At 37.5% G+C, this 461,373-nt stretch carries 397 protein-coding genes, 10 tRNA genes, 6 rRNA genes, 1 other RNA gene and 1 pseudogene (2 of these 415 cut by a window edge); 281 read left to right on the top strand and 134 right to left on the bottom strand.

Annotated features, from left to right (window positions below):
• Together BUA97_RS05920 and BUA97_RS05915 are read right to left on the bottom strand one after the other, a co-directional pair.
• Positions 1 to 1,370, bottom strand: partial view of a hypothetical protein gene (locus BUA97_RS05920; RefSeq protein ID WP_072996883.1) — the 5' portion only. Its footprint begins 22 nt before the window's first position; 1,370 of the gene's 1,392 nt are visible here — the first part of the coding sequence; the start codon lies at positions 1,368 to 1,370; its stop codon lies off the left edge, out of view.
• 124 nt (positions 1,371 to 1,494) lie between these two features.
• Positions 1,495 to 2,481 (bottom strand): T9SS type A sorting domain-containing protein, encoded by a 987-nt coding sequence (locus tag BUA97_RS05915; protein WP_072996882.1) that lies wholly within the window; start codon positions 2,479 to 2,481, stop codon positions 1,495 to 1,497.
• A 153-nt stretch (positions 2,482 to 2,634) separates the two neighbouring features.
• Between BUA97_RS05915 and BUA97_RS05910 the strand changes: the two genes are divergently transcribed.
• From BUA97_RS05910 to BUA97_RS05860, 11 genes are all read left to right on the top strand, one after another.
• Positions 2,635 to 4,716: an alpha-ketoacid dehydrogenase subunit alpha/beta gene (locus BUA97_RS05910; protein WP_072996881.1), complete on the top strand. Its 2,082-nt coding sequence runs from the start codon at positions 2,635 to 2,637 to the stop codon at positions 4,714 to 4,716.
• A 69-nt stretch (positions 4,717 to 4,785) separates the two neighbouring features.
• Positions 4,786 to 5,388 (top strand): TetR/AcrR family transcriptional regulator, encoded by a 603-nt coding sequence (locus BUA97_RS05905; RefSeq protein ID WP_072996880.1) that lies wholly within the window; start codon positions 4,786 to 4,788, stop codon positions 5,386 to 5,388.
• A gap of 179 nt (positions 5,389 to 5,567) precedes the next feature.
• On the top strand, positions 5,568 to 6,650 hold the full coding sequence (gene paaE / locus BUA97_RS05900; RefSeq protein ID WP_072996879.1) for a 1,2-phenylacetyl-CoA epoxidase subunit PaaE: 1,083 nt from the start codon (positions 5,568 to 5,570) through the stop codon (positions 6,648 to 6,650).
• A gap of 427 nt (positions 6,651 to 7,077) precedes the next feature.
• Entirely contained in the window at positions 7,078 to 8,037 is a 960-nt protein-coding gene (gene paaA / locus BUA97_RS05895; protein ID WP_072996878.1) for a 1,2-phenylacetyl-CoA epoxidase subunit PaaA, read from the top strand.
• Positions 8,038 to 8,240: 203 nt separating this feature from the next.
• Complete coding sequence (gene paaB, locus BUA97_RS05890; protein WP_063970555.1) at positions 8,241 to 8,528, top strand: 1,2-phenylacetyl-CoA epoxidase subunit PaaB; 288 nt, start codon at positions 8,241 to 8,243, stop codon at positions 8,526 to 8,528.
• A gap of 83 nt (positions 8,529 to 8,611) precedes the next feature.
• Complete coding sequence (gene paaC, locus BUA97_RS05885; protein ID WP_072996877.1) at positions 8,612 to 9,367, top strand: 1,2-phenylacetyl-CoA epoxidase subunit PaaC; 756 nt, start codon at positions 8,612 to 8,614, stop codon at positions 9,365 to 9,367.
• Positions 9,368 to 9,437: 70 nt separating this feature from the next.
• Entirely contained in the window at positions 9,438 to 9,923 is a 486-nt protein-coding gene (gene paaD, locus BUA97_RS05880; RefSeq protein ID WP_072996876.1) for a 1,2-phenylacetyl-CoA epoxidase subunit PaaD, read from the top strand.
• Positions 9,924 to 10,106: 183 nt separating this feature from the next.
• Positions 10,107 to 11,264 carry a 3-hydroxyacyl-CoA dehydrogenase NAD-binding domain-containing protein gene (locus tag BUA97_RS05875; protein ID WP_072996875.1) on the top strand — a complete coding sequence of 386 codons (1,158 nt, stop codon included), beginning with the start codon at positions 10,107 to 10,109 and terminating at the stop codon, positions 11,262 to 11,264.
• A gap of 91 nt (positions 11,265 to 11,355) precedes the next feature.
• On the top strand, positions 11,356 to 12,561 hold the full coding sequence (gene pcaF / locus BUA97_RS05870) for a 3-oxoadipyl-CoA thiolase (RefSeq protein ID WP_072996874.1): 1,206 nt from the start codon (positions 11,356 to 11,358) through the stop codon (positions 12,559 to 12,561).
• Positions 12,562 to 12,656: 95 nt separating this feature from the next.
• Positions 12,657 to 14,705, top strand: coding sequence for a phenylacetic acid degradation bifunctional protein PaaZ (gene paaZ / locus BUA97_RS05865; protein ID WP_072996873.1), 2,049 nt, complete (start codon positions 12,657 to 12,659; stop codon positions 14,703 to 14,705).
• A 160-nt stretch (positions 14,706 to 14,865) separates the two neighbouring features.
• Positions 14,866 to 15,621, top strand: a complete 756-nt coding sequence (locus BUA97_RS05860) for an enoyl-CoA hydratase/isomerase family protein (protein WP_072996872.1) — start codon at positions 14,866 to 14,868, stop codon at positions 15,619 to 15,621.
• Positions 15,622 to 15,835: 214 nt separating this feature from the next.
• Here the strand turns inward: BUA97_RS05860 and BUA97_RS05855 are convergent, their stop codons facing one another.
• From BUA97_RS05855 to BUA97_RS05835, 5 genes are all read right to left on the bottom strand, one after another.
• Positions 15,836 to 16,168 carry a hypothetical protein gene (locus tag BUA97_RS05855; RefSeq protein ID WP_072996871.1) on the bottom strand — a complete coding sequence of 111 codons (333 nt, stop codon included), beginning with the start codon at positions 16,166 to 16,168 and terminating at the stop codon, positions 15,836 to 15,838.
• Between the two features lie 18 nt (positions 16,169 to 16,186).
• On the bottom strand, positions 16,187 to 16,867 hold the full coding sequence (locus BUA97_RS05850; RefSeq protein WP_072996870.1) for a response regulator transcription factor: 681 nt from the start codon (positions 16,865 to 16,867) through the stop codon (positions 16,187 to 16,189).
• A gap of 7 nt (positions 16,868 to 16,874) precedes the next feature.
• On the bottom strand, positions 16,875 to 17,504 hold the full coding sequence (locus BUA97_RS05845; RefSeq protein ID WP_245795807.1) for a sensor histidine kinase: 630 nt from the start codon (positions 17,502 to 17,504) through the stop codon (positions 16,875 to 16,877).
• A gap of 116 nt (positions 17,505 to 17,620) precedes the next feature.
• Complete coding sequence (locus BUA97_RS05840) at positions 17,621 to 18,247, bottom strand: hypothetical protein (protein ID WP_072996868.1); 627 nt, start codon at positions 18,245 to 18,247, stop codon at positions 17,621 to 17,623.
• A gap of 3 nt (positions 18,248 to 18,250) precedes the next feature.
• Positions 18,251 to 18,994 (bottom strand): hypothetical protein, encoded by a 744-nt coding sequence (locus BUA97_RS05835; RefSeq protein ID WP_072996867.1) that lies wholly within the window; start codon positions 18,992 to 18,994, stop codon positions 18,251 to 18,253.
• Between the two features lie 231 nt (positions 18,995 to 19,225).
• On the opposite strand from BUA97_RS05835, the gene BUA97_RS05830 reads away from it, so the two are divergent.
• The 10 genes from BUA97_RS05830 to rrf (BUA97_RS05785) all read left to right on the top strand — a co-directional run bounded on the left by BUA97_RS05830 (position 19,226) and on the right by rrf (BUA97_RS05785) (position 29,739).
• On the top strand, positions 19,226 to 19,477 hold the full coding sequence (locus BUA97_RS05830) for a type B 50S ribosomal protein L31 (protein ID WP_072996866.1): 252 nt from the start codon (positions 19,226 to 19,228) through the stop codon (positions 19,475 to 19,477).
• Positions 19,478 to 19,574: 97 nt separating this feature from the next.
• On the top strand, positions 19,575 to 20,735 hold the full coding sequence (locus BUA97_RS05825; RefSeq protein ID WP_072996865.1) for a GlmU family protein: 1,161 nt from the start codon (positions 19,575 to 19,577) through the stop codon (positions 20,733 to 20,735).
• 218 nt (positions 20,736 to 20,953) lie between these two features.
• Positions 20,954 to 22,606: an Ig-like domain-containing domain gene (locus BUA97_RS05820; protein ID WP_072996864.1), complete on the top strand. Its 1,653-nt coding sequence runs from the start codon at positions 20,954 to 20,956 to the stop codon at positions 22,604 to 22,606.
• Positions 22,603 to 23,052 carry a heme-binding domain-containing protein gene (locus BUA97_RS05815; protein ID WP_139258245.1) on the top strand — a complete coding sequence of 150 codons (450 nt, stop codon included), beginning with the start codon at positions 22,603 to 22,605 and terminating at the stop codon, positions 23,050 to 23,052. Before BUA97_RS05820 ends, BUA97_RS05815 begins: the two co-directional genes overlap by 4 nt.
• 47 nt (positions 23,053 to 23,099) lie before the next feature.
• Positions 23,100 to 23,843: a hypothetical protein gene (locus BUA97_RS05810; RefSeq protein WP_072996862.1), complete on the top strand. Its 744-nt coding sequence runs from the start codon at positions 23,100 to 23,102 to the stop codon at positions 23,841 to 23,843.
• Positions 23,844 to 24,661: 818 nt separating this feature from the next.
• A 16S ribosomal RNA gene (locus BUA97_RS05805) occupies positions 24,662 to 26,178 on the top strand.
• A 153-nt stretch (positions 26,179 to 26,331) separates the two neighbouring features.
• A tRNA-Ile gene (locus BUA97_RS05800) sits at positions 26,332 to 26,405 on the top strand.
• Positions 26,406 to 26,484: 79 nt separating this feature from the next.
• A tRNA-Ala gene (locus BUA97_RS05795) sits at positions 26,485 to 26,558 on the top strand.
• Between the two features lie 158 nt (positions 26,559 to 26,716).
• Positions 26,717 to 29,473 (top strand): 23S ribosomal RNA (locus BUA97_RS05790).
• 158 nt (positions 29,474 to 29,631) lie between these two features.
• A 5S ribosomal RNA gene (gene rrf / locus BUA97_RS05785) occupies positions 29,632 to 29,739 on the top strand.
• Together the 16S, 23S and 5S rRNA genes with 2 tRNA genes alongside form the textbook arrangement of a ribosomal RNA operon.
• A 240-nt stretch (positions 29,740 to 29,979) precedes the next feature.
• Here rrf (BUA97_RS05785) and rnpB read toward each other — a convergent pair.
• From rnpB to BUA97_RS05770, 3 genes are all read right to left on the bottom strand, one after another.
• An RNA gene (gene rnpB, locus BUA97_RS05780) (RNase P RNA component class A) lies at positions 29,980 to 30,276 on the bottom strand.
• Between the two features lie 24 nt (positions 30,277 to 30,300).
• Complete coding sequence (locus tag BUA97_RS05775; RefSeq protein ID WP_072996861.1) at positions 30,301 to 31,662, bottom strand: M64 family metallopeptidase; 1,362 nt, start codon at positions 31,660 to 31,662, stop codon at positions 30,301 to 30,303.
• Between the two features lie 2 nt (positions 31,663 to 31,664).
• Positions 31,665 to 32,162, bottom strand: coding sequence for a hypothetical protein (locus BUA97_RS05770; protein WP_072996860.1), 498 nt, complete (start codon positions 32,160 to 32,162; stop codon positions 31,665 to 31,667).
• A 110-nt stretch (positions 32,163 to 32,272) separates the two neighbouring features.
• Here BUA97_RS05770 and BUA97_RS05765 point away from each other — a divergent pair, with 110 nt between their 5' ends.
• The 5 genes from BUA97_RS05765 to yajC all read left to right on the top strand — a co-directional run bounded on the left by BUA97_RS05765 (position 32,273) and on the right by yajC (position 35,322).
• Positions 32,273 to 32,767, top strand: coding sequence for an RNA polymerase sigma factor (locus tag BUA97_RS05765; protein ID WP_072996859.1), 495 nt, complete (start codon positions 32,273 to 32,275; stop codon positions 32,765 to 32,767).
• Entirely contained in the window at positions 32,760 to 33,446 is a 687-nt protein-coding gene (locus tag BUA97_RS05760; protein ID WP_072996858.1) for a hypothetical protein, read from the top strand. Before BUA97_RS05765 ends, BUA97_RS05760 begins: the two co-directional genes overlap by 8 nt.
• Before the next feature lie 118 nt (positions 33,447 to 33,564).
• Entirely contained in the window at positions 33,565 to 34,470 is a 906-nt protein-coding gene (gene nusB / locus BUA97_RS05755; RefSeq protein WP_072996857.1) for a transcription antitermination factor NusB, read from the top strand.
• Between the two features lie 19 nt (positions 34,471 to 34,489).
• Positions 34,490 to 34,987 carry a DUF1573 domain-containing protein gene (locus BUA97_RS05750; RefSeq protein WP_072996856.1) on the top strand — a complete coding sequence of 166 codons (498 nt, stop codon included), beginning with the start codon at positions 34,490 to 34,492 and terminating at the stop codon, positions 34,985 to 34,987.
• A gap of 5 nt (positions 34,988 to 34,992) precedes the next feature.
• Positions 34,993 to 35,322, top strand: coding sequence for a preprotein translocase subunit YajC (gene yajC / locus BUA97_RS05745; protein WP_072996855.1), 330 nt, complete (start codon positions 34,993 to 34,995; stop codon positions 35,320 to 35,322).
• Positions 35,323 to 35,401: 79 nt separating this feature from the next.
• Here the strand turns inward: yajC and BUA97_RS05740 are convergent, their stop codons facing one another.
• From BUA97_RS05740 to aroC, 4 genes are read right to left on the bottom strand one after another with little or no spacing between them, the layout of a single operon-like run.
• The gene (locus tag BUA97_RS05740) at positions 35,402 to 35,959 is read right to left on the bottom strand and encodes a TlpA family protein disulfide reductase (protein WP_072996854.1); all 558 of its coding nucleotides are present in this window, start codon (positions 35,957 to 35,959) and stop codon (positions 35,402 to 35,404) included.
• An 18-nt stretch (positions 35,960 to 35,977) separates the two neighbouring features.
• The gene (locus BUA97_RS05735; RefSeq protein WP_139258243.1) at positions 35,978 to 36,715 is read right to left on the bottom strand and encodes a hypothetical protein; all 738 of its coding nucleotides are present in this window, start codon (positions 36,713 to 36,715) and stop codon (positions 35,978 to 35,980) included.
• 25 nt (positions 36,716 to 36,740) lie between these two features.
• Positions 36,741 to 37,307 (bottom strand): thioredoxin family protein, encoded by a 567-nt coding sequence (locus BUA97_RS05730; protein ID WP_072996852.1) that lies wholly within the window; start codon positions 37,305 to 37,307, stop codon positions 36,741 to 36,743.
• Positions 37,307 to 38,368: a chorismate synthase gene (gene aroC, locus BUA97_RS05725; protein WP_072996851.1), complete on the bottom strand. Its 1,062-nt coding sequence runs from the start codon at positions 38,366 to 38,368 to the stop codon at positions 37,307 to 37,309. Before aroC ends, BUA97_RS05730 begins: the two co-directional genes overlap by 1 nt.
• Before the next feature lie 146 nt (positions 38,369 to 38,514).
• Here aroC and BUA97_RS05720 point away from each other — a divergent pair, with 146 nt between their 5' ends.
• The 3 genes from BUA97_RS05720 to BUA97_RS05710 all read left to right on the top strand — a co-directional run bounded on the left by BUA97_RS05720 (position 38,515) and on the right by BUA97_RS05710 (position 40,672).
• A complete protein-coding gene (locus BUA97_RS05720) occupies positions 38,515 to 39,243 on the top strand; it encodes an SDR family NAD(P)-dependent oxidoreductase (RefSeq protein ID WP_072996850.1) in 729 nt (242 codons plus the stop codon).
• Between the two features lie 108 nt (positions 39,244 to 39,351).
• The gene (locus BUA97_RS05715; RefSeq protein ID WP_072996849.1) at positions 39,352 to 40,128 is read left to right on the top strand and encodes a threonine/serine exporter family protein; all 777 of its coding nucleotides are present in this window, start codon (positions 39,352 to 39,354) and stop codon (positions 40,126 to 40,128) included.
• Positions 40,112 to 40,672, top strand: a complete 561-nt coding sequence (locus tag BUA97_RS05710; RefSeq protein ID WP_072996848.1) for a threonine/serine exporter family protein — start codon at positions 40,112 to 40,114, stop codon at positions 40,670 to 40,672. Before BUA97_RS05715 ends, BUA97_RS05710 begins: the two co-directional genes overlap by 17 nt.
• Before the next feature lie 157 nt (positions 40,673 to 40,829).
• Here BUA97_RS05710 and BUA97_RS05705 read toward each other — a convergent pair whose 3' ends face one another.
• Both BUA97_RS05705 and aspS read right to left on the bottom strand, forming a co-directional pair.
• Positions 40,830 to 42,518 carry a putative transporter gene (locus BUA97_RS05705; protein ID WP_072996847.1) on the bottom strand — a complete coding sequence of 563 codons (1,689 nt, stop codon included), beginning with the start codon at positions 42,516 to 42,518 and terminating at the stop codon, positions 40,830 to 40,832.
• 238 nt (positions 42,519 to 42,756) lie between these two features.
• Entirely contained in the window at positions 42,757 to 44,511 is a 1,755-nt protein-coding gene (gene aspS, locus BUA97_RS05700) for an aspartate--tRNA ligase (RefSeq protein ID WP_072996846.1), read from the bottom strand.
• 308 nt (positions 44,512 to 44,819) lie between these two features.
• Here aspS and BUA97_RS17435 point away from each other — a divergent pair, with 308 nt between their 5' ends.
• Positions 44,820 to 45,038: a 30S ribosomal protein THX gene (locus tag BUA97_RS17435; protein WP_072996845.1), complete on the top strand. Its 219-nt coding sequence runs from the start codon at positions 44,820 to 44,822 to the stop codon at positions 45,036 to 45,038.
• Positions 45,039 to 45,066: 28 nt separating this feature from the next.
• Here the strand turns inward: BUA97_RS17435 and BUA97_RS05690 are convergent, their stop codons facing one another.
• Positions 45,067 to 45,720, bottom strand: coding sequence for a DUF937 domain-containing protein (locus BUA97_RS05690; RefSeq protein WP_072996844.1), 654 nt, complete (start codon positions 45,718 to 45,720; stop codon positions 45,067 to 45,069).
• Positions 45,721 to 45,782: 62 nt separating this feature from the next.
• Positions 45,783 to 46,283 carry a DUF2480 family protein gene (locus BUA97_RS05685; protein ID WP_072997220.1) on the bottom strand — a complete coding sequence of 167 codons (501 nt, stop codon included), beginning with the start codon at positions 46,281 to 46,283 and terminating at the stop codon, positions 45,783 to 45,785.
• Positions 46,284 to 46,561: 278 nt separating this feature from the next.
• On the opposite strand from BUA97_RS05685, the gene lpxB reads away from it, so the two are divergent.
• The 5 genes from lpxB to BUA97_RS16980 all read left to right on the top strand — a co-directional run bounded on the left by lpxB (position 46,562) and on the right by BUA97_RS16980 (position 50,808).
• Positions 46,562 to 47,665: a lipid-A-disaccharide synthase gene (gene lpxB / locus BUA97_RS05680; RefSeq protein WP_072996843.1), complete on the top strand. Its 1,104-nt coding sequence runs from the start codon at positions 46,562 to 46,564 to the stop codon at positions 47,663 to 47,665.
• Between the two features lie 2 nt (positions 47,666 to 47,667).
• Positions 47,668 to 48,126 (top strand): DUF1569 domain-containing protein, encoded by a 459-nt coding sequence (locus BUA97_RS05675; RefSeq protein ID WP_072996842.1) that lies wholly within the window; start codon positions 47,668 to 47,670, stop codon positions 48,124 to 48,126.
• 130 nt (positions 48,127 to 48,256) lie between these two features.
• On the top strand, positions 48,257 to 48,529 hold the full coding sequence (locus BUA97_RS05670) for a GxxExxY protein (RefSeq protein WP_317041417.1): 273 nt from the start codon (positions 48,257 to 48,259) through the stop codon (positions 48,527 to 48,529).
• A gap of 196 nt (positions 48,530 to 48,725) precedes the next feature.
• The gene (locus BUA97_RS05665; protein ID WP_072996841.1) at positions 48,726 to 50,522 is read left to right on the top strand and encodes a ComEC/Rec2 family competence protein; all 1,797 of its coding nucleotides are present in this window, start codon (positions 48,726 to 48,728) and stop codon (positions 50,520 to 50,522) included.
• A 37-nt stretch (positions 50,523 to 50,559) separates the two neighbouring features.
• Positions 50,560 to 50,808: a hypothetical protein gene (locus BUA97_RS16980; protein ID WP_139258241.1), complete on the top strand. Its 249-nt coding sequence runs from the start codon at positions 50,560 to 50,562 to the stop codon at positions 50,806 to 50,808.
• A gap of 214 nt (positions 50,809 to 51,022) precedes the next feature.
• On the opposite strand, the gene BUA97_RS05655 is transcribed toward BUA97_RS16980, so the two are convergent.
• The 3 genes from BUA97_RS05655 to ppk1 form a co-directional block, all read right to left on the bottom strand.
• Positions 51,023 to 52,042 (bottom strand): LLM class flavin-dependent oxidoreductase, encoded by a 1,020-nt coding sequence (locus tag BUA97_RS05655; RefSeq protein ID WP_072996839.1) that lies wholly within the window; start codon positions 52,040 to 52,042, stop codon positions 51,023 to 51,025.
• A 122-nt stretch (positions 52,043 to 52,164) separates the two neighbouring features.
• Positions 52,165 to 53,073 (bottom strand): Ppx/GppA phosphatase family protein, encoded by a 909-nt coding sequence (locus BUA97_RS05650; RefSeq protein ID WP_072996838.1) that lies wholly within the window; start codon positions 53,071 to 53,073, stop codon positions 52,165 to 52,167.
• A gap of 41 nt (positions 53,074 to 53,114) precedes the next feature.
• Positions 53,115 to 55,184 (bottom strand): polyphosphate kinase 1, encoded by a 2,070-nt coding sequence (gene ppk1 / locus BUA97_RS05645; RefSeq protein WP_072997219.1) that lies wholly within the window; start codon positions 55,182 to 55,184, stop codon positions 53,115 to 53,117.
• A gap of 225 nt (positions 55,185 to 55,409) precedes the next feature.
• On the opposite strand from ppk1, the gene BUA97_RS05640 reads away from it, so the two are divergent.
• The 3 genes from BUA97_RS05640 (at position 55,410) to BUA97_RS05630 (ending at position 59,028) form a co-directional block, all read left to right on the top strand.
• A complete protein-coding gene (locus BUA97_RS05640) occupies positions 55,410 to 56,636 on the top strand; it encodes a zinc-dependent metalloprotease (protein WP_072996837.1) in 1,227 nt (408 codons plus the stop codon).
• A 123-nt stretch (positions 56,637 to 56,759) separates the two neighbouring features.
• Positions 56,760 to 58,664, top strand: a complete 1,905-nt coding sequence (gene dnaK / locus BUA97_RS05635; protein WP_262494345.1) for a molecular chaperone DnaK — start codon at positions 56,760 to 56,762, stop codon at positions 58,662 to 58,664.
• Between the two features lie 166 nt (positions 58,665 to 58,830).
• Positions 58,831 to 59,028 carry a hypothetical protein gene (locus BUA97_RS05630; RefSeq protein WP_072996835.1) on the top strand — a complete coding sequence of 66 codons (198 nt, stop codon included), beginning with the start codon at positions 58,831 to 58,833 and terminating at the stop codon, positions 59,026 to 59,028.
• 225 nt (positions 59,029 to 59,253) lie between these two features.
• Here BUA97_RS05630 and BUA97_RS05625 read toward each other — a convergent pair whose 3' ends face one another.
• Entirely contained in the window at positions 59,254 to 59,862 is a 609-nt protein-coding gene (locus tag BUA97_RS05625; protein WP_072996834.1) for a response regulator transcription factor, read from the bottom strand.
• Positions 59,859 to 62,819 (bottom strand): sensor histidine kinase, encoded by a 2,961-nt coding sequence (locus tag BUA97_RS05620; protein WP_072996833.1) that lies wholly within the window; start codon positions 62,817 to 62,819, stop codon positions 59,859 to 59,861. The genes BUA97_RS05625 and BUA97_RS05620 overlap by 4 nt, the downstream gene beginning before the upstream one ends.
• A gap of 321 nt (positions 62,820 to 63,140) precedes the next feature.
• Between BUA97_RS05620 and BUA97_RS05615 the strand changes: the two genes are divergently transcribed.
• From BUA97_RS05615 to BUA97_RS05585, 7 genes are all read left to right on the top strand, one after another.
• Positions 63,141 to 64,520, top strand: a complete 1,380-nt coding sequence (locus BUA97_RS05615; protein WP_084081279.1) for a glycoside hydrolase family 1 protein — start codon at positions 63,141 to 63,143, stop codon at positions 64,518 to 64,520.
• A gap of 60 nt (positions 64,521 to 64,580) precedes the next feature.
• On the top strand, positions 64,581 to 65,243 hold the full coding sequence (locus BUA97_RS05610; protein ID WP_139258239.1) for a hypothetical protein: 663 nt from the start codon (positions 64,581 to 64,583) through the stop codon (positions 65,241 to 65,243).
• A gap of 199 nt (positions 65,244 to 65,442) precedes the next feature.
• Positions 65,443 to 65,955, top strand: a complete 513-nt coding sequence (locus BUA97_RS05605; protein WP_072996831.1) for a DUF4136 domain-containing protein — start codon at positions 65,443 to 65,445, stop codon at positions 65,953 to 65,955.
• Positions 65,956 to 66,042: 87 nt separating this feature from the next.
• Positions 66,043 to 66,249, top strand: a complete 207-nt coding sequence (locus BUA97_RS05600; RefSeq protein ID WP_072996830.1) for a hypothetical protein — start codon at positions 66,043 to 66,045, stop codon at positions 66,247 to 66,249.
• Between the two features lie 18 nt (positions 66,250 to 66,267).
• Entirely contained in the window at positions 66,268 to 66,672 is a 405-nt protein-coding gene (locus BUA97_RS05595; protein WP_072996829.1) for a lipocalin family protein, read from the top strand.
• 5 nt (positions 66,673 to 66,677) lie between these two features.
• Positions 66,678 to 68,063 carry a phosphatase PAP2 family protein gene (locus BUA97_RS05590; RefSeq protein ID WP_072996828.1) on the top strand — a complete coding sequence of 462 codons (1,386 nt, stop codon included), beginning with the start codon at positions 66,678 to 66,680 and terminating at the stop codon, positions 68,061 to 68,063.
• 179 nt (positions 68,064 to 68,242) lie between these two features.
• Complete coding sequence (locus BUA97_RS05585) at positions 68,243 to 68,758, top strand: thioredoxin family protein (protein WP_072996827.1); 516 nt, start codon at positions 68,243 to 68,245, stop codon at positions 68,756 to 68,758.
• A 33-nt stretch (positions 68,759 to 68,791) separates the two neighbouring features.
• On the opposite strand, the gene BUA97_RS05580 is transcribed toward BUA97_RS05585, so the two are convergent.
• A complete protein-coding gene (locus tag BUA97_RS05580; protein WP_139258237.1) occupies positions 68,792 to 69,106 on the bottom strand; it encodes a hypothetical protein in 315 nt (104 codons plus the stop codon).
• Positions 69,107 to 69,698: 592 nt separating this feature from the next.
• Between BUA97_RS05580 and BUA97_RS05575 the strand changes: the two genes are divergently transcribed.
• Complete coding sequence (locus BUA97_RS05575) at positions 69,699 to 70,376, top strand: hypothetical protein (RefSeq protein WP_072996825.1); 678 nt, start codon at positions 69,699 to 69,701, stop codon at positions 70,374 to 70,376.
• Between the two features lie 57 nt (positions 70,377 to 70,433).
• Here BUA97_RS05575 and BUA97_RS05570 read toward each other — a convergent pair whose 3' ends face one another.
• A complete protein-coding gene (locus BUA97_RS05570) occupies positions 70,434 to 72,137 on the bottom strand; it encodes a hypothetical protein (RefSeq protein ID WP_072996824.1) in 1,704 nt (567 codons plus the stop codon).
• 134 nt (positions 72,138 to 72,271) lie between these two features.
• On the opposite strand from BUA97_RS05570, the gene BUA97_RS05565 reads away from it, so the two are divergent.
• The 5 genes from BUA97_RS05565 to BUA97_RS05545 all read left to right on the top strand — a co-directional run bounded on the left by BUA97_RS05565 (position 72,272) and on the right by BUA97_RS05545 (position 78,549).
• Positions 72,272 to 73,300 carry a nucleoid-associated protein gene (locus BUA97_RS05565; RefSeq protein WP_072996823.1) on the top strand — a complete coding sequence of 343 codons (1,029 nt, stop codon included), beginning with the start codon at positions 72,272 to 72,274 and terminating at the stop codon, positions 73,298 to 73,300.
• Positions 73,301 to 73,445: 145 nt separating this feature from the next.
• On the top strand, positions 73,446 to 73,805 hold the full coding sequence (locus tag BUA97_RS05560; protein WP_072996822.1) for a hypothetical protein: 360 nt from the start codon (positions 73,446 to 73,448) through the stop codon (positions 73,803 to 73,805).
• Positions 73,806 to 74,076: 271 nt separating this feature from the next.
• Positions 74,077 to 76,467 (top strand): TonB-dependent receptor, encoded by a 2,391-nt coding sequence (locus BUA97_RS05555; protein ID WP_245795805.1) that lies wholly within the window; start codon positions 74,077 to 74,079, stop codon positions 76,465 to 76,467.
• A gap of 28 nt (positions 76,468 to 76,495) precedes the next feature.
• A complete protein-coding gene (locus tag BUA97_RS05550) occupies positions 76,496 to 77,056 on the top strand; it encodes a hypothetical protein (protein ID WP_072996821.1) in 561 nt (186 codons plus the stop codon).
• A gap of 158 nt (positions 77,057 to 77,214) precedes the next feature.
• Positions 77,215 to 78,549 (top strand): trigger factor, encoded by a 1,335-nt coding sequence (locus BUA97_RS05545; RefSeq protein WP_072996820.1) that lies wholly within the window; start codon positions 77,215 to 77,217, stop codon positions 78,547 to 78,549.
• A gap of 80 nt (positions 78,550 to 78,629) precedes the next feature.
• Here BUA97_RS05545 and BUA97_RS05540 read toward each other — a convergent pair whose 3' ends face one another.
• Entirely contained in the window at positions 78,630 to 79,511 is an 882-nt protein-coding gene (locus BUA97_RS05540; RefSeq protein WP_084081261.1) for a M23 family metallopeptidase, read from the bottom strand.
• A gap of 186 nt (positions 79,512 to 79,697) precedes the next feature.
• Here BUA97_RS05540 and BUA97_RS05535 point away from each other — a divergent pair, with 186 nt between their 5' ends.
• Positions 79,698 to 80,714 carry an NAD(P)H-dependent glycerol-3-phosphate dehydrogenase gene (locus tag BUA97_RS05535; protein ID WP_072996819.1) on the top strand — a complete coding sequence of 339 codons (1,017 nt, stop codon included), beginning with the start codon at positions 79,698 to 79,700 and terminating at the stop codon, positions 80,712 to 80,714.
• 101 nt (positions 80,715 to 80,815) lie between these two features.
• Positions 80,816 to 81,154, top strand: coding sequence for a YkvA family protein (locus BUA97_RS05530; RefSeq protein ID WP_072996818.1), 339 nt, complete (start codon positions 80,816 to 80,818; stop codon positions 81,152 to 81,154).
• 58 nt (positions 81,155 to 81,212) lie between these two features.
• Here BUA97_RS05530 and BUA97_RS05525 read toward each other — a convergent pair whose 3' ends face one another.
• Together BUA97_RS05525 and BUA97_RS05520 are read right to left on the bottom strand one after the other, a co-directional pair.
• Complete coding sequence (locus BUA97_RS05525; protein WP_072996817.1) at positions 81,213 to 81,461, bottom strand: NifU family protein; 249 nt, start codon at positions 81,459 to 81,461, stop codon at positions 81,213 to 81,215.
• A gap of 4 nt (positions 81,462 to 81,465) precedes the next feature.
• Positions 81,466 to 82,572 (bottom strand): Mrp/NBP35 family ATP-binding protein, encoded by a 1,107-nt coding sequence (locus BUA97_RS05520; protein ID WP_072996816.1) that lies wholly within the window; start codon positions 82,570 to 82,572, stop codon positions 81,466 to 81,468.
• 198 nt (positions 82,573 to 82,770) lie between these two features.
• On the opposite strand from BUA97_RS05520, the gene BUA97_RS05515 reads away from it, so the two are divergent.
• Both BUA97_RS05515 and BUA97_RS05510 read left to right on the top strand, forming a co-directional pair.
• Positions 82,771 to 84,147, top strand: coding sequence for a DUF4403 family protein (locus BUA97_RS05515; protein ID WP_072996815.1), 1,377 nt, complete (start codon positions 82,771 to 82,773; stop codon positions 84,145 to 84,147).
• Positions 84,148 to 84,227: 80 nt separating this feature from the next.
• Complete coding sequence (locus BUA97_RS05510; RefSeq protein WP_072996814.1) at positions 84,228 to 86,774, top strand: M4 family metallopeptidase; 2,547 nt, start codon at positions 84,228 to 84,230, stop codon at positions 86,772 to 86,774.
• 68 nt (positions 86,775 to 86,842) lie between these two features.
• On the opposite strand, the gene deoD is transcribed toward BUA97_RS05510, so the two are convergent.
• The 3 genes from deoD to gltX form a co-directional block, all read right to left on the bottom strand.
• Positions 86,843 to 87,550 (bottom strand): purine-nucleoside phosphorylase, encoded by a 708-nt coding sequence (deoD, locus tag BUA97_RS05505; RefSeq protein WP_072996813.1) that lies wholly within the window; start codon positions 87,548 to 87,550, stop codon positions 86,843 to 86,845.
• 173 nt (positions 87,551 to 87,723) lie between these two features.
• Positions 87,724 to 88,680, bottom strand: coding sequence for an acetyl-CoA carboxylase carboxyltransferase subunit alpha (locus BUA97_RS05500; protein ID WP_072996812.1), 957 nt, complete (start codon positions 88,678 to 88,680; stop codon positions 87,724 to 87,726).
• A gap of 65 nt (positions 88,681 to 88,745) precedes the next feature.
• Complete coding sequence (gltX, locus tag BUA97_RS05495; protein ID WP_072996811.1) at positions 88,746 to 90,254, bottom strand: glutamate--tRNA ligase; 1,509 nt, start codon at positions 90,252 to 90,254, stop codon at positions 88,746 to 88,748.
• Positions 90,255 to 90,606: 352 nt separating this feature from the next.
• Between gltX and BUA97_RS05490 the strand changes: the two genes are divergently transcribed.
• The 3 genes from BUA97_RS05490 to BUA97_RS05480 are packed head-to-tail and all read left to right on the top strand — an operon-like array spanning position 90,607 to position 93,453.
• Positions 90,607 to 91,494 (top strand): FkbM family methyltransferase, encoded by an 888-nt coding sequence (locus tag BUA97_RS05490; protein WP_175546175.1) that lies wholly within the window; start codon positions 90,607 to 90,609, stop codon positions 91,492 to 91,494.
• The gene (locus BUA97_RS05485) at positions 91,494 to 92,654 is read left to right on the top strand and encodes a glycosyltransferase family 4 protein (RefSeq protein ID WP_072996809.1); all 1,161 of its coding nucleotides are present in this window, start codon (positions 91,494 to 91,496) and stop codon (positions 92,652 to 92,654) included. Before BUA97_RS05490 ends, BUA97_RS05485 begins: the two co-directional genes overlap by 1 nt.
• Positions 92,623 to 93,453, top strand: a complete 831-nt coding sequence (locus tag BUA97_RS05480; protein WP_072996808.1) for a glycosyltransferase family 2 protein — start codon at positions 92,623 to 92,625, stop codon at positions 93,451 to 93,453. The genes BUA97_RS05485 and BUA97_RS05480 overlap by 32 nt, the downstream gene beginning before the upstream one ends.
• Before the next feature lie 62 nt (positions 93,454 to 93,515).
• Here the strand turns inward: BUA97_RS05480 and BUA97_RS05475 are convergent, their stop codons facing one another.
• The gene (locus BUA97_RS05475) at positions 93,516 to 94,481 is read right to left on the bottom strand and encodes a glycosyltransferase family 2 protein (RefSeq protein WP_072996807.1); all 966 of its coding nucleotides are present in this window, start codon (positions 94,479 to 94,481) and stop codon (positions 93,516 to 93,518) included.
• Positions 94,482 to 94,690: 209 nt separating this feature from the next.
• Between BUA97_RS05475 and BUA97_RS05470 the strand changes: the two genes are divergently transcribed.
• Positions 94,691 to 95,560: a calponin homology domain-containing protein gene (locus BUA97_RS05470; protein ID WP_072996806.1), complete on the top strand. Its 870-nt coding sequence runs from the start codon at positions 94,691 to 94,693 to the stop codon at positions 95,558 to 95,560.
• Between the two features lie 21 nt (positions 95,561 to 95,581).
• On the opposite strand, the gene BUA97_RS05465 is transcribed toward BUA97_RS05470, so the two are convergent.
• From BUA97_RS05465 to pdxA, 7 genes are all read right to left on the bottom strand, one after another.
• Entirely contained in the window at positions 95,582 to 96,334 is a 753-nt protein-coding gene (locus tag BUA97_RS05465) for a glycosyltransferase family 2 protein (RefSeq protein ID WP_072996805.1), read from the bottom strand.
• A 1-nt stretch (position 96,335) separates the two neighbouring features.
• Positions 96,336 to 97,586: an ornithine--oxo-acid transaminase gene (gene rocD / locus BUA97_RS05460; protein ID WP_072996804.1), complete on the bottom strand. Its 1,251-nt coding sequence runs from the start codon at positions 97,584 to 97,586 to the stop codon at positions 96,336 to 96,338.
• A 102-nt stretch (positions 97,587 to 97,688) separates the two neighbouring features.
• Positions 97,689 to 99,047, bottom strand: a complete 1,359-nt coding sequence (accC, locus tag BUA97_RS05455; protein WP_072996803.1) for an acetyl-CoA carboxylase biotin carboxylase subunit — start codon at positions 99,045 to 99,047, stop codon at positions 97,689 to 97,691.
• A gap of 93 nt (positions 99,048 to 99,140) precedes the next feature.
• Positions 99,141 to 99,617: an acetyl-CoA carboxylase biotin carboxyl carrier protein gene (gene accB, locus BUA97_RS05450; protein ID WP_072996802.1), complete on the bottom strand. Its 477-nt coding sequence runs from the start codon at positions 99,615 to 99,617 to the stop codon at positions 99,141 to 99,143.
• Between the two features lie 105 nt (positions 99,618 to 99,722).
• Positions 99,723 to 99,926: a 50S ribosomal protein L32 gene (gene rpmF, locus BUA97_RS05445; RefSeq protein WP_072996801.1), complete on the bottom strand. Its 204-nt coding sequence runs from the start codon at positions 99,924 to 99,926 to the stop codon at positions 99,723 to 99,725.
• A 43-nt stretch (positions 99,927 to 99,969) separates the two neighbouring features.
• On the bottom strand, positions 99,970 to 100,500 hold the full coding sequence (locus BUA97_RS05440) for a YceD family protein (protein WP_072996800.1): 531 nt from the start codon (positions 100,498 to 100,500) through the stop codon (positions 99,970 to 99,972).
• A 95-nt stretch (positions 100,501 to 100,595) separates the two neighbouring features.
• Positions 100,596 to 101,684 carry a 4-hydroxythreonine-4-phosphate dehydrogenase PdxA gene (gene pdxA, locus BUA97_RS05435; protein ID WP_072996799.1) on the bottom strand — a complete coding sequence of 363 codons (1,089 nt, stop codon included), beginning with the start codon at positions 101,682 to 101,684 and terminating at the stop codon, positions 100,596 to 100,598.
• Between the two features lie 236 nt (positions 101,685 to 101,920).
• Between pdxA and BUA97_RS05430 the strand changes: the two genes are divergently transcribed.
• From BUA97_RS05430 to BUA97_RS17115, 3 genes are read left to right on the top strand one after another with little or no spacing between them, the layout of a single operon-like run.
• Positions 101,921 to 102,517, top strand: a complete 597-nt coding sequence (locus BUA97_RS05430) for a riboflavin synthase (protein WP_072996798.1) — start codon at positions 101,921 to 101,923, stop codon at positions 102,515 to 102,517.
• On the top strand, positions 102,507 to 103,961 hold the full coding sequence (locus BUA97_RS05425; RefSeq protein WP_072996797.1) for a sensor histidine kinase: 1,455 nt from the start codon (positions 102,507 to 102,509) through the stop codon (positions 103,959 to 103,961). Before BUA97_RS05430 ends, BUA97_RS05425 begins: the two co-directional genes overlap by 11 nt.
• Entirely contained in the window at positions 103,962 to 104,666 is a 705-nt protein-coding gene (locus tag BUA97_RS17115; RefSeq protein ID WP_072996796.1) for a tRNA1(Val) (adenine(37)-N6)-methyltransferase, read from the top strand.
• 50 nt (positions 104,667 to 104,716) lie between these two features.
• On the opposite strand, the gene BUA97_RS05415 is transcribed toward BUA97_RS17115, so the two are convergent.
• Both BUA97_RS05415 and rpmH read right to left on the bottom strand, forming a co-directional pair.
• On the bottom strand, positions 104,717 to 105,427 hold the full coding sequence (locus BUA97_RS05415) for a cell division ATP-binding protein FtsE (RefSeq protein WP_072996795.1): 711 nt from the start codon (positions 105,425 to 105,427) through the stop codon (positions 104,717 to 104,719).
• A 135-nt stretch (positions 105,428 to 105,562) separates the two neighbouring features.
• Positions 105,563 to 105,721, bottom strand: coding sequence for a 50S ribosomal protein L34 (rpmH, locus tag BUA97_RS05410; RefSeq protein WP_039365072.1), 159 nt, complete (start codon positions 105,719 to 105,721; stop codon positions 105,563 to 105,565).
• 371 nt (positions 105,722 to 106,092) lie between these two features.
• On the opposite strand from rpmH, the gene BUA97_RS05405 reads away from it, so the two are divergent.
• From BUA97_RS05405 to BUA97_RS05395, 3 genes are read left to right on the top strand one after another with little or no spacing between them, the layout of a single operon-like run.
• The gene (locus tag BUA97_RS05405) at positions 106,093 to 106,437 is read left to right on the top strand and encodes a cupin domain-containing protein (RefSeq protein ID WP_072996794.1); all 345 of its coding nucleotides are present in this window, start codon (positions 106,093 to 106,095) and stop codon (positions 106,435 to 106,437) included.
• Positions 106,438 to 106,439: 2 nt separating this feature from the next.
• The gene (locus BUA97_RS05400) at positions 106,440 to 106,961 is read left to right on the top strand and encodes a hypothetical protein (protein ID WP_072996793.1); all 522 of its coding nucleotides are present in this window, start codon (positions 106,440 to 106,442) and stop codon (positions 106,959 to 106,961) included.
• Positions 106,962 to 106,965: 4 nt separating this feature from the next.
• Positions 106,966 to 108,222, top strand: a complete 1,257-nt coding sequence (locus BUA97_RS05395) for a 3-deoxy-D-manno-octulosonic acid transferase (protein WP_072996792.1) — start codon at positions 106,966 to 106,968, stop codon at positions 108,220 to 108,222.
• 102 nt (positions 108,223 to 108,324) lie between these two features.
• Here BUA97_RS05395 and BUA97_RS05390 read toward each other — a convergent pair whose 3' ends face one another.
• Together BUA97_RS05390 and BUA97_RS05385 are read right to left on the bottom strand one after the other, a co-directional pair.
• A complete protein-coding gene (locus BUA97_RS05390; protein ID WP_072996791.1) occupies positions 108,325 to 108,951 on the bottom strand; it encodes a deoxyuridine 5'-triphosphate nucleotidohydrolase in 627 nt (208 codons plus the stop codon).
• Entirely contained in the window at positions 108,951 to 109,706 is a 756-nt protein-coding gene (locus BUA97_RS05385; RefSeq protein ID WP_072996790.1) for a glycosyltransferase family 2 protein, read from the bottom strand. The genes BUA97_RS05390 and BUA97_RS05385 overlap by 1 nt, the downstream gene beginning before the upstream one ends.
• Positions 109,707 to 110,156: 450 nt before the next feature.
• On the opposite strand from BUA97_RS05385, the gene BUA97_RS05380 reads away from it, so the two are divergent.
• The 11 genes from BUA97_RS05380 to BUA97_RS05330 all read left to right on the top strand — a co-directional run bounded on the left by BUA97_RS05380 (position 110,157) and on the right by BUA97_RS05330 (position 121,368).
• The gene (locus tag BUA97_RS05380; RefSeq protein WP_072996789.1) at positions 110,157 to 113,264 is read left to right on the top strand and encodes a leucine--tRNA ligase; all 3,108 of its coding nucleotides are present in this window, start codon (positions 110,157 to 110,159) and stop codon (positions 113,262 to 113,264) included.
• A 285-nt stretch (positions 113,265 to 113,549) separates the two neighbouring features.
• The gene (locus BUA97_RS05375) at positions 113,550 to 114,413 is read left to right on the top strand and encodes a MotA/TolQ/ExbB proton channel family protein (RefSeq protein ID WP_072996788.1); all 864 of its coding nucleotides are present in this window, start codon (positions 113,550 to 113,552) and stop codon (positions 114,411 to 114,413) included.
• Between the two features lie 81 nt (positions 114,414 to 114,494).
• On the top strand, positions 114,495 to 115,097 hold the full coding sequence (locus BUA97_RS05370; RefSeq protein WP_072996787.1) for an ExbD/TolR family protein: 603 nt from the start codon (positions 114,495 to 114,497) through the stop codon (positions 115,095 to 115,097).
• 9 nt (positions 115,098 to 115,106) lie between these two features.
• Positions 115,107 to 115,646 carry an ExbD/TolR family protein gene (locus BUA97_RS05365; protein WP_072996786.1) on the top strand — a complete coding sequence of 180 codons (540 nt, stop codon included), beginning with the start codon at positions 115,107 to 115,109 and terminating at the stop codon, positions 115,644 to 115,646.
• Between the two features lie 32 nt (positions 115,647 to 115,678).
• Positions 115,679 to 116,503: an energy transducer TonB gene (locus tag BUA97_RS05360; protein WP_072996785.1), complete on the top strand. Its 825-nt coding sequence runs from the start codon at positions 115,679 to 115,681 to the stop codon at positions 116,501 to 116,503.
• Positions 116,504 to 116,572: 69 nt separating this feature from the next.
• Positions 116,573 to 116,758, top strand: a complete 186-nt coding sequence (locus tag BUA97_RS05355; RefSeq protein ID WP_072996784.1) for a C4-dicarboxylate ABC transporter — start codon at positions 116,573 to 116,575, stop codon at positions 116,756 to 116,758.
• Complete coding sequence (locus tag BUA97_RS05350; RefSeq protein ID WP_072996783.1) at positions 116,759 to 117,628, top strand: PstS family phosphate ABC transporter substrate-binding protein; 870 nt, start codon at positions 116,759 to 116,761, stop codon at positions 117,626 to 117,628.
• A 117-nt stretch (positions 117,629 to 117,745) separates the two neighbouring features.
• The gene (locus BUA97_RS05345; RefSeq protein ID WP_245795802.1) at positions 117,746 to 119,380 is read left to right on the top strand and encodes a tetratricopeptide repeat protein; all 1,635 of its coding nucleotides are present in this window, start codon (positions 117,746 to 117,748) and stop codon (positions 119,378 to 119,380) included.
• 79 nt (positions 119,381 to 119,459) lie between these two features.
• Positions 119,460 to 120,182, top strand: coding sequence for a bacillithiol biosynthesis deacetylase BshB1 (bshB1, locus tag BUA97_RS05340; protein WP_072996781.1), 723 nt, complete (start codon positions 119,460 to 119,462; stop codon positions 120,180 to 120,182).
• 34 nt (positions 120,183 to 120,216) lie between these two features.
• Positions 120,217 to 120,292 (top strand) — tRNA-His (locus tag BUA97_RS05335).
• A 77-nt stretch (positions 120,293 to 120,369) separates the two neighbouring features.
• Positions 120,370 to 121,368 (top strand): acyltransferase family protein, encoded by a 999-nt coding sequence (locus tag BUA97_RS05330; RefSeq protein WP_072996780.1) that lies wholly within the window; start codon positions 120,370 to 120,372, stop codon positions 121,366 to 121,368.
• A 53-nt stretch (positions 121,369 to 121,421) separates the two neighbouring features.
• On the opposite strand, the gene BUA97_RS05325 is transcribed toward BUA97_RS05330, so the two are convergent.
• Together BUA97_RS05325 and BUA97_RS05320 are read right to left on the bottom strand one after the other, a co-directional pair.
• The gene (locus tag BUA97_RS05325) at positions 121,422 to 121,757 is read right to left on the bottom strand and encodes a DUF3276 family protein (protein WP_027383662.1); all 336 of its coding nucleotides are present in this window, start codon (positions 121,755 to 121,757) and stop codon (positions 121,422 to 121,424) included.
• Positions 121,758 to 121,893: 136 nt separating this feature from the next.
• Positions 121,894 to 123,582, bottom strand: coding sequence for an ABC transporter ATP-binding protein (locus tag BUA97_RS05320; protein WP_072996779.1), 1,689 nt, complete (start codon positions 123,580 to 123,582; stop codon positions 121,894 to 121,896).
• Positions 123,583 to 123,748: 166 nt separating this feature from the next.
• Between BUA97_RS05320 and mqo the strand changes: the two genes are divergently transcribed.
• Complete coding sequence (gene mqo, locus BUA97_RS05315; RefSeq protein ID WP_072996778.1) at positions 123,749 to 125,230, top strand: malate dehydrogenase (quinone); 1,482 nt, start codon at positions 123,749 to 123,751, stop codon at positions 125,228 to 125,230.
• Positions 125,231 to 125,245: 15 nt separating this feature from the next.
• A complete protein-coding gene (locus BUA97_RS05310) occupies positions 125,246 to 125,641 on the top strand; it encodes a hypothetical protein (RefSeq protein ID WP_072996777.1) in 396 nt (131 codons plus the stop codon).
• Between the two features lie 35 nt (positions 125,642 to 125,676).
• Here BUA97_RS05310 and dapA read toward each other — a convergent pair whose 3' ends face one another.
• Positions 125,677 to 126,552 (bottom strand): 4-hydroxy-tetrahydrodipicolinate synthase, encoded by an 876-nt coding sequence (dapA, locus tag BUA97_RS05305; RefSeq protein ID WP_072996776.1) that lies wholly within the window; start codon positions 126,550 to 126,552, stop codon positions 125,677 to 125,679.
• A gap of 213 nt (positions 126,553 to 126,765) precedes the next feature.
• On the opposite strand from dapA, the gene BUA97_RS05300 reads away from it, so the two are divergent.
• From BUA97_RS05300 to BUA97_RS05280, 5 genes are read left to right on the top strand one after another with little or no spacing between them, the layout of a single operon-like run.
• The gene (locus BUA97_RS05300) at positions 126,766 to 127,527 is read left to right on the top strand and encodes a 5'-nucleotidase C-terminal domain-containing protein (RefSeq protein WP_072996775.1); all 762 of its coding nucleotides are present in this window, start codon (positions 126,766 to 126,768) and stop codon (positions 127,525 to 127,527) included.
• Complete coding sequence (locus BUA97_RS05295) at positions 127,527 to 128,477, top strand: bifunctional metallophosphatase/5'-nucleotidase (RefSeq protein ID WP_072996774.1); 951 nt, start codon at positions 127,527 to 127,529, stop codon at positions 128,475 to 128,477. The genes BUA97_RS05300 and BUA97_RS05295 overlap by 1 nt, the downstream gene beginning before the upstream one ends.
• A gap of 1 nt (position 128,478) precedes the next feature.
• Positions 128,479 to 130,701, top strand: a complete 2,223-nt coding sequence (porZ, locus tag BUA97_RS05290) for a type IX secretion system anionic LPS delivery protein PorZ (protein ID WP_072996773.1) — start codon at positions 128,479 to 128,481, stop codon at positions 130,699 to 130,701.
• Between the two features lie 3 nt (positions 130,702 to 130,704).
• Positions 130,705 to 131,382 (top strand): DNA repair protein RecO, encoded by a 678-nt coding sequence (gene recO / locus BUA97_RS05285; RefSeq protein WP_072996772.1) that lies wholly within the window; start codon positions 130,705 to 130,707, stop codon positions 131,380 to 131,382.
• 3 nt (positions 131,383 to 131,385) lie between these two features.
• Complete coding sequence (locus BUA97_RS05280) at positions 131,386 to 131,880, top strand: GNAT family N-acetyltransferase (RefSeq protein ID WP_175546174.1); 495 nt, start codon at positions 131,386 to 131,388, stop codon at positions 131,878 to 131,880.
• 111 nt (positions 131,881 to 131,991) lie between these two features.
• Here the strand turns inward: BUA97_RS05280 and recG are convergent, their stop codons facing one another.
• The gene (gene recG / locus BUA97_RS05275; protein ID WP_072996771.1) at positions 131,992 to 134,079 is read right to left on the bottom strand and encodes an ATP-dependent DNA helicase RecG; all 2,088 of its coding nucleotides are present in this window, start codon (positions 134,077 to 134,079) and stop codon (positions 131,992 to 131,994) included.
• A 126-nt stretch (positions 134,080 to 134,205) separates the two neighbouring features.
• Here recG and BUA97_RS05270 point away from each other — a divergent pair, with 126 nt between their 5' ends.
• Entirely contained in the window at positions 134,206 to 134,385 is a 180-nt protein-coding gene (locus BUA97_RS05270; RefSeq protein WP_139258235.1) for a hypothetical protein, read from the top strand.
• 22 nt (positions 134,386 to 134,407) lie between these two features.
• Here the strand turns inward: BUA97_RS05270 and BUA97_RS05265 are convergent, their stop codons facing one another.
• The 3 genes from BUA97_RS05265 to BUA97_RS05255 form a co-directional block, all read right to left on the bottom strand.
• Positions 134,408 to 134,944: a thioredoxin family protein gene (locus BUA97_RS05265; RefSeq protein ID WP_072996769.1), complete on the bottom strand. Its 537-nt coding sequence runs from the start codon at positions 134,942 to 134,944 to the stop codon at positions 134,408 to 134,410.
• A gap of 63 nt (positions 134,945 to 135,007) precedes the next feature.
• Positions 135,008 to 136,483 carry a peptide MFS transporter gene (locus BUA97_RS05260; RefSeq protein WP_072996768.1) on the bottom strand — a complete coding sequence of 492 codons (1,476 nt, stop codon included), beginning with the start codon at positions 136,481 to 136,483 and terminating at the stop codon, positions 135,008 to 135,010.
• 132 nt (positions 136,484 to 136,615) lie between these two features.
• Complete coding sequence (locus tag BUA97_RS05255) at positions 136,616 to 138,331, bottom strand: peptide MFS transporter (RefSeq protein WP_072996767.1); 1,716 nt, start codon at positions 138,329 to 138,331, stop codon at positions 136,616 to 136,618.
• Positions 138,332 to 138,463: 132 nt separating this feature from the next.
• Between BUA97_RS05255 and BUA97_RS05250 the strand changes: the two genes are divergently transcribed.
• Positions 138,464 to 138,955 (top strand): GNAT family N-acetyltransferase, encoded by a 492-nt coding sequence (locus BUA97_RS05250; protein ID WP_072996766.1) that lies wholly within the window; start codon positions 138,464 to 138,466, stop codon positions 138,953 to 138,955.
• A gap of 54 nt (positions 138,956 to 139,009) precedes the next feature.
• Here the strand turns inward: BUA97_RS05250 and BUA97_RS05245 are convergent, their stop codons facing one another.
• Positions 139,010 to 140,680, bottom strand: a complete 1,671-nt coding sequence (locus tag BUA97_RS05245; RefSeq protein ID WP_072996765.1) for a peptide MFS transporter — start codon at positions 140,678 to 140,680, stop codon at positions 139,010 to 139,012.
• Between the two features lie 285 nt (positions 140,681 to 140,965).
• Here BUA97_RS05245 and BUA97_RS05240 point away from each other — a divergent pair, with 285 nt between their 5' ends.
• Positions 140,966 to 143,392, top strand: coding sequence for an outer membrane beta-barrel family protein (locus tag BUA97_RS05240; protein WP_084081258.1), 2,427 nt, complete (start codon positions 140,966 to 140,968; stop codon positions 143,390 to 143,392).
• A 138-nt stretch (positions 143,393 to 143,530) separates the two neighbouring features.
• A complete protein-coding gene (locus BUA97_RS05235) occupies positions 143,531 to 144,418 on the top strand; it encodes a helix-turn-helix transcriptional regulator (RefSeq protein WP_072996763.1) in 888 nt (295 codons plus the stop codon).
• A gap of 47 nt (positions 144,419 to 144,465) precedes the next feature.
• On the opposite strand, the gene BUA97_RS05230 is transcribed toward BUA97_RS05235, so the two are convergent.
• A complete protein-coding gene (locus BUA97_RS05230) occupies positions 144,466 to 146,601 on the bottom strand; it encodes a S9 family peptidase (RefSeq protein WP_072996762.1) in 2,136 nt (711 codons plus the stop codon).
• Positions 146,602 to 146,988: 387 nt separating this feature from the next.
• Here BUA97_RS05230 and trhO point away from each other — a divergent pair, with 387 nt between their 5' ends.
• From trhO to BUA97_RS05205, 5 genes are all read left to right on the top strand, one after another.
• Positions 146,989 to 148,347 carry an oxygen-dependent tRNA uridine(34) hydroxylase TrhO gene (gene trhO, locus BUA97_RS05225; protein WP_072996761.1) on the top strand — a complete coding sequence of 453 codons (1,359 nt, stop codon included), beginning with the start codon at positions 146,989 to 146,991 and terminating at the stop codon, positions 148,345 to 148,347.
• 1 nt (position 148,348) lies between these two features.
• Entirely contained in the window at positions 148,349 to 149,593 is a 1,245-nt protein-coding gene (locus BUA97_RS05220; protein WP_072996760.1) for a peptidase U32 family protein, read from the top strand.
• A 25-nt stretch (positions 149,594 to 149,618) separates the two neighbouring features.
• Positions 149,619 to 149,849 carry a ferredoxin gene (locus tag BUA97_RS05215; protein WP_072996759.1) on the top strand — a complete coding sequence of 77 codons (231 nt, stop codon included), beginning with the start codon at positions 149,619 to 149,621 and terminating at the stop codon, positions 149,847 to 149,849.
• A gap of 1 nt (position 149,850) precedes the next feature.
• Positions 149,851 to 150,429 (top strand): 5-formyltetrahydrofolate cyclo-ligase, encoded by a 579-nt coding sequence (locus BUA97_RS05210; RefSeq protein ID WP_072996758.1) that lies wholly within the window; start codon positions 149,851 to 149,853, stop codon positions 150,427 to 150,429.
• 158 nt (positions 150,430 to 150,587) lie between these two features.
• A complete protein-coding gene (locus BUA97_RS05205) occupies positions 150,588 to 150,824 on the top strand; it encodes a hypothetical protein (RefSeq protein ID WP_072996757.1) in 237 nt (78 codons plus the stop codon).
• A gap of 32 nt (positions 150,825 to 150,856) precedes the next feature.
• Here BUA97_RS05205 and BUA97_RS05200 read toward each other — a convergent pair whose 3' ends face one another.
• Entirely contained in the window at positions 150,857 to 151,453 is a 597-nt protein-coding gene (locus BUA97_RS05200) for a hypothetical protein (RefSeq protein ID WP_072997214.1), read from the bottom strand.
• Positions 151,437 to 152,528 carry a hypothetical protein gene (locus BUA97_RS05195; RefSeq protein ID WP_072996756.1) on the bottom strand — a complete coding sequence of 364 codons (1,092 nt, stop codon included), beginning with the start codon at positions 152,526 to 152,528 and terminating at the stop codon, positions 151,437 to 151,439. The genes BUA97_RS05200 and BUA97_RS05195 overlap by 17 nt, the downstream gene beginning before the upstream one ends.
• 164 nt (positions 152,529 to 152,692) lie before the next feature.
• Here BUA97_RS05195 and BUA97_RS05190 point away from each other — a divergent pair, with 164 nt between their 5' ends.
• Positions 152,693 to 152,929: a hypothetical protein gene (locus BUA97_RS05190; RefSeq protein ID WP_072996755.1), complete on the top strand. Its 237-nt coding sequence runs from the start codon at positions 152,693 to 152,695 to the stop codon at positions 152,927 to 152,929.
• A 50-nt stretch (positions 152,930 to 152,979) separates the two neighbouring features.
• Here the strand turns inward: BUA97_RS05190 and BUA97_RS05185 are convergent, their stop codons facing one another.
• Positions 152,980 to 153,750 (bottom strand): TrmH family RNA methyltransferase, encoded by a 771-nt coding sequence (locus BUA97_RS05185; protein ID WP_072996754.1) that lies wholly within the window; start codon positions 153,748 to 153,750, stop codon positions 152,980 to 152,982.
• A gap of 92 nt (positions 153,751 to 153,842) precedes the next feature.
• Here BUA97_RS05185 and lptB point away from each other — a divergent pair, with 92 nt between their 5' ends.
• From lptB to BUA97_RS05170, 3 genes are all read left to right on the top strand, one after another.
• The gene (lptB, locus tag BUA97_RS05180; RefSeq protein WP_072996753.1) at positions 153,843 to 154,571 is read left to right on the top strand and encodes an LPS export ABC transporter ATP-binding protein; all 729 of its coding nucleotides are present in this window, start codon (positions 153,843 to 153,845) and stop codon (positions 154,569 to 154,571) included.
• Positions 154,572 to 154,837: 266 nt separating this feature from the next.
• On the top strand, positions 154,838 to 155,935 hold the full coding sequence (locus tag BUA97_RS05175; RefSeq protein ID WP_072996752.1) for a hypothetical protein: 1,098 nt from the start codon (positions 154,838 to 154,840) through the stop codon (positions 155,933 to 155,935).
• Between the two features lie 130 nt (positions 155,936 to 156,065).
• Positions 156,066 to 156,545, top strand: a complete 480-nt coding sequence (locus tag BUA97_RS05170) for a DinB family protein (RefSeq protein WP_072996751.1) — start codon at positions 156,066 to 156,068, stop codon at positions 156,543 to 156,545.
• Between the two features lie 105 nt (positions 156,546 to 156,650).
• Here the strand turns inward: BUA97_RS05170 and BUA97_RS05165 are convergent, their stop codons facing one another.
• Both BUA97_RS05165 and BUA97_RS05160 read right to left on the bottom strand, forming a co-directional pair.
• Positions 156,651 to 157,607, bottom strand: coding sequence for a helix-turn-helix transcriptional regulator (locus BUA97_RS05165; protein WP_072996750.1), 957 nt, complete (start codon positions 157,605 to 157,607; stop codon positions 156,651 to 156,653).
• Between the two features lie 170 nt (positions 157,608 to 157,777).
• Positions 157,778 to 159,508 (bottom strand): ABC transporter ATP-binding protein, encoded by a 1,731-nt coding sequence (locus tag BUA97_RS05160; RefSeq protein WP_072997213.1) that lies wholly within the window; start codon positions 159,506 to 159,508, stop codon positions 157,778 to 157,780.
• 484 nt (positions 159,509 to 159,992) lie between these two features.
• Between BUA97_RS05160 and BUA97_RS05155 the strand changes: the two genes are divergently transcribed.
• The 5 genes from BUA97_RS05155 (at position 159,993) to BUA97_RS05135 (ending at position 163,633) form a co-directional block, all read left to right on the top strand.
• Positions 159,993 to 160,565 carry a cob(I)yrinic acid a,c-diamide adenosyltransferase gene (locus BUA97_RS05155; RefSeq protein WP_072996749.1) on the top strand — a complete coding sequence of 191 codons (573 nt, stop codon included), beginning with the start codon at positions 159,993 to 159,995 and terminating at the stop codon, positions 160,563 to 160,565.
• A 4-nt stretch (positions 160,566 to 160,569) separates the two neighbouring features.
• Positions 160,570 to 160,764 (top strand): hypothetical protein, encoded by a 195-nt coding sequence (locus BUA97_RS05150; RefSeq protein WP_139258233.1) that lies wholly within the window; start codon positions 160,570 to 160,572, stop codon positions 160,762 to 160,764.
• Position 160,765: 1 nt separating this feature from the next.
• On the top strand, positions 160,766 to 161,398 hold the full coding sequence (locus BUA97_RS05145) for a thiamine diphosphokinase (RefSeq protein ID WP_084081278.1): 633 nt from the start codon (positions 160,766 to 160,768) through the stop codon (positions 161,396 to 161,398).
• 91 nt (positions 161,399 to 161,489) lie between these two features.
• On the top strand, positions 161,490 to 162,881 hold the full coding sequence (locus BUA97_RS05140; RefSeq protein ID WP_072996746.1) for a type III PLP-dependent enzyme domain-containing protein: 1,392 nt from the start codon (positions 161,490 to 161,492) through the stop codon (positions 162,879 to 162,881).
• Between the two features lie 116 nt (positions 162,882 to 162,997).
• Positions 162,998 to 163,633 (top strand): peroxiredoxin, encoded by a 636-nt coding sequence (locus BUA97_RS05135; protein WP_072996745.1) that lies wholly within the window; start codon positions 162,998 to 163,000, stop codon positions 163,631 to 163,633.
• Between the two features lie 83 nt (positions 163,634 to 163,716).
• On the opposite strand, the gene sucC is transcribed toward BUA97_RS05135, so the two are convergent.
• The 4 genes from sucC to BUA97_RS05115 form a co-directional block, all read right to left on the bottom strand.
• On the bottom strand, positions 163,717 to 164,907 hold the full coding sequence (sucC, locus tag BUA97_RS05130; RefSeq protein ID WP_072996744.1) for an ADP-forming succinate--CoA ligase subunit beta: 1,191 nt from the start codon (positions 164,905 to 164,907) through the stop codon (positions 163,717 to 163,719).
• Between the two features lie 112 nt (positions 164,908 to 165,019).
• A complete protein-coding gene (locus tag BUA97_RS05125) occupies positions 165,020 to 165,280 on the bottom strand; it encodes a zinc ribbon domain-containing protein (RefSeq protein ID WP_072996743.1) in 261 nt (86 codons plus the stop codon).
• Between the two features lie 9 nt (positions 165,281 to 165,289).
• Complete coding sequence (locus BUA97_RS05120; RefSeq protein WP_072996742.1) at positions 165,290 to 165,676, bottom strand: DUF423 domain-containing protein; 387 nt, start codon at positions 165,674 to 165,676, stop codon at positions 165,290 to 165,292.
• A 178-nt stretch (positions 165,677 to 165,854) separates the two neighbouring features.
• A complete protein-coding gene (locus BUA97_RS05115) occupies positions 165,855 to 167,183 on the bottom strand; it encodes a hydroxymethylglutaryl-CoA reductase, degradative (protein WP_072996741.1) in 1,329 nt (442 codons plus the stop codon).
• 167 nt (positions 167,184 to 167,350) lie between these two features.
• On the opposite strand from BUA97_RS05115, the gene BUA97_RS05110 reads away from it, so the two are divergent.
• From BUA97_RS05110 to BUA97_RS05090, 5 genes are all read left to right on the top strand, one after another.
• Positions 167,351 to 168,607 carry a putative DNA modification/repair radical SAM protein gene (locus BUA97_RS05110; RefSeq protein WP_072996740.1) on the top strand — a complete coding sequence of 419 codons (1,257 nt, stop codon included), beginning with the start codon at positions 167,351 to 167,353 and terminating at the stop codon, positions 168,605 to 168,607.
• 82 nt (positions 168,608 to 168,689) lie between these two features.
• Positions 168,690 to 169,448, top strand: a complete 759-nt coding sequence (locus tag BUA97_RS05105; RefSeq protein ID WP_072996739.1) for a TIGR03915 family putative DNA repair protein — start codon at positions 168,690 to 168,692, stop codon at positions 169,446 to 169,448.
• Positions 169,449 to 169,716: 268 nt separating this feature from the next.
• Positions 169,717 to 170,226, top strand: coding sequence for a YceI family protein (locus tag BUA97_RS05100; protein WP_072996738.1), 510 nt, complete (start codon positions 169,717 to 169,719; stop codon positions 170,224 to 170,226).
• A gap of 324 nt (positions 170,227 to 170,550) precedes the next feature.
• A complete protein-coding gene (ygiD, locus tag BUA97_RS05095; protein ID WP_072996737.1) occupies positions 170,551 to 171,378 on the top strand; it encodes a 4,5-DOPA-extradiol-dioxygenase in 828 nt (275 codons plus the stop codon).
• A gap of 442 nt (positions 171,379 to 171,820) precedes the next feature.
• On the top strand, positions 171,821 to 172,993 hold the full coding sequence (locus BUA97_RS05090) for a peptidase associated/transthyretin-like domain-containing protein (protein ID WP_072996736.1): 1,173 nt from the start codon (positions 171,821 to 171,823) through the stop codon (positions 172,991 to 172,993).
• A 96-nt stretch (positions 172,994 to 173,089) separates the two neighbouring features.
• On the opposite strand, the gene BUA97_RS05085 is transcribed toward BUA97_RS05090, so the two are convergent.
• The 5 genes from BUA97_RS05085 to BUA97_RS05065 all read right to left on the bottom strand — a co-directional run bounded on the left by BUA97_RS05085 (position 173,090) and on the right by BUA97_RS05065 (position 177,087).
• Entirely contained in the window at positions 173,090 to 173,539 is a 450-nt protein-coding gene (locus BUA97_RS05085; protein ID WP_072996735.1) for a GNAT family N-acetyltransferase, read from the bottom strand.
• Positions 173,540 to 173,638: 99 nt separating this feature from the next.
• Entirely contained in the window at positions 173,639 to 175,126 is a 1,488-nt protein-coding gene (gene hutH, locus BUA97_RS05080) for a histidine ammonia-lyase (protein ID WP_072996734.1), read from the bottom strand.
• Positions 175,127 to 175,489: 363 nt separating this feature from the next.
• Positions 175,490 to 175,891, bottom strand: a complete 402-nt coding sequence (locus BUA97_RS05075; protein ID WP_072996733.1) for a lysozyme inhibitor LprI family protein — start codon at positions 175,889 to 175,891, stop codon at positions 175,490 to 175,492.
• A 15-nt stretch (positions 175,892 to 175,906) separates the two neighbouring features.
• A complete protein-coding gene (locus BUA97_RS05070) occupies positions 175,907 to 176,434 on the bottom strand; it encodes a YfiT family bacillithiol transferase (protein ID WP_072996732.1) in 528 nt (175 codons plus the stop codon).
• The gene (locus BUA97_RS05065; protein WP_139258231.1) at positions 176,434 to 177,087 is read right to left on the bottom strand and encodes an SGNH/GDSL hydrolase family protein; all 654 of its coding nucleotides are present in this window, start codon (positions 177,085 to 177,087) and stop codon (positions 176,434 to 176,436) included. The genes BUA97_RS05070 and BUA97_RS05065 overlap by 1 nt, the downstream gene beginning before the upstream one ends.
• A gap of 131 nt (positions 177,088 to 177,218) precedes the next feature.
• Between BUA97_RS05065 and BUA97_RS05060 the strand changes: the two genes are divergently transcribed.
• Positions 177,219 to 177,464, top strand: a complete 246-nt coding sequence (locus BUA97_RS05060; RefSeq protein WP_072996731.1) for a VF530 family protein — start codon at positions 177,219 to 177,221, stop codon at positions 177,462 to 177,464.
• Positions 177,465 to 177,531: 67 nt separating this feature from the next.
• Here BUA97_RS05060 and BUA97_RS05055 read toward each other — a convergent pair whose 3' ends face one another.
• The 3 genes from BUA97_RS05055 to BUA97_RS05045 form a co-directional block, all read right to left on the bottom strand.
• On the bottom strand, positions 177,532 to 177,909 hold the full coding sequence (locus BUA97_RS05055) for a YchJ family protein (RefSeq protein ID WP_072996730.1): 378 nt from the start codon (positions 177,907 to 177,909) through the stop codon (positions 177,532 to 177,534).
• Positions 177,910 to 177,977: 68 nt separating this feature from the next.
• Positions 177,978 to 179,996 (bottom strand): M3 family metallopeptidase, encoded by a 2,019-nt coding sequence (locus BUA97_RS05050; protein ID WP_072996729.1) that lies wholly within the window; start codon positions 179,994 to 179,996, stop codon positions 177,978 to 177,980.
• A 107-nt stretch (positions 179,997 to 180,103) separates the two neighbouring features.
• Positions 180,104 to 180,709 (bottom strand): hypothetical protein, encoded by a 606-nt coding sequence (locus BUA97_RS05045; protein ID WP_072996728.1) that lies wholly within the window; start codon positions 180,707 to 180,709, stop codon positions 180,104 to 180,106.
• A gap of 139 nt (positions 180,710 to 180,848) precedes the next feature.
• On the opposite strand from BUA97_RS05045, the gene BUA97_RS05040 reads away from it, so the two are divergent.
• On the top strand, positions 180,849 to 181,379 hold the full coding sequence (locus tag BUA97_RS05040) for an SRPBCC family protein (protein WP_072996727.1): 531 nt from the start codon (positions 180,849 to 180,851) through the stop codon (positions 181,377 to 181,379).
• A gap of 62 nt (positions 181,380 to 181,441) precedes the next feature.
• On the opposite strand, the gene BUA97_RS05035 is transcribed toward BUA97_RS05040, so the two are convergent.
• The gene (locus tag BUA97_RS05035; RefSeq protein ID WP_072996726.1) at positions 181,442 to 184,273 is read right to left on the bottom strand and encodes an alpha-amylase family glycosyl hydrolase; all 2,832 of its coding nucleotides are present in this window, start codon (positions 184,271 to 184,273) and stop codon (positions 181,442 to 181,444) included.
• A gap of 417 nt (positions 184,274 to 184,690) precedes the next feature.
• Here BUA97_RS05035 and BUA97_RS05030 point away from each other — a divergent pair, with 417 nt between their 5' ends.
• The 3 genes from BUA97_RS05030 (at position 184,691) to BUA97_RS05020 (ending at position 188,795) form a co-directional block, all read left to right on the top strand.
• Entirely contained in the window at positions 184,691 to 185,161 is a 471-nt protein-coding gene (locus BUA97_RS05030; protein ID WP_072996725.1) for an Lrp/AsnC ligand binding domain-containing protein, read from the top strand.
• Between the two features lie 162 nt (positions 185,162 to 185,323).
• On the top strand, positions 185,324 to 186,322 hold the full coding sequence (gene deoC, locus BUA97_RS05025; RefSeq protein WP_072997211.1) for a deoxyribose-phosphate aldolase: 999 nt from the start codon (positions 185,324 to 185,326) through the stop codon (positions 186,320 to 186,322).
• Between the two features lie 79 nt (positions 186,323 to 186,401).
• Positions 186,402 to 188,795, top strand: a complete 2,394-nt coding sequence (locus BUA97_RS05020) for an aldehyde dehydrogenase family protein (protein WP_072996724.1) — start codon at positions 186,402 to 186,404, stop codon at positions 188,793 to 188,795.
• Positions 188,796 to 188,847: 52 nt separating this feature from the next.
• On the opposite strand, the gene BUA97_RS05015 is transcribed toward BUA97_RS05020, so the two are convergent.
• The 5 genes from BUA97_RS05015 to BUA97_RS04995 form a co-directional block, all read right to left on the bottom strand.
• Positions 188,848 to 189,432, bottom strand: coding sequence for an AbiV family abortive infection protein (locus tag BUA97_RS05015; protein WP_175546172.1), 585 nt, complete (start codon positions 189,430 to 189,432; stop codon positions 188,848 to 188,850).
• A gap of 44 nt (positions 189,433 to 189,476) precedes the next feature.
• Positions 189,477 to 190,946 (bottom strand): alpha-amylase, encoded by a 1,470-nt coding sequence (locus BUA97_RS05010; protein ID WP_072996722.1) that lies wholly within the window; start codon positions 190,944 to 190,946, stop codon positions 189,477 to 189,479.
• Between the two features lie 107 nt (positions 190,947 to 191,053).
• Positions 191,054 to 192,142, bottom strand: a complete 1,089-nt coding sequence (gene dinB, locus BUA97_RS05005; RefSeq protein ID WP_072996721.1) for a DNA polymerase IV — start codon at positions 192,140 to 192,142, stop codon at positions 191,054 to 191,056.
• Positions 192,143 to 192,598: a hypothetical protein gene (locus BUA97_RS05000; RefSeq protein WP_072996720.1), complete on the bottom strand. Its 456-nt coding sequence runs from the start codon at positions 192,596 to 192,598 to the stop codon at positions 192,143 to 192,145. It lies immediately after the preceding gene.
• A 70-nt stretch (positions 192,599 to 192,668) separates the two neighbouring features.
• Positions 192,669 to 193,184 (bottom strand): TlpA family protein disulfide reductase, encoded by a 516-nt coding sequence (locus BUA97_RS04995; RefSeq protein ID WP_072996719.1) that lies wholly within the window; start codon positions 193,182 to 193,184, stop codon positions 192,669 to 192,671.
• A 240-nt stretch (positions 193,185 to 193,424) separates the two neighbouring features.
• Between BUA97_RS04995 and BUA97_RS04990 the strand changes: the two genes are divergently transcribed.
• Genes BUA97_RS04990 through BUA97_RS04965 form a run of 6 tightly spaced genes read left to right on the top strand, consistent with a single transcriptional unit; the run spans position 193,425 to position 197,151 of the window.
• A complete protein-coding gene (locus tag BUA97_RS04990) occupies positions 193,425 to 194,060 on the top strand; it encodes a Crp/Fnr family transcriptional regulator (RefSeq protein ID WP_072996718.1) in 636 nt (211 codons plus the stop codon).
• A 55-nt stretch (positions 194,061 to 194,115) separates the two neighbouring features.
• Entirely contained in the window at positions 194,116 to 194,955 is an 840-nt protein-coding gene (locus BUA97_RS04985) for a DUF5777 family beta-barrel protein (protein ID WP_072996717.1), read from the top strand.
• A gap of 10 nt (positions 194,956 to 194,965) precedes the next feature.
• A complete protein-coding gene (locus BUA97_RS04980; protein WP_072996716.1) occupies positions 194,966 to 195,325 on the top strand; it encodes a c-type cytochrome in 360 nt (119 codons plus the stop codon).
• A 12-nt stretch (positions 195,326 to 195,337) separates the two neighbouring features.
• Positions 195,338 to 195,880: a YceI family protein gene (locus tag BUA97_RS04975; protein WP_072996715.1), complete on the top strand. Its 543-nt coding sequence runs from the start codon at positions 195,338 to 195,340 to the stop codon at positions 195,878 to 195,880.
• Positions 195,880 to 196,398 carry an ankyrin repeat domain-containing protein gene (locus tag BUA97_RS04970; protein WP_072996714.1) on the top strand — a complete coding sequence of 173 codons (519 nt, stop codon included), beginning with the start codon at positions 195,880 to 195,882 and terminating at the stop codon, positions 196,396 to 196,398. The genes BUA97_RS04975 and BUA97_RS04970 overlap by 1 nt, the downstream gene beginning before the upstream one ends.
• A gap of 3 nt (positions 196,399 to 196,401) precedes the next feature.
• On the top strand, positions 196,402 to 197,151 hold the full coding sequence (locus BUA97_RS04965) for a T9SS type A sorting domain-containing protein (RefSeq protein ID WP_072996713.1): 750 nt from the start codon (positions 196,402 to 196,404) through the stop codon (positions 197,149 to 197,151).
• Between the two features lie 31 nt (positions 197,152 to 197,182).
• Here the strand turns inward: BUA97_RS04965 and BUA97_RS04960 are convergent, their stop codons facing one another.
• Together BUA97_RS04960 and lpxK are read right to left on the bottom strand one after the other, a co-directional pair.
• Entirely contained in the window at positions 197,183 to 197,998 is an 816-nt protein-coding gene (locus tag BUA97_RS04960) for a purine-nucleoside phosphorylase (protein ID WP_072996712.1), read from the bottom strand.
• Positions 197,982 to 199,007, bottom strand: a complete 1,026-nt coding sequence (gene lpxK / locus BUA97_RS04955) for a tetraacyldisaccharide 4'-kinase (RefSeq protein ID WP_072996711.1) — start codon at positions 199,005 to 199,007, stop codon at positions 197,982 to 197,984. Before lpxK ends, BUA97_RS04960 begins: the two co-directional genes overlap by 17 nt.
• Positions 199,008 to 199,119: 112 nt before the next feature.
• On the opposite strand from lpxK, the gene BUA97_RS04950 reads away from it, so the two are divergent.
• From BUA97_RS04950 to BUA97_RS04925, 6 genes are all read left to right on the top strand, one after another.
• A complete protein-coding gene (locus BUA97_RS04950) occupies positions 199,120 to 199,977 on the top strand; it encodes a YicC/YloC family endoribonuclease (protein WP_072996710.1) in 858 nt (285 codons plus the stop codon).
• The gene (gmk, locus tag BUA97_RS04945; protein ID WP_072996709.1) at positions 199,977 to 200,543 is read left to right on the top strand and encodes a guanylate kinase; all 567 of its coding nucleotides are present in this window, start codon (positions 199,977 to 199,979) and stop codon (positions 200,541 to 200,543) included. The genes BUA97_RS04950 and gmk overlap by 1 nt, the downstream gene beginning before the upstream one ends.
• Before the next feature lie 17 nt (positions 200,544 to 200,560).
• A complete protein-coding gene (nadA, locus tag BUA97_RS04940) occupies positions 200,561 to 201,577 on the top strand; it encodes a quinolinate synthase NadA (RefSeq protein WP_072996708.1) in 1,017 nt (338 codons plus the stop codon).
• A 402-nt stretch (positions 201,578 to 201,979) separates the two neighbouring features.
• Entirely contained in the window at positions 201,980 to 202,342 is a 363-nt protein-coding gene (gene folB, locus BUA97_RS04935) for a dihydroneopterin aldolase (RefSeq protein WP_072996707.1), read from the top strand.
• Positions 202,343 to 202,366: 24 nt separating this feature from the next.
• On the top strand, positions 202,367 to 202,873 hold the full coding sequence (locus BUA97_RS04930; protein WP_072996706.1) for an RDD family protein: 507 nt from the start codon (positions 202,367 to 202,369) through the stop codon (positions 202,871 to 202,873).
• A 64-nt stretch (positions 202,874 to 202,937) separates the two neighbouring features.
• On the top strand, positions 202,938 to 203,669 hold the full coding sequence (locus BUA97_RS04925; RefSeq protein WP_072996705.1) for an SIMPL domain-containing protein: 732 nt from the start codon (positions 202,938 to 202,940) through the stop codon (positions 203,667 to 203,669).
• Between the two features lie 27 nt (positions 203,670 to 203,696).
• Here the strand turns inward: BUA97_RS04925 and dtd are convergent, their stop codons facing one another.
• Complete coding sequence (gene dtd / locus BUA97_RS04920; protein WP_072996704.1) at positions 203,697 to 204,146, bottom strand: D-aminoacyl-tRNA deacylase; 450 nt, start codon at positions 204,144 to 204,146, stop codon at positions 203,697 to 203,699.
• Positions 204,147 to 204,152: 6 nt separating this feature from the next.
• Positions 204,153 to 204,629: a hypothetical protein gene (locus BUA97_RS04915; protein WP_072996703.1), complete on the bottom strand. Its 477-nt coding sequence runs from the start codon at positions 204,627 to 204,629 to the stop codon at positions 204,153 to 204,155.
• A gap of 99 nt (positions 204,630 to 204,728) precedes the next feature.
• Between BUA97_RS04915 and greA the strand changes: the two genes are divergently transcribed.
• The 7 genes from greA to BUA97_RS04880 all read left to right on the top strand — a co-directional run bounded on the left by greA (position 204,729) and on the right by BUA97_RS04880 (position 210,587).
• On the top strand, positions 204,729 to 205,196 hold the full coding sequence (greA, locus tag BUA97_RS04910; RefSeq protein WP_072996702.1) for a transcription elongation factor GreA: 468 nt from the start codon (positions 204,729 to 204,731) through the stop codon (positions 205,194 to 205,196).
• Positions 205,197 to 205,243: 47 nt separating this feature from the next.
• Positions 205,244 to 205,633, top strand: coding sequence for an HIT family protein (locus tag BUA97_RS04905; protein ID WP_072996701.1), 390 nt, complete (start codon positions 205,244 to 205,246; stop codon positions 205,631 to 205,633).
• Positions 205,634 to 205,678: 45 nt separating this feature from the next.
• The gene (gene clpX / locus BUA97_RS04900) at positions 205,679 to 206,854 is read left to right on the top strand and encodes an ATP-dependent Clp protease ATP-binding subunit ClpX (RefSeq protein WP_072996700.1); all 1,176 of its coding nucleotides are present in this window, start codon (positions 205,679 to 205,681) and stop codon (positions 206,852 to 206,854) included.
• 116 nt (positions 206,855 to 206,970) lie between these two features.
• Positions 206,971 to 208,884, top strand: coding sequence for a hypothetical protein (locus BUA97_RS04895; RefSeq protein WP_139258229.1), 1,914 nt, complete (start codon positions 206,971 to 206,973; stop codon positions 208,882 to 208,884).
• A gap of 20 nt (positions 208,885 to 208,904) precedes the next feature.
• Positions 208,905 to 209,129, top strand: a complete 225-nt coding sequence (locus BUA97_RS04890) for a hypothetical protein (protein ID WP_139258227.1) — start codon at positions 208,905 to 208,907, stop codon at positions 209,127 to 209,129.
• 57 nt (positions 209,130 to 209,186) lie between these two features.
• The gene (locus tag BUA97_RS04885; RefSeq protein ID WP_072996697.1) at positions 209,187 to 210,467 is read left to right on the top strand and encodes a peroxiredoxin family protein; all 1,281 of its coding nucleotides are present in this window, start codon (positions 209,187 to 209,189) and stop codon (positions 210,465 to 210,467) included.
• A gap of 46 nt (positions 210,468 to 210,513) precedes the next feature.
• A tRNA-Met gene (locus tag BUA97_RS04880) sits at positions 210,514 to 210,587 on the top strand.
• Positions 210,588 to 210,883: 296 nt separating this feature from the next.
• Here the strand turns inward: BUA97_RS04880 and BUA97_RS04875 are convergent.
• Genes BUA97_RS04875 through BUA97_RS04855 form a run of 4 tightly spaced genes read right to left on the bottom strand, consistent with a single transcriptional unit; the run spans position 210,884 to position 215,043 of the window.
• The gene (locus tag BUA97_RS04875) at positions 210,884 to 211,963 is read right to left on the bottom strand and encodes a DUF3810 domain-containing protein (protein WP_245795839.1); all 1,080 of its coding nucleotides are present in this window, start codon (positions 211,961 to 211,963) and stop codon (positions 210,884 to 210,886) included.
• A 31-nt stretch (positions 211,964 to 211,994) separates the two neighbouring features.
• On the bottom strand, positions 211,995 to 213,758 hold the full coding sequence (locus tag BUA97_RS17290) for an MFS transporter (protein ID WP_245795800.1): 1,764 nt from the start codon (positions 213,756 to 213,758) through the stop codon (positions 211,995 to 211,997).
• Between the two features lie 58 nt (positions 213,759 to 213,816).
• Positions 213,817 to 214,545, bottom strand: a complete 729-nt coding sequence (locus BUA97_RS04860; protein WP_084081255.1) for a lysophospholipid acyltransferase family protein — start codon at positions 214,543 to 214,545, stop codon at positions 213,817 to 213,819.
• A 39-nt stretch (positions 214,546 to 214,584) separates the two neighbouring features.
• Positions 214,585 to 215,043, bottom strand: a complete 459-nt coding sequence (locus BUA97_RS04855) for a GtrA family protein (protein WP_072996695.1) — start codon at positions 215,041 to 215,043, stop codon at positions 214,585 to 214,587.
• Between the two features lie 260 nt (positions 215,044 to 215,303).
• Here BUA97_RS04855 and BUA97_RS04850 point away from each other — a divergent pair, with 260 nt between their 5' ends.
• The 17 genes from BUA97_RS04850 (at position 215,304) to BUA97_RS04770 (ending at position 238,625) form a co-directional block, all read left to right on the top strand.
• The gene (locus BUA97_RS04850) at positions 215,304 to 215,552 is read left to right on the top strand and encodes a hypothetical protein (RefSeq protein WP_072996694.1); all 249 of its coding nucleotides are present in this window, start codon (positions 215,304 to 215,306) and stop codon (positions 215,550 to 215,552) included.
• A gap of 59 nt (positions 215,553 to 215,611) precedes the next feature.
• The gene (locus BUA97_RS04845) at positions 215,612 to 216,472 is read left to right on the top strand and encodes an ATPase (protein ID WP_072996693.1); all 861 of its coding nucleotides are present in this window, start codon (positions 215,612 to 215,614) and stop codon (positions 216,470 to 216,472) included.
• Between the two features lie 207 nt (positions 216,473 to 216,679).
• The gene (locus BUA97_RS04840) at positions 216,680 to 218,962 is read left to right on the top strand and encodes an NADP-dependent malic enzyme (protein ID WP_072996692.1); all 2,283 of its coding nucleotides are present in this window, start codon (positions 216,680 to 216,682) and stop codon (positions 218,960 to 218,962) included.
• 201 nt (positions 218,963 to 219,163) lie between these two features.
• Positions 219,164 to 219,487, top strand: coding sequence for a hypothetical protein (locus BUA97_RS04835; RefSeq protein WP_072996691.1), 324 nt, complete (start codon positions 219,164 to 219,166; stop codon positions 219,485 to 219,487).
• Between the two features lie 162 nt (positions 219,488 to 219,649).
• The gene (ruvA, locus tag BUA97_RS04830) at positions 219,650 to 220,234 is read left to right on the top strand and encodes a Holliday junction branch migration protein RuvA (protein ID WP_072996690.1); all 585 of its coding nucleotides are present in this window, start codon (positions 219,650 to 219,652) and stop codon (positions 220,232 to 220,234) included.
• A 43-nt stretch (positions 220,235 to 220,277) separates the two neighbouring features.
• A complete protein-coding gene (gene sov, locus BUA97_RS04825) occupies positions 220,278 to 227,366 on the top strand; it encodes a T9SS outer membrane translocon Sov/SprA (RefSeq protein ID WP_072996689.1) in 7,089 nt (2,362 codons plus the stop codon).
• A 112-nt stretch (positions 227,367 to 227,478) separates the two neighbouring features.
• Positions 227,479 to 227,856, top strand: a complete 378-nt coding sequence (gcvH, locus tag BUA97_RS04820) for a glycine cleavage system protein GcvH (RefSeq protein WP_072996688.1) — start codon at positions 227,479 to 227,481, stop codon at positions 227,854 to 227,856.
• A 58-nt stretch (positions 227,857 to 227,914) separates the two neighbouring features.
• The gene (locus BUA97_RS04815; protein WP_317041420.1) at positions 227,915 to 228,205 is read left to right on the top strand and encodes a VanZ family protein; all 291 of its coding nucleotides are present in this window, start codon (positions 227,915 to 227,917) and stop codon (positions 228,203 to 228,205) included.
• A gap of 964 nt (positions 228,206 to 229,169) precedes the next feature.
• Positions 229,170 to 230,686, top strand: a 16S ribosomal RNA gene (locus tag BUA97_RS04810).
• A 153-nt stretch (positions 230,687 to 230,839) separates the two neighbouring features.
• Positions 230,840 to 230,913 (top strand) — tRNA-Ile (locus BUA97_RS04805).
• 79 nt (positions 230,914 to 230,992) lie between these two features.
• Positions 230,993 to 231,066, top strand: a tRNA-Ala gene (locus tag BUA97_RS04800).
• A 158-nt stretch (positions 231,067 to 231,224) separates the two neighbouring features.
• A 23S ribosomal RNA gene (locus tag BUA97_RS04795) occupies positions 231,225 to 233,981 on the top strand.
• 158 nt (positions 233,982 to 234,139) lie between these two features.
• A 5S ribosomal RNA gene (gene rrf / locus BUA97_RS04790) occupies positions 234,140 to 234,247 on the top strand.
• 339 nt (positions 234,248 to 234,586) lie between these two features.
• On the top strand, positions 234,587 to 236,083 hold the full coding sequence (locus BUA97_RS04785) for a TlpA family protein disulfide reductase (protein WP_072996687.1): 1,497 nt from the start codon (positions 234,587 to 234,589) through the stop codon (positions 236,081 to 236,083).
• Positions 236,084 to 236,086: 3 nt separating this feature from the next.
• On the top strand, positions 236,087 to 237,496 hold the full coding sequence (rlmD, locus tag BUA97_RS04780) for a 23S rRNA (uracil(1939)-C(5))-methyltransferase RlmD (protein ID WP_072996686.1): 1,410 nt from the start codon (positions 236,087 to 236,089) through the stop codon (positions 237,494 to 237,496).
• 24 nt (positions 237,497 to 237,520) lie between these two features.
• Complete coding sequence (locus BUA97_RS04775; RefSeq protein ID WP_072996685.1) at positions 237,521 to 237,991, top strand: DUF6452 family protein; 471 nt, start codon at positions 237,521 to 237,523, stop codon at positions 237,989 to 237,991.
• On the top strand, positions 237,957 to 238,625 hold the full coding sequence (locus BUA97_RS04770; RefSeq protein WP_072996684.1) for a DUF6048 family protein: 669 nt from the start codon (positions 237,957 to 237,959) through the stop codon (positions 238,623 to 238,625). The genes BUA97_RS04775 and BUA97_RS04770 overlap by 35 nt, the downstream gene beginning before the upstream one ends.
• 136 nt (positions 238,626 to 238,761) lie before the next feature.
• On the opposite strand, the gene sppA is transcribed toward BUA97_RS04770, so the two are convergent.
• On the bottom strand, positions 238,762 to 240,510 hold the full coding sequence (gene sppA, locus BUA97_RS04765; protein WP_072996683.1) for a signal peptide peptidase SppA: 1,749 nt from the start codon (positions 240,508 to 240,510) through the stop codon (positions 238,762 to 238,764).
• A 19-nt stretch (positions 240,511 to 240,529) separates the two neighbouring features.
• Between sppA and folK the strand changes: the two genes are divergently transcribed.
• The 7 genes from folK to BUA97_RS04730 all read left to right on the top strand — a co-directional run bounded on the left by folK (position 240,530) and on the right by BUA97_RS04730 (position 248,441).
• Positions 240,530 to 240,946: a 2-amino-4-hydroxy-6-hydroxymethyldihydropteridine diphosphokinase gene (gene folK, locus BUA97_RS04760; RefSeq protein ID WP_072996682.1), complete on the top strand. Its 417-nt coding sequence runs from the start codon at positions 240,530 to 240,532 to the stop codon at positions 240,944 to 240,946.
• Positions 240,947 to 240,962: 16 nt separating this feature from the next.
• Positions 240,963 to 242,381 carry an OmpA family protein gene (locus tag BUA97_RS04755; protein WP_072996681.1) on the top strand — a complete coding sequence of 473 codons (1,419 nt, stop codon included), beginning with the start codon at positions 240,963 to 240,965 and terminating at the stop codon, positions 242,379 to 242,381.
• Between the two features lie 21 nt (positions 242,382 to 242,402).
• Entirely contained in the window at positions 242,403 to 243,839 is a 1,437-nt protein-coding gene (locus BUA97_RS04750) for an OmpA family protein (protein WP_072996680.1), read from the top strand.
• Between the two features lie 79 nt (positions 243,840 to 243,918).
• Positions 243,919 to 245,820, top strand: a complete 1,902-nt coding sequence (locus tag BUA97_RS04745) for a RecQ family ATP-dependent DNA helicase (protein WP_072996679.1) — start codon at positions 243,919 to 243,921, stop codon at positions 245,818 to 245,820.
• A gap of 189 nt (positions 245,821 to 246,009) precedes the next feature.
• Positions 246,010 to 246,960 (top strand): methionyl-tRNA formyltransferase, encoded by a 951-nt coding sequence (fmt, locus tag BUA97_RS04740; RefSeq protein WP_072996678.1) that lies wholly within the window; start codon positions 246,010 to 246,012, stop codon positions 246,958 to 246,960.
• A 39-nt stretch (positions 246,961 to 246,999) separates the two neighbouring features.
• A complete protein-coding gene (gene nudK, locus BUA97_RS04735) occupies positions 247,000 to 247,581 on the top strand; it encodes a GDP-mannose pyrophosphatase NudK (RefSeq protein WP_072996677.1) in 582 nt (193 codons plus the stop codon).
• Between the two features lie 29 nt (positions 247,582 to 247,610).
• Positions 247,611 to 248,441, top strand: a complete 831-nt coding sequence (locus BUA97_RS04730) for an endonuclease/exonuclease/phosphatase family protein (protein WP_072996676.1) — start codon at positions 247,611 to 247,613, stop codon at positions 248,439 to 248,441.
• A gap of 142 nt (positions 248,442 to 248,583) precedes the next feature.
• On the opposite strand, the gene bglX is transcribed toward BUA97_RS04730, so the two are convergent.
• A complete protein-coding gene (gene bglX, locus BUA97_RS04725; protein ID WP_084081254.1) occupies positions 248,584 to 250,806 on the bottom strand; it encodes a beta-glucosidase BglX in 2,223 nt (740 codons plus the stop codon).
• A 465-nt stretch (positions 250,807 to 251,271) separates the two neighbouring features.
• Here bglX and BUA97_RS04720 point away from each other — a divergent pair, with 465 nt between their 5' ends.
• Positions 251,272 to 253,131 (top strand): M1 family metallopeptidase, encoded by a 1,860-nt coding sequence (locus BUA97_RS04720; protein WP_072996675.1) that lies wholly within the window; start codon positions 251,272 to 251,274, stop codon positions 253,129 to 253,131.
• Between the two features lie 18 nt (positions 253,132 to 253,149).
• Positions 253,150 to 254,103: a hypothetical protein gene (locus BUA97_RS04715; RefSeq protein ID WP_221405648.1), complete on the top strand. Its 954-nt coding sequence runs from the start codon at positions 253,150 to 253,152 to the stop codon at positions 254,101 to 254,103.
• Between the two features lie 110 nt (positions 254,104 to 254,213).
• Here BUA97_RS04715 and BUA97_RS04710 read toward each other — a convergent pair whose 3' ends face one another.
• Together BUA97_RS04710 and clpB are read right to left on the bottom strand one after the other, a co-directional pair.
• Positions 254,214 to 255,098 (bottom strand): porin family protein, encoded by an 885-nt coding sequence (locus BUA97_RS04710; protein ID WP_072996674.1) that lies wholly within the window; start codon positions 255,096 to 255,098, stop codon positions 254,214 to 254,216.
• A 436-nt stretch (positions 255,099 to 255,534) separates the two neighbouring features.
• Entirely contained in the window at positions 255,535 to 258,126 is a 2,592-nt protein-coding gene (gene clpB / locus BUA97_RS04705; RefSeq protein ID WP_072996673.1) for an ATP-dependent chaperone ClpB, read from the bottom strand.
• A 396-nt stretch (positions 258,127 to 258,522) separates the two neighbouring features.
• On the opposite strand from clpB, the gene BUA97_RS04700 reads away from it, so the two are divergent.
• The 9 genes from BUA97_RS04700 to BUA97_RS04650 all read left to right on the top strand — a co-directional run bounded on the left by BUA97_RS04700 (position 258,523) and on the right by BUA97_RS04650 (position 267,784).
• Entirely contained in the window at positions 258,523 to 260,094 is a 1,572-nt protein-coding gene (locus BUA97_RS04700) for a helix-turn-helix domain-containing protein (RefSeq protein ID WP_072996672.1), read from the top strand.
• Between the two features lie 179 nt (positions 260,095 to 260,273).
• Positions 260,274 to 261,221, top strand: a complete 948-nt coding sequence (locus BUA97_RS04695; protein WP_072996671.1) for a T9SS type A sorting domain-containing protein — start codon at positions 260,274 to 260,276, stop codon at positions 261,219 to 261,221.
• Positions 261,222 to 261,407: 186 nt separating this feature from the next.
• Positions 261,408 to 264,083 carry a reprolysin-like metallopeptidase gene (locus BUA97_RS04690; RefSeq protein ID WP_084081252.1) on the top strand — a complete coding sequence of 892 codons (2,676 nt, stop codon included), beginning with the start codon at positions 261,408 to 261,410 and terminating at the stop codon, positions 264,081 to 264,083.
• 123 nt (positions 264,084 to 264,206) lie between these two features.
• The gene (locus BUA97_RS04685) at positions 264,207 to 264,998 is read left to right on the top strand and encodes an enoyl-CoA hydratase/isomerase family protein (RefSeq protein ID WP_072996669.1); all 792 of its coding nucleotides are present in this window, start codon (positions 264,207 to 264,209) and stop codon (positions 264,996 to 264,998) included.
• A complete protein-coding gene (locus tag BUA97_RS04680) occupies positions 264,999 to 265,421 on the top strand; it encodes a PaaI family thioesterase (RefSeq protein ID WP_072996668.1) in 423 nt (140 codons plus the stop codon).
• 77 nt (positions 265,422 to 265,498) lie between these two features.
• Positions 265,499 to 266,116, top strand: coding sequence for a hypothetical protein (locus tag BUA97_RS04675; protein WP_072996667.1), 618 nt, complete (start codon positions 265,499 to 265,501; stop codon positions 266,114 to 266,116).
• Between the two features lie 236 nt (positions 266,117 to 266,352).
• Positions 266,353 to 266,649: a hypothetical protein gene (locus BUA97_RS04665; protein ID WP_072996665.1), complete on the top strand. Its 297-nt coding sequence runs from the start codon at positions 266,353 to 266,355 to the stop codon at positions 266,647 to 266,649.
• Between the two features lie 5 nt (positions 266,650 to 266,654).
• Positions 266,655 to 266,945, top strand: coding sequence for a winged helix-turn-helix domain-containing protein (locus tag BUA97_RS04660; RefSeq protein ID WP_072996664.1), 291 nt, complete (start codon positions 266,655 to 266,657; stop codon positions 266,943 to 266,945).
• 341 nt (positions 266,946 to 267,286) lie between these two features.
• A complete protein-coding gene (locus tag BUA97_RS04650) occupies positions 267,287 to 267,784 on the top strand; it encodes a hypothetical protein (protein ID WP_139258226.1) in 498 nt (165 codons plus the stop codon).
• Between the two features lie 30 nt (positions 267,785 to 267,814).
• Here BUA97_RS04650 and aroQ read toward each other — a convergent pair whose 3' ends face one another.
• From aroQ to BUA97_RS04625, 5 genes are all read right to left on the bottom strand, one after another.
• Positions 267,815 to 268,222: a type II 3-dehydroquinate dehydratase gene (gene aroQ, locus BUA97_RS04645; protein ID WP_072996661.1), complete on the bottom strand. Its 408-nt coding sequence runs from the start codon at positions 268,220 to 268,222 to the stop codon at positions 267,815 to 267,817.
• 68 nt (positions 268,223 to 268,290) lie between these two features.
• A tRNA-Glu gene (locus BUA97_RS04640) sits at positions 268,291 to 268,362 on the bottom strand.
• A 10-nt stretch (positions 268,363 to 268,372) separates the two neighbouring features.
• Positions 268,373 to 268,627 carry a 30S ribosomal protein S20 gene (rpsT, locus tag BUA97_RS04635; RefSeq protein ID WP_072996660.1) on the bottom strand — a complete coding sequence of 85 codons (255 nt, stop codon included), beginning with the start codon at positions 268,625 to 268,627 and terminating at the stop codon, positions 268,373 to 268,375.
• Positions 268,628 to 268,709: 82 nt separating this feature from the next.
• Positions 268,710 to 268,781, bottom strand: a tRNA-Glu gene (locus tag BUA97_RS04630).
• A gap of 61 nt (positions 268,782 to 268,842) precedes the next feature.
• A complete protein-coding gene (locus tag BUA97_RS04625) occupies positions 268,843 to 270,075 on the bottom strand; it encodes an N-acetylmuramoyl-L-alanine amidase family protein (protein ID WP_072996659.1) in 1,233 nt (410 codons plus the stop codon).
• A gap of 93 nt (positions 270,076 to 270,168) precedes the next feature.
• Here BUA97_RS04625 and BUA97_RS04620 point away from each other — a divergent pair, with 93 nt between their 5' ends.
• The 3 genes from BUA97_RS04620 to BUA97_RS04610 are packed head-to-tail and all read left to right on the top strand — an operon-like array spanning position 270,169 to position 273,685.
• The gene (locus BUA97_RS04620; protein WP_072996658.1) at positions 270,169 to 272,793 is read left to right on the top strand and encodes a putative LPS assembly protein LptD; all 2,625 of its coding nucleotides are present in this window, start codon (positions 270,169 to 270,171) and stop codon (positions 272,791 to 272,793) included.
• Between the two features lie 45 nt (positions 272,794 to 272,838).
• Positions 272,839 to 273,219, top strand: coding sequence for a RidA family protein (locus tag BUA97_RS04615; protein WP_072996657.1), 381 nt, complete (start codon positions 272,839 to 272,841; stop codon positions 273,217 to 273,219).
• 1 nt (position 273,220) lies between these two features.
• Positions 273,221 to 273,685, top strand: a complete 465-nt coding sequence (locus BUA97_RS04610; RefSeq protein ID WP_072996656.1) for a hypothetical protein — start codon at positions 273,221 to 273,223, stop codon at positions 273,683 to 273,685.
• A 358-nt stretch (positions 273,686 to 274,043) separates the two neighbouring features.
• Here the strand turns inward: BUA97_RS04610 and BUA97_RS04605 are convergent, their stop codons facing one another.
• On the bottom strand, positions 274,044 to 274,385 hold the full coding sequence (locus BUA97_RS04605) for a hypothetical protein (protein ID WP_139258224.1): 342 nt from the start codon (positions 274,383 to 274,385) through the stop codon (positions 274,044 to 274,046).
• Between the two features lie 333 nt (positions 274,386 to 274,718).
• Here BUA97_RS04605 and BUA97_RS17430 point away from each other — a divergent pair, with 333 nt between their 5' ends.
• Positions 274,719 to 275,576: a M23 family metallopeptidase gene (locus BUA97_RS17430; protein WP_072996654.1), complete on the top strand. Its 858-nt coding sequence runs from the start codon at positions 274,719 to 274,721 to the stop codon at positions 275,574 to 275,576.
• 72 nt (positions 275,577 to 275,648) lie between these two features.
• Here the strand turns inward: BUA97_RS17430 and asnB are convergent, their stop codons facing one another.
• Positions 275,649 to 277,310, bottom strand: coding sequence for an asparagine synthase B (asnB, locus tag BUA97_RS04595; protein ID WP_072996653.1), 1,662 nt, complete (start codon positions 277,308 to 277,310; stop codon positions 275,649 to 275,651).
• 485 nt (positions 277,311 to 277,795) lie between these two features.
• On the opposite strand from asnB, the gene BUA97_RS04585 reads away from it, so the two are divergent.
• The 7 genes from BUA97_RS04585 (at position 277,796) to coaE (ending at position 284,389) form a co-directional block, all read left to right on the top strand.
• Positions 277,796 to 279,082, top strand: coding sequence for an adenylosuccinate synthase (locus tag BUA97_RS04585; RefSeq protein ID WP_072996651.1), 1,287 nt, complete (start codon positions 277,796 to 277,798; stop codon positions 279,080 to 279,082).
• A gap of 144 nt (positions 279,083 to 279,226) precedes the next feature.
• Positions 279,227 to 279,775 carry a YMGG-like glycine zipper-containing protein gene (locus BUA97_RS04580; RefSeq protein WP_072996650.1) on the top strand — a complete coding sequence of 183 codons (549 nt, stop codon included), beginning with the start codon at positions 279,227 to 279,229 and terminating at the stop codon, positions 279,773 to 279,775.
• A 61-nt stretch (positions 279,776 to 279,836) separates the two neighbouring features.
• Entirely contained in the window at positions 279,837 to 281,447 is a 1,611-nt protein-coding gene (locus tag BUA97_RS04575) for an LIC_10190 family membrane protein (RefSeq protein ID WP_072996649.1), read from the top strand.
• 71 nt (positions 281,448 to 281,518) lie between these two features.
• Positions 281,519 to 282,541: a Holliday junction branch migration DNA helicase RuvB gene (ruvB, locus tag BUA97_RS04570; RefSeq protein ID WP_072996648.1), complete on the top strand. Its 1,023-nt coding sequence runs from the start codon at positions 281,519 to 281,521 to the stop codon at positions 282,539 to 282,541.
• Positions 282,542 to 282,668: 127 nt separating this feature from the next.
• Positions 282,669 to 282,809, top strand: a complete 141-nt coding sequence (locus tag BUA97_RS17110; RefSeq protein WP_175546171.1) for a hypothetical protein — start codon at positions 282,669 to 282,671, stop codon at positions 282,807 to 282,809.
• Between the two features lie 81 nt (positions 282,810 to 282,890).
• The gene (locus BUA97_RS04565; protein ID WP_072996647.1) at positions 282,891 to 283,757 is read left to right on the top strand and encodes an MBL fold metallo-hydrolase; all 867 of its coding nucleotides are present in this window, start codon (positions 282,891 to 282,893) and stop codon (positions 283,755 to 283,757) included.
• Positions 283,758 to 283,807: 50 nt separating this feature from the next.
• Complete coding sequence (coaE, locus tag BUA97_RS04560; protein WP_072997206.1) at positions 283,808 to 284,389, top strand: dephospho-CoA kinase; 582 nt, start codon at positions 283,808 to 283,810, stop codon at positions 284,387 to 284,389.
• Positions 284,390 to 284,454: 65 nt separating this feature from the next.
• Here the strand turns inward: coaE and BUA97_RS04555 are convergent, their stop codons facing one another.
• The 10 genes from BUA97_RS04555 to BUA97_RS04510 form a co-directional block, all read right to left on the bottom strand.
• On the bottom strand, positions 284,455 to 287,385 hold the full coding sequence (locus BUA97_RS04555) for a reprolysin-like metallopeptidase (RefSeq protein ID WP_072996646.1): 2,931 nt from the start codon (positions 287,383 to 287,385) through the stop codon (positions 284,455 to 284,457).
• A gap of 118 nt (positions 287,386 to 287,503) precedes the next feature.
• A complete protein-coding gene (locus BUA97_RS04550) occupies positions 287,504 to 287,761 on the bottom strand; it encodes a GlsB/YeaQ/YmgE family stress response membrane protein (protein ID WP_072996645.1) in 258 nt (85 codons plus the stop codon).
• Between the two features lie 37 nt (positions 287,762 to 287,798).
• Positions 287,799 to 288,752, bottom strand: a complete 954-nt coding sequence (gene ftsY / locus BUA97_RS04545; protein ID WP_072996644.1) for a signal recognition particle-docking protein FtsY — start codon at positions 288,750 to 288,752, stop codon at positions 287,799 to 287,801.
• A gap of 103 nt (positions 288,753 to 288,855) precedes the next feature.
• A complete protein-coding gene (locus BUA97_RS04540) occupies positions 288,856 to 289,011 on the bottom strand; it encodes a DUF4295 family protein (protein ID WP_072996643.1) in 156 nt (51 codons plus the stop codon).
• A gap of 19 nt (positions 289,012 to 289,030) precedes the next feature.
• Positions 289,031 to 289,213 carry a 50S ribosomal protein L33 gene (gene rpmG / locus BUA97_RS04535; protein ID WP_027384735.1) on the bottom strand — a complete coding sequence of 61 codons (183 nt, stop codon included), beginning with the start codon at positions 289,211 to 289,213 and terminating at the stop codon, positions 289,031 to 289,033.
• A complete protein-coding gene (gene rpmB, locus BUA97_RS04530; protein ID WP_072996642.1) occupies positions 289,213 to 289,461 on the bottom strand; it encodes a 50S ribosomal protein L28 in 249 nt (82 codons plus the stop codon). Before rpmB ends, rpmG begins: the two co-directional genes overlap by 1 nt.
• Before the next feature lie 155 nt (positions 289,462 to 289,616).
• A complete protein-coding gene (locus BUA97_RS04525; protein ID WP_084081250.1) occupies positions 289,617 to 289,967 on the bottom strand; it encodes an arsenate reductase family protein in 351 nt (116 codons plus the stop codon).
• Between the two features lie 72 nt (positions 289,968 to 290,039).
• The gene (locus BUA97_RS04520) at positions 290,040 to 290,654 is read right to left on the bottom strand and encodes a deoxynucleoside kinase (protein ID WP_072996640.1); all 615 of its coding nucleotides are present in this window, start codon (positions 290,652 to 290,654) and stop codon (positions 290,040 to 290,042) included.
• Positions 290,655 to 290,723: 69 nt separating this feature from the next.
• On the bottom strand, positions 290,724 to 291,494 hold the full coding sequence (locus BUA97_RS04515) for a hypothetical protein (protein WP_139258223.1): 771 nt from the start codon (positions 291,492 to 291,494) through the stop codon (positions 290,724 to 290,726).
• A gap of 9 nt (positions 291,495 to 291,503) precedes the next feature.
• The gene (locus BUA97_RS04510; RefSeq protein ID WP_072996639.1) at positions 291,504 to 292,067 is read right to left on the bottom strand and encodes a DUF6759 domain-containing protein; all 564 of its coding nucleotides are present in this window, start codon (positions 292,065 to 292,067) and stop codon (positions 291,504 to 291,506) included.
• Positions 292,068 to 292,305: 238 nt separating this feature from the next.
• On the opposite strand from BUA97_RS04510, the gene tsf reads away from it, so the two are divergent.
• The 7 genes from tsf to BUA97_RS04475 all read left to right on the top strand — a co-directional run bounded on the left by tsf (position 292,306) and on the right by BUA97_RS04475 (position 305,344).
• Complete coding sequence (gene tsf / locus BUA97_RS04505) at positions 292,306 to 293,133, top strand: translation elongation factor Ts (protein ID WP_072996638.1); 828 nt, start codon at positions 292,306 to 292,308, stop codon at positions 293,131 to 293,133.
• 97 nt (positions 293,134 to 293,230) lie between these two features.
• A complete protein-coding gene (locus BUA97_RS04500; RefSeq protein WP_072996637.1) occupies positions 293,231 to 295,573 on the top strand; it encodes a choice-of-anchor L domain-containing protein in 2,343 nt (780 codons plus the stop codon).
• A 44-nt stretch (positions 295,574 to 295,617) separates the two neighbouring features.
• Entirely contained in the window at positions 295,618 to 299,922 is a 4,305-nt protein-coding gene (locus tag BUA97_RS04495) for a T9SS type B sorting domain-containing protein (protein WP_072996636.1), read from the top strand.
• Between the two features lie 58 nt (positions 299,923 to 299,980).
• Entirely contained in the window at positions 299,981 to 303,166 is a 3,186-nt protein-coding gene (locus tag BUA97_RS04490) for a T9SS type B sorting domain-containing protein (protein ID WP_072996635.1), read from the top strand.
• Positions 303,167 to 303,314: 148 nt separating this feature from the next.
• Positions 303,315 to 304,109: a hypothetical protein gene (locus BUA97_RS04485; protein ID WP_084081248.1), complete on the top strand. Its 795-nt coding sequence runs from the start codon at positions 303,315 to 303,317 to the stop codon at positions 304,107 to 304,109.
• 100 nt (positions 304,110 to 304,209) lie between these two features.
• Positions 304,210 to 304,890 (top strand): tRNA (guanosine(46)-N7)-methyltransferase TrmB, encoded by a 681-nt coding sequence (gene trmB / locus BUA97_RS04480; RefSeq protein ID WP_072996633.1) that lies wholly within the window; start codon positions 304,210 to 304,212, stop codon positions 304,888 to 304,890.
• Positions 304,891 to 304,981: 91 nt separating this feature from the next.
• A complete protein-coding gene (locus BUA97_RS04475) occupies positions 304,982 to 305,344 on the top strand; it encodes a DUF6759 domain-containing protein (RefSeq protein ID WP_139258221.1) in 363 nt (120 codons plus the stop codon).
• A 44-nt stretch (positions 305,345 to 305,388) separates the two neighbouring features.
• Here the strand turns inward: BUA97_RS04475 and BUA97_RS04470 are convergent, their stop codons facing one another.
• Positions 305,389 to 306,408, bottom strand: coding sequence for a glutaminyl-peptide cyclotransferase (locus BUA97_RS04470; protein ID WP_072996631.1), 1,020 nt, complete (start codon positions 306,406 to 306,408; stop codon positions 305,389 to 305,391).
• Positions 306,409 to 306,543: 135 nt separating this feature from the next.
• Here BUA97_RS04470 and BUA97_RS04465 point away from each other — a divergent pair, with 135 nt between their 5' ends.
• Genes BUA97_RS04465 through BUA97_RS04455 form a run of 3 tightly spaced genes read left to right on the top strand, consistent with a single transcriptional unit; the run spans position 306,544 to position 308,509 of the window.
• Positions 306,544 to 307,035, top strand: a complete 492-nt coding sequence (locus BUA97_RS04465; protein WP_072996630.1) for a dihydrofolate reductase — start codon at positions 306,544 to 306,546, stop codon at positions 307,033 to 307,035.
• Between the two features lie 32 nt (positions 307,036 to 307,067).
• Positions 307,068 to 307,679, top strand: a complete 612-nt coding sequence (recR, locus tag BUA97_RS04460; RefSeq protein ID WP_072996629.1) for a recombination mediator RecR — start codon at positions 307,068 to 307,070, stop codon at positions 307,677 to 307,679.
• Positions 307,679 to 308,509 carry a glycosyltransferase family 2 protein gene (locus BUA97_RS04455; protein ID WP_072996628.1) on the top strand — a complete coding sequence of 277 codons (831 nt, stop codon included), beginning with the start codon at positions 307,679 to 307,681 and terminating at the stop codon, positions 308,507 to 308,509. The genes recR and BUA97_RS04455 overlap by 1 nt, the downstream gene beginning before the upstream one ends.
• Here the strand turns inward: BUA97_RS04455 and BUA97_RS04450 are convergent.
• Both BUA97_RS04450 and BUA97_RS04445 read right to left on the bottom strand, forming a co-directional pair.
• Complete coding sequence (locus BUA97_RS04450; RefSeq protein ID WP_072996627.1) at positions 308,506 to 309,018, bottom strand: hypothetical protein; 513 nt, start codon at positions 309,016 to 309,018, stop codon at positions 308,506 to 308,508. The two genes, BUA97_RS04455 and BUA97_RS04450, sit on opposite strands and share 4 nt — an antisense overlap.
• Before the next feature lie 61 nt (positions 309,019 to 309,079).
• Positions 309,080 to 310,411: an aspartyl protease family protein gene (locus tag BUA97_RS04445; protein WP_072996626.1), complete on the bottom strand. Its 1,332-nt coding sequence runs from the start codon at positions 310,409 to 310,411 to the stop codon at positions 309,080 to 309,082.
• A 176-nt stretch (positions 310,412 to 310,587) separates the two neighbouring features.
• Between BUA97_RS04445 and BUA97_RS04440 the strand changes: the two genes are divergently transcribed.
• The 43 genes and pseudogenes from BUA97_RS04440 (at position 310,588) to BUA97_RS04230 (ending at position 356,845) form a co-directional block, all read left to right on the top strand.
• Positions 310,588 to 311,412: an energy transducer TonB gene (locus BUA97_RS04440; protein ID WP_072996625.1), complete on the top strand. Its 825-nt coding sequence runs from the start codon at positions 310,588 to 310,590 to the stop codon at positions 311,410 to 311,412.
• 188 nt (positions 311,413 to 311,600) lie between these two features.
• A complete protein-coding gene (locus tag BUA97_RS04435) occupies positions 311,601 to 312,374 on the top strand; it encodes a ParA family protein (RefSeq protein ID WP_072997204.1) in 774 nt (257 codons plus the stop codon).
• Positions 312,375 to 312,454: 80 nt separating this feature from the next.
• Positions 312,455 to 313,345 (top strand): ParB/RepB/Spo0J family partition protein, encoded by an 891-nt coding sequence (locus BUA97_RS04430; RefSeq protein WP_072997203.1) that lies wholly within the window; start codon positions 312,455 to 312,457, stop codon positions 313,343 to 313,345.
• Positions 313,346 to 313,975 carry a DUF5683 domain-containing protein gene (locus BUA97_RS04425; protein WP_072996624.1) on the top strand — a complete coding sequence of 210 codons (630 nt, stop codon included), beginning with the start codon at positions 313,346 to 313,348 and terminating at the stop codon, positions 313,973 to 313,975.
• Positions 313,976 to 313,992: 17 nt separating this feature from the next.
• Positions 313,993 to 314,691 carry a 4-hydroxy-tetrahydrodipicolinate reductase gene (dapB, locus tag BUA97_RS04420; RefSeq protein ID WP_072996623.1) on the top strand — a complete coding sequence of 233 codons (699 nt, stop codon included), beginning with the start codon at positions 313,993 to 313,995 and terminating at the stop codon, positions 314,689 to 314,691.
• 81 nt (positions 314,692 to 314,772) lie between these two features.
• Positions 314,773 to 316,452, top strand: a complete 1,680-nt coding sequence (gene lepB, locus BUA97_RS04415; protein WP_072996622.1) for a signal peptidase I — start codon at positions 314,773 to 314,775, stop codon at positions 316,450 to 316,452.
• A gap of 165 nt (positions 316,453 to 316,617) precedes the next feature.
• Positions 316,618 to 317,235: a WbqC family protein gene (locus BUA97_RS04410; RefSeq protein ID WP_072996621.1), complete on the top strand. Its 618-nt coding sequence runs from the start codon at positions 316,618 to 316,620 to the stop codon at positions 317,233 to 317,235.
• Positions 317,236 to 317,291: 56 nt separating this feature from the next.
• Positions 317,292 to 318,980: a S8 family serine peptidase gene (locus BUA97_RS04405; protein ID WP_072996620.1), complete on the top strand. Its 1,689-nt coding sequence runs from the start codon at positions 317,292 to 317,294 to the stop codon at positions 318,978 to 318,980.
• A 104-nt stretch (positions 318,981 to 319,084) separates the two neighbouring features.
• Entirely contained in the window at positions 319,085 to 319,582 is a 498-nt protein-coding gene (locus BUA97_RS04400) for a lipocalin family protein (RefSeq protein WP_072996619.1), read from the top strand.
• A 14-nt stretch (positions 319,583 to 319,596) separates the two neighbouring features.
• The gene (locus BUA97_RS04395; protein ID WP_072996618.1) at positions 319,597 to 320,286 is read left to right on the top strand and encodes an OmpA family protein; all 690 of its coding nucleotides are present in this window, start codon (positions 319,597 to 319,599) and stop codon (positions 320,284 to 320,286) included.
• A gap of 91 nt (positions 320,287 to 320,377) precedes the next feature.
• Positions 320,378 to 321,265: a decaprenyl-phosphate phosphoribosyltransferase gene (locus BUA97_RS04390; protein ID WP_072996617.1), complete on the top strand. Its 888-nt coding sequence runs from the start codon at positions 320,378 to 320,380 to the stop codon at positions 321,263 to 321,265.
• A 68-nt stretch (positions 321,266 to 321,333) separates the two neighbouring features.
• The gene (locus tag BUA97_RS04385; RefSeq protein ID WP_072996616.1) at positions 321,334 to 322,650 is read left to right on the top strand and encodes an FAD-binding oxidoreductase; all 1,317 of its coding nucleotides are present in this window, start codon (positions 321,334 to 321,336) and stop codon (positions 322,648 to 322,650) included.
• A 74-nt stretch (positions 322,651 to 322,724) separates the two neighbouring features.
• The gene (locus BUA97_RS04380; protein WP_072996615.1) at positions 322,725 to 323,450 is read left to right on the top strand and encodes an SDR family NAD(P)-dependent oxidoreductase; all 726 of its coding nucleotides are present in this window, start codon (positions 322,725 to 322,727) and stop codon (positions 323,448 to 323,450) included.
• 73 nt (positions 323,451 to 323,523) lie between these two features.
• Positions 323,524 to 324,111, top strand: a complete 588-nt coding sequence (locus BUA97_RS04375; protein WP_072996614.1) for an HAD-IB family hydrolase — start codon at positions 323,524 to 323,526, stop codon at positions 324,109 to 324,111.
• 50 nt (positions 324,112 to 324,161) lie between these two features.
• Complete coding sequence (locus BUA97_RS04370; protein WP_072996613.1) at positions 324,162 to 325,334, top strand: cysteine desulfurase family protein; 1,173 nt, start codon at positions 324,162 to 324,164, stop codon at positions 325,332 to 325,334.
• 65 nt (positions 325,335 to 325,399) lie between these two features.
• Positions 325,400 to 325,717: a thioredoxin gene (trxA, locus tag BUA97_RS04365; RefSeq protein WP_072996612.1), complete on the top strand. Its 318-nt coding sequence runs from the start codon at positions 325,400 to 325,402 to the stop codon at positions 325,715 to 325,717.
• A gap of 125 nt (positions 325,718 to 325,842) precedes the next feature.
• Positions 325,843 to 325,916 (top strand) — tRNA-Asp (locus BUA97_RS04360).
• 32 nt (positions 325,917 to 325,948) lie between these two features.
• Positions 325,949 to 326,022: transfer RNA gene (locus BUA97_RS04355), tRNA-Asp, on the top strand.
• A 247-nt stretch (positions 326,023 to 326,269) separates the two neighbouring features.
• On the top strand, positions 326,270 to 327,493 hold the full coding sequence (locus BUA97_RS04350) for a site-specific integrase (protein ID WP_072996611.1): 1,224 nt from the start codon (positions 326,270 to 326,272) through the stop codon (positions 327,491 to 327,493).
• A 715-nt stretch (positions 327,494 to 328,208) separates the two neighbouring features.
• Complete coding sequence (locus tag BUA97_RS04345; RefSeq protein WP_002981234.1) at positions 328,209 to 328,538, top strand: ArsR/SmtB family transcription factor; 330 nt, start codon at positions 328,209 to 328,211, stop codon at positions 328,536 to 328,538.
• Between the two features lie 118 nt (positions 328,539 to 328,656).
• Positions 328,657 to 329,130 (top strand): DUF6428 family protein, encoded by a 474-nt coding sequence (locus BUA97_RS04340; RefSeq protein WP_002981233.1) that lies wholly within the window; start codon positions 328,657 to 328,659, stop codon positions 329,128 to 329,130.
• A gap of 46 nt (positions 329,131 to 329,176) precedes the next feature.
• Positions 329,177 to 329,950, top strand: a complete 774-nt coding sequence (locus tag BUA97_RS04335) for a metallophosphoesterase family protein (protein WP_072996610.1) — start codon at positions 329,177 to 329,179, stop codon at positions 329,948 to 329,950.
• Positions 329,951 to 329,967: 17 nt separating this feature from the next.
• Positions 329,968 to 330,345, top strand: a complete 378-nt coding sequence (gene gcvH, locus BUA97_RS04330; protein ID WP_002981112.1) for a glycine cleavage system protein GcvH — start codon at positions 329,968 to 329,970, stop codon at positions 330,343 to 330,345.
• A 7-nt stretch (positions 330,346 to 330,352) separates the two neighbouring features.
• Positions 330,353 to 331,396: an ACR3 family arsenite efflux transporter gene (gene arsB, locus BUA97_RS04325; protein ID WP_072996609.1), complete on the top strand. Its 1,044-nt coding sequence runs from the start codon at positions 330,353 to 330,355 to the stop codon at positions 331,394 to 331,396.
• Between the two features lie 84 nt (positions 331,397 to 331,480).
• Positions 331,481 to 332,050: a class I SAM-dependent methyltransferase gene (locus BUA97_RS04320; RefSeq protein WP_425551480.1), complete on the top strand. Its 570-nt coding sequence runs from the start codon at positions 331,481 to 331,483 to the stop codon at positions 332,048 to 332,050.
• A gap of 273 nt (positions 332,051 to 332,323) precedes the next feature.
• A complete protein-coding gene (locus tag BUA97_RS04315) occupies positions 332,324 to 332,656 on the top strand; it encodes a DUF6660 family protein (RefSeq protein ID WP_228409064.1) in 333 nt (110 codons plus the stop codon).
• A 155-nt stretch (positions 332,657 to 332,811) separates the two neighbouring features.
• The gene (locus tag BUA97_RS04310) at positions 332,812 to 337,176 is read left to right on the top strand and encodes a CusA/CzcA family heavy metal efflux RND transporter (protein ID WP_072996607.1); all 4,365 of its coding nucleotides are present in this window, start codon (positions 332,812 to 332,814) and stop codon (positions 337,174 to 337,176) included.
• 71 nt (positions 337,177 to 337,247) lie between these two features.
• Positions 337,248 to 338,567 (top strand): efflux RND transporter periplasmic adaptor subunit, encoded by a 1,320-nt coding sequence (locus BUA97_RS04305; protein ID WP_072996606.1) that lies wholly within the window; start codon positions 337,248 to 337,250, stop codon positions 338,565 to 338,567.
• Positions 338,568 to 338,627: 60 nt separating this feature from the next.
• Complete coding sequence (locus BUA97_RS04300; RefSeq protein ID WP_072996605.1) at positions 338,628 to 339,368, top strand: methyltransferase family protein; 741 nt, start codon at positions 338,628 to 338,630, stop codon at positions 339,366 to 339,368.
• A 31-nt stretch (positions 339,369 to 339,399) separates the two neighbouring features.
• The gene (locus tag BUA97_RS04295) at positions 339,400 to 340,278 is read left to right on the top strand and encodes a bestrophin family protein (protein WP_072996604.1); all 879 of its coding nucleotides are present in this window, start codon (positions 339,400 to 339,402) and stop codon (positions 340,276 to 340,278) included.
• Between the two features lie 28 nt (positions 340,279 to 340,306).
• The gene (locus BUA97_RS04290) at positions 340,307 to 341,200 is read left to right on the top strand and encodes a cation diffusion facilitator family transporter (protein WP_072996603.1); all 894 of its coding nucleotides are present in this window, start codon (positions 340,307 to 340,309) and stop codon (positions 341,198 to 341,200) included.
• 232 nt (positions 341,201 to 341,432) lie between these two features.
• Positions 341,433 to 343,337 (top strand): LTA synthase family protein, encoded by a 1,905-nt coding sequence (locus BUA97_RS04285; RefSeq protein ID WP_228459744.1) that lies wholly within the window; start codon positions 341,433 to 341,435, stop codon positions 343,335 to 343,337.
• Between the two features lie 5 nt (positions 343,338 to 343,342).
• On the top strand, positions 343,343 to 343,819 hold the full coding sequence (locus tag BUA97_RS04280) for an MgtC/SapB family protein (protein WP_084081246.1): 477 nt from the start codon (positions 343,343 to 343,345) through the stop codon (positions 343,817 to 343,819).
• A gap of 43 nt (positions 343,820 to 343,862) precedes the next feature.
• On the top strand, positions 343,863 to 345,902 hold the full coding sequence (locus BUA97_RS04275; RefSeq protein WP_072996601.1) for a heavy metal translocating P-type ATPase: 2,040 nt from the start codon (positions 343,863 to 343,865) through the stop codon (positions 345,900 to 345,902).
• A gap of 184 nt (positions 345,903 to 346,086) precedes the next feature.
• Complete coding sequence (locus tag BUA97_RS04270) at positions 346,087 to 346,884, top strand: phosphatase PAP2 family protein (RefSeq protein ID WP_245795797.1); 798 nt, start codon at positions 346,087 to 346,089, stop codon at positions 346,882 to 346,884.
• A gap of 333 nt (positions 346,885 to 347,217) precedes the next feature.
• Positions 347,218 to 348,294: an endonuclease gene (locus BUA97_RS04265; protein WP_072996599.1), complete on the top strand. Its 1,077-nt coding sequence runs from the start codon at positions 347,218 to 347,220 to the stop codon at positions 348,292 to 348,294.
• Between the two features lie 397 nt (positions 348,295 to 348,691).
• Positions 348,692 to 349,894, top strand: a complete 1,203-nt coding sequence (locus tag BUA97_RS04260; RefSeq protein ID WP_072996598.1) for a di-heme oxidoredictase family protein — start codon at positions 348,692 to 348,694, stop codon at positions 349,892 to 349,894.
• Positions 349,895 to 349,896: 2 nt separating this feature from the next.
• Entirely contained in the window at positions 349,897 to 350,343 is a 447-nt protein-coding gene (locus tag BUA97_RS04255) for a QcrA and Rieske domain-containing protein (RefSeq protein ID WP_072996597.1), read from the top strand.
• Complete coding sequence (locus tag BUA97_RS04250) at positions 350,340 to 351,560, top strand: hypothetical protein (RefSeq protein WP_072996596.1); 1,221 nt, start codon at positions 350,340 to 350,342, stop codon at positions 351,558 to 351,560. The genes BUA97_RS04255 and BUA97_RS04250 overlap by 4 nt, the downstream gene beginning before the upstream one ends.
• Before the next feature lie 147 nt (positions 351,561 to 351,707).
• Positions 351,708 to 351,899 carry a hypothetical protein gene (locus BUA97_RS04245; RefSeq protein ID WP_072996595.1) on the top strand — a complete coding sequence of 64 codons (192 nt, stop codon included), beginning with the start codon at positions 351,708 to 351,710 and terminating at the stop codon, positions 351,897 to 351,899.
• A 217-nt stretch (positions 351,900 to 352,116) separates the two neighbouring features.
• Positions 352,117 to 352,989 carry a DUF3347 domain-containing protein gene (locus BUA97_RS04240; RefSeq protein WP_072996594.1) on the top strand — a complete coding sequence of 291 codons (873 nt, stop codon included), beginning with the start codon at positions 352,117 to 352,119 and terminating at the stop codon, positions 352,987 to 352,989.
• 115 nt (positions 352,990 to 353,104) lie between these two features.
• Positions 353,105 to 354,424, top strand: a pseudogene (locus tag BUA97_RS04235) (IS1182 family transposase); the annotation flags it as partial.
• 150 nt (positions 354,425 to 354,574) lie between these two features.
• Positions 354,575 to 356,845 (top strand): multicopper oxidase family protein, encoded by a 2,271-nt coding sequence (locus tag BUA97_RS04230; RefSeq protein ID WP_072996592.1) that lies wholly within the window; start codon positions 354,575 to 354,577, stop codon positions 356,843 to 356,845.
• A 302-nt stretch (positions 356,846 to 357,147) separates the two neighbouring features.
• Here the strand turns inward: BUA97_RS04230 and BUA97_RS04225 are convergent, their stop codons facing one another.
• The 4 genes from BUA97_RS04225 to BUA97_RS04210 all read right to left on the bottom strand — a co-directional run bounded on the left by BUA97_RS04225 (position 357,148) and on the right by BUA97_RS04210 (position 359,543).
• On the bottom strand, positions 357,148 to 357,360 hold the full coding sequence (locus tag BUA97_RS04225) for a hypothetical protein (RefSeq protein ID WP_034722870.1): 213 nt from the start codon (positions 357,358 to 357,360) through the stop codon (positions 357,148 to 357,150).
• A 363-nt stretch (positions 357,361 to 357,723) separates the two neighbouring features.
• Entirely contained in the window at positions 357,724 to 358,524 is an 801-nt protein-coding gene (locus tag BUA97_RS04220) for an ImmA/IrrE family metallo-endopeptidase (protein WP_002981083.1), read from the bottom strand.
• The gene (locus tag BUA97_RS04215; protein WP_002981082.1) at positions 358,517 to 358,861 is read right to left on the bottom strand and encodes a hypothetical protein; all 345 of its coding nucleotides are present in this window, start codon (positions 358,859 to 358,861) and stop codon (positions 358,517 to 358,519) included. Before BUA97_RS04215 ends, BUA97_RS04220 begins: the two co-directional genes overlap by 8 nt.
• On the bottom strand, positions 358,848 to 359,543 hold the full coding sequence (locus tag BUA97_RS04210) for a hypothetical protein (RefSeq protein ID WP_002981081.1): 696 nt from the start codon (positions 359,541 to 359,543) through the stop codon (positions 358,848 to 358,850). The genes BUA97_RS04215 and BUA97_RS04210 overlap by 14 nt, the downstream gene beginning before the upstream one ends.
• A 166-nt stretch (positions 359,544 to 359,709) precedes the next feature.
• Here BUA97_RS04210 and BUA97_RS17105 point away from each other — a divergent pair, with 166 nt between their 5' ends.
• The 5 genes from BUA97_RS17105 to BUA97_RS04190 all read left to right on the top strand — a co-directional run bounded on the left by BUA97_RS17105 (position 359,710) and on the right by BUA97_RS04190 (position 363,357).
• Complete coding sequence (locus BUA97_RS17105; protein WP_002981080.1) at positions 359,710 to 359,886, top strand: hypothetical protein; 177 nt, start codon at positions 359,710 to 359,712, stop codon at positions 359,884 to 359,886.
• Between the two features lie 261 nt (positions 359,887 to 360,147).
• Complete coding sequence (locus tag BUA97_RS04205; RefSeq protein WP_002981079.1) at positions 360,148 to 361,134, top strand: CBASS oligonucleotide cyclase; 987 nt, start codon at positions 360,148 to 360,150, stop codon at positions 361,132 to 361,134.
• Between the two features lie 8 nt (positions 361,135 to 361,142).
• Positions 361,143 to 361,652: an HORMA-1 domain-containing protein gene (locus BUA97_RS04200; protein WP_002981078.1), complete on the top strand. Its 510-nt coding sequence runs from the start codon at positions 361,143 to 361,145 to the stop codon at positions 361,650 to 361,652.
• 2 nt (positions 361,653 to 361,654) lie between these two features.
• Positions 361,655 to 362,539 (top strand): AAA family ATPase, encoded by an 885-nt coding sequence (locus tag BUA97_RS04195; protein ID WP_002981077.1) that lies wholly within the window; start codon positions 361,655 to 361,657, stop codon positions 362,537 to 362,539.
• Positions 362,536 to 363,357, top strand: coding sequence for an SMODS-associated NUDIX domain-containing protein (locus BUA97_RS04190; RefSeq protein WP_002981076.1), 822 nt, complete (start codon positions 362,536 to 362,538; stop codon positions 363,355 to 363,357). Before BUA97_RS04195 ends, BUA97_RS04190 begins: the two co-directional genes overlap by 4 nt.
• A gap of 589 nt (positions 363,358 to 363,946) precedes the next feature.
• On the opposite strand, the gene BUA97_RS04185 is transcribed toward BUA97_RS04190, so the two are convergent.
• A complete protein-coding gene (locus tag BUA97_RS04185) occupies positions 363,947 to 365,554 on the bottom strand; it encodes a Na+/H+ antiporter (protein WP_072996591.1) in 1,608 nt (535 codons plus the stop codon).
• Between the two features lie 216 nt (positions 365,555 to 365,770).
• Between BUA97_RS04185 and BUA97_RS04180 the strand changes: the two genes are divergently transcribed.
• Positions 365,771 to 367,795, top strand: a complete 2,025-nt coding sequence (locus tag BUA97_RS04180) for a M13 family metallopeptidase (RefSeq protein ID WP_072996590.1) — start codon at positions 365,771 to 365,773, stop codon at positions 367,793 to 367,795.
• 203 nt (positions 367,796 to 367,998) lie between these two features.
• On the opposite strand, the gene BUA97_RS04175 is transcribed toward BUA97_RS04180, so the two are convergent.
• From BUA97_RS04175 to dnaE, 6 genes are all read right to left on the bottom strand, one after another.
• Positions 367,999 to 368,388, bottom strand: coding sequence for an HU family DNA-binding protein (locus tag BUA97_RS04175; protein WP_072996589.1), 390 nt, complete (start codon positions 368,386 to 368,388; stop codon positions 367,999 to 368,001).
• Positions 368,389 to 368,572: 184 nt separating this feature from the next.
• On the bottom strand, positions 368,573 to 370,174 hold the full coding sequence (locus tag BUA97_RS04170; protein ID WP_072996588.1) for a GEVED domain-containing protein: 1,602 nt from the start codon (positions 370,172 to 370,174) through the stop codon (positions 368,573 to 368,575).
• A 145-nt stretch (positions 370,175 to 370,319) separates the two neighbouring features.
• Complete coding sequence (locus BUA97_RS04165) at positions 370,320 to 372,575, bottom strand: GEVED domain-containing protein (protein WP_072996587.1); 2,256 nt, start codon at positions 372,573 to 372,575, stop codon at positions 370,320 to 370,322.
• 163 nt (positions 372,576 to 372,738) lie between these two features.
• Entirely contained in the window at positions 372,739 to 374,751 is a 2,013-nt protein-coding gene (locus BUA97_RS04160; RefSeq protein WP_072996586.1) for a T9SS-dependent choice-of-anchor J family protein, read from the bottom strand.
• 176 nt (positions 374,752 to 374,927) lie between these two features.
• Positions 374,928 to 376,547 carry a T9SS-dependent choice-of-anchor J family protein gene (locus BUA97_RS04155; RefSeq protein WP_072996585.1) on the bottom strand — a complete coding sequence of 540 codons (1,620 nt, stop codon included), beginning with the start codon at positions 376,545 to 376,547 and terminating at the stop codon, positions 374,928 to 374,930.
• Between the two features lie 196 nt (positions 376,548 to 376,743).
• Positions 376,744 to 381,390 carry a DNA polymerase III subunit alpha gene (gene dnaE, locus BUA97_RS04150; protein WP_072996584.1) on the bottom strand — a complete coding sequence of 1,549 codons (4,647 nt, stop codon included), beginning with the start codon at positions 381,388 to 381,390 and terminating at the stop codon, positions 376,744 to 376,746.
• Positions 381,391 to 381,523: 133 nt separating this feature from the next.
• Here dnaE and BUA97_RS04145 point away from each other — a divergent pair, with 133 nt between their 5' ends.
• Entirely contained in the window at positions 381,524 to 383,608 is a 2,085-nt protein-coding gene (locus BUA97_RS04145; protein WP_072996583.1) for a S8 family peptidase, read from the top strand.
• A gap of 63 nt (positions 383,609 to 383,671) precedes the next feature.
• Here the strand turns inward: BUA97_RS04145 and argS are convergent, their stop codons facing one another.
• From argS to BUA97_RS04120, 5 genes are all read right to left on the bottom strand, one after another.
• Positions 383,672 to 385,435, bottom strand: a complete 1,764-nt coding sequence (gene argS, locus BUA97_RS04140) for an arginine--tRNA ligase (protein WP_072996582.1) — start codon at positions 385,433 to 385,435, stop codon at positions 383,672 to 383,674.
• Between the two features lie 173 nt (positions 385,436 to 385,608).
• Positions 385,609 to 386,973, bottom strand: coding sequence for an MATE family efflux transporter (locus tag BUA97_RS04135; RefSeq protein ID WP_072996581.1), 1,365 nt, complete (start codon positions 386,971 to 386,973; stop codon positions 385,609 to 385,611).
• Positions 386,974 to 387,090: 117 nt separating this feature from the next.
• Positions 387,091 to 388,275, bottom strand: a complete 1,185-nt coding sequence (locus tag BUA97_RS04130; RefSeq protein ID WP_072996580.1) for a sigma-54-dependent transcriptional regulator — start codon at positions 388,273 to 388,275, stop codon at positions 387,091 to 387,093.
• Positions 388,276 to 388,535: 260 nt separating this feature from the next.
• On the bottom strand, positions 388,536 to 389,699 hold the full coding sequence (locus BUA97_RS04125; protein WP_072996579.1) for a M28 family peptidase: 1,164 nt from the start codon (positions 389,697 to 389,699) through the stop codon (positions 388,536 to 388,538).
• A gap of 82 nt (positions 389,700 to 389,781) precedes the next feature.
• Positions 389,782 to 390,120: a hypothetical protein gene (locus BUA97_RS04120; protein ID WP_175546170.1), complete on the bottom strand. Its 339-nt coding sequence runs from the start codon at positions 390,118 to 390,120 to the stop codon at positions 389,782 to 389,784.
• A gap of 141 nt (positions 390,121 to 390,261) precedes the next feature.
• On the opposite strand from BUA97_RS04120, the gene BUA97_RS04115 reads away from it, so the two are divergent.
• Complete coding sequence (locus BUA97_RS04115; protein WP_072996578.1) at positions 390,262 to 390,825, top strand: DNA-3-methyladenine glycosylase I; 564 nt, start codon at positions 390,262 to 390,264, stop codon at positions 390,823 to 390,825.
• 59 nt (positions 390,826 to 390,884) lie between these two features.
• Here the strand turns inward: BUA97_RS04115 and BUA97_RS04110 are convergent, their stop codons facing one another.
• Both BUA97_RS04110 and BUA97_RS04105 read right to left on the bottom strand, forming a co-directional pair.
• Positions 390,885 to 391,739, bottom strand: a complete 855-nt coding sequence (locus tag BUA97_RS04110) for a nucleoside phosphorylase (protein ID WP_072996577.1) — start codon at positions 391,737 to 391,739, stop codon at positions 390,885 to 390,887.
• A 102-nt stretch (positions 391,740 to 391,841) separates the two neighbouring features.
• Entirely contained in the window at positions 391,842 to 392,165 is a 324-nt protein-coding gene (locus BUA97_RS04105; RefSeq protein ID WP_072996576.1) for a translation initiation factor, read from the bottom strand.
• A gap of 590 nt (positions 392,166 to 392,755) precedes the next feature.
• Between BUA97_RS04105 and gpmI the strand changes: the two genes are divergently transcribed.
• From gpmI to BUA97_RS04070, 7 genes are all read left to right on the top strand, one after another.
• Positions 392,756 to 394,282 carry a 2,3-bisphosphoglycerate-independent phosphoglycerate mutase gene (gene gpmI / locus BUA97_RS04100; protein ID WP_072996575.1) on the top strand — a complete coding sequence of 509 codons (1,527 nt, stop codon included), beginning with the start codon at positions 392,756 to 392,758 and terminating at the stop codon, positions 394,280 to 394,282.
• A gap of 122 nt (positions 394,283 to 394,404) precedes the next feature.
• Positions 394,405 to 395,871 carry a helix-turn-helix domain-containing protein gene (locus BUA97_RS04095; protein WP_072996574.1) on the top strand — a complete coding sequence of 489 codons (1,467 nt, stop codon included), beginning with the start codon at positions 394,405 to 394,407 and terminating at the stop codon, positions 395,869 to 395,871.
• 134 nt (positions 395,872 to 396,005) lie between these two features.
• Complete coding sequence (locus tag BUA97_RS04090) at positions 396,006 to 397,388, top strand: T9SS type A sorting domain-containing protein (protein ID WP_072996573.1); 1,383 nt, start codon at positions 396,006 to 396,008, stop codon at positions 397,386 to 397,388.
• Between the two features lie 135 nt (positions 397,389 to 397,523).
• Positions 397,524 to 398,501: an acyl-ACP desaturase gene (locus BUA97_RS04085; protein WP_072996572.1), complete on the top strand. Its 978-nt coding sequence runs from the start codon at positions 397,524 to 397,526 to the stop codon at positions 398,499 to 398,501.
• 109 nt (positions 398,502 to 398,610) lie between these two features.
• Positions 398,611 to 399,042: a BT0820 family HAD-type phosphatase gene (locus tag BUA97_RS04080; RefSeq protein ID WP_072997200.1), complete on the top strand. Its 432-nt coding sequence runs from the start codon at positions 398,611 to 398,613 to the stop codon at positions 399,040 to 399,042.
• Positions 399,043 to 399,115: 73 nt separating this feature from the next.
• Complete coding sequence (gene map, locus BUA97_RS04075; RefSeq protein WP_072996571.1) at positions 399,116 to 399,928, top strand: type I methionyl aminopeptidase; 813 nt, start codon at positions 399,116 to 399,118, stop codon at positions 399,926 to 399,928.
• Between the two features lie 18 nt (positions 399,929 to 399,946).
• Complete coding sequence (locus BUA97_RS04070; protein ID WP_072996570.1) at positions 399,947 to 400,714, top strand: class I SAM-dependent methyltransferase; 768 nt, start codon at positions 399,947 to 399,949, stop codon at positions 400,712 to 400,714.
• 9 nt (positions 400,715 to 400,723) lie between these two features.
• Here the strand turns inward: BUA97_RS04070 and BUA97_RS04065 are convergent, their stop codons facing one another.
• Positions 400,724 to 401,998, bottom strand: coding sequence for a tetratricopeptide repeat protein (locus BUA97_RS04065; RefSeq protein WP_072996569.1), 1,275 nt, complete (start codon positions 401,996 to 401,998; stop codon positions 400,724 to 400,726).
• Positions 401,999 to 402,413: 415 nt separating this feature from the next.
• On the opposite strand from BUA97_RS04065, the gene BUA97_RS04060 reads away from it, so the two are divergent.
• The 5 genes from BUA97_RS04060 (at position 402,414) to BUA97_RS04040 (ending at position 410,705) form a co-directional block, all read left to right on the top strand.
• Positions 402,414 to 403,562, top strand: a complete 1,149-nt coding sequence (locus BUA97_RS04060) for an efflux RND transporter periplasmic adaptor subunit (RefSeq protein WP_072996568.1) — start codon at positions 402,414 to 402,416, stop codon at positions 403,560 to 403,562.
• A gap of 100 nt (positions 403,563 to 403,662) precedes the next feature.
• Positions 403,663 to 406,809: an efflux RND transporter permease subunit gene (locus BUA97_RS04055; RefSeq protein WP_072996567.1), complete on the top strand. Its 3,147-nt coding sequence runs from the start codon at positions 403,663 to 403,665 to the stop codon at positions 406,807 to 406,809.
• 15 nt (positions 406,810 to 406,824) lie between these two features.
• Positions 406,825 to 408,222, top strand: coding sequence for an efflux transporter outer membrane subunit (locus BUA97_RS04050; RefSeq protein WP_072996566.1), 1,398 nt, complete (start codon positions 406,825 to 406,827; stop codon positions 408,220 to 408,222).
• Positions 408,223 to 408,481: 259 nt separating this feature from the next.
• Positions 408,482 to 409,546, top strand: a complete 1,065-nt coding sequence (locus BUA97_RS04045; protein WP_072996565.1) for a hypothetical protein — start codon at positions 408,482 to 408,484, stop codon at positions 409,544 to 409,546.
• Positions 409,547 to 409,580: 34 nt separating this feature from the next.
• Positions 409,581 to 410,705, top strand: coding sequence for a hypothetical protein (locus tag BUA97_RS04040; protein WP_072996564.1), 1,125 nt, complete (start codon positions 409,581 to 409,583; stop codon positions 410,703 to 410,705).
• A gap of 160 nt (positions 410,706 to 410,865) precedes the next feature.
• Here BUA97_RS04040 and BUA97_RS04035 read toward each other — a convergent pair whose 3' ends face one another.
• Positions 410,866 to 412,320, bottom strand: a complete 1,455-nt coding sequence (locus BUA97_RS04035) for a sigma 54-interacting transcriptional regulator (protein ID WP_072996563.1) — start codon at positions 412,318 to 412,320, stop codon at positions 410,866 to 410,868.
• 120 nt (positions 412,321 to 412,440) lie between these two features.
• Entirely contained in the window at positions 412,441 to 413,583 is a 1,143-nt protein-coding gene (locus BUA97_RS04030) for a vWA domain-containing protein (RefSeq protein ID WP_072996562.1), read from the bottom strand.
• A 465-nt stretch (positions 413,584 to 414,048) separates the two neighbouring features.
• On the opposite strand from BUA97_RS04030, the gene BUA97_RS04025 reads away from it, so the two are divergent.
• Positions 414,049 to 414,753: a class I SAM-dependent methyltransferase gene (locus tag BUA97_RS04025; RefSeq protein ID WP_072996561.1), complete on the top strand. Its 705-nt coding sequence runs from the start codon at positions 414,049 to 414,051 to the stop codon at positions 414,751 to 414,753.
• Positions 414,754 to 414,786: 33 nt separating this feature from the next.
• On the opposite strand, the gene BUA97_RS04020 is transcribed toward BUA97_RS04025, so the two are convergent.
• Both BUA97_RS04020 and metG read right to left on the bottom strand, forming a co-directional pair.
• Complete coding sequence (locus BUA97_RS04020) at positions 414,787 to 415,227, bottom strand: lipocalin family protein (RefSeq protein ID WP_072996560.1); 441 nt, start codon at positions 415,225 to 415,227, stop codon at positions 414,787 to 414,789.
• A gap of 9 nt (positions 415,228 to 415,236) precedes the next feature.
• Complete coding sequence (metG, locus tag BUA97_RS04015) at positions 415,237 to 417,330, bottom strand: methionine--tRNA ligase (protein ID WP_262494344.1); 2,094 nt, start codon at positions 417,328 to 417,330, stop codon at positions 415,237 to 415,239.
• Between the two features lie 530 nt (positions 417,331 to 417,860).
• Between metG and BUA97_RS04010 the strand changes: the two genes are divergently transcribed.
• The 12 genes from BUA97_RS04010 (at position 417,861) to guaA (ending at position 435,695) form a co-directional block, all read left to right on the top strand.
• Complete coding sequence (locus BUA97_RS04010; protein WP_084081244.1) at positions 417,861 to 420,584, top strand: SusC/RagA family TonB-linked outer membrane protein; 2,724 nt, start codon at positions 417,861 to 417,863, stop codon at positions 420,582 to 420,584.
• Positions 420,585 to 420,595: 11 nt separating this feature from the next.
• Entirely contained in the window at positions 420,596 to 422,212 is a 1,617-nt protein-coding gene (locus BUA97_RS04005; RefSeq protein ID WP_072996558.1) for a RagB/SusD family nutrient uptake outer membrane protein, read from the top strand.
• Between the two features lie 26 nt (positions 422,213 to 422,238).
• Entirely contained in the window at positions 422,239 to 423,342 is a 1,104-nt protein-coding gene (locus tag BUA97_RS04000) for a SusE domain-containing protein (RefSeq protein ID WP_072996557.1), read from the top strand.
• A 16-nt stretch (positions 423,343 to 423,358) separates the two neighbouring features.
• Positions 423,359 to 424,786, top strand: a complete 1,428-nt coding sequence (locus BUA97_RS03995) for a SusE domain-containing protein (protein ID WP_072996556.1) — start codon at positions 423,359 to 423,361, stop codon at positions 424,784 to 424,786.
• A 94-nt stretch (positions 424,787 to 424,880) separates the two neighbouring features.
• The gene (locus BUA97_RS03990; protein ID WP_072996555.1) at positions 424,881 to 427,034 is read left to right on the top strand and encodes a glycoside hydrolase family 97 protein; all 2,154 of its coding nucleotides are present in this window, start codon (positions 424,881 to 424,883) and stop codon (positions 427,032 to 427,034) included.
• A 160-nt stretch (positions 427,035 to 427,194) separates the two neighbouring features.
• A complete protein-coding gene (locus BUA97_RS03985) occupies positions 427,195 to 429,048 on the top strand; it encodes a glycoside hydrolase family 13 protein (protein ID WP_072996554.1) in 1,854 nt (617 codons plus the stop codon).
• Between the two features lie 72 nt (positions 429,049 to 429,120).
• Positions 429,121 to 429,594, top strand: coding sequence for a DUF1572 family protein (locus tag BUA97_RS03980; protein ID WP_072997198.1), 474 nt, complete (start codon positions 429,121 to 429,123; stop codon positions 429,592 to 429,594).
• Positions 429,595 to 429,600: 6 nt separating this feature from the next.
• On the top strand, positions 429,601 to 430,116 hold the full coding sequence (locus BUA97_RS03975; RefSeq protein ID WP_072996553.1) for a nuclear transport factor 2 family protein: 516 nt from the start codon (positions 429,601 to 429,603) through the stop codon (positions 430,114 to 430,116).
• 22 nt (positions 430,117 to 430,138) lie between these two features.
• Entirely contained in the window at positions 430,139 to 431,521 is a 1,383-nt protein-coding gene (locus BUA97_RS03970; protein ID WP_072996552.1) for an MFS transporter, read from the top strand.
• 128 nt (positions 431,522 to 431,649) lie between these two features.
• Positions 431,650 to 432,366, top strand: coding sequence for a pirin family protein (locus BUA97_RS03965; protein ID WP_072996551.1), 717 nt, complete (start codon positions 431,650 to 431,652; stop codon positions 432,364 to 432,366).
• A gap of 219 nt (positions 432,367 to 432,585) precedes the next feature.
• Positions 432,586 to 433,824 (top strand): phosphoribosylamine--glycine ligase, encoded by a 1,239-nt coding sequence (gene purD / locus BUA97_RS03960; RefSeq protein WP_072996550.1) that lies wholly within the window; start codon positions 432,586 to 432,588, stop codon positions 433,822 to 433,824.
• 341 nt (positions 433,825 to 434,165) lie between these two features.
• The gene (gene guaA, locus BUA97_RS03950; protein WP_072996548.1) at positions 434,166 to 435,695 is read left to right on the top strand and encodes a glutamine-hydrolyzing GMP synthase; all 1,530 of its coding nucleotides are present in this window, start codon (positions 434,166 to 434,168) and stop codon (positions 435,693 to 435,695) included.
• Between the two features lie 69 nt (positions 435,696 to 435,764).
• Here guaA and BUA97_RS03945 read toward each other — a convergent pair whose 3' ends face one another.
• Together BUA97_RS03945 and dusB are read right to left on the bottom strand one after the other, a co-directional pair.
• Complete coding sequence (locus tag BUA97_RS03945; RefSeq protein ID WP_072996547.1) at positions 435,765 to 437,393, bottom strand: M1 family metallopeptidase; 1,629 nt, start codon at positions 437,391 to 437,393, stop codon at positions 435,765 to 435,767.
• Positions 437,394 to 437,535: 142 nt separating this feature from the next.
• The gene (gene dusB / locus BUA97_RS03940; protein ID WP_072996546.1) at positions 437,536 to 438,525 is read right to left on the bottom strand and encodes a tRNA dihydrouridine synthase DusB; all 990 of its coding nucleotides are present in this window, start codon (positions 438,523 to 438,525) and stop codon (positions 437,536 to 437,538) included.
• Between the two features lie 236 nt (positions 438,526 to 438,761).
• On the opposite strand from dusB, the gene BUA97_RS03935 reads away from it, so the two are divergent.
• From BUA97_RS03935 to BUA97_RS03845, 19 genes are all read left to right on the top strand, one after another.
• The gene (locus tag BUA97_RS03935; protein ID WP_072996545.1) at positions 438,762 to 439,142 is read left to right on the top strand and encodes a c-type cytochrome; all 381 of its coding nucleotides are present in this window, start codon (positions 438,762 to 438,764) and stop codon (positions 439,140 to 439,142) included.
• A gap of 99 nt (positions 439,143 to 439,241) precedes the next feature.
• Positions 439,242 to 441,380 (top strand): glucoamylase family protein, encoded by a 2,139-nt coding sequence (locus tag BUA97_RS03930; RefSeq protein WP_072996544.1) that lies wholly within the window; start codon positions 439,242 to 439,244, stop codon positions 441,378 to 441,380.
• Positions 441,380 to 442,303, top strand: coding sequence for a 23S rRNA (adenine(1618)-N(6))-methyltransferase RlmF (rlmF, locus tag BUA97_RS03925; protein WP_072996543.1), 924 nt, complete (start codon positions 441,380 to 441,382; stop codon positions 442,301 to 442,303). The genes BUA97_RS03930 and rlmF overlap by 1 nt, the downstream gene beginning before the upstream one ends.
• A 20-nt stretch (positions 442,304 to 442,323) precedes the next feature.
• Entirely contained in the window at positions 442,324 to 442,755 is a 432-nt protein-coding gene (locus BUA97_RS03920) for a DUF2314 domain-containing protein (RefSeq protein ID WP_072996542.1), read from the top strand.
• A 197-nt stretch (positions 442,756 to 442,952) separates the two neighbouring features.
• Positions 442,953 to 444,653 (top strand): lysine--tRNA ligase, encoded by a 1,701-nt coding sequence (gene lysS / locus BUA97_RS03915; protein ID WP_072996541.1) that lies wholly within the window; start codon positions 442,953 to 442,955, stop codon positions 444,651 to 444,653.
• A gap of 73 nt (positions 444,654 to 444,726) precedes the next feature.
• On the top strand, positions 444,727 to 445,899 hold the full coding sequence (locus tag BUA97_RS03910) for a hypothetical protein (RefSeq protein ID WP_139258219.1): 1,173 nt from the start codon (positions 444,727 to 444,729) through the stop codon (positions 445,897 to 445,899).
• A gap of 196 nt (positions 445,900 to 446,095) precedes the next feature.
• A complete protein-coding gene (gyrB, locus tag BUA97_RS03905; RefSeq protein WP_072996539.1) occupies positions 446,096 to 448,030 on the top strand; it encodes a DNA topoisomerase (ATP-hydrolyzing) subunit B in 1,935 nt (644 codons plus the stop codon).
• 79 nt (positions 448,031 to 448,109) lie between these two features.
• Positions 448,110 to 448,907: an RsiV family protein gene (locus BUA97_RS03900; protein ID WP_072996538.1), complete on the top strand. Its 798-nt coding sequence runs from the start codon at positions 448,110 to 448,112 to the stop codon at positions 448,905 to 448,907.
• Positions 448,908 to 449,357, top strand: a complete 450-nt coding sequence (locus tag BUA97_RS03895; protein ID WP_072996537.1) for a DUF6526 family protein — start codon at positions 448,908 to 448,910, stop codon at positions 449,355 to 449,357.
• A gap of 63 nt (positions 449,358 to 449,420) precedes the next feature.
• Positions 449,421 to 450,269: a diacylglycerol/lipid kinase family protein gene (locus BUA97_RS03890; RefSeq protein ID WP_072996536.1), complete on the top strand. Its 849-nt coding sequence runs from the start codon at positions 449,421 to 449,423 to the stop codon at positions 450,267 to 450,269.
• 286 nt (positions 450,270 to 450,555) lie between these two features.
• Positions 450,556 to 451,779 carry an HD domain-containing protein gene (locus tag BUA97_RS03885; protein ID WP_072996535.1) on the top strand — a complete coding sequence of 408 codons (1,224 nt, stop codon included), beginning with the start codon at positions 450,556 to 450,558 and terminating at the stop codon, positions 451,777 to 451,779.
• Between the two features lie 64 nt (positions 451,780 to 451,843).
• A complete protein-coding gene (gene lpxD / locus BUA97_RS03880) occupies positions 451,844 to 452,863 on the top strand; it encodes a UDP-3-O-(3-hydroxymyristoyl)glucosamine N-acyltransferase (RefSeq protein WP_072996534.1) in 1,020 nt (339 codons plus the stop codon).
• A gap of 47 nt (positions 452,864 to 452,910) precedes the next feature.
• Positions 452,911 to 454,305: a bifunctional UDP-3-O-[3-hydroxymyristoyl] N-acetylglucosamine deacetylase/3-hydroxyacyl-ACP dehydratase gene (locus BUA97_RS03875; protein ID WP_072996533.1), complete on the top strand. Its 1,395-nt coding sequence runs from the start codon at positions 452,911 to 452,913 to the stop codon at positions 454,303 to 454,305.
• Between the two features lie 3 nt (positions 454,306 to 454,308).
• Positions 454,309 to 455,097 (top strand): acyl-ACP--UDP-N-acetylglucosamine O-acyltransferase, encoded by a 789-nt coding sequence (gene lpxA, locus BUA97_RS03870; RefSeq protein WP_072996532.1) that lies wholly within the window; start codon positions 454,309 to 454,311, stop codon positions 455,095 to 455,097.
• A 93-nt stretch (positions 455,098 to 455,190) separates the two neighbouring features.
• A complete protein-coding gene (gene efp, locus BUA97_RS03865) occupies positions 455,191 to 455,754 on the top strand; it encodes an elongation factor P (protein ID WP_072996531.1) in 564 nt (187 codons plus the stop codon).
• Positions 455,755 to 455,835: 81 nt separating this feature from the next.
• A complete protein-coding gene (locus BUA97_RS03860) occupies positions 455,836 to 456,738 on the top strand; it encodes an LpxD N-terminal domain-containing protein (RefSeq protein ID WP_072996530.1) in 903 nt (300 codons plus the stop codon).
• A 73-nt stretch (positions 456,739 to 456,811) separates the two neighbouring features.
• Positions 456,812 to 457,423: a hypothetical protein gene (locus BUA97_RS03855; RefSeq protein ID WP_072996529.1), complete on the top strand. Its 612-nt coding sequence runs from the start codon at positions 456,812 to 456,814 to the stop codon at positions 457,421 to 457,423.
• 13 nt (positions 457,424 to 457,436) lie between these two features.
• Positions 457,437 to 458,309 (top strand): succinate--CoA ligase subunit alpha, encoded by an 873-nt coding sequence (gene sucD, locus BUA97_RS03850; protein ID WP_072996528.1) that lies wholly within the window; start codon positions 457,437 to 457,439, stop codon positions 458,307 to 458,309.
• Positions 458,310 to 458,405: 96 nt separating this feature from the next.
• Complete coding sequence (locus tag BUA97_RS03845; protein WP_072996527.1) at positions 458,406 to 459,074, top strand: porin family protein; 669 nt, start codon at positions 458,406 to 458,408, stop codon at positions 459,072 to 459,074.
• A gap of 34 nt (positions 459,075 to 459,108) precedes the next feature.
• Here BUA97_RS03845 and recA read toward each other — a convergent pair whose 3' ends face one another.
• Both recA and pyk read right to left on the bottom strand, forming a co-directional pair.
• Positions 459,109 to 460,110, bottom strand: coding sequence for a recombinase RecA (gene recA / locus BUA97_RS03840; protein ID WP_072996526.1), 1,002 nt, complete (start codon positions 460,108 to 460,110; stop codon positions 459,109 to 459,111).
• Between the two features lie 178 nt (positions 460,111 to 460,288).
• A protein-coding gene (gene pyk, locus BUA97_RS03835; RefSeq protein WP_072996525.1) for a pyruvate kinase crosses the window boundary here: on the bottom strand, positions 460,289 to 461,373 show its 3' portion. Its footprint extends 361 nt past the window's final position; only the last 1,085 of its 1,446 coding nucleotides appear in the window; its start codon lies beyond the right edge, outside the window; the stop codon is at positions 460,289 to 460,291.

The following is a 461,373-nucleotide window of genomic DNA, read 5'->3' as shown; positions in this document are numbered from 1 at the left end:
GCAGGATAAGTTCTCGTTTTTCCAGCAATATCTGTAGCTGTAACGTTGGTGTTGAGATTAGTTCCTTTTTTTAATGCAGGCGAACCTTCTTTGATTCTCAGATTCATTTTCTGGGTAAAATAATTCTGGAATTTAGGATCTTCATTTCTGATGTTCGAATTATCAGGATTTAAGCCAGAATTGGAAGTGAATTTTAATAACGAATTTTTAAATGTAGCATTGAAATTACCGCTAGTTCCAACTTTAGTAAAAGTAATCATATCAGGAACATCTCCGTAAATGATCGAATTATTAACATTAAGAGTAGGGTCTGCTACTTCTATTTCACCTTTTTCATTTTCCCAGCCATTGGTTGCGTAAATCCCTACAGCTGACATAGAAGGATTAAGGTTCCAATAATTGGCAAGCGTACAGTAATTAAGATTGTAAGTTCCGCCGCTTGCAATTGCAAGATCAGCTTCGCCGCAATTATTCATGACCACATTGTTTGCCGTAAATTGCGTAGAATGGATCGCATAAATGCCAACATTCTGAAAGGTATGGAAAATAGAATTGTTGATGGTTGCATCATTCTTTTTTAGCTGTAATCCGACATTACCGCCAAAAACCCTGGCATAATTCATTTTCAGAAGTGAGCCTTCTTCCATTTTGATGCCGTTCCAGTTGGCAGGCAGTGTGTCGTATTTGGTATCGCTTCTGTCGCCTCGGAAAATCACTTCTTCGCCCAAAGCACCTTTAACATCAAGACTTGAATTTTTTGCGAAATTCATTCCACTGTTTTTCCGGAAATAGACTTTCGTACCTTTTTCCATTGTCAAGGTCTTCCCTTCGGCAACCGTCAAATCTCCGAAAATGATTTTAGCTTTATTATTGGTCCAGGTTGTATTTTCAGAAATAATATTAGGATTTGTATCGGTTTTGATGAAATATTCTGCATCCTGAACAACGGAGAATAAGGTTACCTTTTGTTCACCAGCGGGAGTTTTGAAAATAACTTTATCTTCAGCAATTGCTTCCGGAACTGTAGCTGTCGGAGCAATTTCTACAAAAACATATAAACTGTCTTTTTTTCTCAATGCGACTTTTTCGAAATGGGTGCCGACTTTCCCATCCACATTGATTTTGTAAAGAGAATTAGCACCACCTTCCAGTTTTATTTCCGGGATCAGAATATCCTTATCTTCATTATTGTAAACCTTCACGGCATAAGTTTCCGAACGCATTTGGTTGTAAACGGTGTCGCAAAAAACGGTGTCGGTAGAGAAACGCAGCAATTGACTTGGCGAATCAAAAGAAATATCATCACGGTTGCAACCTGCCAAAAGCAAAAGTGTCCAAAATGCAATTCCAAAAAGTATTTTAATTTTCATTTATCTTGTTTAATGTTCAAAACTACAAAATTTAAATTTTTATTTTGTGAAGTGGAAGATATTTTAATCATAAATAAAAAATCCTTTCAACATATGAAAGGATCAGGTATGCAAAAAATCAATATTATTCTTTTATAAATTTTTTAGTGATCAATTCACCAGATTTAGAAACCGCAGTAATAATGTAGGTTCCTTTCATCAATTTTGAAACATTAATGGATTTTTCGGAATTAGGAATTTGCTTGATGACTTTTCCTGAAAGGTCTGTTATTTTAATATTTGAAACTTCATCTGAAAAATTGATGAAATCTTTTGCAGGATTCGGATAAAGTCTAATTTGTTTCTTTTCTGTTTCTGTTGCGGATAATATGCAATTTGTGCTGTAACTGGCTATGGCATCTTTAGTCCACAAATGTGAAGGTTGTGAATTAGCATAATTGACATCATCAACTTGTACACAAATTAGATTTGGATTTTCAACAATATAGATAGAGCCTAATTTTGTGTTATTTCCATTTTTTAAGTTTAAACTTGTTAACAAAGGGTTAGTATTACAATATAGCCAAGTGAGGTTGGTGTTTTTGCTAAGGTCTAAGGTTATAAATTGATTTCTCCCACAAGATAGACTGTTTAACGAAATATTTTCGCTTAAATCCAAACTGCTAAATTGATTGCCTTCACAGTACAAACTTTCAAGTTCGATATTTTTAGAAATATCTAAGTTTGTGAGTTTGTTTCCAGCACACCATAAAATAGAAAGTTGTAAATTCTTACTAACATCAAGGGTTGTAAGTTGATTTAGAAAACAATACAGAGCTTTTAATTTAGAATTTTTACTGACATCAAGATTGGAAATATTATTCCATCCACATTTCAACGTTGTTAAGTTTACAAAAAATTCTATTCCGGTCATATCATTTATTCCTAGATTATAAACGTCTATAGTTCCTGTAAATGCCGCAGCCTCGCTAACTTGAATTTGACTATCATAATCCGTATTGATTTCTGGATTGGAAAGCAGATACGCTTTAAAATTGACGTCAGGAATATTTACAATTTGAGCTTTTGCCAAACCTATCATTAGCATAAAAAGGATAAGACTCTTTTTCATAAAATGGTTATTTATTTTTTACAAAGATAATTATTTCCTGCATGTAAAAAACTAACTAACATTTGTTAGTTTCATAAAAAAGTGTATTTTTGAATCAATCACATTCAATCTACCCAAACTGAGAATAATGGATTGAATGTCAAATGTTTAAATATGCAAATCACTGAAAAACATTTTTTAAACAAAGAAATTAGCCTGACTGATTTACTGAAATCTGCTTATCGTTTGATGTTTACGGCCAAAACGATGAGCGATTTGTTCGAACAGGAAAAAAAGATCACTTCCAAGTACGTTCACGCTACTTCCCGTGGACACGAAGCAATTCAGCTCGCTTTGGGAATGCAGTTGTTGCCACAGGATTTCGTGAGTCCTTATTATAGAGACGACTCGATTTTGTTGGGCGTTGGATTGACACCTTATGAATTGATGCTTCAGCTTTTAGCCAAAAAAGATGACCCATTTTCCGGCGGAAGAACCTATTATTCTCATCCAAGTTTGCGAAGAGATGATTTCCCGAAAATGATTCACCAAAGCTCCGGAACAGGAATGCAGGCTATTCCAACAACGGGAATTGCAATGGGAATGAAATATAAAGAAGAAACAGGAATTGCTGAAAATCTTGACGAAAAACCAATTGCAGTATGCTCGCTCGGCGATGCAAGCTGTACTGAAGGCGAAGTTTCCGAAGCATTCCAGATGGCTGCGCTCAAACAATTGCCAATTTTATATCTGGTTCAGGATAATGAGTGGGATATTTCTGCCAACGCCAAAGAAATCCGAGCACAGGATATTACAGAATATATGCGAGGTTTCAACGGCATCGAAACCAGAACAATTGACGGAACAGATTTTATCAAATCTTACGAGGCCGTAAAAGAATGCATCAAAATCATCCGTGAAGAAAGACGACCAATGTTGATTCACGCTAAAGTTCCTTTATTAAATCATCATACTTCTGGCGTTAGAAAAGAATGGTATCGGGATGATTTGGAAGAATGTGCGAAGAATGATCCATTAATCAAATTAAGAAACAAACTTTCAGAATTTAGCATAGAAGATTCTGAAATTGAATGGATTGAAAAGGAAGTTCAGGAATCAGTTAGAACTGATTTTGAAAATGCTGTTCTAGCAGAAGACCCAAAACCGGAAGATACATACAAACACGATTTTGCACCAACACCTATAACCGAAGAAAAAGGAGAACGTTCTCCAAGCGGAAAAATCCCAACGGTGATGGTAGATTGTGCTTTGTTCGCCATTAGAGAATTAATGCAAAAACATCCGGAAGCCTTATTGTACGGTCAAGATGTCGGCTTGAGATTAGGTGGCGTTTTCCGTGAAGCGATTACTTTGGCCGCACAATTTGGAGAGAAGCGTGTTTTCAACACACCAATTCAGGAAGCTTTTATTGTCGGTTCAACCGTCGGAATGAGCGCCGTTGGTTTGAAACCGATTGTCGAAGTTCAGTTCGCAGATTACATTTGGCCAGGTTTGAACCAGTTGTTTACTGAAGTTTCCAGAAGCTATTATTTGTCTAATGGAAAATGGCCGGTTTCAATGATTCTCCGCGTTCCGATTGGCGCTTACGGAAGTGGCGGGCCATATCATTCAAGTTCTGTAGAAAGTGTTTTGTGCAATATTAAAGGCATCAAAATCGCCTATCCATCAACAGGCGCAGATTTGAAAGGTTTGATGAAAGCCGCTTTCTACGACCCAAATCCTGTGGTAATGCTGGAACACAAAGGTCTTTATTGGTCAAAAATAGAAGGTACAGAAAATGCAAAAACGATTGAGCCAGACGAAGATTACGTTATTCCATTTGGGAAAGCAAGAGAAGTTTTGCTTTGCGATAATCAAAATAATAAACCAACTTTAACAATCATTACTTACGGAATGGGCGTTTATTGGGCTTCGAATGCAGCGAAACAGTTTGATAATCAAATCGAAATTATTGATTTGAGAACACTCGCGCCTTTGGACGAAAACCGGGTTTTCGAAAGTGTGAAAAAGCATAACCGTTGCATCGTTTTGACAGAAGAACCTGTGAATAACAGTTTTGCTCAAAGTCTGGCAGCCAGAATCAATGAAAACTGTTTCAGACAATTGGATGCGCCGGTAAAAGTAGTAGGCGCAAAAAATCTTCCTGCAATTCCTATCAATTCTGAATTGGAGAAAGAAATGCTGCCAAACACAGAAAAATTAATTAAAGAAATAGAACAAGTATTGAAGTATTAAGCTCCGCAGGAGCGAAATGTTTGTAGAAATATTTCGATTTTCAAAAGAACTCCGTAGGAGTGACACATTATGATACAAGAATTAACTATTAATAAAAAGATAAATAAAATCAATAAAAAAGAATTGATTTTATCCGAGGCCGCCAAACTTTTCAAAGAAAAAGGTTTCGGCGGAACAAGTATGCGCGACTTGGCCGAGAAAGTGGGAATGGAAGCGGCAAGTATGTACAATCATATCAAATCCAAAGACGAAATCTTGGAATTGATTTGCTTCAAAATTGCCAATCAATACATTTCCCAACTTCAGGAAATCGAAAATACGAATCAGACTTTTCAGGAAAAACTGAACGCCATCATCGGACTTCACGTTCAGTTGATTATCGAAGATTCGGCATCGGTTTCTGTTGCAAATAACGATTGGAAATACCTTTCCGAAGAGAAGAAAAATCAATACAAACAAATTCGAAAATCTTATGAAAAAAGCTTTGCCAACATCATAGAAAAAGGAATGGAAAACGGAGAATTCAAAACAATGAATGTATCTGTTGCATTGTTCACAATGTTATCTTCCTTGAGATGGATAGAACTTTGGTATAAACCAAGCCGTGAAATCACACCGCAAGAGCTGGAAAATGATTTGAAAACATTATTAATGAATGGTCTTAACTCATAAATGATATTTGATTGATAATAAAGAAAAGCCTTCGGCAAGCTCAGACTGACACGTTACAATTAAAACGGTTAGTATTAGCAATGTCACACTGAGCCTGTCGAAGTGCCTTTGTGAACCTAAAAAATATTTTTAATAATGTAAAAAAAATCTTTGTGCACTTTGTGTTCAAAAAAAATAAAATGTCAGTAAATTTTCATCTATTAAAGGTCAAAAAAATCAAGAAAGAAACACCCGATTGTGTTTCCGTGAGTTTTGATGTGCCTGCAGAATTATCGGAACAATTCAAATTCACGCAAGGACAATATTTGACATTCCGGCAAATCAATGGCAACGAGGAACTTCGTCGGTCGTACTCGATTTGTGCAAGTCCGTGCGAAGGCGAGCTAAAAGTCGCTGTCAAAAAAGTTCCCGAAGGTTTGTTCTCTTCTTTTATGAATGACAATCTGAAAGAAGGCGACATCTTGGAAGTAATGCCTCCAATGGGAAAATTCTATACAGAACTGAATTCCGAAAACAAAAAAACTTATGTAGCTTTTGCTGCAGGAAGTGGAATCACACCTATAATTTCCATCATCAAATCAGTTTTGAAAAACGAGCCTCAAAGCCAGTTCATTCTGATTTATGGAAATAAAAACAAAGCGACCATCATTTTCAAAGAAGAAATCGAAGCTTTGAAAAACCGTTTTATGGAACGATTGAGCATTTATCACATTCTCAGCCGCGAATTTGCTGATGCCAATTTGCTGAGCGGAAGAATCAATTCTGAGAAAGCGCAATCATTCCTTAATAATATTATTCCGGCCGAGAAAATCGATGAGGTTTTTCTTTGCGGACCAGAAGAAATGATTCTGAGTGTGAGAGATACGTTAATACAATCCGGTGTCGAAGCCAAGAAAATTCATTTCGAATTATTCTTCAGCGCAGCTTCTGCGGAAAAGAAAAAAGAACACGAATCTGCGATTAATCAATCAGATGACGTATTTAGCAAAGTCACGGTCAAGTTGGATGCAACCGCTTTGAAATTAGATTTGGCTTACCACGGCCCAACGATTTTGGATGCCGCTTTACAAAACGGAGCCGATTTGCCTTACGCCTGCAAAGGAGGTGTTTGTGCGACTTGCAAATGTAAATTAGAAAAAGGCGACGTGGAAATGGACATCAATTATTCTCTCGAACCGGATGAGATTGAAGCAGGATTTATCTTGTCTTGTCAGGCACATCCGCGTTCAGAAGAAGTGGTTGTGAATTTTGATATAAAGTAAATCAACAAGCCACGAAGTGGCGACATAAAACAGCATGGGGTGAAACCCTATGAAATTGTGAATTTTGATATTAAATAGAATAATAATTATGGCAGCTTAATCCGCCTTCCGCTCCCAATCTTTTTTGCCGACGATTTCAGTTTAAATACAATTTGAGTCCACGCAAAAAAGGATTTCCGCTCAAGTCGGGCTGCAGATTGTACATAAAACAAGATTTGTTATAAATACAAAGTTTGTCATTCCGTAGGAAACCCAAAGAAGTGGTTAGACGAAGTCAATCTCTACAACTAAGTTTAGATTCCTACGGAATGACAAAAAAAACGTTAGAATTCATTCTTATATAAGTTAACGCCTTTGTGAACCTTTAAGACAGTTAATAATTAAAAAAACTTTGTGCGCTTTGTGTTCAAAGAAAAATATAAAGAAAATGGAAACAACAGAAATCAATTTAGAAGAACATTTTCAGAATAAAATAGACAGCGAAATCCGCATCGAACCCAAAGATTGGATGCCGGACGCGTACAGAAAAACCCTGATTCGTCAGATTTCTCAGCACGCCCATTCCGAGATTGTCGGGATGTTGCCGGAAGCGAATTGGATTACGCGTGCACCGACTTTGAACCGCAAAAAAATATTGCTGGCAAAAGTTCAAGACGAAGCCGGACACGGACTTTATCTCTATTGCGCTGCCGAAACTTTGGGCGTTACAAGAGATGAAACCATCAACGATTTGCATTCAGGAAAAGCCAAATATTCTAGCATTTTCAACTATCCGACTTTGACTTGGGCAGATATGGGCGCCATCGGTTGGCTGGTAGATGGCGCAGCAATTTTGAATCAGGTTCCGCTTTGCCGAGCATCTTACGGACCTTATGCCAGAGCGATGGTTAGGATTTGTAAGGAGGAAAGTTTCCACCAGAGGCAAGGTTACGAGCTGATGATGAAACTGGCTCAAGGTTCGCCGGAGCAGAAAGCAATGGCTCAGGATGCCTTCAACCGATGGTGGTGGCCAACTTTGATGATGTTCGGACCAAAAGATGCCGACTCGGGAAACACAGAACTCTCGATGAAATGGCGCATCAAGCGTTTTACCAATGACGAGTTGAGACAGCGTTTCGTAGATGTTTCCGTTCCGCAGGCAGAGTATCTGGGATTGACAATTCCGGATCCGGATTTGAAATTCAATGAAGAAACCGGGCATTATGAATTCGGAGAAATCGATTGGGAAGAGTTTTGGAAAGTGGTTAAAGGTAACGGCGCTTGTAACAAAGAAAGAATCGAAACCCGCAAAAAAGCTTTCGACGATGGCGCTTGGGTAAGAGAAGCCGCAACCGCTTATCACGAAAAAAGAAAATTAAGAGAAGAACGAAACAGAAAAACAGTTTAACGTTTTTGTAACGCAAAGGCGCAAGTGCTGGGACAAATCTATGTATTAAGTCGCAAAACTTAATTCGAAGTTTTAAGTTTGCGGCTTAAAGCAGAATCAAAAAAGAAAAATATTGCGCCTTTGCGATAAAATAAACAATAATAAACCAATAGATTAAAATCTATTATCTATCAGTCTATTATCTATTAATCTACACGAATATTATGCAAAATACAGAATGGCCACTTTGGGAAGTTTTTATCAGAAGCAGGCAAGGTTTGGATCATAAACACGTCGGAAGTCTCCACGCTGCTGATGCAGAAATGGCGATCCAAAACGCACGCGACGTTTATACGAGGAGAATGGAAGGTGTCAGCATTTGGGTGGTAGAATCCAAACATATCCACGCTACCAATCCCGATGATTCTGAGGCATTTTATGAACCTTCAGAAGATAAAGTTTATCGCCACCCGACGTTTTACCACGTCCCGGAAGAAGTAAAAAATATGTAACAAATTCCCCTCCGTTGGACGGGTGGATTTCAAAATTAATTTTGAAATTCGGGTGGTTTATAACGCCAATTAAATTGAAACCAATGAACAATAATTATCTCAATTATATATTACATCTCGCAGACACAAGTCTGATTCTCGGTCAGCGTCTTTGTGAATGGTGCGGAAAAGGACCAGTCTTGGAGCAGGATATTGCAATGTCCAACATTGCTTTGGATCTGTTGGGAGAATCTTCCAATTATTATCAGTATGCCGCCGAAATTCAGAACGAAGGGAAATCAGAAGACGATTTAGCTTTTCTCAGAAATGAGCGTGAGTTCAGGAATCTACTTTTAGTTGAAAGAGAGAACGGACATTTTGGAGACACGATTACGAGACAATTTTTCTTCGATGTTTATCATCATCTATTATTGACCGAACTGAAACATCATTCTGATTTGAAACTGGCTTCCATCGCAGAAAAGTCTTTGAAAGAAGTGACGTATCATTTGAAATGGAGTAGCGAATGGATGATTCGTTTAGGCGACGGCACAGAAGAAAGTCACAGCAAAATCCAGAAGTCAGTCAATGATTTGGTTGATTTTACAGACGAAATGTTTGTTCCAACCAACTGGGAATTAGAACTAATTGAACAAAATAGCATTCCGGACATCAGAACGTTCCGAACAAAATGGGAAACTAAAGTTCTGGAAATCCTGAATGAAGCAACGTTGTTTGTCGATTTCTCAAAATCGAGACAATTGACCGGCGGAAAAGAAGGAAAACACACTGAAAAAATGGGTTACATCCTGGCCGAAATGCAAATGATGCAACGTACTTATCCTAATATGGAATGGTAATTTATTGAAATAAACCTCACAGGTTTTTAAAACCTGTGAGGTTTGGAAAACGACGGATAATAAAATAAAAATGATAGTCACAGAAGAAAATATCTGGCAAATATTAAAGGAAATTCCCGACCCGGAAGTTCCCGTTCTCAATCTTTTGGATTTGGGAATCATCCGTGATGTCAAACTCAATGAAGACGAAATCGAAATTGTAGTGACACCAACTTATTCCGGTTGTCCCGCCACATCAATGATTAATATGGCTATCAGAATGAAACTGGTTGAAAAAGGTTTCAATAATATAAAAATAACCAATCGACTAAGTCCGGCTTGGACCACCGATTGGATGACGGAAGAAGGAAAACAAAAACTTAAAGCCTACGGCATCGCACCGCCTGTCTATTCAAAAAATAATGATGAATTATTCTCAAAAACAGATGAGGTCGAGTGTCCGCTTTGTAGTTCAAAACATACACATTTGGTAAGTCAGTTTGGTTCCACAGCGTGCAAAGCATTATATCAATGTGATGATTGCAGAGAACCTTTTGATTATTTTAAATGTCATTAAATTAGTTGATAGTTGTTTGATTTAGACTAAAACAAATAAATATTTCTTCGCTAAGTGCTAACGGCTTTGCGAACTTAAAAATGTTTTCAATAATTGATAAAAAAAGTTTGCGCACATTGCGTTGGAAATAAATAGAATAAAAAAAGTCATTGTACTTTTTACATCATACATTTTACAAAAAAAATGAAAATAGGAATAGTCGGTAGTGGCGCAATGGGAAGTGGAATCGCACAGGTTTTGGCAACAGCTGGGAATCAGGTTTTGTTGTACGATAGCAATCCGATTGCCGTAGAAAAAGCAGGACAAAATCTTGAAACGCAATTTCAAAAATTAGCCGAAAAAGGAAAGCTAACTTATAAAGAAGCAGAAACTTATTTTGATAATATCCGATTGAGCGATAAATTATCTGAATTAAATGATTCAGAACTAATCATCGAAGCGATTATTGAAGATTTAGAAATCAAAAAAGACTTATTCCAAAAGTTGGAAAATCTTGTCTCCGAGGATTGTATTTTGGCAACCAACACGTCATCGTTATCCATTGCATCCATTGCATCGGCTTGTCAAATACCGAGTCGAGTGATTGGAATTCATTTCTTCAATCCTGCGCCGTTGATGGCTTTGGTAGAAATTATTCCTGCTGTTCAGACGGATAAAGATTTAATTTCAAAAACTAAAAATTTAGTAGAAAGCTGGAAAAAACTTCCCGTGATTGCAAAAGACACACCTGGATTCATAGTGAACCGTGTGGCGAGACCTTTTTACGGCGAAGCGATTAGGATTTTGGAGGAAGGCATTGCAGATTGTGCGACTATTGATTTTGCAATGACCAGTTTGGGAGGATTCAGAATGGGACCATTTCTATTGATGGATTTCATTGGTCACGACGTGAATTACCGAGTGACAGAAAGTGTTTTCAAAGAATTTTTCTACGACCCCAAATTCAAACCTTCATTCACACAAAAAAGATTATTCGAAGCAGGGTTTTTCGGAAAGAAATCAGGAAGAGGATTTTATGATTATTCTTCAAATGCGGAACAACCAAAACCCAATGAGAATCCGGAATTATTAGAATTTATTTTCAAAAGAATCTTGGTAATGTTAATGAACGAAGCTTCAGACGCTTATTTCTTAAACATTGCATCTGCAGAAGACATCGATTTGGCAATGACAAAAGGTGTGAATTATCCAAAAGGTTTATTAAAATGGGCAGACGAATTCGGATTAGAAAACCTTCAGAATGAACTCGATGAACTTTACAATTTCTATCACGAAGACCGATACAGATGCAGTCCGATTATCAGAAACTTAGTAAAACAAAATAAGAACTTTTATAATTAGTTGATAGTTGATAGTTGATGGTTGTCAGTTGATAGATTTGAATTCGCTGGATAACCAACAACTGACAACCAATAACTGACAACCAACAACTATGAACCAAGCATATATAATAGACGGCATCCGAACGCCAATTGGGAAACTGAAAGGAAGTTTATCTTCTGTTCGTCCCGATGATATGGCGGCTTTTGTCATCAAAAAACTATTAGAGAGAAATCTAAATATCGACCAAAGCAGAATCTACGATGTCGTTTTAGGCTGTGCCAATCAAGCTGGCGAAGACAACCGGAACATTGCGAGAATGTCGGCGTTGCTTTCCGGTTTGGATTATCACGTTCCCGGTGAAACGGTGAATAGACTTTGCGCTTCCGGTTTGTCAGCGGCGATTAATGCAGCGAGAGCAATTCAGGTTGGCGATGCAGATTTGATGATTTCCGGAGGTGTGGAGAATATGACACGCGGACCATTGGTAATTTCAAAATCCGAAAGTCCTTTTGGTGGCGATGCCAAAATCTATGATACAACTTTCGGCTGGCGATTTATCAATCCTAAAATGAAAAAAATGTATGGTGTGGATGCTATGGGTGAAACAGCAGAAAACTTGGCTGAACGTGACCAAATTTCCCGTGAAGACCAGGATTTGTTTGCCTATAATTCTCAGCAGAAAGCTAAAGTTGCACAAGAAAACGGAAGATTGTCTAAAGAAATTGTCGGCGTTAATATTCCTCAAAGAAAAGGCGACGATATAATTTTTGATAAAGACGAATTTCCGAAAAATGATACAACAATTGAAGGTTTGTCAAAATTAAGAACCGCTTTTAAAAAATATGGAACAGTCACCGCTGGAAATGCTTCCGGGTTGAATGACGGCGCAGCGGTAAATCTTTTAGCATCAGAAAATGCGATAAAAGAATTTGGATTAATACCGAAAGCAAGAATCGTTTCAAGTGCAGTTGTCGGCGTTGAACCCAAATTTATGGGAATCGGTCCTGTAAAAGCAGCTGAATTAGCATTACAAAAAGCAGGATTGACATTTAATGATATTGATATTATTGAATTGAATGAAGCTTTCGCTGCACAAAGTTTAGCCTGCATCCGAGCTTGGGGATTAGATGACAACGATTCCAGAATCAATCCGAACGGAGGAGCAATTGCGCTTGGTCATCCTCTCGGAATGAGCGGCGCAAGAATCCTGAATTCAGCGATGTATGAACTTCATAATCAAAATAAAAAATATGCGCTGGCAACAATGTGTGTAGGTTTGGGACAAGGTTTTGCGGTAATTATTGAGAAAGTTTAATTAGTTGTAAAAAGTAGAATGTAAAAAGTAAAAAGTACATTTAACGACACATTCTACTTTGTACATTTTACATAAATACGTAAATACAAAAAAAAATGAATCAACTAGAAAATTACGCGCTCGGAAGATGGATAAAAGGTGAGGGAGAAGGGCAGGCTTTATATAATTCTATCAATGGAGAATTGGTAGCAACGGCCACTTCCAAAGGTTTGGATTTTGGAGAAATGATGGATTATGCCAGAAAAGTCGGCGGTCCGGCTCTTCGGAAATTGACTTTTCAGGAAAGAGGATTAATGTTAAAGAAACTCGCATTCCATCTTTTGGAAAAGAAAGATATTTTCTACAAAGTGAGTTGGGCAACCGGCGCAACCAAAGCAGATTCCTGGGCAGACATCGAAGGTGGCATCGGAAATCTTTTTGCTAATGCGTCACTTCGAAGACAATTTCCCGATTTACCTTATTACATCGATGGCGATGCGGTGAAACTTTCCAAAGAAGGAACGTTCATCGGACATCATATTTGCACACCGAAACGTGGCGTTGCGATTCATATCAATGCCTTTAATTTTCCGGTTTGGGGAATGTTGGAGAAAATTGCGGTCAATCTTTTGGCTGGCGTTCCGGCCATCGTAAAACCTGCAACAGCAACCAGTTTTCTAACCGAAGTTGTGGTTAAAGAAATCATCGCTTCCCAAATTTTACCTGAAGGAAGTCTGCAATTGATTTGCGGTTCGGCCAACGGAATTCTGGATAATGTAACAATGGAAGATGTCGTAACGTTTACAGGTTCGGCTTCCACAGGAAAAATGCTTAAAGCGCATCCGAAAATTGTGGAAGAATCGGTTCCTTTCAATCTGGAAGCAGATTCATTAAATGCAATGGTCTTAGGCGAAGATGCAAAACCAGGAACTGCCGAATTCGATTTATTCATCAAGGAAGCAACGCGCGAAATGACAACCAAAGCTGGACAAAAATGTACGGCTGTAAGACGATTGCTGATTCCAGGCAACTTGGTTGAGGATGTTCAGATTGCTCTTGGACAAAGACTTTCAACCGTTGTCATCGGCGACCCGAATGTCGAAGGCGTGAGAATGGGTGCTTTGGCTAATAAAGACCAGGTGAAGGAAGTTTCCGAGAAAGTTCAGGAACTATCAAAAACTCAGGAAATTGTTTTCGGAAATCTGGAAAACTTTGAAGTGAAAGGTGCTGACAAAAATAAAGGTGCATTTATTTCCCCGATTTTATTCCTTAATTCAGATCCGTTTAAAAATACAGATTGTCATAATATCGAAGCTTTCGGACCTGTTAGTACGATTATTCCTTATCATAATTTGGAAGAAGCCATTGAATTGGCGAGAATGGGAAAAGGTTCGCTCTGTTGTTCCGTTGTGACGGCTGACGACGATTTTGCAAGAGATTTTGTCATCGGCGCTGCATCGATGCACGGCCGAATTCTGATTCTAAATTCCGACTGTGCGAAAGAAAGTACTGGTCACGGTTCGCCTTTGCCAATGCTGGTTCACGGCGGTCCGGGAAGAGCTGGCGGTGGCGAAGAAATGGGCGGTAAACGTGGCGTTCTTCATTATATGCAACGTACTGCGATTCAAGGTTCGCCAACGACTTTAACTAATATAACTCAGCAATATCAATACGGCGGAAAACAGTGGGAAGATGACATTCATCCATTCAGAAAACATTTTGAAGAGCTGAAAGTTGGTGAAACTTATATCACAGCAAAACATACGGTTACAGAATCTGATATTACCAATTTTGCCAACGTTTCCGGTGACAATTTTTATGCGCATATGGATGCAACTTCTTTGGAAGGAACGATTTTCGAAGGTCGAGTAGCACACGGCTATTTCATTTTGAGCAAAGCCGCAGGATTATTTGTTGACCCCAGAAAAGGTCCGGTTCTGCTGAATTATGGTTTGGACGAATGTCGTTTTGTGAAACCTGTTTATCCAGGAATGACGATTGGCGTGAAGTTTACCTGCAAAGAAAAAATCAGTCAGGAAAAACGTGATGAAGACGATATTGCTAAAGGAATCGTTCGCTGGTTAGTGGATGTTTATGACGAAACCGGCGAAACTGTAGCAATTGCTACGATTCTGACAATGGTAAAAAAACTTAATCAAGAATAAAATAATTTGGGCAGCTTAATCCGCCTTCCGCTCCCAATCTTTTTTGCAGAAAGTTTCACATTCAATAGAAATTGAGTAAAAGCAAAAAAGGATTTCCGCTCAAGTCGGGCTGCAGATTCGTTATATAAACAACTATCAACCAACAACCAACAACCAAAAAATGAACGCATACGTAACATCAACTATAGAAAACGGAATAGGAACCATCGAGTTTTTTCATCCGCAAAGCAACTCGATGCCAAGTTCTCAACTTAAAAATTTAGTAGATGAAATCAATAAATTGAGCCAAAATGACGATACAAAAGTCATTATCCTGAAAAGTGCAGGCGAAAAAGCCTTTTGTGCGGGCGCATCTTTTGACGAATTGATCTCCATCAAAGATTTCGAAACCGGGAAAACTTTTTTCTCAGGTTTTGCCAATGTTATCAATGCAATGCGAAAATCACCAAAACTGATTATTGCCAGAATTCACGGAAAAGCAGTTGGCGGCGGTGTTGGAATTGCGTGTGCTGCGGATTATACTTTTGCGACAGAAAATGCTTCTGTAAAACTAAGTGAATTGGCTGTCGGAATAGGACCTTTCGTGATTGGGCCAGTTGTTGAGAAGAAAATCGGGACTTCGTCTTTTGCGCAATTGGCAATCAATGCAACCGAATTTTATTCCGCAGAATGGGCAAGAGAAAAAAATATGTACCAGGATGTTTATGAAACTCCGGAAGAAATGGATGCAGAAATTCAAATTTTGGCTGAGAAATTAGCAAACTCAAATCCGGAAGCAATGTCACAACTGAAAGAAATCTTCTGGAAAGGAACAGAACATTGGGATAACTTATTAGTGGAAAGAGCTGGAATCAGTGGAAATTTGGTTCTCTCGGACTTCACGGTCAACGCCATCAATCAGTTCAAACATAAATAAAGTAAAACCGCCCCTCTGAAAAAGAAAGGCGGTTCTGAATTTAAACTAACTAAAATCGATTGCTAATAGTAAGTTCTCATCATCATTAGTTTTTGGATTATATTCTGTCATCTGCAGAATCTATATTGAATTTGTGTTCTGTTTATATTGACAAAGTTAAGAATCTTCATTTAGCCGGATAAGTGTAGAAATTACCAAATCGTAAATTAAGTATTTATACTATTGGAGGTTTTTTTCTTCTGATGCGGAATCTGTTTTCTCTCACCTGTACAATTTCGTACAGCTGATGATAGGTTCCGAAAGTTATCGAGGATTTGGCCTTGAAATTTCCTCTCGGAGTCTTAACAATTGCGCTGATCTCGATCAGTGGGAAAATCCTGTGCTTTCTGGATACCCAGATTTTGTTTGGTGCTACAAAGAAAGGATGGTTGCCGAAGAAAATTGTCATATAGGAAACCTTTCCCGTGACGGTATATTCGGTGGAGTTGATTATTTCTAAAGAAGATGACATGATATCCAAAGAAATAATAAATTCCCGGATTTTCATAGCGTAGAAATACGTAATTTATAATTTTACCTGCAAAGAATGGATGTCATGGATGATGGCGTAGATGACAATCCCGACCGTGTTTTTTGCACCGATCTTGTCCAGGATTCTTTGTCTGTGACTTTCCACAGTTCTTGGGCTGAGGAACAGAACTTCAGCAATTTCGTTGTTGGTCTTTTCCTGACAGATAAGTTTCACCACATCTATTTCGCGGCTTGTCAGCATTTCTTCATTATCAAAAAGAGATTTTTTTCTTGCCGGAGAATTCAGATATGAGCTTAGCATTGTGTGGTCTTCTTTGGTAAAGTACATACCTTTTTTGTGAACGGCCTGTATTGCTTCTATAAAGACAGATTTGCTGGAGTTTTTCGGAAGGAAAGCGGAGACGCCCAGCTTTATCATATACCCCAGGACGCTGCTTTTATAATGCGAAGAAAGAATAATGATCCTGATGTTCGGGTATTTCTTTTTCAGAATTTCTACCAGTTCGAAGCCGTCCATTGGTTTCATCTGGACGTCTACCATTGCAATCTCCGGAAGATCTTCGGGTGCAAGCTTTTCCAGATATTGCAGAATCTCGTTTCCACCCGTTGCTAAATAATCTACTGAAATATTTTCCTCCATAGAAAGTAGCATTTTAATACCTTCAAGGATCAGCTGTTCATCATCCACAAGGACAATTTTTATTTTTTCATTCATCAGAATTTCAATTGGGGATATTTATAATTAGACGGCTTCCTTTTCCGATTTTATTTTTCCATTTGTAAAAACCTTTTACAGAAAGAATCCTGGATTCTATGTTTTTCAGACCCATACCTTTTATAGCTTTTTTGTAATCAAAGCTCTGGCCATTGTCAGACAGGATGATGCTCATATATTTTTTATGATTTCTTATATAGATTATAACTTCATCTGCAGCAGAATGTTTGATGACATTGGACGTAAACTCCTGAATGGCTCTGTAAATCTGTACTTCTGTGAAGATATCTTTTTTCTGATAGGCAGAATCAATTTCCAGTTCCAAATTAATCCTGTACGCCAGATTGCTCACCAGTTCCTGAAGGTATAAAATCAAACCAAGCTTTTCCAGATTCACAGGATATAGAGAATGAGAAATATTCCTGGTGGAATCTATCAGTTCCGTGATCTGTGCGTTGATGATTTTTTTTGACACCTCCTGATTTTCCGGCTCCAGATTATTCAGCCAGAGAGAAAGGATGTTCAGGCGGTTGCCGATATCATCATGAACGGAAATAGCGATTCTTTTTCTTTCATCTTCCTGACCTTTGATATGTTCCAGCGTCAGTTCCTGCTGGTGATCCAGCTCTGCCTGCATCTGAATATCTTTTTCAAGGATAATCCGCCGGATAAAACTCCGGTAGGCTAATAATATAAAGGATATGATGATTATCAGAACGACAATCAGCAGGGCGAAAAATATGATATTGAGTTTTACTTCTTTAATTTCACAAAGGTATAAATGATAAAACTGTAAAGTATGCAGATCAACAGATTATTGATGACCCAAACTGTAGAAGTGTAATCCGGGGAAAACTTCAATAGCTGATGTTGGAACAAAAATATGAATATACTTGCCGAAAAGTACAGAAAGATCATTTTATCAACATTCAGAAAAGCATCCTTTCCATTGCCTTCTTTGATTTCTCTTAATAATGCAAATGCGGCCAAAAAGATAATGATCAGATTGGATATAGCCTTGGAATGGTCATCATCATATTGATAAGACAATAATATTTTGCCTCCTGCCAAAAAGAATAAACTTATGAATGCTGACAGAAAAAAATAATAGTGGCTCAGGTTTAATTTTTTGATGAATATACCTGTGACTACAAAAAACTCACCTGCTATATAAATAGGATACAAAAATGACTTGCCGCCTTTGATTTCAAAAAAACTTATGGTGTATGAAAGCAGTTCTATTAAAAAAATAAAACAGATATAATATATATACCATCTCTCATTTTTTGAGAAAAAGCTGTAGTTTTTTATCGCAACAATGGCTGCAACCGCTAGCAGGATGACCGATATGATTCCGGCGATATTATAGATCTGTTCCACCGCTTATCCTATTGTTGAGGCTGTATATGGAGGGTAAGGTCTTGACCAGTCATACGTATTCGAAGGTAACTTCGTGGTTACGTTCTTCATGCTTGCATCTTCAAAACAGGAGATAAAGATCAATGTCGGTAGCAATCTCTGGTAAACAGCTGAATATTTTAATCCGAAGGCACAGACCATACTCGTAGCATCTTCCTGGTTTTGCAGCAGATCCTGCTTTGGCACATAGAAGCTTTGGAAAATCCTTTCTCCATTGAATTCATTAGATTCCAGGCTCAGCCAGTCCATGCCGTTCTCTCTCCATGATTCGATCTCATCTACGGCAATCTGCTGGGCTGTTACAGGCTGTTGCAGTATTGGAAAATTAATGTCCGTATCGTTTTCATGTTTTGTCAGATCTTTTGACAGGATATAATTATTGGTCATGGTATAGGTCTTGGTCTGTGTCAACTGCAGATCATTTTCCAGGAAACCCAATGGTGCATACTCATAATTATCAAGGACTTTTATATCCCCGACATTTGTCCTGGGCGCCAGTATCAATATCATTTCGTTTTTCCAGACACCGATGTCCAGTCGAAAATATGTTTCGGTTTCGTTTTGAGTGGCAAGCCAGTCGATCTGGTCCGGATACAATGTAAAAACCTGCTGTGGCGCTATCAGGCTTTGTATGTCCGAATAATTTGATTTTGAAAGATTCCAACTGTCAATGGCAACATTATATCTTTCATAATTTAGTGTAGTCATAAGTTAAACTTTTAGTTTGCGATAAAAATATGCAAAGAATTTTATAGGAGCAATATTAATAAGTCATTATTAATAATTACATGATAAAAATCGCAGCTCCGGATGTTTTTTTATTTTAACAACAAAAATTTGCAGAATAAAAAACTTTTCTTATTTTTGCATCCTCAAAACCAGAGTTAGGAGCCATTACATCCGACGCTCATATTATAATAAATTTTAAAACTTCTGAAAATGAAACAAGGCATACACCCAGAAAATTATAGATTGGTAGTTTTCAAAGATATGAGCAACGAAGAAATGTTCCTTTGCAAATCTACGGCTGATACTAAAGACACCATCGAGTTCGAAGGTCAGGAATATCCATTGATCAAAATGGAAATCTCTTCTACTTCTCACCCTTTCTACACAGGTAAGACTAAATTGGTTGATACTGCTGGTAGAGTTGATAAGTTTATGAACAAATACAAAAAATTCGCTAAATAATATTAGCTGTTTTTACAAATATCAAAGCCTTTCGGATTCCGAGAGGCTTTTTTTATTATTTTTGCTCAATATTGAATTTTAAACCTAAAACTGAAAAATGCAATTAGTATTCTCAGACGCACAATATTGGGAAGACTTTCTTCCTCTTACTTTTACAAGACCGGTCGCAGAAATGCGAATGGGAATCCTTACTTTTTCAGAAAGATGGCAAAAACTTCTGGGGATTGATCAGGTTTTCTATATTACCGAAAATTATCTTCAGGAAAAATTCAGAAAACCGGAACCGAAGCCAAGTTTGTTTATAGTTCCAAACTTTTTCCCATCAGACGAGGTTTTGAAACAAATCAAAGACCTTCAGCCCGGCGAAGCTTTGGTTTATGATAACGAAGTGATTGCTGCCAACATCAATATGGAAAATTTTTCACTGAATCAAATCAGTAAAATGACCGACATCCATGAGAAATTATTTTTTATTGAGAAACCAACAGACATCTTTTCTTATAATGATAAAGCAATTGATTTTGATTTCAAATTGTTGACAGAAGGCAGAACTTCTCAGGAACTGTCTTCTACCAATGGATTTATTGGAGATAGTGAAAACCTTTTTATAGAAGAAGGTGCTGTCATTGAGTTTTCGACACTCAACTGCAAAACAGGAAAAATCTACATCGGGAAAAATGCCGAGATTATGGAAGGTTCTAATATAAGAGGTTCATTGGCACTTTGTGAAGAGTCCAAAATCAATCTTGGAACCAAACTTTATGGTGGAACTACAATAGGTCCGCATTCCAAAGTTGGTGGTGAAGTGAATAATATCGTCATCTTTGGCTATTCTAATAAAGGTCATGACGGTTTTGTAGGGAATTCTGTGATTGGGGAATGGTGTAATCTGGGCGCAGATACCAATTCTTCTAACCTGAAAAACAATTATGCTTCCGTAAAACTTTGGAATTACAAGAAGAAACGTTTCCTGGATACAGGCTTACAATTTTGCGGACTGATAATGGGCGATCATTCCAAAACCGCTATCAATACACAACTTAACACGGGAACAGTCGTTGGCGTTGCCGCTAATATCTTCAAATCTGGTTTCCCACCAAACTTGGTGGACAGTTTTTCATGGGGCGGAATGAAAGGTGATGAAAAATTCAAGCTGGAAAAATCTTACGAAGTTGCGGAAAAAGCCATGGAACGTAGAAAAATTCCAATTACCGAAACGGATAAAGACATTCTGAAGTATATCTATAATGAGTTTTAATTTTAAAACTCATTTTTTGTTTGATAAAATTGCGGTAACTAAAATTTGAAAAAGTCAAAAAATGCACCTTGAAGTATTTCCCCTCGATTAAAAAAAACTTTGTGGACTTTGTGTTTTAAAATATTTTAGATAGCAACATTTCTTTAGTTTGCTTATTTTTGCTCATTAAGATTTTGATCTTACTTCTAAAATCTAATTTCTAACATCTATATATAATAATGAAGCAGTTTCTTCTTTGGCTTTTTGCATCGTTGGTTTTGGTAAGTTGTGCCAGAGTTGGTTCCCCCGTTGGTGGTGATAAGGACACAATTCCTCCCAAAATGATCGGATCCAATATCGATACCACCAGGATCAATGTTCCGAGAGACATCAAAGAACTCAGAATAGATTTTGATGAATATATTACGCTGAAGGATATTAACAAAAATCTGATTATTTCTCCGCCCATCCAATACACCAAGATTATTCCTTCCTCAATAGGGAATAAATATCTGCAGATCCAGTGGAAAGATACGTTGCAGGCAAACACCACTTACAATTTCAACTTTGGAAATTCCGTGGTTGACCTGAATGAGAATAATGCCTTGCCTTATTTCAACTTTGCTTTCTCCACCGGCGACAAGATTGATGATCTATATATCAGCGGAACGATTTCCGACGCATTGGGCAATGATAAAAATTCAGAAGGCAAGGAAAGGAATCTTGTAGTTGGGCTTTATCAGGTAAAGGATACGATGAACTATCGTCAGAAACCTTATTATATTACAAAAGCGGATCCGGATGGCTACTTTGAACTGAATTATCTTACGCCAGGTAAATATAGAATCATAGGTTTCGATGATGAAAATGGAAACTCTATTTTTGATTCCGGGAAAGAGAGTTTATCGTTTCAGAAAGAATCCATTGATCTTCAAAATAATATTTCAGGATTAAGGCTAAGAACTTTTTCTTCTAAAAAGGAAATGAAATATAAAGAAATGACACCTTCCGTTGGTGGCGTTCTGATGACTTTTGAAGGAAATCCCGCAAAAGTTATTGTAAAAGCTGTCAGTGATAAACCCACAGATTATAAAGTAACGCATACAGCAAAGTCGGACTCCGTTAAAATTTGGTTCGATGCTGAGAAAGAAAATATCGGTGCAACAGTCAGCGAAAATCTGAAATTTTCTTATGATATAGGTTCAAAACAGGACACGGTTTCTGTATTTTATAAAAAACCGGCAAAGGATGAGATGACCATTTCGAATCCTTTTAGCAACAAACTTGCGCCGGAAACGGATTTTAGGTTCTCATCCAATTATATTATTAATAAGATACAGCCCGAAAACTGGAAACTGGAATCAGATAGTTTATCACAAAGTTTTACAGCACAGATCTCCGAAAAAGATTCTACACAAATTATTGTAAAGTCTAATTTTGTTGTTGGAAAAAAATACCAGCTCACAGTCCCGAAAAATACAGTCATATCCTATTATAATAGACTTAGCGAAAGTGTCCGTTTCGATTTTGAAGCGGCAAAGCCGGAAGAGTTCGGAAGTTTTACGGTTAAACTTATAAATCCGCCGGCACAGAAATTCTGGATTCAGCTTCTTAATGAGAAGAATGAGTCGGCATACGATCAATACACCAATCAGTCGCTGGTTAAATTTACCAGCCTGAAACCTGGAACATATAAACTCAGGATTTTGGTAGATAACAATGAAAATGGTTTTTGGGACAGTTCCGACTTTGCAAAAGAGACTCTTTCAGAAGATGTTTATCTTTATAAAAAAACAGGAGACAAAGATGTAATGACAAAAATTAACATCCGTCCTATGTGGGAAATTAATGAAAATTGGGATTTAACAAAAGAAGAACAACCTGTCAATTGAAAAAGATAATTTTTTGGATCGTTATAGTTTTCCTGGCTATACAGTTCATTCCTGTTGATAAAGTGAATAAACCGATTGACCGGAAAAATAATTTTGTCGATATTTACAAAACGCCGCATAATATAAAGACAATTCTGAAGAATGCGTGCTATGACTGCCATTCCAATGAAACTATTTATCCCGATTATGCTCATGTCGCACCAATCTCGTGGGCTGTGAAGGATCATATCAATGAAGGAAGAGAGTATCTCAATTTTTCAGAATGGGGAACATATAATAATGATATCCGGAAAAACGCAATTCAGAAAACATTAGAGACTGTTCGCAATAAGCAGATGCCATTGCCATCATACATCAATTATCATCCGGCAGCTAATCTTACGACTCGGCAAAGAACAGATTTAGAAAACTACTTTTTGAGTATTCAAAACAATAGTGCATTATAATTATTAGGTTTTCAAATATTTGTTATATTTGATTAAAACTAAAAGTTATGAATAAGTTATTATTATCAACGGCATTGATATGTTCCTTCTTTGCCAAATCACAAGAAAACAATCTGGACGCAGACAAAAAAAGAAATCTCGTAAAGATGAATCTTACTGGAGTCGTATTTAGAAATTTCCAGTTTGCCTATGAAAGAACCATTTCCAAAAGGTTCGGAGTTCAGGTCTCATATGGATTTATCCCCACGGGGCAGGTTCCTTTGGTAGACCAGTATATCAAAGATGATGATATCAATGATATCAAGATAGGTGGAAACAATTTTACTTTAGAACCCAGGATTTATTTAGGCCGTGGTTACGGACATGGTTTCTATCTTGCACCTTATTACAGATACTCTCATTTTAATATAGATAACCTTACCTATAACTATAGATCAGAAGATCCGGCAACACCCGGACAGAAAATCCCGATCGCATTTTCCGGGAAAACCAACTCCAACAGTGTAGGATTGATGATTGGTGCACAATGGCTACTTGGGAAAAAAGACAATTGGGTTTTGGATGTATGGTTCATTGGCGGGCATTATGGTGGCGCAACAGGAACAATCACCGGGAAATCTGGCAGGCCGCTTACAGCTTTCGAACAAGATCAGTTGAAAAAAGATATAGAAGACTTGGACATCACTTTATTTGATTACAAAGTCACTACTGATCAAAATGGCGCCAAGATAGATTTGGATTCCGGTTGGTTGGGCGTACGGTCAGGCATTTCATTCGGATACAGATTCTGATAAATAGATATTATTGGGCAATTCTCGCAAGATTGCCCTTTCTTTTCCCATACATCTTGCGAGACCGGGCTATCCGTTACAATCTTTTTATAAAGATTCCCAACTTCTGTCCTCATCCAAATCTTTATAAAAAGGATTTCCACTACTATCCCTATCGCTTTTCCTGATATCTGGCAGATGGTTTCAGGAAGGTGTCAAAATTAATCCGGCTGAAAACCAGTACAGTTATCAAATAACTGTTTAATTTTTTTGAATAATGTTTGCAGGTTAGCAAAAACCGCTTACCTTTGCAACCGCAAATCAGAAGTGATAAGCAGCGCAGGAGAAGCATAAGACAATAAATTGAGGAGGGGTTTAAGATTTAAATTTTTTTTCAAAAAAGTTTTGCCGGGATAAAAAGTTTTTATATCTTTGCACTCGCAAATCGGAAACGGTTAGCGGCGCAGGAGAGAAAGGAAAAGAGACGATAGGGATTAGAGATAATCGCTGAAAAAAAACTTCAAAAAAGTTTTGGTAGTTTCAAAAAAGTTTTCTACTTTTGCAGTCCCGATTCGAGAGAAGGAGGAAGCGCAGAGAACAAGTTAAAACATATCAGAAAAGATTTCAAGGTTACGAAAAAAAACTTTAAAAAAGTTTTGGTAGTTTGAAAAAAACTTTTTACTTTTGCACTCGCAAATCAGGGACAAGATGACAGATTAAGATTCCTGAGGAAGCGAAAAGAACAAAGTTCATTGACATAACATATAACAACCAAGTAAGGAAAAAAACCAAAGCGTCAATTTTTAAAATTGAATTTGAGTATAAGGACAAACAAACATACAATGGAGAGTTTGATCCTGGCTCAGGATGAACGCTAGCGGGAGGCCTAACACATGCAAGCCGAGCGGTAGAGATTCTTCGGAATCTTGAGAGCGGCGCACGGGTGCGGAACACGTGTGCAACCTGCCTTTATCTGGGAGATAGCCTTTCGAAAGGAAGATTAATACCCCATAATATAAGAAACGGCATCGTTTTTTATTGAAAGCTCCGGCGGATAGAGATGGGCACGCGCAAGATTAGATAGTTGGTGAGGTAACGGCTCACCAAGTCAATGATCTTTAGGGGGCCTGAGAGGGTGATCCCCCACACTGGTACTGAGACACGGACCAGACTCCTACGGGAGGCAGCAGTGAGGAATATTGGACAATGGGTGAGAGCCTGATCCAGCCATCCCGCGTGAAGGACGACGGCCCTATGGGTTGTAAACTTCTTTTGTATAGGGATAAACCTACTCACGTGTGAGTAGCTGAAGGTACTATACGAATAAGCACCGGCTAACTCCGTGCCAGCAGCCGCGGTAATACGGAGGGTGCAAGCGTTATCCGGATTTATTGGGTTTAAAGGGTCCGTAGGCGGATCTGTAAGTCAGTGGTGAAATCTCACAGCTTAACTGTGAAACTGCCATTGATACTGCAGGTCTTGAGTAAATTTGAAGTGGCTGGAATAAGTAGTGTAGCGGTGAAATGCATAGATATTACTTAGAACACCAATTGCGAAGGCAGGTCACTAAGATTTAACTGACGCTGAGGGACGAAAGCGTGGGGAGCGAACAGGATTAGATACCCTGGTAGTCCACGCCGTAAACGATGCTAACTCGTTTTTGGGTTTTCGGATTCAGAGACTAAGCGAAAGTGATAAGTTAGCCACCTGGGGAGTACGTTCGCAAGAATGAAACTCAAAGGAATTGACGGGGGCCCGCACAAGCGGTGGATTATGTGGTTTAATTCGATGATACGCGAGGAACCTTACCAAGACTTAAATGGGAAATGACAGATTTAGAAATAGATCCTTCTTCGGACATTTTTCAAGGTGCTGCATGGTTGTCGTCAGCTCGTGCCGTGAGGTGTTAGGTTAAGTCCTGCAACGAGCGCAACCCCTGTCACTAGTTGCTACCATTAAGTTGAGGACTCTAGTGAGACTGCCTACGCAAGTAGAGAGGAAGGTGGGGATGACGTCAAATCATCACGGCCCTTACGTCTTGGGCCACACACGTAATACAATGGCCGGTACAGAGGGCAGCTACACAGCGATGTGATGCAAATCTCGAAAGCCGGTCTCAGTTCGGATTGGAGTCTGCAACTCGACTCTATGAAGCTGGAATCGCTAGTAATCGCGCATCAGCCATGGCGCGGTGAATACGTTCCCGGGCCTTGTACACACCGCCCGTCAAGCCATGGAAGTTTGGGGTACCTGAAGTCGGTGACCGTAAAAGGAGCTGCCTAGGGTAAAACAAGTAACTAGGGCTAAGTCGTAACAAGGTAGCCGTACCGGAAGGTGCGGCTGGAACATCTCATTTTAGAGACAATACGTCAAAAAATAAAAAAAAGTGCTTATGCAAATAATAAGCTTTGGTTTTTTTACTCGGTTGATTATATAAAAAATAAAACCCACTAGAAATTAGTAAAGGGATAGAGAGATAATTAATAATTAATAATTATTAATTAGAGAGAGTCTCGTAGCTCAGCTGGTTAGAGCGCTACACTGATAATGTAGAGGTCGGCAGTTCGAGCCTGCCCGAGACTACTAATAAAGTTGATGGTTTAGAGTTGATAGTTTATGGTTAAATCCGACAACTAACAACTAAAGGCCAACAACTACTAGAGGGGAATTAGCTCAGCTGGCTAGAGCGCCTGCCTTGCACGCAGGAGGTCAAGGGTTCGACTCCCTTATTCTCCACTGTTTTAGGAGTTTGATTTAAAAGTTACGGATAGAGCCAAAAACAATATTCGTTCATCAGACAAATAAAAAGAAATTAAGATCATTGACATTAACGGTAAAGACATCACAAAGAGAAAACCGAGCGCAAACAAGCGCTTGAGTAACCTAAAAATAGGAAAGAAATCGTTAAGGGCGTATGGCGGATGCCTAGGCTTTCAGAGGCGAAGAAGGACGTGGTAAGCTGCGAAAAGCTGCGGGGATCGGCACACACGAATTGATCCGCAGATGTCCGAATGGGGCAACCCAATACATTGAAGATGTATTACTCTAATTTATTAGAGAGCAAACCCGGAGAACTGAAACATCTAAGTACCCGGAGGAAAAGAAATCGAAGAGATTCCGTAAGTAGTGGCGAGCGAAAGCGGATTAGCCCAAAAGTCTTTATATATTTAGAAGAATGTTCTGGAAAGAACAGCCATAGACGGTGATAGCCCGGTATTCGAAAGGTATATTAAGATGATAAATGAGTAGGGCGGGACACGTGAAATCCTGTCTGAATATGGGGGGACCATCCTCCAAGGCTAAATACTCCTGAAAGACCGATAGTGAACAAGTACTGTGAAGGAAAGGTGAAAAGCACTTCGAATAGAAGGGTGAAATAGAACCTGAAACCGTACGCCTACAAGCGGTCGGAGCACCTATATGGTGTGACGGCGTGCCTTTTGCATAATGAGCCTACGAGTTAATTTTACTAGCGAGGTTAAGGACTTCAGGTCCGGAGCCGGAGCGAAAGCGAGTCTGAATAGGGCGCATAGTTAGTAGGATTAGACGCGAAACCTTGTGATCTACCCATGGGCAGGTTGAAGCTTTGGTAACACAAAGTGGAGGACCGAACCGGTTGACGTTGAAAAGTCTTCGGATGACCTGTGGGTAGGGGTGAAAGGCCAATCAAACTGGGAGATAGCTCGTACTCCCCGAAATGCATTTAGGTGCAGCGTCGTGATAAGTTTATTAGAGGTAGAGCTACTGATTGGATGCGGGGGAGTCAAATCCTACCAATTCCTGACAAACTCCGAATGCTAATAAATGTTCCACGGCAGTGAGGGCATGGGTGCTAAGGTCCATGTCCGAGAGGGAAAGAACCCAGACCAACAGCTAAGGTCCCCAAATATATGCTAAGTTGAAACAACGCGGTTGGACTGCATTGACAGCTAGGATGTTGGCTTGGAAGCAGCCATTCATTTAAAGAGTGCGTAACAGCTCACTAGTCGAGCGGTCCGGCATGGATAATAATCGGGCATAAGCATATTACCGAAGCTATGGATTTATAATTTATTATATCTGGTAGGGGAGCATTCTGTTTGCGCCGAAGCAGTATCGTGAGGTATTGTGGAGCGGACAGAAAAGAAAATGTAGGCATAAGTAACGATAAAGGGGGCGAGAAACCCCCTCACCGAAAGACTAAGGTTTCCTCAGCCATGCTAATCAGCTGAGGGTTAGTCGGGACCTAACGCGAACCCGAAAGGGGTAGTGGATGGACAATGGGTTAATATTCCCATACTTGCTCACACTAAAAAGGGGACGGAGTGACGTAGCTGCTGAAGACTGACGGAATAGTCAAGGCCTAGCCTTCGGGCGAAGCTGCTGTAGTGAACTCGCTTCCAAGAAAAGCCGAAGTGAAGCAACCCGTACCAAAACCGACACAGGTAGTCGAGGAGAGAATCCTAAGGTGCTCGAGTGAGTCGTGGCTAAGGAACTAGGCAAAATAGTCTCGTAACTTCGGAAGAAGAGACGCCAACAGCAATGTTGGCCGCAGTGAAGAGGCCCAGGCGACTGTTTATCAAAAACACAGGACTCTGCTAAATCGAAAGATGCTGTATAGGGTCTGACACCTGCCCGGTGCTGGAAGGTTAAGGAAGGGCGTTAGCGTAAGCGAAGCGTTTGACTGAAGCCCCAGTAAACGGCGGCCGTAACTATAACGGTCCTAAGGTAGCGAAATTCCTTGTCGGGTAAGTTCCGACCTGCACGAATGGTGTAACGATCTGGGCACTGTCTCAGCCACGAGCTCGGTGAAATTGTAGTATCGGTGAAGATGCCGATTACCCGCAATGGGACGAAAAGACCCTGTGAACCTTTACTATAACTTCGTATTGACTTTGAGTAAACAATGTGTAGGATAGGTGGGAGGCTATGAAGCTGGCACGCTAGTGTCGGTGGAGCCAACGTTGAAATACCACCCTTTGTTTACTTGGAGCCTAACTTCGAAAGAAGGACATTGCGTGGTGGGTAGTTTGACTGGGGTGGTCGCCTCCAAAAGAGTAACGGAGGCTTTCAAAGGTACCCTCAGCACGCTTGGTAACCGTGCGTAGAGTGTAATGGCATAAGGGTGCTTGACTGTGAGACCTACAAGTCGATCAGGTGCGAAAGCAGGACATAGTGATCCGGTGGTTCCGTATGGAAGGGCCATCGCTCATAGGATAAAAGGTACTCCGGGGATAACAGGCTAGTCTCCCCCAAGAGCTCACATCGACGGGGAGGTTCGGCACCTCGATGTCGGCTCGTCACATCCTGGGGCTGGAGAAGGTCCCAAGGGTTGGGCTGTTCGCCCATTAAAGTGGCACGCGAGCTGGGTTCAGAACGTCGTGAGACAGTTCGGTCTCTATCTATTGCGGGCGTTAGATGTTTGAGAGGACTTGATTCTAGTACGAGAGGACCGAATTGAACAAACCTCTGGTGTATCAGTTGTACCGCCAGGTGCACCGCTGAGTAGCTATGTTTGGAAGAGATAAGCACTGAAAGCATATAAGTGCGAAACTCGCCTCAAGATGAGACATCTTTTAAGGGTCGTTGGAGATGACGACGTTGATAGGCTACAGGTGTAAAGACAGTAATGTCATAGCCGAGTAGTACTAATTACCCGTAGATTTATAGCCTATTGGTTACAATAAACCCAAGTGTTTGCTTGCGCAACTAAGGTTCTCTCTTTGTGAACGTTTTTATCGATTAAATAAAGTTGACAGTTAGAAGTTGACAGTTGATAGTAAAGAAGTCTATCAACCAGCAACCGATAACTAACAACATATACCTTATTTAGGGTGGTTTTAGCAGAGGGGCTCACCTGTTCCCATTCCGAACACAGAAGTTAAGCCCTCTAGCGCCGATGGTACTGCGAAAGCGGGAGAGTAGGTCGCCGCCAGTTTTTTTAAACCTCAATCATTTACTTGATTGAGGTTTTTTTATGCATATACTTTAGGTAAATAACAACGAAATTTATTTGCGAAATTTAATACAATGTAATTTTTAAAATTATGATTAGTTTAATATCCAACATACAGGCTGCAAAGTATTGGCTTATATTAAAATTGAATAATCTTATCGCATTTGAAAATTTTATTTGTAGATAAAGAATTTTGAACCTTTAGTGAAATTAATGAAATAAGAAAAGAGAAGCGCTATAAGCCGGATTCTGTTGAAGCTTGTTATTTATCTACGTCTTACATTACTGCAAAACTTTAGCTGCTTACCCCTCACCAACGAACGAGCCGCTCTTAACTGATGATATACTTAGCATTGCACCGCATAGAGTTTACCTGGTTTCACTACAGCCGAACTGTACCTGCTTTCTGTTGCACTTGTCCTATTTTCACAAATGACGGATGTTATCCGCTATGCTGCCCTAAGGTGTCCGGACTTTCCTACCCAATCCTAAAATTGAATCAACAAGCCACGCTTCTCTGAATGCAAAAATAAATATAACTTTCTATTTTTTGGTCATTTTTTTAGATAATATCATTGCTCCTTTTTGATACACATTAATGAGATAGTTCTGATTGTTAAGTTTGGAAATATCAATTTTTTCCTGTTTGTTCAGATCAACATATTGTTTTTTGATAAGTCTACCAGAATTATCTGTTATCTTAACTTCGACTTTATCTGTAAAACCTGATTTACTTTCAATAATTACATAATCTTCGGCGGGATTAGGATAAAGGATAAAATCCATTTGTCTTGCTCTGACATCGTCTACTCCAAGTTGCGTTTTATTAATGGTCCATGATATTGTTGATAAATGAATAATGCTGTGATTATCCGTTCTAACCATCGTAGTATTATCATAAACATTAAACAAAACGTTATTTGACCCAATATTAAGTTGTGAAGGCTGTATTGTTAAATTACTGATATCTGCCGCGAGAAACGTGTTATTTAATTTCCATTCGGATTTCAGAGTATTAGGAATCGGTAAAATTAAACTGACTGATAAGTCTATATTTTGATTTGTAGTTATAGTTGTGGCATTGGAAGGTGTAAAACTATCAATCGGGTTTTTCGTTATATGTATTTTTTCAATTAGCGTTTCTCTGCATACATTACAGAATTGTTTGTTAAGATAGCGCATCTCACAATTTTGATGGGGTCTGTACCATGATGTATTTTCAGTAAACTGATAGATGCCCACACTTCCGCTGTTCAGCCAGTTTTTCCATCGGACGGTTGTCGGATCAGAAGTTTTGGTTTTGTTCGGAGATTCCCCGGAACCGGAAAACCAATACTCATCTGCTAATTTCCCGAAAGAATGTCCAAGTTCATGATAAGCCACATCAGGAGCCTGTTCATTTCGGGAAAGAAAAGCATAAGTTCCGCCGCAGCCCCCATATTCTGTATCATTGCCTAGGACTAATGCTATATCAAACTCAGGTAAGTTAGTTGCAAGAGTCTGGGTCACTTTATTCACACTGCCATAAACGCAACGATGCGTTCCGGAATTGTCATACGATGTATTGAAATAATTATTTGGATTAGAAACCGGAATTACAGGTTCCGTAACGTCACTAGCCGTCCCAGGATGTTTAACACCACTTTCCGGAGAAATCACTTTAAGCGCATAGACATTGAAATAATTTTTGTAATTGGAATAAGGCGGCCTGGTCATCAAATAGTTAGAGACAAAAGTAGCATCCTGCATAAAAGTAGTTTGCTCACTAGCCGTATAGCCATCACCCAATATCACCAGATTGATCCTTTTATCTTTAGGTCCGCTTTCCAGCAAAGGAACCAGATCAAATATCTGGCTTTGAAAAAGATTGGATAATAAAAAACAAAGTAAGTAAAAGTGTTTCATAATTATAGTTTTAAAGTGAATATTAGGGATGATTGCTGCGAGTCTGATTTATAAATTTCCAACCTGGAAAGACCGCCATTATCATTATAACGATAGAAAAATTCTGCTTTTAAAAGGTTTCCGACCTGTTTCTCCATGCTGTCTTTTCCATAGGATTCAAAAACCGGCGAGAAAGGATTATCTATGACTGATGTTTTGAAAATCTGATTATTCTTATCAAATAAAATAATCTTATAAAAACTATTTGTAATATCTTTTGCACTTCCGAATTCTTCATTTTTAAAAAAACCGTCAGACACTTTTTTGTCTACCAGTTTGATGATTTCTTTGCCGCTGTCAGTCTTTTCACCTTCGAAAAATAAATAAACCATTTTTGGTTTCGGTTTTTCATTTTCGGTCTGATTCTCATAAGAATATTGTACAGCAGATTGATTTGTACAGCTGAATATCAAAATTAATCCGAAAGAAAAAATATATTTGGCAACTTTATTGATAAGCATAAGTCAAATATAATCAATATAATATAATGAAATTAGTAATTTTTTAACAAATTAATTATAAATTAACAATTAACAAAAAAAAAGAATAAATCCTTATCTTCGTTTCCGGAATGGAGAATAAACAGAAAGAATTTTCTAAGCTGATAAAAGATAATCAGGGACTTATTATCAAAGTCTCCCGGCTATATACCCATTCTCTGGAAGATCAGGAAGACCTTTTTCAGGAGATTGTGTTACAACTTTGGAAATCTTACGACTCATTCCAGGGCAATTCCAAAATATCTACATGGATGTACAGGGTTGCGCTGAACACAGCAATCACCTTATTCAGAAAAAAAACCAAACAACCGCAAACAGACGAGCTTCAGGATTTCCACAGCAAAAATTTTTTGGAAGATTCTGACGAAAAACAACAGCAGATCTCCCTGCTGTATAAAGTAATCAAGTTACTTCCCGATGTAGAAAGAGCGATTGTTATGATGTACCTGGATGATGAGCCTTATAAGGAAATAGCCGAAACACTCGGTATCACAGAGGTGAATGCCCGTGTAAAAATGAACAGACTGAAGAAAACATTAAAAGAATTAATGATAAAACATGCCTAACTCAGAAGATTTCGACATTGATACTCTAAAAAAAACGTGGCAGGATCAGGTGATCTCTGATGGATATAACCAGGACGAGATCGAAGTAATGCTCAACAAAAAATCCAGGAATTATGTTAAGTACATCCTGTGGATCAGTATTGCAGAATTTATTGTTTTCGGCGTTATTAATTTTCTTACGATTTTTTCCAGTGATTTCCATACGGATTTTACCAATATTCTGAATAAATTACAGATCAGAGATCAGTCTGAAGTAGAGTTTTCTCTTGACAAAATATATAACGCGATGAAAATTCTTAGTCTTGTGATAACAGGTGTTTTCGTTATCGTCTTTTATCTGAATTATAAGAAAATCGATGTCGAGTCTAATCTTAAAAAGTTCATTACACATATCATTAAGTTCAAAAAGACGGTTAACCTGTTTATATTTAGTAATGTTTTTCTACTCGTTCTATTTATTGGCAGTCTGATTAGCCTATTGACTCTGACAATAAGGAGACAAAATATTCACGTTGATAATCCTACTTTCTGGAGTCTTGTTTTTGCAGTCAGTTTAAGTCTTTTGATTAGTATTATTCTGATTTTATTATATTATAAACTGGCTTACGGTATTTTATTGGGGAGGCTTTCAAAAAACCTGAAGCAGCTGGAAAAAATTGACTCTCAAAAAGAGTATTGATTTTTGTCCGCACAATTTCTATTATAATTCAATATTTTTAAGTTTAGTTAAGCGCCGATTAGAATTTGACATTGCAACAATTTTCCCTATCTTTGCAGCCACAAAAAAGTTCTTTGAAATGCTGGGAAGACGACAAATCCGCGAAAAAATTGTAGAAACACTCTATTCTTATTATCAAAATCCAATAAAATTCGATATTCTGCAGAAGAATATGTTCTCAGAAATCAATAAAATTTATCACCTCTACATCTACGAACTCAATTTTTTAGTTGGACTGAAACGTCTGGCAGAAGACCAGATTGAGATTGGGAAAAACAAGTTTATCAAGACGGCAGAAAATGAGAACCCGAATCAGAAATTCATCAGGAATCAGATTCTTATTCAGCTGGAAGACAATGAGGAAAGAAGAAGTTTTTCTGAAAAACATAAAGAACTGATTTGGGATCCGAATGATGAAGTGCTTGTAAAAACCTTTCAAAGAATCAAAGCAGGAAAACGTTATCAGGATTATATGACGGATAATGAGATTTCATTCGAAGATGACCAGAAGTTTATTGGTAAACTATTCCTGAGATATGTGGCGGAAAATACCGATCTGCATGACAGGTTCGAAGAAAAAGAAATGTCCTGGGCAGATGATTTTCATATTGCCAATTCTATGATCCAGAAAACCATTGGATTCATGAAAGAAGAGGAAGCGTCTCACACTCTTATCCGGATGCTGAAAGACGATGAAGATGAGGATTTTGCAAGAAAACTTCTTAGAAACTGTCTCAATAACTGGGAAGAAACGGAGAAGAAGCTGGAAGCCAAATTACTGAACTGGGATCTCGAAAGAATCTCATTGATAGACAGGATTATTTTGGTAGCAGCCATCACGGAAATGGACAGTTTCCCATTGACCGCTTCCAGAATCATCATCAATGAATATATTGATGTTTCCAAAGTTTACGGAACGGAAAAATCCCATATCTTTATCAACGGAATCCTGGACAAATACACCAAAGATTTAAGTCGAATTTAACCAAAAAAATATTTTTACAATGAAATCAATTAAAATATTAGCAGTTGCAGCACTTTGCACGCTAACTTTTTCTTGTAACAAAAAAGAAGAAACTTCATCTGCAAAAGATTTGGATTCTGCACAGGCAAAAACAGTTGTTGAAGCCCTTTCTCAGCAAGAAACACCTGAGGAAAGCGAGATGCTGAAAGAAGCACAAAGCAAGCCATTGACAACGATTGCCTTCAGCGAAACGGATCATAATTTCGGAGATATCAAAAAAGGCGAAAAAGTAGAGCATATCTATGAAGTGACCAACACCGGAAAGAATCCTCTGATTATTTCTAACGTTAAGCCGGGTTGCGGATGTACAGTTCCGGACTATACAAAAGAACCGATTTTGCCAGGGCAAAAAGGAAAAATCACGCTACACTTCGATTCTACCAACTTTGACGGTTCTGTTTATAAATCTGCAGACGTTTTCTTGAATGTAGAAAAAGCACCGGTTAAACTAACTTTCTCAGCTAACATATTACCATAACAATTATGCTTACAATATTTTTACAAGCCGCTCCTGCACAGTCTATGACACCAACACTTTTGATGATCGGACTGATGTTCGTCGGATTTTATTTCCTGATGATCCGTCCGCAGATGAGAAAGCAAAAGCAGGAAAAAACCTTTCAGGAAGCTTTGAAACCGGGCGCAAAAGTAGTAACAACTTCAGGAATGCACGGCACTATTTTTTCTATCAGTGAAGACGGTGTAGTTTTGGAAACATTAAGCGGAAAGCTGAAGTTCGAGAAAGCAGCTATTTCCAGAGACTTTACAATGAGCAGATTTCCGGAGACATTCGGAATAGAAAAGAAGAAATAATTTAAATTATCTAATATAAATCGCCCGGGATCTCGGATTCCAGGCGATTTTTTTATCATATTAATGAATCATCGGTTCATCATTTCGTGACATTATCCACAAATTCCAAAACCGAATCTTTGCTCCAATCCATAGAGCTATCTTCTTTTTTCAGGATTCTTCCGTCTTTTCCTATAAGATAAGTTGTAGGAAAAGCTGAAGGCAGAATCTTGGGATCAAGCGGACTTTCTGCAATATAGACAGGTGCGGTGTAATTGTTATCTTTCAGGAATTTTTTGACATCTTCCTCCTGATCCTGCATTGCGATCAGCGCAAATTCCAGCTTATCTTTTTTCAGATCGTACAACTTTTCAATTGTTGGCCACTCCGTTCTGCAAGGCGGACACCATGTTCCCCAAAAATTCAGGAACAAAACTTTTCCACGCAGATTCTTTAAGTTTGTACTGCTGGTGTTGATGCCTTTCAAATCGATGTCCAGAACGTCTTCCGAAAGCATAGTTTCATTATTGATCTTCGCTACAGTCGGGCTCATCGCAATCTGTTCCGAAACAAAATCGCGAAGCGGTTTGATCAATACAAAAGCCGATAAGACAACGACCAGAACGATATAAATCAGATTTTTTTTCAGAAAATTCATATATAATAAATTTAAATTTTATTGAATGCCTTTGAATTCAAAATAGTTTCCTTTCTTCTGGTAAACCAGTCTCTTCGGGGTAACTTCTCCTTTTTCATTGACCAAAGGAAAATAAACAGAATCCGTTTTGTCATCAAATGTAATCAATTCCAAAGGACGCTCAGGACGATTGACAACGCTGAAGAAATCAAATGAAGATTCAATCCTGTTCAGTGTTTCTTTTTTAGTTCTGAAAATTTTATCCGTATCGATAAGTTTTCCATTTTCAATTCTTAAAGCCTGAACTGCTTGCGAAACATCTTTAGTAGAAAAGACGCCATTGGAAATGACCAGATAATATCTTTTGTTATTAATATTGACATCAAATATTTTCGAGACAAAGTAAGCATCATTGTCAGAATTATTTGACAGTGTAGCAACTTTTCCATCAGACTGAAACTGAATGATCTGTGCGAAATTTTTCATCGTCCCGCCCATTTGCGTATCCCACGTGTAGAATCTCAATTTTCCATCCTTGGAAGTTGCTACATAAAGGCCGGTTTCTTTTTTAATTTTCTGAAAATCATAAGTAAAGCTTTTCTGATTTTTAGAAAGGAAATCTTTGAACGTTTCGAAATAATCTAACGAAAGATTAGCTTTAATTTCTGAATCCTGCTCATTGGAGATTCTTTGATATTTTTCAATGAAAAAATCTTCTGTTTTGAGTAGATTTCCAACTTGTGACAACACAAAATGCGAAGTCAAAAATATAATCATTAAAAACAAACGGCTTTTCATTTTTTTAGATTAATTCCAGAAGTTCACCAATCGTATCAAAACCTCTGTTTTTTGCATAATAAGTCTGCAACTCTACATAGAATTGGTCTTTTGTGAATTCTTCCGGATTTTCTTTATGCTTCTTCAAGAGTTCAGTTCCATGTTTGGGTCTTGGTCCCCAATGAGCAATTTCATTGAATTCTTCATCCAGAAAAATCACTACAGGAATCGATTTTCCACCATTGGTCAGATAATCATCTATTAAAGAAGGTTCTTGGTCACGATAAGTGATTTTAACTTCAAACTGTTCGAAAAACTTCACCACAACAGGAATCACCTGGCTCGCATCGCCACACCAGGATTCGGAAATAATCAGTATTTTTCCGTTGAATTTCTTTTTTGCAAGAGTTTCAACCTGTTCAGAATTAGGAAGATATTTGTCCCACATCCTGTTCATTCTCAGGATTCCTAAGCGGTAATATTCCTCATATTCTGCTTCATGTGTATCTTTCGGATTTCCCAATCTTTCTCCGGCATCCCGAAGATATTCTGTATAGGAGACAGCATTGTCCCAAAATGATCTGATGTCCATTATATTTTTCTGGTTTTATTGATTAAATACATATCTGCCAATATAAAAGCGGCAAGGTTTTCCACGATTGGAACCGCTCTCGGCACCACGCAAGGGTCGTGTCTGCCTTTTCCTTCAACGGTTACACTTTCTCCCTCTTTGTTGATGCTTTCCTGCGGACGAAGAATCGTTGCCACCGGTTTGAAAGCTGTGCGGAAATAGATATCCATTCCATTCGAAATGCCGCCTTGGATTCCGCCGGAAAGATTGGATTGTGTTGTTCCATCCTGGTTGAAAAGGTCATTATGTTCCTTTCCTGTCATCTTTGCACCACAAAATCCACTTCCGTATTCAAAACCTTTGCAGGCGTTGATGTTCAGCATTGCTTTTCCCAATTCGGCGTGCAGTTTATTGAAAATCGGCTCGCCTAAACCAGTCGGAACATTTTTGATAACGCAAGTTACCGTTCCGCCAATCGTATTGCCTTCTTTTTTGATTTCCTTGATTCTTTCAATCATCTTTTCGGCAGTTTCTTCGTCAGGACAACGAACGATATTGTTTTCGGTTTTTGAAAAATCCAATGCCTGATATGGTTTATCACAGAAGATTTCTCCGACCGAAGAAACATAAGCATTGATTTCAATTTCCGGCAGAAGCTGTTTTGCTATGGCTCCGGCAACAACCCAATTCAAGGTTTCGCGGGCAGATGACTTTCCACCACCGCGATAATCTCGGATACCATATTTTTGATCATAGGTATAATCGGCGTGACTTGGCCGATAAGCCTGTGCAATATGATCGTAGTCTTTGGAACGTTGATTTTCATTTTCAACAATGAAACCTATTGGTGTTCCGGTTGTTTTCCCTTCAAAAATTCCAGAAAGAAAACGGACTTTATCGCCTTCTTTTCTTTGAGTCACGATGGCAGATTGTCCCGGTTTTCTACGGTCAAGTTCGTGTTGAACTTTGTCAATATCGATTTCAAGACCAGCAGGAAAATTAGTAATAATTCCGCCATAAGCTTCTCCGTGACTTTCACCAAAAGAAGAAAGCGTCAAAAAGTTTCCTAAAACATTAAACATAGATAGAATTTAGATAGTAGACGGATAAATAATAGATTTCTTAATCTTCGTCTAACGTTACAAATTTACTGATTAAAAACTTATTTTTAATTAATTTGTCAGTCTATTATCTATCCGTCTATTCTCTGAAAATCTATCTTTGTATTATGAATTCAAATAAAACCGTTCTGATTCTCGGTGCCAATTCGGATGTTGCGAAACAAGCGATTAAACTGTACACGAACCAAGGTTATTCTGTGGTTGCAGCTTCCAGAAATCTGAAATCTCTGGAAAGTTTTGCTGATGAAAATTATCTGGAAAAATCTAAAATAGAGATTAAATATTTCGATGCGAACGAGTTTTGTTCCCATCAGAATTTTTATGATGAATTATCTGTAAAACCAAATATAGTTGTTTATGCAGCAGGATTTTTAGTGGGAAATCAGGAAGCGTTGAAGAGTTTTGATAGAGCTTTCGAAATGATGAAAACCAATTATGCCGGCGCAGTTTCTATCCTGAATATTATTACAATGGATCAATCGAACAAAAATCTGGAAAGAATTATTGGCTTATCTTCACTTTCCGGCGTTCGTGGCCGGAAAAGTAATTTCGTTTATGGAAGTACGAAATCTGCTTTCACGCAATATCTGGCTGGTCTGAGACAAGAATTGAATTCAAGAAAAATCATTGTCAATGTTTTGGTGAGTGGTTACATCAATACGAAAATCAATGAAGGTTTGGACCTGAATCAATCTTTACTAATGGAACCGGATTATGTGGCGAAACACATCGTGAATGCTGGAAAGTCCTTCACAATTGTCCCAAATTGGAAATGGAAAATAATCTACTGGATATTGAAAATGTCTCCGGAGTTTTTTGTGGCGAGATTGCCTTGATTTTTCTGAATAATACAATATAATAACCGAATTCCTATGCGTCAGTTTTTTCAGGAAAATGATTTATTGCATAATAAGTATTTGAGTTTTAGCCCTAAATTTACACCTATGAATCCAGACAGTCTGAGACTTGAGAAATTGACGGAATTACTTGTAGAAATAGGGATTGTAATGATTTCTAATGGTGCCAATTCTACACGTACCTCACGTAATCTTAATCGCATTGCAAAACCTTTTGATTTGGGACTGGAAAGTTTTTTTTCCTATTCAGCAATTATTATTACAGTTGAGCATCTGAAAACAAAGGAAAAAAGAACGATCGTAAAAAAAATACCACACCACGGTGTTAATTTTTCTATTATTTCTGAGATTAGTATTCTCAGCTGGGATGTCCAGCAGCAAAAGATGACTGTAGAACAGCTGGAAACAGAATTCGAAAAAATCCGTAAAGAAAAAAGCTATCCGGATTGGCTTAAAATTATTGGAATAGGTATTACCACAGCAGCACTTTGCGAGGTTTTTGGAGGAACTGTTACTGAGTTTTTTGTTGCTTTTCTAGCCGGTTTTTTTGGAATAATATCCAGAAAATTCTTTTTGGATCGCAAGTTCAATATTTTTGTAAGTTTTTTTATTGCATCCTTTGTTTCTACTTCAGTTGTCAATATTTTCAGATATTTTGGGATACACGATTTCCATGCAGCCTTATCATCTTGTGTATTATGGACAATACCGGGAGTTCCATTGATCAATGGATTTCTGGATACATTGGAAGGGCACATCGTTTCCGGAAGTGCCAAGCTGATTCTTGGCGGCATTCTGATATTCGTTATTGCTTTAGGATTTTATTTATCATTATTTATATTCGGTTATGGATACAACATTTGAAATTATTGTGAAAATTTTTTGGGCTGTAATTGTTGTTTTAGGTTTTGCAATTTTTTTTAACACACCGAAAAGAACATTTTGGGTAGTAGCATTACTAGGTGCATTAGGCTTCGGAGTTAAAACGATATTGATTAGTACGGTAATGGAAGGCCAATTCGTTCTTGCTTCTCTTGCAGGTGCAACGGTAGTAGGGATTCTGGGCGTTTATTTTGCGCACCGGGTTCACACTCCTCCCATTGTTTTTACCATTCCGGCAGTTATTAATATGATTCCGGGGAAACATGGTTATGAATTTGTAATCGGAATTCTAAAGCTTGTAACTGCGGGTGACAAAGATGTAGATTTTAGATTTTTTCTTCATGTAATGAATTCGGGGCTAAGCGCAAGTTTTATTTTGCTGGCATTAACATCCGGAATTATTTTCCCAATATTATTCCTGAATACAAAATCCGTGAAAAATAAAGACCCCAATAAAATAATGAAAAATGAGTTGATCCGAAGACCAAAAATATCCCACTATAAAAGATCTAAAAAACGGATATAAAACTTTCTTATTCTCGGATTATTGTTTTCCTTAATTCTATTTTGAGATTAATTCGTATTTAAATTCACGGAATTCGAAAGAATCCCTTCATAACCTCAATTAAACGGAAACACATGCATTCGGAAAGTAACTTCTATGATAGCAGGAATTTCTGCTTCTATCCGAAAATCAAAATCAGTAAACTGGCTGTAAATATCCTGAAAATCGTAACTAAAGGATAAACCTGTGCATAACTTTGTATAGGGACATCGTTGTCAAGATAATTTGTGCTGAACGATAATGCGGCAGGATCTGTGTAACTTCCGCTCATCATTCCTACAAGTTGTAGGAAATTAATTTTCATGAAAAATCTTCCTACAATCACCATAACAATTAATGGAATAAACGTGATGGCAGAACCATACAGCATCCAAAGCCAACCATTGTACTCTATAAAATTTTCGTAGAAATGTTCTCCGGCATGGATCCCGACGGCTGCGAAAAACAGGCATATTCCGAAATCTTTCATAAAATATGTTGCGCCGTTGTTGATGTAGGAATGGATGAAAGATATCCCACCGTATCTGGAGATCAGCAAAGCTACAATTAACGGTCCCGCAGCAAATCCTAATTTTATTGGAATTGGCAATCCCGGGAAAGCGAGAGGGAATGATCCCACAATGATTCCTAATAATAATCCTGCGAACAGCGAAAGGAAATCCGGCTCTATTAGTTTTTTCTCTTGGTTTCCAATGATTTTTTCGGCTTCAGAAATAGCTTCTCTCGAACCGATGATGCGGATCTTGTCGCCATAAAATAACTCAAGGGAAGGTCTCGGAATGATTTCCTTTCCTGCCCGGAAAACACGGGTAACTTTCAGGTCGTAAGTGTTATAAAGATCGAGCTCCGATAATTTTTTATGAACAGCCGAAGTCTGAGTTACAAAAAGGTTTTTCACTTGCAATTCAGAATCAGATTCTATAAATAAATCAGTAGAGGGACGCCCCAATTTCTGAATAAACTGATCTGCATTCGCCTCCGTGCCTACAATCATTAATACATCCCGATCCTGAATGATGGTATCCAGAGTAGGTGAGAAGACAGATTCTGAACCGCTGTGTTTCAGCCTTGATATAATGATGTCAATTCCAATTTCTTTCTGGATTTTATTAATGGTTTTACCAATATATTCAGAGTTATTGACTCTCATTTTTTTGTGAATCAAAGGTTCCTCCCGGTTGATTTTAGATTTTCTGAACATTCTCATTTCTTCATCTGGTCGCACTTTCAGAAAGGTCTTCGAAAGAATAATAGTAAAAATAATCCCGAAAACGCCTAAAGGATAAGTAATGGCATAGCCAATGGTAGGATCTGCAAATGTTTTATCCGGAAATTTCACGCTCAGCTCCGCTAAAGTGTTTTTAGCAGCTCCCAAACCGGGAGTGTTGGTCACGGATCCGCTCATAATCCCTACCATATTCTCTATGCTGAGCCCGGTTGTTTTATGAAGAATCACGGCAATCACACCACCAAATAATACCGTGGAAACAGCAAGCAGGTTGAATTTCAGTCCTTCATTCTTGAAAGATGAAAAGAACGATGGTCCCACCTGAAGACCGATGCCGTAAACAAACAAAATCAACCCAAAATCTCTGATGAAATCCAGTATTTCGTAATTGATTCTGTATCCAAGATGTCCCAGAAGAAGCCCGGTAAACATTACCGCGGAAACTCCAAAAGATATTTTTCCCATCTTTAATCTGCCAAAAAAAACGCCGGATCCTATTGCTAGCATTATGGTAATCATGGATTGTGCAACGGTTGGTGTTTCTGCGGGAAGGAGCAAAGTGTGTAGCCAGTCAAACATTGGTTTAGTATTAATTTTATACTACAAAGTTATTGGATATCTCTTAGTGTTTTGTTTTTGGGAGCTGAGTTTTATCAATTTTATATATTTTTTGATTGGAGAAGAGATTTTCCTACTTTGATTCAATTCCTGACAAAAAGCACTAAATTAAAATTTTAATATTACATCATGACTTTCTCCTTCAATTAACTATAAAAATAGTCAGAAAAAAAGCGGAGAAAAAATCCCCGCTCCTAATTTATTCTTTTAAATCTAATTTCAATTCCAGTTCCGTGAGTTGTTCCTGATGGATCGGCGCTGGTGCGTCAATCATCACATCACGTCCGGAATTATTTTTCGGGAAAGCGATATAATCTCTGATCACTTCGTTTCCGTCCAAGATTGCAACCAAACGGTCGAATCCAAAAGCCAGACCACCGTGAGGCGGTGCACCATATTTGAAAGCATTCATCAGGAATCCGAATTGAGCTTCTGCTTCTTCTTTCGAAAATCCTAGCAAGTCAAACATTCTTGACTGCAAATCTTTATCAAATATTCTGATAGAGCCTCCGCCAATCTCGTTTCCATTCAAGACCAAATCGTATGCGTTAGCTCTTGCTTTTCCGGGGTCGGTTTCCAATAAACTAAAGTCTTCGGTTTTCGGAGACGTGAAAGGGTGGTGCATAGCGTGGTAGCGTCCGCTTTCCTCGTCAAATTCCAGCAATGGGAAATCTACAACCCAAAGTGGTGCAAATTCGTTTCCTTTTCTTAGACCAAGACGATTTCCAAGTTCCATCCTCAATGCTGAAAGCTGTGTTCTCACTTTGTCGGCGTTTCCGCTCATAATAAATATTAGATCTCCAGCTTTTGCTCCGAATCTTTCTGTAATTTTCTTTAAATCTTCTTCGTTATAAAATTTATTGACAGATGAAGTGACGACACCATCGTTCTGGAATTTAACCCAAACCATTCCACTTGCTCCAATCTGAGGGCGTTTTACCCAATCAATCAGCTCGTCGATTTGTTTTCTGGTGTAATCTGCAATGCCTTCAACATTAATCCCAACAACCAATTCAGAATCATCAAATATTTTAAAATCTTTTCCTTTTGTTAAATCGTTCAGCTCCACGAATTCCATTCCGAAACGGATGTCCGGTTTATCATTTCCGTATTTCTGCATTGCATCAGCAAAAGTCATTCTTGGGAAATCTTGGAAATCCTGCCCCGTAATATCTTTTAATAACGTTTTGGTCATTCCTTCGAAAACATTCATAATATCTTCCTGCTCTACGAATGCCATTTCGCAATCGATCTGGGTAAATTCCGGCTGTCTGTCCGCTCTCAGATCTTCATCACGGAAACATTTTACGATCTGGAAGTATCGATCCATTCCGCCAACCATCAGTAATTGTTTGAAGGTTTGTGGCGATTGGGGAAGCGCATAAAATTGTCCCGGATTCATTCTGCTTGGAACCACGAAATCTCGTGCGCCTTCCGGAGTAGATTTAATCAAAACAGGCGTTTCAACCTCAATGAAACCCGAATCTGAAAGATAGTTTCTCACTTTTTGCGCCATTTTGTGACGGAAAATGAGTTTGTCTTTTACCGGATTTCTTCTGATATCCAGATATCTGTATTTCATTCTCAACTCCTCACCGCCATCGGTTTCGTCTTCGATGGTAAAGGGAGGTAATTGAGATTCGTTTAAAACAGTTAGGTTTCCAACTAAGATTTCTATCTCGCCGGTTGGGATTTTCGGGTTTTTGGAAGCACGTTCGATAACGGTTCCTTCTACCTGAATCACAAATTCGCGACCTAATTTCTTAGCCATTTCCAACAAGTCTTTTGAGCTTCTTTCTTCATCCAAAACCAATTGTGTAATGCCGTAACGGTCCCGTAAGTCTATCCAAATCATAAAGCCTTTGTCACGAATGGTTTGTACCCAGCCGGAAAGTGTTACTTTTTCATTCAGATTTTTGAGCGTCAGTTCGCCGTTTGTGTGTGTACGAAACATTATTTTAGATGTTAGATGTTAGACTTTAGGTATTAGACTTTTATCAGTCCAATTTCCGAGTGCAAAGATAGGGTTTTGACTGGAATTAATTTGATTGATATTGAAAGGTTTTTTGATGTCCAATGTTGAATCCCGGCGAAGCGCGTAAGGGATAGTAGTGGATATCCTTTTTCTGTTCAACGGACAGAAAAAGATAGGAACGGATAGCCCGACCTGGGCGGCTGCAAAGCAATGGCGAGGGATACGCCACAGGTATTGTTTAATTAAAAAATAATTAATAAATTCGTAATAATCAAATACTTATTATTATGGGAAAAGGTGATCAAAAATCCACCAGAGGAAAAAGGGTACGCGGAAGCTATGGCAAAACAAGACCCAGAAAGTCTTCTCAACCGATAGCTGTGGCAGAAAAGCCAACCAAAGTAAAAGCAGAACTAAAGCCAAAAGCCACAAAACCAAAAGCAGAAAAAACAGAGGAAACTGAAGAAAAACTGAAACCAAAAAGAACCAAAAAAGCCGAAGAATAATCTTCGGCTTACTTATTATAAAAAGGAGCTATTTTCCAAAAATGCTTCCCAGTAATCCGCCAAGTCCGCCTTGTTGAGATTGCTTTTGATCATTTTCTCCGCCAAGGACACTTCCCAGGATATTGCCTAAACCACCTCCGGAAGATTGTGTTGCTCCACTGATCACACTGCCTAGAATATCACTAAGAGGATTGTCAGAGGCCTGGGCTTCCTGTGCGGAACCACCCAAAATGCCGCCTAGAAGACCTCCGAGTCCGCCTCCGGAATTCACATTGTTAGCCTGCTTCTGCTGTCCGATATAGCCCATAATGACAGGAGCAAGAGTTGCCAGGACCGGTCCGATCTTGTCCATGGAGATTCCTGTGTTCTGAGATAGCTGGTTTTCTACGTTCGCTTTGTTTCCGCCAAAAATATGATCCAGGATTGAGTTGCCCTCGGATTCTCTTTCCAGGGCTTGTGAAGGATTGGTTAGAATGCTTCCGTCGTGGTGCTTGTCAAGCGTGGCATTCAGCTTGTCTGCTTCCTCGGCATTTTCAGTTTTTTTCTTCAGGTAGCTGATTACCAAGGGAGCAGCTACTATCAGAAGAGCAATGATTTGTTTTTTGCTGATCCCAAATTTGTTTTCAGCTTGTTCGGCAACCTGGTTGCCTGCGGTTCCTGTAATCAGGTCTAGTAAACTCATAATTTATGTTTTTAGTTTGTAGATCAAAGATAAAAACATTTAGCAATTTCCAATGAAAAAAATCAGTTTTTAAAAATCGGGACATTGCTGCAGGCTTCGCCAAACATCAGAGACTTCACAATTGGCTTTAGTTGTTCAACCAATTCCACATAGGCATTGTTCGGAATCAGTTCATCACTGCAACCTTTCACCAAAACACGCTTGTCCCGCAACTCGGAAAAATCATAAGTCTGAATCGAATTATGCATCAGCAAAACCTCCAGATCTTCACGATTTCCGAAAACTATCTTTTTAGTTTCATCTGTGATTTTGGACGTAATCAGAAAGTAAGCCCAAAGCGGAATAATCACATCCTCAGAGCAATAGATGTAAACGTAAGCATCTTTATAAAGCTCAGGATCCAGGTTTTTAATCTTTTCACGGAAGTCTTTTTCCCTCAAAATTTGTCCTTCCCAGAGAAAATCCTTGATGTCGATTCCCAACCTTTTTCCCTTGGGAACAAGGTCAGAAATATCAAAATTCACCAATCCACTTTCAGCAACTTTATTTTTAATTTCTTCCATTTCAGTATCATTTTTTTGGAGCTTAATCCCGCTATCCACTATATCTTTTTTGTTTTCGATGTTTTTCTTATCAATAAGAATTACATCAGGAAAACAAAAAAGGATGCTGTTTCTATCGGGGCTATGGTATTCGTTTGCAAAACAAATTTATCAGGAATAGAACTTTCCCGATCCCAATCGCTTAAAAAGATTTAATTTTGTCAAAGTTAAGAATTTCACAGAAAAAACTTAATTTTAAAAATCTATCAATTCAACTCTTATAATCTAAAATCCGCACCTTGAAATATTATATTGTAGCAGGCGAAGCGTCCGGCGATCTGCACGCTTCCAACCTTATGAAAGCCTTGAAACAAAAAGATGAAAATGCCGAATTTCGTTTTTGGGGCGGAGATCTCATGGAGAAACAAAGCGGGACTTTGGTGAAACATTACCGCGATCTGGCTTTTATGGGTTTCCTGGAAGTGGTTCAGAATCTTGGAACCATTCTCAATAATATCAAATTCTGTAAAAAAGACATCCAGGAAAATAAACCCGATGTTCTGATTTTGGTAGATTATCCGGGATTCAATTTGAGGATTGCAAAGTTTGCGAAAGAATTGGGAATCAAGGTGGTTTATTACATTTCACCACAGCTTTGGGCATGGAAAGAAGGTCGTGTGGAAACGATAAAAAAATATGTAGATGAGATGTTGGTGATTCTTCCTTTTGAGAAAGATTTTTACAGAAAACATCAGGTTGATGCACATTTTGTTGGACATCCGTTATTAGATGCTATCGAAGGTTTACCGCTGATCGATATTCAGGAATTCAAAAAGGAAAACAATCTGAACAATAAAGAAATCATTGCGCTCCTGCCAGGTTCCAGAAAACAGGAAATTTCCAAAATGCTGGAGCTGATGTTATCTGTCAGAAAGGATTTCAAAGATTATCAATTCGTGATTGCCGGCGCGCCGAGTTTGGATAAGAATTTCTACGAACAATTTGTAGACGCCGATGTTCATTTTGTTTCCAACAGAACGTATGATTTGCTGAGATGTTCCAAAGCGGCTTTGGTCACTTCCGGAACAGCGACTCTGGAAACGGCTTTGCTCAATATTCCGGAAGTGGTTTGCTACAAAGGAAGCCGGATCTCCTACGAAATCGGGAAACGATTAATCAGGAATATCAAATATATTTCTCTGGTCAACCTGATAATGGATAAAGAAGTTGTAACAGAATTGATTCAAAACGAACTGAATACTAAAAACCTCATTCAGGAACTCAACAAAATTCTAAACACAGAAAAAAGAACTCAGGTTCTTACTGATTATGAAGTTCTGAGAACAAAATTAGGCGGAAGCGGTGCGAGTCAGAACGCAGCTGAAATAATTGTCAACTTATAGTAATGGAAAATATTAAAAGTCAATTGCAAAAAATCGAGTCGCTCTTACCACAGATAGATAAAGAAAATTCACAGGTTTCCAAAGCTTCTGTTGGTTGGCATCTCGAACATTCTTTATTAATACTGAACGGAAGTCTGAAAGGATTGACAATGACCAATCCGGACAATTACAATCCGAAATTCAGCATAAAGAAATTTATATTTCTCAATTTCGGACTGATTCCGAGAGGGAAAATTAAGTCTCCAAAGCAGTTTATTCCATTAGAAATTCCGACCAAAGAAAGCCTTGAAAAACTTCTGAATTTGGCGAAAGAAAGATTAGAAGCTGTGAAAAATTTGCCTTTAAAATCCTACATCACGCATCCGTTTCTAGGTGATCTTGATAAAAACACAACACTCAGATTTCTAGGTCTTCACACCAATCATCATTTGAAAATTATTGATGATATTCTCAAAGATTAACAATGTCTTTAATTCTCGCAGATTTTGCTGATATGGCAGATGTTTGTGTTTATTTTAATTAATGTATTGCAGTTTAATGAAAAAAAATTAAATTTATAATTCAATAAAAAAATGCAAATGAGTATCAAAAATGACCGAAAACGAAATATCTTACATTATAAGAAAGGCAATCTTCAATGTATATAATGGATTAGGACCAGGTTTACCGGAATCTATTTATCACAAAATTTTAATTTACGAACTAGAGGACTTGGGATTAGATGTCAGGTCGGAAGTTTCTATACCTCTAATTTATAATGAAATCACTTTTAATTGTGAATTTAGGATTGATATTTTGGTTGAAAATAAAGTGATTGTTGAAGTCAAATCTGTTAAAGATTTAGAGAATATTCATTTCAAGTAATTATCAACTTATCTCAAATTGGCAGATAAAAGATTAGGTATTCTGGTTAATCTTAATTCGGATAATATTTTACAGTCCATAAAAAGAATAGTTAATCAAATAAAAGACTGATTTTTAATTTCCCGCAGTTTTGCAGATAAAGACGATTAATTATTATCTGCTCAATTTACAAAATCTGCGAGAGTAAAGTTATATCATGAAAAAACAGCCGTTGCTTATATTGCTTGTTTGCTTTATTCTAGGAATTATTTTCCAGGAATATCTGAGTTTGATGCCATCTTTTGTCTTTCTGTTTCTTGCTTTTTCCGGGATTTCTCTCATTTCAGTTTTAATTAGAAGAAACTTTTTTCAGATCACCAAAGATTATTTGTTGGGGTTTTTCTTCTTTTCAATTGGAATATTCGTTCATTTTCAAAATTCTCAACCACCAGAACTTCCAATTCTCAAGAAAAAAGAAACACTCATTTTTCAATTGGATAAGAAACTCAATTCTAATGAAAAGAATAGAAAGTATTATGTTGAAGTTCATGATGTTTCGGATTTAAAACAAAAAAAAGCTGTTCCTTTCAGAACAGTCATTAGCATTCCGAAAGATATTGACGCATTGGATTTTAAACATTATTACAAAGCGGAGGTTTACATTCATAAACCTGAAGCAATTAAAAATGATTTTCAGTTTGATTACAAAAAATATCTTTCCAGGCAGGACGTTTATTTCCAGGCCTATCTTCCGAATGATATTATCAAAACGGAGAAAAGATCCATTACTTTTGAAGATCAGGTCAAACAAAAACGATTGGATGTTCTGAATAAAATCAATCATTCTTCATTTTCTCCAAAGATTCAGGAATTTTTGAAAGGTATTATTCTCGCAGACCGAACCGACATGGATGCGGAAACCGTCAAAGATTTTAACCAGACCGGATTAACACATCTTCTGGCAATCTCCGGGTCGCATATGGTTATTATTTTTTGGATTACGCTCCTGATTTGCAACCAGGTTATTCCGGTAAGGTTTAGAAGATTGTCCATCATTCTGAGTATTCTTTTGATTTGGATTTTCGCTGTTTTTATTGATTACGGAAACTCTGTGATGCGAAGCTGTCTCATGATTACGTGTTATTATATGATGGTTTTGCTGCAACGGAAATCAGATTTATTACATTCTTTTGCGTTGTCTGCTTTTATTCTGTTGATCATCGATTCTAATCAGTTCTTCGATGTTGGTTTTCAGTTGAGCTATGTTGCGGTTTTGGGGATTTGGTGGCTCACAGTTCCGATCAAGAAACTGTTCAGAAAACCAAAATTGAAAGCAGAAAAGTTCTTCTATGACATCACGGCAATGACTTTTGCTGCGCAGATTGCCACTTTACCTCTGGTGATTTATTATTTTCATCAATTCTCATTGATGTCGGTTCTTGCTAATCTTTTTATTATTCCGTTGTCCGAAGTTATTATTGTTTCTTCTTTGTTGATTGTGATTTTGATTGCTCTTGGATTCAATAATATTCCGTTTATCTATAAAGCTTTTGATGTTGTTGTTGAATGTGTTTTAAAACTGGTTCACTGGTTTTCCGGGTTCGAAACAATGATGGCAAGAAATATCCCCCTCAGTATTTTAGAATCAAGCATCCTTCTCTTAATGGTTTATTGCCTTAAATCTTTAATCAGAGATAGGTTCAATCCGAAGAACATTCTGAGATTCGGGGTGTGTCTTCTGGCGTTTTTTGCTGTGAGGATTTCTTTGGATTATCATCAGTATAACAGCAATGAAATGCTGATTCACAACTTTTACAAAGAGAAAATCGTGAGCGTGAAGAATAAAGATCAGGTTGTTTTCTGGATGAAAGAGAATAAAAATGAAGACAAAATGATAGCCTTTGTCCTGGATCCGTATCTGATCTCAAGACGAATCAGGGATTTTAAAATTCATTATATTCCTGAGAGTTCGGAAGCTTTTGTTTATCAGGAGAATAAATTTGAGTTAAAATAGTTTAGTTGGTATAACTTAACCATTAAAACCTAAATAAATGAAAAACCTTATTCTATTTTCATTGTCACTTTTTCTGTTCATTGTTGCATTGACAATTGTTTCTCATCCTGGCGATTCTTCCAGGCTTTTACTACTGGTTTTGTTAACTGACTTGATTTGCGGATTAAGCATCTCTTTTATGGTGTTTGCATTCTCTGGGATCAATAGAAGAGGTGCTTTTATTGAAAGTTTAAAATACGCTTTCGGAATCAGTTCGCCTCTATCCATAAGCCTGCCGGGATGCTGATTTTTTGTCTTTATCAATATCAAAAAAGGTCAGGACGTTTGGTTAAAAACATCAAGACCTTTTTATCAAAACATCAAGACGTTTTAAGGAAAACATCAAGACGTTTTTGATTGCCTCTGCAAACGTCCTGTCCATGCGACTTACGGGAGGTCATTTTTTTAAATAGTCAGACACAAAAAAAACTCCTGAAAAATCAATTTCAGGAGGTCTGTTTTTATCTTACTTGCGGCGCAATTTTGTCTCCGAATAGCTGGATGGAATTCATCATCACATCATGTGCCGGGTCGCCGACATCCATATGCCCGATGAACCTCGTCAGGCCGAAAAGCTCCTTCATCTCATTGATCTTATCCGCCACTTCATCAGCCGATCCGATGAACAATGCGCCGTCTTTGCTGCGTCCGCCCTCGTACTGCTCTTTCGTGTAAGGAGCCCATCCGCGGCTTCTGCCGATCCTGTCCATCTGGGATTTGTAGTTGAAAAAATATTGGTCAATATCTTTCTGATCATCACTCACAAAGGTGTGAGAGTGGATGGCAATCTGCATCTTGCTTTCGTCATGCCCGGCTCTCAGATATTCCTGCTTATAAAATTCGATAAGGTTTTTGAACTGTCTCGGCATGCCCCCGATGATGGCGACGATCAGTGGCAGTCCCAGCTTCGCTGCTCTCAGGACAGACTCCGGAGTTCCCCCCACTGCAATCCAGATTGGCAGTACACCATTATTGAAAGCTCTCGGATAAACCGTTTGGTTTTCCATTGGTCTTCGAAGAATTCCGCTCCAGCTTACATTTTCTTCGTTATTGATTTTCAGCAAAAGATCCAGTTTTTCTTCAAAAAGCTGATTATAGTCGGACAGATCATAGCCATACAGAGGGAAAGATTCTATGAAGCTTCCTCTTCCAACGAAGATCTCGGCTCTGCCTTTTGATATCAGGTCGATCATCGAGAAATCCTCATAAACTTTCACAGGTTCAGATGAACTTAGAACAGTTACACCGCTCGCCAGCTTGATATTATTGGTAATACTTGCCGCAGCTGCCAAAAGGATTTCCGGAGAAGACACGGCATAATCGGCGCGGTGATGCTCACCCATTGCGAAAACATCCAAACCAACTTGATCCATCAGTTTTACCTGCTCAAGAATCTCATTCAGTTTTACACTGGTATCTCTATATTTTCCGGTTTTGGTGTCCAGAGAAACATCTCCGAACATTCCTATTCCTAATTCCATAATAGTCTCATTTTTTATAGTACAAATTTAAAGCATCGGGATTTGGCTCGCATTGATGTAGGTTAATTTGAGAACTTCCGGGCATAGCAGGTAATAGTAGTCTACTTTTATATATCTCTCCTCTACTGTGATTGACTGTGGGATGTTGATTTTTTCTTTTTGAGATTGTAATAGATGCTTTTCACCAATCCGTCTGCTACAGAGATCTTCGGGACATAGATATGTTTGATCTCTGCCCAGGTCATCACATTGTTGAAGATCTGAAGCGCCGGAACGATAACATCCGCACGGTCTTCCCGGAACTGGTAGAGGTGCATTCTTTCTTCAACGGAAAGGTTCTGCATCTCCTTCAGGTATTTTTTAATAACAGAAACGGGCATTGGTTTGCCGTCTTTGGTTTTGCTGAGAGAAAAGATCTTGTTGATATTGCCGCCGGAACCAATGGCCAGCACTGGCTTTTTGCTTTTGATCTTATCCTGGATCTCACATTTCATCTCCTCCCAGATGGCGGGGGATACAAGACCGTTCAGCAGCCGGATAGTCCCGATATTGAATGAGTGCTCATACTTCATCTTGCTGTTCTCGTAGAAAGTCAGCTCTGTAGAACCGCCGCCGACATCTACATACAAATAAGCAAAGTCTTTGTCCAGCCCTTCGGCAACATGGTTTTCGTAGATCAGGGTAGCTTCTTCGTCTCCTGTGATGATTTCGATATTGATGTCCGCCTGTTCCTTTACGATATTGATGATTTCCTGCCCGTTTTTAGCATCACGCATAGCGCTGGTGGCGCAGGCGCGGTAATGTTCCACTTTGTACATCGTCATCAGCTGGCTGAAGATCTTCATGGTACTGATCACCATTTGTTTTCTTTCTGTGCCGATTTCGCCATTCCTGAAAACATCGAAACCCAATCTGAGTGGTATTCTCAGGAGATTAAGCTTGGTGAATTCTGCTTTTCCTCTGGTTTCCTTCACCTCGTTGATGAGGAGTCTTGCGGCATTACTACCGATATCTATAGCGGCGATGATCATGTTCTTGAGATGAATTAAAGCATAAATTTAAAGTAAATTACTTAATATTTCTGGTTTCTGAGGTAATTATAAGTTTCGATCTGGGATCTCATCTGGTTTTTTTTGTCGGATTCCACATACTCATTTCTCATGTTTTTGTCAAGAATCCGGGCTTTCACATTATCCATCAGCTGGATTTCCAGGAGCTCCTTCATTTCTTTTTTAAGGTTCTTCTGAAGAATGGGAACGGCAGCTTCTATTCTGTAATCCAGGTTTCTGGTCATCCAGTCTGCGGAGGAGATGTACATGTTTTCCGCCCCTTTGTTGTAGAAGTACATCACTCTGGCATGCTCCAGATATTCATCCACAATACTGATGGCTTTTATTTTCTTTTTGAAGTTTTTCTGATTCACGGCACAATAGATGCCGCGGACAATCATCTTTGTTTCCACGCCGGCTTCCGCAGCTTCATATAGTTTTATTATAAGGGCTTTATCACTCAGGGAGTTGACTTTGATGATCATTTCTGCCCGTCTTCCGGCTTTGGCTTCTTCGATTTCTTTATCTATATGTGCGATGATTTTTTCTCTCATAAACTGCGGACAGACCAGGAGGCTTTTGCAGGTTTTGAGAGCGGGCGTGGGATCGGCTTTCGGTTTGTTCAGAACGTTGAAGACTTTGTTGATGTCTGCCATTATTGCCCTGTTGGATGTCATCAGCAGATGATCGCCATAGATTTTGGCAGTCTTTTCATTAAAATTCCCGGTACTCACAAAACCGAACTGGATCGTCCTGTTATTGACCCTTTTTTTAATAACACAGAGCTTGGCGTGCACTTTCCTGTTTGGGATGCCAAGCAGAACTTTGACCCCTTCCAGTTCCAGCTTTTCCTTCCATCCCAGGTTGTTTTCTTCGTCAAATCTGGCGCGCAGCTCTAGCATTACTGTTACTTCCTTCCCGTTTCGAACGGCATTGATCAGGGCGTTAACTATTTTTGAGCTGGAAGCGAGTCTGTAAGCTGTGATCTGGATCGATTTTACATCAGGATCCATTGCAGACTCTCTCAGAAGATCAATCACGGAGTCATAAGAGTGGTAAGGAAAGGTCAGCAGGACATCTTTTTTGATGATTACATCTGTTACTCTTTGCTTGTTGGCAAATTCCGGATGGATGAACGATGTTCGTTCCACCGGTTTCTGATAGGCTTTGAACACATCGGGGAAATCCATAAAATGCCTGAAGTTATGGATCTTCTGTCCCGGAATGATGCTGTCCTTTTTACTTAAATTTAATTTCTTGATGAGGAATTCCAAAAGGGCCTTGTCCATTTCTTTATCGAAGACAAAACGTGTCGGCTTGCCTTTTCTCCTGCTTTTGACTCCTTTCTCGATTTTGTCTGCAAGTGTTGTCTTGATATCATTGTCGAGATCAAACTCTGCATCTTTTGTCACTTTGAAGCAATGCGCCGTGAACTCGTCATAACCAAAATAAGAGAAAATGTGTGGCAGATTATAAATAATGACATCCTCCAGAAGCATGACATCCTTTTGTTCCTTGTCCCCGGTTGGCAATAATACAAACCTTCCGTTAGCTGTTACCGGAACTTCAATAATGGCATACTGGCTTTCATACTGCCATTCCTTCCTTCGCATCGCAACCCCTATGAAAAGGCTTTTTTCCCGAAGATATGGCATTGGTTTGTTGTCGTGAAGCAAAATCGGGATCACGTTAGATTCCACCTCCTCATCAAAATAGCTTACTACAAATTTCTTTTGCTCATCGGTGAGATGTCCATAATCTTTGATAAATACTTTTTCTTTTGCCATCTCGCGTTGGACATCTTTCCAGGTTCTGTCAAAATCTTCCTGCTGATGGATGACGAGTTTATTTATTTTCTGGAGAATTTTTGACGGTGCGTCATAAAAAGATTCTGCCAGAAGCTTTTGTTTGAAATCCATGGCACGCTTCAGTCCGGCTACTCTTACCCGGAAGAACTCATCCAGGTTATTGGAGAAAATGCCAAGAAAACGAATCCTCAGATGTATAGGAACGCTTTTATCCATTGCTTCCTGCAGAACTCTGGCATTGAAGCCCAGCCATGTAATGTCACGCGGGTTGAATTGTTGAGGCATCGGTGTGATTTTGATTGTCTCAAAAGTAGTGAAATTCATTGTAAAAAAATCTGCCGGGAAACTACAAACTTCCGGAAACCAAAGATGTTTCAGGAATGTCAATTAATTTTTAATTTAAACCGTTACAAAAAATATTGAGCCGAGTTAAATAATTTTAGATCAAAAAGTTTTTTGTTTAATAATATTTTATAGATTTGCGTCCCTATTTATTAATAATTTAACGTTATGAAGAAAATTCTATTAACATTGGTAAGCGCAGTGTGTCTTAATATATATGGACAAAGAACCTGCGGAACAGATAAAAAGATGGCAGAATTCTTTGCTGCCAATCCTGAGGCGGCAGCGAACAGAGACGCTTTGAAAGATTTTTTGGTAAATAATAAATCTCAGGTCAACAGAAAAGCAGGCGTTGTGACGATCCCCGTGGTTGTTCATGTTTTGTACTCAAGTACTGCGATGAATATTTCTGATGCTCAAATCGCTTCCCAAATCAAAGTATTGAATGATGATTTCAGAAAGCTTAATGCAGATTTTAATACAGCCGTCCCAAGTGTATTTAAAGGTGTGGCAGCTGATCTGGAGCTGGCATTCTGTCTGGCGACAAAAAAGCCGGATGGTTCTGCGACAAGCGGAATCGAAAGAAAATCGGTCTCTGCCGGTTTCAATTTTGATAATAATTATTACAAATCTTCCGGTTTAACATCGTGGGACACTACAAAATATCTTAATATTTGGGTCGGAAATATCAGTGCCGATTATCTGGGCTGGGCTTATCTTCCCGATAATGCGGGAGGTACAGACGATGGGCTGGCTATCGGTTATAAGTATTTTGGCACTACAGGAACTGTTGTTTCCCCTTATAATAAAGGAAGGACTGCAACGCACGAGATCGGACATTATTTTGGTTTAAACCATATCTGGGGAGATGAGGAAAATTCCTGTGGGACAGCAGCAGGAGATGATGGCTGCGCGGATACACCGGCTACCAAAGAACCTTACTATAATGCGCCGACTTTCCCTACAAATTTATATGCCTGTACCACAACCGCTAATGGTTCGATGTTCATGAATTATATGGATTATGTCAATGACAATAAGATGGCAATGTTTACAAATGATCAGAAAACAATTACTCAGAACACGATGGCAGGTCCAAGAGCGAGTTTGCTAAACTCTAACGCTTGTGCTTTCCTGGCTGTAGATGATGTTGAAAAATCAAACTCAATTAATCTTTTCCCTAATCCTGCTGTCAATTACATTTCCATTGCGTCGCCATTGGTGAAAATAACAGAGGTTGAGATTTTTGGGAATGACGGAAGACTTGTAAAAAGAGCAACCATCAAAAACGAGACAGATAAAATCGATGTGAAGAATCTTACAACCGGAACTTATTTTGTAAGAACTTATGATAACGGTAACTTCATCAAATCAATGAAGTTTATCAAAAACTAACTACTGATTATACTTTCTGAAACTCCGCAATAGCGGAGTTTTTTATTTAATGACAATTTGTCACAATTGTAGTCATGGTATAAATGTTGAGAATTGCAGACTATACAATTTAACAACAAAAAAATAACATATAAAATGAGTAAAATAATTGGAATCGACTTAGGAACAACAAACTCTTGCGTTGCCGTAATGGAAGGTAAAGATCCTGTTGTTATCCCTAACGCAGAAGGTAAAAGAACAACGCCGTCTATTGTAGCGTTTACAGAAGATGGTGAAAGAAAAGTAGGAGATCCTGCAAAAAGACAGGCTGTAACCAACCCGACTAAAACCGTTTATTCAATCAAGAGATTTATCGGAACGCACTTCAAAGATGATGCTTCTGAAATCACGAGAGTACCTTATAAAGTAGTATCCGGACCGAATGATACTGTAAAAGTAAAAATCGACGACAGAGAATATACACCACAGGAAATCTCTGCAATGACGCTTCAGAAAATGAAGAAAACGGCTGAAGATTATCTTGGTCAGGAAGTAACAAGAGCGGTAATTACTGTTCCTGCATACTTCAACGATGCGCAGAGACAGGCTACAAAAGAAGCTGGTGAAATCGCAGGTCTTAAAGTAGAAAGAATCATCAATGAGCCTACTGCTGCAGCGTTAGCTTACGGTTTAGATAAAAACCACAAAGACCAGAAAATCGCGGTATACGATTTAGGAGGTGGTACTTTCGATATCTCTATCCTTGATTTAGGAGATGGTGTATTCGAAGTATTGTCTACAAACGGAGATACGCATTTAGGAGGTGATGATTTTGATGATGTAATCATCAACTGGATGGCAGATGAATTCAAAGCTGAAGAAGGAGTTGACTTAAAGTCTGATGCAATCGCATTACAGAGATTGAAAGAAGCGGCTGAAAAAGCAAAAATCGAATTGTCTTCTTCTCCGCAGACTGAAATCAACCTTCCATATATCACAGCTACGGCTACAGGTCCTAAACACTTAGTGAAGACTTTAACGAAAGCTAAATTCGAGCAGTTATCTGCGGATTTGGTAAGAAGATCTATGGAGCCGGTTGCTAAAGCATTGAAAGATGCAGGTTTATCTACTTCGGATATCGACGAAGTAATCTTGGTAGGAGGTTCTACAAGAATCCCGATCATCCAGGAAGAAGTTGAGAAATTCTTCGGTAAAAAACCGTCTAAAGGAGTTAATCCGGATGAAGTTGTAGCGATTGGTGCAGCAATTCAGGGGGGGGTATTGACAGGTGATGTAAAAGACGTTCTTTTATTAGACGTTACGCCACTTTCTTTAGGTATCGAAACAATGGGTTCTGTTTTCACCAAATTAATTGAAGCGAACACTACAATCCCAACTAAAAAATCTGAGGTATTCTCTACAGCTTCTGACAACCAGCCGGCTGTAAGCATCAGAGTAGGACAGGGAGAAAGACCAATGTTCAACGATAATAAAGAAATCGGTAGATTCGACCTTACAGATATTCCACCTGCACCAAGAGGAGTTCCTCAAATCGAAGTAACATTCGATATTGATGCAAACGGTATCTTAAGTGTTTCTGCTAAAGATAAAGGAACAGGTAAAGAGCAGTCTATCAAAATCCAGGCATCTTCAGGTCTTTCTGACGAAGAAATCGAAAGAATGAAGAAAGAAGCTCAGGAAAATGCTTCTGCCGATGCTAAGAAAAAAGAAGAAGTAGAAGTGTTCAACAAAGCTGACGGATTGATCTTTCAAACTGAAAAGCAACTGAAAGAGTTTGGTGATAAATTATCTGCTGACAAAAAAGCAGCCATCGAATCGGCTCACGCAGAATTGAAAACCGCTTTCGAAGCAAAAAACAGTGATGAAGTGAAGGCTAAAACAGAAGCTCTGGATGCAGCATGGATGGCCGCTTCAGAAGAAATGTATGCACAGGGCCAGCAGGCACAAGGTGCAGATGCAGGACAATCTCAGGGTCAGGCAAACGGTGCAGAAGATGTGCAGGATGCAGACTTCGAAGAAGTCAAGTAAGTAGCAATTATTATCGATTAATATCGATTAAAATAAATTATCAAATCGCTGTAAATGTAATGTTTACGGCGATTTTTTTTGTTTTTGTATTTTTTCTTAATAGTTGGGTTTAATAGACTTTTATTGTTTTTTGTTTATCATTTGTACTGCGTTATATTTGGATAGTATGTGGTCTTGTGAAGTCCAGAGAATTCGGGAATATCTCAACCGAGGTGTCACAACTGTAGATTTTGACAAGAAAAGGCCAACAAGAACTACACAAGATTCAGTTTCATTCAAAACTAAAGAGATGACAATGGTATTATCGCTTGTAAAAGCGAAAATGATCGGGAAACAATGTTTTATGCAGATTCTCTTTTGGTAGAGGCAACAGTTGGTTCAGCCTGCTTAATTCATTTAGAATCTATTCGGTTTGGTGTTGGCGCTTTGTATGGTACTTTTAAATTGTACGATACTAAAGATAGTGGTTTTATCTTAGGTTTTAATATTACCTATAGATATTCGTTATGGTAGGAAATTTGGCGGATTTGTGGATTTAAATGCAGGAACAAAAGGAGTTTTGCAAGGTGGTTTTTTTTATGGATTTTGATCAATGTAGACTTTTTTTGATTTCGATAAGTTCCCAAAGACTGCTGACTTCAAGCTTTTCGTAAATCCTTGTTTTATAAGTGCTTACTGTGGTTGATTTTATGTTCAGCAAATTAGCAATCTCTATATTGCCATTTCCATTGGTTAGAAGATTAAAAATTTCCAACTCTCTATCAGACAGTTTTTCAATCGGATGAGCAGATTTTAGCACCAGTGATTTTATTAATTGTTTTGGATAATAGAAACCATCTTGCAGCATACTTTCTACCGCATTGATAATCTCATTTTCATTGGCCTGTTTGTTAAGAAAACCGTCTGCACCCTCATTGATATACTGGATAGCAATCTGATTATCTGTATATGAAGTATAAATCATTATTTTCAGATCTTTTTTAATATTTTTGATTTCACTGATCATATTTTTATACAGCGTGTCGGGCATATCAATATCTAAAATAAGAAGATCATAATCATTGGCGGTGACTTTTTCTGTGGTTTCCCGAAAACAGGAAGCCTGGTCGATTTTCAAATCTGCAATATTGGTTTGCAAAATCAAAGAAGTTCCGGCTAAAACGACATAATGATCATCCGCAATTAATATTTTTCTCATAGGATATCGGTTTTTAAAGTTAATACCACGCTGGTTCCTTGCAGTTCATTCTTATGAAAAGTAATTTCTCCATCGATTTTTTTAACCAATTGAATGACCAGTCTCAGACCCAACCCGATTTTTTTGAAAGCAAGATTGTCGATATCAATGGTTTGAGATAAATTATTGTAGAATAGAATCTGCTCTTCCGACATTCCTCTTCCGGAGTCTTTAATAAAGATTGTGAATGTGTTATCAGAATCATTACTACGGATTTCTATTATGCCATTTTCAGTATTTTTCACAGCATTGTCAAGCAGATTATGAAGAATCACGGCCAGGATATTTTTATTGGTAGAGATGAAAAGTTCCGGTTGTATTTCGTTCAAAATCTTAATATTCTTTTGTCTTGCAATCTCTGAAAAAAAGGTTGTTTTTTCTTCCACAATCAAATAGATATCATATACTTTTTTCGAATTTGAATCTTTGAACAATTCTGCATATTCTTTCAGGTTGTTGGTGAATTTGTAAAGCTCTTCCGAAGATTTACAAATGCTGTCAAAATATTGTTTCTGAATCTCAGGACCATTAGATTCCGACAATTTTTGTGACAGAGAAGAGATAAATTTCAAAGGCGTTGTAATGTCGTGCGAAATACTTTCAATAACTTTTTTCTGATATTCTGATTCAGAAGCCAGCTTTTTTTCTGTATTTGCCAATTTATGCGTTTTCTCTTTTAAACGGATATTCTGTTCCTGAAGATTGCTTCTTAGTTTTTTGTTTCTCCAAGATAATCGTTTCGTCCTGGCATCAATGATCATAATCAAAATGATGATAACCAATAAAACGGTAAAACCGTAAAAAATCTTGGTTTCATAAAAAAATGGAACAACGTCTACAACAATTGTCTTGTATTCGTAACCATTTTTATTTCCTAAAAAAATCCGAAATGTCAGGTTGTATTTTCCAGGTTTTAGATTAGAAAGATTCAGCTCTCCATCTCCTGTCATATTTTTGAAAGACCCACCATTTTGCTTGACGCTGATGCTAAGATTTTGATCGTTGGAATAATAGGGGATATCCAGGAGGATTTTGATATTTGTAAAATCACTTTTAACTTTAATTTCATCTTTGAAGTATTGAATATTTTGCTCATCAATTTTCACCCTTTCTATTCTCAGCTCTCCTTTTTTAGGATAATAGGACTGGATATCGGCTGGATTAAACATCACAAATCCCATCATTGAAGGAAATATGAAATCAGCATTGCCTAACTGATAAGCATTAGGTAATGAACTTCCGTTGAATTCATTATTCAACAAGCCGTTTTTTGTGTCGTATCGGTAATAATGAGGGATTTTATTTTTGTCTTTAACAAAAGCAAAAATCTCATCCTTAGAAGTTTTGAAGAGCCCATTATTGGTAGAAATCCATAAATTTTTTCGAGCATCTTCCAGAATATAATGTGCTGAAAGAAGCGCTTCATTCTTGTCTGGAGGAAGAGCAACTAGCCTTGAGGAGTCCAATAAGAAAATACCTTGTTTTTTGGTCGTGATCCAAAAAGTTCCGTCATCATTTTTAATAATTTGTTTAACATTGATGTCTTTGACAATTCTCTTTATCTTACTGTCTTTAACGGAAAGAGAGAGAATGCCGTCATCGGTTCCTATCAAATAATTGGATTCAATCTCGGAAAGACTGGTAATCTCATCGGTGAATCTAAAAGAATGAATAGGTTTTTCCAATCTATCGGAATCATAGATGTTTAAGGAATTAGTATTATCAGTATTAGCAAGGATAATGGAAATTCTGTTTTTTTCTAAAGAAAACATCTTTGTAACTGTTCTATTTCCGAAGTTAATAGAGTCTGAAGTTTTATAATTGGTGTTTTTGTGAAATCTTAAAATTGCAGAACCTCTGGCGTGTAAAATATTATTATCTCGGTCATAAATCATCACCAACTTTTTTTGCTGATAATTATTAAAATGATAATCTTTGACAATACCATTTCTGTCAAGTACTAAACCTTCTGGTGTAACAATCGCATTCTGCGTAAATGGCAAAGAAGAATAAGCAACATAATTTTCATCTATATTCGTAAATCCTGATGGAGAAAGTATAGTAAGTCCTTTTATTAGACTTCCCAGATATATTTTGCCATAATCTCTGTCGTAAAAGATACTGGAATAAGGCATTTTCACAATATCATTTGCCAATAATAAATCAAATTTTAGAGTACTGTTTTCAAAACCACCTTTATACAGCTTGTTCTGATTGATGATGAACATTTGTCCCGTTGTCTGTTGCCAGCTTATTTTTGATCCGGAAGAAAATAAAAGAGCGGGAAAGTTTACCTGCACAGACTCTCCATGTCGAAAAGCAATTCCTTTTTTATTTTTGACATCACGAATGAAAATTACACCATCGATGACAAAAATATTCTTCATTGTATTGTAAACAATCGGGATAATTCTTTTTTTTCCTTTTCTTAGATGGATAATCTCTTTTCCATTATTAAAAATATATTGCTCATCATTTAAATCAATATAATAATTTTGATCGTTGAAATAAAAAGCTTCCATGCCGTTTTTGTTAAACAAAGCGCAGGTCTTTCCATATTTGTCCCTGTATGTTCTTTTGATTTTTTTATTTTGTAAAACCTTCAATTTCCTGTTCTGAAGTAAAATCTGTTTCTTCTGTCCCTCTTCAAAAACGATAAGACTGTCCTTTTCTATATTACCATAAAAATCACCAAGATGAGAATCGTTGATGGTAATGTTGTTGAATCTTTCAAATTTTTGACCATTATATCTTATGATTTCGCTTTCTGTTGTGAACCAGATAAACCCATATTTATCTTTCAAAATGTCTTTCACGCTATTTTGCGGGAGACCACGATCCATATTATAATTAATAGAAGTATAGTTCTGACCCTTGATGATCGAGCAAAGAAATAAAAGGAAATAAAAATACCTCATTTAAGTGAACTTTTATTCTACAAATTTAACATAAAGTTTTCTGCATCTATGTAGTATAAATTCTACATGGTCTGAAAAAACATCGTACAATTTCAAATAATAATCAACTGTAATTTAGCCAAATAGTAAAAATACGCTTGTATGAATCTCACTGGGTTATTGTTAGGGAATATATTTCAATAGTCAGGTTTGTATATCAATCAGACAAAAAAAGTGATTATGACAGCGTATAAATCGTATAGAAATAATACTAAAACTAAATATAATATAATGAAAAGAAGAGATTTTGTAAAAGCAAGTTCGCTAGCAGGGCTAGGATTAATGATTCCGTCAAATCCATTAGACGTATTACACAATTTAAATATTGATGGGAAAAACTATCAGTTTCCGAAAGGATTTCTTTGGGGAGTTGCTTCTGCCGCTGCACAGGTAGAAAGCCGCCAAGGTCGTGCTCGTACAGATTGGGATGTTTTCGCAGATTGGTCTGGCCAGATAGAAGATGGCTCCATTAATGATAAATGTACAGAATTTGAAACGAGATATGAAGACGAAATAAAACTACTTTCCAATGCGGGGATCCAGGCATTTAGATTTTCTATGTCTTGGGCAAGAATTCAGCCTGATGGTTCTGGGAAACCTAGCGAAAAGGGTTTGGAGACCTACGATAGAATTATTGATACCATGTTGAAGCATAATATCCAGCCAATTGTAACGATGGAGCATACCGATTGTCCAATTTGGGTGGGGGATTTCAGATATAGAGACATGAGCCAGCGCATGGCAGATTATGCTGATATTGTAACAAAACGTTATGGCGATCGTGTGAAACAATGGATTGTGATGAACGAACCAAACACAACAGCTTTGGAAGGATATGGTGTTGGAAAATATGCTCCAGGAGTCAAATCGATCAAAGCATTAGGAGCGGCAATTCATCATCAGAATTTGGCAATGGCGCTAATGATATCGGCATCACGCGCTAATTTGCCTGCAACTTCAAAAGTTGGAACTACAATTAATGTACAGCCAGTAAGAGGTAACAAAGATACTCCAGATTATAGAAAAGCAATAGATTTTATGGATGCGGTATGGAACAGGGCATTTATGAATCCAATCTATGGGAAAAAAGATTATTGTGATGTTGTAAAGCCAATGGCGGCTCCTTTTGTTCAAGCGGGCGATATGGAAACTTTGTACGCTAGTAATCCCGATTTTCTGGGGCTAAATTATTACACTGCATATTATGTAAAACCAGATCCGGCATCGCCAGTAGGAATAGCACAGGATATGCCACCGGCAAAGTATCCAAGAACTGCTTATTTCCCAGTAGTTACTGATGGTCTTGTAGAAACTTTAGAAAGAATTCATAACGATTATGGTGCTCCAGAAATTCTCATTTCTGAAACAGGTTTTGCATTTAATGATCCGGCTCCAGTGAATGGTGTTGTGAACGATCCTGAAAGAATAAAATACATATCAGAATATCTGAAAGCGGTACATGCAGCCATTAAGAAAGGAATAAAAGTTTCGGGATTAATGTATTGGTCTTCCACGGACAATTGGGAATGGTCTCACGGGTTTACTAAAAGATTTGGACTTATTCATGTAGATCCAAAAACACAAATTAGAACGCCGAAGTCAAGTTTAGCCTATCTAGGAAAATGTGCAAAAGCAAATACAGCTTTAGAACCTAATAAATAATAATTTTTTTAAAAAATTAATCAGATAATGAAAAAACTGTTTTTTTTATGTTTTGCAACAATGTCAATTTTTATTTTTTCTCAAGAGAAGATTGATCCGTCAAAACCCACCAACCTTTATACGCAAGTAAATGCTCAAGCGGAACTGAATTCTTATAAAGGATACAGCACATATGGTACACGATTCAACTTTCAATATGCATTAAATAAAGATAATTTGTTATTGGCAGAAGTGCCTTTTCTGTATAACAACGAAACCAAGAAATTTGGATTATCAGATACAAGGGTTCGGTATTTCAACGTGCAAAGAATGAATAATAAGACCCTGATTGCTTTAGCACCTTTTGCAGATATTTATATTCCTACCGGAAAATCTGCTCACGGATTAGGTGGCGGAACTTGGTCATTATCCGCTGGTTTGATTGCCGGACTGGTATTTTCCAAAAACTTTTCAATGTTCCCGGGAGCGAGTTATGTTTATCTAACAGAGCCCAAAAAGAGCGGTTTACAAGTACAGTCCAATATAAGTCTGAAATTCAGTGAAAGTACTTTTGCTTTTGTGAATCCGAGTGTGATGTTTATTCATTCTGATGCGATCTGGCAGGCGGAAGTAGATGTCAATCAAATCATTATCCCGAATAAGTTTAAAGTTAATGCTGGGTGGCTTCCAAATTTTACAGATAAAGTGAACACCTTTAGAATTGGAGTAACATTTTTTCTTTAGAAAATAGATTTCGTTTTTTCCAATCAAAATTCATCGAAAATCAAAATTGATAATTGCTTATAAGATATTGGGATTTATTCAGTCTATTATTTTATGATCAAAAATCCTAATTGGTTCAAATCGAGTTTTTTGGTTGGAAACAGACGATTCTTAAAAAACATAAATGAAAAATAAATTATGACTTCTTAAAAATTTTACCATGCTTACACTTTTATTTTTGACGTTTTGTAGTAAGACAGATGTAGCTACAGACTATGATAAAACGGTTGATTTTTCAAAATTGAAAACCTATAATTACTGGGAGGCAGATAAAACTAAAGATGAACTTTCGGACATTGATGAAAAAAGAATTCTATCCGCTATTGATGAACAAATGACGCGGAAAGGTTATGTTAAAAATGACAGTCCGGATTTTTTGATTAATCTCGTTACAGATTCTACAGAAACACAAAACATCAGTACCTATTATAGCGGGAGCAGCTATAAACGAACTTGGGGATGGGGATCTGGACACTCTGACCAAACCGTTTCGACCATTACTCAAGGGATTTTGTTTATAGATATTCTTGATGCCAAAAAAAAGAAACTGATTTGGCAAGGCAAAAGAACTGGAAATTTAGCAAACACGATAGAAGAAAAAGATAAAAATGCTGTATTGCTTGCATCTCAAATTCTAAAGACTTTCCCGAGTAAAATAGCCATTGTAAAATAATAGTCCTATTATAATTATAAAAGTAATTCTGTATGCTGGTGTTAACCAACACAAAATGTTAATAGCTTTAGTTTTAAATCCAGAGATATGAAAAGTTCGTATGATCATCTGATTGGAAAAACAAAAAAAGAGGTAATACACGAGATTGGTGAAGAATTTAATTTTTATCATGCACATCTTTGGACTTATAGCATCAACAGAAAATGGTTTTATAAAAATACAATATTGTATATCTATTTTGATGGGGAAATTGTAATACATACAATCATCCGTTGCTCTTTCAAATTATTCTAAAACTTCTAAATCATAAAAATGAAAAAAGCACTTACTTTATTAATGTCTGTCTTATTAATAATATCTTGTAATTCGCCGTCTGAAAAAACATCCAAAGCTGAGCTCAAAACACAGACATCCGCAGTTGATAAAAGATTATATGGAAAATGGGTACAGCCAATACCGGGACAGGAAGAAAACAAACAAGGTTTTGAATTGAATGATAACCAAACGGCTCATTCTATCAATATCAATACAATGGAATATGAAAAATGGTTATCTTCGAAAGATACCTTGTTTATATGGGGACATACAACCGGGGTGAGAGAGACTTCTTCGTTTGTGGATACATTATTAATTAAAAAATTATCAGACTCACAACTTGTTATTTCTAGATTGGGCAATATAGAAGGCGACCAGGAGATTTATCAGAAAACCAAATAATTTCTATGATAAAAAAACTATTCTTTTCTTCAGCATTGGCTTTTTCGATTCAGTCTTTGGATGCTCAGGATTCTATCAAAATCCAACCAATTACAAGTATGTCATTATTACTTGAAAAAGACAATTCCAGCAATTCAAAAAAATTCTTTCAGAAAGATGGTGTTAAAATGTCTATCGCACCTTTAATCTTATTTTCAGCATCTGCAGGAACTTGGGGCGAGAGAAAAAAAATCAGGGAAATGAGAAACAGATATATCCCCGATTTTAAAGTTCCCTATGATAACTATCTTCAATATGCCCCGGCTGCAACTGTTTATGGATTGAAATTAGCGGGAGTCAAAGGAAGGAATAATGCTGGAAGAGCGACATTATCTTACGCCACAAGTTTAGCCATTATGGGAATCATTGTCAATTCGGTAAAATATACGGCAAAAGTAGAACGTCCGGATGGTTCCAGCAACAACTCATTTCCATCAGGTCATACCTCTATGGCTTTTACCAATGCTACATTTTTACATAAAGAATATGGCTTGGCAAGTCCCGCTTACAGTATTGGAGGTTATGCCGCTTCTACTTTTACAGGTATTGGCAGAAACCTTAACAACAGACATTGGATTTCCGATGTGCTTGCCGGAGCTGGTATAGGAATTCTTTCGACGCAGCTTGGATATTTTTTTATTGATAAAATTTATAAAAACAAAGGAGATAACTTAGGGTTGTTTGCCGGTTTCGATGGAAATGGCAATCCTTCTTTTCTTTCACTGAAATTTGGTTCCGCTCTCGCTATAAACAACTTCTTAAAAGAATCTGAACTTGATGACAAAAAGGAGACAGGTTTCGAGGCTGGTCTAGAAGGTGCTTATTTTTTCTCCAAAAACTGGGGAGTTGGAGCCAATTTCAGTTTTAGCAGTTTTCCCGTAAAAGGGATTCGTTTTCCATTGGACGATGGCTATACCACTAATTTTGATGTTGTGACACAATCTTTAGGGTTTCTAAATGTTGGGATTGGACCATATTATTCCTATGATTTTTCTGATAAATGGCAAATGATGCTGAAGACCACTTTTGGTCATTCTTCTGCAGCGAATGGAAAAGTATTTTTTAAAAATGAGATATTCAGTGATTTGCCAAATAATGAATTCGAAGTTGCAGACTATAAACCTTCAAATGGGTTTCGATGGAATAGTGGCGTCGCTTTTACTTACAAACTAAATCCCGAATTAGGAATCACAGCATATGCAGATTACACACAAACCCAATCCAGAATCACCTACAAATTCAATGAAATCTTAAAAGCTGATGAGGAAATGAATATGGATTTCAATGATGCTTCGGCCAAAGAAAAAATCAATTATTTTTCTCTGGGATTAAGGCTGACCGCTTATTTTTAACATAAAAATAACATTTTTTATAGAAATTTTAAAACTTGATGGTGTGGTTATTGTTATAGTTGGATCGATTCTCATGTTTAATTGAGTTTTCATGGTTATTAGTTTTTACCCAGCTTCTGCTGGGTTTTTTTATTTGCAGAAATAATTGCTAAATTCGTTTACAGTAAATATTTAAAATAATGAAGATTTCAAAAATTATCATGCTTCTTGTATTGTTTGCCGTTCAGCTGAACTTTGCGCAGGAGAAAGCAGATGAGGTTCTCAATAAAGCGCTGACACAAGCAAAAGCTGAAAATAAAAATGTCCTGTTGGTGTTTCACGCATCCTGGTGCGGCTGGTGTAAACTGATGGAGAAGAATATGAACCTTCCGGCAACCAAACCACTTTTTGAGAAGAGCTATGTGACGGCTTATGTGGATGTGCAGGAGCGTGGTGAGAAGAAAAGCCTGGAAAATCCGGGCGGGCAGGAACTGATGAACAAATATAAAGGAGAAACTGCAGGGCTTCCGTTCTGGCTGATGATAGATCCGAAAGGAGAAGTGCTGGCTGATTCTTTTGATGACAAGGGAGAAAATATCGGATCGCCGGCATCTGAGGAGGAAGTCGCTTTTTTCCTGGCGAAGCTTGAGAAAACATCCCATCTTAATAAAGCAGAACTCCAAAAAATAAAACAGTTTTTTGTAAAGAAAAATTAAAATGACATCCCCAGACGAGAGTTTGGGGATTTTTTATTTGTAACCGGTTTGGGGTAAACATTTTTCTACCAGTTTGTAAACGGTTTTCAGCCGTTCCACAAAAGCCTGCATATTTCTGGTAATTCTTTTTGCTTCCTGAGGATCTTTTGATTTCAGTACTTCGTCACCACTTTTGGAAATGCAGTTCTGTACTTCGGCTTTGGTGATCTGTCCGTCTGAAGATAGCTTTGTCTGGATGCATTCGCAGGATTTTTTGGCAATTTCCTGTTCGATGGTTTGGGCTTTTGCAGCTGAGAAAGTCATTAATAAAAATAATATCAGGGCTGATTTTCGGGAGAAGTGTTTCATTCGGAGTGGTGATTTTGTCAAAGATAAAGTATTTTGTGTTTTGATGGTGATATGTTTCTATAATGGGTTATTGTTTTATATAATTCAATCATAAATCTATAGTTGGTTGATTTTTGTTAATTATATTAGCTGTTAGTTGTTTATAATTTAAATTAATTAAATAATTATGATTAAATTAATTTAAAAAAATACTTGTATGTGATTTAAATTGTAAATATATTTGGGTATCTGAGATATTGAGTTGATAGTCGGATGAGTTAAGTGGGCTGTTACAGAGGTTAAGTAGATTGATACAGAAGTTATATAGACTGTTACAGGAGTTAGGTAGAGTGTTACAAGACTTAAGTAGATTGTTACAGAACTTAGGTAGACTGTTACAGGAGTTAAGTGGGCTATTACAAGACTTAGGCAGAGTGTTACAGAGGTTAAGTAGATTGATACAAGAGTTGAGTCGGCTATTACAAGACTTAAGTAGACTGTTACAAGAGTGAATTAGATGGAATAGATAAAACAGTTGAAAAGTTATTTATAGAATTCAAGAAAAATTTTAAATATATAAACGGGAATTATTAATTAAAACACAATTATAATTATGGCACATTCAAACTTAAACTATGAAGAGTATCCGGCGATTGGCGATGCGCTGATTGCTAGTTTTAGCAGAGACCAGGTGGAGTTGGCGGGGCATTATAAGATGATGGATTCGGATTATTTGACGGATTTTCAGAATGCTATTGATGCGGTGCGGGGAACGGCATCGGTACTGGCGAAAACGGAGGAACTGAAAAGTGTGACCAGGCAATTGTATGGTCTGGCGGATGAGGCTAATGAAAGACTGCTGTTCCTGCTGGATTATGTAAAAGATGCGGGTCTGGACTCTGCTTCTATATCGGGTATCAGAACGAAGCTGACGAGGAGAAATATCGAGGGTGCGGTGTATGATCTGCGTGAGGTGCTGCCTTATCTGGAGAGCCACCGTGCGGCGCTGGATGCGGGTAATATGCCGGGAGATTTCCTGTCATATTTTCCACCTATCCTTCCGCAACTGGAGGCTTGGAATGCTGAGCAGATTGGCATCCTCAGTAACCGAAAAACTCTGGTGGAGGCGAATAAGGCTTTGTTTGAAGCGGCTTACAGCTATATCTCCAAAGTGAGCAACAACGGCAAAAAGGTTTTTAAAAATACGGTGAAAAAGGATGATTATACGATTGCGAAACTGATCTCGAAAGTGAGGGTTGAAGGGAAAGGGGAAGAAGACCCTAATCCCTGAGAACCTGTTTGTTTGTGTGGTCCCCAAGTGCGAGCTTGGGGATTTTTATTATTGCAACTATTGCCGAACTAGCTTATAATACATATTTACCATTTCGTACCCGTCATAAAATGAGTAGGTCAGGGTAATGGTGTTTGGATCCAGGATTGTTATAACGCCGTCGCTGAATGACCAGGTGTAGTTTTCGTCATTGATACCTGTTCCGCCGGTTAATTTTAAGCTATTGGCTTCTATGGTGTTATTATGATTTGCCGTTATTGTCTGCCAACCGGTGGGTTCTTTATATTCCAATATATTGCACTGCGGGCCGTAATTGTAATACCTGTATTTCTCAGCTATATTTATTTTCATTGTGTTGGCCGTAAAGGTTGCCTGGCCACTGAAAAACTGATCCTCTCTTTGCCCGGGACAAGTGTAAGTATCTGTATTCCATTGATCCGCAGGTTCATTTTCGATGATGGTAAACTTCCAGTTGCCTTCTATGGTAAATGCGTTTTTAGGGATGACTTTCACATCAAATCTGTTGGAGATTTTGTTGTAATCATCATTGTAATCCACCGTTACGTATGTGGTTACCGGTACTGTGGCCGTTGGGTTCTTGAGCTTGAGGTTCATTTTTATTTTGCCTTCACTGTCAAAGCTTATGTTGTCGAGCGCAACGTCTGTACTGGCCACGGAAAATCTGGTTTTGTCAAACATTGCTTTGGTGGCTGCAAGGTCAGCAGGCGTTGCAGCTGGTGGTAAAGTCTGAGGATCGGTGATTGTAAAGTTGCAGAACGGGATATTTTTGTTCATCCAATCCAGTTGGGTATTTATTTTTGAATGCCAATTTTTCAGCGATGAGAACTGAGAGAAGAAGTTTGTAAAATTTGGAAAAGAGGATGCGTTGGACTGGTCCTGACTGGTGACACTTCTTCTGCTCATAGAATAGTTCAGGATTTTGCTTTGCTCGGACGTGAATGTTATTTCGGCCTTATTTGAAGTCATAAACTGATTAAGAACAACCAGTTTCAGGTTTGCAAATCCACCGGCGTATTGTTTGCATTTGTTAAGGCAGATCAACACCCCTACGGCTGCTATACTTTTTTCTATAGGATCCGGGAGAATCCACAGTGCTACACCACAGACACCGAGAAAATACATGGACGCTTTTAGTTTCAGTAATTTTTCATTTCCCAAAGCATTCGGATCGTCGTCGGTAATTTTCAGGACGTTTTCTTTTAAAATATATTGATATAAGTCTTTGTTGGCCAGGTAAAATTTTGCGGCTGTTGCCTGGTCTTTTTCGCTGGCATTATTGAAAACGGTTTTGAAATTGAGGATATTCGACTTCAGAGAAGATGTGCTTTCATTGTTTTCCAGGTTATCGGTGTAGGTATTTATTAAGGATAAATAGTCATTAATTATATTTTTTGGGGTGTCTGCCAGAGTTGTGTCACTGATCTCAATGGGAATAGTTTGGTTCAGGTTTGAAATCACCATCGTGTTGGCACCTAGTTTTGTATCATAAGGGATGGAAATAGTAATTTTATCATTTTCTATGGATTTACCTTTGGTTTTTTTGCCGTCGATTGTAATATCATAATCCTGATTATATATAGCACCCTTTGCATCAAAGGTGATGATCTGATAACGTGCTGCTTTCAATGTTTCTACAATGCTTTCGGTTTCATCCTCGACTCCGTTGTCGTTTTTACAATTGTTTACCAAAAGCAGGCAAAATAGAAAAAGGAAGGTTTTTAAAAAAGAATGAGTTTTCATGGTTAAAAGTTTCTATTATCATTCAGGACAAAAGTAGAATGTATCAGATTATTATAAAATACCACTTTTAAGGTATTTTTTTCATTCGTCAAAGAGCAGGAATAATTTATCTTTGCAATCCTAAAACAAAAACAATGTTTTCAAAAATCACAGTTCACAGAGTCGGGAATAAAATCAATGGTGAGTCGCTGATGCTCTCCCAGGAGGAGCTTCAGCTGGAAGATGATATGAAGGAATTGCTCGGTAATTATTTTATGGGTGCTTTCAAATCCGAAGAACAGTTCCAGTTTTACAGTGACTCTTACCTGGTGAATAATCCGGTTTACAGTTCTGTGTCAGAAATCTTTGAAGACAAAGCTAAGTTCCAATGGGAATCTGAAAACATCGCCAAACATCTTTACGAAGCGGCGGAAAACCCGAGAGTTCAGGCGGGTGAGTTGTTTATTGTTTACTTTGAGGGCGAGCCCATTGAAACTGAAGAAGGCGAACCAAAACAAATCGATTCCATCGGGATTTTCAAAACCGAAAAAAGAGAATCTTTTCTGAAAATCTTTCCTAAGAATGAAACGTTTGATATCGAAAGAGATCAGGGCATCAGCCTGTCAAAGATCGATAAAGCGGCTCTGATCTATAACAATGACAAAGAAAGCGGGTATATCCTGTCTGTAGTTGACAACAACAAGAACGGTGATATGTACTACTGGTTTGAGGATTTTCTGAAAGTGAAACAACGCGACGACGAATATTTCCACACGCAGGAGACGCTGAGTGTTTATAAAGATTTTATCACGCAGCAACTGCCGCAGGAATTCGAGGTGAGTAAGGCTGACCAGGCGGATTTTCTTAACAAGTCCATTAATTTTTTCAAGGAAAAGGAGGCGTTTAAATACGATGATTTTGTGAAGGAAGTTTTGGAGGATGAAAATGTGATCGAAAGCTTTTCCAATTTCAAATCCGACTACGAGCAGGATATGCAGATCTCGATCTCGGAAGATTTCCCGATCAATACGCAGGCTGTCAAAAAGCAGCAGAGACATTTCAAATCGATCATCAAGCTGGATAAAAACTTCCATATCTACATCCACGGTGACCGTAAAATGATAGAAACGGGGCAGGATGAAAAGGGGAAGTATTACCGTTTGTATTTTGAGGAAGAGAAATAAATGAATATGTTCTCTCGCAGATCTGGCGGACTAAGCAGTTTTTTCAGGATTATATTTATAAATTTATTTTAAAAGCCTTTCTTTATTTTATCGGATTTCGCATAATTATATCTTTGGGTTGCAAAAAATTTCTACCTTTGTGGCTATGTTGAACAAGACAAACAAACAATTTCAGAAAATCATTTCGGTATTTTTCACCGTGATCTATGTTTTTGTGGTTTTGTTTTCTTCAGAATTACATAACCACAAGGGCGAGTCTTTTATCAAAGATTCAGGTTCCAAAAAAACAGAAAAGTCTATTACGAAGGTGCTTTCGAATAATCAATCTGGCGACTGTCTCGCATGTCATTTTATGGCAACGGGCAACACGCTGGTTCCGGAGCAGTTTACTTTTCATTTTGAGAACCACACACAGCAAACCGAGCAGATCATCTCCGCTCAGGAAAAAATCTGGGAACAAACCAAATTTACCTTTCAGCTTCGGGGTCCGCCCGCACTTTCTTAAATTCCAATTTTCTCAATAATCCATTGAGAACTTCTTTGAATTAATTTTATCAGACCATTTTGGCAACTTTCAATATTGTTGTTGGGTAACAACAGTTTTATCAGGGCAGCTTGATCCGTCTTCCGTTCCCGTTTTTTTCTTTTTAGCAAAAAAGAAGAAGAGCTGCACTCAAACCGGGCTGGATACCATTCTACGTTCCAAAATTACTTCGATAATTAAGTTCAAATTACTCAATAAGTACCTGGTACTTTTTACATAACACATTTTAAAAATGAAACACATTATAAATCTGATGTTGGTCTTTTTTGGACTTTCATTAGTCACTGCGCAGAGCTATTCTGTAGAAGGAACTGTTCAGGATTTTCACGATAAGACCATGCTGGAAAATGCTGTTGTAACGTTAGGGAAATTTACCACGAAAACCGATAAAAAAGGAAGGTTTTCATTCAGTAACATCTCTGCAGGGTCGCATCAGCTGTTCGCAAAGCATCCTCTCTGCGACGATTATACTGAAAATGTAAAAGTCGATAGAGACTTGCATTTGGCAATCACATTGGAACATCATACCAACGAGATACAAACCGTTACGCTCCACGGTAGTCACAAAACCAAAGGTTCTGTGATTATGAGCACGCTGGATAAAACGGATATTGATAGGAATTCCACAGAAAACCTGGGAAATCTGCTGTCAAAACTTTCCGGAGTAACCGCTTTGAAAACAGGAAATAATATTACAAAACCTGTCATCCGCGGATTGTACGGTAGCCGAATTTCTATCCTGAACAATGGTGTGAAAATGGCTGAGCAAGAATGGGGAGTAGAGCACGCTCCGAATATCGATGTCAACGATTTTGAACACATCGATGTTGTAAAAGGAGCTTCCGCTTTGAAGTATGGTAACGAAGGTGTTGGCGGTGTTGTCGTTTTGGAGCCTGCGATATTGCCCAAGAAAGATACAGTAATGGGTAACATAAGACTTTCCGGTATTTCTAATGGAAGAGGAGGTGAGTTGGGAGCTACTGTTATCAAGTCTTGGGAAAACCAATGGTTTGTAAAAGCTGGTGGAACTTATAGAAAAACAGGAGACCAATATGTTCCGCATCATACGTTGCAGAATACAGGGCAAGAATTTAACTCTTTCAATTTTGCGTTTGGGAAGCACAGTTTCCTACAAGGTTTTGATGTTTCTTATAGTGGTACCAATCAGGAATTCGGGATTTACAAAGGTGCGCACTTATCGAGTCTTGAAGATTTTTATAATGCTATCAACTTTAGTCAGCCATATTATCTGGATAACTTCAGTTATAATATTGATAACCCTAAACAGGAAGTTGAACATCATATTGCAAAGATTTTTGCTTACAAACGATTTGAGAATTTTGGAAAACTAAGTTTTCAATATAGCTTTCAAATCAATCACAGGAAAGAATATGATATCAGGAGAGGAGAGTTATTAAATGTTCCATCTATGGATTTGAGGTTAATAACACATTCTGCCAGTTTGGTCCATTTGCTGGAACGCTCCAATTGGAGTTTGGAAAGTGGACTTTCTGCAGGTTACCAGGATAATTATCCAAATCCGGCCACTAAAGCAAGACGTTTGATCCCAGATTATTACCGATATGATGCAGGCGCATTTTCTGTTTTCAAGTATAGATTCAGTTCAAAAATGAATGCTGAAGCTGCTGTGAGATATGATTTCAGCAGATATGATGCCTATAAATATTATGATTCGGATAAATGGGAAGCCAATTTCGCTGCGATCTTTCCACAATTTTTCATTCAGGAATCTGGTAGCAGAACTTTGACAAGACCTATTTTGGATTATCATAACCTCTCTGCCAATCTTGGTTTGGATTATAAGCCTACTCAGAATTATGAATTCAAACTGAATTTGTCAAGAGTTGAAAGATCACCAAATCCTGCCGAACTTTTTGCTGACGGATTGCATCATTCTGCGGCAATTATTGAAAGAGGTGATCTTACGATAAAGAAAGAAGCACTATATAATTTTAATCTTTCTTTTGTCGGAAACTTTAATATTCTTAAAGGCTTACATTTAGAAATCAATCCATATTTAATGTATTCTGATAGTTTTATTAATCAAATCCCAACAGGTTATGAGTCATCTAACAGATCAGGAGGAGGTGCTTTCCCTATCTGGACCTATCAGCAAATTAAAGCCAGAATGATTGGTGTGGATACAGATGCAGAGTTATCTATTTTGGACAATCTAAAATGGAAATCAAGTTTCAGTACTTTGAGAGGTGACGATCTTTCTAATAATGAACCTTTGATCCTAATGATGCCGACCAAATTGAGAAATTCAATTGAACTGAATCTGAGTAAGCCTAAGAATTTTTATATCACTTTAGAAAATGACAATACATTTAAACAGAATCGTTTTCCTGTGACTGATATTCCTTTTACTTATATAAAGGATGGACAAATCATAGATGCCATTATTGACTTTAGTTCTACGCCTGCAGCTTATACTTTATTTAATGCTACCATCGGGGCGGACTTATACAAAAATCTGAATCTTAATTTCAGAATCAACAATTTGTTTAACACGGAGTATCGCGAATATCTGAACAGGCTGAGATATTATATGTTCGAGCCGGGAAGAAACTTCGTAGTGACTCTGAAATACAACTTTTAATTATTACAAACTTAAAATTTAAATCGAAATGAAAAAATTATTAAATATTACACTAGCACTTTTAGTAGCCTTTTTTATCTTGTCTTGTAGAAACAGCGATGACGAAGTTCCAGAAGATGTACACGAGCACGATGAAATTGGAAAAGTGGTTTTAACTTTGACGAATAAAGCAAATGTTTCTGATGTTCAAACTATCAGTGTAATCTCTGGTGTTGCAGATGGGCATTTGCATTTGCATGCTGGTGATACTTATACAGCGGTATTGGATTTCCAAATCAAGCACGATGATCATTACCACTCTTCGGATGAGATAGAGGAAGAGAAAGATCATCATTTTATTACATTCAATCCTGCTAATGCGGATATTGTTGTAGTGAGAGCTGCTAACGATATTGTAAGAACAGATGGACAAAAATTAGGTCTTAGAACAGAATGGACCATTAATTCTACACAGGAAACGGGAAAAATGAACATCAAATTAATTCACGGTCCAGCAACAGTTAATCAAAATTATCCTTCTGCATCTAACCAATTAGGTCAGACCACCGGAGGAGAAACAGATGTTGATATTACTGTGGATGCACATTAATCCAATATTTATTTAATATGTTGAAATAAAGATGTCTTTCCAAAAGGCATCTTTATTTTTTTGCGAAAACTTTATGATTTTTTATAAATATCAAGGAAGTAAATAATTTTGAATTTCCTCAGAATTTACCTACTTTTGCAACCTAAAAATTTCAATTAATGAACGTTACAGCTACAAACCATGACGAGGTGAGCGCATTGCTTACAGTAACATTGGAAAAATCTGATTATAAAGAAAAAGTTGAAAAACAACTGATCAACTATGCTAAAAATGCACAGGTTCCTGGATTCAGAAAAGGGAAAGTGCCATTGAGTATGGTGAGAAAACAATATGAAGCAGGTATTGCTTATGAAGAAATCAACAAGCAGATCTCTGAAGCGTTGAATAACTACGTTGCTGAAAATAAATTAAGATTAGTAGGACAACCGGTTCCTCAGCCTGTTAACGGTTTCGATCACAATGCAGATTCTTTATCTGTTGCTTTCGAAGTGGGTTACGAGCCAGACTTCACTGTAGATCTGACTAAATATGAAGCTCCTCATTACAAAGTAGAAGCGTCTGACAAAGAGATCTCTACAAGTGTAGAAAATATGCAAAAACGTTTTGCTGAAAGATTGCCTGAGGAAAAAATCGCTAAGGATTCTTACGTAGCTTTGGAAATCTCTCAGGTTGTGGAAGCTGATGCAGAAGGTGAGCACCACCACCAGCCAAAAAACGTAACTATTTCTAAAGAACAGAAAGAAGCTTACGATCTGGTTAAAAAATTGAAAAAAGACGATTCTGTAAAAGTATCAAAAGAAGACCTGGCTGCTAAAGAAGAATTGGCCAAACAATTAGGATTCAGCAAAGAAGAAGCAGAACATCTTCATCACAACGAGGTTGAAGTTACTGTAAAAGATATCTACGGATTGAAACTTGCAGAACTTAACCAGGAGTTGTTTGACAAAGTTTACGGTAAAGATGTTATCACGACTGAGGAGGAATTGAAAGCTAGAGTGAAAACTGAATTGGACGAATATTTCCAGCAAAATGCGGATGTACATTTCGTAAACAAAGTTCTGGAGCAGGTGAACGAAAAAGAAGAGATCAAATTGCCAGAGGCATTCTTAATCAAATGGTTGTTGTTCTCTAACCAGAATATCACTTCCGAAGAGCATGCAAAAGAAATCCTTGAGAATGAGAAAAACATTATCAAAGGACAGATCCTTGAAGGAAAACTGATGAATGATAATGACATCCAACTGGATTATACAGAAGTTCTTGGACAAGCTGAGCAATTGGTAAGAAACCAGCTCGCTATTTACGGAATCCACCATTTAGGAGATGATGAAGTTCAGAAATATGCGGCAGAAATGCTGAAAGACGAAAACCAGGTGAGACAAATTTCTTCTGAAGTTGCAATGGCAAAACTGAAGGACGTTATCCTTGAGAAATCTAAAAAGAAAGAAACAAAAATCTCCCACGATGAGTTTCTTGAAGCATTGAAGAAATAATTTTTATTCAAGAATATATTGAAAAACGCTCCAGAATCTGGAGCGTTTTTTTTATGTTTGGTTTGGATGGCAAATAACTTTTAAAAATTCAGGAATAATCTCGGGTTAACCGGTTGATTGTTTTTGTGTACTTCGTAATGAAGGTGAGGCCCGGTCGAACGGCCTGTATTCCCGGACTTGGCGATGATCTGACCCACTTTTACCCTGTCATTGGCTTCCACCATGATTTCTGATAAATGGCCATACAAAGTCGCTAATCCATTGCCATGTTCTATGATGATACAGTTTCCGTAGCCGCCTCTCACGCCGGCAAAAATCACTTTTCCGGATGCCGCACATTTGACAGGGCTTCCATAAGCAACTGCAACATCCAGTCCTTTATGAAACTGCATCTGGTCTTTCTCGGCAGGCGCGTTGCTGGATGCGTTTCTGTCTTCTTTTACAATAGCCTGTCTTTTTATGACATTTCCCAGGCTGTCTTTTTCTTCGGCAATACTGGAATTATTAGCAACTTCTGTAGATTTTGGCGGAATGGGGTTTTTTCTGATTCCGAAATTGGAAGAGATATAACCGTCGGTCGGGATTCCCAAAGGGATCTGCTGTAGTCTCTGTTCCAGATCGATCAGATACTGACTGTATCTGTTGCTGACTTTTGCCAGGTAAACCTCATTTTCCAAGCTGTCTTTTGCCAGTTTTTCTATTCTAAGGTCAGAAACATTTTTCGATTTTAGAAATCCGTCGATGCTTCGGATGCTTTGATCCACCAGTGCAAGATCGGTTTTCAGCTGAAGATGGTCAACGCTGTCTTTTTTGTTATTGATTTTTACGAGATTGACTTCATAAACCTTGTCATCTTTTCCGTTGTAAAGTTTTGCAATAATTACGGACTGAACAAAACAAGCGATCAACAGTAATGTAAGAACGATATTTTTTTTCTTCTTCGATTTCAGAAACTGAACCATTAACAGATTTTTTAAAATGGACTGCAAAAGTAAGTAATTTTTATTTTTATCAATGTCAGTCAATGTTAACGATGTAATTTGAACTAATAAAAGTTAATTATTCTTAATTTATTGTTAAAGGATGTTTTGATTGATGTAAGTACATAATTTGCATTAGATTTGTACCAATGAAAAAGAAGAAAAAGCATGACTAAGAAATTGACTAAATCCTCTCATAATGTGCGTGTTGGCGTTCTCGGAAGCGGGAGTTTTGCGACAGCTATCGTAAAAATGCTTGCAGAAAACTGCAAAACTGTCAATTGGTGTGTCCGTAATGAGTTTGTGAAAGGTGCCATCGAACAGCGCGGACACAATCCAAGCTATCTGACAACCGTTTCTTTCAACTTAAAAAAACTGCATATCACGACAGACATCAATGAGCTTGTTTCTCATTCTGATGTTATTATTCTGGCAGTTCCTTCTATATATTTGGCAGATTCTATGGAGAAAATGACCTGCGAATATCAGGACAAGTTATTCTGTTCAGCCATCAAAGGTATTGTTCCGAAACATAATGATATCGTTGCCCATTACCTGAAAGATGAATTCAGAATCGGGTTCAAAAACCAGGCGGTCATCGCCGGTCCATGCCACGCAGAAGAGGTTGCGATGGAACGTTTATCTTATCTTACTGTTGCTGTGGCACAGAAAGAAGATGCTGAAGTTCTTCAGGAGATTTTATCTTCTCATTACATTAAGGTTAATACAAGTTGCGATATACTTGGAAACGAATATTCTGCAATTCTTAAGAACATCTATGCTATTGGAGCTGGAATTGCAAGCGGATTGGGCTATGGAGACAATTTCATAGCAGTCTATGTTTCTAATGCCATTCGTGAAATGGAAACTTTCCTGGAAGCGATTTATCCTGAGCCCAGAGATGTTAATGACAGTGCCTATCTCGGGGATTTGATCGTAACGGCTTATTCATTATTTTCGAGAAACAGAAACCTGGGAAACCTGATTGGAAAAGGATACACCGTGAAGTCTGCGATCCAGTCGATGAGCATGGTTGCGGAAGGTTATTATGCGACCAACGGCATCTATGCCATCTGTAAAGAGAAGAAACTAAAGCTTCCGATTATCAATGCAGTCTATGATATTTTATATGAAGGAAAAAATGCAGAAAAACAATTTGCAAAACTGACGGACAAACTGACGTAACCAATTGTTAATTAACAAAACATTACGATTTTCTATTCAGTGATTGGAATAGAATTTGAGAACTTTGATTCGTTAAAATAGAATAAACACAAAAACAAAAAATGAAATATTCAAAATTTAAACTGGCACAGGAGGCAATTAAGCATAAAGGATTTTTGCAAAAGATTCCATCTGTTTTCAGGATGATAAAATTGTATTACAAAGGCGAATACAAAATGAAATTTACAGATATTCTGCTGCCGGCTTTAGCTTTACTTTATGTCATCTCGCCAATCGACATTATTCCGGATTTTGTTCCAGTGATTGGTGCTTTGGATGATTTGGCTATCTTAGCTTTAGCGATTCCTTTATTGATGAAAGAAGTCGATAAATTTTTAATTTGGGAAAGCCAGAAAAACAATCCTGATACAAAAATCATCGATGCAGAAATTGTAGAATAAAAAGTACTTAGAAAAAATAAAATCCCGATTCAGTCTATTTGAATCGGGATTTTATTTTTTAAACACTGATTACTTCCTGTATCTCGGGAGCAAATTGTTTGATGGTGTTTTCCACACCCAGTTTCATTGTAGAACTGCTGATGCCGCAGCTGGAACAGTTTCCTAGTAGTTTCACATAGACTCTGTCTTCCTGGACATCTACTAATTCAATATCGCCGCCATCCTTTTTCAGAAACGGACGAATACTTTCCAAAGCGTCCATCACTTTGGTTACCAGTTCTTCTTGAATTTGATTGATATTATTCATTATATTATTTTTTAGGCGAGCATCCGGCCATCGTTGTGATTTTCACTGCTTCGGTCGGAGGCAGATTTGTGTTTCTTTCTACAAGGCTCTCAATCATGTTTTGAGCCGTTTTGATATAGATGTCGGAAATTATGGAGTTTTCCTGAAGGGCTGCCGGTCTTCCAACGTCACCTGCTTCTCTGATACTTTGAATCAAAGGAATCTCTCCCAAAACCGGAATTCCCAAATCTTCTGCCATAAACTGAGCACCTTGTTTACCAAAGATATAATATTTATTCTCAGGTAACTCCTCTGGTGTAAAATAAGCCATATTTTCTATCAGTCCCAATACGGGAATGTTGATACTTTCCATATTGAACATTGCAATTCCCTTTCTCACATCCGCCAAAGCAACGTGTTGAGGCGTGCTTACAATCACAGCACCTGTGACAGGAACTTCCTGAATAATAGAAAGATGGATGTCGCCAGTTCCCGGAGGAAGGTCAATCAAAAGGAAATCCAATTCACCCCAATCTGCATCACGAATCATCTGATTCAATGCTTTGGAAGCCATTGGTCCTCTCCAGACTACCGCTTGGTTGGCTCCGGAAAAATATCCGATCGACAACATTTTCACACCATAGTTCTCGATTGGTTTCATGAGATTTCTGCCATTCACCTCTACAGAAATTGGTTTTTGGCCCTCTGTGTCAAGCATTGTCGGGACAGATGGGCCGTAGATATCAGCGTCTAATAGTCCAACTTTGAAACCCATTTTTGCCAACGTTACCGCAAGATTTGCCGCAACGGTAGATTTGCCGACACCACCTTTTCCGGAAGCAACTGCAATGATGTTCTGAATTCCCGGAATTTGTTTTCCTTTGATTTCATTGGTAACGGGTGTTGCAGGCAATTCAGGAGAAGCAATTTTTAATTTCAGATTAATATGTTCTCCAAATTCTGAAGCAAAAGCCTGCTTCATCGCAACTTCCAGTTTCTTCTTCTCATGCATCGCCGGCGAATGAGCGGTCATGTCAATATACACATCATCACCCATCACCTGGAAATTACTCACAAGGTCGTCCACTTCTATCTCTTTCAGAAAATCCTGAACTTTTGATTTCGTCAGCATAAAATTTTTTATTCTTTGAGGCTTCAAATTTACGGATTTTAAAATTAATTTAGAATGAATTGAATTTGTGATTTTATCTATGTTAATGATTTTTGACAGTTTAGCTGATATCAAAATGAGAATGATGTGACAAGTTTAGAGACACAATATTTTAAATAAAACAATTAATTTAGCGTTCATATTTTTATTTAAACATTTATGAAAATAGTTAAGACTATCCATATCATATATTTTCTTATTTCCGGAATCCCGGCTTTTGCCCAAAAAGAGAATCCGGTTTATACACTGCCCAAAATCAAATCCGGAATCACGCTTCCGGTTTTACTTCCGGTTTCGGAAATCAACAATCTTATCAATCAATCGGTAAAAGGCGTGCTCTACGAAGATCAATCTTATACGGATAACAATAACGACCAGTTCAGGGTAAAGGTAGAAAAGCAAGGAAATATCGCTATAAAAGCATTGGCTAATAACAGGCTCATGATCTCTGTGCCGCTTAAAATCTGGGCGGAAAAAGGCTATGGAACCTTGGGCTATTATATGTACAAGGATACCAATCTTAACCTGATAATGAATTTTATTACCAGCCTGGCTGCAACACAGGACTGGAAACTGAGCACCAAAACAACAACTGCAGGTTTTGTCTGGACCCAGAAACCGGTTCTGGACTATGGCAAGATCAAGATTCCGATTGCTCCTTTTATTGAATCTACTCTTAAAGAGCAACAGGGTAAATTCACGAAGATTATTGATGATCAGATCAAATCACAGTTCAACCTACAGCCATATCTGGTGACGGCCTGGAATCAGTTTTCCAAGCCGATCAATATTTCGGAAGACTATAATACATGGCTGAAGATCTCGCCTCAGAATATTTACATGTCACCGCTGCAGGTTTTTCAGGATAAGATCAAGATGACAATTGGCGTTGATCTGTATTCTGAAACTTTTGTTGGGCAGATTCCACTTGCGACAAAAGACGTCAATACAATCCCTAACTTCCTTCAGAGACCGGATTTGCCGAGTATATTCAGTCTGCAGACCACAGCTAATATCAGCTTTGATGAAGCTACAAAAATTGCGAGAAAGCAGTTTATGAATAAGGAATTTCCTTTGAACAGCGAAAAAAATAAGGTGAAGGTGAATGATATTCTGGTTTATCCTGAGAAGGAAAAAATTGTTATTGAGGTGAAAACCGAAGGCGGTGTCAACGGAACGGCTTTTATAAAAGGCAAACCGGTTTATGATGCTGTTAATCATAAAATAACTTTAACTGACACGGATTTTAATCTGAAAACCAGGAATATATTTCAGAAAGCGCTGACTGTTCTGTTTGAAGGAAAAATCAGAAAGATGATAGAGAAGGATTACGGGATTCCGCTTCTGGATATTGAAAATTCTTCAAGGAAAAGCCTAACCGATAGCTTTAATAAAGAATATTATAAAGGCATCCGTCTACAGGGAAATGTCATTGATCTCAGGCCTTCTCAGTTTTTGTTGTCGGAAAAATATATTACTGTTGTGATCGATACCAAGGCGCAGCTTCAGATGATGGTTTCCGGACTGGGTTTTTAAAGATTTAACACTTTTATTTGAGTTTTATTGATTTTGACGCACAAAATAATAGTTATATTTGTCATCAATTAAATATTGAAATGAAGAAAACTCTATCACTAGCAATTGTGCTGGCTTATGTGTGTGGATTTGCACAAGAATCTAAGGCATTATCTAAGCTAAAACAAGAAACGAACGCCAATGTTACAATCAGTAACAGTACTTCCAATCCCAATTTTATACATTTTGGAAATGCGCCTCAACTGAAATCTTCCGGAGCTAAAGCAAAAGCAGTAGAATTCCTTGCGCAGAATTTTCAGGCATTCAATCTAAGATCTGTTAACGATCTTGTTTTTGTTGCAGAAAAGACGGATAATTATGGATTGAAAAGTGTTATTTACAGACAGGAGCATCAGGGTGTTCCCGTGTATGATGGTGTTCTCAAACTACATTTTAATAAAAAAGAAGAACTGACATCTGTAAACGGCAATGCAATTTCTAATATTAAAGTCAATACGACGCCGGATATCAATCCGCAAGAAGCAGAACGTATAGCAAAAAGCATGGTTGATAACCAAAATCTGAATATGTCCAATACGCCTCTGGAAGCGGCAAAGACCAATCTTCTGATATTCCCAAAGTATCTGGCACAGGGAGGCAGTGTTGTTCCATATCTGGCTTATGAGATAGAAGTCACTAATAAAAAAGATGTAAGGGAGTTTTTATTTATCAATGCGCACACGGGAGAGTTAGTGGATCAGTTCACAGGAATTCATCCCATCGACAGAAACCTTTATGAAACCAACACTAACGCTTCCAACCTGAAGTGGAAAGAAGGCGATACTTTCCCCGGAACTCTTAGCAAATGGCAACAGAACGAAGTGACAACATCTGAGCACGTTTATAACTTTTTTAAAAATGCTTTTGGTTATGTTTCTTATGATTCCCAGGATCATACAATGATTACAGTCAATAATGATCCGACAATCAATTGCCCGAACGCAAGATGGAACGGCACTTACGCAGGATACTGTGACGGAACGGCAACTGATGATGTTATAGCGCACGAGTGGGGACACGCTTACACAGAATATACCAGCGGATTAATCTATCAATATCAGTCAGGTGCACTGAACGAGTCTTATTCCGATGTTTGGGGAGAAACCATTGATCTTATAAATAATTATGAAGATGAAGGGGAAAATCTGAGTGTAAGGACGACCGCTTCCTGTTCAGGATCTATGAGATGGAAAATGGGAGAAGATGCTACTGCTTTTGGTGGTGCGATCCGTGATATGTGGAATCCTAATTGTAACGGAGATCCTGCAAAAGTATTGGATACGGATTATTATTTCTGCGGAACTGCTGACAGTGGAGGCGTCCATACCAACTCGGGAGTAACCAACCATTTGTATGCTCTGCTTGTAGATGGTGGAACTTATAACGGCTACACAATGACCGGAATGGGATTGATCAAAGCTGCACATATTTGGTGGAGAGCACAGAATATTTATCTGACATCCACCAGTGATTTTACAAATTTTGCAGATGCTTTGGAAGCTTCGGCAAGTGATCTGCTTGGGATTAATCTTCAAGGTCTTTCAACAACAGTCACTTCTGCAGGTCTCAGCGGACAGAGCATTACAGCAGCTGATATTCTGAGCCTTAAAAACGGGATACTGGCAGTCCAATTAAAGTCTTCTCCTGTAACCCAGTGTAACTATGTTCCGATCTTGGCAGAGACGCCGGATCTTTGTGCTAATGCGACTTCCAACCCGTTGTTCAAAGAGGATTGGGAAAACGGTTCAGGAAACTGGGCGATTACCAATATCCCTTCAAAACCATCAACCTGGGAAAACAGAGACTGGACAATAATCAGTAATCTGCCAAAAGGTAGAGCCGGAAAGGCAATATTTGCAATAGACCCTGTAAACGGAGACTGTAATGCCAATTTGCAGAACGGGATTCTTCGTCTGGAAAGTCCGCTAATCAACATCCCGACTTTTTCCGGCGGTAAGTACGAAATGGCATTCAATCATTATGTTGCAACAGAATCAACCTGGGATGGCGGGAATATAAAGTACAGTCTGAACGGTGGGAACTGGATATTGGTTCCGATCACAGCCTTCACACAAAACAGATTTAACAATGTGCTGGACGGAACTTCCAACAGCAATAATCCTTTGAAAGGGCAACGTGCTTTTACAGGGACTGATGGAGGCTCACTGAGCGGAAGCTGGGGACAGAGTGTGATCGATCTTTCAAAACTCGGCGCAGTTTCCGGTTCTAATATTAAATTTCGTTTCGAGTTTGGAACCGATGGCTGCAACGGTCTTGACGGCTGGTATCTGGATGAATTGTATATCTATAACTGCAGCACACTTGCCGTTGAGGATATTCAGAAGCAAAATGGAATAACAGTATTTCCTAATCCCACGTCTGGATTTGTAACCATACAGAATACTAAAAATTCCAGTCTGAAGAAAGTAGAAGTTTATAATGCAGCAGGACAATTAATCAGAAATTTTGATCTGAATAATGGTGTCAGTAAAACTTCCTTGGATATGAGCCAGTTAACTAACGGAACTTATGTTTTGAAAGTGAGTTCAGAAACAGAAAGCAATACTGTGAAAGTGATTAAAAAATAAATTTCGTTATTTATAAATAAAAAATGCTTCCAAATCGGAAGCATTTTTTATTTGATGTCTGTGCTGAATTAATATTTCAGTGCTGTTTCCAGAGACAGCTCCATCATTGTTCTAAGTGCCTGTTCTCTCTGGTCGGCAGATATCTCCTCTTTTGTTGGGATGATGTCGGATACAGTCAGTATCGTTGCAGCATTTTTTCCAAGGTATTTTGCATTTGCAAACAGCGCAAACGCTTCCATTTCTACAGCCAGACAGTTATATTTCTCAGCAATTGCAGGAACGGTCGGGTTTTTTCTGTAGAAGATATCGCTGGAATGGATGTTGGTAGATTTCACATTCAGGTTTAGTTCGGAAGCGGTCTGATTTATTTTATCAAACGCATCTCCCTGATTAGAAATTGCTTCTTCCTCGATTTCCCATGCAAATTTTGCATAGGTACTTTCGCTTGCTGCTTTTTCTACATTCAGGATATCAAATAATTTCAAATCTGTGGCATAAGCTCCACAAGTTCCGATCCGGATGATTGTGTCAACCTCATATTCTGTAAAAAGTTCGTAAGAATAAATCCCGATACTTGGGAAGCCCATTCCGCTTGCTCCGACGGTGATTTCTTTTCCTTTGTATTTTCCAGTAAAGAAAAAAACATTTCTGGTTTTACTGACCAAAGTGACATCGGTCAAAAAATTATCTGCAATATATTTAGCTCTTAACGGATCGCCCGGCATCAGAACCGTCTTTGCAATCTCACCTTTTTTTGCACTGATATGTACGCTCATTTGATTAAAAATTTTAGGAATGTGAAGATAAAATTAAAAAATGAAACAAAAAAGAAAGTTGATACCATTAATGCGTTCATCAGACATTAATCAGGTTTTCCATTTTTTATTGTAAAAGAAAAACCCCGCCAGAGTAACTGAAAGGGTTGATTTTTTAATGCTTACAAAATTGCTTATCCTTTGAATTCTCCCATTGCGATAAACTTATCCTGTCTTTCTGAAACCAGTTTTTCTACAGGTAACTTAGAAAGTGTTTTGATGTCTTTTAGTAAAACTTTCTTGACATTCTCAAATGTTGCAGCAGGATCATAATGGGCGCCACCAAGCGGTTCAGGAATGATATCGTCAATCAGCTTTTGTTTCAGCATATCTTCGCCAGTCAACTTCATTGTATTGGCTGCAGTTTCTTTGTATTCCCAGCTTCTCCAAAGGATCGCAGAGCAGTTTTCCGGAGAAATCACGGAATACCATGTGTTTTCTAACATATAAACTTTGTTCCCGACACCGATTCCCAATGCGCCACCGCTTGCTCCTTCACCAATGATTATTGTGATAATAGGCGTTTTCAACTGGCACATTTCATAGATATTTCTGGCGATTGCTTCCCCCTGTCCGCGTTCCTCAGCTTCCAAACCTGGATATGCTCCGGGTGTATCTACAAAAGTCACTACAGGGATATTAAATTTCTCTGCCAGTTTCATCAGTCGCAGGGCTTTTCTGTAGCCTTCAGGATTAGACATCCCGAAGCGTCTGTGCTGGCGTTCTTTGGTTGTTCTGCCTTTTTGGGTTCCGATCAGCATCACAGTATTTCCGCTGATGCTGGCGATTCCGCCAATCATGGCAGGATCATCTCCAAAGTTTCTGTCTCCATGTAATTCTACAAAGCTCCCTGCGTCTGTCAAGCCATTGATATAGTCCAGTGTGTAAGGTCTGTCCGGATGTCTTGATAGCTGTACTCTTTGCCATGGCGTGAGATTTCCGTATATTTTTTTCTTAGTTTCTTCTATTTTGGTTTTGATCTTTTTGCAGGATTCATCCACGTCGATACCGCTTTCTGTACCTAGCTGTACACATTTTTCGTACTGGTCGATCAGTTCTTTTACAGGTTGCTCAAATTCTAAATACTCCATATTCTGTTTGGATTAAACCGTTTCAAAAATAATCTTTTTTTTACAAATGGCTTTGAATTATCTAATTAATTCGAATTAATTGCTTTTTCGATTCTTGCAAGCGTTTCTTCTTTTCCGATGATATTCATAATGTCCGGAACATCAGGGCCTTTCAGTTCTCCGACCAACGCAAGGCGCAGCGGCATCATTATTTTTCCCATCCCAATAGAATGCTCTTCCGCAAAATGATGAATTGATTCTCTAAGCGTATCAGGTTCAAAGTTAGCTGCTTCGAGATGTTTGGAAAAATCTTTTAAAATTGCAGAAGTTGTTTCGTTCCATGCTTTTTTAGTTGCTTTTTCATCATAAGAACCTGGTGCTTCGAAAAAGAATTTTCCGTCGTTATAGATGTCGGCCACGAAAGTTGCTCTTTCTTTCATCAATGAAACGATTTTCAGTAATTTTTCATCAGTTAAAGCAGATGATTTTACTTCGTCCGTTTCTTTTAATAATTCTAAAACAGCTTCGTCCGATTTAAGTTTAAGGTATTCCTGATTGAACCATTTTGCTTTCTGCGGATCGAATCTTGCGCCTGCTTTGTGAACTTTGTGAAGGTCAAATTCGGCAATCATCTCATCCATAGAAACAATTTCTCTGTCGTTTGCCGGCGTCCATCCTAATAATGCGGTCATATTAATAAAAGCCTCCGGGAAATAGCCGGATTCTTTGTAGCCTTTCCAGATTTCGTCGCTTTCGGGATCTTTGAAATCCATAGGGAAAACCGGAAACCCGAATTTTGCGCCATCTCTTTTGCTTAGTTTTCCTTTTCCTTCCGGCTTTAAAATCAGTGATAGATGTGCAAATTCCGGAGCTTCCCAATTCATAGCTTCATACAATAAAACGTGCAAAGGCATAGATGGCAGCCACTCTTCACCACGGATAACATGAGAGATTTTCATCTCAAAATCATCTACAACATTGGCGAAATGATAAGTTGGCATTCCATCATTTTTAATTAAAACCTTATCATCAAGCGTATTGGTATTTACAGAGAAATTTCCTCTGATGATATCCTGGAGATTCAATATTCTATCCATCGGCATTTTGAAACGAACCACATAAGGCACATTCGCGTCCAGCAATTTTTGAACTTCGTCAGCTGAAAGAGAAATACTATTTCTCAATTGTTGTCTTGTCTGATGATTGTAGGCAAAAACATCGCCTCTAGCTTCGAAGTCATTTCTGATCGTATCCAATTCTTCAGGTGTATCGAAGGCGAGATAAGCATAATCTGTTTTCAGGATTTGCTCTTTGTATCTGTCATAAATATCTCTTCTTTCAGATTGTCTGTAAGGCGCATATGGTCCGCCAACTTTTGGGCTCTCATCTGGAATAATTCCACACCATTCCAATGAATTCATAATGTAATCTTCTGCGCCTTCTACATATCTTGCGGTATCGGTATCCTCTATTCTGAGGACAAATTCTCCGCCCTGGTTTTTTGCGAAAAGATAATCATATAGGGCTGTTCTGACACCACCTAAATGTAAAGCTCCTGTTGGACTTGGTGCAAAACGCACTCTTACTTTTTTCATGTCTAAAAAATTGTGGTGCAAAATTAAGAAATTCTGAGCGTTCGCCTTTTGAATTTGGCTAATATTTTCCGAAATAGTACTTTTACGGATTAAAATAAAAGCGATGTTGGAAATCGGAGAATAACCATGGGAGAAAGCCTGTAGTTTTCATAGAAGTTCAGGCTGGAACATATTTTGGGAAGATGATAATATTCGATTTAAAAGATGAGTATAATTGGGATTAAGTAAATTTTTTTATGAAACTTACTTTTCAATTCAATATTTATTTTAATATTGAAGTTGAGTTTATATTAAAAATATTATGATGAAAAAATTAAGTTTTTTAAAAAATATTACTTCTTCAAGGAAAAAAATGGAATCAAAAGAAGCTAATATAAAGAATGAATATCAGGTTGGGAAATATAAGATGTTGATTAGAGGGAATCATATGATTGAGGCTTATCAGCTGCAATTTCCTCTTTATGATAGATTTCTACCTTATTTCGGTTCCTTTTTTAAAGGACTAATTATAGATATCGGAGCCAATGTTGGGGATACGGCTTTGGCGATATTTAATCAGAACGATGATTGTTTCATCGTTGGCGCAGAGCCGGATTCTGATTTCTATGAAGATTGTGTTGCCAATATCCAACATAATGGTTTAACGCACCGTTTTGTAGGGGTCAATAAGTTTATTTCTACTAAGAAGGGTTCTTTCATAATTGAAAAAGACGGAACATCTTCTACAGGATCAATTAACAAGAATACTTCGATAGAAATCGAAGAAAATGCAATTTCTTTTGAAGGTTTACTTGATATGGTTCCTTCAGACAAACTCAACCAATTCGATCTGCTCAAAGTTGATACGGACGGCTTCGACTGGGATGTGCTGAATTCTTTAGCTGACACAAAAGATTTAATCAACAGGAAACCCAGATTTATATTTTTTGAAATGCAGACTTTTTTAAATAATGATGCCAGCAAGTCCTTCGAAAGAAAAGAAATGAGCGAAAAATATTCCGATTCATTAAAACGTTTGCAAGATGCCGGTTTCACACATTTTAGTTTATTTGATAATTTTGGGACGTTTGTAATGACTACCAATTCTCTGGACAAAATTGTTACATTGAATGAGTATATCATCAGATCTCAGGTTTATAATAAATATTCCACAATTTTCTATTTTGATGTATTGGCTTTCAGTTCGTCAGACTTAGATTTTGTAAATGATAAAATTTCTAATTTTTATAAAAAGGTGTGATGAAAATTTTAGTAGACCCGCAGATTTTTAGCCAGCAAACTTATGGTGGAATATCAAGATATTATACTGAAATATTTTCTGAAATTAAGAAAAGAAAGGATATTCAGGTTATTTTACCAATTTACTATACAGATAACTTTTATCTAAAAACTACAGATCTTCTTTCTAAAAATAAATTACTGACATCAGTTTATGATCTTCTTTCATTTTTTAAAATAAGTACGAAAACACTTAGAAGGAAAAAAACGGAGAAGTTTTTAACACAAGTTTGTCAGGGTAATAATTATGATGTTTTTGTCCCCACCTATTATAATCCTTATTTTTTGGATTTAATTACGGAAAAACCCTTTGTGTTGACTGTTTATGACATGATTCATGAATTATTTCCACAGTATTTTTCTGATGATCCTTATCGAGTTACAGAAAATAAAAAAAAACTAATTTATAAAGCAACCCGCATCATTGCAGTTTCTCATAATACAAAAAAAGATATTTTAGCCATCTTCCCTGATCTTGATCCGGAGAAAATTCATGTGATTCACCACGGGAGTTCTATAAAAATTGATGTTAATACTAAAGTCAATTTACCTGCGAATTATATTTTATACGTAGGATCCAGGGCAGATTATAAAAATTTTAAACTTTTGGTTAATGCTATAAATCCAATTTTAAAGGAAAATCCGGATCTGGTTTTATTAGCCGCAGGTGGTGGTGAATTTAGTGAAGAAGAAATTAATTTTATACAGAAACTGGATTTGGGCAAACAAATAAAGCAAACGACTTTTGAAGAAAATGAATTGGGTCACTTCTACAAAAATGCAGAATTTTTTGTATTTCCGTCTCAATATGAAGGGTTTGGTATACCCGTATTAGAATCTATGGCTTGTGGCTGTCCGATAATTTTATCTGATAGCGGATCATTCCCGGAAGTTGCCGGAGATGCAGGTATATATTTTGATAGTATGTCAGAGGATGATCTGCGAACAAAAATAAAGATGTTATTAGATGATGAGGATATGAGAACGCAATTCTCAGGAAAAGGATTAGAGCAGGTGAAAAAATTCGATTGGAAAGTAGCTGCGGAACAGTGTTTAGAGGTTTACAGAGGAGCAATAGAAGATAAAAAGAATGAAATTAACAATATTAACGATAAACTATAATAATAAGGAAGGACTTGTCAAAACATTTGATTCTGTCCGTTCGCAGACCTGGAAAGATTTTGAGTTCATTGTAATTGATGGCGGAAGTACCGATGGTGGCAAGGAGCTGATTGAACAAAATGACCAGGTAAATTATTGGGTGTCCGAAAAAGATTCTGGTGTCTATAATGCCATGAATAAAGGAATCAGGATGTCTACCGGCGACTACATCATATTTATGAATAGCGGCGATTTCTTTTATAATGAATCTGTTCTGGAAAAGGTAAAAAACCAATTCGATTCTGATATCGGTATTTTATACGGAGATTCCGTTTTCTTCAATGACACAGGTTACCGGAAAGTTATAAAAGTTCCTGAAAAATTAACCTTTGGCTTCTTCTATGATGGTGGGCTTAACCATCAGGCTGCCTTTATCAAAAGATCTTTATTCAGCGACTATTTTTATTATAATGAAGACTACAAAATTTGTGCAGATTGGGAGTTTTTTATTCTTACGATTTGTCTACACAATGTTTCTTTTCAGTATTTGAATGAAATTATCTGTTATTATGATTTTTCGGGTATCTCTGCAAAAGTGGAAAATCTGCCGATTTATATTCAGGAAAGAGAAACAACACTTAATAAATATTTTCCGGCATTCCGAGACGATGCAGAATTGACAAGAGAAATGCGGGCAAAAAGAATAAAACAAGTTTTGCATATCAAAAACTATCCTGTTGCCTGGCGGATTTTTAAATGGCTAATCAGCTTGTTTCTTTTGTTCTTGCCAAAAATTAAGAAGAAATCTGCTGAAAAATAATTTGGACTTGCTTTTTCCACATTTTGCCTGGATGATTCACAAAACAAGTTCAATTAGAAATACTATTTTGAAATTAATTTCGTATATAAGTTCGGATAGTAGTAATACAAACGCAGGTAGAAATAGTATTCTATACCAATTTCTGCAACAGAATATTTAAGAAGCGATTTGAAAAACTGTCGGATTTCTTCCTTTTCGATTCTCATTTCTTCTTTATTGGTTTGACGAAGAATGCGCTTGAGAACCATCAATAGCTTCCGGATAATATTTTTTGTAATCTTTGGCTCATTTTTGATGTCTGTTGTGCTTTGCCAGAATTTGAAAACCTCACTGATTGCCAGATAAAAATAATAAGCAGTCTCAGGAGAGAGATCGTGTGAAAGACTACCCTCATGCTGGATATAATGGTAAAGCTTCTTATTGGATCTAACAACTTTCATAGCCTTATCAAAAACCCTGAAAAGTGTCGAATAATCTTCAAAACATTTGAGATTTTCCGGGAAGTTCACATTTTTAAAAAAAGACGACCTGTATAATTTGCCCCATGGATGACTTTGTATGACATCATCTTCCAACAGAATAGCTAAAGCCTGTTTTCCATCAAATACTTTCTCTTCGGAAATCGGTTTGTAGAAAACTACATTTCCCTTTTCATCTTCATAAGAAGCTTCTATAATAGAAATGTCAGCATTTTCATCAAGAAGTAAGCGATATAGCTCTGCACAATAATCCGGTTCTACCCAGTCATCGGAATCCACAAAACAAATATAGTCACCAGTCGCTGCTTTTACGCCTCTATTTCTGGCTTTTGAAACACCTGAATTGTTTTGGTGGAAAATTTTTATTCTTTCATCTCTGCGTTGGAACTCTACATATATTTTTGAAGAATTGTCGGTAGAACCATCATCAACAATGATGATTTCTAGATGACTATATGATTGTTGGGTAACAGAATCCAGGCATTTTTCTAACGACCGTTCGGCATTATAACAAGGGATGATCAAGCTTATCAGAGGATGATTATTCATGAGAATTTTTTGATGAAGAAAAATTTATATTTGAATAAAAATCATTCCTTTTTTATTTTTAAATGGCTATACTTGCCGGATATTTAGGTCAAATGTAATAAAAAAATATCAAGCGAAAAATCGAGACTTGACTGTTTTTATTAAATTTGGCATAAAGTTGAATTAAATTAATATCATCTTCAAAACTCTTAAACGAAATTCCAATCGGTATGAATATAATATATTTGGTATTTGGCAATAAAATGGACAATTATCAGCAAGTCTATTTCTCAGCATACACAGCCTTTGCGCACAAGAATACCGAAGACAGGATTATTGTGGTTGCAGAAGATCCATCATTATTCCATTCATTTCAGGATGAGATAGAGGTCATACCAATCAGCAGAGAACTTATAAAAGAGTGGGAAGGAAAATACCAGTTTTTTTGGAGGGTGAAGATAAAAGCACTTCAGTTGGTTGCCGAAAAATATCCATCGGATTCTATTCTCTATTTGGATGGCGATACGTTTTTTTATGACAGAATGGATGCTTTGCGTGAGGGTATGAAAAACGGACAGAATTATATGCATGTAGAAGAAGGGAAACTTTCCAAACTTTCTTCAAAAACTGAAAGGCTAATGTGGTCTCAGATGAAAGAAAAAACCTATTTCAATGTCAAAATAGATGAAAATTCCACAATGTGGAATGCCGGATTGATTGGTATTTCGCCAAAACATTTCGACTGTCTCGGCTTAACTTTAGGTATTAATGATGCAATGTGTGCGGATAACGTACCTAGAAGACTGATAGAACAATTTGCATTCTCTTTAGGATTAAATGAATTTTCAGCATTGAAACCTGCAGATCACGTCATCGGTCATTATTGGGGAAATAAGCCAGAGTGGAACCAAATTATCAGCCATTTTCTGAAAGAAATCTTTATGAAGGATTATTCTTTGGACAAAATTATAGAAAGGATCAAACAAATGGATTTAGCCCAAATTCCAATCAGGGTTAAAGAATCGAGCACTCAAAGAAAGCTTAAAAATTTTATCGATGGATTTTATAAGAATAAAAAACCTGTTTACATCAGGAAGTGAAATTTTACATTTACAGAAAATCTAATTTTTCAAAGTTTTATAAGTTTCATACACGTACAAACTTTGGAGATAGCTGATTTTCAATCCGTTGATTCCGTCCAAAATTCCAAATTTCAGGAAGTAAGTTTTGAAAAATTTAAAAATAACTTTGCTCCATTGTGTGATAAAAGAATATTTTTTCCCTTTCAATCCAAGTTCCTGTCCTTTTAATCTTCCATAGGACAGCATTTTATTTTTGAATTGATCGTAATTTTCAAAGGAATAATGAAGAAGTTTATGTTTGAAAATTCCCACAGTTCCACTAACTTCCAAAGTCTCGTGCACTTTTTTATTTTCCGAATAATGTGCTTTTGATTTTCTGAACAGACGGAAATTTTTATCATTCTGAGTGCCGGAAAAATTGATTTTCTTATTTCCGAGAAAAAACGTCCTGTAAAAATAATAAGCATCTTTTGCATTAGGGTTGTTCATGGTTTCCAGAATTTCTTCCCGTAATTGAGATGTTATCCGCTCGTCACCATCCAAAAATAACACCCAGTCATTTTTTGCAGCATCCAAAGCCATGTTTCTTTGTTTGGTGAAATCTTCAAATTTGTTTTGAATAATTTTTACTTTCGGAAATGACCCCGCGATCTTTAAAGTTTTATCGGTGCTGAAAGAATCTACGATAATAATCTCATCACAAAAGTCAAAACATTCAAGAACTTCCTGAATGTTTTTTTCTTCATTAAAAGTGATGATCAGTCCGCTTATCTTTTCTTTCAGCTGCTGCATTTTATTTTTGAAATTCTAAAATCGTCTTTTCGATAATCTTTACACAATCCAAAAGCTGCTCTTCAGTAATAACCAAAGGCGGAGCAAGTCTGATGATATTCCCGTGTGTTGGTTTAGCCAATAATCCATTTTCTTTCAGCTGAACACAAAGATTCCATGCAGTTTTGCTGTCCGGCGTATCGTTGATAAGGATAGCATTCAGCAAACCTTTTCCTCTGACTCTGGTAATTAAATTTGTTTTATTAATTAATTTCTCAATCTCAGAACGGAATAATTGTCCCAATTCCTCAGCACACTCAGATAAATTTTCTTCTTCCACAACATCCAAAGCAGCTATTGCAACCGCACAGGCAATCGGATTTCCTCCGAAAGTAGAACCGTGTTGTCCAGGTTTTATAACATTCATAATTTCATCGTTAGCCAACACTGCAGACACAGGATACATCCCGCCGGAAAGGGCTTTTCCTAAAATTAAAATATCCGGCTGGACATTTTCGTGATGACATGCAATTAGTTTTCCGGTTCTTGCGATCCCGGTTTGTACTTCATCAGCTATGAAAAGGACATTGTACTTTTTGCAAAGTTCTGATGCCCCTTTCAAAAAGCCTTCATCAGGAACATAAACACCTGCTTCTCCCTGAATGGGCTCTGCTAAAAATGCAGCAATATTCTGAGTATCATTTTTTAGTGTTTCTTCCAAAGCAGCCAAATTATTATAAGGGATTTTTACAAATCCAGGCGTGAAAGGTCCATAATTTTGGTTCGCATCAGGATCGTTAGAAAAAGAAACTATCGTCGTTGTTCTTCCGTGGAAATTGTTTTCACAAACTACTATTTTTGCAGCATTTTCGGAAATTCCTTTGACTTCGTAACTCCATTTTCGGGCCAGTTTCACAGCGGTCTCTACCGCTTCTGCACCAGAATTCATTGGCAGGACTTTATCAAAACCAAAAAGAGTCGTGATTTTTTTTTCGTATTCTCCAAGATTGGAATTATAAAAAGCTCTTGAAGTTAAAGCCAATTTCTTAGCCTGATTGACCAAAGCCTCTACAATTTTTGGATGAGAATGTCCTTGATTGACAGCAGAATAAGCGGAAAGAAAATCGTAATATTTCTTACCTTCAACATCCCAAACAAAAACGCCTTCGCCTTTTTCCAAAACCACGGGAAGTGGGTGGTAATTGTGCGCACCGTATTGATTTTCTAAGTCGATGAAATATTGGGAATTCTTTTCCTGAACTGCTGTTGACATATATTTATTTTTTTGTAAAAATAATGAATTTGATTTCAATTAGAGCTAATAAAAATGCCTAACTGTAAAAGTCAGGCATTTTATCTGTTTGGATTTTATTTATTAGATATTATTATCAAAATTCTTATCCATCACGAAAGTTTCCATAAACTTTGTGGTATAATTTCCGGCAAGGAAATCTTCGTTTTCCAACAATTGTCTGTGGAAAGGAATTGTTGTTTTCACACCTTCAATGTAAAATTCTTCCAAAGCACGCTTCATTTTTGCAATTGCTTCTTCTCTGGTCTGGGCCGTAACAATAAGTTTAGCAATCATGGAATCGTAATTCGGCGGAATCGCATAGCCGGAATAAACATGAGTATCAACTCTCACACCGTGTCCGCCAGGAATATTCAGTCCTTTGATAACACCAGGAGATGGGCGAAAATCAGCATAAGGATCTTCAGCATTGATTCTGCATTCGATAGCATGCATTTTTGGATAATAATTTTTTCCGCTGATAGGCGTTCCGGAAGCCAGCAAAATCTGCTCACGAATCAAATCATAATCTACAACCTGTTCAGTGATTGGATGTTCTACCTGGATTCTGGTATTCATCTCCATAAAATAGAAATTTCTGTGTTTATCCACCAAAAATTCTATTGTCCCCACACCTTCATATGCAATGAATTCTGCTGCTTTTACCGCAGCTTCACCCATCTTTTCACGAAGTTCATCCGTCATGAAAGGAGAAGGCGTTTCTTCAATCAGTTTCTGATTTCTTCTTTGTACAGAGCAGTCTCTTTCGGAAAGATGACAAGCTTTGCCATATTGGTCTCCGGCAACCTGGATTTCAATATGTCTTGGCTCCTCGATAAGCTTTTCCATGTACATTCCGCCATTTCCGAAAGCAGCAACCGCTTCCTGAATTGCAGAATCCCAATGGTCTTTCAGGTCTTCTTCTTTCCATACCGCTCTCATTCCTTTTCCACCACCACCGGCAGTCGCTTTGATCATCACAGGATAACCGATTTCTTTAGCTGTTTTCTTAGCGTCTTCATAAGAATCGATCAATCCGTCAGATCCGGGAACACAAGGGATTCCGGCTGCTTTCATCGTAGCTTTTGCCGTAGCTTTGTCACCCATTTTCTCGATTTGTTCCGGCGTTGCTCCAATGAATTTGATGCCGTTTTTAGCACAGATTCTGGAAAAGTTGGCATTCTCGGAAAGGAAACCGTAACCAGGATGGATAGCATCTGCATTTGTAATCTCTGCAGCCGCAATAATATTAGGGATTTTAAGATAGGAATCCTTGCTCATTGCAGGACCGATGCAAACTGCCTCATCTGCAAAACGAACATGAAGACTGTCTTTGTCTGCCGTAGAATAAACTGCAACAGTTTTGATCCCCATTTCTTTCGCCGTCCGCAGGATTCGCATAGCGATTTCTCCACGGTTAGCGATTAATATTTTTTTGAACATCTTTCTAGAAATTTTAAATTATAAATTTTGAATTTTAAATTATTTTAAATGAAAATCTCCATTTAAAATTTATAATCTTTAATCTAAAACTGCTTAAGATGGGTCTACCAAAAATAAAGGTTGATCATATTCTACCGGAGAAGAATCTTCTACCAATATTTTTACGATTTTTCCACTGATTTCTGATTCTATCTGGTTGAAAAGCTTCATCGCTTCGATAACGCAAACCACTTTTCCTTCTGTTACCGAATCACCTACATTGATGAAAACATCTTTGTCCGGAGATGGCTTTCTGTAGAAAGTACCAATCATCGGAGATTTGATAGTGATGTATTTGCTGTCATCAGCAGAAGCCGATGCTTCAGAATTAGCAACAGGAGCGGAAACTGGATTTGCAACTGGTGCAGAAACAGGAGCTTGGTAAGCAACTTGTGGAGTTAAATAACTTACAGCTTCGCCTCCAAGCGGAGTTTTGATATAGATTTCGAAGTCTTTGTTTTTATACTTTACTTCGGAAACACCTGCCTTTGCAACAAATCTTACAAGATTCTGAATGTCTTTTATATCCATAAAATTTTTAAATTGTTTTGAACGCCAAATATAATAAAAAACCACTCAAATTGATAAAATCCGAGTGGTTTTTTATGCTAAGTATAAGACTATCAAAGATAGATCTTAGTTTTCTTCTGTTGTTTCTACAGTTTTCTCTAATACAACTTTTCCTTTGTAATAAAGTTTTCCTTCGTGCCAGTGTGCTCTGTGGAATAAGTGCAACTCTCCAGTCGTTGCATCTTTTGCCAATTGAGGAACTACAGCTTTGTAGTGAGTTCTTCTTTTATCTCTTCTTGTAGACGACTGTCTTCTTTTAGGATGTGCCATTGTTAATAATTTTAAAAATTCTGACGAATTATATTGTTATTTCTTAATTGTTGTCTTTTAATTTTTTCAAAGCTTCCCATCTGGGATCTGTGCTTTCTTCCGTCTCTTCTTCGATTGGTTTGGGACTGTATTTTTCCAGCAGCTTTTCATACTCATCATTATCTCTTACAGACGGCGCCACCTTTTTCATCGGGATCGATAAAACCACTGTTTCATATACAAGATTTGCAATGTTGAACTCGCTGTCTTTTTGTGGAATCGTGATAATATCTTCATTGCTGTCATCATATTCTTCCCCGAATTTTACAAGAACTTTCAGATCGTTCTCAATATTTTCAGAAAATTCATCATTGCTGATATCGCAAATCAATTGAACGGTTCCTGAAACATCAATATAGAATTCCAAAAATGTCGTGTGCTTGTCCAAAAGAACATTTACATTGATTTTTGGTTTGAAAAACTCTTGTTCAGTCTCAAATAAATCAAAGAACGCCTGATTGATTTCAAATTTGAAATCATGCTTTCCGGTTTTGAGACCAGAAAAAGCAATATCGTAGTTTCTAAATCTGTCCATAAAAAATGGTGTGCAAAAATAATTTAATTTTTTGAAATAACAAAATGTTTTTGGAAATACTTGAATTGCAAAAATTTACTTCCAGAATTTTATTTCTATTCTGCTTCGGTTGGCAGGTCTTCATCTACGTCATTATTTGCATGCATTGCCTTCGGGCGAAGCCTGTTTTCTGTCAGATCGCGATATTCATTTCTGTTCCTGAAAATGTTGATGGCTGTAAAAATCGCTTCGGAAAAAGAAGTTTCGTCTGCCAGATTTTTCCCGGCGATGTCATAAGCAACACCATGATCCGGCGAAGTTCTGATAAAAGGCAAGCCCGCTGTGTAGTTGACGCCTTCTTCATAAGCAATCGTTTTGAACGGTGTGAGTCCCTGGTCGTGATACATGGCCAGAACTGCATCAAAGGCCTTATATTTTTCCGGCTGGAAAAAGCTGTCTGCCGGATAAGGCCCGAACGCCATAATGCCCTGATTGAACAATTCTTTGATGGTTGGGTCGATAATTTCGATTTCTTCTTTACCGATTACACCGCCGTCTCCAGCGTGCGGATTGAGCCCCAGAACAGCAATTTTTGGTTTTTCTACACAGAAATCTTCTTTTAATGTCGCAACAAGCTGCTTAACCTGTTTTTTAATTTTTTCTTTTGTGATGTTTTGCGCCACTTCGGAAACCGGAATATGATGTGTGGAAACAGCCACTTTCAACTCATCGGTAACCATAAACATCACGGCCTTTTTTTGTGCCTTTTCTTCAAAATAACCGGTGTGTCCTGCGTGTACAAAACCATATTTCATCATTTCATCCTTGTTGATCGGTGCAGTCACCAGAACATCAATCTCCTGATTCATAAGTGCTTCTGTTGCCGCCTCGAGTGATGCGATTGCCAGCCTGGTGGATTCTTCTGTCGGAACTCCGAATTCTACGTTGCTGTTTTCCTTAATAAGATTGACCATGTTGATCTTTCCGCCCTGAGCTTCTTTTGCATCGTTGATGTAATTGAAGTTGGTCTGCAGTTTGAAAACGTTTTTCTGATAAGTAAACAGTTTTCCTGAACCAAAAATAACTGGCGTGAAAAAATCTGTGATGCTTTTGTCTTTCAGAGATTTCAGGATGATTTCCGGACCGATGCCATTGAAATCGCCGATTGAAATTCCTACTCTGATTTTATGGTGTTTGGAGCTCATTTGTTTATCTTTGACGTTTAAAAGAATTTTACAAATTTAAGCTTTTTAGGTTGTTTTTATAACTATTCTTTGCTCAATATACTAAGTCAAGTGTTTTTAATGAGCAAAGTTCATAGCCCCGATTGCAGCGGCATCCTTTTTTTTCTGGCTTTGGAAAAAGCATTGGCGGAGAAAAAAGATACAGTGGAAAGCGGGAGAAAGCTCCTGAAAATATTTAAAAAAAAACATGACATAAAATGTTTACAGGAATCATTGAAGCAACAGGAAAAGTTGAAAAAATCGAGAGAAATGAAACCAATATTGATTTCACGCTAAGCTGCCCGTTTACACAGGAGCTGAAGATTGATCAAAGCCTGGCACACAACGGTTGCTGCCTGACAGTGGTGGAAATCAACGGGAATGAATATAAAGTTACGGCAATCAGCGAAACGCTTGAAAAAACGAATCTCGGGCATTGGAATGTAGGAACGGAAGTTAATTTGGAACGGTGTTTGAAATTCGAAGGAAGGCTGGACGGACATGTGGTTCAGGGTCATGTGGATAAAACAGGTATGGTGAAACATATAGAAAACCTGAACGGAAGTTATATCATTACAGTTTCTTACGAAGAATCTCCTGAATATACAACGGTTCCTCAAGGTTCTGTCACACTGAACGGAACCAGTCTTACCGTTGCGGAAAGTGCAGAAAATCAATTTTCTGTAGCAATTATTCCGTATACTTGGGAGTTTACAAATATGAAGCATCTGAAGCGCGGTGATGTGGTGAATCTGGAATTCGACATCATCGGGAAGTACGTTGCGAAACTTTTGAAAAAGCAAAATGTCATTTAGTGATTATAAAGGTTACCGGTTAAGAAACAGGGTTTTCGTAGGATTTCTGGCAATATGTTTCCTGAGTATTATTACTTCGGCGGTTTTGTCATTCATTATTTTACGAAATAATGCAAAGGACCAGAGCAGGACAGATATGCAGAATAAATCTGAGGCTCTAATGTCGTCTCTGGATTATGCGCTCAGCCATTCTCAGGTGAAAACGGGAGATATCCCTAGGATTCTGGAAAACAAAATCTATGAGATCGCTGATATCAATAAGCACGATATCATTATCTATGATCTGGATGGTAATTATCTTCTTTCTAACAAGGAACCTAATCTGGTGGCTCAGAAAAAAATGCCTGCTGAGGTCATAAAAGCCATCCGCAAAAATGGGAAGCAATATGATGACAAATCTTATGATGAAAACCTGAAAGCCAGCATCATCTCTTCTTATATGGTTCTGAAAAACAATATGCTGGAAAACGTAGCTTATGTTTATTTTCCGTATTACCACAACGAAAGTGCTTACATGGTGGTTTTCAAGCATTATTTTGCATACATCATCGGCGTTAACATATTGATTGTACTTTTCAGTATCTGGCTCAGCTGGATTATTTCCAATAATCTGACGAAAGCAATCACCCGTTTTACATCCATGATCAGCAGGATAAATCTTTTTGATAAAAATCTGCAGCCGATCCGGTATTATAAAAACGATGAGCTGAATGCATTGGTGAAGGCTTATAATAAAATGATCTCTGAGATCGCCGACCAACGTGAACGACTGAGCTATATAGAAAAACAATCGGCTTGGCAGGAAATGGCGAAGCAGGTGGCACATGAGGTGAAGAATCCTTTGACGCCAATGAAGTTGATGATGCAGAATTTTGAAAGGAAATTTGATGCGAACGATCCGAACAACGAAACGAAAGTGAAAAATCTTAGCGAAGTGATTATCGGACAGATAGAAGTCATCAGCAGGGTGGCAACTGCTTTTTCGGAATTTGCACAATTGCCTAAGAGGAATGATGAGGAAATCATTCTTAACAAGGAAATCAGGAATGTGCTGACGATCTTCAGTGATGAAAATATCTTTGTTCATGCCAGTCATGATCATATTATGATGAAGATCGACAAGGATTATCTGGCAAGGATCATTATCAACCTTGTAACGAACGCCAGCCAGGCAAAATCGGATGACAGAAAATCCGTTATCAATGTAGATCTGGAAAAAATTGAAAAGCGAATAAAAATAACGGTTAATGATAATGGAATCGGAATTCCTGAGGATAAATTAGATAAAATCTTTGACCCGAATTTCACTTCCAAAAGCAGCGGAATGGGAATCGGGCTTACAATGGTCAAAAGAATGGTGGAAGATTATAACGGTAGCATAACAGTGGTTTCTGAGGTGGATAAAGGTGCGGTTTTTACAATTTCAATGCCTTCAAATTTGTAAATGAAGCCTTTTCGTTTTAAACAGTTTGATGTTCAGCAGGATTCTCTTGTTTTCCGTGTCGGGACAGATGCTGTTCTTTTGGGTATTTTGTCAGATGTTGCTAATGCAGAGTCAATTCTGGAAGTCGGAACCGGAACCGGAATTATTTCCCTGATGCTTGCTCAAAGAAATCCCGACGCCCGTATTCTGGCAATTGATATCAATTCCGAAGCGGTTAGTATTTCTAAAAATAATTTCTCCAATTCTCCTTTTTTTGATAGAATCCAGGCTAATTTACAGGATTTTAGGAATTTCGTAACAAAGGAAAAATTTGATTTGATAATTTCGAATCCGCCTTATTTTGAAGTCAATAATTCGGGTAAAGATGTTTTGGCGAGACAAAGACTGAAATTGGATTTTTCTGATTTGATTCAAAAAACTTCAGCACTGCTTTCCGAAACAGGTTTGTTTTCTGTGATCATTCCGGTCGATTCTGAAAAACAATTTACCAATATTTGTCTTGAAAATAATTTATATCTTAAAAGAAAGGTGAGTATCAAGGGAATTGAAACTGCTGAACCGAAAAGAGCAGTTTTAGAATATTCCTATCATAAACCGGAAATTAAAGAAGAAAATTTCATCATAGAAAAAGCACCAAGGGTCTATTCCGATGAATATCTTGAGCTGACAAAAGATTTTCATTTATTCCAGAAAAAACCTCTCTGAAAAATTCAAAAAGGTTTTATATTTATAATTAATCTAATATCTGAATTTTATTATTCAAACAATTCCGCAGTATCCAAAACTGAAACCTGCCCGTTTTCACATCTGATAGCTTCACCTGGATAATTCTGAATCATATGGTAGTCGTGTGTCGCCATCACAACGGCACAATGGTTTTCCTCGGCAAGGTTTTTCAGAAGTGTCATGATGTCATTGGACGTTTCGGGATCCAGGTTTCCTGTAGGCTCATCAGCGAGAATCAGTTCCGGGTGATTCAGTAATGCTCTTGCAATCGCAGCACGTTGTTGCTCGCCACCGGAAAGCTGATGGGGCATTTTGTGCTTTTTGGTTTTCATCCCAACGCTGGAAAGGACTTCATCGATTCTTGCTTCCATTTTGTGTTTGTCTTTCCATCCGGTTGCCTGCAAAACGAATAGCAAATTTTTTTCGATATTTCTGTCCGGCAATAGCTGAAAATCCTGGAAAACGATTCCAAGTTTTCTTCGCAGGTTCGGAACATCGGACTGTCTCAGTTTTTGAAGATCAAAACCGGCAACCTGTCCGCTTCCGCCTTGCAGAGGGAGCTGTCCGTAGAGAACTTTCAGAAGCGAGCTTTTTCCAGAACCGGTTTTTCCTATTAGGTAACAGAATTTTCCTTTCTTGATATGAAGATCCACATCATTCAGGACTGTGAAGTTTTTCTGTACAATTTTGGCGTTGCTCAAATCTATAATATCGATACCCGAGTCATTTCTGTGCGGCATAGTCTGAAAATTGAAAGTTTGTGAAAGCCAAAAATAGCAAAAACTTATTTTTCTGCTTTTACTTTTGGGAAATTTTAACAACAAAAAATGTCTGAAACCTGTCCAGACATTTTTGTATATGATAATTAAAGAAAATTATCTCTTAGCGCGTGCTGCACTAACAGTTAAACTCTTTCTGCCTTTCGCTCTTCTAGCTGCCAACACTCTTCTTCCATTCGGAGTGGACATTCTTTCACGGAAACCGTGCTTGTTTCTTCTTTTTCTTTCAGATGGTTGGAATGTTCTTTTACTCATCACTAATATATTTAGTTCGTAATTATCTCTTTATTTTCAGACTGCAAATATAGAGATTTTATTTTGAGTGGCAAATATTTGAAAACTTTTTTGTGTTAATTTTTCACTTACCGTTTATTTTAATAATTATGGCAGCTATTTCCGCCTTCCGCTCCCAATCTTTTCACTCCACTGCGTTGCGTAAAAAGGATTTCCGCTCAAGTCGGGCTGCGGATTCAGCATTATAAAACATTTGAAAAAAGATCTTCGACTGACAATGTTGAATTACGATGCTGGTTGTAGAGCTGTCAGTCTGAGTAGAAGTGCCTGATTTAATTTAAAAAGTGCTTTTTCCAAAAGTCTCAATTATATTTGTAATAGAAAAGCTAAAGATGATAAAATCAAAACAAGATACGCAACATTATATTTGGAGTGGAAACTGCGTCAGCTGGGTTTTGCTGGATTCGGATGCGCTTTCAGTAAAACAGGAAATAATGCCGCCCAAATCGAAAGAGCAGTCGCATTTCCATAAAAATGCGCAACAGTTTTTCTTTATTCTAAAAGGAAAAGCAACATTTATTGTGGAAGGAGAAACTTTTGAAATAGCAGAAAATTCAGGATTTCATATTGCTCCCGATAAGCAACACTGGATTGAAAATCTTTCCGACACTGATCTGGAATTTCTCGTCATATCCAATCCTTCAACAAATAATGATAGATTTGCAGTAGAAAACTAATTATGAGTAAAAGACTTACATTGTCAGACTTGTCAAGTACTAAAAATTCAACCTTAACAGAAATCCTTTCTGATTGGAGACAGTATGATTTAGATACTGTTGTAAGCACTATTCTGGAATACAGAAGAAGAAAATTGATTGAAAATGAATATTTTCTTAATGCCGTTTCTGATATAGAACTTTCGGAATCAAAATCAGTTGACATCCTGGAAAAAGAGTATCTCAGTAAGAATAATGTTAATACTTATTTGGAACTGAAGCAAAAAGATGAAGATAATCCTTCTGACGAAGTGATAAAGAGAAAGCTTCTTCATAAAGCTTATAGAGAGCAGATCTTTGAAATAGAAAGTAGGTCAAAGAAGAATTCTTCCAAAGATATTATTGTCGGGGCACTTTGGTTTGCGGGAGGTGCTTTAGTAACACTAATCAGTATGAGTAATGGTCAAGGTGGTATTATTGCTTATGGAGCAATTATTTTCGGCGCGATTCAATTTGGCAGAGGAATTTTTAATTCTATGAATTAAAATTATGAAATCACTTTACAATCTTTTCGTTCATGTGATGATTTTCGGGATGAAAGTTTTCTCACTGTTCAATTCGAAAACTAAAAAAGGTATCCGTGGCAGAAAGCTGTCCGTCAGCATTGTCAAAGATAAACTCCAGGGAGAAAAGGTGATCTGGATGCATGCAGCCAGCCTGGGCGAGTACGAACAAGGCTTGCCTGTCCTGGAAAAATTGAAAGAACAATTCCCGGAACATAAAACGTTAGTAACCTTTTTTTCACCTTCCGGTTACGAAAATATAAGGAAAAGAAAACAGGTTGCAGATGCGGTTTGCTATTTGCCTTTTGATAGAAAAAAAGATATTAAAGCGTTTGTTTCGGTCTTTGAAGCGGATATTTTCTTTACTGTCAAATATGATTATTGGTATAATCTTTTGGAAGCACTGAAAAATCGTGGAACGAAAATTTTTGTGATTTCGGCACTGTTTTATGAGCATCAGATATTTTTTGAGAGCTATGGAAAGTGGTTTGCAAAACAGCTGAAACAAAATATTGACTGGTTTTTTCACCAGACTATTAAATCTTTGGCTTTAGCTAAAAAAATTGGATTAATTAATTCCTCAGTTTCCGGCGATACGAGATTTGACAGAGTAAAGCAATTTCTCGACAGAGATAATCATTTGGAGTTTATAGAAGAATTTAAAAACGGTCAGAAACTGATTGTGTTTGGAAGCAGCTGGCAGGCAGAAGAAGATATTGCTCAGGTTGTTGCAAAAAAACTTCCTGAAATCAAGATCGTTATTGCGCCGCACGACTTGCAGCGTGTTCCGCATCTGCAAAAACTGTTTCCAAATGCTTGTCTCTACAGTTCTCTCTCGAATTCTCAAACGCTCGACTTCACAAACTGTCAGACGATTATTATAGATTCAATTGGCAAACTCTCAAAACTGTATTCTTACGCAGATCTGGCAGTTGTAGGCGGTGGATTCCACTCTGCGGGTTTACATAATATTCTGGAAGCTGCTGTTTATGGTGTTCCTGTAGTTTTCGGAAATCAGTACAGAAAAAATCCGGAAGCGGATGCGCTGATTGATGCCAATGGTGGAAAATGTTTTGACGATTTTGTGGCGGCTTCGGCTTTCATTACAGAAGTTATACAGAAAGATATTCAGAGTGAGGGCGAAGAAAAATCCTTCCTGAAACAGATGTCGGAAAATGCTTATAATTTTGTGAATTCGCAGCCGAATGCAACGGAGATTATTTTGAAGAAAATTACGTCTTAAACACAAAGCTCACAAAGTTTTGCACAAGGCTCGCTATTTTTATTCTTAAAAACTTGATAGTGTTCTTTGTGCAAAAACTTTGTGGGCTTTGTGGTTGAAATCTTACCTCAAAAATCCCTCACTCTTAATTCCTTTCACAATCAATTCAAAATGCTTAGGAATGTTTTCACACTTCAGCCAACTGAAATCAAAACTGTTATTAACACAGAGCTTTTCCAGATAGAGTGTTTCATGGATTTGGAATTCTATGTCGGTGAGAAGTTCGTCAAATTCCATCCAATAATCTTCGTCCAGTTTTTTGATTAGGATTAAGGCTTTGATGATTTTATTAATGAGATAAATGTAAAGTTTGTAAACCGCATCGAATCTCTGTCTTCCCAGTTTTTCGTTGTGCTCAAGGATTTTATTGACCAAAAATAAATTCAGATATACATCACCAAATTTATCCGTTGTTACTTTCACGTGTTCTGTGATTTCTGCGCTCAGTTTTCGGATTAAAACCAAAAAATATTTCTGATTCCCGACATATTTTGAAATTTCCGAAACTCTTTCGCTGATGATTTTTTCCATTGCATTTCGTTTGTCATCTGTCGTTTCAGGATCGATGAGTTCAAAATACAGTTTTTTGGAAAGCAATTTGTCTTTCTTCAGTAATCGGAAAATCAATCGGTCTTTTTCAAGCGGAGAAAATTCGCTCAGAGCCTGTTTGAATTCTTTTGAATATTCCATTAATTAAAGATTTTAGAATATTTAATAAAGCCGTTTAGTGCCCAGTTTGCTGTGTAATAAAGAGATTTCAATGTTGAGAATTTCATATAATCTTTGTAAACCAGATATTGGTCCTTCATGATATTTGATTTTTTTCTGGAAACGCTGTTGGGGAGCATTCTGTATTTTGATAAGGTTTTTTTCAAAGGTTTTCCTTGTGGGATTTTTTTCAATAATTCCAGCCACATCACATGGTCTTCCCGTTTTGTGCCTTCCGGGAAATAAAATTTTCCGACTCGTTTGGAATCGTACATCGATGATAATAAAGATAATCTGCAGGTTTTCAAAAGATTATTAAAAGTCACAATTTTATCCGCTTCGAAGTTTCCAATTTTTGTTGGATTCAGATTGTCATCACAACGGGAATAAGTGGAATAAGCTAATTCAGCATTTTCAGATTTCATAAAATTGACCATTTCTTCTAGGAAATTCGGTTCCCAAAAATCATCGGCGTCCAGAAATGTGATGAATCTTCCTGTGGCATTTTTCAATGAAATGTTTCTTGCTGCTCCAGCTCCGCCATTTTTCTCAGCTTTGAACACTTTGATTCGTGGGTTGTTTTGTTTTTCCAGAACTTCTACCGAATTGTCTGTTGAGCAATCATCGGTAATCAGCCATTCCCAATCCTGAAAAGTTTGGTTGAGGACGGAATCAATAGTTTCGTTCAGATATTTTGAGGAATTGTAACTCGGCGTGATGATAGAGATTTCCGGCACTTGCGATTTTTTACAAAGATATATAAAGACAAGAAGATAAAAGAATAAAGATAAAAGACTTCTTTGCTGAAAACACTTCGACTCCGCTCAGTGTGACATTGCTAATAATAAACTAAATATTTCAACAGTGTCAGTCTGAGCGGAGTCGAAGACTTGTTGATTTTTATACTTAATTTATTTTAGATGACAAAACTTGTATCGAAGCTGGAATCTGCGCCCCGACCTGAGTGGAGCTCTTTTTTGTTATTGCGAGTGCTGAATGGTTCTATGCATGACTTCGCTTTCTTCGCAATAACAAAAAAAGCGGGAACGGAGGGCGGAAAAAGGCGCCCAAAAAATTATGATTCTTTTATAATATGAACACGAAAATTTAAGATTGTCAGTTTGTCTCAAAATCTTAACTTTGTGAATCTTAAAAAAATTATTCATTATTAATTCCTTATTCAGAGAATGTTTTACGACCATCAGCAGATAGAAAAAAAGTGGCAGAAATACTGGGAAGATAACCAAACTTACAAAACTTCCGACTCAACCGATAAACCGAAATTCTACGTCCTCGATATGTTTCCTTATCCTTCCGGAGCGGGACTTCACGTGGGACATCCGCTGGGTTATATTGCTTCTGACATCTATGCGCGGTACAAAAGACATCAGGGTTTCAATGTTTTGCATCCTGTTGGTTACGACAGTTTTGGACTTCCGGCCGAGCAATACGCTATCCAGACAGGGACACATCCAGCGATTACAACAGAACAAAATATCACGAGATACGAGGAACAGTTGAGAAAAATCGGCTTCTCTTTCGACTGGAGCAGGGAAGTGCGAACTTCGGATCCATCTTATTATAAATGGACACAATGGATTTTCATTCAGTTATTTCATTCCTGGTATAATAAATCGAGTGATAAAGCGGAATCTATCGATACTTTGATTTCTCAATTTGAATCAAAAGGAACTGAAGGTCTTGATGCGAATCAAAATGAAGAACTGAATTTCACTTCCGATGAATGGAAATCTTATTCTGAAATCAAGAAAGAAGAAATTCTATTAAATTACCGTTTGGCTTTCCGTGCGGAAACGACCGTGAACTGGTGTCCGGCTCTCGGAACAGTTTTGGCGAACGACGAAATCAAAGACGGAAAATCCGAAAGAGGCGGCTTCCCTGTTTTCCAAAAGAAAATGATGCAGTGGAGTATGAGGATTTCTGCATACTCGGAAAGATTGTTGCAAGGTTTGAAAACTTTGGATTGGCCACAACCTTTGAAAGATGCTCAGGAATATTGGATTGGAAAATCTCAGGGTGCGCAGGTAAGGTTTTTAGTTGATAGTTCAAAGTTGATAGTTGATGGAAAAGAAGCCAATAACCAACAACCAACAACCGACAACTACATCGAAGTTTTCACAACTCGTCCTGATACTATTTTCGGAGCAACATTTATGGTTTTGGCACCGGAAAATCCTTTGGTTAAAAATTTAACAACAGAAGAGCAAGCAGCGGAAATCGCAAATTACATCGAGGAAACTTCCAAAAAAACAGAACGTGATAGAATGACCGACGTGAAAAACGTGACTGGTGCTTTCACGGGAAGTTATGCGATTAATCCGTTTACAGGGAAGAATATTCCGGTTTATATTTCGGATTATGTGTTGATGGGTTACGGAACTGGCGCTGTGATGGCTGTTCCTGCACACGATGAGCGTGACCATAGATTTGCGAAGAAATTTAATTTGGAGATCATCAAAGTTGTGGAGTCTGATGTAGATGTTCAGGAAGAATCTTATGATTCTAAAGATTCGGTTTGTGTGAATTCTGATTTCCTGGATGGTCTTAATTATAAAGAGGCGAAAGCAAAAATCATTGCTGAAATCGAAAACCGAGGAATTGGCCACGGAACTACGAATTACAGACAGCGTGATGCGATTTTCTCCAGACAAAGATATTGGGGCGAGCCGGTTCCTATCTATTATAAGGAAGGAATGCCGTACACATTGCCAAATTCCGCTTTGCCTTTGGAATTGCCTGAAGTTGAAAAATATTTACCAACCGAAGATGGCGATCCGCCATTAGGAAACGCAAAAACATTTGCTTGGGATGAAGCGAACCAAAAAGTGGTCGACACCAATTTGATTGATGATAAAACCGTTTTCCCATTAGAATTATCCACAATGCCAGGCTGGGCCGGAAGTTCCTGGTATTTCCTACGATATATGGACCCGAATGATGATGAGGTTTTCTGTAAAAAAGAATTGTCAGATTATTGGGGACAAGTTGATTTGTACATCGGAGGAAGCGAGCACGCAACAGGACATTTGTTGTATTCCCGTTTTTGGAATATGTTTTTGAAAGACCGAGGTTATATTGAACAAAACGAGCCTTTCCAAAAATTGATTAATCAAGGAATGATTTTGGGGATGAGTGCTTTTGTTTATAGGGCAATTCCATATATCACTATAAAATCGTCTAACGGATTAGGTGATTTCTCATCATATTCTCCATTGAAAAAAAGTCCACAAATTTTTCTTTCTAAAAATTTAATTAAAGGTGATTTTTTCAAAAATGAAGATTTAGAAAAATTATTTATTGATTGGTTAAGAACTCAACTTCCTATTTTATTTAATAATAAGTTAGAAGAGATTTTTGATTATCCTATACTTGATTTAATTAAATATAAAAATTTCACTAATAAAGAAGATTTAATTTCTTACTTAAGGAATGCAATTGAATTTGGTTCCCAGGCGATTCACGTTGATGTTTCTTTATTAAAGGGAACAACAGACGAATTAGATACCGAAGCTTTTAAAGCTTGGAGACCAGAATTTGCTGATGCGGAATTTATTTTGGATAATGAAAAATATATTACAGACCGTGAAGTAGAAAAAATGTCCAAATCAAAATACAATGTCGTCAACCCAGATGATATTTGTAATGAATACGGAGCAGATGGTTTAAGATTGTACGAAATGTTCCTTGGGCCATTAGAACAATCCAAACCTTGGAACACGCAAGGCCTTAGCGGAGTTTATGGTTTCCTGAAAAAATTCTGGAATCTTTATTTCGATGGCGATATCTTCTCTGTTTCTGATGAAGAGCCAACTAAAGAAGAATATAAAGTCTTGCATACGTTAATAAAGAAGGTCGTTTACGATATTGAGAACTTTTCTTTTAATACATCTGTGTCTTCATTTATGATCGCAGTGAACGAATTGCAGAAATTAAAATGCAATAAACGCAATATTTTGCAGCCTTTAGCTGTTATTATATCACCATATGCACCACATATTTGCGAAGAGGTATGGAATTTGCTGGGAAATATTGTTTCTATTGAATTCGAGCCGTTTCCAACGCTGGATGAAGGCTATCTTGTTGAAGATGAGATAGATTATCCGGTAAGCTTCAATGGTAAAATGAAATTCAAGATCAAACTGCCCGCCGATTTAGGCAAGGGAGAGGTTGAAAAACTGATGATGGAGAATGAAGATGTAAAAAGAATTTTAGGAGATAAATCAGTTAAGAATTTCATCTTTGTTCCGAAGAAAATCATTAATATTGTTATCTGATTTAAAAGCCCTTTTGAAATATTAAGAAAAATTATTATTCTGCGCATTGGATTTTTTTAAAATTAAAATCATAATTTATGATAGTCAATTTTAATTATCTTCCATTAATGTTTCTAAAAGAGATAATAAATTCATAAAAACGGGGTTTCAATTTAATTGATAATTGAATTTCTGTAATTTTTTAGATAAAAAAATTAGAACCTAAACGAAAAATATTTTTGCATTTTTAAAATATTTGACTTTATTTTACACGATAAAATTTAACAATTATAATTTAGTTTTAATATGGAAATGAATGTTTCAAACACAGATGAGCAAGTAGTTGCTAAGAAAAAAGGAGGTCTTAATCCGGCGATAGTTATTCCTATCTTATTAGTAATAGGTATTGCTATTTTTTTATTTGTTTGTGGTAACCCATCAAACTTTACAGCTGATCCTCGTATTGACGGAGTAGCTTCTGTTGCTTTCGCAGATATCGAAAGTAAAGAATTACACCCACACGGTCTTGGGATGGTTTATATGGGAGGATTTATCGTTCCTATCCTTATTACATTTATGATCGTTGTGATCGTTTTTGCTATCGAGCGTGCATTTGTTTTGAGCAAAGCAGCTGGGAATGGTAGCGTTGATAACTTCGTTTTGAAAATCAGAAGTTTACTGAATCAGAACAAAGTTGATGAAGCTCTTGAAGAGTGTGACAGACAACAAGGATCAGTAGGTAATGTTGTGAAAGAAGGTCTTACAACTTACAAAGCATTGGCTAAGGATACTACACTAGACAAAGAACAAAAGATGGCAGCTCTTAACAAAGCAATCGAGGAAGCAACTACACTTGAAATGCCGATGTTGGAAAAGAATATGATGATTCTTTCTACACTTGGTACAGTTGCAACATTGGTAGCATTATTAGGAACAGTAATCGGGATGATCAGAGCTTTCGCTGCTTTAGGTGGTGGCGGTGGAACCCCAGATGCTGCTGCATTATCAATCGGTATTTCTGAGGCACTTATTAATACAGCTTTAGGTATTGGTACGTCAGCTGTAGCAATTATTCTTTATAACTTCTTTACGTCTAAAATTGACGGATTGACTTATAAGATTGATGAAATCTCTATGAGCATCCAACAGTCTTTCGCTGAGTTTCACTAAGAAATAAAGCAAAGCAAATTTACGAAATGTAATTTTATGCATTTCAAATTCATAAATTAGTTAACAAAGACATTTATAATAATGGCGAGAATTAAACCAAAAAGACATGGAATAGTTACGGATATGACCGCTATGTGCGATGTTGCATTCCTACTGCTTACATTCTTTATATTAACCACACAGTTCAAAAAACCTGATGTGGAGCAAATAAAACCGCCGTCTTCTATATCAGAGAAATTACTTCCTGATGCAAGTCTTATGACAATAAATGTTACTCAGAAAGGTGCATTCTATTTTCAACCCGTAGAAAACGGTACAGAAAGAATACAGCTTCTTGACAAAATGGGTCAGAAATACGGAATGAGTTTCACAAACCCTGAGAAAGTAGCATTTACAAGAGTACAGGCGGTAGGTGTGCCAATGAGTCAGCTAAAAAGTTATTTGAATCTTCCTGAAGATAGACAAAAAGCATTTAAGGCTAGCGAAGGTATTCCAATGGATAGCACAAACAAACAATTGATAGACTGGGTACAGCAGAGTTTAGCCGTTAATCCTAACTATAAGTTAGCAATTAAAGGTGACGTAACCACAAAATATCCAAAAGTAAAAAGTTTGTTTGAAGGTTTAAGAGATATTGATTTTCTTAAATTTTGGTTGATAACAACACAAGAAAAATCTAATTAATCTACAGAAATGGCAGAAGTTCAAGTAAAAGAGGATAGCGGGAAAGGCGGCAAGGTCCGTTCGAAAAAGCAGAATACCCGTGTAGATATGACGCCGATGGTAGACTTAGGTTTTCTTTTGATTACTTTCTTTATGTTTACCACAACATTTAGCAAACCAAACGTAATGGATCTTGGTCTTCCTGCGAAGCCGAAGAAGGACCAGAAGCAACCAGACACAGAAATTAAACTTAGCAATTCCATTTCTATCATTATAGGAAAAGATAATAAAGTTTTTTACCATCAGGAAGATCAGGCAGGTCTTAATGAAGAAACACTTGTTGAAACTAACTTTGACAGAGAAGGAATTAGAAAAGTAATTGAGCAAGCAAAAGCTAGAGCAGCTGATAAAGACAAATTCACTGTTATTATCAAGCCGACTGACGATGCGGTATATAAGAACTTTGTAGACATTCTCGACGAGATGGCTGTTACCAAAAACGAAAGATACGGTGTAACCGATATCAAACCTTGGGAATTGGCTATTTATAAAAAGAAAGTTGGAGAATAATCACTACAAGTATCATATTTAAAATATAGACAATGGCAGATGATAATTTAAATTACGACTTATCTCTTGATGAGATTGTATTTGAAAATAGAAATAAAGAATACGGAGCTTATGATCTCAGAACTACGTATCCTAAAATGCTTACAAAATCGTTTTTGATTGGAACAGTATTTTTTCTTCTTCTAGCAGTTTCTCCTCTTATTTATCTAAAAATTCAGCAAATGAATGCTAGAGAAAAAACAGAGGTTGATGCTAATCTTGTAAACATTTTGGAAGAAGAGCCAATTATAGAGCAACCTAAAGATGAAGAACCGCCACCACCGCCACCAAAAGTGGAAGAGGAAAAACAAGAGGTTATTCAAAACGTTGTTCCGGAACCTAAAAGGGTTCCTAAGATTGAAACGCCACCACCGCCAATTACACAGCAGCTGGAAACTACAACAGGCTTACAAAATCAAGAAGGTGTGAAAACACCGGCTTATACGCCGCCGCCGCCACCACCTTCAACAGGTAAATCTACGACAGCTGAAGTAAAACCAGTAACCAATGAAGTCTACGAATCTGTAGATCAGGCAGCTGAATTTCAGGGCGGTATCAATGCATTCCGTACCAAGTTTCAAAATAGTTTTGATTCCGGAAGTTTGGAAGGTGAAGGTACTCTGAAAACAGAGATTACTTTCGTAGTTGAAAAAGACGGAACGCTAACACAGGTAAAAGCTAGTGGTCCTAACTCAGACTTCAACAGAGAAGCTGAGGCAACTGTAAAAGGAATCAAAACAAAATGGACGCCTGGTAAAGTCAATGGACAACCTGTAAGATCCAGATTTAGATTCCCAGTTACTATGAATTTCCAATAATGGTTTAATTTGTAACAGATTATACAAAAGAGAAGTTTTATAACTTCTCTTTTTTTATTAGATTTGTATATGTTTAAATGGCTTTCTTTAATAACAGGGATTTTCTACATTGTTTTAGGAATTGTTGTTATACTTTACAAATTCTTCATCATTATTCTGGAACCTAATGTGGCTTACCCTTTAGGCGGATTATTAATAGCTTACGGGATTTTCCGTATCGTAAGGGCTATTGTAGGAATTAAAAATGATAATTAAATGAAAAAAATATTTTTTCTGTTCATAGCCTCTGCTATCGTCTTTTCATGCTCAAAAGAGAAAACAAAAGAAATTGATACGCCCAATAAAGGACAAATTACCATCGAAACAGATGAATCTTTTAAAAGTGTAACGGAGGCTCTTGTAGAGCGATACACATCACTTAATCCGGATACAAAAATTAATCTGGTTGTCAAAAAGGAAGATTTGGGATTACTGGATCTTCTGGACAAAAAAGCCAGAGTTGTGGTAATGTCGAGAGAACTTTCCACAGAAGAAAAACAGGCATATGATACAAAAATTAACCTGCCTTGGCAACCCGCTAAATTTGCGGCCGATGCCGTTTTGTTCGTTGTTCCCAAAAATTCTCCATTAGAATCTATTTCTGTCGAAACCATTTATAATGAATTAAATTCTGACAAAAGGAAACTAATATTTGATGGAACCAATTCCAGCAACCTTAATTTTATTGCCCAGAAGTTTAATAAAAAACCATCGGAACTTAAATTTTCCATCATCAACGGTAATGAGAATGTTGCAGAACAGCTTGCCAACTATCCTGATAAAATTGGTGTTATCAGCTATAACACGATAAGCAGGCCTTTCGGTGAAGAAGCGCAAAAACTTAGAAATCAGTTAAAGATCCTCAAGGTTGTAAAAGATAATATGACTTATGATGTGTCTTTAGCAAACCTTAAGGATATGCGATATCCGTTTACAAGAGTTCTTTACTTTCTTACGAATGAAGCGTACTACGGTTTAGGAAATGGATTTATTCGTTTTTCTTGTCAGCAGCTTGGACAGATTGTAGTAGAAAAAGAAGGTCTTCAACCATATAACATGTTTAAAAGGGAAGTTCAGATGAGATAAGGCTTATTTTTAATAAATTTTTAACAGAAAAAACTTTTATTTATAATATAATGGTCTGAATATTGCGTCATTCCAATGATTTAATTTTTTGAAAAAATAATGAAAACAAAATATATAATGAATTTAACGAAGAAAATTGCTTTAACTGCTGCAGTAGGTTTTTTTGTGAATCTGACTTTTGCTCAAAGCGTGCAGGATGGTATCAATTATGTAGATAGTCAGAAATATGCTAAAGCAAAACAAAATTACACAGATCTAATCAACCAGAATCCTAAAGATGCTAGTAACTATTTTTACTTAGGCAATACATATTTAACACAGTTCGACCCCAACTTTAATGAAGCGCAGGAAAGTTTCAATAAAGGATTGGCTGCTGACCCTAAAAGCTATTTGAACAAAATAGGCTTGGCATCAATTAAGCTTGGAAAAGGTGACAAGTCAGCAATTTCTGAGATTCAGCAAATTGTAAAAGATTCCAGAGAAAAAGATGCGGAAGTATTGTTCAGGGCTGGTGAGGCATTGACTTTGTTTGAAAAAAACAGTTCTCCTGATTTGGCCATTACATTCCTTAATAAAGCTATTGAGAAGGCTCAGAAAGGAGGTGTTCCTGCTAATTACTATTATTCTCTTGGAGATGCATACCGATTGAAGAAAGACCCGGGCAACGCCATGTCGGCTTATGATAAAGCTGAAGCTGTTGCAAAAAATAAGGCATCTGTATATACAAGAAAGGGGACATTGTGGATTGCTGCGCAACAATGGCAACAGGCTAAAGAAAATATTGATAAAGCAATTGCTGTAGATCCAACTTATGCGCCGGCTTATAAAGCTCTGGCTGGATTTAATATAAAGTATCAGAAAAATACGGAAGCAACTCAGAACCTTATTAATTATACGAAATATGCTGATGACGATCCATATACTAAACTGGAGATCGCAAAACTTTATTTCACCAATGAGGATTATGCTAATGCAAAGAAAACACTGGATGAAGTATTTGATAAGGTTAACGACCCGATCAAATATAAGCTTAGATCTTATATCCAGTACGGAGATGGCGATTATGCAGGTGCAAAACAGAATATGGACACCTTCCTTTCTCAGGCAGACAAAACCAGGATACAGCCTTCTGATGAAGGTTTACAAGGTCTGATTGCAGCCGGACTGGCAAAAACTGAAAAAGATGCTGCGGTAAAAGCACAACTGGAAGCTGTTACACAGCAAAAAATAGCATTTGCAAAAGCAGCAAAAGATGAAACGTTGAAATGGGATGAGGAACTGGCAAAAATAAAAGGAGGAATCAGCAATGCTTCGGCGAACGAAGGTCCGACAAATGCTACAATCGATGCTTTAAAAGCAAAAGTGGCTGCTAACCCGAAAGATACAGACACGTTGTATAAATTAGCTCAGGAATATCAAAATGTCCAAAACTGGAATGGAGCAATCCTTACCTGGAGCAAGATGTCTTCTGCTTTGCCAGATTGGGCGCCTGCTTACTACAGCCAGGGTTACGCTTATCAGCAAGCCGGTAACAATGAGATGGCGAAAGCATCCTACGAAAAGTTTATTTCTCTGGTAAAGCCAGCTGAGATAGAGGCCAGCAAACAGAGTTTAGGTTATGCATATTTCTTTATTGCTTACATGGAAAAGGATACCAATCCTGAAAAGGCAAAACAAGATATCGCCAAATCTCTTGAATATGAACCAACTTATCAGGATGCGGTCAATCTTCAGAAAACCTTGAATAAGTAATTATTTATAAACAAAAAACTTCCCAATTTTTAATAAAGTTGGGAAGTTTGTTTTAGTAAATTAGCAAAAATATTAGAATATGAAATGTGATATATTAGCAATTGGTGCTCATCCTGATGACGTTGAGTTAGGCTGTGGCGGAACAGTTGCTAAATTGATTTCGGAAGGAAAGAAAGTAGCAATACTGGATCTTACAGAAGGTGAGCTGGGAACAAGAGGAACGCGTGAAACCCGTGCAGCCGAAGCAAAAGATGCCTCAGAAATATTAGGAATAAGTTTCAGGGAAAATCTGAAACTGAAAGATGGTTTTCTTAATAATTCTGAAGAATACCAATTGAAGATCGTCGAAAAAATAAGAAAATACAGACCGGATATAGTTTTGGCAAATGCAATAGATGACCGCCACCCGGATCATGCAAAAGCTGCAAAATTGGTCTCTGATGCCTGCTTTTTATCAGGTTTGAGAAAAATAGAAACCTTTGATAATAACGAATTACAAGATGCCTGGCGACCAAAACAGATTTTTCATTATATTCAGTGGAAAAATATCGAGCCGGATTTTGTGTTAGACATATCAGGATTTTTGGATAAAAAGCTTCAGGCATGTCTTGCTTATAAAACACAATTTTTTAACCCCGATTCCCAGGAGCCTGTTACACCTATAGCGACCAAAGATTTTTTGGAGAGCCTGACTTACAGAGCACAAGATCTGGGAAGACTTTCCGGCGTAGAATATGCGGAAGGTTTTACCACGGAAAAATTATTAGCATTCAAAAATTTTGAAGGAATTGTTTGTGATTAACTGATAAAATTATCTATATTTGCACACGCAAAACGGTGATTGTAGCTCAGTTGGTTAGAGCGTCGGATTGTGGTTCCGAAGGTCGGGGGTTCGAGACCCCTCATTCACCCAAAATAAAAACGCATTCTTTTATAGGATGCGTTTTTTTGTTTAAGAATGTTTCGTTACTTTTAGATTTTGATAATCCATGAAACACAATAATAATTTTGATTTTCTAAGATTCTTATTTTCATTTTTAGTTGTAGTAGGGCATTCTATAATCCTTAGTGGAAAACCCGAGTTCTGGAACGGATTTTTTGCGTCGATGCCTAATTACAGTGTTTACTCTTTTTTTGTTATAAGCGGATTTTTAGTCTATTCAAGTTTTGACAGGTTAAAAAAAATAAAAATCTATACAAAAAATCGAATTAAGAGAATCCTGCCGGCTTACTTATTCGTGGTGGTGTTTTTTGCGGTTTTTCTGTTCTTTTTTTCATCAGCAGATGCAGGTCATTATTTTTCCGGAGACTGGTTTAATTATCTTTTTCTGAATTTAATTTTTGCCAATTTTTTGAAACCATGCATTCAGTTTCTCTTTGAAAATAATCCTGGATGTGCGGTTAATGGATCGTTGTGGACTATAAAAGTCGAAATTATGTTTTATATGTTCGTTCCTGTTTTATATTATTTATTAAATAAAAAAACGCTGCGAGCAAAGAACCTGATTCTCCTCGGATTGTATATAGGCTCATTAGTATATGGGCATTATGTAGAGAAATATTATAACTACGAGATGGCAAAACAATTGCCGGGCAGCTTGAAATATTTTGTCAGTGGTATTTTTCTTTACCTGAATTTTGATTTTTTTAAAAAATATCAGAATATCATTTTATTATTTGCGATTTTGTTAGGGTTTTTAGAATTCTGGTTTACGCCAGTTCCTGTTCGGGTTGTTTTTCCTTTCGCGTTGGGCATTCTGATTATTTGGTTTGCGTATTCTCGCATTCCTCTGCATAATTTTGGAAAATATGGAGACTTTTCCTACGGGATGTATCTTGTTCATTTCCCGATTATACAGATATTCGTACAGGAAAAAATTTATGATAACTATATGTATACAGGGCTTGTTGCGAGTTATATTGTAGTTTTTCTATTTTCGGTGCTTATCTGGAAATTTATAGAAAGCCCTTTTCTCAGAAAATCTTAAAAGTATAAATAACAAAAACGCATCCTTAAAAGATGCGTTTGGAGATATTGTCTTTAAACTTCGTCGTCTGAATCTATCGTGAAAGATTTGGATTTGAAATCTTTATCATGTCTTTCAGATATTACATCTTCACCTTTTTGCTGGATTATAAAATCTGTAGACTCATTGAATAACTCCTGAAAACTTTTGAAATCTTCTTTATAAAGATAGATTTTGTGCTTTTCAAAAGTAGCCTCGCCATTTTCTCCGAAGTTCTTTTTACTTTCTGTAATGGTTAAATAATAATCACCCGCTTTGGTCTCCCGCACATCAAAGAAATACGTTCTTCTGCCTGCTTTCAACACTTTAGTGAAAATCTCATTCTCATGTCGTTCCTTAAATTCACTCATTGTTAAATATTTTTTAGAAATCTGTTGTAACAAATATAATAGAATTCTCGGAATTTCAAAATATTTTGTTAAAAAAAACCACTAAATCAAGTTTTTTCTTAAAATTTTGATAAAAAATATTGTAAAATGATATCTTTTAATTGAGATAAAGAATTTCGTGCGCTCTTTTTGCACTTGATTCTCTGTGAGTTATTATGATGGAAGTGGTTGTTTTAATATCCTTGTCAATGTTCTGCAGAATATTTTCTTCCGTTTCTGTATCTAGTGCGGACAGGCAATCATCAAAGATCAAAATATTCGGTTGTTTGATCATCGCTCTTGCAATGCATATCCTTTGTTTTTGCCCGCCGGAAAGCATTACGCCACGTTCACCAACCATTGTTTCGTACTGATTCTTGAATTCTTCTATATTTTTGTGGACATCTGCTTTTTTTGCCATTTGCATCACCAAATCCCGGCTTGGGTTGTCAACTGCAAAGCCAATATTGTTCTCAATAGTGTCAGAAAAAAGATAACTTTCCTGAGGCGTATATCCGAGTTGATTCCGGTATAGCTTCAGATTATGGTTTTTCAGATTTTTTCCGTCAATCAGGATTTGGCCTTCATCGGGATCGATCAGTCGGCAGAGTAATTGTGCAATTGTAGATTTTCCGCTTCCGGTTTTTCCCATTATTGCAAGTGATTTTCCTGCCTCGATTCTGAAGCTTAGATTGTCAATTGCTTTTATGCCTGTATTTGGATAAGTATAGCTTACATTCCGGAATTCGATTTCTCCTTTTATTGGATACACTTCATGATTAGTGTTAACGATCTCTGATTTCATATTCAGAAACTCATTCACACGCTGCATACTTGCGTCTGCTCTTTGATTGATAGAGGTAACCCAGCCCAACATGGAGAATGGAAAAATAAGCATGTTGATATACATGAAGAAATCTGCGATGGTTCCTACACTCATTTCTCCTGCAATGTACTTTTGACCGCCGATTACAAGAATAGCCACGTTCAGAAGTCCGATCACGAAAATGATAATCGTAAAAAAGTAAGCTTCTGTTCTTGCAAGATCAAGGGCTTTATCCTGATAGTCTTTAACTTTGATTCCGTAATTTTTTTCGATGTATCTTTCCTTACTGAAGAATTTTACCACACGGATTCCAGAAAAGCTGTCCTGAACGAAAGTTGAAATGGCAGACTGGCTTTTCTGCATCACTTTAGATTTCTGGTTGATGATGTCACTCACTTTATAAATACCGTACGACAAAATAGGAAGGGGTATCAGTGTCCAGAGTGTCATCTGCAGATCAGTCATAAACATGTAAACACTGGTAATGATCAATAGAATAACCAGGTTTACCACATACATCACACCCGGACCGAGATACATTCTGATGGCAACAACATCTTCGCTAAGCCGGTTCAGCAGATCTCCGATAGTTGTCTTTTTATAATCAGTAATCGATATTTCCTGATAATGGCGGTAGATTTTATTTTTCAGCTCATATTCGATTCTTCTGGATGCAACGATGATCGTCTGCCTCATCATAAAGGTGAAAAAACCGGATAACAAGGAGCAAACGATTAGAATCCCGGAATTAATAAATATTATCCGGAAATAAGCCCAGTTATTCTGAATATTTTCAATTAGACCCGCCTCATCAGACAATTTTAGCGTAGAATAGTTTTTCTCGATGATATTGATGGTCTGGCCGATATACTGGATTTTATAAATAGCAAAAAAATTACTCAGAATAATAAATAAAAATCCCCAGAAAAGTAATACGCGATGTTTCCAGAAATATGGATTCAGTGTTTTTAAAGCTTTCATTCCTTTTGCTTTGATTTTCCAAAAGCACTGCAAAATTAATGAATTAAAATTTCAGAACAGATTTCTGAGTAAAATTTCAGATTTATTAACAAATGGTAAGATATTAAAAAATATGAGGCACAGAAATTGACATTAATCAGTAATTTTGTACCGGTAAATCTATATAATGACTCCAAAACCAAAATATGATGTAGCCTTAGTCGGAGGTGGAATAATGAGTGCAACACTGGCGACCATGCTCCACGAGTTCGACCCTGATCTGGAAATCGTTATTTTCGAGAGATTGGGAGAAGTAGCGAAAGAAAGTTCATCGGCCTGGAACAATGCCGGGACTGGCCATTCCGCTTTCTGTGAATTGAACTATACGCCGGAAAAGGATGGAAAAATTGATATAAAAAAAGCAGAATACATTGCTGAGCAGTTCGAGGTTTCCAAACAGTTCTGGTCTTACCTTATTAATAAAGGCATTATCGATAATCCGAAAGAATTCATCAATTCCTGTCCACACATGAGTTTTGTTTTTGGCAGGAAAGATGTGGATTATCTCAAAAGACGTCACGATGCACTTCTTAAATCGCCATTATTTCAAGGCATGGAATATTCTGATGACCATCAGAAACTGAAAGAATGGATTCCGCTGATGATGCAGAAAAGAATGACATCCGACAAACTTGCTGCCACCAAAATGGATTTGGGAACCGATGTCAATTTTGGAAAGCTGACTCATAAATTAATTGAACATCTCAAAAAAACTGAATCTGTAGAGGTTTTTACCTACCACGAAGTCAAAGATATCGATACAGACGGAAAAGGCGGCTGGGAGCTACATGTGAATGACAGAAAGAATCTTCATAAACAAACGGTAAATGCCGGGTTTGTTTTTATCGGTGCCGGCGGCTATGCACTTCCCCTTTTGGAAAGTTCAGGAATCGAGGAAAGCAAAGGTTACGGCGGCTTTCCTGTAAGTGGACAATGGCTCGTTACTACCAATCCGGATTTGGTTGAGAAACACCATGCTAAAGTTTATACCCAGGCAACCGTTGGCGCACCGCCGATGTCTGTTCCGCACCTGGATCTTAGGATTATTGACGGGAAAAAAGCTTTATTATTTGGACCTTTTGCAGGATTTTCCACAAAATTTCTGAAGGAAGGAAGCTACTTGGACTTGCCTGAGAGTGTTAACTTTAAAAACATACGTTCGCTGTTCGGTGCCTGGTGGCATAATATGCCGCTGACAAGATACCTTATCCAGCAGGTTACTATGAATAAATCTCAAAGAATGTCTCATCTTAGGGATTTTGTTAAAGATGCAAAAGATGAAGATTGGGAATTGATACAGGCAGGTCAAAGGGTTCAGATCATCAAAAGAGACCGCTTTGAAGGAGGCAGACTGGAATTCGGGACGGAAGTCGTTATTAACAATGAAAGGAATATAGCCTCGCTTCTAGGTGCATCTCCCGGTGCAAGCACATCTGCATTTGCGATGATTATGGTTATGGAAAAATGTTTTGAAAAAAAACTCACCACTGACTGGAAGGATAAACTTCTGGAAATGGTACCGAGCTATGGAAAAAAAATGGCGGAACATCCGGAATTAATAAAGCAAATAAGAGATTATTCGAAAGAAAAATTAGAATTACATTATTAATCTTCACTGCAGAAAATGAGCGAAACAAAAGTAAAACCAGTCATTGCAGAAGAACTTATGACGGCGCTACAGTCAGAAGTGTCTGCAGAGAGCCAGGTTATTCTTCACTGCTGCATCAGATCGGAGATGTTTCCGGAAGAAAAAATCAGGATATGGGCTTCAACTTATCTGGTGGACAGAAAATCAGAACACGTTTCCAGGCTGATCCATTTCGAAAACATCAGTTTATTTCCGGATTGGACAGATATTCCTTTTGGAAAAGATTATTGGTTTACGCTCGTTTTTTCAGGTTTACCAAAGGATTGTAAAGTTTTTGATTTTATAGAGCTGATTCCGCAGAATGGCGGTTTTTTCCACGAAGGAATCAGAAGGAATTCTTCTGATGTTTATAGAATAAAATTGGATATATAAATTAAAAAAGGTTCAGAATCTCTGAACCTTTTATATTACGACAGCTTTTGCATTTCTTCTTTTATTTTTTCCTGAAGGCTTTCCGAAGCTGCAACGAGCGGAAGTCTGAGATAATTTTTGATCAACCCTTTTTCTGCAAGAATAGTCTTGATGCCGCAAGGATTGCCTTCTGCAAAAATCAGTCTGGTAATTTCTACAAGAGAATTATGAATTTTATATGCTTCATCCACTTCACGCTTTCTGGCCAGTTTAACCATAGTTGAGAATTCCTTCGGATAAGCCTGCCCGATTACAGAAATTACGCCATCACCACCAGCGAGTGTTACTGGCAGTGTATATTCGTCGTCTCCTGACATTAATGAAAATTGCTCTGGTTTTTGTCTCAGGATATCAAAATATTGAAGGATATTCGGAGCCGCTTCTTTTATCATAAAAAGATTCGGGAATTCGTTTGCCAATCGCAAAGTGGTAGAAGCTTCCACATTCTGCCCGGTTCTTCCGGGAACATTGTAAATAATAATTTTTTCACCGGTTTCTGCCAGCGCTTTATAATGTTGATAAAGACCTTCCTGATTTGGTTTGTTGTAATAGGGAGAAACAGATAGAACGGCGTCGAAATCTGACAGGTCTGTTTCTTTTATCTGTTGAACCACTTCTGCCGTATTATTCCCACCGATTCCAAGAACCAACGGTAATCTGTTATTATTGATCTTAGTGATGTGAGCAACAACTCTGTCCTTTTCTTCCTTGGAAAGTGTTGCAGCTTCCGCTGTAGTTCCCAAAACAACCAGAAAATTGGTTCCGTTGTCTATGTTATAATCGATTAATCTCGTGAGAGCATCGAAATCTATGGAAAGATCTTCATTGAAAGGTGTGATCAAAGCCACACCAACGCCTTTTAGCTGACCCATTTTTTATTGATGATTTAATTCTCTCAAAGTTAATTTATTTTAATAAATGAACAAGATTATCGATGTAAATTATTCGAACCGGAAAATAACTTTTAATATATAAATAAAGGAATAATCGGAAATTATATTTAATGAAATAATAACTTCCAAATTATCATTAAGTTAGTTTACAAACCCGAAAATCATTAGATTTGTATCCATATTATTTTCAGAATGAAAAATAAATTATTAGGTTTCGGAATCATCTGTTTGCTGTTGATTGGCTGTAAAGCGCCACTCAACATTGCCAATGTCCATACCGAAAAGAATATCTACATCACCAGCGGCCTTCGTGATGATAAAGAAATGGATGCTATCATCCAGCCTTACAAAAACGAGCTGGAAGGCAAAATGAATACGAAGATTTCTCACACTAATGTAGAACTCAATAAGTCCGGTGATAACAGCAATCTTGGAAACCTTTTGGCAGATTATACCTTCGAAGGTGCTGAGGAATGGGCAAGGAAAAATAATTTTCCTGCTATAGATGCTGCTGTTATCAATATCGGAGGAATCAGAACCATCATCCCGAAAGGCGATATTGTGACCAAACAAATCTATGAAGTGATGCCTTTCGAAAATGAAATTGTCATCATCAAAATGATTGGGAAAGATGTGGAAGGCCTGTTTGATTATTACCTGAAGACCCAGAAAAATAATCCGGTTTCTCACTTGATTATTGAGACAGATGCCAATGTCATCTCCAGAAAACTGATTAACGGACAACCGATCGATTATAACAAGACTTATTATATTGCGACTTCGGACTATTTGGCTACAGGTGGCGACAATATGTTTTTCTTTAGCAAAGGAGAGGTCATCTTTACGGGTATCAAAATGCGTGACCTTTTCCTGGAAAAGTTCAGGCAAAATCCTGAAGTTTCCGTGCCTGATGATGTAAGACTGATTTTCCAAAACAAAAAAGTGCAGGAATAATGAAAAGAAAAGAGTTTCTAAAATATATCGGCGGCGGAAGTCTTGCTCTGACACTTGCGCCCAACCTTTTGCTGGCGGAACAGTTTGATATCCTGGAAAAAGAATCGGTATATAAGCTGACCATTCTGCACACCAATGATCAGCACAGCAGAATAGAACCATTTGATATGTCCTACACAAAAAACCCAAATCAGGGCGGGTTTGCAAGGAGAGCATCGTTGATAAAAAAGATAAGAAGTGAAGAGACCAACGTTCTTCTGCTGGATTCAGGTGATATCTTCCAGGGAACGCCCTACTTTAATTTTTTTGGCGGCGAATTAGAATTCAAATTAATGAGCATGATGCAGTATGATGCATCTACAATGGGGAATCACGATTTTGATAACGGTTTGGACGGTTTCCTGAAAGTTCTTCCGAATGCAAAATTTCCTTTCATTTGTTCCAATTATGATTTTAAAAATACAATCCTGGAAGGAAAAACAGAACCTTACAGAATCTTTAGAAAAGAAGGAATAAAAATAGGGGTTTTCGGAGTCGGAATAGAACTGAATGGTTTGGTTGGAAAGAAAAATTATGGTGAAACAGTTTATCATGATCCGATAGAAATTGCTCAGCATTATGCGGATTTCTTAAGAAACGATAAAAAATGTGATCTGGTAATTTGTCTTTCTCATATCGGTTTTGATTACCCCGATCAGCCGGAAAAAATGTCGGATAAGCATCTGGCCGCTAAAACATCAGGAATCGATTTGATTTTAGGCGGTCACACGCACACTTTCCTGAAAGAACCTGTGAGTTTACAGAGTAAGAATGGTAAAAATGTCATTGTCAATCAGGTAGGCTGGGCAGGTATTCTTCTGGGAAGACTGGATTTTTATTTTGATAAAAACAAAAGCGTAAAAAATATTTCTTGGAATAATCAGTTAATAGATGAAAGCATAATAGTTTAAGATGAAGAAAATTTTATTAATTATATCGGTTTTTACTGCATTAATTGTTCAGGCACAATCCAGTAAATGGAACGATCTGTTCTCATATAACAATGTTCTGAAGATCCGGGAAGACGGAGACCGCCTTGTTGCTGCTACTGAAAATGGGGTGTTTTACTATTATCCGGGAACGGGTGAAATAAAAAAGTTATCAAAAGCAAACGGACTTCACGAAGTGAAAATTTCAGCTTTTGATTACGATGCGGCAACTCAGACGGGTATCGTGGGATATCAAAGCGGGTCTCTGGATGTTATTACTCCCAATGGGATCTTCCTGATTGTTGATATTCCATTGGCAACCGGATACAATGGTAGCAAAAAGATCAACCATATTTCCATAAACGGTGACAGAGCAATTATCTCTGCGGGTTACGGGATTTCTATCTTTAATATTTCGAAAAGAGAATTCGGAGAGACAGCTTTTTTTACAACAGGTGGTGCTTATGAAGCCGTGAATGCCGCTGTTATGAAGGATAATACTGTATATGCCGTAACAGGGAATGGATTAAAGTACCATGATCTTAATACCACTTTTCCTGTTTATACGACTTGGACAGCGCCAAATAATTTCAAAACGGATTACAAAAAGATCGATGCCTCCGAAATACTCGCTTTTGCAAGTGAAAAGGAAGTAAAGTACGGTACTTTTCCCAATATGTCTACATTATCAGGTTTTACCAGCATCAGGGATATTAAAGTTACAAACAGTAAAATTGTAGTAACTGATCAGACACAGGTTAGGGTATACGGAACAAACGGTTCGCTTCAGAAAACCTTTGATGCTGGTGAGATTATCAATACAGCAATAGTTTATAATAATAACCAGTTATTTACCGGAACCCAGTTTTCCGGGATATATAATGAGCAGAAAAACAGCTTCAAACCGGATGGACCTTATAATAACAGATCTTATAAGCTTTCCTTATTGAATAATCAGATTTGGGTTTCAACGGGAGGCAGATCAGCTTTTAACGAAGCTACGCCACCTTACCTGGGGTATTATCATTATAATGGCTCCAATTGGGTGTATCCGGATTATTTTAAAACCAACAATCAATTCAATATTCTGGATGTGATTCCGAATCCTTCCGACCCAACCGAAATATTCTTTACCAATTACTTTTTTTCCTCACAAAAAGGAATTTATAAAATGGTAGATGATCAATTTGTAAAATCATATGTTGTAAACCCGGGTAACTCTTATGGAGACCTACCTGTAGGCTGCGAGTTTGACAGTAATAATAATCTGCTATGCTCGGCTGCTGCAGTCGACAATACCGGCGGAGCAGGGTTTTATTATTTTGACAGGGCAGTAGACAAGTTGATCATAAGAAGTCTTAACGTTTCTAACAATGCTCAAAAACCTATTCTGAGGGATGGATATATGTATATCCCTGTACCAAGAGTAGGGGGACTTATCATGTATAATTATAATAATACGCCAAGTGTATTTTCGGATGATACTTTTAAGGTTATCACTAAAAATAATAATCTCCCGAACAGCGATATCAGATCAGCAGCTTTAGATAAAAATGATGATCTCTGGATAGGAACTCAGGAAGGCCTAAGAGTTTTATCCAATCCAAAATCTGCTATTCTTGAAGAAAATCCCCAGACGGATCCTATAATTATAGAACAAAATGGGTTGGGAGAAGAACTCTTCAGAGATGCGGAGATTCTTCAGATCGTGGTAGATTCGGGAAACCAGAAGTGGGTATCAATTGCAGGTGGTGGCGTTTTTTGCGTCAGCCCTTCCGGAGACAAAACTATTTATAATTTTACAAAATCCAACTCACCGTTGCCTAATGATACCGTTACAGACATTAAAATAGATGAAAAAACCGGCAAGGTTTATTTCGCCACAATAGACGGCATCGTTGTTTATCAGGGAGATGTCAGCGAGGTAACGTCCAACTTCGGGAACGTATTGGTTTACCCGAACCCCGTTGTCTATTCTCAATATAAAGGTAATGTCCGCATCCGTGGTCTGGCACAGAAAACCAATATCAGGATTACGGATGCCGCAGGCAACATGGTTCACTCTGCAGTGGCCAACGGCGGTTACTTCGAATGGAACCTGAACAACCAGCGTGGTGTAAGAGTCGCATCGGGCATCTATTATGTATTGATGACCAATGAAGATGGTACCGATACAGCAACTGCAAAAATCGCTGTCGTAAATTAAAGAATGGCCCAGGACGTTTTTTTACTGTCTTATACAAAATATGGAGATCACGATGCTGTTCTCCATTGTTTTTGCAGAGAAAACGGATTCGAAAGTTTCTTTGCCAAAGGAATCTACGCTCCGAAAAATAAGAAAAAAGCATTTCTTTTTCCTTTGAACGAATTGTTAATTTACACTTCCGACAAAAAGAAAAGCATCCGGAATGTATTGAAAATTGAGCAAAAAAACACCGATCTTTTTACATCGGATATAAGGAAGAATTCGATTTTATTTTTCATTTCCGATCTGCTGAATCAGGTATTGAGGAATGAAAATCAGAATCAAAACATCTATTCCGAGATTTCTCTTTTCCTGAGCCAATTGCAAATGAATAATTTTCAGGCGCATTTGATATTTATTTTCAGATTATTGAAGCAACAAGGTTTACAGCCTTTATTTTCCGACAAAACCTATCTCAATCCTGAGTCCGGAAACTTCGAGGAAACAGAATCCCATCATTTCTTCGATAAAGACATTTCTTCGATTTGGAAAGAACTGATTATTTCCTCAAATCCTTATGCTCTAAAACTTAGCAGATTGGGGAAACAGAATTTCCTGGATTCGGTTTTAGTGTATTTTCATTATCACTTCACCGATTTTCGGGAACCAAAATCTCTGGAAATCATCAAAGAAATTTTTTAAATTATGATTATCAAAGCCGAACAAAAAGATATTTCAATCATTCAGGAATTAGCCAAAAAATCCTGGAATTTCGCTTATGTCGATATTATATCTCAAGGACAAATCGATTATATGTTGGATTTGATGTATTCCGAAGAAACACTCGGTCAACATTTTGAGAATCCGGATTATCAATACTATTTGGTTCAGGAAAACAATGAATTCCTGGGTTTCATCGGCTTCGAATTTCATCAGGAGTCAGAAACAACAAAACTTCACCGCATTTATTTTCTGAAAGAAGCCCAAGGAAAAGGTTTAGGTAAAAAAGCAGTTGAATTTGTTATCAATGAAGCCAAAAAAGTTGATGATAAAAGAGTGACACTAACCGTTAATAAAAATAATTCAGCCCAAAAATTCTATGAATCTCAAGGTTTCAAAGTTTATGATGAAGCGATTTTCGACATCGGAAACGGTTATGTGATGGATGATTATTTAATGGAATTTATCATTGATAAATAAATTAACTATAGCATTTGCAACCTCGCAGATGCTTTTTTGTGATTGATTTTTTCTTCGTTGTAATTGCTAAAAGTAAATGGAGAATAACTAAAAAACCCAAAAACTCTTTATCTAACTAATCTGCGACCACTTATTCTTGCCCTTATATTGCTTGATATAATATTGTTTGATGATTTGATTATGGGGATGATTCAGAAGAGAATCTTGCTCCAAAATCTTTTCTACAGTCAGTTTCGAAGCTTTGATGATTGCCGAATCTTCTATCAGATTCAGTTTTTTAAAATCAATCACGCCACTTTGCTGAGTCCCGAGAATATCGCCTGGACCGCGCAATTCCATATCTACTTCTGAGATTTTGAAACCGTCATTCGTCTGAACCATTGTTTTTATTCTCGTCCGGCTTTCCTTGCTCAGTTTCTCGTCCGTCATCAGGATGCAGTAGCTCTGTTCTGCGCCTCTGCCAACACGTCCGCGCAACTGATGAAGCTGGGACAACCCGAATCTCTCCGCACTTTCTATCACCATCACAGAAGCGTTCGGGACATTCACACCAACTTCTATCACGGTAGTTGCCACCATTATTTTGGCCTCTCCGGATGCGAAATATTGCATATTGGCATCCTTCTCCGCAGGTTTCATCCTTCCGTGAACCATTGTCACATTATAACTTTTAAAAAAATTCATCACATGATCCAGCCCTTCCATCAGGTTTTTGTAATCCAAAGTTTCTGATTCTTCAATCAATGGATAAACAAAATAGATTTGACGCCCTTTCTCGATTTCTTCCCGACAGAAATTGTAAACCGAAAGTCTGTCCTTTTCCCGCCTGTGAGCAGTAATAATCGGTTTTCTTCCAACCGGCAATTCATCAATCACAGAAACATCCAAATCGGAATAAAAACTCATTGCCAAAGTTCTCGGAATGGGCGTTGCTGTCATCACCAAAATATGTGGCGGAATATTATTTTTTGCCCAAAGTTTTGCCCGCTGAGCCACTCCAAATCTATGCTGTTCATCAATAATCGCCAAACCAAGATTCTGGAATTTGACTTTATCTTCCAAAAGTGCGTGTGTCCCGATCAGGATAGATAGTTCGCCGTTTTCCAGTTGCTCATGGATGATTCTTCGTTCCCTGGTTTTGGATGAACCCGTTAACAACCGGACTTTGATATCGGTATTTTCTAATAATTCCTGGATTGAATTAAAATGTTGCTGCGCCAAAATCTCCGTCGGTGCCATAAGGCAAGACTGGAAACCGTTGTCCATCGCAATCAGCATTGTTAATAATGCCACCATCGTCTTTCCGGAACCAACGTCGCCTTGCAATAATCGGTTCATCTGGGTCGAACGTTTCATATCGGTTCGGATTTCTTTCAGAACTCTTTTTTGGGCATTCGTTAATTCAAACGGAAGATGATTTTCATAAAAATGATTGAAATAATCCCCGACAATCGGGAACGGATTTCCGAATGATTTTGTTTTCTGATGCAGCTTTTTCAATCCGTAACCTAATTGGAAAAAGAACGCTTCTTCGAATTTTAATCGGCGATTCGCTTCATCATAATGTTTTAAATCTTTAGGAAAATGAATGTTGTAATAAGCATTCAGACGATCCATCAGCTTCATCGATTTTAGAAGGTAATCCGGTAGATTTTCCGAAATTAAATTTGGTAAATCTCTCAGAAGATTGAAAATTGCTGTCTGGAATAATTTATTAGTAATGCCTCGTTTGGTCAATTTTTCACTTCCAGGATAAATGGGTAAAAGCGTTCCTGATAAAGCTTTCTTTTCATCCGCTTCAATTTCCGGATGCGGCATGGAAAAATAACTGTTGAACAGGTTCACTTTTCCGAATATGAATAGCTCTTTGTTCAAAGGAATTGCCTCTTTCATCCAGTTCGTGTATCGAAACCAAACCAGATCCATCGTCCCGGTTTCATCCCGAAATTTTGCTGACAACCGTTTTCCTTTTTCATAAACCACTTCCTGCAAATCTGTGATTTTTCCTTTGAACTGAACGTCAGACTCCGGTTCTTTTGTCAGATCACCCACTTTATAAATCTTGCTTTTATCGATATAGCGAAGTGGATAGAATGTCAGCAAATCTTCCACAGTAGAAATGCCCAACACGTTTTTAATCAATTTAGCGCGTTCGGTTCCGATATTTTTGAGAAATTCTATGGAAGTTTCTAAAATCAAAAAGGAAAAATTTGTTCCGACGAATTTCGGGAAAATTTATGAAATTCTGTCTCTAAGGTGATATTTTGAACCGGAAACAGTCATTTTTCCCCCGGAAGCCTGATTAATCCGCTGGTAAGATGTAGATTGGCAGCGGAAATAGAATATTTTTGGAAGGAAGATCACAGATCGCCAACGGAAAATGCTTTGACGAAACTGGAAGACTCCAAGACGAACCCGGAAGCATATGTGACGAAGACGGAAGACTCCGTGACGGCATCCCAATGCCCTGCAGATGGGCAAAAACGGTTTTTCGGAATTTTTTAAATGGATTGCTGAAAATCATCAGTTATTCTTTGATCCTGGATCTGAATTTTTTCTGATAGCTTTCCCATTCTTTTCGGGACTTGATGTTTTTATATTCATCTGTGGCGATCATAGAGAAATAGGGTTCTACTTCTTTGGCTTTCAGAGCACCAGAAAGACTTGTGATTGGGTCTGTTTTCTCATCCAGAAAAACCATGGTCGGGATGATGTTGATATTCATGTACCGGGAAAACTGATGAAGCGGATTTTTGCCTTTCTTTGCTTTATAATCTGGATTTGTGAATGTATGCCCTGCAAAAGTTACAATTTCATTACCATCACTTTCGAATTTTACAGCATAGAATTTTTCATTAATAATCTTCGAAATTTCGGGATGATTAAAAGTGTTTTTTTCCATATCCTTACACGGTGCACACCAATCGGCGTAGAAGTCAATCAGGATTTTCCTTGGTTCTTTTTTCTGTGCTGCCAAAGCTTGTGACATCGTCATCCAGCGCACCTGTGCGGTTCCCCAGAAGCCTGCGGTTAAAAAGAATAGTATGGGTATTAGTTTTTTCATTTGTGCGTTTTATATATATTTTTTAATTACATTCTTACGGTTTAGACGTTTTAATTACATGCTTTACTTTACACCCTGCATCAGTTTTTTGATGAGAGGCGACATTATGATGAGTATGATACCGGCAATCAGGGCGTAGATCCCTAATGTCTTATACCCGTCTGTATAGGCTATCAGCTTGCTTGTCAAGGTCCCACCTGTATTGGCTTCGGACATTTCTGCGCCGATTTTGCCTGCAAAAAATTGCCCGAAAGCACTTGCCAGAAACCACATTCCCATCATCATTCCAAAAAGTTTTTTCGGGGATAGTTTTGTGATGATGGACATCCCGATCGGTCCCAGGCACAGTTCTCCAAAAGTGATCACCAGCCACGTGAATGTGAACAGGTTGAGTGAGGATTTTCCGTCAGCATTGGCAAAAAACCGTAATGAATAGAATAAGAAAAATCCTGCAGCTAAAAACAAAAATCCGATCCCGAACTTGATGATGGTATTGGGCTCCAGTTTTCTGTCAGCCAGCCAGACCCATAATAATCCTACTAACGGGCTGAAAATGATAATGAAAAAGGAATTGGAGCTGTTGTTGATGATGTTAGGGTCGATGTGGAAAAATAGAAGACTATCGACCAGGTTATCTTTTGCAAACAGTGATAAAGAGCCTCCACTCTGTTCATAGATGGCGTTGAAAATCAAATACATTACAATGAATATGAATGCAGCGATAACTTTTCTCTGATAGCCTCTGTCCAGTCTCACGATTTCGTAACCCAAATACAGCAGGGAAACGACACCGATTCCGTACATAAAGTAGTCGGTAAAATCGCTGTTCTGGATAAGGACATAGATCACGGGCAATAATAAAATAGCACCAATGATGACAATAGATTCTTTCTTGATCCGCGTCGGTTTTTGGTTATGAAGCAACGGCGAATTCCCAATGGGTTCGATTGATTTTCTGATGATAAAATAAGTAATCAGTCCAATTATCATGACTACTGCTGCAGCCAAAAAGCACAGACTCCAGGAATAATATTTACCGAGATAAACACAAAGTGCGCCACCCAGAAGTCCGCCGATATTGATGCCTGCATAGAACATTCCGTAGCCTGCATCTCTTCTCACATCATCCTCCTTATAGAGTTCGCCGACCATCGAAGATATATTGGGTTTGAAAAAGCCTGTCCCGATTATGGAACATGTAATTCCAAAATAGAATAAATCGTGAGGATTGTAGGCAATAATGAGATTGCCCAACGCCATAATGATTCCTCCGAAAACCAGAGATTTTTTAAATCCCAGAATCTTATCCGCAAAAATACCGCCGATGAAAGTGAATGCATAGATGAAAGCCTGGATGGCGCCATATTTCAGATTCGCATCTTTCTCGAAGAGCCCGAGCTGGTCGGTCATAAAAATAACCAAAACGCCCCGCATGCCGTAGAAGCAGAAACGTTCCCACATTTCTATTGTAAAAAGATACCAGAGTTGTTTCGGATATTTGCCTTTGAAATTTTGAATTTCTTCGAGGGTAAGATTCATAAATGATGATTGATAGATAATGATTGATTGAATTGTTGATTTTAATATCAGCAAATATATTTTAATGCCCTACGAATTTAACAAAAAAAACCTCTGAAAAATCAGAGGCTTATAATTTTTTGGGGATTATATTTACTTCACGCCATTCATCATTCTCTTTAGAACAGGAGAGAGCAAAGCCAGTAAAATAGCTGCAATTCCACACAATACTACGAACACCATAAAGAATTCAAACAGATTATGAATAGTGAATCCGGCAAATGTTGTGTATTCTGTTGGTAGTTGCGCAGCAGAGAAAGCTTTAACCTGCTCAGCGTTCAAAGTGATTTTTTTATCTAAAACATCCTGAAGATTGACACCAATTTCCTGAGCTTTTGCAAATTTGTCTCCAGTTGCAGGGATAATTGCGCCCAAAGTTCCTGCTAATGCATAACCTGCAGCATTGGCTATGAAGAATACGCCATATAATAATGATGAGAATCTTTTTGGTGCTAGTTTTCCAACTAAAGACAATCCGATAGGGGATAAGCAAAGCTCTCCCATCGTTTGGATCAGATAAAGTAAAATCAACCATTTGATTGCTAATAATCCCGAATTTCCGAGATCTTTTACATTATAAGCAATAATGAAATAAGATAGTGCGATCAAAGCCAAACCAATTGCTTGTTTCAAAGGAGAAACAGGTTCCTTTCCTTTGGCTCTTAATTTATCCCATAGTAAGCTGAATGGTAAAGCTAGAAGCACTACAAAAAGCCCGTTGAAAATCTGAACCATGGATGGTGGCATTTCCCAGCCAAAAATGCTTCTGTCGGTTTGGTTGTCAGCAATAAATGTTAATGATGAACCAGCTTGTTCAAATGCAGCCCAGAAGAAAATAATGAAAAACGAAACAATATAGATCACCCAGATTCTTTGTTTTTCGATCTTATTTTCGGCGGAGCTCATAATTAAAAATGCTAATGAAATACCAGCTGCGTAGATGAAAGGATAGATGATTCCTTTGATCAGCTGTCCCATTTCTACAGAACTGAAACCAAATTCGCCCACCAAAAAATATCTGAAAACAAAGAAAAGGATGACAAATAAGCCAGTTGCAAACCCAATGAATCTCCCGGAGAACTTAGCAGTCTGAGATTCTCCTTCTTCAAAATCATCACTCGTATTATGTTTTGGCAATCCACCTATTGGTCTTCCTTCCGGCGTTACAACATATCTGTTTTTAAGGATGAAGAACGTTACAGTCCCGATAATCATTGCTATAGATGCAGCAAGGAAACCCCATTTGAATGCAAATATATCTCTTACTCCGGCTGCGTCTTTTACGTCACCAACATAAGGGCAGATAAACTGACCAAGGAATGCTCCGATGTTGATACCCATATAGAAAATTGTGAAGGCAGAATCCAATTTAGACTTTTCCTGTTTTGGATAAAGACTTCCTACCATGGAAGAGATGTTCGGCTTGAAAAATCCGTTCCCGAAAATGATAATGAAAAGTGCCAGCCACATCAACCCTTTTGCGCTCCCAAGACTGTCAGAAAAAGTAGAGGCACTAAGGAAAAGTAAGAATTGTCCAATTGCCATCAAACTTCCTCCAAGAATAATACAGTTTCTGTTTCCTAAATATTTATCAGCAATAAAACCTCCTAAAAGTGGTGTTAAATAACAGAGTGCCAAGAATCCACCATAAATGATAGAAGCATCTGCTTCCCTTATCAACAGAGAGTTTACCATAAACAACGTAAGTAAAGCTCTCATCCCATAAAAGTTAAAACGCTCCCACATCTCGGTGCCAAACAGCACCCATAATCCTTTCGGATGTTTAGAATTAGATTGAACTGTATCCATATAGATTAATTGTTAAATTTTCTTAAAGGTAACAAATATAGTTTTTTTTCATAAACGGGAAAGCTAAATTGTAAAGGATGCACAAAGTTTTATCTATTTTATCATTCCTTAATTATCATTTATCTTTACGCTATGGAAATCAGAAAATCAACTCCACAAGATATTGACCAGATTATGAACTGCATCAAAGCCGCAAGACAACTAATGCGCAAAAGTGGAAATACAGTTCAGTGGACCAATGGCTACCCGTCTGAAGAACTGATGCTGGATAGCATCGAAAATGGATTCAATTATCTGATTTTTAATGAGAATGAAGTAGTCGCAACTTTTGATTTCATCATTAGTGATGACCCGAATTATTCCGTAATTGAAAACGGAAGTTGGCTGAATGATGAAAATTACGGGGTTATCCACCGTCTAGCTTCTAACGCAAAAGCAAAAGGCGTGGCGCAATTCTGCTTCGAATGGTGCTTTTCCCAATTCCCGAATATCAGAATTGATACCCACGAAACCAATATCGCAATGCAAAAAGTTCTGGAAAGACTTGGCTACGAAAAATGCGGAATTATCTACGTTGCCGATGGAACGCCGAGATTAGCATTTCAGAAAATAGAAGATAAATGATGATTGATTAGCGATATTAAAATCATTTATCAATCATCATCTGTCAATTATCAATTAATGTCCGCTTTCTCTCATAATTTTGTTCAATCTCTTCAACATCATCAATCCCAACAAGGTTGCGAAAATTAACAATCCAAAATTGACTAAAAAATAATTGGCTTTATTTTCATAATTGTACCAGGTGCTGGCAAGGATTCCGGACAATTTGTTTCCGACTGAATTTGCCAAAAAAAATCCTCCCATCATCAACGCTGTTAATCTGGCCGGAGATAATTTGGAAACAAATGACAATCCCATTGGCGAAAGGCAAAGTTCACCAATTGTAACCACACCATAACCTGCAACCAACCAAAGCGCCGAAACTTTTTCTGCGCCATTGTTTCCTGCATAAACTGCTGCAACCATTACCAGACAAGACAGACTGGTAAGAAATAATCCCAAAACAATTTTACTCGGGGTTAACGGCTCTTTTCCACGTTTTCTCAGCATTGCCCAAACACCTACTATTACTGGTGTTAAGGCAATCACCCAAAATGGATTGATGGATTGGAATAGTTCTGTGTTATAAAGGAAAACTGATTTATCTGCTTTAGCTTCCAATTCAGCCCTTCTTTCCATGGAAATGTTTCTGAAATAAATATCTTTTCCTGTTTCTTTCAAAGTTTTGCCATCGGCATCTTTTTGAGAACGGAATTGCTCATCAAAAATCGGAGTTTCTTTATCAGCATAACTTTTTTCTTCTACCAAATAAAGCGAAGCCAAAGGCTTTTCCACCGATTCAGAAACGCTTCTGTCTGTGTAATAATTTGCCCAACGTGTCAACGCGGTTCCATTTTGTTTGAAAACCGCCCAGAAAAACATACTGATTAAAAATATCGACAACAATGCACCAATCGCAGGTTTTTCCAACGGATTGGATTTGAAATAAAGCGAAACATAGAAATAAATCACAGGAACGCAAGCGAAGATAAATGCATCAGTATTGGTGCTTCCAAAGATGTTGGTTCCCAAAATCATCGTCGGTACAAACCAGCCGATTACACCGGTCACAATAGCAGGAACAAATACTTTCATCAGGATTTCAGACAATTTCGTATCGCCTTCCTGGCTTGGTTTCATTACCGCAGCATGTCTGTAATGTTTCATCCCGATGGTGAAAATTACCAATCCAAGCAACATCCCAACTCCGGCTGTAATAAACGCTTCACCCCAACCGAATTTATTCCGCATAAACGCCGCAATGATATTACAGATAAACGCACCAATGTTGATTCCCATATAGAAAATATTGTAGCCGGAATCTTTGTTGGCCTTGTAAGGTTCTTCGGAGTAGAGATTTCCTAACAGTGTGGAAATCGTCGGTTTGAAAAAACCATTTCCAATAATTATCAATGCAAGAGAACCATAAAATAAAGGCAGATCTTTGAAAATACCAACACCAATATAACCAAGCGCCATCAAGATACCACCAAGATAGATGGATTTTATATAGCCTAAAACTCTATCAGCCAGAAAGCCGCCAAGAAACGGTGTAAGATAAGTGAGTGCTATAAAGGTTCCGAAAATATCGTCAGCATCTTTATCAGGAATTCCTAATCCTCCGGCAACGCCCTGCGGTTCTATCAGATAAAGAACGAAAATGCCGAGTATCAGATAATAACCGAAACGTTCCCACATCTCGGTAAAAAACAAATAAGGTAAACCTTTTGGATGCTTAGTCTTCATAGTGTCAATTTTCACAACGTTCCCAAAAATAGGATTTTAAATTTAATTGATGTAATAAAAATAATTACAGAACTGTCTGTTTATTAAAATTAGCAGGATTTGACAAGTCAAGATGATTAATCTTTGATAGTTTTGAAATAAAAAAATGAATAAGCCGGATTTTTATAAGTCTAAATTTTTCAAAGTGTTAGTAACAATATTTTTGGTGATCACACTTATTTACATACTTCAGAATGGTTATGATTTTGGAAAATGGCTTCACGGGATAATTAACAGATAAAAACGATGATAAGAAAACTACTTTACCTTTTTGCCTTCATTTGTTCGTCGGTGATTTTTGCTCAGAACTTGATTTCGGGGAAAATCCTGGGCAAAGACAATTTGCCACTTTCCGGTGTTGAGGTTTCACTGATCAATCTATCCAGTCAGGAAACTTTGAAGGTTGCCATCACAGACAAAGAAGGAAAATTTGAATTGGATAATGTGAAGTTTGATGAAGCAAAAATTGTCATTGAACAAAATCATTACGACAAATTCACCTCAGAAATCATCAAACCTTCTGAAACCAATATTGTTCTGCCTGATATTAATTTAAAAGAATCTTCCAAAGCGATTGAAGGCGTAACGATTGTAGCCAAAAAACCTTTCGTTACACAAAAAATCGACAGGATTGTCATTAATCCCGATGCTTTGATAAGCAATGCGGGAACAACAGCCTTAGACGTTCTGGGGAAATCGCCGTCGGTTAATGTTGATTTCAATGGCATTGTCTCGCTCCGTGGAAAAAACGGCGTCCAGATTTTTATCGATGACAAGCCGACCTACCTTGCCGGGTCTGATCTGGCAGATTATCTCCGTTCGATTCCTTCATCAAACATAGAAAATATTGAAGTGATAGCCAATCCACCTGCAAAATATGATGCAGCCGGAAATGCGGGTATCATCAATATCAGGCTGAAAAAAACGTTGGCAAAAGGTTTCAACGGCGGTTTCAATTTGTCTTACGGACAGGGAAAATACATGCGGACTGTGAACAGTGCGAATTTCAATTACAGAATCCAGAAATGGAATTTCTTTACCAATCTCAGCGTTAATAAAACCGAAAGCTATCAGGATTTGACCATCACCAGAGAATATTTCAATCCTGCTGGCGAACGGACTTCGATCTTTACCCAGAATTCTTATATCACACCAAAAAACAGAACCAATGCTCTGAAAATCGGGGCTGATTTTTACGCCAATGATAAAACGACTTTTGGTATTGTTTTGAATGGTTTCGTCAATCCTTCTGAAAGGAATACTGTTAATAATGCAACAGACCAGACTAATGATCTCCAGACTATTAAAACAATCCATGCTGATATTCCGATGAATGTCAAATTCAAAAATGGCTCAGTGAACCTGAATATGACCCGGAAAATTAAAGACAAGCAAGAGTTGACCGTAAATGCGGATTATATTAATTATGATTCGAAAATCAAACAAAGTCAATTCAATACAACTTTTTATCCGAATAACCCTGTGGCAGAAAATACAAGAATCGATTCCAGATTGCCTTCCGATGTCACGATTAAAGTTTTAAAAGCGGACTACAGCGGGATTAATTTATTTGGAGGCAATTTTGACTTCGGGGCAAAATCAAGTTTTGTGAAAACTGGAAACGTTGCGGATTTCCGTGATGTGCAAAATGGTATGGAAACCCCGAATTATACGTTTTCCAACAATTTTGATTACAAAGAAGATATCCACGCTGTTTATACCAACTATGCAAAGGACTTTGAAAAAATATCGGTTCAGCTGGGTTTGAGAATGGAATATTCTGACATCAAAGGTGACAGAAACGGAAATCCTACAAAAATTGATACCACTTTTACAAAAAAATATACAAGCCTTTTCCCAACGTTTTTTATCCAGTACCGGGCAGACTCTCTACAGAATCACGTTGTGGGATTATCTCTTGGAAGAAGGATTGACAGGCCGAATTATAAGGATATGAATCCGTTCACTTATCCGATGGATAATTACACATTCTACGGTGGAAACCCGTTCTTGAGACCGACATTTTCCTATAATGCGGACTTGAATTATACTTACAAAAAGAATTACACTTTCGGATTCAATTACAGCTATATCGATGATTTGATTTCTGAGACCAATGAACAAAGAAATGGGATTTACTACAGTCGCCCAGGCAACTTTGCCAAGCAGGTTTCCTATGGTTTTTCTTTCAACGGAAATTTTGCAATTACCAAATGGTGGACACTGCAGTGTTATACGGAAATGACCCACAATTATTTCGAAAGCAAAGTGTATACGGAATATCTTAGTGATGCAAAATGGAACTGGTTCATAATGCCGACAAACCAATTCATCATCAGTAAAAAATGGAGTGCGGAATTAGCAGGTCAGTATCAAACTACGATACTTTCCGGGCAGTTTCTGATTTCACCAATCGGTTCCGTCAGAGCTGGGATTGCGACCAAAGTTTTCAAAGACCAGGGAACACTGAAGCTGAATATCTCCGATGCTTTCTACACCAATCAGATTGAAGGTCAGATCCGTAATATTCAGAATGCCAGAGCCGGCTGGTTCAGTTATCTGGATTCCCGGGTGGTGACATTATCATTCTCATACCGTTTCAGCAAAGGAAATAACCTTAAAGTCAGACAATCCGGCGGGTCGGAAACGGAACAGAGCCGTGTGAAAATCTAAGTTTACATTCATATTTTAGTTTTTATTAAAACCGCAGGCCAGGATTTTTTTCTGGTCTGCATTTTTTGTGGTCGAGTTTATAAATGTATTGGAAATGTAACGTTTTGGTTTTTGATATTACTCATTCAAAAAACTAAAATGTTCAACCGGATCACTGAGGATAATTTCAGAAACATCCAATTGCCAAGACAAAGCAGTCTGGTCAATTTTTCGTCTTTCAGAGAGTTGCGAACGGATGTGTTGTTCAGAAGTTTCAGCCTGAAATTTGTTCTCGAAGGCTGTGAGCAGTACTTGATTGACGGTCATCTCTTCAAAGTTTCAAAGGGAGATTTTTTGCTCGGGAATCATTTTTCTGATGGCAAGTTATTGATCCAGAGTGATGAAGATGTCAAAGGTTTATGCATCGATATTTCGCCGGATATCATTGCCGAAGTCTCAGCCGGATTTCATTTCCCCGAATTGACCGAACAGGATTTGGATTTTGAAAAATACCTGATCTCCGAAAATTTTGTTGAAAACAAATACCATTTTTCCCAGAATATCATTGGCCAACAGCTTAGCAAAATCAGTCAGCAGATTGTCGGTCAGCAACATTACAATTTTGATTTCAGCCCCGAGTTTTATTACCGTTTGGCAGAAAATATCGTTTCAATTCATTATCCGGGATTTCTCCGGATCAAAAATTTGAAAACCGTAAAGTCACACACCAGAAAATCATTATACAGGAAAATACAAAGTGCCAGGGATTATATCGATTTGCATTTCGCAACCATTCAGAATATTGAATCCGTCGCCCGGGAATCATCAATTTCAGAATACCATTTTTACAGGCTTTTCAGGCAGATTCAGGGAGAGAGTCCTTATCAATACATCACGCAGAAAAAATTACAATTTGCGAAACAATTATTAAAAGATAAGAGCCTTTCTCTCACTGATGTTGCATTCATCTGTGGTTTTACAGATCTTTCATCATTCAGTAAAAATTTCAAAAAGCATTTTAGAATCCCGCCGGGTCAGTTTCGATAAAAAAAACATCCCTTAATTTTAAAGGATGCTTTTTGATCTTATAATTTCTACAAATTCTCCAAAATAAAATTCGTCATCTTCTCATAAAGCTGAGGCCTGGTCTGTCCGCCATAGATGCCGTGATTTTTATCCGGATAAGCCATGAATTCAAATTGTTTCTTGTTCTGAATCAAAGCCTCAGAAAACTCCATAGAATTCTGAAAATGAACGTTGTCATCAGCCGTTCCGTGGATCAAAAGGAATTTACCCTTCAGCAATTTCGCAAAAGTCGTTGGAGAATTCTGGTCATAGCCTTCAGGGTTTTCCTGTGGTGTCTGAAGGAATTTTTCTGTGTAAACCGTATCGTAATACCTCCAGTTCGTCACGGGTGCAACTGCAATCCCAAGTTTGAAAACTTCCGCACCTTTGGTCAGAGCCAGAGAACTCATATATCCGCCAAAACTCCATCCGAAAATCCCGATTCTCGATTTGTCAATATAAGACTGATTCCCGAACCATTGGGCAGCAGTTATCTGGTCTTCGGTTTCGTATTTTCCCAGTTGTTTATAAATGACTTTTTTGAATTTCGCCCCTTTGTAGCCGGTTCCGCGCCCATCTACACATGCGACAACATATCCTTTCTGGGCCAGCATTTCGAACCAGATAGCGTTTCCGCCGTCCCATGAATTGGAAACCTGCTGAGATCCCGGACCGGAATATTGGTACATAAATAATGGATATTTTTTATTCGGATCAAAGTTTTTCGGCTTGATGATCCAGGCGTTCAGCTGGTCCCCAACAGAATTTGGAATGGTAATAAATTCTTTGGTTACAAAGTTGTCTTTCTGAAGCTTAGAAAGCGCTTCATTATTGTTTTGTAATTCTTTAATTTCTTTTCCGGAAGCATCTTTCAGAACATATTTGTTTGGAGAAGCCGCTGTCGAATTGGTATTGATGAAATAATTAAATGACTTGCTGAAACTCGCCGAATTATCACCTTCAGGATAAGAAATCAAAGTCGTTTTTCCAGTGTTGATGTTCAGTTTAGAAACTACTTTGTTCAGACTTCCTTTTTCAGTCGTCTGGATGTAGGCTTCCTTAGTTTTTGGGTTGTAGCCGTAGTAATCTGTGATTTCCCAGTTACCTTTCGCAACTTGCTTTTTTAATTTTCCAGCTTGGTCATACCAGTACAATTGTCTGTAGCCATCACGCTCAGAGGCCCAAAGGAATGAGTTGTCATCCAAAAATTCCAAAGTCAGATTATCGGTTTCTATCCAGGCATTATCGGTCTCAGTGAGCAGTTTGCTCACATTTCCGGATTTGGTATCCACTTTTAGCAGATCCACGTGATTGTGGTGCCTGTTGCTGGTCGCCAGCACAATTTCGTCTTTGCCGTTCGTCTGCCAAAGCTGCGGAATGTAATAATTCTCAAAACTTCCCAAATTCAAAACGGTTGTTTTCCCGGAATTTAATTGATAAAGATTGGCCGTAACCGTCGAGTTCGTTTCACCCGCTTTTGGATATTTGTAACGCATCTCCGTCGGATAAAGTGATTTCCCATAGATAGGAATATAGATTTCCGGAACTTTGGATTCATCGAATCTTACGAAAACAATCGCGTCGCCGGCTTTGTTCCATTGGTAATAATCTGCGTGACCAAATTCCTCTTCATAAACCCAGTCGCCAAGACCATTGATGATATGATTTTTCTTCCCGTCATTCGTGATTTGAATAATTTTCCCTGATGTCAGATCCTGGTAAAACAAATTATTATCTACAATGAAAGCCACTTTGCTCCCATCCGGAGAGAATTTAGGCTCCTGAATATAGTTCCCATTATTAAGAGCAGTCACTTTATTGGACTTCAAATCCTTTATGTCAAATTTTCCCAAAAACGAATGTCTGTAAATATCCTGACTCTCTTTCTGCAATAAAATCTTAGTTTCATCCGCCGAAAAAATATATGATTCAAAACTTCCGTCTACGATGTTGCCGGATTTTTGTGACGTCTTATAGTTGTATTTGGCGACACCATCTTTCTCGATTGTGGCGTAGTTTTCACCATCATTCAGGGACGCAATTCCTGCAATCCCTTTTCCACGGTAGTAGCCGGAGTAGATTTTATCAAGTGTAATTTCTTGCGCATTAATGTTTTGTGAGAAAACTGTCGTCATCATTACAACAGGAAAAAGAATTTTCTTCATTTTTAAAATTTTAATGACGTAAATATAATAAAGATTAATTGTTTTAAGCAGAGTCAATCTAATGTTATCTGTAACAGTCGACCTTACTCTTGTAACAGTCTACATAACTCCTGTAACACTCAACTTAACTCCTGTAATAGTCTACATAACTCGTGTAATACTCTACTTAATTCGTGTAACACTAAACTTAACTCCTGTAACAGTCTACATAACTACATTGATTCTCTACCTAAGACCTTTAACAGTCTACTGAAGATGTTGGATGACATATTGAATCCCTGACAACCATCAACTAACAACCATCAACTAACAACCATCAACTAACAACTATCAACCAAAAATCCCTATCTTTGCGCCATTATTTTTCTCACTTAAAACGTTTATAGCATGCAACTGTACAACACCTTAAGCGCAGAAGAAAGAGCTCAGCTAATTGATGAAGCTGGTAAGGAACGCCTTACACTGTCTTTCTATGCGTACGCCAAAATTGAAGACCCAAAAAAATTTCGCGATGACCTTTTTATAGCCTGGAACGCCCTGGATGCGCTTGGCCGGATTTATGTAGCCCATGAAGGGATTAATGCCCAGATGAGTGTTCCAGCCGATAACTTTGAGGCGTTTCGTGATACGCTGGAAGTGTATGATTTTATGAAAGGTATCCGCCTGAATGTCGCTGTAGAGCAGGATAATCACTCATTTTTAAAGTTAACTATCAAAGTCAGAAACAAAATCGTTGCAGATGGTCTGAATGACGAAACTTTTGATGTGACCAATAAAGGCATTCATTTGGGAGCACGCGATTTCAATTCTATGCTGGAAGATCCCAATACGATTGTCGTGGATTTCAGAAACCATTACGAAAGTGAAGTCGGACATTTTGAAGGTGCAATTACACCCGATGTGGAGAATTTCCGTGAAAGTTTGCCGATTATCAATGAGCAATTGCAGGATTTCAAAGAAGACAAAAACCTGTTGATGTATTGCACTGGTGGTATCCGTTGCGAGAAAGCAAGTGCTTATTTCAAACATCAGGGTTTCAAAAATGTTTACCAGTTAGAAGGCGGTATTATTGAATATACACGCCAAATCAAAGAGGAGAATATAGAAAGCAAGTTCATTGGAAAGAATTTTGTGTTTGACCATCGCTTGGGCGAAAGAATTACGGACGATATTATTTCTCAGTGTCATCAATGTGGAAAACCTTGTGATAATCACACCAATTGTGCCAATGATGCCTGCCATTTATTGTTCATCCAGTGTGATGATTGTAAAACAGCGATGGAAAATACCTGCTCGTCAGAGTGTCTGGAGATTTACCATTTGCCGCAAGCTGAACAATTAAAACTTAGAAAAGGTTTGCAGGTCGGAAACAAAGTCTTCAGAAAAGGAAAATCTGAAGCCTTAACCTTTAAAAAATCAGGCGATTTGACCGTTAAGCCTTTGGCAAAAGTAGAAACAAAAGACATTCGTCAAAAAATAAAAATAAAGAAAACCTTCATTGCAAAAGGCGAACATTACTATTCTAAATCAAAGATCGGACAGTTTCTGATTGAAAATAAAGAACTATCGGTGGGTGATAAAGTTCTGATTTCCGGACCAACAACTGGAGAACAGGAGTTTTTGATCAAAGAACTTTTTGTCAATGGAAGTCCTTCCGGAACGGCAAAAGCTGGAGATCATGTTACTTTCGGACTTCCGTTCAGAGTGAGACTGTCGGATAAATTATATAAAATTCTGGAAGATTAACATGAAGAATAGCGGAAAAATAGAACTAATGGCACCTGCCGGTGATTTTACATCAATGCAGGCAGCATTGGACAACGGCGCGGATTCCATTTATTTTGGGATAGAACAGCTTAATATGCGCGCCAGAGCTTCCATGAATTTTACAATGGATGATCTCCCGGAAATTAGCAGACGTTGCAGAGAGAAAGGCGTCAGAACCTATCTCACGCTCAATACAATTATTTATGACCACGATCTTTCTATCATAAAAACACTTCTTGATAAAGCAAAACAAGCCAATCTGACTGCGGTGATTGCAATGGATCAGGCCGTGATTTCTTATGCCAGACAGATCGGGATGGAAGTTCATATCTCGACCCAGATCAACATCACCAATATTGAAACGGTAAAGTTCTACGCTCTTTTTGCAGACACCATGGTGATGAGTCGCGAGCTGAGCCTGACGCAGATCAGAAAAATCTGTGATCAGATCGTCAAAGATCAGGTGAAAGGTCCGTCCGGAAACCTGGTGGAGGTTGAGATTTTTGGTCACGGTGCGCTTTGTATGGCTGTTTCTGGCAAATGTTACCTTAGCTTACATTCATCTAATTCTTCAGCGAATCGAGGTGCCTGCAAGCAAAACTGCAGAAAGAAATATACGGTGATTGATCAGGAAACCGGATTTGAAATCGAGTTGGATAATGAATATATGATGTCTCCAAAAGATCTTTGTACCATTGGTTTTCTGGATCAGGTTGTGGAAACTGGTGTGAAAGTTCTCAAAATAGAAGGTCGAGGACGTGCACCTGAATATGTTGCTACAGTGGTAAAGACTTACAGAGAAGCGATCGATTCGGTCACAGATGGCACATTTTCGAAAGAAAAGGTATCGGTATGGATGTCCCAGCTGGAAACCGTTTACAACAGAGGTTTCTGGGCTGGTTATTATTTGGGTCAGGAATTAGGCGAATGGTCGGATAATTCCGGATCCAGTGCTACTCAGAAAAAGGTTTACGTTGGAAAAGGGCGTCATTTCTATCCTAAATCTAATATCGCCGAATTTTTAATTGAAGCTTATGATCTGTCTATTGGAGATAGAGTTCTGATCCAGGGTCCGACAACCGGCTCACAGGAAATGCTGATTGATTCTATGCAGGTCGATAAGAAAACAGGGGCTGATAAAGCAACTAAATCTGATGTCATTACCTTCAGAACAGATTTCAGAATCCGACCGTCGGATAAACTATATAAAATAGTTCAGGCTTAATTCTTTATGTTACGCTCTACAAAGAATGGTAATAGTAACGCTTCAAAGGGAAAAATGCATAGGCTGTAATTATTGTGCGGAATTTGCGCCGGAGTTTTTCAGAATGTCTAAAAAAGACGGTAAATCAGTTTTATTAAAAGCTATCGATAAGAAAGGTTTCCATACTATTAAAACCCCACTCCACGATGCCTTTGAACCTTGTGAAAAGGCAGCAAAAGCCTGTCCGGTCAATATTATTTCAGTTAAAGAAATTTAAAATGAATATTAGTCTCACAAAAAATGAACTTAGAGCTATTTATAAAGCAAAACGAATGGCTTTGTCCAGGGATCAGGTAGACGCTTTATCAGAAAAGTTGTTGAAAAACTTTGTTTTACAATTTAATATTATTGAAAATCAATGCATTAATGTTTTTTTGCCAATTGAGAGACTCAATGAGGTCAATACCAAAATATTTATTGATTACTTTTTTGACAAAAAAGTTCGTGTTTTTGTTCCGAAAATTCAAGATGGAAAAATGATTTCTATAGAGATTTTTCCTGATTCTGAATTTCAAATTAATAGGTGGGGAATTAAAGAACCTTTTTGTGATAATAATGTAAATGTTGAATTAGATTATGTTTTGACGCCATTATTATATTGTGACAGATTCGGAAACAGAGTAGGATATGGTAAAGGTTTCTATGATTCCTTTTTTTCTGGAGATTTAATAATCCACAAAAAAATTGGACTTAATTTCTATTCTCCAATTGAGGATGTTGCTGATATTTTTGAGAATGATGTGTGTTTAGATGGATTGATTACCCCATCAGGATTTGTAAATTTTAATATTAAATAGTTAGAAATCAGTATCATTTATTTGTAAAATGGTTTACAAAACCTTTACAAGCTGTTTTTAAATGATTTTTGTCAGACCGTCCTACATTTGTATTGTAATTATGACGCAATAATTAAGAAAAACAAATCAATAATAATAATTAATTAAATTTTAGAACAATGAAAAAGTCATTATTTGTAGCTGCTATCGCTGCTATTGCTCTTGTAGCTTGTAAAAAAACTGATAACGTAGAAGCTGCTGCTGTTGATTCAGTAGACGCTACAGCGGATTCTGCTGTTGCTGCTATCGATTCTACTGCTACTGCTACTGTTGATTCAGTAAAAGCTACTGCTGATTCTGCTAAAGCTGAAGTAAAAGCTGACGAGAAAGCTGCTAAAGAAGAAATCAAAAAATAATTAGATTCTAAATCTGATTAAAACAAAACCCGCTAATTAGCGGGTTTTGTTGTTTTTATACTGTCAGATTCTTTTTGATAAAACTTGGTGAAATAGAATTTAAATTCTTTCTTGAATTTTACGGGTGAAGCTTTTAACAGATATTGCGCTTTTCTGTTAACCGTAGTAATGTAAGCTTTTTTGTTGTCGTAATATTCTACATCGAATGTTGCAAAATCCAGAGTGTCTTTTTTGTAAATCGATTTGGATGTCGTGAGATTGTTGACTTTAGCAAACTTCACTTTCAGGCTGTCCATTTCCTTAAGCAATGGCTTAAGGTTATTAGAGTCCTTGGACAAAAAATGAGCTTGCATCTGTGTGTATATCACAGAATCTATTTCCGTATCCTTATTTCCTGAAGTATAAAGTGTTGACAGATCCAATAGATCCTGAACTTTCTGCGAAGTAATAACATTAATAGCCTGGACACTATCCAGTTTAGTTTTTGAATAAGTTACTCTGTTATTAGCATTTCTGAGAGTTTCCAGAGAGTTATCATTACCGTCGTATTTTTTATCACACGAAATTATTCCTGTAATAGTTAACATAAGGCATAAGATCCACCAATAGATTTTATTTTGTGTTTTCATCATCAGTGATTTTGAATTTGATCATTACAATTTTTCCGTTTTTCATTTGAGAATCAATCACTTCCAGATTTTCCAATGAGGTTGTAGGAAGCGTAACCAGCGAGATGTATTTTTGCTTATCCATTGTCTCTATTCCATAGATATCACTGTCTACAACTTGATAGATAAGTGCTTTGTCGCTTATCAGGCGGTTAAGTTGTTCAGTCTTTTTCTTAAAATCCTTGATTGATTTTGAATAATAGAATAACTGAATAGCATAATCATTTGGCTTCAATTCTATATTTTCAGACTCAGGAGCATTTGTAAGATCTCTTATTACCTCATCTGTTTTATAGAAAGGCGAAGAGATAATCATTTTGAGTTTTTTGCTTTTCGTTTCGTAAACGAAAGGTGAATTTGGTTTTACCTTGAATAAAATAGGAGATTCATTTTCTCTGATGATTTTTACATCCAGCTCGCCTTTAATAGAAGAGTTTCTGTCTGCGTCTGTAAAAGCATAAGTGTATTTTTTATAGAAAAGATTATCGTAAAATACCAGAATCAGAACCACAGCAAATAAAAAAGCTGATATGCCAAGCCAAAGGTATCTTTTAAGAAAATTCTGCTCTGGATTATTAAAATTGATGTTTCTGTTGATCTCATCAAAAGCCTGGTTGTCAACAGATAGAGGAGGTGTTTCAATAACTCTGACCGGTGATTGTTCCGTTTTATTTATATCATTTGCTTTTTCAGCCGATGTTTCTGCCTGTGCCGAAGGATTTGAATTTTCACTATCGGTAGAAATCGGATTTTTCTTTTTGAAATCAAACCAGGAACTGTAACCTGCATAAACTGACAATAGATTAAGCATGTCAATTCTGGGTGTTTTTTCCTGAGAATTATTCTTAAAATAAGTGTAAAAAGTTTTTTCACTAATATTTCCTTTCGCTTTTTGTCTCAGATCTTCCTGGAAATAAATAATGTCAATACCTTTCCATTTCGAAATATCATTATAAGATGGGGAATGTGTTTCAAGATATTTATCCTGAACAGCCTTTTTTAAGGATTGAAAATGTGAAAATTCTATATCGCTCAAAATTGTTTTTATTCTTAATTTGTTGATTTACAGTTGTTCTTATTTGTAAATCTTGTTTTACAAATATATTACAATTAATTTTCAAATACAAGATTTATTTATTGTCATAATTTTGACCCGTTCAAAAGTGAACAATTTATTACTAACAATTTAATTTAATTATTATGAAAAAATCATTATTCGTAGCTGCTATCGCTGCTGTTGCTCTTGTAGCTTGTAAAAAAACTGAAACTGTAGATACTGCTGCTGCTGATTCTGCTGTTGCTACTGCTGATTCTGCTGTTGCTGTTGTAGACTCTACTGCTACTGCTGCTGTTGATTCTGTAAAAGCTACTGCTGATTCTGCTAAAACTGAGGTTAAAGCTGAAGCTAAAAAAGTAGAAGAAGCTGCTAAAAAATAATCTTAACCAAGTTAAGAACTTAAAACCGTTTCTTTCGAGAAGCGGTTTTTTTATTTCTCTAATTTCTGCCTAAGAATTTCGTAACATGTGATTGCTGCTGCATTACTCAGATTTAGAGAGTCAATGCTTCCAGCCATTGGGATTAAAACATTTTCTCCTTTATCTTTCCAAAAGTCACTTAGACCGGAATGTTCTGTTCCGAATAAAACTGCCGATTTTTCTTTTAGATTTTTTGTCTGAATATTTTTGGCATCACCACTCATAAATGTTGTGAAGATAGCATATTCATAAACTTTTAAAAATTTCAGAGTTTCTTCATTGGAAGCCTGAAAGATATTCATCCCGAAAAGACAACCAACACTGGAACGAATAACATTCGGATTGTAAAAATCGGTTCTTGGGTCGGTCACAATCAAAGCGTTGATCCCAAAAGCTTCGCAACTTCTCAGAATTGCGCCGAGGTTTCCGGGCTTTTCTACACTTTCCAAAATGATAATGGAAGAATCTTTTTTCGGACTGAAATCTTCTAGTGTTCTTTCTTCCAATTTATAAATCCCGATAATTCCTTCGGTTGTTCCACGATAAGCAATTTTTTCATACAGCTTTTCTGAAACGTAATGGATTTTAGAATCGGGTAATTTGCCTTTGAAAATAGATTCGCAGATGTAAAATTCTTCGGGTTGGTTGCCAAAATGCATTGCTCTTTCGTTTTCCTGCTGACCTTCTACGATGAAAACACCGGCTTTTCTTCTGTCCTGGTTCTTGGTCATTAGTCGGGTCAGTTTTTTGATTTTTTCGTTTTGAAGGCTTTCTATGAGCATTTAAAGAATTTTTGCAAAGGTAATAAATTGTAAAAGTTTAACTTCCATCTTCTGACAACTGTCTTCCAACAAAAAATATATATCTTTGTTTTATGATTTTACGAGGAGAAAATTTAATCAAAGAATACGGACCGAAAAAGGTGGTAAAAGGCGTTTCATTGGAGGTTCAGCAAGGCGAAATCGTCGGGCTTTTGGGACCAAACGGAGCGGGAAAGACGACGTCATTTTATATGATTGTCGGATTGGTGAAGCCGACTTTGGGCAATGTTTTCCTGGATGACCAAAATATCACGAAAGATGCGATGTACAAACGCGCGCAGAATGGAATTGGTTATCTCGCGCAGGAAGCTTCGGTTTTCAGAAAACTGTCTGTAGAAGATAATATTTTGGGCGTTTTGCAATTGACGAAACTGTCCAAAAAAGAACAACAGAAAAAATGTGATGAATTGATTGAAGAGTTCCATTTGGAACACGTTCGTAAAAATCGTGGTGATTTGCTTTCCGGAGGTGAAAGACGAAGAACAGAAATTGCACGTTGTCTCGCAACAAGTCCGAATTTTATTCTTCTGGATGAACCTTTTGCGGGTGTTGATCCAATTGCGGTGGAGGATATTCAAAAAATCGTGAGGTCTCTGGTGGAGAAAAATATCGGAATTCTGATTACCGACCACAATGTTCAGCAGACTTTGGCGATTACCAATAAAACTTATATTATGTTCGAAGGGAAAATTCTGAAAGAAGGTCTGCCAGAGGATTTGGCAAATGACCCGGATGTTAGGAAAGCCTATCTTGGAGAGAATTTTAGGTTTGAGAAGTTTTAGATTTTATCGCAAAGACGAAAAATTTCAATAATTAAAATATATAAGTCGCAAATGAAAACTTTGCGACTTTTTTATTTCTCAAATCATCGTATTAAAACGTATAAAACAATTTTTTATTGCATTTGAATTCTTAATAAATGTAATAATGTTTTGTATAATAAATGTTAATATGTGTCGTTAGATGTATAAGTGTTATTTTATAGGTAATAATATTGGCTATAATTTAATCTTAATCTTGTCTTTATTAACAACTAAAACTGGAAAACATGAAAATTTTAAAAAATGCATTAATTGTTTTATTATCAATCTTTTTATTTCTTTTTGAATCTTGTAACAGAAATGAATTAACAGAAGAAACCCTACCTGTTACCTCTTCTAAAAACTTTTATATTACTGGAGCGGAAAATAATAAGGCCTATTATTGGAAAAATGGCGAAAAAATTATTTTGGCAGAAGGAGATGGTTGTTATGCTTCAAATATCTTGATTAATAACAATAGAGTTTATGTCTTAGGAGGTTTGATTTCGGAATATGGTTCGAGTGAGTATAACACTAATAAATACCTCTGGATTGATGGAGTTAAACATAATCTTGCAGAATTATTAAACCTGTCTGCAAGTAATCCGAATAGCTCAGAATATTCTGTTCAAGGAATGGCAATTAACAAAAATGGAAATATCGTTTTTCACGGTTGGACGAAGAATCCCAACCCAACATCTGATAATGATCGTATCCAAGCTTGTTATTGGGAAAATGGAGAAAAAAAAGGAGTTATTAATTGCAATGATATGGTAAGATTTTACTTTGATCCAGCCAATGGAGATGTTTACACAAGTGTAAGAAGTAGTTTAATATCCAATGCAGGTACTAATGAATACGGTTGGTATATTTCTTATTATAAGAACGGACTATTAATTTCGAAAGATAAAAATGTAATAACACAATATTTTTATTCGGATAATACAGGGGTCAATGTTTTTTATAAGTATTATGATAATACTGGAAATAATAATTATAAATTATATCAAAAGAATCTGGGAACAGAAATATCTTCTATTCTTCCAGATGTTGTTAACCAAAATCTAATAAATAAATTTTTTGTTGAAGGGAATAACAAATATTTTATAGGTGATGATTTCTACATCAAGAATAATGTGTTATTAACACTTGACAGTTCAGACGGATTTAATAAAATTGGATCATTTCAAGTTGTAGACAACAATATTTATTCTATTAGAAATCATAGTAATAATCTTTCAGCTAAATTTTTCATCAATAACTTAGAAAAGCAATCTATTTTGCTAACACCTATTCATAGTGGAAATGCCTCTGGATTTACAAGTTTATATATATCAGATAAATAAATTTTATAATCTACTGAGTAAAGAAAATAAAAAATCTTGCCGTCGGCAAGATTTTTTATTATGTAAAACACTCCTGACAAACTATTGTCACAACTGCGTCATAAATTTGTATCAAATAAAACAAACTATTATGAACGCAAACGCAAAAGTCCTGGATTCCCAACAACTTTTAATCCATTGGCAAGGCCACAGAAATCTGACCAGAAGAGTCATAGAAGCTTTTCCAGAAAAAGATTTATTCGAGTTTTCAATTGGCGGAATGAGACCATTTTCAAAATTGGTTCTGGAAATGATCGCTATCGCCGGACCGGCTTTAAAATCGATTGTTGATGGAACAATTACTGAATTTGATGAATCCTTCAATCCAACGACCAAAGTCGAAATCCTGAAAAAATGGGACGAAGAAACAGAAGTTATCAACGAATATTTTTCCCAGATTTCAGAAGAGCGTTTTCAGGAAATGTTCAATCTTTTTGGCCAATATGAGTTTCCAATTTATCAGAATGTTCTTTATTTTATTGATAATGAGATTCATCACAGAGGTCAGGGTTATGTTTACCTGAGAGCTTTGGGAATCGAACCACCGTTTTTCTGGGAAAGAGAAAGGTAGAGAAAAAACTTAAAAAGTCTTTGACTCCGCTCAGACTGACAATGTTTAATATTAAGAGTAGTATTAGAGATGTCACACTGAGCGGAGTCGAAGTATTTTGTAGTCTTACTTCAGTTTTTTAGAAATATTAGAAATCAAATTATTCATAATCACTTTCAGATTTTCAGGTTCGATAATTTCTGCATAATCCAAAAATGTAATTAGCCAGCGCGGAAAACCTTCATCAATCCATTCTGTTTCGAAGGTTAAAAGCATTCCGTTCTCGGTTTCTTCTTCGGCAGTCAAGCCGTAATATATTTTGGAATTCACAAGATGCGGCATTATTTTCTTCTCCACCAAGAGTTTCACTTCCACTTTTTTGTCCTCTGATTTTTTTCTGTAATCTGCGATGTTTCCATAATTCTGCAAAAATAGATTCTGGGTTTTCTCGATTTTTAAAATCCTGTCAATCCTGAATTGTCGGAAATCCTTTCGCATCGTACAAAACGCCATCATATACCAATAATTGATTTCGTAGAAAATTCCAACTGCTTCGATGATTCTTTCGCTTGGTTCGTCTTTTACATTTTGATAACTGATTTTCAACTGTTTTTTTTCGGCAATACTTTCCAGGATTGTTGGAATAATATTTTTGACTGCATCCGGTTTTTCAGGTCTTTGAGTGTATACATCAATTTGATTCTCGATATTCTGAACCATATTTTTCTCCGAATTCCTGATGACCGCTTTCACTTTTTCCATCGCAGAATTGTAGTGAGAATCGAGACTTTCGTGAGAAAATTTCTGCATCAGTTTTTCGGCCGTGATGAAACTTAAAACCTCTTCTTTCGTAAACATCACAGGCGGAAGTTTGTAACCATCCACCAAAGAATAGCCAGAACCAGCTTCCCCAAAAATCGGAATTCCCGCATTTTCCAAAGTCTTGATATCTCGGTAAATCGTTCTGATGCTGACATCAAATTTCTCTGCCAAATCCTGAGCTCGAACAATAGATTTAGTTTGCAATTGCGTCAAAATCGATGTAACCCGGTCGATTTTTTTTATGTAATGGTCTTCATTCATTTGTTAATTCAATAAAATATCAATAGAAATGGGCTTCAGTCCATTTTAAAAAGGAGAATATAAATTGGCTTTAGCCAAAAATTAGCTTAAATTTAGGCTAAAGCCAAATGAAAGTCAAATTATTACCATCGGGCTAAAGCCCGACGCAATTGATAAAAAATTAGAAAACGTTAATTCTCATCCTTGTAAGTTTTCACCAATCTATCAAGATTCAGACTTCTGGCGGAAGCATCAAAAATCTCTCGGTAAGTTCCTGCTTTTTCATACAATTCTTCGTGCGTTCCATTTTCTACAACTTCGCCTTTTTTCATCACATAAATCATATCTGAATCCAAAATCTGCGACAAAGAATGCGAAATGATAATCACCGTTCTGTTTTTCTTAATCGCGTCCAAAGAATTTTTAATTTGTTCGGTGGCAATCGCATCCAAACTTGCTGTTGGTTCATCCAGGAAAATAATCGGTGGATTTTTCAAGAACAATCGTGCAATCGCAATCCGCTGTTGCTGTCCGCCGGAAAGTTGCGTGGCGTCGTGGTTGTAACCATCCGGCAAATCCATAATCTGCTCGTGAAGATAAGCTTTAGTTGCCGATTCTTTGATTTGGTCAAGACTTGCTTCCAGGTTTCCGTAGCGGATGTTATCTTCAATACTTCCTTTGAAAATATGATTTTTCTGAAGCACCAAACCGAGGTCATCACGCAGATAATCATTATCAAAATCATTCAGATTATTGCCGTCCAAAAGAATTTCTCCAGAATCTGGCTCATAAAATTTACAAAGCAAATTGATAATTGTTGATTTTCCTGCACCACTCAATCCGACCAGCGCAGTTGTTTTCCCGTTTTCGATTTTAAGAGAGACATTTTTCAACGCTTTCATTCCGTTAGGATAAGTAAAATCCACATTTTTGATTTCGAAGTTGCCTTGTATTGGAATGTCGTCGATTGTTCCATTTGGTTCGGTTTCATCATCGTCATTCAGGATTTCAAAATAACCTTCGGCATAAATAAAGGCATCATTCATATCATCATAAATCCTGTGAAGCTGACGAATCGGTGCAGAAACATTGTTGAACAACATAATGTGAAGCATAATCGCACCAATTGTCATTTGCTGGTCGAGAACCAGATAAACTGTTAAAAGGATAATCAAAACAACACCAAATTGCTCAATAAATGTTTTCAAACCATCGAAAATAAAACTCGTTCGGCGCGTGTACAACTGACTTTCCATCAAATGCATCTGAAGATTGTACTGCTTTCTGCCTTCAAATTTTTCCCGCACAAAACTCTTGATAACCATTATGGAATTGATGAGATTCAGAAGTCCGGACGTTTTTTGCTCGCGTTGATTTCGTAAAGTTCGTCTAACATTTCCTAGCTTTTTGGCTTGTCTCGAGGTTACATAAAAGTAAATCGGAATCACAATAGTGGAAACCAAACCGACATAAACATTTTGCATATACATCACAACCAGTGCGATAATCGCTGTTGAAAATAAGGGCAGAATATCGATGAAAAAATTCTGAACCAATTTTGTCAAGCTCTCAATTCCTCTGTCGATGCGGATTTGGAGTTTACCGGATTCGTGGCGGTCGTCATTATAATAAGCAATTCTGTAGGTTAAGATTTTATCAATCGCCGCCTGCGCCAACTCAGAACTGACATTGATTCTGATTTTTTCGCCATAAAATTTCTGTCCAAACTGAATAAAAATATTCGCCAATTCCTTTCCCAAAAGTATAATCGAAATCAAAATCAAAACGTGTATTCCTTCCGACATCGGATGAGGAAGCTGAGTTAGTTTTGTCACCTCGTCCACTGTATATTTCAAAACCAACGGATTGACCTGAGCGAATAGTGCGCCGATAAAGGTCAAAGCCAAAGTGCCGAAAACCATCCATTTGTAAGGTTTTATGAAGCTTTTAAGTTGATTGAAAATGTGAATGAGATTGGTGGTTTTCTGAAAAGGTTTTTTCATCTTAGAAAGTTAAGGATAAATTTAAAATACCTGTTGTGCATTTATAAAAAATGAATTTTGTAGTTAATAATCAATGCTTTAGGTTTAACGCTTCGACTCCGCTCAGCGTGACAGTGCTACAATTCAACGTTTAGTATTAGAGATGTCAGTCTGAGCGAGTTGAAGAATTTTGTATAATGTTTAAAATCAATAACTTATATAATGTTCCTAAATGTACAACAGGTTTAAAATACATAGAAATTACACTTAAGTTTTATTTTTAATTAACCACAAAAGTCACATAAGAACATTTTAGTTTGATTAACTAAAGTGAACTTTGTTTTCAATATTAATATCTTTCTAAAGTGACTTAAGTGTTTAAAAAAATAAAAACCTTAATTTTAAACATTCATAAAGAGTAACAATGAAAATATATACCAAAACCGGTGACAAAGGCGAAACCGGCCTTTACGGCGGAAGCAGAATTTCCAAAGCGAGTGCGAGAGTAGAATCTTACGGCAACATCGATGAACTGAATGCTTCAATTGGCGTTGCTAAATCTCATATTGAGGATAAAGCAGTCATCAATCAACTCAAAAAAATCCAGTTCGATTTGTTTACGGTTGGTTCCGAAGCTTCAACGCCGATTGATAAATTATTTTTAGCTAATGGAAAAGCAAGATTGCCATTGGTGATTTCCGATAAGGAAATCGAAGAATTGGAAGTTTGGATGGATGAGATGGAAACGAAAGTGGAACCTTTGCAATATTTTATTTTGCCCGGAGGTGGAAAAGCAGCGACGTTTCTTCACGTCGCACGGACGGTTTGCAGACGTGCGGAAAGAAGTTTGGTTTTCCTCAATCAATCCGAAGAAGTACGAGCGGAATTAATAAAATATCTGAACCGTTTGTCGGATTATCTTTTTGTTTTGGCGAGGTATATTTCCGTGCTTTACGGAGAGGCCGAGGAATATTGGAATCCGAATGATAGAAGTTAGAAAAATGAAATACGCAGTTTTGATTTTTATAATTGGCTTGTTGGTTTGTGCTGCTGGAATTCTATTCAAAATCACTCATTGGAGTATTTTTGGTTTCTCAGGAAATATGATGCTATCAATAGGAACAATTTTGCAAATTACAGGTGGCTTATTGCTTTTGTATAAAGTGTTTTTTGCTAACAAGTCCAATGATTTATAAAATGAAAAAAGCTCTACTTTTCATCAACGGAGAAGAACCGAAATCAATTCCCGAATTGTCAGGTTATGATTTGATAGCTTGTACAGATGGTGCATTTCATTATTTGCAGCAGCTTAAATTTCCCTTGCATAAATTGGATTTTATTTCTGGGGATTTTGATTCTCATAAAATTGAGGAAGAAATTATTCAACAAAGTCAGAATTACAACTTCGAAATCATCGAAACGCCTGACCAAAACAAAACTGATTTTCATAAAGCAATCGAAATTATTCTAGAAAAAAGTTTTGAAAACATCGATGTTTATGGCGGAAGTGGAGGAGAACAGGATCATTTTCTTGGGAATCTGAGTGTGGCTTTTGCTTTTAAAGATCAAGCGGATCTTCGTTTTTTTGATGATTATTCTTCATATTATTTTATTCCTAAAGATTTTTCAATTTCCGGCATTAAAGGTAAAATGATTTCGCTAATGCCTTTTCCTATTGCCAAAAACATTGAAACTAAGGGATTGAAATGGCCTTTGTACAATGAAGATTTGATTTTAGGAGAAAGAATCGGAACGCGAAATGTGGCAGAAAATAAAGAAATTTCAATCAAATATAAAAAGGGTGATTTGTTGATTTTTGTCGGGAAATAATTCACTAATTTTTATAGAATTATTAACGCAGAAATTCAGTTTATTTCATCATTTTTGCATCGTAAAAACAATTAAATTTTTTTAGCCAGAAATGAAGATAAAATATTCTGAACTAATTGACCAAACGCTTTATTTTCCGACTGAAGAATTCAGTGTAGAAGAAAATAATCTGAAATTCCACGGCATCAACCTGATGGAAGTTGTGGAAAAATTCGGAACTCCTTTGAAGTTCAATTATCTGCCAAAAATTTCTCAGAATATAGAAAGGGCAAAATTCTGGTTCAAGGAAGCTTTTGAAAAAAACGATTATCAGAAAAATTACAGATATTGCTATTGCACCAAATCCAGCCATTTTGCCTTCGTTGTAGAAGAAGCGTTGAAAAATGACATTAGTCTGGAAACATCTTCAGCCTATGATATGGATATCGTGAAATCGCTTTATGACAAAGGAAAAGTGACCAAGGATATCGAAGTCATTTGCAATGGTTTCAAAACTGATGATTATCTCGCGAAAATTTCGGATTTAATTAACAGTGGTTTCGAAAATATTACACCGATTCTTGATAACTACAGAGAGCTGGATAAGCTGACAGAAAGCATCGACAGAACTTTCGACATCGGAATCAGAATCGCTTCTGAGGAAGAACCTAAGTTCGAATTTTATACCTCCAGATTAGGAATCGGATATAAAGATATCATCCCTTATTACAGCCAGAAAATTGCGGAACATCCGAATGCGAGGCTGAAAATGCTTCATTTTTTTATCAATACCGGTATCAAAGACACGGCGTATTATTGGAATGAGTTGTACAAATGTCTTCGTGTTTATGCAAGACTTAAAAAAATTGCACCGGAAGTGGATTCATTGAATATTGGTGGCGGTTTTCCTATCAAAACTTCATTGAATTTCGATTATGATTATCAATATATGGTGAATGAAATCGTTTCTCAAATCAAGAAATTCTGTGAGGAAGAAGGTGTTGAAGAACCAAATATTTATACAGAATTCGGAAGTTTCACGGTTGGAGAAAGTGGCGGGCATCTTTATAAAATCATTTCTCAGAAGCGGCAAAATGACAGGGAAAAATGGAATATGATAGACTCGTCTTTTATGACCACTTTACCAGATACTTGGGCGATTTCCCGGCATTTTATTATGTTGCCGCTTAATCGTTGGGAAGATTCTTACGAAAGAGTTTTTCTTGGTGGATTGACTTGTGATTCAGATGATTACTACAATTCTGAACAGCATACGAATGCGATTTATCTGCCTGTTTTCAATGAAACAAAACCTTTGTATATCGGATTTTTCCACACTGGAGCATATCAGGAGACCATTGGTGGTTATGGTGGTGTTCACCATTGTTTGATGCCGCAGCCAAAGCATATTTTGATTGATAAGGATGAAGATGGAAACATCACTTATGAATTGTTCCGGGAAGAGCAGAAGCCGGAAGATGTATTAAAACTTTTAGGATATTAATAAAATCAGCGGAATCATTTTCCGCTTTTATTTTGAAAATAAATTATACTAAGTTAGTATGAATTAATTTTTAATTATTATTTTTGTTTCTCATTAACCAAAAAATAAAAAATATTATGTCAATAAAACTTGGCGATACCGCACCGGATTTTAATGCAGAAAGTAGTCTGGGAACTATCAATTTCTATGATTATCTGGGAGATTCCTGGGGGATCTTATTTTCTCATCCGGCAGACTATACACCTGTCTGTACAACAGAATTGGGAAAAACGGCCCATCTAAAACCTGAATTTGATAAAAGAAATACAAAAGTTCTGGCCTTGAGTGTGGACGGAATAGAGAATCATAAAGGCTGGATCTCTGATATCAATGAAACACAGAATACAGAAGTAGAATTTCCGATCATTGCGGATGAAAACAGAAAGGTTTCTGAACTGTATGACTTTATCCATCCCAATGCCAGTGCAACTTTGACGATAAGATCACTGCTAATTATCGATCCTAATAAGAAAGTGAGACTAATCATTACTTATCCGGCTTCTACGGGACGTAATTTTACTGAAATTCTAAGAGTCCTCGATTCCTTACAATTGGTAGATGGCTATGGTATTGCAACACCTGTTGACTGGCAGGAAGGCGACGATGTCATCATTCCACCTGCCGTTTCGCAGGAAGATGCCGAGAAAAAATTTACAAAAGGTGTGAAAGTGGTAAAACCTTATTTACGTTATACACCACAACCTGATCTTTAGCCTTGAATGGTTTTCATAAATAACTGTTTTAAAAAAAATGAGCTCAAATTCTGAGCTCATTTAATTTTATTGAAATTTTAGTTTTACGCTAACACTTCTTTTACTTTGTTTGCAGCTTCTTCAAGAGTGATCGCTGAGTGAACAGGAAGTCCGGATTCGTCAATCAGTTTCTTAGCTTCTACGGCATTCGTACCCTGCAGTCTTACGATCAATGGAACTGGAAGGCTTCCCATAGCATTGTAAGCATCTACAACACCTTGAGCAACTCTGTCGCATCTTACGATTCCTCCAAATATGTTGATCAAAATTGCTTTTACGTTAGGGTCTCTCAGGATGATTCCGAAAGCGGTCTGAACTCTCTGTGCATCAGCAGTTCCGCCAACGTCCAGGAAGTTTGCGGGATTTCCTCCGGATAATTTGATGATATCCATAGTCGCCATTGCAAGACCAGCACCGTTTACCATACAAGCAACGTTTCCATCCAGTTTTACGAAGTTAAGTCCAGCTTCACCAGCTTCTACGTCCAATGGATCTTCTTCTCTTGTATCTCTTAGCTCAGCAAGATCTTTGTGACGGAACAAAGAGTTATCATCCAAAGTTACTTTTGCATCTACTGCGATGATTTTGTTATCAGAAGTTTTCAAAACCGGGTTGATCTCGAAAAGAGAGGCATCGATTCCGATATAAGCATTATATAATGATGTAATGAATTTTGTAAATTCTTTGAAAGCATTACCTTCAAGACCAAGTCCGAAAGCAATTTTTCTAGCCTGGAAACCTTGTAGTCCGTAAGCTGCATCGATTACTTCTTTGTGGATCAAGTGTGGCGTCACTTCAGCAACATGCTCGATATCCATTCCGCCTTCTGTCGAATATACGATGGTATTTTTTCCAAGTGCTCTGTCAAGAAGAATGGAAACGTAGAATTCTTTAGTTTCAGTTTCTCCGGGATAATATACATCTTCTGCAACCAATACAGAGTTTACTTTTTTGCCTTCAGCAGAAGTCTGCGGCGTGATGAGCTGCATCCCGATGATGTTACCTGCGTTTTCTTTAAGTTTTTCCATATTCGGAGAAAACTTAACACCTCCACCTTTTCCACGGCCACCAGCGTGGATCTGAGCTTTTACAACCCAACCTTGCGCACCGGTTTCAGCAGTTAGTTTTTCGGCAGCAGCAACAGCCTCATCTACGTTGTTTGCAACAAAACCGCGTTGGATATTAACGCCATATTTTGCTAAAATCTCTTTTGATTGATACTCGTGAAGATTCATAATATATAATTGATTAATTTTTAAATTTTATAAGACGCACAAATTTAAGAAAAAGTGACGAATTACTTGATATAAATCTCTGATTGAAATCAGTTTTCGGAATAACTTGCTATCAATACATTCTGCCGGCTTCTTTACAGATTTCCAGATATTCTGCGGGCATATTGGATGAACCAAATCCGGTTTCATAGTACTCATCAGAATGCGGAATATAAATGCTGTACTTTTTGCTGAACGGAAATATTGGAATGAAAAACAATTCGAAATAATTCTTGTAAACCGAAACAATCGCCTTGACCATAAAGCCATTTTTCAGGACTTTACGCTCTTCTTTTCCTGCGAGTTTGGTTTTGATTCCGAAGATGAAGAACATTTGGTTTAATTAGAATTTAGCCTTAGCAAAATACCAAATCAACATTACCCAGGAGATAATCATAAACAATCCTCCAAGTGGTGTGATTGGACCGAGAAATTTGAGATTAACGCCCCAAACATCCTGGAAAGCCAGACAATAAATGCTCACGGAAAATATAAAAGTTCCCGCAATCATCAAGATAGAAATCCATTTTTCAGAAGCCGTTTCAAATTTCAAAATATAACCGACAATTAAAAGAAAAAACGCGGCGTACATTTCGTAACGAACGGCAGTTTCAAAGCTTTCCAGTCTTTCGATTGATAATATTTTTTTGAATGCGTGTGCGCCAAAAGCACCAAGAATTACGGATAACAGGCCGTAGATTCCGCCTATGATTAAAGTGAGGTTTTTCATTTTTTATAATTCTCCTTTTTGATATAAAATAATAATTTTTCCTGTTAATGTGATAATTCCCAAAATAATAAATAACCAGGAAAATCTCTTCGAACTTGCGAATCCTAGATTGTTTGTGGTTCTTAAAAATATTCCGAAAACCAAAATCAGTGCTGATAAAGCCAATCCAAACATAAATCTATTTATTTCTCAATTTCTCCAGCTCCGAAATCACCTCGTGATGACTAACCGTTTTGTCTTTGAAATAAGTCACAAAATGCTGTTTTTCGTCTTCTGTTGCACCAAATTGATTCAAAATATTGAAAAGATGCATTTTCATATGACCTTTCTGGATTCCCGTTGTCACCAAAGAACGAAGCGCTCCAAAATTCTGCGCCAATCCGGAAACCGCCAAAATACTCATCAATTCCTGAGCAGATGGTTTTCCTAAAAGTGCCAAAGAGAATTTCACTAACGGATGAAGATTCGTTAAACCGCCAACCACACCAACCGAAATCGGCAGGTCAATCCAAAATCTGAAAATCCCATTGTCTGTCGTGCAATGTGTCAACGAAGAATATTTTCCGTTTCTCGCGGCATAAGCGTGAGCACAAGCTTCTGTTGCACGGAAATCATTTCCGGTTGCAATGACTACAGCATCAACACCGTTCATGATCCCTTTGTTATGAGTCGTTGCTCTGTACGGCTCGATTTCGGCAATCGTCACCGCCTGTTTAAATTTTCTTGCAAATTCTTCATTTGAAATTCCGCTGTCATCTTTCAGATCTTCAATTTTACAAGAAACTTCTGCTCTCACAATACAATCCGGAGTGAAATTCGAAAGAATATTCATCACCACCTGAAGAGAATTTTTTTCTTCCTGTGTGAAGCTTTCTTCAAGAGAAATCTCTTCTTTCAATGTTTTACCAAATTGTTCAAGACAGGAATTGATGAAGTTGGCTCCCATAGAATCCACCGTATCAAAACTTGCCTTCAGTTGATAATAATTTGGCATTTCGGAAGTTTTATCTACCAGTTTTATTTCTAAAATTCCGCCACCACGATTTCTCATATTGGCAGTGATACTTTCTGTAGCTTCAAATAATTTTTTCTTTAATTTAAAATTAAAAAAATGCTGAAGTTTATGCGATTCTACATCAATAATAAAATGGGTGTGACCAAGTTTTTTCGTATTGATAATGGTTGTTTTAAAACCTCCTTTGTCAATCCAGAATTTTGCTGCTTTTGAGGCGGCTGCAACGACAGAACTTTCTTCCACTGCCATCGGAAGCGCAAATAATTTCCCGTCGATGAGGAAATTCGGGGCAATTCCGTAAGGCATATAAAAATTGGAAATGGTATTTTCAGAAAACTCATCGTGAAGTTTCTGCAAATCGGCATTGTCGTTCCAATATTGGTTTAATATATTTTGATATTCTGTGTTTCCTTTAAGGTATTCATTTACGAGCCAGTCGATTTTCCCCAGTTTTGTCAATTTGGAAAAACCTTCAACGGGTTTATGATTCATATGGAGTATTTATTTTATTAAGATGGAATTTTGAAAATTTAATAATGGTAAAGATACTAATTTTATCGTTTTAGACTGTTGATAACATCTATCATAAATCCTTGATATTTGTCAAATTTGGAATTAAATTTGACAGATATTAATTACTATAAATTTTAAACAGTCAAATGAATTTCGACCGCATCAAAGAAAAACTCGAAATACTCGCAGATGCTGCGAAGTACGATGTGTCGTGTTCTTCCAGCGGTGGAAAACGAAAAAATAACGGAGGCTTGGGCGACAGCTCAGCCAGCGGAATTTGTCACACTTATACAGAAGACGGACGTTGTGTCTCACTTCTTAAAATCCTTCTCACCAATCATTGCATCTACGATTGCATCTATTGCGTCTCCAGAAAATCGAATGATATCAAACGGGCTGCTTTCACCGTAGAAGAAGTGGTCGATTTGACCATCAGTTTTTACAGGCGAAACTATATCGAAGGTTTATTTCTGAGTTCAGGAATTTTCAAAGATGCGGATACAACAATGGAGCGTTTGGTTCGGGTGGCGAAAAAGCTGAGAACCGAACACAATTTCAATGGTTATATTCATCTCAAATCAATTCCTGGGGCGAGTGATGATTTAATGAATGAAGCCGCACTTTACGCCGACCGACTTTCCGTTAATCTTGAAATTCCCACAGAATCCGGGTTGAAATTATTAGCGCCAGACAAAAATCGGGAAGATATGCTTCAGCCGATGCGGATCGTACAGAAAGGCATTCAGCAATATAAAGATGAAAAGAAAATCATCCGAAGTGCTCCGAAGTTTGCGCCCGCCGGACAATCGACACAAATGATTGTTGGTGCGACCAATGAAAATGACTTGCAAATCATCAAAGTCGCGGACCATTTCTATAAAAATTATGGGATGAAACGTGTTTATTATTCGGGTTACATTCCTGTGACGGTGGATAATCGTTTACCAGCGATTACCGCTGAAGTTCCTGTTTTGAGGGAAAATCGTTTGTATCAGTCGGATTGGCTGATGCGTTTTTATGGTTTCAAAGCGGATGAGATTTTAGATTTCAATATGCCTTTTCTCGATTTGGAAGTAGACCCGAAATTAAGCTGGGCGTTGCGACATCTCGACCAATTTCCGGTTAATCTTCAAACCGCAGATTATAAGATGATTCTCAGAATCCCGGGAATTGGTGTGAAAACTGCACAGAAAATTGTGAGCGCAAGACAATTCCAGGTTTTGACAATTGACCATCTTAAAAAACTCGGCGCAGCGGTCAACCGTGCTAAATATTTTATTGATTTCACTTATGGAAATCCTTTTCTGAAACATTTAACTGATTTGAATTTGAGAAAGTTAATTATCTGTGGAAGTCAGTCCAAATTTCAGAATCAGTTTTCTCAGCAGCTGACTTTGTTTTAAGGCTTCGACTTCGCTCAGCCTGACAACGCTAAATCTTTCGTACGCTCCAACCCTCCAACCCAAAAACTCTCCAACTCAGAAAATGACAACCCTTCTCTACGACGGAACTTTCGACGGACTTTTTACAGCGGTATTTGAAGTTTTCGAGTACCGTTATCAGGATGCGGAAATCCGAAACCGGGAAAATTTTGTTCAGGAAAATATGTTTGCGGAGATTCACGAGGTTGTGACGCAACAGGAAAAATCTGAAAGAGTACTGAATAAACTGGAAAAAAGCATTGGAAAATCGGGAATTAACGATTTGCTTAGGGTTTATCTTTCCGAAGATGAAGATTTGGAACAGTTGATTTTATCAGTCATTAGGCAGTCGGTGAAATTTCCTGATGAGAATATCCTTAAAAACTTTGCCAACGATGATATTCTGAAAATCGCTAAAATCTGCAAATCCGTCAGCCGGGAAAGACACAGAATGACTGCTTTTGTAAGGTTCGAGAAGATGCAGGATGATATTTATTTCGCCAAAATCGACCCGGATTTTAATGTGTTGCCTTTAATCAGAAAACATTTCAAAGACCGATACGCCGACCAAAAGTGGATGATTTACGATTTACGAAGACATTACGGATTGTTCTACGATCTGGAAAACTGCGAATTCTTTTATCCTGATGAAAAACTGAATCTCAATCAATATCAGGAAAAATTCCACGACGAGGAGAAGAAATACCAGACGCTCTGGCAAAGTTACTTTACGAAAACCAACATCAAGGAACGGAAAAATACCAAACTTCACATTCAGCACGTTCCGAAACGCTACTGGAAATATCTGACCGAGAAATGGTGATTCTAAGTCGTCGCCCGCAGCAGGGATAGGAGCGGATATCCTTTTTTGTGCGGATGGAAGTCCCTCGCCTTTGGAGAGGGATTTAGGGTGAGGAAAAAAAGATAGCAGCGGATAGCCCGGCCGGCAGATTTTGCGTGGGCTGGAGCTTTGGGAAATCTGACGGGCTGCCCAAATCTTCTCGACAATTCAAATTCTTAACTTACATCAATGTGAGGGAAGTTTTACCGACCTAAATTTGCATCATAATTAACAACAAAATATTAAAATTATGGCAACTAAATGGTTACTAGACCCAACGCATAGCGAAATCACTTTCAAAGTAAAACACCTGATGATTTCTAACGTAAAAGGAGAATTCACAACGTTCAACGCAGAGATTGATGCAGAAGACGATACATTCGCCAATGCAAAAGTTTCAGCTTTTATCGATACAGATTCTATTTTCACGAATAACACAGACCGTGACAATCACCTGAAATCTGCAGATTTTTTCAACGCAGAAGCGAATCCGAAAATCACTTTCGAAGCTTCAACTTTAAATGGTGATGTTACAGGAAACCTTACAATCAACGGTATTACAAAGCCAGTGACTTTGGACGTGGACTTTGGCGGAATCAATTCTGATCCTTGGGGAAATACCAAAGCAGGTTTCTCTTTCGAAGGAAAAATCAAGAGAAGCGACTTCGGTCTGACCTGGAACGCAGCTTTGGAGACAGGCGGAGTAATGGTGAGCGAAGAAGTGAAAATTGCAGGCGAACTACAGTTTGTAAAACAATAAAAGAATACAATAGTATTTTATAGTTTGAGTTTTTTTGAAGTATAAACAGAGTTCGCTTTGTTTATACTTTTTTTGATTTGGGCAGCTTTATCCGCCTTCCGCTCCCAATCTTTTCACTCCACTTCGTTGCGCAAAAAGGATTTCCGCTCAAGTCGGGCTGCGGATTCAACATAAAAACACGCTTTGTTATAACCACAAAGTTTGTCATTCCGTAGGAATCTAAATCGACTTTTATAAATTGAAATCAGTTCAATCAGCCAAATCCAAATCCGCGAGAAAATAAAAATACTTTTTACATTAATACATTTTACTTTTTACAAAAAAATGAACCTCAACGACCTTTCAAAAATATCTGATAATTTCCGAACTACAGAGAAAATGCCGGTTCTGTTTTTAGGACACGGCTCTCCGATGAACGCCATCGAGGAGAATATTTTTGTCCAAGGTTTCCGAAACATCAGCAAAGAAATCCCAAAACCAAATGCGATTATCTGTATTTCTGCGCATTGGTTTACGAACGGAACATTTGTCACGGCTATGGAAATGCCGAAAACCATCCACGATTTTTATGGTTTCCCAAAAGAATTGTTTGATGTTCAATATCCTGCAAAAGGCAGTCCGGAATTAGCCAAAGAAACAGCTGGATTATTAGCTCCGGTTTTGGTAGAAGAAGACCACAACTGGGGATTGGATCACGGTGCCTGGTCGGTTTTGCGGCATCTTTACCCGGATGCAGATATTCCGGTGATTCAGTTGAGTATCGATTATACCAAACCACCTCAATATCATTTTGATCTGGCGAAAAAATTATCCAAACTCCGCGAGAAAGGAATTCTGATTATCGGAAGCGGAAACATTGTTCATAATCTCCGGTTAATTGACTGGAAAAATATAGATACCGTCGGCGCTGGTTGGGATTGGGCGATAGAAGCAAGGGAAAAGACCAACAATTGGCTTTTGGAAGGTGATTTTCAGAAACTCATCGATTATCAAAAACAAGGGTCGTTTTTGCAATATGCAGTTCCGACACCAGACCATTTTCTGCCAATGATTTATAATCTTGGTCTGAAAGAAAAATCAGAAGAATTATCATTTTTCAATGACGCATTAATTGGCGGTTCTTTGAGTATGACTTCTTTGAGAATTGGATAAATTGTTTTTTCAGAAATGCTCCTTAGGAGCAATCTGTCAATAGAAACAGAATATAAAACAAACTAAAATTCCGTAGGAGTGTCCTGATAATAATTGTGATTCACAGGTCGCTCCTACGGAGCTTTTCAATGAGGTATAATTTTTGTTTTTTATTAACAAATTAATCAACTAGTTATTTAACGCATTCAATAACTTAGTTGAACCGGCAACTATTTTTTTGAAGAAGTCAATCACTTGGAACATTCAAGCAGCTAGGTGATGTTAATCAACCGCTCTGCAAAGATAATCAAATGCAATGTGTTGCATATAAGTGTTTTTACAAATGTCTAATTTAAATCATCAAAAACAAAACAATAATTAATTTCATTATACATCTGAAAATATTTTAGAAACACCAAAATCCTTTTTATATTGATTAAATTCGAAGTCAAATTTGATAGCCGTGAGAAAATTTTTACTTCTGATATTATTTCTAAGTTTCGCAATAGTCTATTCCCAAACCATTACCGGAAAAATACTGACTGAAAACGGAACGGCCATTCCTGATGTGAATGTCTATCTGGATGGAACTAAAATCTCCACTACTTCAGTCTCCGGCGGAATTTTTACGCTCGATATCCAGGGACAGAAAAGCGGAAATCTGATTTTTCAGAAAGATAATTACGAAACAAGTATTTTTCCTCTTAATCAAGCTATTGGGAAATCAGTCAAAGTAATTATCAATCCTGTTAAAGAGATTGAGGAAGTTGTCATTATTCCTTACACAGAGCAGGCTTATAAAGATTTTATCAATTATTTTCTGGATAGATTCCTTGGGTTTGACCGGGAAGAGGTTTCGATTAAAAACCAACGGACGCTCAAGTTTTCTTATGATAAGAAAAATCAGTTTCTGAAAGTCAAAGCGCCACAGACTTTAATCATTGAAAATAAAAAGCTGGGCTACACCATCCAATACAACCTGATTAATTTTGAAACGGATTTCAAAAAGAAAAACACCAGTTATCTGGGCACCTCATTTTTCAAAGATAACAGCGACAAAAAAACCATTATTCTAAACCGGATGAACGCGTACACAGGCAGTCTGATGCATTTTTTCAGAAGCCTTTATCAGGATGAGCTGGAAAAAGAAGGTTTCATTGTGAATCACGCGCGGCGAATCAAAAATCCGAAATATCCGTCAGAAGCGGAGATTCAGCAACTGCAGGATCATTATAACTTTGTACGAAGTCAGAAAAATATGGTGATAAAACTGTCACCGGAACTGCAGGATATCGCCAACAGAAAAAATGAAAACTCCGAATTCCTGATGGCGATTCTAAAAACCAAAATGAAGGAATCTGATTTCACCAAACGGAAAGACGCCAGACTGTTTATTGATTTTGAAGATTTGCTGATGGTGAATTATCAGAAATATTATTACGAACTAAAAAAAGGTAACTTCGTAAAATCAGCAACTGCATCTGCGCAAACTTCTTTTATCCATCCCGAAGCTTTGGAATTTGAGATTTTTCCGGAAGGTATTTGCTCCGAGCCGGATCAATTGATTCTGGAAGACCATTTTTCTAACCAGAATGTATCGAAAATGCTACCGTTGGATTATACTTTTGGAAATTGATTTTTTATTTCGAAAGGTTAAATATCTTGCTGATTTTACAGATTCAGCAGATGATTACGCTAGAAAATCTGCAAAATCAGCCTAATTGCGAGATATTTATTTTAATACTTTCTCAAAACAAATACTATTCTCGATTCCCTCATATTGTCCGTAATTAGGAATTATGTTATAACCGCATTTTTGGTAAAGCGCAACAGCTTCGGTTTGTCTTTTTCCGGTTTCCAGAACGGTTTTTTCGTAACCTAATTCCTTGGCCCAAGCTTCTAATTCATTTAATATTGCCGACGCCAAACCTTTACCACGCTTTTCAGGCAGTGTAAACATCCTTTTCACTTCCATTGATTCTGAATCCAAAGCTTTTATAGCACCGCAAGCAACAGCTTCGTCATTATCATAAATCACGATACAATGTTTCAGCATATCGATTTTGTTGTATTGATTGTAAAAAGCGTGCTCCTCACCATCCATTACTGCAAGATAGGCATCCAGTTGCGTTACTAATTTTTGGAAGTCTGGGTTTTCGGAAGTTGTTCGGAGGGTTTTCATTATTGATATTATACTTAGTAAAACGCTTCGACTCCGCTCAGCGTGACAATTCGAATGTAAACATTGTCAGTATGAGCGGAGTCGAAGACTTTCTTGAATCTAATTCACCACCAATTTCTTCTCTCTAATCAACTCTGCGATCTTCAGAATATCTTCGCCAATCAATCTATCGTCTTCCAGTTTTGGGATAACGGAACGGATGATGTTATAATTTTCTTCTACAATTTTGGAACATTTCGCTGGTCTTCGGAATTCCAAACCTTGTGCAGCGAACATTAACTCAATCGCTAAAATATTTTCTAAATTCCCTAAAATTTGATTAAATTTTCTTCCTGAAATACTTCCCATAGAAACGTGGTCTTCTTGTCCTAAACTTGTCGGTATAGAATCTGCCGATGCCGGGAAACATAACGTTTTGTTTTCAGTAACCAACGCCGCACTTGTATATTGCGGAATCATAAAGCCGGAATTCAGGCCGGAACTTTCTACTAATAATTTCGGTAAACCATATTTTCCTTCCAGAAGAAGATAACTTCTTCGGTCAGAAATATTTCCCAATTCTGCGGCTGCGAGCGAAGCGTAATCCAAAGGCAAAGCCATCAATTGTCCGTGGAAATTACCGCCGGAAATTGATTCTTCTGCGCTTAGAACAATTGGATTGTCCGTCACAGAATTCAGTTCAGTCTCTGCCATCATTTTCAGATGTTCAAAGGCATTTCTGCTCGCACCATGAACCTGCGGAACACATCGCATAGAATACGGATCCTGAACCCTGTCGCAGAATTCGTGAGACTTTAGATTATCAGAATCTTTAAGGAAATTTCGCATTCTTTCTGCTACTTTTCGGCTTCCATCGAATGGGCGAATCTCGTGCAATTCTTTCTTGAACGGACTAGACGAACCTCGGTAAGCTTCCAGACTCATTGCTGCGGTCAAATCTGCCAAATCCAAAAGGTATTCAAATTTTGCCAAACCTGTAATGGCGTGAGCTAAAATGAATTGTGTACCGTTAATCAAGCCTAAACCTTCTTTAGGACCGAGTTTCAAAGGGTGAATGTTATGTTTTTCCAACACCTCGGAAGTGACTTTGATCTCGTCGTTTTCCCAAACCTGACCTAAGCCTAACAATGGCAAAACCAAATGTGCCAACGGCGCCAAATCGCCGGAAGCACCAACGGAACCTTGCTCCGGAACAACCGGAATAATATCCAATTCCAACATCAGAATCAACCGCTCGATAACGTCTAAGGAAACGCCTGAAAATCCTTTCGACAAGGCGTGGATTTTGGAAATCATCATAATTTTGGAAATGTTCTTGTGAATCGGTTTTCCGACGCCGACAGCGTGAGAAATAATCAGATTATGCTGAAGCTGAGCTGTTTCTTCTTCCGATATTTTGACATCGCAAAGTGGTCCGAAGCCTGTGTTGATGCCATAAACCGTTCTGTCAGATGCTACGATTTGCTGAACATTCTGCTGCGATTTTAGTATTTGGTCTTTTGATTGTAGATTGAGTTTTGCGTTGGAAGGATTTTTTAAAATCTCTAAAACGTCTTTATATCCCAATTGGTCGATTCCGTAAATCATCACTGAAAAAATTTTGCCTAAAAATACACTTTTCGGGAGAAATATGGGGAAGGAATTAGAATGACATTTAAATAAAATTAATTCTTCTGAAAATTTATTTTTATCAAATGGATGGTTATTATAAAAAGTTTCTCAGTGGCCTGTAGTAGACCGTCAAAGTACTTAGGTAGACAAACGGACTGATGAAGTAGATAAACGGACGAGTGAAGTAAACAAACGGACGGGTGAAGCAGACAAAAGGATGAGCAAAGTAGATAAGCGGTCGGGTTGAACAGAGAAACAAAGCTGTAGCGGAAAAAATCAATACAGCCAGGCATCTTTGCCTGGCTGTATAAGAAGAAAGTATTTTTAGTAATGGAGTATCTAATAATCAAACTGCTCATCAAATTCTTTCAACTGTAACGCTCTTTCTTTGATGATTTCTAATCTTTTGTTTTCAGCAATCACCTGAAAAATAGTTCCTTTTTTGACTTCGAAATAATATTTGTCGATCAATTTGAATTCAGAATCGCGGAATGAAATCCAGTTTCGCTGAGCTTCCAGCAATTCTTTTTTTCCTGATGTTGAAAGTTTTTTGCTTATGGATTGATAGTATTTGTTCAGTTCCTTATCCCAGGATTTCTGTGCAGAAATGGTGCAATTTCTTTGATTAGCCGTAGAATCGTCCTTCCCTAAACATTTTTTTAACTCAACATCAATCTGACTCTGAGCAAAAGAAAAAACACTGAATAAAAGAATAAATAATAACGAAACTGATTTTTTCATAAAATTAATTTTTAGTTAAAATCTTAATGCCTTCGCCTGACGAATGTGCGCCAAATGATGCTGACAATGCCAGCTGTAAATCATAATATTTTCTTTGAGGGAAACCTTTGCCGATTGTTCCGGATGAATGAATTCTTTGTTCAGATCTTCCTCACTCAACGTTTTCAAAAGATAAACCCATCTCGCATGCAAAGCTTCCAGAAGCTGCAACGAAACCAACGGCGACAATTGATTGTCCGGCAATTCTGCCCAAAGACTTTCCTCATAAGGTTTGATGGAGGGAACATTTTCCATCAATGCCAGTTTGAACCTCATATAACTGTTGATATGACTATCGGCGCAATGGTGAACGACTTGAGATATTGTCCAACCATCAGGTCTGTATCTCAATTGTAAATCTTGTTCGCTGAGATTTTGAGTCTGATCTTTCACAAGCTTTGGAAAGTTTTCAATTTCCGAAATTGCAGAATCGATGATCTCTTTATTAACTGATTCTGGTTTTACGAATTTTCCGATTGGGAATTTTAATTCTTCTAAATCCATTATTTCAGACTCTTCATCAGGATGGCTTCCATCTTTTCGTAACCCAGTTTGTTGGGATGAATGCCGTCTTCTGCGATTTCTTTTGGCAAACCATTTTTGTCGTCTTTCAATGCTGAATGATAATCGACGTAAGTGATTTTATTTTTGACTGCGTAATCTTTTATCATTTTATTCAGAGCAATGACTTTATCCGCAGGCTGCAGATCCTTTCTCCAAGGGAAATCGTAAGCAGGAAGAACAGAACATAAAATTACTTTTATGTTGTTGGCTTTTGCCAGATCCGCCATAGAAACGATGTTGCCAAACACTTTGTCCAAAGAGATCGGTCCCTGATTTTCTGCAATATCATTGGTTCCCGCAAGGATGATGACACGTTTCGGCTTCAGTTTGATCACATCTTCTCTGAGTCTCAGAAGCATCTGCGAAGTTACCTGACCGCTGATCCCACGTCCCACAAAATTATTCTCAGTAAAAAATCCGGGGTCTGTGGAAAACCAGCCTTCTGTGATAGAATCGCCCATAAATACTGAGTTTGGCGCAATGTTTTTGGAAAGCACTTCCTGGTTTTGTTTTTCGTATCTGCCGTAATTGGCGAAGTCCTGAGATGATAGCATTGGTGAAAGAATAATAGATGCAAAGGTTAAGAATTTCATATTTTTAATTTTGATGATCAAATATATGAATTAAGGTAGATAAGATTTATTTTTACCGCAAAAGTCATATAAGAAATGGGATAAAACTTTGTGACTTTTGGTTTAATTAAGAAAATCGATAATTTTACAATATGGAAAACACTTCAAAAGATCCTTTGCATGGAAAAAGACTGGACGCGATCCTTGAGGAATTGCTGGAATATTACAAAGGTTACGGCGAATTGGGAAAACAAATTAACATCAAATGTTTCACCGGCGAAAACCCGAGCGTCAGTTCTTCTTTAAAATTTCTCAGAAAAACCGATTGGGCAAGGGCAAAAGTGGAAAGTTTATATCTCTACGTTTTGAGACAAAAGAAAAAGCAATCAAAAGAATAAAATAACCACAAAAGGCACAAAAGAATTTTCAATAAAAACTTTTTTGCCTTTTTGTGGTTGAAAATAATTAATCCAAAAATTCTCCACTCACATAAAACCAACGGTTTTGTATCATTTTGAATTTTGACAATTCGTGGTGAACATGCGGATTTCCATCTTCATCCGTATAAAAAGCTTTGAACTCGACTTTATAATCTGCCGGTTTATTGATGATTTCTAATTTTGTCCACTCATTGATTTCTCCCCATTCCTGTAAGCCATTTTTATTATGAAACTGCCTTTTCGCAGGCAAGGTCGTTTCCCAAAGATAATCGCCATTCGGGATCGCAAAAGCCGAAAAACGGGAACGCATCAAAGCTTCCGCAGTTGGCGGGAATTTTTCTTTGGTGTGATAAGGCAGGCAACAATCTTCGTAAGATTTTCCGGAACAGCAGGGACAATTCATTGGTTAGAGGTTAAAGTCAGAAGAAAATATGAGATCTGAATGTTCCAATCTCATACTTGTCATTTTTTTTAGCCGAATGCTCTTTTCAGCAGGCTCTCCACTTTCGGTTCGGTTCCGCGGAAGCTTTTGTACAAATCCATTGGGTTTTTTGTTCCGCCGGAAGATAAAAGTATTTTATATTTCTCAGCAATTTCCGGATTGAAAATCCCGTTTTCTTTGAAATACTGAAACGCATCCGCATCCAAAACTTCGGCCCATTTGTAAGAATAATACCCCGCCGAATAACCGCCCTGGAAGATATGCGAGAAACTAGGACTTGCTGCCGTTTCCGGATTAGCCGGATAAAGATTGGTTGCCGCAGTTTTATCCACTTCAAATTCTTTTACACTTTTATTCTCCAATGCTCCCACCTCAGTATGGTAAGCCATATCCAACAGTCCAAAACCAAGTTGTCTCAACGTCTGATAACCTTCCATAAAGGATTTGCTCTGTGATAATTTCTCAATTTTTTCGGTTGGAAGAACTTCTCCGGTTTGATAATGCCTGGCGAAGGTTTTCAGAAATTCCGGTTCATAGCAATAGTTTTCCAAAAATTGAGAAGGCAATTCCACAAAATCCCATTTTACGGAAGTTCCCGAGAGATTCGGATATTGCGTGTCTGCCAAAACGCCGTGAAGTGCGTGTCCAAATTCGTGGAACAGAGTTGTCACTTCCTGGAAAGTCAATAAACTTGGCGTGTCTTTGGTTGGCTTTGTGAAGTTGCAAACAACAGAAATATGCGGACGAGAATTTTCACCGTCTTTTTTGTATTGATTTTTATAACTCGTCATCCAGGCGCCGGCACGTTTTCCTTTTCTCGGATGATAATCGGCGTAAAGCAAGGCTTTGTAATTTCCGTTTTCCGTGATTTCGTATGTTTTTACGTCTTCGTGATATTTCTGAATATTGTTGATTTCAGTAAATTCTAATCCGAATAATTTCTTTCCCAAACCAAAAACCGCTTCCTGAACTTTCTCCAATTGGAAATAAGGTTTCAGTTCTTCATCGTCAATATCAAATTTTTGTTTTCTTAATTTCTCAGCATAAAAAGCGTGGTCATAACTTTGGATATCGTCAATTCCGTCGGCTTTTGCGAGAGATTTCAGTTCTTCGATTTCTTTCTGAGCGTAAGGTTTTGCTTTATCTAAAAGTTCATTCAGGAATTCGAAAACTTTGGCTGGCGATTGTGCCATTCTTTCTTCCAAAACGAAATCGGCGAAGTTTTTATAACCTAATAATTCCGCTTTTTCCTGACGAAGTTTTACGATTTCCTTAATGAGATTCTGATTGTCAAATTCGCCACCGTCAAACGATTTTTTCCCGTTTGCTAAAGCTAATTCTTTTCTCAATTCACGGTTTTCTGCGTAAGTCATTGCCGGAAGATAACTTGGATATTGCAACGTAATCACGTAACCTTCCAGTCCTTTTTCCTTCGCATCTTCCTCGTATTGCTGAAGAATCGCTTCCGGGATTCCTTTTAACTCTTCTTTGTCTGTGATATGTCTGAAATAAGCGTTGGTTGAAGCCAAAGCGTTTTGCCCGAACTGAAGCGATTTGACGGACAAGTCCATATTGATTTTTTCCAGTTTCTTTTTATCTTCTTCATTGAGCAATGCACCGCTTCTCACAAAACCTTTATAAGTTTCATTGAGTAACATTTCCTGTTCATCGTTCAGTGACAAAGTGTCTTTTTGGTCATAAACGTTTTTGATTCTTTCAAATAATTTTTCGTTTTGAGAAATTTTGGAAGAAAATTCTGTCAACAAAGGTGAAACATCCTGTGCGATTTTCTGAATCTCATCATTGGTTTCTGCCGAATTTAGGTTGAAAAAAATACTGGAAACCCGGTCCAATTGTTCGCCGGAAAAAGCCATTGCTTCTATAGTGTTTTCGAAAGTTGGCGTTTCCGGATTGCTGGTGATTTCGTTGATTTCTTTCTCGGAAGTTTTGATTAATTCCTGAAAAGCAGGAAGGTAATGCTCTTCTTTGATGTCGCTGAAAGGTGATGAAGTATATTTGGTTTTGAATTTTTCTAAAAGTGGATTCATTTTTTAGTTGAGAATTTAATATGAGTTTTAAAGTCTCAAATTTAGTACCTAAAAATGAATATATGACAAATTTACTACTTTGTAAAATGTACGGTTAATTAAAATTTTTAGTATTCTTTGTGATATCCAATTCCAAAATCAACGCCGATTCCTACATAACTGTGTTTTGAAATGTTGCCGAGAAGTTTGAACCCGACACTATTCCCCAGACCTATCGGTTTGCCAACAGGAATCAGTTCGTATATTCTGTAGGGACTCTTGTTTTTCTTAAACCATTTGATTCCGAATTCAAAAGGAACGCCAATGTACTGGGATTTGTCCTTGTAATAATTGCCGTCTTCCGTTTTAAACTTTTGTACATAATTGTTAGTGGAAAGACCTGCGGAAAAGCTATAAGAAAAGTTATCATCAATATATCTTCGTCCGTACAGGATTGCGATTTCTTCCATTTTTATATCATTGGAAAGAATCGGAAAGGCTAATAACCCCATATTAAGAAAAGAAACGCCTAACTGATTAATTTCAGAATACCGGAATGTAAATAAGTTTTTCCTGTTCTGATAGTTCAGACTTCCGTACTGTAAAATGCCGCCGTTTTTTGTTAAATCCCTTGCATAACCAATTCCTAAATCACCATAAATAACAGGATTTGTTTTCTGAGAAAATGTTATTACAAAAATGAAAAAAGTGATGACAGTAATTTTGATTCTCATAGTTATTGTTTTTGCAAATGTATTTATAAATGATTGAGAAGTGATGATTGAAAAATTGTTTTTTATGAGAAATTGTCACAGGGCAAGTTTTTAAATTGAAATTCTATTTACATTTGTTATAACCCAAATTATGTGAATTATGAAGAAATTCCTGAAAATTATCAGTGTCATCGTGGCCATCATTATTGCTTATTGCTTGATCGCCATATTGTTTTTTGACAGCAAATGTCATAATGAACAATCTATCGTCATCAATGCACCAAAAGAAAAAGTATGGCAGAATGTAAATTCTATGAAAGCCTTCAACACTTGGAATCCATGGATGAAAATGGACCCGAATCTGAGCGTCACTTACCGTGGAAATAGTGGTGATGTCGGCGATGGCTACCATTGGAAAGGAAATGATGATGTAGGCGAAGGCGAACAGGAAATCACAGCGATTGTTCCACATGAAAAAGTGGAGACAAAAATGCATTTCATCCAACCAATGGATGACAATGCAACTTCTGATTTAATTTTGGTGCCGGAAGGTTCCGGAACTAAGGTAACCTGGAATATTGATTATGAAATCGAAACACTTTTCAAACCGATGAAACCGATGATGACCTGGCAGATGAACAAATCGTTCTCGGAAGGTCTGGGAAAACTGAAAGCACTTTCTGAAAAATAAGAAACCAAAAACGCCCCAGCTAGCTGAGGCGTTTTTCATTTGATTTGAAAAATTATTTTGTCTTATTTAATGATGAGTTTGGAAACCGCCAGACCTTCATCTGATTTTAACTGTACCAGGTAATTCCCGATTGCGATTCCGTTTACTGAGAATGTCTCGTCTCCTTTTGCAGATTTCAGGCCGAAAGATTTCACCAATTTTCCGTTTAGGTCATAGATGTTGATTTTTCCATTTTTAGCTTTGTTGTATCTGATTTTCAATAATCCGCCAGTTGCAGGATTCTGAACGATTTGTAATGATGTTTTGTCAGCATCGATTTTAGTATCGTCCGTAGCCAGAGCTGTTTGATTTCCAAATATTCTGAATTCTCCCGGCTGTAGGTTTACAGTAGTCGTTGAATTTGCAGAAATGGAAGAATTGTCCATCAGGTTGTACCAGATTCCTGTGTAAGGGAAATTAGGTGTTACTGTCTGGGCAGTGGTTGTAAAGTTAGCAACTACAACTACATTTTTCAAAGTGTTTGATGGTAACGCATCATTCCAGACAAAAATTCTAGGTAACAGATTTCCCGATTCTACTGTGAAAGTTGTGGTGTCAAAAACCTGACTTGATAATCGGATTGCCAGTATTTTTGCCCAGGTGTCATACAATGCTTTTCTGTTGGAATTGGTATCGTAAGCTAAAGTAAAAGCCACTGGTTTCGGGGATGTTCTGCAATCATTGCTGATGGTGCCGTTCTCACATCGGTTGATACTGAATTCGTATCCGAGTTCTCCAAACTGCCAGATCATTTTCGGACCAGGAACAGTGAAGAATACTGCACCGAATGCTTTTTGCCTTTCAAGAGCCGTGTTCAGATCTTTAACGCTGTAAGACCCATTAGCATTTCCATAAGCCAAATTTTTGAACATCAGTCTTTCCTCATCGTGACTTTCGCCATAACTCATATTTCGTCTTTCAGAAAATGTATGGTTTCTAAAATCAACTCTGTTGAAGTTGCTGTCAGAAGCGTAACCCATTGTGTTTTGATTGTATGGATTAACCAAATTATCCCACATCATTACGCCTTTTCCTTCATTTATCCTGTAGTTAGCCCATTCTTTTTCTTCTGCATTTCCTCCCAAATGTTCAAAAATGATGTAAGAATTAGGGTCATGAGACCATTGGTAGTCAGAATATAATTTCAGGACATCGACCCTGTCCTGCTGATAATTTCCTGTACACGTTTCGTCAGAAGGAGTACAATTTTGAGTAAACCCTTTTGTTAAATCCCAACGGAATCCGTCGATTTTATATTCAGAAATCCATTGTTCCAAGACCCTGTTCACATAATATCTGGTTTCAGGTTTTGAATGGTTGAAGTCATAAAATACACTGTAAGCATGTTTTGCAACCTGATTAAAATACGGATTATTGGCGGCAACGTCTCCATACCCGCCATTTGGACTCGTTGACCAGAGTCTTTCCAACGGAGATCTGCCAGAAGCATGGTTGAGCGCAACATCAAGAATCACCGCAATACCATTTTGATGGCATTTGTCAATAAACTCTTTGAACTTTTCCGGTGTTCCGTAAGCCTTGTCCAGTGCCAGATGAAATCCAGGATTGTATCCCCAGGAATTATTTCCGTCAAATTCCATAACAGGCATTAATTCGATAGCGTTTACATTTAATCCTTTGATGTATGGGATTTTATCAATCATGGCCTGCCAGTTTTTCCCTTCGGTAAAATCTCTGACCAAAGCTTCATAAACTATAAGGTTTTGTTTTGCAGGCTTTTGAAAGTTGGTTACTGTCCAGTTATAAGCAGGTTTTGCAGTCTGTATCACAGACACGTCGTACTGTTGGCCTGAAGGATAATCAGGTTTGTTCGGGTATGTGGATGAAGAAATCCATGGATCATCATCTGGAGATAGCACAAGTGTCGAGTAAGGGTCGGCCACTTTTACACCGTCATTTGTACGGTACTGAAAAGTGTAAACTTTCTGCGGCGTTAGTCCGGTAATCTCAATCCAATACAAATCCGGGTTAGATGTATCCCGCTTCATCAGATAGTTTGTGGATACCTGCCATTTATTGTCATCAAAGCTTCCAATAACATGAACATAATTCTTAAAAGGAGCATATAAAGCAAGACCGACTTTTGTAGGATCATTAGGATCATAGCTGATTCCCTGCCTCATATAAGAAGGAATGGCTACAGTCTGTACAGCAGGCGTCGGCGAGATAGTGAAATTAGAAGTCAGTGTAATTCCGGAAGCTGTATTTGTAGCAGTTAATTCGATCTGATTGTCAGTTGTGATTGCCGGAGAAGTCGTGATGCTGGTTACATTACTGGCTGTGTAAATAACATTGCCGTTTGATTTTACTACATAGTTGGCAGGCAGGGAAGTGCTGTATTGGATGTCAAAATTACTATTCGCACCTATAAAGCTGACAGAGCCGTTGCTTGGAGAACTGATTAAAAACTGGAATCTGCCGACTTCAGAATAAATATCCTGAGATTGACCGTTCCCTGTTTTGGTTTTCAGCAGGAAGCCGATTCGTCCGATTCCTGTTCTGTTATAAAAAGTCCTCGGAACAAAAGTAATTGTGTAAGTGTCATTCCCACTGTTGTAAGTCAGTTTGTTCGCTTCATTGGAAGAGTTCCACGTTCCGTTGGTCGGGCAATCCTGACTGTTGGCATCATTGATGTCATAAGACCAAGCCCAGAGGTAAAGTGTATTGTTTAAAATACCCCAGGCAGATTCATTGATGCTGCTTCCGTTAAAGGTAATGGTAATCGGTTCGTCCTCATTAAAATTTGTAGGACTGATGGAAGATGTCACAGTCTGTTGCTGCGCAAAAGTTGAGATCGCAATAAAAAATGCGATCAGGTTATAAAAAATTTTCATAAGGTCTATATATATTAAGGCTAAATATAAACTTTTTTTATAATAATATTTTTTTTTATTTTTGGGAAAATTATTATTGCCAATAAATTGAATTTCAGTAATTTATTTTAAAGAAAATATTTGAGGTTTAAATGTTTAATCGATTTTGACTGAACTAAAAATTGACTCAGAATACATTTTCATCCTTATCTTTGTTTAAACATAATTGCTGCCAATGATAAAATAATTACTAATATATTTTTATAATTCGTATAAATTTCTATAATTTTACGACCAATAAAAAAATAATAAACATTTATGTTGATGAAATAAGAAGATTATGTAAATTTTTTTTATTTATTGTAAATTTCACTTCGTATTATTGTCAATTAAATGTTTGTTTTAATCAAGAATATAAATCAAAATTAAATATAAATTATGAAGAGTGTATCAGAATCTGGCTATCATCTGGACGGAGTTGATAAAGAAATTATTTATATGCTAATGGACAATGCGAAAACATCGCTTGCACATATATCAAAGCATGTAGGTATTTCAACTACAGCGGTTCACCAAAGAATAAAAAAACTGGAGCAGGCAGGCGTTATAGAAAATTCTATCTCGTTCCTTAACCCAAGAAAGATTGGTTACAAAGTAGTGTCTTACATCGGTGTTTTCCTGGAGCAGCCAAGCCACTATCAGGATGCGATTAAAAACCTGGATCTTGTAAACGAAGTTGTGGAAGCACATTACACAACAGGGAATTATACCATATTCCTTAAAGTGCTTTGCAAAGACAATGATCATCTCATGCAGATCCTGAACAAGATACAGAAGTTGAAAGGCGTTACCAGAACAGAGACCTTCATCTCACTGGAACAGAGCATTAGCAGACAGCTGAAAGTGTAACTCAGAAAAAAAATTAAATAATACAATAACACATTCATAACCGGATGTGTTTTTTTTATGAATGTTTTAAATTTTTTTTTATTGATGTAAAACATTTGTAGATAATTGTTAAATTTACAATCCTCTCAGTCTCAATTGAGATTCAATTAAAACATGATTTCTATGACAAAAGTTCTGGAAAAAAACGGAATTCAAACTACATCTTCCCACACTTTGGAAAGAAATGAAGGAATTCCTTACAATGAAAAATATTTTGATGAGATCAACATCAACAGAAGTGCAATCGAACGCCGTGTGAACACATTGGGCGGGAGAAGAAGCGTGAAAAAAGAATATCAGGCTGCCTGGCTTTTGAAAGCTATTTCAATGATTGACCTTACGACATTGGCCGGAGATGATACTCGCGGAAATGTGCTTCGTCTTGGTGAGAAGGCCAGAAATCCTGTTCGTCACGATATATTGGAAAAACTGGGAATGGCGAATGCCAATCTCACAACAGGAGCCGTTTGTGTTTATCATAACCTGATTCCATATGCGAAAGAAGCTTTGGAAGAAAGTAACATCCCGATTGCAGCTGTTTCTACAGGTTTCCCGGCAGGTAAGAATTCACTTGAAGAAAAAATTGCAGAAATTAAAAAATCCGTTGCGGCTGGTGCAAAAGAAATCGATATTGTGATTTCCAGAGACTTGGTTTTGGAAAGCAAATGGAAGGAATTGTATGATGAAGTGAAACTTTGCAGACAAGCTTGCGGCGATGCGCATATGAAAACCATACTTGCAACAGGCGAGATCCCGACCTACACGAAGGTGGCCAAAGCAAGCTGGGTAGCAATGATGGCCGGTTCCGATTTCATAAAAACTTCTACAGGTAAAGAATCTGTGAATGCAACACTAGCTGTTAGTCTCGTGATGATCCGCTGCATAAGGGATTATTATAAATTGACAGGTGTAAAGGTAGGCTATAAACCAGCAGGCGGCATCCAGAAAGCAAAACAGGCTTTGGATTATCTGATTCTCATTAAAGAAGAATTGGGCGACGAATGGTTGAATCCTGAACTTTTTCGTTTCGGGGCAAGTTCCCTTTTAGGCGATATTGAAAGACAGCTTGAGCATTATGTGACGGGAAGCTATTCCGCAGGATATCGTCATCCGATGGCGTAATTAAATTCAATATTCAAAATTTTGAATTCAGAGTTTTGAATTAATCAATCATCAACTATCATTCATCAATCAATAAAAGATGGAAATAAAAGAAATATTCGATACAATGGTTTACGGTCCCGCTCCGGAAAGTGCAGCTCCGGCTGTAGATTATCTGGAATCTCACAACAGAACTTTCGATTTGTTCATTAACGGAGAATGGACAAAACCGAGTTCCAAAAAATATATGGATTCTCACAATCCTGCTAACAAAGAACTGCTTGCAAAATTTGCGGAAGCTGATGAAAAGGATGTGGATAAAGCCGTAAAAGCCGCAAAAGAAGCACTGCCGAAATGGGCAGCTTTAGGTGGTTTTGAAAGGGCAAAATCTCTGTACGCCATTGCGAGACAAATCCAGAAACATTCAAGACTGTTTGCTGTTTTGGAAACGCTGGACAACGGAAAACCAATTCGTGAAACAAGAGACATCGATATTCCAATCGTTGTAAGACATTTTTACCATCACGCCGGTTGGGCAAAACTGATGGAAACCGAACTCAGGGATTATAAAGAAGTCGGCGTCATCGGGCAAATCATCCCTTGGAATTTTCCGTTGATGATGCTCGCCTGGAAAGTAGCTCCGGCTCTTGCAATGGGAAATACAGTTGTTCTGAAACCCGCAGAATACACATCATTGACAGCATTGTTATTTGCTGAAATCTGTGAAAAAGTAGGACTTCCGAAAGGCGTTTTTAATATCGTGACTGGAAAAGGAACGGTTGCTGGAACTGCTTTGGTCAATCATAAAGATGTGAACAAAGTTGCTTTCACCGGTTCTACCAACGTAGGGAAAATCATCCGAAGAGAAATTGCCGGAAGCGGCAAAAAAATCTCTCTGGAATTAGGTGGAAAATCACCATTCATCGTTTTCGAAGATGCCGATTTGGATTCTGCAATCGAAGGCATTGTGGATGCGATCTGGTTCAACCAAGGGCAGGTTTGCTGCGCCGGATCCAGGTTATTAGTTCAGGAAAGCATCGCCGAAAAATTCTATGCTAAGCTAAAGGAGAGAATGGGCAAACTCCGTGTCGGAAATCCGATGGACAAAGCAATCGATATGGGCGCCATTGTGGATGAAACGCAATTCAAAACCATCGATAAATTGGTAAAATTAGGAATCAGCGAAGGCTGTGAAATCTATCAGGCTAATAATGCCGTTCCTAAAAACGGATTCTATTATCCGCCAACTTTATTTACAGATGTTTCCACGTCTGCAACCATCGCTCAGGAAGAAATTTTCGGGCCTGTTTTGGTGGCAATGACTTTCCGTTCTCATAATGAAGCAGTGGCTTTGGCGAATAATTCAAGATATGGCTTGGCTGCAAGCATATGGACGGAAAATATCAATTTGGCTCTCGATGTTGCACCGAAAGTAAAAGCCGGAGCAGTCTGGATCAACTGTACCAATCAGTTTGATGCATCAGCAGGATTTGGAGGTTACAGAGAATCCGGATTCGGAAGAGAAGGTGGAAGAGAAGGTTTATATGAATATACGAAACCAAAAATTGAAGACGAGTTTTCTTCAAAACCAATCATTCAGAAAGCTGTAAAGTCAAAAACAGGTAAGAAATCAAAATCAATTCTGGAAGATATCGACAGAACTTCCAAATTATACATTGGCGGAAAACAAACTCGTCCGGACGGCGGTTATAGTCTGAACGTCCTGAATGCTTTCGGAGAATATATCGGCGAAGTGTCCGAAGGAAACCGGAAAGATATCCGAAATGCAGTGGAAGCAGCACACGCAGAAAAATCCTGGGCCGGAATGACCGGCCACGCAAGAGCACAGGTTTTATATTACATTGCTGAAAACCTTGCGATCCGTTCGGAAGAATTTGCGGAAAGAATTGTGGAAATGACGAATCAATCCCTGGAGTCGGCTGAGGAAGAAGTGGAACAATCAATTGAAAGAATTTATACTTATGCGGCTTTTGCTGATAAATATGACGGACAGGCACATTCAACGGTTCAGAGAATGGTGACGCTGGCAATGCCGGAAGCAGTTGGTGTAATGGGAATTGTTTGTCCGGACGAAAATCCTTTGCTAGGATTTATCTCAACGGTAATTCCTGCGATAGCAATGGGAAATAATGTGGTGGTGATTCCTTCGGAAAAGCACCCTTTCTCTGCAACCGATTTTTATCAAATCCTTGAGACATCTGATGTTCCGGGCGGAACGGTAAATATCGTAACCGGGCATAAGGATGAGCTGGCAAAAGAAATGGCGAAACATTATAATATAGATGGTGTTTGGTATTTCGGAACCAAAGAAGGTTGCAAAGATGTTGAGTTTTTGGCGGCAGACAGCATGAAACGTACCTGGCTGAATTTCGGAAAATACAGAAACTGGCTGGACAATGCTCAGGGCGAAGGTGAAGAATTCCTGCGCCACGCCACCGAAATCAAAAACATCTGGATTCCTTATGGTGCTTAAAATTTTAAATAACAAAACCTCTCGAATTTTTTGAGAGGTTTTTTATTTTGATCTAATCTGGAACATATTTTAGTTTCATATTTTTAAATCCTCCCTTAGATTCATAAAACTCCTTTAGTATCAGCAGAGCTTTCAAGCTAACCCTTGCTATATTTTTTATTATTTGAAATTTATACAATGATATTTTATCATCAGGTAAAATAAACTTATTATTTTTAAAACTAACATATAAACTGTCATTTTTTAATGAGTTTAGTTCTTCTTTTAAATTAATAAGTTCGTTGTAATTGTTTAGTAATAAGTGTTCAATTTCATTTTTGTTTTCAAAATTCGACATCTCAATAAAAACTAAACTATTAATTATTAAATTTTGGATATTTAAATGTGTTTTAGATGTGTGCGATTCAAAACTTTTTTTTAACCTGCCAAAATTTAAATCTTTAGCTTTTATTTTTCCAGCATAATATTCATCTAAACAATTATATATTAAGTAAAACCTACCACACTCTTCAATACAAAGTTGATAAAAGGTATAAGCTCTTATTCGCTTATTATCATCTAATATTTTTGCATCATCAAAAAAATTTTTAGAATTAATTATACATAATTCTAAACCTCTCAGAAATTCTTTTTCCACATCCAAATAGTTTAAGACAAATGTAATAATCCAAAACTAAATTATCATACTTTCACCCAAACGCTCACATTCCCGGCAGGGCAAGGAAAATTACCCCAGCCATTTTCATCGATCGTGATTTTATCCTGGATATGTCCGGTAAAATCATAAAACGTTTTCCCGACATAGCGCTGTCCCATTTCCATAGATTTTTGATTCACATCTTTATTGCTCAAAATAACAGCACAGCCGGAATGTTCATCATCGCCTTCACGGGTCCAGCCAATACAATGCGCATCATCAAAATAATCTCTTTGTTCGCCATACGCAAAATCTTTTCTGGCTTTGATGAGTTCTTCAATTGCATTTACTTTATCAAGGAAAATTTCATATTCATTCCCGTCCTTTCCGTGATCCTTATAACTAGCTCCGTATAAATCCGGATAAAAAACACAAGGGTAGCCATCTTTTCTTAATAAAATCAGAGCATATGCAATTGGCTTAAACCACGTCTCTACAGGTGCTTCCAAAGCCTGGAGTGGCTGCGTATCATGGTTGTCAACCACGGTCACTGCCTTATCCGGATGAGATGCGACAAGCGTTTCATTGAAAATATTCCTCAGGTCATAATCCGGGTTTTTGGAAGCATCATGCAGATTGTGATGCAGGGAAGAATCAAAAAGACTCATGCAGCCTTCAGTAGAATCTATATAAGCTTCCAAAAGTGGTAATTCTCCAGGTGCCCAATATTCTCCAACGGCAAATATGTTTTTTCCGGTGTTGGAACGTAACAACGTCAACCATTCTTTATAGAAATCCGGCGAAATATGTTTGACGGCATCCAGCCTCACACCATCAAAACCGGTTTGATCGTGGTACCATTTACCCCAATGATTGAGTTCTTCCCGAACGAACGGATTTCTGTGTTCGATGTCATTATACATCAGGTAATCATAATTTCCTTTTTCATTATCAATAATGTCATCCCAACCATCGCCGAAATCATTAAAAATCTGATAGATGGCTTTATCTAAACCTTCCGCATAATCTACTCCGGAAAAGCAGGTAAAATCCCATTTGAAGTTGGAATAGGTTTCTCCTCTGCCGGGAAATGTGAACTTAGTATAAGATTCAATTTCGAAAACATCAGAAATTACTTTTTCACGGTCATTTTCGTCTACTTTTACCACACGGAATTTCTCCAACTCGTCACCACCGGCTTTATGATTGAGAACAACATCGGCGATTACCTGGATATTCTTTTCTTTCAGGGTTTTTATTGCATCTTTGTATTCTTCCTTGGTGCCGTACTTTGTAGGGATGCCTCCTTTTTGGTCAAACTCTCCCAGATCGAACAGGTCATAGGGATCATAACCAACGGAGTAGCCGCCATTAGTGCTTTTGTAGGCAGGCGGAAGCCATACTGCTGTAATTCCTAAGTCAGAAAGATATTGTGCAGAATCTTTGGTGTGTTTCCAAAGAAAAGAATCTCCATCGGTATACCAATGGAAAAATTGTATCATAGTTCCGTTCATAAGATTGTAGTTTTTTTCAGATTGTTTGATTTGATGTTTCGTTCTATGAAAATATTAAGCCAAGGAATTGGGAAAAAGACTCAATGATAAAATCAAATAGACTGGAATCAATCATTGCTGAACTCCTCAAAAGGAATTTTCAGTTGAACGGAGACTTGTTTCTTTTCTTCCGTATTAAGGTTGGATAATGACAAGCCAAGTAATCTGATGGCTTTGTCATAGGGCCTGAGTTCCCAGAGTTGTTTTGCAATATTATAGAACTTCTCTGCATTTTCGAAATATAATTCCTGTGTTTTACTTCTCGTATATAATGAAAAATCCTTGTATTTGATCTTCAGCGTCAGGGTTTTTCCCTTGATCTCCTTTCTTCCGAGGCGTTCTTCGAGGTCCAGGCTCAGGGATTTCAGTTTTTCGTCGATTTCATCATCATCATTGATATCATCCCAGAATGTCCTTTCCACAGCCACACTTTTCTGGATCCGGTTAGGTTTTACCTCACCATTATGAATGCCACGGACCACATTATAATAATATCTTCCGGATTTTCCGAAAAGACCTTCTAACTGTCCAAGTGTTTTCGCCTTAAGGTCAGCACCTTTGAAAATATGAAGTTCGTGCATTTTATTGGCTGTTACTTTTCCGACACCGTAGAATTTTTCTATCGGGAGATTTTCCAGGAACGTATTGATTTTTGTGGGATGAATGGTTTTCTGTCCATTCGGTTTATTGATGTCTGATGCGACTTTTGCCAGGAATTTATTCACAGAAATTCCTGCGGAAGCTGTCAAACCTGTTTCTTCAAAGATTCTTTTTCTGATTTCTCTGGCGATGTCATTGGCAGATTCGATTCCTTTTTTATTTTCGGTCACGTCAAGATAGGCTTCGTCCAGAGAAAGTGGCTCTACCAGATCGGTATAATCGTGAAAAATATTTCTGATTTTTCCCGATATCTCTTTGTACCTGTGAAATCTCGGTTTCACAAAAATCAGATGCGGGCATTTTTCTCTGGCTGTTTTGCTGGGCATCGCAGACCTTACTCCAAATTTCCGGGCTTCATAGCTTGCCGCTGCAACCACACCACGATGGCCGCCACCAACAGCAATGGCTTTTCCACGCAAACCCGGATTGTCGAGCTGCTCCACGGATGCATAGAAAGCATCCATATCTACGTGGATTATTTTGCGTTGAGGCTGCATTTACAAATCAATATCTACCACAAAATTTTTAACATTTTCATTGAATGAATATACTATAACTAAATAATCTGAATCCTTTTCTGTCATTTTTGTTTTGTATAAAAACCTTTGCTGGGCAATATCATAAACATCATTATGAATCTTTAGAAATTTTTCTTGATCTTCCGGTAAAGGAAAATGTTTTTTTGCAACATCGTAACAAGAATCATCAAGTTTAAATTCTTGCTGAACAAAATCACAAAAAGATAATTTTCTTTTGTCTAATGAATCTAATAATGCTCCAAGCTTAATTCTGTCTTTGGAATCTTTAATATGTGGGATAATCTTTTTTCTAAATTCATCATTAGGTAATAAATTTTTTTTTTGAATTACCTCTTTTACAATTGACTTATTTGGTTCTTCTTTTTTACAAGAAAAAATAAGTACGGCTATTGTTAAAAACAAATATTTTTTCACAGAGATTTTTTATTAGTTCAAACAAATTTAATCAAAAAATATCCCGAAAAATTTTTAGGGATATCATTTATTATAGGGTTAGTTTATCAATCGTTGACTGTATTTCCGGATCATCCGGAGAGATGGCATAATATTTTGCGATACCAGATTTCTGGTCTACTACAATATATCTCGGAATCCAGTTGAGGTCGATATAATTATTGAAATTATTCTTCCAGCCACCGGCAAACCAATAATTCTCTTTGTCATTCATCTGGAATTTTTCCAGGCTTTTCCGGAAAGATTCCTGGGTTCTCTCCAGAGACAGGAAAACAAAATCGATATTCTTATTTTTTTCTTCTAATTCCTTTGCTTTCGGGAAAGCATTGATGCAGTCTCTGCACCAGCCAGCCCAGAAATCCAGAACCAAAACTTTTCCCTTATGCTGATGCAGAATATCGTTCATGGTAATTACCTTACCCTTCTCGTCCTCTAATGTCTGCGCTAATGCTTCTTTGGAAAATTCGGTTTTCAGAACTTCAGGAACATTTTGGGAAAATCCCAATTTAAACACAAATAATAAGCTGTAAATTAATATCCTCTTCATTTTAAGTAGGTTTTGGTAATGCAAATATAGACCATTAATTAGATTTATTTTCTCCGGAAGAAATTGTTTTCCGGTGTTACGATAGCAACGCTCGGACTTTGCTATGTAGAACGCTTTAGCGTGAGGAAAAGTATTTTATTTAAGAAAATAGCTATAATTGAAATGATAATTATAATGACTATTACCCTAAATGGTGATTTGTTAATTTAAAATATCTTTTTACATTTGATAAAAAAATTAATGGGAAATTCGGATTTCATCAAAAGGAAATTTGAAAAATTTGATGAAAATTTTTATCAGGAAATTAAGGAGCATGGGGTTTTTGTATCGGTTGATGCTAAAAAAGAACTCATCGCAGAAGGTGAGAAAGTAAAATTTATCCCTATTCTTATAAAAGGTCTGGTGAAAGTTTATAATCTGAATGACGGAAAAGAACTGGTCTACTATTATATCTCTCCGGGCGAGAGTTGCATAATGACTTTTTCTACAATATTTACAGATAAAGTAAGCCGTATATATGCGGTATCAGAAGAAAAGTCGGACGTACTTTTGCTTCCGGTAGGGCAATTTTTAGAATGGCTTCAAAGATACCCGAGACTAAACCAGATTTTCTTCCTGGAATATGACTCCAGGTACAAGTTTATGATGGAAACCATCAATAAAATTGTATTTCAGAAGCTGGATCACAGGGTTTTAGAATATCTCCACGAAAGAATCAGAAGAAACGGAAACGACGTTGTGAAGGTTTCACATAAAAAAATTGCAGACGAATTGGGCACTGCAAGAGAGGTTGTTAGCCGTATCCTGAAAAAATTTGAAAAAGAGGGCCTGATTTCGCAAAGCCCTTCCGGAATAGGAATAATTAACAGACGGTGACTTTAGTCACCGTTTTTTTTTGGACAGACTTTATACTTTTGAATAAAAAATCAATATGTCAAGAGTTTTGTCATTTATTTCTTTATTTATTTTGACATTTGTTTATGCTCAGGAAGATTTGCTAAAAGAAATTGATACAGCAAAAACAGCAGAACCCTATTCTCCAAGCTTCAAAGCATTGCAGGTCGTAACCGCACAATCTACCAAGATGCCCGCAAAAAAAGAATTCTATCTGGATATCTCCCACCGTTTCGGAGATGTGAGCGATGGATTCAAAAACTTCTTCGGACTGGATAATGCCACCACCAAGCTTGGCGTGATCTACGGACTCAGCGACTGGCTGGCTCTTAGCGGTTCAAGACATACTTATCAAAAAACTTATGAATTCGGTGCAAAATACAGACTCTTCAAACAGGAAAAAGAATCGCCGTTTGATATTGTTGGCTATAATGTCATGGACATCAATTCAGAATTAAAAAAAGATAATTTCCCAAAGCTTGAATTTTCTGACCGCCTTGCTTATCTCTCACAACTGCTGATATCGAGGAGATTCACGGAAAATCTGACGTTGCAACTGATGCCGAGTTTTGTTCATAAAAACCTTATAGAACCAACGATTGACAGCAAAAATCTGTTCTCGACAGGTTTGGGAGGAAGGTATAAAATCTCAAAAAGAGTGTCTGTCAACGCAGAATATTTCTACAATTTTGACAATAAAAATTTCTACAAAAACCCTTTGTCTGTCGGAATGGACATCGATACGGGCGGACACGTTTTCCAGTTGGTTTTCAGCAATTCCCAGGCGAATACTGAAACAGGTTATATAACCAATGCGACAGGTGACTGGGGAAAAGGCCATTTCTTTTTTGGGTTTAATCTTTATAGAGTTTTTTAAAGTGTAATTTATGAGAAATGCAATAAAAATATTAGTTCCCGTTACAGGATTTTTGATGCTGATGAGTTGTGATACAAAGACATTCGAAGAGATATCCGATGTCAAGCCTATCCCTGAGACGGTTAACTACAACAACAGTGTGAAAACGATTATTAATAATAACTGTGTGATATGCCATTCATCAGTTGGGACTGCATCTTTTCTTCCTCTGACGGACTATGCAGCAGTGAAAAATTCTGTTGATAATATCCTGGACAGGATCCAGAGAGCTAACGGAGATCCTTTGAAAATGCCGCAGGGCGGAACACTTTCGCAGGATAATATCAATATAATCAACAAATGGAAAGCCGACGGTTTACTTGAAAATTAAAAAAATGGAAACATGAAAATATTGGTTTTTTTTATAAGTCTTATTCTGACTTCAAATTTTGCTTTTGCACAAAAATATTCTACCAAAACAGGCAAGATCACTTTTGAAGCATCGGTTCCGTTATTTGAGGATGTATATGCTGAGAACAACAATTCTACAGCTATCCTGAACGCTGATACCGGCGATATAGCATCACTTGCAATGGTGAATGCTTTCACTTTTAAAAGCAGCCTGATGCAGGAACATTTTAATGAAAACTATGCCGAATCTGCAAAATATCCGAAAACAAGCTTCAAAGGAAAGATAGTGAATTTTGATAAAAATGATTTGTCGGCCAAACCGAAGGCTTACATGATTTCCGGAATATTGAACTTTCATGGCGTTGATAAACAGGTTCAGTCATCTGCTAATGTTTATCTGAAAGATGATAAGATTGTCGTTCAGGGGAAACTTGTGGCAAAAACGGCAGATTTCAAAGTTAAGATCCCTAAAATGGTAGCGGCAAAAGTTGCTGAAAACGTGAATGTAAACTATAATTTTATACTTCAGAAATAATGAGAAAATACTATGCACTAATTCTGATAATGGTTTTTGGGTTGATTTTTTCTCAGACAAAAAACGTTTTTGATATTGCCCGCAATGGAACACTTGATGAAATGAAAGTTCTGGTAAGCCAAGATCAGGATGTTATCAACTCCAAAAATGACATGGGTTTTACGCCACTCATTTTAGCATGTTATAGAGGAAATGCGGAAGTCGCAAAATATCTGATCGATAATGTTAAAGATTTGGATTATATCAGCCCGGAAGGAACGGCACTTTCTTCTCTTTGCATCAGTTATAATAAGGAGCTTGTAGAAAAAATACTATCAAAAAATGCCAATCCGAATCTACAGGATTCGCGTGGAAATACACCGTTGCTCTGGGCTGTGAAAAGAGGTAATATCGAACTAGCAAAGATGCTTTTGAATCACAAAGCAGACAAAACAATAAAGGATTCTATGGGTATTTCGGCTTTTGAATATGCAATAAAATCCAACAATAATGAAATGATCAATCTTTTAAAATTTTAATATATGGCAAAAAAAAATCTACTTTTATGCATCCCGCTTTTTATCAGCGGAATCTTTTTTTCTCAATTTTCAACAGGAAGTGTGAATCTTCCTACAACAGGAATGAATGTGAAAATTGATGTTGATGCGACTAACGTTACTATGACCCTGAAGGGGAGCAGTACTGGCTGGTTGGGAATTGGCTTCAGTGATGAAGGGATGAAAGATGGCGCAGACGGATTCATTTACAACAGCTCTGCGAACAGAGACTATACCTTCAGTGGTGTAGGTGTTACGCCTTCTGCAGATGCTGCACAAAACTGGACAGAACTATCTAATACGGTTGCTTCCGGAGTCAGAACCCTGGTGGTGAGAAGGACTCTTGCTGGTGGAGCCGGTGATTTTGTTTTCACGAATTCTACAGGCACCCTTCCTATATTTTATGCCAGAGGAAGTGCGCTGGGGTTGGCGAATCATGGTAGCGGAAACAGAGATTACGCAACACTGACTTTCTCCCCATCTTTGGCGGTTGATGATGCTAATGCATCTTCAAAGAAAATCGGAGTCTATCCGAATCCTGTGAAAGATATTCTGAATTTTACAAATTCGGATAAAATCGGGTCAATAAAAATTTACGATTCAGCAGGAAAACAGGTTATTTCACAAAAATCTGCAGAAAACCTGAATGTTTCTCAGTTAACGAAAGGTGTCTATTTCATCGAATTCGAGAATATAGACGGTTCAAGAAGCTACGAGAAAATAATCAAGAACTAACAAAAAACCTCAGAACTTCTGAGGTTTTTTGTTAATTATAATTTTTCACAAGACTTTTGACTATTTTAATGACATTAGGCATTGCTTTGCTAGCGGCTTCCAGAACTTCTTCATGAGAAACGGCAAAGGCAATTTCCGGTCCGCCCAGGTCTGTAATAATAGATAAGCAAAAACAATCCATTCCCTGGTGTTTTGCAACAATCACTTCCGGAACGGTGCTCATCCCGACGGCATCGCCACCAATGGCTCTTACCATTCCATACTCTGCAGGTGTTTCAAAAGTTGGACCTGTTAAGGCGACATATACGCCTTCTTTTAAATCTATGTTTTCCTGGGTTGCAATATTTTTGGCCAAATTAATCATTTTGCGATTATACGGTTCGCTCATATCCACGAAACGCGGTCCGAGTTCATCCATATTTTTCCCTCTCAAAGGATGTTCCGGCATCAGATTGATATGGTCTGTCAGAATCATGACATCAGCCACTTTGAAATTCGGATTTACACCGCCGGCAGCATTGGAAAGAATCAGATTTCTGACGCCAAGTAAATGGAAAACCCGGAAAGGAAAAGTTACAGTTTCTATAGAGTGACCTTCGTAATAATGGAAACGCCCGCTCATCATCAATACTTTTTTGCCTTCCAGAATTCCGTATATCAATTTTCCGCCGTGACCGGCAACGGTTGTCTGAGGAAAATTAGGAATATCTTTGTAATCTAAAGTATGAATTGCTTCTACCTCATACTGCAATTTCCCAAGACCTGAACCCAGAACTATTGCAAAATCCGGTGTTTCGCCAATAATGTTCCTGATGAATGCTGCTGTTTCCTTATATTTTTCTAACATAATTCTGAATGATATTGTTAAAATCTTCCCGTTTGTCAATTTCTACATTGATCGGCCAGTAATAGATTTTATCCCGAAGATAATCAAAAGTTTTCAGCCGGACATAATCTTTTTCAGTAGTCAGAATGACTTTGTATTCGCCAAGTTTTTTGTACTCTGCACTGATTTTTTTGATGTCTTCGTCCGTAAAGTTATGGTGATCTTTATATTCTAGATGTCTGACTTTTTTATTGTATTTGGCAATCTCTTTCAGAAGCTGGGAAGGGTTTGCAATGCCGGTAATGAGCAGCACATCATAATAATCCAGATTTTTAACAGGCATCATCTTATCCAGTCCGAGAATGTTGTCGTCATAAGCAATAGCCGAGAAAAAGACTTTCTGGTAATGTTGCGGCCGTATCCTGGAGATGTAATATTGCTTTTTTTCTTCTGTCAGATCATCCGGACATTTGGTAACCATAATAATATCGGCACGGCTTTTCCCTCTTCTGCTTTCCCGAAGATCACCGGCAGGCAATACAAAATCTTTGAAAAAAGGATCGTTGTAATCAGTTAGCAGGAGATTCATTCCCGGCTTTATGGCGCGATGCTGATAGCTGTCGTCTAAAACGAGTACATTCAGATCCATATCCGCGATTATTTTCCGGGCTCCGAAAACGCGGTCTTCGCAGACACCAATCACAAAACGGTTCCGGAAACGCTCGAATAGCTGCATCGGCTCATCTCCAACCAGTTTATAATTGCTGTCGTAATTAACGATTTTGTAGCCCTTTGTTATTCTTCCGTAACCTCTGGAAAGAACACCAGTCCGGAAAGATTTGGAAAGATATTCGGCGAGATACATTACCATAGGAGATTTTCCGCTGCCGCCTACAGACAAGTTCCCGACACCAATAATTGGTGTTCTGAATTTCGTAGAAGAAAAAATTCCCCAGTCATACATTCGGTTTCTGATAGAAGTGCCGAGATGATAACCCAAGGAAAAAGGGTAGAGATACCATCTTTTCATAGACGGCAAAAATAAGGAAATACTCCGAAATCCCATTGTGTTTTTAATTCAAAAAGGAAATTCAATCTTGAGAATCAAAATTGGTTATCTTTGCAATCTTATACAGAATCCTATGATATTATCTATGACAGGTTTTGGGAGAGCCGAAACTGTTTTTGAAGGAAAAAAAATAACCATCGATATCAAATCACTTAATAGCAAGAGTTTTGACCTGAATGTGAAAATACCTTTGCGGTACAAGGAAAAAGAATTTGATATCAGAAAAATTCTGAATGATAAGATCCTGCGCGGAAAAGTTGATTGCTATATCAGTTGTGATAATCTCGAGGAGAATAACGATGTCAAGATCAATCAGGATGTTGTCAAAAATTATATGGATCAGCTAAGAGAAGTCGGTTCTGATGCACCCGAATTCGAATTGCTGAAAATGGCTGTCAGAATGCCGGATGCACTCACAACTAGAAATTCTGATCTGGAAGAGAATGAATGGAAAAGTCTTTTGGAAACTGTGGAAAATTCGATTGAAAAATTCATAGAATTCCGACAGACAGAAGGTAATAATCTTGCTGTTGAAATTGAAAAAATCGTTCAGAATATCGAATATAATCTAAGCCAGGTTGCTCAGTATGAAGAAGAAAGAATTCAGCCAATCAAAGACAGATATCAGGCTGCACTAAAGAATTTTGAGAATATTGATGAAACAAGATATTATCAGGAAATGGTGTATTTTGTTGAGAAGCTGGATATTTCTGAAGAAAAAGTTCGTCTTTCCCAACACATCAAATATTATCTTGAAGTGATGAGAAATGAAGATTTCAACGGAAAGAAATTAGGTTTCATTGCTCAGGAAATGGGAAGAGAAATCAATACTTTGGGTTCGAAAGCCAATCATTCTGAGATTCAGAAACTGGTGGTGGAGATGAAGGATGATCTGGAGAAGATCAAAGAGCAAACGCTGAATGTTTTGTAATGAAAGAAAAAGTTATCATATTCTCCGCACCGTCCGGAAGTGGAAAAACAACATTGGTAAAACACGGACTGTCCGTTATTCCGCAACTCAGTTTTTCGATTTCTGCAACTACCAGACAACCGCGAGGCGAGGAAAAAAACGGACAAGATTATTATTTCCTGACACCGGAAGAATTCAGAACTAAAATCTCCGAAGATGGTTTTGTAGAATTTGAGGAAGTTTATACCGACAAATATTATGGAACGCTGAAATCCGAAGTAGAAAGAATCTGGAAAGAAGGAAAAGTCGTGATTTTCGATGTCGATGTCAAAGGCGGAATCCGACTGAAAGAGATTTTCGGAGACAAAGCATTGTCGATTTTTGTGATGCCGCCAAGCATCGCCGAATTGGAACAGAGATTGATAAAAAGAAACACCGACTGTGCTGAAACCATCAAAACCAGAGTCGAAAAAGCAGGCGAAGAAATGACTTACCAAAAACATTTTGATAAAATTATTGTTAATACAGATTTAGATAAAGCAAAAGCGGAAATCGAGGAAATAATCAATAACTTTATCAACGAATAAAATCTGAAAAACACGTAATGGAAAATACATTAGACATTGCAATCAATAATATGCCTGTAAAAGGTTTTCTTGATCTGAAGGATTTTGCAATTCCGACAGGAGATGACCTTGTGAAGGCGATTCTCGACCTCAAGAAAGAAAAAAACGCCGTGATTCTGGCGCATTATTATCAGCCGGGACCTATTCAGGATATCGCTGATTTCCTTGGGGATTCCTTACAGTTGGCAAGACAGGCGAAGGAAACCGATGCCGATATGATTGCCTTTTGCGGCGTTCATTTTATGGCAGAAGCGGCTAAAATCCTAAACCCGACAAAAAAAGTAGTTCTTCCCGATACTTTGGCTGGTTGCTCTTTGGCAGACGGCTGTTCGGCGGAAGGTCTCAACAAAATGCGCGAGCAATATCCCAATGCGCTGGTGGCGACTTACATCAACTGTAATGCAGAAACCAAAGCGGCTTCGGACATCATCGTGACGAGTTCTAACGCAGAACAAATCATCAATGCGTTGCCGAAAGACAGACCAATTATTTTCGCTCCGGATAAAAACTTAGGAAGATATCTCAGCAAAAAGACAGGTCGCGAAATGATTCTTTGGGACGGAAGTTGCATCGTGCACGAGGCGTTTTCTATGGAACGAATTGCGCAACAATTGGCAGACCATCCAAACGCAAAACTGATTGCCCACCCGGAAAGCGAAACGCCGGTGTTGGAATTGGCACATTTCATCGGTTCAACTTCAGCACTTCTGAATTATGTGGAACAAGATGATTGCCAGGAATTTATCATCGCGACAGAAGAAGGAATACTTCACGAGATGAGAAAACGTGCGCCACACAAATCCTTGATTCCGGCTTTGGTTTTCGATGAGAGCTGCAACTGTTCAGAGTGTTTCTTTATGAAGAGAAACACGCTGGAAAAACTCTATCTGTGTATGAAGTATGAGCTTCCGGAAATCACGATGGATGAGGATATTCGCCTCAAAGCACTCAAACCTATCGAAGCCATGCTGGAATTTTCTAAAAGCATCAAATAAATTGTAAACCTTGTCTTTCAGATGAGGTTTTTTTATGCAATTATTTTGGCAATTCCCTCGCCAAGCTTTTCCAGCCGCTCGGGTCGGGCTATCCGCTATATCTTTTGCTCCGCTGCGCTCCGCAAAAGGATGCCGCTTCTATCCCTATTGCAGCTGTGTACGAAAGAAAATTTCCACAAAATTTAACATTCCTATTTACATAATATTATCATTCCGAAGGAAACCTAACGAAGTAGTTCTACGAAGTCAATCTAGACTGTTGAGATTCCTGCGGAATGACAAACTGAGCGTTTTAAATCCATAGCTTTTTTAAGCGAAGCGCCTTTGTGAACCTTAAATATTTTCAATAAAAACAAAAAACCTTTGTGCTCTTTGTGTTAAGAAATTTTCTATTTTTAAAGAATGAAATCAAAAATCATTTTAGAAGATATAAAAATCTACGCCTACCACGGTGTTTTGCAGGAAGAAGCCATCATTGGAAATCATTATGTCGTCAATGCAGAACTACACGCTGATTTAGAAAAAGCATCACAAACCGATAATCTCAATGACACTATCAATTACGCTCAGGTCAACGAAATCATTCATCAGGAAATGGCCATCCGTTCAGAACTTTTGGAACACGTGATTGGAAGAATCATTAATAAAATCGAAAGTAAGTTTCCGCAGATTACATTCATCAGAATAAAATTGACCAAAACAATTCCGCCAATGCCGGGAGAAATGAAAGGCGTGAGTCTGGAATTTGAGAAAGAAATCAATTAATCAAAATAAATAAAACTAAAAACTATGAAAAACAACGCAAGAATTGTAGACAGACATCAGGCAGAAAAGTTATTACGGTTTATAAATTTTCTCATAGATTATGTCTTCGCCTATCTTGTGATTGTGTTTTTATTTTCTGCAATTATAATTGTTTATTCGTTTTTGACAGGACAAGATTATGCAGAGAAAGCACAAGCTTTCGGAGAAGTTAATCCTTTTGTAGATAGAATAATTACTGCATTTTTCTACGCATTATTAATGTATTTGACAGAATATCTAACAAAAGGACGAAGCTTGGGAAAATTTATTACAGGAACACTGGTAGTTAATGAAAATGGCAATTTGCCGAATTCTAATGATTTTCTAAAGAGAAATTTCAGTCGCATTGTTCCGTTTGACGCATTGTCATTTTTAGGAAGCCGTGGCTGGCACGACAGCTGGAGCGATACCAAAGTGGTAAAAAGAAAATCATATCTGGAGGCTGTTGAAAGAGAAAATTCTATTGAAGATATTGGTAAGATTGCTTTATGATAAATGTTAATAAAATCTTAAAATTGGTCTCAGTTTTGATGTATTTAATCAAATACAATTTTATATGAGGACATATATTGCGGTTGGAATCGCAGCTTTAGGTTTTATTATTGCAGCAGCTTTGCTTGGCAGTGCTGTGAAAAACAGGAACAAATTTGAAAATACAGTTTCTGTTACAGGACTCGGTTCCAAAAAATTCACTTCGGATCTGATTACATGGTCTGGAAGTTTTTCTAAAAATAATTTTGAGCTGAAATCTGCGTACGATGCTTTGGCTATTGACAGGCAGGTGATTTCAGATTATTTGAAATCGAAGGGTGTTAAAGAAAACGAAATGATTTTTTCTGCTGTAGATATTCAGAAGCAATTCAGAAGTTTTACAGATTCCAACGGAAATTATCAGCAAGGCGAATTTGCCGGTTATAACCTGACCCAAAGTGTTTCTATCCAATCCAAAGAAGTGGCAAAAATTGAAAACATCTCCAGGAATATCACAGAAATTATCAACCGTGGCATCGAATTCACGTCGTCATCACCTCAATATTTCTACACAAAACTATCTGATGTAAAACAGGAAATGATTGCGAACGCTACAAAAGATGCAAAAGAACGTGCTGAAAAAATTGCAGAAAATGCTGGAAGTGATCTTGGAAATCTGAAAAAGGCGACAATGGGTGTCATCCAGATTACCGCTCCTAACTCCAACGAAGACTACTCTTATGGAGGAACTTACAATACCACTTCCAAAGAAAAGGAAGCCAGCATTACCATAAAACTCGAATATGAAGTCGATTAAAGTAAAGGAGCAAAATTTTTTGCTCCTTTATAATTTTGTTTTGCTGTCAAAAACCAATGTGACCGGTCCGTCATTGATCAATGAAACTTTCATATCTGCCCCGAAAATTCCGCTTTCCGTTTTCAATCCTGATTTTTTTATCTCATCTTTGAAATATTCGAACAATGGAATGGCCTTGTCTGGTTTTGCAGCTTTTATGTAAGATGGACGATTGCCTTTTTTATAATCAGAAATCAGAGTGAATTGGCTGATGCAAAGGATTTCACCATTGATCTCTCTCACCGAGTGATTCATTTTTCCTTCATCGTCAGAAAAGATTCTAACGTCAAGGATTTTCTTCACCAGCCAATCGGCATCCACAGTTTCATCATCTTCATCGACGCCGATCAGCAACATCAGTCCTTTTTCGATTTTCCCTACAGTTTCTCCCTCAACCTCGACAGAAGAATGTTTCACACGCTGGATTACGGCTTTCATTACAGATCAATTGCTATATATTGTTAAAACTTTGGTGTTGGGATTATAATCGTAATACCGGTATGTTTTAAGGCCCGTCTTTGGGACATTTTCTCCTTCTTGAGGTTGTCCGTTGAATAAAGCCCATTTGGCATTGTCTTTTGGACAAATGACGAAAGTTCCACCGTTATCTACGTTTAATACGGTTTTTTCTCCTTCAGGACAAAGATGAGGTGCGTTTCTGTCGTAAACCATAAAGCCGTTGCTAGTGCTATAAATTATCAGACCTTGAGTTCCGGTTCCTGGCTCGCCTCTCGTATAAGCCCAGCTATTGGGCGTTAATAAATTATAGTACGTTGGTAAACTGAGATTGATAATAGCATTGATGGGAGAATTCGGAAAACAGCTCACGGTTTCGTTTCTTTCGCTGCAGGAATTATTGATGCTTAACAGGCTGATAATCAAAAATAATGTGAATAATGATGCGTTTTTTTTGGTTTTCATTTCAAAAAATAGTTATATATTTGTAAACTCAATTCGAGAAAAATTAGTATCCGGCAAAGGTCGGATTATTTTTTTATACAAACGGCAAATTTTATTGTTATGAACTACGTAACCAAAGAAGGTTTGGACAAAATGAAGTCTGAGCTGGAACAATTAGAAACCATCGAAAGACCAAAAATAACACAGCAGATTGCTGAAGCGAGAGATAAAGGTGACCTGTCAGAAAATGCAGAGTATGATGCTGCAAAAGAAGCGCAGGGCATGCTGGAAATGAGAATTTCCAAACTGAAAGACGCGATTGCAACATCGAAGATCATCGACGGAAGCCAGCTGGATCTCAGCAAGGTGTCTATCCTTACTACAGTGAGACTTAAAAATAATGCGACGAAAGGTGAACAGAAGTTTACTTTGGTTCCGGATAATGAAAGCGACCTGAAAGCCGGTAAAATATCGGTCAATACGCCTATTGCTAAAGGCCTTCTGGGTAAAACTGTGGGAGAGACAGCAGATATCGTTTTGCCAAATGGCAACAAGCTGTCTTTTGAAGTTCTTGAGATTTCTTTGTAAATATTGGTTTAATAATTGTTGGAAATTAAAATCAATATCGAGAAATCATGAGCAGCATATTTTCAAAAATCATCAGCGGAGAAATCCCAAGCTACAAAATTGCAGAGGATGATAAGCATATTGCTTTCCTGGATGCTATGCCATTGGTAAAAGGACATACATTGGTTGTTCCCAAAATAGAGACCGATCTTATATTCGATTTAGATTCTGATGATTATAAAGAGCTGTGGGCTTTTACTCAGAATATTGCAAAGCAGATCAGGAAAGCTGTTCCTTGTAAAAGAGTGGGTGTTGCCGTTGTTGGACTGGAAGTCCCGCATGCTCATATCCATCTGATACCACTTAACAGTATGGATGACCTTAATTTTAAAAATGTCAGGCTGATTTTTACACCTGATGAATATAAGGAAATACAGGAGTCCATTATCAATGCATAAAAGAAGTTTTCACTTCTTTTTTTTAATTATAGAATTTTAAGATTTATGAATCCAAATCAATGCTCATTTTGCGGCAGAAAGAAGAATGAAGTTCAAATTCTGATTTCCGGACAAAATGGATTTATATGCGAAAACTGCATAGAGCAGGCACATGCTATCGTAAAAGACAGTGTAGATAAAAAACCGGAAACATCTATGGCCGAGTCCCTGGAAGAACTCAGAAAGCCCAGAGAGATAAAGGCTTTTCTTGATGAGTATGTAATAGGTCAGGATCAGGCGAAAAAACAATTATCCATCGCTGTTTATAATCATTACAAAAGATTACTTCATGCTCAGGATGAAAACAGGGAAGTAGAGATTGAAAAATCCAACATCATCATGATCGGTGAAACAGGAACAGGAAAAACACTGCTTGCAAAAACCATTGCAAAACAACTGAATGTTCCTTTCTGTATCGTTGATGCCACCATTCTTACTGAAGCCGGGTATGTTGGCGAAGATGTGGAAAGCATCCTGTCACGATTGCTGATGGTGGCAGATTATGATGTGGAAAAGGCAGAAAAAGGGATTGTCTTTATTGATGAGATTGATAAAATCGCAAGAAAATCCGATAACCCGAGCATCACGAGAGATGTCTCCGGGGAAGGCGTACAGCAAGGTTTATTGAAACTTCTGGAAGGAAGCATTGTCAATGTTCCGCCACAAGGTGGAAGAAAACATCCTGATCAGAAATATATCCAGGTGAATACGCAGAATATTCTGTTTATCGCTGGTGGTGCTTTTGATGGGATGAAAGATATAATCGAAAGAAGGCTCAATAAGCAGGCTATTGGTTTTTCTGCAGAAAAAATCAACAAGACGGATGAGGAAGATTATATACTGAGCCAGATCAATGCTATCGATCTGAAGAGTTTTGGATTGATTCCGGAACTTTTAGGAAGATTTCCTATCATTACTTATCTTGACAAACTGACAAAAGAGACACTTGTCCGCATCATGAAGGAGCCGAAAAATTCCATTATCAACCAGTTTACGGAACTTTTCAAAATGGACAATGTTACTTTGGAATTTACAGATAATGCAATAGAAGAAATTGTTGAAGATACGATGAACAAAGGGCTTGGAGCCAGAGGACTGAGAGGAACAACAGAAAAAGTTTTGGAAGATTATATGTTTGACATAGAGAATAACGAAGTCGTTAAAATCGAGTCAATATTATAAATTTATTAATTTACAGATATTTTTTTCAAGTATTCAAAAAATTAATATCTTTGCAGACGAACACACAAGTAAGAAACATGATGATTAAAAAATTTATTAGTCTTCAATTGATATTGATGAATATCTTTTGTTTTGCCCAAGTTCTCACCTACGTTGGGAATTCAGCTTTAGTAACTATTCAATCCCAGACCTTGTTGTATAATGGTGGTGGTTTGCAAACTGCAGGTACATCCATTGTCAATAATTCCGGAAATGTAATGCTCAGTGCATCGTCATCTAATGATATCATGAGTATCGGCAACGCTTCCAGTTTCAACCTTAAGCTCGCTTCTACAAGCAATTACGGACAACTGTATATCGCTGGCATTCCACAGGTGAATATCACAGGTAAGGTGAATAAAGAATATCTTTCTGATTATCTTAATGGTGCAACCGGAAGACAGCAAACCGGCTTACCTTTTTATAATTATACCATTCAGGATCTTCTTGATACTTTTGGAACGACTCATTTCAATTTTACAAACGGAAGCTTGACTTCAGCTGGTCGCTTCAGTCCGAACTCTGTGTTCAGATGGAATAACTATAATTCCAAATTCGATCAGATTTACATCAATCCTGATAACAACACCGTTATCGGTACGCCAATGACTTATTACATCTTGCCGAGACGTAATGCTGATGGATCTGTTTTTTGGGATCCGACTTCCCAGACGAGGACTTTTTCTGGTCGAGCAGCATCGGATTATGTAGATACATCAGGCAACTATATTTTCAGCCTGTCCGGTCAGCAAGCGGTGAATTTTGGATATAACGGGAATAATAAGAATACCTACGGAGAAAAATATAATACCTATCTGGATGATCCCTTCAGCTCCAAAACGCCAAGCTGGTCTGCTGATTACGGAAGAAATCTTTTCCAGTTAGCTAATCCGTTTCTTACTAATATCGATCTGAAATTTATCGCAACTAACGAAGCAGGAAATGAAAGTGATGACAATTATCTTCCGAATCTTGTTGGTATAGCTTATTATGGAAACAATCAAATAGGCTGGCAGCTGAATCAGGGAGCTACGTATGGTTCTGCGATTGTTGTATTGACATCAGGGGGTGCTTTTCAGGCTGGTGATATCACCGATAACAAATTGATCATAAAGCCGATGGGCGAGTTTATGATTAAATTGAGTTCTAACGATCCGCAGACACTTAATCTTTCAAAGACAAGAAGATTTAACTCTACTTCAAGAGCTGATGGTGTAGACTATTCCGTAACTTCTGCGAAGAATACCAATGCCAATGCCATCCCGGCAGATAAAATTGTAAAGCAGGTTGCTGTTGTGATGTATGATATGGATGGTCTGGAAATGGAAAGAACTTATTACGCTGTATCTCCTTCTGCCATCAGTGGCTATAATCCTGAAAATGCAAAGCTGCAGGCTTATGGAGCTCCGGAAAAATTGCTATATACCAAGGAAGAATTGGAAACAGGTGGTGAGAATGTAAATAATTCTGATAAGCTCTATATAAACGAAGCTAACGAGATTAGCTTCAAATCCAAGGAGATTCCTTTGTATATTAACAATCCCCAACAGTATCAGATTAAATTTGAGGTTTATGAAAAAGGAGAAAAGGCAACAAATGGCTTAAGCAACGGAAAAAGTTTTTATTTAAAGAATGCACAAGGACAATTTGTTAAAATTGTTGACGGAGAAGGTCTGGCGATGAGCGGATCTCAGGTTTTGGGTCTTTATTATGAATTGCCGGAAGGTGCAACTCTCGGAACAGGAAATGTTATCAATAATCAGACGGTTATTGCTAAAAAAGATGGTCAATGGGTTGTTAGATTTGCTAAAAACTGGAATAAAGCAACTGTTGAGGTGTTCTCTGCAGCAGGCCAGTTATTAAGTGCGAAAACGCAAATTTCTACTGATACAGATTATACTATTCCGCTGAATTACCAGGCGAAAAGTATATTTTTAGTAAAAGCAATTTCTGAAAAAGGAGAAGTTGTGATTAAAAAAATTGTAAATTAAAAACACTAAAAATTTTGATGATGATTAATCTTTTATTTAAAAGAGTATGTACTCTTTTCATATTATTAGTAAGTATATTTGCATTCGGACAGACTGTTCCGCCTCCACCGGAAAACCCTGAATCTGGAGAGATAGGTGCTTACCCTGCATCACCAATCGATGGATACACATTTTTACTGTTTTTAATGGCAGTTATTCTGATCGTATTCTTCACATTGAAAACCAAAAAAAGAATTGTGCAGTAAGCATTTTTTATAATAATTATAACTCACTATATTAGTGAGTTTTTTTATTTTTACTTTATGAAAAAATTAATTCTAATTAGCAGTATTTTATTTTCTGCCTATGCATTCCCACAGTTCAGTATTACTGCAGATATTCCGTCTTATTTGGCAGATTCGGAGATTTATTTGTACGGTTTTAACGGTTCTAAAGAAATCTTATATTCCAAAGGAAAAATTGCAAATAACAAGGCTGTATTGAAGGTAGATAAAAAATATGTCGGAATGATGAGGGTTTTCTTTCAAAAGACCAACTCTTCTGTCAATATGGTTTCTGAAAATAAGAATGTTGATTTCAGGCTGGAATTAGACGGTAAAAATAAGATTTCCAACATAATTTTCGGGGATCAGACCAATCTGCTCTTCAGTAATGAGGTAGAGCAGCAAAAGAAGCAGGAGCTGATACTGCCTGCGCTCGTCCAGATCAAGGATTATTACAAACCTTCCGAAAGCTTTTATAAGTCATTGGAAGCCGAGATCAATTCTCTTTCCAAAGGTGATTTAACACTCTATGATGCTCATCCGTTTCTGGACTATTATCACCAAAATCAGAAATATTCTGTACAGGAAAAGGCGGTTGAACTTAAGCCTCAGGATTACATCGATTTTTATTCGAAATCCGGAGAGTATCTGGAAACGTCCACACTTCTGAAACCTTCTCTGATTAATTATCTGAATGCTTCAAAATCAAATGTCGAAGGCGCCGTAGACAAGCTGCTGGAAGCTGTAAATGTGGAGACACCACGCGGACAGACTATTCTCTCGGAACTTATCGAGATTTTCAATACGTACAACATGGATAAGCTGAAGGATAAATATCTTGCGGAAGCAAATAATCTGAAATGTACAATCAACGACAGGTTATCCGCTACATTAAAATCTAATAATAATACGACAATAGGTGCAAAAATGCCTAATACAGTCTTCTTGAATCCAATCCATACGAAAGCGAAATCGCTATATGACATCAAAGCAGATAAGAAAATTGTGGTTTTCTGGTCCTCCACATGCTCACACTGCGAATCTGAATTGCCAAAATTATTAGAAAAGTATGACAAATTAAAAGCTCAGAATATTCAGGTTGTTGGCTTTTCTCTGGATGCTAATCTGGATGAGTACAGAAACAAGGCGATTCTGTATCCATGGGTAAGTGACTCAGAAGGAAGAGGTTGGTATAGTTCTTATGGCGATATTTACAACATCTCTGCGACACCAACCTATTTTATTTTAGATTCTAATAATAAAATTATCAGCAAACCCAATCATGTTGCTGATGTTTTGGATTATCTAAAACTTAATTAAAATTTTGTGGAGATGCAAAATATCCTTATATTTGCACCACAAAAATGGCGAGGTAGCTCAGTTGGTTAGAGCGCAGGATTCATAACCCTGAGGTCACGGGTTCAATTCCCGTCTTCGCTACTAAATTACGCAACTATATATTTATAGTTGCGTTTTTTTATGACCAAATTTTTTGCTTTATAACTTATAGAATCCTTACAATATTAAGTTTTTTTGAAATAACAATAATCTATCCAAGTGATTTTAAGTTCAATTTTTAACTCTGATTATTTTAAACAGAAAACTAATTTTATAAGAAAAATTTTTTTATTTAATAGATTGATTTATAGGATATTTGACTGCTGGATAAAATTTATTTATTAAATAATTTGGAGGATAATTTCAAATGTAGTACTTTTACAGTGCTTTTGAGACAATCACTCAGGGGCAATAAATTTTTTTTCATCATTTGTGTTTTTAGAATCGTACTTATAGTACGGTTCTTTTTTTTGTATCTCATAGATAATCAACAAATTAACGAAATACGAATAGCTTATCTTGCCTTCCTGCTGATTGGATTTTAAGAATAAATCATTGGAAGCACCAAAAAAATCACTGATCAATCCTTCATTACTCAAATTGAATTTCAATTCATACGCTCTGTCATTTTTCATCTTTTCAGAAAAAGATGAAATAATATTATTTGCAAACCTGATATCGCTTTTAGAAACGGCTCTTATAAGGCTTTTTAATGCATAAAGATGCGCACTGTAACGTAAATCGGGATTCTGGGAATCTCTTCCGCAAAGATAAGCGATAAAGCTTGCTTCCTGTTCTCTAGCATATCCCAGTTGATGTGAAAGTTCATGTGCAATTGTAAATGGCAGCTGTGTAGAGGGGATATTCGGGTTATATTGTGCTTCCGAAGTAAAAGGGTTGTAATAACCCAAAATTCCGGTTTTATTCATGAAAGCATCGAAGAGACTCGGCTTTATGCAGGAAACTGAAACTGATGCTTTTTGTGATATAAGAATTGGCAATTTTTTCTGCTGTTCCAAGATGTCAGTTTTTAACTGATCTTCATTTTTAACGGTAAAAATACCATTTTTATCTTCTTTCAGTTTTTCCCGTTGAGTTTTACAAAGATTCAGATATTTTATGGTTAAGGCCTTAATTTCAGAATCAGTGATTTTTTTTTCATCTAGTTTTTCTATAATTGGTGTTTGGAAATATAACATTCCCCAGAAGCATTGATAAATAAAATAAAAAATGTTGGCTGACACCAATATATATTTCAGAAAACGAGACTTCTTTGTTATCAGAAGATTGATTAGGAAATATATTATTGTCATAATTAAAATAATATAGATCAAATCGCCGACTGAAAATCTGAACTTCGAAAACAAAAAGACATGCAGGCTTTTTTTCCACTCAAAAAAGCCGGAAAAAAAATCAATTGCAAAGTCGAATTTTGACAGAATATAGAATAACAAAAATTGGGCAATCAAAATGATCACCCAAAATTTATTCTTATAAAATATTTTGTTGTTAATGTCCACTAGAAGTTGTTTCTCCCATTACTACACCTTGCTTTTTAAGAATCTTTGGTGTTACAAAACCATAAAAAGCCAGATAAATGAAACAAAGAATTGGAATTACATAAGAAAAATGAGTCCAGGTAATTCCCATGATTCCATCCGGGCTGGTTTTATCAAAGTCACAGATCCATCCTTGAATTAGTGGAATTATTCCGCCTCCCAGAATCATCATGACAAGGAAGGAAGAAGCTTTACCTGTATTCTTTCCAAGTCCTGCAATAGCCAGGTCAAAAATGGATGGCCACATGATAGAGCAAAATAATCCGCCGGAAATAAAGAAGTATTTCGCAATCTCCTTATCAGGATAAACCAAACCTAAAACCATCATTACAATACCGGCAATTCCGAAAATCATTAGCGTTTTTCCTGCAGCTTTTCCTCCGATAAAACTCATAATGATAAAAGCTAAAATCCAGAATGCGTAGATATAAAAACTGGAAACGTCTTTGCCGCTAAGTTCATTAGCTAAAATAATGATCCCAAATGCTACAAAAGGAATAATGAACTTCATCAACATATTGACAGTTTTTGACATATTGAATACATTGATACTTCCGTTCCATCTTCCGATCATAAGACTTCCCCAATACAGCGAAACGAATGGTGCGATATTATGTTCCAAAACACCGCCGAATTCCTTAGTATGTAGCAAAGCCGGAAGGTTACTGATAATGGAAACCTCGACACCTACATAAATGAAGATAGCAAGCATTCCCAGATAAAGTTGGGGATAATTGAACACGCTGAATTTGGATGAACCTTCGTCAATTTCGGCTTCCTCTTCTTTCGCAGGATCCTCAATTTTTGAGAATAACATAAAAATGGCTACTAAAATAAAGGCAATTCCTAAAACAATGAATGGCATTTTTACTTCTTTCAGATGATCTTTTACAAAACCTATTGGATAAGATATTGTGCTGGATTTTTGCTTGATTTTTACAATTTTTTTGGAATAAGCATCAATTTGTGCATCATCCGCAGACGGATTTTGATCTATAGAAGCAATCTGGCCATCTAATACTTTTACAGTTTGTTCCACAGTAGCAATCACTTCATTAATTTTTAAAGGATCATCCTGTCTATCTTCACGCAGTTCCGCTACATTTTTTAAAAGCTCTTTTTTATGCGCTTCATATTCATCTTTTACTAATTCAATTTTTGTAAGGTTAGTATCTTTTGGCTTTGAATCATTTTTATTTCCCATTCCAAATAGGACAATCCCAAGAAGAATTGGTCCAATGGTTGTTCCCAAGGAATTGATGCCACCAGCCAATGTCAGTCTGTGTGCACCAGTTTCTGGACTACCCATTTTAATAGCCAAAGGATTGGCTACAATTTGCTGAACCGAAAATCCAAGCCCAACTATGAACAAAGCAGTCAGGAAAAACCAAAAACTAGCCGCCGCCGCCGCCGGTACAAAAAGAAAAGCGCCAAAAGCTGATAATGCCAGTCCGACTGCTAATGTCTTCTTGTATCCAAACTTTTGTAGAATATCACTTTTAAGCGATACAATGAAGAAGATTACAGAACCCACAAAATAGGCTACATAAAATGCCCAGGCTACAAGTTGACTTTGCACTTGCGAAAGTACAAACCATTTTTTGAATACGGGAATTAAAATGTCATTGCTGGCAGCTACAAATCCCCAAAAGAAAAAAACCACGATTAGGGATAGAAATTGAGACCATTTGGTTTGTGCTCTAGATTGTTCCATTATATTAAGGTTATATTTTCAAACAAATGTAAGTAAAAAACAGTTGCAATCAGATAAATTATTCTATTTTCTCAATTAGAGACAATCTGATTTCCTCATATGCAGTTTCTTTTAGTGTTTTTAATGATAAGTCCGGTGTCAGAATATCATTGAAAAAAACTTTTACAACGCCGGGATAGCCTTTTGAATTATCAAAAGGAAACATCTCTTTCAGGCCTCGGAAAGTATAAACTGCAATTGGAAATTGGTGCTTTGTAGCAAGAATGAAAGCACCATCTTTGAAATTATCCAGAATAATACTGGTGTCATCAGGAACACCACCTTCCGGGAAAATAACAATGCTTTGACCTTTCTGCATCCGTTCTGCGCATCTTCTATAGACATCTGCACGGCTTCTCGCACTGTTTCTGTCTACCATCACGCATACTCTTTTATAAACTGTCCCGAAAACCGGGATTTTCACCAGTTCTTTTTTTCCGACATAACAAAGTGGATGATTGGGAAATAAAATGCAAGGCAGCATGACATCCATGATCGAAGTGTGATTGGATATGATAACATAAGGCTGACTTTTGTTAATTTTTTTGTTGGTTTTGTTAATAAGCCGGTATCGGAACCCCATTCCGTAGAACATGGCGATAGCCCACAGTCTGATGAAAAAATAACAGGTTTTATAATCTTTTTGCCTGATGGACAGAACATAAACCGGAAAAAAAAATATAATCGTGAGAACAGTGCCCATAACCACCATCCAAAACCGCCAGAGATAGACCAAAATTGTCCTCATTAATATTGATGAAAAATTAATAAGTTCAAAAATAAGTTTTTATCCGTTAAAAATAACTTTTTTCTTGATGGAATAATTTAGCATGGAAACTAATAGAATTGCAGTGATCTTACTCATCATTTCCGGAGAAAGCACGTAAAACTTCAGATCGATCACGTCCCTGAAGACAAAATGATAGAGAATCTGGAACAGAAGAAGACTAATGATTGTTGAAGCTACAGATACAGAGATAAAGTAGAAAAATTCCCTCCTTTTAGAATATTTCCCTCTTTCGAAAACGAACCAGATGCTAAGAAAATAATTTGTGATGATTCCGCAGCTTGTAGACAGGATATTGCTAAACGGATATTTAATTCCATACAGATTATATTCCCATAAGAAGAATTTTGGGAGATAAATGCTGAGTATTTTAAAAGCACCGATTTCTACAATGGCACTCAGTCCTCCCGCAACAATAAAGAAGATTACCTGTTTATGACGAAGAATTAATTGTTTCATTCTTTTGCAAATTTATAGTAATTGTTAAATGTTTTAAAATAATCGTTAAATAATTTTTTTGTGTCAAAAATATTTTTACATTTATTTTATCATAAAGGAAATTATTTATTTAACAAAATATTATTTGTAGAATAAGGTTATTGTTGAAAATAACGTAAACAATTGAAAATATTGATATAAAATAGCCTGGCCAAAAGACTGGTCAGGTGATTTTTTCGCCAGACACCACACCACATCACAAAAATTAATTATTAACAAAAATGAAAAATTCCAGTAGGCCTTACAGAAAATTTCTGCCTCAGCAAAAAAAAATTGAAGAATTGGAAAAGAGCAATTCCAGATTCAAAAGAATCTATTCAGAATATGAATTGATGTCCGATGAACTTTGGAACCTGGAAAGCAGCGAATCTGCAGAAAGCATCCCTGATGATTTTATCAATGCCATCAAGCTGCAGACCACTTATCTCGAAGATGAAATCGAAGATTGGCTCATTGAAGATAAGGAATGAATAAAATTCCCCATAACCTTTCGGAAAATATATTATTTTAGCATTTTAAAACATAGAATATGATTGCTATTGTTGACGGAGGGTCCACAAAATGCGACTGGGTCATTCTGGAAAATGATGGCACGGAAGTACTGAAAACAGAAACCGTAGGTTTCAATCCTAATATCATAAAACCGGAACTGATAGCACCAGAACTGAAAAAAAATCAGGCACTTATCAAGTTTTGTGATTATCTGGAAAATATTTTTTTTTACGGCTCCGGCTGCGGGACTCCGGAAAACCGACTGATTGTAGAAAGAGAAATTCAAAAAGTTTTTACGACAGCACATATTCAGGTCAAGGAGGATCTGCTGGCAGCAGCTTATGCGGCTTACAGAGGAGTTCCTGCGATTGTCTGTATTCTCGGAACAGGCTCCAACGCCTGCTATTTTGATGGCGAAAATGTGAAAACCGAATTACCATCGTTAGGATTTCTGATCGGTGACGAAGGCAGCGGAAGTGCCCTCGGAAAACAATTGGTCCGCCATTATTTTATGAAAAAATTGCCGCCTGATCTTCATCAGCAATTTACTGAGATTTATCAGCTTAACATTGATGAACTGCTCAAGAATATGTATCATAATCCAAGAGCAAATGCTTACATGGCAGATTTTACGAGGTTCATTGTAGACCGGAAAACGCATCCGTATTTTCAGAATTTTATTTTCAAAGAATTGAAGAATTTCCTTGAATTTCAGGTGATGCCGTATGATGAGTGTCGGGATTGTGAGGTCAATTTTATAGGTTCTGTTGCCTATTTTTTTGAAGATTCTTTACGTGCTGCTGCCGCCGATTTTCATTTCACAGTGGGTACTGTTGTTCAGCGACCGATAGAAAGTCTGGTCAATTATCATCGTGACTATATCATTCCAAAGCTTTAACTTTGCAATAATATTGGAGTTAATTCTCGTATTTCAAATAGAATAAACCTCATAGACCTTCAAAACTATGAGGTTTATTAAATAGAAACCAGTACATTGAACTTATAAGTAGTTGAAAAAATTAAGATAAACAAACTGATTGTATGTCTTTAATCTTTTCTATTTTCTCTCATCTGCTTATATAAAGTGTACGCAAAAGAAATTAAAATGTCAAAAAATTCAAGAGACCAAAACGCTTTTGATAAAGCTGCTTTAGATTACCACCGTCAGGAACCGAAAGGTAAAATCGAAGTGATACCTTCCAAACCGCATTCTTCGCAGAGAGATTTGTCTTTGGCTTATTCGCCGGGTGTAGCTGTGCCTTGTATGGCCATCCATGATGATCCTCAGGCAGTTTACGAATATACATCCAAAGGAAATTTGGTTGCTGTAATTTCAAACGGAACAGCTGTTTTGGGACTTGGGGACATCGGTCCCGAAGCATCGAAACCTGTAATGGAAGGAAAAGGTTTGCTTTTCAAAATTTTCGCAGGAATCAATGTTTTTGATATTGAAATCAATGAAAAAGATCCCGATAAATTCATCGAAACCGTAAAAGCCATCGCACCGACTTTTGGGGGAATCAACTTAGAAGATATCAAAGCCCCGGAAGCTTTCTACATAGAACAAAGACTGAAGGAAGAGCTGGATATTCCTTTAATGCATGATGACCAGCACGGAACAGCCATTATTTCTGCAGCTGCTTTGATTAATGCTTTAGAAATCGCAGGAAAAAAAATCGGGGAAGTGAAAATGGTGATCAACGGAGCTGGAGCAGCAGCGATTGCCTGTGCCAAATTATACATTTCATTAGGTCTCGACCCGAAAAATATTCTGATGTGTGACAGTAAAGGTGTCATCAATCATAAAAGAGAAAATCTGACGCCTGAGAAAATAGACTTTATTGCTGAAACCGATATTTCTACATTGGAAGAGGCTTTGGTTGATTCTGATGTTTTCGTCGGACTTTCCAAAGGAAATGTAATGTCTGCAAGGATGCTTTTGTCTATGGCAAAAAATCCGATTGTTTTCGCTTTGGCAAATCCAGACCCGGAAATCAGTTATGATCTCGCACTGGAAACAAGAGATGATGTGATGATGGCTACAGGAAGAAGTGACTATCCTAATCAGGTTAACAACGTTCTTGGTTTTCCGTATATATTCAGAGGCGCTTTGGACGTCCAGGCGAAGGGAATCAATGAAGCGATGAAACTCGCAGCAGTTTACGCCTTGGCGGAGATTGCAAAAGAGCCGGTTCCGGAAATGGTGAAACTGGCTTACAATGTCAGGGACATCAGCTTCGGCAAAGAATATTTTATCCCAAAACCTTTTGACAACCGGTTGATTACAAAAGTTTCTATCGCAGTTGCAAAAGCGGCTATGGAAAGCGGAATCGCCGGAAAAGTTATTGAAGATTTCGAAGCTTATGAAAACCAGCTTCTCGACAGAATGGGAAGAGATGAAAAGCTGGTAAGAATGATGCAGAACCGTGCAAAAGCGAATCCGAAAAGAGTAACACTGGGCAACGGCGAAGAATATAACATCCTGAAAGCCGCACAGATTCTTCAGGAAGAAGGTATTGCTTATCCAAGTTTGCTGGGGAGCAAAAAGCTTATCAGAGAAAAAATGGAACAATACGGAATAACATTAGATATTCCAATCATCGATCCGAATGATGACGAGCAAAAAGAAACCCGTAAAAAATATAGAAAAACACTTTGGGACAAGCGTAATAGAAAAGGTATCAACGAGTACAAATCTAAAAGATATGTAAGGCAGCGTGATTACTTTGGGCCATTGATGTTGGAGCATGGCGATACAGATGCTTTGATAATCGGATTTTCCAAAAGTTATGCATCGGTTCTTAAACCGGTCCTGGAAATTATTGATAAAAAACCAGGGGTCAATAAAGTGGCTGCAATGATGATGATTCTGACGGAAAAGAAACCATTGTTTTTTGCAGATACCTCCATCAACAAAAATCCTACACCCGAAGAGCTTGTGGAAATTGCAAGAATGGCAGAATTTACCGTAAAGTCATTTGCAATCGAGCCACGGTTAGCGATGCTGGGATTCGAGAATTTTTCTGCGAAAGCCGATACTTCTAAAAAAGTGGCTGCAGCTGTGAAAATGCTTCACGAAAAATATCCGAAAATGATCGTGGATGGTGAGATTCAGCCAGATTTCGCATTGGATGGTGACCATCTTGCAGATTATCCTTTCTCAAAACTGGGAAGCAACCCAGCTAATGTCTTGATTTTCCCCAACCTGGAAAGTGCCAACCTATCCTATAAGATCATCAGAGGAATGAAAGCCGCACAGACAATTGGTCCTATTTTGATGGGACTTGACCAGCCGGTTCACGTTCTGCAAATGAGATCGAGTGTGGATGAGATTGTGAACCTAGCAACCATCGCTGTTCTGGATGCACAGATAAAAGAAAAGAAATAAAATATTTAATAAGCCATTTTGAGAGATTAGAATGGCTTATTTATTAATAGTGTTATTGGATAAATGATTATCGGATGAATATCATGATTAATTTATTATTCATCATTAAAATAATTTTATAAATTTAATTATCTAAAAAAACATTATGATGAACTTTGATGATAAATATACCAAAGAGTCAGAAGAGAAATTTCTGAAATATTGAAACAGGTAAGGAAAATCAATCCTGACGATCTTAAGACCGCAGAGGAACAATTACTGTCTCTTTCTGATTTGTTGAATGAAATAAAAAGCAAACCTGACAAAACGCCTGATGATATCGAATTACTCGCAAATCTGGGTTTGCAGCTGAAAGAAATCAGCCAGCACCTGGATGATATAAAGATGATCCTGGATGTAACTCTGAGCAGGAAGGCCAGGGCTTTTTATGAAAATGTCAAAAAGCTGGCGAAAGAAGGTGATAAGAATGCGGAAAAAATCTATAACGATTTGAAAGAAGATTTTGAAAAATTCGATGTCAATTAAAATGCCGAAATGCAGAGATGTTTTTAAGCCGGATTCAGAAATGGTCAAAATACAATAAATAAATTACGAAAAGACTATAGAAAAGCCATTTTTAAGAGATTAAAATGGCTTTTATTTTTAACATAATTTATATCTTCGCAAAACCCTAATTTTATTAATTCAATGATTTATTCGTTACGAGGAGTTATCCAGGAGTTGACACCTACCAATGTGGTGATAGATGTTAACGGAATCGGATATTATGTTGGCGTCAGTCTGCAGACATCGCAGAATCTGGTGCAAGGATCCGAGGTTTTACTATATACTCAGCAGATTATACGGGAAGATGCCCATCTGCTTTTTGGATTTTTTTCAAAGGAAGAAAAGGAGATGTTTAACCTGTTAATAAGTGTTAACGGGGTTGGGCCTGTTTCTGCATTAATATTGTTATCTTCGCTCAGTTTGTCAGAAGCCTCAAATGCTATTCTGTCGGGCAACAGTGCTCTTATCCAAAAAGTGAAAGGAATCGGTGCGAAAACTGCGGAAAGGATCATTATAGATTTGCGTGACAAAGTCGGTATATTCGGAAGTTCTGAAGAAAAACTTTCTAATTATGCAGACAATAAAAATAAAAATGAAGCGTTATCAGCATTAGAAGTTTTAGGGATTTCCAAAAGGATAAGCGAGAAGATTGCGGACAGAATACTGAAGCAAAACCCGGGTGCTTCTGTAGAAGAATTAGTGAAAGAGATTTTAAAAAATATTTAACAATTGATGACTGTGTTTCATCAGTTTCTTAAAAAAAATATAAGTGAAGAAAAATATTTACCTTTATAAATTTACCCTCCTTTTTTTATTTTTTGTTGGTTTTACCAAAAGTTTTGCACAGGAAAAACCCGCTGACACTCTGGTCACCGGCAGAAAGGATTTTAGTCTGGCAGATCCCATCCGATATGATGCTTTTTATGACATCAAAACCGGGATGTATTATCTTTATCCGAAAATCGGAAACTCTGTAGTCGGTTCTCCGATTGCCATGACTTTCGAAGAGTACAAAAACTATGTGATGCAAAACAATCTTCGTGCCTATTATGAAGAAAAATCATTACTCAACGATCTTTCGAGAAGAAAAGACCAGACGGATGCGAAGAAAAAAGGCCTGATTCCTTCTATTACCATCAAAAATAAAATGTTCGAGAATATTTTTGGCAGTAATAAAATCGAATTGATTCCTCAGGGTTTTGCATCATTTGATCTGGGTGGACTTTACCAGAAAATTGATAATCCATTAATTCTCCCACAGAACAGAACCAATTTTGCAATCAATATACAGCAAAGGATTCAACTGGGGATTACAGGGAAAGTCGGAGAAAATCTACAACTGAAAGCCAATTATGATACCCAAAGCGGTTTTGCTTTTGAAAACCGTATGAATATGGTCTGGCAGGCAAAAGGTTCGTGGAAAGATCTTCAGACGAAAGGTCTGAATGAAAAAGGACAGGATCCAGAAGATAAAATCATCAAGAGAGTTGAAGTCGGTAACATCAGCATGCCACTTTCTACAAGTCTGATCCGTGGTTCACAATCATTATTTGGTCTCAAAACAGAATTTCAGTTGGGCAAGACAACCGGAACTTTGGTATTTTCCCAACAGCAAGGGGAGGCTAAAACTATTGTTGCGCAAGGTGGAGGAACGATGAGTACCTTCAAGGTCAATGCCTTTGATTATGAAGATAATCAGCACTACTTTCTAGGGCATTATTTTCATGATAATTATGATAAATCTCTGGAAAATTATCCTTTGATCAATTCCAGGATTAATATTACAAGAATAGAGGTATGGGTTCTGGATCAGGGTGGTGCGAATATAGAATCTCAAAAGCCAATTGTCGGTATCAGGGATCTTGGTGACGGACCAGGGCTTAACCCGAATAATTCCAACAATAATCTGTATCAACAGATTGCTTCGGCATTGGGTACAACAAGAGATGTTGTTGGTGCTAATAATATATTGAACGGAAGATCTTTTCCTAATGCCAACGGAACGCCTGAACCGTTTGTATCCGGTGAGCATTTTATCAATAATATAAAAGCAAGAAAACTGACACCGTCAGAATATAAATTCAATACGCAGTTAGGATATGTTTCCTTGAATCAGAGACTGAATGAAAATCAATTTTTAGCCGCATCCTTTTCTTATACACTTAATGGATCCAGCCAGGTTTATAAAGTAGGAGAGTTTTCGGAAGAGAATCCGGTATTGATTACAAAACTTCTTAAATCTAATTCGAACACAAGAACAGATTCTCCAATGTGGGAGCTGATGATGAAGAATATCTATTCTCTCAATACCAGCCAGATACAGCCGCAGGACTTTTTACTGAATGTTTATTACAGAGACCAGGGATCTGCAAAGGTTAATTATTTGCCAGGCGCAACATATAAAGACGGCATACCATCGGATACGAATTTGCTCCGGCTTTTCAACTGGGACCGTTTGAATGTTAATGGCGACTTGCAGACTAATGCGGATGGTACAAAAGGTGACGGTGTTTTTGATTACGTAAGAGGAATAACAGTTGATGCTGAAAATGGAAAAGTAATATTTACTAAGACTGAACCTTTCGGCGGATATTTGGAAAATATTCTGACTGTTGCGGATAAAACACCTTATGTTTTTAATGACATCTACGACAAGCAAAAAGTAATTCCTTCGCAGATTCCGCTTCGTTATACGATCGAGGGTCGTTACAAAGGTGCACAGGGGCAAGGGATTTCTCTTGGCGCAATCAATGTTCCGCAGGGCTCTGTAAAAGTTACAGCTAATGGTGCTCAGTTGGTAGAAGGTGTGGACTATACTGTAGATTACATGCTCGGTACGGTTAATATTATTAATGAAACGGTGAAGCAATCCGGACAGGCCATTAATATTTCACTGGAGAACCAATTAACTTTCAACACGCAGCGTAAAAGCTTCTGGGGATTGAATCTTGAAAGAAAATTCAATGAACATCTTAATGTTGGTGCTACTGTTGTCAATTATACAGAAAGACCATTAACCCAGAAAGTGAACTATGGTCAGGAGGCGGTGAGCAATACAATGGCAGGCTTCAATATGATGTATAACAATGAACTGCCATTCCTCACGAGACTTACGGATAAAATCCCTTTTATCAATACAGAAGCACCTTCTAATCTGAATTTCAAAGCGGAAGCGGCATATCTGATACCAGGTCAAAGCAAAGGAATTAACGATCAGTCATACATTGACGACTTCGAGCAGACTACTTCAAAGATATCTCTTAAAGAACCTGCAATGTGGAGTCTCGCTTCCCGTCCGGAGAAAAATATCAGCGATCCGCTATTCCCGATGACTATAGATAATGATAATACAGATAGTGGGAACGGAAGAGGTCTGTTGTCCTGGTACACGATTGACCCGAGATTTTATGGCGTTGGCGGAGCTGCCCCTAACGGGATCAATGCCCAGCGGCTTTCTAACCATGCTTCCAGACGAGTGCAGGTGCAGGAACTGTATAATAACAGAGATTTTGTTGCTGGTGAGCAGACGCTTCTCAATACTTTTGATATTACCTACTATCCGAAAGAAAGAGGACCTTATAATATCAATCCTAATACAGAAACCACATCACAAAGATGGGCTGGTTTGATGAGACCAATCTCTGTAACCAACTTCGTAACATCCAATATTGATTATGTAGAATTCTGGATGATGGACCCGCGAGCAGACGGAAATATTCTGGGAACTGACCCGAAACTATTGCTTCAATTAGGAAACGTATCCGAAGATGTCTTAAAAGACGGAAGACTGCAATACGAAAATGGACTCCCAACAGCAAGTGTACCATCTACGACTACAACATCCAACTGGGGAACACAGCCAAGACAGGTTCCTATTTTATATGCTTTTTCAACGGAAGGAGAGGAAAGGGCGCAACAGGATTTGGGTTATGATGGTCTTAATGGTGCCCAGGAACAGGAAAAATTTGGAGTAAGCTTTGTAAATCCTGTTACCAATGAGCTGGATCCGGCTTCTGATAACTTTGTATTCTATTTATCCGATCAGTTCCAGGGAGATCTTGCATCTTCTTTGACAGAACGTTACAAATATTTCCGTGGTCCGGAAGGCAACTCTGCTTCCAATACACTTGAAGTCGCAACTCAGACACCGGATGCGGAGGATATCAACAGGGATTATAATCTGGATCAGACAGAAAGTTATAATCAGTATACAATAGATCTTTCGCCAACAAGTATGGTGGTGGGTCAGAACAAAATTGTGGACATCAAAGAAGTAGATATAAAATTTGAAAACGGACAAGCGGGTAAAGTGAAATGGTATCTGTTCCGTGTTCCAGTTGCTAACTTCGATAATAATGTTGACGGATCCAGTGTTTCCGTACTAAACAATATTAGATTTGCCAGATTATTGATGAAAGGATTTGATCAGACATCAACATTAAGATTTGGATCTTTTGATTTGGTAAGATCAGACTGGAGAAAATATACGAATAAAATTTTCAGTAATACCGTTCCAAATAACGAAGAGGGAAATGCAGGATCGCCAAACCAAAATGAAAACTTCGATGTCGGAAGTGTGAATCTTGAAGAAAACGCTTTAGGAACACCACCATATGTTTTGCCTCCGGGTATCGACAGGCAGGTTCTGAGTGGTAACTCAGGTGCACAAAGACAGAATGAATCTTCATTATATATGAAAGCCGACAGGCTTTTGGGAGAATCCAGAGGTGTTTTCAAAAATACAAGTCTGGATATGCGCCGCTACAAAAAACTGGCTTTGTTTGTCCATGCTCAGAATCAGACCGATCAGTCATCTGCTAACAGCAATATCCTGGATAAGGATTCCAAATTCTTTATTCGTTTCGGAAGCGATAATACGGATAACTATTATGAATATGAATCTTCCCTGAAGTATACAGCAAGTAACGCAACCTCGCCACTGGACATCTGGCCGGATGAGAATACTGTAAATCTGGAAGTGGAAAATTTTGTAAATGCCAAGTTAAAAAGAGATGAATTGCTTAGAGAACCGGGTTCAGGAATCCGCATTGATGACCGTTATCTTTTCGATTATGCAAACGATGAGAATAAAAAGATCTATGTAAAAGGACGCCCAAGTATTGGAAATGTAACAACCATTATGATCGGTGTCAGGAATAACAGCACCCAGGCGAAAACTTTGGTACTTTGGGTGAACGAAATCCGTCTTTCCGAAATCGAAAATAAAGGTGGTTATGCTGGAAATGCCAGCTTGAACTTTAATCTTGGAGACTTTGCAATGGTTAATGCCAATGCTTCCTATGCATCTATCGGGTTCGGAGCGATTGACCAGAAACCTTCAGAAAGATCGCAGGACGAAAACTCCGCTTTCAGCATCAACACGACTGTAAATGTTGACAAGTTCTTGCCGGAGAAAGCGGGAATGAAAATCCCGTTGAATTATTCTTATACACAAACCATAACAGATCCTAAATATAATCCGCTGGATAATGACATCGAGCTGAAAAAAGCACCGAATCAGGATGAGCTGAAAAAAGTAGTCCGAACCTACACGCAGCAAAGAAGCATCGGTGTTGTGAATATGAGAAAAGACAGAATGAATCCTGACAAGAAGGCCAGATTCTATGATGTGGAAAACCTGAGTGTGACGGCAATTTATAATGATGACTTCTATCGTGATGTTTATACAAAGAAAAACTACAGACAATATCTGAACGGTTATGTGGAGTACAACTACACCTTCAAACCTTATGTTCTGAAGCCTTTTAATAAAATGGTGAGCGATACTGCCAAATCATATAAATATCTGAGATGGGTTAAGGAGTTTAATTTTAATCCGGTTCCGACAAGGTTGTCTTTTAGAACAATTTTGGACAGGAATTATAACGAATTAGAATATAGGAATGTAGATGCTTTACTTTCCGGAAACGCAGGTCAGGATTTTGAAACCATCAGAAACAGAAACTTCTTCTTCGGCTGGCAGTATAGTTTAGGATTTAATTTTACAAAATCCCTGAAACTGGAAATCAACTCAGAGACCAAAACCCTGAATGATCAGATGGATGTGAATTCTATGAATAACCGTTCCATCTTTAGCAATCCTTTCAGAGCTGGTCGACCGGTGTTGTATAATCACAGGGCACAGCTGAACTACAGACTGCCGTTTGAGTATCTTCCATATTTGGATTTCATCAATGCAGAATTGAGCTACCAGTTCCAGTATAACTGGAATGCAAGATCCACGGCAACCCGAAATGTTTTGTTTGAAGATAAAATAGAAAACCTCGGTAATATCTCTCAGAACACCAATGCAATTGTAGCCACTTCTACTGTTGATGTGCCAAAGTTCTTTAGCAAGTTCAGTTATTTCAGAAAAATAAATGAGACTATGCAGAAACGCCGTCAGGAGATCGATTCACTTGCGAACGTTTACAATACTGCATCTACCAAAAAGAACAGCAGGTTCAAGTTCAAGAGTTATAAATTCAAAAATAAACTGAAGCCGCTTCAGGCTATTGCTTATGCATTGACATCCATGAAGCAGTTCAATTTCAATTATAATGAAAATAACGGGATTGTTTTGCCTGGTGTTTTATCTGCACCTAATTTTTATGGATACGGGCAGACTTTAGGAGGTCCTACTATTGGATTCCTTTTGGGGTCACAGGCAGACATCAGAAGAACTGTCATTGAAAACGGTTGGGTTTCCAATTCAACATTAATGAGTGACCCTTATTCTGAGCTGAATAACCGAAATCTGACAGCAGATTTGCAGATCATGCCTGCGAACGATCTCAGAATTGATTTCAATGTTTTACAAAATTATAGCAGAAATTATATTCAGGGTGGTTATAATGTTACAGATGATTTAGGCTACCGCGGCTACAGAGATGCTTTCGCCACAGAATTGATCACACATTCCAATACAGCATGGTCTTTCAATACTGCATTCAAAGGCAGCGATGCTATTTATCAGGCCATAAAAGAGAATGCGCTGGCAATTTCTCAGCAGTACGAAGGCGTCAGAGATTTGGAGGGTTACACTGCAGGCTATTCCAAAAGTAATTCTTATGTTCTGATCCCGGCTTTCAAAGCAGCGATAGAAGGTAAGTCTCCGAAAAAATTAGGAAATCCTACAAAAGCTGGTGTGCCGTTGCCAAACTGGAAGCTGGTTTATTCCGGACTTAAAAATGTCCCGATTATAAACAGTCAGTTTACTAAATTTGATGTTTTACATTCTTATATATCGACATATACAATGTCGGGTATTCAGGCCAGTGTGGATTATTTTGACAGAGATCTGAGAGATCCGAGTACGGCTTATGATACCAATGGTAACAGATACAATCCGTACACATTCACTCAGGTTGGATATGTGGAATCTTTTTCACCTTTGGTTGGGTTTGACGTCACAATGAGAAATAATATGCAGTTCAGGTTCAATTATAACAGAGACAGAACTTATATATTAGGATTGGTGAACACGACTTTGACAGAGGAATTAGGAAACGAGTTCGTTGTCGGTTACGGATACATTCTGAAAGATCTTAAGATCAGAATCAATTATAAAGGAAAAGGAAGAGACATCAAGAGTGATCTTAATATGAGAGCAGACTTGTCAATGAGAGACAGTAAAACAACAATTACTAATATATTGATAGATGATTCTCAGGTTACAGGCGGTCAGAAGATTTTCAGTCTTAAGCTTTCTGCAGACTATAATATGTCACAGAATCTGAACCTGAAGTTCTTTTACGATCAGATGATGACCAAGTATAAGATTTCTACAGCCTTCCCACTTTCGACAATCAGAGCTGGTATCACAGCCACTATGACATTCGGAGGCGCAAGTAATTAATTTAAATAGAAAAGAGCAGACATACAGGTTTGCTCTTTTTTTATAATTTATTTTCATTCTATTGTCATATCCTAATTATATAATTAAATTTGCGTAAACCTAATCAAAGAAAATGAACACACCATCAGAACTAAAGTACACCAAAGACCACGAATGGATCAAAGTGGAAGGAGACACAGCTATCATCGGAATCACGGATTATGCCCAGAGCGAGTTGGGAGATATTGTTTTCGTAGATGTTGATACTGTGGACGAAGATCTTAATGAAGGAGATGTATTCGGAAGTGTAGAAGCAGTGAAGACTGTTTCCGACCTGTACCTGCCTGTTTCAGGGACAGTGTTAGAAGTAAATGCCGATCTGGAAGATCAGCCAGAATTACTAAACACAGATCCATACGGAAAAGGCTGGATCATAAAACTAAAAGTTGCAGACGCAGCAGACCTGTCCACATTATTATCCGCAGAAGAATATCAGGAAGTCGTTGGATAACATTATCACAAAATACAGTAAGATCATATTGCCCATTTATTGGGCATTTCTTACTTATATGCTTTTGCGCCCAGGCTTGGAAAATAAAGAATACGTCTTTATGTTTCCGAATTTTGACAAACTGGTACACTTCTCCATATTTCTAGCCTTGGGATTTTTCTTCAGACTTCGGTTTCCCAGGTTTTCCTTCCTTTATTTTTCCCTCATTCTGATTTCCTACGCATTGCTTACGGAAATACTTCAGGATATTATGAAACTCGGTCGCTCACTTGAAGTATGGGATGCCGTTGCAGATATACTAGGTCTGTCACTTTCATACTATATATATAATAGGTATAATAAAAATTAAAATTGTACCCAGATGGTTGTAATTAATATTACAGTCCGCAAAGACTTTATTTCTTACATATATATTAAGAAGTAAAATTTTCAAGAACAATCTCAAACTTTTGAAGGTATTAAATAAATACAAAAATTTGGACGGCTGCCAAAAAACCCAGACATTCCCAACCTTTTTTGTCACCAGGCTATCCACTCATATCTTTTTGAGTTATTCTGTCTCCGCCAGAACAACTCAAAAAGGATAACCGCTACTATCCTTGCCGCAGAATTTGCCGTGTATAAGCCCCGTTGAGGCCTTCAAAATCTCATTTAACATAATGTGGATAACTTTGAATTGCATATTATTACTTTGTATTACAGTAGGTTAGTTAACTAAGTTTTACACAATTGTAAATTAATTGTTAATCCGATTTGCAAGTAAGCCAATATTCACCATACATTTGCAGAACCAAAACGAGAGAATTGGTAGCGCAGGAGAAGGATAAGACAATAAATTGAGGAGGGATTTAAGATTTAATTTTTTTTCAAAAAAAAGTTTTGCCGGGATAAAAAGTTTTTATATCTTTGCACTCGCAAATCGGAAACGGTTAGCGGCGCAGGAGAGAAAGGAAAAGAGACGATAGGGATTAGAGATAATCGCTGAAAAAAAACTTCAAAAAAGTTTTGGTAGTTTCAAAAAAGTTTTCTACTTTTGCAGTCCCGATTCGAGAGAAGGAGGAAGCGCAGAGAACAAGTTAAAACATATCAGAAAAGATTTCAAGGTTACGAAAAAAAACTTTAAAAAAGTTTTGGTAGTTTGAAAAAAACTTTTTACTTTTGCACTCGCAAATCAGGGACAAGATGACAGATTAAGATTCCTGAGGAAGCGAAAAGAACAAAGTTCATTGACATAACATATAACAACCAAGTAAGGAAAAAAACCAAAGCGTCAATTTTTAAAATTGAATTTGAGTATAAGGACAAACAAACATACAATGGAGAGTTTGATCCTGGCTCAGGATGAACGCTAGCGGGAGGCCTAACACATGCAAGCCGAGCGGTAGAGATTCTTCGGAATCTTGAGAGCGGCGCACGGGTGCGGAACACGTGTGCAACCTGCCTTTATCTGGGAGATAGCCTTTCGAAAGGAAGATTAATACCCCATAATATAAGAAACGGCATCGTTTTTTATTGAAAGCTCCGGCGGATAGAGATGGGCACGCGCAAGATTAGATAGTTGGTGAGGTAACGGCTCACCAAGTCAATGATCTTTAGGGGGCCTGAGAGGGTGATCCCCCACACTGGTACTGAGACACGGACCAGACTCCTACGGGAGGCAGCAGTGAGGAATATTGGACAATGGGTGAGAGCCTGATCCAGCCATCCCGCGTGAAGGACGACGGCCCTATGGGTTGTAAACTTCTTTTGTATAGGGATAAACCTACTCACGTGTGAGTAGCTGAAGGTACTATACGAATAAGCACCGGCTAACTCCGTGCCAGCAGCCGCGGTAATACGGAGGGTGCAAGCGTTATCCGGATTTATTGGGTTTAAAGGGTCCGTAGGCGGATCTGTAAGTCAGTGGTGAAATCTCACAGCTTAACTGTGAAACTGCCATTGATACTGCAGGTCTTGAGTAAATTTGAAGTGGCTGGAATAAGTAGTGTAGCGGTGAAATGCATAGATATTACTTAGAACACCAATTGCGAAGGCAGGTCACTAAGATTTAACTGACGCTGAGGGACGAAAGCGTGGGGAGCGAACAGGATTAGATACCCTGGTAGTCCACGCCGTAAACGATGCTAACTCGTTTTTGGGTTTTCGGATTCAGAGACTAAGCGAAAGTGATAAGTTAGCCACCTGGGGAGTACGTTCGCAAGAATGAAACTCAAAGGAATTGACGGGGGCCCGCACAAGCGGTGGATTATGTGGTTTAATTCGATGATACGCGAGGAACCTTACCAAGACTTAAATGGGAAATGACAGATTTAGAAATAGATCCTTCTTCGGACATTTTTCAAGGTGCTGCATGGTTGTCGTCAGCTCGTGCCGTGAGGTGTTAGGTTAAGTCCTGCAACGAGCGCAACCCCTGTCACTAGTTGCTACCATTAAGTTGAGGACTCTAGTGAGACTGCCTACGCAAGTAGAGAGGAAGGTGGGGATGACGTCAAATCATCACGGCCCTTACGTCTTGGGCCACACACGTAATACAATGGCCGGTACAGAGGGCAGCTACACAGCGATGTGATGCAAATCTCGAAAGCCGGTCTCAGTTCGGATTGGAGTCTGCAACTCGACTCTATGAAGCTGGAATCGCTAGTAATCGCGCATCAGCCATGGCGCGGTGAATACGTTCCCGGGCCTTGTACACACCGCCCGTCAAGCCATGGAAGTTTGGGGTACCTGAAGTCGGTGACCGTAAAAGGAGCTGCCTAGGGTAAAACAAGTAACTAGGGCTAAGTCGTAACAAGGTAGCCGTACCGGAAGGTGCGGCTGGAACATCTCATTTTAGAGACAATACGTCAAAAAATAAAAAAAAGTGCTTATGCAAATAATAAGCTTTGGTTTTTTTACTCGGTTGATTATATAAAAAATAAAACCCACTAGAAATTAGTAAAGGGATAGAGAGATAATTAATAATTAATAATTATTAATTAGAGAGAGTCTCGTAGCTCAGCTGGTTAGAGCGCTACACTGATAATGTAGAGGTCGGCAGTTCGAGCCTGCCCGAGACTACTAATAAAGTTGATGGTTTAGAGTTGATAGTTTATGGTTAAATCCGACAACTAACAACTAAAGGCCAACAACTACTAGAGGGGAATTAGCTCAGCTGGCTAGAGCGCCTGCCTTGCACGCAGGAGGTCAAGGGTTCGACTCCCTTATTCTCCACTGTTTTAGGAGTTTGATTTAAAAGTTACGGATAGAGCCAAAAACAATATTCGTTCATCAGACAAATAAAAAGAAATTAAGATCATTGACATTAACGGTAAAGACATCACAAAGAGAAAACCGAGCGCAAACAAGCGCTTGAGTAACCTAAAAATAGGAAAGAAATCGTTAAGGGCGTATGGCGGATGCCTAGGCTTTCAGAGGCGAAGAAGGACGTGGTAAGCTGCGAAAAGCTGCGGGGATCGGCACACACGAATTGATCCGCAGATGTCCGAATGGGGCAACCCAATACATTGAAGATGTATTACTCTAATTTATTAGAGAGCAAACCCGGAGAACTGAAACATCTAAGTACCCGGAGGAAAAGAAATCGAAGAGATTCCGTAAGTAGTGGCGAGCGAAAGCGGATTAGCCCAAAAGTCTTTATATATTTAGAAGAATGTTCTGGAAAGAACAGCCATAGACGGTGATAGCCCGGTATTCGAAAGGTATATTAAGATGATAAATGAGTAGGGCGGGACACGTGAAATCCTGTCTGAATATGGGGGGACCATCCTCCAAGGCTAAATACTCCTGAAAGACCGATAGTGAACAAGTACTGTGAAGGAAAGGTGAAAAGCACTTCGAATAGAAGGGTGAAATAGAACCTGAAACCGTACGCCTACAAGCGGTCGGAGCACCTATATGGTGTGACGGCGTGCCTTTTGCATAATGAGCCTACGAGTTAATTTTACTAGCGAGGTTAAGGACTTCAGGTCCGGAGCCGGAGCGAAAGCGAGTCTGAATAGGGCGCATAGTTAGTAGGATTAGACGCGAAACCTTGTGATCTACCCATGGGCAGGTTGAAGCTTTGGTAACACAAAGTGGAGGACCGAACCGGTTGACGTTGAAAAGTCTTCGGATGACCTGTGGGTAGGGGTGAAAGGCCAATCAAACTGGGAGATAGCTCGTACTCCCCGAAATGCATTTAGGTGCAGCGTCGTGATAAGTTTATTAGAGGTAGAGCTACTGATTGGATGCGGGGGAGTCAAATCCTACCAATTCCTGACAAACTCCGAATGCTAATAAATGTTCCACGGCAGTGAGGGCATGGGTGCTAAGGTCCATGTCCGAGAGGGAAAGAACCCAGACCAACAGCTAAGGTCCCCAAATATATGCTAAGTTGAAACAACGCGGTTGGACTGCATTGACAGCTAGGATGTTGGCTTGGAAGCAGCCATTCATTTAAAGAGTGCGTAACAGCTCACTAGTCGAGCGGTCCGGCATGGATAATAATCGGGCATAAGCATATTACCGAAGCTATGGATTTATAATTTATTATATCTGGTAGGGGAGCATTCTGTTTGCGCCGAAGCAGTATCGTGAGGTATTGTGGAGCGGACAGAAAAGAAAATGTAGGCATAAGTAACGATAAAGGGGGCGAGAAACCCCCTCACCGAAAGACTAAGGTTTCCTCAGCCATGCTAATCAGCTGAGGGTTAGTCGGGACCTAACGCGAACCCGAAAGGGGTAGTGGATGGACAATGGGTTAATATTCCCATACTTGCTCACACTAAAAAGGGGACGGAGTGACGTAGCTGCTGAAGACTGACGGAATAGTCAAGGCCTAGCCTTCGGGCGAAGCTGCTGTAGTGAACTCGCTTCCAAGAAAAGCCGAAGTGAAGCAACCCGTACCAAAACCGACACAGGTAGTCGAGGAGAGAATCCTAAGGTGCTCGAGTGAGTCGTGGCTAAGGAACTAGGCAAAATAGTCTCGTAACTTCGGAAGAAGAGACGCCAACAGCAATGTTGGCCGCAGTGAAGAGGCCCAGGCGACTGTTTATCAAAAACACAGGACTCTGCTAAATCGAAAGATGCTGTATAGGGTCTGACACCTGCCCGGTGCTGGAAGGTTAAGGAAGGGCGTTAGCGTAAGCGAAGCGTTTGACTGAAGCCCCAGTAAACGGCGGCCGTAACTATAACGGTCCTAAGGTAGCGAAATTCCTTGTCGGGTAAGTTCCGACCTGCACGAATGGTGTAACGATCTGGGCACTGTCTCAGCCACGAGCTCGGTGAAATTGTAGTATCGGTGAAGATGCCGATTACCCGCAATGGGACGAAAAGACCCTGTGAACCTTTACTATAACTTCGTATTGACTTTGAGTAAACAATGTGTAGGATAGGTGGGAGGCTATGAAGCTGGCACGCTAGTGTCGGTGGAGCCAACGTTGAAATACCACCCTTTGTTTACTTGGAGCCTAACTTCGAAAGAAGGACATTGCGTGGTGGGTAGTTTGACTGGGGTGGTCGCCTCCAAAAGAGTAACGGAGGCTTTCAAAGGTACCCTCAGCACGCTTGGTAACCGTGCGTAGAGTGTAATGGCATAAGGGTGCTTGACTGTGAGACCTACAAGTCGATCAGGTGCGAAAGCAGGACATAGTGATCCGGTGGTTCCGTATGGAAGGGCCATCGCTCATAGGATAAAAGGTACTCCGGGGATAACAGGCTAGTCTCCCCCAAGAGCTCACATCGACGGGGAGGTTCGGCACCTCGATGTCGGCTCGTCACATCCTGGGGCTGGAGAAGGTCCCAAGGGTTGGGCTGTTCGCCCATTAAAGTGGCACGCGAGCTGGGTTCAGAACGTCGTGAGACAGTTCGGTCTCTATCTATTGCGGGCGTTAGATGTTTGAGAGGACTTGATTCTAGTACGAGAGGACCGAATTGAACAAACCTCTGGTGTATCAGTTGTACCGCCAGGTGCACCGCTGAGTAGCTATGTTTGGAAGAGATAAGCACTGAAAGCATATAAGTGCGAAACTCGCCTCAAGATGAGACATCTTTTAAGGGTCGTTGGAGATGACGACGTTGATAGGCTACAGGTGTAAAGACAGTAATGTCATAGCCGAGTAGTACTAATTACCCGTAGATTTATAGCCTATTGGTTACAATAAACCCAAGTGTTTGCTTGCGCAACTAAGGTTCTCTCTTTGTGAACGTTTTTATCGATTAAATAAAGTTGACAGTTAGAAGTTGACAGTTGATAGTAAAGAAGTCTATCAACCAGCAACCGATAACTAACAACATATACCTTATTTAGGGTGGTTTTAGCAGAGGGGCTCACCTGTTCCCATTCCGAACACAGAAGTTAAGCCCTCTAGCGCCGATGGTACTGCGAAAGCGGGAGAGTAGGTCGCCGCCAGTTTTTTTAAACCTCAATCATTTACTTGATTGAGGTTTTTTTATGCATATACTTTAGGTAAATAACAACGAAATTTATTTGCGAAATTTAATACAAGAATTCTAAGTAGAGTGATTGTAATTTTTAAAATTATGAAAACCCATGCCTCTCTAATTTATCTAATAATATATTGTATATTTTCTGTTAATCAATTTATTTAAGAATAACAATTGACAGGCTTTTACAAATATTCCCAATAAAGTATATTCTGAACCTATCTATTTTGTTAATGTTTTGATAAAAAACGGATTTCATTTTTTTTCAATTCCTAATTAGATTATTTTTGCAAAAATTAATTTTAAAATGAAAAAGTACTTATTTCTTCTTTTAATTTCTTTGTTAGTCGTTTCTTGTTCCAAAATAAAAGTGGAAGGAAATGTAAAAGGTGGATCATCTTTGGAAAGAATAGAATTCATAGAAGCTTCTGGTGTTGCCACTTTACCGCTAATCAATATTGGAGTTGATGAAAAAGGAAACTTTAAAGGAGAATTCAAAGCACCAAAAAATGGTATGTATGCGATGACATATGCAGGAAAGATGAATTTTATTTACCTTAAAAAAGGGCAGGATCTTAAAATTTTTGGTGAAGCAGGAACTTTTCCTGAGATGTTTAAAATCGAAGGCGACGCCAAGAAAAATAACGATTTTATCGCTGAAACTCAAAAATATCTGCAAAGCTATAGTTCTAAACTGAATATGCAACTTTTGCAAAAAAAAGAATCGGATTTTCTTACTGAAATCAAAAAGGTTCATTCTGATCTGGAAAAAAATCTGGATGAAACGGCTGATAAAATAAGCCCGGACAGTGAGGTTATTAAACTTAAAAAAGATGAGTTGACCACTAATATTCTTACTTTTCTGGTTCAGTATGAAACTTCGCATGGACAGATTATCGGTGACCCTTCATTCAAAGTTTCCAAGACGTTTGCAGATTATGAAAAATCTTTGACAAAAAATAATGACAGGATGGTAGAAAATCTGCCCGTTTACAGAAACTATCTGTTGAATAAAATTGGTCAGAATTTCCAGACTTTTGCAGAGAAGCAAAAAGATAAGAGTACTGCGAGCATGTCAGCAATATTTGCGAGATACCTTTCGGAAAATAAAGATCTTTCTCAAAAAACAAAAGACTACTTATTGGCTTTCGTAATTGCTAAATTTGATCTTAATCCATATACTTCAGATGTTGAAAAAGTGAAAAAAGTCAGCGAAGAGTATATCAAAGACTCTGAAGTTAAAAAAGACCTGAACTCTGCTATCAATGCTGTTTTCGGATTAAAAAAAGGAGAAGAGGCACCAAAAGTTAATTTTGTGAAACTGGATGGTAAATCCGGAAATCTTGAATCTAATGGCAAACCTACTTTGGTAATGACCTATGCTTCATGGAATCCTTATATTGCTCAATCCACAATTCCTGTTCTGAAGGAAGTTGTAAATTTTTATAAGTCGAAAGTAAACTTTGCATTTGTGAATGTAGATGATACAAAAGAACAATTTACGAAAACTGCGAACGCTATGCTTAAAGGAATTCCAGGAACTAATTACTATGCTGAAGGCGGTTTGTCTTCTGATTACGCAAAAAAATATTTTATCTATGGGTTCAAGATCCCAGGATTCTTTCTGATAGATAAAGACGGAAAAGTTGCCAGTCAGACTTTTTATAACCTTGGTGATGAAAAATTTGTAGGAGAAATGAATAAAGTTTCCGGTTTGCAAGCACCGTCTGTGAATTCGCAGGCTCAGCTTCAGAACGATTTGTTGCAACAGAGTCCTAATGCTGATTCTGCAAAAACGAAATAATAAATGAAGAATAAGAAAAAGAATCAAATTCTTGAAAATATCAGACTCCTTTCCGCCGGTGCGAAAGGAGTTTCTGTTGGTAAAACAGAAGAAGGAAAAACCGTAATAGTTTCTGGTGGCGTTCCTGGTGACCTTGTGAATGTAAGAGTAAAAAAGTCAAAAAGCAATTATGTTGAAGGTGAAGCTGTAGAAATTCTGGAATATTCTGAGAATAGAGTTGAACCCAGATGTATCCATTTCGGCACATGCGGTGGCTGCAAATGGCAGAACATTGCTTATGAAAAGCAACTCGATTTCAAACATAATGAAGTTGTAAATAATATCAGAAGAATCGGCGGCGTATCAGATTTTGAAATTATTCCGATTCTTGGTTCAGAAGAACAATACTTCTACAGAAACAAGATGGAGTTTTCTTTCTCCAATGCGCGCTGGCTAACACAATACGAAATAAGCTCTGAAGAAAATTTCGGTAACAAAGATGCTTTGGGTTTTCATATCCCGGGAATGTGGAGCAAGATACTTGACCTCAAAGAATGTTATCTTCAGGAAGACCCATCAAACCAAATTCGGCTCGCTGTTAAAAAATATGCCGTTGAAAATGGTTTGGAATTTTATGATGTAAAAGCACAGTCCGGTTTTCTGAGAACTTTGATGCTCCGCCAGAATTCCAAAGGAGAATGGATGGTTCTTTTCCAGCTTTACAAGGAAATGAAAGCAGAAAGAATAAAGTTATTTGATTTCCTTCTCGCAAGTTTCCCTCAGATTAAAACATTGGTTTTTGCTATCAATCCGAAAGGGAATGACAGTATTTATGACCTGGATATCCAGACTTATTTCGGAGATGGTTTTCTGTACGAAGAGATGGATGGGCTGAAGTTTAAAATCGGGCCAAAATCTTTCTTCCAGACAAACTATAAGCAAGCTTTGGAATTATACAGGAAAACACTTGAATTTGCGGAACTCACAGGTGACCAGGTTGTGTATGATCTTTATACAGGAACAGGAACGATTGCCCAATATGTCGCCAGGAATGCAAAACATGTGATAGGAATCGAAGCCGTGCAGGAAGCCATTGATGCAGCCATTGAACATGCGGAGCTGAATGGTCTTAAAAACACAACTTTCTACGCCGGAGATATGAAAAATGTTTTTAATGATGAGTTTCTTGAAAATCACCCAAAAGCAGATGTTCTGATTACAGATCCACCGAGAGACGGAATGCACCAAAAAGTAGTGGAACAAATTCTGAAATTGTCACCGGATAGGATCGTGTATGTAAGCTGTAATTCTGCCACACAGGCAAGAGATATCGCACTGATGAAAGAAGATTATGAACTGGTGAAAATATTGCCGGTCGATATGTTTCCTCAAACGCATCATGTGGAAAACATAGCTTTGCTTCTGAAAAAATAAAAAGAATTGCATTATCTTTATTTAATGAAAAAAATAATTTTCTTTCTGAGTTTTCTTATAATCCTTGCAAGTTGCGGCAGTGATGATGATATATGTCTTAACTCAGAGTCAACTCCAAGATTACAAATTAGATTTAAAAATGGTGCTGGACAAATAACCCGTGTGGAAAATCTGATTGTAGATGTGGATTATGGAAATGGAAAACCGAAGAATATAATTACGCAAACCAATGTTGAATTAGTTCTGGTTCCATTAAGAATCGATGATAATCCTTATACAGATATATACTTCAAGACTGCGAAAGATGGAGATAGCTCGAAAGTAAGAATCAGCTATGAGAAAAAGGCTATATATGTTTCTCCGGCTTGCGGCTTCAAAGTGAACTATGACGATTTGAAAGCTGATCTCATCAAAAGCGATCCTGTTAAGAATATTGAATCTAATGAAACATCACTTACTGATGAAGGCAAAATTAATTTTTATCTGCATTTTTAGTTTGATTTCTGTTTCTGTTTTTTCTCAAAAAAAAATGGAAAATAACAAACAGGATTCGATCAAATGGAAATATAAACCGAATTTTATTGTAGGTGTTGATGTTCTCAACATTGGAACCAGTTTTTTTGGTGACAGAAAATTCTATCAGGGATTTATATCGAGCAGGATCAATAAAAGGATCCACGCTGTATTGGATGTAGGATATGATAGGAATATCTATCAAAAAAATGGCTATGATGCAAAAGCAGATGGTTTTTTTGCGAAAGCAGGCGGATTCTATATGTTGTCAACAGATCCGGAAAATGATCTCAACGGATTCTATGCTGGTGCAAAGCTCGCGGGTAGTGTTTATACACAGGAATATATGGCAATTCCTGTAAAGGGTCTGAACAATGAAGGCGTATTTGTTACTCTGGATTCATCCAGCCAAAGCAGCTACTGGTTTGAAGCGGCTCTGGGTGCAAGAATCCAGGTATTTGAAAGCAATTTTTTCATTGATGTTAATCTGCAACCCAGATATCTGGTATATACAACCAAACAGGATGATATTACTCCGATGATTGTTCCCGGATTTGGGAAAAGCTCGGGGAGTTTCACTATGGGATTCAGCTGGAATCTCGCTTATAAATTTTAAATTCCGCATATTGCGGAATTTTTTTATAAAATATTGATAGGAGACCTTTTTGATCTATTGAACAATCTGATGATATAAGTATAAAAAAATCACAAAGCCAATTCGGTTTTGTGATTTGATTTTCGGGACAAAGATCTTAATTAATCTTTATGTTGAACGGGCTTTCCATCATCACAGCAGTCTTAGTATCAGGATCTGTAATGTGCTGAAAGATTTTAAAATTCTCCTTCCCAAGCTTTCTCTGAATCAGTCTTGTAGAAAAATCTTCTTCTGTCTCAGAAGAGAAAAACTGCTCGAACTTTGAGACTTTTGCCGGATAAGTACTGACAGTATAATTTTTAAGATTTGCAGTTGTAGCAGCATATCTGATGGCATCCTGCAAAGATCCCAGTTCATCTACCAGACCAATCTGTTTTGCCCTTGTTCCGGACCAGACTCTTCCTCCGCCGATCGCATCGATATCCTCAAAAGATTTTTTTCTGTTCAGGGTTACAAAATGTACAAATCGCTGGTAAGTAGATTCCACACTCCTGGTCATGATGTTAAGTGTTCCCGGGCTCAGTCCGTTGATGGCAGATATCATATTGGAATTTGCATTTGTAGAGACTACATCGCTCCTGATTCCGTTTTTTTCAGCAAGTTCCTTGAAATAAGGTATCACTCCGAAAACACCGATGGAACCTGTTAAAGTATTCGGCTCTGAGAAGATTTTGTCCGCACCCATTGCGATGTAATAACCACCGGAAGCAGCATAATCTCCAAAAGAAACAATGACTGGTTTTTTGCGCTTTAGTTGCTGCATTTCGAATAAGATTTCATCGGAAGCATTGGCACTTCCACCCGGAGAATTAATTCGGAAAACTACAGCCTTTATATCATCGTCTTTCTGAAGCTTTTTAATTTCTTTTATAAAATTATCACTGTATATCCCGTCATAGCCTTTCCCATTATAGATAACTCCTGATGCGTATAAGACTGCAATTTTCTTCCCGTCGGTTTCAGAATCCAGCGATTCGGAATATTTGGCAAAAGATATTTTGTTCAGCTTTTTATCGGCATCGAAATTCAGTTTTTTCCTTATAAGATTATCATATTCAGATTTCTGGATAAGCTGATCTGCAAGTTTATATTTCAGGCTCAGATTGGGAAGATAGCTGTATAAGCTATCGGTGATCGTATTGAGATCCGACAAAGGAATTTTTCTGGATTCAGCGATTTTATTTGACGTGTTAGCCCAGATATCGTTTAGCAATGTTGAAAGCTGTTCTTTGTTTTCAGGCGAGATCTCATCTCTGAGGAACGGCTCTACTGCCGCTTTGAATTTGCCATGACGGATCACCTGGATTCCTATTCCGTATTTCTCTGCAAAATTTTTGAAAAAAGTAACTTCGGTAGAAAGTCCTTTTAACTCAATAAGGCCTGCAGGATTCAGGTAATATTTGTCTGCAACAGATCCAAGATAATAAGCACCTTGCGAAACGGTATTGCCATAGGCATAGACAAATTTTCCGCTCTTTTTGAAGTCGATCAATGCTTTCCTGATGTCATCCAACTGAGTGATTCCAGCATTGATGAAATCCATCTCAAGACTGATTCCTTTGATTTTGCTGTCCGTCTTGGCATTTTCAATCGCTTTGAGAACATCATAAAGCAAAACTGCTTTTTGTTCACTTTTGAAAGTAAAAAATTCTTCCTGATCTTCGGACGGACTGTCTATTATTTTTGTTTTAATATCTAAAGTAAGGACAGAATCAGATTTCACATCAGCATTTCCACCGGATAATGAAGAAAATATTAGAAATACGATAAAAAATGCGAAGCATCCTGCTGTCACTATAAAAATTGCAGTTAAATTTGCTAAAACTAATTTGAAAAAACTTTTCATCTATTATTATTTGTTATATATGTCGTACAATGAAGCCGTTTTGTTACTTGGCAGCAATATAAATAATCCTGAAAAAAATATCGAAAACGCCCTTGAAAAAATAGAAATTAATGTGGGTTCAATATTAATGAAATCTAAATTAATATTAACAAAACCTGTAGAATTTGAAAGTAATAAAATTTTTTGTAATATTGCAGTCAGATTAAAAACACAAATTTCACCTGTTAAACTACTTTTTGAGCTAAAACAAATCGAGAAACAAATGGGTCGTATCTTCGACTCTGCAGATTTGGGGGCTTATCAGGATAGAGTTATTGATATTGATATTATCATGTTTAACAATATAAAGTTTGTCTCTGATAAGTTAATAATTCCACACCACAAGAATCTTTATGAAAGAGATTTTGCAAGTGAAATTATTAATAATGTGAGATGATTAACACAAATGAATTATGAAGAAAAAACTATTTCTATTCTTCTTACTGCCTTTTCTAGGTCAAGCACAGACTGAGGAAAACAACAGTAAACCTACAACGCAACCTTTTAATAATGAGAGCCGACTTTTTAAAGATTGGTCTGTCTCAGTTGGCGGAGGGGCATCTTTTATGACTAATGCTGATCTTACATCGTTTTATGATGGCAAAGTCAACTGGGGCTGGAATGGCTATGTGAGCCTTGACAAACAAATCTCACATACATTTGGTTTATCTTTGATGTACACCAGAGGCCAGACCAAGCAAAAAGCATATCTTGATGCTGCTTCCGGAGTCGGAAGCGGTCATACAAAATTTGACCAGATTGCCTTGCTGGGAGACATCAATTTCTCAAATCTTATGAGAAGAACAGATAACAAGTCAAAGTTCAGATGGGCTCTGCATGGCTATGCAGGTATAGGACTGACAGGTTACAAAACTTTCTTACAGGACAATAATCTTTTAAAGGATTGGCCAATGAGAATAGAACAGAAAATGGATGTTGCAAGTTTCACTTACATTGGCGGAGCCGGATTAAAGTATAATATATCAAGGCTGCTTGATGTAGAACTTCGGGCTTTGTATCTCATTAGTGGTGATGAAGAGTTTGATGGCGGCGGCTCGAACAGAACTGCGCCTCCTGGATATAATCTCATCAATGATACTTACTCCGATAATGCATGGTTATTCAATCTTGGGTTATCTTTCAAATTAGGAAAACATCAGGATCATCTTCGTTGGGTTGATCCTCTGCAAATGGCTTATGCAAAAGCATCTGATCTTGACGAGCAATTCAAGGATTTCAAAGTTTGTGAAAAAGGAGATCAGGATAATGACGGTGTATGTGACGATTGGGACAGACAGCTGGACACGCCTGCAGGGGCTAGAGTAGATGGTGCCGGTGTAGCGCTTGATGTTGATCTTGACGGCGTTATTGATCTTAATGATAAATGTATAACAGTTCCCGGAACGGTTGAAAATAACGGCTGCCCGGTTGAAAAAGCTAAGACTCCTGTTAATGCATATGTTGTTGACGAGATCAATAGGCATTTCAATGGAATAGAATTTGAACTGAACAAAGATATCATCAGAAAGAAATCTTTTGCTGATCTTGATAAAGCTGCAGAGATTATTAAATCGCTTGGAGCTGATGATAAGTTCATAGTTGTCGGCGCTACAGACAGTAGAGGATCGGCGGAATATAATAAGAAATTGTCCACGAAAAGAGCAAATGCTGTCGTGAAATATCTTGTTAATAAAGGTGTTTCTGCCAGTGTCTTGACAGCTGAAGGAAGAGGAAAAGAGGATCTTAAATACATAGAGTGCGATCCAGCTACAAAATGCCCGGAATGGAAGAATGAAGCAAACAGAAGAGTGTATTTTGTTGCAAATAAATAAACTAGAAAAAAAACATTAAATATGAAACAAAATTTATTATCATTAGCAGCTGTTGTATTATTGTTGCCTATGAGTTTATCAGCTCAGACAGTAGCTTCGGATGCTAATTCAGGATCTCAGAATGTTTCTCCCTTTACTCAGTCATCGAAAAAATTCAATGACTGGTCTATTTCAGTTGGTGCAGGTATACCTTTAATTCAATCAGCTGATATGACATCTATAAAGAACGGAAATGGTAAAAATCTTTTCGGGTATTCTGCATACATCAGTATTGATAAAGCGATAACACACGCCTTCGGACTTAATCTACAATATGACAGAGGAGAGACCAGACAAGGACAGATTAATACCAAAGATCACAAAGCATTGGAAGGCAACTATCCTGCAGGGAGAACACAGTATGATGCGATTTCAATTTTAGGAGACATCAACTTTTCAAATCTTTTGCGAAGGGTGGATAACAAATCTCCTTTCCGATGGGCATTGCACGGTTATGCAGGTATCGGAACATTGGCATACAAGTCATACAGGCAAGATCCTGGTCCGGTTTACAATCAGGTTCTTAATTATGAATCAAAACCATTCAAATTGGGATCATTCTTTGGACAAGCTGGAGCAGGACTTAAATTTAAAATCAATAACAGATTCGATATAGAAGGAAGGTTGATGTACGTAGTAACCGGAGACGATGAGTTTGATGGTGCAGGCGTTGGACAGAATGGTTATAACCTGGTTGAGGATCAGATTTCTGACAATTTCTTTAACGGAACACTTGGAGTTACTTTCAAGCTTGGAAAACATGAGTCACACCTGATGTGGCATGATCCGTTACAGGAAATATACTACAAGCTGGATGTTCTAAATGACAAGACACAGGATATAGAAGTTTGTAAAAAAGGTGATGCTGATAATGATGGCGTATGTGATGATTGGGACAGACAGCTGGATACGCCTGCAGGAGCTAGAGTAGATGGAGCAGGAGTTGCTCTGGATACAGACCTGGATGGTGTGATTGATCTTAATGATAAATGTGTAACAGTCCCCGGACCTGTAGAAAATAATGGATGTCCGTATGCTGCTAATAACTCTACAGGTGTTATCACAGATGGAGAAAGAGTATTGAAAGGCATTGATTTTGATTTGAATTCTGACAGGATTCTGCCTTCTAATACACCGATACTAACACAGGCTATCAATTATATTAACGCTTCCGGTGCTAATTTTAAAGTTATCGGAGGAACTGATACCAGAGGAACTGATGAGTATAATCAGGGCCTTTCCGAAAGAAGAGCTAATAATGTTAAAAATTATCTGATTCAAAATGGAGCAGATAAAACCAAATTAGAAGCCCTTGGAAGAGGAGAAAAAAATCTTCTTTATCCGGAATGTGATCCTGCTTCGAAATGCCCCGAATGGAAAAACAGAGCAAACAGAAGAGTATATTTTGAAGCTAAGTAAAAATATTTTATAAAGTTAAAAACCGTTTCCTTTATTGCGAACGGTTTTTTTTATGTTCAATATTTAATTAAATTTACAAATGCTTTCTTCCGCAGAATCACAGGTTAGATTAATTCATGATACACTCAAACAATTTTGGGGGTTCGATGACTTTCGGTCTTCTCAGAAGAATATCATCCTTTCTTTAATTAATGGTAAAGATACATTGGCTCTATTACCAACTGGTGGCGGGAAATCACTTTGTTATCAGCTGCCGGCTATTCTTTTAGAAGGGATTTGCCTTGTTATATCGCCCCTTTTGGCATTAATGCGCGATCAGATTGATTCACTTCAAGCATTAGGGATCGAAGCTGAATTACTAAGTTCAGAGTTAGATGAGTTTGAAGAAGAATCAGTTTATAACAGATGTAAAAGTGGATTGACTAAGATTCTTTTTATTTCTCCGGAAAGATTACAGAACCAATTGTTTTTGAGGAATATCCAGGAGATCGATATTTCGTTTATTGCTGTGGATGAAGCACATTGTATTTCGGAATGGGGCTCGGATTTCCGTCCGAGTTATCAGAATATCAAAAAATTCAGACAGGAATTCAAAAATGTACCTTGCCTTGCGTTGACCGCAACGGCTACAAATAAAGTCGTCAAGGAGATTTCAGCAAAATTAGGACTTCATCATCCCCAGGTTTTCAAACAAAGTTTCAAAAGGGATAATCTCAATATCATTGTTGAAAATACGTCCAATAAATACAATAGGATTTTAGAATTCCTCAGGCAGAATCCGTCTTCAGGTGTTATCTATACAAGAACCAGAAGAGAGGCTGAAGAATTGACCATTTTTCTGAAAAACAATAAATTTCAGAACGTCGATTTTTTCCACGCCGGTTTGGCTTCCGGAGAAAAAGAGAAACTTCAGAAAAAATGGATCAGCAGCCAGTTTCACGTTTTAGTTTCTACAAATGCTTTTGGGATGGGGATCGATAAAGATAATGTCCGATTCGTGATTCATCTTTCACCGTCATCCACAATTGAAAATTATTACCAGGAAATCGGAAGGGCTGGCAGGAATGGCGATGAAGCATTAGTCCTGATGCTTTGGAATCCTCAGGAACTTAAATATATTGATGATACTTTTCAGAATCAGATCCCCAATAAATCAGAATATCAAAAAATATTGACTTACCTGTATTCTGTTTTTCAGATTGCAGATAATGATATGTCTGAGAAAACCTTTCAGCTTGACCTCAGCAGAATCAAAAATTTAACAAAACTCTCAACAGCCAAAATCAAAAATATTCTGACATTTCTGAATAACCAGGAACTGATTTATTATAAAAATAATATCTCCGCTTCCACGATTCAGAGTTTTGTACAGTCGGATGAGCTGGAGCAATTGGCACCTTCCGATTCGTATTTTATGGAATTGTTGTTCAGGAATTTGCCTGGTCTGGCGATACAAAAAGTGCATTTTAGTGATCTGGCTTTTTGCAAGAAAAACGGATTCGACCTTCAGAATTTCAAGTTCAAACTACTACAGCTGCAAAAAGCCGGACATTTGGAATATCTCGATGGAAGCCAACATACTATCAAATTTTTAAAACCCCGGAATGATAGACACTTATTTGGCGAATATTGGTCGCTTTTTCATAATATTCAGAAAAATAAGTTGAGGAAATGGGAAGAGAATAAATTCTACATTCAGGATTCTGATTTTTGTAAAATGAAATTGATTCTTAATTATTTCGGAGAAGCGGATGCAGAAAACTGTGGCAAATGTTCGGTTTGCAGAAAACGAAACAATTCCAAAAGAACCTTATCTTCCGATATTGCTCAGCAGTTGTCAAACCGACCCATGTCTTTGGACGAGATGGCTGCGAGCCTGAATTTTTACTCCAAAGAGTCCATTTCCGAAACCCTGATTTTCCTTTTGGACATCGGCAAAGTCAAAATGTTGAACTACAAAACCTATATGCTAAATAGTTAAATCATTAAATAATATCCACAAGAGTCACAAAAGAAATTATTAAAAAGAATTCTATTAAGAGCAAAAAAGAAATAGTATACTTTTTTTTCATCTTTAAAAACAGTGATAAATTAAAATCTTATGTGACTTTTGTGATTGAGAAAAACACACAAATTATTGAGTTTAAATAAATCATTAATTATAAAATCAATGCAGACGAAATCATTAAACGTCGTTTTTTTCGGAACTCCGGATTTTGCAAAAGCCTCTTTGGAAGCTATTTTCCAATCCCACCATAAAGTGGTTGGCGTTGTAACAGCGCCGGACAAAGCGAGCGGAAGAGGTATGAAACTCTCACCTTCACCCGTGAAAGTTTTTGCTGAAGAGAACAATCTCAATCTTTTTCAGCCAGAAAAATTGCGTAATCCGGAATTCCTGGAATCAATCCGAAACCTAGATGCCGATGTTTTTGTCGTCGTAGCTTTCAGGATGATGCCTCAGGTGCTATTCTCGATTCCGAAATTGGGAACTTTCAATCTGCACGGTTCTTTACTGCCGGATTATCGTGGTGCAGCACCGATTAATTATGCAGTTATCAATGGCGAAACCAAATCTGGTGTGACCACGTTTTTCATCAATGAAAAAATTGATGAAGGTAATATTCTTCTCCAGGCCGAAACTGAAGTTTTACCCGAAGATAACGCCGGAACTTTACATGATAAATTAATGATCATCGGTGCAGATTTGGTGATTAAAACTTTGGACGGATTAGCTGAAAATTCAATTGTAGAAAAACCGCAGCCAAAAAAAGAGAATCCTAAAACAGCCTATAAAATTTTCAAGGAAAATCTGAAAATCGATTGGAATCAGAGTTCTGAGACAATTCATAACTTCGTTCGCGGAATGTCGCCTTATCCAACAGCTTTCACTATTTTGAAAATCAAGGATGAAGAAAAATCACTGAAAATCTTCAAAGGTCATTTTGAATTAGAATCCCATTCGAGAGAAGCTGGCGATTTTGATATTTCTAAAAATGAGTTCAGATTCTATACAAAAGACGGCATTTATTACCCGGAAGATGTTCAGACTCAGGGTAAAAAAAGAATGGCTGTGAAAGATTTTTTGAATGGAATCCAGAATTTTGAGGATTATAAAGCTTAGAGAATAGATAATAGACAGATAGATAATTGATTCATTCATATGCAAAATAGCAGAGTCAAAATTTTACACACGGAAATTTTATCCGATAATTGGTACATGCTGAACAAAGTCACTTTCGAATATCAGAAAAAAGACGGAACGCGGGAAACCCAAAGCAGAGAAGCTTACGACCGTGGAAACGGCGCAACAATTTTGCTTTATAATAAGAAATCGAAAACCGTTATTTTGACGAAACAATTCCGTTTACCAACTTATATCAATGGCAACGACGACGGAATGATGATAGAAGCCTGCGCCGGACTTTTGGATAAAGATAATCCCGAAGATTGCATCCGAAAGGAAACGGAAGAGGAATTGGGTTATAAGATTTCGGATGTCAGAAAAGTGTTCGAAGTTTATATGTCGCCGGGTTCTGTGACGGAAATTCTTTACTTTTTTATTGCGGAATATTCGAAATCAATGAAAGTGAATGATGGAGGAGGTTTGGCAGATGAGCAGGAAGAGATAGAAGTTCTGGAACTAGATATCGACAAAGCACTAGAAATGATTGACTCTGGTGAAGTCAAAGATGCGAAGACGATTATGTTGCTTCAGCACGTCAGACTTAAAAATATTCTATAGATTTAAAATCAATTCAATAAAAATTTAAAATGAAAAAATTATTTTTCGGATTAGTACTCGCTTCTCAATTTGCCTTTTCCCAGGATTTGAAAGTGATGACGTACAACATCCGGTTGTCTTTGGAAAGTGACAAAGAGAACTCGTGGGACAAAAGAAAAGAAGATGCACTGGCGCTGATGTTTTATTATCATCCGGACTATTTTGGGGTTCAGGAAGCGGTTCCTCAGCAAATGACGGATATCAAAACCAGTCTGAAAGATTATGATTATGTCGGTGTTGGAAGAGATGATGGCAAAAATCAAGGCGAATATTCTGCGATTTTCTATGATAAAACCAAATTGGAAGTTACCAAATCCGGAACTTTCTGGCTCAGCGAAACGCCGGAAAAACCTTCGAAGGGTTGGGACGCTGCGTATAATAGAGTTTGTACTTATGCATTTTTCAAAATCAAAAAAACGGGGAAACAATTCCTTGCAATGAATCTGCATTTTGACCACGTTGGTGATGTGGCGAGAGTGAATTCGGCAAAATTAATTCTCGAAAAAATCAAGGAACTCAATCCAAAAAATCTGCCTTTGACTTTGACTGGAGATTTCAATCTGACGGATGATTCTGAGCCGATTAAAATTATTTCTCAATCATTGGACAATGCTTATTATCATTCGAAAAAGCCTCATTACGGACCCAAAGGAACTTTCCAGGCTTTCGATATTAATGTTCCTGCAAAAGAAAGAATTGATTACATTTTTGTAAAAGGTTTTGACACTGAAACTATCAGAACCATCAATGACAGACGGGAAAATCTGCTTTATCCTTCAGACCATTTTCCGATTTTGGCGGAGATTGGTTTTAAGAAATAGCAAATGAAAAATCCTCTTGTTAAAAGAGGATTTTTTAGTATAATTGGTAAAGTCTCCGACCCCGCTCAGACTGACAATGTTCAAATATTGTTTGGTATTATAAATGTCACACTGAGCGGAGTCGAAGTGTTTCCGATATTCTCTATTTATTCCAAACAATCTTTTTAGTCATCACATCACTGGAATTAGTTCCCAACATTATTTCAAAATCGCCGGCTTCCCAATCGTAGTTCAGTTCTTCATCGTAGAATTTCAAATCTTCCGGAGTCAGTTTGAAGGTTACATTTTTGTTCTCTCCTTTTTTCAGGAAAATCTTTTGGAAACCCTTCAGCTCTTTGACTGGGCGTACGACTTTTCCAAACAAGTCGCGGATGTAAAGCTGAACGACTTCTTCGCCATCAAAATTGCCTGTGTTGGCAACGTTCACATTGATGGTTAAAGTTTGATTGCCTTTCAGATTATCAGAACTTAAATTGAAATTAGAGTATTTGAAATCGGTGTAACTTAAACCAAATCCAAACGGGAATTTCGGGTCGTTGTCCAAATCGATGTAAGCGGAAACATAATTTCTTTCAGTGGATTTCTCCGCTGGTCTTCCCGTATTATAATGATTGTAATAGATTGGGATTTGCCCTTCTGTTCTTGGGAAAGTCATTGGCAATTTTCCACTCGGATTCACGTTTCCGAAGATGATATCTGCGACAGAATTTCCGGCTTCAGTTCCTAGCCACCATGTGTAAACGATGGTCGAAATATTGTCCGCAGCCCAATCGAAAACCAAAGGTCTTCCTGCATTAATCAGCAGGACAATCGGTTTTCCGGTTTTCGCAATTTCTTTCAATAATTCTTCCTGAACACCAGAGAAATGAATATTGCTTCGGCTTTTTGCTTCGCCGCTCATGGCGTGACCTTCACCGAGAGTCATTATCACGACATCTGCTTTTTTCGCTGTTTCAAGCGCTTCTGAAAACATCGATTTGTCCTGGTCATTTTCATTGCAACCTTTGGCGTAAAGCAAGGTTGAGTTTTTGTCTAATTGATTTTTGATACCGTCAAACTGAGTGACGATTCTTTGCGCATCATCTTTGAAAGGAACCGACCAGAATCCGTGCATTGCCACGGTCTCTTTTCCGAATGGACCAATCAAAGCAACAGTTTTGGCTGATTTAGATAGCGGAAGCAGTTTCTTTTCGTTCTTCAAAAGAACCACACTTTTGGCTCCAAATTCTCTCCCGAATTTTCTGTGTTCAAGGTTGTTGGTCTGTTGTTTTTGTCTGTCGGAATTTGAAAATCTGTATGGGTCATCAAACAAGCCTAATTCGAATTTTTTCATTAGGATTCTTCGCACCGCATCATCCACAAACTTGATGTCGACTTTTCCTTCTTTTACCAATTTCGGAAGTTGTTCCATATAGATTCGGCTTTCCATATCCATATCGCTTCCGGCAAGAATGGCTTTTTCTCCGGCTTCGGCATTGTCTTTAGCGTAACCGTGTTTTATCATTTCGCCGATGCTTCCCCAATCGGAAACTACGAAACCTTTGAAGTTCCACCTTCCTTTTAATAAATCTCTCAGGATATATTTATTCGCCGTTGCAGGAATTCCGTTGATGTCGTTGAATGAATTCATAAAGGTGGCGACGCCTGCTTCAGCCGCTGCTTTGAATGGCGGCAAATACGTTTCGTTCAATTGTCTCAAACTCATATCTACTGAATTGTAATCTCTTCCGCCAACAGCAGCACCATACGCTGCGAAGTGTTTTGCACACGCCATTATCGCATCAATATTTCCTAAACCTTTACCTTGGAAACCTTTGATTCTCGCCAATCCGATTTTTGTTCCGAAGTACGTATCTTCGCCAGAACCCTCCATCACGCGTCCCCATCTTGGGTCTCTGGCGATGTCTACCATTGGCGCAAATGTCCAGTGAATGCCATAAGCTGAAGCTTCTATCGCAGCGATTCTTTCCGATTTTTCTATCATTTCCAAATCCCAGCTTGCCGCTTGCCCGAGGTTAATTGGGAAAGTCGTTCTGAACCCGTGAATAACATCCTGCCCGAATAATAAGGGTATTTTTAATCTTGACTCCAAGGCTAATTTCTGGAACGCTCTGGTTTCTTCTGCGCCAGTCACATTCAGCATAGAGCCGACCTTGCCTTGTTTGATTTCTTCCAACACTTTTTTGGAATTGGAGTTCTGTGGTCCGGTGGTGTATTCGAAACCACTGTATTGCACGAGTTGTCCTGCTTTTTCTTCCAAAGTCATTTTGGAAATTAACTCATTAACTTTTTGATCGATAGTTTTCTGTGCGGAAATGCTGATTCCAAAGATTAATATTAGGAATAAAAGTGTCTTTTTTATCATAGGTTTTTTTTGTCTCTAATTGAGGTAATAATATTTGTAAATGTAATTATTATAAACCACCCTGTCAAAATTTTATTTAAAATTTTGACAACCGTAAGATGAGAGTAATTTCTGAAATCTATAATTATTTAGCATCAATGTCGAGGACTGAATCAATACTCTGTTGACGTTATTTGCTAGTCGATTGTGGTTGCTGAACCGCTTTCTCCAGGTTATTTACTAATCCATTGAGGTTCATAGCGTGTCTGATGGGGTATGTGAACGTATAATTTGAGGTCCGAAACCCCACCCGAATAGTTCGCAACCGCTCTGGACATATCTTGAACGTCATCGGAGGTGTCCGGAACCGCATCCGAATAGTTGGCAACCGATCTAGTCCTATCTTGAACGCCGTCAACGCCTCTTGATAAGTATGGACAGACAATTAGTTTTAATTTTTTATTTTTGATAATTAAATCTGGAAAAATGAACAAACTATTATTAGGATTGATGCTGATAGGAGGTACAATGTCTGCTCAGGAATTGTATATGCCGAGGAATATAAAAAAGGCGTTTGCCAGCGGAACACGTGATATATCCGGGAAGCCTGGGAAAAACTATTGGCAGAACAAAGGTGTTTATGATGTGAATGTGAAAGTGGACGCGAAGACGAAGATTGTTTCTGGTTCAGAAATGATCCGGTATTCTAATAATAGTCCGGATGAGCTGAAGGTTTTGGCAATCCGGTTTGTGAATAATATGACGAAACCACAGTCTGGGAGAGCTGGATATAGTTCTAAAGAGGCGTTGACAGATGGTCTTAAAATCAAATCTTTCTTCATCAATGAGGAGAAATATAATATCAACAGTGATAACTGGTCAACAGTTGAAAAGGTGAAGTTGACTAAACCGATTGCATCGAAATCTCAGACTGAAATCAAAATCGAGTGGGAATATCCATTGGCGAAGGAAAGTGGGAGAGAAGGGCAGATTGATCCCGAAACTTTTTATGTAGCCTATTCTTTCCCGCGCGTGTCGGTTTATGATGATTATAATGGCTGGGATATGTTGCAGCACAACGGCAGACAGGAGTTTTATAATGATTTTAACGATTATTCATTTTCGATTTCTGCGCCTAAGGATTTTGTGGTTTGGTCCACGGGTGATTTCCAGAATCCTGAAGAAGTGCTTCAACCAGAATATCTGAAACGTTTTAAAGAATCATTACAATCAGATAAAATCATCCATATTGCGAATGCCGAAGAAATGAAATCCGGGAAAGTGACGAAGCAAAATGAATGGAATGTCTGGAAATTCAAAGCCAATCATATTGTTGATTTTTGTTTTGCACTGAGCAACCATTACGTTTGGGATGCGTCGAGTGTTCAGCTAAAAACAAAAAGAGCTAGCGTGCAATCTGCTTATAACGCGGGTGCCAAAGACTTTGAAAAATATACGGAATGGATGCGTTACAACCTGAAATGGTTTACCGATAACTGGCCGGGCGTGGAATATCCGTTTCCTGTGATGACTGCCATCCAAGGTTACGCTGATATGGAATATCCGATGATGATCAACGATACGAGTATCCCCAATGACTTGCAGGATGCGAGACTAACGGCTGACCACGAGATTGCGCACACGTATTTTCCTTTCTATATGGGAATTAACGAAACGCGATATGCTTTTATGGATGAAGGCTGGGCGACGATGCTGGAATACCTGATCGGTATTGAAGAAAATGGAAAAGAAGCTGCGGACAAATTTATGAAGAACTTCCGTGTGAAACGCTGGATCAATGACGCTTCTACAGAACAGGATCAGCCGATTATCACGATGAGTTCTCAGCTTTCCGGAGCAGGTTACGGAAATAATGCTTATGTGAAACCGGCGCTGAGTTATCTGGCTTTGAAGGATTATTTGGGAGATGAGTTATTCAAGAAGGCGCTTCATATTTATATGGATAACTGGCATGGGAAACACCCGATTCCGTGGGATTACTTTAATTCTATGAATGCTGGTTCTGGTAAAAATCTGAATTGGTTCTTCAATAATTGGTTTTATACGAATAATTATATTGATTTGAAGGTGGGAGCTGTTTCACAGCAAAATAATCAATTGGTTTTGATGGTTGAGAATGTAGGAGGATTTGCGATTCCGTTTGATGTGGTTTTGACTTGTGAAGATAATTCGACGGAGAAAATTCATTTTACGCCGTCGGTTTGGGAGAAAGACCAAAAGTCAGTAAGTCTTAATATTCCGGTTAAAAAGAAAGTCGAGTCTGTGAATCTGGATGGCGGGATTTTTATGGATTATACGCCGGAAGATAATTTGAAAACGCTTTAATCATAGGATCAAAAGACGATGAAATTTGTTTTTAGTTTAATTGTCTCCATAATGTTGGTTTCCTGCGTTTCCAATAAAACAAAAACGTTGCATCAAAATATAATCACACTCAAGGACAGCTATTGCAAGCCTTCTTTTCAGTATGATTACAGCCAGAAAATGCCGTCGTATAATTCGGATTCTGTTTTGACAGCGAATGAAAAACTGAAACCTTATTTTTCTGATCAAAGTATTCTGATGCTTAGTGCGTTACAAAGCACCGAAGACGTAAGTCAATTGCTTGGAATAAAGAAAGATTCTACGCTGGAAGCTCAGGTGAAAGTTCTGCGAATACGAGCAAATATCAACAGCAAAATCAATATTGCGCTGACGGAACTGGATGCTGTTGCTGCCGAATATGATTGTGAGGGCGAACGCGTGGCGCAGATGGCAAATTATGTAGATAATATCAACAGTGATAATAACAATAAACTGATTTTGTTTTCCATCGTTGCCGGTGCGGCGACTTCCGTGGCGGGAGGTGTGATACAGGACAACAAGTGGAATAATATTGCCAGTGTTGGCGGTGGACTGCTGGGTGCGGGTTTGGGATTGGCTACGTTCAATCCGAAAGGAAAAAAGGTAGAATTCATCCATCAGCGGAATCTCTTGCAGGATGTTTGGTATCAGAAACTGGAGTCTAAAAACTTTCCGCCATTTGTCTGGTATATGTTTACGGAGAAGGAATTCACGGATAAAAAGCAAAATACCATCATTCAGAATATGAGAAACCGGTGGATCCATTATCAGTTCAATAATGATGAAAAAGCAGCCAATGAATCTGTGAATTTTGGAAGCGGCGGCTTTTACAGGTCTTCCGATTTACACGCCAGAGAATCTATGCTCAACCAATTGCAATCTGAAGCCAGAACGATTAATCAGAATTTTAATTATCTGCTGTTGGAGTTGGATAAGGTGATTTCTATGAAATAAATAAAGGGTTTTGGCAAAATGATTCTGCTTTTATGAGTTATATGTTTATTAGGATTTAATTTTTCACGAATACCAAAATAGAATCTGGAATCATTTAATAAACGAAATATTTAGAAAATATTATAACCTATAATGAAAGAAACTCTGCTGAGCTGTGCATCCCAATAGCCTCTTTCATATAATTCCTTGCTGGTAGATATTTTAATTTCAGCACTAAATTTGTCATTATAGTTATATCCAAGCCCAAAATTAAAATAGGTACTCTTTGTATCAAAATATGCACGGCCGTTCAGATAACCTGGTTTTAAACTGGTATATTTTATCAGTGCATCTTTGGTCATATATAAGTTAGCTACAAATCCAGCAGTAACAAAAATTTTAGATTTGTCATTGAGAAACATATAATGTCTCAAACCAAGTTCAAGGTCTACCATATCAAAATTGGTTTCAAATCTGTAATTTCCGTCATTTGAGAGATTTTCATTTTTATATCTGTAATAAAATGGTTCTGCGATGATTGCCCATTTATTTTTATTAAATGGTAAAACTAATTCTGCCTCCAAACCTATACGGAAAGCTGCTTTATCAGGAAAATTGATTTCTTGATAATTATTATGAGTATCGAGATTTAAAGTTGCCAAACTAAAACCAAGTCTTATGCTCAAATTAAAATCCAATTTATTATTATTCATTTCATTTTTCTGTCCATTGTATTCCTGGAACAGATCTACCAGATTACTTTTTTCATATCTGATTTTAGATGTTTTAAAATTGGCTGAATTACTTTCAGCAAAAAGAATTTTTAATTGATCTATATATTTTGCATTCTCAGCAATTTTATAAGTATCCCCATCGGGATTATATTTTTTATAGATCAAAGGGATAATCTCACCATTCTCCTTAGAATAAAAATATTGTTCAATATTTTTGTTTTTATATTGATAAAGATTCAGTTTTCCATCAAGTAATACATTCAGAAAAACTGTTCTTTCCATCAGGATAGGATTTTGATCAATGGATAGTTCATTAATATTATTGCTTGAAATATCAATTTTTCCGGTGTATTTAATGTATTTGAATTGATTGGGTACGCCAAATTCTTTGACATTTATGAGCTGCCCAGTTTTCTGTTCTCCACTTTCTGTAAACTTGTAGATGAATGATTCGGGATTATCTGACCAATCTAGATTTTTAATTAATACATCTTTGCGCTCATTGTTTTCAGTGATTATAAAACCTTTTTCAAATTTGATTTGGGCGGTGATAATACTACTTATAAAAACTAAGAATAAAGTGTAATTTTTCTTTGGTAATTAATTTTTATACAAATTAAACTAATTCCCAGATTAATGCTATTGTTATTTGTTTTTTTTCAAAAAAAACCTTTCCGAAAAATTCAGAAAGGTTTTTATTATGATGAAAATTTAACGCTTATTCCACAGGTCTGAATACCAAACCTGTCTCTTCAAAATAATCCAAGGTAATCCTGTCGCCATCATTTACATTTCCTGCAAGGATTTCTCTGGATAATTTATTGAGAACTTCCTGCTGAATGACTCTTTTTAAAGGTCTTGCTCCGAAAACCGGATCATAACCTTTGTTGGTAAGATAATTCAAAGCGTCTTGTGTTGCGGTCATAATAATATTTCTTTTTGCCAGCATATCATTAAATCCTCTCAATTGATACTGAACGATTTTTCCAATTTCTTTTTTTCTTAAAGGCTGGAATAATACCGTTTCATCAATTCTATTCAGGAACTCAGGACGAAGCGTTTGTTTCAGTAAATCGAAAACCTGAATTTTTGTCTGATCAACAATCTCATCCTGATTTTCTTCTGTAATATTCTCAAAATTCTCCTGAATAATATGCGAACCCAGATTCGAAGTCATAATGATGATCGAATTTTTGAAATTCACTACACGACCTTTATTATCCGTCAAACGACCGTCATCCAAAACCTGCAACAATGTGTTGAAAACATCAGGATGCGCTTTTTCAATTTCGTCTAAAAGCACGACTGAATAAGGTCTTCTTCTCACGGCTTCGGTCAATTGTCCACCTTCATCATAACCAACATATCCAGGAGGCGCACCTACCAATCTCGAAACAGAATGACGTTCCTGATATTCGCTCATATCGATTCTTGTCATATTATTCTCATCGTCGAATAAAAACTCGGCTAAAGCTTTTGCCAGCTCAGTTTTTCCTACACCGGTTGTTCCTAAAAATAAGAATGAACCAATTGGTTTTTTATCATCACTCAATCCCGCTCTGTTTCTTCTTATCGCATTGGCAACAGCTTCAATCGCTTCCTCCTGACCCACAACTCTGTGATGAAGTTCGGTTTCAAGATGGAGTAACTTTTCTCTTTCTGACTGAAGGAGTTTTGTCACAGGGATTCCGGTCCATTTTGCAATTACTTCAGAAATGTTTTCAGAAGTCACTTCTTCCTTAATCAATTCATTCTGATGGTTTTGCATCTCCAATTCAAGTTTCTGCAAAGCATCTTCTTTTTCTTTTATTTTACCATACTGAATTTCCGCAACTTTAGCATAATCTCCGGCTCTTGAAGCTCTTTCGGCTTCCAGTTTCAAGGATTCAATATCTTTTTTAATTGAAGTTAAATCCTCGGATTTTTGTTTTTCTTTCAGCCATTTTGCATTGATTTCGTTTCTTTGCTCTGAAATTTTCGAAATATCTTCTTTCAGGTGGTCGATTTTCGTCTGGTTTCCTTCTCTTGAAATCGCCGCCAATTCAATTTCCAACTGCATCAGTTTTCTATCTAAAACGTCCAGTTCTTCCGGTTTTGAATTGATTTCCATTCTCAATTTTGCTGAAGCTTCATCAATTAAATCAATCGCTTTATCCGGTAAAAATCGGTCCGAAATATATCTCTGCGACATTTCCACTGCTGCAATAATCGCCTCATCTTTGATTCTTACTTTGTGATGCGCTTCATATTTATCTTTAATTCCACGCAAAATCGAAATTGCCGATTCTGTATCTGGTTCTTCAACCATTACTTTCTGGAAACGTCTTTCTAATGCTTTATCTTTTTCGAAATATTTTTGATATTCATTCAAAGTTGTAGCGCCGATCGCTCTTAATTCTCCTCTCGCCAAAGCTGGTTTTAAAATATTTGCGGCATCCATTGCACCTTCACCGCCTCCCGCTCCTACCAAAGTGTGGATTTCATCGATGAAAAGAATGATTTGCCCGTCTGATTTAATGACTTCATTGACAACCGACTTCAAGCGTTCTTCAAACTCACCTTTGTATTTTGCACCCGCAATCAAAGCACCCATATCTAAGGAATACAAAGTTTTATCCTGCAGATTTTCAGGCACATCACCATTAATAATTCTGTGCGCAATTCCTTCAGCGATCGCAGTTTTACCAACTCCGGGCTCACCAATCAGAATCGGATTGTTCTTTGTTCTTCTCGAAAGAATCTGTAAAACTCTTCTGATTTCTTCGTCACGACCGATTACTGGATCAAGTTTTCCTTCTGATGCTAATTCGTTGAAATTTTTGGCATATTTATTTAAAGACTGATAAGTTTCTTCCGAACTTGCAGAAGTTGCTTTCGAACCTTTTCTAAGTTCTTTAATTCCGCCTTCCAAAAGGTTTTTTGTAACACCCATATCTTTCAGCATTTTAGAAACTTCAGAATTGGTTTCTAATAATGAAAGCCATAAATGTTCGATCGTTACGAATTCATCGCCCATTTTTTTTGCGATATTCGGAGCATCAAGCAAAACTTTGTTCGCTGATTGTGACAGATAAATATTTCCACCTTGTACTTTCGGAAGTCTTTCTAAATTTTCCCGGTTGCGCTCTCTAACCAAAGCCGAATCTGCTTCAGATTTTTTTAATAAGAAAGGCGATATGTTTTCATCTACCTGAAAAATTCCTTCCAGTAAATGTTGCGGTTCTATTTGTTGGTTGCCAAATTCCATTGCTACTTGTTGAGCAGCTTGTATGGCTTCCTGTGATTTTACGGTATATTGATTTAGATTCATATTATTTAGTTGTTAGTTGATGTTCTTTGTTTATAGATTTTAATCAAAATTTATACAATTATGATTTTTGAAATGATGATTTTTGTTATAAAAACATTAAGATTAAAGTTGCTAATCCTAATCTTAATGTTCATCAATCATTTAATTGGCTTACGCCGAATAATTCTATTCTGAAACCTTAATCACAAAAAGTATTCTATTGTTGAATTTTTAAAAATTACAGACAAAATTTCCGAATTATTGAATTTTGAATTTAATTGATGAGACAAAAATTCCGGAAATCAGGATTTTAAACAAAAATAATTGACAATATTGAATGCGATTTTTAATATCTTAATTCAATGATGATTAACATAGCTGTTTTTATTTATAAATTTGAGTGGATAAAATCTGAATTTGAATCGCTTATTACTAATTCTTTTTGTTGTTTTTACAATTTCATTTTGTTTTGGACAGAAACAAAATCAGGAAGACCTGTCGGGTTCCGAGACTTTGGATTATTCTAAAATTCCACCCGATGTTATTATTCAGCAAAGCCTGAAAAAATTGAAGCAGCCTATTTCTGATGAAGACCAATATGAAGTCCGGATGAAAATGGCAGACGCTTATCTTAAAATTAAAAAACCGGATTTTGCAAAGTCTACTGAAATGCTTTTCAGAGCAAAAGAAATGGCTGAGAAATTGGAAAATCCCTTGTTGATGGCGAAAATCTATGGTTCGATTGCCAATCAATATTCTTTTTTAAATTTTCCTGAGAAGATCAAACCTTATCTCGATATGTCCAGAGGACAAGTCAATCGTTTGCCAAACGGTTATCAGAAAAATTATTTAATGGCGAGATTATTCATAGAATATGGAAATCTTGAGGCGGATAAAGACAATTTTCCGGAGGCGAAAAGAGATTATCAACAGGCTTTGAAATTTCTGCAAAAGAACGGAAATTTCAATAAAAAAGATGTTTTCCAGTATAGAAGAACGTTTTATAATATAGGTGTCGCATATACTTTTCTGAAACAAAACGACTCTGCAGAATACTTTCTGAATAAGGCTTTTAAGATTCGGGATAATGATAATAAAGAATTTAAATATTTTATTTACAATACTTTAAGTAAAGTCTATGCCAATAAAAATGAAAATCAGAGAGCAATAGACTCGTTAGAATCTGTATTGAAAGATAATGTTTTCACGGACACAAGGCTGAAAGCTGATATGTACAGACAGCTGATTGCTTCTTACAAGGCTCTTAACAGAAATGATAAATATATTGAGTACTCTGAAAAGCTTTTAGCGCTGGAGCCAGATGTTAAAAAGAATAATCTGAACGCCATCAACATGGCTGTTTCAGAAGAACAAAGAAATCTTTTGGAAAAAATTGCGGTAAAACAAAATCATAATAATCTCCTACTTATTAGTTGTGCCTTTTTAATTTTGATTGGAGTAATGATGATTTTTTATATCAATCAAAGAAGAAAAAAAGAAAAAGTTCTTTATCAAAATTTCATGATTAATCTCAAAAAACAGGAAATCAAGGAAATGACAGAACCGCAGGAAATCAGCCCGCCGGAATTTGAAGAAAAAGAAAAAACCTCATTCTCTGTTCCTGTTTCTGCAGAAACTAATATTCTGCAAAAGTTAGAAAAATTTGAAGAAACTGAGAAATTTACCAATCCGAAACTAACCGTTGCAAGTCTGGCGGTGATGTTCAAAACCAATCCGACTTATCTTTCCGAGACAATCAAAAAACATAAAGAGAAAAATTTTAATAATTACCTGAATGAGCTTCGCATCAATTATATTTGCAGACAAATCAACGAGCGTCCGGAGTTTCTTAATTATAAGATAAGTTATCTGGCAGAGGCAGCCGGGTTTTCTTCTCATAGTTCCTTCACAACCGTTTTCAAAAGCATCACAGGAATTTCTCCGTCGGCTTTTTTGAGAGAAGCTGAGAAGAAAAATAAAAATATTTAAATATTTATTTATCAATAGATTAAGTCCTTTTTTTTGTTTTTTGAAATATGATATTTCGAAAGTGTAATGTTTTTTATTGATTCTTAAAGTATATACATTTACTTCATCAATGAGATAAAATATATTTCTTATTGATAAGATAATCGTAACGTATTTTATTAAGTCTTAAAAAATTAATTATGAAGAAAATTGTATTTTTTTTATCGGCATTAGGTTCGGTATTTTATTATTCGCAAACTCCTGGATACGGGAAATCTGTATCAAATGCGGTCTCGGGAAATATCAAATCATCACCAAAGATCCAGACCAAATCCGAAAGCTGCAATGCTGTTGTGATTAATGATACTGATGAGCAGAACGGTGTTTTCATCATCGGAAACAGTGGACAAAAAGCAGCGGTTGACATTCCGATTGCTGCCAACCAAACGATAAATATCAACAGCATTGTAGTGACTCTGGCCAGTAAGCTGCCACCGACGCTTGTAAATTTTGTTTTTTATAATAATGTACTTTCAACACCGGAAGATCCGGAAGATCCAAGAAGAAATATCCCGCATCAGCAGATTTTTGAGGTCACAGACTCCACGATTGAATCTTATGAAGATGTCGGTTATGAACCGCTACACGAATTTGTGGTCAGAAAAATTAAAGTAAAATTAAAGACTCCAATTTTGCTGAACGGCACTATGTCTGACGGAAGAATCTGGATGAGCACGATATCCGATGCCAATGCCTGGGCGACGACAGCACATTACGAAACCGGGGAAGGTGTGATCGGCGAAAGTCTGGCGATGGGAAGCAATAATTATAATTGGTTTCAGCTTCTGAATCAGGAATGTCTTTATGAGCTGGAAGCAGAATGTGATGTTCTGAATGTTGCTGATGTAAAAAATAATTCAAATGTTAGCATCTATCCGAATCCTGCTCAGGATTATTTCGAATACAAAGGATTTGAAAACCTCAAAATTGTTTCTACCAACATTTATGCTTCAGACGGAAAACTGGTAAAAACAGATAATTTTAATAAACCGAAAATCAATGTTAGCAATCTCAAAAGCGGTGTTTATTTTATCCAGACTAAAACACTTAACGGTAACACATTTACTAACAAACTAATAAAAAAATAGCAAACTTATATTTAATTATAGAAAAGTCAGGAATAGAAAATTCTTGACTTTTTTAATTGCTTAAATTGATTGATATGGCCACAATTAAATATTTTATAATTATAAATATATTAAAAGTGTTATTTTATGATTAATGATTATTTAAAATATCTAAAAAAGTCATAATTTGCAAGAAAATTTTATTGTATGAAGAAACATCTATTATTATCTGCCTTTATTTTGCCGATGTTTGCTTTTGGACAATGGACAAAAGTTAACGATTACGCAGGCAGAAAAGTAAAAGAGGAGTTTGCCAATCTTAAAGAGAAACAGTTATTCTCTCTCAATAAGGATGTGCTGATTTCCAAATTGCAAAATGCACCACAAAAATTCTCAGGACAAAGAGGTGTTGAGATTATGATGCCAAATGAAAAAGGAGAATTGCAGAAATTTCAGGTTTGGGAATATTCTAACTTTTCACCCGAATTACAGGCACAGTTCCCTAATATACGTTCTTATATGGGAGTTGGTATTACTGATCCGACAGCATATTTGAGATTCAGCGTTTCGGATCTTGGATTATCTTCTACTGTTCTGAAAAGCGGAGGGTCTAGTTTTATAGAGCCTTATGCTGAAGCCGACAATGTGTACGCAGCTTACGAATCTGGATCCAGAATCCTAGATGAGAAAAATCCTTTCGTTTGTTCTACAATGAACGATATAGCAGCAGAAAGTGCAGATTCCGGAGTTACCAACAAATCAAGCAACCAGGTATATAAAACTTTCAGACTGGCAATGTCTGCTCAGGCAGAATATTCTCAGTATCATATTACAAGAGCTAATGCAGAATCTGCTACTGATGACGAAAAGAAGATGATAGTTCTTGCGGCAATCAATAATACTGTAAACCGTGTGAATGCTTTATATGAAAAGGACCTAGCTGTACATTTCAATCTTATAGCGGATAACCTTGCTATAATTTATCTCAATCCTACAACGGATCCTTATACAACATCTTACAACTCTCAGCTGCAGTCCACTTTGAATTCTGTAATAGGTTCGGCCAATTATGATATCGGCCACGTTTTAGCTTATGATGGTCCTAACGGTAATGCAGGTTGTATTGGCTGTATATGTTCCAACAGCAATAAAGGTTCAGGTTTTACATCCCACTATATTCCTGTGACTGATATTTTTGATATCGATTATGTTGCTCATGAAATCGGACATCAGGTTGGTGCAAATCATACGCATACATACAGTGGATCAGAAGGTTCCGGTGTCCAGGTGGAAGTTGGAAGTGGAAATACAATCATGGCTTATACCGGAATTACGGGAGCATATGATACACAGTTCAACTCCAATGATTTCTTTACTTACCGTAACATTGTACAGATTCAGAATAATTTGGCAAATAAGGCTTGTGCCGTTAACATACCGATTGTCAACACACCACCAGTAGTAGATGCTGGTCCGGATGTAACAATTCCTATCAGTACACCTTTTGTATTAAAAGGTACCGTTACAGATGCTGAAAATGATGCGATGACCTATGTTTGGGAACAGAATAATTCCGCAACTGCAAGCTCTCAGTTCATTGCAGGTTCATATGCTTCTCCGACAAAAACAGGAGGCCCGAACTTCAAAATGTTTCCCCCTAAATCTGAGCCTGTAAGATATTTCCCTGAATTTGGAAAAGTTTTAGCAGGAGTGAATGCAACCCGTTGGGAAGCACTTTCCAGCGTTGCAAGAACATTGGACTTTACTTTGACAGCAAGAGATAACTCTCCAAACGGATCACAAACGCAGACTGATGCGATGAAGATTACTGTAAGTGCTGCCGCTGGTCCTTTCGTACTGACGGCTCCGACATTTGGAGAAAGTATCGTTTCTGACAATAATTATACTGTAAAATGGAATGTGGCTAACACTAATGTCTCACCTGTTAATACAACTTTAGTTAACATAAAATTGTCAACAGACGGAGGAAAAACTTTTACAACAATTGCAGCCAATACAGCAAACGACGGATCAGAAACTGTAGCAATACCGTCAGGATCTACTTCAGCAAATGCTTATATTATGGTTGAAGCTGTAAATAATGTTTACTTTGCAATGAGTCCAAGCTTTGTGATTGATTATTCGGTTAACGGAGAAGTTTGTAATACATATAATTATACAGGTTCACCAATTGATATCAATGACGGAACAGGAACTACTAACGGACCAATTTCTTCTCCACAGATTATGGTACCTATTAATGTTGCTGATAGCGGCGTTATCACTAAGATCAGAGTAAAACCTGTTGTTGAGCACCCTAGAGTGAGTCAGATTGTTGTAGGAATAGAGGGACCCTTAGGACAGACAGCTTGGTTATGGAACAGAAAATGCAACAGTTCCGGAATCAATGCGACATTCAGTGATGAAGGTTCTGCTTATGTTTGCGCTTCACCTGTTGCAGGAAGTGTAAAACCGGACGAATCTCTTGCTATCTTTAAAGGTAACGATTCTAAAGGAACATGGAATTTATTTGCATCGGATAACGTCAGAAATTTGGCAGGTAAAGTAACATCGTGGTCTTTAGAACTTTGTACCAGAGATTCTCAGGCTCTAGCCGTGAATGAAGGTTCATTTAACTCGAAAGATATTAAAGTCTATCCAAATCCATCAAACGGAAACTTCTTCATCAAGTCGAGAGATCTTGGTGGAAAGGCTAATGTAACCATCTATGATATGAATGGCAGAGTGGTTCATAATTCCGGATTCAATGTAGTGACAGGCGAATCTACCAATGAGTTCAATGTTAATTTGACAAAAGGTGTTTACTTGCTGAAAGTAACTTCTCCTAAAGCGAATTATACTCAGAAATTGATTATCAAGTAAAATTGATTATATATTATAATTTAAAAGCCGGTTTTAAGCCGGCTTTTGTTATTTCCGGAATAGGAGTTTCTTTTCAGATTCCAATAATTTATATTAAATTGCTGATGTTAAAAAAACAAAACTATGTATTCACAAATAGAGATAGATTCCCAGTTCGATGGAAAACTGCAGCTGATATATCTGAACCAGCCGGACAGCTATAACAGCCTTACCCAGGTCATGCTGAGCGAGCTGCGAAATGCTGTTCATAGATTCAGCGCAGATGATAATGTGAGATGTGTGGCGATTGCAGGGAAAGGAAGGGCTTTCTGCGCCGGACAAAACTTAAAGGAAGCTTTAGGCTTTGACGAAGAGGACCGGACAATTCAGAGATTTGTCATAGAATATTACAATCCACTGGTTCTGGAGATTGTAAAATGCAGGAAACCTGTTATTGCTTTGGTCAATGGTCCTGCAGTGGGAGCGGGAGCCATGTTGGCGTCTATTTGTGATTTTACTCTGGCTACAGAGAGTTCTTACTTCTCTTTTGCTTTTGCAAATATAGGCTTGATTCCTGATACGGCAGGAACTTATTTTCTGCCAAAATTAGTGGGTAGGCAATTAGCCAGCTATCTTTCCTTCACAGGGAAAAAAGTTCCCGCAACAGAGGCCAAGAAGATCGGTCTGGTTGCGGATGTTTTTGCAGATACCGAATTTGTGGAAAAGTCTATGGAAGTATTGACGCAGCTTTCTCACGCAGCAACAACCGCTCTTTATCTTACTAAAAAAGCGTTCGGCAAGTCCTATAATTTTACGCTAAATGAACAGCTGGATTACGAATCCATTATTCAGCAGGATGCTGCTGAGACCGAAGATTTCAAAGAAGGGGTTGCTGCCTTCATCGAAAAACGATTGCCAAATTATAAAGGAAAATAAATGAACGCAAGAGAAACGGCGGAGTATATGTTTGAGAAAGATTTGTTTTCTCAATGGTTGGGAATTGAACTGACAGATATTAAGGACCATTACTGTCTTTTAAAAATGCCGGTAAAATCTGAGATGATCAATGGACTAGGAACGGTTCATGGTGGTGTCACTTTCGCTTTTGCAGATTCGGCGTTGGCATTTTCTTCCAACAACTCTGGAGAAGCTGCGGTTGCACTCAATTGTTATATCAATTTCACAAAAGCTGCAAAAAGCGGTGATGTTTTGACAGCGGAAAGTATTCTTCTGAATGACACGAGAAAAACAGCGGTTTATGATATCACAATTAAGAATCAGAATGATGAGGTCGTAGCAGGTTTCAGGGGAACGGTTTATAAAATCGGAAAGAAAGTGACGGAACTTAAAGTTTTATAAAAATAAATCTTAAAAGCTTCAAAATTTATTTTGAAGTTTTAAAATAAATTATAACTTTGTAATTCAAAGTTCTTTTTATGGAATCGAAAAATTATCAGGAAGAGTTAGCGCACATCCGTCAGATGATGGAACGTAGTTCTAGATTTATTTCATTGAGTGGTTTGTCCGGCGTCATTGCAGGGATTGTCGCTTTGCTTGGCTCTTTTTATGTTTATTTTATTTTCCAAAGAGACGGCATTGATTACTTTGATGGCGAAAGAAATATTCATAGTCATTCTATTGCGAAAGAATTATTTTTCGTGGCTTTGATAGTTTTATTTTTAGCAATTTCCAGCGGATATATTTTCACAGCGGGAAAAAGCAAAAAGAAAAATTTGAAAATTTGGGATTCAATCACAAAGAAACTTTTGTTTAATTTCGCAATTCCATTGGTTGCTGGCGGGGTTTTTTGCTTGGCACTTTGGTTTCATCATTATTTTCCTTTAATTGCGCCGTCAATGCTTATTTTCTACGGCTTAGCTTTGATTAATGCAGAACGATACACATTAAGCGATGTTAAATATCTTGGTATTTGTGAAGTTGTTCTGGGAATTATTGCATTGTTTTGGCTCGGCTGGGGATTGATATTTTGGGCGGTCGGATTTGGATTTTTGCATATTTTTTATGGAATTTTGATGTATGGAAAATATGATTAGAATATGTTACTCTTTTTATTGTCAATATTATCAATTCCGATTTTTATAACATTTTGTTTAATATGGCTATACCACTTAACAAAGAATATAACATTTAAATTTTCAGCTTTTGGAATATGGATTTTAATTGGTTTATTTTTTATAACGGGGTTTTTCTTTAATTTATTAATTAGTAAAACGGAGATTGACAAAGAAGATTTCTACGGAAGTTATATTAGATAAAAATTATTTCAAAGGTGAAAAATGCTGACTGGCAATACAATCATTATAGATTTGAAATCACGAAAGATGATGAATTGAATTTATATATTACAGACGAAAGAAAAATATTGAAAGTTTATAAAAGAAAAATTGAATTCATAGAAGGAGGAGCAAGTCCACATTTAAAAATTATTAATGAAAATCCAAATTTCATTTTAGAAGCAGAGCCAACATTATACAGAAACTCTTGGGATTTTTATTTGGTTTTTAACACTAAATCTTATTCAAATATGTTTTTCAAAAAAGTAAGGTGGGAACCAATTAATAATTAAAATAAATGCTTAACATCAATCAACTCAACAAAGAATTCGAAAGCCGTGTAAGATTGGGCATTATGTCCGTTCTGATGGTCAACGACTGGGTTGATTTTACCGAAATGAAAAATCTGCTTAACGCCACAGACGGGAATCTCGCCAGTCACAGTTCTGGGCTAGAAAAAGCAGAATATATAGAAATTAAGAAGGAATTCGTGGGTAAAAAACCTAGAACTTCTTATCGTGTTACGCAAAAGGGGAGAGATGCTTTCACAGAACACATTAATAACTTGGAAAAATTGTTGGGAAGATAGCTCCCGATTTTTTTGAAAATTAACTTTGTAATTCAAAGAAATTTATTATGAAAGAATTTAATTGTTTACTTTTTGCTAAAAGGGTGTTTGGTTCATCTTTATGTGGGCTTGTTATGGCTTGATTTTGGTTTGCAGTTACGTCAATTGGGATAGAATTATTACTGACAATAATATCAAAAGAAATGATTTTGAAACTGATTATCACTTGGTTGCTATCAATTATAATGAAAGAATATTGTTGGATTACGCAATAAAAACCGGAAATTCTGCACTGATAAATAAACTCAAAGAAAGAATAGAGTCTTATCAAAAAAAAACATTCCTCTCAAAAATACTTTATTATGAAACGATTAACATCGAAAACCCTGAAATTAAATAGTATTATATATTTGGCATTAGTCCCTTTATTCTTTGTTGGCTGTAAAAAAGATCCTGTCGTGAAGGATGAAAAAATAGATACAGTCACAAGCATCGAAAAACCGATTGATACACTTTCTGCAATACTCAGAACCGAAAAGGAATCAAATCAGAACATCGTCACTGTTGATGCTTCCAAAATGCCGATACGACTAAACCTGGAAATCAAAAACCCGGACGATCAATTGATTTTGAAATTAGAGAATCTTGATCAGCCTGAAATAAAAGGTTATATCAACACACAAAAACCAATGAATCTTAGATTCAATCAAATCAGAATGCCGGATAATACATTTGACGGACCATTTTCCCAAACAATAGAATACAATACAAAACAAAAAGGAGAATATTGGCTGATTTTAGCAAAAAGCAATATGGCAGATGGAACGCCAGTTGGAAAGTTCTTTGTCAAAATAGAATAAAACAAAAAGAATCCCCATCGGGATTCTTTTTTATTTTAAACTCTGTATAGCTAATTGATAACCCTTCATTCCAAAACCAGAAATAACCGACTCACAACTTTCTGCAGTTACAGATTTTTTCCGGAAATCTTCACGTTTATAGATATTGCTGATATGAACTTCAATTTTTGGTTTGTTAATGTTCCTTAGGCAATCAGAAATGGCATATGAATAATGTGTAAAAGCGCCCGGATTTATTATCACCGCTTCAAAATCATCTTCCTGAAGGCGGTTTATCAATTCTCCTTCGACATTGGATTGGTAATACAGAATCTCTTCTGAGGGAAAATCTTTTTCCAACCTGGAAAGATAATCTTCCATAGAAACAGAACCATAGATTTCCGGTTCGCGCTTTCCAAGTAAATTGAGATTTGGTCCGTTGATAATGAGGATTTTCATACTTTTCAAATAATGATCAAATATAGCAAAAATAAAAAACCTTCAGAATAAACTGAAGGTTTTTTAAGTAGCCCGTAGGGGAATCGAACCCCTCTTACCAGAATGAAAATCTGAGGTCCTAACCGATAGACGAACGGGCCAGGATTTATATTAAGCTAAGCTGTTTACGTGCTTAGTTAATTTGCTCTTTAAATTGGCAGCTTTATTCTTATGAATAATATTTTTCTTAGCCAATCTGTCCAAAAGAGAGATTACTTTTGGTAATTGCTCAGCAGCAACTGTTTTATCCGCTTCATTTCTTAATACTTTCAAAGCTGTTCTTGCAGTTTTGTGGTAGTATCTGTTACGAAGTCTTCTAACTTCGTTTTGTCTGATTCTCTTAAGTGCTGATTTATGATTTGCCATAACGTTCAAATGTGGGTGCAAAGATAAAAACTAATTTTTAATTTGCAAACTTTTTTTAATAATTTTTTTAAAACTTGTTTTGTAGCCTATAGGGGAATCGAACCCCTGTTGCAAGGATGAAAACCTTGAGTCCTGACCACTAGACGAATAGGCCGTTTTGTGGTTTCGGAGTGCAAAAATATAGACTTTCTTTTACTCTTGCAAATTTTATGAGACTATTTTATTCTTTTTTCTATAACGGTATTTGTAATGCCTTTGTTTTCAAGCTCTTTCTGGGCTTTTACAGCGTCTTCAAGTGTTTTGTATTTTCCATTGGTGTAGTAAAAAACACCATTTTCCTTATTTCTTTCGATATCAGGAAGGCTTTTTAGAATCAATGATTTTGACTCCAGTTTATCTTTTCCGGAATAGATTTCCAGAGTGTAATATCCTGTTGCCAAAGACTGATTCGGAACAAAACTGATTGCAATAGCATTTCTGAAACCTGCATCTTTCGCCGTTTTGAGATTGGTGTCCCGGATGGAAGCATAATTAGTGGTTCCATAATAATACTTGTAAGCACCATTTTCTTTTATTGTCAGGATGTATTTCAGTCCTTTGAGAGCAGGGTCATTTTCAGTGTATTTTGCCGGTGTACTCATAAGTAAGATTCTGAAATCATTTTTCAGAGGCTGTTCAACAGGTTTTTCCGGTTCAGGTTCTTTTACATTTCTGTCCACCAGTTTTTTATAGCTTACTATAGCGTTATAGATACTTTCTGCGATGGCCTGCTGCCCTTCTTCTGTAGAGATATAATGCGCATCATCAGCGTTGTTTACAAAGCCGGTTTCTATAAGTACGGATGGCATAGCATTCATTCTCAGCACATGGAGGTTGGCCTGCTTTACACCTCTGGACATTCTTTTGTCTTTTTTTACAAAATTATCTTCTACCATTCCTCCTATGGTAAGGCTTGCTTCCAGATATTTGCTTTGCTGGATTTTGAGAGCGATCAGAGATTCGGGGGAGCTTGGATTATAAGAAGCAAAATTTTCCTTGTCTTTTTCATCGAGGAAAATCACGTCATTTTCTGCTTTTGCTACTTCCAGGTTGGTTTTGTTCTGGTTTGGACCCTGTACAAAGGTTTCTGTTCCCTGTGTTGTGGATGATGTGCTGGGAGATGAGTTCACGTGAACCGAAATAAACAAGTCGGCTTTGTTCCTATTGGCAAGGTCGGTTCTGTAAGTCAGGGAAGGATATTCGTCTATTTTTCTGGTGTATATTACCTTATAATCTTTGTTTTTTTCAAGCATCCTTCCCAGTTTCAGAACGATAGCAAGGGTTACGTTTTTTTCCTGTACAGAACCGATGTCGCTGTAATATCTGTTGGCTCCGATATCACTTCCACCGTGTCCTGCATCCAGAACAACCGTGAATTTTTTCTGAGAATAAAGGCTGTTGAAACCCATAAATAATATAAACAGAAAAAAAAATTTCTTATAAAGTGTAGGCCTTGTCATTTTAATCTTTAAAATTTAATTAATTTTGACCCCGATTACAGAATGACTGCATTGGCTCGAAGTATTTTCAAAAGTATATTACTAATTTTAAATATCCTAATTTTTAACAATATTTTATCACAAATTGTGCCTCAAAATATTGATGAAAAAAGCGGTATCAGGGACTCCGTATCTATTCGTAGAGATACTGTTGGTGTCAAAAAAGACACCATCATCCCGAAGGAAGAACTCGAAGATGTTGTAAAGACAAAGGCCGAATATAAAAGCAGTTCTTCCATCTCCAACAAGCAGACATTTCTCAACAAAAAAGCACAGATCATCTATCAGGATATGCAGATCGGTGCAGATTATATCAGGATAGACTGGGAAACCGGGAAGATATATGCCAGGGGTGAACAGGATGATAAGGGAAAGATCATCAAGCCGGCTGTAGCCACACAGGGCGGAAAACAATACGAGTATAATGAGGTTATCTATAATTACAAAACCAAGCAGGCTATCGCTTTCAATGCGAGAACGGAGGAGAGCGAAGGCGTTATTGTAGCAGAGAAAACCAAAAAATATAATGATTCGGTTTTCTTTATGAGAAAGGCCATCTATACTACGGATGAATATTTTATCAAGAAAAAAGATTCGCTTCCGGATTATCACATGTCTGCGCCCAATATCAAGCTGATAAAAGGGAAAAACAATTCCCAGCTGATTACAGGTCCTATTCAGCTTTATATAGAACAGGTTCCTACGCCATTGGTGATGCCGTTTGCCATACTTCCGTTTTCTGATAAAAGGTCTGCCGGGATTTTGATCCCGAGTTTTGGCGAACGTCAGGATGTCGGTTTTTTTCTTAACGGGCTCGGTTATTACCAGCCGATTGGCGACCATTTCGACCTGAAAATCTTATCCGACATCTATACCAAAGGAAGCTGGAACCTGAAACCGGAACTGAATTATCTCAAAAAATACAGATACTCCGGAAATTTTGCAGCAGATTATGGCTACACTGTGCGCGGTATCAAAGGTTTGGATGATTATTCCAAGTCAAAAACTTTCAGAATTGCGTGGCGCCATTCCCAGGATTCTAAGGCGAATCCTTATTTTACGTTTAATGCAAGTGTGGATATTGTAAGCGGGCGGAATTTTTATACCAATACCGTTAATAATAATTATGCGTTCAACGGCAGTGTGCTGAACACTACTCAGACCTCCAGGATCAATGTGACAAAAAGGTTTCTGAACCTCCCGATAACCATCAGTGCCAGTGCGGGATATAACCAGAACTTTGCAACAGGTCTCACAGACATACGCCTTCCGGATATGACAATTGCAGTGAATCAGTTCTATCTCTTTAAGCCAAAAACAGGAGTGCGGACAGGGCTGCTGGAAAACATCAATGTCAACACAGGCTTTGCGCTCAGCAACTATGTTACTACCAACGAAGATGAAGTCTTTAAAAAGCAGATGTGGGAGGATATGAAAACGGGAGCCAAGAATAATATTGCACTTTCTACCAACACTACGCTTGCAAAATATTTCACATTTTCCCTTAGTGCGAATGTGGATAACGTGCTGACCACAAAAACCCTTGAAAAAAGCTACAATCCTATCAGTAACAAAGTTGACGATAATTATAAAAACGGTATCGCTGCCTATTCTACATTTTCTACCAGTGCAAGCTTGCAGACCATTCTGTATGGACAGAAAAACTTTGGGAAAAGCTCACCCATCGTGGCGATCCGCCATATGGTGACACCGAGTTTCAGCTTTACCTATTCTCCGGATTTTGGAGACAGAAGCTGGGGTTATTACAAAGATTATTCTAATGCACGGGGCGAGATTACACCTTATTCGATTTTCGATAACGGGATCTATGGAGCGCCGTCAACAGGGCTGACACAGAGCATTGGCTTCAATATTTCCAATAACCTGGAAATGAAGGTCAAATCTAAAAGCGATTCTACGGGTGTGAAAAAAGTAAAGATCTTTGAAAATCTGAATATCTCCGGTGGCTATAACTTCGCAGCAGAAAAATACAAGTGGTCGGTTTTCAGCGTCAATGCACAATCTTCTTTCTTTGATAATAAGCTGAATGTCAATTCCAGCCTCACCATCGAGCCTTACGAAATTGTTTTTGCCGATAACAGCAATGTCGGCGTCAGGACAGAAAATTTCGGACACTTCAGCCTGCAGGGTTTCAATCTTCAGCTGTCTTACCCGATGAGCGATGCGATATTCGGAAAGAAGGAAGAATTATCCAAAAAATATAAGAAAAAAGGGGAGATACGGAATGAGAATTATTACTTTGATGATGATAACTACGCCCATTACGTTCCCACCTGGACGCTGAATGTCAACGCCAACTACGCCTATACAAGAGGGCTTTCCCGTTTAGGAACCAAGGTGGCAACCGTTGGTCTGGATGGCAGCATCAAGCTCACCCCTTATTGGAATATCAACGGAAGCACGAATTATGATGTGGTGAATAAAACGCTGGCTTACACCAGACTGGGCTTCTCCAGAGATCAGCGTAGCTTTACCATTACTTTTAACTGGATCCCGTTCGGGCAATATAAGGTCTATGATTTCTTTATCGGGATCAAAGCCAATATCCTGAAAGATGCTGTGAAATATAAGGAAAGAAGTTTCACACAGCCCAACAGCACTTTTTAGGATTTAATGAAAATTTGTCTAGTTTTGTAAAAATTATTATTGAAAATGAAGAAGATCATTCATACATCACAGGCGCCTGCCGCCATCGGTCCTTATTCCCAGGCCTGCCTGGTAAACGGAACATTGTACATCTCCGGACAGATCCCGGTAGATCCCGAAACAGGAAAGCTGGTGGAAGGGATCGATAAGGAAACACATCAGGTAATGAAAAACCTCCAGGCCATCCTTACCGAGGCTGGAATGACATTTGATAATGCAGTAAAGGCTTCGATTTTCCTCAAAAGCATGGATGACTTTGCGGTGGTGAATGAAATCTACGCATCCTATTTTGATAATGATCAGTTCCCCGCAAGGGAAACCGTTCAGGTATCGTGCCTTCCGAAAAATGTAGATGTAGAAATATCAATGATCGCTTTCAAGGGATAGAATGAATTTTCTTAGAAATACAATTGGTGTTTTAGCCGGCCTGGCGGTAGCTGCAGTCATTATCACATTCGGGATAAAGATCGATTCTGACTGGATCACCTATAAGGAGTTTGCGCCATTCGAGCATTGGGAGAAGCTGCTGCAGTCTGTAGAGAAGAAAGATTCTTTCTTCGTGGCTCTGCTGTTCTTCGGCGGTCTGGGTGTAACATTCGGCGGTGTGGTAACGGCGATGATCGTAAAATATGCCAAAGTAGCTTATGCCATTCTGATCGGCTTCATCATGCTGTTCATTGCGATGCTGGATGTTATCATCTATCCTTACCATCCTGTGTTCTACAAAATATCGATATTCCTGATCTTCTTCCCGTTCTCCTGGATTGGCGGAAAGATCACCGAAGTCATCTATGAAAGGCGGAAAAAGAGAGAGAAACAATTGCAGTCAAAAAATATAAAACCACAAGTCTAGCTTGTGGTTTTTTCATTGAAAAGCCAGGCACGCCTGCTCAGAGGCTAAGCACGCCTATCAAAAATGTAGGCGTGCCTATAAAAACCATAGGCGAGCTTACCCAGAAGTCAGGTACGCCTATCAAAAATGTAGGCGTGCCTATAAAAACCATAGGCGAGCTTACCCAGAAGCCAGGCACGCCTATCAAAAATGTAGGCGTGCCTGTATAAAACATAAGCCCGCCTACTAAAAAGGTAGGCGTGCCTGTAAAAACTTTGGGATGTGTTACTCTTATGATAGATATACATACTTAGAACCAAAAAACCCGCACTGGCTATGCAATACGGGTTTGATTATTTTTTCGAAAAAAAAATATCCGTTATTCCGGTGATTTGTCAGCGCTTCCTTTGTTGGCAAATCGACTGTTCCAATTATCGACTTCTCGCATCGCAAGGTCCAGCGCAGCATCATTCGTTCTGGAGATTTGCAGGTTGGCTTTGTAACGGTCTGTGAGAGCCATGGCATCTGCTGCAACGCCCAACTGAATCTCCTCCACGGTTTCCAGGTTCTGCAAAATGGCCATTCTGTTGCCTTCCAGATTATTGTAATACTCCAGTAGTTCTGCAAGCTGCTCAGGACTGTCGCTTCTGCCCAGCGCGTCGGGAAATTGATTGGCAATGCGGGAAATCAGCCTGGTGTAGCCTTCCCGGCCTTCTGCCATGGTGCGCATGCCGGGTTTCTCGTCATCCGTCAGGTTGATCTTGTAAGGATTGAGCGGTGTAAGTGCGTTGGTAATGGTAGACGTGTAGGTATCCGTGATGCTCTTCGCCGGAATGGAGATAATGTACTTTCTCATCTTTTTGTGTTGTTTAGGTTAAAAATTAAATTTCGATAACGGGATAAAATTAAAATAAATTTTGATATGTAAAAGGATATTTGTGAAAATATTTTAACTTTATAAATAAATGTTTGTGATAGCAGTTTTTCACATGTTTATTAAAAACATTATTTTAGGCCGATCTAAAAATCATCCCGTTAATTCGCTCTATAAAGTATGGTGAAAAAAATATTTTATGTTTTGTTTTTTTTAAAAACCAGTTTGTTATTCTCACAGGAATATCATTTCAAGCTCTATTATCAAAAGAAAGAAGATACCATAACGGTGCTGATGGATAACTATGATCCATTTCCTTATTCATTTGAATTTTACGATGAACCTAAAGGAAATAATTTGCGATCTGTGGGAGAACACTTTAATAGACGGTTTGTCATAGACGGTAATACTTCAAAATTAAGACTTGCCCAGTTTGTTCCTCTGGATACTAAAAAACCATTTGAGATAAGGGAAATGTCTTTCTTTAAATTGAAAAAAAAGTTTTTTAAAGTTTCTGTAGGAGATGTAGGAAAAACAGGTTATGATGAAGGTTATATCTATGACTTGCCATATTCCCGAGGAAAGATGTTCAAGGTGATCCAGGGTTATAACGGCACACTCTCACACCAGAATCAAAATGCGCTGGATTTTGATTTGCCGGACGGGACGGATATTCTGGCGGCAAGAGAAGGAATTGTAGTTGATGTAAAGCAAAACAGCAATACTTATTGTCCCGATAGGGTTTGTGCCAATCAGGGGAATTACATTAGAATCATCCATCCCGATGGGACTATGGCAAAGTACTATCATATTCAATATAATGGAGCCAAAGTAAAGCAGGGTGATAAAGTGGAAAAAGGACAGGCCATTGCGCTGAGCGGAAACACGGGGTGGAGTACTGGTCCGCACCTGCATTTCGAATGTTATGTGCTGGACGATAAAGGGAAAGAAAAAACCATAAAGACGCTGTTCCGTACCGGAAATAATGCCGAAAAGGGAAAGTATCTTTCACAAGAAAATAAGTATACCAATTACTGATTTAATATAAAAATAAAAACCACAAGCCAGGACTTGTGGTTTTTGCAGTCAGTTTATGTTAGTTTAATAAATTTAATAAGCCGTTTCGTGCACTTTCACTGCTCTTCCGCTTGGATCATTCATTTTTTTGAAAGCTTCGTCCCATTCCAGCGCAACTGGCGTGGAACAGGCAACTGAAGGGACCGAAGGAACGCAGCTCGCTGCCGAATCACTTGGGAAATGACTTTCAAAAATCGTTCTGTATCGGTATTCTTCTTTGCTCATTGGCACATTGATCGGAAACCGGAATTTGGCATTCGCCATCATTTCGTCCGTCACTTCATCTTCTGCAACCTGCTTCAGAGTATCGATCCAGGAGTAGCCGACACCATCGCTGAACTGCTCTTTCTGTCTCCAGGCAATGCTTTCCGGCAGGATGTCTTCAAATGCTTTTCTCAATACCCATTTTTCCATTCTTTCCGGGGTGACCATTTTATCTTTCGGATTGATGGTCATGGCCACATCCATGAATTCTTTGTCAAGGAACGGAACCCTGCCTTCGATTCCCCAGGCCATCAGAGATTTGTTGGCTCTCAGGCAGTCATAAAGGTGAAGTTTTCCCAGTTTTCTCACTGTTTCTTCATGAAAAGCCTGGGCAGAAGGTGCTTTGTGAAAATATAAATATCCTCCAAATAATTCATCAGAACCTTCTCCTGAAAGTACCATTTTGATTCCCATCGATTTGATGACTCTTGCCAGAAGATACATCGGTGTGGACGCTCTTATGGTGGTTACATCATAAGTTTCCAAATGATAAATAACGTCTTTGATAGCGTCCAGTCCTTCCTGAACAGTGTATTTGATTTCGTGATGTACAGATCCGATGTGGTCTGCTGCTTTTCTTGCAGCTGCCAGATCCGGTGAGCCTTCCAGCCCGACTGCAAAACTGTGCAGCCTCGGATACCAGGCTTCCTGTGTGTCGCCGCTTTCTATTCTCTGTCTTGCAAACTTTGCTGTTACAGCAGCAATAATGGAGGAGTCCAGACCGCCGGAAAGTAAAACGCCATAAGGGACATCACTCATCAGCTGCCTGTGGACTGCATCTTCCAATCCCTTTCTGATAGCAGCAATATCCGTTTCATTATCCTTTACATTTTCAAAATCTGTCCAGTCTCTTTGGTACCATTGCTGTAACTCCTGCCCGTCTTTGCTGTAAAGGAAATGACCGGGTAAGAATTCTTCTATTTTGTTGCATACACCTTCCAGTGATTTCAGTTCAGAAGCGACGTAGAAACTACCGTTTTTGTCCCAGCCCATATATAAAGGAACAATTCCCATGTGGTCTCTCCCAATCAGGTAAGCATCATTTTCTTCATCGTATAAAGCGAAAGCAAAAATCCCGTTCAGCTTTTCCAAGAAATTTTTCCCATCTCTTTTGTATAAGGCCAGAATAACCTCGCAGTCAGACTGGGTCAAAAATTCATAGTCCGGAAATTCTGATCTCAGTTCCTGATGGTTGTATATCTCGCCATTAACCGCCAAAGCGATTTTTTTATCTTTAGTAAAAAGAGGTTGTTTTCCTGATGTTGGGTCTACAATAGCAAGTCTTTCATGCGAGAAGATAACATTGTGGTGCTGGTAGATTCCTGACCAGTCTGGACCGCGGTGTCTTATTTTTTTGGACATCTCGAGGATTTGTGGTCTGATTACTTCATTTTTTTGTTTTGTGTCGAACACACATACAATTCCGCACATCTTTCAATTGGTTTATTTAAATTATGATACAAACTTACAGGATGTAGATTGAAAATAAAATTAAATTTTTGTTTTGATTTATTTTGTTATAAAATAATGGTGTTTTTAAAAATTATTTTAGTTGTAGAATTGTTTTTTTAATATTCTCATTGATAATTTTATTTTTATACTATTTAGGTTGATATAAGACTTAATGTTATGGATAATATTCATATATAAAAGATTATATTTTTACTATATTTTTGACAATAATCAAAAAAATATACTTTTGTGAAAAAAAAGTAATCTTTTTTATTGTTAATTATAAAATTTGTACGATTTTTGTATCGAAAATTGTATTGTAGATGCAGTAATGCATTTATGATTTTTTTCATCATTTGTGTTTTTGCCCTCTTATTCATAGTAAGAGGGTTTTTTGTTGCTTCTATTTTGCCAAGACGCATATATACTTTAACTTTGTAAATAATCTAAAAAAAGTAAAAAATATGTCAACTTACGTGGTTGTAGGTCTCCAGTATGGAGATGAAGGAAAGGGAAAAATTACGGATGTTCTGTCGGCAAAATCAGACTATGTGGTACGTTTTCAGGGTGGTGATAATGCCGGTCATACCGTCTATGTTGGTGATGAAAAATTTGTCCTGCATCTTTTGCCTTCCGGTGTTTTACAATGCAAAGGTAAATGTATCATCGCCAATGGTGTGGTTGTGAACCCAAAAGCATTTATAAAAGAAATCGAGCAGATCGAAAGTAAAGGCATGAAAACCGATCACGTTTTTATCAGCAGAAGGGCGCACGTGATCATGCCTTATCACATTTTACTGGATACTTACAGGGAAGAGGAACAAGGCGGAACCCAGATTGGCACGACCAAAAAAGGAATCGGACCTTGTTACGAAGATAAGATTGCCAGAGTCGGAATCCGAATGATTGATCTTTTAAATCCTGAGGTTCTGAAAGAGAAAATCGAAAAAAATCTTAAAACCAAGAATTCTCTTTTCGAGAAATATTTTGAAAAACCAACTTTAGATGTTGAAGAGATTTATCAAGAGTTTATCGCTCTGGGAGAAAGGCTGAAAGATAGAATCGTAGATACGGAATTAGAGATCAATGAAGCGATCCAAGATGGCAAAAATATTTTATTTGAAGGTGCGCAGGCATTGATGCTGGATATCGATTTTGGTACTTATCCATTCGTGACGTCTTCCTCACCGTCAACAGGCGGTGTTTGCACAGGTGCAGGCGTTCCACCAACGGCTCTGGAAAATCTTATTGGTGTTGCAAAAGCATATACTACAAGAGTCGGAAACGGCCCTTTCCCGACTGAACTGGATAATGAATTGGGCGAAAAAATAAGACAGATCGGATTCGAGTTTGGAGCCACAACAGGAAGACCAAGGAGAACTGGCTGGCTGGATTTGGTTTCTCTGAAACATGCTTGTATGATCAACGGTATCAACAATCTTGTGATAACCAAACTGGATGTTCTTACAGGCATCAGCCCATTGAAGATTGCTACAAAATATAAAACCGAAGACGGGAAGATCATTGATTACTTCACCTCTTCAACTACTAAGCTATATGATTATGAACCAATCTACGAAGAACTGGAAGGATGGGAAGAAGATATCACCAATGCCAGAACGTATGATGAACTCCCGGTCAATGCAAAGAAATACATTGAGTTTATTGAAGCTCATTTAGGCATCAATGTTTACCTGGTTTCTGTAGGGCCGGAACGCTCACAAAATATTATCAGGAAAGAGCTTTTTTAATTAATAAGTATTGAAATTACAAACCGGAAAATATTTCCGGTTTTTTTTGTTTAACAAACTTTAACATTCTCTGTTAGATTTTGGAATCATAATTGAGATATCCCGATTATAAATCTTCACTATTTGTGAAAAAATATTTTTGTTATGAAAAGCTTATTTTTAACCGGAGCCGTTTCTTTACTATTATTAACATCTTGTAATAAAGACGAAAAAGTACAGACAGCAACGTCTCTGGAACAACAGAAACTAGACTATCAGGCAAGACAAATTGATCTTGAAAAACAAAAACTTGCTATTGAAAAGGAAAAAATCAATTTCGAAAAACAAAAAGACAGTCTGGATAAAGTCGCCGCAGAAAAAGAACAGGAAAGAAAAGCCGAAGCCAATAGAGTAGCAAAAAGATCTACCCCAAGACGATCTTCAGGAAGTGTAGCTTCCAATTCATCTTCCGGCTCCAGCAGCTCAGTAGGATCCAGTTCAGCAGGAACTACTTCTACTGCCAATCAGAAAAAGGGATGGAGCAGTGCTGCGAAAGGTACAGTTATTGGTACAGTTGGTGGAGCTGCAGCAGGTGCTATTATCTCTAAGAAAAATCCAGGACTTGGTGCGGTAATCGGTGGTATTGCCGGTGGTGCAACAGGATATACAATAGGACGGTCTGAGGATAGAAAATCCGGAAGAGTACAGAAGTAAATTTCTTCATATATATATTTTAACACGGAAAGATTGCTTATTTTTATAGGCAATCTTTTTTATGCTTATTATTTTCAAAACTGTTTTTCTGCTTCTTATGATCAATTTCGGAAACGGAATACTGATTGACAAAATCTTCAATACAAAAATTAAGAATTTTGTAATGCTATCTTTTCTGGGAATGATGAGCATTACTTTTCTTGAAGTCATCATTGCTTTTTTTTATCCTTTGGATTTTGCATCAGAGCTCTTGTTTTTGCTGTTGGGATTAGTTGGACTATTGGTTTTTATCACGGAAAAGGATTTTTCCATGTTCAGTTTTAGGAAAAACACCAGCTTTTGGTTTTATTTTTTTCTGATTACGGTTGTTTTTGCAGGGTCATTCTCGCCTTACTTTTTTGACCATTACAGTTATTATGTCCCGACCGTCGGTTATCTCAGGGAATTTGGATTTATAAAAGGCATTTCAAACCTTGACCTGCTTTTTGGGCAAAGCTCTTTCTGGCACGTTTTCCAGGCTGGTTTTTCAAATTTTGTTGATGTTGGCCTTAGAATCAACAGCTATTTGCTAATACTTTTTCTCGTATATATTTTCGAATCGAAACGCTGGGTTTTATTACTGTTCTTTCCTTTTTTTCTGATATTTCTTCAACAGCCCAGCCCTGATTTACCGGTATTTATTTTTAGCCTCATCATCCTGAATGAAATGATTGACGGCAGGAACAGTTCCTTCATTCTATGCCTTTCCTTATTTGCATTTTGCATCAAACCGACAGCATTTTGGCTGCCATTGCTCGCCATTATAGAAAGTTTATATACCAGGAATTTTAAAATCGGCTCATTGTTTCCAATAGTCATTGTTGGTATTTTGTTTACGATAAAAAATATCTGGTTGTTCGGCTATCCTGTTTTTCCTGTCTCCGCAATTGATATGGGTATTTCCTGGACGCCAGACAAAAGCATTATGAAATACTCCTCACAGATGGGTATGATGAAATCTTATGATATGAAATACACCTACCAGCAAATTTCTGATTTTGATTTCTGGCAAAAGCTTTATTATTGGTTCAGGATTGGTTTCAAATCGGTTTTCAATATTGGCATTGTATTTTGTCTGGTCATTTTAGGCTACTTTGCTTTGCGCAAAAAGGATAGGATCTATGCTTTTATCTTAGTTTCAGTTTTGCTGAAGTTTATTCTAATCATTATATTTTCAGCACAATACCGTTTTTTTATCGATCTTTATCTGGTCACCGTTTTTCTCATTTTCAAAAATGCATCAGAAGAAAGAGTGGTTTTTGTTTCAGTATTTTTATCTGTTCTTGTCTCGGTGCTTTTTACATTTCCGGGATTTGTGAAAGACAGGTTTCATATGGGAAAATGGATGACGGGATTTCATTTTATGCAGCTGATCAATCCGACGGAATCTGAGGAGGGGAATCTTATAACATATCAGTTGGGAAATCTGAAGTTCAATGCCGCAAAAGACCTGATCTATAAAGCTCCGGTTCCCACATTATCCCTTTACTGGCTGGAAACCTATCATTATTATGGGGTTTTTCCACAGGTTTCCGGGAATGGATTTGTCCAGAGAAAATTATCCCCGGCTGAGAAAAAACAACTGGAAACCATCATCAGAGATTTGAAAAAATCCAGACCGGAAATCCCTTAAAATTTCTCTATCTTTGACTCTCCGTTAAATCAAATTTCTGATTTGATGCCTTATTTTAATTATTGATACCAATGCCAGATTTTTTACATCCCGATAAAGAAAACTATTCCGATGACGACCTGATTCAGGAAGAAAAGATCCGTCCGCAGAGTTTCCGGGATTTTGCAGGGCAGCGTAAGACGCTGGACAATCTGGAGGTTTTTGTTGCAGCTGCCAAAAATAGAGGCGCAGCTCTGGATCATGTTCTTCTGCACGGCCCGCCGGGATTGGGAAAAACAACTTTATCACACATCATAGCCAACGAATTGGGCGTGAATTGTAAGATCACTTCCGGCCCGGTTCTTGACAAACCCGGTAGCTTGGCCGGATTGCTCACCAATCTTGAAGAAAATGACGTTCTTTTCATTGATGAGATCCATCGTCTCTCACCCATTGTCGAAGAATATCTGTATTCGGCAATGGAGGATTATAAAATCGATATCATGCTGGAAACCGGTCCCAATGCGAGAAGCGTGCAGATCAGTCTCAATCCGTTTACACTAATCGGTGCCACCACCAGAAGCGGCATGCTCACAAAACCGATGCTCGCCAGATTCGGCATCCAGTCCCGGTTAGAATATTATAGCATCGAACTTCTCGGGATGATCATCGAAAGAAGCGCAAGGGTTCTCGGGGTGAAAATCTATGAGGACGCTGCAATTGAAATCGCCAGAAGAAGCCGTGGAACACCAAGAATCGCCAATGCACTGCTTAGAAGGGTTCGCGACTTTGCCGAGATCAAAGGCAACGGCGAAATCGAGATCAATATTACAAAATATGCTCTGGACTCTCTGAATGTTGATGAATTTGGTCTGGATGATATGGACAACAAAATAATGCGTGTGATGATAGAAAATTTCCGTGGCAAACCTGTCGGGATTTCAGCTTTGGCTACTTCTATCGGGGAGAATCCGGAAACTTTGGAAGAGGTTTATGAACCGTTTCTAATCCAGGAAGGTTTCATTATCCGGACACCCAGAGGGAGGGAAGTGACGGAAAAAGCCTATAAGCATCTGGGGATTTCCAGACCGAAGAATCCCGGGGAATTGTTTTAAAACACTCTGAATCTGATTTTTTCTTCGATGAAAACAGAAATTATCTAAAAATTTTTCCCCATTCCATGGGCATCGGGATGCCGTCACGGAGTCTTCGGACTGCATCACGAAGTCTTCGGACTGCATCATGAATGTTTCGGAAAACATCACAGAGTCTTCCATGCTCATCAAAGGATCTTCTGAAAGAATCACGGGATTTTCTGAACGGTTCCAGCGTTTTCCGGAGGGTGTAAACAGGATTTCTGGCAGCGGGAACTCCTCTGATTAAAATTTATGTAAGTTAAATCATGCGGGATGTGGTTTATTACATTTTTTTTGATATATTCAATTTTCAAAATACAGTAAAAATATGAAGCTCTATCCAATCCAGTGTGGAAAATTCAAATTAGACGGCGGCGCCATGTTTGGCATAGTTCCAAAATCACTTTGGGAAAAAACAAATCCTGCTGATGAGAAAAACCTTATCGAGCTGGGCACGCGCTCGCTTTTGGTGGAAGATGGAAAAAAACTGATTCTGATCGATTGCGGGCTTGGAAATAAACAGGACGAGAAATTTTTCGGACATTATTCGCTCTGGGGAGATGATTCCCTGGATAATAATCTGAAGAAATATGGATTTGTGAGAGAAGACATTACGGATGTGTTCCTTACGCATCTTCACTTTGACCATTGCGGCGGTGCTGTAGAATGGAATGATGACCGGTCTGGTTACAGGCCAGCTTTTAAAAATGCCAATTTCTGGACCAATGAAAATCATTGGCAATGGGCGACAGAGCCCAACGCCAGAGAAAAGGCGAGCTTTTTGAAAGAAAATATCTTCCCGCTGGAAGAAAGTGGACAACTGAACTTTTTGCCGTTGCCAACCACAGGGAATTACGGTTTTGCTCCGGATCTGAAAATGGATGTGATCTTTGTTGATGGTCATACGGAGAAACAAATGCTTCCCGTTTTGCAATACCAGGAAAAAACAATTGTTTTTGCAGCAGACCTGATCCCTACAGCTGGCCATATCCCGCAGGTGTATGTGATGGGCTATGATACCAGGCCGTTACTGACCATGGAGGAAAAGGCAAAGTTTTTGAAACAGTGTATAGATAATGATTACCTCTTATTCTTTGAGCACGATGCGCATAACGAACTGGCCAGTCTCAAGATGACGGAAAGAGGTGTGAAGCTAGATCAGACTTATAGTTTTAATGAAGTTTTTGGATATTAAAAATTATGGAAATACAAGATATAAATCAAAATCAGGAGGAAGATGTTCCCATACCCAAGATTATAGGACTAACCGGAGGGATCGGTTCCGGGAAAACATCGGTCGCGAAAATACTGGAACAAAAAGGGTTTCCGGTTTATTACTCGGATGACGAAGCTAAAAATATTGTCAACCGGAATCCCGTCCTGAAGGAGAAGATCATCGGGCTTTTGGGAGAAGAAGCTTATCACAACGGAAGCTATAACAGGACATATGTGGCAGAAAAGGTGTTCAATAATTCTGAGCTTCTGGAAGCACTAAATCATTTGATTCATCCTGCTGTGAGAACTGATTTTGAAAATTGGGTGAAGACTCAGACAGCAGAATTTGTGTTCAAGGAAACAGCGATTCTTTTCGAGCTCAGATTGGACAAGGATTGTTATAAATCTGTTCTAATCACCGCTGATGACAACCTCAGGATCAAACGGACTATGGACAGGGACGGTAAAACCTACCGGGAGATAGAAGCAATTATGCAAAAGCAGATGCCTGAAAAGGAAAAAATAAAACTGGCGGATTATATTATTTATAACAATGCCGACAGAGAGAGCCTGGAGGTTGCAACAGAAGGCTTTTTGGAGGAACTTAAATAATGCATAACGATAAAACAAAATCCCCGAATCTCAGATTCGGGGATTTTTTATAGAATGACTTAAGGTTAGTTCTTGATAAATTTGGTCTGAGATTTTTCTCCGTTAGATTCTAACGAAAGGATATACACACCTTTTGCCAAGCTGGAAACTTTCACCTTTCCGTCCGTTGCTCCCTGGTTTACCAGTTGTCCGCCCACAGAATAGATTTCAAATCTGGTTTTAGAAGATATATTGGAAATATGGATCACGTCAGTTGCCGGGTTCGGATAAACGCTGATGTTATTTTTCTTAACATCTGTAACGGCAAGTGTTTCGGATATTTTTACTGCATAATCTTCCACTTCTCCATACGTGAATGATGCACAAGGTCCTGTAGGTGTTGTGGAGAATCTCATGATCACTCTCATTCCCACCGTTTTATCACCTGTGTAAGCATTTGCAGGAACACTGAATGTTGAAGACACAGTTGGTGTCGTATTCGCACTAATGTTCATGATCTTTTCAGAATCTTCATATGTTCCGTTTCTGTTAAAATCAATCCAGACTGCAACAGCCTCACTATAAGTATTCCCTGACCACGCTTTTGTAATTGCCATTGTGTTTCCGGAAGAGCCCTTTACCAATTGTACAAGTCTGGTATTGTCTGCTGCGTAGTTTGTGTAGTTGCTGGCACCCGAGCTGCTTGTCATCACAGGCCCTCCATTTGCAGGAGTTACAACAACTTTAGCGATATACTCATCTGTCGAGTCGGATGATGAGACAGAGCAATAGGTAAGACCAAGTGTTCTGAAGTTTTTACTGGAGTAAGCACCTGTTGTTCCGCTGCATACGGAAGCAACTTCAACATTATACTCGGTATCTTCATCAAGCTGAGTCAGTGTATATGTATTGCTGCTAATGCCGGTTAGATTGATCCAGCTGGCATCGGAAGTTTTTTTGTATCGAAGAGCATACGTTGCGTCGGCAATAGCATCCCAATCAATTTTGGCATCTGTTTTTGTAATGCCTGATACGGCCAGACCGGCAGGTGCTGTGCCATCACAATTGACCATTGCAGAAACTGTGACTTTTCCGACTGCGTAGAATACGTTATCAATAGCTGAAACTCTTACTGTAATTTGTGAATCTGTCGGGATCGATGCAAAGCTGATAGCTTCGGAGCCGTCATTAGGGGTCGATGCGGCCAGAACCGTCCAGGTATTGCCGTTATTGGTAGTATAATCAATTTTGACATTTGAAACACTGTATGGTGCATTATTCGTATTTGCTATATCCCAAGTGAATGTGGAAGGCGCGTTGTTATATACCTTGGCAGATGTAACCTTGAAAGGACCGTCGTTACCCACTGTAATGGTTTGTGACCCGATCTGGGTCTGCTGCTGGGTTAGGTCGGGATTGTTATCTCTTACCACTACACGGAAGTTCATTGTTCTGGCTACATTCGATACAGCTTCCCAATCGCTAGCGCTGGATAAGTTTCCATTGAGGACATTGCTTAATTTAGGGAAATATCTGTATGAAAGTGCGGATCCTGTAATTGAACGGAATTTGGGACCTGAGGTATTGTTACCTGTCACATTTGTAACCGCTGATGTTGCTTTGTCATATTCTTCCCAAGTGTATGTTAACGGATTATTTTCCGGATCAGTTGCAGAAGCTGTCAAAACAAATGCTGTTCCCTTAGGAATCGTTTTATTTGGCAGAGCAGCTACAACAGGAGGGTTGTTGCTAATAACCGTATTGACATCACAGGTTTGAGTATTGACATAAGTCTGAACCTGCTCGATACTTCTGACATGGAAATAAGCATCAGAATGTGGCTGGACATCTGCACTTGTGATCCCGGCATATCCCATGATGGTAGATCCTGATCCCGGTTCCATATGTGCAGAATTGTAAGGCGCAGACTGGATTCCATGCGAAAAAGTGTGGTCGGCACCAAACTGATGCCCCATCTCATGCGCTACATAATCGATGTCGAAGTTATCACCTTCCGGGCCGCCGGTTCCCGGCGAAGTAAAACCGGATCCTTTGGACGTATCATCATTGGCATTAGCCGGATTTCTACAGACATTTCCAATGTCACCTGCACTTCCTCCGCCTCCTGAACTTCCGAAAAGGTGCCCGATGTCATAGGCGGCATTTCCGATTACGGATGTCAGTGTTTTTTGGACTTCCAGATTCCACGCACCACCAGCGCCTGTTGATGCCGGTGAATATGGGTCGGTGCTAGGGTTTGTATAAATCAGCTGTGGAAAATCCTGAACATTCATATGGATAGCAAAATCCTTTTCGAATACGCCGTTAACTCTCGTCATTGTCGCATTGATAGCAGCGGCAGCTTGCGGAACGCCGCCAAAGTACTGCGTGTATTCTCCAGTTACAGATATCGCTAATCTATAAGTTCTGTATTTCTTATCGCTTGCTTTGTTGAAGTCTGTCGGAACGTGTGTAAAATCTGTTGAATTGGATAATAGTTCCATCTGCTTTTTGCTCAGCAATGATTCGGATGTATTACATTCAAAAGCTTTTCCTCCGGTTCGCTTATTGGTTTTCGGAAAAACACCGTAAACTGTTTTTTCTTTGTTCAGAGGCTCAATGAATTCGTATTGACCATTTCTCAGCATCATAGCCTGAAGGTCATAAGGTGAAACGCTGAATCTGACATAAACTGTCGGGTCATCAGTCTTTACACCAACATATGAACCCAATTGATAGCGATCTGCCATAGATTTTTCTACAACGGGCAAACTGTAGACTGCAAATTTTTCGATTTTCCCATCCAGTGTTGGAAGATTAATAATAACGGGCTTGCTGTTTTTTCCGGTCTCTTTTGCTTCTGACAATTGAGATCTGACCATGCTCAGATCCAGGCTATAATAGCTTTTAGCCTTAGTGTCCCGGTTATGCTCTCCCTTCATGGCAGAAGGTGCCCATTGTCCATATGCACCGGCAATGATACCTACGGAAAAAAGCGTAGTAAAGATTTTCTTCATATTTTTTTAATTAATTTCTATTTCAAATATATGAGTTTTTATCTTTTTACAACAAAAAAGCATCAGATTATCTGATGCTTTTATAATTATAATTTTATATTGTTGAAAATTACTTAAATTATTTCCTCGTGAGCATACTATATAGAAATAATAAAAGTACAGAACCTCCAATGGCTAAGAGCCAGCTTCTTGGACTCCAGAAAGAATCTACATCTCCCCAACCCAGAACATATGTTCCAATTGCTCCGCCGATAAAAGCACCAACAATTCCGATAATGATAGTTACTAACCAGCCGCCCGGATCTTTGCCCGGATGAATAGCTTTTGCGATTGCTCCGGCAATAAGGCCGAAAATAATCCAAGTTAAAATACCCATAGTTTAAATTTTTAAGTTAATATTTAGATGATTGATGTTATCTTTTTCTGAAAAATGAATCTACAAATTCCATACCGTTAAAAATTTGCAAATCTTCCATTTTTTCTCCAACACCTATATATTTAACCGGAATCTGGAACTGATCGGATATTCCTATTACTACACCGCCTTTTGCTGTACCGTCCAGCTTTGTTACGGCCAAAGCGGTTACTTCTGTTGCCGCAGTGAATTGTTTTGCCTGCTCAAAAGCGTTCTGACCGGTAGAGCCGTCCAACACTAAAAGTACCTCGTGAGGCGCATCAGGAATCACTTTTTGCATCACACGTTTGATCTTGGAAAGCTCGTTCATTAGGTTTATTTTGTTGTGAAGTCTTCCTGCAGTATCAATAATGACAACATCCGCATTTTGAGAAACGGCAGATTGTACAGTATCGAAAGCCACTGATGCAGGATCAGATCCCATATTCTGTTTTACAATCGGCACGCCGACTCTCTCACTCCAGATTACAAGCTGATCCACTGCTGCTGCACGAAAAGTATCTGCTGCTCCAAGAACAACCTTTAGTCCCTGCGATTTGAACTGGTTGGCAAGTTTTCCGATGGTTGTTGTTTTTCCGACTCCGTTTACGCCAACAACCATTATCACATAAGGTTTTTTACTGGTATCGATATTGTCGGTGTCCAGATGAGGGTTTTCCAAAAGAAGTCCTGATATCTCTTCACGAAGGATGTTATCAAGCTCCGCAACATTCACATACTTGTCTCTGGCAACACGGTCTTCGATTCTTGCGATGATTTTGATAGTTGTCTCTGCGCCAACGTCAGAAGCGATCAGTACATCTTCAAGATCATCCAGAACTTCATCATCTACTGTATTTTTGCCAACAACTGCTCTTGATATTTTGTCGAAGAATCCCTGACTTGATTTTTCCAGACCTTTGTCAAGTGTTTCTTTGTCTTCTTTTTTGAATATTTTCTTAAACCAACTCATTGGGTAATGATTAAATAATAATTGATGTAATTTATTATAAACAAATATAATAAAAAAACTACCCTATTGAGAGTAGTTTTCTATATTGTATCCGTGTGAGGAATTATTTTTTCAAATAACCATCAACTTCGTCAGCGTTCATTACTTTTTCTTCAAAAACGTAAGCTTCAGATTTAGAAGACTTCACCATTTTGATTACTTTTGTCATTTTTTTTGAACCAGCGCCACCCTGAAGTGTTGCTACTACTTTTTTTGCCATTGTAAATTATTTTTATAAATTACTTAATTTCTTTATGAACAGTATATTTTTTAAGAACTGGGTTGAATTTTTTCAATTCCAATCTTTCTGTTGTGTTCTTTTTATTTTTTGTAGTAATGTATCTTGACATTCCTGCTACACCGCTTTCTTTGTGCTCAGTACATTCTAGAATTACCTGAACTCTGTTACCTTTTTTAGCCATTACTTAGTAGTGTTTTTAATGAAACCGTTTCTAGCTGCTCTTTCGAGTGCTTCCTCTATACCAATCTTATTGATCACTCTCAATCCGTGAGCCGATACTTTCAAAGTAACGTGTTTCTCTTGCTCAGGAAGATAAAATTTCTTCTCTAATAGATTAATTTCAAAACGTCTTTTCGTTTTGTTATTAGCGTGGGAAACATTGTTTCCTACCATTGCACGCTTACCTGTTATTTGGCAAATTCTTGACATATCTCGATGTTCTTTTGACTAGTGAATATTTGAGAGTGCAAAATAACGGATAATTTTTCAGACAGGCAAATTATTTTAAAATAATTATCAAAAAAATAAGCTTGGAATATTAATTCTTAATATCTCATACTTATTGTTATAATTATGAATCTGAGTCAGTTTTCTATAAAGAATTTTACATTTTCTAGTGGATTGCCAGGCATTGCAATTTTCCCCTTTATCAGAATGGGGCACTGTATCACTTCAGGATTCTGAGCAATAACCTCCAATGCCTGTTCCTCATTAACCTGCTCCGACTCGGTAAAATATTTCTGAAAAATTGCCGAAGATTTTTTAAGGACCTTACTTGGTGTCTTATTCAGTTTTTTGAATAATGTTCTCAGTTCAAACAGACTTAACGGATCCCTGTTGATGTCGATAATCTGGAATTTGATATCATTCTCATCCAGATATTCCAAGATAGCTTTGGATTTTGGACACTTATTGTTATGGATTACTTTTATCATGATAGTGGTCTGGTGTTAAATTAAAGCGGCAAATAATAATCGAAGTCTGTCAAAAATTATTCCCAAAATAATTTAAAACAAACCATTCAGCTCTCCGTCGATTCTTTCCAGGATATAACCAAAATCTTCAGGTTTTTCTACAAAGTCAAGATCGTCCACATCTATTATAAGTAGTTTTCCTTCCTGATAATTTTCTATCCAGTTCTGGTATTTGTTATTAAGTTTTGACAGATAATCTATGCTGATGCTTGTTTCGTATTCCCTTCCTCGCTTTGCGATTTGTCTCACCAGAGTTGGTATGTCTGCCCTCAGATATATCAGCAAATCCGGTGCCGAAACAAAATCCTTCATTAGTTGAAAAACTGACAGATAGTTTTTAAAATCCCGTTCCGAAAGCAGGTTCATTTCCGCCAGGTTTTCTGCAAAGATGTGGGCGTCTTCGTAGATTGTTCTGTCCTGGATCACATTCTTTCCGCTTTCCCGGATCTCCTTTACCTGCCGGAAGCGGCTTCCTAGGAAATAGATCTGGAGTGCAAAACTCCATTTGGACATGTCACCGTAGAAATCATCCAGATAAGGATTGTGATCCACATCTTCAAATTGTGCTTCCCAGCTATAATGCTTTGATAACATGGTGGTGAGTGTAGTTTTACCCGCTCCGATATTTCCTGTGACAGCTATGTGCATTCTCTATTAATTAAAGCATTAGATAATTGATATTTAAAAAAGCCAGACAGGTATTTGATGTCTGAATTTTTAATCTTTTAATTCTGAGGCGTAAAGATAAAGTTTGTCTTTTATGAGTGCCAAAAATCCGGAGCTGTTTTTATCCACAATTTTTGCATCTGCACTCCGGAAAATTTCTACGATCGATTTACCGTCAAATTTTGCAATGGTTTTATTTCCAAATATCAGAACAAGCTCATTGGTTCTGCGTAGTTTTTTTGCATCGGTAATCTCAGCAGAAACCAGGAGTGTTGTTTTTGTATTGTAAACTTCGAAGCTGTCTTCCCGCAGGATATAAATCCTGTTATTATAAACTAAAAAATCTTTTAGCCCCTGAAGATTAACGTTGAAAGGGAAGGAATTGATTACAGAATTACTTCGGAAGTTATACTGGATCAGGGTTTTGTTGCTGTCATCAATCAGCCAGGCAAATTGCAGATCTTCGGCATAAACTGCTTTCACAAATCCGAAACCGAAGCTCAGATTGATTTTCTGGATCTCATTCAGATTCTGATCAAAGAATTTAATTTCCTGGGCATTCTCAGAAAACATAACAATGTTAAGAGGGTTGGTGACACTTTGTATTTTATAAGGAAAGGTCACCATAAGTCTTCCCAGCTGATTGCCGGCTGCATCATATTTAGTAAAACTTAGATCTTTATTTTTATAAATATAAATATTGCCGTAATCGTCACCGAAAAGTTCTGTTGCATCCTTTAGCTGCAAAGAATCTGCCTCGATTTTCTTCTGGGAAAAAACAAAAGCCGGTAAACACAATAATATAGATAGTATAACCTTCAAAAATATTTTCTATTTAGGCGCATTCAATGTAATGATGACATCTTTTGTGAAAACCTTGTTTTGATTGTATGTGGCATCGCAAATAGAGGTGGAAACGTTATAACTGCCTTTGTCCACAAGAATATAGCTTTGGTTGTTTGCTGGGACAGTCAGGTTGTAGAATTTTTTTCCGCTGATCTTGATGATGAGGTTGCATTTGGATTTATTTACAAACTGGACAATTGATTCCTTTTTGTTCGGGTCATTGTTTAAAAGGCTGGTCAGAACAGCGGCTGTGTTTTTAGCGCGTTCGGATGGTTGTCCTTTTGCAGCTGAGGTTCCGACTGTTGACGTTTTTTCGATTTTTTCTTCAGTCATTGGCTTTATGGTAGGTTTTGCCACAGTGGAACTTCCTCCGTATCTTAAGGATAATGCGCGTTGCTTCAGTTCGGGAACGGCAGGATGGTTTGGATAATCACGGATGAATTTTTCCACCACAGCTCTGTCCGTGGTCTTTCTAGCCTCGAAAATACTGACTTGGGAAAATATGCAGATGGATAATAAGAAAAACGCAAGTAAAAATATCTTCTTCATTATAATAAATATAGAATTCGGTTTAATTGTAACGTAAAAATAAATCAAATCTTGTTAACCGCTATGATATTTGAACTAAAAAAAGTAAAATCTGCTAACAGCCTGTGAAAATAATTACGGATTATTACATTTATTAAGATTGTATGAATGTGATAGTTTTTTTATAAAAATCACTATATTTGCACGCTGAAAAACATGAAGGGGAAATCAGGAATTACAATATAAAATAATCAATATTATGTCTTATACACCAGTAGCTGCAGACGTAGCAAAACTAAGAAACACGACAGGTGCAGGAATGATGGACTGCAAAAAAGCTCTAGTAGAAGCTGAAGGCGATTTCGAAAAAGCAATCGATATCCTTAGAAAAAAAGGACAAAAAGTAGCGGCTAACAGAGCAGACAGAGATTCCTCTGAAGGTGCAGTTATCGCAAGAGTAAACGAGGACAATACTTTAGGTGTTGTGATCTCTCTTAACTGTGAAACTGATTTCGTTGCTAAAAACGAAGCGTTCATCGAGTTGGCTTATGAATTGGCTGAAATGGCAATTTTCGCAGCGACAAAAGAAGAACTATTGGCAACAGATTTCCACGGAATGACAGTTGCGGATAAATTGATTGAACAAACCGGGGTTATTGGTGAGAAAATCGAGATCGGTGCTTTTGAAAGAATCGAAGGTCCTTATTTGGGAGCTTACATCCACGCAGGTAACAAAATCGCTGCAATCACTTCTGTTTCTGCTAAAGTAGAAGGTGCAGATGAAGCTGCAAAAGCTGTTTCTATGCAGGTTGCTGCTATGAATCCAATTGCTCTTGACGAGAATGCTGTTTCTCAGGAAACTATTGATAAAGAGTTGGAAATCGAAAGACACAAGTTGACAGAAGAAGGAAAACCTGCAAACATTATCGACAATATCCTGAAAGGTAAAATGCAGAGATTCTACAAAGACAACACTTTGGTACACCAGGATTTCATCAAAGATTCCAGCATGTCAGTTGCTGATTATGTGAAGTCTGTCAATGCAGATCTTAAAGTAACAGGTTTCGTGAGAGTTGCTCTTGCTTAATCTTAAGACTTATGAATAAATTAAATCCCGTTAAATTGATTAGCGGGATTTTTTGTTTGATAATTTAGAAGTAGATTTGTAGCCCTTATTTTGTTAAATGAAATTTTTTTATAGTCCATATAGTTTACTGCTTATAGCTGTTCTGATTTTTAGTAGTGCGATAAAAGGTCAGTATATCAGTGTAAATACTGGCTACACAGCAGATCAGTTGGTAAAAGATATTTTTATAGGTTCCAAGAATGCCAGCTGTATTACTGTCGATAATGTCAAAGTCACAGGATGGGATTTTGGCAGCGGAGATCTGAGTTACGGATATTTTAACAGAAACACAACGTCTTTTGAAATAGATGAAGGAATAATATTGTCCAGCGGGAAAGCACCAGAAGCGGTAGGCGCTTTTACAGGGATCCAGAGTGCAACGGCCTCCGGATGGGGCGGAGATCCTGATCTTGAAACTGGTGCAAATATCACCAATACCACTAATGCAACGATATTGGAATTTGATTTTACATCCAATCAAAGTGATAAGATCAGTTTTGATTATATGTTCCTTTCTGAACAGTATCTAAGGACAACAGACCCTGGAACCTGTGGATATACTGATGGTTTTGCATTTCTGATAAAAAAAATAGGCGACCCGGATTATACCAATATTGCCGTCATTCCCGGAACACAGACACCGATAACCTCTAATAATGTCCGGGGTGTGGGTGGAAAATGTCCGGCTGTAAATGATAATTATTTCGGGCGATATAATCCCGACAATAGTGCTGTAAGTTTTAATGGACAAACAGCAATTTTGACAGCGAAGACAGATGTGGTTCCAGGACAGAAATACCATATAAAACTGGTTATTGCAGATCAGGGAAACGGATTATATGATTCCGGGGTTTTTCTGAAAGCTGGTAGTTTTACAGGAAATATCAATCTTGGCCCCGACCTGACTTTGGACAACGAAATCCCGCTTTGTAAAGGTGGTTTTCATGATATTAAAACCATCTCCGGAGGCGTTTCCTACAGATGGTTCAGAAACGGCATTCCTATTCCCGGAACTGATGATATTGATACCTACAGAGCGACGCAGCCTGGTGATTATAATGTGAAAATCGAATTAAGCAGCGGCTGTACATTGGAAGGAAATCTTAGGATTGAAGATGCACCTGTAGCCAATATAGATAGTTCTGCTATATTGATTTGCGACGATGATTTTGATGATAAATTCACAGAAAAACTATCCAAATACAATACACAGATTGTTACTAATTTTTCCAGAGAGTTTACAATTGAATATTTTACACAGGGCGGCGTGAAAATAAATCCTGATTCTGATTTTGAATTTACACAAAATCCGCAGGATATTACCGTAAAAGTCAGAGCTTTCAATTGTACGCCGGATTCTTATACGATACAGTTTTACCATGGTCAACAGCTGACAATGGATTATCCTCAGCAACCTGTTAATCCTCCTGTTTTTGATGTTTGTGATAATGAGCTGAAAGGGAACGCCACTAAAAATCTTGATGATTACATCCCTTTTATGACTAATGAAATACTCAATCCAAATGATGTAAACTTCTATGAGAAGGAGTCCGACCTCAAGAAAAGCCAAAACGCCGTGAATAAACAGCAAACACTGAGTACAGCTGTCAAGGAAAAAACCTTTTATATCAGAATTAAAAAACCAGGCAATTTCTGTGATAATTATTCATCCTTTAAGCTTGCTTTCAAACAACCTAAAAAATCGACGGTACTGAAAGATACAATCATCTGCAAAGGCACCACCGTGGACCTGGATGCCGGAACCGGTTTTGATCCTGTTGTGGGTTCAGGATTTACTTCTTACAAATGGGATGATGGTTCTACAACTCGGATTGTAAAAAATAAACCTGCTGGCGAATACTGGGTAGAATTAGGCTTTAACGGTTGTGTTTATAAACAGTTTGTCAAAGTCTCTGAACCGGAAGATCTGATCATTAGCAATGTTTTGATAGAAGATAATAAAGTAACCATACTGCCTTCTAACGGAATTCCGCCATATCAGTATAGTCTGGATGGACAGCCATATCAGTCCAGCAATGTTTATGAGAATGTCACGAAAGGAAGACATACAATAATAGTCAGAGACGCATGCGGATTTGTAGCTCAGGATTTTTCCATCATCGGTATCAAAAATGTGATTACACCAAATGATGACGGCTTCAACGATTTCATAGATTATTCTGACCTTATGACAAAATCAGATCCCCGTCTTGAAATATATGACAGAAACGGGCAGTTGGTTTTCAAAGGTGATCCCAATAATCAGTATATCTGGAGTGGAAAAACAAACGGAAGGCCGCTTTCAACCTCATCTTACTGGTACATCCTGGAATGGAACGAATCCGGGAATCCGAAACGTGCGCAACATACAGGCTGGATATTTTTAAAAAATAGAAACTAAATACTAAATCCTTTTTTTACATTTGTAATATATTGGTTATTACAATGAATAAAAGTTTACTGATTCTATTATTTTTTATTACTTCTATAAATTTATTTGGACAGCTTGATACAGAACACTGGTTTGCACCGATGGTTGACAGAACTGCGAATCCTAACACTGTACAAAGGATTTATATGTCCACTAATGAAACCACACCTTTTAAAGTAGAGGTTTACAATAATAATGTCATAATAGGGACGGTTACGATCAGTAAAAATAATCCAAAATATTATGAGATTTCTAACAGGAGTATGATCATTGCGAGACCGCCGTCTTTTAATCCCTCATCAGATCTGTTTAAGCCTGTAAATAAAGGAATCTATTTAAAAGGAGAAAAATATTTTTTTGCAAGTTTAAGGTTTTCTGTCTCTCAGCATGCAGAGATTCTTACCTCCAAAGGAACAGCGGGTATCGGAACAGATTTCAGGGTGGCTATGGCGCCTATAATGGTTTATAATGAAATCCTGAATTTTATGACCAGCGTGATGGCTACTGAGAATAATACTAATGTGACCATCTCAGGCTTTGACCCAAATGTTAAATTTTCAGATGGCGTCAGCAGAACACAATTCAATTTTACGCTGAATAAAGGGCAATCTTATATCATTGATGGTATAGGTGATCAGACGGAAAATTTCACAGGTTTTATAGGCGCAAAGATTACGGCTGACAAACCAATTTCGGTTACTAATGGCAATTTTAACGGTCAGTATGCGGGCGATTATCCGAGTGCATCAGATATTTTGATGGATCAGGCTGTCCCGGAAGATAAGCTAGGAAAAACTTTTATTCTGGTAAAAGGAAATGGAGCTAACAGCTATGTAGATCCAGATACTGGTTCCAGAACTACGATGGAAAAAGCTATCATTGTTGCAGTAAAAGACAACACGGAGATCTATCTTAATGATGATACCGTGCCGGCCAAGATTTTACAAACCGGAGAATTTTTTGAAACTGCACCGGATAGTTATAAGGATCAAGGTTCCGGACATTACAATTTATACATTTCTTCCAACAATAATATTTATGTTTATCAGCTTTTGGCAGGAATAGAAATAGGTAATCCGCCTACTAATGGTAATGGTCAGGCTACAGGAGGATTCAATTATATCCCGCCTTTGAGTTGCTATCTCCCCAATAGGATTGATGAAATCGGCCTGATCAATGAAAACAGGGTTTTTATTTCGAACATTAATAATTACCGCAACCAGATTCCTACAAAAATGAATATCATTACGGAACGGGGCGCAACTGTGGATGTTAAAAGTAACGGTACTTCCTTGGTCTTGAGCGCAGCCAATGGTCCTTTTGATGTTACCGGGAACAGCCAATGGGTCACATATAGCATTCCTAATATCACGGGGAATGTTGCCGTTTTTTCCAGCAGAGCAGTTACAGCTGGTATATCTGCCGGAGATGATGCTGTGGGTTATGGAGGATATTTTGCCGGATTTTCTTACCTGCCAGCTATCATCAGGAAAGAAGGAGAATGTGTTCCGGATGTGGTTTTGCAGCTGCCAGAAGGTTTTGATTTTTATCAATGGATGAAGAAAAATCAGGCAACAGGCTTATTCGAAGATATTACAGGTGCTAATACAAATCTTTACAAGCCAACGGAAGCGGGTTATTATAAAGCAAGAGTGAAACAAGGTTCTTGTGCTGAGGTGAATACTACAGAATTCAAGTTTTTAAGCTGCCTGAGTTACACTGCACAGTTTTACCAGACTTGTAAAGACCTTACTCTTGTGCCTAAATTAACATTAGGCAATCAGGGTGTTATTGGTTCTTCCATATCCATTGTTAAACAGCCTTTGAAAGGAACTGTAACCATTGACGCGGTGACCAAAACAATCAGCTATACTGCGAATCCTAATGTTGCAGGTGCAGATTCTTTCCGGTACAAGTTTATCGGAGATGATCCCATCACACCAGAATCAGAAGAAGTTTTGGTAAATATTGATATCAAAAATATCGTCGCCAGTGACCGTATTTTAAAAGGCTGTAAAATAAGCAATACAATCGGAGAGTTTGATCTCACAAAAGCAGATGTCACTCTGGATACTTCTGTGACAAAAACATTTTACAAGGATCATATCAATGCAGATAATGATACCGGAGTCAATACAATTGCTACGGCTGATCTGGGGCATTATCAGTCTTCAGAAGGAGAGATATTTGTTCGTTTAAACAATGGATTTTGTCCCAAAACTGTAAAGGTTGAGCTGAGATTTGCGCCGATTCCGGATATTGTTAATAATACCTATGAAGCCTGTGATCTTGATTTTAAAGGAGCAAAAGTAAAACTGGATCAGGTGGCCAGGCTGTTACTTAAGGATCCTGTTTATTTCACAAATGTTAAATTTTATCTTAATCCAGTCGCAACAGCCGGAACCGAGCTGCCGAACGATTTTACATATTCTGCAAATACAACATTGCATATGGTGGTATTTTCTCCTGATGGATGTACGCCTGTCAAGTTTGCTATCAACTTAAAAGTAGGCACCAGATTGGCATTGACAAAAACCCTTGACAACTATACTTTATGCGACCCGAATCTGGATGACTCTGAGAATGTGAACTTAGATAATTATAAAAATTTATTTTTATCAGTAACTGATGTGAGCGATACTGCCCTGAAAACCTATTTTTATTTATCTTTAAATGATGCACAACGCGATATTAACAGACTTCCTAATGGCAACGTCACTATAACTAAAGATGTTGACTACCATTTCAGGTTCGAAAAAAATGGTATATGCCCGAATGTCGGTTCATTATCTATCAGGTACACCAAAGGTTTTGCATCTTTAACCCTGCAGCCGGAAATTACAATATGTGAAAGTGCGACTGTACAAGTAGATGGAGGAACGGCTCACGTGAAGTGGCAATGGACAAGCGACAGCGATCCGGCATATATCATTCCTCCAACACAGAAAGTAACCCTTAAGCCGGGTAAATACCACGTCATTCTCAAATCAAAAGACAGCTGTGACTACAATCAGCGTTTTGAAATTATAGGCTCTCCGAAAGCTGTTCTCGATATTTCTAAATTGAATGCCACTTTTTGTGATGACAAGTTTAAGAATCAGATCATAGTTAAGCTTTCCACACAAGTGACGCCGGTGATTCTGCAGAATCCCCATCCCGATATCAAGATGGAGTATTACAGAGATGCAGCTTACACACAGCTTATCAATGAGGATAACTTTATCTACAGTAATGATATAAGAATATATGTAAAAGCAGTTTCAAAATATTGCAGCGAGACCAGAGATTTCATCGATTTCAGAATCGGTAACAGAGTACCGCTTTCTAATATCAAGCTGACCCATGAAGAATGTGATGATGATATGGATGGAATTTTCACTATTAAAAATCTAAACAATTATACCGCTCTCTTCACATCAGATCCAAAGGTGTCTGCAAAGTTCTACATTAAGGAAGCCGATGCAAAAAATGATGCTGCTAATAATATTACTGAGATTAATGTTAATAATCAGCAGGTTTTATTTGTTCGTTTTTCTAATACTTCATCATTGGATTGCCCTAATATAGGCGAGTTAACAATAAAAATTAAAATTCCGAAAAAATCAGAGGTATTGCTGGATAAACCGATCTGTCCGGATGATACCACTTATCTGGATATAGGTCCGGGTTTCGATAATAGTAATGTTGTATGGTATAACGAAAATGATCCGGCTAAAATCATCGGAACAGGACAGGTGATCAGTGATCTCCCTGTCGGAAAATATTTTGTAATTCTAAAGGGTTTTTATCCGAATGACTGCCCCATCAAACAAAGTGTGGAAATAAAAGCAGCGGAATTACCGGAGATCGAATCCATAGAGATCAACGGAAGTACAGTGAAAATAAATGCCACAGGCGGTGTGAAACCATACAAATATGCGATCGATAACGGGAATTATCAGGATTCCGAAATATTTACCAATATATCTCCGGGACTCCATAAAGCATATGTGATATCTGTTGATAACTGTGATCCTGCAGAAAAAATATTTTCCGTAATAGAGATTTATAATGCTATCACACCAAATGGAGACGGCGTGAATGATGTCTTGGATATGTCTCTTCTTAAATATAAAATTGATGTAAAATTCCAGATTTTTGACCGTGAAGGCAAAAAGCTGTTCGAAGGAGATCCTAATAACAATTATATCTGGGATGGTAAGCAAAACGGAAAACCATTATCCACTTCCAGCTATTGGTATATCATGGAGTGGAAGGATTTTGAAAAATCGCCTCCGGTAAAATATACAGGCTGGATCCTTTTAAAAAATAGGAACTAAGATAAAACTATAATAAAATCCTTTTTTCTACATTTGTAATATAGAACAGGTTATTACTATGAAGAAAGTTTTACAAATTTTATTTATTTTTTTATTTTCAATAAAATTATTTTCCCAGCTGGATAGGGAACATTGGTTTGCCCCGATGTATAACGGACAGATGAATCCGGGTCAGGAGCTTGTGCTTCACCTTTCCAGCAATGAGAAAACACCGTTCAATGTTTATATCTACAATAATAATACGCTTATAGAACAGCTTACAATAAGCAAAGGCGCACCGGGTATTGTCAATATCCCATGGGCTTATGTTATCACCAATATTGAGGATGATCTTGTTACTGTTGGTACCCGAGGCCTTTATATAAAGGCTGACAGACCTTGTTTTGCCAATCTTCGTTTTGGCGTGAATAACCATTCGGAGATTATAACATCTAAGGGAACAGCAGGTATAGGAAAAGAATTCTATAGTGTAATGGCTCCTAATTCTATGGTAAATATCTACTACGGAGCTTCGGTTAGTATCTTGGCGACGGAAGATCAGACCAACGTTACGATAAGTGATTTTAAAAAACCGATATATTTCGGAGTATTGGGTACTCCCACAGCAATTAATTTTACTCTGAATAAAGGAGAATCCTACATTGCGGATATAAGGAGCATAGATGCTAATAATCAGGACGGATTTATTGGTGCAAAGATTGTTTCTGACAAACCGATTTCTGTAACCAATGGAAATTTTAATGGACAATATGCGTCTTCTACTGCAGTTGGCTCAGATATACTGATGGATCAGTCCGTGCCTGTTGATAAACTTGGAGATGAATTCGTTATTGTCAAAGGATATGGTAAAATTGGTGATAAAATGGAAGGTGCGGTAATTGTTGCCACCGAAGATAATACTTCAGTTTATCTCAATGACTCTGCAACACCGGCTAATATCCTCGCAAAAAAAGGAGATTATGTAGTTATCAATGAAAATAATTACATAAACAGAGGAAATGAACATTACAATCTCCATATAAAAACAACCAAAAATGTCTATGTCTATCAGCTCTTGGCAGGAGCGGATTCCGGGGCTAACACACAGGCAACTGGCGGCATGAACTATATACCGCCGCTCAACTGTTATCTTCCCCGCAAAATAGACGAGATAAGTTCTATTAATAAAATACAGGCAAATGATGATGATGACAGATTTCGGACAAAGCTGAATATCATAACAGAAAAAGGAGCTCAGATAAAAGTCAATGGTGTGGCTCCTTTGCCACAGTATGGTCCTTATGATATTTCAAATTTCGCTGCCCAGCAAAAGTGGGTTTCCTATTCTATTCCTGATGTGACCGGGAATGTGACTGTAGAATCTGACAAAGCAGTAACAGCAGGTATCGCGAGCGGGAACGGCGCATTTGGATATGGAGGTTATTTTGCAGGATTTTCTTCCATTCCTCTCATCCTGAAAACAGAAGGTGATTGCCTTCCCGGTGTGAAGCTGGAAGTTACGGAAGGGTTTTCCATGTATCAGTGGGAAGTAAAAGATAACTCCGGGGCATTTGTTAATGCACCTGTACTTTCTGGCAATGATCCCACAGGCCAGCCTTATTCCAATAAAAAATACTATTACTATCCACAAAAAGCAGGGATTTACCGAGCCAGGATACAACAAGGCTCGTGTGATGAGATCGTTACAAAGGAATTTAAATTTTTTAACTGTACCACTTACACCAATTTGGACTATGAAACCTGCAAAACGGTTGTCATCAAGCCTGCATTCAGTTTAAGCTCGCAGACTTACAGTCCGGCTACTTTAAAAATCGTAACGCCGCCAACAAAAGGTACAGCTGTTCCTCAACCGGATGGAACAATAATATATACGGCGAATATAGGAGAGTCAGGCAGTGATACATTTCAATATTCTTATTGCGGAACTGATGCAATCCCGGATTGCGAAGTCGCTCAGGCCACGGTCAGGATCAATCAGGTCATAGGCAAAGATGCAGTTTTGAGAGAATGTACTTCCACAAATGTTGCAGAATATGATTTGAGAAAAGCAGATGTAACTGCAGATACGTCTGTTACAAAAGTGTTTTACCGAACTCAAAATGCTGCACTGAACGAAATTACTTCAGAAAGAATTAATAATTTCGCTAATTTTTCAACCGTAGATACGGATGTTTATGTGAGAATAAAAAATGCAAAAAACTGTATCGCTATTCAGAAAATTGAATTGAGATCCAAGTATTTTCCAATGTTTCCAAAAGTCACAGTAGAGGAGTGTGATGATGATCTGGATGGTACGTATGCTGTTAAGAACCTTGATCACTACAAATCTTTATTTACCACTGATGCTTCTGTCACTGTCAAATTTTATATAAAACAAATTGATGCGCAGAGTACCAATTCTACCAATGATATCAATGATATCAATGTGGCGCAACAGCAGACTTTATATGTCAGACTTTCCAATGCAGATGGCTGTTCATATGTTTCTGAGCTGACAATAAAAATTAAAGTGCCGAAAAAATCGGATGATTTAGTGGATAAAATCATTTGTCCTGATGATAAGACAGATTTGGATATAGGTGCCGGCTTCGACAATACAAAAGTTGAATGGTATAGTGAAGATGATCCTTCCAAAATCATCGGAACCGGACAGGTTATCAATGATCTTCCTGTCGGGAAATATTTTGTAATTCTGAAAGGTTTTTATCCGAATGACTGCCCAATCAGACAAAATGTAGAAATAAAGGCTGCGGAATTTCCAGTGATAGATGCGATAGAAATCAATGGAAATACAGTCCGGATACTGGCAAGCGGGGGGAAACAGCCTTACCGATTTGCGATCGATAACAGAGCTTATCAGGATTCAAATGTTTTCACAGAGCTCTCTCCGGGATTGCACACGGTATATGTAATCTCTGCTGATAACTGCGAGCCTGTGGAAAAAGAATTTTCTGTCATTAAAATCTATAATCTCATCACGCCGAATAATGATGGCGTGAACGACATTCTCGATATGTCCGCCCTGAAACTGAAGCTGAATGTCAAATTCGAGATCTATGACCGCTCTGGCAAAAAAATGTTTGAAGGTGATGTTAATAATAATTACATCTGGGATGGCAAACAAAATGGAAAATCTTTACAGAGTTCCAGCTACTGGTATGTGATGGAATGGAAGGATTTTGAAAATACACCTCCGGTAAAATATACAGGCTGGATCCTTTTGAAAAACAGGAATTCTGATTAGATTAATTTCTTTAACAATTTTTTTCTAAAAGAAATTATAATTCTGATTGCTTAACAATAATCCGATGAAGTTTAATAAAATTTTAACCTTCTCGGATTTTTTTTGCTAATGTTACTCTTTATAATTCTATAAATTTGCTGGAATTATTATGAGGAAGCTTTTTACAATCTTTTTACTTTGCTGCATCACATCGGTCTACGGACAGTTTTTTGATGGAGAGATCTACATAAGGGATAAGTCCAGCCTGTATCTCAATCAGGTTTACGTTACCAATGTCAATCTGCACAAAAGTGTGCTGGCAAATTATAACGGAGAGTTCCGGATTGCTGCAAAAGAAGGCGACCTTATCAGATTCACATCCATCGCCACGGAAAGAAAAGATGTCACAATCACTAAGCAGATGCTCGGCCTTAATAAAAATTTTGTAGAGTTGCAGATCGCTTATTATGAGATTCAGGAAGTGATACTGAGTTCCTTCAAACCGACAGGGAATCTAAGGAAAGATGTATCTATGCTGAAGTCCTCCGAAAAAGCGTTTGAACTTAGAAAGATAATTGGTCTTCCCGAGCCAAAAGGCGACGGTAGTTCCCCCGATATTCCTGTATTGTCATTCAACCAGGGACTTAGCTTCAGTATAGACAGTATTTTTGATCTCATTTCCGGTGAGAAAAAAAAGAAAGAGCGTTATTACCAATATGAAAAAATGAGCCAGGGGATCAAGAATCTTCAGGATTATTTTGGCGATGATTATTTTGTGAGACTGAAAATCCCTAAGGAATTAATACCGAATTTTTTACAGTTTGTTTACAGTTCAGACAATATCACTGTTTTTCTGGAGTCCAACAATTACGAAGCGACCAAAGTCTATATCGAAAAATACCTCCCTATTTATTTGAAGAGGCTGCAAAATTCTCATCTGATGCAGGTTACCGAAAGTATGTGATAAATTCAATATTATTTTTATAATCTCTCCAAAAATTATTCATTATTTTTTTGAATTCCACTAAGAATGTTTAATTTTATGAGCTTATAGAAAATTCAAAATGGGGAAGAACAAGATTGCCAGATTCGAGGAAAACAAGACATTACCAAACGTTATACAACCAACCAGAGAAGAAGCAATTAATGCTTTTGAGCATAAAGGGAAATGGTCAGCCTTTTTCGGGAATGATAACCCGATAGTATTAGAACTTGGCTGTGGAAAAGGAGAATATTCTGTCGGACTGGCCAAATCATTCCCGGATAAAAATTTTATCGGAATTGATATCAAAGGGGCAAGATTTTGGTTCGGAGCAAAGGAAGCAATACAGGATGGACTGAAGAATGTCGCTTTTATAAGAACCCAAATAGAGCTGATAGAAAACTTGTTTGCAGAGAATGAAGTTTCTGAAATCTGGATCACATTCCCGGATCCCCAGATCAAATACAGGCGAACCAAACACAGGCTCACAAATCCGGAATTTCTAAGCAAGTACAGAAATATTCTTAAAAAAGATGGGATTATCCACCTGAAAACTGATTCCGAGTTTTTACATGGCTATACTCTGGGTATTCTTCAGGGGTTTGGTCATGAGATACTGACTTCGCATCATGATATTTATGGCGCAGAAGAATACCAGCCCGATACACCACTTTTAAAAGATATCAGAACTTATTATGAGGATCTGTTTTCATCAAAAGGGAAAACCATTACCTATATCAAATTTAAATTGAAAGATGTGTAAGGCTTACTTATTGATTTTAAGTAGCTTTTTTTTAACAAGCTGTGCTTCATCTGTAATACCCGAGCCTGTCATTGTTAAAAGTAATTCTGATTTGATTTTGAAAACGGATTCTATAAAATCCGCTCCGGCTAAGATTGCCCTGGAGAATCAGGCACTGACGATTCTCAACCAGCTTTTTAATACAGACGTGGCCAATAACAAAATGGTATTGATGATAAGCAACGAATCCGATTGTGATTTTGTCATGAACATAGCCGGGACTAAATCTTACAGTCTGCCGGTAGCAACCAATAAAACGGAAAGTATTGTTTTGGAACAGGGAGAATATCAGATGACCTCAGAAGTTTGCAACACTTCTTACAGGGCTTTTAAGAATTTTTTTCAAAATACACAGCTCAGCATTCGACACAGACTGATAAAGCCTCATGACAGCACTGTCGTCAATCAACAATAAAAAAGCTTCAATATTATTGAAGCTTTTTTATTGTTTTAAAGGGATTATTTCAGAATCACCTCGTAGATTTTGCTCCAGTTTTTACCGGTAACCAGCATGTTGTTACCTTTGAAGGCGATTCCGTTCAGAACATCATCATTTCCTGTTGTATTCTGTTTTACAATATTTGTGAAGTCCATAATGCCCGTTACTTCGCCATTTGCAGGATTGATCTGAAGGATGATAGGCTTTTGCCATACATTTGCGTAGATCGATCCGTTATGATATTCCAGCTCGTTGATCTGGTCGTAACCTTCCGTGTTGCTTGCAACGGCTATTGTTCTTACAATTTGTGATGGATTTTCCGGGTTCAGAAAATAGATAAATTTTGTCCCGTCAGAAACGATCAGGTTTTTGCCGTCATTTGTCATTCCCCAGCCTTCAGCGATTTCTTTTGGATAATCAAATTCTTTTATGAGTTTAATGTTAGAATCGTAGATAAATCCTTTTTTTGATTGATAAGTCAGCTGGTATATTCTATCTCCGAAAACAGTAAGACCTTCGGAAAAAATTGAATCTTCCTGAGGCACCTGCAGAATGGCATTCTTGCTTCCCAGATTATATTTAATGATTTTAGATTTACCTTTCAAACCTACACTTTCATAAATTATATCGCCGTGCGCTTCGAATCCCTCAGTGAAATGGTCCGTGTCATGCGGATACTGATTAACAATTTCATAACTCATTTGTTTTGGCGCATCTTTCGCAAAAACGTTGATTGTTGCATCCTGTTGCAACACTTCGCCACCTTTTGTTTTGATGTTAAAAGTAACATCATTCTCCCCAAGCGAAAAGAATTTCGGATCAATGCTCAGATCGCTTGTTTCCTTGTCATTATAAGAAATAGTAATGGCTTCTGCATAGTCCAGTACGTCCTGAGGAATCTCAAGCTTGTCACCAAAATGATAGCCTTTGTTTTGCTGACCAATATTGTAGTCATTCAGCGTAGTGAGGATCTCTTTGTCTTTGTTACAGCTTGCCAGCAGCAATAGTGAAAAAGCAGCGGCTACAAATATTTTTTTCATTCGGTTGATTGATTTCGGATTTATCAAAAAGCCGGAAATTTTTTTCCCGGATCGACGCCCAAAAATACAAAATAATAAAAATTAAAATCTCATAAAGTTTTCTTAATTTAAACATAATAATGTAGATTTGTAAATATGATTACGATTGTTGCAGCAATAGGACATAATAATGCCTTGGGAAAAGACAACCAGCTACTTTGGCGTCTTCCGAAAGATCTAAAACATTTCAAAACAGTGACTGAAAATCATCCCGTGATAATGGGAAGGAAAACTTATGAAAGTATCGGAAAAGCTTTGCCAAACCGTACTAATATCGTGGTCAGCAGAAAACAGAACTGGTTTCAGGAAGGGATTCTGATTGTTTCCACGCTGAAAGAAGCCCTGAAATTTGCGAAGAAAATTCACGAAAATGTTTTTGTAATCGGTGGTGGCGAGATTTATAAACAAACCATAGATGCTGCAGACAGGTTGGAAATCACACAGGTAGAGGGTAATTTCGAAGCAGATACTTTTTTTCCGAAAATAGATCCGAAGATCTGGCAAAAAACTTTTGAAGAATGTCATCAGAAAGATGATAAAAACGATTATGACTTCTGCTTTCAGACATTTGAAAAAATTATTAATTAATAAAAATTCAATCTTGTCCTGTATCTCGAGTTATGGATTATCCAAGTAAAGTTTTATCAAAGGCAGTGGAAGAAATAGCAGGTTTGCCGGGAATCGGAAAAAAGTCGGCACTTCGCCTGGCATTGCATCTTTTGCGTCAGCCGTCTTCTCAGGGGATCTCTCTCGGAACGGCAATACAGACCCTGGTGACAGATATCAGATATTGTAAGGATTGTCATAATTTTTCAGATTCGGATATTTGTGATATCTGCAGTGATGAGAAAAGAAATTCCGAACTGCTTTGCATTGTAGAAGATGTCCGCGATGTGATGGCAATAGAAAACACCGGGAAATATAAAGGTAAATATCTGGTTCTGGGAGGCAAGATTTCTCCAATGGAAGGCATAGGTCCCAACCAGTTGAGAATCGGAAGTATAGAAAAAAAACTGAATGAAGGCGTTGTAAAAGAACTGATTTTCGCGCTCAGCGCAACTATGGAAGGCGATACAACGGCTTATTATATTTATAAAAAATTCAAAACAAATGATGTTCTGTTTTCCAGCATCGCAAGAGGAATAGCAGTAGGAGATGAACTGGAGTATGCGGATGAGATCTCTCTGGGAAGATCGATAACCAACAGAACTACTTATAACGAAGCGGGCTGATGAAACTTAGTGTTATAATTGTTCATTATCAGGTAAAGGATCTGTTGAAAAACTGTATCCTTTCTATTAAAAAATATTTACAAGATGTTGATTATGAGGTTGTTGTAATTGATAATCATTCTCCTGATGCTGCATGGAAATCACTGATTTCTGATTTTCCCGATGTCCGCTTTATTGAGCTGGATCATAATTCCGGATTTTCCAAAGCCAATAATATCGGTGTGAAACATGCAAAAGGTGACTATGTTTATATCCTGAATCCCGACACAGAAATTGAAGGGAATTACTTCGGGGAGATTTTGGATTTTGCAGACAGACAGAAAAATTTTGGAGCTTTAGGTTTAAGAATGCATAACATGGAAGGCCTGTTTTTACCGGAAAGCAAACGTTCTGTCCCGGCTCTTGTCAATTCTTTTGAAAAACTTTTCACAAGACTGAGTAACAACTCCAAAACCTATTACAGGAATGATATTGGAGAATTTGATATTGCTGAGGTAGAGATTATGACAGGTGCCAATCTGCTGATGAAAAAAGCGGTTTATGAAGAAGTTGGCGGTTTTGACGAGCGTTATTTCATGTACGGAGAAGATATCGATCTTTGTTATACAATTCTCAGGAAAGGTTATAGAAATTTCTATTACGGCAAGTATTCGATACTTCATTACAAAGGTGAAAGCACGGTCAAGGATCAGCTTTATCTGGATCGGTTTTTTGGTGCAATGCATATTTTTATTGACAAATATTACAGAGACCAAAAACCGTTTCAATACCTTCTGATGAAAATTGGACTCAAAATCAAATATCTGTCCGGCAAAAGAAAAATCCGTTAGTCTTTTTCAAAAGGAAATGTAGATTCTTCAGCGAAAATCCTCAACTGTTTCATCTCGTCTTTAGCTTTGTACTGACCAAATCTGGCAGCAAAATAAGTCAATCCAATTAATCCTAAAACTAAAAAAGAGCAGGGCAAAGCCCATGGATAATTGTAAGTGTTGATCTGCTTTTCTACATAATAAAGCGTAAAAAAAGTCATCCATGAGACAATCAGTAAAAAATAAACAAACATAAAAAAAGTCCACACGGCCGAACTTGGACCGAAGATACCTCGGATGACTGTTGTGCCATCTTCTTTTTCTATACGGAGCGCCAGATTCGGTTTCCAGTAATTGTTGTCTTCGGTTTTTACGAGAATTGTAGCGACTTCCCGGTTGATATTTCCGCAGAAAAGATCTTTATTGTTTTCCAGATATAGTTTCAGATTTTTTTCGCATTCTTCGGGAGAGAAGTCTGTGTATAGTTTGAATCTCGGTCTGTTTCTGATATGGTTCAAAGTTTCTTTCATCACGATCAATTTAAAATCAGATTAGCAAGCTGTAAGCCAAAATTTAATTAAAAAAATAAGTTTATTCCTGAATGTATGGAATCGGATCTTCCAAGAACAGGTCTATTTTTCTGGGGATTTCATTCCTTTTGATTTCGATCGTTACCTTTCGGCTTTCATCCGTTTTCAGGATCTGATGGATTTTGTTCAATGTGAGTTCATTGGCCTTTTTGCCATCTACGGTAACGATTTCATCCCCTTTTATAATGCCTGATTTTTGTGCCGGAGAATCTTTTCTGGTTCCGGAAACCTTGAAAATCGGTTTTAATGAAAATTTATATTGAAATGAATCAGTATTATTGTAAACATTGGTTTCATTATTCCCAAGATTGATTTTTGCGGTTTGAGCTTTAACCTGCTCTTTTTCCCAGATTAATCCATCCTGTTTTATTTCCAATCCGCTTCCGTCGATAAGGAAGGGATCATTGAGATGTTTATTAGCGCGGAAACAGATTTTATTTCCCGGGTAATCAAAAATGAGTGAAAATCTTCGAAGAACTTCCGACCCGATAGATCCTTTTCTGTCTTTTACAAGTCTCAGATGTTGTATAGAATATTCGTCCGGCATAGATGCGATAGGCTTGTTCATCCGGAATTTTCCTATAGATAAAGAGTTGATGCGGCTTCGCTTTCCGAAAATGTCCCCACTGAAGCCTCTTCCCAAAAAGTCATCAATGTTCGGGCGATTATAAATAAAATCTTTGATCAATGATGGGAACAGCCATACAGAGTCTGTATTTCCAAGATCCAGAAGTAGTTTGGAACTCAGTTTCTCGTGCTTCATCTCCACATCTGCAATGATATAAGGCTTGTTAAGCTCTACAGTCATCGGGAATTCTGAATACTTTTTAATGCGTTTCGGAAACTCTGAACTGTCTTTATAGATTGTTATGGTTTTGTTCAGATAATTGATCTCGACAGGGTGATTTTTGAAAAAATAATAGCCCAGAATACCGTTCACCGGAATGCCGACGTCCTGTGAAATATTGAATTCTTCATCCAGCACAATAAAAACCGTATGCGATTTGTCAATAAAATTTTTTCCGATTGTGACATTATTGTTGATCGATTTCAGAGCATCTACACTCACGGTTTCGCCCAGACCTCTGAAAGTGATTTTTTCAATATTTTTAAAATCAACATCCTTATTTTCCAGGCTGAAAAGCAAGGTTTCTGCAATTCCGGAATCCAGCATAAAATTCAGTTCTACACCGTTAATCGTCATCGGGATGAAAATCAGGTTATTAATCAATTTGAATTTGATGACAGTTTTATTTGTGTTTTCCAATACAAAACCTTCCTGGCCGTGGATCCAGAAACACCAGACAAAACATAAAAGCAATTTGATTTTCATGATATCAAATTATAAAGAATTCATTTACAAGTATAATAAATCTTTTTATATTTTGAATATATTTATGTATTTCATAGTTTGTTTATGTTTTATATAGAAAATTGGAATGTTATTTGATAAGTTTTCATACAATTTTTAGGATTGTTGTTAATTGTTTAATTTAAATTTTATGTAAGATGAAAAATCTATTATTTAATTCGGAAAAAGATCATTTAGACGAAGTTGTTTTCGCTAACAGAAATAAAGCTTATGGTGCTTATGCTTTGAGAAATGATTATTCTAGCCAGCTCACAAAAGCATTGTTAGTAGGCGTTGCTTTTTTTGCTTCCTTGTCAGTCGTGCCATTGGTTATCTCATCCTTTGATACACAGGCTTATGCTGCACCCAAAGATAAAATATATGAATTTGTCCCTATAGATGAGGAAATAGATATACCTAAACCCCAGCCGGCCGCCACTGTTCCGCAGGATATAAAAACTGTAGAAAACCCGGATTATACTCCTGTCCGTCATGTGATAAAAGATAAACCTCTTCCAACTAAACAGGATTTTGAAGGTGCAGCAATTGGATCCGAAACAAAGCCGGGCGTAGAAACAACGATCCCGATTGCACCGCCGATTTCAACAGGTCCGCCTGCAGCAACAGTTCCTTATACAGCACCAGTTGTTCCAGCTGAAGACCCAAATAAATTAATCAGTCAAAATGACGCAGATGTGGCTGCAGACTTCAAAGGTGGGATCAATTCATTCCGTCAGAAAGTGGCACAGACCTTTGATACTTCATCTGTAGATCAGGGTGGCATGGTATCTGCCACAATTAGCTTCGTAGTAGAAAGAGATGGAAGTATTTCCAATATAAAAGTGACCGGTTCCAATTCCGATTTTAATCAGGAAGCGGAAAGAACTGTAAAATCTATTAAATCAAAATGGACACCTGCACAGCTGAAAGGCAAAACAGTAAGATCATCTTTCAGAATGCCAATTTCTATGAAAATAGACTGATCTGATTGTCAATGAAATATTAAATGAATAAAATTTAAAGTTATATAATTATCCACATTTCTTTGCAAAATGTGGATAATTTTTTTATTGGTCAACTTGCTAATTAACAATACTTTAACGGGTTGCTGCTTTTTTCAAAACTTTCTAAGTGGTAAAAAATTGTATTTTTGATGATTAAATTAATGTTTATGGCAAAAATTATAGGTGTTGCAAACCAAAAAGGCGGTGTTGGCAAAACGACAACTGCTGTTAATCTGGCATCTGCGCTTGGCGTTTTAGAAAAAAGAATTCTCCTGATAGATGCAGATCCGCAGGCCAATGCAACATCAGGTTTGGGTGTGGAAGAGGTGAATTTTTCTACTTACAATTTGCTGGAACATAGTGCAGAAGTTTCTAAATGCATATTACCTACCAGCTCGCCAAATGTTGATATCATTCCGTCTCATATAGATCTGGTAGCGGCCGAGATAGAGCTTGTAGATCGCGATAACAGAGAGTACATGATGCGCGAAGCTCTGAAATCTGTGAGAGACCAGTATGATTATATCATTATAGATTGTGCACCGAGTTTGGGTTTGATAACAATTAACGCCCTGACTGCAGCAGATTCTGTCATCATTCCTATACAATGTGAATATTTTGCTTTGGAAGGTTTAGGAAAATTATTAAATACCATTAAAAATGTTCAGAAGATCCATAACCAGGATCTTGACATAGAAGGTCTTTTACTTACGATGTACGACAGTCGTCTCAGATTGTCCAATCAGGTTGTTGAGGAAGTTAATTCACATTTCCCGGAAATGGTTTTTGAAACGATTATCAGCAGAAACGTCCGTCTGAGCGAAGCACCAAGTTTTGGGGAAAGCATCCTGAAGTATGATGCAGAAAGCAAAGGCGCCATCCAATATATCCAGCTGGCAGAAGAAGTATTACTGAAAAACGAGAAGTTAGTTAAAAATTAATAAGCCGTAACTCAGAAACAGGATGTTTAGAAATTGTTTTTAAAAACTTCAATCATCCGGGATACATGCAACTTAAAAATATGAAAGATAAAAAAAGAGCAATGGGACGTGGTTTGGGAGCGATCCTGAATGCCGAAAGCAAAACCAATATCAATTCCGCTTCAGACGAAGGCGCAAAAAACCTGGTCGGCAATATTGTAGAGGTTCCTATTGAAGATATATATGCTAATCCAAATCAGCCAAGAACTTATTTCGATGAGAAGGCCTTGAATGATCTGGCAGAATCCATTAAAAGCTTAGGAATTATCCAGCCTGTCACACTTAGAAAAGATGGTGGCAAATTCGAGATCATTTCCGGGGAAAGACGTTTCCGGGCATCTAAGATTGCCGGACTGGCTTCCATTCCTGCCTATATCCGTCTGGTAAACGACCAGGAATTGCTGGAAATGGCTTTGGTGGAAAATATCCAGAGAGAAGATCTGGATCCGATAGAAGTTGCACTCACTTATCAAAGACTATTGGATGAGGTCGGAATGACGCAGGAAAATCTGAGCCAGCGTGTTGGTAAAGAAAGAAGCACCATTACCAACAGCGTTCGCCTTCTGAAGCTGTCACCCGATATCCAAAACGGAATAAGAAGCGGACAAATTTCAGCCGGTCATGGCCGTGCAATCATGAGCTTGGATACGGACGAAAAACGCCAGAATCTTTTTGAAAGAATAATCAAAGATCAGCTGAATGTCAGACAGGCTGAACAATTGGCTTCTCAACTCAAAAATTCTCAGGAAAAAGACCAACCAGCCAAACAGAGTATTATTCCTAACCACTTTAAAAAAGCGCAGAAAAGCTTATCCGATATTCTGAACGTAAATGTCGAGATCAAAACTTCGGCTAATGGTAAAAAAGGAAAAATTGTCCTCGATTTTAAAAATGAAGAGGAGCTGGAGAATATCCTGGCTCACATCCGATAAATGAAAAAGTTATTGTCAGTTTTTTTGCTGTTTTTCTTCAGTATGGTTTTCTCTCAGGTCAATCCTAATGATACGATCCGTGTAGAAAATCTTCCCAAGGACAGTATACCTGCAGCCAAACCTTTGTCAGAATCTCAGATTTTAGGAGATATTGACAATAAAAATGCGCCTGCAAAAATTCAGAAATTCAGTCCTGCGAAGGCTGGTTTATATTCTGCTGTTTTGCCGGGACTGGGACAGTTTTATAACAAAAAATACTGGAAGATTCCCATAGTCTGGGGCGCAGTCGGAACAGGAATTGGCATTGCGCTTTGGAATGATAAGCAATACAAACGTTACAGAAACGCCTTTGTATCTGAACTTAATGGACTTCCGCACGAATTTTCAGGGATACGTGGCATTGATAAAACTGTGTTGGGAAATGCTCAGGACAGATCCAAAAGACAAAGGGATTATGCCATCGGAATCACCGGACTGATCTATATTCTGAACATTGTAGATGCTGTTGTGGATGCGCATTTGTATGAGGGGAGGAAAGATCCCGATCTTGCGCTAACGCCTTCCATAATCAACGATCAGCTTAGTAACTTTGAAACCAAAGCAGGATTAACTTTAAGTTTCAGATTTTAAAATAAATCATATTTAAAATGAAGATAGCACTTGTAGGTTACGGAAAAATGGGAAGGATAATCGATGAGATTTCTCAAAACCGGAACCACGAAATTGTCGCAAGATTAAAGCAAACACCAACCATAGAGTCTCTGAATCATGCTGATGTGGTGATAGAATTTTCAAATCCCGAAGCGGCTTTCGAAAATATAAAAGTATGCCTGGAGAATAACATCCCGGTAATTTGCGGGACAACCGGCTGGCTTGATAAGAAGCTGGAAATCGAGCGAATCGCTTTGCAGAAAAACAGCGCATTTTTATATGGCTCCAATTTTAGTCTGGGAGTCAATATTTTTTTTGCACTCAATGAAAACCTGGCAAAACTGATGAGTAATGTCAGCGGATATTCCTGTCAGCTGGAAGAGATCCATCATATTCATAAAAAAGATGCACCGAGCGGAACGGCAATTTCAATTGCTGAAGGAATTATAGAAAATTCTAAATATGAAGCCTGGAAACTGGATGAAACAAAGGATCATGAGCTTGGGATTTTTGCCATTCGTGAGGATGAGGTTCCCGGAACACACAGTGTCTTTTACAGATCGGAAGTTGATGAAATTGAAATCAAACATACAGCATATAACAGAAATGGATTTGCTCTGGGAGCGGTCATTGCTGCAGAATGGATTGTAGGAAAACAAGGTGTCTTTTCAATGAAAGATGTTTTAGGGCTATAAAATTGTAACAAAAACAATACGACAAAAACTAATTATAAAAATTCGGTAATAAGCTAATGACTGATTACCAAAAATCAAAATATGGATTATATTATTACTTATACCATTTATGTCCTCATAATCAGTGTTCTGATGGGACTGACAACATGGAAGCTATTCAAAAAAATGGGCTACAACCCACTTTTTTCTTTTGTTCCGTTTTATAATTATTTAATTATTCTCAAGGAAACCAATCACTCGAAATGGTGGGTGATCTTATCTTACCTGCCGATTGTCGGCCCGATTATGATATCTGCTTTCCATATTTTTTTAATGAGAAAGTTTGGAAAAAGAGGATTTCTTAACGGCTTGCTGACGGTGATTCTGCCTTTCATTTTCATGGCCACAGTCAACTATGGTAAAGATCCACAAATTGAAACTGAAGAAGAGGAAGAAGAAGGGCGGAAAAAAGAAACATTTCTGGGATCTGTTACTTTTGCAGTAGTTTTTGCAACAATTATTCATGCCTTTATCACTCAGCCTTTCGGAATCCCGACAGGATCTATGGAAAGAACATTGCTGGTAGGTGATTTTCTTTTTGTGAACAAATGGGCGTATGGTTACAGAATGCCGATGAGACCTGTAGCTTTACCATTTTTACAGGGAACAATTTTTGACACAGGGGAGAAAGGAAACCCAAAGGACGATCCCAAATCTTATGTAGATGCTGTAAAACTACCATATCTCAGATTGCCCGGGTATGACGAGATCAAACGTTATGATATCGTCGTGTTCAATTACCCGCAGGATTCGGTTCACACAGCCACGGACAGAAAAGATCCTTACGTTAAAAGATGTGTAGGAATTCCTGGCGATGTTATAGAGTTCCGAGCAGGAAGATTGTTTATCAATAATCAGCCGGAAAAAATTCTGGGTGATGAGGAGCAACAGCATAAATATATAGTCAAGGCTTCTACCCAATTGGATATTCCTGCATTATACAAAGCTTATGGCTTTTTGCCCGTTCAGGAATATCAAGCAGAATCAGGGTTTATATACGTCTTTCAAGGTTTGACCAAAGAAACTGCAAGTGACATCAAAACGCTCCCGAACGTTGAAGAAATCAAAGAAGATATCCTGGAAAAAGGAGCAAATGATATTGCGTATTATCCGATGAAACAAGGCGGAGCAATAGTAAGAGATAACGCAGGAAATGCTGTTTTTTCAAAAAAAATAGATACTTCTAACTGCGTTTATCCTATTAACAAAAAGTGGAATCAGGATTGGTACGGACCACTCAGAATCCCGAAAAAAGGAGATGTTGTAAAGCTAGATCAGGAAACTTTACCGACTTATCAATGGATCATCTCCAAATACGAGCACAACAAGCTGGAAAATAAAAACGGGAAAATCTATGTCAACGGTCAGGAAACCAATCAATATACTATCAAACAGAATTATTATATGATGATCGGTGACAACCGGGATGCCTCTCTGGATGCCAGATTTTTTGGTGTAGTTCCGGAGGAAAATATCGTCGGAAGACCCATGTTCACATGGATGAGTTTGGAAGGTGCTTTTAAAGATGGAAGCTCAAGTTATCAAGCGAACAAAGGTTCATTTTTTGGAATGACAATCCGTTGGGACAGGATGTTCAAAGCAACAAACACGGGCGAGGCGAACAAAACATCTTATTGGTGGGTTGCCGTGATTATTCTGGTGCTGTTCTTCGGTTGGGATTATTTCGCCAAACTTTTCGGAAAGAAAAAAGAAGAAGAATAAATTTTTGGAGCTTGATCCCGCTATCCGCTGTATCTTTTTCTTTTTTAATAAAAAAAGAAAAAGGATGCCGCTTCTATCGGGGCTATGGGCTTCCAGTTTCAAAATAACAATACAACACTTTGTCAGGGTCTACTATCTTTGACAAAGTTTTTTTTAATACCAGTAATGAAAAACAAAATTCTTTTACCTATATTCTATCTGCCGCCGGTTTCCTGGTTCTCAGTTTTTCTGAATGAAGACAATGAAATTGCTTTAGAGCAATTCGAGAATTTTCCGAAGCAGACCTACAGAAACAGAGCCGCAATTTATGGAGCAAACGGAAAACTTCCTTTGATAATTCCCATCAGGCACAATGGAAAACGCGAGTTGAAAGATATCGAAATCTCGTTTGCGGAAGATTGGCAGAAGCTCCATTGGAAATCCATAAAAACCGCCTACCAGAGCACACCTTATTTTGAATTTTACGAAGACAGGCTGAAAGCTGTTTTTGATGAAAAAGTAAGCTCCCTGTTAGAATTTAATTTAAAAGCTCTCAAAGTTATTCTCCGGATATTAAAAACAGAAAAAGATTTTCAATTGACCGGAGAATATATCAGACATCCCGAGTCACAGGATTTAAGGGAAAAATTTTCAGCCAAATCCGAATCAGAATTCGTTATGGAAGAGTATTACCAAAGCTTTTCTGACAAATTCGGATTCATAAAAGATCTTTCTGTTTTGGATCTTATCTGTAACATTGGTCCAGAAAGTATGACTTATATTAAAAATATCAAACCCGATTAATATTCAGAAATTCTATATTTTTAAAAATTCTGTTTAATTGATAAACAATATCTAATATGAAAAAATTATTGATAGCAGCAGCGTTCTATGCAGGTTTTGCGACGATAGCAGCTCAGACGGCAACAACGGAAAACGACAAAGACCAAAAAACATGGTACCATAAAGATTATGCGACCACAAAAGTCTATGGTGTGAATACGGAAAATGCCTACAAATTCCTGGAAGCAAAGGGACTGAAACCAAAACTAGTAATCGTAGCAGTTCTGGATAGCGGTGTTGAAGTGGATCATCCGGGATTGGCAAAAAACATGTGGAAGAATCCCAACGAGATTCCGAATAACGGAAAAGATGATGACGGAAACGGCTATATCGATGATGTTTACGGCTGGAACTTCCTAGGCGGGAAAAGCGGTGATATCGACGTAGATAATATGGAAGTCACCAGAGTGGTTAAAAAATACCAGTCTGTTTTTGAAGGGACAGATTCTGCAAAAAATAAAGAGAATCAGTCAAAGATGCCGGAGGAATTTGCAATGTACATGAAATCCAAGGATATTTTCACCAAGAAAAGTCAGGAGGCAAAGCAGAATGTACAGCTTTACACCATGATCAACAATGCGATTCCTGATATGGTAAAATTATTGGGTGATAAAACATTGACCAAAGAAAATCTGGCAGCTGTAAAACCTTCTACACAACAGGAAACGATGGCAATGCAGGTACTGGCCCAAGTGGCCAATGATCCGCAGGTTGCCGGTAAATCTGCTTCTGAAGTAGAAACTTATATGAAAGGACAGATGAAGGAAGCTCTGGATTACTTCACACCTCAGGCGGAGAAAGGTTACAATCTGGACTTCGACCCGAGAAAAGAAATCGTTGGTGATAATTATGATGATTATTCGGAAAAAAATTATGGAAACAACCATTATGAAGGACCGGATGCAAAACACGGAACACACGTTGCAGGGATCATAGCCGGCCTGGCAAATGGTTCTGAACCTCAATACGGTGTGGCGTCCAGAGTAGCGAAAATCATGACTGTGAGAGCTGTTCCGGATGGTGATGAAAGAGATAAGGATGTTGCTAACGCAATCCGTTATGCTGTCGACAATGGCGCAAAGGTTTTGAATATGAGCTTTGGAAAACCTGTTTCTCCAGGAAAAAATGTGGTTTGGGATGCATTCAAATATGCAGAAAGCAAAGGCGTTCTTTTAGTAAAAGCGGCAGGAAATGAGAATGAAGATATCGCAGAACATCAGTATTTCCCAACCAATTTCAAATCTCAGTCAGACGAAAAACCGTTTATAAACAACATGATTGTAGTAGGCTCAAATACAAATGATGCCAATGCACTGAAATCCAGTTTCTCTAATTATGATAAGAAAATGGTAGATGTTTTTGCACCGGGTTCAGAAATTTATTCTACAGTTCCGGATGGTAAATATGAATATCTTCAGGGTACATCTATGGCATCGCCTGTAGTTGCAGGAGCATCGGCTGTTTTACTTGCCTATATGCCAGATCTAAAACCGGAACAGATCATAGAATCGCTGGTGAAAACAACAAATGCCAATACAACAAATGGCTTTGAGAATCTGTCAAGATCGGCAGGAGTGATTGATGTTGCTAAAGCAGCTGAATATGCTTATAAAAATTTCTATAAAGCAGAAGCGCCTGCTAAATCAGTTAAAAGACCTGTCAAAAAACAAAAATTACATAAAGCGATTGATAAAACAAAACTTTAAAATCAAAAAGTAATTAACAAAAAATCTGAGACTTTTCTCAGATTTTTTGTTTTTTATGATTTGGCATAATTTTTTATAATAACTTAGCTGTAAATATCAAAACTATGAGAAAATTATTTTTTTTAGGAATATTAGGTTCAGCTTTAGTTGCGACTTCATGTTCTTCTAATAAAACGGGTGTAAGTGCAGGTCAGGCACAGGCACTACGTTCGGATGTGATGAAACTTAAAGGGCAATGGGATATTTCAACTGTAGATTATGACAGAAACTATTCCGTCAAGCCTTTTGATGAAGGTGCCAATATAAGCTGTTTTGTAGGAAGTTCATGGACACTAGTTCCAAACAATTATACAGGAAGCTATACTTTACACGGCGAAAACGGATGTCCTTCAAAAGTTCAGGCTATTACTTTCAGTGTAGATAAAAACAGTGTTGTCTCTATGAAGAAAGTAGGTGAAGGTGACAAGGCGAAAAGAGTTCTTCAAGGTTATAATCTGATTTTGGAAAACCCGACAGAAAATAGTTTCACATTGTTGCAATCTGTGAATGCAGATGGAAACAGAGTGGATATACGTTATAATTTTGTAAGAACAGGTAAATAATTAAAATACATATAATGAAAATAACTAAACTAAACATTGCGGCATTTTTTATTTCAGGATCGTTATTGCTCACAAGCTGCGAAGCTGTTCAGAATGCCAATAACACACAGAAAGGTGCTGCGATTGGTACAGCTGCAGGCGCAGTAATCGGAGGGATATTAGGTAATAACATAGGAAAAGGCGGTAATGCACCTTTAGGAGCTGTTTTGGGAGGTGTAGTTGGTGGTGTTGCTGGTGGTGTCATAGGTAACAAAATGGATAAACAGGCCAAAGAAATCAAAGAAACCTTGCCTGGTGCAGAAGTTGAAAGAGTGGGAGAAGGTATCAAAATTACACTTCATGAAAACACAGTAAATTTTGACTTTAATTCATCGAATCTGACTTCGTTGGCAAAAACCAACCTTGATAAATTAGTTACAGTCCTTAAAAATAATCCTGATACCAATATCAATATCTACGGTCACACAGACAGCGTTGGTACTGATGCTGTTAATCTTAGAATTTCCGGACAAAGAGCTGCTGCAGTGAAGAATTATTTTGTCTCAAATGGCATTTCTTCATCAAGATTATTTACGGAAGGTCTTGGTAAATCCAGTCCTGTTGCTTCCAATGATACGGATGCCGGAAGAGCTAAGAACAGACGTGTGGAGTTTGCGATCACTGCAAATGAAAAGATGATTAATGACGCACAATCCGGGAAATAATAAAATTTTTTCAAGATTCAAACAATAATAATAAACCGCAATTTGCGGTTTTTTTATTTTAATGCTACTTTTGTAGATTATTAAACAATTGATGAAGAATTATTTAAAACTGATAAGAGTAGAACAATGGGTCAAAAATCTTTTTGTATTTGCGCCGTTGTTTTTTTCAGGTAAAATCACAAACACTCATCTTTTTTACGAGAGTATTTTTGCTTTCTTTGTGTTTTCCTTTACTGCAAGTTCTATTTATATTCTGAATGATTATTTTGATATAGAATCGGATAGAAAACATCCTGAGAAAAGAAACAGGCCTTTGGCAAGTGGTGCAGTATCGAAGGCAGAAGCAAGAATTTTATTCGCATTTTTAATTTTTTTATCAGTTTCATCAATTTTTGCGGGCAACTATATTTTCCAGACGGATTTTTGGAAATTCGGAGTCATTATTGCGACTTATTTCGTCCTCAATATATTTTATACATTCAGGCTCAAACATGTTGCGATAGTAGATATATGTATCATCGCTGTCGGTTTTGTCCTGAGGATTCTGGCTGGTGGTTATGTTACAGGAATTATTGTTACAAACTGGGCCATATTGCTGACTTTTATTTTGGCATTGGTTCTTGCTATCGGGAAAAGGAGAGGAGAATTGATCAATGCCCAGGTTTCTGGTAAAACCCGTAAGGCTTTGGATGGGTATAATGTCCAGTTTGCAGATATAGCTTTATCAATCAGCTGCACTCTGGCGATTATTTGTTATCTGATGTTTACGCTGTCACCGGAGGTTCAGGCAAGATTTCATCCAAGAGTTTTTTATACGGTGATATTCGTGGTATTTGCTTTTCTGAGATATTTGCAACAGACGCTGGTCTATAACAGGACCGAATCGCCGACAAAAATTGTTTACAAAGACCGATATATTCAGGTTACCATATTACTTTGGATTATTGTATTTTTATTACAAATCTATTTTAAGAAATAAAATCGTTCTAATTAACATAAACATCTGTTATTATCAACGATTATAATCAGACAAAAATTAAAACCAAGATGAAGCCGAATTTTGTTCAGAAAGTTACGAACTGGGGAAATTTTCCTGTTGTGGAAAAAGAGATGAAGTCGGAGGATTCGGTTTCCAAAATCAAACAATTTGTTAAAGAAAATAACGAAGTGATCGCAAGAGGTAACGGACGTTGCTATGGCGACGCATCTCTTGGTGAAAATATTTTCTCTACAAAAAGACTCAATAAGTTTATTTCCTTTGACAGACTGAACGGCATTATCGAATGCGAATCAGGGGTGCTTCTGTCAGAAGTTCTGGAAGTGTCTGTACCGCAGGGGTATTTTCTTTATGTAACACCTGGAACCAAATATATTTCCCTAGGTGGCGCTATTGCCTCTGATGTCCACGGTAAAAATCACCACGCAGAAGGTTGCTTTTCTGAATATGTTACTGAATTCAAATTGCTGAATGAAAATTCTGAGGTCATCACATGTTCCCGCGAAGAAAACCAGGATAAGTTCTGGGCAACAATTGGCGGAATGGGTTTGACAGGAATTATTCTCTCCGCAAAATTCAAACTTAAGAACATAGAATCTGCCTACATCCGGCAAGAAAGCATCAAAGCTGAAAATCTGGATGAGGTTTTCCGCTTATTTGATGAAAGTGAAGACTGGACCTACAATGTGGCTTGGATCGATTGTTTTCAGACGGGAAAAAATCTTGGACGATCTATTCTGATGAGAGGCGAACACGCTTTGAAAGCCGAATTGCCTGCAAGTCTTCAGAAAAAATCTTTGAAGCTGAAAGAGAAATTAAAACCTACAGTTCCGTTTTATTTCCCCGGATTTGTTCTTAATGCTTTAACAATAAAAATTTTCAACTTTCTTTATTACAATAAGCAAACAAAGAAACAGCTTAATAATTTTATAGATTACGAAACTTTTTTCTATCCTTTGGATGTCATCAATGATTGGAACAAAATCTACGGGAAAAGCGGTTTCATCCAGTATCAGATGGTCATCCCGAAAGAAAATGGAAAAGAAGGAATGCGACAAATCCTCGATACGATTGCAAAAAGCGGAAACGGTTCTTTTCTAGCAGTTCTGAAATTATTCGGAAAAAATAATCCGCAAGCCTATAACTCCTTTCCAGTCGAAGGTTACACATTGGCCCTGGATTTTAAAGTTAATAAAGGTCTGAAAAAATTAGTTGACCAACTGGATACGATAGTCGAAAATTTCGGAGGCCGAATTTATTTGACGAAAGACAGTATGAGCAAATCTTCTTTGACCAATTATCTTCAAAATGTGAATTCATCCAAGTTTGTTTCCTTACAACATAAAAGAATTATTAATAATGGTTGATAGTTTTCAGTTGATGGTTGATAGAAATTATTCTAAACCGACAACTAATAACTAACAACCCACAACTAATTACTATGATAATATTAGGTTCCAATTCCGAAGTTGCGCAGGCATTTGTAGAAGAATGTTTGGCGAAAGGAGAAAAATTTCCCACTGTTTATCTGTTGAGTTCCAATCCGGAAACGACAGAGAAATTTGCAGGCCATCTTGAAGTAAAATTTCTTCAGAATTCTGGAATCATTTCTTTGGATCTGATGGATGAAATTGATTATAAAACCTTAGAAAATATCAATTCAGACCTGTTGTTTTGCGCCACAGGTTATTTGGGTCTAGGAACGGAAGAAGGGCTTTATGACGATGACAATACAGCTCGGATTATTGATGTTAATTACGCCAAATTAGTTCCTATTCTTAATTTCTTCGCTAAAAAAATGGAATCCAAAAGAACCGGGACAATGATAGTTTTATCATCAGTAGCAGGCGAAAGAGGAAGGCAGAGTAATTTCATCTACGGAAGTGCGAAAGCTGGATTAACGGCTTATTTGAGTGGATTAAGAAATTATTTATTTGATAAGAAAGTTCACGTTCTGACAGTGAAACCAGGTTTTATGGATACCAAAATGACAGAAGGTCTACCTCTTAATCCGGCTTTGACTGCGACGCCAAAAAAAGCAGCCGGAGTAATTTACAAAGCTTATAAAAATAAAAAAAACGTGGCTTACGTTTTACCGATTTGGGCCATTATTATGATGATAATCAGAAATATCCCTGAGTTCATTTTTAAGAAATTGAAGCTGTAAATTAGGTTGCAGGTCGTAGGATTTAGATATTTTTCTCGCTGTAACCTTAAAGCTAAACCCTTAAACCTAACAAATGAAAAAACTATATCTATTCGATTTCGATGGCACTTTAACTTACAAAGACACCATGTTTTTGTTTCTGAAGTTTTATGACCCTGCAAAATTTTCTGTTCAGTTTCTGAAGCATGTTCCACTTTTTGCTTTGCTGAAGTTCAAATTGGCAGATCCTGAAGCTGTAAAGAAAAGTTTTATTTCATCAATTTTGAAAGGGCAATCCAGATATCAGATAGAGAAAAAAGCACAACAGTTTTTTGAAGAAAATTATCCTAGCTTGTTCAGACAAAATGCTTTGGATTTTATCAATAATATCGATAGGGAAAATACGGAGTCTTACATAGTTTCAGCGTCATTAGATATTTGGGTAAAACCTTTTGCGGAGAAATTCAATATGAAATTGCTTTCCACGCAAGCGGAGTTCAAAGATGATATTTTCACTGGAAATTTTGTTGGAAATAATTGCAACAAACAAGAGAAAGTAAACCGAATAAAACTGGAAATCGCCGATAAGAAATTTGGCAAAATCATTGCTTTCGGGGATACTTCCGGAGACAAAGCAATGTTCAAATTCGCAAATGAATCACATTATCGATTTTTTCACTAATTTAGTAGCTTAATTTTAAGACCGGTTTTTCGGCTCAAATCTAATTAAAAATGGAAAGAATTTATCTTGATAATGCAGCAACTACGCCTCTGGATGATGAGGTGATAGACTGTATGGTGAATGTTTTAAGATTCAATTATGGCAATCCGTCATCCACGCACAGTCTGGGACAGGAAGCCAAGACCATTTTGGAAGAAGTGAGGCGAAAGATTGCAGATTCTTTGAGAGTAACTCCGGGCGAAATCGTTTTCACATCTTGTGGAACGGAATCTAACAATATGATTATCAAATCTGCGGTCAATTATCTTGGTGTAGAAAGAATCATCACTTCGGCCTTGGAACACAAATGTGTAGCCGAAACCTGCCTCGAAATGAAGAAATTGAAAGGTGTAGAATTGGTTTACCTAAGACCAGATTCTAACGGCGATTTAGATTTGGTTAAATTACAAGAAGCACTGAAATCATCAGATAAAAAAACTCTAGTAACATTAATGCATGCCAACAATGAAATCGGGAATCTTCTTGATATTGAAAAAGTGGCTCATCTTTGCAAAGAAAACAATACACTTTTCCATTCGGACACCGTTCAGACAATGGCGCATCTGGATTTAGATTTCTCTAAAATTCCGGTTGATTTTGCATCCTGCAGTGCACACAAATTCCATGGACCAAAGGGTGCGGGTTTTGCATTCGTTAGAAAATCTTCGGGTTTGAAAGGCATTATAACAGGCGGGCCGCAGGAAAGAAGCCTGAGAGCCGGAACGGAAAACGTAACGGGAATCGCAGGATTAGGAAAAGCTTGGGAGATTGCTCAAGAGAAAATGGAAGATTATAAAAATCATATTCAGGATATCAAGAATTATACGATTCAGCAATTAAAAGAAAAAATTGCAGGTATAAAATTTAATGGTAGAAGTGCTGAAGACAGTAGTTTGTACACGGTTTTAAACCTTTTGCTTCCATATAAAAACCCTTTAATCGGATTACAATTGGATATGAAAGGAATTGCTATTTCTCAGGGAAGTGCCTGTAGTTCAGGAGCTTCAAAACCTTCTATGGTTTTGATGTCTGTTTTATCGGAAGAGGATTTGGACAATTCCACCCCAGTCCGAGTATCGTTCAGTCATTTTACCCAAAAGTCTGATATCGATGCATTTGTTAATGCGTTAGAAGAAATAGGCCAGCAATTTGTTATAGAAAAAGCTGATAGTTTACATAGATAATCAACAGAAGAAACAAAAATTAATTTTTGTAATTTTGTGTAATAAACAATAAAGAAAAAGAAATCATGGCAGTAGAAATTACAGATCAATCCTTTCAGGAAACAGTTTTAAAGTCAGATAAGCCGGTATTGGTAGATTTTTGGGCAGCTTGGTGCGGACCATGCAGAATGTTGGGGCCGATTATCGAAGAAGTAGCAGCAGATTTTGAAGGGAAAGCTTTGGTAGGAAAAGTGGATGTAGATAATAACCAACAGGTTTCCGTAGATTATGGGATCAGAAATATACCTACAGTTCTGATATTCAAAAACGGAGAAGTTGTAGATAAAATTGTTGGTGTAGCTCCAAAAGAAGTAATTGCGGAAAAACTGAATTCTTACTTGTAAGAAAAAAACAATATTGAAAATGAACGTCTTCCTTTTTGGAAGGCGTTTTTTTATAAAAAAAATTTGCAGATGTAGATTATTGTTGTATTTTTGCAACCACAATAATCGCAATAGCGTTTAGAGTAGATCCGGTAGTTCAGCTGGTTAGAATGCCGCCCTGTCACGGCGGAGGTCGCGGGTTCGAGTCCCGTCCGGATCGCAAAAAGTTTATCAATTACTTTTCAAAAAATTGATCCGGTAGTTCAGCTGGTTAGAATGCCGCCCTGTCACGGCGGAGGTCGCGGGTTCGAGTCCCGTCCGGATCGCAACTACAATATCAAAGTAGTGCAAAAAGCTTTAAAACATATGTTTTAAAGCTTTTTTCGTTTTATGTCTATTCAAAGAAAGTTAAAAAAGCACAATTTGAAAGTGACCTATTCAGTGACCTGTTAAAATAGGTTTAAAAAGGTCACTGAAAATTCAACAAACCCTGTTCAGTAGCTAGTTCAGGAACTGAATATCTTGTGATAAGTTTTTGCTAAGATTAATTTTAAATCTCAAACCCTTTACGAAATGAACAAGACATTCAATTTACTTTTCTATGTAAAAAAAGCTAAAATCAATTCTTTAGGAGAGTCTCCTATTTACTTACGAATTACAATTGATGGCAAGATATTCGAGATAAGCACAAAACGTACAGTAAAGGCTTCAAAATGGAATTCTGCAATGCAGAAGGTTAGTGGCTCTTCTGAAGAATTTAGATCACTTAATTTTTATTTGAAAACTTTTGAGCAGAAAGTTTATGATGCCTATCACGAATTAATCAGAGATAAGGAAACAGTAACTTGTGAGACTCTTAAAAATAAGTTAGTTGGTAAAGGTAAATTGACCAGAATGCTCATTCCTATTTTTCAGGATCATAATGATCGAATGGAGAAACTGATTGAAAAAGAATTTGCACAAGGAACATTGACACGTTATAAAACATGTCTCAAACATACAAAAGATTTCTTGAAATGGAAATATAGTATTACCGACATTGAAATTAAAAAGATTGATTATGCTTTTCTAAATGATTTTGAATTTTTTTTAAGAACCGAGAGATCCTGCAACAATAATTCTGCTGTTAAGTATATTAAGAATTTTGGTAAGATTGTTCGTATTTGTCTTGCGAATGGATGGATAGAGCGAGACCCTTTTATGAACTATCATTCTAAGTTTAATGAAGTGACGAGAATGTTTCTTAATGAACAGGAAATTGAAGTGCTTTTTACCAAAGATTTTACAAATGAGAGATTGTCTTTGGTTAGAGATATTTTTCTGTTCAGCTGTTTCACCGGACTGGCGTACATTGATACCCAAAAACTAACATATCAAAATATCAATTTAGGTCTTGATGGCTCTCAATGGATTTATACCAAACGTCAGAAAACTAAAACTACTTCTAATATTCCCATACTTTCTCAAACAGAGAAAATTATTAAAAAATACAAAAATCATCCGGCTTGCCTTAATAGTGGAAAACTTCTGCCTATTCTTAGTAATCAAAAGATGAATGCCTATTTGAAAGAAATTGCAGATCTGTGCGGTATCAATAAGGAATTAACTTACCATATTGCACGCCACACTTTTGCAACAACCGTTACTTTATCTAACGGGGTCTCTATTGAAAGTGTAAGTAAAATGCTAGGTCATAAAAGTATTAAAACTACGCAGCATTATGCGAAGATATTAGATAGCAAAGTTAGTGAGGACATGATGTTACTTAAACAAAAATATCTTGACAAAAGAATGTAAAAAGATTTCTGAGATAATTAAATTATCAGACAAAGATAGTTGTATAGAGGATCTATATTCGAAGTTGATATGCCTTGTAAAGTAATGATACAGTTTTTTTAAAAAGATATTGAAATTTGTCTGTTAAGATTTCAAAAATGTCTTGAAGAAGACAAAACTTAAGTTCGACATCCTAAAAAAGCTGCTAGTCATCTTTTGTTAATAATCTTCATATATTTTTTATTTATATATCTTTCGATTTCCAAGAGAGATCGTAAGATTTGAATTTAGCAAAAAACATCCTAATATTTTTCCTGTAGGGAGTTGTGTGAGGTTAGCGGAGTATTTTTTATTGAAAAAGAAATCCAGCTTAATGATCAGAAAGAAAAACATTTTTTTCCAGAGATATCCTGTATTTATAAGTAAAGTTGTGAGAGATATAGCATCCTTCTTAGTGTCTAATAATTAGAAACAAAAGGAATGAGAGCTTCACATTCATTTATCACTGGATTTATGCGAGAAGATTGTCTTTAAAAGTTGTAAAGAAAAAATTTTAGAAAATTATTAATAATGTGTATGATTTTGTCTCAAAGATGGTAACAAGTTCAAAATATAATTTTATAAAAAATAGAAGTTATATCCTGATACCTTTTTTAAATATAATTTGTAAAAAGCTATTAAATCTTTTTGTATTTCAAATTTAATATCGTAATATTGCGATATTAAATAATTAAGTATGGGGCTTACAAAATCAGATATGTTTTCAGATGAACAAAATAAATTAGCTTCTTTGTTTAAAGTTTTTGGACATCCTGCAAGGGTAGCTATACTTCAATATATTATCAATCAAAAATCCTGCATTTGCAATGATTTGGTGGATAAATTAGGTTTGGCGCAAGCGACAATCTCGCAGCATTTAAAAGAGTTGAAATATATGGGTATTATACAGGGTACAATAGATGGAAAATCAGTTTGTTATTGTATAGAAGAAAAGAAATGGAAAGAGATACAAGAGTATTTCAATCAATTCTTTGAACAGGAAGTAAAAGTAAATCAATGCTGTTAAAGGCATTTTTTTACATTCCTTAATATCGTTATATTGCAATATTATGTATCGATTAAATTTGTATATAAAAAATAGAATTCCAAAGTATAGAAAAATATCATAATAAAATAGAAGATTTATGAAACTATCAGACATCAAAGAAATCTTACCAACATTAGATAATGTTGAATTTCAATTAGAGAACGGAATATTTGTACCAGAACACTTTCACGTTACAGAAGTGGGTGTAATTACAAAGAATTTCATCGATTGTGGTGGAACAATCAGAAATGAAAAAGTGGTCAACTTTCAATTATGGAATGCAGATGATTACGAGCATAGATTAAAGCCGACCAAACTATTAAACATCATCAAGTTATCTGAAGAAAAATTGGGAATGGAAGATGCTGAGATAGAAGTAGAATATCAAAGCGGAACAATTGGCAAGTACGATTTGGAGTTTAACGGGAAAACATTTGTACTAAAAAATAAAACGACTGCGTGTTTGGCTCAGGATGCTTGTGGCATTCCTTCAGAGAAACAAAAGAAAAATTTGACTGAATTATCTGTAAACAATTCAAACGCTTGTACGCCAGGAGGTGGTTGTTGTTAATATCTTAATAAGTAAAACAAAATTCAAAACATAAAAATCAATAAAAATGAAAATTGCATTATTCAGCGACATTCACGCCAATCTACCTGCCTTAGAAGCATTCTTTGAAGATGTAGAAAAAAGAAACCCCGACAGTATTTATTGCTTAGGCGATTTGGTAGGTTATAATATTTGGGCAAATGAAGTTGTAAACGAAATCCGTAAAAGGAAAATACCAACCATTGCAGGAAATTATGATTTTGGCATTGGGAGAATGAGTAATGAATGCGGTTGCGCCTACAAAACAGACGCTGAGAAGGACAACGGCAATATTTCCATTTCTTTTACCAATTCTTTGATGAAAGATGAGGAACGTGCTTACCTGCGTACACTTCCAGCCCATATCAAAGTAGAATTTCAATTGAACGAAGACAAGCTAAATCTGCTTTTGGTACACGGGAGTCCGAGAAAAATTAACGAATATCTCTTCGAAGACCGTGAGGAAAAAAGTATGCTTCGTATTATGGAACAAGCCGATGCCGACATTATGTGTTTCGGACATACGCACAAGCCCTATCACAGAGTTTTAAATTCGGGTGTTGATGGTGAAAATCATTTCCGCCACGCAGTGAATATCGGTTCCGTTGGTAAGCCAAAAGACAACGATATAAGAGGTGGTTATGCGATGTTGACAATTAATGAAAACAGTTCTGTTTTGAACAAAGAAAGCATCAGTGTAGAATTTATCCGTTTCGACTATGACTTTGAAAAAGCTGCAAAGGCTGTGGAAGACAGCCCTCTTCCAAACGAGTACGCAGAGAATCTAAGACGTGGCTATTAATCTAAAAAATCTAAAAAATGGAATTTCCAAATGATTTAAAATATTCAAAAGAACATACGTGGATAAGCATACAGGACAACACAGGTACAATAGGTATCACAGAATTTGCACAAAGTGAATTGGGCGAAATCGTATATGCAAATTTACCAAACATTGGATATAGTTTTCAGCAGGACGAAGTATTCGGTTCTGTTGAAGCGGTTAAAACGGTCAGTGATTTATTTATGCCAGTATCGGGTAAAATCATTGAAACGAACCAACTCTTATTAGAAGAGCCAACACTAATCAATTCAGAATCTTTTGGAAACGGTTGGCTGATAAAAATTGAAATCAAAGATATTACAGAATTAGAAAAATTATTGACATCAAACCAATATAGAGAACTTACAAATTAGACACACAATGCAGCCAAAACTAAAATTTCTTGACCGTTACCTAACCTTATGGATATTCCTTGCAATGGCAATAGGTATAGGTTTAGGACATTTCTTTCCGGGAATATCAAAAATTACAAATACTTTATCCATTGGAACTACAAATATTCCATTGGCTATAGGTTTAATATTAATGATGTACCCACCATTGGCAAAGGTTGATTATTCATTATTGCCCCAAGCATTTAAGGATAAAAAAGTAATCGGTCTGTCATTATTGCTGAATTGGGTCATTGGTACTTTATTGATGTTCGGATTAGCCGTTTTGTTTTTACGCAATGAACCCGATTATATGACAGGGTTAATACTGATAGGTTTGGCAAGATGTATAGCAATGGTAATCGTATGGACCGATTTAGCTAAAGCAAACAGAGAATATACAGCTATGTTAGTTGCATTAAACAGTATCTTTCAGATAATAAGTTACAATTTTTTAGTTTGGCTATTCATCAACGTGTTACCGAGTAAATTAGGATTGACAAATTTCAATGTAAGTGTATCAATGAAAGATGTTACAACAAGCGTATTGATATATTTAGGCATTCCATTCTTAGCAGGTTTTATAAGCCGTTATGCATTAGTAAAATCAAAAGGGATAGAATGGTATAACAGGAAATTTGTACCCAAAATATCGCCCATTACATTATATGCTTTACTGTTTACTATTGTTTTAATGTTCAGCTTGAAAGGCGATAAAATATTAGAGTTACCAATGGATGTAATAAAAGTAGCCATACCACTAATTATCTATTTTATACTAATGTTTTTCGTTAGTTTCTTTATCAATAAAGCCTTAAAAGTTCCTTACGACAAAAACGCATCCATCGCATTTACAGCCACAGGAAACAATTTTGAATTGGCTATAGCAGTAGCAATATCTATTTTCGGTATCCATTCCCCACAAGCATTTGTGGGAGTTATTGGACCGTTGGTAGAAGTTCCCGTCTTGATACTATTGGTAAAGGTAAGTTTGTGGTTAAACGTGAGATATAGTAAAAAAAAAATGAGTTAAATTTGAATAGTACAAAAAATTAAAGAGATATGTCATTATCTGATAGAAAAAATCATTGGGAAAAAAATATACAATACCAAAGCTTTGGAAGAAGTAAGCTGGTATCAGCCTACACCCGAAACGTCATTAGCATTTATTAAAGAATTCAATGTATCAAAAACGGCCAAAATAATTGATATTGGCGGAGGAGATAGTTTTTTTGTTGATCACTTGCTTGACTTGGGTTATCAGGACATTACAGTTTTAGACATATCAGAGACAGCACTTAGTAAAGCTAAGCAACGACTTGGCGAAAAGTCAAACCGTGTAAAATGGATAGTTGAAGATGCCGGTACATTTAAACCCACAGAACAATATGATTTTTGGCACGACAGGGCTGCTTTTCATTTTTTGACAGAGGATAATGAAATTGAAAGCTACATCGATACGGTTAAACAGAACATTAAACCAACAGGAATTTTGGTAATCGGGAGCTTTTCAGAACAAGGTCCGATAAAATGTAGTGGTATTGAAATCAAACAGTATTCTGAAAGTTCATTGGAAAGTCGCTTTAAGGAACATTTAAATAAAATAGAATGCTTTACCGTAGACCACAGAACACCTTTTAATACCAATCAGAACTTTGTGTTTTGCAGTTTTAGAAGAAAAAGATGAGTTGGAATAAAAATATCGATAAAAAAATGAAATGGCAGATCTTATCAAAGTTTCACCATTCATTTTAGTTTGTTGATATAGTAGACAGACAGCTTCACAGTATCATTAGTCAAAAATAAAACAGATGAAAAATCTACATTTGATTGTCGTTTGTTAATAGTTGCGAAATTTAAAAAGTTTATTAATAATAAGTTTTTGTTTTTCAAGAATTTTTATTTTAAAAGTTTTTAGAATATTTAGTTAAACTTTGAAAAATATATTTATATTTGTAAAGTGAGATTAGTTAAGTTCTTTTTAATTATTTATTTCATGGTGCTTGCCGTAGTGCCTTGTAGTGATATCCATGCGCAGTCTCCAAATAATTCTAAAGATTCTTACAGTACTATTAGCAATTCTGAAGATTCTCATTCTAAAGACAAAGGAGATATTTGTTCTCCATTATGTACCTGTAACTGTTGTCAGATAACAGTAGCATCTTCTAAAATAGAGCCTTTAATGCCTTTATCACAAAAGGTAACCGAATATTTCTCAAAAAAAATTCATTTTCAAAAAAATGATTTTGCTCATTTGGTGTATGACCAGATTTGGCAACCCCCTAAAATTTAATTTTTATTGATTTAATGTAAGACGTGTGTCTTTCATCATTTTGTCGTGGAAACTTTGCAATATCATTGCATCGTGTTTCCGCTCATCTTTGTCGTTCATAATTCATCCTTTTTTTTTGATGAAATGAGCTCGACATTCAATAAAATTTAAATCCAATGTTAGATAATATCATAAGATTTAGCATCAAAAATAAAATCATCATAGGCTTGATGACTTTGATGTTAGTCATTTGGGGTGCTTGGAGCGCCACAAAATTACCTATTGATGCCGTACCGGACATCACCAACAATCAGGTACAGATTATTACAGTTTGCCCGACGCTTGCAGGACAGGAAGTGGAGCAACTCGTTACTTTTCCAATCGAGCAAAGTATTGCCAATGTCCCAAATATTGAAGAAACAAGAAGTATTTCAAGGTTTGGGCTATCAGTTATTACCGTTGTTTTCAAAGAAGATGTAGACGTTTATTTTGCCCGTCAGTTAATCAGCGAACAATTAAAAAGAGCTGCCGAAGAAATTCCGAAAGGTGTGGGAACACCTGAAATGGCTCCTGTAAGTACAGGTTTGGGCGAAGTCTATCAATATATTCTTCACCCTAAAAAAGGCAGTGAGAAAAAATACAGCAGTAAGGAGCTAAGAACAATGCAGGACTGGATTGTCCGCAGACAGCTTAACGGAACTCCTGGTGTTGCGGAAATTAACAGCTTTGGAGGAGAGTTGAAACAGTATGAAGTTGCAGTAAATCCAAACCGTCTAAAAGCAATGGGAGTAAGTATTACAGATATATTTACTGCTTTAGAGAAAAACAATCAAAACACCGGAGGTGCTTATATTGATAAAAAGCCGAATGCCTATTTTATTCGTGGAATCGGAATCGTTACTTCGATTGAAGATGTAAAAAATATAGCTGTCAAAAATGAAACGGGTAGTGTTCCGATTTTCATTAAAGATGTAGCCAATGTTGGCTTAGGCCACGCAGTCCGTTATGGAGCTTTGACTTATAATGGCGAAGTAGATGCAGTGGGAGGTGTAATTATGATGCTGAAAGGCGCCAATAGTAATGAAGTCGTTCAAAGAGTTAAAGAAAAAATTCCTACCATTCAGAAATCGCTTCCGGCAGATGTTGTGATTGAGCCATTTTTGGACAGAACAGATCTGGTAGGAAGAGCAATCAGTACTGTAGAAAAAAACCTGATTGAAGGAGCATTGATCGTAATCTTTGTCTTGGTTATTTTCCTTGGAAATTTAAGAGCTGGTTTGATTGTAGCTTCAGCAATTCCCCTTTCATTGCTATTTGCTTTAGGAATGATGAATGTTTTTGGGGTAAGCGCCAACCTGATGAGTTTAGGAGCTATTGATTTTGGTTTGATTGTAGATGGTGCAGTGATTATTGTCGAAGCCACCCTTCATCATCTTGGAATGAGAAAAAGTATGAAGGTAATGACTCAAAATGAAATGGATGAAGAGGTTTTCCTTTCTGCGTCAAAGATTAGAAGCAGTGCTGCATTCGGAGAGATCATTATTTTAATCGTTTATATTCCGATTCTAACTTTAGTGGGTGTTGAAGGTAAAATGTTCACACCAATGGCTAAGACAGTAGGATTTGCAATTCTAGGAGCTTTTATTTTGTCACTGACTTATATTCCTATGATGAGCGCCTTAATCTTGTCAAAAAAGCCATCTCATAAAGAGACTTTCTCAGATAAGATGATGAACAGACTCCAAAAAATCTATCAGCCACTTCTGGAAAAAGCCCTGAAAATTAAATATTGGCTTGTAGGAGTGACAATTGCCATATTTGCCATTGCAGTTTTGATTTTTGGTAGAATGGGAGGAGAATTTATTCCTCAGTTACAAGAAGGAGATTTTGCTTTTCACTGTATTTTACCACAAGGAAGTTCTTTAAGTCAAAGTATAGAAACTTCTATGCAGGCTTCAAGAATTATCAAGCAATTCGATGAGGTAAAAATGGTTGTCGGAAAAACAGGAGCTGCAGAAGTCCCTACTGATCCTATGCCGCCGGAAGCCACGGATATGATTGTCGTACTAAAACCACAGGATGAGTGGAAAACCAAGAAATCTTATGAACAATTAGCCGACGAAATTTCTGAAAAACTGGAGACCATTCCAGGAGTTTTCTTTGAAAAAAACCAGCCAATCCAAATGCGTTTTAATGAACTAATGACCGGTATCAGACAGGACGTTGCGGTGAAGATATTTGGTGAGAATTTAGATTCATTGGCAATTTATGCAGATAAAACAGCAAAAGTTATTCAATCGGTTCAGGGAGCAACTTCCCCACAAATAGAACGTGTTAGTGGACTGCCGCAGATTAATGTAGAATACGACAGAACAAGAATGGCCAATTATGGACTGAATATTCAGGATGTCAACAGTGCTGTAAGTACTGCATTTGCGGGACAGGCAGCAGGACAGGTTTTCGAAAATGAAAGAAGATTCGATCTTGTTGTCCGTTTAGACAGTCTGAACAGAACTAATATCGATGATGTAAATAACCTGATGATCTCCACCAATTCCGGAGTGCAGGTTCCTCTTTCACAGGTGGCAAATGTCAGTTATAAATTAGGTCCCGCACAAATCAGTCGTGAGGCAGGAAAAAGAAGAATTGTTATCGGTTTCAATGTCAAAGGCAGAGATGTTGAAAGCGTTGTGGAAGATATTCAGAAAAAGCTGGATCAACAGGTTAAACTTCCGTCGGGATATTATTTCACCTATGGTGGTCAGTTTGAAAATCTAAAGGCGGCGAGCGCAAGGTTGATGATTGCTGTTCCTGTGTCGTTGCTACTGATCTTTATGCTTTTATATTTTACATTTCACTCTTTTAAACAGGCTGCGCTAATTTTTACAGCCATTCCAATGAGTGCTATTGGTGGTGTTTTCGCTTTAATATTAAGAGATATGCCATTCAGTATCAGTGCAGGAATTGGATTTATTGCTTTATTTGGAGTTGCGGTTTTGAACGGAATTGTTTTGATAGGCACTTTCAACCAACTGGAAAAAGAAGGCGAAACCGATATTCTAAAGCGCGTATTGGTAGGTACCAAAACGAGGTTGAGACCCGTTTTGATGACAGCGACGGTGGCTTCATTAGGATTTTTGCCAATGGCAATTTCTACGGGAGCAGGAGCAGAAGTTCAGAAACCACTGGCAACAGTTGTTATTGGAGGTTTGGTAACAGCTACATTCCTGACATTATTTGTATTGCCTATGCTTTATATTATTTTTAATACAAAAATCAACATAAAGAAAATAGGTAATAAATCAGTTGCAACACTTGTGATATTAGGATTCTTATTTTTAGGTCAGACTTTTAAAGCACAGCAGGGTAATCCGTTGAGTCTTGAGGAGGCTACCAAGATGGCGCTAACCAACAATAACCTGATGAAGTCAAAAGATCTGGATATTAAGGCCACGGAAGCATTATTGCCTACCGCCAAAGAACTTCCTAAAATGAATGCAGATATGCAATTGGGACAGTATAACTCGAAAAAGTTTGATCAAATGTTTTCCATTTCTCAGACAATTCCATTTCCCAGCTTATTTAAAGCCAAAAAAGACCTTATTAACGAGCAGGTGAAAGGTAAACAAATAAGTAAAGAGGTGTCTGCAAATGAACTCGCTAAACAGGTTAGAACATATTATTATCAGATTGAGTACTTGCAGTACAATCAGACAAAACTTCAAAACCTGGACAGCTTATATACCGATTTTATTAGAATTGCAACAGTTAGGTTTAAAGCGGGAGATGTTAAAAAAATTGAAATTAATACCGCTGAAACGCAGAAAGGAGAAATTAATCTGTTACTCAAACAAAATTGGGTGTATTTGATTAATGCTTACAAAAACCTAAAGGCACTTTTAAATACTTCTGAGGATTTTACCATATTATATGATGAGAATTATCATCCTCTGAAAGCGGATTATGTTCTGGACAGTACTGTTGTTGCAAGACATCCTACGGTAAGGGCTTTTTATCAGGATATGGAGATTGCTGAGAAAAACAAAAAGGTTGAAAAGTCCCTAGGTTTACCGGATTTCACAATAGGTTATACAAATCAGTCACTGATTGGTTTTCAGACTGTAAATGGAATGGATCAATATTTTAACGGTGGAAACAGATTTCATTCTGCAACAATTGGAGTTTCTATTCCATTAACTTTTGGTGCAACCAAGGCGAGAATTCGTTCACTGGATTATCAAAAGCAAATGGCGGAGTCCAATGCGAAGTTTCAGCAAAAACAATTGGAAGCACAGCTTGAAAATGCTTTGAACCAATATCAGCAAAATATAAAACAGTATGATTACTATGTCAATCAGGCTATTCCAAATGCTGAGAAGATTACAAAAGCAGGGCAGTTGGGATATAAAACAGGGGAAATATCATATGTGGAATATCTTTTTGCTTTGCAGACTTCTACCAATATTCAGTTGAAATATCTGCAATCCATTCAGCAGGTCAATGAATCTGTCATTATCATTAATTCAATAATCAATCAATAAAATGAAATGCCTGTAATGCTATTAATTAATCAGTATTACAGGTACTTCATCTGACAAATAAATTTATAAAGATGAAAATCAAATATAGTATTGTATCTCTAGCTTTAATTTCACTTTTTGCTGTTAGTTGCGGAAAGAAAGATACAGCGGAAGCAACAACAGAAAAACCCAAAACAGAACAAGCTGAAGAGGGTGCTCACGAAGAAGGACCGAAAACTATTGCTGAACTTACAGAAGAACAAATGAAATCTGTAGGAGTCTTACTGGGACAAGTTGAAATGAAAGACCTAACGTCAACCATAAAAGCCAACGGATTGTTGAGGGTTCCTAATGATAAAAAAGCTACAGTGACCTCTTTATATGGAGGTGTTATTAAGACCATTAATTTTCAGATTGGTGATTATGTAAGAAAAGGGCAGGTGTTGGCAAGCATCAGTAATCCAGAATACATTCAGCTGCAGGAGCAATATTTAACCGTAAACAGTCGAATATCTTTTGCAGAGCAGGAATTCAGAAGGCAGAAAGAGCTATTTGACAATGATGCAGGAGCCAAAAAGAATCTACAGAGTTCTGATGCCGAACTGAAGAGTCTGAGAACACAAAGAGCATCTTTACAGAGACAACTTCAGCTGATGGGCATAAGCCCAGGAAGAGTCAACAATGGAAATCTCCGTTCAGGATTGGTTATTACTGCTCCTATCAGTGGTGTAATTAGTAATATCAATGCACAAATAGGAAGTTATGTAGATGTTTCATCACCGGTTTTGGAAATGATAGATAACAGTTCAATTCACTTGGATCTTCAGGTATTTGAAAGAGACTTACCTAAAATGAAAGTAGGTCAGAAAGTACAGTTTAAATTAACCAATAATCCTGAAATATTTTATAATGCAACGGTTTACAGTATCGGTTCTTCTTTTGAAAATGAAAGCAAGACCATTTCTGTTCATGCCAATGTTACAGGAAATAAAGTGGGGTTGATCGACGGAATGAATATCACAGGTGTAATTAATCTTGAGAGTGCGACAACGCCTGCAGTTCCCGATGAGGCAATTGTAGAGGCTGACGGTAAGTTCTATGTATTTGTACAGACAGACAAAAAAGCTGAGGAGCATGAAGCTCTAGAGAAGGCAGATGATGATCATGGACATGGACATGATGAAGGAGAAGCTGAACACGGTCACAAAAATGAACAGGAAGCTGGTAATCATGCAAAGGAGCAGGGAAAGAAAATGAATTTTGAGAAAGTGGAAGTAGCCAAAGGCTCATCTGAAATGGGATATACTGCTATTACTCCTGTCGTTGAAATACCAAAAGATTCAAAAATTGTAGTGAAAGGAGCTTTTTTCGTGAATGCTAAATTATCAAATGCCGGAGATCACGGACATTAGTAAACTAAAAGAGTGAAATTAACCTTAAGGTGTTTCACTCTTATTTAAAATTTAATGATTATGGCCTTAAAACAAGAACTTGAAAAACAAGGTAACTGGCTATTCAGATACAGAAGTTTTTTACCGCTCATCATTCTTTTCATTGGTTTAGCAGTTTTTATTGAGACCAATTGGAACAGAAGTATCTCTGAATGTAATGTTTATTATGAATTGTTTTGCCTCCTTATAAGTATTTTCGGATTAAGCATAAGGATTTACACAGTTGGCTTTACTCCAAAAAATACATCAGGCAGAAACACAAAAGCGGGTCAGGTAGCTGATGAATTAAATACGACAGGAATTTACAGTATTGTCAGAAATCCACTGTATCTCGGAAATTTCTTTATGTGGCTTGGTTTAGCTCTGTTGACTGAAAGCATATGGTTTATAGTTTCATTCGTCCTTTTTTATTGGATCTATTATGAAAGAATCATATTTGCTGAGGAGCAATTTCTTGAAAGAAAATTTGGGGATTATTATATCAGGTGGACTGAAAGAGTACCTCCGTTTATACCTAATTTTTCATTGTTCAAAAGTAATCAGCTGAGGTTCAGTATCAGAAAAGTTTTGCTTAAAGAAAAAAACGGACTTTTTGCCATCTTTCTGATTTTTACTGTATTTGATATTTCGGCAGAAGTTATGAATAACCATCTTCATTTCAATAATGTTTTTATTATAGGTTGCATAGTGACTATGCTGTTATATGTTGTTTTGAAAATAATAAAAAGAAATAAAGGGTTCTCCCTAGAAATTAACAAGTAGAAAAAATATAAATATCAAATACAAAAAAGCGATGTTACTCAACAAAAGAATTTCGATAGGATATTTTGTCCGTCAGATTAAGTACCAGATCATATTGATTGTATTTTTTGCTTTTTTTATAGGTTTTTTGGATGATATATCTCTATTTAAAAAAATATCTATTCCATTAAGTATCCCCGCATTGCTGGGAACGGCAGTGTCATTACTTCTGGCATTCAGAACAGCACAGTCATATGAAAGATGGTGGGAGGCAAGAACCGTATGGGGCGCTATCGTCAATGATTCAAGATCTTTTATAAGATTAGTAAGACAGTTTGTTCCTGAACTACCCGAGGAGAGCAGGCTAGTTGCAGAAAGACAGATTGTGTGGGTGTATGCCTTGGGTGAAGCATTGAGAAAACAGGTATTTTCAGATAAAGTGAAGAATTATCTGCAGTCCCATAACATTACAGGAACAAATATTCCTAATGCAATTTTGGATAAGCATTCCGAACAGATTAGAAAAATTGCTGCGGAAGGTCATATTTCTGATTTTAAAGAAGTTCAGTTAAATGAGGTTCTTATGAGATTATGCGACAGCATGGGAAAATGCGAGCGATTGAAAAATACAGTATTTCCAAGAGCTTACAGTATCCTGCTGCATACATTGATTTATGTTTTTGCTTTTTTATTGCCTTTTGGTTTGGAAGATTCTCAGTTGACTGTCGAAATAGTCACTACTATTATTGTCCCTATTATATTTATTACGATAGAGAAAACAGCTATTATCATGCAGGATCCTTTTGAGAATACTCCTGTTGATACACCAATGACAGCTTTGGCTCAGACGATTGAAATCAACCTACTTCAAATGATTGGTGAGAAAAATATTCCCGCTAAAAAAGAGAATGATTCCTATTTTGAAATGTAGTTTGGATATAAGATAACATCTAGAAATTATGAATAACGATAATAAAAATCTTTCAGCCTCATCAAAGCACAAAAAAAATCTATTGATTGTACTGTGCTTAAGTGGCACATATATGATTGCAGAGGTAATAGGAGGTATTACAACAAAGAGTCTCGCGTTGTTAGCTGACGCAGCACACATGTTGACAGATGTGGTAGGGCTATTTTTAGCATTCGTTGCTATCAAGATAGGTGAAAGAAAAGCAACTTCTCAGAAAACTTTTGGTTACTATAGAACAGAAATATTGGCTGCCGTTATTAATGCGGTTGTTTTATTAGGTATTTCTATATATGTTTTGTTTGAAGCATATCAGAGATTTAATAATCCTCCAGAGGTACAAAGTACTCCTATGTTGATTGTAGCTGGGATTGGTTTAGTGGTAAATATCATAGGGATCATAATTATCCGTAAAGATTCTTCCGAGAGTCTAAATATGAAGGGCGCTTATTTTGAAGTTCTTTCCGATGGATTAACATCGATAGGAGTAATGATTGCAGGAATAATAATGTTAACAACAGGTTGGTATTATGCTGATCCATTAATTTCTGCTGCAATAGGTCTTTTAATATTTCCAAGGACTTGGAAACTGTTGAAGGAGGCTATAAATGTTCTCTTAGAAGGTACACCAAATGATGTTAACATAGAAGATTTACGGAAATCCCTTGAATCCATAAATGGAGTCAAAAAAATACATGACCTGCATGTTTGGTCTCTTACTTCAGGATTTAATGCAATGAGCTCACATGTCATTGCTGAGCGTAGTGAGGATATGAATATTCTACTAAAAACACTTACAGAAAAAGCTACTACTGATTTTAAAATTTCACATACTACTTTTCAAATTGAAACAGAAGGACACAAAGAAGGCGAAGCACATCTTTAAAGATTTACAATATTAATAATCAAAAATATTGGAATATGGAAAACAGATTTGATGTCATAATTATTGGCTCTGGCCCACGTATTATCAATCACTTCAGGAAGCTTCCTTGGCGGTTCATGGGATCGCTATCCACATTTAACTTTAAAATAAATCTATTCTCGGTATGAAACCTAAAAGTCTTTTTAAGAGCAGCTATGCATTGCTTGCCAGATTTTTTCTATTATTTATCATAATGTCTTTTTTACTAAGGCTGGGATTTGTATTGTCCTCATTTCCTAAGGCTGAGTTTTCTGCAGTAGCTTTTATTAGAGTATTTTTATTAGGACTTATATATGACATAGGGGTAGGTTTGTTTTTCATATTTCCATATAGCCTTTATTTGTTGATTTTGCCCCAACGATTGGTAGATTCTAGATTAAATAAAATCATTACCTACTTTTCTTTTTCTCTTGTTGTATTGATTCTGTTTTTTTCCTTTTTTGCTGAAATAACTTTTTGGCAGGAATTTGAAAGCCGGTTTAATTTTATCGCTGTAGACTATCTTATTTACACTTACGAAGTAATTAATAATATCAATGAGTCTTATCCCCTGCCAATATTAATTGCAGTGATGATAATTCTCACATTTTTTGTAATTTTTTTCTGTATCCGAAAAAAATATTTTTTTGATACTTTCAAAGGCACTACCAGATTTTTTTCAAGGCTGAAAATAACGGTTGGAATTTTTGTAGCAACTCTTGTTTATGCTTTCTTAGTCGAAAACAATTTTGCGGATTTGAGTACCAACCGCTATCAAAATGAATTGTCAAAATCAGGAATCTATTCATTCTTTTCTGCTTATAATAATAATGAAATTAATTACGATCATTTTTATCAACTTATGGATAATAAGGATGCTTTTAAGATTATTAAAAATGATTTGAAAGACAGCAGTTCTATATTTCTGCAGAACAGTTTCTCAATCGAAAGAAAAATTAAACCCACCACAGCAACTGTACAAAGACCTAATGTAATTATGATTACAATGGAAAGTTTCAGTGCAGATTTCATGAAAACTTTTGGAAATAATCAGGGTATAACTCCGGTATTGGATTCGCTTGCAAAAGAAAGTGTTTTATTTACAAATATGTATGCTACAGGTACGAGAACGGTTCGAGGAATGGAAGCTCTTTCTCTTGCAATACCCCCTACACCAGGTAATAGTATCGTCAGACGAAAAAATAATGACCAGCTGACAACAATAGGATCAATTTTCAGTCAGCAGGGTTATGATACAAGTTTTTTTTATGGAGGGGACGGATATTTTGATAATATGAACAAGTATTTTGGGAATAACGGATATAACATTATTGATAGAAACAGAAATGCATTTGCAAAGGAAAACTATCTTGCGCCAAGAACTTCAATCGATGATAGAAATATTACTTTCGAAAACGCATGGGGTATATGTGACGAGGATCTTTACAATGAGGTAATCAGAAAATCAGATCAGCAATATAAAAGTGGCAAACCCTTCTACGACTTTGTTATGACTACGTCAAATCACCGACCGTTCACCTATCCGGATGGAAAAATTGATATTCCCTCTGGTTCAGGAAGAGAAGGAGCAGTTAAATATACAGATTATGCAATAGGAGCATTTCTGAAAAAGATAAAAAATAAGCCATGGTATAAAAATACTGTTATTGTTATTGTTGCAGACCACTGTGCCAGCAGCGCTGGGAAAAATGAAATTGATATATCAAAATACCATATTCCCGCGATGATTGTAAATCTTCAAGACAAGCAGTCTTTGAAAATCGATAAAATGTGTTCTCAAATTGATTTGTATCCTACTTTATTTAACTTTTTAGGATGGAAATATACAAGCAATCTGTATGGAAAAAATGTACTTAGCGACAACTATATTCCCAGAATATTTGTTGGGACTTACCAAAAACTTGCCTATATGGAGAATGATGATCTCGTCATCCTTTCACCCCAACAAAAAGTTGAGACTTTTAAATATATACAAGGAAAAAACGATCAGATTGCTGTATTACCTAAGCCGGAAATAGTAAGAAGGGCAATTGCGAATTATCAAACAGCCTATTACCTTTATAAAAATAATGGTTTGAAGCAGAATCAAAAAAAATAATTGATATGAATATGGATCTCCGCTTTGAGTTAATTATTGCAGCTAAACTCTTTTTGTCAATAGTATTAGGTTGTATTATAGGTTTTGAGAGGGAAACATCCCATAAAGATGCGGGAATCAGAACTTTTGGTGCAATTACCTTGGCTTCGTGTCTGTTTGTTGCAATTGCATCTCACCTTACAGATGATAAATCTGCTATTGCACGAATGCTCGCTGCGATAGCAACGGGACTCGGCTTTATCGGCGCAGGTTTGAGCTTTAAGGATAAAGGCAACGGTCTTATGGGGCTAACAACGTCATCTGCCTTATGGGCTACGGCTGCAGTCGGCTCTGCAGTTGCTCTCAATATGTATGTACTGGCCATATTTTCTACCGTTTTAATTTACATATTATTATCTCTTAATAAATTCACATGGTTTAGAAAGATAATAAAAAGTAATATTTCAAACAAAAGTAATCATGATGAAGGAAACAACGTTTAGCTTACTTTAAGATTTAAAAATGTAAACATTTAATCAAAATATTATGGAACACATTCACAAGTATGACGCAGAGGGCAAACAGCTCTGCTGCTCTGCACAAGAGGAAAAGATTGATAAAAAGGCTGATAATCTCCTGAAAAAATCGAAACATACAGCGAACGACGGGCATGATCATGATCATAGCGATGAAGACGGACACGACCACGGAAGCACGGATAAAACTATTTTTCAAATGTTTTTACCATCAGTAATATCACTTGTGCTTCTATTAACGGGAATTGTATTTGATAATTACGTTAAAATTGAATGGTTTGATGGATGGATTAGGACAATATGGTATGTGGCTGCTTATGCTCCTGTTGGCCTTCCTGTTATAAAAGAAGCTATTGAAAGTATCGTAAAAGGTGATGTTTTTTCGGAATTTTTACTGATGACCATTGCTACTGTCGGCGCATTTGTTATCGCAGAATATCCTGAAGGTGTTGCTGTAATGTTGTTCTATGCTGTAGGAGAGACCTTTCAAACTCTCGCAGTTACAAGGGCTAAGAGTAATATTAAAGCTTTACTTGACCAGCGACCAGATGAGGTTACAATTTTGGAGAATAATATTCCTAAAACTATAAAAGCTGCACAAGCTAAAATAGGAGAGATTATTCAATTGAAACCTGGTGAAAAATTAGCGTTGGACGGTGAATTGCTAAGTGATTCGGCATCCTTCAACACCGCTGCTTTAACAGGCGAAAGTAAACCAGATACGAAAAGCAAAGGGGAGTCAGTTTTAGCAGGAATGATCAATCTGACGAGCGTCGCACAAGTAAAGATCACTACTGCTTACGAAGACAGTAAATTAAGTAAGATTTTGGAATTGGTACAGAATGCCACATCACAAAAAGCCCCTACAGAACTTTTTATCAGAAAATTTGCTCGTATATATACACCTATAGTCGTCTTATTGGCAATTTTAATCTGCGTTGTACCATATTTCATTGTTGATGATTATGTATTTAGAGATTGGTTGTATCGTGCGCTGGTATTTTTAGTGATCTCATGCCCTTGTGCATTGGTAATATCGATTCCTTTAGGATATTTCGGAGGGATTGGTGCCGCAAGCAGAAATGGGATTTTATTTAAAGGAAGTAATTTTCTCGATAAAATTGCTGAGATACAAAACGTTGTAATGGACAAAACCGGAACAATGACTGAAGGTGTTTTTAAAGTTCAGGAAGTTAAAATTGAACCAGGTTTTGACCAGGATGAAATTCTTAAACTTGTAAATACGCTGGAGAGTAAGTCAACGCATCCTGTCGCAACCGCTATTCATGAGTATGTTGGAGAAATTGATAATTCTATCAATCTTGATAATACTGAAGAAATTGCAGGTCACGGTCTTAAAGCGACTGTGAACGGAAAAGATTTGCTGGTGGGTAATTTTAAGCTAATGGATAAATTCAATATTAAATATGATATTGACCCTTCCACAATTATTTATACTATCATCGCAATAGCATATGAAGGAAAATTTGCTGGCCTTATTACTATTGCAGACAGTATAAAAGAAGATGCAGGGATTACAATCAAAAAACTTCATAATCTTAATGTTAAGGTGACTATGCTCAGTGGGGATAAAAGTAGTGTGGTTAAATATGTTGCGGACGAGATAGGAATTGATAATGCTTTTGGTGATTTACTTCCAGAAGACAAAGTCAATAAAGTTAAAGAGATTAAAGCAAGAAAAGAGAGCGTCGCATTTGTTGGTGACGGGGTAAATGATGCACCAGTGGTTGCATTGAGTGACGTAGGAATTGCTATGGGTGGATTAGGAAGTGATGCGACTATTGAAACAGCCGATGTCGTAATTCAGGATGATAAACCTTCAAAAATTCCCATGGCAATCAATATCGGTAAAAAAACAAAAAAGATTGTTTGGCAGAATATCATCCTAGCATTTGTAGTGAAAGCAATTGTGCTTATTCTTGGAGCTGGTGGTTTAGCAACCATGTGGGAAGCTGTTTTTGCTGATGTAGGAGTTTCACTTATTGCTATTCTGAATGCCGTAAGAATTCAGAAAATGAAATTTGAATAATTACTTTTCAGATTTTTTTAAACATTGCAATTCAATAAATAAAATGAAGTTTTTAAAGCAACCTCCAATATCTAACTAATCTTTAAATCAATATAATTCTATTGTTTTTATTCCGGTTTTATATCGGAACATCAATAACTATGTTCGAAAATAACCACTGAATTAAATCAAAATGCATATTCCCATGACAAATTTTTTCAAAAAATATATGCTCATAATATTGATGCAGATTTGTTGTTTAGCCTCAGCACAAGACAGTCTGAAGTTAAATACTCTAGATTACTATGATTCTTTAGAAGTATCTGATCTGAAACATCATCAATTAAGTTACAAGAAATTAATTATCCCGGCAAGCTTGATTACAGTCGGTGCCATCAGTTTTGTTGTTCCTGAGATGAAAGAAATAGATCGTGATGTTAGGGGAGAAGTGAATGAACATAATTTGTCCAATTCAAAGCTGGATAATTATACACAGTACGTCCCTGCTGCAATGGTGTATGCCTTGAATATAGCAGGAATGAAGGGTAAACATAATTTTAAAGAAAGAACAATTATTTTTGCAACCAGCCAGGCTTTGACAGCGGCTATTGTACTTCCAAGTAAGAAATTAATCGGAGAAGAACGACCTGATAAATCCAATAATATGTCGTTTCCTTCGGGACATGCTGCTGTTGCCTTTTCGACTGCCCACTTTTTATTCCGTGAATATAAGGACACCAATTACTGGCTTGGAATATCGGGATATTCATTTGCGGTTTTTACAAGTGTATACCGGGTAATTAATAACAAACATTGGGTAACTGATGTATTTGCAGGCGCTGGAGTTGGGATATTGTCAACAGAAATAGCTTATTGGTTATATCCCAAAATCAATTCTTTGTTTAACATCAGCAAGGGTAAGTCTGCTTCTATGATTTCGCCATTTTATCAAAAATTTGATAAAACGAATATAATGGGGCTAAACTATCAATTGTCCTTTTAAAAGTAATGTAATGAGTTTTAAAAGGACATTAAAAAGAAAAGCAATACGTAATAGTAAACATAGGGTTTCATCCAAGGATATCTTTTATCTAATCTGTTGTGCCCTTTTTTTTCTTTTGCTAATAATACATCAGACTTATAAATTTAGTATTAAGTATACAAAAATTCATCCCAGACCATCTAACCATCAAACACACTCTAAATAATTAAAATACAATGTATCATTTTCTGAATAAAAATTAAGTATTCTCCAAACAATATTCTCCAAACAATATTTTCCAAACAAAAATTCATTCAAACAACTTTTATAAACCTTTTATTTTTTAACATTAGCATGAAAAAATTATTACTAAATCTTTTGACGGGCTTTGTATTTTGTACAATCTCTGCACAAGCACCAACGAATTATTATGACGGAACAGCAGGTCTTTCTGGAGCAACCCTAAAATCAAAACTTAAAACAATAATTACCAATGGGCACCAAGACAAAGGGTATGCAGGATTATTAAATGCATTTCAAACTACAGACCGAGATTATTTTTATGAAAACGACGGAACTGTAATGGATATGTATTCAGAAAATCCACTTGGATCAGATCCATACAACTATAACCACGGTTCTAACCAGTGTGGTAATTACAGCAGTGAAGGCGATTGTTATAATAGGGAGCATGTAGTACCACAAAGCTTATTTAACCAAAACTTACCAATGAGATCAGATGTCCATTTTGTGACACCAACTGATGGCAAGGTAAACGGAATGCGATCAAATTACCCATTTGGAAAAGTAGGAACGGTTTCCTTTACTTCATTAAATGGTTCAAAATTAGGAAGTTCGGCTTCCGCGGGCTACGCAGGTACTGTTTTTGAACCAATAGATGAATTTAAGGGAGATATTGCAAGAATGATTTTATATTTTGTAACAAGATATGAAACACAACTTTCTGGTTTCAGCAGTGGAAACATTTTAGGCTCTTCGGCATTTCCAGGTCTTCAAACTTGGGAACTCAAACAATTACTTGCGTGGAATGATGGAGATCCAGTCTCAGCTTTTGAAATAGCACGAAATAATGCAGCTTTCACATATCAGGGAAATAGGAATCCATATATAGACCGCCCTGAATTTGTTGCGCTGATTTGGGGAGCTTTTATGGCTGTAGATGATGTTTCAATATCTAAAAATCTAACCATTGTGCCAAATCCAGTTAGAGGAAATGTTTTAAGAGTAACTGGCGAAAAAGATTTGAAAAAATTTAAAATTGCATTAATTATTAATTCTGCTGGACAAAATGTTCAAACAATTGAAAAACCATTCGAGAATGGGAATACAGTTAATTTGAAAAGTCTACCAAAAGGAGTTTATTTTCTTAAATTAGATAATAGCAATACAAAATTTATTATAGAAGATTAAAAAAGCAAAAGGAAGTGACCTAAAAGTCAGATACACCTTCTGAGAATCAAATATTCATATACTCCTCCTGTATTGGGGTAAGAATAGAACCAGCAAAAATTGAGGCTGTCCAAACTTTTCGGACAGCCTCTTTGCTTTTTTAATCTAGTAATTAATTGTATGCCTCGCCAAAAAAAGTTTGGACAGAATTATACCTTCGTTTCTTACACTATAAAAATCTTCCATTAGATTACTCTGAGTAGAACACTTTTAAAATTTTTGGAATATGACTATGTGTTAAATAAGATAAAAGTTCAAAAACCGAAATCCAGATTAAATATTACAATAAAATTAGATTAATATAAACAAATTGTTAGATTAGTCTAACAATTTGTTTATATTTGAAAAAAAAATAATCGTGAGTAAAAGATATTTATCTGTTGTTGTACTTTGCTATCTTGTTTTTATTATCGTGCAGGCTTGTGATAACCTCCATCCGGAAGCAATAGACGAAGGCGAATTATTAGACGGTCCGATTGAGGGTTTGTCCTACGCTGAAAACCAGCAATTTTTGAAAGGAGATATTGCTTTTAATGATGAAATTTTCACAGTTGAAAAAGGGCTTGGGCCTACATTTGTAGCAACAAGTTGCGGCAGTTGCCATGCCGGTGACGGAAAGGGCACGCCTTTTTCTACGCTGACTCGTTTTGGTCAGGTTGACGAAACGGGTAATTTATTTTTACATTTAGGTGGTCCCCAATTACAGAATAGAGCGATACCGGGTTATACTCCGGAGACAATTCCTTTCGGAGCGACATTTTCCAAATTTACTCCGCCTGCAAATACAGGATTGGGTTTTATTGAATTGGTGTCCGATACAGATATCTTGGCAATGGCTGATCCTTTTGATGCAGATAATGATGGGATTTCAGGAGTTCCAAATTACATAGTGCTTCCAGCATATCAAGCGCCATTTCCTTTTGCGATCCCAAAAGGAGGGAAGTATATCGGACGATTTGGTAAAAAAGCATCCACATACAGTTTACATCAACAGACTGTTAATGCCTATAATCAAGATATGGGCATTGCTTCAACATTTAATCCTCAAGATGTTTATTCAGGAATGAACATTGACCCAGAGGTCTCTGACAAAACCATTGCAGATGTCGTATTTTATCTGCGTACATTAAAAACGCCGATTCAACGAGATCCAGAAAACAATAGTGTTAAGCAGGGGCAGGCTCTATTTACCCAAATAAGTTGCATTAAATGCCATGTCTCGGAATTAAAAACTTCATCATCTTCAATTTCAGCATTATCAAATAAAAAGTTTTACCCATACACAGATCTATTGCTTCATGATATGGGCAATGCTTTGGATGATGGATATACAGAAGGATCTGCAAAGACCTATGAATGGCGTACTCCTGCATTGTGGGGACTGGGTTTATCACCAAAATCACAAGGGGGGCAATATTCCCTAATGCATGATGGTAGAGCAAAAAGTATAGAGGAAGCTATACAACTGCATGGTGGAGAAGCTACAAATAGCAAAAATAAATACATGCAGTTATTATCTCAGGAGAAAGAAGCTATTATTAAATTTTTAAAATCATTATAAAAGTGGATAGACTTGAATTTATAAAAAAATGTGGTTTTGCCTGTTTGGGGATTACAGCACTTCCTATCGTTCTTTCAGGGTGTATAAGCAATAAAATAGTTGCTGGAACAATTGAAGAAGATTACATTATATTGCCTTTGGTAGATTTTGTGGAAGCAAAATATCCAGATAAAAAACGTTCTTATGTCATCATTCAAAATGATATCCTGAAATATCCTATCTGCGTATTTCGTTTTTCAGAAACCCAATACGAGGCATTATGGATGCAATGTAGCCATCAGGGAAGCCAATTGCAAGTGTTTGGAGACAAGCTCCAATGTCCTGCACACGGTAGCGAATTTACCAATAAAGGGCATGTACAAAACGGTCCTGCTGATAGGGCACTAAGAAAATTTCCGCTGTACATAGAATCCGATTTTTTGAAAATTTCTTTAAAGAAACCCGTATGAAAAAAATCCTCTACCTTACTGTATTTTTAATATTTCAAACAACCATAGCACAGGTCGATACTGAGCTATTAAAAAGAATTCCTATAGACAGCGCCCAATCTTTAAATATGGATGCTGTCTACACACGCCCTTTCTTAGGCCTAGGAAAAGTACCTGTCTCTATCGGAGGCTATGCAGAACTCAACTGGCAGCACATCAGTACCGACGGCGTATCAGAAGGACATCAATTTCAATTACGAAGAATGACACTTTTCGTATCTTCTTCAATTTCGTCCAAAATAAAATTTCTTAGTGAAATAGAATTGGAAGAAGGTGGTAAAGAGATTAATATTGAATTTGCTGCCATTGATGTGGAGCTTAATCCCCTGCTTAATTTGCGAGGAGGAATTATCATGAATCCAATTGGGGCTTTCAACCAAAATCATGATGGTCCGAAATGGGAATTTACTGATCGTCCTATATCAGCAACACAAATGTTGCCTGCAACATTTAGCAACGCCGGCTTTGGGTTATATGGAAAAATGTATAAAGCAGATTGGATGATTGGCTATGAAGCCTATCTTTCCGGAAATTTTGATAATTCAATTATTGATAATAGTCAGAACAAAACTTATTTGCCCGCTGCCAAAAGTAATCCCGAACGTTTTGAAGGAATCAATAGCGGCATCCCTCTTTTAACCGCCAAAATTGCTACAAGACATAAAAAAGCAGGAGAGATTGGAGTTTCTTATATGGGAGGTATTTACAATAAATTTCAGGATGATGGTCTCCAGATCGATGATAAGAGAAGAGTAAGAGTATTTGCATTGGATTATAATAATACACTTCCAAATTTGGGAACTTTTATTACTGCGGAATGGGCATGGGTAAAAGTAGATGTTCCTGAAACTTATACACAGCAATATGGGGATAGACAATATGGAGGATTTCTTGATATTGTGCAACCCATAGTTAAAAGAAAAATTCTAGGTTGGGAAAAAGCCGTTGTTAATGTTGCATGCCGTTTTGAATATATAGACTGGAATGTAGGCCACTTTAGAGAAAATAACAACAAAATTGGAGATGACCTATGGAGTGTAATGCCTGCAATTAGTTTAAGACCAAATGCACAGACTGTTTTTAGAATTAATTACAGATTTCAGAAACAAAGAGATGTTTTTGCAAATCCTTCATCAACTACGACAGGCTTCAGTTTTGGAATTTCTACCTATTTTTAATTTTTACTAAGAAATTGAAATATATATAGCTAAGCTGTTGAAAATATATTTTTATTTGTAAATTTGTTGTGTTGACAAATTTAAGAATATATACGAGTGTGATAACACTATTTTGTTTGGGTTTCTTTTTGATACCTATTCAAAGCTATGCCTGTTCCAAAAAATCAACAAGCACTGAAAAAAAGTCCTGCTCAGAAGAAAAATCTGATAAATTGCACGACAAAGACAGTTGCAAGCACAAGTCAGATAAAAAATGTAACGATGGTAACGACTGCGATGGCAATTGTAAACACAGCTCTTGCAGATGCAGTACTTCTTCATCTTTTGTCAGCTTATTAATACCAATTGATTTAAATATAACAGACCCTTTTGCTGAAAACAAAAAGCAAAAATTCGGGTTTGAACAAGCCTACTATTCTTTAGGCTACTCATCCATTTGGCAACCGCCTAAAATAAGCTAAAACGGAGGCTTTACAGCCAAAGTTATGTCTTGTCGAAAACCAAATCCGGTTTTCGCACCCCTTTTGTATTTCTAATTAAATTAAAAATTTTCAAAATGAAATCATTATCAAAAATAGTGATGGTAATTACCGTATTACTATCATCAATAAACAGTTTCGCACAAATCAAGAATGCGAAAACAGAAACCGTAAAAATTTACGGCAATTGCGGTATGTGTAAAGCCACTATCGAAAAAGCAGGCAACTTGAACAAGATAGCCAGTGTAGAATGGAATAAAGACACTAAAATGGCTACACTCACTTATGATAGCGGTAAGACCAATCAGGACGAAATATTGAAACGTATCGCTTTGGCAGGCTATGACAGCGAGAAGTTTTTAGCTCCAGATGATGTGTATGCCAAACTTTCAGGATGTTGTCAATACAGCAGGGAATTAAAGCCGGTCGCAAAATCTAATGACGCAGGTATGGATATGAAAAATCAACACGCAAATCACAACGAAATGGCAACAACAAAAACTACCGATGCCCAAAATTTACCACAATTGAAAACTGTTTTTGACAATTATTTTTCAGTGAAAGATGCTTTGGTAAAAACTGATGCAGGCACTTCATCCACAAAAGCTGCCGATTTAGTGAAAGCCATCAAAGCGGTAGAAATGGCAAAACTTTCTACCAAGGAGCATAGCGTTTGGATGAAAGTGATGAAAGACTTGACTGCAAATGCCGAAAAGATTGCTGCTTCAAAAAATGTTGCCCAACAAAGGGAAACATTCGTTTTGCTTTCTAATAATATGTATGAGTTGGCTAAGGTATCAAAGCAGGAGATTCCTGTATATTATCAGCATTGCCCAATGTATAATAACGGGAAAGGAGCAAATTGGCTGAGCAAGGAAGAAGCTGTTAAAAATCCATATTACGGTTCTCAAATGCTAACCTGTGGTAAGGTAGTAGAAATGATAAATTAAAAACAAAGGAGGCTGTCTCAAAAGCGAGATAGCCTTTTTTATGCAAAAAAGGAAAGCCGAGGCTTTCCTAATTGTAGCAAATTTTGTAAATTGCTGTGTGTTAATTAATTAAAAGGTAGTCTTTAAAGATTACAATCCCAAAGAAAATTTGCTTTTTCCTCCGAATTTGTCGGAGTTGATTGATGACAAGCATCCTGTGAAAATAGTTTCAAACATTATCGATGGTTTGGATATTAAAAACTTAATCAAAACCTACAAACCGGGAGGAACATCGTCTTACCATCCGAAAATGCTTTTGAAAGTATTGATTTATGGTTATTTGAGTAACATTTATTCAAGCCGGAAAATGGAACAGGCATTGAAGGAAAACATCCATTTTATGTGGCTTTCGGCGATGAGCCGTCCTGATCATAATACTTTGAACAGGTTTCGAAGCGAGCGATTAAAGGGTGAAGTAAAAGCCATCTTTACACAAATTGTTTTGCTTTTGGAGAAGGAAGGTTTGGTAAGCCTGGAAACCACTTTTGTAGATGGGACCAAGATAGAGGCCAATGCCAACCGCTATACTTTTGTTTGGGGAAGAGCCATCAAGAAGCATCAGCTAAGAATTGCAGAGCAACTGGAAGAACTTTGGAATTATGCAGAAAGTGTGGCAAAAGAAGAGCTTCAAAACACTGAAAACATCGATTTTAAAGAGATTGATTCAGAAAAAGTAACACAAACCATCGACAAGATCAACGAGGTGTTGAAGGATAAAAAAATACCTTCGAAAGTTCGCCAGAAACTGAATTATGCCAATAAAAACTGGGCAAACAATTTGGATAAATACAAAAAACAACAGGCGATTTTACAAGCCAGAAACTCTTATTCCAAGACCGATACAGATGCTACTTTTATGCGGATGAAAGAGGATCATATGCGAAACGGACAACTCAAAGCGGCCTATAATCTACAGATTTCTACGAATAAACAATTTATTTTACATTATTCCATTCATCCCAATCCTACGGATACCAAAACATTGGAGTCTCATTTAAAAGGTTTTGAAGACAGCTATCATAAAGTTCCGAAAGAGCTCGTTGCCGATGCAGGCTACGGTTCGGAAGAAAACTATAACCTACTGAAAAACAAGAAAATAAAATCTTATGTTAAATACAATTACTTCAGAAAAGATCAAAAATCGGGACAAATAACCACTTCTCAAAACAATCCGAAGCTGGCAAAAATCAGGGAAAGGGTTTTCAAACTTCTCAATACCAAAAAAGGCATCAAACTCCGAAAACAGCGATGTCACGATGTTGAACCTGTTTTTGCAGAGCTCAAACACAACAAAAATTTTAAACGTTTTATGCTTCGAGGAAAAACTAAGGTCGAAGTAGAAATCGGCATTCTCGCCATTGCCCATAATCTCAAAAAAATGGCAAAAGCAGCCTGAAATAGACTGTTTTTTTGACTTTTTTAGCTTTGTTTTTCAAAAAATCAAAAATAGAAAACTTCAAAAATCGGATTTTTAAACAAAGCACAAAAAAAGACTGTCCTTTTGAGACAGCCTCTTTTTAGTAATTATAAAATTGAAATTTCTAAAATGGTTATTCAAAAAAATATTTATAAAAAACTGTTGCCAATAGTAATATTACTATTGGCAACTCAAATAATTTACGCCCAAAAAGTAGTGCATTACGACCTGTATGTAAAAGATACCCTTGTCAACTATGCAGGTAAGCAAAAGCGGGCGATTGCCGTAAACGGGCAAATCCCCATGCCCACCCTTACCTTTACCGAGGGCGACACTGCCGAAATAGTGGTGCACAACCAATTGAAAGAAAGCACATCACTTCACTGGCATGGTGTGTTCCTGCCCAATAAAGAAGACGGTGTGCCCTGGCTTACACAAAAACCCATCGCACCGGGCACAACCTACACCTACCGTTTTCCGATTATCCAGCATGGTACGCACTGGTACCATTCCCACTCAGGATTGCAGGAGCAGATTGGAATGTATGGCAGCTTTGTAATGAAAAAGCGCGATAACGATAGAACATTTAGAAAAGGAATTGATGATTTACCAACCGTACCCATCATTTTAAGCGAATGGACAAACCTTAACCCTGATAACATTAACAGAATGTTGCATAATGCGAATGATTGGGCAGCCATCAAAAAAAATGCTACCCAATCTTATGCAGAAGCCATCAAGGAAGGTTACTTTAAAACAAAGATTAAAAACGAATGGAAACGAATGTTGGCGATGGATGTAAGCGATGTATATTATGACAAAATATTAATCAACGGCAATCATACCACAGATTTAAAATCAGTTGATGGCAAAACACTAAAAGCGGGAGATAAAGTAAGATTAAGAGTGTCAAACGGTGGAGCTTCATCCTATTTTTGGTTACGATATGCAGGCGGTAAAATTACTGTAGTAGCCAATGATGGTAATGATGTAGAACCTGTAGAAGTTGATAGGTTAATCATTGCAGTTTCCGAAACTTACGATATTGTAGTAACCATTCCTGAAGATGGTGTTTCTTACGAATTTTTAGCAACTACCGAAGACAGAACACAATCTGCAAGTTATTTTGTAGGTAATGGTATCAAGCAACTTATTTCTCCACTTCCAAAATTGAAATATTTTGAAGGAATGAAAATGATGAACGATATGATGAAAATGAATGGTGATTTAGATGATATGGGAATGAAAATGAGCCTGAACCAAATGGACATGAATGTGGTAATGTATCCTGAAATTACTGGAGATGCTAAGCAAAAGCAAGACCACAGTCAGCACAATATGAATATGGATAATGACCCCAATCGTTACAATGCAAATGCTTTAGGCGATATCAAAACATTGAATTATGCTATGTTACAATCCCCATACAATACCACACTTCCTAAAGACGCACCTGTAAAAGAATTAAAGTTTACCCTTACCGGAAATATGAACCGCTACGTGTGGAGTATGGATAATAAAATACTTTCTGAAACCGATAAAATACCTGTAAAGAAAGGGGAAATTTTGCGCATTACCATTTACAATAACTCAATGATGCGCCATCCAATGCATTTGCACGGCTTTGATTTCAGAGTAATCAATGGTAAAGGAGAAAAATCACCATTGAAGAATGTGTTGGATATAATGCCAATGGAAACCGATACCATTGAGTTTTTAGCGAACGAGGAAGGAGATTGGTTTTTTCATTGTCATATCCTCTATCATATGATGTCTGGTATGAACAGGGTTTTTGCAGTTGATGACTACCAAAATCCATATTTACCCAATAAAAAGCAAGCCTACAATAAATTGCAAAGAGAGAGCAATATGTCGCACTTTATGGCACAGAACGATTTTGCAACCAATGGTAACGATGGGGATGCAATGTTTCAAAATGCGAGATGGAGTTTGGGTACAGAGTGGCGTTTAGGCTACAACGATATGCACGGCTACGAAGTAGAAACTCATTTGGGAAGATACATCGGAAAGATGCAATGGTTTATGCCCTTCATCGGTTTTGATTGGCGTTACCGAAAAATGGGAATAGATGAACACGAAACCAATTTATTCGGACAGAGAAATGAAAAAGATACACGTAGGGCAATTAGCTTAGGTTTTATGTACACATTGCCAATGTTAGTAAATTTCCAGGCAGAAGTATATCATGATGGTATTGTACGCCTTTCTTTAATGCGAGAAGATATTCCTATTACAAAACGATTGAGAGCAGGGTTTATGGTCAACACCGATATGGAATATATGACTGAACTCAGATATATCATTAATAAAAATGTGGGTATACGTACCCATTATGATAGTGATATGGGATTTGGTGTTGGCTTATCTCTTAATTATTAAAATTATAAATTCAACAACCCTATCAGAGGTTTAAAGAAGTATACACGATTCATCTTGATTCTTTTCAAACAAATACAGATATGTATTCATATCTGTATTTGTTTATTAACTATATTTTACGAAAAGAAGCAACCTATCTGCCTTTAAAACAAAAAGTCCTTAAAAGGAGATGAAATCTGATTTTAAGGATTGCATATCTTGATAATTTTATAGTAATCTGTAATGAATTCACGATTATCAACTATTGATTTGGAGTGTTGTACTACTAAGAGAGGTAAAATATCCATTTCTCGTTTTATACACTACAGAATATCCTCGTTAAGTTTTAAAAATAAATCTTTTGAGTTAACTGTTATTCCTGACATTTGAGCATATTTCAATTCCTGTTCAATCAAATTAATATTCTTTGATTGTGCAAAGTTGATAAATACAGATACAATATTTTGATTTTCCTTTAATATTGCTGTGACTTCTTCTTCAAGATGCTTAAAATAATTCTTTTTAAAATCGGACATTTCGCTCATAGTAAATCAGATATTTTAATTATTTTTTCTCTTGTTAAGATATCAAAATACCTATTTTCCTTTTTATTTTTCTAATCATATATAAAACCATTAAAATCAAAAGGGAAAGGGAAGTTTTTACACAGCATCGTTAGATAATTGAAATAAGGTTGTTATATACTTGGATGTAGTCGCCAAATATTATTATACTCTATCCAGTTTAATTCTATAAAAATGATTGAGTTGATTTTTATTAAAATATAATATTTTACTTCCAAATATATAGGTCACTCAATTTACTTTAGATTAAAATTTTGAATATTTACCATAATGTATAAAGCATATTTAGATTAGATTTTTCAATTTAAGGAATATTTAATCTTCCCAAATAATACTTAGTGCACAATTTTCATACACTATACAATGTTCATAGAAAATTCTTCTGGAGTCTTCGGATTTTACATTTTCAAAGCAATCAATAGCAAAAATTTCTTCTGGATTTTCAATTGAAGTTTTTACATTTTTAAAATAATCAGCCATAGCTAAACCTTCAGGAACTTTTTTATCATTAAGTAAGTTCCAGAAAGGGAAGCCCTGACTGTTTTTTTGCCATTTCACAAATCCATTCTCAGCATAAACTATTTTGATAGGATGATTTCCTATTTCTGCAAATCTGAGTGCACATGAAGTTTTACTCACATTATATTCCTTGCTTAACTCATCAATCACTTTAAAACTAAATTTTTTTCTCTTCCATAAATTTCGTTGAAAAGATTCTTCTGGCATTAAGAGACAAGCCGCAAAATAATCTGCTTCTCTTTCAATTTTATCGAATTGAACCCTGTCAATTTTCGAGGGATGAGGTTCTAAAATTCCCAGTTTGAGTCCAACGCGATGTGTGTCTATAAAATAGTGCCCAAGTTCGTGGGCTAGTGTAAATCTAGAACGCGGAGAATTAAACCTATTATGATTATCTATATTAATATGAATATAAAATTCATTATCATCATAAACAGTCATTCCATCAAAAGTCCCTTTGTCATAATGATCATAAAATACCTCAATGTCCTCAGATTCTGCAATAAGATGTAATGGAATTATTTTTTCAGTATTGAAATTTCCACTAATGGATCCAGCAAGCTTTTTAATTTTTGATAAGGAACTGCTATCAATCACCTTTCTTCTTTTTCTGATTCTGTTTCATTTTGTCAAAGACGCTTTGAGAAATATTGCTTTGCCCTTTTCTGGCGACCATTTTCAAACTTTCTATTTCATGACTTAAGTTTGTGTCAATTGATATAATTTTTGATTCTTTTTCAACGCAAAAAGAACCATCAATAATTGATTTGACATTAATACCTGTGTTTTTCAACTTAAAATCATAATCTTCATAAAGTTTATTAAACCTCTCTATCTGAGTTTTATTCTGAGGAAATAAAAAACCTGTTGAATGTAACCAATCATCAAGGTTAGTCTCTGTAACCTTTCCTATATATTTTTTATCTATTCCCATTGAAAGCTTTTAGATAGTTATTAATGTGATCATTAGCTTCTTTTTTATAAACCTGAATTGAATTTTGAACTAAATTCAATCTGTCTCTCAATTTTTTACCCACTGACCTTGGTATATTTTTTTTTCCGGTATTTTCGTAAGCTTTATATGTAAGATACACAATCTTATGTTTTTCAGATAGACCAAGCATAGCTCTCTCAATGATTTCTAATCTAATTTTCAGCTCTCTTTTCTTTTGTATATCATCGTCTCCTACTGTTAACGAAATTAGATCATCAATATTCTCTACAATTGATAAATCGTCTTCATCAGGTTCCGCACAGGTATTTAAATCTCCATATTTTACCAATTGAGTATATACTATTGGATAAAGCCATAACAAAATCGACCGATCAATATCATCCGGATACTTGGCTTTACTTTTATTAAAAGAGTGATATTTCCAAACGCGGGCAAAAGCACAAGTTGCTATTTCAAGTGCAACAACCTCACTGTAATTAAATTTATTACAATATATTTCTGCTTTTTGCAAAATATCTCTTTCAAACCTACTACAAAACTCGGTAAACGCTGCAGCAGCTTCTTCAGGATATTCTTCTTTAAAAGAAATATAATCTATAAGCTCATCACTGGGTAATGTCTCAAAAACTATTTCATCGGTTTTTTTTTGTTCTACATTCATCTATATACCAAAATGCATTACTAATGGAATTAGTATATGAGTGGATAGGCTCATATACTTCAAAGTTAAAAAAATCTTTCTAATGGAATTAGTATATGATTGAAGTTTGTTCAATGGTCAATTCCTTTATGGCCTAGAATGTTAAAGGAAAAAATGCTTACTAATTATGGCAACTAACAAACCGACTGGAGACGGTCACAGAAATGGAGCAGTTAAAGGGCGTTCACAAACCTACAATCCACAAACAGATTCTTGGGTGAAACGCGATACTGCTACAGGTAGATTTATGGATGTAAAAACTTCTAGTAACACTCCCTTCAAAGGAGTTACCAAGGAAAAGTAACTCCATTTAAACTCCAGGTATCCTAAAAATGATACTTGGAGTTTACCAATTTTTAATATCATTATATAAATGAGAAAGAGCTAGTAGTTTTTTGAGGTTCTTTAAAAGATTATAATATGCTTACGGATTTCCGTAATATATTTTTGAAAAATAAAATTACATTTGGCTCTATTTATATTAAAATCAGACTTTTATGACAGTTTGTCATTACTGCTATTGTAGGAGAAAAGTTTGATGTAATAAATTTAATAAACAAAAAAAATGAAATTATCAGACAAAGATTTACAGTTTTTTATTAGTAAAATCAAACTGCAGCCTGAAAACATGGGCAAGTATAGAGATCAGGTAAACAACCTGAAAGAAAAATTAGACAAAAAAATTGCTGAAGATGACAGACATGGATTAAAGGTTGAGAAATATCTTCTCGCTGGTTCGTGGAAAAAACATACGATTTTGAAACCTACGGGAGACCATCCCATAGATATTGATCTTGTACTTTTTGTTACTGGTGATGAAGATATTCATAATGACATTGGGAAGCTTTTTGATTTTATTGTAGAATATTTGGAAGAAATTTATCCACAAAAAGACATTTCTAAAGATGTGGATGCTGCTGGAAACACAAAGTCGGTAACCATTTATTTTTCAGGTTCCGGACTAAGCGTTGATATTGTTCCTGTAGTCCCATTAAGCACACCAAAGGATTATGTATGGCAACCCAGCAGACATGGAAATGGTAAAAAGTATATTACCAGTATTTCCAAGCAGTTAAGTTTTTCACTTAACAGAAGACAAGAAAATTCTGCTTACACTTCAATTGTAAGAGCTATAAAATGGTGGAGAAATTACAAAGAATTAAAACCTTCTGATAATGAACCAGGATTATCTTCTTTTACGATTGAATTGATTGTTGCCTATCTTGACATAAATAAAGGAATCCAAACAAATATCGAAGAAGGAATCATTCGTTTTTTTGAATTTGTAAGTTCTACTGAATTTCCAGAAATTATTTTTCAAGATTCCATTCGTAGTGTTCCGACACAGTACGATTCAGCAATCTATGTTGCTGACAATACTAATAAAGAAAATAATGTTGCAAAGAGAATGACCAAACCAAGATGGGCCGAAATTATTGAAGAGGCTGAAGAGGCATTTGATACTTTGAACTTTGCTCAAGCAAGAAATAATGAAGGAGATACTATACAAGAATGGAAAAGTGTTTTCGGTCCAACCTTTAACATTAAATAAATTAAACTATGTACGGAACAAATACAAAAACAAATACTTATACGGTCCTTGATATAAGAAAAACATTTGAAAGCTGTGAGGCAGATATCAGAACAATTGCCAGACGCACTAATAAGTGGACAATGGAATACGTAGATAAGGTTTTCCATGATGTGCTCAAATATGCAGAAAAATATTATTTACAATCAGTAAGCATAACCTTGATCAATACCAATACGGGTTTGCCAGTGAAAGCAGCTAAATTTATTGTAAATGATTTAGGTGATGCAACCGACAGCGAACGCGCTGGGAAAAATAATGATTGGCCAGATACTGATAACACTTCACTATCAATTATATTATCTCATACTCAGAAATGGAGGAACCTAACTTCTGAAGAGAAAACAAATTTTCAAAAGGAATTAAAACTCAGTTGGGGTAGTACAGATATTAATACTAATTTTCCGCATCTGCAACAGTCAGATGCACAGTTGTATGCAAGTAATGGATATGAATTACAAAAAAAGAATTTTAAATAAATATGAGTACAATTTTTGATAATATAACAGAACTTCCTAGTAGAGAAATTGCCGAAAGAGCTAAACACTTAATTGGTTTTGAAAACAAATATAATAGGATACTTTCGAACTTAAAGCTCTTGCTGGATCAAGAAGGTCTTGTTGAGTGGAGCAAAAAATTTCATAAAACAGAACTTCCAGTAATTTCACAACTGAAAGAAAAATATCCATTAATTATATTGGCAGGTGACGCAGGAACAGGCAAAACTGTTTCTGCCGAGGCCATTGCGGACAGAATGCTTAGGGAATTAAAAAAGGAAGGTTTTTTTCTAAAACTGAGTACAAGAGTTAGAGGAGAAGGTCTTCATGGTCAAATGGGGAATTTAGTAAATGATGCATTTGCTGAACTAAAAACTCAAGCAGGTAAGAAACGAATAGCATTTTTACTAATTGACGAAGCTGATGCAATTGCTTCGACAAGATCTACCATGCAGATGCATCAGGAAGAAAAAGCAGCTGTAAATACATTAATTCAAAAAATTGATGAAATTCGTGAACTAAATGGGCGAGCAATATTGTTTATGTCGACAAACAGATTGCATTTTCTTGATGAAGCTATTGTGAGAAGGGCGGCAATTATTTTAGAATTTGAGCGTCCCACCTTTGAGGAAAGAGTGCTTCTTTTTAAAACCTCTCTCGCTGGTGTTGAAATTACAGATAAGCAGTTAGAGGAATTGGCTAACCTGTCAGGAGAGGAATCGAACAATGGACTTTCTTTTTCTTTTTCAGATATAAGATTAAGAATATTGCCAGAAGCTGTTGCAAAATGTTTCCCGGATAAAGCTTTAGATTTTGAAACTGTCGCCGAGACAATTAAAAAACTTAATCCAAGCCCTAAAATTGTATGAAAAAAGGACCTATCTTTCTACAAATAATTCTGTCTGTTATTCTAATCGTTGGAGGATACATCGAAAAAGGAAACTGGACAGAATCTAAATATTCCACTACGGGATATATCACATTACTTACCTTCATTGTAACTTTTGTATATGAAAACTACAATAGACTTGGGTTTTATTTCCAGTCAAAGGTTTTGTTAAAAAATACTGATGTTCGTGTTTCTATTTCATATCTGTATAGAATAAAAGTTGAAAATGAATACTTGCTTGTTAAAAGCAGAACAAGAAAATATTTTCAGCCTGTGGGTGGTTGTTATAAAACATTACCTGGCTGTGAAAGAAAATTCGAAGAATTAGATGTTAGACCTGATAGAAAATTTGAAACTGAAAAGGGAATTGCAAAAAATGATCTGCGTGTTCATGTAAAAGGTAAAAATCTAATTGAATTTCTTAAATGGTTTGATTCAAAGGAGGATCGTGAGATTTCGCCTTGGAGAGAATTTTGTGAAGAATTAATTGCAACAGAAATTTTAACCTGGCGGCCTTTTAGATACATCGACTATAGATTTAAGAAAAAAATTCAATCACCTATAATTGATTTGGATATGGGAGGTAAAGGTCTTTTTATTTATGAAGTTTTTGATTTAGTAATTAATGATGAGCAAATGCCATTACTTAAAGATTTAAAGAATAAAACATCTGAAAATTACATCTGGGTTACGGATGAAGTTATTCAAACATTAGGTCATGAGACCGGTTCGAAATCTTTTCCACATGAAATTGGACCACATACAAAGTATGCACAAAACTTAAAATGGAGTAAATAAAACATCAATTGTTGATTTTTATGACATAGTACGTTATCATTAGGAGATAATTTGCATTGAATTTACTTTATTAAAATTTTACAATTTATCAAATATAAACCAGATTAGCACAAAAGTAATTTCGTAGTTTTTTAATGTCGTTTATTCAAATATATAATTGACAATTTTGTTATCATGATTATTATTTTAAGAGTGAAAAATATGGAGAGGAATTTTTTGTCTTTGAAAGTCTGTGTTTTAGTAAAAATTAGTGATCAAAAATGGTCTTTTATTTGGAAAAACTAAAAAAAGACATATATTTGCACCAGTAAAAACAAACAATCTTAAACTTATTTAAAAAAGTGACCTATTCGGTGACCTAAAAATAAGAGAACGATATAAAGCTTATGGATAGGGAGTTTTTCAAATAAGAACAAGTCCCGTCCGGATCGCATAAAGCTTCACAATTTGTGAAGCTTTTTTGTTATATTGAGGAAAGAGATATCATCTCTATTTTTTAAATGACACTTAATGCGAATTTTAAACGAAAGATTTTCGTGATCCGATTTTCGGCAGAGTTGCAGTACTCAGGATGTGAAGAGCTTTTTTGCTAATGGAAATTAGGGTTTATTTTCAGGTCATTCAGATCCAGCTGGAGTTCAGCTTTTCGGATTTCTTCATCGTCATAATATTTTTCTCTCCTCATTTGGAAGATATCCAGTCTTTGCTTGGCGTATATTTCCTTTAGTATTTGCTCGAATCTGTCGATCTCCTGCGTTGTACAGTTGTTACATTCCAGAAGGTCCAACTGATTTTCTGTATTCTCTGTTTGTATGGAGATCTGCATATGGTAATTTTTCAGAAGATTACTTTTATCGATAGCATCCGGGTAATTGGAATTGATATGGTTCAGAGCCAGTCTGTTAAGTCTGATCTGGATCTGGGCTTCCTGCTGTTCCTGTGGAAGTACGAAATCCATTGCGGGAATATTCAGTTTCTTGACAACGAATGGCAAACTTAGCCCCTGAACAACCAAAGTAATAAAAATAACAATAAAGGTGATCAGCAAAATCAGATTTCTGTGTGGAAAAGGCGATCCGTCCTCCATTACAAAAGGGATGGAAAGTGCTGTTGCAAGAGAAACAACGCCTCTCATGCCTGCCCATCCGATCACAAGCGGGCCTTTCCAGCCCGGAGCCTGTTCTTTTCTGACAGATTTGAAAAGCCACCTCGGAACGAAAGCCGCAGGATATATCCAGAGAAAACGAATGATGATGACGACAATGCTGATGATAACACCATATTTGATGCCCTGGATCAATGAAGCTTCTTCCAGTCCGCGGATAATGGACGGAAGCGATAACCCGATTAAAATAAAGACCATGGCATTCATCACGAATATCACTGTAGTCCAGACGCCCAGCATATTGAGTCTGGTATTTCCATTTTTGAATATCTCGTGTGACCGGTAAGAAATAAAAAGGCCTCCCGTAACCACTGCCATCACACCGGAAAAATGAAACTGCTCTGCGCCTAGATACAGCACATATGGTGTCATAATCGTGAGTGCGGCATCGATCGCCGAGGTTGTCGGTAAAAAACGATGAATGAGATACATTAATCCGGCACCAACTAATCCTACTACGATTCCCATTCCTGCTACTAAAAAGAATTGCCCCACAGCTTCATGCATAGAAAAGCTACCTGTAAGTATAGCAGCCAAAGCAAATCTGAAAACTATCAGGGAGGAAGCATCATTGACCAGGCTCTCACCTTCCAGGATGCTGATGATTCTTTTAGGTACTGGTAATCCTTTCAAAACAGTGGTTGCAGCAACTGCATCTGGTGGTGACACAATCCCTCCAAGTAAAAATCCGAGTGCGAGTGTAAAACCGGAAATCATTTCTCTGGATAGATAAGCAACTACCAGCGATGTGGCAAAAACCAACCCGAAAGCCAGGAGAGAAATGGGTCTTTTCCAACGCCAGAAGTCATTCCAGGAGGTGTACCAAGCTGCTTCATATAACAGTGGAGGCAGGAATATCAGAAATACCAATTCCGGATCCAGTTCTATTTCTGGGATGCCGGGCAGAATACTAATTATCAACCCTGCCAATACCAGAAAAATAGGATAGGCAATCTTCAGTCTTTTGGCCAGCATCACCATCATGAACACTGAGAATAAGAGGGCAAGTATCAATAATAAGTTATGATGCATTTATGAACTATTAAATTATTTTTATTGTAAAAATATAATTCTGACCAGTAAAATCCTAAGATTTGGATTAATTATATTTAAAGCTTTAATTTTTAGCTGACTAAAGGCTTGCATTTGGTGACTTATGATTATATTAACGGCCGGAAATTTAATATGTTTATTGTAACGAATTGTTAATATTAGATACAAATTATATCAAATAATATCATAATCAAAATGAAAAAGATCTCTCTTAGTGCATTGATGCTGACTTCTTTATTCAGTACTACTTTTGCGCAAACCAAGCAGGCTGCTTTGGAGCTTAACTATATGGATACATCAGTCCGTCCCCAGGATGACTTTTACAACTACGTCAACGGAACCTGGATGAAGACTGCAAAAATCCCTGCAGATAAGCCAAGCTGGGGTTCTTTTAACCAGCTTAGAGAAACCACGGATAACAATTCTTTGGTACTGTTGGATAATATCCTGAAAGAAAAATTTGCTGTTGGGTCGGAAGGGCAGAAAATACAGGCACTTTACGAAACCTACATGGATATGGACAAGCGTAATGCAGATGGCCTCAACCCGATCAAAGGTGATCTCGCGAAGATTGATGCGATCAAGAATCTGGCAGATCTGCAAAAGTATCTCGATGAAGCTACTAAAAGAGGGGAGAATGCTTTCTACGGCTGGGGCGTGGATGGTGACCTGAAGAATTCTAAGATGAATGCCGTGTATCTGGGCGATGCATCATTTGGCCTGGGCAGAGATTATTATCAGAAAGAATCTCCAAAAAATACGGAGACGATTGCAGAATATAAAAAATATGTAGCTAAAGTGCTGACCGAGATCGGATACAAAGATGCGGATGCTGTTGCAGGACAGATTGTAGATTTCGAAAAGAAAATGGCAAAAACCCTGTTGACCAATGAGCAGATCCGCGATGCCAATCTGCAGTACAACCCGAAGACATTGCCACAACTGAAGGCTCTTGTTAAGAATGTTGACCTTACAAAATATCTTACAAGCGTTGGTGTTCAGACTGATAAAGTAATCGTCGGGGAACTTAATTATTATAAAAATCTGGATACTTTTTTAACCGAAAAGAATATCCCATTAATTAAAAATTATCTGAAATTCCATCTGACTTCCGGAAGTGCAAGCTACCTTACTCAGAAGATGGATGACCTGAAGTTTGATTTCTACAGCAAGTACCTTCAGGGGCAACAGGAACAAAGAGCCCTTAACAAGAGAGCTTTGTCGCTTATCAATGGTGTGCTGGGAGAAGCCTTTGGGAAGGTTTATGTTGATAAATACTTTACGCCGGCGGCTAAAGCCCAAATGATGACTTATATCGATTACCTTAAAAAGAGCTTTGGCGTGCATATCAATGGCCTTACCTGGATGTCTTCTACCACAAAACAAAAAGCACTTGATAAGCTGAATAAATTCACGGTGAAAATTGCTTATCCGGACAAATGGAAAGACTACTCCAAGCTGAATCTAAAATCCGAGAAGGATGGCGGAACGCTGTATTCTAACCTGCAGAATGTCGAAAGCTGGCAGTACAGCAAAGAACTGGAAAAAATAGGTAAGCCGGTTGATAAAACAGAATGGGGCATGTCTCCACAAACGGTAAATGCTTATTATAACCCTGTAAACAACGAGATCGTCTTCCCTGCTGCGATCCTTCAGCCGCCTTTCTTCAATCCTGATGCGGATGCTGCGGTTAACTTTGGCGGTATCGGAGCGGTGATCGGACACGAGATGACGCATGGTTTCGACGACAGCGGTGCACAGTTTGATGGTGACGGTAATTTGACGGACTGGTGGACAGCCGAAGATAAGACCAACTTTGAGAAAGCAACAAAAAGCTTAGCGGCACAATATGACAAATATGAACCGGCAAAAGACGTGAAGGTAAATGGTACGTTTACGAACGGGGAGAATATCGCTGATCTTGGTGGGGTGAATATTGCTTATGATGCATTACAGATGTACCTTAAGGATAAAGGAAACCCTGACAAAATCGACGGATACACACCGGATCAGAGATTTTTCCTGAGCTGGGCAACCGTCTGGAGAACATTGTCAACCGACAAGTATCTGACGAATCAGGTGAAGACTGATCCGCACTCTCCGGGGTTTTTCAGAAGTTTCGGACCGTTGGTGAATACGGATGCTTTTTACAAAGCATTTGATGTCAAAGAAGGGGACAAGCTATACAAGAAACCAGAGGAAAGGATCAAAATCTGGTAAGAATTTTATATCCAAAAAGCCTGCGAAAGCAGGCTTTTTTATTTCGGAATATATGGGCTTTCTGATCTGTCAGGACCGGAGGCTTCTTCAGACCGCCCCCGTGCGATCACCGGACCGCCCCCGTGACAAGACGAGACCGCCCCCGTGAAGTCATGGGGGCGGTCTGCTTTGGGTGCAGTCAGAAACCTGATAAATAGGGTTTTTTACTTCTTATATTTTTCAAACTTTACGATTTTCAGCATATCACGAAGATCTGCTCCCGGGCGGAACGTGATCTTGTTGTTCTTGATGTTGGCAGCCGTTACTTTTTCAGCCGTTTCTGCACCATCGCTGGATATGGTAATCTGGAAGTTCCCGAAATCTCCCAGCTTCACGATCTCACCCTGTGTCAGATGACGGGTCATTGCTTTGATAAGGTCATTCAGGACGGCTAATACATCGGTGTCCGAGACTGTGGTAGATCCGCCAGCTATTTCTTTGGCAATCGCTTTCAGGTTGATTTCGCCATCGGCTTTTGCGCTGGCATAGAATTTAGAAGGTGCATTCTTGTCCAGTGGATTCTTACGTTCCACAATGTTGTACTTTACAGACATAATAATTTGCGTTTTTTTAAAATTAATAATTAACAAATATTGAGCTGCTAAATTAAAAATTTTCTGGATATACGCAAAATAAGTTTTTTATAATCTGAAATTTTGTGAAAAAGGAATAAATATATGTTGAATAAAAAACCCATCTCTGTTATGAGATGGGTCTGAGTATTAATTTTAAAAAGAATTATTTCTTAATAGCTTTGAAAGTTTTAACGCTTCCGTCTTCCATTTTAAGGTTTACAATGTAAAGTCCTGTTTTCAGGCTGGAAAGGTTCAGTTCTGCAGCCGGAGCCAGAGATTTTACTTCTCTTCCTGAGATATCGCTTACAGAGATAGATTTCACACCTTTCACGTCAGAGATGTTAAGAACATCTTTGAATGGGTTAGGGAATATGGAGATCTTACCTTTGTTCACGTCAGAAACTGCAAGAGCATCTTTGTAGTCGATTGTATAATCTTCTACCTGTCCATTCTGCATGTTTCCACAAGCTGTTTCTAAAGATGGGTGGATTGTAGTTCCTGAGAAGTTATATTTTATTCTCATTGTCTTTTTACCAAAAGCAACACCGGAAGGTATTGTGATATCACCTGTTACAGTTACTGTACTAGGTACCCCAACAGTTCTTCTCATTGTTGGAGTAGTGTTAAAGTAAGATTCTCCTGCGTCATCGAAATCACCGTCATTATTCCAGTCGATGAAAACTGATATTGCCCACCCGTTAGCCGGATTTGTATTATTGTTACCTGTTACGGATAATGGTAGAGTGGAAACAGTATTCAATACAGGGAATTCAATGTTCGTGAAATTCTGATGTACCGGGAAAGATCCGATGCCTACAGCTGATGCATCAGAAGTATTGGTTACACCTGCAAAAGTAACGGATTTTATAGGTGCAATTGCTGTTGGTGCGATAGAAGTCAACGGACCACAGTGTCCAACTGTGCTGTTGGTTGTGAAAGTAATCTCCTGACATCCTACAGCATCCCCGACGTTATTGGTAGGGACAACTTTTGCGTAGTAAGTTGTATTAGCAAGAAGCGGCGTGTTTACCACATTCACGCTACCGATAACAGTAGTGTTTAAAACATCTGATGCTCCACTTGTAGTACCAATCATCAGTTTATACTTCGCTGCGTTTTCTACACCTGTCCAAGTAAATCCTACAGTACCTGCGGCAACTGTACTTCCGTTTGTAGGGTATGTAAATGCCGTACAATTAGGAACTGCTGTTGCAATTTCTTGTTTTACCACAATATCATCAACATACAGAGCTCCGGAAGTACCTCCAGTAGCTTCCAGCCATGTTCCAATACCATATACGCCTTCCGGATCAAAAGTTCCTGCAGGTATCGAACCTGTTACAGTTCCACAAGTGGTAACTGCTCCTGACGTCAGGCTTACTCCAGTACCTACGGGATATATTGTCCAAAGTCCTGTTTCATCATCTTGTTTTGCGTACATGACATAGAGCGTTCCTGTAAGACCTGTAGCTTTTTTGTATTTGAAAGTTACATTAACTTTTTGACCATTGTCAGTTTGTCCCGTGAAATCGCTGATGTCTAAAAGTTCAGCCATCCATCCTGTTCTTGGGGTAGCTGTGCTGTAGTTCAGTACTCCAGATCTGGCACCGCTACAAAAGTTTACAGTATTAAAACCAGCTGTACCCTGTGCTCCGAAAAATGTCCATCCGGTAAGGTCATCACTTTCGAAATCTTGGCTGAAGTCGTACTGAGCATTCACACCAATACCTAATGCCAACAGGCAAGAGAATAGAATTTTTTTCATAATGTTATAAATTTATTAAAACTGATACGAATATAAAGTTTTTTTTTATTTGTGAAAAGAATATTAACATTAAAAGCGGTTTCCGATTGGATATAATAAAAAAGCCGTTCTAAAAGAACGGCTTGATTTAAAATTTAATCTGGGATTATTTTTTAATTGCTTTGAAGGATTTTATGCTTCCGTCTTCCATTTGAAGATTAACGATATATAATCCTTCTTTCAGACTTGATAAGTTAATTTCTGCAGATGGTGCAAGAGTTTTAACTTGTCTTCCAGACATATCATTTACTGAAATGGATTTCACACCTTTCACATCAGAGATTCTAAGTACATCTTTGAATGGGTTAGGATAGATTGCTACATTAGCTTTGTTGATATCTGATGCTGCAAGGGTACCTTCTGGTACAATGTTCACTGTGTAATCCTGTGTTCTTCCCTGACCGGTTAAGTTTCCGCAAGCATTTGCTGCACCAGGGCCAGATGTAGATCTTTGTAATCTAACTCTCATACGAGTGTTTCCTATAACCGCATTTGAAGGAATAGCAATGTTTCCGCTTGCGCTTGTAGTACCACTAGTAGTCAATACTGTGTATTCCGTTGTTTCAAAAGTACCATTGTTGTTTGAATCTACCCAGACTCCTACTCTGTCGTTTGCGTTACCACTTGCGATAGCTACGGTCATTGTGTAGGTTCCGTTAGCTTCTACGTTGCCTGTAACGCTGGTGAAATCTTCGTAACCGCCAGTTACTGTTGTTGCTGAACTTGGGTTGTTGATTCCTCCAAAGTTAACATTAGAGATTCTATCAGCATTCACTGTACCGTGAGTTGCTGTACAATAAGTCCAGCTGGTTCCAGTTGTAAAAGATATTTCCGAACAACCTGTAGCATCACCCAGAGTGTTTGTAGGGACAACTTTTGCATAGTAGGTAGTATTTTTGCTAAGGTTAGTTAAAGCAAAACTTGTAGTTGTAGCAACAGTACCATTGACAACATTTGTTCCGCCAGCTGTGGTTCCTACATATACTTTATAACTGTCTGCCATAGTGTCTGCGTTCCAGGTAAGTGTTGCAGAAGGAGCAGATACTCCTGTTGCCAGATCTGCAGGAGCTGTAATCGTAGTACAGCTAGGTAGTGCAAGCGCAGCTATGTTAACTGTGAAATCCCAAGCTTGTCCATATCCTGATGCTTGTCCGCCACAAGGAATCGGTGTTGCCTGGTAGTCAACTCTTATTCTCATTCTGGTATTTCCTATCAATGCTCCGGAAGGAACTGCGATATTTCCGGTTGCCTGTTTTGTAGAGTTGCTATATGTTAATATCGTTCTTTCGCCATCTTCGAATGCTCCATTTTGATTAGCATCAATCCATACCGCTACAATATCACCTGTATATCCTGTACCCATAGTTACTGTAATTGGGTATGTTTTTCCAGCGATTACATGACCTGTAACTCCTGTATTATCCACATAAGCTGCTGTTGAGGATGTTGTCTGATTGATGTCTGCAACTACAACTTTGCTGAATTTTTCGTCAACAGTTGTTGATGTAGGAGTACAATAAGCCACTGTATTATCTGTGTTGAACATAATGCCTGTACATCCAGTAGCATCTCCGTTAGTATTTGAAGGTACTACCTTTGCATAATAAACAGAATTTTTAGCTACAGGAACATAATGGTTTGTAACACCTCCTGTGATAACGCCATTGTATACATCAGAACCGCCAGCTGTGGTTCCGACTGTCAGTTTATAACTTGTTGCCGTTGGAGCAGCAGCCCAAACAATATTAGCCATACCTGACCCTATAGTAGAATTATTTGCAGGAGCGGTAATTGTTGTACAGTTTGGAGCAGTAGTAACTACATCCTGTACAATGGAAATATCATCCATGTAGATGTTTCCGGTTCCTGATGATCTAACGTAAAATGCCCCTACAGCATATACCTTTCCAGCTTCCAATACGCCGGCAGGAATTGTACCTGTAACAGTTGAGCAGGTTGTTATTGCTGCACTTGTTAACGAAACGCCTGCGGCGATAGGTGTTATGTTCCATATATCTTCAACTTCATCATATTGAAACAGGGTGAGATACAATGTTCCAACAGGGCCACTTGCTTTTTTGTACTTTATTGAAACAGTAGCAGCTTGGCTGTTGTTGGTTTGGGTAGGTTGCGCAACTTCCAGTTCGTCCAGCATCAGCATCCATCCAGTCTGAGGAACAGCTGCAGTAGGTGAAATCTGTCCGCCAAATCCTCCGCTACATGCAGCAGCGGCAGTAATAGTTCCGGTACCGAATTGTCCATAAATGGATACATCAGTCTCTTCGAAGTTTCCTAAATAATTGTATTGTGCGCTGGCGCCAATACCTAGTGCTAAAAAGCACGATAGTAAAAATTTCTTCATAATTATTTATTGTTTAACACTTCACAAATCTAATAATTATTTTGAATAAATTGTGATTTATAATATTTAATATTTATAAAAATCATAATTTATTTATAAAGTATGTAATTTTAAAAAAAAACCCACTCGTTTATAGAGTGGGTTTTTATTCTGAAATTTTAACTTATTTTTTTATAGCCTTAATAGCTTTTGTATTTCCATCTGTCATATTCAGGTTTATGATATACATTCCGGATTTCAATTCGGAAAGATTAATTTCTGACGAAGGGGATAGTGTTTTAACTTGTCTTCCGGCCATGTCAACAATCGAGATTGATTTAACGTTTTTCACATCCGAAATATTTACAACATCTACAAAAGGATTAGGGTAAACCGCAATGTTTGCTTTTTTGATATCAGATACTGCTAAGCTTCCTAGCGGTACAACTTCTATTGTATAGTCTTCTGCTTGTCCCCAATGTGATGTTCCTCCTGTGTTTGCGCATGGATTCTGCATGTTGGTTGTAGCGTTTGAAGAAGGAGGATTTCCGCCATAAACAGCTTTTATTCTCATACGTACTTTTCCTAATGGAGCGGTTGAAGGTACAACTAAGTTTTTGGTTACAATATTAGCAGTGTTAACGCCTAAGCTTCCAGGATTGAAGAAATAATTATCTGAAGTTGTATAGTAGCTTTCACCTGCATCTGCAAAATCACCGTCGTTGTTCCAATCTATAAATACAGTATAATAATGTCTTAAAGATGTACTCGTTGTATTAGAGTTAACACTGATTTCTGTAGTGCCTCCCTGTTCAACTTTAAATTCTTTGCTTAAAAACGCTTCGTGAGAGGGAGTGCCTGCTACAACTGCGGAAGATGTATTGGCTGTATTGTATTTAAAGTTAACATAGGTAATTGGCTCTGGTGAAGAATAAGTTACCGGTCCACAGTAAGGAGCGACAGGATTGCTTCTTGTAGTGAAAGAGTAAGTAGCGCAGCCTTGTGCTGAGCCGTTTGCATTTTTCGGAACTAATTTCCAATAATATGTTGTTTCAGCAACTGTTGTTGTTACACTGTAGGTTGTAGCTGTTGCAGAAGGAGATGCTAAAAGTGTCAGAGATGCAGGGTTTGTGCCAAAATACAGATCATAACCTGTTTGTGGTAATCCGCTGTTTGGTGCTGCCCACGATAAAGCTGTCGGGCCATAAACGACACCTGTAGCAGTATCGGCGGGTGTCATATTGATTGCGCATCCAGGAAGAAGAGACCCCGTTGTGAATGAAAAGACTGCGCAGCCGGCTGCTGATCCGTTGGCGTTCTTAGGAACCGCTTTCCAATAATAGGTTGTGTTGGCTGCCAGAGTAGTTGTATTTGAGTATCCTGTTCCTATTACATTTGCAACAAACGTAGTGGGATTAGGATTTGTGTCCATATAGAAATCATATGACTCTGCGCCTGAAGAGGATGTCCATGTAAAAACAGTTGATGCGGCGGAAACATTTGTTGCGGCATTGGCTGGTAAGCTTAGCGATGCACAGTCCGGAACTGTTGTACGGTTAGTTGTAGAGGTAACCTTGAAATCATCTACAGCAAAACCGAACTGATCATCAGAAGTACACTGAATAGCAAGGTATACCTGTTGTCCTGCGTAAGCACTTAGATTATAAGTGTATTCATACCAGGTTGCATCCGAAGGAGTGGTTGTGACTGCTGCCAAAGGAGTGAAGTTTGCCACGGCAGTTCCGGATGTTGAGACGTATACTCTGAATTTTTCTGCGCCATATTGCGCATCACAGGATTTTGCCCAGAAGCTGAGGGTTCCTCCGTCAGATGCTAATTGAATCTGAGGTGTAATCATCCAGTCATTAGACCACGGAGTAGATGTTGCTCCGAAAGATACCATTGTTTTAGCTCCGGATTTTGCGCTCCAATCTGATGTTGATGAAGGCGTCATTGCTGGAGTGGTAGCTGTGGAATTGAATACCTGAAATGACTTTGCAACTCCGGTGTTAGGGAATTGAATACCGTTGAATCCATAAGTTGTTTTAGCATCAACGTCTGTCAGTGTCCAACTACCAACCGTAGAGATTGCGAAATTGGCGTAGCTGTCAAAATTGTCATGGAAAACTGTGTGTTGTGCATTAGAAAAGGAGCTAAATCCTAATCCAACAATTAAAGGAAGTAAAAGTTTTTTCATAATTATTTATTTTGTTTAACATTCAAACAAATGTAATAATTATTTTTAATAAAATGATATTATTTTTATAATTATAATAAGGATATTTATGTATTTGGGTATATTAAATAATTTGTTGTCTTCTTTAAAAAAGAAAAACCCACTTGTAAAGTGGGTTTTCAATTGCTGTTTTTTAATTATTTTTTTATTGTCTTGAAAGTTTTAGTGCTTCCATCTTCCATTTTAAGGTTTACTATATATAATCCTGCTTTTAAGCTGGAAAGATTAAGTTCCGCAGATGGAGCGAGAGATTTAACTTCTCTTCCTGATGCGTCATTTATGGAAATAGACTTAACATGTTTTATGTCAGAAATGTTTAGAATTTCTCTGAAAGGATTTGGGTAGATATATACCTTGTTTTTATTGATCTCTGATGCTGACATTGTTGGCGATACAATGTTAAGTGTGTAGTCTTCTGCTTGTCCGTATCCTGAGGTTCCGGTTGTAGCGGCGGCTGTTGTTCCACTGGAAAAACAAGGACTCAGATAATGTGTTGTGGAGTTTGCATTGCTTGCGGAGATATAGTTTTTCTTTATTCTCATTCTAGTATTTCCTAATGTAGCTGTTGCTGGAATGGTTATGTTTGCTGTTACTGTTTTTCCGTCGATTCCTGTTGAGTTATATAGTTGTAGCATCGTAGCGTTAGTTCCAAAAAGAGTTTCGCCTGCATCTGCAAAATCACCATCTTTATTCCAATCTATAAATACAATAAATCTATCATAATATGTTCCTGTTGTATTTCCTTGCAAGGTAATTGAGTATGTTTTACTTTGTTCTACTGTTGCAACTTTTGTAGTATAGTCTTCATGTGAGGCTGTAGAGGTGGCTGCAGATGAGTTGGTCATATCGGAAAAAACAACAGAAGTAATTGGTTCTATTCCACCACTGAAGGTTAAACTGCCATTGCAATAAGGAGATAAAGGGTTTGCTTTAGTGGTAAAATTGTAAACTGTACTACATCCAGTAGAATTTCCCGCTGAGTTAACGGCAACAACTCTCCAATAATATTTGGTTCCGGCTAAAATAGGATTATTAGTAGCGGTGCCAAATGCTGCGGTTGGATTTACGTAATTACCAATCTTAGTTGATGGAGTAGTGTTTGTATCCATGTATAATTCGTAGTAAGATACCGATCCTCCTGTAGTTGGGGCTGTCCAGATTAGTGTGGTTGCGTTATTGTCAATGTTTGTGGCATTGTCAGCTGGAGATGCCAGGCCGGGGCAATCTGGGGCTATAGTTGGAGCGCTGTCACTAACCACATTGTCAAACAGCAGTCGGAACTTGTCTGTAGAGGTAGCATGGAATCCAACGTAAATGGTTTGTCCAAGATAAGGCGTGAGATCAAGGATAACTTGTGTCCATGCATTTGGAGCAGGTGCGTTCGCTTTAATGAAAGTTGTGAAAGCTGCAGCGGTTGCGGTAGTAGTAGAAATTTTCACATCATAATTTTCTACATAAGCAGGGTCTTGGTTTTTAACAAAAAATGTTAACCTGTCATTAACTCCTGCGGTTACAGTAATGGCAGGAGTTACTAAATAGTCGTCATGCGCAGTTGCATCATAATTGATCTGAGCTGCATTTGGTGCTGACAGAACAGACCCTGGTGCTCCGGCATCGAAAATGAAGGTGGATGTGCCTCCGCCATTAATAACTGTCCAGCCTGCGGGTGTGCTTGTGCTGGCATCAAAATTTTCCGAAAATTGTGCTTTAGCCAATGTTCCTAGAGTCAAGAGACTTAAAAATAACTTTTTTTTCATAATTATTTAATTTATAATTTTAAGTCAAATATAATTACATTAATTTAATTAATTACAAAAAATATTAATTATTTTATATATAAATGCAAAATTATTTATTTATTTAATAATATTATTTTATTTTTATAAATAATAAATCCAACTAGGAATATCTAGTTGGATTATGTAAAAATTTTATATTATTATAATTAATACTTTAATTCAAAAAAACCTCATAATTATTAATCTGATGGATGACTTCCAGCAGATTTTCGTTGATGTTGATATGATGCTGCATCGATACAACTTCCAAAACAGACTGGTCATCGGGATTTTTTATAAAAAAGTTTAATTTTTGCTCACCCTGATTCTGAATCAGTTTTTCCCGGAAGAATTCTATATCATTTTTCCTCAATGATTCTAGCGGAACGACGATCGAAAGACTTTTTGCAAATCTGTCAAAAGCTTCTTTCAGCTCCAGAACATCATTCACGTTTACAAAAACACGCCCGTCTTTGCCTTGAGAAAATTTGATTTTCATAATGACAAAACGCTGTACTTCCAGCTTGTCCTTCAACCGCATATAATCCCGGTCGCCCAAACGGAAAGAATAAGAGCCTGTGTAATCTTCCAGCATAACAAAAGCTACTTTTTCGCCACTTCTAAAACCGTCTGCCACACGATATTCTGTGATCAGCCCGGCAACAGTGTATTCTTTAGTATTATCTTTTTCGTTCTGACGATCCTTCCAGCTTTTCTTTTCCTCAAATAATTCAGGCGATTTATTGGGGAATGCAATATCTTTAAATGCCTCTACTTCATCCAGATTCAGAAAGTTGAAATTGCCTTTTGGCTCGGCTTTCACCGTTATTTCTTCTATGATTTCATCTTCCAGACCGATTTCATCAGACACAATAATTTCAGGAATCTCATCGTCCGGAATACTATCTGCTTCCAGAATCGGTACTACCTCTTCCAATACGATTTCTTCTTTTTTCTCTTCCAGAACTGCTTTTTTAGAAAGTACCCCTTGCATAAACTGAAACTGATATTTAAATTCATCGAGCGGATGCGCAGAAAGATAGAATCCGATGATTTCTTTTTCACGGTTCAGCTTATGCATATTCGGCCATTCTGCACATGGCAAAAGTTTTGGTTGTTCGATCTGGACTTCTTCTGCAAAATCTGCAAAAAGTGAATTTTCCATTTCATTTTTACTTTCCTGAAAACTTTGACCGTATCGCAAAAGCCTTTCCAGATTGGTTCTTCCGGATGAATCGATATCAAAATACTGTCCACGATGATAAGAGTCGAGTTCGTCAAACGCACCGGCAATCACCAAACTTTCCGCCACTCTTTTATTGGCTTGAGAAGACGGAATTCTTTCAAAGAAATCATAAATATTTTTAAATCTTCCATTTTGACGTTCTCTTGTAATCGCCTCACTCGGACCTTCTCCAATTCCTTTGATAGCTCCCAATCCGAAACGGATCTGGCCTTTGTCATTTACAGAGAATTTGTATTGAGATTCATTCACATCCGGACCCAGTACATCCACGCCAATCGCCTTGCAATCTTCCATGAACATAGTGATGGAGGCCGTGTTGTTGATATTATTACTCATTACGCTTGCCATATATTCTGCAGGATAATTGGCTTTCAAATAAGCGGTTTGATATGCGATCCACGCATAACAGGTTGAGTGCGACTTGTTGAAGGCGTATTCTGCAAAAGCTTTCCAGTCGTTCCAGATTTTTTCGAGCCGTTCTTCATTGAGATTGTTTTTTCGTCCGCCTTCTATGAATTTCGGGTACATTTTATTCAGAACATCAATCTGCTTTTTACCCATTGCTTTTCTCAGCGTATCGGCTTCACCTTTTGTAAAATTGGCCAATTTCTGAGACAGAAGCATAACCTGTTCCTGGTAAACCGTGATTCCGTAAGTTTCCTCCAGGTATTCCTGGGTTTCAGGCAAATCATAAATGATTTCCTCGGTGCCGTGTTTTCTGTTGATGAAATTCGGGATATATTTAATTGGGCCAGGTCGATACAAGGCATTCATTGCAATCAAATCTGCAAAAACTGTCGGTTTCAGTTCACGCATATACTTTTGCATGCCCGGACTTTCATATTGGAAGATCCCGATTGTTCTTCCTTCTTTGAATAACTGATAAGTTTTGGTGTCATCCAGCGGAATTGCATCCGGATCAATGTTGATTCCGTGTCGTTCTTTGACAAGCTTAACTGCATCTTTAATAATCGTTAAAGTTCTCAGTCCCAAAAAGTCCATTTTTAATAAACCGGCACTTTCCGCCACCGAGTTATCGAACTGGGACACAAGAATATCTGCATCTTTCGCCGCAATTGTAATCGGAACCAGATTGCTGACGGGTTCCGGCGTGATGATCACACCACAGGCATGGATTCCGGTATTCCGGATACAGCCTTCCATTTTCTTGGCACTTTCCAGCACAGAAAACCTTGAGTCGTTCGGATTACCGAGAATTGCTTTCATTTCATCCACCAACTGTTGGTCTTCTGGCTTCAGCTTGTCGTATTTGGTCAAAGCTTTTCCGATGTTCATTCCCGGACTTGGTGGAATTAGTTTCGCAATCATATTCGTCTCAGGTATTGAAACATCCAGGACTCTTCCTGCATCTTTAATGGCTGATTTTCCGCCAAGAACGGAATAAGTTATAATCTGTGCCACTTGATCCTGACCATATTTGTCCACCACCCATTTTATGATTTTATCGCGGCCTTCGTCATCAAAATCGATATCGATATCAGGCATCGAAACCCTTTCCGGATTCAGGAATCTCTCAAAAAGCAGATCATATTTAATCGGATCAACATTGGTGATTCCGATACAATAGGCGACCGCAGAGCCTGCAGCAGAACCTCTTCCCGGACCAACCCAGACACCCATATTTCTGGCTTCATTACAAAAATCCTGAACAATCAAAAAGTAACCGGGATAACCAGTGTTGGCGATTACATCCAGCTCAAAATCAAGTCTTTCCCTGATCTCATCTGTGATCTCCGGATAGCGTTTTTCTGCACCAGCATAAGTCAGATGCGTCAGATAAGCCATCTCGCCACGTTTTCCGCCATCTATATCATCTTCCGGATTGATGAACTCCTGAGGAATATCAAATTTCGGCAGTAAAACATCACGCTTCAATGTGTAAGGCTTGAACTTCACTAAAAATTCTTCATAAGCTTCAAAAGCATCAGGATAAGCCAGGAAAGTTTCCTTTAATTCATCAGAATTCTTGATATAATATTCATCCGTTGTCAGGCCTTTTCTTTTTCCAAACCCTTTTCCGATCGGAGTTGACAATTTTTCGCCGTCTTTGATGCAGCTCAAAATATCCTGAATATTGGCATCGCTTTTATTAGTATAAAAAGTCTCATTCTGAGCCAGGATTTTAACATTGTATTTATCTGAGAATTGAAGTAAAACCTCATTCAGGTGTTCTTCTTCCGGCAGTTTATGATTCTGGATCTGAACATAAAAATCATCACCAAATGTGTTCTTCCACCATTGGAATAATTCCTCACCACGCTGTTCCCCGATATTTAGGATTGTGCTTGGGATGTCACCATTGATGCCTGATGTAAGTGCAATTAAGCCTTCTTTGTATTGTGAGATCAATTCTCGGCTGATTCTGGGAACACCAAAATAAAATCCTTTCTGAAAACCAATGCTCGATAATTTGACTAAGTTTTTGTAACCGTTAAAATCTTTTGCCAGCAATACCACCTGTGTTCTTCTGTCCGGGTCATCTTTGGTAAACTGTTTTTGCTCATATCTTTCGGAGATGTAAAATTCGCAGCCAACGATTGGTATTAAAAGATTTGAGTTGGGCTCTTCTTCGTTTAGAGTTTCGCCTTTTTCTTCTGATTCCTGTTTTCTGGTGAGATATTCCTTATGTTTTTTGCTGATGTCAGAATTGGCACTTTCTACAGCAGACACAAACTTAAAAGCGCCCATCATATTTCCCAAATCTACCATGCCGACGGCCGGGAAATTATCTTCTTTAGCTTTTAAAATAAGGTCATTGATATTGGTAGTTGCAGTCAAGGTCGAAAAAACACTGTGGTTGTCAAAATGGAAATATTTTCCCAGATCGATTTCGTCCACACTTCCAAAATCAGTTTGCTTTTTCTTGTTGTTGAAGCTTGCAACCTGTCTTCTGATAACGATTCCGAAAGGTTTTATCGGATTGGGATTGGCTAATTGATATTCCTTTAGTTTCGATTCAGGAATTTTTAGAATATCTGAAGGAATTATGCCGATTCTCATCATTTCGAAAAAAACCTGGGCGGTTGCGTTAACGTCAGCCGCTGCATTGTGCGCTTCATCAAATTTGTGTCCGTATAGTTTTTCGTAAAGTTCTTCCAGCTTAGGGGACTTATATTTCCCGCCTCGTCCGCCTTCCAGTTTGCAATAATCTGTTCCCAGAATCATTGTGTCGGCTTTTGGCTTTTCCTGAAGATTGTCAGTGATGTTTTTCCGATAAAATTCGGCACCAACGATGTTGTAGTCGAATTCTACATTGTGACCGGAAACAACTCTAACTTTTGCCAGAACCTGTGAAAATTCTTCCAGAATGTCCTGAAGATCTCGTCCTTCTTCATTGGCTATTTTTGTAGTAATCCCATGGATTCTAGAAGCATTGAAAGGAATATCATAACCTTCCGGCTTGATGATGTAATCTTGATTTTCTATCAGATTTCCATTGTCATCATGCAGTTGCCAGGCAATCTGAACCATTCTTGGCCAGTTGTCTGAGTCTGAAATCGGAGCGTTGAAATTTTTTGGTAAACCGGTGGTTTCTGTATCGAAAACTAAATACATCTACATAAGAAATTTGTGTAAAGTTACAGTTTTGAAAGACACGAAAAAAGTCAATGCAATTTATCTTGGAATTAAAAATTATTAAAAAATAACTTCTTGATTCATTAATGATTATCTTTGCAAAAACGATTCAATGAAAAGAATTTTATTCAGTGCAGGCCTTTTATTTTCATTTTATTTTTCTAATGCTCAGGATCTTAAACTTAAAAATGAGTTTACTAAACAGCGTCTTGAAAATGAAAAGAAACTGGATGCCTATTTTCAAAATAATGCCGGCAGATATTCATCAAAAGCAGCGGACAGCCTGAAGCGTAACCTCGCAGGCTTTGCCGGAAGAATTCCTTTATTTTACAGTACGGAAGATACTGGCGCCAATGCCAGTTCCAATATAGATGAACTGCAAAACGGAACAGTTTCCGGGATCGCATCGCCAGTTACAGGATCAGGAATAACAATAACAACTTTTGATTCCGGGCTGGTAATGGCAAATCATGAACAGTTTGCAACGACAAGAGCTGCGAACAAGGAGGATACATCTCTGCAATCGCTGTCTGTAAGTTTTCATACGACAAATGTAAACAGCGTTCTGATCGGTAACGGCTTGGCGTCGGGAACTTTTAATCAGAGTGGAAATACCTATCAGAAATCCAGATCAAAAGGCGTACTTCCTGCCGCAAAAGTTGATAATTATATGTTTGCCAAGACTTTACCAATCGGAAATCAGTACGAAAAGCTTGCTGCATTGCCTAATCTCAATATTTCCAATCATTCCTATGGGATTAATTCCGGTTGGAGCAAACCGAACTCTACAAATACTTACTACTGGTATGGTAATTATGACCTGAACCATCAGGATACCTATGCGGGTGCGTATGGCGAACAGGATTATAATTTTGATAAAATTGTATATGCCCGTCCAGAACAGATCATTGTGAAATCAACCGGAAATTATTATGGTGTCGGACCGGATGCAAATTCTGTAAAATACCGTTACAACACAACAACAGAGGCGTGGGATCTTTTTGGACCAAATGATGATGTGCCTCCTGCAAATTGCAGCCAGATGAACAACTGCGTGTATTTTGGATCATTGGCGAAAAATATAATTACAGTCGGCGCCGTCAACCAACTGACAACTGCCAATCAGAAATATACCCAGGCAAGTGATGTTGTTAAAGGCAGTTTCAGTAGCGCGGGACCAAGAAAAGATGGTGCTGTGAAACCCGATCTTGCTGCAGTAGGCGTAGATATGATTATGGCAAATTATATTACTTCCCAGCCGAATACCAGCAACTATGCCGTGAATTTCGGGACGTCTTATGCTGCACCGATTGTAAGTGCTGTTGCCGGAGCGATCACACAGATTGAAAGAAGTATTTCCGGTAATAATAATTTTATTTTCAGAGCTGATGAAATGAAAGCTTTACTGACCCATACAGCGAATGAAGCGGGAAGACCTGGCCCGGATGTTTGGTATGGCTGGGGTTTGGTAGATGCTAAAAAAGCAGCTCAGGTTCTGGTAAATAAAATAAATGAAGATGCCTATTTTTATAAAAATGATCTGCAATCTGGAGTTAAATATACCAAAGAAATAAAAGCGAAAGGAAACGAGCCGCTGAAAGTCAGTATTTCCTGGGTTGATCCTGCAATCGATTATTTTACTACAGATATTGATCTTCAGCAGAATCATACTTCCAGATTGGTGAATGATCTCGATCTGAGAGTTGTGGAAATTAGCTCGGGAACAACTTATTATCCTTGGAAACTTGACATTTCGGATCCTAATGCCAATGCAGCAAAAGGCGATAATACTGTTGATAATGTGGAGCAGATCGTGGTTGATAACCCTGTTGCAGAAGGTATTTACAGGATAGAAGTAACCAATAAAAATTCACTTGTCGATCAGGATGGCAATGCTGCGTCTCAGAGTTTTGCACTGGTTGCAACCGGCACCAAAAAAATAACGCTGGCTTCCAATGAAAATTCCAATGACGGTATCAAAATATTCCCTGCTAAAACTAAAGATATTGTGAATGTCAATTTTCAGAACGAAGCGGAAAGAATTGCAGTTTTTGATATGAATGGAAAATTGATTTTTGAAAAAACTAATCAGGATAAATCTCAGAAAATCAATTTTGGTGCATTCCCCACTGGTGTTTATATGATTATTGTAAAAACAAAAACCGGAATGGTTGCTAAAAAAATTATTAAAGAATAAAAAATTATTAAAAATATAAAAACAACAAAGCCTCGAATTTCGAGGCTTTTATTATAATAAGTTTTACATTCTGTTTACAGTACCAATTCCAAGTAATGATAAACCTTTTCTAATGGTTTTTCCTGTTAGTTCAGATAACTGAAGACGGAATTGTTTCGCCGTTTCATCATCTTGATTCAGAATTGGATTATTTTGATAGAATGAATTATAACTTTTTACCAATTCATAGACATAATTCGCAACCAAAGCCGGACTCAGTGATTCCGCAGCTTTGTTTACAACATCTTTGAGTTCGGATAAAAGCATAATCAGATCCTTTTCACTGTCGTTTGGAAGATAAGAATCAGTTAATTTTTTTGTTTCAAAGCCGGCTTTATCCAATAGCGACTGGATTCTGGCATAAGTATATTGAATAAACGGTCCAGTATTGCCGTTGAAATCAATACTCTCCGCAGGGTTGAAAAGCATCTTTTTCTTCGGATCCACTTTCAGGATAAAATACTTCAAAGCGCCAAGACCAACAGTCTCATAAGAACGCTCCTTTTCTTCATCGCTCAGATTTTCCAGTTTACCTAACTCCTGAGATTTTTCTTTCGCAGTTTTATACATCTCTTCCACCAAATCATCGGCATCAACCACGGTACCTTCACGCGATTTCATTTTGCCTTCCGGCAATTCTACCATTCCGTAAGACAAATGATAAAGCTGGTCTGCCCACTCATAGCCTAATTTTTTAAGGATTTTGAAAAGAACCTGAAAGTGATAATCCTGCTCATTTCCAACGGTATAGATCAGTTTTTGAATGTCATTGTCTTTGAAGCGCTCCACAGCAGTTCCCAAATCCTGAGTCATATAAACCGAAGTTCCGTCCGAACGTAACAACAATTTTTGGTCAAGACCTTCATCTGTAAGATCACACCAAACCGAACCGTCATCTTTTCTGTAGAGAATTCCGTTTTCCAGACCTTTCTGAATCAGATCTTTCCCAAGAATATAAGTGTTGCTCTCATATTGAATCTGGTCAAAATTAACACCCAATCTGGAATAAGTCTGATTAAATCCTGCATAAACCCATTCGTTCATCATTTCCCAAAGTTGGCGAACTTCCGGGTCGTTTTGTTCCCATTTCAAAAGCATTTCTTGAGCTTCGATGATAGATGGCGCCTGCTTTTTCGCAGTTTCCTCATCTATTCCGTCAGCCATTTGTGCTTTAATTTCAGATTTATACAGTTTATCGAATTCCACATAGTAGTTTCCAACCAACTTGTCGCCTTTTAAGCCAGTAGATTCGGGTGTTTCACCATTTCCGAATTTTTCCCAGGCCAGCATCGATTTGCAGATGTGGATTCCTCGGTCATTAATAATTTGCGTTTTGATGACATTGTAACCGTCTGCTTTCAGGATTTCTGCCACAGAAAAACCGAGAAGATTATTTCTGATGTGTCCCAAATGGAGCGGTTTATTGGTGTTTGGCGAAGAATATTCCACCATTACCGTTTGATTTTTTGGCGTTACATTGTCAAAATCATTGCTGATTTCAGATAATTGCTCAGCGAACAACTGGTCTTTGATTTTCAGATTAAGAAAACCTTTTACCACATTGAAATTCTCAACAAAATCAATTTGATTTTTCACTTCTTCGCCCAATTCGGTTCCGATCACATCCGGGCTTTTTTTCGCCTGTTTTACCAAAGGGAAAATGACAATAGTGAAATCTCCTTCAAACTCAGTTTTATTTTTCTGAACTTCCAGCGTCACACCTTCGATTCCGTAGAGTTGAGAGATAATTTCGGTTATTTTTGACTGTATATATTGTTTAATATTCATTTCGAAATTTTGTGTTGCAAATTTAAAAATTTAAAATAGCTTTTTGCGCAATGTTACAAATTATAATCAGCTTAATAACTGGACTTTGGCGAAAGTCGTCTCGCAGATTAGGCAGATAAAGCAGATATTTAAAAAGAGAATCTGCAAAATTTGCTAAATCTGTGAGAAATTTATTAATTAACTCCGGCCAAAGCTTTCCTCTTACTTAATCTCAAAAATCTAATTACCAGAAGAATCGCAGAAATTGTCAACCCGATTCCCAAAGCAATCCACATCCCGAATGCACCCATTTTCAAAGTCACACAAAGAAAATAACCAACAGGAATTGTGAAAACCCAATAAGCTAAGAATGTAATGACACTCGGGATTTTTACATCCTGAATTCCCCTTAAACAACCTAAAGCAGTCACTTGGATACCGTCTGATAATTGAAATAATGCTGCGATAATCATCAGTTTTGAAGCCAGTTCAATGACCAAAGTGTCACTTTCTTTCGTGAAAAAATGGGGCAGAACATTTCTGAATATGATGAACATTATTCCACAAAATCCCATGTAAATCAACGTTAACTTAAAGTTATTAATCCCGATTTTTCTCAATCCGTCAAAGTCATTCACGCCCATTTTATTTCCAATCATCACCGTAGAAGCCACACTGAATCCAATACATAGATTGAATGTAAACGATGCCATAGATAATGCGATCTGATGAGAAGCAATGTCTTTGGAACTTACCATTCCACAGATAAAAGCGGCAGCTGCAAAAGCTGTTACTTCGAAGAACATTTGTAAAGCCGTTGGCAATCCCAGTTTGAACATTTTTCGGAACATTTCTTTTGTAAAAAGACTGATCTTTAAAGAAAATTCTTTGATGTAACGTCTGGTTTTCGGCTCTTTTACCAAAACATAATAAAGAAAAACCACCATAAAAATTCTTGCCAGAAGCGTCGCCAAAGCAGAGCCCTGAACGCCCATTGCCGGCAATCCGAAAAGTCCTTTGATAAAAACATAATTCAAGATGATGTTAATCACATTCGCAATGATAGTAGCCTTGGTCACACCAATTGTGAACGACAAGCCTTCCGAAACTTCTCTCAAAGTCTGGAACATCATAAACGGAATCATTGTAAATGCCATGATGCTGAGAAAACTAATTGTATCCGGAATGATTTCGGCAGGCTGATCCATGTGATAGATCAAGGGTAATCCGGCTAATAAAAGAATCATCAGCAAGATTCCGATCCCGAGGTTGATGACAAAACCATGTCTGAAAACCGAATTGATCACATTATGCTTCTTCTGTGAATTAGCTTCTGAAACAAGAGGCGGAATCGCAAAAGAAAATCCTAATGCCAGTACGAAAATAGAAAAGAATAAGGCGTTTCCCAAAGAAACCGACGCTAAAGCCTTTGCTCCCAAAAGTTTTCCTACAATGATGTTATCGAACAGGTTTACAGAGACTTGCCCGACCTGCGTCAGCATCACGGGAAGCGCCAGCTTCAGTCCTTCCTGTGTATATTGTTTATTTAAAAATTTCATTTTATCTCCTGTTTATTTTATTAAATGAAAAACATAATGACGGATTTTTCATTTTTATTCAAAAAAAACCGTCTCGTTGAAAGGAACGAGACGGTTAAATATATTATTTATTTAATCTCATTTCTTTACAAAATTAGCAACGTCATCAGCAGTCACAGGATCTGCACCCAAGATGATTAATCTTTCTACCACATTTCTTAGTTCGCGGATATTTCCTGTCCAGTCGTATTGTTGCAAAGCTTTAATAGATCTTTCATCAAATTTCTTTGGTGTGCTTCCGTTTTCATTAGAAATAACCTGTGTGAAATATTCTACCAGCAGAGGAATATCCTCTTTCCTGTCATTCAGGGACGGAACATTGATTTCTATAACAGAAAGCCTGTGAAACAAATCTTCGCGGAATTTTCCGGCTTCGATTTCTTTTGTCAGATTTTTGTTCGTAGCAGCAATTACACGCACATCTACTTTGATTTCCTTGTCGCTGCCGACCGGAGAAACCTTACTTTCCTGCAATGCTCTCAGAACTTTTGCCTGAGCAACCAGACTCATGTCACCGATCTCGTCCAGAAAAATAGTTCCGCCTGTAGCCTGTTCGAATTTTCCTGATTTATCTTTGATAGCACCAGTAAAAGAGCCCTTTACGTGACCGAATAATTCGCTTTCTATCAGTTCTGACGGGATCGCAGCGCAGTTCACTTCCACCATTGGTCCTCTGGAACGCTCGCTCTGTGAATGGATCGCATGGGCAACTAATTCCTTACCAGCTCCGTTTGGTCCGGTTATCATCACCCGGGCATCAGAAGGAGCGACCTTGTCGATGATTTCCTGGATTCTTTTGAGAGCAGCAGATTCGCCGACCATCTGGTATTTTTTATTAACCTTTTTCTTCAGCTGATTGTTTTCCTGCTTCAGGTGTCTATTGTCTTTCTGAAGATTACCTTTGTCCAGCGCATTTTTCACACTTGTAATCAACCTGTTGATGTCGATAGGTTTTGAGATGAAATCGTATGCGCCTTCTTTCAGGCAGCTCACTGCCGTATCGATATCGGCGTGCCCGGAGATCATCACAAAAGTGGTGTCAGGCTTCAGCTGTAAAGTCTGTTTCAGCAATTCTGTTCCGGAAAGTTTCGGCATTTTGATGTCAGAGATTACCAAAGAAAAATCTTCTTTTTCTATGAATTTATACCCTTCGAGACCGTCTTCTGCGATTTCGAATTCATAGTCTGGTAATTCGTCTGATAAAATACTGTGTAGAACTCCGGATATTGCTTTTTCGTCTTCTACGATTAAGATTTTCTGCATAGCTGCAAAGATAAGGATTTTTGATTTCGTAAAACTAAATTATTACGATTGTTTTATTTCCAATGATAAAATTACAGGAAATTGAAGAGAACTGACCGCTTAATTTTTTAATAGAGTTTTCTTATTTTCTGCAATAGCGATAGTAGCGGTTATCCTTTTCCCGGGCTGGGAAGGGCGGGCGGAAAAGATATGAGCGGATAGCGCGACCCGTGCATTGGCTATGTGGAGGAAGGGATTGCCCAAATTCTCCAGGAGCTCAGTTATTCTACTATTATTTTTTTGGTGATCTGCAATGCTCCGATTTTGAATGTACCTAGATAGACGCCTTTCGGAAGCATGGATATGTCAATCTTTTTGAGGTTTTCTGTTTTCATGATCATTTCTCCTGTAAGTGATGTCATCGTAAAAGTGAAATGCTGATTGTTATTATTTGTAAATTCCAGTTGTAAATAATCTTTAGCAGGATTTGGATACACCCGGAAATCTGCTTCGAGATCTTTTGCCGAATCAGTACCGAGAGCCTGGCCAGCGACTGCAAAATGCTGAACGGCACCAGTTACAGCTTTTGCTATATTGTAGATGTACACAGGATCCAGATTAGAATACTTGTCATTTACAGTATGGGCATATGGGGTTTCGTTGTATTCGAATAATCCGGTGATAACTTCTCCATTGGCCTGAAACGGCATATAGTCCGATGCATAGGCGTAGCTTTGATTGGTTTTCAGCGGTGAGTATAGTCTGACACAGTTGATGAGCTGCTGCGTGAAGTTATTGGAGGCGGCATTGTTCGAGCTAGGCGAGTTGGATTCGTCCCTTTCACAGGTTACAGTATCGTTGTTTTGACCTTTGATGCCACCGACTTCGTCGATGTTCAAGACAAGACGGATGTTCATTTTGGGATTAGTGGCGTTCACGACATTGCTGACATAATGGGCGGATCCCAGTAAACCTTGCTCTTCTCCGGAGAAATTGATGAATTTAACCGAATATTCTGTTGGTACATTTTTCAGCAGCCTTGCTACTTCCAGAATTACGGAAACACCGCTGCCGTTGTCATTGGTTCCGGTGCCTGTGATGGTATCGTAATGCCCACAGATGATGATAAAGATGTTTGGGTATTTTGCTCCTTGTTTTGTAACAATAAGATTTGCACTGGTTTGCCCATTGTATGAGAAACTGTCTTTTGAGATGTCGGCTTCACTATATCCGAAGGAAAGATATTTGTTTTTAAGCCAGATGTAGGCATTATTGTTAACGGTGGAACCTGTCGTTTTCACCCCCAAAGCCTCAAATTCCTGAAGGTAGGTATTGATGTTGGTCTGGGAAACCTGATTGCTGATATTAGCATAATCCTGACTGAAAGTCTGAGAGTTGGCCAAAAACCCTAACAAAAACAAGCTGATTAAAAAACGTCTTTTCATACTCACAAATATAAAATAAAAAGGAGAAGACTTCTAAAAAATCTTCTCCTTCCGTTGTGAAAAACTATTACTAACTTAAAAACTAATTGGTCGCTTTTCTAACTTCTGCTTTTACATCTTCAGCCGCATCTTTGGTCTTTTCCCAGGCATCAGAAGCGGTATCTTTTGTGCTTTCCCAGGCCTTGTCTGCAAAATCCTTGGTATCTTCCCAGGCGTCTGCAGCACTGGCTTTCAGGTTTTCAAAGAAACCGTCTCTTGTTGGTTCTTCATTTTTTCTTTTTTGTTCATCAATGTAATTTCTTGCCCGGTCAGCATATTCACTGATTTTATTCTTTGTTCTGTCCGCTGCGTTTTCCAAAGAATTTTCTGTTCTGTCAACCGCTCTTTCAGCGTCGTTGTATTTTTGATTTTCCGTACTCATAATAATTTATTTTGTGATTAATATTGAATATTTTGATTTGATATTAATCAATGATTCAATTAGAATGCCGAGAAATCTTAATGAACGTTAATGTTTTGTTCTGAAATTATAATGTTCCTAAATTGACAAAAAATAAAAGCAATGGAAAAAATCAGATGTGCATGGTGCGGTAACGACAAATTGTATCAGAAATACCATGATGAAGAATGGGGAAGATTAGTGACCGATGATAATACGATGTTCGAATTCCTTATTCTGGAAAGCTTCCAGGCGGGCTTAAGCTGGATTACCATTCTAAGGAAAAGAGAAACATTCCGGCAAGCTTTTGATCAGTTCGATTATAAAAAGATTGCGAATTACGACGAAAATAAGATGGAAGAACTGTTGCAGGATACCGGTATTGTCAGGAACAGACTAAAGGTGAATGCAGCTATTTCGAACGCTCAGAAGTTTATGGAACTTCAGAAAGAATTTGGTAGTTTCTATGATTACATTTCAACATTCACGGGTGGAAACCGCATTATTAATAGATGGAAGGTTCATACAGATGCGCCGGCTACTACAGAATTGTCAGATAAAATTAGTAAGGACCTAAAGAAAAGAGGATTCAAATTTCTGGGTTCAACGGTTGTTTATTCTCATTTACAGGCCACGGGAATTGTAGATGACCATATAGAAAGCTGTTTTGTGAGAAACCAAATATAGAAAAGCAGCATTCAGTAATGAATGCTGCTTCTCAATGACCGGATTTTAAAATCCGAGATCTATTTGATAATCCTGTCAAGAACCCATTCTATCATCATTTTTTCTGATGCATGATGGTCGCTCGCAAACTCGCCGCGTCTTCTGTTGGCGATTACACAGTTCACAGTGATTGCTTTGTGTCCCAGCAGTTTTGATAATCCATAGATGGCCGAAGTTTCCATTTCGAAGTTGGAAACCCCAAGGTCATTCAGGATTTCAAGGAACTGATCATCCAGAGCTTTCAGTCTCAGCTGGCGGCCTTGCGGCGCATAGAATCCCGGGAAAGTCGCAGTGTTTCCTCTGTACTTTGCATCGGCATATAAAGTCCCCAGTTCCTCTGCCCGGTCTGCAAAATATAGCATAGGCTTGATTCTTTCGTAAGGGAATTTCTCCAGAAAATTTTTACTGAATTCATTCTCAAATTGATAATCCTGATAAAAATGCATCAATCCATCCAGACCGACTACATTTTCTGTCACCAGCATGTTGTTGACCTCGATATCGGGATTCACGCTTCCACAAGTTCCCATACGGAAAAGTTCCAGCGACTTATGCTCTTTTTTAAATTCTTTTTCTTTCAAATCGATGTTGACCAATGCATCCAACTCGTTCATCACAATATCGATGTTCTCTGTACCAATTCCTGTTGACATCACAGTAATTCTCTCACCACGCAAAGTTCCCGTATGGGTATAAAACTCTCTTTTATTCTTTTTAACTTCGATGGTGTCAAAATATCTTGATACTTTCGGAACCCTGTCCGGGTCGCCCACAAGAAGTACTTTTTCTGCAAGATCTTCCGGAAGAAGATTAAGATGGTAAACACTTCCGTCGTCATTCAGTACCAATTCGGAAGCTGCTAATTTGTTAATCATATATATTGTTTTAAGATTTTAAATATTTATTTGAGATAATAGAATTATCAATTATCAATTATCAATTATCAATTATCAATTATCAATTATCAATTATTGATATTACCCTCCGACACGTTTTGTTCTGTAGCCCATATCTTTCAGGATCGTCATGATTTTGTCACGGTTGTCACCCTGGATGATGATGACGCCATCTTTTTCTGATCCACCTATTCCAAGGATTGTTTTGATTTTTTTCGAAATCTCTTTCAAGCCTTCATCATCGCCTTCCCAACCTTCGATAATTGTTACCGGTTTCCCGTTTCTGCCTTTCTTTTCGAATTTGCAGACCAAAGGTTCTTTCTGTCTGAACGTTTCTTTCGGCATTTCAAAATCCTGCTCTTCGTGGTCTGGGAAAAGGTTTTTCAGTTGGTCTCTTAAGTCCATTTTAATTTTTTAAAAAAGGGTCTTAAAGGTAAGAATATTTGTCGACTGGCAAAACATAACATTAATAATTGTTCGCTGGTTTACTTCTATGCTAAACAATAACCGATGAAAAGCAATGAAATAACATTTTGTGCTGCTTGCTTCGACTCAAGTTCTCCATAAGTTAGCTGAAAAAGCATTACAAATCAGATATTTTATCAGATTCATATCGGACTTATATCAGAGTTGTATCGGACTTAAATAAGAGGAAGTCAGGCGGTAAGTGAGAAAAATGTTACTAATGACAATCATGTCTATTCTTTTCTGATACTGAAATCGGCCTGATGTTTTTTGGTGACAATATTTGTCGATTTAAAAAAAAAATTGGAAAAATTATAAATGTTCAAGTTTTAAACATAGGAGCTTCTATTCTGATAAAGACTTGGATCAGACTTCTTCCAGAATAAAATTTAGTTTGAACGCAGCCTTCCCACATCAGGGGATAAATTTTATAATTAAATGAAATTGTTCTCCGGAATAAAAAAAATACTTACCAAACTACGCACTCTCTTTTCCATTTCGTAAATTTGTAGTAATAAAACAAATCAACAATGTCAAAGAAAGCAATTCTTGCAATATTAGATGGTTGGGGAATAGGGCCCAATCCCGCTGTTTCCGCTATTGCTCAGGCCAATACGCCTTTTATGGATTATGCCCTGAAAACTTTTCCGAACACAACGCTGGAAGCAAGTGGACTGGCGGTCGGTTTACCAGCCGGACAGATGGGGAACTCGGAAGTGGGACATATGAATCTGGGTGCTGGCCGTGTGGTTTATCAGAATCTTGTGAAACTGAATATGGCTGTGGAAAACGGAAGCCTTGGAAAAGAAACCGTGATTCAGCAAGCTTTTGAATATGCCAAAGCGAATAACAAAAAAGTACACTTTATCGGGTTGGTTTCTGATGGCGGTGTACATTCTCATATCAATCACCTGAAAGGCTTGCTGACGGCAGCGCACGAGTTCGGTTTCACGGACAAAGTGTATGTCCATGCCTTCACAGACGGTCGCGACTGTGATCCGAAATCCGGAAAAGGTTTCATAGAGGATTTACTGAACCACATGAAATCCACAACGGGAAAACTTGCTTCTGTTATCGGTCGTTATTATGCGATGGACAGAGACAAAAGATGGGAGCGTGTGAAGCTGGCTTATGACCTTCTGGTCAATGGTGTCGGGGCAGAAACCAAAGATTTTGTCCAGTCTATTCAGGATTCTTATAACGAGGATGTGACGGATGAGTTCATCAAACCAATTGTTGGTGTTCAGAACCATTTCCCGATTGCAAGAATCGAGGATCACGATGTGGTAATCTGTTTCAATTTCCGTACAGACCGGGGTCGTGAGATTACTGAAGTGCTTTCTCAGCAGGATTTTCCGGAATATGGAATGAAAAAACTGGATCTGTATTATGTGACTTTGACGAACTATGATAAAACATTCCAGAACGTAAAAGTCGTTTTTGATGAGAATGTGCTTCAGAAAACAATGGGCGAGGTTCTGGAATCTGCAGGGAAATCCCAGATCAGAATTGCTGAAACGGAAAAGTATCCGCATGTGACTTTCTTTTTCTCAGGCGGTCGTGAAGCTGAATTCGTTCAGGAAAGACGATTGCTCTGCCCGAGTCCGAAAGATGTTCCGACTTATGACCTGAAACCGGAAATGTCCGCTTACGATATTACGAATTCTATCGTTCCGGAACTGGAAAAAGAATCGGCAGATTTTGTGGTTCTTAACTTTGCAAATACAGATATGGTGGGTCACACAGGTGTGTTTTCGGCAGCTGTAAAAGCAGCAGAAGTGGTGGACGAGTGCATTCAGAAAGTCGCGACGACGGCTTATGAACACGGTTATGCGGTTTTCATCCTGGCAGACCACGGAAACTCTGATGTGATGATCAATCCTGACGGCAGTCCAAACACCCAGCATTCCACGAATCTGGTTCCGTTTATTGTTATGGATAAAGACCATACCTGGAACCTGATGCCGGGAAAACTGGGTGATGTTGCGCCAACTATCCTGAAAGTAATGGGCGTCGATATTCCGGAGGAAATGACCGGGAACATCCTTGCAAACTAGATTTTTTATCATATAATTAAAAGCCGGTTTTAGAAGCCGGTTTTTTTATGAAAACCGTCCAAGCTATTTAGTTTAAAATAATTACTAATTTTGATGATTGATTTCAATCATACACTATAAAAATGCGCAACCTGTTTATTATTGCAATGATTCTTTTTTTCGCAAACGGCTTTGCGCAGAGCAAATCTGTGGAAACAGATCCCAGAGACAGGAAAAGCAGAGAACTGATGGAGCTGGCTGTAGAATATTTCAAAAAGAATGATTTTAACAAATCAACGCAATTGCTATTCGAGGCAAAGGAACTGGCAGAGGAAACCAACAATTATGAGCTGACTGCCAAGATCTACGGATCACTTTCGCACCAGTACACACAGCTGAACCTGAATGATAAAGCCAAAGAATATCTGGACAAAGCCATTGTACAGATCAACAAAATGCCTGAGGGCAATGCGAAGAAACTCTACAAAGGGCTTTCTTACCTAGAATTGGGGAATATCGTTTTTGATGAGAAAAAATATCCGGAAGCCAATCGGTATTATAAAAAGTCATTAGAAGAATTCCAGTCCGTCTCATCCGTCTCGGCGATTCCGGTTTATCATTACAGACGGTCTTTGTACAACATCGGGAATTCTTATATCTTCATCAATAAAAATGATTCGGCAGAACTGTTTCTCAAGCAGTCACTGGTGATCAAAGATGCAGAAAACAAAGAGCTGGATCTTTTCATCAATAAAGCTCTCTCTGGCATCTATTCCAAAAATGGCGACTATAAACGTGCTATAGACTCTTTGCAGAAGATTCTTATCAGCAAAGATTTGAAAAATACACGCCTGGAATCTGATGTCTATCAAAGCCTTGCAGAAAATTACAGGCTGGCTGGCGATAATGACAGGTCGGTTTTCTATAACGAAAAATATCTGGAACTCAGCAACTCAAATAAAGAGAAGGAATATAAGGCTATCAATTCCGCCATTTCTGAGGAGCAGAAAGATTACCGGAATGCTATTTCTAATGCCGACAGCAATACAAAACTGATAGCGGTAATCAGCACCGTTTTTCTTGCGTTGCTTCTGCTTCTTATTGTCTTCATTTTGCAAAGACGCCAAAAGGAAAAGAAAGCCTTCGAACTGCTCATTGATAATCTGAAGAAAAATCAGATGGTCTCTGAGACGGACAAAACAGAACCGGAAATAAAGACCGAAAGAATAACCATTCCCGAACTGGCTGAAAAAGAACTTCTGGAAAAGCTTGCGAAATTTGAAGAGTCAGGGAAATTCACTAATCCAAAGCTTAATATTTCCAATCTTGCCGTTTCATTGAAAACCAATACAAGCTATCTGTCCGAGGTTATCAATAATCAGAAAGGAAAAAATTTCAATGCTTATATCAATGAGCTACGCATTGCCTATATCTGCAAAAAGATCTATAATAACAAAGCTTATCAGAATTACAAGATCAGCTATCTCGCTCAGGAATCCGGCTTTACCTCGCACAGTTCTTTCACTACTGTTTTCAAAAATATTACGGGCATTTCGCCATCAGTTTTCTTGCGGGAAGCTTCCAAAAGGAATCATGGAAAAGAGCATTGATTTTAAATTTAATTGTCTGATTGATAATGTTTTGATTGGTTTTTGCCGGTTTCAAAATTGAGGATTTTGAAAGGCTTTTGTTTTGATTCTGACTTTCAGTTCGGTAGTTTAGCATCAAATTATTGAAGATTAAAATGAAAAGAAACTTACTTTTTTTATTGGCGCTGTCCGGGATTTTCGGCTTTGCGCAGAATGGTACGGCATGCAGCTATGGTGTTGGGTCGGATCGCACATCCAACGGAGAAAATATCACTATAGGTGGCAGTTTTGATTACAGTGCGGCATCTGATTTTGATGTTGCATCAGGAAAAATATTAACGGTCAAACAATTGACATTCAATGTTCTGAAAAGTGCTTCGCCTGTCAGCTATGTCAATGTTTATATCTTAAAAGAAAAAGAAGGAATTCCCAGTGATGCGATACAGACATTTACGAATCTTGTGCCGACTTCTCAGCTTTTTGATTATGATTCCACTCTGGATGATGCGGATGTTTATAAAATCAGTGTTGATTTTCCTGCTACCTTCGATTTGCCAAAAGGGAAATATTTTATTCAGTTAAAGGTAGCATTGGCTGACGGAACATCGGCGTTCTGGGAAATCAACAAAGAGACTACGAATAAATTAGGCAGATTTGATTTTACAAAGTTCGATAACGATCCGTGGTTTGGCGGATTCTCTTATTATGATCATGTTTTCGAAATTATTGGTAACTGTAATGATACAGATGAGCCGCAACCAACGGGAACACCTTTCAATGTTGGTAATTCAGGAAATTCGCACGAAGGCGGCGTTCATATGATCTGGACATCATTGGCAGATGATTTTGTTGTCCCGGACGGTCAGAAGTTTACCTTCACAAAATTCAAGATCTCTACATTGCAACTCGGTAATATCAAGAACGCAACGATAAACATCCGCAAGGCTGAGAACGATTTGCCGGGCGAGATTCTTCATACATTCGACAATGTCGGTCCTGCTACGGAGAACTTTTTCGGTTATCATCCGGTTAACGGATATCCGCTGGATGTAGTAGCTGCAGATGTTGAATTTGAATGGAATCAGCCTGTGGAATTATTACCGGGCAGATATTTTATTGAGATTATATCGGCACCGTTTCCGTTCACAGATTATCAGCGTTGGGAAGTGACACCAAATTCAGGAAATGATCTGGATTCGCTTATATCCTTTGATAATGGTGAAACCTGGGAATCAAATGTAGGTTATAATTATGTTTTCGACGTTTCCGGATTTACAAATCCATACCTAGGTTTAGTCGATGTTACAAAGAATACTGTTGCTGTTTACCCGAATCCGGTTTCTGATGTGCTTAACATTAATTCTGATAAAACCATTTCCAAAATCCTGATTTACAATACTGCTGGGCAAATGGTAAAAAGTTTTGATAGCCTCCGGGAAAATAAAATTGTTGTTTCCGGATTGGCTGATGGTAATTATTTTGTGAATGCAATTTTCGCAGACGGAGAAACAAAAACATTCAAAATTATTAAGAAGTAGTAAGCGTTAGAATATCAAGTATTTTAAGACCTGGATCCTATGTTCAGGTCTTATTTTATGTTAAAGTTCAACAAGTTATGTAATGAATAATATTATTTTGTCGTATCTTTACGGCTTTAAAATTATTATCAGTTGATGCGCGAGAAAGAGCTACAGTTAGAAGTGATGAGAACACTGGAACATAATATGGACGAATTCATCAGTTCATATCTTACACCTGTTGAGAAAATTTGGCAACCTTCGGATTTCCTTCCGGACAGTTCCGGTGCTAATTTCAAAGACGAAATCGAGGAGCTCCAGACGTTTGCCAGAGAGATGCCTTATGATCTGTTTGTAACATTGATTGGCGACTGTATCACAGAAGAGGCTTTGCCAACTTACGAATCCTGGCTGATGGGTTTGGATGGAGTAGATCAGGAAAACAAAACTGGCTGGACACAATGGGTGAGAGCATGGACTGCGGAAGAGAACAGACATGGTGACCTGCTGGGAAAATATCTCTATCTCTGCGGACGTGTAAATATGCGCGAAATGGAGATCACAACGCATCATCTTATTAATGATGGGTTCGACATAGGGACAAGTTCTGATCCTTATAAAAACTTTGTTTATACGAGTTTCCAGGAAACAGCGACCAATATCTCGCACAGAAGAGTTGGGACATTAGCGAAACAGTCCGGAAACAAAAAACTAGCCCAGATGTGCGGGGTAATCGCTGCGGATGAAGCAAGACACGCAAAAGCATATAAAGATTTTTCTGCCAGAATATTTGAAATGGACGCAAGCGGGATGATGCTCGCTTTTGAAGATATGATGAGAAGGAAGATCGTGATGCCAGCTCATTTACTGAGAGAATCCGGACAAAAAGCGGGTGAGCTTTGGGAACACTTTTCTGATGCTGCTCAGAGAGCAATGGTTTATACAGGGCAGGATTACATCAACATTCTGAAAGACTTACTGGATGAATGGAAAATAGATGGAATCAAAAACCTCAATGATAAGGCAGAACGTGCGAGGGATTATCTGATGAAGTTGCCGGACAGGCTTCAAAGAATCTCGGACAGAATCGCAACACCACAGTTACCTTACAGTTTCAAATGGGTTAAAAATTAAAATATCAAGTGTATCTAAAGATGCACTTTTTTGTTTTAAATAATCTCAAAATCACTTTTTAATATTTCGTATATTTGCACGTTTTAACGCATTATTCAAAAATCAAATGATAAAAAGCAACAAAAAATTAGCAATCGATTTTGACGGAACCATAGTAGACGATGCTTATCCGGGAATTGGAAAGGCAAAAGTTTTTGCTTTTGATACACTCAAAAAGCTCCAGAGCGAGGGATACAGACTGATTCTCTGGACATACCGTCATGGGAAAACATTAGAGGAAGCCGTTGAGTTCTGCAAAAAAAACGGTATAGAGTTTTATGCAGTCAATTCTAGTTTCGAAGGCGAAATTTTTGACTCTGAAACACAGTCAAGGAAAATTGACGCAGATCTTTTCATCGATGACAGAAACCTTGGCGGATTCCCAGGCTGGGGAGAAATCTACCAGATCATTAATGAAAAAATAGAATTCCAGGTTGCAGGAGGCGAAGTTCACGCTTACTCCAAAATGAAAAAAGAAAAGAAAAAAGGACTTTTTTGGTAAAGTTCAAAACTTATAGATAATAGCCATCCAAATCTATTATCTATCCTTCCATTATCTCAATATCCAAATAGAAATGATTCAACTCAAAAATATAGACGAGCTTCGACTCATGAAGCAAAGTGCGAGATTGGTGTCCCAGACCTTGGGAATGTTGGCAAAAGAAATTAAGCCAGGCATTACAACGCTTCATCTTGATAAATTGGCCTACGATTTTATCAAAGATCACGGCGCTGAACCCGCATTTCTGGGTTATGGCGGATTTCCTGCTTCACTTTGTATTTCTCCAAATGAGCAAGTTGTTCACGGAATTCCAAATGCAACACCAATTGAAGAAGGTACGATTCTTTCGGTAGATTGTGGTGTTTTCTGGAACGGATTTGTCGGCGACCACGCTTATACTTTTGAAGTTGGCGAAGTCTCTGCTGAGGTCAAAAAATTATTGAAAGTTACCAAAGAATCATTGTACAAAGGAATCGAGCAATGCGTTAGAGGAAAGCGTGTTGGCGATATTTCCCATGCTATCCAAAAACACTGTGAAAAAGAAGGTTATGGTGTTGTGAGGGAATTGGTTGGTCATGGTGTTGGACGACAAATGCACGAAGACCCGCAGGTTCCGAATTACGGAAAACCAGGAAGTGGAAAAGTTTTAAAAGACGGAATTTGTTTGGCAATCGAACCGATGATAAACCTTGGGACAGAAAAAGTGAAATTCCATAACGACGGCTGGACTGTGACCACGTTGGACAATCAACCTTCTGCCCATTTTGAACACGATGTTTGTGTTTATAATGGCAAACCGGTTTTGCTTTCTACTTACCAATATATTTATGACGCTTTAGGCATTAAATCTGATGAAGAGAAAGCTTTTCAGGTTGATTTTAATTAAGCTATTTGATTACCGATTTTGAAAAAAATTGCCAAATTTCTGCTGAATGCGATTCCCAGACCAATGCTTATTAACCTGAGCATTTTCTTGCGTCCGTTGATTGTTTTGTTTTTCAAAGGAAATAATTTCACAGACCCCATTGACGGGAAATCTTATCGGAAATTTTTACCTTATGGCTACGGAAAACAACGGGCCAATGCTTTGTCTCCCGGAACTTTATCTTTGGAAAGACACCGTCAAATGTGGCTTTATCTTCAGAATGAAACCAATTTTTTTACAGACCATTTAAAGGTTCTTCATATCGCACCGGAGCAGGAGTTTCTAAGAAAATTCAAAAAGATGAAGAATCTGGATTATACTTCTGCTGATTTGTATTCACCGATAGTGGATGTGAAGGCGGATATTCTTGATTTACCTTTTGAGGATGAAAGTTTTGATGTCATCATTTGCAACCACGTTCTGGAACATATTGTGGACGACAGAAAAGCAATGTCTGAACTTTACCGTGTGATGAAGCCAAACGGTTGGGGAATTGTGCAGGTTCCAATGAAGAATTCTCTCCAAAAAACTTACGAAGATTTTACAATCACAGACCCAAAGGAACGTCAGAAACATTTTGGACAGTATGACCATGTTCGTTGGTACGGAATGGATTATTTTGACCGTTTAAAGAGTGTCGGTTTCGATGCTGAAATCAATTTCTATTCTCAAAAATTTACTGAGGCTGATATCAAAAGATTTGGCTTGAATAAGAATGAGATTATTCCTGTTGTAAGGAAAAGGTAAATTCTTAAATTAATCTAATTTCTTCAACAAATCAATCCACCTTTTTTCCTGATATAATATCCTAAAATCAGATTGTTTTAGAAGCATATTTTTGGTCAATCTTCCTCTCAGATATAACAAATCCAAAAAGTCCAAAGCAATACCTTTATACTTTTCATCTTTGTCAACTTTTGCGATTTTCGAAAACAGAATTGAAGCTTCGAAGTTATCATTGTTACTCATTCCGCCAAGGAAAGTAGAAGCAGTGTTGTAATCATCATAAGTCTTTTGAAATTCTTTTGCTTTGTAAGCTTTCTTGGCATTATTGAGCAATTCTTTAACTTGTGAATTGCAAGCTGATTCTCTTTTTGCAGATTCTCCTGAATCGATAGGTTGATAAGAAAATCCATAAATTAAAGAATAGATTTCTAAAGGTTGAAGTCCCAGTTTATTTCTTCTTTCATTCGTTAAATTCTCTCTTATTATTGGTCTAAAACCAGAGGCTTCTCCATTACCTGACCAAATTACCTGCGTCCCGTACAATTGTCTGTAATTCAAGTTGCATTGAACTCTGTCATATAGAAATGCGTAATTTTCCATATTAAGATCTTTTGTTCCGATTAATTTTTCCATTTCCGACAAAGCTTCGTTTTGAAATAGAACATCTTGGTCAGCGTGCTGAACAATCAGCCAAAGATTATTCTGTCCGTCTTTTCCAATGTCCGATATTTTTGGCCAGCCATATTGCTTAATGATTTTTTTAGCTTGAATTAGATTGAATGAATCTGCTTCATTGATTTGCTGGTCAATTGTTTTGGCTAAACTTTCATCTGTATTTTGTGACTTTCGGTATCTGAGTTTTTGGTCATTCAGACACATTAGATTGATTTCTTTTCTTAAAGCAGGAAGTTTCAAGGTCTTTTCATATTGCTTTTCCTGAGCAATAGCAATCTCTTCTATTTCTTTCCATTTCTCAGCGTCATTTTTTCTCAAATAATCAAAATAAGGGTCGTATAACAACCAATCAGCTTCGGTCCAACCAGAAGATAAAGATCTTCTCAAATATTGGAAAGCTTTTTTCGAATCGTGATTTAAAGAATATATTCCAGCTACTTTATAAGCTGTAAGCGCATCAGGTTGTTGTATTTCGAAAGCCTTTTCGTACAATTGAACTGCTTTTTTAGGATTTTTTTGAAGATGTAATAAGCCGGCTTGAGCGATTAAACTTTGATAGGTCTTATTGGATTGCGCATTTGATGAAATATAAATTAATATACAGAAAAAAATAAGTCGAATTGATTTCATATTTTCATTTTATTAATGACAATTTTACATTAAAAAATTTTACATTTTCAAAATTAAATAATTAATACAACAAGTAATAATTACGTTCAAATATTAATTATTTCAAACTAATTCTGGTAATGGTTTTTTATTAAACGCGTAGTTTAGCTTCATTAAGAATCTTTAGAGGAACATATCAATCAAAAAGCTTTCAAAAACCTTAATTATTGTCAATTTTTAACCTTGTTCAAACAATCGTTTGATGGAATTATGTTAAATATTCTTTAAAATTATTTTTTAATTCTCTGAATTTCAATAATAATAGTTTTTGTTAATTATATTTGATAGATTTTATTATTAATTACATAACGTCTATTTTGGATATAATATCTAAATTTGAACGTTTGTTTGAAATCTATCTAAAAAATAAGTATTTATGAGGAATATCGCGATTAGTTTTTTTGTTGTTTTAGGTCTTTTGACTTCTTGTTCAAAGTCTGAGAAAAAAGATGACAAAAAAGAATTGCCACCACAACCATATGAGTATATTGTTGCGAAAAGTGGACCAGCGGAAAATCTGACACAATATCCTGCCCGCCTCGAGGGCATCGAAAATGTAGAAATCCGACCAAAAATTGATGGTTTTGTGGAGAAAATCTATGTTGATGAGGGTAGCCAGGTGAGCAAAGGTCAGCTATTATTCCTGATCAGAAATCCTCAATACGAGCAATCCGTTTTAGCGGCTCAGGCTGCTGTAAACAGTGCAAGGGCTCAAGTGGCAACAGCGCAGATGCAGGTTACTAAAACCAAACCTTTGGTTGATAAAAAAATCATTTCTGCTTACGAGCTTCAGGCTGCAGAACTCGCACTTAAATCTGCGAAAGCAGCCTTGGCAGAAACTCAGGCTCAACTAACAAATGCACAGGTTAATCAAGGTTATACCAAATTATACAGCCCTGTAAGCGGTGTTATTGGAACTTTGCCTTATAAATCTGGAAGTTACATCAGCAGTGCAACATCGCAACCACTGACTACAGTTTCTAATGTTTCAAAAATATTTGCATATTTTTCGATTAATGAAAAACAACAGTTGGATTTTTTCAAACATTCTACAGGCTCAACAATTCAGCAAAAAATCAAAAATTCTCCATTGGTAGAGCTCGTTCTTTCTGATGGAAGCAAGTATGAAGAAAAAGGAAAAATCGAGTCCATCAGTGGTTTGGTGGATCCCAATACAGGTTCGTTTTCTATGAGAGCAACTTTTCCAAATAGCAAAGGCCTTCTGAGAAGCGGTTACAGTGCAACAGTTCAGGTACCGAACAGTCTGGAAAATGTTATCATCATCCCACAAGCGGCAACTTACGAAATGCAGGGCAAAGTTTTGGTTTACCTGATCGGAGCTGGTAATAAAGTGAAATCTACGGAAATCAAAGTGGAAAATCTGCCAGACGGATTGACTTACGCTGTCACATCAGGATTGAAACCTGGAGATAAACTCATTGTAGAAGGCATCGGACTTCTGAAAGATGATGCAGAAGTGGTTCCGAAAGAGACGACTTTGCAAAATGTTATCGATAGAAAATAGTTTCCCGAATATTATAGTAATGTTAAAAGTATTAGTTTAAAAACTTTCGATTCTGAAAGTCTTTTATCCTTGCTCTTTTTTCTTTTTAGTCTAAAAAAATATGTTTAAAAAATTTATAGAACGTCCGGTATTGTCCACCGTAATTTCCATTATCATCGTGATTCTCGGTGTTTTGGGAATTGTGACTTTGCCCGTCTCACAATATCCTGATATTGCGCCGCCAACTGTATCTGTAAATGCAAGTTATCAAGGTGCCAATGCCGATGTAATTCTTAAAAGTGTAATTGTCCCGCTGGAGGAACAGATCAATGGGGTAGAAGGAATGACTTATATGACATCTTCTGCAACCAATGACGGTTCAGGTTCGGTAACGATTTATTTCAAGCAAGGGGTTAATCCGGATATTGCTGCAGTAAACGTGCAGAACAGGGTTTCCAGAGCAACGCCTTTGTTACCTGCGGAAGTTACAAGAGCCGGAGTTACAACCACCAAAAGACAAAGTTCCAATGTATTGATTTTCTCGCTTTACAGTGAGAATCCCAATTATGATATGACTTTTCTCCAAAATTATACTAACATCAACATTGTTCCTCAGATCAAAAGGGTTACCGGTGTCGGTGATGTAACCGTTTTTGGTTCAAAGGATTACTCAATAAGAATTTGGCTTGATCCTAATAAAATGGCGGCTTATGGATTGGTCCCTTCAGATATCAATACCGTTTTAGCGGAACAGAATATCGAAGCAGCACCAGGAAGTTTAGGTGATGAAAGTAACGAAAGTTTCCGTTATACTTTGAAATATAAAGGACGGCTGACAGAAATCCCTGAGTTCGATAATATCATTATAAAAGCGACTGAAAACGGACAAACATTGAAACTGAAAGATGTTGCGAGAGTAGAATTGGGAGCGCAGGATTACACAGGGACCAGTGTCACAGATGGTCATCCGTCCATTGGTATGGCGGTTGCGCAAACTGCAGGGTCCAATGCTCAGGATGTTATTAATCAATCGATTGCGGTTCTGGATAAAGCCCAGGAGTCATTCCCGAAAGGCGTAAAATATGTGGCTTTGGTTAATGCCAATGACTTTTTAGATGCATCGATTGAGAAAGTAATTCACACACTATTTGAAGCATTTATCCTTGTATTCATCGTGGTTTTTTTGTTTTTGCAAGATTGGCGTTCTACATTGATTCCGGCGATTTCGGTTCCGGTGGCAATTGTAGGGACATTTTTCTTCCTAAGCATTTTCGGATTTACAATTAATTTGCTGACACTTTTCGCGTTAATTTTAGCGGTGGGAATTGTGGTTGATGATGCGATTGTCGTCGTAGAAGCAGTTCATACCAAATTAGAACAGGGTGAAAAATCGCCGTTGAGAGCATCTGTGAATGCAATGGACGAAATCAGTAGTGCGATTATCAGTATCACACTCGTTATGGCCGCGGTTTTCATTCCGGTAAGTTTTATCTCCGGGTCAGCTGGTGTTTTCTATAAACAATTTGGATTGACATTAGCAATTTCAATTATATTATCTGCTGTAAATGCATTGACATTGAGTCCTGCTTTATGTGCAATTTTCCTAAAGCCTCATTCTCACGAAGAAAAGAAAAAGAATTTCCTGCAAAGATTTTTTAGCAACTTCAACATCATTTTTGATGCGATGGTAAAACGATATTCCAGAGGTATTTTGTTCTTATTGAAGAAAAAATGGATGGCATTTGCAGGTCTCGCAATATTCGCCGGAATTTTTGTGTGGCTGATGAATACGACACCAAAATCCTTCGTTCCAAGTGAAGATATGGGAGGGATTTTTATGGACATTTCGCTTCCAATCGGTTCCAATGAAAACAGAACAAGAGAAGTTCTTGCCAAAGTTGAAAAAATTGTTGAAAAACAACCGGAAGTTCTTCACATCTTCAAAGTTTCCGGAAGAGGAATGATTTCGGGAAGTGGCTCTAATAACGGGATGCTGATTGTAAAACTAAAAGACTGGAAAGACAGAACCAAAAAAGGTGAAGATCTGCAGTCCTTTGTTGCGAAAATGTACAAAGAAACGGCCGGAATCAAAGATGCAAAAATGACATTCTTCGGACGACCAACATTGCAGGGTTTTGGTAATGCGGCCGGTTTCGAGATGCAGATTCAGGATCAAAAAGGCGGAAGCATCGCAGATTTGACCAAGGTGACGAATGATTTCATCGATAAAATGAATCAGCAACCGGACATCCAAAGAACCTTCACATCTTTCAACCCGAATTATCCTCAATATATGATTGATATTGACATTCCCGCGGCAAAGGCTGCTGGATTCTCAGTTTCAGATATCTTAGGAACAATGCAGGGCTATTATGGTGGTGTTTATTCTTCCAATGTCAATTTATTCGGGAAGCAGTATCGTGTGATTTATCAGGCACCTTTTGAAGACCGGGAAAATCTGGAAAGTTTCAATATGATTCAGGTCAGAAATTCTAAAGGCGAAATGGCGCCTTTGAGCAGATTCATCACCGCTAAAAGAGTGTATGGCCCACAAGCAATCGGTCGCTTCAATTTATTTACAGCCATTTCATTAAACGGAACACCCAATCCAGGTTTCTCTTCCGGGGATGCAATTAACACCGTGGAAAAAATAGCGAAAGAAACTTTACCACAAGGTTATGGGTACGAATTTTCCGGATTGACTAGAGAAGAGGTTACTGCAGGCGGACAAACGGTTTATATATTCATTTTATGTTGTGTATTTGTTTATTTCCTTTTGGCAGCGCAATATGAAAGTTATCTTTTGCCATTTGCTGTGATGTTGTCATTGCCTGTTGGTTTGGCTGGTGTAATGATGTTCAGTGCTTGTATCGGAGGTTCTAATAATATTTACACGCAGATTTCACTCATTATGTTGATTGGACTCCTGGCGAAAAATGCGATTTTGATTGTAGAGTTTGCCCTCGATGCAAGGAAGAAAGGTTATACCATTGCACATGCTGCGATAAGCGGCGCGAAACAAAGGTTGCGTCCCATTTTGATGACCTCATTTGCGTTCATTTTCGGTTTGATCCCATTAGCGATTTCAACCGGAGCAGGAGCTGTAGGTAACCAGTCAATTGGGATTGGTGCGATTGGAGGAATGTTGTTCGGAACTGTTTTCGGTGTCTTTTTTATCCCGATTTTGTTTGCCATATTTATGTATTTGCAGGAAAAAGTAAGCAGTAAAAAAATATCGGACAAATACGAAGGAGAACTTAGCGAATAACAAAATTTGAAAAAAATGAAATTAAAAAATCTAATCATATTAGCAGTTGTCGCAGGTTTCTTTTATTCGTGTAAAGTCACGGATACTTATAAGAGTCCGGAGATCGATCAAAATCGACAAGATAATCTCTTCCGACAAAAAACCAATAACGACAGTAGTTCTATAGCCAACGTTGCGTGGAGTCAAATTTTCACGGATGCAAAGCTTCAGACTATTATCAATAAAACCATTAAGAATAATCTGGATCTAAAAGTTGCGGTGGCGAGAATCCAGGAAGCAAGCGCAGTTTTCAATCAATCCAAATTGCAGAATCTTCCGAGTCTGGATGGTGTTGCTTCTGTTACTGAAACCAAAAATAGTGCTGCGGCGCAAGGAGGGAATTTTGTGATGCCCGATTTGTTGGTATACAGATTGGGAATCTCGACGGGTTGGGAAATAGATGTTTGGGGAAGGATCAAAGCACTTAAGAACTCAGCTTATGCAGGCTTTCTTCAGACTGATGCTGCCAAACGTGCTGTTCAGACACAGCTGGTTGCGCAGGCTGCAAGTCTTTATTATCAATTGATTTCTCTGGATAAGCAACTTGAGATCACAAAACAGACGATTGAGTTAAGAAAAAAAGATGTTGAAACTGTGGAAGCTTTGATGGATGCCGCTTATCTTACAGGCGCTGATGTTGAACAAAGCAAAGCCAATCTTTACTCGGCACAGTTGTCAGTTCCGGATTTGGAAATGCAAATCCAGCAAACAGAAAATTCTCTGAGCATTTTGATGAATGATAATCCTCAATCTATTGACAGGAATTCCATCGATTCACAGGTTATTTATACCGATTTAAAAACAGGAGTTCCAGCTTCTTTGTTGAAAAATCGTCCTGATGTTCAGTCGGCTGAATTAACTTTCCGTCAGGCTTTTGAAAATAAAAATATGGCGATGGCACAGGTTTATCCAACGATTAATATCACGGGAACTTTGGGGTTGTCATCCAGAACTTTGGAAAACTTCTTTACGAATTCTCTGTTCTACACACTTGGAGGAACAGTGACGCAGAATATTTTCCAAATGGGCAACAGAAAAGCTCAGGTAAGAGTGATGGAAGCTCGTAAAATGCAGGCTTACTACACTTTTGAAAAAGCTTTGCTGACCGCTGGTTCAGAAGTTTCTAACTCATTATTATCATATCAAAAAGCGAAGGAAAAAGAAGATACGAGACAACTTCAGATTCAATCTTTGGAAAAAGCAGTAGAGTTCAACAAGGAATTATTGACCTACTCTTCCAACACCAATTATGTGAATGTCTTGACTTCTGAACAATCATTGTTAGCAGCAAAATTAGCCGGAGTAAATGATAAACTTCAGCAGTTGCAAGCAGTGACCGAATTTTACAGAGCACTTGGCGGCGGACAGTTTTAGAACTAAATTTTTTTTACTATACTTTTTAAACCCAGCAACCTTGTTGGGTTTTCTTTTGGTTAATCTTTATATTGAATTTATTCAATCAAAATAGATTATTATCATTATGAGAAGAAGTAATTAAACATGCTTTCTCTGAAGCTATCTATTGATGTTTATATGTATTGTTTGATTGGTATTAATATTCGAATAAAATTAAAATATTATTACAAAAATACTTATTATTGATTTATATTTGTAAAAAATAAATTTAATAGTTATGAAATCAAAAATTATATTAACGTTTTTTGTTTTGATTTTTGCTTCGATATTTATTAATGCACAGAAACACGATAATAGTGAAGGTGCGTGCAAGTTGTTTAGAAATGTAGCTAAAGGTGATGGTGCATCTTGCCCTGCGTGTATGGCCATTCTGAAAAAAGAGCTTGCAGCACGGGATGCAGAAGATAAAAGAAGGCAGGATGTCATTACTAAGAAAAGAGATGCGGAGAGAAGAATAGAGGAAGCGGAGTACCAAAAACAAATGGCTTTGCGAGAGGCAAATAGAAAGGTAACGGAGGTAAAAGTTGTGATGCCGAAAAGTAAACCCGACGGCACTGTTAAGACACCGTCAAAAAAAGGTGGCAAAACGATCGTAAGTACAAAAGGTGTTTTTAAAGGTAAGTTGTATCCGGTGTCTGCCAATTCTGACTTCGGGGCACTTCTAAATTCTAAAGGAGATACAATTATAAAAAGCAATGAATTTAAAACCGTGATGCCGTCTAGTGATACCTATAAAATAGAAGATATGCCCGATAATTTGGCGATAGTGGAATACAGATTCCTGCTGGACAGCGAGTATCCCGACTCTCAATTTTATCCTATGAATCTCATCAATTCGGAAATGAAAAAAATCCTGTCTGATGAGAAAATCAACTTTATAGAATATGCCAAAAATAATCTGTTTTTGGTGGCGTCCGGAGGCAGTTATACAGATGGTCTGGTGGCTAAAAAAATCTATATGTATGACCATCAGAACCATAAAATCACCCCCATAGATAACGTCACCTCTGAACTGACTTATTCACCGATTAATTCTAAAGGTGTTGATATGACGGATTATTATGATCTTAAAATTTTGGCATCCAATGATGTGATAAACGGCAAATCCAAGTACCTGGGTAGTTACTCACCGGAATTAGATAAAATATACGAAAATAGTGGTGACTGGTTGCTTCTGTTGTCGCAGGCTGTGGGATACAAATATGCGACTCCTAAGTACAAATATTACTACGTAGACAAGGATAGAAATCTGGTGTCTGTTGGTATTTCTGAAAGAAATTGATGACTGAGATAAACTTCTTATTACAATAGTAACTATGAAAAATATAACGCTTTTTATCCTTTTATGGATTGGCTCTGTGCTGGATGCACAGAAAATATCGTATGAAAAATTAGATTCTATATCGGTCCAGATCAGCAAGTTTCAGCTCCAATCAGAAAATTTAATTTATAATATTAGCGGGACCAAATATGAACTTGGTTTTCCGGAGAATAATTTTCAGATTTTTTTTAGTAACAATCTCGCTACAAAAGTTCTGAATAAAAAGTTTGAAGACAAAGAGTTTGTTTCTATTACTGAAAATATAGATATCTCTCAGGCAGACAAAATATACCAGGTGCCATCTGAAGGCGATCTCGGTATTGTGAGAATGGATTTCCCAAAAAGCGTCAATACTCAGATTTATACCAATGGTGTTTATACCACAACAGTCCATGAAAATTACCTCGAGTTTTTTTATAATCGGAATAATAAAGATTCTCGGAAAAAATTACTCACCCAACTGGACGACACCTTTAAAGCTTTGAATCTCGGCAGTAAAATTTCTAAAGAAGAGTTTCTTGCTGAGGAAAGCATAAAAATGGACCTGCCAAAAGAAGAGCCTGCAAAAATGCTTACCGCAGATCAAATTATAAAAAAATATGTGGCAGCAATGGGAGGAGAAGAAAAAATCAAGTCTATCAAGACACTCTATGTGGAAGGAGATATTAGCATGCAAGGGATGAAAATCCCTGTCCGAAGCTGGTTTATTAATCATCAGGCTATGCGAATGGATATGGAGATACAAGGCCATGCGAATACAACAGTTGTAACCAATAATGGTTCCTGGACGCTTTTCCCGATACAAAATCAGAAAAGACCTGTCGATGCTGATTCAACCACTGCCAAAGAAAGTGCAGAAGAACTGGATCTTTCCGGCGATCTTCTTGATTATGCCAACAAAGGTAATATCGTGGAACTTTTGGGAGCCGAAACTCAGAACGGCAGAGATCTCTACAAAATAAAACTGATCAGAAAAAGTGGAACTGTCATAACGTTTTTCATAGAAGCAGGGACTTTCTTTTTAATAAAACGGGTAGTTAACAAAAATGTACAGGGAACTTCTGTAGAAATGACCGAAACTATCGGCGATTACAAAATAAACAATGACGGCTACGTTTAAGCCTCTTCATATAACTATTCGCCGGCAGGAACTGCACTGATTTACCATCGTTATGAAGTCAATAAAGATGTAGATTCAAAATTATTTGACAAATCCTAATTAAAACAACCTCAGACTGCAAGTCTGAGGTTGCTATTTTTATAATTTGAATCTGTCGGACTTAATTCCTGAAAAACTGACCAATTCCTGCCGATTCAAAGTTAAATGCCGAAGCATTCTCGGACTTATCTAATTTTTTGCTGATTGTCAAAGCCCAAAGAACTAACTCTTTGCAGAAGTTTTTATCGGTTTCATCCAACTCAGGAACATTATCTTCAATCAGTGTCGTTAGTGGTTTAATAATGTTGAGTTTGTTGTAAAATTCTTGATCTGTATCGGCGTAATTCAATTCCAAGTGATTTTTATTGAACCATTGGATGATGTCGGTGTACGCATTTTTCAGACCTTCTTTTTCCAGTTTTGGAACTCTTGGGAAAAGGCTTTCAAATTGTGTCATCACAGCATCATCAATCAGGATTTTGGCGACAAAGTCTGCACCTTCCTGCTCGCCTTCATAAACCAATTCGATTTTACCCGTAATCGATGGAATGATCGACATAAAATCGAGTAAGCGAACTTGTGTCTTGTCCGAATCAGATTCCAGAAGCCTCAATTTGGCCGCTGCGATAAGATTTTCCATCGCACTAATCGTTAATCTCGCACTCACGCCGCTTTTCGCATCTACATATTCGCTTTCTCTTGCAGCAAAAGCTACTTCTTCCAAAAGATTTCTTGCCAAATCTGGAACCTGTATTTTGGATTTGTCATCGTCAGAAATCAATGCTTCCTGTTCGGTGATTTGTCTCGCCAACGCTACAGTTTTTGGATAATGGGTGAAGATCTGAGAACCGATTCTGTCTTTCAAAGGCGTTACAATACTTCCTCTGTTGGTATAATCTTCCGGATTCGCTGTAAACACAAACTGAATGTCCAAAGGCATTCTCAACTGAAAACCTCGGATCTGGACATCGCCTTCCTGCAAAATATTAAACAAAGAAACCTGAATTCTCGCCTGCAGATCCGGCAATTCATTCAGAACAAAAATAGAACGGTTCGCTCTTGGAATCATTCCGTAATGTAAAACACGTTCGTCGGAATATGGCAATTTCAAAGTCGCTGCTTTAATTGGGTCAATATCTCCGATCAAATCCGCCACGTTCACATCCGGTGTTGCCAATTTTTCAAAGAATCTGTCGGAGCGGTGAACCCAGGAAATTGGTGTTTCGTCGCCCAACTCCGCAATCAGATCTCTTGCGAATTTTGAAATCGGCTGAAACGGACTGTCATTGATTTCCGAACCTTTCACAATGGGCATATATTCGTCCAAAAGATTGACCATACTTCTGGCAATTCGGGTTTTTGCCTGCCCACGCAATCCTAAAAGATTGATGTGATGTCCTGCCAAAATCGCCTTTTTCAATTGTGGAATTACAGTATCCTCGTAACCCCAAAGTCCTTCAAAAACTGGTTCTTTAGCTTTGATTTTTGCAATCAGGTTAGATTGGATTTCCTGATTGATTGTTTTATCTGTGTATCCCGATTTTTTTAATTCTTTGAATGTTGTATCGTTCTTCATTTTTTTTTACTAATTAATAATGTTTTTAATTCTCGCAGATTTGGCGGATTACGCAAATTATTTAGTTTAAATCAATCTGCAAAATTTGTAAAATCAGCGAGAGAATATTTTGATTTTTTGTTAAATCCTTTTAATTCTGTTTCTCTCGTAATCTTCAAATATCATTTGTCCCAAACCTGAAAGTCCTGTTAAGAAAGCTTTTCCTTTATTCTGAGCCGTGAAAGCTTTCACAAATTGTCTCAGATAAGGATCTTGTGCAATCATAAAAGTGGTAATGGGGATTTTCAGTTTTCTGGCTTGTGCAGCTCTGTTGAGACATTCGGAAACGATTTTTTCATCGAGACCGACGCTGTTCATATAGTATTCGCCGGTTGGGAGTTTCAGGCAGCTTGGTTTCCCGTCGGTAATCATAAAGATTTGTTTGTTTGTATTTCTTTTTCTTCGGAGAATATCCATCGCCAGTTCCAGTCCGGCAACCGTATTGGTATGATAAGGCCCGACTTGAAGATACGGCAAATCCTTAATCTGGATCGGCCACGCATGATTCCCGAAAACAATAATGTCAATGGAATCCTTCGGGTATTTTCTTTTGATGAGTTCTACCAAAGCCATCGCTACTTTTTTCGCAGGCGTGATCCGGTCTTCGCCATACAAAATCATCGAGTGGCTGATATCGATCATCAAAACCGTGCTCATCTGCGCTTTGTGTTTGGTTTCTTCTACGATGAGGTCGTTTTCCGTTAACCTTAAATCTGAAATACCGTTGTTAATCTGTGCATTCTTGATGCTTTCCGTTAGATTGACCGTTGCAAGATCATCACCAAACTGGAAACTTCGGTTTTCTCCATCTTTTTCGTCACCGACTCCGCTTTTGTTGGTTCTATGGTTTCCAACACCGCTTTTTCTTAATTTTCCAAAAATCTGGTCGAGTGCATAATCTCTTAAAGCTGCTTCCAGTTTTGCTGTCAGAATATTCTTACCTTCTCCAGAACCAGAATTACCATCTTCTGGTTTAATTTCTTCTTTGATGTAGCCTCGTTTTTTAAGGTCTTCGATAAAGTCATCCAAGTCATATTCTTCATTGAAAATATCGTACTCTTTATCGAGCATATCCAGCCAGTCAAAAGCCTCGTCCAAATCTCCTGAAGTATGGATGAGTAAGTCTTTGAAAATACCAAATACTCTGTCAAAATGCGAAACCTCTTCCGGAATATGCTTGCTGAAAGTGAATCCCGTGTGGAAGTTTTTATTTTTATCTGTCATAGATTGATTTCAAATTTGAGATACAATTTAGGCATTATTAGCAAAATGTGAACCGAGAGCAAATAGAAAAAAGTAATGGTTATGATTATTAAATTAAACAAAATTGGGAGTAATATTTTTTCATCTTCGACTCCGCTCAGCTTGACAATGATTAATAAAACATTTTAGTATTAGAAATTAAATATCCGTTAAACAACCTACTACTGTGCATTGATTTAAAAATCAATTATTTATAACAAACACTTCGACAAGCTCAGTGTGACATCTCTAATACTAAACGCTTGATTTCTAGCGATGTCAAGCTGAGCCTGTCGAAGCTTTAGGTTAATAAACGGACAATCAAAATTAGAAATGTCATCATAAGCATTTCGGCATCGCTCAATATAAACTAAGTCGAGAGATTTTGTTAAATCATATTTATCAATAAAAATTTTAAACTTTATCTTTGCAACCACAATTATTGCTATGAAAGACCTAATGGGACGTGCCATCTGGGATTATTTTAAAAATGAAAATCCTGAAGATCTGCAAACCGAAACTTCGATTTCTGAACTGGATGAACTTCCTGTGGATTATCTTTTCCGAGGGTTTGATGAGATGAACAAAATCGAACAAAAAGCTTTGAAATTAGCCAATGGGAAAGTTTTAGATATTGGCGCAGGCGCTGGTTCACATTCTCTTTATCTTCAGAATGAAAGAAATCTTGACGTTACCGCATTGGATATTTCTCCAAAGTCGATTGAAGTTTGCAAACTGAGGGGTGTGAGGAATGCGGTTGCAGAAAATATGCTTCATTTTTCAGACGGAACTTTTGATACGATTCTTTTATTGATGAATGGCACCGGGATTTTCCAAAGCCTGAATGTCATCGATATTTATCTTCAGAAACTTCATTCTTTATTAAATAAAAACGGACAGATTCTGATTGACAGTACCGACATTCTCTATATGTTCGATGAGGATGAAGATGGCGGGATTTTAATTCCTGCCGATGGCTATTATGGCGAGCTGGATTACATTGTTCATTATAAAGGTGAGTCTGAAGAACCGATTAAATGGCTATATCTCGATTTCAATACTTTGAAAAACGCTGCGGAACATAACGGTTTCAGCATTGAGAGGATTTTGCAGGACGAAGATTCTTATCTGGCGAGATTGACCAAGAAATAATAAAGACGTACATTTCTGTACGTCTTTAATTAATTATTTAGTGTAAAGATATTTTAGATAATCTTTGACTCCATCATTATTATGGTCATAATCATCAAATGCCAAAACTACCAAAGTGCTTGACGTTAACTCTGTAACGCTGGCGGTTTCATTTCCGATTTTTAATGTTTTATCGTTGGCGTTATAAGTATAATCAACTGTTGTGGAACCAAGCACACATTCGCTTCCAATACTATTGTAGTCATTCATAATGTACTTTTTATCTGTGAATTCATAAGTGCTTTTTTGCTTGCAGGCATCTGGCAAATATTCATTCAAGACAGTTGTTTTATCTTTTCCAGACAAAACAGTCGTTGTTTTCAATTTCCATTTTCCTATAATCTGATTTTCTATAGGTTGTGGTAGGTCATCATTGTTGTCAGAGCTGCAAGATATCGCAACAAGAGAAATAGCTGTTAATATTAGTTTTTTCATATAAAGAGTTTATCCGATTTCGATTCCGTTCTCAACATTGCTGTCATCCGGTGTTACAAAAGAAAGTTTTCCGTCTGGTTTTGTGGTTAATAATAACATTCCCTGAGATTCAATTCCTCTGATTTTTCTTGGAGCAAGATTTAATAAAATCATTACCTGCTTTCCAATTATTTCTTCCGGACTAAAGCTTTCTGCAATCCCTGAAACCACAGTTCTCACATCTACACCTGTATCCACAGTAAGTTTTAACAATTTATCTGCTTTTTCTACTTTTTCTGCTTCAGTAATTGTAGCTGTTCTCAAGTCGATTTTTGTAAAATCATCAAAAGTGATTTCGTCTTTCATAGGATTGGCGTTAGGGTTTGTTTTTTTATTGTTTTGTTTGGTGTTTTCAAGTTTCTGGATTTGAGCTTCAATCACATCATCTTCAATTTTTGAGAAAAGAAGAGACGCTTCGTTGATTTTATGACCAGTTTCAATGAGCACAGATTTAGTTTCAACATCGTTCCAGTCTGATCTCTGAACGTTGAACATAGTCAGTAATTTCTCAGAACTGAAAGGCATAAACGGTTCGCACAACTGCGCCAGAGCCACAGCAATCTGAGCGCCTACAAATAAAGAATTTGCTGCTTTTTCAGGATTGTCTTTAATCGTTTTCCACGGTTCTTCTGTCTGAAGATATTGATTTCCGGAACGGGCTAAATTCATCAAAGCTGTCAAAGAATTTCTGAACTCATAGTTTTCCAGAAAACCTGAAATTTCTTTCGCTGATTTATTGATTTCTGCCAATTCAGGAGCATTCACATCGCCTTGAGGAACGATTCCATCATAATATTTATGAATCAGAACCGCAACTCTGTTGATGAAATTCCCAAAAATCCCAACCAATTCAGAATTATTCTTCGTCTGAAAATCTTTCCAGGTAAAGTTATTATCCTTAGTTTCCGGAGCTGATGAAAGCAGAGCATAACGCAAAACATCCTGTTGTCCCGGGAAATCTTCTACATATTCGTGTGCCCAAACTGCCCAGTTTCTTGAAGTTGAAATTTTATCGTTTTCAAGATTCAGAAATTCAAAAGCAGGGACATTTTTAGGCATATTAAAATCGCCGTGAGCTTTCATCATTGCCGGGAAAATAATACAGTGGAAAACGATGTTATCCTTTCCGATAAAATGAACCAGATCACTTCCTTCACTTTGCCAGTAATCTTTCCAGTCTTTGCCATTTTTAGCAGCCCATTTTTTGGTGAAAGAAATGTAGCCAATTGGTGCGTCAAACCAAACATAAAGCACTTTTCCTTCCGCATTCGGAAGTGGAACAGGTACGCCCCAGTTTAGATCTCTGGTCATTGCACGAGGCTTCAGACCATCATTTAACCAAGATTTAACCTGTCCATAAACATTCGGTTTCCAGTCGTCTTTGTGACCTTCAATGATCCATTCATTAAGGAAATCTTCATATTCATTTAAGGGTAAATACCAGTTTTTTGTCTCTTTTAAAATCGGAACATTTCCACTCAACATTGATTTTGGATTGATGAGTTCCGAGGGCGAAAGGGTAGAGCCACATTTTTCACATTGGTCTCCGTAAGCGTTTTCGTTACCACAATTCGGACAAGTACCAACGATGTATCGGTCTGCCAAAAATTCTCCGGCTTGTTCGTCAAAATACTGCTCAGACATTTCTTCGGTAAATTTCCCTTTTTCATAAAGAACTTTGAAGAAATCCTGACTGGTTTCCCGGTGATTTGCCGATGTTGTTCTGGAATATTCATCAAAAGAAATTCCCAGATCTGAGAACGATTTTTTAATGATTTTGTGGTATTTGTCCACAATATCCTGTGGCGTAACGCCTTCTTTTTTAGCTCTTATGGTAATAGGAATTCCGTGCTCATCGCTTCCACAGATAAAAGCAACATCTTTACCCGATCTTCTCTGAAATCTAGCATAGACATCCGCAGGGATATAAACTCCCGCCAAATGTCCTATATGAACCGGACCGTTTGCATAAGGCAAAGCCGCCGTAATCATCTTTTTGTTTGACATTTTTTCATTAAAATTTTGAATTGCAAAATTACGATTTTCATTTAGAACTTTTTGAATAAAAGAGTAGTGAGTTTGAGTAGGTCATAATAACAGGAATCATTTTTTTTAATTCCTTCCCTAAACTGTAGTTGTCTGAAATGATTTTTTATTCAAATTAATTTGAATTGGTTTTGTATGGTAAATTATAAATGAAAAATTTTGTTCTGTTTTATATTTTTAATTTTATGAATTCTGCGTGATTATCAGCTATTTTATGGTTAATAAATGACCGATAATTTTAAAATTATTTCATTTTTGATTAATATAGGATTAATATTGGTTAATTTAGAAGAAGAAAATAAGCTGTAAATTGTACAAAAATGGCTTAAATCCTTGATTTGTTAAAAAAATTAACATTGTATTAATTTATTGATAATCAGTTAATTATATTTTTAAATAACCAAATTTAAGCCTTATTTTTGTTTTAAAGGCTACGATTTTAAAATTATTTTAACAGAATATCGATTTTTTTATAAATTGCGAAAGAAGAGATAGTGTATATCTGATAATTTGAAAATAATAATATAAACCTTAAAAATTTATTTTTTGTGAGAAACTATAATGTATTAAAAATTGCTCCAGCATTTCTGTTGCTCGGAACAATGTTGCATGCACAGCAAAATGATACGGTTAGAAAAGAAACCGAGATCGAACAGGTTGTGCTGATTGGTTATGGTAAGCAGAAGAAAACGGATCTGACAGGGTCTATTACTGCATTAACCACAGAAGACTTTAACAAAGGTGCAGTAACCACAGCAGAAGGACTTATTAATGGTCGTTCTTCGGGTTTGGTTATAACACAATCCGGAACACCAGGAAGTGAAGCTACAATAAGAGTACGTGGAGGATCTTCTTTGGTTGCAAGTAACGATCCGCTGCTTATTGTAGATGGGTTACCATTAGATGGAGTTTCTCTCTCCACTATCAACCCTAATGATATTGAGTCTTTTTCTATTTTAAAAGACGCTGCATCTACTGCAATCTATGGATCTAGAGGCTCTAATGGGGTTATTCTTATTACCACTAAGAAAGGAAGTAAGAGACTTAGGGTTTCGCTAAATGCTTTTTCAACTTTAAATACATTAGCAAAAAAAGTAGATGTATATACAGGTGATGAGTTTAGAGAAATTGTCCGACGAAACACCACTAATCCTGTATTTTTAAATCAATTAGGATTAGCAAATACAGATTGGCAGAAAGAGATTTTTAAAACTTCTGTAACAACAGATATTAATGCGTCGGTTTCAGGTAGTTTATTTGGAAAAGTCCCGGCACGTTTGTCAATTGAGAATATGGATAATTCTGGACTTTTGATTACTTCCAGATTTAGACGTTCAACTGCAAATTTCGCATTGAGTCCTAGCTTTTTAGATGACCATCTGAAATTTAATCTTACAGGTTCTTATTCATATACCTTTAAGAATAATGCAAATGAGGATGCCATCAGAAATTCGCTTTCTATGAATCCTACATCACCGGTTTATGATACGAATTCTGCTTATGGAGGATATTATGAATGGATCAATCCTACTACAAACAGGCCAATTGGACCATCTAATCCGGTGAGTATGTTGCTTAATAAACACGATGTACAGAATTTCAAGAGGTTTTTCGGGAACGTAAATATGGAATACAAATTTCACTTTTTACCTGAATTGAGACTAATCGCAAATGCTGGTTTAGATAGTAAGGAACTAGATGGGCATGTTGTTACAAATCCATATTCCAGAATAGGATACTATTCACCAAATGGTACTAATGGTGTATATGGGTACTATGGAGAAAATTCATACTCTGATGAAAGTATTTTGAATAAAAATTTTAATACACAATTAAACTATATTAAAAATTTCGGCAGGTTTAATCTGGATGTGATGGGAGGTTATGAATACCAAAATTATCACAAAGTTAAATCCACTTCAGGAAATACTTTATTGTATGGAATTGATGTGAATCAGTTTTATAATCCAGACACAAAACCAGATGTTAATTTACAAGCATTTTTTGGTAGATTAAATCTCGGCTGGGATAATAAATACTTAGTCACAGTTAATTACAGAAGAGATGGTTCTTCACGTTTCAGTAAAGATAATAGGTGGGGAGATTTTGGAGGTGTTGCTGCAGCTTGGAAAATTTCTGAAGAAAGCTTCTTAAAAGGAAATTCTACTTTATCAGATTTAAAGTTGAGAGCAAGTGTAGGAAAAATTGGAAATCAAGATGTTGGAGATCAAGCAAGGATTGATTATTTAAAAACCTATGCAACATCTGTAGATCTATTCTATCAATTTGGAAATGATTTTATTCCCATTTCCAAACCCAATGGATATAACCAAAATCTAAAATGGGAAGAAAGTATAAAATATAATATAGGTTTGGATTTCGGTTTTATTAATAATCGAATTAAAGGTACCCTGGATTTTTATTTAGCTGATACAAAAGATTTATTAAATATTGTGGCCGAAGGGCCTTTAGAAAACCTGCGTGTAATTGGATTTAAAAATTTTGGAGAGATGCAATCTAAAGGTATTGATTTAGGTGTGGATGTTAAAGCTATTCAAAATGAAAAATTCTCATTAAATTTTAATTACAACGTATCATATAATAATATAGATATTACTAAGTTACCGATCAATCAAATTGATAAAGGGGCTGTAGGTTTGGGAGGATTTGTGCAAACATGGACGGAAGGTTATTCACCTTTTGCATATTCTGTTTATCAGCAGCTGTATGATAACAATGGCAAACCAGTTGAAGGAGCATTTGTAGACAGAAATGGTGATGGGCAAATTACAACAGCAGACAAATATATTTATAAAAAACCGCAGGCGGATGTTACAATGGGCTTAATGACAAATGCGGCATATAAGAATTGGGACTTTTCGATGGGTTGGAGAGCTAGTGTTGGAAATTATGTTTATGACAGAATTTCTGCAGATCGTGCTAACCTGAACAGTGTCATCAATACGGTTGATAATACCATCACTAATGCTCCGGTTGATTTCAACAATACTTTATTTGTTGAAGCAAGTAAAATGTCAGACTATTATGTAAAAAACGGAAGTTTTATTAAGTTAGATAATGTTACATTGGGTTATACGTTTAAAAATTTTTTAGGAAACAGTGCATCTTTTAGAGTATATGGAGCGGCACAGAACGTGCTGATTGTAACAAAATATAAAAACCTGGATCCGGAAGTGTTTGACAATGGTATGGATAATTCTATCTATCCAAGAGCAAGAATGTTTACTTTAGGGATTAATGCGAACTTTTAAATCGAACAAAAATGAAAATCATAAAAAATAGATTATTTAATTTAAGAAATTTAGCCATTTTTGGTATATTTCTATTTACTACAACATCTTGCTTAGATGATTTGGACGTAAAAGTAAATGATGACGAACTTTTTACATCAGAGCAATTTTATGCAGATCCAAATTCATATAAACAATTTTTGGCAAAAATATATGCAGGATTAGCTGTAACAGGACAATCATCTAATGCTGGTTCTGGACAATCTGACTTGGGAGCTGAAGCTGATGGTGGGCCTAATGAAGGGTTTTCTCAATATTTGAGAGGTTACTGGCAAATGCAAGAGCTTACAACGGATGAAGCACTTATAGCCTGGGTAGAAAATGATAATCCAACAATCAAAGATCTTAATTTCAATACTTGGAATGCAGACAACGTTTTTAATGAAGCTTTTTTTGCAAGGGTATTTTTCCAAGTAGGACTTGTTAATGAATTTCTTAGAGAAACAACCGAAGAAAAATTAAATTCCAGGGGGGTGTCTGGTGATTTGAAATCACAGATCAAAACGTTCCGAGCAGAAGCAAGGTTCTTAAGAGCGTTAACTTATTATCACGCCATAGATCTGTATGGTAAAATGCCTTTTGCTACAGAAAATGATGACCTAGGTACTAAGCCAGTCATGAAGACAAGAGAAGAGATGTTCAATTACGTTATTGGAGAGCTTGATTCCATTGAATCAGAATTACCTGCGCCGAGAATGAACCAATATGGTAGAGCAGATCAAGCAGCAGTTTGGATGTTGAAGGCAAAACTATATCTTAATGCAAAAGTTTACATCAATTCTGATAAAAGCACAGAGGCTCTGGCCGCAGTTGAAAAAGTAATTGGTTCAGCCTATAAAGTGGCACAAATTCCTTATGCTAACCTTTTTATGGCAGATAATAATACCAATGGAGCACAAGAGGAGATCATTTTTCCAATTGTTTTTGATGGAATCAGAACAAAAACCTATGGAGGAACTACTTATTTAATCCACGGAAGCTGTAATAATGCAGTAGGATTAACGTTGGGAATAGATTTTGGGTGGCAGGGTTATAGAGTTCGCCAAGAGTTTATGCAATCAGTTGGTCAGGATAAAAGAATTATGAAAGTTCCTGGAAATAATGATCCTGAGTTTATTACTAACTATTTAGATTTTGAGCAAGGCGCAAAACTTATAAAATTTTCTAATAAAACATCTTCTGGAGAAAATGGGAGTGATATTAACTTTACAGATGCAGATTTTCCACTATTCAGAATGGCTGATGCATATTTGATGTATGCTGAGTTAGCAGTTGTAAATGGAAAAGGAAACATAACGAAGGCATTACAATATATTAATGACTTAAGAACGAGAGCTGGTTCTCCAATTGTATTCCAAACAGCTTTGACTAAAGATTTTATATTGACAGAAAGAGCTAGAGAATTATATTGGGAAGGCTACAGAAGACAAGATTTAATAAGATTCGGGGTATATACTGCAGGTAAAAATTGGCAATGGAAGGGCGGAAGTATTAATGGAAATAGTCTTCCTGAATATAGACAACTTTTCCCTATCCCAAGTAAATATCTTAGATTAAATTCTAATCTTTCGCAAAATGTGGGATATTAATAGTATTAAAATTTTAATTGATTAAAATGAAAAAATATATCGTTTATAAATTACTTTTCACATTCTTAATGTTTTTTGGCATTATATCTTGTGATGATAGAGAAAACCTCGTAGTTGAGAGTAGCGAAGCTCCAATCGTGATAGATTTATCCAAAGAAAAATTGCTTTTGGATGAAAATTTTCCTGAAAATCCTGCGTTGACAATTACTTGGGATGCGGCTAAGTACAATACTCCAGTAGAAGTTAAATACGATCTAGAAATAAGCGCCACGGATAAATTTGAAGCACCTTATGTATTGACAAGTACAATACAATCACAAACTTATGCTAGTTTCACTAATAAAGAATTAAATGAAGCTGCTAAAAAAATCGGATTAGTACCTTATGTAGAGCAAAAAATGTTCTTTAGGATAACATCTCACATTGGAAGTGATGCTTTTGTTCAGCAATCCAATATTACAGGTTTGTCAATTACGCCTTATGCTGCAAGTCCTGTTTATGAATATGTTGACTTATATTTGATAGGTAATTCAACTCCAGGGACTTGGACTAATTCTGCAGATAATATTAACCTTATCCCACTATTAAAAAATCCTTCTTCAAAAGTTGAATATTCTTATACAGGATATTTTAAAGCTACAGCAGCAGATGCAGGATTTAAGATTATCCAAACCAAAGGCTTATGGAATCCGCAGTATGGGAAAGGTGGTTCAGATGGACAATTGAGTACAGATGGTGGTTCAGGAAACTTAACTGTGCCATCAGATGGCTATTACAACTTGTCAATTAATATCGCTAATCTTACTTATACAATCGTACCAGTAGATAATCCAGCACAAACTTTCAATAATGTCTCGATTATAGGTAATGAAGGCGATTGGAATACAGATATTCAATTAACACAATCTACTTTTGATCCACATTTATGGATTGGTAGCTCTATAAATTTGTCATCGGGAAAATTTAAGTTTAGAGCAAATAATAATTGGGATGTTAGTTGGGGGACAAATGCCGAGTTTTTTGGTACTACAACAAAAGGAGGCCCCGACATTCCGGTGTCTTCAGAATGGGTGTATGATGTTTATTTTAATGATATGAGTGGTAATTATACAATAATACCAGTTAAATAATTTAATTTAAAAAATTATGAAAAATATAATAAAATTATTTTTAGCATCATTATTTGTGACTATAGTATTTGTTGCTTGTGATAATGAAGCAGACAGGGATTGGACAACACCAGAAGCCAGTTTCAAATTAAATGATACCTCCTTAGGAGCTAATAATGTACTATATGAAACAATGAAAGCTAATCCTTTCACTCTGTCATGGGAGAATAAAGTAAATGGGGAATCATCTATTGTATTATCTTCGACAGAAGACTTCATCAACAAAGTAGAGTTGGGAAAATCCAATACCAATATATTTACGACCACAATTGGAGAGCTCAATACTAAATTATTACAGGCAGGATATTCTCCCTTCACTTCTAAAACGGTTTATATTAGAATAGAAAAAGGTACAGAAGTTTCCAATATCATCAGTTTTGGAGTGTCGGTTTATCCCATAAACGGACCGGTGATTACAGCACCTGCAAATGGAAGTACTATTACACTCAGTTCTGCTGATCAGTCTGCTGTTGCAACAACAGTAACATGGACAGATTATTCAGGCTACGGAACATCAGTGGTTTATAAAGTCGAAATTGCTAAAAAAGGGGACGCTACTTTTTTAAGTTTAGGAGAAGTAACCATCCCAAATCCGAATCCGAATCAGATAACAAGATCATTATCTGTTACAAATAAAGATTTGAATACCGCAGCTTTAAATGCAGGTGGAATTGCGAACCAAGAAAGCGAGTTTGATTTCAGAATTACTGCTAAAACTAGCTTTTCAACTCCGGCTATAGAGTTGAAATCTGCAGTTTCAACCGCTAAACTGAAACCTTATAAAGTAGAGTTTGTTAATTTATATTTAGTAGGTGACGCAACAGCGGCAGGTTGGGACAATAATGCAACGAACGCCAATATGTATCCACTCTTAGGAAATCAGTCTGTAAGCGCTTCTTATACATATACAGGATATTTCAAAGCAGGAGGATTTAAATTGATTAAAACAAAAGGAAGTTGGGATGCTCAGTATGGAGCGGGCTCATCAGCTGGCACCTTAAGCTCTGATGGTGGCTCAGGGAATATTACTGTGACAACAGCCGGATATTATAAATTCAGTGCTAATGTTGCAACTATGACTTATACACTGGAGCCGGTCACGCCGTCTTCTGCTACATATCCGACAATAGGAATTATTGGTGATTCAACTCCCAATGCATGGAATTCCAGTACAGCAATGACACAATCAACATTTGATTCTCATATCTGGTATTTAACAAATGTAATCCTTACAAACGGCGAATTAAAATTCAGAGCTAATGATGCTTGGGACGTAAATTGGGGAAGTAGTGATGAAGGTTTTGGTACCGCCACATCAGGAGGGCCGAATATTCCGGTAAAAGCTGGGACTTATAATATCTATTTTAATGATAATACAGGGGCTTATAATCTTATAAAACAATAATAATAAAAATAACCGATTCCAAAATCGGTTATTTTTTTATTGTACTTTATCGATACTTTTTTTATATTGTAACCAATATATAAACCTTAGAAAAATGAAAAAAATCACCATTGGAGCAGTTTTGCTTACTATGATGTTTAATGGATTGTATGCACAGTCGCTCAAATCGCCTGACGGAAAATTTGAAATGAATTTCCAATTGAAAAATGGCGTCCCTTTTTATAATTTGAAATATAACGGCGCTGTAGTTGTAGAGGATTCAAAATTGGGATTAAGATTACTGAAAGACGGTGATATTCAGTTTGCTTCCGAAATTGAAAATAAAAATAACGAAGGCAAAAACCTGGATTATGGATTCGAGAAAACTGGCGAAAAAAGAGATTCTAAAAATGAAACCTGGCAGCCGGTTCTTGGCGAAAAGAAAAATTATATCAATAACTACAATGAGCTGGCAGTTACACTAACTCAGAAAGAAAATGACAGAAACATTATTGTAAAGTTCAGGTTATTCAATGACGGACTTGGCTTCAGATATGAATTTCCTCAGCAGAAAAATCTTAATTATTTCATCATCAAAGAAGAAGATTCAGAAATTGACCTTCCGACAGATATGAAAGCCTGGTGGTTAGCAGGAGATTATGATACGGAAGAGTATGTGACCCAGACCACAAAACTCTCAGAGATTCCTGCAAAATGGCCAACTTCATATGAAGGAAATGCATCTCAAAACCTGGTTAAGAATGGTGTTCAGATGCCATTGATGATGAAGAAGGAAGGTACAATCCCGCTTTACGTCAATATTGCAGAAGCGGCTGTCATCAATTATCCTGCTGCGAATCTGGAACTGGATGCAAGCAATTTCAAATTCAAAACGCATCTCACACCAGATGCTCAGGGCGCAAAAGGCTATATGCAGACACCGGCAACCACACCTTGGAGAACGATTATCATTTCACCAAAAGCGGAAGAGGTTCTGGATTCTAAAATGCTGTTTAATCTGAACGAACCTACAAAATATAAGGACACTTCATGGATCCACCCGACAAAATATATGGGTGTATGGTGGGAAATGATCATCGGAAAATCACAATGGGCATATTCCACAGCAGATAACGTCCACATCGGACAAACCGATTTTTCTAAATTGACACCGAATGGAAAGCATGCGGCCAACAATACAAAAGTTAAAGAATATATCGATTTTGCCGCAGCAAACGGATTTCAGGGTCTTTTGATTGAAGGCTGGAACGTTGGGTGGGAAGATTGGTTTGGGCATTCCAAAGAATTTGTTTTTGACTTCATCACACCTTATCCGGATTTCGATATCAAAATGCTGAATGATTATGCCCATTCAAAAGGTATCAAACTGATCATGCACCACGAGACTTCCGGCTCAGCTGCCAATTATGAAAGATGGGCGGATAAAGCTTTCAAACTGATGAACGATTACGGTTATGATGCCGTAAAGACAGGCTATGTTGGAAACATCATTCCAAGAGGAGAGCATCATTACAGCCAATGGATGATTAACCATTATCACCGGATCATTGAGAAAGCAGCAGAATATAAAATCATGGTCAACTCACACGAGTCCGTTCGTCCAAGCGGGGAGAGCAGAACATATCCTAACTGGATCGCAGCAGAAGCTGCAAGAGGAACCGAGTTCGAAGCTTTTGCAGGAAACAATCCGGATCATCAGACAATTCTGCCCTTTACAAGATGGATGGGTGGACCGATGGATTATACGCCGGGGATTTTCCAGACCAAATTAGATTATTATTTCCCTGGCGATAAGCGTTTTGTGAAGACTACGATTGCAAAACAACTGGCACTATATGTGGTGATGTATCAGCCGTTGCAGATGGCAGCAGATTTACCGGAAAATTACGCCAAACATATGGACGCATTCCAGTTTATCAAGGACGTGGCCGCAGATTGGGACGACACCAAAATCCTGTCGGCAGAACCCGGAGATTATATCCATACTGCGAGAAAGGCAAAAGGAACAGATAACTGGTTTGTTGGCGGAATTACAGATGAAAACCCAAGAGATTTCACCGTAGATTTTTCATTCCTGGACAAAGGCAGAAAGTACGAAGCAACAATCTACGAAGACGCAAAAGATGCAGATTATATTAACAATCCACAGAGTTATCATATCTACAAAAAAACCATTACCAGCAAAACGAAATTGCCGGTTCATCTTGTAAGAAGTGGCGGTTACGCTATTTCCGTGAAGCCTTTATAATAATTTTTTTTAGGAGCTTAATCCCGCTATCCGCTATATCTTTTTCTTTTTTTGAAAAAAGAAAAAGGATGCCGCTACTATCGGGGCTATGCCTCAACACCAATCAGGACTTTGTCATCGATTTCAAACTTTGGCAAAGTCCTTTCTTAAAATTTACATTATGAAAAAAATCATCTCACTTTCCGCCATTATATTTTCAACTTTATTCTATTCTCAGATTCAGAAAGTAGAACCCGCATTTTGGTGGAGCGGAATGAAAAATTCTGAACTGCAATTATTAGTTTACGGAAAAGATATCCAAAATCTTCAGCCAGAGTTTGCTTCCGGTATCAAAATCAAAGAAGTTAAAAAAGTTGAAAATCCCAATTACCTCTTCGTAACCATAGACACAAATGGTGTTCAGCCACAAAAAGCAAAACTTAATTTCAAAAACGGGAATAAAACCGTCAAAACCATCGATTACGAATTCAGGCAAAGACTACAAAACTCAGCAAACAGAGATTCTTACACGTCTGCTGATGTGATGTATCTGATAATGCCTGATAGATTTGCCAACGGAAATCCAAAAAATGACAATACGCCGGATACAGCCGAAAAAGCCGATAGAAGCAAAACAGGCGGTCGACATGGAGGCGATATCGCTGGGATTGTTAAAAACCTCGATTATCTTCAGGAATTAGGCGTTACGACGGTTTGGAACACGCCTTTGCTGGAAGATAATGAACCAAGTTATTCCTATCACGGTTACGCACAGAGTGATTATTATAAAATCGATCCTCGTTACGGGACCAATGAAGATTACAAAAATCTGGCGGATGAGCTTCACAAAAGAAAAATGAAACTCGTGATGGATTATGTCACCAATCATTGGGGTTCAAAAAGCTGGATTATCAAAGATCTGCCTTCCAAAGACTGGATCCATTACTGGAACGGGCAGGAAAACGGTTTCCAGAGAAGCAATTACAGAATGACCACACAGTTCGATACCAATGCTGCAAAAGTAGACGAAGCGGCTTGTATGGATGGATGGTTTGATACGACGATGCCGGATATGAACCAAAGCAACCCGATGGTTGTGAATTATATGGCTCAGAATGCAATCTGGTGGATTGAATATGCCGGTTTGGACGGTTTCCGTGTAGACACCTATTCTTACAACGACAAAAAAGGGATCGCTGACTGGACAAAGAAAATCACGGACGAATATCCGAAATTCAACATTGTTGGAGAAGTCTGGATGCATGATCAGGCGCAGATGTCCTATTGGCAGAAAGATTCCAAAATTGCAGCGATAGAAGGTTACAATTCCTATTTGCCATCTGTGATGGATTTCACTTTGCACGACGCTCTTGGCCAGGTTTTCCGCGAAGATGCTGGATGGGATTCGGGTATGCAGAGAGTTTACGATAATCTGACCAATGATTTTCTTTATCCTAATATCAACAACCTTTTGGTTTTTGCTGAAAATCATGATACGAACAGATTCAATCAAATTTTTCCGAAAGTCGAAGATTATAAATTAGCAATGAGTTTGATTCTAACCATTCGTGGAATTCCGCAATTGTATTACGGTTCCGAAATAGGAATGGCTGGCGACAAAAACAACGGAGGCGATGGCGAAATCCGAAAAGACTTCCCTGGCGGTTGGGCTGGCGACGCAAATAACGCTTTCACAAAATCAGGCAGAACAGCTTCTCAAAATGAATATTTCGATTATACCAAAAAACTCCTCAACTGGAGAAAAACAAATGAAGCAGTTCATACAGGAAAAACTTTGCATTACATACCGAATAATAATGTTTATGTTTATTTCCGATACACCGATAACAAACGGGTAATGGTAATTATTAATAACAATAAACAAGACCAATTATTGGATTTGACAAGATTTTCTGAAGGTATCAAAGGTTATGTCAAAGGCAAGGATGTAATTACCGGAAGCGAAATTTCTTTATCACCAAACACAAAGATTTTAGTGGCATCAAAATCTTCACTGATTTTAGAATTGAAATAATTGAATTCGATACAGAGAAATGTAATTGAGTTTCCTGACAAATTTTTACATTCGTTTAATTATATTATGAATATGAAAAATCAATTAAAATTGGCAAATCGTTTTCGAGAAGTTATCCTGAATGGAACTTGGATTGCGAACACAAATTTCAAAGACCAATTGGAAAATTTGGATTATAAAATTGCAACGGCTAAGTTTCAGAATCTTAATACGATTTCTATTCTTGCACAGCATATTCATTATTATATAAAAGGAATTACAAGTGTTTTGCTTGGCGGAGATTTGGAAATAAGAGATAAATTTAGTTTTGATTTCCCACCCGTAGAATCTCAGCAACAATGGGATAATTTCCTTAGTCATTTTTGGAAAGATTCTGAAGAATTTGCAAAACTGATAGAAACTTTACCAGATGATAAACTTAATACGGATTTTGTAGAGGAAAAGTATGGTACATATATCAGGAATATCGACGGTATGATAGAACACAGCTATTATCACCTCGGTCAGATTGTATTAATTAGAAAAATGATAGAAAATCAAAATTAGACTTTAATGAAAAAAATATTTTCAATTTTTATATTATCTTTTTTTATATTTTCAAATCCTCTTTCTGCCCAGAAGAAAGGATTTTATGAAAATGTTCAGAAAAAGAATATCAACAAATTATTAGATGATTTCAATACGTTTGCTGCCAATGCAGATTTTGATAGATACTTTGATTGTTTTGCCGAGGAATCAACTTTTATTGGAACAGATGCTACAGAAGTTTGGAACAAGAAAGAATTCAAAGACTGGGCAAAACATTATTTCGACAAAAAAACAACCTGGAATTTCAAATCATTAAAAAGAAATATCCATTTTAGCAAAGACGGAAATTATGGCTGGTTTGATGAGATTCTGGACACGCAAATGAAAATCTGCAGAGGTTCAGGTGTTGTCGAAAAAATCAATGGCAAGTGGAAAATAAGACAATATGTTCTTTCCGTAACAGTTCCCAATGAAGTTGTGGACGAAGTAACAAAAATCAAAGCACCGATTGAAGATGCGATGATTCAGAAATTAAAATAATATAGAAATACCTTAAAAATAAATGAGTAAAAAAATAAAACCGAATCTCTCCATCACTCAGATTATCAATATGAGTATGGGATTTTTGGGAATCCAAATGGCCTTTGGTCTACAGAACGGGAATGCGAGTAGAATCTTGGCAAACCTCGGTGCAGACGTTCACGAATTATCTTGGTTTTGGCTGGTTGCGCCAGTTACGGGATTGATTGTACAACCGATTATCGGACATATGGGTGACAATACTTGGAGTCCATTAGGAAGAAGAAAACCCTACTTTTTAATTGGCGCAGTTTTGTGTGCTATTGGTTTGGTTTTGCTTCCAAATGCAGCTTCAGTTACACATATGATTGCAGCAAATGTTTTACTGTTAGCCGTTATTTTCTTAGCAATGATGGACTTTTCCGTGAATGTCGCCATGGAACCTTTTCGTGCTTTGGTTGGAGATATGTTACCTAAACATCAGGGAACTTTAGGGTTTTCTATCCAAACGATTTTAATTGGAATTGGAGCTGTGATTGGTTCCGAAATGCCGAATTGGTTGACGAAATTAGGCGTTTCTAATGTTGCGCCCGAAGGTTATGTTGCAGATAATGTGATTTACGCATTTTACGTCGGAGCAGCAGTTTTAATACTTTCAATTTTATATACGATTTTCACCACCAAAGAATATTCACCAAAAGAATTCGCTGAGTTTGAAGGCGGAAAAGAAACCGTAGAAGAACCTTCGAAATTCTCTGATATGTTCAGAGATTTTGCAAATATTCCGAACTTGATGAAGAAATTGGGAATCGTCCAATTCTTTTCTTGGTTTGCATTATTTACAATGTGGGTTTTCACTACAAGTGCTTTGGCTACGCATCATTTCGGAATATCTCCGGAAGATACAAAGTCGGTTGATTTCAATAAAGCCGGCGATTTAACAGGACATTTATTTGGATTGTATAACCTTTTTGCTATTCCGTTTGCATTCCTGCTGACGCCAATCGCAAAAGCTATCGGGAAAAAACAAACGCACGCTTTGGCCTTGGCAAGCGGCGGTTTAGGATTGATTTCTATGTATTTCATCAAAGACATTTCGATGCTGTGGATTTCGATGATTGGTTTGGGATTTGCTTGGGCAAGTATTTTGGCAATGCCTTACGCAATGTTAATCGATGCAATTCCGCAGAGAAAAATGGGGGTTTATATGGGGATTTTCAATTTCTTTATCGTTGTTCCTCAAATCATCAACGGGATTTTTGGCGGACCAATCGTTGCGAATCTTTTCGGGAAAATGGCGATTGATTATGTTGTAGTTGGTGGCGCTTGTATGTTATTAGGTGCTTTGATTACAATGGTTTTTATCCAATCTCAGGATGAAACTCCAAAAGAAATAGAAGAAGAAATTCAACAGGTTCATTTTTAAAAGAAATATTTCAAAAAAACTCCGACCATCATCGGAGTTTTTTCGTTCTTATCGTACATCAATGCATAAAAGTTTTCAAAGCTTGAAATTTGTATCAACAAAAAAGTATAACAATTAAAGCCATTAAAATGAAAACAGTATATCATAAATCAGACAGCAGGGGCTATGCTAATCACGGCTGGTTAAAAAGCCATCACACTTTCAGCTTTGCCAATTATCACAATCCGGAAAGAATGCACTTTGGCGTTCTACGAGTTTTGAATGACGACTTCGTAGAAGGCGGAATGGGATTCGGGAGACATCCGCACCGCGATATGGAAATCATCTCGATTCCTTTGGAAGGCGATTTGCGCCACGGCGATAATATGGGCAATTCCGGAATCATCAAAAAAGGCGACATCCAGGTAATGTCTGCCGGAACCGGAATTATGCACAGCGAAGAAAACGCAACCGAACAACCTGTAAAATTCTTACAAATCTGGGTTATTCCAAACAAAACCGATGTTACTCCAAGATATGACCAAATGGATATCGAAGAAAAATCGGTTCAGAATGATTTTCAACAGATTCTTTCGCCCAACGCAGATGATGCCGGCGTTTGGATTCATCAGGATGCCTGGTTCAATTTGGCCAAATTTGACAAAGATTTTTCCAAAGATTATAATATCAACAAATCTGGAAATGGCGTTTATGTTTTTGTCATCAAAGGAAAAGCAAAAGTAGGAGACCAGATTTTAGATGAAAGAGACGGTTTCGGAATTTGGGACACAGAAAGTTTCAATTTAGAAGCTTTGGAAAACTCCGAAATATTATTAATGGAAGTTCCAATGGAATTACCAGGATAATTTGAATTAAAGAAATTTTTATCTCTCGCAAATCAAACAAATTTGGCTAATCTGTCGAATTGGTGAAATCTGCGAGAGATAATTTTTATAGATTTTATCCTGCATGATTCAGTATTATCATTTTAATATTTTTTTAAGAAAATTACCATCGTATCGGTATGAGAATTGTCATTGAAAAATCTTAAATTTGGCATTTTAAAAAGTTAAACTGAAAACATAATGAGATTACTTATTGTAGGAAACGGCGGCCGCGCTTCTGCTTTGGCTCTCAAGCTGAGCGAAGACAGCAGAATTACGAAAATGTTTTTTGCACCCGGCAACGCAACAACCGAAAAACTAGGGGAAAACATCAGCGAAAGTGATATCATGACGCTGAGAGATTTTGCGATTAAAAACAAAGTTGATTTAACTATTGTTGGCCCGGAAGCACCATTAGTAGACGGCTTGGTTGATGAGTTCAAAAAAGTTGACCTCAAGGTTTTTGGTCCTTCAAAAAAAGCGGCATCTTTAGAAGGCAGCAAAGCTTTTTCTAAAAAATTTATGAAAACTCACGGAATCAAAACAGCAGAGTCTCTAACATTTGATTCTTATACCGATGCCAAAGAATATTTGCAGACGCAGAAGTTTCCTCTGGTAATAAAAGCTAGCGGGCTTGCCGGCGGCAAAGGTGTTGTGATCGCAGAAGATCTTGAAGAAGCTGAAGGTACAATCCATGATTTCATGATCAAAAGAATCTTTGGCGATGCCGGGATCCAGATCGTTATAGAAGAGTTTCTGCAGGGTTTTGAAGCGTCGATTATCGGTGTTTCCAACGGCGAAAAAATCTTCCCTTTCGTTCCTGCAAAAGATTACAAAAAAGTAGGAAACGGTGACAAAGGCCCAAACACTGGCGGAATGGGTTCTGCAGCGCCAAGCCCGGAATTCAGGGACGAGCATTTCCAGGATTTCGTTCAGAATATTATGAATCCGACTGTCGAAGGTCTTAAAAAAGAAGGTCTTAGTTTCAAAGGTTTCATTTTCTTCGGATTAATGGTAACCGGAAACGGAACCTATCTTTTGGAATACAATATGAGATTAGGCGATCCTGAGACTCAGGTGCTTTTACCGTTGTTAGAAAACAATTTGGTAGATGTTATCGAAGACTGTCTTCAAGGCAGAGAGTTGGAGCTGAGATTCAAAAATAAAAAAGCAGTTTGTTTGGTCGTTTGTTCCGGAGGATATCCGCAGAATCACGAAACTGGCTACGAAATTACGGGTGCAGAAAAGGTAAAAGGCAGCAAGTTGCTTTACGCTGGCGCAGATTACAGAGGAGATAGAGTCATTTCCACGGGCGGCAGAGTTCTGAACCTGGTGGCACTTGGAGACACTTTCGAGGAGGCCCGCAAAAAAGTTTATGAAGATGCAATGTCAGTAGATTTTGACTACGCATTTTATCGGGACGATATTGCAAAATTTTAGTATATACAGAGATGTTGGGCGACCAATATCTCTTTTTTTTAAGGAGCTGTTTCCCGCTTTCCGTTGCAATCTTTTTTGCCGGAACATTTTATCAAAATAAATTTGAGCAGAAGCAAAAAAGGATTTCCACTGCAATCGGGGCTATTGGTTTTCAATATCAATTTAGATTTGTCAATCAAAAGAATATAAAGCCATTGGGAATTGATAATTTTAGAGAAAAGGAAAATATATCTATTTGATGGGTTTTCGCCTTTATGAACCTTAAAAAACAATTTCAATAAAATAAAAAATCTTATGAACTTTGTGTTCCAATATATCATTTAAAAACATCACAACATTATATGCAAAACGGAATTATCATTTTAGACTTCGGTTCACAGTACAACCAACTCATCGGGAGAAGAATCCGTGAAATGGAAGTCTATTCGGAAATAGTACCATTCAATACACCATTATCAGAAATCCTTGAGAAAAAACCGAAAGGAATCATTCTTTCAGGAGGCCCAAGTTCTGTGAATGCAGAGAACGCGCACCTTGTAGAAAAAGAATTGTACGAACAAGACATTCCGGTTCTCGGCATCTGCTACGGAATGCAACTGACCGCACATATTCTTGGCGGAAAAGTAGCCAAAGGCGACAAAGGCGAATACGGTAAAGCGCATCTGGATATCGTTAAAGAAAACGAATTGCTGAAAGGGGTTTGTCAGAATTCAATCGTCTGGATGAGCCATTTCGATGAGGTGGCTGAGTTGCCGGTTGGTTTTGAGCTCAATGCAAGGTCAGGCGTTATCGCTTCGATTTCTAATCCTGAAAAAATGATTTACGGCGTACAGTTTCATCCGGAGGTTTCACATTCCGAAGAAGGTGGAAAGATGATTGAGAACTTCGTTTTCGGAATTTGTAAAGCAGACAGAAACTGGAAACTGACCAACTATATCGAGAAAACCGTTGCAGAAATCAAAGAAAAAGTCGGCGACCAAAAAGTGATTCTTGGCTTGTCTGGCGGTGTCGATTCTTCTGTTGCTGCTGTGTTGATCCATAAAGCGATCGGTGATCAGTTGAATTGTATCTTTGTTGATACAGGACTTTTGAGAAAAAATGAAGGCAAAAAAGTAATGGAGAATTATGGCAAGCATTTCAAAATGAATATCAAAATGGTGGATGCTTCCGAAAGATTTCTATCAAAATTGTCCGGAATAGGCGACCCGGAAGAAAAAAGAAAAATCATCGGCAATGAGTTTGTTTACGTTTTCGACGAAGAATCAAAACAAATCGAAGGTGCAAAATTCCTGGCGCAAGGAACTATTTACCCGGATGTTATCGAATCCCAGTCTGTGAAAGGACCATCTGCTGTTATAAAATCACATCACAATGTGGGTGGACTTCCGGAAGAAATGGACTTCCAATTGCTGGAGCCTTTGAGAGAATTGTTTAAAGATGAAGTGAGAAAAGTGGGAGAGGAATTGGGAATTCCACACGAGCTCGTTTACAGGCATCCGTTTCCAGGTCCCGGTTTGGGAATCAGAGTTTTGGGCGAAGTGGATGCAGAAAAAGTAAGAATCCTGCAGGAAGCGGATGATATTTTCATCGAAGAATTATACAAAAATGATTTGTATGAGAAAGTTTCTCAGGCTTTTGTAGTTCTGCTTCCAGTAAAATCTGTAGGTGTAATGGGCGACGAAAGAACTTATGAATACACAGCTGTAGTCCGTTCTGCCAACACGATTGATTTTATGACCGCTACTTGGAGTCGACTTCCTTACGAGTTTTTGGACACGGTTTCCAGCAGAATAATCAATGAAGTTCGTGGAATCAACAGGGTTGCTTATGACATCAGTTCGAAACCACCAGCGACGATTGAATGGGAATAATTTTAAATAAAAAACCAGCAATATTTTGCTGGTTTTTGTTTATTAGTATCTATTTTTATAGTATTCAGATTATTGTTTTTGTATGAAAATATAATAATTCGGATCCACTTTTATATCATCATTTGATTTCAAAGTCACTGTCTGCCATTGTTCTGTAGGTTTTAGTTCCTGGCCGTCGGTTAGCCGGACTGGAAGTTTCAAACCCGGAATTACGTTGGTCCATTTATAAGTCAGTTGATTTCCGTTTTGCTTATATTCCAGAGTCGGTATTTCTATGGTTCTCAGATACTGATCAAAAATTGTAGAAAGATCAATCCCGGATTTTTTCGTAAAATAATCTTCAATTTGTTTAGTAGTCACTGTTTGGTGATAAAAATCTTTGTTGAGTCCTCTCAGGATCTGACGGAATTTTTCATCATTATTAATAATCTGACGAATGGTGTGCAGCATATTCGCACCTTTGAAATACATATCGCCGCTGCCTTCGTTTCTGACACCATATTTTCCGATAATGGGCTTGTCGTTCATTATTTTACTTCTTAGTCCCTGAACATATCTTTCCGCATCATCCTTCCCAAACAGACTCTGGATATAAAGCGTTTCCGAATAATCAGTAAATGCTTCATGAATCCACATATCAGCCTGATCTTTGGCCGTGATATTGTTGGCAAACCATTCATGGCCGGACTCGTGGATAATGATGTAATCCCATTTCAGGCCGACACCGGTTTCGGACAGATCATTTCCGAGATAACCATTGATGTATTGATTTCCATAGGCGACATTACTCTGATGTTCCATACCCAGATGCGGCGATTCTACCAGCTTGTAAGAATCTTCATAAAAAGGATAAGGTCCGAACCAGTATTCAAAAGACTTCATCATAGGTTTCACCTGCTGGAATTGTTTTTTTGCCTTTTCCAGATTATAATCCAAAACCCAGTAATCCAGATCCAGTTTTCCTTTTTCACCAGTAAAAGTATCTTTAAAGTTTACATATTTTCCGATAGACGGGATGATGGAATAAGCATTGATCGGGTTTTTTACCTCCCAAATCCACGTTTTTTTGTCACCAAGATTTTCTTGTTTAATGAGCCTTCCGCCAGCAACCCCGACAAGATCTTTTGGCGTAATGATTTTGAAAATTGTTCCAAGGTCCGGTTCATCGCTCCAGATGTCCTTCACCGGCAGCCAGATGCTTGCGCCGATACCTTCATCAGCGGCAGTCATCCAGGGGTTTCCGTTTTTGTCTTTGGTGAAAATCCATCCGCCGTCCCAAGGTGCGTTTTTGGCAATAACGGGATTTCCGGAAAACGTGATGTCAATGGTGTGTTTTTCACCTTTCTTAAATGTTTTTTTTGTTGAAATGAAAATAAAATCACCGTCCGTTTTTTTATCGGCTATTTGAAAGCTTGCCTTGATCTGGTCTGCTTTCATCGGTTGCTGAAGGTCAATCTGGAAAGTCGGATTTTTTACATCTTTCACAATTGTCAGAGTGATTTTATTACTTCCATTAAGGTGTTTAGCCTCGAAGTTTGGCTCCAGAACGATATCATATTTCCGAACGTCCCAGAAATTTCTGAATTGGGTGTCAGACCCTTTAAGAGAATCGGTTTTGGTAAATTTTTCTGGTGTTTCAAAAAACTGTGCCTTCGAAAACCCGATTATGAATATAGAAAGAAGTAGTAGCTTTTTCATTTTTATTTTTTCTTTGTTTATATCAGTTGTCTTTCTGACAGAAATCGTTACAAAATTAACAAAAGTATTTTGATAAAATTAAAAACCCTCTTGGTGTTACAGAACTCCAAAAGGGATGATTTATATACGGTTTATAAGCTGTCTAAGTTATATTCTCGGCATAAAAATGTTTTGTTTCTCCGATGATTTCATCAATTTCATCAAGAGTCAAAGCCTGTAGAAATTTAGTTTTAAATTCCTTAAAATGCGGAATTCCACGGAAGTAATTACTGTAATGTTGTCTCATTTCCACGATTCCCGGACGTTCGCCTTTCCATTCCACAGACCAAAGTGCGTGGTTTTTTACAGCATCCAGTCTTTCCCCAATTGTAGGTTCGGGCAAGGTTTCTCCGGTTTCAAAAAAATGTTTGATTTCATTGAAGATCCACGGATAACCGATTGCGCCACGACCAATCATAATGCCGTCGCAATTGTATTTATTTTTATATTCCAAAGCTTTTTCAGGAGAATCGACATCGCCGTTTCCAAATACCGGAATTTCGATATTCGGATTGTTTTTGATTCTGGAAATATGTTCCCAGTCAGCTTCGCCTTTATACATCTGAGCCCGTGTTCTGGCGTGGATTGTCAATGCTTTTATTCCCGCATCCTGCAATCTTTCGGCAACTTCATCAATATTGATGCTGTTGTCATCCCAGCCGAGCCTGGTTTTTACTGTAACAGGCAAATGTGTGGAACTTACAACCGCTTTTGTTAATCTGACCATCAGATCGATGTCTTTCAAAACTCCCGCTCCGGCTCCTTTACAGACTACTTTTTTCACAGGGCAACCGAAATTGATATCCACTAAATCCGGCTCAACAGTTTCCACAATTCTCGCAGAAATTGCCATTGCTTCTTCATCGCCGCCAAAAATCTGAATGCCGACAGGTCTTTCGTAATCGAAAATATCAAGCTTTTTTCTGCTTTTAATGGCATCACGGATGAGTCCCTCAGAAGAAATAAATTCTGAATACATCAAATCTGCGCCATGCATTTTGCAAAGTTTTCTGAAAGGCGGATCGCTCACATCTTCCATCGGTGCCAGCAAAAGTGGAAAATCCGGAAGTTCTATGTTGCCAATTTTTACCATTCTGCAAAGATAAGGATTTTGCGTGTTTAATGACGGACGTCATTTATGCTCTGAATTGATGACACCCTTTATCAAAAATAAGATGAAAAAGGCTTTAAAATCATTTTTCTCTATCAGTTTAAAGATAGATACTTTAAAATAGTATATTTTTTTGTAAGCGGATTATTTTTATTAAAGTGACCCGAAATTTTGGATTTTTAATTTCTGTTCTTATGTTTGTTGTATAATTGTAAATTATGAAAAATATATTTCTATTAATTGGTTTTGTATTGATGTTCTCCTGTTCCAAAAATGAAAATTCTGGGAATAAAGATGTAATTGCTACTGAACAGGATACTGAAGTCCATGTTATTACTGACCCGATAGCTGAAGGAAAATCTCTTATCGAAGGGGCAGATTGTCTCGGCTGTCATAAAATCAATGACAAATTAATTGGTCCGTCTTACAAAGAATTGGCTGATAAATATGAAAATACACCGGAAAATGTAAACGTCCTTGCAGATAAAATCATCAACGGAAGTGCAGGAATCTGGGGTGATGTTCCAATGCCGGCTCACCATGGAATGAGCCAGGAGAATGCAAAATTTATGGTACAATATATACTATCTCTCAAATAGAATTTTTATTCTGAATAGGAATTAGAGACAGTTTTTCAACTGTCTTTTTTGTTTTGTCCCTGTTGGAGAATTTTGTTATCTTTTCAAAAATAAATCATTATGAAATTACTTTTAAAATCGCTCCTGTTTGCCTCGGCTTCTGTTTTCGCTCAGGAATATCAATACGATTATACTTTTTTTACAAACAGTTTGATGAAGGATAATTTCTTCTACGGAAATGTGACATCATCAGGGAAAGCTTCCGTGAAAAATCAAAATAATAAGTTATTGGTTGATAAAAATGAATTTCATTCTCCCGGAAATTCCCTTGTGTTGGATTACAAAAATGCCAAAGACGGAAAATGGGAAGCATCGATAGAATATGAAGATGTAAGAGGGAAAGATTTCTTTACTAAATCCAATTTTCTGAGTTTTTGGATTAAATCTGAAAAGAATGATTCTAATATTCTACCAATTGTAAAACTTCAAAAAACAGACGGGGTTTTTTCAAAATCGGTAACTCTTAAGTTGACGAAAAAGAATCAATGGGAAAATGTTCTGATTGATATTTCAGGTTTGGATGCCTCGGTTAAAGATAATCCGAAATCAGTCAAGGCTATTGTGTTTTCCCAACCGGAAAATTCTGATTCCAGTAATAAAATTTGGTTGGACGATATTGCCTTCATAGATTCAAAAGAAAAGAAAACCATTAATCAAACACCAAAAATTTTCTTTGCCAAAGGTTATATGAAACACATCGATCTGAAATGGAATCCAATCACAGATAACAATATCAGATATGTGAAAATCTACCGTTCCGACAATGGAAAAGATTTCAAACCGGCGGGAATCCAAGATGCTTATATCGACAGATTTGCAGATTTCACCAACGAAACTGGAAAGAAATATTCTTATAAAATCAGTTTCCTGGACAAACTTTTCAATGAATCAAAATTGTCTGAAATCGTTTCTGCTGAAACCAGATATATGTCGGATGAAGAATTGATGACCATGGTTCAGGAAGCTTCTTTTAATTACTATTGGGACGGAGCGGAAACAGCAAGCGGACTTTCGAAAGAGAACACAAACGGAAGGCAAAATATGATTGCAACAGGTGCTTCAGGGTTTGGAGTAATGGCTTTGATTACAGGCACTGAAAGAGGATTTGTTTCAAGAAAAGAAATGGTGGAACGATTTACCAAAATTGTCAATTTCATAGAGAAAACCGATAAATACCACGGTGCTGTTGCCCATTTCATCGATGGGAAAACCGGAAAAACCGAACCCTTTTTCGGGAAAAGAGATAACGGGGCAGACTTAGTGGAAACATCATTTTTCGTTCAGGGATTATTGGCAGCGCATCAATATTTCAACAGAGATAATGCAGAAGAGAAAAGCATCAGGCAAAAAATTGACAGGTTCTGGAAAGGAATAGAGTGGGATTGGTTCAGACAAACTCCCGACAGCAAATATCTCTACTGGCACTGGTCGCCTGATCAGGCCTGGACTATCAATCACAGATTAATTGGCTGGAACGAGACGATGGTAACTTACCTGATGGCCATTGCTTCGCCAACGCATTCTGTTCCGGCGAGTATGTATTATTCCGGATGGGCGAGTCAGGATAAAATTGCGCAGGACTATAGGATAGACTGGGGAAAATCCGATGAAGGTGCATTTTATAAAAACGGTAATACCTATTACGGAATCAAATTGGATGTAGGCGTCAACAAAGGCGGTCCGTTGTTTTTCGCCCATTATTCCTTTATGGGTTATGATCCGCACGGCTTGACGGACAGATATACCAACTATTTTAAAAATAATCAGAATATAGCCAAGATCAACTATCTGTATTGTGTGGAAAATCCGAAAAAACAAAAAGGTTATGGCAAAGACGGTTGGGGTTTGACAGCTTCCGACGGACCGAATGGCTACAATCCGGATGAGCCTGTAGAAAGAGAAGACACAGGAAAACTGACACCAACAGGAGCAATTGCATCTTTCCCTTATACACCAACCGAATCAATGGCAGTTTTAAAAAATTTCTATCTCAATTACGGCGATTTTCTTTGGGGAGAATATGGTTTCCGGGATTCATTTGATTTGAATAATAACTGGTGTTCACCGATTTTTATGGGACTGAATCAGGCTCCAATGACTGTAATGATGGAAAATCAAAGAACAGGTTTGATCTGGAATCTTTTTATGAGTCATCCTGATGTAAAAGCCGGCATCCAAAAGTTAGAGAAAGAAAAGTAATGACCGAAAAATCCAGTCTGCATCCGAGAAATCTTCATCGCAATTCCTATGATTTCGAATTGTTAATTGCTGCTGTTCCGGAGTTGAAACATTACGTTTTCAAAAATGATTACGATACGCTGACCATTAATTTCAGCATCCCGAAAGCGGTAAGATTGCTTAACAAAGCTTTGCTTCTGAAGTATTATAATGTCAATGATTGGGATATTCCGGAAGGCAATCTCTGTCCGCCAATTCCTGGACGTGCAGATTATGTTCATTATTTGGCAGATCTATTATCGGAAGAAAAAGGCGAAATCCCGACTGGAAATTCGGTCAAAGGTTTGGATATTGGAACGGGAGCTAATCTTGTTTATCCGTTAATTGCCAATTTTTCTTACGGTTGGGAAATGCTGGGAACTGATGTTAATCAAAATTCTCTGGAAAATGCCCAGAATATTCTGAATCAAAATTCAAAATTATCATCGGCAATTCGATTAAAATACCAGCCAGCATCGGAGCATATTTTTAAAAACATCATTTCAAAAGAAGAAAAATTTACGTTTTCAATGTGCAATCCGCCATTCCACGATTCCGAAGAATCTGCATTGCAAGGTAATCGAAGAAAAAATAACAATCTCAGGAAAACAAAAACTCAGAAACCAAATCTTAATTTCAGCGGACAGCAATCTGAATTATGGTGTGAAGGTGGCGAAATGGCTTTCATCAAAAAAATGATTAATGAAAGCATTGGGTTTTCTTCGCAGGTTCTTTGGTTCACAAGTTTGGTTTCCAAAAAAGACAATCTGCATCAGATCACAACACTTTTGAAAAACCATAAGGTTGCCGAATTCAAAATTATTGATATGGCGCAAGGTCAGAAAATAAGCCGTATTCTGGCTTGGACATTCATTCCGAAAGAAAATAGGAAAGATTGGTTTTAGAATTAAATATTGACTTAAAAATGGATAGAATAAACAGAGGAGACGAACCTGTGGTATTTTCGTTAAGTGAAGATGATAATGAAATGAGTTCTGCTATTGAATTGGCAAATAAAACATTAGTAGATTTTGATGAAGCTTTAAAATTTTCAGAAAATCAAAACTTTGCTTTGAAGATTCGTTATGATATTAATGATAAATCGGAGCATATTTGGGCTGTTAATATTGTAAAGTCAGACGAAGATTATTTTGGGATTATTGATAATCTACCCAATTCAGAAATTAACATAAAATTAAACGAGAAAGTTAAAATCGAAAAAGAAAAAATTTCTGATTGGATGTTTTCTAAAAACGGAAAGTTAGTTGGAGGTTTTACAATTAGAGTTTTACGTAATAAAATGTCCGAATTAGAAAAAGAAAAATTTGATAGAGAGTTCATTTTTTCAATTGATTAATGTTTCTAATTTCTAATAAGTTTTACGCCTTTGCAATCCCGAAAATATCTTCAATAATTATAAAAAAAAACTTTGCACTCTTTGCATTTAAATCCATCCAGAAAATCTTCTTTTGTGCCTTTTGTGGTTAATCAAAAATTAACTTCCTCAACCATTTAAAAATCACTATTTTTGCAGTTCGAAAAAATTGAATTAAAATGTCATTATCAGAACAGGAAATTATCCGTCGCGAAAAATTGCAGAAACTGACCGACTTGGGAATCGATGCATTCCCAGCCGCTGAATACAAAATCACCGATTCCACAAAATCTATAAAACAGGATTTCGAAGAAGGTAAGAAGGTTGTGATTGCCGGACGTTTGATGTCCAGAAGAATTCAGGGGAAGGCGAGTTTTGCAGAATTGCAGGATTCTGAAGGCAGAATTCAGGTTTATTTTAACCGTGACGAGATTTGTACTGGTGAAGACAAAACTTTATACAACGAGGTTTACAAGCATCTTTTAGACATCGGTGATATCATCGGAATCGAAGGAGAATTGTTCAAAACTCAGGTTGGAGAGATGACGGTAATGGTGAAAAATTTCACTTTGCTGACAAAATCTCTTCGTCCGCTTCCGCTTCCAAAAGTAGATGCGGAAGGGAATGTTTATGACGGTTTCACAGATGCGGAATTGCGTTACAGACAGCGTTACGCAGATTTGGTAGTGAATCCTCATGTGAAGGAAATCTTCGTTAAAAGAACAAAATTGTTCAATGCAATGAGAACGTTCTTTAACGATGCCGGTTATTTTGAAGTTGAAACACCAATTTTGCAGGCCATTCCTGGTGGTGCAGCGGCCAGGCCTTTCATCACACATCACAACGCTTTGGATATTCCTTTGTATATGAGAATTGCGAATGAATTGTATCTGAAAAGATTAATTGTTGGCGGATTTGACGGTGTTTATGAATTCTCGAAAAACTTCAGAAATGAAGGAATGGACAGAACGCATAATCCGGAATTTACGGCGATGGAAATCTATGTAGCTTACAAAGATTATAACTGGATGATGGACTTCACAGAAAAATTGCTGGAATTCTGTGCGACTTCGGTTAACGGTTCTGCTGAATCAACTTTCGGAGAACACACAATCAGCTGGAAAGCACCGTATCCAAGAGTTTCTATGACAGAAGCGATTCTTAAATATACAGGTTTCGACATCACCGGAAAATCAGAGCAGGAATTATTCGACTTTGCAAAGTCTATCGGAATTGAAGTGGATGAAACAATGGGTAAAGGAAAATTGATTGATGAGATTTTCGGAGAGAAATGCGAAGGTAATTTCATTCAGCCGACTTTCATCACAGATTATCCTGTTGAGATGTCGCCGCTAACTAAAAAACACAGAACTCAGGAAGGTTTGACAGAGCGTTTCGAATTGATGGTTTGTGGGAAAGAAATTGCGAATGCTTATTCGGAACTGAATGACCCGATTGACCAAAGACAACGTTTTGAGCATCAGTTATTATTGTCCGAAAAAGGGGATGATGAAGCAACTGGATTCATTGACGAAGATTTCCTTAGAGCTTTGGAATACGGAATGCCGCCAACTTCCGGTTTAGGAATCGGGATGGATAGGTTAATTATGTTTTTAACTAACAATCCATCCATTCAGGAAGTGCTTTTCTTTCCTCAAATGAGACCTGAGAAAAAAGCGCCAACCGTTGAATTAGGTGAAGATGAAAAAGTGATTCTTGAAATTCTCAATTCTCAAGAAGAAGCAATGGAACTGAACGAGGTAAAAACCCGTTCCCAGCTTTCCGGTAAAAAATGGGATAAGGCATCCAAAACTCTAACTAAAAATAATTTGGTGAAAGTGGAGAAAATTGATGAGGTTTTGTGGGTGAAACTGGTTTAAATAACATTTAAATATAAATCAAAGCGGGCTTCATAGTTCGCTTTTTTTTCTTTAATTTTAGAAAAAAATAATCATGAAAAGAATTCTATTAATAATTTCTTTATTTTCTAATATATTACTTTCTGCTCAAAGATATTTCCCCGGTTTGCGAAGTATTTTTATGGAAAAAGGTTCTTATAAAGCTTTGCCAAAAGAAGATTTTAATTATTTTATAGAATGGGGACAGAAGAATGTTGAAAATTTTTTCATGAAGGATTTGCAGCATTCGGGCGGTGATGATAGTTCATTCAATTCGTTGGGATTGGTTACAAAGAACGAGATGAGTCTGGATCTTGTGGATACCGGTTTTGTTTTTAAAGTATCAAAAGACCCAAAATCGGATTATGCTGTTACCAATGTATTAGCGACTGACACATGGAAAGCAAGAAGATTTGGATTTGAATTGGGAGACTTTGGTCCGTCAAAAAAATTAGATTTTTTTCTCAATATCAGACGGTTTTTGAATATTACCAAAGAGCAATCCTTAGCACATTTTATAAATATCTATCCAAAGCCGAAAACGGATAATGTTTCTAATACGAAGCAGTTTATTCTGGATGTTAATGCCATGTACAAATCAGATTTTCCGGCAAGTTTTGCTGATGATGGTTCCAAAACTCTCAAAGATCTTTTGTCAGCGATGAATAAACATTTTAAATCGGATGATGCCAATGTTCTGGCATTTTATACCTATATTGATCCAAATAATGAAGCAGACATCAAAACGGTTTATGATAATATTGCCAATTATTATAAAGGCTTGAATGGTAGTTCGCTGGATGGTATTGTTAATAACTATTTTATGCCAAAAGGCAGCTATGAGTTTACTGATCAGAATGTTTCTTTGTTTTTACCAAATAACCTGTTTTACAAAACAAAAATGAATGATAAGAGCAATGTAAATTTTAAGGTGAGAGAAGTTCAGCACCAATTGGAATATGACATTATTAAAAATAAATACACATTTTATATTAAAATCATTCCTTATTCCGGGACTTTATCCAGCGATTTCAGATTTGTAAGTAGATTTGATGATGTCTTGTTGGGGAAAAACAAAGTTTCAGAACTTTCGGTACCTCAGAAAAACCTGAAAGACATTACTTTGATTTTAACAAAAGAAAATATTTCCGTATCGGTAGATTATCTGTATAATGATTTTGATATAAAAAGAAATTTGAAAAATCCCATCAAAACGATTAAAAAATAATTTGAAGTGAACTTTTTACAGTTCACTTTTTTGTTTGCATTCCTGTTGAAAACTCAGTCATTTTAAACCTTTCATATCTCGAAAAAAATCACCATATTTGTAAGCATTTTAATAAAAATAATATTCAAAAAACAAAGATGTTTTTCAAGTCTAACTATTTGAAAACTTGAATTTTATATCTTGAATCTTTTACAATATGAGTCAAAAACAATATACAGCAAGTAGTATTCAGGCATTGGAAGGAATGGAGCACGTTCGTATGCGTCCTTCGATGTACATTGGTGATGTGGGAGTCCGTGGTCTCCACCATTTGGTTTATGAAGTCGTGGATAACTCTATTGACGAAGCTTTGGCCGGATATTGTGATACGATTACTGTTGCAATAAAAGAAGGGAATGCAGTCGAAGTGATGGACAATGGCCGTGGTATTCCTGTCGATTTTCATGAGAAAGAACAGAAGTCTGCTTTGGAGGTTGTAATGACCAAAATCGGAGCCGGAGGTAAGTTTGATAAAGATTCCTATAAAGTTTCCGGAGGTCTTCACGGTGTTGGTGTTTCCTGCGTTAACGCACTTTCCAACGAGATGATCACAACCGTTTACAGAGATGGAAATGTTTATCAGCAGGTTTATTCCAGAGGAAAAGCACAAACTCAGGTTGAAGAAATCGGACACAGTGATAAAAGAGGAACAAAGCAGTTTTTCCAGCCCGATGATTCTATTTTTACAGAATTGGTGTATAACTACGATACATTGGCAAACCGCCTCAGAGAACTGTCTTATCTCAACAAAGGAATTACAATTACGTTGACCGACGAAAGAGAAAAACTGGAAGACGGCACTTTCCGGACAGAAGTTTTTCATTCGGAAGGTGGTTTGAAGGAATTTGTTGCATATATCGACGGTAACCGTGAATCGATCATGGAGAATGTTATCTTCATGGAAGGTGAACGTGATGATATTCCGGTGGAAGTGGCAATGCGTTACAATACATCTTTCAATGAGAATCTTCATTCCTATGTCAATAATATCAATACGCATGAAGGTGGAACGCACCTGGCGGGTTTCAGAAGAGCTTTAACTAGAACTTTGAAGAAATATGCCGACGAATTGGGACTTCCTGCAAAAGAAAAAGTTGAAGTCACAGGAGACGATTTCCGTGAAGGTTTGACGGCCGTGATCTCTGTAAAAGTAATGGAACCACAATTCGAAGGACAGACTAAAACCAAGTTAGGGAATTCAGAAGTGTCGGGAGCGGTTGATAAAATCGTTGGCGAAATGCTGACCAACTTCCTGGAGGAAAATCCGGCTGAGGCCAAGATCATTGTTCAGAAAGTAGTTTTAGCTGCGAAAGCAAGACAAGCTGCGAAGAAAGCCAGAGAAATGGTACAGAGAAAATCGCCGATGGGCGGCTCCGGATTACCGGGGAAATTGTCTGATTGCTCTTCTAAAGACCCAGCTGAATCTGAGCTATTCCTTGTAGAGGGAGATTCTGCAGGTGGAACGGCTAAACAAGGTCGTGACCGTCATTTTCAGGCGATTTTGCCTTTGAGAGGTAAGATTTTGAATGTCGAGAAATCGATGGTTCACAAGGTTTATGATAATGAAGAAATCAAGAATATCTATACGGCGCTTGGTGTTTCTGTAGGAACGGAAGAAGATTCCAAAGCGCTAAATATGGCAAAACTGAGATATCACAAAATCGTCATTATGACCGATGCGGATATTGATGGTTCTCACATTTCGACTTTGATTCTGACGTTCTTCTTCAGATATATGAAAGAGCTTATCGAGAATGGGTATATTTATATCGCTCAGCCGCCTTTATATTTACTTAAGAAAGGTAATAAAAAGATCTACGCTTATAATGAGAAAGAACGTGAAGAGTTTACTCTTGAGATGTCTCCGGACGGAAAAGGAGTAGAAGTGCAGCGTTATAAAGGTCTTGGGGAGATGAATCCTGAGCAGCTTTGGGAAACAACACTTAACCCTGAACACAGAATCCTTAAACAGGTAACGATTGACAATGCGGTTGAGGCTGATTCAACCTTCTCAATGCTGATGGGGGATGAAGTCCCACCAAGAAGAGAATTCATCGAGAAAAATGCGGTATACGCAAGAATTGATGCATAATCAAATTTCATAAATCAAACCTTCCTATTTTGGAAGGTTTTTTGTTATCGTATTGTTTTACCATTTTAAAATATATTTTATGAAAAAACTATTCGCTATTCTGTCAGCCGGATTTTTCCTGGCTTCCTGCTCCAAAACTGAAAATAAGGAAATCAACATCAATGTTAATAAATCCGACAGCCTGGATGTGAAGAAAGAATTCGTTATCGATTCCATCCGTGTTCAGGATTCTCTTGTAATTAATAAAAATCTTACGGCTTCCTTCAATAAACAACTGCTTATTTTTCCGTCCGTTCAGAATAAAACTTTACTAGACAGTATCTACAGTAAAACCAATATCAAAGCCAATTCTTACGACGCAAATACGTTGAAGTCTGAGCTTGAAAAAGATATGAGGAAGAGTTTCGATGATACCAAAAACAGCTCGAAGGAATGGTCGCCGGAGTCCAAACAAACTTGGGATGAGGTGTTTGATATGAAGGTTGTTTCGCATACAGGCGACATTCTCACCCTGAAATATTCCGGAAGCGGTTACACAGGCGGCGCACATGGTTATTATTTTGAAAATTATAAAACCTTTGATCTGAAAAATAATAAAGTGATTTCTCAGAATGATATTTTCAAAAATCCGAAGGATGCCAACTGGGATAAAATCCTGAAGAATAATTTCGTGAAGAAAGATCAGAAAGATATGATGATTGTGGATAAAATTGCACTGAATAATAATTTTTACTTTGATAATCAGAAAATTACATTTGTATACAATCAATACGAAATCACAGCTTATGCAGCTGGTGTTGTTTACTTCACTTTAAATTTCAAAGATATCAAAGACCAATTGAAACCAGAGTTCATCCAAAGATATAATATCAAATAAATGAGTACTCAAAATTATAAAAATCACAGAAAGTATTATCCGCTTCATCATTTTATGTTTTACCCGATAATGCTGATTTTATTGGCTTTATCTCTGTTTGAATTTTGGGATAATGCAGTCGGTTACAGAAACCTTAGCTTGATTTGGCTGGCCATTTCGTTAATTGTTATTTCTGTAATTCTCTTATCATTTATGCTTCGTCAACATTATGCTTTAGGACTTCAGGACAGATTGATTATTAATGAATTTAAATTCAGGTATTTTACATTAACAGGCAATCGGTTAGAGAATTCAACGTATCATTTTTCCGATTCCCAGATCTTCGCATTGAGATTTGCGGAAGATGAAGATTTGATGGAATTGATGCACGAAACGGCACAAAATGACTGGTCATCAACTCAAATCAAAAAGAATATCAAAAACTGGAAAGCGGACCACAAAAGAATTTAATAAAAAATTGAATATTTTTTTTAAAATACTCTGAAATCATCAGAGTATTTTTATTTTTGGAACATGAAGTTTGCTTTCATCATCAATCCTTATTCTGCAAAGAAAAACTATCAGCCTTTTCTGGAAAGTCTTTCCAAAAAGATTGAAAATCCGCTTTATATCGTTTCCAGATCTCTGGAAGATACAGATCTTTTCATTGAAAGTCATTGGAATGATGTCGATATTTTTGTAGCGGTTGGTGGTGACGGAACCATTTCTGTTGTGGCTCAAAAGCTTATAAATACAGAAAAAATTCTCGCTGTTTTTCCAGCTGGTTCTGGAAATGGATTTTCTAATGAGACAAATTTCAATAAGAATATTTCGCTTCTTCTAGGAAAATTGGATCAGAAAAAATTCCGCAGTATCGATACTTTTATGGTTAATGATAATTTTTCCATCAATGTTTCCGGAACGGGTTTCGACGGAAAAGTGGTGAAAGAATTTGAAAAGACCAATCGCGGCTTCAAGAATTATATCAAAGTTTCTATCAAGACTTTTTTTAATTATAAGCCTATAAAAATCAAATTCTTAGAAGAAAATTACAAACAGTACAACGGGAAATATCTGATGCTGAATATCGCCAACACTCGCCAGTTCGGAAACAACGCTTACATTGCGCCGATGGCGAGCAAAAGTGACGGTCTTGTGGATTTGGTTTTAGTGAAGAAATTCCCTTTGAGATATTCTGCTTTTTTTGCCTTCCGGATGTTTACGAAACGTCTGAAAAATGACGAGTATGTCACATATCTTCCGGTTTCAGAGATTGAATTCAAAGTCAATACAAAAACCTGGCACATCGATGGCGAATTCAAGAAAATCAAATCGCCGATTCTTATTAAAGTTTTGCCGAAGAGTTTGCGGATTCTGGTGTGATTTATTTATAAATAGTGACTTTTGTAATACGCAGGTTTTTACTATTTCAGAACTAAAAGCTTCGTTATTGTTCCATATAAATTCTTGTGCATCGATAACGCAAGATTATTTAGTGAATTATTATTTGGTTTTCAAGAAATAAGTTCGTATCCAGAAACAATATTTAAACTTCAATAACTACTTAATCAAATATACAAGTCAATCTTAAGTATAATTTCTAACGTATTATTTATTACATAAAACCACCAAAAATTCCCTATTTTTGTATCAATCATCACTATCAATTGTGCAAAACAAACTGAAAATAATCAATGATCCTGTTCACGGATTTATCAAAATTCCTCACGAGATTTTATTCGATGTCATCGAACATCCTTATTTCCAAAGATTAAGGAGAATTTCCCAGACCGGACTGCTTTCTCTCATTTTTCCCGGTGCAAAACACACGAGATTTCATCACGCTCTTGGTGCAATGAATCTGATGTTCAAAGCTTTGGAAACTCTGAAACTGAAAGGGATCAAGATTTCAAAAGAGGAAGAAGAAGCGGCGATGTTGGCGATTTTACTTCACGACATCGGTCACGGTCCGTTTTCGCACGCCTTGGAAAACAGGCTGATGGACGACTGGCATCACGAAAAGATATCAATTTTACTGATGAATCGCCTTAATGAAGAATTCGGTGGTAAATTAGATTTAGCCATCGAAATGTTCAAAGGTCAGTATCATAGAATGTTTTTCAATCAGCTGATTTCATCTCAGTTAGATGTTGACAGGATGGATTATCTGAAGCGTGACAGTTTTTATACAGGAGTTTCCGAAGGCGATGTGAATGTGGAAAGGATCATCTCGATGATGAACGTCAGCGAAGAAAAATTAGTGATTGATGCTAAAGGAATTTATTCGATTGAAAATTATCTGACCGCCAGAATGTTTATGTACTGGCAGGTTTATTATCATAAAACTGCGGCCTTGGCAGAACACGTTTTGGTTCAGATTTTAAACAGGGCAAAATATCTTGTTTCGCAAAATCTGGAATTGGATGCGCCTTCCAACCTGAAATATTTTTTAGTAAAAAATAAATTTGATGAAGCTACAGAAGAAGATGTCAGAAGATTCACGCTGCTGGATGATATGGATGTTTTTCAGGCTATTAAAGAATGGACGGAGAATCCGGATTTTATCCTTGCCAGGCTTTGCAGGATTGTGATTTATAGAGATTTTCCGAAAAGTATTATTTCGTCAAAACCATTTTGTGAAGAATTTTTGAAACAAAATATAGAAAAAGTCAACCAATACTTTCATATCAATAGCGGAGAAGAATTGGTAGGGCAAATTTCACGAACGCTTTTGCCTTACGATACGGAAAAACAACCTATTTATTTGATGGATAAAACGGGGAATAAATTTAAGCTGGAAGAATCTGAAAATCAGATTTTGTTCGGATGTATGGAAAATGCGACTCAGAAATATATTTTTTATTGTCCGAGAGAAGTTTGGGATTTAAAGTAAAAGTAATGCTGATTCGTTATAAAAAATTAAAAGATAATTAATAAAATATTTATCTTTGCAAACTATGGAATTTAGTGCAGAACAGATTGCAGGATTGATAAACGGAAGAATCATTGGTGACGGGAATACGGTCATTACTGGTGTTTCTCCTATAGAAAATGGTCAGAACAGTCATTTATCGTTTGTGGGGCAGAGTCGTTTTGCTCATTACATCGATAGCACGGATTGTGCCGTTCTTATCGTTTCTGAGAGTCTTCTGCAGGACAAAACTTATAAACCGGTCATTATTGCTGTAGAGGATGCTTACCTTTCTTTTCAGATTTTGATGAATCTCTATCAGGAGATGCAAGGCAGAAAAACTGGTATCGAAGAAGGTTCTTTCTTCCACGAAACAGCAAAGGTTGGTGAAGGTGTTTACATCGGCGCGTTCACATATGTTTCGGAAAAAGCCAGAATTGGTGATAATACTCAGATTTTCCCTCATGTTTATATAGGAAAAGGTGTAAAAATAGGTAAGAACTGTAAAATAGACAGCGGTGCGAGGATATATGATCATTGTATTGTTGGCGATAATTGTGTCATTCATTCCAACACGGTTGTTGGTGGTGACGGATTCGGATTTCAGCCGACTGCTGAAGGGTTTAAAAAAATCCCTCAACTTGGCAATGTAATTATCGAAGATGATGTGGAAATTGGTTCCAACTGCAGTATCGACCGTGCAACCATTGGTTCAACGATTATCGGAAAAGGAACCAAGATAGACAACCTGATTCAGATCGCACATAATGTAAAAATCGGGCAGAATAATGTGATTGCTGCACAGGCGGGCATTGCCGGTTCCACGGTTATCGGTGACTGGAACCAGATTGGCGGACAGGTTGGGATTGTCGGGCATATCAAGATAGGAAGTCAGGTCAAGATACAGGCTCAGAGTGGTGTGAACTCATCTGCAAAAGACGGAGAAGTGCTTTATGGATCGCCCGCAATTAATTATAGTGACTATAGAAGAAACTATGTTCATTTCCGCAACTTTACGGAGATAGTCAAAAGAATAAACGATTTAGAAAATAAAAAATCAGAGTAAAGGTCTCAGGAGAAAGAAGTCATTCTTCCCACCTCAAAACTAATACAATGAGTGATAAACAAAAAACCATCAAAGAAGACATCCAGCTTTCTGGAATAGGTCTTCACACAGGAAGAGAAGTTAATCTGACCATCAAACCGGCAAAGGAAAACACTGGATTTGTGTTCGTAAGAACTGACCTGGAAGGACGTCCGCAGGTTGAAGCGGATGTAAACTACGTAACAACCACAGAAAGAGGAACTACTCTTGAGAAACTGGGCGTTAAGATCCATACTTGCGAACATCTTCTGGCAGCTCTTGTTGGGATGGATATTGATAATGCAATTCTGGAAATGAACAGTGCGGAACCACCAATTTTAGATGGTTCTTCCAAATTTTTTGTAGAGGCTATTGAAAAAGTAGGCATTACTGAACAGGATTTGCCAAGAGAATATCTTGTGATCAAGGAAGTGATGAATTATATAGATCCGTCTACAGGTTCTGAGCTTACGGTTATTCCTGCTGATGATTATGAGATCACAACAATGGTTGATTTTGGGACCAAAGTTTTGGGAACTCAGAATGCCAGTATGAAAAATCTTTCCGAATTCAGGGATGAGATTGCGCCTGCCAGAACTTTCAGCTTTCTGCACGAACTGGAGCAACTATTGGACGCCAACCTGATAAAAGGAGGCGACATCAGCAATGCCATTGTTTATGTTGATAAGGAACTTACGCCGGAAACTACTGAAAAGCTGAAGGTTGCTTTCGGTAAAGATGAAGTTTCCATCCGTCCAAACGGTATCTTAGATAATCTTAATCTTAACTTTCCAAACGAAGCAGCAAGACATAAATTACTAGATGTAATAGGAGATTTGGCACTTGTCGGTGTAAGAATCAAAGGGAGGGTAATTGCCAATAAACCAGGACATTTTGTGAACACTCAGTTTGCAAAAAAACTAAACAGACAATACAAATTGCAGAAAAGAAAAAACGTTCCGGATTTCGACCTAAAGGCTGAGCCTGTATTCGATATCAACGGAATTATGAAACTTTTGCCACACAGACCACCGTTCCTTCTGGTAGACAAGATTCTGGAATTATCCGATACACATGTTGTCGGACTGAAAAATGTGACGATGAATGAGCCGTTTTTCGTAGGACACTTTCCAAAAGAACCGGTAATGCCAGGGGTGCTTCAGGTAGAAGCTATGGCACAGGTAGGCGGAATTTTGGTTTTGGCCAATGTTCCGGACCCTGAAAATTATTCCACTTACTTTGTAAAGATGGATAATGTAAAATTCAAGAAAAAAGTAGTTCCCGGTGATCAGGTGATCTTCAAGATCGAATTGATGGAACCTATCAGAAGGGGAATTGTTCATATGCAAGGCTACGGATATGTTGGTGACAGCGTAGTTGTAGAGGGTGAGTTGATGGCTCAGGTTGCAAAAAATAAAATGTAATTTATGATTCACCAGCTTACAGCAGTAGATCCTCGCGCAAAAATCGGTAAAAATGTGACCGTAGAACCATTCACCACTATCGCCTCAGATGTGGTAATCGGAGCAGGAACCTGGATTGGCTCCAATGTAACGATAATGGATGGCGCAAGAATAGGGAAGAACTGTAAAATTTTTCCGGGGACGGTTATCTCTGCGATTCCTCAGGATCTGAAATTTGACGGAGAAGATACGCAAACGATTATTGGGGACAACACAACACTCAGAGAGTGTGTAACCATCAACCGTGGAACTAAAGCGCTAGGCTTCACCAAGGTGGGAAATGACTGCCTTATTATGGCAACCTCACACGTTGCACACGACTGTATTCTTGGGGACAATGTGATTATCGCTAACGGATGCGGAATAGCCGGCCATGTTGAGATCGGAGATTTTGTAGTGATGGGCGGCTTGTCCGCAGTTCAGCAGTTTGGAAAAATCGGTAAGCACGTGATGATTTCCGGAGGTTCACTCATCAGAAAAGATATTCCGCCTTATGTGAAAGTAGCAAGAGAGCCAATTTCTTATGCAGGAATCAATTCTGTAGGTCTTAGAAGAAGAGGATTTACTAATGATAAAATCTTTGAAATCCAGAAAATCTACAGAGCTATTTTCCAGATGAAAATGAACACTACGCAGGCGATAGAATATATCGAAAAAGAAATGCTTCCTACAGTGGAGAGAGATGAGATTATTACTTTCATCCAAAACTCACCAAGAGGAATCGTAAAAGGCTACGGATCCACAAAAGAATAAAAAATATTTCGAAACGTAAGATTAAAAGTAATAACTCGATTTTGCGATTTAACATTTTTACAAATTATAATAACAAAGAGAATATAAAACTTAATGGCAACAAGTAACGATATCAAAAAAGGCCTTTGTATAGAATTTAGTAATGACATCTACAAAGTAATCGAATTTTTGCACGTGAAACCAGGAAAAGGTCCTGCGTTCGTAAGAACAAAATTGAAATCCGTAACCAACGGAAAAGTAGTGGATAACACGTTTTCCGCAGGTCATAAAATCGATGAAGTAAAAGTAATTACCAGAAAATTCCAATATCTCTATGAGGATGATAATGGTTTTCACTTTATGAACAATGATGACTTTTCCCAAATCTACCTTGACAAAGAAATGATTGAAAATTCTCAGTTTATGAAAGCTGGTGAAGAAGTAACCATCATTTTAAAAGAAGCGGACGAAGTGCCACTTTCTGCAGAGATTCCGCCAACGGTTTATCTTGAAGTCGTAGAAGCTGACCCAGGTGTGAAAGGTAATACAGCGACCAATGCTCTTAAAAATGCCATTGTAGAAACAGGTGCTAGAGTAATGGTTCCACTTTTCATTGAACCAGGCGACAGAATCAAAGTGAATACTGAAGACGGCTCTTATCTTGAAAGAGTGAAGTAAGAATATTTTACAGTTAAAGGCTGGAGGTTATATCTTCCAGCTTTTTCTTTTTTAACATCAAATTTAAAATCATTTATCAAAATGACTTTTAATCAACCTCAGACTTTAAAAAAAATTGCCGAGATTATCGGAGCAAAATATATAGGAGACGAAAGTTTCCCGGTTCTCGGAACCAATGAAATCCATATGGTTCGGCCAGGTGATATTGTTTTTGTTAATCATCCCAAATATTATGACAAAGCGCTCAATTCTGCAGCTACTATTATTTTAATTGACAAAGAAGTGGATTGTCCTGCCGGAAAAGCGCTTTTGGTTTCTGATGATCCTTTCAGAGATTTCAATAAAATCAACACTCACTTTACCAGGATTTCTAATTTCAGAGAAGAGCTTCATGATCTGGAAGTGGGTGACGGAACTTTTATCCATCCTTCCGCCGTCATCGGAAACGACGTGAGGATTGGAAAAAACTGTCACATATTTCCCAATGTAGTTATAGGTGACAGAACTGTAATAGGCGATAATGTTGTTGTCCAGGCAAATACAGTTATCGGAGGCGATGCTTTTTATTACAGAAAACTGAATGGCAACTTCGACAGACTGATTTCTGTAGGAAACGTTGTAGTCGAAAATAATGTGGAAATCGGGAATTCCTGTACGATTGACAGAGGTGTTACAGCTTCTACGATTATCGGCGAAGGTAGTATTTTAGACAATCAAATCCAGATTGGCCACGATACAATAATTGGAAAAAAATGCCTGATTGCTTCGCAAACGGGAATTGCAGGCTGTTGTATTATCGAAGATGAAGTGACAATGTGGGGACAAGTAGGCATCGCTTCGGGTTTAACCATTGAAAAAGGAACTGTTTTGCTGGCACAGGTTGGGGTGAACAGAAGCCTTAAAAAAGGAACTTATTTCGGGCCTATCGCAGAAGAATTCAGAGATTATCTCAGGAAAGAAGTTAAACTCAAAAATCTGAAGTAAATCATATTTAATTAATTTAAAAATAAAAATTAATTAAACTAAAAATCTTATTTTTACGCTTTATTTTTAAATAATGAAAAAACTTCTAACCCTTATTTCTTCGGTAGCATTTGTACTTTCATTCAGCCAAAAAACTGTTGATGCCAAAATCATTACAATGGCTAATGATACATTAAATGTTAAAGTAAAAGTGGTGACTAATATGTTTGATCCTAATCTTATTTATGGCAGTAATTTTAATACCAAAATAAAAACAATAGGCGCAGACGGAAAGAAAACCAATATTGAAGCAAGCCAGGTTCAGAGTTTGTCTTACACAGATTATAATGGGAAGGAACACTTCTTCATCAACAATTCGCAGGATAAAAAATCCCTGATGGAGATTTTATACAATGGAAATGTTCTGCAGTGGTTAAGAGCTTACAACGCAGTAGCCGGAGGGGAAAGTGCTTCGGATTTTATTTTTAATAAAGAAACAAGCAAAGGTATTGGAGTTGCATATTTTACAGGACTGCCAAAAACCAAATTGAAAGAATTTTTTGCCGATGAACCAGAAATGTTTAGCTTTATTGAGGAGGTCAAAACGAGTTCTCTGAGAAATGCAGATAATAACATTGATAATGTAATGGCTTCTATCATTAAAAAATATGAAAGCCTTAAATCAAATAACATTAATAAACAATAAATTACAATAAAAAATGTCAGTATTAGTAAACAAAGATTCTAAAGTTATCGTACAAGGATTTACAGGTAACGAAGGTACTTTCCACGCAGGTCAGATGATCGATTACGGAACCAACGTTGTTGGAGGTGTAACACCGGGAAAAGGAGGAACAGAGCATCTTGGTAAACCGGTTTTCAATTCAGTTTCAGAAGCTGTGGAAAAAGCGGGTGCTAATGTTAGTATCATTTTCGTTCCGCCTGCATTCGCTGCAGATGCTGTGATGGAAGCTGCAGAAGCGGGTATCAAAGTTATTGTTTGTATCACGGAAGGAATTCCTGTTGCTGATATGGTAAAAGTTAAAGATTACATTCAGGATAGAGATTGCAGGCTGATCGGTCCTAACTGTCCTGGTATCATTACTTCAGACGAAGCTAAAATCGGAATTATGCCAGGTTTCGTTTTCAAAAAAGGAAAAGTAGGTATCGTTTCAAAATCCGGAACTTTAACTTATGAGGCTGCCGATCAAGTTGTAAAAGCCGGGTTTGGAGTTTCTACGGCTATCGGAATTGGCGGAGATCCAATCATTGGAACTACAACTAAGGAAGCTTTGGAATTGTTTATCAACGATCCGGAAACCGAAGCTGTTGTAATGATCGGAGAAATCGGAGGATCTCTGGAAGCAGAAGCAGCAAGATGGTATAAAGCGAGTGGTTCTACAAAACCGGTTGTTGGTTTCATAGCCGGACAGACTGCACCAAAAGGCAGAACAATGGGGCATGCTGGAGCTATCGTTGGTGGTGATGATGATACTGCACAGGCGAAAATGGCAATTATGAAAGAAAACGGTATCCATGTTGTAGACTCTCCTGCAGAAATTGGAAAGACTGTTGCTGCTGTTTTAGCATAAGTTTATTACACAACAAATATATCATGAGAAGTTCAATAACCTGAGCTTCTCATTTTTTTTGTCTAAATTTGGACAGAATTTTTTAAACACACTTATATGAAAAAAAACCTTTTGGGATCCCTGTTTTTGTTATCCTTTTTTTCTCACGCCCAGATTGACTTCCGGTCGACAGAATTTGGCGTAGTTGCGGGAGGAACTTACTCTAGGGTTAGAAATGCACACAATCCTTCCGGACCCAGGATTTCAGTTTTAGGAGGCGTTACAGCACAGGTTCCGGTTGGTACGGCAGAACAATATTACCTTCAGGCAGAAGTGCTTTATTTTGGAGCAGGAGAGGGCGGAGATAGGAAGTATGAGGATGCTAAAGGTTGGGAACATGCTGTCTATGCAAATAATTACATCAGTATTCCGCTGAGTTTTAAAGCTTATTTTTCTGAGTCAGAATCTGAATTTTTTGGATTGATTGGTCCGCGGTTCAATTTTTTGATAGATCAGAAAGTGAAAAATCCGAGCAGACCAGTATATACAGAAGAAGGTGATTCTGCGCATGCGGGCTTCAATGGAAAGGCTAATTCTTTTAATTTGGGGATTGGTGCAGGTATAGGTTTCAGCTATAAAAGACAATTGGAGCTGGCTCTTAAATATGATTTAGGTTTGTCTAATACCTACCCGGATCTGACAGAAGACTGGACAAAAGATCCTAATACGCTCAAGAAAAAATCAGAACAGGTAATAAGCCTCGGATTAACTTATTTCTTTAAATAAAAAAAGGCTGTGAATATTTCACAGCCTTTTTATTTTACTTTTGCTTGATCAGTTCTTTGATCTTATTTTCTATATCTTCGGATAGTTCCGGATTATCTTTCAGTACGTCTTTCACGGCATCACGTCCCTGTCCCAGTTTGGTATCGTCATAGCTGAACCAGGATCCGCTTTTCTTCACCACACCCAGATCTACAGCAGTATCAAGGATTTCTCCAACTTTAGAGACTCCTTCTCCGTACATAATATCAAATTCTGCCTGTTTAAAAGGAGGTGCAACTTTATTCTTAACAATTTTCACCTTTACACGGCTTCCGACAGCTTCGTCTCCGTTTTTGATGGGTGCACTTGCTTTTCTGATATCGATTCTTACAGAGGCATAGAATTTCAGAGCGTTACCACCTGTCGTAGTTTCAGGGTTTCCAAACATCACCCCTATTTTTTCCCGAAGCTGGTTGATAAAAATTACGGTACATTTGGTTCTTGAGATAGTAGCCGTCAGTTTTCTAAGCGCCTGAGACATCAGTCTTGCATGCAGTCCCATTTTGGAATCACCCATTTCGCCCTCGATCTCAGCTTTCGGTGTCAATGCTGCTACAGAGTCAATCACCACAATATCAATTGCGCCTGATCTGATCAGGTTGTCGGCGATTTCCAAAGCCTGTTCGCCATTGTCCGGCTGAGAAATGATCAGGTTTTCTAAATCGATTCCCAATTTAGCTGCATAGTTTCTGTCGAATGCGTGCTCAGCATCTATAAAAGCAGCAATCCCACCTGCTTTCTGAGCTTCTGCAATAGCGTGAAGTGTTAATGTTGTTTTACCTGATGATTCAGGTCCGTAGATCTCAATGATTCTTCCTCTTGGATATCCGCCCACGCCTAGTGCGAGGTCAATTCCCAAAGATCCTGAAGGAATAACCTCTATCGTAGTATCGACAGAATCTTCCCCAAGTGTCATCACGGTTCCTTTTCCGTAGGTCTTATCTAGTTTTTCCAGCACCAGTTGCAGTGCTTTTTTCTTATCGTCAGTATTACTCATTGTTACAAAAAAAATTATTCTCAAAAATAATCATTTTTATCCTGATTAACTAATTTTTTATTCTGTTTGAAAAGTTAAAATGTATAATTTTTTAATATTAAAATAATCTGAGGAAATAAACTTAAAATAAAAAATCCGAGAAAAGTCTCGGATTATATTTATAGATGAACCAGATTTTTTAAATAGTAGACAACCTTAATGTATTGGTTTTACCACCATTATGAACAGGCATTGCATTAAGGTTGACAACGAAGTCACCTTGTTCCGCAAAACCATAATTATGCGTTAGCATATTAACCTGAATTACTGTTTCATCAGTAGATTTTTGCATATCATAATAGAAAGCTCTCACGCCCCAAAGCAGATTAAGCATTGTAATCACACGTTTGTTCGAACTGAAAACAATAATATGAGAAGACGGTCTGTGTGCAGAAATCTGAAAAGCTGTGTAACCTGAGGCTGTCAAAGTCACAATTGCTTCAGCACCTGTTGATTTAGCGATATCAACAGCAGAACGGCATACTTTATCTGTAATGAATCTTTCATCCACACAATTGATTTTTTCTTCTATAACATGATTCAGTTTATAATAAAGACTTGTTCGCTCTATATTTTTAACGATTTTTGCCATGTTTTTTATGACATCCACAGGATATTTTCCAACAGAAGTTTCTCCGGAAAGCATCACGGCATCAGCACCATCCAGAACGGAGTTGGCAACGTCGTTAACTTCTGCTCTTGTTGGTGTTAAACTTGTGATCATCGTTTCCATCATCTGTGTAGCGATGATCACCGGCTTAGCATAAAGTCTAGCCTTGTTCACAAGATTTTTCTGGATAACAGGAACCTGCTCCATTGGAACTTCAACCCCAAGGTCACCTCTTGCAACCATCAGGCAGTCACATTCCATCAATATTTCATCAATGTTTTTTACACCTTCCGGTTTTTCGATCTTCGCAATGATTGGCGTTTTTACTTTATTGGAAGGGTGTTTTGCCATTAGTTCTTTCAGATCGATAATATCTTGTGCATGACGGACAAATGATAATGCAATCCAGTCAAACTCATTATCCAGCATGAAATTTGCATCCTGAATATCCTTTTCTGTTAAAGCAGGAAGGGACACATTTGTATTAGGAAGGTTAACTCCTTTTTTTGAACTCAATGGTCCGCCCTGGATCGTTTTTGCTCTTACCGTATCAATGTTATTGGTTTCAATAACTTCTAACACCAGTTTCCCGTCATCAATAAGAATTCTTTCTC

This window comes from Epilithonimonas mollis (genome assembly GCF_900142325.1).
Lineage (GTDB): Bacteria > Bacteroidota > Bacteroidia > Flavobacteriales > Weeksellaceae > Epilithonimonas > Epilithonimonas mollis.
The sequence above is the reverse complement of the archived record's forward strand: the minus strand, read 5'-3'. Positions and strand labels throughout refer to the sequence as shown.

Excerpts from the sequence above, each read along its gene's own strand:
- dtd (WP_072996704.1), bottom strand. The coding sequence starts at position 204,146 with ATGAAAGCCGTAATCCAGCGTGTGAAACATTCTTCTGTCGAGGTTGAG.
- BUA97_RS17105 (WP_002981080.1), top strand. The coding sequence starts at position 359,710 with ATGGCAACTAACAAACCGACTGGAGACGGTCACAGAAATGGAGCAGTT.
- rocD (WP_072996804.1), bottom strand. The coding sequence starts at position 97,586 with ATGTCAACAGCAGTTCAGGAAAAGAATTCCCAATATTTCATCGACTTA.
- BUA97_RS04240 (WP_072996594.1), top strand. The coding sequence starts at position 352,117 with ATGAAATCATTATCAAAAATAGTGATGGTAATTACCGTATTACTATCA.
- dinB (WP_072996721.1), bottom strand. The coding sequence starts at position 192,142 with ATGCAGCCTCAACGCAAAATAATCCACGTAGATATGGATGCTTTCTAT.
- BUA97_RS05595 (WP_072996829.1), top strand. The coding sequence starts at position 66,268 with ATGAAAAAAGCACTTACTTTATTAATGTCTGTCTTATTAATAATATCT.
- BUA97_RS05085 (WP_072996735.1), bottom strand. The coding sequence starts at position 173,539 with ATGAAAACCCTCCGAACAACTTCCGAAAACCCAGACTTCCAAAAATTA.
- BUA97_RS04960 (WP_072996712.1), bottom strand. The coding sequence starts at position 197,998 with ATGTTAGAAAAATATAAGGAAACAGCAGCATTCATCAGGAACATTATT.
- BUA97_RS04195 (WP_002981077.1), top strand. The coding sequence starts at position 361,655 with ATGAGTACAATTTTTGATAATATAACAGAACTTCCTAGTAGAGAAATT.
- BUA97_RS04335 (WP_072996610.1), top strand. The coding sequence starts at position 329,177 with ATGAAAATTGCATTATTCAGCGACATTCACGCCAATCTACCTGCCTTA.
- BUA97_RS05570 (WP_072996824.1), bottom strand. The coding sequence starts at position 72,137 with ATGAAAACTCATTCTTTTTTAAAAACCTTCCTTTTTCTATTTTGCCTG.
- gyrB (WP_072996539.1), top strand. The coding sequence starts at position 446,096 with ATGAGTCAAAAACAATATACAGCAAGTAGTATTCAGGCATTGGAAGGA.
- BUA97_RS05650 (WP_072996838.1), bottom strand. The coding sequence starts at position 53,073 with ATGATCATCGCCGCTATAGATATCGGTAGTAATGCCGCAAGACTCCTC.
- BUA97_RS05540 (WP_084081261.1), bottom strand. The coding sequence starts at position 79,511 with ATGGTTCAGTTTCTGAAATCGAAGAAGAAAAAAAATATCGTTCTTACA.
- ruvA (WP_072996690.1), top strand. The coding sequence starts at position 219,650 with ATGATTTATTCGTTACGAGGAGTTATCCAGGAGTTGACACCTACCAAT.
- BUA97_RS04695 (WP_072996671.1), top strand. The coding sequence starts at position 260,274 with ATGAAGAAAATTGTATTTTTTTTATCGGCATTAGGTTCGGTATTTTAT.
- BUA97_RS05665 (WP_072996841.1), top strand. The coding sequence starts at position 48,726 with ATGAAAAAACAGCCGTTGCTTATATTGCTTGTTTGCTTTATTCTAGGA.
- paaE (WP_072996879.1), top strand. The coding sequence starts at position 5,568 with ATGTCAGTAAATTTTCATCTATTAAAGGTCAAAAAAATCAAGAAAGAA.
- BUA97_RS04715 (WP_221405648.1), top strand. The coding sequence starts at position 253,150 with ATGAAATTTGTTTTTAGTTTAATTGTCTCCATAATGTTGGTTTCCTGC.
- BUA97_RS04540 (WP_072996643.1), bottom strand. The coding sequence starts at position 289,011 with ATGGCAAAAAAAGTAGTAGCAACACTTCAGGGTGGCGCTGGTTCAAAA.
- BUA97_RS05230 (WP_072996762.1), bottom strand. The coding sequence starts at position 146,601 with ATGAAGAAAATTCTTTTTCCTGTTGTAATGATGACGACAGTTTTCTCA.
- BUA97_RS05620 (WP_072996833.1), bottom strand. The coding sequence starts at position 62,819 with ATGAGGTATTTTTATTTCCTTTTATTTCTTTGCTCGATCATCAAGGGT.
- ftsY (WP_072996644.1), bottom strand. The coding sequence starts at position 288,752 with ATGAGTTGGTTTAAGAAAATATTCAAAAAAGAAGACAAAGAAACACTT.
- bglX (WP_084081254.1), bottom strand. The coding sequence starts at position 250,806 with ATGATAAAAAAGACACTTTTATTCCTAATATTAATCTTTGGAATCAGC.
- BUA97_RS05150 (WP_139258233.1), top strand. The coding sequence starts at position 160,570 with ATGAAATACGCAGTTTTGATTTTTATAATTGGCTTGTTGGTTTGTGCT.
- clpB (WP_072996673.1), bottom strand. The coding sequence starts at position 258,126 with ATGAATCTAAATCAATATACCGTAAAATCACAGGAAGCCATACAAGCT.
- BUA97_RS04855 (WP_072996695.1), bottom strand. The coding sequence starts at position 215,043 with ATGAAACAATTAATTCTTCGTCATAAACAGGTAATCTTCTTTATTGTT.
- BUA97_RS04000 (WP_072996557.1), top strand. The coding sequence starts at position 422,239 with ATGAAAAAATATATCGTTTATAAATTACTTTTCACATTCTTAATGTTT.
- BUA97_RS05555 (WP_245795805.1), top strand. The coding sequence starts at position 74,077 with ATGAAACACATTATAAATCTGATGTTGGTCTTTTTTGGACTTTCATTA.
- BUA97_RS04165 (WP_072996587.1), bottom strand. The coding sequence starts at position 372,575 with ATGAAGAAATTTTTACTATCGTGCTTTTTAGCACTAGGTATTGGCGCC.
- BUA97_RS04125 (WP_072996579.1), bottom strand. The coding sequence starts at position 389,699 with ATGAAAAGACGTTTTTTAATCAGCTTGTTTTTGTTAGGGTTTTTGGCC.
- BUA97_RS05760 (WP_072996858.1), top strand. The coding sequence starts at position 32,760 with ATGCCTAACTCAGAAGATTTCGACATTGATACTCTAAAAAAAACGTGG.
- gltX (WP_072996811.1), bottom strand. The coding sequence starts at position 90,254 with ATGAAAAAAGTAAGAGTGCGTTTTGCACCAAGTCCAACAGGAGCTTTA.
- BUA97_RS05535 (WP_072996819.1), top strand. The coding sequence starts at position 79,698 with ATGACTAAGAAATTGACTAAATCCTCTCATAATGTGCGTGTTGGCGTT.
- BUA97_RS05825 (WP_072996865.1), top strand. The coding sequence starts at position 19,575 with ATGCAATTAGTATTCTCAGACGCACAATATTGGGAAGACTTTCTTCCT.
- BUA97_RS05630 (WP_072996835.1), top strand. The coding sequence starts at position 58,831 with ATGTGGTCTTGTGAAGTCCAGAGAATTCGGGAATATCTCAACCGAGGT.
- BUA97_RS04375 (WP_072996614.1), top strand. The coding sequence starts at position 323,524 with ATGAAAAAACTATATCTATTCGATTTCGATGGCACTTTAACTTACAAA.
- BUA97_RS05190 (WP_072996755.1), top strand. The coding sequence starts at position 152,693 with ATGAAAAAATCATTATTCGTAGCTGCTATCGCTGCTGTTGCTCTTGTA.
- asnB (WP_072996653.1), bottom strand. The coding sequence starts at position 277,310 with ATGTGCGGAATTGTATGTGTGTTCGACACAAAACAAAAAAATGAAGTA.
- BUA97_RS04035 (WP_072996563.1), bottom strand. The coding sequence starts at position 412,320 with ATGAAGAACGATACAACATTCAAAGAATTAAAAAAATCGGGATACACA.
- BUA97_RS05355 (WP_072996784.1), top strand. The coding sequence starts at position 116,573 with ATGTTTAAATGGCTTTCTTTAATAACAGGGATTTTCTACATTGTTTTA.
- BUA97_RS04410 (WP_072996621.1), top strand. The coding sequence starts at position 316,618 with ATGAAAAACAAAATTCTTTTACCTATATTCTATCTGCCGCCGGTTTCC.
- BUA97_RS04555 (WP_072996646.1), bottom strand. The coding sequence starts at position 287,385 with ATGAAGAAAATCTTTACTACGCTTTTTTCCGTAGGTATCATTGCCGGT.
- BUA97_RS05905 (WP_072996880.1), top strand. The coding sequence starts at position 4,786 with ATGATACAAGAATTAACTATTAATAAAAAGATAAATAAAATCAATAAA.
- sppA (WP_072996683.1), bottom strand. The coding sequence starts at position 240,510 with ATGAAAAGTTTTTTCAAATTAGTTTTAGCAAATTTAACTGCAATTTTT.
- BUA97_RS05580 (WP_139258237.1), bottom strand. The coding sequence starts at position 69,106 with ATGAAACACTTCTCCCGAAAATCAGCCCTGATATTATTTTTATTAATG.
- BUA97_RS04110 (WP_072996577.1), bottom strand. The coding sequence starts at position 391,739 with ATGATTAACAAATTAGCAGCTTCCGAATTGGTACTGAATGACGACGGA.
- BUA97_RS05525 (WP_072996817.1), bottom strand. The coding sequence starts at position 81,461 with ATGAATAATATCAATCAAATTCAAGAAGAACTGGTAACCAAAGTGATG.
- BUA97_RS04525 (WP_084081250.1), bottom strand. The coding sequence starts at position 289,967 with ATGATAAAAGTAATCCATAACAATAAGTGTCCAAAATCCAAAGCTATC.
- lpxK (WP_072996711.1), bottom strand. The coding sequence starts at position 199,007 with ATGAAAAGATGGTATCTCTACCCTTTTTCCTTGGGTTATCATCTCGGC.
- BUA97_RS05040 (WP_072996727.1), top strand. The coding sequence starts at position 180,849 with ATGAAGAAATTCCTGAAAATTATCAGTGTCATCGTGGCCATCATTATT.
- dapA (WP_072996776.1), bottom strand. The coding sequence starts at position 126,552 with ATGGGTCAGCTAAAAGGCGTTGGTGTGGCTTTGATCACACCTTTCAAT.
- BUA97_RS05060 (WP_072996731.1), top strand. The coding sequence starts at position 177,219 with ATGGAAAACACTTCAAAAGATCCTTTGCATGGAAAAAGACTGGACGCG.
- BUA97_RS04040 (WP_072996564.1), top strand. The coding sequence starts at position 409,581 with ATGAAAAATATAACGCTTTTTATCCTTTTATGGATTGGCTCTGTGCTG.
- BUA97_RS04950 (WP_072996710.1), top strand. The coding sequence starts at position 199,120 with ATGATATTATCTATGACAGGTTTTGGGAGAGCCGAAACTGTTTTTGAA.
- BUA97_RS05685 (WP_072997220.1), bottom strand. The coding sequence starts at position 46,283 with ATGGAAGAAATTAAAAATAAAGTTGCTGAAAGTGGATTGGTGAATTTT.
- BUA97_RS05845 (WP_245795807.1), bottom strand. The coding sequence starts at position 17,504 with ATGCAGGCAGAGCTGGATCACCAGCAGGAACTGACGCTGGAACATATC.
- BUA97_RS05425 (WP_072996797.1), top strand. The coding sequence starts at position 102,507 with ATGTCATTTAGTGATTATAAAGGTTACCGGTTAAGAAACAGGGTTTTC.
- sucC (WP_072996744.1), bottom strand. The coding sequence starts at position 164,907 with ATGAATCTTCACGAGTATCAATCAAAAGAGATTTTAGCAAAATATGGC.
- map (WP_072996571.1), top strand. The coding sequence starts at position 399,116 with ATGATTCAACTCAAAAATATAGACGAGCTTCGACTCATGAAGCAAAGT.
- BUA97_RS04055 (WP_072996567.1), top strand. The coding sequence starts at position 403,663 with ATGTTTAAAAAATTTATAGAACGTCCGGTATTGTCCACCGTAATTTCC.
- gcvH (WP_002981112.1), top strand. The coding sequence starts at position 329,968 with ATGGAATTTCCAAATGATTTAAAATATTCAAAAGAACATACGTGGATA.
- BUA97_RS04815 (WP_317041420.1), top strand. The coding sequence starts at position 227,915 with ATGCTTTTGCGCCCAGGCTTGGAAAATAAAGAATACGTCTTTATGTTT.
- BUA97_RS04915 (WP_072996703.1), bottom strand. The coding sequence starts at position 204,629 with ATGAAAACCAAAAAAAACGCATCATTATTCACATTATTTTTGATTATC.
- BUA97_RS05215 (WP_072996759.1), top strand. The coding sequence starts at position 149,619 with ATGGTAATAGTAACGCTTCAAAGGGAAAAATGCATAGGCTGTAATTAT.
- BUA97_RS04350 (WP_072996611.1), top strand. The coding sequence starts at position 326,270 with ATGAACAAGACATTCAATTTACTTTTCTATGTAAAAAAAGCTAAAATC.
- BUA97_RS04575 (WP_072996649.1), top strand. The coding sequence starts at position 279,837 with ATGCTTATTATTTTCAAAACTGTTTTTCTGCTTCTTATGATCAATTTC.
- BUA97_RS04160 (WP_072996586.1), bottom strand. The coding sequence starts at position 374,751 with ATGAAAAAACTTTTACTTCCTTTAATTGTTGGATTAGGATTTAGCTCC.
- BUA97_RS04340 (WP_002981233.1), top strand. The coding sequence starts at position 328,657 with ATGAAACTATCAGACATCAAAGAAATCTTACCAACATTAGATAATGTT.
- BUA97_RS03985 (WP_072996554.1), top strand. The coding sequence starts at position 427,195 with ATGAAAAAAATCATCTCACTTTCCGCCATTATATTTTCAACTTTATTC.
- BUA97_RS04685 (WP_072996669.1), top strand. The coding sequence starts at position 264,207 with ATGTATTCACAAATAGAGATAGATTCCCAGTTCGATGGAAAACTGCAG.
- rpmB (WP_072996642.1), bottom strand. The coding sequence starts at position 289,461 with ATGTCAAGAATTTGCCAAATAACAGGTAAGCGTGCAATGGTAGGAAAC.
- BUA97_RS04510 (WP_072996639.1), bottom strand. The coding sequence starts at position 292,067 with ATGAAGAAGATATTTTTACTTGCGTTTTTCTTATTATCCATCTGCATA.
- BUA97_RS05565 (WP_072996823.1), top strand. The coding sequence starts at position 72,272 with ATGTTTTCAAAAATCACAGTTCACAGAGTCGGGAATAAAATCAATGGT.
- rlmD (WP_072996686.1), top strand. The coding sequence starts at position 236,087 with ATGAAGAATAAGAAAAAGAATCAAATTCTTGAAAATATCAGACTCCTT.
- BUA97_RS03970 (WP_072996552.1), top strand. The coding sequence starts at position 430,139 with ATGAGTAAAAAAATAAAACCGAATCTCTCCATCACTCAGATTATCAAT.
- BUA97_RS04620 (WP_072996658.1), top strand. The coding sequence starts at position 270,169 with ATGACTGCATTGGCTCGAAGTATTTTCAAAAGTATATTACTAATTTTA.
- BUA97_RS04775 (WP_072996685.1), top strand. The coding sequence starts at position 237,521 with ATGAAAAAAATAATTTTCTTTCTGAGTTTTCTTATAATCCTTGCAAGT.
- BUA97_RS04675 (WP_072996667.1), top strand. The coding sequence starts at position 265,499 with ATGGAATCGAAAAATTATCAGGAAGAGTTAGCGCACATCCGTCAGATG.
- BUA97_RS05740 (WP_072996854.1), bottom strand. The coding sequence starts at position 35,959 with ATGAATTTTCTGAAAAAAAATCTGATTTATATCGTTCTGGTCGTTGTC.
- BUA97_RS04430 (WP_072997203.1), top strand. The coding sequence starts at position 312,455 with ATGAAAGATAAAAAAAGAGCAATGGGACGTGGTTTGGGAGCGATCCTG.
- BUA97_RS04985 (WP_072996717.1), top strand. The coding sequence starts at position 194,116 with ATGTCAAGAGTTTTGTCATTTATTTCTTTATTTATTTTGACATTTGTT.
- greA (WP_072996702.1), top strand. The coding sequence starts at position 204,729 with ATGAACTACGTAACCAAAGAAGGTTTGGACAAAATGAAGTCTGAGCTG.
- BUA97_RS04390 (WP_072996617.1), top strand. The coding sequence starts at position 320,378 with ATGAAGAATTATTTAAAACTGATAAGAGTAGAACAATGGGTCAAAAAT.
- BUA97_RS04065 (WP_072996569.1), bottom strand. The coding sequence starts at position 401,998 with ATGAAATCAATTCGACTTATTTTTTTCTGTATATTAATTTATATTTCA.
- BUA97_RS05520 (WP_072996816.1), bottom strand. The coding sequence starts at position 82,572 with ATGCTGACGAAATCAAAAGTTCAGGATTTTCTGAAAGAGATAGAAGTG.
- BUA97_RS05610 (WP_139258239.1), top strand. The coding sequence starts at position 64,581 with ATGTCAATTTTTATTTTTTCTCAAGAGAAGATTGATCCGTCAAAACCC.
- BUA97_RS04930 (WP_072996706.1), top strand. The coding sequence starts at position 202,367 with ATGAAAAACAACGCAAGAATTGTAGACAGACATCAGGCAGAAAAGTTA.
- rpsT (WP_072996660.1), bottom strand. The coding sequence starts at position 268,627 with ATGGCAAATCATAAATCAGCACTTAAGAGAATCAGACAAAACGAAGTT.
- mqo (WP_072996778.1), top strand. The coding sequence starts at position 123,749 with ATGACTCCAAAACCAAAATATGATGTAGCCTTAGTCGGAGGTGGAATA.
- BUA97_RS04905 (WP_072996701.1), top strand. The coding sequence starts at position 205,244 with ATGAGCAGCATATTTTCAAAAATCATCAGCGGAGAAATCCCAAGCTAC.
- BUA97_RS17290 (WP_245795800.1), bottom strand. The coding sequence starts at position 213,758 with ATGGAACAATCTAGAGCACAAACCAAATGGTCTCAATTTCTATCCCTA.
- BUA97_RS05575 (WP_072996825.1), top strand. The coding sequence starts at position 69,699 with ATGGCACATTCAAACTTAAACTATGAAGAGTATCCGGCGATTGGCGAT.
- BUA97_RS05415 (WP_072996795.1), bottom strand. The coding sequence starts at position 105,427 with ATGCCGCACAGAAATGACTCGGGTATCGATATTATAGATTTGAGCAAC.
- BUA97_RS04565 (WP_072996647.1), top strand. The coding sequence starts at position 282,891 with ATGAAGCTCTATCCAATCCAGTGTGGAAAATTCAAATTAGACGGCGGC.
- BUA97_RS03930 (WP_072996544.1), top strand. The coding sequence starts at position 439,242 with ATGAAATTACTTTTAAAATCGCTCCTGTTTGCCTCGGCTTCTGTTTTC.
- BUA97_RS05855 (WP_072996871.1), bottom strand. The coding sequence starts at position 16,168 with ATGAAAATCCGGGAATTTATTATTTCTTTGGATATCATGTCATCTTCT.
- BUA97_RS05475 (WP_072996807.1), bottom strand. The coding sequence starts at position 94,481 with ATGAATAATCATCCTCTGATAAGCTTGATCATCCCTTGTTATAATGCC.
- BUA97_RS04490 (WP_072996635.1), top strand. The coding sequence starts at position 299,981 with ATGAAGAAAGTTTTACAAATTTTATTTATTTTTTTATTTTCAATAAAA.
- BUA97_RS04180 (WP_072996590.1), top strand. The coding sequence starts at position 365,771 with ATGAAAAAGATCTCTCTTAGTGCATTGATGCTGACTTCTTTATTCAGT.
- BUA97_RS05830 (WP_072996866.1), top strand. The coding sequence starts at position 19,226 with ATGAAACAAGGCATACACCCAGAAAATTATAGATTGGTAGTTTTCAAA.
- BUA97_RS03995 (WP_072996556.1), top strand. The coding sequence starts at position 423,359 with ATGAAAAATATAATAAAATTATTTTTAGCATCATTATTTGTGACTATA.
- BUA97_RS04380 (WP_072996615.1), top strand. The coding sequence starts at position 322,725 with ATGATAATATTAGGTTCCAATTCCGAAGTTGCGCAGGCATTTGTAGAA.
- tsf (WP_072996638.1), top strand. The coding sequence starts at position 292,306 with ATGTCTTATACACCAGTAGCTGCAGACGTAGCAAAACTAAGAAACACG.
- BUA97_RS04455 (WP_072996628.1), top strand. The coding sequence starts at position 307,679 with ATGAAACTTAGTGTTATAATTGTTCATTATCAGGTAAAGGATCTGTTG.
- BUA97_RS04450 (WP_072996627.1), bottom strand. The coding sequence starts at position 309,018 with ATGAAAGAAACTTTGAACCATATCAGAAACAGACCGAGATTCAAACTA.
- lptB (WP_072996753.1), top strand. The coding sequence starts at position 153,843 with ATGATTTTACGAGGAGAAAATTTAATCAAAGAATACGGACCGAAAAAG.
- aspS (WP_072996846.1), bottom strand. The coding sequence starts at position 44,511 with ATGTTTCGTACACACACAAACGGCGAACTGACGCTCAAAAATCTGAAT.
- BUA97_RS04050 (WP_072996566.1), top strand. The coding sequence starts at position 406,825 with ATGAAATTAAAAAATCTAATCATATTAGCAGTTGTCGCAGGTTTCTTT.
- fmt (WP_072996678.1), top strand. The coding sequence starts at position 246,010 with ATGCAGACGAAATCATTAAACGTCGTTTTTTTCGGAACTCCGGATTTT.
- BUA97_RS05255 (WP_072996767.1), bottom strand. The coding sequence starts at position 138,331 with ATGGATACAGTTCAATCTAATTCTAAACATCCGAAAGGATTATGGGTG.
- BUA97_RS05325 (WP_027383662.1), bottom strand. The coding sequence starts at position 121,757 with ATGAGTGAATTTAAGGAACGACATGAGAATGAGATTTTCACTAAAGTG.
- BUA97_RS05115 (WP_072996741.1), bottom strand. The coding sequence starts at position 167,183 with ATGAATCATAAACCCGTTGAAGGTTTTTCCAAATTGACAAAACTGGGG.
- arsB (WP_072996609.1), top strand. The coding sequence starts at position 330,353 with ATGCAGCCAAAACTAAAATTTCTTGACCGTTACCTAACCTTATGGATA.
- BUA97_RS05515 (WP_072996815.1), top strand. The coding sequence starts at position 82,771 with ATGAAAATAGTTAAGACTATCCATATCATATATTTTCTTATTTCCGGA.
- BUA97_RS04280 (WP_084081246.1), top strand. The coding sequence starts at position 343,343 with ATGAATATGGATCTCCGCTTTGAGTTAATTATTGCAGCTAAACTCTTT.
- BUA97_RS04840 (WP_072996692.1), top strand. The coding sequence starts at position 216,680 with ATGTCAAAAAATTCAAGAGACCAAAACGCTTTTGATAAAGCTGCTTTA.
- BUA97_RS05175 (WP_072996752.1), top strand. The coding sequence starts at position 154,838 with ATGAAAATTTTAAAAAATGCATTAATTGTTTTATTATCAATCTTTTTA.
- BUA97_RS05430 (WP_072996798.1), top strand. The coding sequence starts at position 101,921 with ATGTTTACAGGAATCATTGAAGCAACAGGAAAAGTTGAAAAAATCGAG.
- BUA97_RS04495 (WP_072996636.1), top strand. The coding sequence starts at position 295,618 with ATGAATAAAAGTTTACTGATTCTATTATTTTTTATTACTTCTATAAAT.
- BUA97_RS03965 (WP_072996551.1), top strand. The coding sequence starts at position 431,650 with ATGAAAACAGTATATCATAAATCAGACAGCAGGGGCTATGCTAATCAC.
- BUA97_RS04285 (WP_228459744.1), top strand. The coding sequence starts at position 341,433 with ATGTCTTTTTTACTAAGGCTGGGATTTGTATTGTCCTCATTTCCTAAG.
- BUA97_RS04185 (WP_072996591.1), bottom strand. The coding sequence starts at position 365,554 with ATGCATCATAACTTATTATTGATACTTGCCCTCTTATTCTCAGTGTTC.
- BUA97_RS17430 (WP_072996654.1), top strand. The coding sequence starts at position 274,719 with ATGGTGAAAAAAATATTTTATGTTTTGTTTTTTTTAAAAACCAGTTTG.
- BUA97_RS04020 (WP_072996560.1), bottom strand. The coding sequence starts at position 415,227 with ATGAAAAAACTAATATTAACAGCTATTTCTCTTGTTGCGATATCTTGC.
- BUA97_RS05490 (WP_175546175.1), top strand. The coding sequence starts at position 90,607 with ATGGAATCAAAAGAAGCTAATATAAAGAATGAATATCAGGTTGGGAAA.
- BUA97_RS04385 (WP_072996616.1), top strand. The coding sequence starts at position 321,334 with ATGAAGCCGAATTTTGTTCAGAAAGTTACGAACTGGGGAAATTTTCCT.
- BUA97_RS05210 (WP_072996758.1), top strand. The coding sequence starts at position 149,851 with ATGAATATTAGTCTCACAAAAAATGAACTTAGAGCTATTTATAAAGCA.
- paaZ (WP_072996873.1), top strand. The coding sequence starts at position 12,657 with ATGAATCAACTAGAAAATTACGCGCTCGGAAGATGGATAAAAGGTGAG.
- BUA97_RS05245 (WP_072996765.1), bottom strand. The coding sequence starts at position 140,680 with ATGAAGACTAAGCATCCAAAAGGTTTACCTTATTTGTTTTTTACCGAG.
- BUA97_RS05010 (WP_072996722.1), bottom strand. The coding sequence starts at position 190,946 with ATGAACGGAACTATGATACAATTTTTCCATTGGTATACCGATGGAGAT.
- dapB (WP_072996623.1), top strand. The coding sequence starts at position 313,993 with ATGAAGATAGCACTTGTAGGTTACGGAAAAATGGGAAGGATAATCGAT.
- clpX (WP_072996700.1), top strand. The coding sequence starts at position 205,679 with ATGAATCCAAATCAATGCTCATTTTGCGGCAGAAAGAAGAATGAAGTT.
- BUA97_RS05100 (WP_072996738.1), top strand. The coding sequence starts at position 169,717 with ATGGCAACTAAATGGTTACTAGACCCAACGCATAGCGAAATCACTTTC.
- BUA97_RS04030 (WP_072996562.1), bottom strand. The coding sequence starts at position 413,583 with ATGACAGATAAAAATAAAAACTTCCACACGGGATTCACTTTCAGCAAG.
- BUA97_RS05170 (WP_072996751.1), top strand. The coding sequence starts at position 156,066 with ATGAACGCAAACGCAAAAGTCCTGGATTCCCAACAACTTTTAATCCAT.
- BUA97_RS05145 (WP_084081278.1), top strand. The coding sequence starts at position 160,766 with ATGAAAAAAGCTCTACTTTTCATCAACGGAGAAGAACCGAAATCAATT.
- folB (WP_072996707.1), top strand. The coding sequence starts at position 201,980 with ATGAAATCAAAAATCATTTTAGAAGATATAAAAATCTACGCCTACCAC.
- BUA97_RS04245 (WP_072996595.1), top strand. The coding sequence starts at position 351,708 with ATGCCTGTTCCAAAAAATCAACAAGCACTGAAAAAAAGTCCTGCTCAG.
- BUA97_RS04745 (WP_072996679.1), top strand. The coding sequence starts at position 243,919 with ATGCTTTCTTCCGCAGAATCACAGGTTAGATTAATTCATGATACACTC.
- BUA97_RS04025 (WP_072996561.1), top strand. The coding sequence starts at position 414,049 with ATGAAAGACCTAATGGGACGTGCCATCTGGGATTATTTTAAAAATGAA.
- rlmF (WP_072996543.1), top strand. The coding sequence starts at position 441,380 with ATGACCGAAAAATCCAGTCTGCATCCGAGAAATCTTCATCGCAATTCC.
- BUA97_RS05300 (WP_072996775.1), top strand. The coding sequence starts at position 126,766 with ATGAAAAATAAATTATTAGGTTTCGGAATCATCTGTTTGCTGTTGATT.
- BUA97_RS05075 (WP_072996733.1), bottom strand. The coding sequence starts at position 175,891 with ATGAAAAAATCAGTTTCGTTATTATTTATTCTTTTATTCAGTGTTTTT.
- BUA97_RS03875 (WP_072996533.1), top strand. The coding sequence starts at position 452,911 with ATGAGTGATAAACAAAAAACCATCAAAGAAGACATCCAGCTTTCTGGA.
- BUA97_RS05030 (WP_072996725.1), top strand. The coding sequence starts at position 184,691 with ATGAAGAGTGTATCAGAATCTGGCTATCATCTGGACGGAGTTGATAAA.
- BUA97_RS05605 (WP_072996831.1), top strand. The coding sequence starts at position 65,443 with ATGCTTACACTTTTATTTTTGACGTTTTGTAGTAAGACAGATGTAGCT.
- gpmI (WP_072996575.1), top strand. The coding sequence starts at position 392,756 with ATGTCAAAGAAAGCAATTCTTGCAATATTAGATGGTTGGGGAATAGGG.
- sucD (WP_072996528.1), top strand. The coding sequence starts at position 457,437 with ATGTCAGTATTAGTAAACAAAGATTCTAAAGTTATCGTACAAGGATTT.
- BUA97_RS04680 (WP_072996668.1), top strand. The coding sequence starts at position 264,999 with ATGAACGCAAGAGAAACGGCGGAGTATATGTTTGAGAAAGATTTGTTT.
- BUA97_RS05850 (WP_072996870.1), bottom strand. The coding sequence starts at position 16,867 with ATGAATGAAAAAATAAAAATTGTCCTTGTGGATGATGAACAGCTGATC.
- BUA97_RS05875 (WP_072996875.1), top strand. The coding sequence starts at position 10,107 with ATGAAAATAGGAATAGTCGGTAGTGGCGCAATGGGAAGTGGAATCGCA.
- BUA97_RS04305 (WP_072996606.1), top strand. The coding sequence starts at position 337,248 with ATGAAAATCAAATATAGTATTGTATCTCTAGCTTTAATTTCACTTTTT.
- BUA97_RS04970 (WP_072996714.1), top strand. The coding sequence starts at position 195,880 with ATGAGAAAATACTATGCACTAATTCTGATAATGGTTTTTGGGTTGATT.
- BUA97_RS05320 (WP_072996779.1), bottom strand. The coding sequence starts at position 123,582 with ATGAAAGCTTTAAAAACACTGAATCCATATTTCTGGAAACATCGCGTA.
- BUA97_RS04435 (WP_072997204.1), top strand. The coding sequence starts at position 311,601 with ATGGCAAAAATTATAGGTGTTGCAAACCAAAAAGGCGGTGTTGGCAAA.
- bshB1 (WP_072996781.1), top strand. The coding sequence starts at position 119,460 with ATGAAATGTGATATATTAGCAATTGGTGCTCATCCTGATGACGTTGAG.
- BUA97_RS04060 (WP_072996568.1), top strand. The coding sequence starts at position 402,414 with ATGAGGAATATCGCGATTAGTTTTTTTGTTGTTTTAGGTCTTTTGACT.
- recA (WP_072996526.1), bottom strand. The coding sequence starts at position 460,110 with ATGAGTAATACTGACGATAAGAAAAAAGCACTGCAACTGGTGCTGGAA.
- BUA97_RS05050 (WP_072996729.1), bottom strand. The coding sequence starts at position 179,996 with ATGAATCCACTTTTAGAAAAATTCAAAACCAAATATACTTCATCACCT.
- BUA97_RS05360 (WP_072996785.1), top strand. The coding sequence starts at position 115,679 with ATGGCAGATGATAATTTAAATTACGACTTATCTCTTGATGAGATTGTA.
- BUA97_RS04270 (WP_245795797.1), top strand. The coding sequence starts at position 346,087 with ATGACAAATTTTTTCAAAAAATATATGCTCATAATATTGATGCAGATT.
- guaA (WP_072996548.1), top strand. The coding sequence starts at position 434,166 with ATGCAAAACGGAATTATCATTTTAGACTTCGGTTCACAGTACAACCAA.
- gcvH (WP_072996688.1), top strand. The coding sequence starts at position 227,479 with ATGAACACACCATCAGAACTAAAGTACACCAAAGACCACGAATGGATC.
- BUA97_RS04470 (WP_072996631.1), bottom strand. The coding sequence starts at position 306,408 with ATGAAAAAAATATTTGTAGCCGCTGCTTTTTCACTATTGCTGCTGGCA.
- BUA97_RS05365 (WP_072996786.1), top strand. The coding sequence starts at position 115,107 with ATGGCAGAAGTTCAAGTAAAAGAGGATAGCGGGAAAGGCGGCAAGGTC.
- BUA97_RS05710 (WP_072996848.1), top strand. The coding sequence starts at position 40,112 with ATGGATACAACATTTGAAATTATTGTGAAAATTTTTTGGGCTGTAATT.
- paaB (WP_063970555.1), top strand. The coding sequence starts at position 8,241 with ATGCAAAATACAGAATGGCCACTTTGGGAAGTTTTTATCAGAAGCAGG.
- BUA97_RS05670 (WP_317041417.1), top strand. The coding sequence starts at position 48,257 with ATGACCGAAAACGAAATATCTTACATTATAAGAAAGGCAATCTTCAAT.
- BUA97_RS04310 (WP_072996607.1), top strand. The coding sequence starts at position 332,812 with ATGTTAGATAATATCATAAGATTTAGCATCAAAAATAAAATCATCATA.
- BUA97_RS04585 (WP_072996651.1), top strand. The coding sequence starts at position 277,796 with ATGTCAACTTACGTGGTTGTAGGTCTCCAGTATGGAGATGAAGGAAAG.
- BUA97_RS04405 (WP_072996620.1), top strand. The coding sequence starts at position 317,292 with ATGAAAAAATTATTGATAGCAGCAGCGTTCTATGCAGGTTTTGCGACG.
- BUA97_RS05730 (WP_072996852.1), bottom strand. The coding sequence starts at position 37,307 with ATGGACATCAGATCATTTTGGGACAATGCTGTCTCCTATACAGAATAT.
- BUA97_RS05470 (WP_072996806.1), top strand. The coding sequence starts at position 94,691 with ATGAATATAATATATTTGGTATTTGGCAATAAAATGGACAATTATCAG.
- BUA97_RS04205 (WP_002981079.1), top strand. The coding sequence starts at position 360,148 with ATGAAATTATCAGACAAAGATTTACAGTTTTTTATTAGTAAAATCAAA.
- BUA97_RS05200 (WP_072997214.1), bottom strand. The coding sequence starts at position 151,453 with ATGAAAACACAAAATAAAATCTATTGGTGGATCTTATGCCTTATGTTA.
- BUA97_RS05405 (WP_072996794.1), top strand. The coding sequence starts at position 106,093 with ATGATAAAATCAAAACAAGATACGCAACATTATATTTGGAGTGGAAAC.
- BUA97_RS04845 (WP_072996693.1), top strand. The coding sequence starts at position 215,612 with ATGATTGCTATTGTTGACGGAGGGTCCACAAAATGCGACTGGGTCATT.
- BUA97_RS03890 (WP_072996536.1), top strand. The coding sequence starts at position 449,421 with ATGAAGTTTGCTTTCATCATCAATCCTTATTCTGCAAAGAAAAACTAT.
- BUA97_RS05125 (WP_072996743.1), bottom strand. The coding sequence starts at position 165,280 with ATGTTCTTCATCTTCGGAATCAAAACCAAACTCGCAGGAAAAGAAGAG.
- BUA97_RS03945 (WP_072996547.1), bottom strand. The coding sequence starts at position 437,393 with ATGAAAAAGCTACTACTTCTTTCTATATTCATAATCGGGTTTTCGAAG.
- BUA97_RS04710 (WP_072996674.1), bottom strand. The coding sequence starts at position 255,098 with ATGGAAAGAACAGTTTTTCTGAATGTATTACTTGATGGAAAACTGAAT.
- BUA97_RS05390 (WP_072996791.1), bottom strand. The coding sequence starts at position 108,951 with ATGGAATATTCAAAAGAATTCAAACAGGCTCTGAGCGAATTTTCTCCG.
- BUA97_RS04170 (WP_072996588.1), bottom strand. The coding sequence starts at position 370,174 with ATGAAAAAAATTCTATTCTCTTGCCTGTTGGCATTAGGTATTGGTGTG.
- BUA97_RS05810 (WP_072996862.1), top strand. The coding sequence starts at position 23,100 with ATGAATAAGTTATTATTATCAACGGCATTGATATGTTCCTTCTTTGCC.
- BUA97_RS05135 (WP_072996745.1), top strand. The coding sequence starts at position 162,998 with ATGTCAATAAAACTTGGCGATACCGCACCGGATTTTAATGCAGAAAGT.
- BUA97_RS05510 (WP_072996814.1), top strand. The coding sequence starts at position 84,228 with ATGAAGAAAACTCTATCACTAGCAATTGTGCTGGCTTATGTGTGTGGA.
- BUA97_RS05350 (WP_072996783.1), top strand. The coding sequence starts at position 116,759 with ATGAAAAAAATATTTTTTCTGTTCATAGCCTCTGCTATCGTCTTTTCA.
- BUA97_RS05155 (WP_072996749.1), top strand. The coding sequence starts at position 159,993 with ATGAAAATATATACCAAAACCGGTGACAAAGGCGAAACCGGCCTTTAC.
- BUA97_RS05370 (WP_072996787.1), top strand. The coding sequence starts at position 114,495 with ATGGCGAGAATTAAACCAAAAAGACATGGAATAGTTACGGATATGACC.
- BUA97_RS04425 (WP_072996624.1), top strand. The coding sequence starts at position 313,346 with ATGAAAAAGTTATTGTCAGTTTTTTTGCTGTTTTTCTTCAGTATGGTT.
- BUA97_RS05530 (WP_072996818.1), top strand. The coding sequence starts at position 80,816 with ATGAAATATTCAAAATTTAAACTGGCACAGGAGGCAATTAAGCATAAA.
- BUA97_RS05400 (WP_072996793.1), top strand. The coding sequence starts at position 106,440 with ATGAGTAAAAGACTTACATTGTCAGACTTGTCAAGTACTAAAAATTCA.
- rpmF (WP_072996801.1), bottom strand. The coding sequence starts at position 99,926 with ATGGCACATCCTAAAAGAAGACAGTCGTCTACAAGAAGAGATAAAAGA.
- BUA97_RS05220 (WP_072996760.1), top strand. The coding sequence starts at position 148,349 with ATGAAGAATAGCGGAAAAATAGAACTAATGGCACCTGCCGGTGATTTT.
- trhO (WP_072996761.1), top strand. The coding sequence starts at position 146,989 with ATGCAACTGTACAACACCTTAAGCGCAGAAGAAAGAGCTCAGCTAATT.
- BUA97_RS03900 (WP_072996538.1), top strand. The coding sequence starts at position 448,110 with ATGAAAAAACTATTCGCTATTCTGTCAGCCGGATTTTTCCTGGCTTCC.
- folK (WP_072996682.1), top strand. The coding sequence starts at position 240,530 with ATGTCGTACAATGAAGCCGTTTTGTTACTTGGCAGCAATATAAATAAT.
- BUA97_RS05070 (WP_072996732.1), bottom strand. The coding sequence starts at position 176,434 with ATGGATTTAGAAGAATTAAAATTCCCAATCGGAAAATTCGTAAAACCA.
- BUA97_RS03990 (WP_072996555.1), top strand. The coding sequence starts at position 424,881 with ATGAAAAAAATCACCATTGGAGCAGTTTTGCTTACTATGATGTTTAAT.
- BUA97_RS05235 (WP_072996763.1), top strand. The coding sequence starts at position 143,531 with ATGTTCAACCGGATCACTGAGGATAATTTCAGAAACATCCAATTGCCA.
- lpxD (WP_072996534.1), top strand. The coding sequence starts at position 451,844 with ATGGAATTTAGTGCAGAACAGATTGCAGGATTGATAAACGGAAGAATC.
- trxA (WP_072996612.1), top strand. The coding sequence starts at position 325,400 with ATGGCAGTAGAAATTACAGATCAATCCTTTCAGGAAACAGTTTTAAAG.
- BUA97_RS04210 (WP_002981081.1), bottom strand. The coding sequence starts at position 359,543 with ATGAATGTAGAACAAAAAAAAACCGATGAAATAGTTTTTGAGACATTA.
- BUA97_RS04275 (WP_072996601.1), top strand. The coding sequence starts at position 343,863 with ATGGAACACATTCACAAGTATGACGCAGAGGGCAAACAGCTCTGCTGC.
- BUA97_RS05375 (WP_072996788.1), top strand. The coding sequence starts at position 113,550 with ATGGAAATGAATGTTTCAAACACAGATGAGCAAGTAGTTGCTAAGAAA.
- yajC (WP_072996855.1), top strand. The coding sequence starts at position 34,993 with ATGCTTACAATATTTTTACAAGCCGCTCCTGCACAGTCTATGACACCA.
- BUA97_RS04895 (WP_139258229.1), top strand. The coding sequence starts at position 206,971 with ATGAATATCTTTTGTTTTGCCCAAGTTCTCACCTACGTTGGGAATTCA.
- BUA97_RS05110 (WP_072996740.1), top strand. The coding sequence starts at position 167,351 with ATGAATTTCGACCGCATCAAAGAAAAACTCGAAATACTCGCAGATGCT.
- argS (WP_072996582.1), bottom strand. The coding sequence starts at position 385,435 with ATGAATATTAAACAATATATACAGTCAAAAATAACCGAAATTATCTCT.
- BUA97_RS04720 (WP_072996675.1), top strand. The coding sequence starts at position 251,272 with ATGAACAAACTATTATTAGGATTGATGCTGATAGGAGGTACAATGTCT.
- BUA97_RS04190 (WP_002981076.1), top strand. The coding sequence starts at position 362,536 with ATGAAAAAAGGACCTATCTTTCTACAAATAATTCTGTCTGTTATTCTA.
- BUA97_RS05750 (WP_072996856.1), top strand. The coding sequence starts at position 34,490 with ATGAAATCAATTAAAATATTAGCAGTTGCAGCACTTTGCACGCTAACT.
- BUA97_RS05820 (WP_072996864.1), top strand. The coding sequence starts at position 20,954 with ATGAAGCAGTTTCTTCTTTGGCTTTTTGCATCGTTGGTTTTGGTAAGT.
- BUA97_RS04625 (WP_072996659.1), bottom strand. The coding sequence starts at position 270,075 with ATGGGTTTCAACAGCCTTTATTCTCAGAAAAAATTCACGGTTGTTCTG.
- BUA97_RS05160 (WP_072997213.1), bottom strand. The coding sequence starts at position 159,508 with ATGGTTTTCGGCACTTTGGCTTTGACCTTTATCGGCGCACTATTCGCT.
- BUA97_RS04690 (WP_084081252.1), top strand. The coding sequence starts at position 261,408 with ATGAAGAAACATCTATTATTATCTGCCTTTATTTTGCCGATGTTTGCT.
- BUA97_RS17110 (WP_175546171.1), top strand. The coding sequence starts at position 282,669 with ATGAATGTTTCGGAAAACATCACAGAGTCTTCCATGCTCATCAAAGGA.
- trmB (WP_072996633.1), top strand. The coding sequence starts at position 304,210 with ATGGGGAAGAACAAGATTGCCAGATTCGAGGAAAACAAGACATTACCA.
- BUA97_RS04885 (WP_072996697.1), top strand. The coding sequence starts at position 209,187 with ATGAAAAAATTAATTCTAATTAGCAGTATTTTATTTTCTGCCTATGCA.
- BUA97_RS03980 (WP_072997198.1), top strand. The coding sequence starts at position 429,121 with ATGAAAAATCAATTAAAATTGGCAAATCGTTTTCGAGAAGTTATCCTG.
- BUA97_RS04250 (WP_072996596.1), top strand. The coding sequence starts at position 350,340 with ATGAAAAAAATCCTCTACCTTACTGTATTTTTAATATTTCAAACAACC.
- BUA97_RS04145 (WP_072996583.1), top strand. The coding sequence starts at position 381,524 with ATGAAAAGAATTTTATTCAGTGCAGGCCTTTTATTTTCATTTTATTTT.
- BUA97_RS05585 (WP_072996827.1), top strand. The coding sequence starts at position 68,243 with ATGAAGATTTCAAAAATTATCATGCTTCTTGTATTGTTTGCCGTTCAG.
- BUA97_RS05120 (WP_072996742.1), bottom strand. The coding sequence starts at position 165,676 with ATGAAAAACCTCACTTTAATCATAGGCGGAATCTACGGCCTGTTATCC.
- BUA97_RS05465 (WP_072996805.1), bottom strand. The coding sequence starts at position 96,334 with ATGCAGCAGCTGAAAGAAAAGATAAGCGGACTGATCATCACTTTTAAT.
- deoD (WP_072996813.1), bottom strand. The coding sequence starts at position 87,550 with ATGAGCGTACATATCAGTGCAAAAAAAGGTGAGATTGCAAAGACGGTT.
- aroC (WP_072996851.1), bottom strand. The coding sequence starts at position 38,368 with ATGTTTAATGTTTTAGGAAACTTTTTGACGCTTTCTTCTTTTGGTGAA.
- BUA97_RS04300 (WP_072996605.1), top strand. The coding sequence starts at position 338,628 with ATGGCCTTAAAACAAGAACTTGAAAAACAAGGTAACTGGCTATTCAGA.
- BUA97_RS05250 (WP_072996766.1), top strand. The coding sequence starts at position 138,464 with ATGGAAATCAGAAAATCAACTCCACAAGATATTGACCAGATTATGAAC.
- BUA97_RS04345 (WP_002981234.1), top strand. The coding sequence starts at position 328,209 with ATGGGGCTTACAAAATCAGATATGTTTTCAGATGAACAAAATAAATTA.
- aroQ (WP_072996661.1), bottom strand. The coding sequence starts at position 268,222 with ATGAAAATCCTCATTATCAACGGACCAAATCTCAATTTACTTGGAAAG.
- BUA97_RS04890 (WP_139258227.1), top strand. The coding sequence starts at position 208,905 with ATGATTAATCTTTTATTTAAAAGAGTATGTACTCTTTTCATATTATTA.
- BUA97_RS04135 (WP_072996581.1), bottom strand. The coding sequence starts at position 386,973 with ATGAAATTTTTAAATAAACAATATACACAGGAAGGACTGAAGCTGGCG.
- BUA97_RS03935 (WP_072996545.1), top strand. The coding sequence starts at position 438,762 with ATGAAAAATATATTTCTATTAATTGGTTTTGTATTGATGTTCTCCTGT.
- BUA97_RS04005 (WP_072996558.1), top strand. The coding sequence starts at position 420,596 with ATGAAAATCATAAAAAATAGATTATTTAATTTAAGAAATTTAGCCATT.
- BUA97_RS05395 (WP_072996792.1), top strand. The coding sequence starts at position 106,966 with ATGAAATCACTTTACAATCTTTTCGTTCATGTGATGATTTTCGGGATG.
- lysS (WP_072996541.1), top strand. The coding sequence starts at position 442,953 with ATGTCATTATCAGAACAGGAAATTATCCGTCGCGAAAAATTGCAGAAA.
- dusB (WP_072996546.1), bottom strand. The coding sequence starts at position 438,525 with ATGGTAAAAATTGGCAACATAGAACTTCCGGATTTTCCACTTTTGCTG.
- BUA97_RS04265 (WP_072996599.1), top strand. The coding sequence starts at position 347,218 with ATGAAAAAATTATTACTAAATCTTTTGACGGGCTTTGTATTTTGTACA.
- paaC (WP_072996877.1), top strand. The coding sequence starts at position 8,612 with ATGAACAATAATTATCTCAATTATATATTACATCTCGCAGACACAAGT.
- BUA97_RS04230 (WP_072996592.1), top strand. The coding sequence starts at position 354,575 with ATGGTTATTCAAAAAAATATTTATAAAAAACTGTTGCCAATAGTAATA.
- accC (WP_072996803.1), bottom strand. The coding sequence starts at position 99,047 with ATGTTCAAAAAAATATTAATCGCTAACCGTGGAGAAATCGCTATGCGA.
- BUA97_RS05705 (WP_072996847.1), bottom strand. The coding sequence starts at position 42,518 with ATGTTTGACTGGCTACACACTTTGCTCCTTCCCGCAGAAACACCAACC.
- BUA97_RS05500 (WP_072996812.1), bottom strand. The coding sequence starts at position 88,680 with ATGGAGTATTTAGAATTTGAGCAACCTGTAAAAGAACTGATCGACCAG.
- BUA97_RS05915 (WP_072996882.1), bottom strand. The coding sequence starts at position 2,481 with ATGAAAAAGAGTCTTATCCTTTTTATGCTAATGATAGGTTTGGCAAAA.
- BUA97_RS05770 (WP_072996860.1), bottom strand. The coding sequence starts at position 32,162 with ATGCTTATCAATAAAGTTGCCAAATATATTTTTTCTTTCGGATTAATT.
- BUA97_RS05330 (WP_072996780.1), top strand. The coding sequence starts at position 120,370 with ATGAAACACAATAATAATTTTGATTTTCTAAGATTCTTATTTTCATTT.
- purD (WP_072996550.1), top strand. The coding sequence starts at position 432,586 with ATGAGATTACTTATTGTAGGAAACGGCGGCCGCGCTTCTGCTTTGGCT.
- ppk1 (WP_072997219.1), bottom strand. The coding sequence starts at position 55,184 with ATGCCTCAACAATTCAACCCGCGTGACATTACATGGCTGGGCTTCAAT.
- BUA97_RS05640 (WP_072996837.1), top strand. The coding sequence starts at position 55,410 with ATGAAGAAAATTCTATTAACATTGGTAAGCGCAGTGTGTCTTAATATA.
- recO (WP_072996772.1), top strand. The coding sequence starts at position 130,705 with ATGGCCCAGGACGTTTTTTTACTGTCTTATACAAAATATGGAGATCAC.
- BUA97_RS05185 (WP_072996754.1), bottom strand. The coding sequence starts at position 153,750 with ATGCTCATAGAAAGCCTTCAAAACGAAAAAATCAAAAAACTGACCCGA.
- BUA97_RS05035 (WP_072996726.1), bottom strand. The coding sequence starts at position 184,273 with ATGAAAATTTTTTATAACCTGATCGCATTTTTTATTGCGATCTCAACT.
- BUA97_RS04485 (WP_084081248.1), top strand. The coding sequence starts at position 303,315 with ATGAGGAAGCTTTTTACAATCTTTTTACTTTGCTGCATCACATCGGTC.
- BUA97_RS05560 (WP_072996822.1), top strand. The coding sequence starts at position 73,446 with ATGTTGAACAAGACAAACAAACAATTTCAGAAAATCATTTCGGTATTT.
- BUA97_RS04860 (WP_084081255.1), bottom strand. The coding sequence starts at position 214,545 with ATGAGGACAATTTTGGTCTATCTCTGGCGGTTTTGGATGGTGGTTATG.
- BUA97_RS04115 (WP_072996578.1), top strand. The coding sequence starts at position 390,262 with ATGGAAAAAATCAGATGTGCATGGTGCGGTAACGACAAATTGTATCAG.
- BUA97_RS04660 (WP_072996664.1), top strand. The coding sequence starts at position 266,655 with ATGCTTAACATCAATCAACTCAACAAAGAATTCGAAAGCCGTGTAAGA.
- BUA97_RS04045 (WP_072996565.1), top strand. The coding sequence starts at position 408,482 with ATGAAATCAAAAATTATATTAACGTTTTTTGTTTTGATTTTTGCTTCG.
- nusB (WP_072996857.1), top strand. The coding sequence starts at position 33,565 with ATGCTGGGAAGACGACAAATCCGCGAAAAAATTGTAGAAACACTCTAT.
- BUA97_RS04445 (WP_072996626.1), bottom strand. The coding sequence starts at position 310,411 with ATGAAAATCAAATTGCTTTTATGTTTTGTCTGGTGTTTCTGGATCCAC.
- BUA97_RS05265 (WP_072996769.1), bottom strand. The coding sequence starts at position 134,944 with ATGAAAAAACTAATACCCATACTATTCTTTTTAACCGCAGGCTTCTGG.
- BUA97_RS04215 (WP_002981082.1), bottom strand. The coding sequence starts at position 358,861 with ATGGGAATAGATAAAAAATATATAGGAAAGGTTACAGAGACTAACCTT.
- BUA97_RS04290 (WP_072996603.1), top strand. The coding sequence starts at position 340,307 with ATGAATAACGATAATAAAAATCTTTCAGCCTCATCAAAGCACAAAAAA.
- BUA97_RS05860 (WP_072996872.1), top strand. The coding sequence starts at position 14,866 with ATGAACGCATACGTAACATCAACTATAGAAAACGGAATAGGAACCATC.
- BUA97_RS05675 (WP_072996842.1), top strand. The coding sequence starts at position 47,668 with ATGGAAAATATTAAAAGTCAATTGCAAAAAATCGAGTCGCTCTTACCA.
- BUA97_RS04980 (WP_072996716.1), top strand. The coding sequence starts at position 194,966 with ATGAGAAATGCAATAAAAATATTAGTTCCCGTTACAGGATTTTTGATG.
- porZ (WP_072996773.1), top strand. The coding sequence starts at position 128,479 with ATGAAGAAAATTTTATTAATTATATCGGTTTTTACTGCATTAATTGTT.
- BUA97_RS03975 (WP_072996553.1), top strand. The coding sequence starts at position 429,601 with ATGAAAAAAATATTTTCAATTTTTATATTATCTTTTTTTATATTTTCA.
- BUA97_RS04175 (WP_072996589.1), bottom strand. The coding sequence starts at position 368,388 with ATGTCTGTAAAGTACAACATTGTGGAACGTAAGAATCCACTGGACAAG.
- BUA97_RS04615 (WP_072996657.1), top strand. The coding sequence starts at position 272,839 with ATGAAGAAGATCATTCATACATCACAGGCGCCTGCCGCCATCGGTCCT.
- BUA97_RS04465 (WP_072996630.1), top strand. The coding sequence starts at position 306,544 with ATGATTACGATTGTTGCAGCAATAGGACATAATAATGCCTTGGGAAAA.
- BUA97_RS04095 (WP_072996574.1), top strand. The coding sequence starts at position 394,405 with ATGCGCAACCTGTTTATTATTGCAATGATTCTTTTTTTCGCAAACGGC.
- BUA97_RS04610 (WP_072996656.1), top strand. The coding sequence starts at position 273,221 with ATGAATTTTCTTAGAAATACAATTGGTGTTTTAGCCGGCCTGGCGGTA.
- BUA97_RS04975 (WP_072996715.1), top strand. The coding sequence starts at position 195,338 with ATGAAAATATTGGTTTTTTTTATAAGTCTTATTCTGACTTCAAATTTT.
- BUA97_RS03860 (WP_072996530.1), top strand. The coding sequence starts at position 455,836 with ATGACTTTTAATCAACCTCAGACTTTAAAAAAAATTGCCGAGATTATC.
- lepB (WP_072996622.1), top strand. The coding sequence starts at position 314,773 with ATGGATTATATTATTACTTATACCATTTATGTCCTCATAATCAGTGTT.
- BUA97_RS04200 (WP_002981078.1), top strand. The coding sequence starts at position 361,143 with ATGTACGGAACAAATACAAAAACAAATACTTATACGGTCCTTGATATA.
- BUA97_RS04520 (WP_072996640.1), bottom strand. The coding sequence starts at position 290,654 with ATGCACATAGCTGTCACAGGAAATATCGGAGCGGGTAAAACTACACTC.
- BUA97_RS05380 (WP_072996789.1), top strand. The coding sequence starts at position 110,157 with ATGTTTTACGACCATCAGCAGATAGAAAAAAAGTGGCAGAAATACTGG.
- BUA97_RS03855 (WP_072996529.1), top strand. The coding sequence starts at position 456,812 with ATGAAAAAACTTCTAACCCTTATTTCTTCGGTAGCATTTGTACTTTCA.
- dnaE (WP_072996584.1), bottom strand. The coding sequence starts at position 381,390 with ATGTATTTAGTTTTCGATACAGAAACCACCGGTTTACCAAAAAATTTC.
- BUA97_RS03910 (WP_139258219.1), top strand. The coding sequence starts at position 444,727 with ATGAAAAGAATTCTATTAATAATTTCTTTATTTTCTAATATATTACTT.
- ruvB (WP_072996648.1), top strand. The coding sequence starts at position 281,519 with ATGCCAGATTTTTTACATCCCGATAAAGAAAACTATTCCGATGACGAC.
- paaA (WP_072996878.1), top strand. The coding sequence starts at position 7,078 with ATGGAAACAACAGAAATCAATTTAGAAGAACATTTTCAGAATAAAATA.
- BUA97_RS04990 (WP_072996718.1), top strand. The coding sequence starts at position 193,425 with ATGGGAAATTCGGATTTCATCAAAAGGAAATTTGAAAAATTTGATGAA.
- BUA97_RS04155 (WP_072996585.1), bottom strand. The coding sequence starts at position 376,547 with ATGAAAAAAAAGTTATTTTTAAGTCTCTTGACTCTAGGAACATTGGCT.
- BUA97_RS04500 (WP_072996637.1), top strand. The coding sequence starts at position 293,231 with ATGAAATTTTTTTATAGTCCATATAGTTTACTGCTTATAGCTGTTCTG.
- hutH (WP_072996734.1), bottom strand. The coding sequence starts at position 175,126 with ATGATTTACGGAATCGACCAATTGGGATATAAAGACGTTTTAGAGATT.
- BUA97_RS05765 (WP_072996859.1), top strand. The coding sequence starts at position 32,273 with ATGGAGAATAAACAGAAAGAATTTTCTAAGCTGATAAAAGATAATCAG.
- BUA97_RS04750 (WP_072996680.1), top strand. The coding sequence starts at position 242,403 with ATGAAACAAAATTTATTATCATTAGCAGCTGTTGTATTATTGTTGCCT.
- BUA97_RS04580 (WP_072996650.1), top strand. The coding sequence starts at position 279,227 with ATGAAAAGCTTATTTTTAACCGGAGCCGTTTCTTTACTATTATTAACA.
- BUA97_RS05550 (WP_072996821.1), top strand. The coding sequence starts at position 76,496 with ATGAAAAAATTATTAAATATTACACTAGCACTTTTAGTAGCCTTTTTT.
- BUA97_RS05835 (WP_072996867.1), bottom strand. The coding sequence starts at position 18,994 with ATGACTACACTAAATTATGAAAGATATAATGTTGCCATTGACAGTTGG.
- BUA97_RS05775 (WP_072996861.1), bottom strand. The coding sequence starts at position 31,662 with ATGAAACACTTTTACTTACTTTGTTTTTTATTATCCAATCTTTTTCAA.
- BUA97_RS04650 (WP_139258226.1), top strand. The coding sequence starts at position 267,287 with ATGAAACGATTAACATCGAAAACCCTGAAATTAAATAGTATTATATAT.
- BUA97_RS04770 (WP_072996684.1), top strand. The coding sequence starts at position 237,957 with ATGAAGGCAAAATTAATTTTTATCTGCATTTTTAGTTTGATTTCTGTT.
- BUA97_RS03845 (WP_072996527.1), top strand. The coding sequence starts at position 458,406 with ATGAAAAAAAACCTTTTGGGATCCCTGTTTTTGTTATCCTTTTTTTCT.
- BUA97_RS04105 (WP_072996576.1), bottom strand. The coding sequence starts at position 392,165 with ATGGACTTAAGAGACCAACTGAAAAACCTTTTCCCAGACCACGAAGAG.
- pdxA (WP_072996799.1), bottom strand. The coding sequence starts at position 101,684 with ATGAGCTCCAAACACCATAAAATCAGAGTAGGAATTTCAATCGGCGAT.
- BUA97_RS04120 (WP_175546170.1), bottom strand. The coding sequence starts at position 390,120 with ATGAGTACGGAAAATCAAAAATACAACGACGCTGAAAGAGCGGTTGAC.
- BUA97_RS04090 (WP_072996573.1), top strand. The coding sequence starts at position 396,006 with ATGAAAAGAAACTTACTTTTTTTATTGGCGCTGTCCGGGATTTTCGGC.
- BUA97_RS04925 (WP_072996705.1), top strand. The coding sequence starts at position 202,938 with ATGAGGACATATATTGCGGTTGGAATCGCAGCTTTAGGTTTTATTATT.
- BUA97_RS04130 (WP_072996580.1), bottom strand. The coding sequence starts at position 388,275 with ATGCAGAAAATCTTAATCGTAGAAGACGAAAAAGCAATATCCGGAGTT.
- lpxA (WP_072996532.1), top strand. The coding sequence starts at position 454,309 with ATGATTCACCAGCTTACAGCAGTAGATCCTCGCGCAAAAATCGGTAAA.
- BUA97_RS04295 (WP_072996604.1), top strand. The coding sequence starts at position 339,400 with ATGTTACTCAACAAAAGAATTTCGATAGGATATTTTGTCCGTCAGATT.
- BUA97_RS05910 (WP_072996881.1), top strand. The coding sequence starts at position 2,635 with ATGCAAATCACTGAAAAACATTTTTTAAACAAAGAAATTAGCCTGACT.
- BUA97_RS05715 (WP_072996849.1), top strand. The coding sequence starts at position 39,352 with ATGAATCCAGACAGTCTGAGACTTGAGAAATTGACGGAATTACTTGTA.
- BUA97_RS04755 (WP_072996681.1), top strand. The coding sequence starts at position 240,963 with ATGAAGAAAAAACTATTTCTATTCTTCTTACTGCCTTTTCTAGGTCAA.
- BUA97_RS05020 (WP_072996724.1), top strand. The coding sequence starts at position 186,402 with ATGGAAATAAAAGAAATATTCGATACAATGGTTTACGGTCCCGCTCCG.
- BUA97_RS05280 (WP_175546174.1), top strand. The coding sequence starts at position 131,386 with ATGATTATCAAAGCCGAACAAAAAGATATTTCAATCATTCAGGAATTA.
- BUA97_RS05590 (WP_072996828.1), top strand. The coding sequence starts at position 66,678 with ATGATAAAAAAACTATTCTTTTCTTCAGCATTGGCTTTTTCGATTCAG.
- BUA97_RS04785 (WP_072996687.1), top strand. The coding sequence starts at position 234,587 with ATGAAAAAGTACTTATTTCTTCTTTTAATTTCTTTGTTAGTCGTTTCT.
- BUA97_RS04730 (WP_072996676.1), top strand. The coding sequence starts at position 247,611 with ATGAAAAAATTATTTTTCGGATTAGTACTCGCTTCTCAATTTGCCTTT.
- BUA97_RS03895 (WP_072996537.1), top strand. The coding sequence starts at position 448,908 with ATGAGTACTCAAAATTATAAAAATCACAGAAAGTATTATCCGCTTCAT.
- BUA97_RS05310 (WP_072996777.1), top strand. The coding sequence starts at position 125,246 with ATGAGCGAAACAAAAGTAAAACCAGTCATTGCAGAAGAACTTATGACG.
- BUA97_RS05165 (WP_072996750.1), bottom strand. The coding sequence starts at position 157,607 with ATGAATGAAGACCATTACATAAAAAAAATCGACCGGGTTACATCGATT.
- accB (WP_072996802.1), bottom strand. The coding sequence starts at position 99,617 with ATGGATATAAAAGACATTCAGAATCTTGTAAGATTTGTTGCAAAGGCA.
- BUA97_RS03920 (WP_072996542.1), top strand. The coding sequence starts at position 442,324 with ATGGATAGAATAAACAGAGGAGACGAACCTGTGGTATTTTCGTTAAGT.
- BUA97_RS05065 (WP_139258231.1), bottom strand. The coding sequence starts at position 177,087 with ATGAAATTCTTAACCTTTGCATCTATTATTCTTTCACCAATGCTATCA.
- BUA97_RS05720 (WP_072996850.1), top strand. The coding sequence starts at position 38,515 with ATGAATTCAAATAAAACCGTTCTGATTCTCGGTGCCAATTCGGATGTT.
- pcaF (WP_072996874.1), top strand. The coding sequence starts at position 11,356 with ATGAACCAAGCATATATAATAGACGGCATCCGAACGCCAATTGGGAAA.
- BUA97_RS05240 (WP_084081258.1), top strand. The coding sequence starts at position 140,966 with ATGATAAGAAAACTACTTTACCTTTTTGCCTTCATTTGTTCGTCGGTG.
- BUA97_RS04605 (WP_139258224.1), bottom strand. The coding sequence starts at position 274,385 with ATGGCAGAAGGCCGGGAAGGCTACACCAGGCTGATTTCCCGCATTGCC.
- BUA97_RS04225 (WP_034722870.1), bottom strand. The coding sequence starts at position 357,360 with ATGTCCGATTTTAAAAAGAATTATTTTAAGCATCTTGAAGAAGAAGTC.
- BUA97_RS17115 (WP_072996796.1), top strand. The coding sequence starts at position 103,962 with ATGAAGCCTTTTCGTTTTAAACAGTTTGATGTTCAGCAGGATTCTCTT.
- BUA97_RS04085 (WP_072996572.1), top strand. The coding sequence starts at position 397,524 with ATGCGCGAGAAAGAGCTACAGTTAGAAGTGATGAGAACACTGGAACAT.
- BUA97_RS04550 (WP_072996645.1), bottom strand. The coding sequence starts at position 287,761 with ATGGGTATTTTAACTTGGATTATTTTCGGCCTTATTGCCGGAGCAATC.
- recR (WP_072996629.1), top strand. The coding sequence starts at position 307,068 with ATGGATTATCCAAGTAAAGTTTTATCAAAGGCAGTGGAAGAAATAGCA.
- rpmG (WP_027384735.1), bottom strand. The coding sequence starts at position 289,213 with ATGGCTAAAAAAGGTAACAGAGTTCAGGTAATTCTAGAATGTACTGAG.
- BUA97_RS05655 (WP_072996839.1), bottom strand. The coding sequence starts at position 52,042 with ATGGAATTAGGAATAGGAATGTTCGGAGATGTTTCTCTGGACACCAAA.
- BUA97_RS05440 (WP_072996800.1), bottom strand. The coding sequence starts at position 100,500 with ATGGACAGATTTAGAAACTACGATATTGCTTTTTCTGGTCTCAAAACC.
- BUA97_RS05480 (WP_072996808.1), top strand. The coding sequence starts at position 92,623 with ATGAAATTAACAATATTAACGATAAACTATAATAATAAGGAAGGACTT.
- BUA97_RS05690 (WP_072996844.1), bottom strand. The coding sequence starts at position 45,720 with ATGAGTTTACTAGACCTGATTACAGGAACCGCAGGCAACCAGGTTGCC.
- BUA97_RS05260 (WP_072996768.1), bottom strand. The coding sequence starts at position 136,483 with ATGAATCTTACCCTCGAAGAAATTCAAAATTTCAAAGGCAAATATCCG.
- efp (WP_072996531.1), top strand. The coding sequence starts at position 455,191 with ATGGCAACAAGTAACGATATCAAAAAAGGCCTTTGTATAGAATTTAGT.
- BUA97_RS05735 (WP_139258243.1), bottom strand. The coding sequence starts at position 36,715 with ATGATTATATTTTTGACTTCGCATTTTGTGTTGTCACAAGTTGGAAAT.
- BUA97_RS05105 (WP_072996739.1), top strand. The coding sequence starts at position 168,690 with ATGACAACCCTTCTCTACGACGGAACTTTCGACGGACTTTTTACAGCG.
- BUA97_RS04995 (WP_072996719.1), bottom strand. The coding sequence starts at position 193,184 with ATGAAGAGGATATTAATTTACAGCTTATTATTTGTGTTTAAATTGGGA.
- BUA97_RS04370 (WP_072996613.1), top strand. The coding sequence starts at position 324,162 with ATGGAAAGAATTTATCTTGATAATGCAGCAACTACGCCTCTGGATGAT.
- BUA97_RS05140 (WP_072996746.1), top strand. The coding sequence starts at position 161,490 with ATGAAGATAAAATATTCTGAACTAATTGACCAAACGCTTTATTTTCCG.
- BUA97_RS04850 (WP_072996694.1), top strand. The coding sequence starts at position 215,304 with ATGAAAAATTCCAGTAGGCCTTACAGAAAATTTCTGCCTCAGCAAAAA.
- paaD (WP_072996876.1), top strand. The coding sequence starts at position 9,438 with ATGATAGTCACAGAAGAAAATATCTGGCAAATATTAAAGGAAATTCCC.
- BUA97_RS04440 (WP_072996625.1), top strand. The coding sequence starts at position 310,588 with ATGAAAAATCTATTATTTAATTCGGAAAAAGATCATTTAGACGAAGTT.
- BUA97_RS05345 (WP_245795802.1), top strand. The coding sequence starts at position 117,746 with ATGAATTTAACGAAGAAAATTGCTTTAACTGCTGCAGTAGGTTTTTTT.
- BUA97_RS05045 (WP_072996728.1), bottom strand. The coding sequence starts at position 180,709 with ATGAGAATCAAAATTACTGTCATCACTTTTTTCATTTTTGTAATAACA.
- BUA97_RS05485 (WP_072996809.1), top strand. The coding sequence starts at position 91,494 with ATGAAAATTTTAGTAGACCCGCAGATTTTTAGCCAGCAAACTTATGGT.
- gmk (WP_072996709.1), top strand. The coding sequence starts at position 199,977 with ATGAAAGAAAAAGTTATCATATTCTCCGCACCGTCCGGAAGTGGAAAA.
- BUA97_RS04400 (WP_072996619.1), top strand. The coding sequence starts at position 319,085 with ATGAGAAAATTATTTTTTTTAGGAATATTAGGTTCAGCTTTAGTTGCG.
- BUA97_RS05055 (WP_072996730.1), bottom strand. The coding sequence starts at position 177,909 with ATGAATTGTCCCTGCTGTTCCGGAAAATCTTACGAAGATTGTTGCCTG.
- BUA97_RS05205 (WP_072996757.1), top strand. The coding sequence starts at position 150,588 with ATGAAAAAGTCATTATTTGTAGCTGCTATCGCTGCTATTGCTCTTGTA.
- BUA97_RS04965 (WP_072996713.1), top strand. The coding sequence starts at position 196,402 with ATGGCAAAAAAAAATCTACTTTTATGCATCCCGCTTTTTATCAGCGGA.
- BUA97_RS05615 (WP_084081279.1), top strand. The coding sequence starts at position 63,141 with ATGATTCCGTCAAATCCATTAGACGTATTACACAATTTAAATATTGAT.
- BUA97_RS05545 (WP_072996820.1), top strand. The coding sequence starts at position 77,215 with ATGAACGTTACAGCTACAAACCATGACGAGGTGAGCGCATTGCTTACA.
- BUA97_RS05295 (WP_072996774.1), top strand. The coding sequence starts at position 127,527 with ATGAAAAGAAAAGAGTTTCTAAAATATATCGGCGGCGGAAGTCTTGCT.
- BUA97_RS05625 (WP_072996834.1), bottom strand. The coding sequence starts at position 59,862 with ATGAGAAAAATATTAATTGCGGATGATCATTATGTCGTTTTAGCCGGA.
- BUA97_RS05600 (WP_072996830.1), top strand. The coding sequence starts at position 66,043 with ATGAAAAGTTCGTATGATCATCTGATTGGAAAAACAAAAAAAGAGGTA.
- BUA97_RS16980 (WP_139258241.1), top strand. The coding sequence starts at position 50,560 with ATGAAAAACCTTATTCTATTTTCATTGTCACTTTTTCTGTTCATTGTT.
- nadA (WP_072996708.1), top strand. The coding sequence starts at position 200,561 with ATGGAAAATACATTAGACATTGCAATCAATAATATGCCTGTAAAAGGT.
- BUA97_RS04395 (WP_072996618.1), top strand. The coding sequence starts at position 319,597 with ATGAAAATAACTAAACTAAACATTGCGGCATTTTTTATTTCAGGATCG.
- nudK (WP_072996677.1), top strand. The coding sequence starts at position 247,000 with ATGCAAAATAGCAGAGTCAAAATTTTACACACGGAAATTTTATCCGAT.
- rpmH (WP_039365072.1), bottom strand. The coding sequence starts at position 105,721 with ATGAGTAAAAGAACATTCCAACCATCTGAAAGAAAAAGAAGAAACAAG.
- deoC (WP_072997211.1), top strand. The coding sequence starts at position 185,324 with ATGACAAAAGTTCTGGAAAAAAACGGAATTCAAACTACATCTTCCCAC.
- ygiD (WP_072996737.1), top strand. The coding sequence starts at position 170,551 with ATGAACCTCAACGACCTTTCAAAAATATCTGATAATTTCCGAACTACA.
- BUA97_RS17435 (WP_072996845.1), top strand. The coding sequence starts at position 44,820 with ATGGGAAAAGGTGATCAAAAATCCACCAGAGGAAAAAGGGTACGCGGA.